The sequence below is a fragment of the Nocardioides cavernaquae genome (assembly GCF_003600895.1).
GTDB classification, from domain to species: Bacteria; Actinomycetota; Actinomycetes; order Propionibacteriales; family Nocardioidaceae; genus Nocardioides; species Nocardioides cavernaquae.
On sequence record NZ_QYRP01000002.1, the window covers coordinates 55542 to 510407 of the forward strand.

Here is a 454866-nt window from a genome sequence, read left to right on the forward strand (position 1 = left end):
AGGTCGAACGGATCCGGCAGCGCCTGGACAAGGCCGGCAACCCTGACGGCTGGACCGTGGACCGCGTGGCCACGGGGAAGGTCCTCGGCTTCATCTGCGGATTCGTCTTCGCGGGCCTCCTGGCCCTCATGCTCCACAAGGGCTGGGGGGTCACGGCTGTCCTTGTTGCCGGAGGGGCCCTGTTCGGTTTCAACGCTCCGTCGATCTTCCTGTACAACGTCGCGCTCAAGCGTGATCAGACGATGCAGAAGGAAATCGCCGACGCGATCGACCTGCTCACCATCTCGGTGGAGGCCGGGCTCGGGTTCGACGCAGCACTTCAGCAGGTTGCCCGCAACACACAGGGGCCCGTCGCTCTCGAGTTCTCTCGGGTTCTCCAGGAGATGCAGATCGGACGGGGGCGCACAGATGCACTGCGCGCGCTCGGAGACCGCACCAGCATCCCGGAGATCCGAGGATTCATCAGTGCGATGGTGCAAGCGGACGCATTCGGCATCCCGATCGCGCAGGTGCTCCGGGTCCAGTCCAGGGAGATGCGGACCAAGCGGCGGCAGCGAGCCGAGGAGAAGGCCGCGCAGGTGCCCGTCAAGATCATGGTGCCCGTCGTGCTCTTCATTCTGCCGTGCCTCTTCATCGTGGTCATCGGCCCAGCCGCGATCAGCATCGCCCGTTCGTTCGGCTGAGGGAACAGAAATGAGCTCCGCAGACCGCCGAGCGCGGTATGCCTCAGTCACGGCCGCGGCCCGCGTCTTCACACTCGTGGTCCTTGCCCCGTCGGTGGCGATCACTCAGGACTACGGCGCGATCATCAGCGTGATCCTGCTGGCCGCGGTCTGGATGGCCGCCGTCTTCGCGGACGGCCTACCTCGCGTTGCCGCCATGCCCGCGCTGGTCGTGGAGTCCAGCATGGTCGCCTTCGTCGTGATGCTGTCCGCAGGAACCTCCCCGGTGTTGCTACCCGCCCTGGCCATTCCCCCCTTCATCGGCGGACTGGTCCGGGGCACGCGCGGCGGCCTCGAGGTTCTCGGAGCCGAGCTGGCCATCGCAATTGCGGTCGTGATCGCGAGCGGCGATCTCGTGCTGACCGACAAGCTCGGGGTGCAGTTGTTCAGCGCGATGACGGCCGGAGTCGGTCTGAGCGCGATCGCCGCGATCATCCACGACTCGCGTGAGTCCAAGCCCGACACGTCGTCCTCATATCGGGACGCCCGTGCGCTTCTCACCCAGCTCCGCGACCTCTCGGGGAGCCTTGTCGGAGGACTCGACTCGGTCCGGATCAGCCACGGCATTCTCGACCTGGCGCGTGAGGAACTGCCTTTCACTGGCGCCGTGGTCTATGTCGAGACGCCACACGGCTTCGCCCCGTTGATCGAAGGAGACGTCACGGACGAGGGGGCGGACAACACTCATGTCCTCGAGGAGGTCTTCCGCACCGGACGACCTGTCGTGTCGGGCCCGTGGGTCGGCGTTCCTCTGGTGACGGACGCGGGCGTCGTTGCCGCCCTGACCGGCGGTCTGATTCCCGGCAAGCGTCCGGCCCCTGGAGCACTCCTCCACACGCTCGACCATCTCGTGAAGGTGCTGCGACCGGAGGCGCTCCAGTTGGACACCGCCCTGCTCTTCACCGCTCTGCGCGACGAGGCAACTGCCGAGGAACGCCGCAGACTGGCCCGCGACCTCCACGACGGCGTTGCCCAGGACCTGGCATCACTCGGCTACCTGATCGACGAGATCTCTGAGACTTCCAGCGAAGAAGCGGTGGTCGAGCAGTGTCGTGACCTGCGGAGCGAGCTCTCCCGCGTCGTCGCCGAGCTCAGGCGATCGGTCTTCCTGCTGCGCAACGAGGCATCGACCCAGACGCTGGGCGAAACCGTCCAGGCACTCGGCGCCCACATCAAGTCACGCTCCGGGATCGATGTCGTCGTGTCGGTCGCCGAGGGCTCCAAGCGGCTACGCCCCGACGTCGAGGCCGAGCTGCTGCGCATCGCCCAGGAAGGCATGAACAATGCGGCTCGCCACGCAGCCGCGAGCCGGATCGAGGTGTCCATTGCCGTGCAGGCACCGGACGCGATGGTCCGGGTCGCCGACAACGGGCGCGGTCTTCAGCCGGGACGCGACGACTCACACGGCGTACGCATCATGCGAGAGCGAGCACGGCGCATCGGCGCCACGCTCGTGCTGCACAGCCCCGAGGACGGCGGCACCGAACTCCGCGTCGTCCTCGGGTCCACGACCTGGCTGGAGGGGCCAGTCGACAGAGAGGGAATTGCGTCATGAATGACACTCCGAAGACCCGGGTCGTCCTGGTCGACGACCACGAGCTGATCCGCCAGGGGCTGGCCCGCGCCTTCGAGCGCGACCCGAACATGGCGATCGTCGGTCAGGCTGGCAGCGTCGTTCGTGCCATGGCTGAGTACGACGAACACAAGCCGGACGTGATCGTCACCGACCTTCAGCTTCCTGATGGCACGGGACTGGACGTGATCCGCGCGATCCGGCAGCAGGACGACAAGATCGGCCTGGTCGTCCTGACCATGCACGCCGGGGACGACCAGATCTTCGCGGCTCTCGAGGCCGGCGCCTCCGCCTTCGTCGGCAAGGACGCACCTGCCAGTGAGGTGGTCGGTGCCGCCAAGCACGCGGCCATGTCGCCGCGCACCTTCATGTCCTCTGGCCTCGCTGGCGCCATGATGCGTCGGGCTGGTGGAGCCAGCCAGAAGCCGCGCCTCTCCGAGCGCGAGAACGAGGTGCTGAAGCTCCTGGCCGATGGCCTGGGCACCGCTGCCATCGCGGCACAGCTCTATGTCTCGGAGTCAACCGCCAAGACCCACATCGCGCGGATCTACCAGAAGCTGGGGGCCACGAACCGCGCCCAGGCCCTGGTCACGGCGATGCGATTGGGGTTGCTCTCCACCATGCAGGGAAGTTGAGAAAAGACTGGGGTTGTCCCCAGTGCGCGGCCCCAGCGCCAGATTGATCATCGCCGAAGCCCTTCGTCCGATACCGGACGGAGGGCTTCGGCGATTGACTCGGAACGTTCCGAACCTCCCTGGGTCCGGCACATGGGGGCCCGTAGATCGCGGGCACAACTACCAGGAGGACATTCCATGCTTGAGTTCTACGTACGCACCCTGCAGCTGCTGACCATCCCGCCGCGCAAGGATGAGAAGGGTGCCACCGCCGTCGAGTACGGCCTGCTCGTCGCCCTCATCGCGGCCATCATCATCATCGCCGTTGCGACCCTCGGCACCAAGATCAACGAGGCGTTCGGGTCGATCAACGCCAAGCTCTGAGAGGACAAACGGAGGGGCCGCAGGTTCGCCTGCGGCCCCTCCGTCGTCTGGACAACTGGTCAGACGCGCCAACCAGATCGACGCGAAGGAGTAGTCCAAAGGGACTACGGGGCTCTGGCTTCTCTCCCGATAGTGCCGCTCGCTAAACCGGGACATGATTCTTCTTGTCCGGCCCGCAAGGGAGTGTGAGCCGGTAAACCAAAATTCCTGGGAGGGAAAAATCATGACCGAGTTCTTCGTGAAGCTCATGCTGGCCGTCACCACCCCGCGCGACGAGGAAGAGGGCGCAACCGCAGTTGAGTACGGCCTGCTCGTGGCCCTGATTGCCGCCGTCATCATCGTCACCGTGGTCGCCCTCGGCACCAAGATCGACGAGGCCTTCGGCTCGATCAACTCGAAGCTCTGATCTGAGCTGACAGACACTGGTGACGGCTGCGAGGTGGAAACCTCGCAGCCGTCACTGCATTTTCCGGACTCGGGAGGTCATGGGATGAAGGATTTGGAACACGGCGAGTCCGGTGCCACTGCGGTGGAGTACGGCTTGCTTGTTGCGCTCATCGCCGCGGTCATCATCGCCACAGTCATCGTCTTCGGTGGCAAGGTGACCGGCCTTTTCGAGTCCGTCTGCAACGCAAGCGGAGCCTTTTCCTGCTAGTTCGATGACCCGTTCTGGATGGCACGAGCGACGGCAATCCGCTGCAACACCGTGGGATGACTTCCGAACCACCACTGTGACCACGCGGGCGGTTCAGGGTCCGAGACAGCGCCGAGCGCCAACTTCCGCTGCATCGCCTCAAAGGCCACCGGGTCCCCGGTGGCCTTCAGTGCGTCCACGTCCGCGCGCGTCTCCAGCTGCCGGCTGACCGCGTTCTCGACCGGCGCCGCCGCCAGTGATCCGATGGCCATCAAGGCGAGGACCAGCGCGACGACTTGCGGATCGCCTGCGCCGCTGACCCCTGCTCGCTCCCGGAGGCGGCCGCTTCCGAGCAACGACGCCAGGAGCCCGACGCCCATGACCGTGCCAGCGGCTCCTAGCAGGGCTCCGGTCATCACGTCGTCGTGCCGAGCATGGGCCAGCTCGTGAGCGACAACGGAGAGCACCTCGGGCTCCGACATCTCTGCGAGCAGGGTGTCGTAGACGACGATGCGGCGGCTGTCTCCGACGCCCGACACGTAGGCATTGGCCGCAGTCGTGCGCCGTGACGCATCGGCCACCAGCACCTCGTCGAGCGGGACGCCTTCCTTCTGTGCAAGTGCACCGATCCGGTCATGCAACGAGCCGTCCGGCAACGGAGTGAAATGGTTGAAGGCCGGCTCCACGATCCGTGGGTACATGTACGTCGCGGCCACGACCAAGCCGCACCCGAGTACCGCGGCGGCGATCGGCCACGCGCGCGGCAACCGGCGGGCCAGCCCAATGAGGACCACCACGGCGACGGCTGTGAAGACCACCGCAAGGCCGAGTCCCACTGCCTGGTCGCGCAGCAGCCCGCCCACTGGCTGGTCGGTGAGCCCGACGCTCCCTCTGTGCCGCCAGGCAAGCAGCACGAACGGGAGCCCGACGAGCCGCCCGATCGCGAGCACAGCCAGCACCAGCGCGATCACCCGCAACAGCCACGGCAGCGGGAGCCTGCCGAGCAGTCGGGCGCCCCGTGGCGTGAAGCCCAGCCAGCAGGCCACGAGCAGCGAGACTCCGAGCGAGGTCCAGCCGATCAGGCGAGCCCCATCGGCGTACGCCGAGGCACGGCGTACCTCCGCGGCAGTGAAGACGCTGTCGACGGCGACAGGTCCAGGCGTGCCGCCCGCGACGGGGTGCCACGGGACCCGGAGGGCCACGAGCACCGCAAACCCCACCAGGCCGAGCAGCGCCAGCACGACGCCGAGCACCTGACTGCTGACCGTCCTCTCACGCATCCAGGGCTCCCCTCTTCTCGGCCGTTCGGCCTAGTCAGGTCAGACCAGCGCCCTCCGACCGGACAATCCTCACCGACGTTGAGTGTTCCACCGGCGCACAACACAGTGGGGCCCGAGAATGGCGGGGTGCAGCATGCCATCGCCCTCACCCGTCCCGGACACTCCTGGCGGGTCCCCGCGCTGCTCTTCCTCGGCTTCGTGGTCGTGTACGCCGCGACGATCGGCACGGATGTCAGCCTCGATGTCTGGACTGCCGACTATGCCGCGTGGAGCATCATCAACACGGGCCACGGCTGGGTGGACATCTCGACGTTTCCCGCCATCGACGACCATCCGTTCCGCTCCGTGTGGGTCGTGCAGGCTGCGCACGGGCACGAAGCGATTGGGCGCGCACCGGGCGTGATCGCTCCCTCGCTGCCGGCGTACTGGATCGCGGGACTCACCACGATGTCGGTCGTTCCGGGGGCCCTGACTGCCGCAGTCCTGACCGCCTTGACCGATCTGCTCCTGTTCCTCACCCTGCGCGACCGCCTGGGCCAGCGCGGCGCCCTGCTTGCCACCCTCATCGTCGGGTTCGCCACCCCCGTGTGGACCATCGCCGCCAATGGCATGTGGCCGCACACGCTGACCATTCTCGGTATCGCCGGCATGGCCTGGGCCGCTGACCGCGAACGCTGGTGGCTGGTCGGGCTGTTTGGCGGTGTAGCGCTCTGGGGACGTCTCCACGCCGCGTTGATCTGCGCGGTCCTCACCCTCGGCCTGGCAGCGTGGCGGCGCGACCCACGCATCGCCGTCTGGGCCGGCCTGGCAGGCACCGCCACACTTGGGGGGCTGAGCGCTTGGAACCAGTGGATGTACGGGACCTGGGACCCGACCGCGGGCTACCGCACCGGCGACTTCACCGCGTACGCCGGAACCCACCTTGTCGACATCAGCAATCACCTCGGCTTCTGGATCTCACCTGATCGTGGCCTGCTGGTCTGGACTCCAATGCTGCTCGTCCTTGCTCCGGCACTGGCCCGGGGCTGGCGCGACCTGCCCGACTGGTCGCGCTGGTTGTTCGTCGGTGGCGTCGCGTATCAACTTCTGCAAGGTGCCCTGAACAGGTTCAGCGGCGGTGACGCCTTCTACGGTTACCGCCTTGGGCTCGAGCTCCTCGTCTGCGCGACGCCTGCACTTGCGTTGTCCGCAACGCGGCTGAGCCCACTCGGTCGCAGGCTCGCGGTGCCAGTTGGGGCATTCCAGTTCGCGATGATCGCTGCAGGAGCGTCTGGCAACTCCTACTTCGTTCCGGCCGAGGAGGTGTGGACCAGCAACAGCTTCATCGATGGGATCAGGCAGAACCCGGCAGGGTTCGGCAGCATCGCTGCACTCAGCTTCTTCGCTGCGCTCCTGTTCGTCAGGATCTGGAGTGAGCCCACGCTGAGTTCCTCACCGAAGGACGATCATGAATGAGTTTCGAAGGGACCCGGTCAGCTGGATCGTGCGGCGCGGAGCACCGGCAGCTGCGCTGATCGCGCTGATCGCGCTGGCCATCCGGATTGCCATCCATGGCCTGACCAACGACGACACGTTCTTCCACCTGCGCATCGGAGACGAGTTCCTGCGTGGTCGCTGGGATCTCGACGAACCAGGCTCGCTCACCAGCTACGGGACCCGGGATTGGGTCCCCACCCAGTGGCTCTCCGAGGTAGTCATGGCCGGAGCGGAGGACCTCGCGGGCACCGGCGGCATCGTCTGGCTGTTCGGCACGATCTTCGTTGCCTACGCGCTCACCCTGTACGCCGTAGCCCGCATCAGCGCACCACCGATCGTGGCGATCCTTGTGGCGGGCGCCGCGTTCGTGGGGTCCGGCGGAGGGCTGAGCGCGCGCCCCCAGGTGATGAGCTATCTGTTCGCCGCACTTGTGACGGCCGCCTGGCTCGGCACGATGCGCGATGGTCGCGTCCGGTGGTGGATCATCCCGCTCACCTGGCTCTGGGCGATGCTCCACGGGATGTGGCCCGTCGCCATCGTCATTTCCGCGGTCGGCGCTGTCGGTGTGGTCGCCGACCGCCGCCCGGAGCGAGGCCAAGCGCTTCGGATTCTTTCCTTGCCGCTGCTCGCCCTCGTTGCGGCGTTCCTGACTCCGCTGGGGCCGCGGCTGGTCGTCGAGATCCTGACAGTGACGTCCCGGGGAAAGTACTTCTTCGAGTGGGGGCCCACCGACTTCCATGCCTTCCAGCCAGCAGTGCTGGTGCTCCTGCTGGCCATCTCGCTGATCGCCATGCTTCGCGCCGGCCCTGCACGCTGGACGCACTTGCTCCTGCTCCTGCTGGCCGGGGCGTGGGCGCTCTACGCGTTGCGGACCATCCCCCTCGCTGCCGCGATCGCAGCTCCCTGTGCAGCGCTGGCCCTCGGTGAGTTGGCGCCGAAGGGTCCACGCATCGATCGGAGAGGAGCGCTGACACTTGTAGCCCTCGGCGCCGCGGCGAGTGCCGTCCTGGCCTTCCTCTCAAGCGGTGCTCACACGGTCGGACCGGACCGTCCAGACTGGGCCGACGCCGAACTCGACAAGCTCCCGGCCGCGACGGGTGTTCTGAATGCCTGGGACTGGGGCGGGTACCTCGCGTGGCGCCATCCCGACCTGGACTTCGTGGTTTCTGGTTATGGCGACGTGTTCACCACTGGCGAGCTCGACCGCAACGTTGCACTGACCGAGGCACACCACGGGTGGCTCGATGACCTCGAGGGCCTGCACGTCGAGGTCGCGCTGCTCGCTCCCGACTCGGACCTTGCCTATGGCCTCGAGCACACGGCTGGGTGGACCGTGGTCAGGTCATCCGACGAGATGGTCCTGCTGCACGCACCCGAGTGAGGCCGCTCAGCGCGCGATCTGCTCGAGGTCCTGCTGCCAGCGCCTGATGAGCTCGGTCTCGTCGAAGCCGTAGAGCTCGCGGAGGGTGGCATCGACCGGCTCACCGCCAGAGGCCCGACGGTAGAACGTCAGCAGCTGCTCCTCCGTGCCTGCGCGCGCGAGCACCTCTGCCGCACGCCAGGCCGCTTCGTACCACGCACCGAGGTGGGTGGCGCGGGTGTCGAACTCGTCCGCCCCGGGTAGGGCCTTCGGGACCCCATCACGACGCACGCGACGGATGATCTGCCCAGCAGTCATGGACACGGGCAGATCCGTGCCGTGCAGCGCGACGTGGTCGGCGTACCCCTCGAGGAGCCACTGGGGTGCCTTCGAGTGCACTGCGTCGGTGGCGACGTGGGTGAGCTCATGCGTCATCACGAGCTGGGCCCCCGCCGACTTCAGCGCGCCGAAGACCTCCGGATTCACGAAGACGTGCACCGGTGCGAGATCTGCCCGGTCCGATCCGACGAAGGTGGTGACGGCCGCGATCGCGGCATAGTCCCCCGTCCGTGCTCCCAGGGTGCGGTCGAGGTCGGCCGGCCCGGCCGGGACCTCGACGACGACGCGCGGGTGCCCGCCGACGACGGCTTCGACCGCAGGCACGGCGCGCCTCGCGAGCTGGGCGTAACGGTCCGCGTTCGCCGCAGGACCGGCCACCAGGACAAGCGTGTCTGCCGTGCGCCGCACCTCGAGAGGTCCGGCCAGCCAGAGCGGCACGGGCCGCGCTCCCCCGCCGATCGCATGGAGACGGATCCGTTCGCCCTCCTGCGCCAGGATCATGGTGACCTCCGCGCGGGCGGGCGCGCGATCGAATCCGTCGAACCGCCAGGTGGCCTCCACCGCGGCGGCCCACTGGCCTCGCGGCAGGGTCGCGGTGAGCACCGGGTCCTCGTCGATCATCCGGAAGGAGACATCGCGTACGTCGAGTGCCTCGGCGTTGGCAGCGACATCGCCGAGCAGCGGACTGCCCCTGTCGTCGCCCAGCGCGGCAGCGGCCTTCGCGTCACGATCGGCCAGGGCATCCTGCAGCCGGGCGAACACATCCGCCGCGAGGTCGCGGCGTACGGGCTGCGACTGCGGCGCCGGGACCTGCTCCGGTCCCCCGCATCCAGCCAGCAGGAACGGGCTGACCAGCAGGGTCGCGAGGAGAGCAGCGAGGCCGGCCGGCCACGTGTGTGGACGGCCGGCCTCGGCAGTGAGCTGGTCGGGCAGCTGGATCAACCCGGTCGGACGGCCGTGGTGATCGGCATCCGGTTGAGCTCGGCGATCGAGACGACAGCGCCCGAGTGCGGGGCGTGCACGATCTTGCCGCCGCCGATGTACATCGCGACGTGGCTGATCGGGCTGTAGTAGAAGACGAGGTCGCCCGGCTGGAGCTGGCTGATGCTGATCCGCGTGCCCGTGCCGGACTGTGCGGCCGAGGAGTGCGGCAGGCCGACGCCCGCGGCGCCCCAGGCGGCCATCGTCAGGCCGGAGCAGTCCCACGAGCCGGGGCCAGCGGCGCCCCACACGTAGGGGTCACCGATCTGGGCGAGAGCGAACTGCACGGCGGCAGCGGCACGACCCGAGGCGCTGACCTCGGGGATGCGGGTCACGTTGCCACGGCTCACCTCGGCGAGGTAACGCTCCATCTCGGCCTGCTCGAGACCGTCGAGGATCTTCTTCGCGGCTGCGGTCTTGGCCTCGACCTCGGCCTTCTCCTTGGCCAGGCGCTTGGCCACGGACTTGAGCTCGGCGGCACGCTCGGCAACGGCGTCGTGGCGGATGTCGAGGGCCTGGCGCGCCTTGTCGTAGGACGCGAGGGTCTCGGACTGCACGTCGTTGTAGGCGTGCAGGGTGGTGAGCTGGGTGAGGAACTGGCCCGGGTCCTCGCTGGCGACCATCTCGCCGGTCGCCGAGAGCGCGTGGCCTTCGTACTGGGCGGTGATCGCCTCGTCGACAGCGGACTCGATCTCAGCAACGACGGCCTGCTGGGCCTTCTCGTCGGCCTTGACGTCGGCCAGGTCCTGCTCGAGCTTGTCGCGGAGAATCCGGGCGTCGTTGTAACGCTCAGAAGCCTGCTCGGCCTGCGTGTGAAGGCGCTCGACGCGAGCCTTGACGTCGTCGATGTCGGGCTCGGCGGACGAGGGCGACATCGGGACGAGCGCGATGGTGAACATCGCACAGGTGCCGGTCAGGGCCGTGATGATTCGCTTCTGGCCGTGGCGCATCAAGCGGGGGTACTCCCTCTTTGTCAACGCTTGCCGGGTGAGCTGTCGGGTTCAGGCACAAAGAAGCCCTACGCACGCTCCCCGGATCCCGAGTCCGACTCACGTGCGATGCACCCCAGGAAAACGTGGTTCCCCGGCTCCGGCTCCGCGACTTCCCCGTCACGGCGCCGAATTCAGCGTGGCGCCCGAGCCGGTCCGTGTGACCGCCTGTGACGGGCGCCTGAGTTCCCCTCAGGGTACGCGGAGGGGTCAGAGGGCGGCAAACCCGACACTAGGCCGAGGCCACATCCGGTCCTGTGAGAGGCGTCACCAGACGCAGGGGTGGGACCAGCCCTGAGCCAGCCAGGACGTCGAGCGCACGGCGCTCGTCGTCGTCGAAGGAGAGCTCGGGCGGCGGACCGAGGAGCACCGTCACCACGCAGTCGTGGCAGGCCAGTCCGCGCACCACGCAGGTGTCGCAATCGATGAGTGTCGTCATGCAGCGCAGGCTGACAGGCACCACCGACAAGACCGTACGTCGCAGCGCGGCGCCCGCGTGTCGTCGTACTCCGCGGGGCGAGTGGGTAAGGCGTGAATCAGCCCTGGACGGAGTTGCGGTCGACCAGCTCGATCGCGTCGTCGCGACCGCACCAGCGACAGCTCACGGCCTCGACGACCTCGGAGCGCAGCTCGGTCTCCTCGATGGTGTGGTCACCGGCGAGGTCGAAGTGCCAGTACTCGCTCGTCTTGCGCGTGCGCGTCACGTCGAAGCGGGTGAGGTTGCCGCAGCCACCGCAGCGCCAGCGGTGCGCTGCGTCGGGGATCGGTGCGCTCACTGAGTCGCTCCTTGTGTCGTCGGTGCGCTCGCCGGTCGAGCCACTCGTCGGGGAACAGCCTAGGGCCGGCGAGAGGAGCGCGTCGCCCTGGCCCGGTCCGTCCCATCCAGCTGACGGAGGCGCCATACGAGGACAGCCATCGGCAGAGCAGCGAGGGGCAGGTCGGCCCAGCCCAGAAGAGGCACAGCCTCGGCAAGGGCGTGCCTCATCGAGGTGGAGAAGAGGAGCACCCAGATGACCAGCAGCAACCAGCGCGCCCTCACCAGGAGTCCCGCCGAGAGCAGCCAGATGGCGATGGGCAGGAGGAGCACGCCGTCGTAGAGCATCGCGTGCGGGGAAAACACCACCGTCAACAGGCTGAGGACGGCAAGGTCCCGAAGGGGATCCGGGAGCGACGTGCGGGCCGCCATGAAGACCGCAATGGCACCGACTCCCAGCGACAGGATGCCCAAACCGCGTGTCGCGGGCAGGGACTCTCCCCATGCGGCCAGGGAGATCGTCTTCCACGCCTGCCCCGACCCAACGAGCTCGCGGTAGGCGGCGCTGCCGAGAGCGTCGACCCAGTTCCGCATCCCACGCTGACCGACCGCGGCAAACGAGACCAGCAACAGTCCGCTGCCAACGACGACATACCCGGCAAGGGCCCGCCAGTCGCGGCGGGCAATGAGGGCACATGGCACGAGCAGCACCAGATGCGGTTTGAAGGCTGCCAGCGCAAGGAGCATGCCCGCCCAGACCGGCCTGCCATCGGCCGCGCACCGCATCGCCGTCACCCACAGGGCCAGAAAGATCAGGCTCATCTGTCCGGCTGCGAACGCTTCGAACACCGGCGGGAACGCAACGCATCCCAGAACGACCAAGCGGCGGTCCTCACGACGAATGCCCGGCGCCAGGTGCAGCAGGCCACGGATGATGACCGCCAGGGCCAACCCGTTGATCACTGCGAAGCAGAACGCCGCCACGAGGTAGGCAAGCGCCCCGAGTGGCGCGAGCAGCACGGCGACGAACGGGGGCGCGACGAACCAGGAGAAGCCCGTCATGCCTGGAACTTCCTCCTGCTGGAGGGGTCCTTGTCGGGCAGGGTCGTAGAGGTCTGCGCCGAAACCCTCGACGAGACCGCGCCCCCCGGTCCAGTAGGCAAGGAAGTCTGGAAGGACTACCTGTCCGCCAAGGACGAGAGGAAGATCCCCCGCGGCGATGGTGCCGAGCCAGACCGTCGCGGAGAGGACGACAACGATCACGGGGTAGTTGCGCATTCGCTCGCGCGTGAACCACCTGTCTGCCACGGACCTTCCCTCGCCCATCAGCCGAGGGTAGAGCCCGGGTCGCCCGCGTGGGTCAACAATGCCGAATGCGCGGGCGAGGTCGGGCAGGGCGCGTCGTCCCGGCTCTGTCGGTGGTCCGGCCTAGCGTCAGCGTCATGAGCACCGCCGCCACACCCGTCCGGTCCCGCTGGGAGTCCCAGCGGAGCTTCGACGAGCTCGGGCGGCCGTTGCGTGACCTCACCTTCTGCGTCGTCGACCTGGAGACCACCGGCGGGTCCGCGGCCGGCGGGTCGATGATCACCGAGATCGGTGCGGTGAAGGTCTGCGGCGGCGAGGTGCTCGGCGAGTTCCAGACGCTGGTCAATCCGCACACCGCGATCCCGCCGTTCATCGCGGTCCTGACCGGCATCTCCAACTCGATGGTGGCCACCGCTCCCCCGATCGAGTCGGCATTGCCGGCCTTTCTCGAGTTCGCCGCGGGATCTGTGCTGGTTGCCCACAACGCGCCGTTCGACATCGGCTTCCTGCAGCACTTCAACGAGCAGCAGGGCCGGGTCTGGCCACGGTTCGAGGTGCTCGACACCGCCAAGCTGGCTCGCCGGGTGATCACCCGCGACGACGCCCCCAACTGCAAGCTCTCCTCGCTCGCGCAGCTCTTCGGGGCCACGACGACGCCCAACCACCGCGCGCTCGCCGATGCCCGCGCCACGGTCGACGTCCTCCACGGGCTGATGGAGCGGCTCGGCGGTCTCGGTGTGCACACCCTCGAGGAGCTGCAGACCTTCTCCTCGCGCGTCACCACTGCCCAGCGCAAGAAGCGCCACCTGGCCGAGGGGCTCCCCCACGCCCCCGGGGTCTACCTGTTCCGCGACGACCGCGCGCGGGTGCTCTACGTCGGCACCTCCAAGGACCTGCGCACGCGCGTCCGGTCCTACTTCACGGCCTCCGAGACCCGGTCCCGCATGGGCGAGATGGTCGGCCTGGCCACCGAGGTCACGGGCATTGAGTGCGCCACTCCGCTCGAGGCCTCCGTCCGTGAGCTCCGGCTGATCGCCGAGCACAAGCCGCGCTACAACCGACGTTCACGCAACCCGGAGAAGGCCCACTTCCTCAAGCTGACGCGAGAGCCCTGGCCGCGGCTCTCGCTGGTCAAGCGCGTGCTCGACGACGACGCCGACTACCTGGGCCCGTTCTCCTCGAAGAAGACAGCAGAGCGCTGCCTGAGCGCCCTCCACGACGCGTTCCCGATCCGGCAGTGCAACGACCGGCTCCCGATCGAGCCATCGCGCTCGGCGTGCGTTCTTGCCGAGATGGACCGGTGCGTGGCTCCGTGTGACGGCAGCACCGACGCCTCGGCGTACTCCGAGCTGGTGGCGCAGCTGCGTGAGTCACTGCTGCGCAATCCCGACGACGTCGTCGCGACGATCAACGAGCGCATGGACCGGCTGGCCGCCGACGAGCGTTTCGAGGAGGCGGCGGTCCACCGAGACCGGCTGTCCGGATTCCTTCGCGCCGCCGCGCACACCCAGCGGCTCTCCGCTCTGACCCGCTGTCCGGAGGTGGTGGCCGCCCTGCGCGAGGACGCCGGCCAGTGGGAGGTTCACGTGGTCCGTTTCGGGCGCCTCGCTGCTGCCGGCGTGATTCCTTCCGGCGCCGATGCGTCGATCTGGGTCGAGCAGCTGCGCAGCTCTGCGGAGACCGTTCGGCCCGCACCCGGCCCGACGCCTGCCGCGACGGCCGAGGAGTCCGAGCAGGTGCTGCGCTGGCTGGAGCGGGACGGAGTGCGGCTGGTCGATGTCGACGGCGAGTGGACCTGCCCGGTCGGCGGCGCGGGGCGCCACCTCGCGCTTCACGATGCGGTCAACCGGTCCCGCGACTCGCTGGTGCCGTTCGACGAGCGCCGCGCGCTGACTCTGCTGCATCGACCGGTCCGCTGATTCAGCGCAGGACGTCCAGTAGCGACGCGTGGTCGTCGGTCCAGGCATCACGCGGCGCTCCATCAAGCGGCGCCCAGCCGGATTCGTCGGTGAGGACATCCGCCAGACCGCCGTCGGGGCTGAGCGTCACCCACACCGACAGCCTCCCTAGAGGCTTCTCACCGCCCTGTCCGATCGCTGAATCCCAGCCAAGACCGGCGGCTGCCCCGGCGACAACCCCGCGGAGGTCGAAGTAGTTGTTGCTGATGTGGACGACGATCGCGCCGCCGGGACGGACCCGGGAGGCATACTCCGCAAACGCCTCGGCGGTCAGCAGGTGGACCGGCACCGCATCGGAGCTGAACGCGTCGAGGACCAGAAGGTCAGTCGACGCCGGCGGAAGCTCAGCCACCTTGAGCCGACCATCGCCGGCGATCATCTCGACATCTGCCGCGGAGGCGGACAAGAAGGTGAAGTTGCGGGTGTCGCTCGCCAGGCGAATGACCTCGGGGTCGATCTCGATGAACCGCATCTTCTGGCCTCTCGAGCCGTACGCCGCCATGGTGCCTGCGCCCAGCCCGACGGCGGTGATGTCTCTCGCCAGCGAGCCGAAGTGCTCGAAGACGTCTGCCAGCGGGCCGCTGCGCGCGTAGTAGGCCGTCGGTTCGTTGCGCTTCCCCGGCTGTGTCGACTGGAATCCATGGACCGTCGTGCCGTGCCCGAAATCGACCCGGTCTGATTGCTCGATCACTACATACGAGCCATAGAAGGTCCGGGAACGCGCGAGCACCTCGCCACGCTGGAGCGTCGTGAACGATCCGACCACCAGCAGCGCGGCCATCGACAGCGCGATCCAGCGGGTTGCTCCCACGGCGAGCCACAACAGTGGAACACCGGCAAGGACCAGCGAGTACTCGATCACCCGGTCGAAGACCAAGGGCGCTACTAGCCCGTTGAGGAGTCCACCCAGAGCGCCACCGATGGAGATCACCACGAAGAACAAGGTGAGGTGATCGGCGGGTGGACGATCCGCAGCCAGGATGGCGTGAGCCACGTAGGCAACGACCGCGAGCATCGCCAGGTGTGCCCCCACCGTCAACGGAAGCGGAAGTGACTGCTCCGCAAACGTCATCGCGCGGGTCCCGATCACGAGCACCAGCGCGATCGTGGCCATGCGGGCCGGACGGCGACGCCCCCGACCCCCGAAGGCGACCACGAAGGTTGCCAGGTAGATGGCCAGCGGCATGACCCACAGGAGCGGGATCGGCGCGACGTCGGTGGTGATGTGTGCAGTCACGCCGAGCATCAGCGACGACGGCAGAAACGCGAGCGCCAGCCAGATCAGCATCGTGCGGGTGGAGGGACGTGCTGTGCGCGGCGCTGCCTCAGCAGTGCGTCGACCGCGGAAGGCGGTCAGCCCGCACGTGGTCACCAGCCCCAGAAAGACGACGAAGGCAGCCGACCACCACATCCGCTGCTCGTGGAGGGCCAGGTGCGGCTCGACAGCGAAGGGATAGGCGAGCAGGCCGACGAAACTCCCGACGTTGCTGGCCGCATAGAGGAAGTACGGGTCGTGAGCGCGAGGGACGTCGAGCCACGAGTACCAACGCTGGAGCACGGGTCCGGTCGTCGTCAGCACCGCGAATGGCAGTCCGACCATGATCACGAGGGTCCGCAGCAGCCACCACACAGGTGACGACTCGGGAGCGGCGTCGGCTGGCAGGGCGAGCGGGAGCACCAGCAGCGGCAACACCAGCAGCGGCACCATGATCAACGGTTGCCGGCGTGGTCCGAATCGTGAGGTGACGTGGACGAAGACGTAGCCGAGAAGCAGCACCACCTGGAAGAACAGAGTGCATGTCGCCCACACGCTTGCCGCGCCGCCGTACGACGGAAGGAGCAGGCGCGCCGCCATCGGCTCGACCAGGAACAGCAGCGCCGCGCCGGTGAACGCGGTTGCCGTATAGAGCACGGCCACCGGATGAACGCGTGCCACCGGAATCGTCCTGAGCGCGTTGTCGGTGGTCACCCAGCCACGCTAGTGGGGCTACTGGCCCTGAATCCGCCGAACGGTCGCACTCTGGCCGATCGCCCGACAAGACGGCCCGCTCGCTGACCACGCGCCCGACTGCCCTACTCTCGATCCATGATCACCGCCATCGTGCTCATCAAGGCCGACGTCTCCCGCATTCCTCAGGTCGCTGAGGCAGTCGCTGACATCGAGGGTGTCTCGGAGGTCTACTCCGTCACCGGACGCACCGACCTCATCGCGATGGTGCGGGTGAAGGAGCACGAGCAGCTCTCCAACGTCGTCGCCGAGAAGCTGCGTTCAGTCGACGGCATCACGGACACCGAGACGCACATCGCCTACCGGGCCTACTCCAAGGTCGACCTCGAAGCCACCTTCGACCTCGGCCTGGACTGACACCCCGGACTGACACCTCAAGATTGGCAAGCGGGACTTTTGTCCCCCGATCGGCCATTTCTTGTCGCCCCTCCGGACGTTTGCCCTCGGTTGTCCGAGACCACGCCCGGCGGCGCCTCTACGGTGAAACGACTGTTCCTGGGAGGGAGCAGTCAGCACCGCTGCGCCGCTCGGGCCTCCCCCAATGAGTGGCGCAGCGGTGTCCTGACTCACGATCGCAACGTGTGGAGCACACAAAGCGACTAGCCTGCGGCCGTGGACATGTGGGATGTGGTCGGCTGGGGCGGTTCCGCCCTCGTCGTGCTGTCCCTTCTCCAGGCACGGGTGCTGCGCTTCCGGGTGCTCAACCTGATCGCCTGTGGACTCCTCGTCGCCTTCAACTCTGCGCTCGAGGTCTGGCCGATGGTCGCGCTCAACGTGGTGCTCTGCTCGGTGAACGCCTGGTTCGTCACCCGGCTCCTGCGCGAGCGCCACGACTCGACCGCGTTCGAGGTGCTGCAGGTCAAGCCCGACGACACCTACCTGCTCCACGTCCTCGAGGTGCACGCCGCTGACATCGCGCGGTTCCAGCCGGACTTCGACGCTGCCGGCCTGGGCAGCACCTCGGGGTGCACGGTCTACCTGGTGCAGAAGGGCGACGAGACGCTCGGCGTCGTCGTACTCGAGATCCAGGGCGACACCGCCGAGGTCCGCCTGGACTACGTCACCCGCAAGTACCGCGACTTCTCCCCTGGCGAGTTCGTCTGGCGCCGCAGCGGCATGCTCGCGACCCGCGGCGTGCGCCACGTGCTGACGTCGCCGCGCATGGTCAACGCCTACTACGGCAACGTCGGCTTCCGCCGCGAGGGCGACAGCTGGGTGCTCGACACCTGATCTGTGCTCAGACCGAGGCGCAGGCAGCGACCCACTTCTCGAGGGAGCCGGCGGCCGCGCCCGAGTCGATCGCTGCCGAAGCACGCTCCATGCCCGCCGCGATCTTCTCGAGTACGTCGCCACCGACGGTGTCGTAGATCGCCAGCGCCGCCCCGGCGTTGAGGACCACCGCGTCGCGGACCGGTCCCGTCTCGCCATCGAGCAGGCGGCGCACGACATCGGCGTTGTGGGCGGTGTCGCCACCGCGCAGGTCCTCGACGGTCGCCAGCGGCAGACCCAGCGCGGTCGGGTCGAGGGCGATCTTCTCGACGACGCCCTCGTGCACACGCCAGATCGTGGAGGTGGTGGTCGTGGTCAGCTCGTCGAGGCCGTCGTCACCGCGGAAGACCCAGGCGTCCACGCCGCGGTCGGCGAAGACACCGGCCATGACGGGAGCCATCCCCAGGTCGGCGCAGCCGATCGCCTGGGCAGCAGGACGGGCCGGGTTGGCGAGCGGACCGAGGAAGTTGAAGATCGTGCCGATGCCGAGCTCGCGGCGCGGGACGGCCGTGTGGCGCATCGCGGAGTGGAAGGTCGGCGCGAACGCGAAGGTGATCCCGGCCTTGTCGAGCACCGAGACCACCTGGTCGGGCGTGAGGTCGAGCCGGACGCCGAGGGCTTCCAGCACGTCGGCGGAGCCGGACTTGGAGGATGCCGAACGGTTGCCGTGCTTGACGATCCGGGCACCGGCACCCGCGGCGACGATGGCCGCCATCGAGGAGATGTTCACGGAGAAGGTGCGGTCACCGCCAGTGCCGACGATGTCGAGCGCTCGGCCGTCGATCTCCAGGGGCGTGGCGTGGGAGTACATCGCGTCGAGCAGGCCGGAGACCTCCTCGACAGTCTCGCCCTTGGTGCGCAGCGCGATCACGAACCCCGCGATCTGTGCCGGAGTGGCCTCACCGGAGAGGACCTCGCCCATGGCCCAGGCCGACTGCTCGGCAGACAGGTCCGTGCGGGTGACCAGGGTGGCGAGGACGTCGGGCCAGCTGTGCGTCATGCGCCTGAGGTTAGTGGACCGCCCGCACGGCGTACGACGATGGTCGGCGGCGTCGCCAGCGACTGCCCCACCACGCAGTAGCGCTCGGCCAGCGACCCGAGGCGATCGAGGGTGGCCTGGTCCGCGTCGGTGTCGAACGTCGCCGTGACCGTGATCGGCCCGACTCCCACCGGCACGGACCGGTCGACACCGAGCGTGCCGCGCGCATCGAACGCGCTCTCGGCCACCAGGGAAGCGGACCGGATCGAGATGCCCATGGCGGTCGCGACGCTGCGGAGCGTGACGCCGGCGCAGCCGAGGACGGCCTCCATCAGCATGTCGCCGCTGCAGGCATCCGAGCCGTCGCCCCCGGTGGCGCGGTGCAGACCAGCGCGCACGGGACCGGCGAAACCGTCGATCGTGGCGGTGATGCCCTCGTCGCCGAAGTCGCCCGTGGCGTGCACCGGCGTCACCGCCGAGGCCGGATCCTCGCGATAGCGCTCCTTGAGCGGCGCCTGCGCCGCGCGCAGCTCACCGGCATCCACGGGAACGTCAGCCGGCCGCGGGGACGCGAGCGCGGAGCAGCCGGACCACGACCTCGGCCAGCTGGATCGGGTCGAGCGGCTGGGGCACTGCCGCATCGGCACGCGACCAGGTGGCCAGCCACGCGTCCTGCGGCCGGCCGGTCAGCACCAGCAGCGGCGGACAGTTGTGGATCTCGTCCTTGAGCTGGCGGGCGATGCCGAGCCCACCGGCCGGCACGGCCTCACCGTCGAGGATGGCCAGGTCGATCCGGCCCGAGTCGAGCTGCTGGATCACCACCGGCTCGGTCGCGACCTCGACGTACTCGAGCTCGGGCAGGTCAGGGTGCGGCCGCGATCCGAGCGCGAGGAGCACCTGGCGGCGGGTCGTGGAGTCGTCGCTGTAGACGAGGACCTTCAAAGTCGTGATCTGGCTCACTCGCGCATCGTATCCCTGCGCTCCAGCAGGTCGAGGCGCCGATCCTCGCGCGCCGCCTCCTTCATCGAGTCGCGCACCCACTGCGTGAAGAGGACCGCGAAGAAGATCAGGCCCACCACATCGCCCGCAGCCCACAGGATGCCGCCCGCGAGCTGCTGGTCATCGGCCACCGAGGGAAGCCAGGCGCCCATCGGCCCCTCGCGCAGCGCCTCGTAGTGCGCGCCGCCGATCAGCTCCTTCTGGGCCATGATCGTGACGCCCAGGAAGGCATGGAACGGCAGTGTGAGAAAGACCATCAACAGGCGGAACGGCCACGCCACACGCCCGGGCACCGGGTCGATGCCGAGCAGGGGCCAGAAGAAGAGCGATCCGACCAGCACCAGGTGGACGTGCATCATCTCGTGGACGTACGCCGAGCTCAGCGCCGCGTCGTACCAGCCGGAGAAGTAGAGGGCCCACGGCGAGACGATGTAGAGGCCGAGGGTGACCGGCGGGAACGACAGCACCGCGACCACCTTCGAGTGGAGCACCGCAAGCAGCCAGTGCCGCGGTCCCCGGGTCGAGGTCCCGGGCAGCGTGCGCAGGGCCAGTGTCACGGGGGCACCGAGCGCGAGCGCGAGCGGGACGACCATCGCCAGGATCATGTGCTGGACCATGTGGACGCTCAGCAGCGTCGTGTCGTACGCCGAGATCCCCGACGAGGTCGCGAAGAAGAACGCACCCATGCCGACGACCACGAACGAGAGGGTCCGGCCGATCGGCCAGTGGTCTCCACGGCGGCGCAGGACGGCGACACCCCAGAGATAGAGGCCGGCAGCCCACACGGTCGCGACGAAGAGGAATGGGTCGAGTGACCACTCCGTGAACACCCGCTCCAGCGTGAATCTGGGGAGGTCGGGAGCGCTGGCGACGAGGGGAAGGAGCACGGTGTGAACTTTAGAACGACCAACATGCGGGGGTCGGGGTGCCCTCAGGCCCGAGTATCGACATAATGGCGCCCGTGGCGACAGCAACTGCGATTCCGGCATCCCGTCTGCACGGGCATCACGACCGTCCGAGCATGGTCTCGGTGGGCACGATCATCTGGCTCTCCTCCGAGCTGATGTTCTTCGCTGCCCTCTTCGCGTCGTACTTCACGATCAGGGCACAGCTCCCGGGTCTGTGGGCGGACAAGACGGAGCTCCTCAACGTCCCGTTCTCCACGACGAACACCATCATCCTGGTGCTCTCCTCGGTCACCTGCCAGTGGGGCGTCTTCGCCGCTGAGCGTGGTCAGGTGGGCCGTGGTGGCGCAATCTGGCACTTCTGGGGCAAGACCCAGGGCTGGGGCCTGCGCGAGTGGTTCATCCTCACGTACCTCATGGGCGCCGTCTTCATCGGTGGCCAGGCGCTCGAGTACGCCGAGCTCATCCACGAGGGCCTGACCATCCCCTCTGACGCCTACGGCACGGTCTTCTACCTCACCACCGGTTTCCACGGTCTGCACGTCACCGGTGGTCTCATCGCTTTCCTGTTCGTCCTCGGACGGACCTACCTGGCGCGCCGCTTCACTCACGAGCAGGCAGTCACCGCGATCGTCGTGTCCTACTACTGGCACTTCGTCGATGTGGTGTGGATCGGTCTCTTCCTGACCATCTACGTCATCAAGTAACCCAGCAGTTTCCTGACAGATCGAGGACTGAATCACGTGCGACTCCTGAATCGCTCCGCTGGACGAATCTCGCGGCACCGCCGCGGGCCGTTCGCGGGCCTGCTCGTCATCGCGCTCGGGCTGCTGGTCATGGGCGGCTTCTTCGCCGCCTTCGCTCCTGCGAACGCGGAAGAGGGCTCCGACGGCCTCTCCCAGCAGGAGAAGATCGACGCCGGCCGCAAGCTCTTCCTGCTCTCCTGCGCCACCTGCCACGGGCAGAACGGCGAAGGCGTCCTGACCCAGGACGGCAAGGGCAACCTCGGCCCGTCCCTCGCTGGTGTCGGTGCCGCTGCAGTCCACTTCCAGGTGGAGACCGGCCGCATGCCGATGGTCCAGCCGGGCAAGCAGGCGCTGCGCAAGCCCGACGTCTTCTCCGCCGAGGAAGTCGAGTACCTCGCGGCGTACGTCGCCTCGATGGGCCCCGGCCCGGCCGAGCCCGCGCAGGAGGAGTACGACCTCGACGCTGTCGCGGGTCTCTCCGACGACGACCGGCGCGCTGCGATCGTCCGCGGCGGCCAGCTGTTCCTCACGAACTGCACCGCCTGCCACAACTTCGACGGCTCCGGCGGCGCCATGCCGTGGGGCAAGTTCGCCCCGAAGCTCAAGGGCGTCGATGAGAAGCACATCTACGAGGCCATGCTGACCGGCCCGCAGCAGATGCCGGTGTTCCCCAACGCCGCACTCACCCCCGAGGACAAGCGGGACATCATCGCCTACCTCGAGTCGATCGAGGACCGGGAGCAGACCCCGTCCTACGGCGGCTTCGGCATGGGTGGCCTCGGCCCCGTGTCCGAGGGTCTGTTCGCCTGGCTGGTGGGCATCGGTGGACTGGTGGGCTTCGCCTACTGGATCGCTGCCCACACCGCGCGCTCTGAGAAGAAGGAAGAAGCGTGACCGACCACAACGACACCCACCTCCCGGCCACCGTTCAGGGGGCTGAGGAGCCGATCGCGAACCCGGGTCTCCCGGCGCACCTTCCGCGACCGACCGATGTCGACCCCGGCGCCGAGCGACGCGCTGAGCGCCAGGTCGCCGCGATGTTCCTGCTCTCGATGCTGTCCGCCGTCCTGTTCGTCGTGTCGTACTACACGTTCGACATCAAGGACGAGCACGACACCTTCATGGGTCTGGGGTCCTCGACGCTCTTCCTCGGCCTGACGCTCGGCTTCGCGCTGTTGCTGATCGGCGTCGGCGTCATCCACTGGGCCCGCAAGCTCATGGGTGACCACGAGATCTCCGAGCTCCGCCACCCGGCCGCCTCCTCCGAGGAGGACCGCGCCCAGGTCCTCGCCGACCTGGCGCAGGGCATCGAGGAGTCGGGCATCGCCCGCCGTCCCCTGGTCCGCAACACGCTGCTCGGTGCACTCGGCTTCGTCGGCCTGCCCGCCGTCGTCGCGCTGACCGACCTCGGTCCTGTCGCCACCCCGTCACTGCGCCGCAAGACGCTGGAGACGACCTTCTGGAAGGCTGACACCCGCATCGTCGTCGACGTGAGCGGCCGTTGGCTCAAGCCGTCGGACCTGGAGGTCGGCACGCTCCTGAACGCCGAGCCCCAGGGCCTCGTGCACGCGTTCGACCCCCGCGCCACCGCTGAGGAGCGCGAGGAGATCGAGCAGACCTTCGTCCACGGCGCTGCGCTGCAGGCCGCCAAGACCAAGGCCGCCGTCGTCGTGGCACGCATGGAGACGAAGGACCTCTCCGACGCGACCGCCGAGTGGGGCCACGAAGGCATCGTCGTCTACTCGAAGATCTGCACCCACGTGGGTTGCCCGATCTCCCTGTGGGAGCAGCAGACGCACCACCTGCTCTGCCCCTGCCACCAGTCCACGTTCGACCTGGCCGACAAGGGCCGCGTCGTCTTCGGCCCGGCCGCGCGTGCGCTGCCGCAGCTGCCGATCTCGGTCGACGACGAGGGCTACCTCGTCGCGACCAGCGACTTCAAGGAACCCGTGGGCCCGAGCTACTGGGAGCGTGACTCCAAATGACCGATGACGTCGCCAAGACCAACGGCACGAACCCCGCGCAGTCCAAGGCAGCCGCCAAGGGTGCCGCGGCTGTGAAGTGGGCCGACGACCGGCTCGGTCTCGCCTCCTCGAACAAGAAGATGATCCGCAAGGTCTTCCCGGACCACTGGAGCTTCATGCTCGGCGAGATCGCCCTGTGGAGCTTCGTCGTACTTCTCGTCACCGGTGTCTTCCTGACCTTCTGGTTCGTCCCCTCGATGGCGGAGATCCAGTACCAGGGCTCCTACGACCAGCTCCGCGGCGTCGAGATGTCGCAGGCCTACGCGACCTCGCTGGACATCTCCTTCGACGTCCGTGGCGGTCTCCTGCTCCGCCAGATGCACCACTGGGCCGCGATGCTGTTCATCGCCGCGATGCTCATCCACATGATGCGTGTCTTCGTCACCGGCGCGTTCCGCAAGCCGCGTGAGGTCAACTGGCTCATCGGTGGCGTGCTGATCCTGCTCGGTGTGGTCGAGGGCTTCGCGGGCTACTCGCTCCCCGACGACCTGCTGTCCGGCACGGGTCTCCGCATCGCAGACGGCTTGATCAAGGCCACTCCGCTCGTGGGCACCTACATGTCGTTCTTCATGTTCGACGGCGAGTTCCCCGGCGAGGCGATCATCCCCCGCCTGTACACCGTCCACGTGCTGCTGATCCCCGGTCTGCTGCTCGCGCTCATCGCGGCGCACATGCTGCTGATCGTCTACCACAAGCACACCCAGTGGGCGGGCCCCGGCAAGACCGAGGAGAACGTCGTCGGCTACCCGATGATGCCCGTGTACGCCGCCAAGGCCGGTGGCTTCTTCTTCATCGTCTTCGGCGTCACCGCGCTCATGGGTGGCCTGCTGTCGATCAACCCGATCTGGAAGTACGGCCCCTACGACCCGTCCAAGGTCACCGCAGGCTCGCAGCCTGACTGGTACATGGGCATCGCCGAGGGACTCCTCCGGATCATGCCGGGCTGGGAGACGCACCTGTTCGGCACCACCCTGTCGTGGAACATCTTCCTTCCCGGCCAGGTCGCTCCGATGGCACTGCTCGCGCTGATCCTGGCGTGGCCGTTCCTCGAGGCCTGGGTCACCGGCGACAAGCGCGAGCACCACCTGCTCGACCGCCCGCGCAACGCCCCGACCCGCACGGCGTTCCTCGCCGCGATGGTGACCGTCTACGGCCTGCTCTGGGCCGCGGGCGGCAACGACATCATCGCCACGCAGTTCCACATGAACATGGAGCACATCACGTGGTTCATGCGTGCGGCTGTCTTCGTGGTCCCGGTGATCGTCTTCATGATCGCCAAGCGTTGGTGCATCGCGCTGCAGCGTCACGACAACGAGACCCTGCTGCACGGCTACGAGACCGGCATCATCATGCGCTCCGCCGAGGGTGGCTACTCCGAGCGGCACCTGCCGATCAGCGAGGAGAAGGCCTTCGCTCTCACCGCCCGTGAGCGCGACGAGGTCCTGCCCCCCGCCAGCAAGACCGACGCTGACGGTGTTGCCGACAAGGGCTATCGGGTCCAGGAGCTGCGCTCCAAGCTGTCGTCGTTCATGTACGCCGACAACGTGCAGAAGCCGACCGCGGCGGAGCTCGAAGAGGGCCACCACCACGCCGAGCACGAGCACGAGCTCGAGGCGGGTCTCGACCACGCGGCCGATGGCCACCAGTTCGACGGCCACCACTCGGTGTCCGACGAGACCCTGCGCCACTGATCGCTGAGAAGGGCCCGGGCACCCCGAAGGGGGTCGCTCGGGCCCTTCCTCCATTTCCGCCGACACGTCCCTACTTCGAGGTCGACACGGCGCAACTTCCCCGTCGACACGGCGCGACTTCGGCGTTTCACTACGCACGCCGACGCGTCAGAGCCTCGGCCACTCCCCCGCGCAACCGCACCTCGGCGTCCTGCTGCGGGCCGTACACGTGCTCCTTGCGGAAGACATCGATGATCCAGCCGCCTTCCCGTAGCCACCCTCGCCGTTCCTCGTCGTGCTCCTCCTGATCCGGACCATGGAACTCCTCGCCGTCGTACTCCCCGGCGTACTTCAGCTCCGGCAGGGCCAGATCCAGGAAGCGCGAGCCCCACGGCGTGACGACCTCCCACTGCGGCACGGGGCGCGGCAGATCACCACAGTCGATCCATCGCAGCCTGAGGACGCTCTCCCCCGGCGACTGGGATCGGCCGTCCGCGAGCGGCACCAGCTCCCGAAGCTGGACCACACCCCGATAGCGCGGGAACCTCCGCGGCGCGCGGAGGAGGTCCTCCCGGCTGAACTCCTCGATCCGAAGCATGCTGTCGAGCGCAGCGATCGCTTGATCACGATGAAGGAGTCGGCCAAGGTCACATGCCGTCCGCAACGGCGTAGTGACCGTCAGCCCACCGATCGTCACCACGTCCTCGGCACGCAGTCCCCGCGAGCCGCTCTCGGCAAGACCGTTGCGGAGCCGACGCCCCAGTGGCAGATAGGCGTCAACCGCCGGCACGACGAGGTGGCTTCCGGGTGCGAGAATCCGCGGCGCACCATGAAGCCAGCCAGCCGTGCGATCGCAGATGACCGCATCGCGCGGCACCACCAGACGCAGGCAGTCGAGTCGGAGCGACAGATCGTCGTCGAGGGTAGCGACGTGATACACGCCGCGCACAGGCGAGACCAGGAGTCCGCCGCGCACAGCCGCGCGGACCGCGTCGGGATTTCGAAGTAGGCGAACGGCCTCGGCCGTCGTGAAGGGTCGGTCCTGCGGCACGGGAAGATCGAGTGGCGTGAGCCAGTCAAGGTAGGTAAGGGTCATGGGCCTGTTCTGCCCCGGACCAAGGCGCCCGCGCCACCGACGTACGGCCCTCCTGTGGACAGCACCGCACACAAGCGCCGTGTCGACGCCGAAGTCGCGCCGTGTCGACGCCGAAGTCGCGCCGTGTCGACGTTAGAGGGCGGAGCCGGCCTGGTAGTCGGCGAAGGAGAGGTTCCAGTCGCCCCAGCCGTTGGAGAAGGTCATCGGCCGGTCGGTGCCGACGTACTCGACGACGTCACCACGGATCGACATGTCGTAGAGCCAGCCGGCGTTCGCGGGAGACATGCCGGTGCAGCCGTGCGAGACGTTGGCGTGGCCCTGGGAGCCCACCGACCACGGGGCGGCGTGGATGAACTCGCCCGAGTAGGTGAGCCGCATCGCGTATTCGACGCCCTCGACGCGGTAGTAGTTCGGGTCGTCCTTGCTGATGCCGGTGGTCTCGGCGTCCATCGTGCGCTCACGGAACTTCTCCATGATCACCTTGGTGCCATAACGGGTCACGAAGCCCGCCTGGCCCGTGGTGATCGGGATGGTCCGGAGCAGCGAGCCGTTGGAGTAGACCTGCATCTGGTGGGTTTGCGCGTTGACCTTGTAGACGTGGGCGTCGCCGACGTTGAAGTCGATCACCCGGGATGCCTGGCCGTAGATGCCCTCGCCGGCGGGCACGCTGTTGATGTCCAGGTCGACCTTCACGTCCGTGCCGGGCTGCCAGTACGTCGCGGGGCGCCAGTGGACCTCGCGGTCGTTCACCCAGTACCAGGAACCAGCCTGGGCAGGGGTGCTGGTGACCTTCATGTGGCGCTCGAGCGCAGCGTGGTCGGTCACGGTGGCGTCGAAGGTGACGATGACCGGCATGCCGACGCCGACGGTCTCGCCGTTGAGCGGAGCGACCGACGCGAACGCCTGCTGGGCGTCCGAGAGGACCTCGGTCGTGAACGCCGTCCGCACCGGGACCGTCGCGCCCGACGAGTCGACTGCGGTGCCGGCGGCGACGTAGCGCGTGCCGGGCTCGAGACGACCGCGCGCCTTCCAGGTGACGCCGTCCTCGAGGACAGTGCCCGGCACGGTAGTGCCGGCGGTCTCGCCGTTCCTCGCCGTGAGCGTGAGCTCGGTCAACTTGCCCTCGGCCGCGGTCACGGTCACACGGGTGCTGATCGGCACCGTGCGTCCCTGCGCGTTGGACGTGAGCACGACAGCAGGGGGCGCCACCGAGGGCTCCGCCGCAGCAGCAGTCTTCTCTCCGCCGAGCGCCGGGGGAAGCTCGCTGCAACCCGTCAGCAGCGCGAGGACGGCAAGCGCCGACGCAGTGCGCGCAGGAACGGTCAGGCGATGAGACATCGGGTCTCCCCCAGTGACGAAAAGTTTTCTGCTACAGGTTACCGGTCCCCGGACGACAAGAGCCCCGTCCGTGGTGATGCTCACGGACGGGGCTCTTGTTGCGTCAGGCACTCAGTGCGCGTGCTCTCCGCGGTAGTACTCGAAGATCCAGCCCTGCAGCGCCAGCAGGCCGAGCACGGCGCCGATGACGAAGAGCCACCACGCCATGACGACGCCGAGCACGATGACCGTGAGGGCCAGCGAGCACCAGAGCGGCCACCAGGAGTAGGGCGGGAAGAATCCCAGCTCGCCCGCACCGTCGGCGATCTCGCCGTCCTTGCGGTCCTCGGGACGCGGGTCCATGCGGGTCGCGTGGAAGCCGAGGTAGAGCGTGACCATGCCGAACAGCAGGGTGGTCATGACCAGGGCCGACGTGCCGGTCCAGTCACCGCCCTTCTCGGAGGCGTCCGTGACGATCCAGTACGCCGGGGTCACGAGCACGCAGAACGCGGTGCAGATCCCGAAGATCCATGCCTCTGCCTTCACTTGTCGTCCTCCTCGCGCTCAGGCTCGACCTCGAGGGCCGCGATCTCCGGGTGGTGCAGGTCGAACGCCGGGGACTCCGAACGGATCCGCGGCAGGGTGTGGAAGTTGTGCCGCGGCGGCGGGCAGCTGGTGGCCCACTCGAGCGAGCGGCCCCAGCCCCACGGGTCATCGACACCGACGAGCGGCGCCTTGCGGGTGATCCAGACGTTCAGGATGAACGGCAGCGTCGAGGAGGCCAGCAGGAACGCGCCGACCGTCGAGATCTGGTTCAGGACCGTGAAGCCGTCGTCAGGCAGGTAGTCCGCGTAGCGGCGCGGCATGCCTTCGACACCCAGCCAGTGCTGGATGAGGAAGGTCAGGTGGAAGCCGATGAACAGCAGCCAGAAGTGGATCTTGCCCAACGTCTCGTTGAGCATCCGGCCGGTCATCTTCGGCCACCAGAAGTAGAAGCCGGCGAACATCGCAAACACCACCGTGCCGAACACCACGTAGTGGAAGTGCGCCACCACGAAGTAGGAGTCGGAGAGGTGGAAGTCGAGCGGCGGGCTGGCCAGGATGATGCCCGTGAGACCACCGAAGAGGAAGGTCGTCAGGAAGCCGACCGACCAGAGCATCGGGGTGTCGAAGGACAGCGAGCCGCCCCACATCGTGCCGATCCAGTTGAAGAACTTCACACCGGTTGGCACGGCGATGAGGAAGGTCATGCCGGAGAAGAACGCCAGGTTGACCGCACCGGTGACGAACATGTGGTGGGCCCACACCGCGACCGAGAGGATTGCGATGCCGAGCGTGGCGCCGACGAGGCCGACGTAACCGAAGATCGGCTTGCGGCTGAAGACCGGGAGGATCTCGGTCACGATGCCGAAGAACGGCAGCGCGATGATGTAGACCTCGGGGTGTCCGAAGAACCAGAACAGGTGCTGCCACAGGATGGCGCCACCGTGCTCGGTGTCGAAGACGTGGGCACCCAGCAGTCGGTCAGCCTCCAGCGAGAGCAGCGCGCCCGCCAGGATCGGGAAGACCAGCAGCGCGAGCAGGGCCGTGATCAGCGTGTTCCACACGAAGATCGGCATGCGGAACATGGTCATGCCCGGTGCACGCATGCAGATGATCGTGGTGATGAAGTTGACCGCGCCGAGGATGGTGCCGAGACCGGCCATCCACAGGCCCATGATCCACAGGTCACCACCGATGCCCGGCGAGCGGACCTCGTTGGACAGCGGCGTGTAGGCGAACCAGCCGAAGTCCGCAGCGCCCTCGGGCGTCAGGAAGCCGGAGCCAGCGATCAGGCCACCGAAGAGGTAGAGCCAGTAGCTGAACATGTTCAGCCGCGGGAACGCGACGTCCGGAGCACCGATCTGCAGCGGCATGATCACGTTGCCGAAGCCGAAGAAGAGCGGCGTCGCGAAGAGCAGCAGCATGATCGTGCCGTGCATGGTGAAGAGCTGGTTGAACGTCTCGTCGCTGACGACCTGGCTGCCCGGGAAGGCCAGCTCGGAACGCATCAGCAGGGCGAGGAGGCCACCGAAGATGAACCAGGCGAACGACGTCGCGAGGTACATCTTGCCGATCAGCTTGTGGTCGGTCGTGGTGAGCAGCCGGAAGATGTTGGTGCCCAGCGGCTTGCGGCCCGTGTCGCTCAGAGGGGCGGCGGTGGCGGTCACTCGTGGCCTCCGGTCTCGTGTTCGTCACCGTCGTAGCCGGCGGTGGTGGTGGCGTACTTGCCGCCGAGGAGCGGCGCGTCGGACGTGGAGTTCGGGTCCTTGCGCAGGCCGTCCATGTACGCCGCGTAGTCCGCGCTGTCCATGACCTTCACGTTGAAGAGCATCCGCGAGTGGTAGACACCGCAGAGCTCGGTGCACTTGCCGCGGTAGTCGCCCACCTTGTTCGGCGTGACCGAGAAGTGGTTGCGCTCATCGCCGGTCTGACCGGGGATGACGTCCATCTTCATCAGGAAGCCGGTGATCCAGAACGAGTGCAGGACGTCCGGCGAGGACAGCTTGAACTCCGTGGTCTTGCCCTCTTCGAGGACCAGCGTCGGGATGTTCGACCCCGTGCCGGAGGTGTAGACGACGGGCCCGTTGTCGTTGTCGCAGGACTCGTTGTAGTTGAACGTCCACTGCCACTGCTGGCCGACCACCTGGACACAGTTGTCCGGCGGAGGCGTCTCGTTGAGGACGGCCTCCTGCACGCGCACGGTGTGCGCGAAGAAGACGATCACCATCATGATCGGGGCGATCGTGTAGAAGATCTCGAGCGGCAGGTTGTAGCGCGTCTGCACGGGGATCTCATCCTCGCTACGACGGCGGTAGCGCCAGCACGCGTAGAAGATCAGGGCCCAGGTGATCGCGCCCGTGACGAGGGCAGCGATCCACGCGCCCTTCCACAGCTCGAAGATCAGCTGCCCCTGCTCGGTGCCCGGGGAGTTCCCCGGCATCGCCCAGCGGTCGATCTGCTTCTCGGTTTCGGCGTCACAAGCGCCCAAAAGCAAGAAGCTGGAGCCCAGCAGGGCCCCGTACGCCGTACGGCGGGCGCGCCTGGTCAAATTCAGACCCACGAACGAGCCTTCCTCTAAGACTTCACGAATACGCGGACTCTATCGGAACACCGGGACCAAATGTCCCGCAGGTCGCCCGGTAGGTTCGTGGTGTGAGACTGCCCGACGACGGACCCGCTGGCTACCTCGACTCGGCGTCGTCCGAGCCGCTGCATCCGGCCGCTCGCGAGACGCTGCTCGCCGCGCTCGACCGCGGCTGGGCCGACCCTCGTCGGCTGCATCGCGAGGCCCGCAACGCGCGCCTCCTCCTCGACAACGCGCGCGAGGTCGTCGCCGCCGCCCTGGACGTACGGCGCGACGAGGTGACGTTCACCGGGTCTGGCACCGAAGCCGTCCACCGTGGGCTGCTCGGACTGGTCCAGGGTCGCCGCCGCCAGGCCAACGCGATCCTCCACTCCGCCGTCGAGCACTCCTCGGTCATCCACGCCGCCGACTGGGCGGTGGCCAACGGCGCCTCCCGCACGTCTCTCCCGGTCGACCGGCTGGGGCGCCTCTCGGCCGACACTGTGCGCGCCGCGCTCGCGGCAGATCCCGCGGTGGCGGCACTCGCCGTCCAGTCCGCCAACCACGAGGTCGGCACGGTCCAGCCGGTCGCCCAGATCCGGGAAGCCGCCGCGGACGTCCCCCTGTTCGTGGATGCCTGTGCCTCGATGGGCCGGCTCCCGCTCCCGACCGGATGGGCGGCAGCGGCGGGTTCCTCGCACAAGTGGGGCGGTCCGGCGGGAGTCGGCGTCCTGCTGGTGCGCAAGGGCGCGCCGTGGCGCAACCCGTTCCCGGTCGACGATCGCGCCGACGAGCGAACGGCAGGGTTCGAGAACGTCCCCGGTGTCCTCGCCGCCGCAGCGGCGCTGCAGGCGATCGTGGGCGAGCGCGATGAGCTCGAGTCCCGCCAGCGTCCCGTCATCGACCGCGTCCGCGCCGCGGTCGCGGCCATCCCCGATGTCGAGGTCGTCGGAGATCCTGACGACCGACTCCCCCACCTTGTGACGTTCTCCTGCCTGTACGTCGACGGCGAGGCGCTGGTGACCGAGCTCGACCGGCGCGGCTTCGGTGTCGCCTCCGGGTCCGCGTGCACGGCCTCCACCCTCACCCCGAGCCACGTGCTCGAGGCCATGGGCGTGCTGACCCACGGCAACGTCCGGCTCTCCCTCACCCGCACGACCTCCGCTGACGAGGTGGAGCGCTTCCTCACCGAGCTGCCGGAGGTCGTGAAGGCGCTCCGCGCGGAGGTCGGGCTGTGAGGGGGACGACGCTGTGAGGATCGAGCTCGACTGCCGCGGGCTGCGCTGCCCCGCACCGGTCATCGCGCTGGCGAAGGCGCTGTCGACTGTCGAACCCGGTGACGAGATCGCGGTTGTGGCCACCGACGTGGCCGCGCGCGTCGACGTACAGGCCTGGTGCCGGATGCGCGGCCAGGAGTATCTCGGTGAGGAGAAGGCAGAAGACGGCACACCCACCTATGTGGTGCGCCGCCTTCTCGAGGACGTATAGATCAGGCCCCGAGGGCTGCCCGGATCTCCTTCTCGGCATCTGCCCCGTAGGTGCCGCCGAGGCGGGTCAGGATCTCGTCGCGGGTCGCGTCGTACTCCTGGGTGCCGACGGTCTCCACGACGTACGCCGCGACCGTGCAACCGAGCTGCGCCGCACGCTCCCAGCCGAGGCCGCGCGAGAGGGCCGCGAGCAGTCCGCCCCGGAAAGCGTCGCCGACACCCGTCGGCTCGACCGGCGTGACGCCGTCGACGACGCCCACCTCGAGCAGGTCGCCGTCCCTGGTTTGCACCCGGACGCCGTCCTTGCCGAGCGTGGTCACCCAGGTGCCGACCTTCGCCAGCACCTCGTCGGCGGACCAGCCGGTCTTGGAGGTGATCAGCTCGGCCTCGTACTCGTTGGAGATCAGGATGTCCGCCCCCTCGATGAGGGGGCGGATCAGGTCGCCGCCGGCGAAGGCGAGCTGCTGCGAGGGGTCCGCGACGAAGCGGTAGCCCCGCTGACGGCACTCGTCGGTGTGGCGCAGCATCGCGTCGGGGTCGTTGGCGCCGATGAGGACGAAGGCCGGCTCGCCGACGCGGTCGACGATCGGCTTCAGCTCGATCTCGCGGGCCTCACCCATCGCACCGGGGTAGAACGAGGCGATCTGGTTCATCTCGGTGTCGGTCGTGCAGGTGAAGCGCGCCGTGTGCTGCGTCTCGGAGTAGTGCACCGACGAGCAGTCGACCCCGTGGCGGTCGAGCCAGGAGTGGTACTCGGCGAAGTCCTCGCCGACGGCGCCGACCAGGATCGGGCGCTCCCCGAGCTTGGCCAGCGAGAAGGCGATGTTGGCGGCCACGCCGCCACGACGGACCTCGAGGTCGGAGGCAAGGAACGAGACCGAGATCTTGTCCAGCTTCTCCGCGACGAGGGAGTCCGCGAACTTGCCGGGGAAGGTCATCAGGTGGTCGGTCGCGATCGACCCGGTGATCAGCAGAGACATGGCGCGAACACTACAGATGCCGAAACGTTACCGATGGGTAGGGCTAGGGCTACTCGTCGGTAGTGCCTAGCGTCGGAGTCATGACCTCAACTCCTGCGCACCTTGCCTACGACGAAGCCAGCACGCCGGACGAGATGCACGCGGACTGCGAGGCAGCGACCAGCAACATCCACGTGCCGGCGCCCCGACTCGCAAAGACGGTGACCACCACCTTGATGGGCGCCCCGAAGCGGGCCGCTGCGCCGGTCATCGCGGTGACCGACCGGCTGGCCAGGCTCGCCGGTTCGATCCTCGACTGACGCCGCACAAGCATCGGCCCAGACACGTCGGGCCAGACGAGAAAAGGCCCCCACCGATTCGGTGAGGGCCTTTCCTTGTGCGTCTGACTGTCCGGCCTGGGCCGGGTGCGTCAGATCAGTGGAACGAGTCGCCGCAGGCGCAGGAGCCGGAAGCGTTGGGGTTGTCGATCGTGAAGCCCTGCTTCTCGATGGTGTCGACGAAGTCGATCGTCGCGCCGTTGAGGTAGGGAACCGACATGCGGTCGACGACAACGGCAACGCCGTCGAAGTCGGTCACGACGTCGCCGTCGAGGGTCCGCTCGTCGAAGAAGAGCTGGTAGCGCAGGCCCGAGCAGCCACCAGGCTGGACCGAGATGCGCAGCGCGAGGTCTTCACGACCCTCCTGCTCGAGGAGGCTCTTCACCTTGCTCGCAGCAAGGGGGCTCAGGTTGACCTGGTCAAGGCGGGTCTCGATGTCCACCGCAACCGATCCACCAACAGAAGCGTTGGTCGTGGTCGTCGGTGCATCGTGGCTGTGTCCGCCGCCGCAGCATGCGTCGCCCATGGGAACTCCTCAGTCAGTCGTTGATGTACAACGTCTCCAATGGTCGCACACGCGTGGTTATTCCCCACATGTTCACCGTGACCAGGTGCGGGCGGTCCGCGCGGCGAGCTCGGCCAGGGCACCGGCAGGATCGGCGAGCGCCCGCTCCTCCCCCACCAGCTCCACCAGCGAGTACGCCGACTCGACGCCGAGTGCGCGCATCTCGCGGGAACCGACATCGACGCGACCCGCCAGCACGATGCACGGGCGGGCAGCGGAACCCGCCACCAGCGCGACCCCGTACGGGACCTTGCCGGCGCGGGAGGAGAAGTCGAAGGAGCCTTCGCCGGTGATCACCAGGTCCGCCGCAGCTGCCCGGGCAGGCAGGCCGACCGCATCGGAGACAAGGTCGATGCCGCTCACGCGCGTCGCGCCGAGCAGCAGGAGCGCGTAGCCGAGTCCGCCGGCGGCACCCGCTCCCTTCTCCAGGGCGAGCCTCCGGTCGGCGATGGCGGCGAAGTCCTGCAGCCACCCGTCGACCACGGGCATCCGGTCCTCGACCAGGCCCTTCTGCGGTCCGAACGTCTTCACCGCACCGAAGAGACCGGTCAGCGGGTTGTCGACGTCACTCGCCGCGATCACCCGCACCCCGTCCAGACGCGCGCGGGCCGGCCCCAGGTCGACCACCGTCAGGCCGGCCAGCCCGGCCGGACCGCGATCGAGGGGGCAATCAGCCGTGGCACCGAGGGCGGCCAACAGCCCGGCGCCGCCATCCGTCGTACCCGAGCCACCGAGGCCGACCACGACGGTGGTCGCGCCCGCATCGGTCGCAGCGAGCAGCAGCTCCCCCACGCCACGGGTGGTCGCTCGCTCCGGATCGGTGCGCCCCGTCAGGTGCAGTCCACAGGACTGCCCGCTCTCGACGTACGCCGTGTCCCCGACGAGCAGGATCGCCGCGGGCGTCGGCTCACCGAACGGCCCGCTGACCGTGACCGCGTGCAGCGCGCCGCCGAGCGAGGCCTGGAGGACGTCGAGGAATCCCGGGCCGCCGTCGGCCATCGGCGCCTGCTCGATGATGTCGCCGGGTGCCGTGCGCGACCATCCCTCGGCGATCGCCGCGGCTGCCTGCACCGCGGTCAGGGTGCCGGCGAACTTGTCGGGAGCCACGAGGACACGCATGGCGACCATCCTGCCCGGGCCTCCGCCTCGTCGGTGCTGCGGGACCTCTCCGGCCGTCGTTCGTTGACTGGTACATGTTGTCCATGTCACACCTCTCGGGCCGTCGGATCGCGGCAGCAGTCGCAGCCCTCGTCACGCTTGCCGGACCCCTCGCTCTGACCGGAGGTGCCGACGCAGCACCGATGCCGGCGCAGGCAGCCGCAGCGCTGCCCTCCGGCTGGACGCCCCGACCGGCGACGTACCCGGGCACCGTGGTGAAGGCCAATGTCGCCATCCCGATGTCCGACGGACTCTCGCTGCAGGGCGACCTCGTGCTCCCGGCCAAGGCCGACGGCACTGCTGCCTCGGGCAAGTTCCCGGTGGTCGTCGAGATCACGGCCTACAACAAGACGGTGATCGCGGGCGGAGGCGGCGGTCTCGGCGGCGCGGACCTGTCCTACCTGGTCAAGCGGGGCTACGCGTTCCTCATCGTCGACGCACGCGGCACGGGCACCTCGCCGGGCACCTGGCAGGTCTTCGGCGAGCGCGAGCAGAAGGACGCCGGCGAGGCAGTGACCTGGGCTGCGAAGCAGTCGTGGAGCGACGGCACCGTCGGCATGGTCGGCCCGTCCTACATGGGCATCAGCCAGCTCTTCGCCGCGGGCAACCAGCCGCAAGGGCTCAAGGCGATCTTCCCGCAGGTCCCCGGCGCGGACGTCTACCGCGACATCGTCGCCTCCGGTGGCCAGCTCGACGTCGGCTTCATGCCGCTCTGGCTCGGCCTGGTCAACCTGACCGGCCTCATGCCCACCGGCACACCCGACCTCACCGCACTGAGCACCATCCTCGAGCACCTCGCGGGCAGCGGTTCGACCAGCCTCCAGCTCGCTCTCGACGGCGTCCTCGGCGGCGAGAAGGCGTACGACGGTCCCTGGTACCGCGAACGCTCCACGCTGCTGCAGTCGGTCCCGAAGATCCAGGTGCCGACCTTCCTGATCGGTGGCGAGTACGACCTCTTCCAGCGCGGGACGCCGATGATCTTCCAGGCGCTGCAGGAGCGCGGCGTGCCGGTCAAGATGATCCTCGGACCGTGGAACCACCTGCAGGGCAGCTCGGGAGCCGACGTCGTCAAGGCCGGCTACGGCACGATCGCCGAGCTCCAGCTGCGCTGGTTCGACCACTACGTGCGCGGTGTTGCCGACCCGGCCCTCGACAGCGACATCCCCGACTTCACCTACTACGAGCTCGGCTCGGGCAGCTGGGTGAAGCGCAACGGCTACCTGGACGGACAGTCCGCAACGTCGTACCAGCTCTCCGGCAGCGCGCTGCCGACCCTGCAGAAGGGTTCGCTGACCACCGGGCCCGCTCAGGCCGGAACCGCCGTGGTGCCCCCGCTCCCCGTGTCGGGGCTCTGCACGCGTTCGTCGTCGCAGTGGACGGCGGGTGTGAGCAGCGTGCTGCTCGGCGAGACCCCCTGCGACACCGACAACCGGCTCAACGACCTCGCCGGCGCTGTCTACGAGACGGCTCCGCTGAGCGACGACCTGCGCATGCTCGGACCGATCAACGTGCACCTCAACGCCTCGAGTGCCACCGGCGACGGCATGCTCTCGGTCCACGTGTCACGAGTTGCGCCCGACGGCAGGGTCGACCGCCTCACCGGCGGCTGGCAGGTCATCTCGCTCGCGGAGCTCGACGAGGCCCGGTCGACGAAGATCGACGGCCAGATCGTCCAGCCGTGGCACCCCTTCACCAAGGCGTCGCAGCGGACGCTGCAGCCCGGCGAGATCGCCCCCGTCGACGTCGAGGTCTTCCCGACCGGCGCCGTGATCCGCAAGGGAGATCGCCTGCGGATCTCGGTGGGCGCGTTCGACGTCCCGCACCTGGCGCCGCACCTTGGCGTGCTCACCAGCGCGGCAAGCGTGATCACGCTGCACACCTCGCCCTCGAACCCGTCCCGCATCGTGCTGCCGACCGTCAGCGGCACCGGCGCGACAGCCGGTGGTGGCACGACGGCCGCGGGCATCGGCGGCGCCGTCACCGACATCACCGGACAGCTTGCCGGCGGCGCCGGCCTCTCGCTCCCGGGACTCGGCGGACTGCTGCCGGCCGGCACCGACCCGACGTACGACGCGACAACGGCGGCTGCCGACGCACTGGCCCGCACCGAGTCGGCCGACACCACGGCGGCGCCGGCCACCCAGCCCGTGTCGGCAACCCGGGCGGTCGCGACGCAGCCGTGGTTGCTCGGCGGGATCGGACTGTTCGTGCTGCTGCTCACCACGACCTGGGTGCGCGCCCGCAAGGTGACCTGACCCGCCACTAAGATGTAGCCATGACGACTGTCGACCTCCCCCTGCTCCCGCTCGGGCGCGGCAAGGACCTGGATGCCGAGCGCGGCGTCGAGTGCCCCGGCGACCTCCCGCCGGCCTCCGACCCGGACCTGGTGGCGCGTGCGCGTGCCGCGAAGGAAGCCCTCGGAGCGAAGGTGTTCATCCTCGGACACCACTACCAGCGCGACGAGGTCATCCAGTTCGCCGACGTCAGCGGTGACTCGTTCAAGCTGGCGCGCGACGCCGCTGCGCGTCCGGAGGCGGAGTTCATCGTCTTCTGCGGCGTGCACTTCATGGCCGAGTCCGCCGACATCCTGACGTCGCCCTCGCAGAAGGTGATCCTGCCTGACCTGGCCGCCGGTTGCTCGATGGCCGACATGGCCCGCCTGGCGCAGGTCGAGGACGCGTGGGCCGGGCTCGAGGATGCTGGCGTCGCGGACTCCGTCGTCCCCGTCACCTACATGAACTCCTCGGCCGACATCAAGGCGTTCACCGGGCTGCACGGCGGTGCCGTGTGCACCTCGTCCAACGCCGAGGTCGCACTTGAGTGGGCCTTCTCGCAGAAGCCTGACGCGAAGATCCTCTTCCTGCCCGACGAGCACCTCGGCCGCAACACTGCCGTGCTGAAGATGGGCTTCACCCTCGACGACTGCATCGTGTGGAACCCGCGCCTGCCTCTCGGCGGCAACACGATCGAGGCGATCCAGGCCGCGCGCATGATCCTGTGGAAGGGCCACTGCTCCGTGCACGGCCGCTTCTCCCCCGACGTGATCGACGAGCTCCGCTCGAAGCACGCCGACCTCCAGGTCATCGTGCACCCGGAGTGCCAGCACGAGGTCGTGCTCAAGGCCGACCTGGTCGGCTCGACCGAGTTCATCATCCAGACCATCGAGGCGGCCCCGCCCGGCTCCACCTGGGCCATCGGCACCGAGCTCAACCTGGTCAAGCGCCTCGCGACCAACCACCCGGACAAGAACATCGTCTTCCTCGACCGCAACGTCTGCTACTGCTCGACGATGAACCGCATCGACCTCCCGCACCTGGTGTGGGCGCTCGAGTCGCTCGCCGCGGGCAACGTCGTCAACGTGATCGAGGTCGACCCCGACACCGAGCACTGGGCCAAGATCGCGCTCGACCGCATGCTGGCGCTGCCCGGCAAATCACACAAGGACTGAGCTTGAGCGACACCCTTCCTCCGTGCCCGAAGTGTGCCTCCGAGTACACCTACGAGCTCGGTGACCTGATCGTCTGCCCCGAGTGCGCCCACGAGTGGTCGCCCTCCGAGGCTGCCGAGGCCGCTGAGGCCGCCCAGATCCGCGACGTCAACGGCAACGTGCTGGTCGACGGTGACGACGTCGTGATCGCCAAGGACCTCAAGGTCAAGGGCGCCGGTGGCGGCACCATCAAGGTCGGCACCAAGGTCCGCAGCATCCGCCTGATCCAAGGCGTCGGCGACCACGACATCGATGCGAAGGTCGACGGGTTCGGCCAGATGCAGCTCAAGTCGAGCGTGGTGAAGAAGGCCTGATCGGGGTACTCCAGGGATTCGCCACGCTCGCCGCCGTCATCGGCGTCGGCTTCTTCCTGGCACACCGGCGCATCGTCGACGCCGACGCGTCGAAGGTGCTCTCCACGATCGCCTTCAACGTCGCCAGCCCGGCGCTGGCCCTCACGCTGATCGCCCGCACGGACGTCACCCAGGTCCTCTCGCGCCAGCTGCTCGCCATCGTCGTCGGCGTCCTCGTCCCGGTGGCGGTGTATGTCGCGGTCGCGCGGCTGGTCTGGCAGCGCGGGCTCGGCGACACGGTCATCGGCGCCTTCGCCGCGGCGTACGTGAACGGCGGGAACCTCGGCATCCCGGTGGCGGCGTACGTGCTCGGCAACGCGACGTACGTCGTGCCGACGCTGCTGCTGCAGCTGGTCGTGCTGACCCCGTTCGGGCTCATGCTGCTGGACCACGACGCCGCACGCCGGCGCGGCACGGGCGGGATCGGCTGGCGACGCGCGCTGGTGCGGCCACTGACCAACCCGTTGACCGTCGCCATGATCATCGGCGTCGTGCTGTCACTGACCGGCACGCCGGTGCCGGCGGTGGTCGGGGCACCGCTCGAGGTGCTGGCCGCGATGGCGGTGCCGTCGATGCTGCTCTCGTACGGCGTTGCGCTGCGGCTCGGCGGCGGGTTCGGGTCCGGTGGATCGCGTGCCGAGATCGCACTCTGCTCGGCGCTCCAGCTGGTGGTGCAGCCGCTCGTGGCGACCCTCACCGCGGCGTACCTGCTCGGGCTGGAGGGCCACGCGCTGTTCGCCGTGGCGATCGTCAGCGCGCTGCCCACTGCGCAGAACGTCTTCACGCACGCGACCCGCTACGGGCGCGGCCAGCTCCTCGCGCGGGACACGATCCTGGTCACCACCGCGCTGTGCCTGCCGGTGATGCTGGTGATCGCCGCGGTGCTGGGCTAGCGGCTACTGCTTCGGCGGCTTCGGGGACATCAGCGCGGTCGAGACCGAGATGCCGAGGTCGCGGTGGCGGAGCGTGGTGATTCGGCGGCCGCGCTGGACGGCGTCCTTCACCCGGCCCGTCTGCTCGCCGAGCAGGGCAGCTGCAGCGTCGATGTCGGCCACCGTGAACGTGATCCCCCAGAAGGTCGCTGGCCCCTCGCCGGCGGAGGCCGGATCGCCGACCAGCTCGACGATCACCTCGCCGAGCCGGAAGAAGACCTGCCGCATCGGCGTACCAGCGATCTCGAAGTCGCGCACCCGGCGGGCCTCCGCGCCGAGCGCCTCGATGGCAGCGGTCGTGCGCGCGAGGTCCGGAGACATCAGGACGACGTGGTCCACCTGGGTGGCTCCCAAGGGGTGCTCTCCCGGCTCGGCGGGCGCATCCACAGAGGCGGACGTCGCGAGGCCGTCGACCTCGGTGACGTCGTCGCGTACGCCGCGCAGCGACCAGGCGACGATCCCGGTCCCGCCATCGGGACCCACGAGCCGGATCCGCACCGTGCCGACCTGGATCGTGTGGTCGATGACCGTGAAGCCCGCGGCCTCCCACGCCTGAGGGGTGTCCGCGACCTGCAGCTCGTCGATGGTGATCACGGCCGCGAGGCTACTGGCCTCCGGTCGCCAAGACGAGCGCGGCCGGCGATCGACGCGCCGGTAGGCTGGAGGAGTCCGATCCACTCCGGCCAAAGGTCATCAGTTGTCCTCTCACCCCGCCGACGAAGGCTCCACTCCCCACGCGAAGCAGGGCAAGGGGCGTCCGACCCCTACGCGCAAGGAAGCCGAAGCCGCCGCCCGGGAGCGGGCAAAGCTGGGCACCGACCGCAAGGCCCTCGCCAAGAAGCAGCGCGCGGCGCGCTCCTCCCAGACCCGCCAGCTGCGCGAGGCCTACAAGACCGGCGACGAGGCGCACCTGCCCGCGCGAGACAAGGGCCCGCTCAAGCGCTACCTGCGTGACTTCGTGGACTCGCGGATCGGCTTCGCCGAGCTCTTCGCACCGATGCTCGTGCTGATCCTGATCCTCAGCGCCGTCAACCCGGTCATGGGCCAGGGCATGTGGATCATGTCGGTCATCCTGGTGCTCATCGACATCTTCTGGATCCGCTTCCGCGCGCGCCGCGGCGTACGCCAGCGGTTCCCCGGTGAGTCGCTCAAGGGCGTCACCTATTACGCCGTCGTGCGTTCGCTGAACCTCCGGATCCTCCGCCTGCCCAAGCCGCAGGTGAAGATCGGCACCCAGCTCCCCGACACCTACCGCTGATCTCCGTGCCCGCCGAGAGGTCACGTCTGGCCCGCCGAGAGGTCACCTCTGGCGTGCCGAGAGGTCGGTTCTTGCGGGCCCAGACGTCGACTTTGGTCTGGAGATGCTGTGAGTGACGTATCGGCGAGAGTCGCCTGGGCAAGTGACGCCGATGCGATCGCGCGCGTCCAGATCGCTGCATGGCGATCGTCGTACGCCGACGTGGTGGCGCCGTCCGTCCTCAACGCCCTCGACCCCACCGCGTTCGCGCGAAGCTGGAGCGACGCGCTGGCCAAGCCCGCCGATGCACGCAGCCGGGTCCTCGTCGCGCTGGAGCGCAATCGCGTGAAGGGCTTTGCGATCACCGGGCCGGCGCCCGACCCGGATGCGGATCCCGTTGCCGACGGCATGGTTGACGAGTTCACGATCGACCCGGAGTCCGTGCGGGCGGGGCATGGTTCGCGCCTGATCCAGGCCTGCATCGACACGTTGCGGGCAGACCGTTTCACCCGCGCGACGTGCTGGATCCGCACGACAGATGATGCGTTCCGCGCCTTCCTCGAGTCAGCCGGCTGGGCGCCGGACGGCGCCACCCGCGAACTCGAGGCAGAGACCGGCGAGCGAGTCCGTCAGGTGCGTCTGCACACGAGCCTGTCGACCGACCAGGACTGACACCTCGTCAGGCCACGGCCGGCATCTCGTCAGGCCACGGCCGGCATCTCGTCAGGCCAGAGCCGACATCTCGGAGGATCAGTCGAGGTCGAGGAACTGCTCGAGGCCGACGGTCAGGCCGGGGTTGGCTCCGACGGCACGGACACCGGTGAGCACACCCGGACCGAAGGACGCGCGGTCCATCGAGTCGTGACGGATGGTGAGGGTCTCACCCGGCCCACCCATGACGACCTCCTGGTGCGCGATCATGCCGCGGATGCGCAGGGCGTGGACCCGGACGCCGTCGACATCGGCACCGCGGGCACCCTCGATCTCCTGCGACGTGGCATCGGGGAACGGCGGCGAGCCGGCCTTCTTCCGGGCATCGGCAATCAGTGACGCCGTGCGCGCCGCCGTGCCGGACGGGGCGTCCGCCTTCGTCGGGTGGTGCAGCTCGATGATCTCGACCGAGTCGTAGAACGGCGCCGCGATCGCGGAGAAGCGCATCATCAGGATGGCGCCGATGGAGAAGTTGGGGGCGATCAGCACGCCGGTCTTCGGGGAGCTGGCCAGCCAGGTCTCCAGCTGCGCCAGACGGGCGTCATCGAACCCGGTGGTGCCGACGACGGCGTGGATGCCGTGGTCGATGCAGAACTCGAGGTTGTCCATCACCACGTCGGGGTGGGTGAAGTCGACGATGACCTGTGCGCCGGAGGTCACCAGCGCATCGATCTCGTCGCCTGCGTCGATCTGCGCGACCAGCTCCAGGTCGTCCGCGGCGTCGACCGCCTTGCAGATCTCGGCGCCGACCTTGCCGCGCGCACCCAGGACACCGACCTTCAATTTCGTCTCAGCCACGGTCACAACCTACCGTTGACGACACGGACCCGGGTGTCTCCGATGCTCTCGCGGACCACTACTGGCAGGCTGTACCCATGGCCACCCAGACCATCCCCGCGCGCCTTCGTTGGGCCGTCGACGTTCTCGACGTCCGACCCGACGACCAGGTGCTCGAAATCGGCTGCGGCGCTGGCCAGGCCGCAGGACTCGTTGCCAGCCGCCTGACCAGCGGAAAGATCATGGCGATCGACCGGTCCGAGGCGTCGGTCGACGCCACCAAGCGCCGCAATCGTGAGTACGTCGAGTCCGGCCGCCTCACCGTCCGCCATATCGACCTCGCGACGCTGCGCGTGCCCGTGAAGCGCCTGGACAAGGCCTTCGCGGTCAACGTGAACCTCTTCTGGGTCCGCGACTGCCAGGACGAGGTCGCGCTGCTCCACGAGAAGCTCTCCCCCGGCGGCACGCTGCACCTGTTCTTCGAGTCCACGCGACGCGAAGAGGTCCCGACCATCGTCGAGAAGTCGTCGCACTCGCTCGCCCAGGCCGGCTTCCGAGTCACGGCCCTGCAGAGTCAGCGGCCGGCCATGGTCGCGATCATCGGTCACCGCTGACCGCTCACCGTTGACAGGGCGCAACCTTGGAGCCGAGACGGCGCTAGTTCGACGTCGACACTCCAAAGTCGCGCCGCGTCGACGTCCAAGTCGCGCCGTGTCGACGTCAGGGGCCGACGACGGCGAGGATCTCGGGGCGGGTGAAGAGCTCGGCTCCGAGCGCGTTGACGTCGTCGACGGTCACGCCGTCGATGCGGGCCAGCACCTCGTCGAGCCCGAGCAGCTCGTCGTAGACCAGCTCGGCCTTGCCGTTGCGTGACATGCGGGCACCAGAGTCCTCCAGGCCGAGGATCATGCTGCCGGCGAGCTGGCGCTTGCCGCGGACGATCTCCTCCTCGGTGAACCCCTCGGTCGCCACCTTCCGCAGCTCGGCACGGACGACAGCCAGCACTTCGTCGTACTTCGCGGGGAGGCAGCCGACGGACACGCCGATCAGGCCGGCGTCGGCGTGGTGGCTGCCGAACGAGTAGACCGCGTAGGCCAGGCCACGCAGCTCCCGGACCTCCTGGAACAGGCGCGAGGACGAGCCGCCGCCGAGCACGGTGTTGAGTACGCCGAGGGCGAAGCGCCGCGGATCGCTGCGCGTCACGCCCTGCATGCCGAGCACGAGGTTGATCTGTTCGAGCGGACGCTTCGCGTGCGCGACACCGGGATGCACCTTGCGCGGCGTCTCGGTGAGCGTCGCGTGGACGGGCGACTCCTCACCCGTCAGGAAGGTGCCACGCCCGAAGGCCGCCCGCACCTGCGCGACGACGTCCGCATGGGAGACCGCCCCGGCCGCCGAGACGACCATGTTGGCCGGGCGGTAGTGGCGGCGGTAGAAGCGCGTGATCTGGGTGCGCGTCAGCGCGTTGATCGAGTCCTCGGTGCCTGCGATCGGTCGGCCGATCGGGCTGTCGCCCCAGGCCTGCGCCGCGAAGAGGTTGTGGACGACGTCCTCGGGATCGTCGTCGTGCATCGCGATCTCGTCGAGGATCACCTCGCGCTCGGCCTCGACGTCGGCGTCGGTGATGACCGAGTCGGTCAGCATGTCGCCGAGTACGTCGATCGCGGCCGGCAGGTCGGTGGCGAGAACGCGCGCGTGGAAGCAGGTGTACTCCTTCGCGGTGAACGCGTTGAAGTCACCTCCGATCTCGTCGAGCAGGATCGAGATGTCGAGCGCGGAACGCTCGTGGGTGCCCTTGAACAGCAGGTGCTCGAGGAAGTGCGAGGCACCGTGCAGCGAGGGGGTCTCGTCGCGCGAGCCCACCCCCACCCAGACGCCGATGCTGGCGGAGCGGACGCCCGCCATCTCCTCGGTGATGACGCGCAGGCCGCCGGGCAGCACCGTGCGGCGTACGCGGGAGAGGACGCGACCGGCCTCGTCCTTCTCCACCAGCAACGTGCGGGTGGAACCGATCTTCTGGGGAACGGACAACCGCCCGGCAGTTTCCTGCCGGGCGGTTGCCTTCTTGCGACGTGGGATCACGCTCAGGCGTCCGACTCCGGGGCCTCGACGGTCTCGGCGGCAGCCTCGGCCGCCTCCTCGCCCTCGATGAACGGGATCAGCGACAGCTTGCCGCGGTCGTCGATCTCGGCGATCTGGACCTGGATCTTCTGGCCCACCGAGACGACATCCTCGACGGCCTCAACGCGCTTGCCGTCGTTGAGGGCACGCAGCTTCGTGATGTGGAGCAGGCCGTCCTTGCCCGGGAGCAGGGACACGAAGGCACCGAAGTTGGTGGTCTTCACGACCGTGCCGAGGTAACGCTCGCCGATCTCGGGCATCGTCGGGTTGGCGATGGCGTTGATGGCCTGACGGGCGGCCTCAGCCGACTCGCCGTTGGTGGCACCGATGTAGATCGTGCCGTCGTCCTCGATGGAGATCGAGGCGCCCGTGTCGTCCTGGATCTGGTTGATCATCTTGCCCTTCGGGCCGATGACCTCGCCGATCTTGTCGACAGGGATCTTCACCGTGATGATGCGCGGCGCGTGGACCGACATCTCCTCGGGCTCGTCGATGGCCTCGGCCATGACGTCGAGGATGGCCAGGCGGGCCTCGCGGGCCTGGGTCAGCGCACCAGCGAGGACCTCGGCCGGGATGCCGTCGAGCTTGGTGTCGAGCTGCAGCGCGGTGACGAACTCACGCGTGCCGGCGACCTTGAAGTCCATGTCGCCGAACGCGTCCTCGGCGCCGAGGATGTCGGTCAGCGCGACGTACTCGGTCTTGCCGTCGACCTCGTCGGAGATGAGACCCATGGCGATGCCGGCAACCGAAGCGCGCAGCGGAACGCCGGCCTGCAGCAGCGACAGCGTCGAGGCGCAGACGGAGCCCATCGAGGTGGAGCCGTTGGAGCCCATGGCCTCGGAGAGCTGGCGGATCGCGTAGGGGAACTCCTCGCGGGTCGGCAGCACGGGCAGGAGGGCGCGGCGCGCGAGCGCACCGTGACCGACCTCGCGACGCTTGGGCGAGCCCACGCGGCCCGTCTCACCGGTGGAGAACGGCGGGAAGATGTACTTGTGCATGTAGCGGCGGTGCTTCTCCGGCGACAGCGTGTCGAGCTGCTGCTCGAGCTTCAGCATGTCCAGCGTGGTGACACCCAGGATCTGGGTCTCGCCACGCTCGAACAGCGCCGAACCGTGGACGCGCGGGACAACGGCGACCTCGGCGGAGAGGGGACGAATGTCCGCCAGGCCGCGGCCGTCGATGCGGATCTTGTCGCGCAGGACCCGCTGGCGGACCAGCGACTTGTTCAGCGAGCGGAACGCAGCGCCGATCTCCTTCTCGCGGCCCTCGAACTGCGGGGCGACCTGCTCGAGGACGGAAGCCTTGATGTCGTCGAGCTTCTCCTCGCGCTCCTGCTTGCCGGCGATGGTCAGCGCGGCGGCAGTCTCGTCGGACGCGGCAGCGGCGACAGCGGCGTACACGTCGTCCTCGTAGTCGAGGAAGATCGGGAACTCCTGGACCGGCTTCGCGGCGATCTTGGCCAGCTCGGACTGCGCGTCGCAGAGCTGCTTGATGAACGGCTTCGCGGCGTCGAGACCGGAGGCGACAACGGCCTCGCTCGGCGCCTGGGTGCCGGTCTGGATGAGGTCCCAGGCAGCTTCGGTGGCCTCAGCCTCGACCATCATGATCGCGACATCGCCGGTCTCGGTGACGCGGCCGGCGACGACCATGTCGAACACGGCCTTCTCCAGCTGCGAGTGCGACGGGAAGGCAACCCACTGGCCCTCGATGAGGGCGACGCGGACGCCACCGACCGGGCCGGAGAACGGCAGGCCGGAGAGCTGGGTCGACATCGACGCGGCGTTGATCGCCAGCACGTCGTAGGGGTTGTCGGGGTTCAGCGCCATGACCGTGATGACGACCTGGACCTCGTTGCGCAGACCCTTCTTGAAGGTCGGGCGCAGCGGGCGGTCGATCAGGCGGCAGGTGAGGATCGCGTCCTCGCCCGGACGCCCCTCGGAGCGGAAGAAGGAGCCGGGGATCTTGCCGGCGGCGTACATCCGCTCCTCGACGTCGATCGTGAGGGGGAAGAAGTCGAAGTGGTCCTTCGGCTGCTTGCCGGCCGTGGTGGCCGAGAGCAGCATGGTGTCCTCATCGAGGTACGCCGTGACGGAGCCGGCGGCCTGGCGGGCCAGGAAGCCGGTCTCGAACTTGATGGTGCGGGTGCCGAACTTGCCGTTGTCGAGAACGGTTTCTACGGCGGAGATGACGGGGCCCTCGTTCAAGGGGATCCCTTTCTGTTCGCGGAGCGAGCCGCGCTTCCGCCTCAATGGCGGGCGATCGTTGGGAACCCGCCGCTCCCTCATGTGAGGGGGCCGGTCTTCGATCGAGGCCCGCAGATCCCAGTGATCTGAAGGCCACTACCGAGGACCGAGCCGACGTGTGCGCGGGACGCTCCTGGTGATGGGGTTTTCAGTTGTTCGTGTAACCGGACCCAAGCCTAGCGACCGGGTCCGCCCTCCGGAAAGACGACCGGCCACCCGCGTGGCGGGTGGCCGGTCGTTCAATCAGCGGCGGAGGCCGAGGCGCTCGATGATCGAGCGGTAACGCTCGATCTCGGTCTTCTGCAGGTAGTTCAGCAGGCGACGGCGCTGGCCGACGAGCAGGAGCAGACCACGACGGCTGTGGTGGTCGTGCTTGTGCTGCTTGAGGTGATCCGTGAGGTGGCTGATGCGGTGCGAGAGCAGCGCGATCTGGACCTCGGGCGAACCGGTGTCGCCCTCGGACTTGCCGTACTCAGCGATGATCTTCTTCTTGGTCTCCGCGTCGGTACCGATCGACATGCGGTTCTCCCTTCGTCTCGTTGCGCGGCGCGCCCGGGCCTGTTCACCGGGGCACTATGGATCCGCGGCCGTCATGACGGCGTGTCGCCCATGCGGGCAACCGGGAAAGACTATCGCCTCTCCGCTCCCCCGCCCAATTCGCCAGCGCGGGGTTTCACCGGCCGGCCGGTGAAACGGGCACCTGTTGTGGCGTGCACCGCACAACAACTGCCCGAATCGCGCGCAAAGTCCTCAGTCGCCAGCCCGCACCCCAGCCAACTCCCAGCGGGAGCTGGTTGCGGACGTGCCAGCCAGGCAGGGGTACGCCGCGGTCAGCGGCCCGCCTTCTGCTTCGGGGCGGTCGCCGGCTCGGGCGCAGCAGCTGGCTCGGGGTCCGTCGGGAGACCGACCTCGGGCGCGCTCTCCAGCGGGTACGCCGGGATAGCCGGCGGGTTGTCGCTGGTCCAGGCGCTGGCGTCACGCTCCTCCATCGCCCCGACGTGCCCTTCGGGCACCGGGAACACGTTGAAGCGGGCCTCACCATTCGAGAGCCAGGGGTAGCCGATGAACAACTCCTCGCCCTCGTCCCACATCCTGCTCTCGTCGATCGACACAGGCTGGCCGTCCTGGTCGAAGAGCTGGACCCCCTTCAACGGCTTGCCGCTCGCGTCGTACGGGAAGAGGTTGGTGACGTTCCGACCGTCGACCTGGATGCCTCCCTCCAGGTGGGCACTTCCGCCATCCGTCAGCTCGGGGTACCAGATGGAGGCCTTCGCTGGCGTGAACACCGAGGTGAAGGTCACCGGGATGACCGCGATCGCCACGGCATTCAGGGCGAGCAGCAGCAAGCGCACGGCGGCGTTACCTCGTGCCTTGCCGGGCCACAGCTTGCCGCGCCCGATCTGCACACTCACGATCGACGCGACGGCCAGCAGCGGGGCGCCCCAGCCGAGCAGCGACGGCACGACCGACAAGCCGAGGTTGAGACCTCCGTTGCCCCACACCAGGTCAACCAGCTGCAGCGCCAGCCAGGCGCGAAGGATCCACCAGGCAGGTCGCACGGCCTGGATGAGACCCCACGGGTCTCCGGGAAGGCCTTCAACAAGCGCGTCCCACTTCCCGCGCGCGGAGTCCAGCGCGGCATGGATGGCAGCGGACAGCTCGCGCTTATCGCGCACCTTGCCCATCGTCGGGCTGAAGCCGGCGGCGGCGCGCAGCTCGGCGGCGTACGCCGTGGGGTCGCCGAGGGCCTCGGGCCCGCGTTCGGCGACCAGCTCGTGGAGGTCGGCTCCGAGGCCGTCGGTCAGCTCGGTGCGTTCTTCAGCGGTCAGGTCGGCCAACCGGGCGCGGACCTGCTCGACGAACTCCGCGACGCCGGGCCGGACCTCGAGCTTGGCGGTGTCGTTCATGAGCGTGCCCCCTGGCTGGTCAGCAGTGTGGTGACGGTGGTGGAGAAATGCGTCCAGTCGTCCGACTGGCGCTTGAGCTGGTCACGCCCGGTCGGCGTGATGCCGTAGTACTTCCGGTGCGGGCCCTCGTCCGACGGCACGACGTACGACGTGAGGGCGCCGTTGCTGTAGAGGCGGCGGAGGGTGCCGTAGACGGAGGCGTCGCCGACGTCGGCGAGTCCGCCCGAGCGCAGCCGACGGAGGACGTCGTAGCCGTAGCCGTCCTCGTCGGCGACCACGGCAAGGACCGCGAGGTCGAGCACTCCCTTGAGGAGCTGGGTGGTGTCCATGCACGGCACACTACTGCGCGATGCGAAGTACCGCCGACAGCGACACACCGGTTTCCGCCCCTGGTCGGTATCGCTCCCCCGACTTGCCTGCGACGATGCAGAAATGGAGAAACAGCTGGGCGTGTGCAACCTGTGCGAGGCGATCTGCGGCCTCGAGCTGACCATCGACGAGGGCCGCGTGACCGGCGTGCGCGGCAACCCGGACGATCCGCTCTCGCGCGGGCACATCTGCCCCAAGGGAGTCGCGATCGCCGACATCTACGAGGACCCCGACCGCCTCCGTCACCCCGTACGACGCGTCGGCGCCGGTGTGGACGCACGGTGGGAGGAGATCTCCTGGGACGAGGCGTTCGACCTGGTCGCCTCTGGGCTGTCGAAGGCCATGAACAAGGATCCGGACTCACTCGCGATCTACCTCGGCAACCCGAACGTGCACAGCCTCGGCGCGATGACCCACGGCGTGACGCTGGCCGGGTCGTTCCGCACGAAGAACAAGTACAGCGCCACCTCGGTGGACCAGCTCCCCCACCAGCTGATGTCCTACCTGCTCTATGGGCACCAGCTGCTGATCCCGATCCCGGACATCGACCGCACGGACTACTTCCTGGTGTTCGGCGCCAACCCGATGGCCTCCAACGGTTCGCTCATGACCGTGCCCGATTTCCCGGGGAGGCGGCGCGAGCTGCGTGACCGCGGCGGGCGCATGGTCGTCCTCGACCCGCGGCGCACCGAGACCGCGAAGGTCGCCGACGAGCACGTCTTCGTGCGCCCGGGCACCGACGCGTGGGTCTTGCTCGCTCTCCTCCACACCCTGATCGACAGCGGCTTGACCAACCCGCCGGAGTGGGTCGACGGGCTCGACACTGTCGCCGAAGCAGTCAAGGAGTTCACCCCCGAGCACGCGGAGGCGATGAGCGGTGTCCCGGCGGCGACGATCCGCCGGATCGCGACCGAGTTCGCCACGGCGCCGCGCGCCGCGGCGTACGGGCGCATGGGGGTGTCGGTCAACGAGTTCGGCACTGTCTGCCAGTGGGCGCTGCAGCTGATCAACCTGCTGACCGGAAACCTCGACCGCGAGGGCGGCGTGATGCTGCCGAGTCCGGCGATCGATGTCGTGAAGCTCGGGCTGCTGGGCCGTGGCCACATCGCGCGCTACACCTCACGCGTGCGCGGCTTGGCGGAGTTCGGCGGCGAGCTGCCGGTGTCGGTCCTTCGAGAGGAGATCGAGACGCCGGGCATGGGCCAGGTTCGCGCGCTGTTCACCATCGCCGGCAACCCGGTGCTCTCCACTCCCGACGGTGGCGCCCTGGAGCGCGCGCTGACGGATCTCGACTTCTACGCGGCCGTTGACATCTACGTGAACGAGACCACCCGGCATGCCGACGTGATCCTCCCGCCGACCAGTGCTCTCGAGCGTGACCACTACGACCTCGTCTTCCACCACTTCGCGGTCCGCAACACGGCCCGGTTCACGCCGGCCGTCTTCGCCAAGGGCAGGGACCAGCGCCACGACTGGCAGATCTTCAAGGCCATCGGGCTGCGCACGATCCGTCGCCTCGACCACAAGCCGTCGCTGAAGCGGCGGATCATGCTCGAGGCGCGGCTGCGGCCGAGCCCGACCTTCCTGATCGCCAACCTGCTGAGGTTCGGCCGGTCGAGGGCGCTGATGAGCGACCTCAGGAAGTCGCCCGCGGGCGTCGACCTCGGACCTCTCCAGAGTGGCCAGCTGCCGGGCCGGCTCCTCACCAGGAACAAGCGCGTCGACGCCGCGCCGTCCTTCGTCCTCGACGACCTGGCGCGTCTCCGTGACCAGCCCGCGCCGACCGAGGGCGAGCTCCTGCTGATCGGTCGCCGCCACCAGAAGGACTGCAACTCCTGGATGCACAACAGCGAGCGACTCACCAAGGGCCGCGACCGTCACCAGCTGCTGGTCAACCCGGCCGACCTCGCAGCACGCGGGCTGGTCTCCGGCGACACGGTCACCGTCACCTCCCGAGTCGGCGAGGTCAAGGTCGAGGCCCTCGCGACCGACGACATGATGCCGGGCGTCGTGTCCCTTCCCCATGGCTACGGGCACCAGCGCGACGGCGTGCTCCTCGGGCGGGCAACCCAGGTCGCCGGCGTCTCGATCAACGACCTGACTGACTCCGTGCGCGTCGACATCAGCGGCAACGCGGCCTTCTCCGGCCTGCCGGTCACCATCGCCTGAGTACGCCGACCGCAACGAACTCGCCCGGGTGAGTTCGTTGCTGTGGACTGGCCGAAATGACAGCAACCAACTGCCCTGAGGCAGTTGGTTGCTGTCGTTCGATCGGGCAGAACGGCGAAGGTCAGGCGTTGACCAGCTCGCGCTCGTCCTGCGGGTCAGGCTTGCCCTGACCCAGCTTGCTCGGCCACCAGATCTTGTCGCCCAGGTCCAGGTTGATCGCAGTGACGAGGATCGAGCGGACGATCATCGTGTCGAGCATGACGCCGAGCGCCACCGCCACACCCATCTCCGCAAGGAAGACCAGCGGAAGCGAGCCGAGCACGAGGAAGGTCGCCGCGAGGACGACACCGGCCGACGTGATCACGCCACCGGTCGAGGTGAGGCCGACCAGCGCGCCGGCGCGGGTGCCCCGCGCAGCCGACTCTTCGCGGACCCTCGTCATCAAGAAGATGTTGTAGTCGATGCCGAGTGCCACGAGGAATACGAACGCGAACAGCGGGAACCCCGGATCCGCCCCGGCAAAGCCGAAGACGAACTCGAACAGCAGCACCGAGATGCCCATGGCCGCTCCGAACGACAGGATCACGGTGCCGAGCAGGATCACGGGCGCCGCGATCGATCGGAGCAGCATGATCAGCACCAGCAGGACCACGACAAGGACAATCGGGATGATCACCTTGTTGTCGCGCTGGGATGCGATCTTCGTGTCGAGATAGATCGCGGATCCGCCGGTGACCAACGCGTCCGCATCGGGGACCGCGTGCACGGCATCGCGCGCGGCCTCGACCGCGTCGAACGCGGCCTGCGACGAGACGTCGGCTCCGATCACGGCCTGCATGAACGCGATGCCGTCCTTCGCGATTGGCTCGGAGGCCTCCTCGACCCCATCGACCCCGCCGAGCGCAGCCCTGACCTCAGCGGCCTTGTCCGCCTTCGTCACGACCATCAAGGTGTTGGACTGGTCGACCATCCCGTGCTTCGCGAGCACCTTCTGGCCCACGATCGAGTCGAACTCCTTGGTGTAGGTGTCCTCAGTCGAGAGTCCGTTGGCGTCGAGCCGGAACAGACCGAGACAGGCGATGCCCAGCAGGACCGTGGTGACCACCCAGACCGAGCGCGGACGCACGGCGATGCGGCGACCGATGTGCGACCAGAAGCCAGACTGGGTGGGCTCGCGCGATCCCAGGTCGGGGCGCATGTGCCAACCGAATCCGGACTCGATGGCAACCTGCAGCAGGGCGAGGGGGCCGGTGATGACCGCGAGGACGCCAGCAAAAGCCACCAGGCCGAACGGAACGGAGAGGATGCCGCCTGCGATGCCACCCAGCTGCTCGGTCATCAGCCAGACGCCGCCGCTACCGAGCGCCGCGAGTGCGAGACCGGCCGGGATGCCGATCGCAGTGGTGAGCGCCCACCGCCCGTGCTTCTCCTTGCGCGGCCCGAAGACCCATCGACCGAAGATGACCAGCAGCGCCGGCAGCAGCGTCACCATCACCAGGAAGGTGACCGCCACACCGACCGCAACGACCGGGCCCATTCCCTTCGTCGAGTTCATCTCGGCGAATGTCAGGCAGAGCATGCCGAGGACGACGGTGGCGGCACTGGCCAGGATCGCGGGGGCCGCGCGGTGGAGCGCGTGCGCCATGGCCTCGTGGCGATCCTCGTAGTTGCGCAGCTCCTCGCGATAGCGGGCGACGAGAAGGAGCGCGTAGTCGGTGCCCGCACCGATGACCAGGATGCTCAGGATTGCCTGGCTCTGGCCGTTGACGGTGAGCCCGAAGTTCTTCGCAAGGATGTAGACGAAGCCCATCGACGAGCCGAGCGCGACGATCACCGAGAAGATCGGCAACAACCACAGGTAGGCGCTGCGGTAGACCACCAGCAGGATCAGGATGACCACGAGGAGAGCCGCGAACAGCAGGGTGGTGTCCAGCCCCCCGAACGCCTCGACAGCGTCAGCCGCCTGGCCGCCGGCACCGGCGACGTGGACGTTGAGACCGTCAGAGCTGGCGATCTTGCGGAGGTCCTTGACGGTGTCCGGCATCTTGTTCCAGCCGTCAGAGCCGAGGTTGAAGTTGATCAGCGTCTGCAGCGCCTCGCCGTCCTTCGACGGGAGCGGGCCGACGACCTTGCCCTCGACGCCGTTGAGGTCCTGGAACTTTGCGACATCAGCCTGAGCCGCGCCGAGGTCGGCTGGCGTCAGGCCGCCTTCTCGCTCATAGACAACGACCGTGGGCACGGTGTTGGGGTCCTGGAACGGCTCCATCTCCTCGAAGCCACGGGTGGACTCCGCGGAAGCGGGGAGCCATGAAGACGCCTCGTTGTTCTGGACTTCGGTCAGCTTGCCGGCGAGCTGACCGAGCCCAGCCACGGCGATGATCCAGAAGACAAGGACGAACCATTTCGTCACGGGCCCCGTCAGGGCGCCGGCAATTTGTCGATGCATAGTGCACAGACTGCCGCGAACCACCGACAGCCGCATCCGGAATTCCCCCTAGGACACCCCGAGGTTGCCGGATCGCCGCAGGAACATCATCGCCGGAACATCGCCTCCGGAGTTCAGCCGAGCGCCTCCCGCACGGCGGCGCGGGCGGCCTCCGGATCAACGGCCGCCAGCGCGGCCTCAGCAGCGCGCCGGCAGTCCGCCATCGTCACGCGGCCCAGCTGAGCACCGACCGGACGCACCGCGGCGGGCGCCATCGACAGCGAGGTGATCCCGAGCCCGACCAGCACACAGGCCAGCAACGGGTCTGCGGCGGCCTCGCCGCAGACCCCGACCGGCTTCCGGGCCGTCACACCAGCCGCCGCGGTCATCGCCACGAGCTGCAGGACGGCCGGCTGCCAGGCATCGGTGAGGTGCGCGAGGTCGGTCGCCATGCGGTCGGCAGCCATCGTGTACTGCGTCAGGTCGTTGGTGCCGATCGACAGGAAGTCGACCACCTCCAGCATCCGCGAGGCCTGCAGCGCAGCACTCGGGACCTCGATCATCACGCCGGGACGCAGACCGCGGGAACGCACCTTCTCGGCGAACGACGAGGCCTCGGCAACGGTCGCCACCATCGGCGCCATGACCCAGGTCTCGACCCCGGACGACGCGGCCGCAGCCGCGAGCGCGTCGAGCTGGCGGTCGAGCAGGCCCGGGTTGTCGAAGGAGAGCCGGAGCCCCCGGACACCCAGGGCGGGGTTCTCCTCGCCCTGGTGGGTCGCGAACGCGATGGGCTTGTCCGATCCCGCGTCGAGGGTGCGCGCAACGACGTGGCGGCCCTCGCCGAAGGCGGCCAGGACATCTGCGTAGATCGCCGCCTGTTCCTCGATCGACGGCTCGTCGGCGCGGTTCAGGAACGAGAGCTCCGTGCGGAACAGGCCCACGCCCTCGACAGGGGCCGTTGCGGCGCTCTGAGCAGTCGGTACGTCGGCGACGTTGGCCAGCAGCTTCACACTCACTCCGTCGGCCGTGACCGCGGGGCCGGACCAGGTGGCGAGAGTGGCACGCTCGACAGCATCCGCCTCCGCGGCCGCCGCAGCCTTCTCAGGATCGGGCGCGATCTGGATCGTGCCGGTCGTGCCGTCCACCAGGACGAGTGCGCCCTCGGTGACGTCAGCCAGCCCGACCGTGCCGACGACGCACGGGATGCCGAGCTGGCGGGCGATGATCGCGGTGTGGCTGGTGGGGCCGCCGAGCTCGGTGACCAGAGCGAGGACCAGGGCCGGGTCGAGCAGGGCGGTGTCCGAGGGAGCCAGATCGCGCGCCAGCAGGACCGACGGGACGGCCGGCACCGGTACGCCGGGCTCGGCGACACCGATCAAGTGAGCGGTGATCCGCCGCTCGATGTCGTGCAGGTCGGTCACCCGCTCGGCCATCAGGCCGCCCATCTGCGTGAACAGACCGGCGAAGTGCTCGACCGCCGTGTGCAGCGACGACAGGATCGATGACCCCGACGCGAGCTGCTTGCGCACGATGGAGCGCAGGCCCTTGTCACGGGCGAGGCCGGCGCTCGCGGCGAGCACCTCGGCGGCGGCACCCGAGACCGAGGACGCCTTCGCGGCGAACCCGTCCGCAACCGCTGCCGCGGCCCTCTCGTACGCCGACAGCGCAGCGTCGGCGTCGGCGTACGAGCCACGGCCGAAGGCCTCGATGGCCTCCGTCGGGACATCGCCGCGCGCGAGCAGGGCGGGGCCGTAGGCGACGCCGGAGACGACCGGAGTGCCCTGGAGGACCTGGACTGTGTGAGCTGTTTCGGTGACCACGATCACAAATTAACCCCTCTACCCCCTAGACAGTCAACAGGTTCGGGAGTAAAACAACATAAACACAGATTCACGTTTCTCTTCCTGGAGGTCCCCCGGTGTATGCCGAAGAGCGTCAGCAGGCCATCGCCCGCCTCGTGTCCGAGCGCGGACGCGTGTCGGTCGCCGACCTCGCGACCGAGTTCGTCGTCACGACCGAGACCGTCCGCCGCGACCTTTCCCTGCTGGAGCGGGCTGGAGTCGTCCACCGCGTCCACGGCGGCGCAGTCCCCTCCGGGACGCTGGCCGGCATCGAGGCGATGCTCAGCGAGCGCGACACGGCCAACACGACCGAGAAGGACCGCATCGCCCGCGCAGCGCTCGAGCAGCTCCCCGCGGGCGAGGTGACGATCCTGATCGACGCGGGCACCACGACGGCACGACTCGCCTCGATGCTCCCCACCGACCGCCGGCTGATCGTCGTGACCCATGCCGTGCCGATCGCCGCGCGCCTCGCCGGCCTCCCCAACGTCGACCTGCACCTGCTCCCCGGCCGCGTCCGCCCCATGACCCACGCAGCAGTCGGCGCCGACACCGTCGCCGCACTCGGCCGGATCCGGGCCGACATCGCCTTCATCGGCACCAACGCGGTCTCGGTCGAGCACGGCTTCTCGACCCCCGACCTCGAGGAGGCCGCCGCCAAGCGGGCGCTCGTCCACGCGGCACGGCGCAGCGTCGTACTCGCCGATGCCTCGAAGATCGGCCAGGAGGCCTCGCAGCGCTTCGCCGAGCTCGCCGAGGTCGACGTCCTGATCACGGACGGATCCGCTGACCGGGGTGACTGCGCCGAGCTGACCGCCCACGGCCTGGAAGTCGTGATCGCGTGATCGTCACCCTGACCGCCCACCCGAGCATCGACCGCACGGTCTCGCTCAGCGGCCTACTGGAGCGCGGTGCGGTGCTGCGCGTCGCCAGCACGACGACGCAGGCCGCCGGCAAGGGCGTCAACATCTCGCGTGCAGCCGTCACCGCAGGCGTCGAGACGCTGGCCGTGCTGCCGTCCGCCGAGCACGACCCGTTCCTCACCGACCTGGCCTCTGCCGGCGTCCCGTGCCGTCCGGTGGGCCCCGCCGGTCCGATCCGCATGAACCTCACGATCACCGAGCCCGACGGCACCACCACCAAGCTCAACGCCTCCGCCGATCCCGCTTCTCCTGCACTCCTGGCCGACCTCGCCTCCGCCCTGCTGACCGCGGCAGCGAAGGCCGACTGGGTCGTGCTGGCCGGTTCGCTCCCGCCCGGCGCCCCGGTCGAGTGGTACGCCGGGCTGGTCGCCGCCCTGCGTCGCACGCCGGCACGCATCGCGGTCGACACCAGCGACGAGCCGCTGACCGCGCTGGTGGCCCGCCTCGCCGGTGCCGCACCCCACCTGATGAAGCCCAACGCGGAGGAGCTTGCCTCCTTCACCGGCACCGATGCCGCCGCGCTCGAGGCCTCTCCGATCCTCACCGCCGAGGCGGCCCGCACCCTGGTCGACGCAGGCGTCGAGGCCGTGCTCGCCACGCTCGGCGGCGCCGGTGCCGTCCTCGTCACCGCCGAGGGCGCCTGGCACGCCACTCCCCCTCCGACCACCGTCGTCAGCACCGTCGGCGCCGGTGACTCCAGCCTCTTCGGCTACCTCCTGGGTGACGAGCGACAGCTCCCGCCCGCCGAACGACTTGCCCTCGCCGTCGCGTACGGCAGTGCAGCGGCCGCGCTTCCCGGCACGACCATCCCCACCCCGTCGCAGGTCCGACCGCAGCTCGTCTCCGTCAGGACCCTCGACCTCACCGAAGGAACAGCCCGATGACCCAGCTCATCACCGCCGACCTGGTCCGGCTGGACGCCGACCTCGGGTCCGACAAGGAGAGCGTGATCCGCTCTCTCGCAGCCCTGGTCTCCGGCGCCGGCCGCACCGCCGACGTCGACGGCCTGGTGCGCGACGCACTCGCCCGGGAGGCGACCTCGCCGACCGGCCTGAAGGGTGGCATCGCGATCCCGCACTGCCGCACGGCCGCCGTTTCCGAGCCAACGCTCGCGTTCGCGCGGCTGTCCCCTCCGGTCGACTTCGGCGCCAAGGACGGCCCGGCCGACATCGCGTTCCTGATCGCAGCACCCGAAGGTGGTGACGCGACGCACCTGACGATCCTCACCAAGCTGGCCCGCGCGCTCGTGAAGCCGGCGTTCACTGACGGTCTGCGGTCCGCCAGCTCTGCCGAGGAGGTCGTCGCGCTCGTCGACGGCGTACTCAACCCGGAGCCGGCCGCAGCCCCCGCGCCCGCAAACGCCGCTCCCGAAGCCGCCGCTGCCCCGCGTCGCTCCCTCGTCGCGGTGACCGCCTGCCCGACCGGCATCGCCCACACCTACATGGCAGCCGAGGCCCTCCAGGCCGCCGCCGAGCTCGCCGGCGTGGACATCCACGTCGAGACCCAGGGGTCGGCGGGCTCGACGCCGCTGGCCGCCTCCACCATCGCCGCGGCGTCGGCGGTCATCCTGGCCGCCGACGTCGGGGTCAGGGACAAGGGCCGCTTCGCCGGCCTCCCGGTTGTTGCCACGGGGGTGAAGCGCGCGGTCGACGCGGCCGACGCGCTGATCGCCGAGGCACTGCGGTACGCCGATGACCCGGCCGCTCCGCGTGTTGCCGGCGGCTCTGCCACATCAGACGGAGCCGCCGGCAACCAATCCGGGGAAGCCACCGAGTCGTGGGGTGGGCGGATCCGCCGCGTCCTGATGACCGGTGTCTCCTACATGATCCCGTTCGTCGCCGCGGGTGGTCTGCTGATCGCGCTGTCGTTCCTGCTCGGTGGCTACGACATCACCAACGTCTTCGCCGACGTCGTCGCCAAGAACTCCCTCACGAATCTGCCTGACGTGAACGAGCTGGGCCTGGAGCACGTCCCGTTCGACTCGGGGCTGCTCGCCTATGTCGCCGCGATCCTGTTCATCGTCGGCAAGACCGCGTTCGCCTTCTTCGTGCCCGCGCTGTCCGGCTACATCGCCTACGCGATCGCGGACCGCCCCGGCCTCGCTCCGGGCTTCATCGTCGGCGGTCTGGCCACCGACATCATGCAGTTCGGCACGCCGCAGACCGGGTTCATCGGCGCCATCGTCGGCGGCGTACTCGCTGGTCTCGTTGCCCACTGGATCGCTGGGCGGAAGGTGCCCACGTGGGCGCGCGGCCTGATGCCGGTCCTGGTCATCCCACTGTTCACCACGCTCGTGGTCGGCACCCTGATGCTGACCGTCCTCGGCACCCCCATCAGCGAGCTCATGACCTCGCTGCAGGACGGCCTCAAGGACATGAGCGGCTCGAACGCCATCGTGCTCGGCATCATCCTCGGTCTGATGATGGCCTTCGACATGGGCGGGCCGCTCAACAAGGTTGCCTACTCCTTCGCCGCAGCCGGCATCGGCGGCGCCTCCCTCGCCAGCGATGCACCCGAGCTGAAGATCATGGCTGCCGTGATGCTCGCCGGCATGGTTCCCCCGATCGCGCTGGCTCTCGCCACCGTGGTCCGTCCGGGCCTCTTCAGTCCCGCCGAGCGCGAGAACGGCAAGGCTGCCTGGCTGCTCGGTGCGTCGTTCATCACCGAGGGTGCGATCCCGTTCGCCGCAGCAGACCCGCTGCGCGTCATCCCCTCGATCATGCTCGGCAGTGCGGTCACGGGAGGCCTGGCCCAGGCGTTCGACGTCGCTCTCCGCGCCCCGCACGGCGGCATCTTCGTGCTCTTCGCCGTCGACGGGATCCCCGGGTTCGCGATCGCCCTGGTCGCCGGTGTCCTGGTCGCCGCCACCTCGGTGGTCCTGCTCAAGTCGTTCACCCGCGGCAGCGACGCAGAGGTCCTGGAGACCGTCCCCGCCTGACCTGGCTGACCTGGCTGACCTGCCCGGTCCTGTCTCACCCCCTGTCGTTCCACCGGTCGCCCGCCCTACGGTGGGCGGGCGACCGCTCCCCCAGCACTCGAGGAGTCCTCATGCCCGTTCTCACCGTTGTCGTCGGTTCCGCCGTCGGGCTGCACGCCCGCCCGGCCGGGATCATCGCGGACAAGGCCGACGACCTCGGCGTCGACGTCTTCATCGGCATCCCCGGTGACGAGCCCGTCGACGCCAGCTCCGCGCTGATGATCATGACCCTGGGAGCCGGCAACGGCGACACCGTCGAGGTGTCCGGCGATGACGAGGCCGCGGTCTCCGCGATCGCGTCGCTGGTCGCCCAGGATCTCGACGCCTGAGCTCACCCGCGGCATGTAACACGCTGTTACGAGCACTGACCGCACACAAATATCAGTGCTTCCAGTGCACCTAACAGCGTGTTACTCGAGTGGCGCGGCGGCCGGTCAGTCGGCGAGGAGCTCGCGGGTGCGGCGTACGTCGTCGTGCATGGTCTCGACGAGCTTGTCGATGCCCTCGAACTTCACCATGCCGCGCAGGTGCTCGATGAAGGAGACCTCGACCTCGACCCCGTAGAGATCAAGGTCGGTGCGGTCGAGCACGTAGGACTCGACGCGGCGCTCGCGCTCTCCGTCGAAGGTCGGGTTGGTGCCGACGCTGATCGCCGCCGGGAATGACTCGCCGGTGTCCAAGCGGGTCAGCCGGCCCGCGTAGACGCCGTCGGCGGGTGCTGCAGCGAGACCGGTCGTCGGCACGTTGGCAGTCGGGAAGCCGAGCTCACGTCCACGCTGGTCGCCCTTGACGACGACGCCACGGACGACGAACGGCCGGCCCAGCGCCTCGGCGGCGCCGGCGACATCACCGGCGGCGAGGCAGTTGCGGACGTACGTCGAGGACCAGACCTGCGGTCCACCGTCGAGCTGCACGGCATCGACGATGAAGTCGCGCTGCTCCCCCAGCTCGCGGAGGGTCTGGCAGTCACCGGCGGCCCGGTTGCCGAAGCGGAAGTTGGCACCCACCACGACACCGGCCGCATGCAGCGCATCGACGATGATCCGCTGCACGAACTCCTCGGGAGTCCACGCGGCGATCTCGCGCGAGAACGGGATCACCAGGACGTCCTGCACACCGGCAGCATCGAGCAGCGCGATGCGGTCCTCGATGGAGGTCAGCGTCGGGGGCGCGTGCTCGGGCCGGAGCACCGCGATCGGGTGCGGGTCGAAGGTCACCGCCACCACATCGGAGACACCGAGCTCGGCCGCGACCTCGGCAGCACGTCGCACCACGTGCTGGTGCCCGAGGTGGACCCCGTCGAAGTTGCCGATGGTCACGACCGTGCGGGCCAGATCGGCCGGCACCTCAGTCACATCACGCCACACTCGCACGCCGCAAAGCCTCCCACAGAAGATCGAACTCAGGAGCAGCTGGTCAGCCGGTGAAAACGGCCAGCGGGCGGGCCATCTCACCGGCCGGCTCGTAGAGCGCGAGGAATTCACCGTCGGGAGCGAACACCGCGGTCAGGGCATCCAGGGAAAGCGCAAGCTTGCGGCCGTAGCGGACCTCCTGCGCCTGCTCCGCGTCGAGCTCGTACGCCGGGAAGGCAGCGCGGGCTGCGTCCGCGATCGGCAACAGCTCGTAGTGCTCGTTGAGCTGGTCGATCGTGCGGGCGTGCTCGAGCGTGTAGGGACCGACCGCAGTGCGGCGGAGCGCCGTCAGGTGCCCGCCCACGCCGAGCGCAGCACCGAGGTCGCGAGCGATCGCCCGGATGTAGGTGCCGCTGGAGCAGCGCACCGAGACATCGACGTCGATCAGGTCTGTTGTGTGAGTGCCTTCGAGCGTGGCGTTGTCTCCACTGGCGCTCACACGCGCCACGTCGTGCACGGTCAGCTCGTGGATCGTGACCGGGCGCGCCTTGAGCTGGACGTCCTCGCCGTCACGGACACGGGCGTAGGCGCGCTTGCCGTCGACCTTGATCGCGGAGACCGCGGTCGGCACCTGCTCGATGTCGCCCACGAAAGCTGCCAGTGCTTCGCGGATGGCTTCCTCGGAGAGGTGACCCGCGGGGACAGTCGCCGTGACCTCACCCTCAGCGTCGTCGGTGTTCGTCGCGACGCCGAGCCGGATCGTCGCGTCGTACCCCTTCTCGGTGAGCATGAGGTGGCCGAGCAGCCGGGTGGCGCGGTCGACGCCCAGCACCAGCACACCGGTCGCCATCGGGTCGAGCGTGCCGGCGTGGCCGACCTTGCGCGTGCCGGCCAGGCGGCGGACACGGGAGACCACGCCGTGCGAGGTGATGCCACCGGGCTTGTCGACGATGACCAGCCCGGGAGTGACAGGACCGCTCACGCGTCCTCGTCGTCCTCGGTGGCCAGCTCGTCCTCGTCAGCCGCCTCGCGCGGCTTCTTGTAGGGGTCCGCGTCCGCGGCGTACGACGCGGCGGCACGCGCAGCGGCGACCTCCTCGTCGAGCGCCTTGGCCTTGGCCAGGACGTCCTCCAGCGCGCGGGCCGTCTCCGGCAGCGCGTCGTGGTGGAAGGTCAGCGTCGGGACGATGCGCATGCCGAGCTGCTTGGCGCACTCGGAGCGCAGCACGCCCTTGGCGGACTCGAGCGCCGCAGCGGTGGAGGCGAGGTCACCGTCGAGGACGGTGTAGAAGATCGTGGCCTGCTGGCCGTCGCCGGTGAGGCGGACGTCGGTGATCGTCACGAAGCCGAGACGCGGATCCTTGATCCGGCGCTCGAGCATCTCGGCGACGATGACCTTGATCCGGTCGGCGATCTTGCGGACGCGGGGGCTGGCCATGTGAGCTCCTGTAGGTCGAACGTGCGGGAGCGCTTCGCGCCTCGCGGGATTGAGTCTAGATGCGCCACGGGCGAGACCGGCCGGAGCCGGTCCCGCCCGTAGCGGTGAAGCAACTGCTTGTGTCAGCCGCGCGGGATCTCGCGCAGCTCGAAGGCCTCGACGATGTCGCCTTCCTTGATGTCCTGGAAGTTCTTGAGCACGAGACCGCACTCGAAACCTTCCCGGACCTCCGACGCGTCGTCCTTCTCCCGCTTGAGCGAGGCGAGGTCGAGGTTGTCGGCGATGATCTTGCTGTCGCGGAGGATGCGCACCTTGGCGTTGCGGCGGATGAGGCCGTTGGTGACCATGCAGCCTGCGATGTTGCCGATCTTGGACGAGCGGAAGATCGCACGGATCTCCGCCTGACCAAGGGTGGCCTCTTCGTAGACCGGCTTGAGCATGCCCTTGAGGGCCGCCTCGATCTCCTCGATGGCCTGGTAGATGACGCTGTAGTAGCGGATCTCCACGCCTTCCTTGTCGGCCATCTGGCCCGCCTTGCCCTGGGGCCGGACGTTGAAGCCGATGATGATCGCGTCGGAGGCAGCAGCCAGGTCGACGTTGGTCTCGGTGATCGCACCGACACCGCGGTCGATGACCCGCAGGCTGACCTCGTCGCCGACGTCGATCTGCGCGAGGGCGTCCTCGAGAGCCTCGACGGAACCGGACACATCGCCCTTGAGGATGAGGTTGAGCTCCTGGCTCTCGCCCTTCTCCATGGAGGCCATGAAGTCCTCGAGGGTGCGACGGACGCGACGCTTGGCCTGCATGGCCGCACGCTCACGCGCTTCGCGCTTCTCGGCGATCTGACGAGCCATGCGGTCGTCGTCGACCACGATGAAGCTCGAGCCGGCGCCCGGGACTGCGGTGAGACCGAGGACCATGGCGGGGCGCGACGGGTCAGCGACCTCGATCGTGTCGCCGTGCTCGTCGAGCATCGCGCGGACACGGCCGTAGGCCGGGCCGGCGACGATCGAGTCGCCCACGCGCAGCGTGCCGCGCTGGACCAGCACCGTGGCAACCGGACCGCGACCGCGGTCGAGGTGGCCTTCGATGACCAGGCCCTGGGCGTCCTGCGACGGGTTGGCGCGCAGGTCGAGCGACGCGTCGGCGGTGAGCACGACGGCCTCGAGCAGCTTGTCCAGGTTGAGGCCGGACTTCGCGGAGACGTCGACGAACATCGCGTCGCCGCCGTACTCCTCGGGGACCAGGCCGTACTCGGTCAGCTGACCGCGGACCTTGACCGTGTCGGCCTCGGGCTTGTCGATCTTGTTGACCGCGACGACGATCGGGACGCCGGCGGCCTTGGCGTGGTTGAGCGCCTCGACCGTCTGCGGCATGACGCCGTCGTCCGCCGCGACCACGAGGATCGCGATGTCGGTCGCCTGGGCACCACGGGCACGCATCGAGGTGAAGGCCTCGTGACCCGGGGTGTCGATGAAGGTGATGCGACGCTCGTTGCCGTCGACCTCGGTCGTGACCTGGTAGGCACCGATGTGCTGCGTGATGCCGCCAGCCTCGCCAGCGACGACGTTGGCGTTGCGGAGCGCGTCGAGGAGCTTCGTCTTACCGTGGTCGACGTGACCCATGACAGTCACGACCGGCGGACGCACGACGAGATCGCTCTCGTCGCCCTCGTCCTCACCGAACTCGATGTCGAAGGACTCGAGCAGCTCGCGGTCCTCGTCCTCCGGGGACACGACCTGGACGATGTAGTTGAGCTCCTCGCCGAGCAGCTCCAGCGTCTCGTCGTTGACCGACTCGGTCGCCGTGACCATCTCGCCCAGGCCGAAGAGCATCTGCACCAGCGAAGCGGCGTCGACGTTGATCTTCTCGGCGAAGTCGGTCAGCGACGCGCCGCGGGCCAGGCGCACGGTCTCGCCGTCACCCTTGCGGACGCGCATGCCACCGATCGTCGGGGCCTGCATGTTGTCGAATTCCTGGCGCTTCGCCCGCTTGGACTTGCGACCACGACGCGACGGACCGCCTGCGCGGCCGAAGGCACCCTGGGTCTGGCCACGGCCACCCGGACCACCCGGACGGCCACCGGGGCCACCCGAACGCGGCGGGCCACTGGCGAAGCCGCCGGGAGCGCCACCGGGACGACCCGGAGCACCGGCACCTGCGCCACCCGGGCCACCACGGCCCGGAGCACCGCCGGGGCCACCGCGACCGGGAGCACCGCCCGGGCCACCACGGCCCGGAGCGCCGCCGGGGCCACCGCGACCGGGGCCGCCGGGACCGGCGGGACGGTTGTTGCCGAACGCCGAGGGGGACTTGGGCATCATCGCCGGGTTGGGGCGCGGCATGCCGGGACGCGGAGCGCCACCAGCAGCCGGCGGACGCGGCGGACGCTGGTCGCCACCGGCGGTCTGCGAAGGACCACGGTCGGCGGGACGCTCAGTGTCGGCACGCGGGGCCGGGGCGGGGCGACGGCCCATGCCCTGGCTCGGAGCGAAGGGGTTGTTGCCGGGACGCGGAGCACCGGGACGGGCACCCGGGCGTGCACCCGGGGTGGCCGACGGCGCGGACGCGGCAGGCTTCGGCGCAGCGGGACCCGGACGGGGACCCGAGGAAGCAGCCGGGGCCTCAGCGGCGGCGGGCGCCTCCGGAGCAGCCGGCGCAGCCGGGGCTGCCGGAGCGGCGGGCGCCTCGACAACGGGTGCGGCCGGGGCCTCGACCGGAGCGGCGGGGGCCTCGGGTGCCGGAGCGGCCTTCGGGCCGGGACGCGGACCCGGACGGTTGCCGCCCGGTGCCTTGGGCGCCGACGGAGCGGCCGCGGGGGCAGCGCTGTCGGAGGAAGGGGAAGCGGCGCCGGCGGCCTTGAGCTCATCGCCGAACTGCTTCTTGAAACGCATCGCGACGGGGGGTTCCACCGTCGAGGACGCAGACTTGACGAACTCGCCCATCTCCTTCAGCTTCTCGAGAACGAACTTGCTCTCGACGCCGAATTCCTTGGCGAGTTCATGGACGCGGGGCTTGGCCACGGGGTTGTTGACTCCTTCTGGCCCGGCCCCAGGTCAGGGGTGATCGGACCGTTAGCGGTTGTGCATGCTCATCGGAAAGAACTCATCGAGGGCTCATGAGCTGCTGCTCCAGTTCCAGTCGATTGATCACGGTCAGTTACTTCATTGCTGCTGTGCGAGCCAGTCCCCCACCGGCGCACTGTCCAGCCCCTGCCCGAGCTTGAGTGCTCGTGCGAAGGCTCGGCGGCGCACCGCGAGTTCGTAACAGGCGAGCGTGGGGTGCAGATGCGCTCCCCTGCCCGCTGCGGTCCGCGCGAGATCCGGGACGACGGCCGGTCGGCCTTCGCTGTCGGTGCCCGCGACGATCCTCATCAGCTCGCTGCGAGCGGCCCGCTCCTTGCATCCGATGCACGTCCGGACAGGCTGAACCGCCGTCTGTGCAGGGGAATTGAGTTTGCGAACCACCAAGGGATGACTCTACCCCCACGGCGCACACAGGGACGAACCGACGTACGCCGCAGCGCCCGCCCGGCGAGACCCGCTGATGTTGTGTGACTGACGTGCATCCATTGCACGCCAGTCACACCAGATCCACCCAGAACGACAGAAGGGCCCTGCCCGCAGTGGACAGGACCCTTCGGAAGCTCTGACTCAGGCCTCGACCGGGGCCTCGTCGGAGCGGATGTCGATGCGCCAGCCGGTCAGGCGCGCGGCGAGGCGGGCGTTCTGGCCCTCCTTGCCGATCGCCAGCGACAGCTGGAAGTCGGGGACGATCACGCGGGCCGAGCGGGCGGCCAGGTCGATGATCTCGACCGAGGAGACGCGCGCCGGCGACAGTGCGTGGGCGACCATCTCGGCCGGGTCCTCCGACCAGTCGACGATGTCGATCTTCTCGCCGTGCAGCTCGGACATGATGTTGCGGACGCGGCTGCCCATGGGGCCGATGCAGGCACCCTTGGCGTTGACGCCGGGGATCGTCGAGTGGACGGCGATCTTGGTGCGGTGGCCGGCCTCGCGGGCGATCGCCGCGATCTCGACGGTGCCGTCGGCGATCTCGGGGACCTCGAGCGCGAAGAGCTTCTTGACCAGGCTCGGGTGGGTGCGGGACAGGGTGATCTGCGGACCGCGCATGCCCTTGCGGACCGAGACGACGAGCGCCTTGATCCGGCTGCCGTGCTCGTACTTCTCGCCCGGGACGCGCTCGCCGAGCGGGATGATCGCCTCGAGCTTGCCGATGTCGACCATCACGTCGTCAGGGTTGCGGCCCTGCTGGATGACACCGGAGATGATGTCGCCCTCACGGCCGGCGAACTCACCGAAGGTGATGTCGTCCTGCGCGTCACGCAGGCGCTGCAGCATGATCTGCTTCGCGGTCGTCGCGGCGATGCGTCCGAAGTCGGCGGGAGTGTCGTCGAACTCCTCCGACGCGACGCCGTCCTCGTCGACCTCACGAACCAGGACGCTCACGTGCCCGCTCTTGCGGTCGAGAACGACGCGCGCGCGGGACTGGGCGCCCGGGGTCTTGTGGTACGCCGTGAGCAGGGCCTGCTCAATGGCGTCCGCGAGCACGTCGAAGGAGATTTCCTTCTCGCGCTCCAGCATCCTCAGGATGCTCAGGTCGATGTCCATCAGTCGTCATCCTCAGAAGCTCGGTTGAATTCGATCTGGACCTTGGCCTTGGCGATGTCGGCGTACGGAACCCGCTGCGCGACGATCTTCGGCTTCATGCCCTTCTTGGCTGCGTGGTTGACCAGCAGGTCCACGCCGTCCTCGTCCGAGTCGCCGATGCGGGCCGTGACGTCGTCGTCACCCTCGATGAGGGACACGACGACCAGCCGGCCGGCGTTGCGACGCCAGTGGCGCGGGAGGGTCAGCGGGCGGTCCACCCCGCGCGACGTGACCTCGAGCAGGTAGGGCTCGGCGCCCATGACGTTGGAGGACTCGAGGAACGAGTCGATCTCCGTCGTGGCGGCCGAGATCTCGTCCATGGTCACTCCGGTCTCGGAGTCCAGGGCGATGCGCAGCACGCGGCGCTTGCCGGCTGCAGAGAGCTCGACGGCCTCAAGATCGAGGCCGAGCGTGGCAAGGGGGTCGACGAGTCCCGCTTCGATCCGGGCCCGAGTTGCGTCATGTTTGGCGCTAGTCACGGTGCGACCTCCTTGTGCTGTTGTCGGTGCAACCTTAGCGGGTGCGGCGGCGGCTAATGTTCACGCCGTGCCCCAGAGCGACCCACATCACCCCACCCGACTGACCCGTCGCGCGACACTCGGCTCGGCCGCCGCCCTCACCGGCGTCCTCTCGGCCTCCCTGGCCGGCTGCGAGTGGGGTCCTCCGGACCAGGTCGACGCACCCGAGGCCAAGAAGGATGCCGACGACAAGCTGGCGCAGGCCGCTGCCGAGCGCATCGGGGCGATGGTCCGCCTGATCGAGGCCGTGCCGCCATCCTTCACCCAGCTCGCGCAGCCACTGGTGCCGCTGCTCGCACTCCACCAGGCACACCTCGCCGCCGTGGACCCGACGGACGTCGCCGGATCGATGCCGATCGCGACGGTGGCTCCTGCATCGCCGGCCGACGCGCTGGCACAGGTCCGCGAGCACGAGCTCGCGCTCCAGCGGGCACTGACGGCTGACGCCAGCGCAGCCACGAGCGGCCAGCTCGCACGCACCCTCGCATCGATGGCGGCCGCCGTCGCGCAGCAGCTGGCTGTGCTCCCCACCTCGATCGCCTCGCCCAAGGGAGCACAGCGATGACGACGACACCCGTCGCGACCAGCGATCTCGAGGCGCTGCAGGAGGTGCTCGCCGGAGAGCACGGCGCCATCTGGGTCCTCGGCGTGATCGGCGGGCAGGTCGCCCCGAAGACCCCGGACGCACCGAAGACCCAGGCGGCGCTCCACGACGAGGTCGTGACCGCTTACCGGACGCACCGCAGCCGTCGCGACCAGCTGGTCGCCCGGATCACCACACTCGGTGCAGCGCCGGTCGCCGCGGACGCGTCGTACTCGCTCGGCGCGGTGGACACCCCGCCGCTGGCGATGGCGGCAGCGCTCAAGGTCGAGCAGCGGGCCTGCGCGGTGTACGCCGACGCGGTCTCCCGCACGAGCGGAACGGATCGCGGCTGGGCGGTGAATGCCCTCATCGACGCCGCCGTCCGTCAGCTGCGGTTCCGGGGGAGCCCCGAGACCTTCCCCGGAACCGACCAGCTGACGGACCTCTGACATCCCGCCGTCGCGGGTGCCTGAGAAGAATCCTGCAACATCCGGAAGGGTTTCCGGGCACGTTCAGAGTTGCAGAAACCTGCAATGCAGAAACCTGCAGTTTCTGGCCGGGCTCAGGCGCGGACGATCTCCGCAATCCGGACAGCGGCGTCAGCGACCGCTACGTCCTGCCGCTCCCCCGTGCGCCGGTCCTTCACCTCGACGACGCCGTCAGCAAGACCACGGCCGACGGTGACGATCGTGGGTACGCCGATCAGCTCGGCGTCCTTGAACTTCACACCGGGGCTGATCTTGCCGGCGCGGTCGTCGTAGATCACGGTGACGCCGGCGGCCGCCAGATCGGCGGAGAGCTTCTCGGCGGCCTCGAAGAGCGCGGCGTCCTTGCCGGCCGCGACGACGTGCACGTCCGCCGGTGCGATCTCACGCGGCCAGCACAGGCCGAGCTCGTCATGGTTGCCCTCGGCGATGACCGGGACAGCACGCGAGACCCCGATGCCGTAGGAGCCCATCGTGACGGTCACGAGCTTGCCGTTCTCGTCGAGCACCTTGAGGTCCAGCGCCTCGGCGTACTTGCGGCCGAGCTGGAAGATGTGTCCCATCTCGATGCCCCGCGCAGCGGAGACGAACCCTTCCTGGCACTGCGGGCAGGTGTCGCCGTCGCGGACCTCGGCGGCCTCGATGGTGCCGTCGGGCGTGAAGTCGCGGCCGGCGACCATGTCGATGACGTGCTGGCCGTCGACGTTCGCGCCGGTGACCCAGCGGGTGCCCTCGACCACGCGCGGGTCGACGAGGAAGCGGATGCCGGTGGCGGCCTGCTCGCCGAGCACCGCGGGGCCGATGTAGCCCTTGACCAGGTCGGGAAAGCTCTTCAGCTCGGCCTCGTTCATCGGCTCGACCTCGATCGGCTCGAGCTGACCCTCGAGGCGCTTCTGGTCGACCTCGCGGTCGCCGGGCAGGCCGATGGCCAGCGGCTCGCGGGTGCCGTCGGGGTGCTTGAGCATGACGAGCACGTTCTTGAGGGTGTCGCCCGCGGTCCAGGCCCGGTCCTCGCGCGGGAATGCCTTGTTGAGATGCGCGACCAGGGAGTCGATCGTGGGCGTGTTGGGCGTCTCCTCCGCGTGGGCGGCCGGCGCGTCGTCGTACGGCTGCGAAGCGGGGGCGGGCACCGTGACGGCCTCGACGTTGGCCGCGTAGTCGCAGTTCGTGCACTGCACGAACGTGTCCTCGCCGACGTCGAGCTTCGCGAGGAACTCCTCTGACTTCGAGCCGCCCATCGCGCCGGCGGTCGCCTTGACGATGACGTAGTCGAAGCCGAGGCGGTCGAACGTCTTGATGTACGCCGCGCGGTGCGCCTGGTAGGACGCCTCGAGGCCGGCGTCGGTCGTGTCGAACGAGTAGCTGTCCTTCATCACGAACTCGCGACCGCGCATGAGCCCGGCGCGCGGACGCGCCTCGTCGCGGTACTTCGTCTGGATCTGGTAGAGCCAGACCGGCAGGTCCTTGTAGGACGAGTAGAGGTCCTTCACCGTGAGGGTGAACATCTCCTCGTGCGTGGGACCGAGCAGGTAGTCGGCACCCTTGCGGTCCTTCACCCGGAAGATGCCGTCGCCGTACTCCTCCCAGCGGTTGGTCGCCTCGTAGGGCTCCTTGGGCAGCAGCGCCGGGAACTGCAGCTCCTGCGCGCCCATCGCGTCCATCTCCTCGCGGACGATGCGCTCCACGTTGCGGTAGACCCGCAGGCCCAACGGCAGCCAGGTGTAGATGCCCGGAGCGGCGCGGCGGATGTAACCGGCGCGGACCAGCAGGCGGTGGCTCGGGACCTCTGCGTCGTTCGGGTCGTCGCGGAGCGTACGGACGAAGAGCTGGGACATGCGCATCACGCGAGCAGACATGCGCGCAAGGCTACTTGTGACGGCGGGTCCCCAGCCAAGTGCATGGTCAAGTGGCTGTCGGCGCCGGACCCGTGGCCCTAGTCTCCGGATCATGCGCATCCCAGTACGCCGCCGCGAGGCGTTCCTTCCACCCGAGCCGGCCGACCTCCCTGCCGAGGACGCGAGGGCCCGTGCCGAGCGGGACCACGACCCGGTCTATCGGCTGCAGCGGATGGAACGCCGGCTGGTGCGGAGCGCACTGGCCAATCCGAACGTGCTCGCGACCGACGACCTGCGGCGGCTGCGCTACCTGATCAGCTTCGCGCGACTGACCGTCTTCGAGCCCGGTGCTGCCGGCGGCGGACAGCGCGGCCGGGGTGACGTCGATGTCACCGACGAGCTGGCTCCGTGGCGCCTGAAGGTCATCGACGCCTTCGGCCGGTCACTTCGCGACGAGGCCGATCCCGTTGCCCGCCTGCGTCTGGCACGCGGCGTACTCCGGGGACTGGAGGCCGAGCAGACCGAGCAGCGCCTGGCCCTGATCGACCGGCACCGCAACGACTTCTCCCCCGCCGAGCTGGATGCAGAGGTCGGCCTGCGCAGCCTCGTGCTGGTCCTCGGTGGCGGCGGCGGAGCGGGGTTCGTCTACGTCGGAGCGCTCAAGCAGCTCGTGGAGACCGGCCGGATCCCGGACTACATGATGGGTGGCTCGATGGGCGCCATCCTCGGCGGCATCTTCGCGCGCGAGCTGCCGGTCCCGATCGAGCAGTACATCGAGTTCGCCCACAGCCTGTCCTACCGGGGAATCCTCGGGCCCGAGCCACGGACTCGGCGTCACGGGCTGACCAGCCTCTTCGCGCTCCGGTACGACGCGTTCGCGGCCGACCTGTTCCGGCGTCCCGACGGTGAGCAGATGCGGATGGAGGACCTTGCGATCCCGTTCGACTGCGTCGTTTCGGGCGTGCACCAGGACCTGTTCTCCCGACTGCCCGCACGCTTCCGCCGGCAGGAGCTGGCCAACGTGCAAGGTCGCGCACTCCCCCTGCGTCCGATCAGCATCGGTCCCGTCACCAGCAGCCGGCTGTGGCAGATCGCCTCGTTCATCGACTCGCGGGTCGTGAAGCCGCTCGTGATCGGGGCCGACGAGCTGACCCGGCAGTTCGACGTGGTCGACGCCCAGTCGTTCTCGGCGGCGATCCCGGGGATCCTCCACCACGAGGTGAAGAGCGAACGCATGACCGGGCTCGTGGACCAGTGGATGGAGCAGAAGAAGGTCGCTGCCCTCATCGACGGTGTCGCCGCCGCCAACGTGCCGGTCGAGCTGGCCTGGCGCCGTCTGCGCGAGGGACGCATCGGCACCCGCAACGGCGTGGTCATCGCCCTCGACTCGATGCACCCGCGGTGGGACCCGAAGCATCTGTGGATGACCCCCGTCACCCAGGCCGTCGCCGTCCAGATGATCGGCAACGCGCCGTACGCCGACCACCTCGAGCGCATGGACCCGACCCTGAGCCCCGTGACGCTGGCTCCGAACCGGGCCGGCATGGACCGTGCGATCGGCTGGGGCGAGGACTCGATGCGAGCGCTCCAGCCACTGCTCGACGCGTTCACCCAGCCCGTGTGGTGGGACGGCGACCGGCCGTCGTACGACGAGCACCCGGAGAAGCCGCGGCGTACGTCGCTCGCGCCGTCGATGTCCTCGGTGCTCGAGGCCTACGGGAGGCAGCGCGAGTGGTGGCAGCGGACCCGGGGCCGCTACTTCACCTGAGTCAGGAGCGGGCGGCCTTGAGGGCTGCCTGGATCATCGGGATCTGCAGCGGCAGCCGGCTGTAGGCGATCGCCTGGAAGGTCGGGCTGCCCATGCGGCGGGCGTCGTCGGCCATCTTCAGGTTGCCCGGGAACACACCGACCAGGAGCGCGGCACTGGCGAGTCCTGCGATGCGACGGGTGGGCGGCAGAAGCATCCCGAGCGCGCACACGATCTCGGCCACGCCGGAGGCGACGATCACGTCATGGTGACGGGGGACGAAGTCCGGCATCAGCGGCTCGTAGATGTTGGGCTTGACGAGGTGAAGCGTGCCGGAGGCGACGAACGCGCCGGCGAGGAGCTTGCTGCTCAGGGGAAGCGGGGCCATGTCAGCAGGCTAGGACATCGCCGATCAAAACATAATGGTGGAGAACCGCGCGGTCTCGCGGAATCCGACCTTGGCGTATGCCGCTCGAGCGGGTTGGTTCCACTCGTTGACGTAGAGCGACACGGTGGGAGCGATGCTCGCCTGCACCAGGTTGACGACCGCCGCCATGCCGGCCGCCCCGATGCCCCGGCCCCTGGCATGAGGTGCCACGTAGACGCCTTGAACCTGGGCGGCGGTCGGCGTCACGCTCGCAACCTCGGCCTTGAAGAGCAGGTGACCGTCATCGTCGAACCGCGCGAAGGACCAGCCTCGGCTGACCAGCTGGTTGACGCGCGCACGGTAGAGCGGCCCGGCTCCCCCGGTCTCGGGCGAGACGCCGACCTCCTCGGTGTACATCGCCACACAGGCCGGGTAGAGCGCGTCCATGTCGAAGACCTGCGTCGGACGCACGTGAGGATCGGCTGCGATCAGGGGTGGACCGCTGATCTCGAGGTGCGGCTGGCGCCACCGCTCCTCGCGTGGTGGCTCGAAGTCGTCCTGCAACAGCGCCCAGAGCCCGTCGACGGCCTCGTGGGGACCGACCAGCGTCGCCCAGGCAGGCGACCGGCCTCGCAGGGCAGCCGCGAACTCGGCGAGGTCCACCGGGCCGGCCTGGACGGGCACCAGGTTGGCTCCGACGTGCAGGGCAGCGACCAGCTCGCCGTCGACGAAACGGCCGAGCACCTCACCGCCGAGCCAGCGCCGGTCGAGCTGCGTCGAACGGGCGCGGTACTCGACGAAGACGTTGACCACCGGATCCTTGGCGGTGAGCGCGACAAAGGACGGCACGTCGGCCGGCCCGAGGACGCGCACGCCACTGGAGGTCAAGAGCACACCCCGACTCTAACCGCAGCGCCCGACAAAGCGTCAGAGCGACTTGACGATGACTTCCCGCCGCTCGGCGTACTCCGAGGCGGTGATCAGGCCCTGCTTGCGGAGCTCTTCGAGATCGCGGAGCCGGTCAGCGGCCGAGGGGCCCGCGGACCTGTCTGATCCCTGGCGCACCTGCGAGGCGACGTACGTCGCCTCGAGGCCGTTGTCGGTGAGGAGGCTCATCGCGGTGGCGTCGCCCGGGTCCATGCCGGACTGCTCGGCCAGGCGTCGGGCCGTCGAGACCTTCCAGATGGTGCCGGCGATCGCTGCCAGGATCGCGAGGACGAAGAAGACGCCGAAGAATGCCGGGATGCCTTCACCGGGGCCACCCACCATCGGGTCACCGGCGAGCAGGTCTGCATGCTCAGTGCACGTGAAGGCGCCCTCGGAGCTCTCCATCCACTCGATGCAGCCATCGGGGATGCCCGGCAAGGTGTCGTCCGCACCGGGAGACGGCTCCTCGGCGAGGGCAACACCCTCGCCAGCGAGGGTCACGAGACCGAGACCTCAGCGGAAGCGCCTTCGACAGGCTCCATGCTCTCCGCAAGCTTCATGGCCTCCTCGATCAGCGTCTCGACGATCATCGACTCGGGCACGGTCTTGATGACCTCGCCCTTCACGAAGATCTGGCCCTTGCCGTTGCCGGAAGCAACGCCGATGTCGGCCTCGCGGGCCTCACCCGGACCGTTGACGACGCAGCCCATGACGGCGACGCGCAGCGGGACCTCCATGCCCTCGAGCCCGGCGGTCACCTGCTCGGCGAGCTTGTAGACGTCGACCTGCGCACGGCCACAGCTCGGGCAGGAGACGATCTCGAGCTTGCGCGGGCGGAGGTTCAGCGACTGCAGGATCTGGATGCCCACCTTGACCTCTTCGACCGGCGGGGCCGAGAGGGAGACGCGGATGGTGTCGCCGATGCCCTTGCTCAGCAGTGCACCGAACGCAGTGGCCGACTTGATCGTGCCCTGGAACGCGGGGCCGGCCTCGGTCACACCGAGGTGCAACGGCCAGTCGCCGGCCTCGGCCAGCAGCTCGTAGGCACGCACCATGACGACCGGGTCGTTGTGCTTGACGGAGATCTTGAAGTCGCGGAAGCCGTGCTCCTCGAAGAGGCCCGCCTCCCACACAGCGGACTCGACGAGCGCCTCGGGGGTCGCCTTGCCGTACTTCTCGAGAAGGCGCTTGTCGAGCGATCCGGCGTTGACGCCGATGCGGATGCTCGTGCCCCGGTCCTGGGCCGCGCGCGCGATCTCCTTGACCTGGTCGTCGAAGGCCCGGATGTTGCCGGGGTTCACGCGAACGGCGGCACAACCGGCGTCGATCGCGGCGAAGACGTACTTCGGCTGGAAGTGGATGTCCGCGATCACCGGGATCTGGGAGTGCTGCGCGATCTGGGCCAGCGCCTCCGCGTCGTCCTGGCTCGGGCACGCCACACGCACGATGTCGCAGCCGGCGGCCGTCAGCTCGGCGATCTGCTGCAACGTCGCGTTGACGTCAGAGGTGAGCGTGGTCGTCATCGACTGCACCGAGACCGGCGAGTCACTGCCCACGCCGACCTTGCCGACCTGGATCTGGCGGGTCGTGCGGCGCGGTGCGAGCACCGGCGGTGGAGCAGCAGGCATGCCCAGGCTGATCGACGTCATGCAAAACAGTCTAGGAGGCCGGGACCCAGCCGGCTCACCCACTGCTCAACGGTCTCGGCAGCGAGCGGCGAGCCCGACTGGATCAGTAGTCGGGTGAGTCCGTCGACCAGGGCAATCAGAGCGATCGTCGGCGGCGTGAATTGTCCGGATCCCAGTCGGCGAAATCCCAGTCGGTGAACTGGCTCATCGACCACGAGAATGCGCTGGCGCGACCGGGATCGTTGAGCCACTGAGCCTGCAGCGCGATGCGTTCGATCACGGCCGTCCGGCCGCGCTCAGCCGTAGAGACGGACCGGGATCACGATGTCCGCCACGATCAGCACCACACCCATCACCAGGAAGGCCCCAGCCATCACGTAGGCGACGGGCAGCAGCCGGGCCACGTCGACGTGGCCGGGGTCGGGCAGCCGACGCACGCGCGCCCAGCCGCGGCGTACGCCTTCCCACAGGGCACCCGCGATGTGGCCACCGTCGAGCGGCAGCAGCGGGACGAAGTTGAACATGCCTATGAAGAAGTTGAAGCCAGCGATCAGCATCAGCAGCGAGACCAGCTTGTCCTGCAGCGGGTCCGGCTGGGAGGCCACTTCACCGGCGATCCGGCCGCCGCCCACGATGCTGACCGGGCCGTTGGGGTCGCGCTCCTCGAGCCCGACAACGGCCAGCCCGACGTGCCACACCTTGACCGGCAGCGTTGCGATCGCCTGGGCGGTCTCGCCGACCATGCCACCCATCTGGCCGAGGGTGTAGAGCGGGCCGCCCTCCCGGGCGTGGATCTCCGGCACGACGCCGAGGAAGCCGACCGGCTCGAGCGTGCCGGGGTGCTCGGGGTCGAGCGGGCGAGGAGTGACCTGGGTGGTCACGGCGAGGTCGAGCAGCTTGCCGTCACGGAGCACGCCGAGTTGTGCCGTGCGAGCACCGTTGTCACGGATGAAGGACTGGACCTGCTCCCACGAGGTGATCTCTTCTCCGTTGAAGCTGACGAAGCGGTCGCCCGGCTTGATGCCGGCCGCGTGCGCGGGGCTCGGGTTCTCGAGAACCTCCTCGTCGGTGCAGGCGCGGCTGTCCTCCGAAGCGGGCACGATGCAGCCCGAAACCACGTGCACGACCGGCTCGGAGACACCGTCGCGCGCGTTGCCCACGGTCGCGAAGACACCCCAGAAGAGCAGGAAGGCGATGACGAGGTTCACCGTCGGGCCGCCGGCCATGACGATGGCCTTCTTCCACCACGGCAGCTTGTAGAAGAGCCGGTCCGCATCCTCGGGGCCCACGAGCTCCCACTCGGCCGCGCGGGCGTCGGAGATGAGCTGGGTGAACATGCCGGTGTTGGACTTCCGCACACGGAAGACCTGGTTGCCCTCGGCGTCGACCTCGACGTCCTCGACGAGCTGCTCCGCGCCCGGGGGAAGCATGCCGATGATCTTGACGTAGCCACCGAGCGGGAACGCCTTCAGGCCGTACTCGGTCTCGCCGACCTGCTTGCTCCACACGGTCGGCCCGAAGCCGATGAAGTACTGGGTGACCTTCCCGCCGAACTTCTTCGCGGGAATCATGTGGCCCAGCTCGTGCAGCGCAATCGACGCCAGGATGGCGATCGCGAAGATCGCGACGCCGAGTGCGTAGTAGAGCGAGGCCATCACGAACCTTCGATCAGTGTGCGGGCAGCGGAGCGCGCCCAAGCGTCGGCGGCGAGCACGTCGTCGAGTTCAAGCGTCTGCTTCGAGGGTACGTCGTGTTGCGCGAGCGCGCTGGCGACGGTCGGCACGATGTCCACGAACGGCAGCCGTCCGGAGAGAAAGGCGTCCACGCAGACCTCGTTCGCGGCGTTGTAGACCGCGGGCGCCGTGCTCCCGCGCAACCCCGCCTCGCGGGCCAGCGCGACCGCCGGGAAGGCCTCGTCATCGAGCGGGAAGAACTGCCACGTCTCGGGCCTCGTCCAGTCCACGCCAGGCGCGGCCTCGGGGACCCGGTCGGGCCAGTCGAGACCGAGCGCGATCGGGATCATCATGGTCGGCGGGCTGGCCTGGAGGATCGTGGAGCCGTCGATGAACTCCACCATGGAGTGCACGACGCTCGTGGGGTGGACGACCACGTCGATCCGCTCGAAGGGCAGGCCGAAGAGCAGGTGCGCCTCGATCACCTCGAGGCCCTTGTTGACCAGGGTGGCCGAGTTGACGGTGATCACCGGGCCCATGGCCCAGGTCGGGTGGTTGAGCGCCTGCTCCCGGGTCACGCCGGCGAGTTGCTCGCGGGTCCAGCCACGGAACGGTCCGCCGGACGCAGTGAGCACGAGGCGGCGTACCTCATCGGGGCTGCCGCCCCGCAGGCACTGGGCGACCGCGGAGTGCTCGGAGTCGACGGGGACGATCTGGCCGGGCCGCGCGCGCTCGAGCACGAGCGGGCCGCCGATGATCAGCGACTCCTTGTTGGCCAGCGCGAGGGTGTTGCCCGCGTCCAGCGCAGCGAGAGTGGGGCGGAGGCCGACCGCGCCGGTGATGCCATTGAGCACCACGTCGCACTCGAGCCCTGCTGCGGTGACCGAGGCGTCCTCCCCCAGCCCGGCATAGCGCGGTGCGAACTCCTCCACCTGCTCCCGGAAGAGCTCAGCGTTGGAGCCGCCCGCGGTCAGTCCGACGACCCGGAACCGCTCGGGGTTCGCCCGGACCAGGTCGAGGGCCTGCGTGCCGATGGAACCGGTCGAGCCCAGGATGACGACGTCGCGCACGTCCGCGGTGCCCATCAGAAACCGTTCTCCTCGGTGTGCGCCGGCCGCTGCGTGTCGTAGAGCCAGTGCTGGAAGAAGCCGTCGAGGTCCTCGCCGCTGATCTCCTCGGCGAGTGCGGTGAAGTCCGCGATCGCGGCGTTGCCGTTGCGGTGGCGGGTGACCCAGGTGCGGAGCACCGCGTTGAAGTCCGTCTCGCCGATGCGGTGGCGGAGCGCCTGAACGGCCATCGCGCCGCGCTGGTAGACCTCGTCGCCGAACAGGCTCTTCGTGCCCGGGTCGCCGATCTTGACCTGCCAGAAGTCACTGCCGTTGGCGTAGGTCTCCCACTGGAACTCGAGCCAGTCCTGCAGGGCCGCCGGCTGGTCCGCCTCGCGGCGGTTGTCCCACCACGTCTCCATGTAGGTCGCGAGCCCCTCGTTGAGCCAGATGTCCTTCCAGCTCTCGAGAGTGACGGAGTTGCCGAACCACTGGTGCGCCAGCTCATGCGCGACGAGCCAGTCGGCGTCGCTTCCGAGGTAGGGATAGACCGGCCGGGTCTGGTTCTCCAGAGCGAAGCCGGTGCGGTGCGACGTGACGACGCCCCCGGTGACGGGGAACGGGTAGGTGCCGAGTCGGTCCTCCAGCCAGCCCTGGACGACCGACGTGCGTCGCATCAGGGCGAGGGCACTGCGCTGCTGGGCATCACCGAGCTGCTGCGAGACCGCGATCAGGTACGGCGTGCCGTGAGCGGTCCTGCCTCGCTCGACGATGAACCGGCCGGCCGCGAAGAAGGCCAGGTAGGTGGTCATGGGCTGTGCCATGCGCCAGCGGTACGTCGTCCAGTTCGGCGTGCGCGTCGTCGAGACCAGCGAGCCGTTGGAGATCGCCTGGTTGCCGCGGCGTACGCGGACGGCGATGTCGAAGGTCGCCTTGTCGCGCGGGTGGTCGTTGGCGGCGAACCACCACGGGGCGATGTGTGGCTCGTTGATCGCGACGACCTCGCGCTCGTTGCCGAACCAGCTGCGCTCCCCCTCCCAGCTGATCGAGCCCGGCGTGCCCTGGTGGCCGACGACGACGGTGAAGGTCTTGCCCGCAGGGATCGGGCTCTTCGGCCGGATCCGGACCTCGTGCCGGTTGGGCCGGGAGTACGACGCAGCGGCGCCGTTGACGGTGACGCCCGTGACCGTGAGCAGCAGGTCGACGGAGAAGCTGGCGAGGTCCTGGGTGGCGCGCGCGGTGATCTTCGTGGTGCCGGACAGCGTCCCGGCACGCAGGCGCATCGTGTCGTTGATCGCGTAGTGGGTGACGTCGTAGCCGCCGTTGCCGTCGGCCGGGAAGTACCTGTCGCCGATGCCGGCCGCGCCGTTGACCGGGGAGGGGGTCTCCTGCGCCGAGGCGTCCTCGCCGGCGGTGGTGCACGCTGCGAGCAGGGTCACGAAGGCTGCCGCTGCTGCGGTTGCGACGCGGCTCCTCATGCGCGGCCGATCGTGATGGGTCCGACTGTGGTGGAGCCACCCGCACAGAGCCCGGCGATGAGCCGCCCGGCCCAGTCGGTGCGATCGAGGACCTCGAGCTGGCTGACGGATGCGCCGTCGACCAGGAGTGCTGCCGTGCCAGGGGCGAGGTCGACGCAGCCTGCGGGGTCCTGACGGCCGACCTTGACCGCAGGCTCGATCTGCCCCGGCTCGATGGTCAGCTTCGGCTCGATGCCGCCTGCAGGACCCTCCGCCTCGCCGATGATCAGGACAGCGCCGATCCGGAGGAGGGCCAGCAGGAGCAGCACCCGCTCGGGCTCCTCGTCGAGCGACTCCGCGACGTACGTGCCCTCGGCGACGCCGAGTCCCTGCAGCACTCCCGCGAGCGCCGCGACCTGCTCGAGCAGGGTGACCCGCTCGAGGTCGCCGCGCACGACGTGAACGTCGAGGGCGTTGTAGCAGAGGTTGAGCGTGCCGGGCGTCTCCGGACCGGGACGACGGAACCAGGTCAGCTCCACGAATCTCCTTGCAGGAAGCACGATGCATATCTCGGGGTCGATCACGGGCAGCGTAGTGGGTCCACGCACAGCGGCCCGTGGGGATCATCGGACTTCGGGCGCTTAGTGTTGCCGCCCGTGGAGCTGTATGACGCGATCAATCGCCGCCGGGACACCCGGGCCGAGTTCACCGGGGCACCGATCCCGGACGATGTCCTGACCCGGGTGCTGTCCGCAGCTCACGCGGCCCCGAGCGTGGGGATGTCCCAGCCCTGGGACTTCGTGCTCGTGCGGTCCCGCTCGACGCGCGAGGCCTTTCACTCGCACGTGGCGTCGGAGCGCGACGTGTTCGCCGCATCGCTCTCGGGCGAGCGTGCCGAGACGTTCAACCGGATCAAGATCGAGGGGATCCTCGAGTCCACGCTCGGCATCGTCGTCGGCTACGACCCGACCCGCGGCGGGCCGGCCGTGCTGGGACGGCACGCGATCGCGGACGCGGGCCTCTACTCCGCGGTCCTCGCGATCCAGAACCTGTGGCTCGCGGCCACCGCCGAAGGCCTCGGCGTCGGATGGGTGAGCTTCTACCGCGAGGAGTTCCTGTCCTCGTTGGTCGGCCTTCCGGAGCAGGTCCGCCCGATCGCCTGGCTCTGCGTCGGCCCGGTGGCCGACCTGCCGGATGTCCCTGACCTCGAGCGGTTCGGCTGGCGCCACCGCTCTCCGCTGGAGACCGTCGTCCACGAGGAGCGCTACTCCCCGCGCTGACCCCCGCGCTGACCCCCGCGCTGACCCCCGCGCTGACCCCCGCGCTGACCCCCGCCGAGAGGTCAAACTTGGCCTGGCGAACGGCCACGTCTGGCGCGCCGAGAGGTCAGATCTGGTCAGCGGGATAGAACCGCCGTCCACAACTCCGCGCTAGGTTCGGGGCCGTGAAGAAGACCCGCGGCGGTGTCGTCGAAGTGCGAGACCTGGCCGACTTCGACCGTCGCACGGCGATGGGCGTCAGCTCGCTGACCGGCTGGGTGCTGACCGGTGTGGATCTTTGCGACCGCACCGAAACCCTGGCCGGGTGCCGGGTCGCCGGAGCGCTCTTCCTCGGCTGCACCTTCGCGCCGGGTGTCGAGGACACCCTCGAGGCCCGCGGGGCGCTCGCCTTCCCGACCGTCCCCGGAGCCCCGGTCGACACGTGGCGGACCACGCTCTACTCCCCCGACGAGCTCTACGGCACCGCGGCCTATCCGACCTCGCTCGATGCCCGGGCTTACGCCTGGTCCCGCGAACGCGGACGGGAGGCGACGCTGGCCCGCGCGCTCCACGACCACGCGATCGACACCGCGTTGGCAACGTGGACGAGCGGCCGATCGCTCGTCGGCGTCATGGGCGGCCACGCGGCAGAACGCGGCTCGAACGAGTACACCGCGGCAGCGCGGCTCGGCCGTGCCATCTCGCGGACGCACACCGTCGCGACGGGCGGCGGACCGGGCGCGATGGAGGCGGCCAACCTCGGCGGATGGCTCGCAGGCCAGCCCGACGAGGCGCTCGACGAGGCGCTGGCCGTGCTGGGCGGCGTACCTTCCTTCCGGCCCGACATCGGCGCGTGGGCCGCAGCGGCCTTCGATGTCCGGAAACGCTGGCCCGAGGGGGCTGCGTCCCTCGGCATCCCGACTTGGCACTACGGCCACGAGCCGCCGAACGCGTTCGCGACGGCCATCGCCAAGTACTTCGGCAACCCTGTCCGCGAGGCGATCCTGCTGCAGGTCTGCGACGCCGGCATCGTCTTCCTGCCGGGCGCCGGAGGTACCGTGCAGGAGATCTTCCAGGACGCCTGCGAGAACTACTACGCCGACGAGTCGTCCGTCGCGCCGATGGTGCTGGTCGGGGTCGACTACTGGACGCGGGTCTTCCCGGCCTGGCCTCTGCTCCACTCACTCGCGAAGGGTCGACCGATGGAGCCGCACGTGCACCTGGTCGAGACTGTCGACGAAGCTACTGGCCTGCTCAGCCAAAGTTGACCTCTCACCGCACCAGACCTGACCTCTCGGCACACCAAGAGTGACCTTTCGGCGGTCACCACTGGATCTGGGCCGAGGGCTCGTTCTGGGGGTCCACCTTCGGGTCCTTGGTGCGCTGCGCCTCGTCGTTGCGCTTCCTCAGCTCCTCGAGCTTCTGCTCCTCGGTGAGGTCCTGGTCCGGCCGGGACGCCGGGTCCTCGGCATCGAGGTCGTGGATCTTCTTCTCGATCCGCTCCTCGATCTCGGTGCTGCAGCCTCCACCTCCGAGGGCGGTGCGGGCATCGCGCAGCGCGATCTGGGCAGCCGCCCGGGACTCCTCCTCGGCGGCCTTGGCAGCCGTCGCCTCGTGCGACAGCGCGAGGTCGATCCGGACGTCGCACTCGTGCTCGTCCGGTGCGTCGGGCAGGGCCGCCTGGAAGAGCCTGGCGGCGCCGCGGAAGTCCCCTTCCCGGTACGCCGCGGTGCCGGCGTCGAAGCGCGCCACCCACGGCTGGAGCACCCCGAGGTCCCTGGCCTCCTCGAAGCCGCCGCGCGCGTCGGCGTACTGCTTGTCGTCGTACGCCGAGCGGGCGGAGTTGTTGCCCTGCACGAGCAGCCACAGGTGGCCCGCGACCAGCAGGGCAACGATGGAGGGGAGGATGCCGCGGAGCAGCAGCTGACGGCGTGCCGCATCCATCTGGCCGGTGACCTGGCCGATCATCCCGCCACCTCCTTCGCCGCACGCCACGCGAGCACGTCGAGCCTCAGCTCGACGATCGCCAGCGCGGCAAGGATGAGGGCGAGGATCCAGTAGACCTCGCGCTTGTCGTCCTGCGGAGCCGGCTCCGTGTCGCCGCCACGCGCGAGTCCCTGGGCCCACTCGGTGAGGTCACCGGATCCGCCGCGATAGGCGTACTCGACACCGAGCTCCTTCGCGATCGTGCGGAGGTTCTGCTCGTCGGCACGACTGACGGCGTCCTCGCCGGTCTTGTGATCGCGCACGAAGGTCCACGGCGGCTCGCCACCGGTGGGCATGCGGCCACCGCCGAGCGTGCCGTAGCCGAGCACCGCACCCTGGTCGATGTACTTCGCCAGCCCTGCGTAGGAGGCCTGCTTCGCGCCCGCCAGCGTGTTCTCACCGTCGCTGATGAAGATCACGACCCGGCGGCGGTCGGGGTGCTGCTTCGCGACACCGGCGAGAACCGTCTGCATGAGGGGCAGCGGCCGGTCGAGCACGGTGCCGGTGCCGGCGAGCATCGGCTCGCGGGCGATCCCGGCCACAGCGCGGGAGACTGCGCCGGGGTCGGAGGTGAAGGGCAGGTCCACGCGGGCGTCATGGCCGAAGCCGATCAGCGCGAACTGGGAGTCGGGCAGCGCCTTGGTGACCTGGACGAGGTCCTCGCGCACTCCCTCGAGGCGGGAGCGCACACCGGCGTGGTCCAGGGCGGACATGCTGAGCGTCTGGTCGACCACGAGCAGCACCTCGAGGTCTGATCCCAACGGGACCTTCGCGGCCTCACCCGACGGCAGGCCGGGGCGCACGGCGATCAGGACGGCAAGCACGGCCATCGCGATGCGGATGTTCCAGTTGGGCTTCATCGGAACAGCCCCCGCAGTCCGGCCACCAGCAGCCCGGCGACACCGAAGAGGGTGAGCAGGGTCGGCACCAGCGGCCCGTCCCGGCGGGTCGGGGTCGGCGGCGGATCGAGGCGGGACTGCTCGAGATCCCAGGCCTGCGCGAGCGCGTCACGACCGGTCACGAGCCGGCCGCCGGTCAGCTCGGCCGCGGTCTGCAGGTCAGCGCGGGCCGCGGCGGTCGCGCCCGCGGGGATCGAGTAGACGGTGACGTCGTGCTCCTCGGCGTACTCCGCGGCTTCGACGAGCGTGTGCAGCGAGCCGTTGCCCGTGCCGTCGGCACTCAGGAGTACGACGGCACGGCCGCGCTCGCGGGCCGGCTTGTCGAATCCCTGGGAACACGAGATCAGGCCGTCACCGGTCGCGCCGCTGGTCGCACCGCCGGCAGGAAGGTTGCCCAGGGCGGTCTGGGTGTCGTGCAGGACGCTCACCGCCCCCGTGTGGTCGTCGGTCAGGGGTAGGAGATCGGCCGCCGTCGCCTGGAAGCCCTGCAACCCGATCCGTGCGTCTCCCAGGTGCGGCACCAGCGCGCGAGCCTGGGCGAGCAGGTCGATGTCCGCAGCGCGCTGGGGCGCGGTCAGGTCGAGGCAGAGCACGAGGTCACCGGGCCGGGCGACCTTGTCGACGATCTCGGTGGTCTGAGGACGCGCGGCGAGCCAGACCGTGCCGAGCAGCACGAGCCCGACGGCGCCGATCTGGAAGGTCGCCCAGGCCAGCTGCTGGCGAGCCAGCTCGCGGAAGCGCGGCAGCGTCCGGAGCCGCTCGGCGTAGGCGACCGGGAGCCCGGTCGGCGGCGGCTCGGTGGGACGGACCCGCCCCAGCAACCAGTACGCCGCGGGGAGCAGCGCGATCAGCAGCAGGGCGAGCAGGGGCCATCTCAGGTCCATGTGCGCACCAGCTCCCGGGCACCCCGCACGCTGCGCTCGAAGTCCTCGGCGAGCGCGTCGTCAGGCGCGAACTCGGGGGTGTACATCGCCTCGATCGCGTCTGCGACGCGCGAGTCTGTCGCCTCGCGCAGCTCGCCCGCCGTCATCGAGCGGGCCGGCAGGCCGGTCACGTCGCCGACGAAGCCGCGCAGGGCGACGCTGAGCTGCTGGAAGGCGATGCGGACCGGCATCCGTCCGAGGCGGACCGCGTTGTCGATGCGGTCGATGTCCGCCAGCCGCTTGGCCTTCGCGGTGTCCACGGGATTCTTGAACGGGCGGTGGTCGGAGTCCTCCTCGACCGGCTCCCGATGGGTGAGGGCCCAGACGTAGTACGCGATCACGCACGCGACCAGCGCGATCGGCAGCCAGGTCAGGGGTCCGGAGTAGCCGACCGGACCCACGAACTCATCGGCGGCGCGCATGGCGGTGGTGCTCCAGGAGATCGAAGACGCCCTTGATCGCGGCGGCGTGGTCGGACACGTGGGTGTGGACGATGCCGAGCTGCTCGAGGCGTCGCTTGAGCGTGGTGGCATCAGCGACCAGCAGGTCGGCGTACTGCTGGCGGAGCTCGTCGTCGTCGGCCACCCACTCGGGCAGCAGCTGGCCGGAGTCGACGTCGCGCAGGTCGTCGAGCGCGAACTCCTCCGATGTGGGGTCGACACCACCCACGGTCACGAAGAGCACCTCGTGCTGCACCGCGAGGCGGCGGAGGCTCGATGCGGTCACGTCGTCGATCGCGAAGTCGTCGCAGATGATCACCAGCACGGTCCGTCGACGGATCGTGCGCACCACGTAGTCGATGAGCTCGCGCACGTCCGAGGCGCCCGCGTCGACCGACGTGGCGTCGTGGATCGCCTCCAGGTTGCGCTCGAGCGGGAGCTCCCCACGCTTCGGCGGGTTCTGGTGCTGCTCGTCGGCGTCGCCCCATGCGACAGCGACCAGGTCGCCGTGGCGCACCGCGAGCCAGCCGATGACACCAGCCACGGTGATCGCGAGGTCGCGCTTGGGCACGTCGCGCTCGTGCATCGCCGCCATGCTCCGGCCGGTCGAGACGACGAGCTGGATCGTGTGCTGCCGCAGCGCCGCGTAGCGCTTGACCAGCAGGGTGCGCGAGCGCGCCGACGCCTTCCAGTCGATGTCCTTCACGTCGTCGCCGCGCACGTATTCACGGAGGTCGTTGAAGTCCATCGAGCGCCCCGCGTGCAGCGCGGCGTACTCCCCCTCGAGGAGGCCACGCACCTTGCGGTGCGCGTGGATGGTGAGGCGGGCCTTGACCCGGGTCAGGTGGACGGTCATCGCGCGTCAGAGGGCGATCAAGGGGACGGGACGGTCTTGACCACGGAGTCGATGACGTCCTCGACGCGCACCCGCTCGGCGAGCGCCTCGAAGGAGAGGTGCACGCGGTGACGGAGTACGCCGTGGCGCAGGGCACGCACGTCCTCGGGGATCACGTGGTTGCGGCCGTTGAGCAGGGCGAGGGCCCGGGCAGCCTGGAAGAACGCGACCGTTGCTCGCGGGCTGGCGCCCATGTCGACGTACGCGCGAAGCTCCTGCGGGAGTGCGTTGTCGCGGGTCGCCGCGACCAGCGAGGCGACGTAGCGCTTCACCGCCGGGTCGACGTAGACGCGGTGCGTCAGCGAGTGGAGGTAGCTCACGTGGTCGTGGCCGACGACGGCCTTCGCGTGCGTGTCGCGGCCGAGGGTGCCGTTCTCGATGCGGTCGAGGACCAGCACCTCCTGGTCGATCGACGGGTAGTCGATGACCTCCTTCAGCAGGAACCGGTCCATCTGCGCGCGCGGGAGGACGTAGGTGCCCTCCTCCTCGATCGGGTTCTGCGTGGCCAGCACCATGAACGGCACCGGCAGGCGGTGGACGACGCCGGCGATCGAGGTCTGCGACTCCTGCATCGCCTCGAGCATCGCGGACTGGGTCTTCGCGCTGGCACGGTTGATCTCGTCGAGGAGCACGAAGTTGGCGTGCACCGGACCGAGCTGGGTCTCGAAGGTGTGGTTGCGCGGGTCGTAGACCTGGGTGCCGATGATGTCGCTGGGCAGCAGGTCGGGCGTGCACTGGATCCGCGAGAACTCCGCGTTGACGCTGGTCGCGAGCGTGCTCGCCGCGAGCGTCTTGGCCAGGCCGGGCACGCTCTCGAGCAGGATGTGGCCCTCTGCGAGAAGCGCCACGAGCAGCGCCGTGCGGAGCCGCTCCTGGCCGACCACCCGGGCGGAGAAGGATGCCTCGATCGCGGCGAGGATCTCCCCTGCCTGCGTCAGCTCGTCGGGCGTGATGGCAGGTGCAGCAGTGGAGTGGGCACCGACTTCAGCGGACACGGCGTGCGGGTTTCCTTCCGGCGCGGCTCGGCTGGTCCGCTGACCCCTGTGGATCTGGTCGGACGGACGAGCTGTGATCGCGCTCACCCTAGCCGCGATCCGTCCCCCCATGTCCGCCGAAACGTCAGGTTTGGTCCGCCGAAACGTCACGTCTGGCGGGCCGAGAGGTCAACCCTGGCGATGCTTCCGCTCAGGAGGCGCGGCGCAGCGACATGCCGCGACGCTCGGCGATGACCGCGCGGTAGTGGCCCACGAGGATCTCGTTGACGGCGTACCAGGAGCGGTTCTCGACGCTGCGGCGTGCGGTGGCCGCCATCTGCGCGCGGAGCGGCTCGTTGCGCACCAGCATCTCGACGTAGGACTTCAGGTCCTCGCCGTCGCCGGGCGCGTAGAGGAAGCCGGCGCCGCGGTCGATCACGTCGACCGGGCCGCCCTGGTTGGGCGCGACTGCAGGCACACCGGCAGCGAGCGCCTCCTGGACGGCCTGACCGAAGGTCTCGTGGCGGCCGGTGTGGACGAAGACGTCGAGGCTCGCGTAGGCCTCCCCCAGCTCCTCGGCGTGCAGCACACCGAGGAAGGCGGCGTCCGGGAGGAGGCGGCGCAGCTCGGGCTCCGAGGGACCGCCGCCGACCAGGACCAGCTTCACGCCGTCCATGCCGTGGAGGTGCGTGAGGAGCTCGAGCTCCTTCTCGGGAGCGAGCCGGCCGATGTAGCCGACCAGCTTCTCGCCGTGGGGAGCAAGACGCGCCCGCAACGACTCGGAGCGGCGCGAGGGGTGGAACGTGACCGTGTCGACACCACGCCCCCAGCGACCCAGGCCGGGGATGCCCAGGTCCTCGAGCTGACGGAGGCTGGCCGTCGAGGGCGCAAGGGTGCGGTCGACCGAGGTGTGGATCCGACGGGTCAGCGCAGCCATGGCCTTGGCGCCACCCGGGATGTCATAGCGCTCCGCGAAACCGACCATGTCGGTCTGGTAGATCGCCACGGTCGGGATGTCGAGCTCCTCGGCGGCACGCGCCGCCTGGTAGCCGAGCGTGGCCGGAGAGGCGATGTGGACGACGTCGGGCTGGAAGGCGATCATCACGCGGCGCAGGCGGCGGCGGGTCTCGAGACCGATGCGGAAGTCCTTGTAGAACGGCAGGCGGGCACCGCGGGCGATGTTCACGCGGAAGCCTGCGTAGAAGTCAGGTCCGGTCGGAGCGACCAGCTCGGCGTGGTGACCTTCGGCGGAGAGGTGCTCGAGCACGCGGCGTACGGAATTGGTGACGCCGTTGATCTGGGGCAGGAACGACTCGGCGACGACCAGGACCCGGAGGCCGTCGATACGGGTGGTGCTGAACTCGAGGACCTCTGCACTGGTGCGGGGCATCTCGGGTGCTCCTTCGCGGAGTGTCGGCGCCCGCTTGTTCGAGCACCTCGTACACCGCTGACGCTAGAAACCCGGTCTGGACGCAAGTGAAGCCCTGCGTGGACGTCGCGTGAACCGCATCTGACGGTTCCCGCGAGTCGCGCGTGAGCCAGCCCACGCTCAGGCGCGCTCGAGCTCCCGCTTCAGGTTCTTCAGGGTCCGTGCGATGTTGCCCCGCTGGAACTCCGCGAAGCTCGCGCGACGGGTGGCGAGCGGGTCGAAGAGCCGGACGCTGAGGTCGGGCCAGCGGGTGCGACCGTCGCGCCAGGTCTCCGTCACCAGCGTCCCGCCGTCCTGCGGCGCGAAGTCATACGCCCAGGAGGCGACGGAGACCGGCAGCAGCAACGGCGCCAGCCCGTAGCGGTCCACGTCGAAGGCGAAGCGGCGCCCACGCTCGGCCGCGGTCACCGTGCAACGGGTCTGCCACCGCGCCGGGCCGCGCTTGTTGCTGCCCACGAAGTGCATCCCGACGTACGCCGGGTCGGCAGCCCCGGCTGCACCAGGCGCCCGCACGATCCGGGCACCGGTGTTCTCCGGGCTCCAGCGACCCATCTGGGTGACGTCGCCGACGGCGTCGTAGGCCGCCTCGGGGGTCACGTCGATCCAGATCGAGCCAGCGACCGTCATCTCACGCGTCATGCGCGCACGCTAGCGGCCGGTCCGCTCACAGCTCGAAGCTGGTCGCCTCGCCGGGGTCGAGCCACGTGATCCTGTCGGCGTACGCCGAGCCGGCCAGGACCGGCTCGGCGGGGCCGCGACCTTGCTGGAAGTGTGACCAGCCCTCGTAGTGCACCGGGACGACATGGGCCGGCTTCACCAGGTCGATCAGCTCCACCCCTTCGCGGGCGTCCATCGTGTAGCGGAGCCACCCGGACAAGTACCTGAACCGGACCGACCCGAGGTGGATGAGCATCGTGCCGATGGTCAACCGGGCCGGGACCTCCTTCAGGGCGGGATACAGCACCGTGTCGCCGGTGATCCAGAGCGCTCCGTGCTGCTGCCCCTCCCAGGCCAGCGAGAAGCCGATGACCGGGCCCGTGATCGGCTCACTGCCCACCGGCCCGTGCCGGCACGGGGTGGCGGTGATGGTGATCGCCGGCTTTCCCGGAGCCTCGAGCGTCGCGGTGTCCCACGCAGCGAGCCCGACCGCGCCGTTCCCCAACGTCGCAGCGGCCTTCCGGGTGGTGAAGGTCGTCCCCCAGGTGGGCAACAGCGCCCGGGCCGACGGGTCCAGGTTGTCGCCGTGGTGATGGTGGCTGACCAGGACGGCGTCGATCGGGCCGAGGTCGGCAGCTGCGACAGACGGCCCAGCGAGCTTGCGCGACGTCGTACCCCAACCGAAGAAGTAGCGCTTGCCCGGCGCGTCGAACGTCGGGTCGGTCAGGATGCGCCACCCGCCGACCTCGATGAGGGCTGTCGGCCCGCCGATGTGAGTGATCCGGGCAGCAGTCATGGGCTCATCAGAGCGGATCGGTCGGCATCCGACAAGTGGTGTGCGCGGTCATCCCCGCGCGGGGTCACTCGGAGGCGGCGAGCTGACCGCAGGCAGCGTCGATGTCGCTGCCGCGGGTGTCACGCATCGTCGTCGCGATGCCGGCGGCGTTGAGGCGACGGACGAACTCGTCCATGTCCTCCTCGCGCGACCGGGTGAACTGCGATCCGGGGATGTCGTTGAGCGGGATCGGGTTGATGTGCACCCAGCTGGTGCCGCGACCGTTGTCCGAGAGCACCTCTGCCAGCAGGTCCGCACGCCACGCCTGGTCGTTGATGTCGCGCATCATGGCGTACTCGATGGAGACCCGGCGGCCGGTCTTCTCGAAGTACTCGTACGCCGCAGCGACCGTCTCCTCGACGGAGAACTTCGTGTTGATCGGGACCAGCTCGTTGCGCAGCTCGTCGTCCGGAGCGTGGAGGCTGAGCGCGAGGGTGACCGGGATGCCCTCGTCGGCGAGCTGCTTGATGCGCGGCACCAGGCCGACGGTGGACACCGTCACGTGGCGGGCGCTCAGGCCGAGGCCCGCGGGCGCCGGGTCGGTCAGGCGACGCACGGCGCCGACAGTGGCCTTGTAGTTGGCCAGCGGCTCACCCATGCCCATGAAGACCACGTTGGACAGGCGCCCCGGTCCCCCGGCGATGTCGCCGTTGGCCATCGCGCGGGCACCGACGACGACCTGGTGGACGATCTCGGCGGTCGACATGTTGCGCTGCAGGCCACCCTGGCCGGTGGCGCAGAAGGGGCACGCCATGCCACACCCCGCCTGCGAAGAGATGCAGATCGTGGCACGGTCCTTGTAGCGCATCAGGACCGACTCGACGAGGGATCCGTCGAAGAGCTTCCAGAGCGTCTTCACGGTCTTGCCGCGGTCGGCCTCCTGCTGACGGATCGGGTCCATCAGGTCCGGGAAGAGCGCAGCGACCAGCTCCGCCCGCTGTGCCGCCGGGAGGTCGGTCATCTCGGCGGGGTCGTGGACAAGCCGGCCGAAGTAGTGCGTCGAGAGCTGCTTGGCCCGGAACCCGGGCAGGCCCATCTCGGTCAGGAGCTCCTTGCGGCCCGCCTCGTCGAAGTCTGCGAGGTGGCGCGGCGGCTTGGCGCGGCCGCGCGGCGCCTCGAAGACGAGGGGCAGGGTCTTGATGGTTTCGCTCATGACGGCCCGATTCTCCCACCTCGCGCGGCCGTACGCCGAAACGTCGCCTCAGCTGGCCCGGAAGGTCAGGCCCTGCTTCCCGTTGGTCAGCGTCAAGGTCGCCTCCTCGATCGTGTACGACGTCGCGCCGGCCAGGATCCCGGACACCGTGGTGTCGAGCTGCTGTCGCGCCGGATCGGCGCAGGCGATCAGCGTGCGCATGCCCGGCGTCCAGGTGATCTCGTCGCCGGTGAGGGTCACGTCGGCGCCGAAGCCGTTGCACAGGCCGGTGACCGATGCTGAGCGCTTTGACAGCGTCAGCACCACCGGCGGGCCGGCCGGGATCGAGCTGACGGAGTCACCCTCAATGAGCCCGTCGAGGGCCCATGCCGTGCCGAGCAGCGTCGTGTCCGGGTGAACGTCGGCGCGGGGCGTCAGGGTGAGCACCGTGTCGCCCGCGGTCAGTGTCAGCGGATCGCGGCCGATGGTGACGTCGCCGGAGAAGAGCTTGGCGAGCCAGGTGTCCTGCGCCATGAGTGGCTCCGGGCAACCCATCTCGGTGCCCCCGATCGCGCCGGCCGTCAACCGGTCCCCAGCGAGCGAGTAGTCGCCGAAGAGGTGGTTGCAGCCAGCCGTGATCCCGAGCTTGCCGTCGTCGAAGCTCAGGCGGGCTTCGGAGCCCTCGACCAGCGCATGGTCGGCGCCGTCCACCGTGACCGCCGTGACGACGTACTCCCCCGACGGGGCGAACGCGAGCATGCCGGAATCCGTGGGTCCAGCCTCGCGTCCGCACGCGGGCAGGACAAGCAACAGCACGGCGGCGAAGGCGATCCTCATGCCCGTCTGACGCCCCGCACCGGACAACGGTTCCCTCAGCGGGTGAAGACCAGGTAGTGGAGCAGCAGCCACACCGGAGCGACCGTTGCGAGCAGCGAGTCCAGGCGGTCAAGCAGGCCACCGTGGCCCGGGATGATCTGGCTCATGTCCTTGATGCCGAGGTCACGCTTGATCACCGACTCGCACAGGTCGCCGAGCGTGGCCATGACGACGGCGATCAGGCCGAGAAGGATGCCCACCCACCACTCACCCTCGAGCAGGTAGACGACGATGGCGGTGCCGGCAGCAACGCACGAGACCAGTGAGCCGGCGAAGCCCTCCCACGACTTCTTCGGGGAGATGACCGGTGCCATCGGGTGCTTGCCGAAGAGCACGCCGGCGATGTAGCCGCCGATGTCGGAGGCGATCGTCACGAGGATGAACGCGGCGATGCCGAGGACACCGAAGTCGACCGCGTCGGTCCAGTCGGGGTGGCCCTTCTCGGAGAGCATCAGCGCGACGAACGAGCCGAGGAACGGCAGGTAGATGAGCGTGAAGACCGCTGCCGTCGCGTTCATGACGTAGCCGTCGACGCCACGACGCAGGAGGTGCAGCATGATCGCCAGGGCGGTGACCGCCGTGGCCGTCACCAGCGCAGCAGGCCCCCAGAAGTAGGCGACCATCACCATCACGACGCCGCCGATCATCAGCGGCTGCTCGGGCAGGTCGATGCCCTTGGCGAGGAAGCCCTTGCGGATCTCCCAGATCGCGACGACGACAGCCGCCGCGACGACGAACATGAAGGCCGTCTTCCAGAACGCCAGCGAGGCGAAGATGACAGCGAGCAGGACGACCGCGGACGTGATCGCGGCCTTCAGGTCTCGCCCGGCGCGCCCATGGTCCTTGGCAGGACCGTTCTGCGGCGCGGGAGACGGGCTGGAAGTGGTCATCAGTGGCCCTCAGACTTCGAGGAGCTCGGCTTCCTTGGACTTCAACAGTTCGTCGATCGCATCGGAGTGCTTCTTGGTGAGCGCGTCGAGCTTCTTCTCGGCACCGGCGACGTCGTCCTTGCCGACCTCGCCGTCCTTCTCCAGCTTCTCCAGGCCCTGCTTCGCCTTCTGGCGCACCATGCGGACCGACACGCGACCCTGCTCGGCCTTCTCCTTGGCGAGCTTGACGTACTCCTTGCGGCGGTCCTCGGTCAGCTCGGGGATCACGATGCGCAGGACCTTGCCGTCGCTCGACGGGTTCACACCCAGGTCGGAGTCACGGATCGCACGCTCGATGCTGCCGATCGAGCTCTCGTCGAACGGAGCGATCAGGATCGTGCGCGCGTCCTGGGCGGTGAACGTCGCCAGCGACTGGATCGGCGTCTGGGTGCCGTAGTACTCCGCGGTGAGCTTGCTGAACATCTGCGGGTTGGCGCGACCGGCACGGATCGCCGCGAACTCCTCACGCGTGGCCTCGACCGACTTGGCCATCTTCTGGTCGGCTTCGTTGAGGGTCTGGTTGATCACGGTGTCTCCTGGTGTCCGGTTGGCGCTGCGCGTCGTACGACGTGTGGTGCTGTTGTCTGTGGGTCGCCGGTTCTGTTGACTCAGCGTCAGGCGCTGACCAGCGTGCCGATCTTCTCACCCTGGACCACTCGCAGGATGTTGCCCTGCGGCTCCATCCCGAAGACGACCATGGGGAGCTTGTTCTCGCCACAGAGGGCGAATGCGGTCTGGTCCATGATCCGAAGACCCTGCGCGATCGCGTCCGTGTAGGTGACGTGGTCGAGCTTGACCGCGCTGCTGTCGGTGCGAGGGTCGGCGGTGTAGACGCCGTCGACGCCGTTCTTGGCGACCAGGACGACGTCGCACTTGCTCTCCAGCGCACGCTGGACGGCAACGGTGTCGGTGGAGAAGAAGGGCATGCCCATGCCGGCGCCGAAGATCACGACGCGGCCCTTCTCCATGTGCCGGATGGCGCGGCGCGGGATGTAGGGCTCGGCGACCTGGCCCATCGTGATGGCGGTCTGCACACGGACCTCGACGCCGAGCTTCTCGAGGAAGTCCTGCAGCGCCAGGCAGTTCATGACGATGCCGAGCATGCCCATGTAGTCGGCCCGGACGCGGTCCATGCCCTTTTCCTGCAGCTCGGCGCCGCGGAAGAAGTTGCCGCCGCCGGTGACGATGGCGACCTGCACGCCGGCCTCGACGACGGAGGCGATCTCCTCGGCGATCTCAGCGACCACATTGGGGTCGACGCCGACGTTGCCGCCGCCGAACACCTCACCTGAGAGCTTGAGCAGAACGCGCTTGTACGCGGGCATGCGGTTCCCTTCACGAGACTGGATTCGGTACGCGAAACCTATCGCACCGACTTGCCGGACACCTGCTCCACCAGCATGCGGTAGTGCGCGAGGTAGGCGGGCCAGGCGTCACCGTCGCCCGCGGCGCCCCCGTCGATCGCCACCACGACCTCGTCACGGTCCAGGGCAGCGGTGCCGAAGTTGTCGCTCCCGGTGACGATGCGTCGCTGGCGGTCGCCGTCGCGGTCGCGCCACTGCAGCAGCATCAGCTTGTGGTGCACCTCGCGGCCCTTCCTCAGGCCGGCGATCACCTCGACGCCGGCGTCCTGGAGGATCCGTCGCGAGTCGGAACCCATCGTGGTCGCGATCACCCGGATGCGGGCACCCTGCCGCGCCTTTGCCGCGAGCACCCGGGCGATCCGGGCGCCACGTACGCCGTGCCACGCGAGCATGGCGACCTTGACGCGGAGCCGGGAGGCAGGCAGCCGGGCGAGGTAGTGGCGCATCGGGTCGCTGGCCAGCGAGTACCCCGGGTAGAACCAGGCGTGGTCGGTGCCGAGGTCGACACTCACCGCCGGGCTGGCCAGCGGCCGGTCACGCAGCTGGTCACGGAAGACCCGCCGGAACTGCGTCCACACGTCCGCCCGCCCCACGAACGTGTACATGTTGTTGAACTGGCCCATCGACCGGTAGGAGAGGTTCGTCGAACCCACCATCAGCACCTGCCGCGACTGCCCGGTCCTGCTGAACGACCAGGTCTTCTGGTGCTGCTCGGTGTCACCGCCTCGCGCTGACCCCTTCACCCGGTGGACGAACGACGCCGCGCGACGGTTGGCGCCCAGCTCGCGGCGCAGGATGGCCACCGCCGCCGACCCACGCGACGCGTCCGCATCGACGAGGACCTTGACGGCGACGCCACGCCGATGCGCAGCGAGGAGAGCGTCCGCGGCCGGTCGGACCGCGAACGAACGGGCCACGATGCGGATCGTGGCTCCGGGCGGGGTGTGCCGGATGTTGGCGAGCAGCACCCGCAGGATCGCGTTGTCCCCGACGTCTCGCCGCGCGACCGGCGAGGCGAAGACCGGCCCCGCGGGCGCGGCGTACGGACGCTTCCAGGCCGGACCAGCAGCCACCGATCCCGCAGCCACCGATCCGGCAGGGCCGACGGCACCGGTGACCACCAAGGTCATCCCGATGAGGCCGATCAACCTGCGAGCGGCGGAGAAATGCATGAAGCCCCTGCCAGTCCGACGACTTTCTCGGACTGTAACAGGGGCCTCAGCCGTAACAGGGGCCTCAGGCGCGGATCAGGCGCCGACCTCGAAGCGCGCGAAGCGCGTCACGGTCGTGCCGGCAGCGTCGAGAACCTGCTTGACCGACTTCTTCGCCTCGAAGACCGACTCCTGGTCGAGCAGGACGATCTCCTTGAAGAACGCACCGATGCGACCCTCGACGATCTTGGCGACGGCAGCCTCGGGCTTGCCCTCCTCGAGCGTCTTCTTGGTCAGGACGTCCTTCTCGGCGGCAACGACCTCGGCCGGGACCTGGTCGCTCGTGAGGAACTGGGCCTTCAGGGCGGCAGCCTGCTGAGCGGCCTGACGGGCGGCAGCCTCGTCACCGGTGTACTCGACGAGAACGCCGAGGGCCGGGGGCAGGTCAGCGGCCTTCTTGTGCAGGTAGACCGTGGTGTTGCCCTCGAAGTAGGCGACCTCGCCGAGCTCGATCTTCTCGCCGATGGTGCGGGCGAGCTCGTCAACGGTCTCGCCGACGGTCTTGTCACCGAGCGACACGGCGCGGAGCGACTCGATGTCGCCGGCCTTGCTGGTGTTGGCGGCCTCCGCGATCGCCTGCGCGGCGTTCATGAACGCCTCGTTCTTGGCGACGAAGTCCGTCTCGGCCTTGAGGCTGATCAGGGCGTTGCCGGCGGAGGCGACGAGGCCAGCGGAGGCCTCGCGCTCGGCGGCGCGGGCAGCAGCCTTGGCGGCACCCTTGACGCGGAGCAGCTCGACGGCCTTGTCGAGGTCACCCTCGGTCTCGTCGAGCGCCTTCTTGCACTCCATCATTCCGGCCTGGGTGATCTCGCGAAGCTTCTTCACGTCAGCAGCGGTGAAAGCCATGGTTCTACTTCCTCGAAAGTTCGTGTGGGGTACGACGGGTGGAACGGCGGACGCGGGCTGCCGTCGTGAGACGACAGCCCGCGATCCAGAGTCGATCAGGCCTCGGCCGGAGCCTCGGTGTCAGCAGCGGGGGCCTCGACGACCTCAGCCTCAGCGGCAGGCGCCTCGACGGCCGCGGTCTCGACGACCTCAGCCTCAGCAGCTGCCTCGACAGCGTCAGCAGAGACGGCGGCGTCAGCAGCAACGGCCTCGGCGGGCTTGAGAAGCTCCTGCTCCCACTCAGCCAGCGGCTCCTCGGCGCCAACAGCCTCGGCACCCTCGGCAGCCTTGACGCCGGAACGGGCGATGAGGCCCTCGGCGACGGCGTCCGCGATGACGCGGGTCAGCAGGCCAACGGCGCGGATCGCGTCGTCGTTGCCGGGGATCGGGAAGTCGACCAGGTCGGGGTCGCAGTTGGAGTCCAGGATGCCGATGATCGGGATGCGCAGCTTGCGCGCCTCCTCGACAGCGAGGTGCTCCTTGTTCGTGTCGACGATCCAGACGGCCGAAGGCGTGCGGGTCATGTCGCGGATGCCACCGAGCGTCTTGTCGAGCTTGACGTGCTCGCGACGCATCTGGAGCAGTTCCTTCTTGGTGCGGCCCGAGCCGGCCACCTGGTCGAAGTCGACGCCGTCGAGCTCCTTGAGGCGGTTGATCCGCTGGTGCATCGTCTGGAAGTTGGTGAGCATGCCACCGAGCCAGCGCTGGTTCACGTAGGGCATGCCGACGCGGGTCGCCTGCTCGGCGATCGCTTCCTGGGCCTGCTTCTTCGTGCCGACGAACATCACGGTGCCGCCCTTGGCGACCGTCTCCTTGACGAAGGCGAACGAGCGGTCGATGTAGGCCAGCGACTGCTGCAGGTCGATGATGTAGATGCCGTTGCGCTCGGTCATGATGAAGCGCTTCATCTTCGGGTTCCAGCGACGCGTCTGGTGACCGAAGTGGACGCCGCTCTCGAGGAGCTGGCGCATGGTGACGACTGCCATGGTTCTTCTTTCCTGTTGTTCGACCCTGGGCTCCGTTTGGTGACCGCCTTGGCCCGCAGGGGGAGGCAGCCGGAGTGATCCGGATCGGTGCTTTCAGTTCCTGCCGCCGACGGGTGCCGGTGGCCCTGGCGTCCGCACGCGGTCCGACCTGACCGCTCTCACGGACTGGACTGAGGACCGCGCCCACGGGTGCCGACCCCCAGGAGGATCGTCGTGGTCTGCAGGCGCGCGAAGTCAACCCACGGATGGGTTGCGGTGACCAGCGTAGTCGACGTACGCCGCAGGGGCGAATCCGCCGAGACCCCTTTCCGGGCCGTCCGCCGGGGGCTGTCGCGACCGCGGGGCGCGGTCCGGTTTCTGCGCACAACTCGGTGGCGCCGGCCCTCGTTCCCCATGGCGGCGGGAACTCGCCCCACGCTGCCGGTCCAGCCACGATCGTCGAGGGATGAACCCGTTGATTCCGGCCCTGCTGACCACTCTCACCGCACTGCCCCCGGGCACGCCCGACGGGTTTCAGGACCCGCGTGGGACGGGTGTCTGGCCGGTCGGGCCGCCGGTGTCCGTCGTGCACGGCTTCGACCCACCCGAGTCTGCCTTCGGGGCGGGTCATCGCGGCGTCGACCTGGCGGGCGCCCCGGGTGCCGTCGTCCGCGCGGCTCTCGGCGGCCAGGTGGTCTTCGCGGGCACGCTCGCGGGACGAGGAGTGATCACCGTGCGCCACGGCGACACCCGCACCACCTATGAACCGGTGACCGCCACTGCCCGCGTCGGCGACGTCGTCCGGACAGGCGCGCCCATCGGCGTCATGCAGTCCGTTCCCGGGCACTGCGCGCCGGCATCCTGCCTCCACTGGGGCTGGCTGCGCGACAGGACCTACCTCGATCCGCTCGAGCTGATCGGGGCCCGGCCGGTGCGACTGCTCCCCTGGGAAGGCTTGCCGGTGACGCCGGTCCACGGTGCTCCGGGGCCTGGCGTTGCCAGCGCGGTCCAGATCGAGCCGGCCCGTGTCGCGGCCGCACTCCTCGCGGTCGGGCTGGGCCGCACTCCCCTGCCTGCGCTCGACATCGCGAGCCACGGGCTTGCTGGCTGAGACACGCGATCAGGCGCGCGGATGCGCCTGCTGGTACGCCGAGCGGAGCCGCTCGTTGCTGATGTGGGTGTAGACCTGCGTGGTCGCCATCGACGCATGCCCGAGAAGCTCCTGGACCGTGCGGAGGTCCGCTCCCCCTTCGAGGAGATGGGTCGCCGCGGTGTGCCGGAGCCCGTGCGGCGCGATGTCGGGTGCACCCGGGACTGCGCTCACTCGAGCGTGCACCACCTGGCGCACCACCCGTTGATCGATGCGGCCACCGCGCGCTCCGACGAAGAGCGCAGCGCCCACTCCCTCGCGCCGCAGGTCGGCACGGCCGTGGTCGAGCCAGCGGCGGAGTGCCGCGGCAGCAGGCAGCCCGAACGGGACGGTCCGCTCCTTGCGGCCCTTGCCGAGGACCCGCACGACATTCCGCTCGAAGTCGACGTCGTCGATGTCGAGCCCACAGAGCTCTCCGACGCGGATGCCCGTGGCATACATCAGCTCCAGGATCGCGGCGTCGCGGACTCCGATCGGCCCGTCCTCCGCAGCGGCGGCGCTGGCCGACTCGACCAGTGCGAGCGCCTCGTCCTGGCGGAGCACGGACGGAAGGGTGCGGTGGCTCTTCGGCGACGCCAGGCGGGCTCCGACGTCGACGGGCAGGCGACCCGTGCGGTGCAGCCACGCGGTGAAGACGCGGGCCGCCGTGGCGCGGCGTGCGATGGTCGTGCGCGCGCGGCCGGTGGTCTGCTGCTTGGCGAGCCAGCTGCGCAGGGCACGGAGGTCGAGGTCGGTGACGTCCTGCCCGCCCAGTCGGGTGAGGTGCTCGAGCAGGGAGCTCAGGTCGCCCAGGTAGGCGCGCACGGTGTGCACGGTCAGGTCGCGCTCGACGGCGATGTGGCGCTCGAACTCGCCGAGCGCACGGGCCATCGGCTCAGGCAGCTCGTCCCGCTCGGTGTCCACCCGATCGAGCGTAGGGCGGTGGCGGCCTAGACGCGGGCTGCCTCGCCGAGCTGCCAGCCGCTCGGCACCCTGACCACGAACTCCTCCCGAGCAAGTCGAACCAGTGCCGACTGGACCTCGATCAGTCCCAGACCCGCGGTGCGCGCGATGGACTCGACCTCGGCAGGCCGAGAGACCGGGACCGCTTCGAGCACCCGGGCATCACGCGGCCGGAGCTTGTCGCGCGGGCGCTGCACCGCGCGTGGCTCCACGAGCAGGTGGGTGCCCGCCACACCGAGGATCTCCCGGGCGTCAGCGCCGGACGTCACCAGCTGGGCGGAGCCGGCGCGCACCAGCTGGTGCACCCCCGCGGACTGCGCACTGGTCACGGGACCTGGCACGGCCATCAGCGGACGACTGAGGCGGTCCGCCCAGTTGGCGGTGTTCAGTGCGCCGCTGCGGACAGCCGCCTCCACCACGATCGTGCCACGGGTCAGCGCAGCGATCAGCCGGTTGCGAGCGAGGAAGCGGGCCCTGGTCGGGGCACTGCCGGGCGGCAGCTCGGAGACGACAGCGCCGTGGTCCGCCAGGTGGTCGAGCAGCGCCTTGTGCGCGAGCGGGTAGACCCGGTCAACTCCGCAGGCAAGGACCGCGACCGTCGCTCCCCCGCCGCCGAGTGCTCCTCGGTGGGCGGCCTTGTCGATGCCGAACGCGGCCCCCGACACGATCGTGACGCCGTGCTGGGCAAGGTCTGCGGCGAGACGGGACGCGACGCCCTCGCCGTACGTCGTGGCCGAGCGCGATCCGACGATGGCCACCGCGTCGCGGTGCTGGTCGATCCGCAGCGGCCCGCGGACCCAGAGGCCCAGCGGCATGCCACCGCGCTCCTGGACGGGCAGGGCATGGGTCAGGTCGTCGACCTGCGCCGGCCACTCCGGATCGCCCGGGATCACGAAGCGGATGCCGAGTCGGTCCGCGGACTCCAGGTCCCGCACCGGATCGAGGGAGGCCAGCCGCGCCGCGATGTCGGTGAGCACACCCCTCAAGTCGCGCTCACCGGAGAGGTGCTCGTGCACGCGCATGGCTCCGAGGTCGTGGACGAGGCCGGTCATCCGCAGGTCGCCCGGCTCCCCCAGCCGGGACAGCGCTGCGCGGGCCAGCCGCTCGGGCTGGAGTGCGTCGGTCATCCGGCCCTCCGCGTCATCCAGGTGTCCAGCGGGAGGCCGGTCCGCAGCCGGATCGCAGTCAGCACGTCCCGCTCCACAGGGGACGGACGCTCGCCGAGATCGGCAAGCGTCCACGCCAGTCGGTGGGCCCGGATCGCGCCACGTCGCGTGAGCTCACCCGCCTGGACCGCACCCTCGATCATGGCGACGCCATCGGGAGGTAGCGGCCACCGCGCACGGAGCGCGGCACCAGGAACGTGGGCGTTGAGCCGCCAGGGAGTGCCCGCGTAGCGCGCCGCCTGCCGCTCCCTTGCCTGGGCCACGCGGGCCCGGACGGCGGCGGACGACTCCGGCACGTCGAAGGGTGCGCGGGTGAGCGTGGCCTCCGGCAGCACGTGCCGGGTGATGTCGATGCGATCGATCACCGGGCCCTCGAGACGGCGTCGGTACTCCCGCCGGACGGCCTCGGAGCAGTGACAGTCATCGCTGTCGACCACGGTGCTGTAGTCACCGCACGCGCACGGATTGCAGGCCAGCACGAAGAGGGCACGCGCAGGGTACGTCGCCACCTCCTCGCCCCGCGCAAGTGTCACCTCACCGGACTCGAGCGGCTGGCGCATCGCCTCGAGGATGTCGCGAGCGAAGAGCGGGAACTCGTCCAGGAGGACGACCCCGCAGTGGGCACGGCTGACCTCCCCGGGCCGGACGCGACCGCTGCCTCCGCCGAGCACGCTGGTCCGGCTGGAGCTGTGGTGCGGAGCCGAGAACGGGGGCCGGCTGACCAGCCCGGCGGACGGAGCCAGCGTGCCCGCGAGCGACTGCACCGCGGTCACCTCCAGCGACTCGGCCACGGTCAGATCCGGCAAGATGCCAACGAGCCGCTCGGCGAGCGAGGTCTTGCCCGCTCCCTTGGGTCCGGTCAGCAGCAGATGGTGCCCACCCGCAGCCGCAACCTCGAGCGCGACCCGTGCGTCATCCATGCCGACCAGGTCGGCGAGGTCGAGGTCGGCCAGGCGGTCCTCGCCTCGCCAGGTCAGCACCCTGGTGCCGCTCTCTGCGGCGACGGGCAATGCGTCCGGCACCTCGTCGCCGCGAAGGATCGCGACCACCTGCGGGAGCGAACGGACCCCGATCACCTCCACGCCCGGCACCATCGCGGCCTCGGCCAGCTGAGGCTCGGGCACCATCACCCGGCCCACTCCGGAGCGCGCCGCCGCGAGCACCATCGGAAGCACCCCGCTCATCGGACGCAGTCGTCCACCAAGCGTGAGCTCACCCAGCAGGACGGTCTCCTCGAGGCCGGCCGGCGGCACCTGGCCGGACGCCGCCAGGACTCCCACGGCGATCGCCAGGTCGAACTGGGTGCCTCGCTTGGGCAGGTCAGCCGGCGAGAGCAGGATCGTGACGCGCCGAGTGCTCGGCCAGCGGAACCCCGAGTTGACGACCGCGGTCCGGCACCGGTCGCGTGACTCGGTGATCGCGGCGTCAGGGCGCCCCACAAGGCTGGTGCTCACGACGCCCTGGGACACATCGACCTCGACGTCGACCAGGTGGCCGAAGGCCCCCGACAAGGTGATCGTGCGAGCGGCAGCGCAGGGCATCAGCACACCCCCACAACATGCTCGATCTCGGGACCGGCTGCCGTCCGCAGGACCCCTACAAGGTCGATGCGCACGTCCGGGACCCGTAGGTCGTGCGCCGCCATCCACTGCCCTGCGAGCCGGCGAAGGCGCGCGGCCTTGGTCGCGGTGACGCCCTCCAGCGGAGATCCGAAGGCTGTCGAGCTCCGCGTCTTGACCTCGCAGATCACGAGCGTGCGCCCGTCGCGGAGCACCAGGTCCAGCTCTCCCCCGGCACCACGCCAGTTGCGGTCCAGCACCACCATCCCCGCGCGCACCAGGTGCTGCGCGGCCAGGTGCTCGCCATACGTCCCGAGTCTCTGTCGATCCGTTGTCATGTCCGACCTCCTGCGCCCAGCGTCCGGGAAGGAGGACGGCGACGAAGGTCGGTCAGCGCGGTCAGGGGATGACGACGTCAGGCTCGACGCATGTGGGAGAAAAGCGGGCCGACAACCGGGGGATGAAAGTCGGCCCGCTCTCCCGCCCTTCCGGACGAAAGGGGGTCTGGTGGGTCAGCCGCGCAGGGCTGGCGTCGAGCAGTTCGGTCGCGGCAACAGGTACAGGTCGGCGCCGCCCAGCTTGAGACCCAGCATCGGCGCCAGCTGGTTGAGCAGCAGCGAGTTCACGCTGTTCACGATCGGCGTCACGATGGGCGTCACGATCGAGCTGGTCACCGCGCTCAGAACCGGGTTCAGGACCGTCGCGATCGGCCCGAGCTCGATGCCGGGCAGGCCGAGGAGTCCACCCAGCAATCGCACACTCTGCGTCTTGGACGGATCCAGGGCCACGGTGGCCGTGGGCATCGGCAGCGCATTGTTGACCGTCGACTTCGGCTGCCCGTAGGTCTGCGGAGGCACCTTGTACTCGATGCTCTGCGAGTTGTCGTACGGCGTGAGCTTGGTGGAGATCAGCAGGTTGAGATCGATCCGGTACACGCTCAGCAGGCCGATGCTCACATCACCAGCGATGCGGATCGGAACGCCTACGCTCGCAGTGGCCAGACCCGTCTGCACGTCGACCGTGATGCCTTCGGGGTCGGCAGTCGTCGCGGGACCGCAGCGCACGTCCCGCAGCCACCCGGATGCCGACGCCGCGCTCAGCTGCACGTCGAGCCCGGTGGTCGTGGTGGCCGCACCGAGGATCGGCGGCAGCGAGATGAGCGTGCCGCCCAGGTTGAGATCGAACTGCGTGCTGTGCGCCGCATCGGCGGCTGCAGTACCGGTGACCGAGTCGCCGCACTTCCACTTCGGCTGCTCGGTGATGTGCAGGTTGCCGGCGAGGTTGCTGACGCTGGGGATGTTGATCCCGAGCTGCGACACCGAGACCCCGTAGTCACCGTTGGCGACCTGCGCGGCTCCGGTCAGCAGGTCGAGCGCGTTGAACGACGCGTCGAGGGCGGACGAGCCGGCCGTGGTGAGGTCGATCAGGTCCCCGACCTTGAGGGCAAGGGTTCCGACCTTGGCCGAGATGCTCTCGAGCAGGTCGGCCTGAACCGCGTTGCCACCGTTGCGGAGCACGTGTGCCATCGCGAGGTAGAAGTTGCCGAGGGTGACACTCGTGGTCGCCAGCTCGTCGACAGTGCCCAGGCCGAGGTCGGCGGCGATGGCGCCGAGCTCGACGTTTGCACCCGCCAGACCCTGGTAGGACAGCAGGCTGAGGTTGAGATCGCTGTCGATCGCACCGAGCAGCGGACCGAGCAGGGCGGAGTCGCCGGCGTTGACGCGCGCGGCGTACGAACCGAGCATGAAGCAGGCCATCGTCTCGGCGCTGGCCACGGCGGAGCGGGCGGTCGAACCGCTCTCCGAGAAGACCGGCAGCAGGTAGTCGACGCTGGTCCGGGTCAGCACCTTCACGTGTGTCGCCGGTGCGGCGCCGCTGGCGGAGAACGTGCCGTCTGCGTTGAGGATGCCCGGGAAGGCGCAGATGCCTGTGGTCGCCAGCACGGCCTTCTTTGCCGCGACCTGGCTTGCGGTGCAGGTCTTCACGGTCAGCGCATCGCCGAGTGCGCCCCCCTGGTGCGAGAGCGACGTGCCGACCTTGGCGTCCCAGCTCGAGCCGACGAGGGTGGCTGTTGCGCTGCCGTTGAGCTCGCGCGCCATGTCCATCGCGACGATGTCGGCGACCGCCTGCATGTCGCGCGAGGCCATCCGCTTGTAGCCGATGTCGAGCGCGAACGATGCGAAGCCGGTCAGCACCGTGACCATGACGAGGGCCACCATGATGGCCACGACTCCCTGCTCGTCCCGGGACCGCCGCCGCCCACGGAGGGCCGCCAGACGCTCGCGCATCAGTTGATCCGCGCCTGCGAGGTGAACTTGAGCGAGGACGGCATCGGGATCAGCGGGAGCTGGAGCTTGGAGTTCGCCTTGTAGGCATAGTCCACGCTCACGGTGATCGAACCGCCCGACACCGAGGTGACACAGTTGACGCCCGTGGTCGTGCAGCTCAGGTCGTAGCCGGACAGCGCGTCGTCGATGGCCGACCGCGCCTCGGTTGCGGCGTTGCCCGGGGTCGCCACTGCGCCGGCGCGGGCTCCCTCGGCAGTCGCCTGGGTGATCGCCTGACGCACGCTGAACATGTACGAGTAGGCGATGATGCCGAAGATGAACAGCGCCAGGAACGGCAGCAGCATGGCGAACTCGACCGCCGACGCTCCCCGTTCGTCACGGTCCTTCGACCGATCGGTCCTGCCGGCACGCGCGCGCAAAGCTGCACAACGAGACATGGCCCCTCCCAAGGCATATCAAGCGGCGCAAGTTCCCTCCCGCACCCTCAGAGCAGGATAGTGGCACTCGCCACAATCTGTCACCCGAACCGGGCAATCCGGACTAGTCCTCGGGGCAGGTCTGGGGTCAGACCTTGTCCGGGTCGATGTCCCGGTTTCGCGAGCTCCTCGACGTTGACGTCCTTGAAGGTGGGCACCGTGACGTTCTTCGCGAACCGCGCGGGGCGGTACATGTCCCACACCCAGGCATCGCTCATGGACACCTCGAAGAAGACATCGCCCTGCTCTGTCCGGGTCTTCACGTCCACCTGGTTGCACAGGTAGAAGCGACGGTCGGTCTCCACGACGTACTTGATGATGGCGACCACGTCGCGGGCGCGCCACCAGGGTGCGATCGTCACGAAGGATCAGGTCGAGCTCTCCCCCGTCGCCGCGCCAGTTGTGGTCGAGCAGTGTCATCCCGGCACTGACGAGGTGTCGAGCGGCCAGGGCCTCGCCGTACGCCCCGAGGCGTTGCTTGTCGGTCGTCGTCATTCCCCCACCCTCGACGGCGTCGCTCACATCGGACGAGGCCTCGGGCCCAGGGTGAGGAGAACGACGCCACTCGCGCTCCTGTGAACTGAGAGCGGGCTGGCTCCCCGGACCTACCCCCGCAGCGCGGGGTTGTTGCAGACCGGTCGTGCCAGCGGATAGAAGTCGGCTCCGGCCACGTTGATGCCCAATGCCGTCGTCAAGGCGCTCAGGTTGGTGTTCACGACGCCGATGAGCGGATTCACGGTCGCCCCGACGAAGGTGCCGATAGCGGGGACTGCCAAATCGAGGATGGGGTTCACGATGGCGTCAAGGGTGGATGTCGGGACAGGAAGTCCCAGAACAGTCAGTGGCCCGGTCGCCAACGTGCCCGACACCATGCTGGCGGTCAGGTTGGGAAGGATCGTCGTACCACTACCAACCTCCACGTGATCCCCGTAGACGTTGGGCGGGAGATCCATCGAAGCGGGTGCTGACGAGACCGACGCCGGCTTGGACGCGTCCGCGGACAACGCGACCTTGAACTGAACCGGCACGTTGACTCCAGCGATGCCCAGAACAGTCGCTTTGACGGTCCCCTTCACCGTGATCGTCGCGCTCACGCGCGCTTGGACCAGGTCCGTCCAGATGTCAGCTCGGAACTTCTCCACAGGCGAGCAGTCGACGTCGGTCAGATGCCCGTGAGCTCCGGCGACGTCGATATCGATGTCGACCGCAATGTCGTTGTTGGGGTTCCCCGTGGCCGGGTCGATCAATTTCAGATTCAGCAGAGGTCCCAGGGGCAGGGGTGAGGCATTGAGGTTTGCCTTGGCGGTAGCCGCCAACTTGATCTGCGCTGTCTTGGCTTCATCGTCGTTACAGGCTCGTTGCGGACGCTCGATGATCTGAAGCTGGGCAGTCGTCACACCGACCGACGGCACCCCGGCCTGGAGGTTGGGTATCGCCAGGAAATTGGTCCCGTTCGCGAGGAAGACACTTCCGAGAAACAGGTCCATCGCGTTGAACTGAGTACTCAGTGCCGCATTGTCGGACGTGCTCAGGCCGATCAACTCTCCGATCTCGATCTCGACGCCGGCGACCGCCTGGACCGCTGCCGTCTCCAGCACCTGAGCCTCGGCACCCTTGCCGTTGGCCCGGAGGACGTGCGCTTCCGCGAGCAGCACGTCACTGACGGTGACGTTCTCCAGGGCCAACAGTTCGTTGACGGTGCCGACGTTGAGGGTCGGTGCCTTGATCAGGTCGATCAACGCGATAGTGGCCGCGGCCAGGCCGTCGTAGCCCAACAGACCGATGGTGCTCGCCCCGACCAAGGGCTTGAGGATGTCCTCGAGAACGGGCGATGCGGAGGGATTCACGCTCGCTGCGAAGGAGCCCAGCTGGAAGCAGGCCGAGGACTGCGTCTTCGCGACCGCCGAGCGGGCGGCAGAGCCGCTCTCCGCGAAGATCGGGAGGAAGTAGTCGACGTCCGTGCGAGTCAGCACCTTGACATGCGTGGCCGCGGCGCCGCCGGCGAATCCACCGTCATCCTCGAGGATTCCGGGATATGCGCAGATGCCCGTGCCGTCGAGGGTCGGCTCACCAGAGGCGGCAACACCGCACGACTTGAGGTTCAACGCATCACCCAGCGTCTCGCCTTGGCGATCGCGCGAGGCAGTCACCGCGGCCGCCCAGGCAGGGTCAGCGAGCAGGGTCGCCGTCGAACTCCCGTCGAGGTGGCGGGCCATATCCATGGCTACGAGGTCGGCGACCGCCTGCATGTCGCGGGCGGCCATCCGCTGGTAGCCGATGTCGATGGAAAAGGACGCAAAACCGGTCAGGACAGTCGTGGTCAGCAGTGCGGTGAAGACCGCGACAGCGCCGCGCTCGTCGCGAGCGCGCCCCATCAGTTGACCTCGGCGCTGGAGGTGAAGCTGAGCGTTGCGGGGATGGCCGAGTCCGGCAGGAGGTTGGGTATCGGGGTGTGGTCGCGGTAGGCGTAGCTGACCGTCACCTGCATGCAGGACTCGCCGCCGCACGAGGACGTGACGGGGGTGCAGGTGAGGCCCTCTGCCCCGCACGTCAGGTCGTACCCGGCGAGCGCCGAGTTGACCGCCTCGACTGCTTCGGTGGCGGACTGGCCGGTCGCGGCGACGGCGGCAGCACGTGCCCCCTCAGCGGCAGCCTGGGTGATCGCCTGGCGGACGCTGAACATGTACGAGTACGAGATGATCCCGAAGACGAAAGCCAGCAGGATCGGCACGACCAGCGCGAACTCGAGCACGGCTGCGCCGCCCTCATTCTTCTGCCGCTTCCACGCTTCCACGCGCGCACCACTGCAACCAGACATACGGCCCCTCCCAAGGCACCTTCACATCGGCAGTGGATTTCCCTCCCACGCCACTGATCAGGTTAGTGGCGCTCGTCACACCTGTCGGGCGAACGGCCGAACTGGCTAGACCTTGTCCGGGTCGATGTCCGCTTTCGCGAGCTCTTCGACGTTGACGTCCTTGAAGGTGAGCACCTTGACGTTCTTCGCGAAGCGCGCGGGGCGGTACATGTCCCACACCCAGGCATCGCTCATGGACACCTCGAAGAAGACATCGCCCTGCTCCGTGCGGGCCTTCACATCCACCTGGTTGCACAGGTAGAAGCGGCGGTCGGTCTCCACGACGTACTTGAAGATGGAGACCACGTCGCGGTACTCGCGATAGAGGTTGAGCTCCATCTCGGTCTCGTACTTCTCGAGATCCTCGGCACTCATCGCGTCTCCTCGGGCTGGGCTTCGCGGACATTCTGCACCGAGGCGTGTACGCCCCACCCCGCGGCCCGCCGGAACGCAGCAGGGTCGACGTCGGCACACCCGGGCAGCCGCCAGCTGAGGCGGTGGTGCCGGGTAGGGCCATGGGTGGCGAGCGCAGCCAGGTGCTCCGGCGCGCTGTAGCCCTTGTTCTCGGCCCAGCCATAGTGCGGGAACTCCTCGGCGAGCTCGATCAGGAGCGCATCACGGGCAGTCTTCGCGAGGACACTCGCTGCGGCAACCGCCGAACACTTCAGGTCCGCCTTGATCATGGTGACGACGCGCGGCACCTCGGCAACGACAGGTGCCGGTGACCCGAAGAGCGCATCCTGCTCCGGGGTGCTGAGGTAATCATGGTTGCCGTCGAGCAGGACGACGCCCGCTGACGGAGCGAGCTGTGCCAGCGCACGCTGACCGGCCAGCCGCAGGGCGGCGGTGAGCCCGAACTCGTCGATCTCGACCGGGCTCGCATGGCCCACGCCGTAGGACATGGCCCAGCGCTGGATGCGCGGCACGAGCTGCTGGCGCGCCGACGCCGTCAGCAGCTTGCTGTCACGGACGCCGGACGGTGCCGAGCGGGTCGACTCGTCGATCAACACCATCCCGACGGTGACCGGACCGCAAAGAGCGCCCCGCCCGACCTCGTCCGCCGCAGCGAGCAGGGCGACGCCCTCACGCAGGAGGCGCCGCTCGAAGCGAAGCGAAGGGGCGATGGTCGGGCTCACTTCGCGTCCGGGACGTCCTTGAACGCGTCGGGACGGGTGATGTGGTCGAAGCGCTTGATGGGCCAGACGAGGGCGAAGACCTTGCCCACGACGTTGTCGACCGGGACCAGGCCACGGGTCGGCGGGCACTCGGTCTCCTTGGTGGTGCACAAGCGCGCCGTGGAGTCCTCGGAGTTGCTGCGGTTGTCGCCCATGACCAGGAGATACCCCTCAGGGATCGTCACCTTGAGCGCCTTGGCCGTGCAGGGCTGGTCCTCGGACTGGATGCTCAGCGGTGCCGCGCACGTCGCGTTGGGCATGACGTACTGGCTCTCGTTGACGGGTTTGCCGTTGACGCTGAGGCGGCCCTCGTCGTCGCAGCAGGTGACCGTGTCACCGCCGACTCCGATGACCCGCTTCACCAGGTGACCGCCGGTCGGGTAGAGGCCGACCTTCGCGAGCACGCGGGCGGCGGGGTTGTTGGGACCGGTGCTGTCAGCCGCCAGCCAGTTGCCCGGGTCCTCGAAGACGATGACGTCGCCGCGCTCCGGAGTGCCACCGCCCCAGTAGGAAACCTTCTGGACCAGGATCCGGTCGTCCTGGACGAGGCCGGGCTCCATCGAGGGCGACGGGATGTAGAACGCCTGGATGAAGAGCGCCTTCAGCACGATCGCCAGGCCGAGGGCGACCGCGAGGAGCAGGATCGACTCCTGCCAGACCGGCAGGTGCTTCTTCGCGGGCTTGCCGGACGAAATGGACGAGGACCGCGACTCCGTGCCCTTCACGCCGTCATTGTCGGCGGGCACAGTGTCGCGGTCCTCGGAAGTCACGCGGCAGAGCCTAACTGGCCCTGCGCAGATCAGAACTCGCGGCGCTCCTTGATCTTCGCTGCCTTGCCGCGCAGGTTGCGCAGGTAGTACAGCTTCGCGCGACGGACGTCACCGCGGGTGACGATCTCGATCGACTCGAAGATCGGGGAGTTCAGCGGGAAGGTGCGCTCGACACCGACGCCGAAGGAGACCTTGCGGACGGTGAAGGTGCGGCCGATGCCGGCGCCGTGGATGCGGATGACGACACCCTGGAAGACCTGGATACGCGAGCGCGTGCCCTCGATGACCTTCACGTGGACCTTGATGGTGTCTCCGGCGCGGAAGGCCGGGACGTCGTCGCGCTTCTGCGCGTTGCCGAGCTCGGTGATGACGTTGGTCATGATGCTCCTCGCGAACGCCACAGGTCAGCCGCGGTAGATGCTTGAGTTGATCGGTGCGGCCCGCACTCCGGCCGGCGGCACCCGGCGCCCCCTGTGGCAGGAGCTGGATGCAGGACCCCCGTGTGTTCCTCGGAGCGCCCCTTCGGCCGACGGGCCAAGGAAGAAGTCTGCCACAGCGGGTGCCACGCCGGAAAATCCTGAGGTTGCCCTGCAAGGATGGCGCGCGTGACGACTTCCGCCGCCGACTGGCCACCGCACGGCGCCGTGACCAGGCCCTGGCGGCAGACAGTACGCCGCGGCCCCCGCGCCGATCGTCAGCTCGGCGAGGTCATCGTCTCGCTTCCTCCCCTGATCGCCGGGCTGACCTACTCGCCCGAGCCCGCACTGCTGCGCATGCTCGAGGCGGTTGCCGGCGGGCTGACCCACCTCGACATGGTGCATGGACGCACGCTGGCGGCGCTCAACGGACTGCTGCTGCGCACCGAGTCGGTCGACTCCTCCAAGATCGAGAACGTCGACGCCTCGCTCTCCGACTACGGTCGGGCGCTGCTGGGCGAGGGCGCCAATGCCTCCGCCGTCTCGATGGCATCTGCCACCTCCGCTCTCGACCGGATGATCCGCGACGCCGGCATGCTCCCCCGCACGCTGCGCAAGGAGGCGATGCTGCGCGCCCACCACGACCTGTTCTCCCGTGTGCCCTCGGAGAGCGTGCGCGCTGGCCACGTCCGACACCGCCAGAACTGGGTCGGCGGCAGCGACTGGTCACCCCGTGGAGCGCTGCACGTCCCTCCCCCGCCGGAGACCGTCGACGCCTACCTCGACGACCTGTTCGCGTTCGCCAACCGCGACGACATGCCGGCACTCGCCCAGGCCGCGATCGTGCACGCGCAGTTCGAGTCGATCCACCCGTTCACCGACGGCAACGGCCGGATCGGGCGGGCTCTCATCCACGCCGTGCTGCGCAAGCGGCGGGTGACGCGTCACCTCACCGTGCCGATCGCCTCCGGCCTCGTGTCCCACCGGGATCAGTACTTCGGAGCACTCAACGACTACCGGGCCGGCAACGCGTCGACCATCGTCACGATGCTGGCGAGTGCGGCGAGCATCGCGACGCGTGAATCGCGCCGCACCGCCGCGGAGGTGACCGAGACCCGCGAGCGCTGGAGCTCGGCTGCGGGACATCCTGCGCCGGGGACCCCGGCGTACCGGTTGCTGGACCTGCTCGTCGAGGAGCCGATCATCAACATCCCGCTCGTCATGGAACGGGGCGACGTGAAGGATTCCACCGCCCTCGATGCGATCGGCGAGCTCCAGAAGGCGGGAGTGCTCCAGCGGGCGCCGCGCTCGCGGCGTACTCCGGTCTGGTTGGCACCCGACGTGCTGCGCGAGGTCCACGACCTCAGCATCCGGATCAGCTCCGCCTCCCTGAACCTCCACGCGACCGACCGCTGACCGACTGATCCACGGGACGCGAAATGGCCACAGGCCCGCCCCGGCGAACCGGGACGGGCCTGCGAAGAGTGCGAGGCACTCAGTCCATTGCGTAGCCCCCGCCGTGCAGCGCGAGGTCGATGCCGGCGATCTCGTCCTCTTCCTTGGCGCGGAAGCCGACCGTGAGGTCGATGACCTTGCCCAGGACGAACGCGACGACGAACGAGTAGGCCAGGATCGTGAAGGCCGGGATGGCCTGGACGACCAGCTGCTCGTAGTTGCCGCCGACGAAGAGGCCGGTGTCGATGGCGAAGAAGCCGAGGTACAGCGTGCCGATGAGACCAGCGACGAGGTGGATGCCCACCACGTCGAGGGTGTCGTCGACGCCGATCTTGTACTTGAGCTCGATGGCGACGGCGCAGACAGCACCGGCCACCAGGCCAAGGACGATCGCCCAGATCGGCGTCAGGTTGGCGCAAGCCGGGGTGATCGCGACCAGACCGGCAACGATGCCGGAGGCGGCGCCCACCGCAGTGGCCTTGCCCTCCTTGAAGTGCTCGACGACGATCCAGCCGATGAGCGCAGCGGCCGGAGCCACGAGCGTGTTGACGAAGATCAGACCGACCTGGCCGTCAGCGATGGCCGCGCCACCGTTGAAGCCGAACCAGCCGAACCACAGGATCGCGGCGCCGATGAGGACGAGCGGCACGTTGTGCGGCTGAGCCTCTTCCTTGGAGAAGCCGACCTTGCGCTTGCCCAGGACGATGGCAAGAGCGAGGGCAGCAGCACCCGCGTTGATGTGAACAGCCGTACCACCGGCGAAGTCGATCGTGCCGGCCGCGTAGCCGAACTTCTCGTCGAGCTTGTTGACCCAGCCGGTGAAGTCGCCGGAAGCGTCGAACGCGAAGACCCAGGAAGCAACCGGGAAGTACACGAGCGTCGAGAAGAGTGCCGTGAACAGCATCCAGGGCCAGAAGCGCGCACGGTCGGCGATCGCACCCGAGATCAGCGCGACCGTGATGATCGCGAAGGTCGCACCGAAGATGGCGCTCGCCATGACGACGCCCGAGCCGTCCTCACCAGCGAATGCGGCCTTGGCAGCGTCCTGCAGACCGAAGTCGGAGAACGGGTTGCCCAGGACGCGCGGGATCCAGTCAGCGTCGGAACCGTCGACGTAGGCCTGGTTGAAGCCGTACAGGATCCACAGGACCGCAACGACACCGATGCTGCCGAAGCTGAGCATCATCATCGAGATGACGCTCTTCGACTTGACCAGGCCTCCGTAGAAGAACGCCAGGCCGGGCGTCATGAAGAGGACGAGGGCCGCTGTGATCAGCAGCCAGATAACACCAAGATCCATGAAACAACTCCTCGAGGGGTTCGGGCCCGGACTGCAGACCCACGGCGGCCAACCTCATTGGTGACCATGCGTGGGCGCGATCCTGCCTGCGCCGCATTTCGGGCAACGGTGGGTCTTGTTTCGTGCATGTAACAGATCTCACGGCTTTCCAGCGTTGAGCGTGAGAACCCGGATACGGGAGAGGCGAAGACCTCACAGTCTCTCCGACTGGACCGGTCTACTCGCCGAGCAGATCCGGGCGCCGCTCGCGGGTGCGCTCCTCGGACTGCGCGAGCCGCCACCTGGCGATCTCGCCGTGGTGACCGCTCAGGAGTACGTCGGGGACGTCGAGGCCGCGCCAGCTCGCCGGCTTCGTGTACGACGGGTACTCGAGCAGCCCGTCCTCGTGCGACTCCTCGACCAGCGAGTCAGGATTGCCCATGAAACCGGGGATCAGGCGGACGACTGCCTCGGTGATCGCGAGCGCAGCGACCTCTCCCCCGTTGAGCACGTAGTCACCGAGCGAGATCTCGCGGACCTCGGCACGGGTGCGGGCGTGGTCGATGACGCGCTGGTCAATGCCCTCGTAGCGCCCGCAGGCGAAGACGATCCGCTCGCGGGTGCTCAGCTCACGGGCCAGCTCCTGGTTGAAGACCTCGCCGCTGGGCGTCGTGAAGATGACGGTCGCGCCGTCGATCTCCAGCTCGTCGAACGCCTCACCGAACGGCTCGGGCTTCATCACCATGCCCGCGCCGCCGCCGTACGGGGTGTCGTCGGCGGTGTTGTGCCGGTCGTGCGTCCACTGGCGCAAGTCGTGCACGTGGATCTCGAGCAGGCCCTTGGCGCGCGCCTTGCCCGGCAGGCTCAGCTCGAGGGGCGCCAGGTAGTCCGGGAAGATCGAGAGGATGTCGATCCTCATGGCCGCCGACTGTCCTGTCCGGCGTCCTCGTCGTCGTCGTCCTCGAACGGCGTCACGAGGCCAGGGCGGTCGGCGATGACGACCCGCCCACCGGCCACGTCGACCTCAGGCACGAGCGCGCTCACGAACGGGACCAGCGCATCACGCCGGTCCTCCGTGCGGATGGTCAGCAGGTCCTGTGCGCCGTGGACCAGCTTCGTCACGGTGCCGAGGAGCTTGCCCTCCAGGTCGTACGCCGCGAGGCCGATCAGCTGGTGGTCGTAGAACTCGTCCGGGTCGTCCGGCGTCTCGTCGGCGTCGACGGTCGCGTGCAGCAGCGTGCCCCGAACGGCCTCGGCCTGGTCCCGGTCGGTCATCTCGTCGAAGGTCGCCAGCAGGACGCCCTGGTGCCACCGGATCCGGTTGACGGTCAGCGCCCGCAGCCTGCTCGCGCTGTCCTTCGGCGGCGTCGCGGCCAGCTTGTTGCCGACCGCGAACCGGCGCTCCGGCTCGTCGGTCTTGACGTCGATGGTCACCTCGCCGCGAACGCCGTGGGGCTTGCCGATACGGCCGATGAGGACCTCGATCTGGTTCACGGGCTCAAGGGTAGTGGCTGGCAGATTCACCGGCCGACCGGTGAATCGGGCACATGTTGTGGCGTGCACCGCACAACCAGTGCCCGAATCGCGCACGAAGTCACGAAGTGCGGCGTCAGGCGGCCTGCGCGAGAACCCGCCGGATCATCGCGGCCGTGCGGGCGGGGTGCTCGAGGTCCGCCCAGGTGATGCGGATGCAGCGCCAGCCTGTGGCCCGCCGCAGTCGGTCCTCACGCTTCTTCTCACGGAAGACGGCATCACCAGGCTCCTCACCTTCACGCAGAAACCGCTGGTACTTCGCCTTGCCGTCGAACTCCAGGAAGACGCCGAGCTCGGGCCAGGCAAAGTCGACCACTCCGACCAGGTCGCCGGTGGCGTCATACACCTCGTGCTGCGGGACCGGCATCGGCAGCCCCTGGCTCCACAGCAAGTACGACGTGCGGCTCTCCCCAGCAGACTCCATCCGACGGTCCATCAGATGCAGGACAGCGTTGGTGCTGAGCGTGTGCGGCCAGTGGTCGATCGCCTGCGCATATCTCTCCCGAATGGCGGCGTCCGTGACCAGCCCCGAGTGGAGCAGATCGTTGATCGTCACGAGAGCCGCCTCCACACCGACCACAGTCGTGAGCTCAAGCGCCGCACGAACGGGTGCCATGACCTGGAAGTCGCCAACCGTCACGACATCACCGTCGATGATCCGGCCGCGATGCTGGCGAACGCCCGCTGCACGCCCGACACTCCGGCCATCCAGGCGGGTCAGGTGGGGAATCTCCAGCGGGAGAGACCAGTGCGTCGCGGTGTGCTCCAGCACCGCGGACACATGCGAGAGCGCGACCGGGCGGTCGCAGCACCGGTACGCAGCGCGGGCCCGCACCCCATGACGCTCCCGTGGGCTCATTGCCTCCCAAACGTCCGCGAACACGTACGCACCGTGACGCAGTCGCAGGATCACCCCAGCCCGCCGAAGCCTTCCGAGGGCATGGTCGTCGTACCCGGCCGCGAGCGCCTCCCGTCGGAGAAATGCACCCTTGGCCGCGCAGATGGCTCGCAGTTTGTCCATGCCGGGAGACTTCCCCGGTTCGCCGCCTGCCGGATCGGCGTGCGCGCGATCAGTGGAGGACAACTCGATTCACTCGACTGTGGATGAAGAGTGGCTCACTCCGCGCGCGAGTCGGGCACCTGGAGTGCGGTGCACGGCACAACATGTGCCCGAATCACCGGCCGGCCGGTGAAACTGCAGGAGCAGAAATGCGCAACGGGCGCCGCTCCGTGAAGGAGCGACGCCCGTTGCGTCGTACGTGCTTGTCAGCTGCGGCGGTCGACGTCCACGAAGTCGACCCGCGCGCCACCCTTGCCCGCGAGGGCAGAGACGACCGTGCGGAACGCGGACGCGGTGCGACCGCTGCGACCGATCACCTTGCCGAGGTCCTCGGGATTGACCCGGACCTCGAGCACGGAGCCGCGCCGGAGCTGCTTGTCCCGGACGACAACGTCGTCAGGGTGATCCACGATGCCGCGGACCAGGTGCTCGAGCGCGTCGGCCAGCATGCTCACGCCTCGGTGACCTCGGCGGCGGGCGCCTCGACGACCTCGGCCGGAGCCTCAGCGGCCGGAGCCTCAGCAGCGGGAGCCTCAGCCTCGACGGCCGGCTCCTCAGCCTTGGCGGCCTTCTTCTTGGAGGTCACGGCCGCGCCCTTGGGCTCGTCGTTCGCCTCCTTGAGGGCAGCGTTGAAGATCTCCAGCTTGTCGGCCTTCGGAGCGGCGACCTTGAGGGTGCCCTCCGTGCCCGGCAGGCCCTTGAACGTCTGCCAGTCACCGGTGATCTTGAGGATGGCAGCGACGGCCTCGGTCGGCTGCGCGCCGACACCGAGCCAGTACTGAGCCCGGTCGGAGGTCACCTCGATGAACGAGGGCTCCTCCTTGGGGTGGTACTTGCCGATCTCCTCGATGACGCGCCCATCGCGCTTCTTCTTGGCGTCGACAACGACGATGCGGTACTGCGGGACCCGGATCTTGCCCAGGCGCTTCAGGCGAATCTTGACGGCCACGTTTGTGGTGTCTCCTCGAAAAGTTGTTGTGAGTGAGCGTTGGCTCCCTGGTGGGGACCGGGGCCAAGAAACTCGAAGGGCCTGCCAGTGCCGGGATAGAGGGTCGCGACTCAGGCAGGACTCAGCGGGACATTCTGCCAGACGGTTGCCCAGCCGCGAAAATCAGGCCACGACGACGCCGCGGAGTACGACGACCGCGGGGCTGTGGAGCACCGTCAGGTCCTCCCGCGGATCGCGGTCATAGACGACGAAGTCTGCCTCCGCGCCCTCCTCGAGGGCCCCGTAGCCGAGCCAGTGGCGGCCCTTCCAGGATGCCGCCGCGAGCGCGTCAACGGCCGGGATGCCCATCGCGTGCATCGCCAGGACCTCGTTTGCCAGGTTGCCGTGGCGCTTGTCGCCGCCGCCGTCGGTGCCGGCGTACAGGGCAACGCCGGCGTCGAACGCGTTCATCAGTACGTCGCGGCGGTGCGCGTAGAGGTCGGTCATGTGCGCCGCGTAGACCGGGAAGCGGGCCGCGCCGCCCGCTGCATGGTCGGTGAACTTCTCCGTCTGCATGACCGTGGGCACCAGCGCGGTGCCCTGCGCGACCATCGCCTCGATCAGGTCGGTGGTCAGCCCGGTGCCGTGCTCGATGCAGTCGATGCCTGCGCCGATCAGCGCAGGCAGCACCTCGGCGCCGAAGCAGTGGGCGGTCACCTTGGCCCCGTGGGCATGTGCCGCCGCGACTGCCGCCGCGAGCACCTCGTCGGGAAAGGTCGGAAGCAGGTCGCCCTCCTCACGGGAGATCCAGTCACCCACGAGCTTCACCCAGCCGTCACCGCGGCCGGCCTGGTTGACCACCTCGGCGACCAGGTCCGCAGGCTCGACCTCGACGCCGTAGTTCCTGATGTAACGACGCGTGCGCGCGACGTGTCGGCCCGCCCGCACCAGCCGGGGCAGGTCGTCGCGCTCCTGCACGAAGCGCGTGTCGATCGGCGAACCGCAGTCCCGGATCAGCAGCGCGCCCGCGTCACGGTCCTCGATCGCGGTCGCCACGGTCTCGGACTCGGAGATCGCGCCCTCCTCCCCCAGGCCGAGGTGGCAGTGGGCGTCGACCAGGCCGGGCACGATCCAGCCGCGCGCAGCCGTCTCCGCTCCCGGTTGCGCGTGGAAGGTCACGTGACCATCGACGACGTACAGGTCCTGGGGCTCGCCCGACGGAAGAATCGGGCCGTGGAACCGGAGCGCGCTCATGGACGCGACGCTATCGCCCCCTCCACCCCGACACGGCGCAACCTCGATGCCGACACGGGTCGCGCCGTGTCGACGGAGGAGAGCGGATCAGCCGAGGAGGTCGAGCAGCCAGGACGGGCTCATCGAGCGTGCGCCCAGGCCCTCGAGGCGCGCAGCCAGGACCCGGTCGGCAGTGATGGCGGTGACGTGGTCACCGGCGTCGACCGCGCGGCGTACCTGCTCGATGATCGCGGTGTCGCCGTCCTTGGGTGCGTGGACGGTGAGTACGTCGCCGTCGCGGCCCGCACGAACTCCGCCCTTGGCCTGGCCCTCGAGCACCATCACGACACGGTCGTAGGCAACATCAGCGGTCAACAGGGTCTCGTGCAGGCGACGCGCGGCAGACGCGCGGTCCTTCCACCAGCCGTCGGGGCGCGAGCCCACGACGTTGGCGGCGTCGACAACCAGGACCCTCACCGACGGAGCCTCACTTCAGGAACTTCGAGAAGTCCTTCGGCAGGTCAAGGTTGGCGGCAGCCGTCTCGTAGTCGATGACCGGAGCTGCGGGAGCCTTGGCAGCCAGCTCGGCCTTCTGCTGCGCAGCCTTGGCCGGGTTGCCGGAGACGCGCTTCGACTTGCCCTTCTGCGGAGCCTGGCGCGCATTGCCGCGCTTGCCGGGCCCGGGACCGCCCATGCCGGGGACTCCGGGCATGCCCGGCATGCCACCGCCCCGGGCCATCTGCAGCATCATCTTCTTCGCTTCGTGGAAGCGGTCGACGAGGGTGTTGACGTCGGAGACCTGGGTGCCGGAACCCTTCGAGATGCGCAGGCGGCGCGAGCCGTCGATCATCTTCGGGTTGTCGCGCTCGGCCGGCGTCATCGACTGGATGATCGCCTGGATCCGGTCGATCTCGCGCTCGTCGAAGTTGGCCAGGGCGTCCTTGAACTGACCCATGCCCGGGAGCATGCCCATGATCTTCGACATCGAGCCCAGCTTGCGGATCTGCTGCATCTGGACGAGGAAGTCCTCGAGGGTGAAGTCGCCGCCCTGGCCCGACAGCTTCTCGGCGGCCTTGAGCGCCTGCTCCTGGTCGAAGACCTTCTCGGCCTGCTCGATCAGGGTGAGCATGTCGCCCATGTCGAGGATCCGGCCCGCCATGCGGTCGGGGTGGAAGACGTCGAAGTCGGTCATCTTCTCGCCCGCCGAGGCGAACATGACCGGCTTGCCGGTGACCGAGCGGACGGAGAGCGCCGCGCCACCGCGGGCGTCGCCGTCGAGCTTGGTGAGGACGACGCCGTCGAAGCCGACGCCTTCCTGGAAGGCGAGCGCGGTGGTGACCGCGTCCTGGCCGATCATGGCGTCGACGACGAAGAGCACCTCGTCGGGGTTGACCGCAGCGCGGATGTCCGCCGCCTGCTGCATCATCTCCGCGTCGATGCCGAGGCGGCCGGCGGTGTCGACGATCACGACGTCGTAGAGCTTGCGAGTGGCTTCCTCGATGGAGGCCTTGGCGACGGCGACCGGGTCGCCGCTGCCGTTGCCGGCTTCCGGAGCGAAGACGGGTACGCCGACGCGCTCACCGTTGACCTGGAGCTGGTTGACCGCGTTGGGGCGCTGGAGGTCGCAGGCCACGAGGAGCGGGGACTTGCCCTGCTCCTTGAGCCAGAGCGCGAGCTTCGCTGCGAGCGTCGTCTTGCCGGCACCCTGGAGGCCCGCGAGCATGATGACCGTCGGGCCGGTCTTGGCGTAGCGCAGGCGGCGGGTCTCGCCACCGAGGATCTCGACGAGCTCCTCGTTGACGATCTTGACGATCTGCTGCGCAGGGTTCAGCGCTCCGCTGACCTCTTCGCCGCGCGCACGTTCCTTGATCGCGGCCGTGAACTCCTTGACCACGGGCAGGGCGACATCGGCCTCAAGCAGCGCGATGCGGATCTCGCGCGCGGTGGCGTCGATGTCGGCCTCGGAGAGCCGTCCCTTGCCGCGAAGGTTCTTGAACGTATCGGCGAGCCGGTCGGAGAGCGTGGCGAACAAGGTGTCGGGTCCTCGGTGATCTGGCTGGATGGACAAACGTCCACCAGCGTGAGACGGCTGAGTCAGGCCTCAAGAGTAACCGTGCGGACGAGGGCCTCCCGCACAGCGTGGGCAGCCTGGTCGGCGCGGTCCGGGGTGAGCACTCCCCCATCGACCTCCTGCACGTAGAAGACGTCGACTGCCTGGGGGCCCAGCGTCGACACGTGGGCCGACCGGACCGAGAGTCCCAGGAAGGCCAGCGCGGCGCAGACGAGGTAGACGACGCCCGGCCTGTCGTCCATGCGGATCTCCAGCACCGTGGCCGTCGAGGAGGCCTCGGGACGGATCTTCACGCGGGGCTCGAGGCGACCGGGGCGCGGCCGCGACAGCCGCTCGCGTGCGTCGAGCCGGCCCTCGACGATGGAGGCAAGCCGGGTGCGGAGAACGGCGGCATCGAGGTGCTGCTCGTCGGTGTCCCACACGGAGACGCCGTAGAGGTCCTGGGTCCAGACCTTCGCCGCACGCACCGAGGTGCGCTGCACGGCGAACATCGCCGCAGCATCGGCGAGCAGGCCCACCCGGTCACCGGAGATCACCGTGACCCGCGAGCCGTCAGCGGTGCGGTCGACGCCGACGTGCACCTTGGACGGGTTGTCGCCGATCTCGCGCGGGATCTGCACCCACTGCTCGGGAACCTTCGGTGCCGACGAGTGGGTGGCCTGGGCTACCAGAGCGGCAAGCGTGCGGTTGGCGAGGTGCCGCACCAGCCGCGCCCGCCAGGTCGACCAGGCCTTGGGCGAAGCGGCCTTGGCATCCGCCTCGGTGAGCGCCGTCAGCAAGGAGAGCATCTCCTGCGTCTTCACCCGGTCGACGATCAGCTGCACGGTGGCGGGGTCGTCGGGGTCGCGTGTGGTCGCGGTCTCGGCGAGCAGCAGGTGCCAGCGGACCAGGTTGCCGACCAGATCGACCTCGTCGCCGTCGAAGCCCCAGCGAGCTGCCACCTCGCGCGCGATCGGCTCGCCGGCGACGGAGTGCTCCATCGTGTCGCACTTGCCGATGTCGTGGAGCAGGGCCGCAACCATGAGTACGTCGGGGCGCGCGACCTTGCGGATCAGCTCCGAGGCCTCGATGCAGGTCTCGACCACGTGCCGGTCGACGGTGAAGCGGTGGATGATCGAGGCGTGCGGGAGCGACCGGATCAGCTCCCACTCGGGGAGGATCCGGTCGAGCGCACGGGTCTCCTCCAGGGTCTCCCAGACCGGCAGCAGCCCGCGGCCGGCGGCGAGCAGCCGCACGAGCTGGTGCCGGGCCTCCTCGGGCCACGGCACCGGCATCTCGGGGCAGAGCCTCGCCAGACGGGCCGCGGTGGTTGGCGCGAGCGGCACTCCCCGCTCCGCGGCCTCGGCGGCGGCGCGCAGCAGCATGATCGGGTCGTTGGCCGGTTTGGCGGTTGCATCCAGCACGATCTCGCCGGACGAGAGGGCGATGCCCGGTGCCACCGTGCGCAGGTCTGGCCTGCGCGCACCACGCAGCGACGTCGGACGGGCAACGACCTGGTCGACGCGGTGCCAGGTGAGCCGGGCGATGTGGGTCATGCGACGCCCGAGCTCGCGCACGTGGGACTGGACGGCACCGGCGTCCGCGAGGCCGAGGGGTTCGGCAAGCTGCGCCCACATCTCGGGGTTGATGCGGTCGGTGGCGCGGCCGGCGACCGCGTGCAGGACGTCGCGGGTGTCGAGCAGCGCCTGACGGCACCGCTCGACCTCGACGTGCGGGACGTCGACCAACCAGCTCGCGACCAGTGCCTTCAGCGCCGTCGCGTCACGCAGGCCGCCCTCGGCCTCCTTGAGGTCCGGGATGGAGACGTGCGCCAGCTCGCCCATGATGTCGTGGCGTGCCTTGACCAGCTCGTGCATCTCGGGCAGTCGCCGGCGTGCCTCGCGGCGCCAGCCGCCGAGCATGTTGGTGCGCAGCCGGAGCGTGAGATTGGGGTCGCCGGCAAGGTGTCGTGCGTCGAGCATGCCGAGCGCGACGCGCAGGTCGGCCTCCGCGGCTGCGATGGTCTCGGGCAGGGACCGGACCGAGTGGTCGATGTTGTTGCCCGAGTCCCAGAGCGGATACCAGAGCTTCTCGGCCAGCTCCCCGAGGTCGACGCCCTCGTCATGGACCAGCACGACATCGAGGTCGGAGTACGGCGCCAGCTCGGCGCGGCCGTAGCCGCCAACGGCGACCAGGGCGACCCCGACATCGGGGCCGCCCAGGTCGGCGTACGCCTTGGCACACAGCTCATCGGCGGCGGCCGTGCGTCGCTGGCGATCGTGCGCGTTCACTCCGGGATGACTGTCAGATCGCGGCCTGGTCGCGGTCGCCGGTGCGCACGCGCACGACGGACTCGACGGGGCTGACCCAGACCTTGCCGTCACCGATCTTGCCGGTCTGCGCAGCGTTGACGATGGTCTCGATCACGCTCTCGGCATCGCCCTCGTCGAGCAGCACCTCGACGCGGATCTTCGGGACGAGCGTGATGTCGTACTCCGCACCGCGGTAGACCTCGGTGTGACCCTTCTGGCGGCCGTAGCCGCTGACCTCGCTCACCGTCATGCCGGTGATGCCGATGGTCTCCAGGGCGGCACGAACGTCCTCCCACTTGTGCGGCTTGATGACCGCGGTGACGAGCTTCATTCCGTTCCTTCTCTCGTTGCCTGTGCCGACCGTATCGCCCTCAAGGGAGCAATGTGCCACTCCCGTGGCCAACGTGGGGACGCGCGCCGCCGGTGGACGCGTGCAGGTCGTACGCCGTCTCTGCGTGGAGCACCAGGTCGACGCCCGACGCCTCGTCGTCCTCGTGCACCCGGAACCCGATCGTCTTCTCCAGTGCGATCGCCAGGAGCGCCGTCGCGATGAACGAGAAGGCGAAGGTCGCACCGGCCGCGACGAGCTGGCGGCCGAGCTGGTCGACACCTCCGCCGTAGAAGAGACCATCGACGTCAGTGACCGCCTTCGAGGCGAGCAGGCCGATGATGATCGTGCCGACGAGGCCACCGACCAGGTGGACGCCGACGACGTCGAGCGAGTCGTCGTAGCCGAGCTTGTACTTCAGGCCGATGGCCAGCGAGCAGATCGCGCCGGCGGTGATGCCGACGAGCATCGCGCCGATCGGCGTCACGAAGCCGCAGGCCGGGGTGATCGCGACGAGACCAGCCACGACCCCCGATGCCGCACCGAACGACGTGGCGTGGCCGTCACGCAGCTTCTCGACCAGGAGCCAGGCCAGCAGGCCGGTGCAGCCGGCGAGCAGCGTGTTGACGAAGACGATCGCGGCCAGGTTGTTGGCGGCGAGGGCCGAGCCGGCGTTGAAGCCGAACCAGCCGAACCACAGCAGCCCGGCGCCGATCATCGTCAGGGTCAGGTTGTGCGGACGCATCGGGTCGCGACCGAAGCCGATCCGCTTGCCGAGGACCAGCGCCACGGCGAGGCCGGCCGCACCGGAGTTGATCTCGACGGCGGTGCCGCCGGCGAAGTCCTTGGCCATCAGGGAGTTGGCCATCCAGCCACCGACGTGGTCACCGGCGCTGAAGTCGAAGATCCAGTGCGCGACCGGCGCGTAGACCAGCACGGTCCACAGCCCGGCGAAGAGCAGCCAGGTGCCGAACTTCGTCCGGTCCGCGATGGCACCGGCGATGAGCGCCACGGTGATCACCGCGAAGAGGCCCTGGAAGATCGCGAAGATCGTCACCGGGTACGCCGCCGCCGGGTCGTCGGCGAGCATCCCGGCAAAGCCGAGGTACTGCGTCGGGTCCCCCACCAGACCGAGGCCGAGGTCGTCGCCGAAGGCGATCGAGTAGCCCACCAGCACCCACACGACGGTGACCACGGCCAGCGCGCCGAAGACCATCATCATCATGTTCAGGACGCTGGTGGAGCGGACCATGCCGCCATAGAAGAAGGCCAGGCCCGGCGCCATGAGCAGCACCAGGGCGGCCGAGATGAGCAGCCAGGCGGTGGTGCCGGTGTCGAGCTGGGGAGTCACGGCCAGCGCCGCGAACGAGTGGAGCATCGTGCGTCCTCACGGTCGGTGTGCGGGTGCTCCTGGTCGACGGAGCGGCCCACACTGTCGCCGCCTTGTGTTTCGGGGACGTTACAGATCTCACGGACTCACCCGACCTCACTCAACGACGAAGGCTCCCCGCGCGTGCGGGGAGCCTTCGTCGTTGAGTGGAGCCGGGATCAGATCGCGGCCTCGTCGCGGTCGCCCGTGCGGACCCGGACCACGGTCTCGATCGGGCTGACCCAGACCTTGCCGTCGCCGATGCGACCGGTCTGGGCGGTCTTGACGACCAGGCCGACGATGTCGTCGGCGTCGTCGTCATCGACCACGATCTCGATGCGGATCTTGGGAACCAGCGCGATGTCGTACTCCGCGCCCCGGTAGACCTCGGTGTGGCCCTTCTGGCGGCCGTAGCCGCTGACCTCGCTGACGGTCATGCCCGTCACGCCGAAGGTCTCGAGGGCCTCACGGACGTCCTCCCACTTGTGCGGCTTGATGACCGCGGTCACGAGCTTCATGTGGTGCTCCTGTCTGTTCGTGAAGAGGTCAGTTGAGGGCGGACGACGTGGAGGTGGCCAGGTCGTACGCCGACTCGCCGTGCTCGGCGAAGTCGATGCCGTCGACCTCTTCCTCCGCCGAGACGCGCCAGCCAATCGTGTACTTGATCGCCAGGCCGATGACCGTGGTCAGCACACCACACCACACGACCGTGAAGAGCACCGCGAGCGCCTGGTCGCCGAGCAGCGTGAAGCCGCCGCCGTAGAAGAGGCCATCGATGCCCTGCGGGGCCTCGTCGGTGCCGAGCAGGCCGATCAGCAGCGCGCCGACGAGTCCGCCGACGAGGTGGACGCCGACCACGTCGAGCGAGTCGTCAAAGCCGAACTTGTACTTCAGCCCGACCGCCACGGCGCAGAAGGCACCGGCGACCACGCCGATGGCCAGGGCGCCGAAGATGTCGACGGCACCACAGGCCGGGGTGATCGCGACCAGGCCGGACACGATGCCCGAGGCCGCGCCCAGGGCAGAGGCCTTGCCGTGCAGCACACGCTCGACGAGGAGCCAGGCAAGCATGGCGGCCATCGTGGCGAGCGTCGTGTTGAGGAAGGTCGCGCCGGTCTCGCCGAGGAACGCGAGCTGGGCGTCGCTGGTCGCCTCGGCGGTGTCGAAGCCGCCGTAGAAGACGATCGAGCCGACGTTGAAGCCGTACCAGCCGAACCAGAGCAGGCCCGCTCCGATCATGGTCAGCGGCAGGCTGTGCGGCTTCATCGGCTCCTTGCCGAACCCGACTCGCTTGCCGATGATGATCGCGAGGACGAGGCCCGCGACACCGGCGTTGATGTGGACGACCGTGCCGCCGGCGTAGTCGAGCGCCGTCACGTGCTGCGTCAGCCAACCCATGCCCCACACGTTGTGGGCGACCGGGAAGTAGACCGCGGTGACCCAGATCGCGATGAAGACGACCCAGGCGCGCAGGCGCACCCGGTCCGCGATGGCGCCGGAGATCAGGGCAGCGGTGATGACCGCGAAGGTGAGCTGGAAGGCGACCCACAGGTAGGTCGACCCGGTGCCGTCAACGGTGTCGACCGACCAGGTCTCGTTGTTGAGCGCGAAGCCCTCGAAGACCTTGCCGATCAGCTTGCCGTTGGCGAAGCCGTTCGCGTCGTCCAGGCCGGACATCGACCAGCCCCAGAGCACGTAGACGATGCCGACGACGCCCATCGAGACGAACGACATCATCATCATGTTGAGCACGGACTTCGACCGGGACATGCCGCCGTAGAAGAGCGCGAGAGCTGGCGTCGTCATCATCAGCACCAGGGCCGTCGCGACGATGAAGAAGGCGTAGTAGCCGTCCATCAAACCTCCAGGAGAGTTCTACGTGGCGGGCCCTCCGCATCGCGACCGCCGTAGCGGCAGCGGGGGTCCACCGATTGGAAGCACTCTGGTGGTTGAGGGTTTCGTCGCGCAATCCCCAATGTTTCGCGCAGGTTAAGTCGTTGGGCGGGTCGCCCTCAGCCCAGCAACGCGTCGACGAACGCCTCGGGCTCGAACGGCGCGAGGTCGTCGGGGCCTTCGCCCAGGCCGACCAGCTTGACCGGCACGCCCAGCTCCCGCTGGACCGCGACGACGATGCCGCCCTTCGCCGAGCCGTCGAGCTTGGTCAGCACGATGCCGGTCACGTTGACGACCTCGGAGAAGACCCGGGCCTGGATCATGCCGTTCTGGCCGGTGGTGGCGTCGAGGACGAGCAGCACCTCGGTGACGGGTGCCTGCTTCTCGATGACGCGCTTGACCTTGCCGAGCTCGTCCATGAGGCCGGCCTTGTTCTGCAGGCGACCCGCGGTGTCGACCAGCACGACGTCGTACCCACCGTCGACGGCTGCCTTGGCGGCCTCGAAGGCCACCGATGCCGGGTCACCGTTCTCGGCGCCGCGGATGACGGGTACGCCGACCCGCTCGCCCCAGGTGGCGAGCTGGTCGACGGCGGCTGCGCGGAACGTGTCCGCTGCGCCGAGGACGACGGTCTTGTCCTGGGCGACGAGGATGCGCGAGATCTTGCCGACCGTGGTCGTCTTGCCGGCTCCGTTGACACCGACGACGAGGACCACACCGGGCTTGCCGTCGGATCCGCTGATCTGGAGACGGCGGTCCATCGTCGGGTCGACGAGGTTGATCAGCTCCTCGCGGAGCACGTCGCGGGGAGACGCGGCGTCCGCGCCCTCGACGCGCATGCGGGTGCGCAGTCGCTCGACGAGCTGCTGCGTGGGCGCGACGCCGATGTCCGCCGACAGCAGGGTGTCCTCGATGTCCTCCCACGTGTCCTCGTCGAGACGGTCGCGCGAGAGCAGTGCGAGCAGGCCACGACCGAGGCCGGACTGCGAACCGGAGAGGCGCTGCCGCAGGCGGACCAGGCGACTCGCGGTGCCTTCAGGCTTCTCGAGAGTCGGCTCGAGCGTGGGCGCCTCGGCTGTTGCGGTCGCGGCGCCGCCACCGGCGTCCGCAACCTGGGGCTCGTCGGTGTCGGGACGCGCGAGGACGTCGGCGCCACTGCCGCGCGGGCGCCGGCGCACGGCCGTGCCGACCAGTCCGACGATGAGCAGCAGTCCGAGGACGCCGATGCCGATGAGGAGGTAGAGCTGGTCAGCGAGAGCACCCATGCCGCCAATCCAATCACGCGGCACGCGCGAGCCGGCAAACCACCGTGTCCGTCCACCGCGGGCTGCACGGATAGTCTCCCGGCATGACTGGAACGCCCGACGCCCGCCTCCGCATCATCGCGACGATGATGGTCCGCGACGAGGTCGACATCGTCGCCGCCATGATCGAGCACACCCTCGACCAGGGCGCTGACCTGATCATCGTCACCGACAACGCGTCGGTCGACGGCACCACCGAGGTCCTCGAGGCGTACGCCGCGACCGAACGTGTCGAGCTGCACCACGATCCACTGCACAAGAAGCAGCAGAGCAAGGTGGTCACGGGCATGGCCCGACGCGCGCGCACCGAGCACCGGGCAGACTGGGTCCTCAACCTCGACGCCGACGAGTTCCTCGTCCCCGTTGACAAGCAGCTGACCGTGCGCGAGGCGTTGTCGCGCACCAGCCTGCACCTGAACGCGTTCACCACCGAGGTCGTCAACCTCGTCGGCCCCCCGGCCTGGAGCGGCGGCGGCATCGGCAGGCTCGACTGGCGCGACCACCGCCCGGTCGAGCAGCTCCACGAGATCGGCATCCACGCCCACCCGACGCCGAACTGCGTGCACCGTGGCGAGTCCGACATCGTCGTCGCCCAGGGCAACCACTTCGTCTCGCTGCTCTCCAACGGCCAGCCGCCGGCCGAGGTCGCCATGGAGGTCTACCACCTGCCCTGGCGCTCGTGGGCGCAGCTCGAGCGCAAGGTGGTCAACGCCGGCAAGGCCTACGAGGGCAACCCCGAGCTCAAGCCGAGCAAGAACCACCACGGCATGGCTGACTACCGCCGTTACAAGGCGGGGCGCCTCCAGGAGGCCTACCTCGCCCGCACGCCCACTCGCGGCGAGATCGAGCGCGGTGTCCCAGAAGGTCACTACGAGCACGACGGCTGGCTCTCGCAGCACCTGATCGGTCTGGCCGGGCGGGCGGTCCTCCCCCAGCAGCTGGAGGCCGTCGTGGGCCCGGACCGCGACCACCCGGTCCCGGACGCAGAGCACGAGGCCGGCGCTGCGGCAGGTCGGCGCTGGCTGGCCGAGGACCGGCTCGCCACTGCTCCCGCGTGATCAGAGGCTGAAGCCGCGCCGCTTCCGCTCCTCGATCGCGACCTCGACCAGCCGCTCCGCACGAGCGTGGAACGAGTGCTCGCGCGCGATCCGTGCGGCCACCTCGCGCCGGTAGGCGTCGTCTCCGAACACTTCGTCGGGGTTGACCATCGAGGACAGGCGCACGAGATCCTCGGGCGTCCGGTAGACCTGCACGAGGTTGCCGAAGGTGTCACCGAGTCCTGCGACGTCATCGGTGATGACCCGGGCACCGCTCGCGGCCGCATCGAAGAGGCGGTTGGACACGAAGCCCTCGACCCGCATGTCCTCCCAGTGGTCGTTGAGCACCACTCCTGCGCTCCGGTACGCCGCCCCGAGATCCGCGTTGGGGAGGTACTCGCCCTTGATGTAGCGCTTGTGGACGAACTCCTTCCACTGCCCTCCGTAGATCGACAGGGGAAGGCCCTGCTCGACGGCATCCGCCACGATCGGCCGACTCACGTTGCGCGAGCTGCCCACGAACAGGACCGGGTGCCCGGTGTCGGGCACCGCGCGGTCCGGGTGGAAGGACTCCGGATCGGTCGCCTGGAGCAGCGGCTCCACCCTGCGTCCCCATTCGCGCGAGGTCTGCTCGGCCCACGAGACGCTGGCGGCGAGAACGCGGTCGAAGTAGTGCGCCTGCGCTGCGTGGAAGCGTTCGGGGTGGGAGATCACCCAGACCAGGTTCACGCTCTCGGCGAACGGCTGATAGGGCGCGAGTCCCTGCAGCACCAGGTTCACGTCATCGTGGCGCCCCGACGAACGGTAGAACTCCGGGCGGGCATCGATGACGACCTGCTGCCCGAGCTCGCGAAGCGCTCCTGCGACGGCACGGGCGAAGTGGGTGTCGCCCCAGTGCTCGCCGGCCTTGCCCGCGGGGGCCGGGTTCTTGATGGACCAGCGCAGTCGCGGCGGCGCCTCCGAGACCTGGGCCCGGCCCGGCAACCGGTCCGTGCGCACGAGCACAGGCGACGGCGCCCCGACCGATCCGATCTCGTCGCGGTGGTGAACCACCTCGTGATCGACGACGGTGAACCCGCGCGTGCCCCACAGCTTCACGTCATCCGCCGGCAGGCGGTCGCGCCACTGCTCGAGCAGGACGGCGCGGTTCTGGCGGGACTTCTTGAAGCGGCCCTCGCTACGCGACTCGTGGTGGATGACCACTGAGTCGGGCCGGACGACGAAGTGGCCCTCGCGGACGTCGGCGAGGCGCAGGCACAGGTCGATGTCCTCCATGCCGTTGCGATAGATCGGGTCCAGGCCACGCACTGCCGTCAGGTCGGCGTGCCGGACGGCAAGGGCGGCACCGGTGAGTGCGTGGAACCGCAGCTGCTCGATGCCCTCGGCGTCCTCGCGAGGGAAGCCACCGAGGAACTCGTGCGGAATCCCGACACACGACGGGAACGCGACGCCGGCCGACTGGATCGTGCCGGTCGGGAAGAGCAACAGCGACTGGACACCGAGGACCTGAGGGTCCTCCAGAGCGCTGACCAGCGGCGTGAGCCAGCCCGGCTCGACCTCGGTGTCGTTGTTGAGGAGCACGACCACAGCTCCGCGGGCATGCGCGAAGGCCAGGTTGTTGGCCATGGCGAAGCCGCGGTTGATGTTGTCGTGCATGACCCGGACACCCGGGAAGCGGAGCGGCAGGCTGTCGAGGATGACCGCGCTCATGGCGTCGCCGCCGTCGTCGTGCACGATGCAGTCGATCTCGAGATCGGTCTCGGTCTGGGCAAGTGCGGCGACCGCGTCGGTCGTCATCCGCCAGTCACGGTAGGTGGGGATCAGGACCGACACCACGTCGGCTTCCGGCGTGCGCTCCTCGATCTCCGACCAGTCGATGAGCCGGTCACGCAGCGCCCGGTCGGGCGCGGTGTCCAGCGGCGCGTAACGCAGCCGCTGCCACCGGCGGAGCGGGCGCAGCGCCCGCATCCGGACAGACTGGTCGCGGGTGGTGCCAACCACCGGGAGGTACTCCACCCGGGAGTGGTCGGTCAGGGCAGTGACGAGAAGCCATGCCCAGATGTCCTGGGACCAGTCGATCGCCGCGGACGCAACCAGGTCGCGCCGTGCGACGACCCGGGAGATGTCGATGGTCTGGCGGCTCACCACGCGACCGCCTGCCAGGCGAGCCGCACCGTAGCGAATCGAGTCGCCGCGCTCCACCTTGAGCACGTCGGCGACAAGGTCAGCGCCGCCGGAACGGGCGGCAGCAACTGCCAACCGGAGACGATCGGCCGACCAGGTCTCGCCGGCGGTGATCACCGCGGCGTACTCACCCGTGGCACGCTCGACGGCCTCGCGCACGCCGAGGCCCACGTTCTGCCCGACCTCGAGCACCGTGACGCGTTGTCCCGGCACCTCCTCGAGGGCAAGGGCCGCCAGCGACGCGTCCTCGACGAGGACGAAGGCCTCCCACGAGACCTCGGTCTGCGCGGCCACGGACCGGAGGGTGTCCGCGAGCCGCTCGGGCACATAGCCACCGATGATCGCGACGCTGACGAGCGGACCGGACGTGGAGGGCGCGGGCCGGACACCGGCGAGTCGGGCGCGCGCGGCGTCGGCCTCCGGGCCAGGCGCCTGACGGACCAGGTCCGGGGCCATGGGCGACTCACGTTCACGCCACTCGACCAGACGCTCGCGGAGCCAGGCGCAGAGGTCCGGCTGGCGTCCGTCGTCATCGACCGGGAGCCATTCGTTGGCGTGGGCGCCGGCAGGCGCACCGACCTCGACGTAGTGGCCGATCGGTCCGTCACGGTGGTCACGCGCTGCGGGGAACTTCGCCACGTAGGGGCCGACCCGGAAGAGCGGATGCGTGCGGTACCTCCAGCGCCGACGCTGGAGGTAGACCGTGAGGGGGTCGCGGTCGTCCTCGAGCGAGAGCTGCTCGGCAAGGAAGGTGGGGTCGACCAGCGGGTGCGGGGTCAGACCGCCGCTCCGGCCGGTGGAGAGATAGTGGCGAATCGCCTGGCGCCGATCGAGGGGGCTCGCGCCACGCTCGAGCTGCAGGTTGTACCAGTCCAGATCGAACAGGGTCGAGGACGCAAGCACCTTCAGCGATGCGTGGACCGGGTCCTGGCCCGACTGCACCCGATTGATTGCCCGCCTGGCAACCCGTCGTGCGCGTCGCGTCAGTTCGTTCGCCATCGATTCCCCTTTTGCCGAGACAGGTCGACGGTCATCCTGCCACGGCGTCAACGCGGTAGCCGTCGTCCGTTGCCATTCGTCGGACGCTCTACGATCTGCGGACAGGCACATTCGAAGGAGTCATCAGTGGGTTCGAAACAAGCGCTTCATGTGCTCCGCCAGCTGGCCTACGTCGGCATGGCAGCAGCCGGCGTCGCGGCAGCGGTGCTGGCAGCCGCCGGATCCGTTCGGTGGGCGGTTGCGGCGCTGAGCCTTGTCCCCGTTGCCCTCGCCTATCTCCTGTGGGGTTTCAGCCGGACGCTCCAGGAAACGGCCCACGGACAGCGTGAGCGCCACCAGCAGCTCGGGCGCCAGGTCCGACGGACGAACGCCGGGCTTTCCGAGGTCGCCAAGATCGTGGCCACGCTGGAGAAGCGTCAGGACCCCACGCCGGAGCTCTCCCGAGCAGCGGGCCGGTACGACGAGCTGCGCCGTCGCATTCTCGCCCTCACCCACTCCGTGGACGCGACCGCGAGCGAGACCGTGAACCTGGCTCGCCTCCAGGACGAGCTGCTGCCCGGGACCGCCACGATGCCGACCCTCGGCGGTTGGGCGGCAACCAACCGCACCATCGCGGAACTGGTCTCGATCGTCCTGACCCGCGCCGAGCACCCGACTGTTGTCGAGTGCGGCTCAGGCTCCTCGACCGTCTGGACCGCGGCCGCCCTGCGCAAGCGCGGCGGCGGCAAGGTCATCTCCCTCGACCACGACGCGTCGTACGCGGAGCGCACCCGGGAGGAGCTGCGCCGCCACGGCTTGTCCGACTACGCCACGGTGATCCACGCACCGCTGACCGACCTTCCGGGACAGGTGGGACGGCAGTGGTACTCCACCGCCGGGCTCCCCGAGCTCGACGGAGTGGACGTCCTGTTCGTGGACGGCCCGCCCGGAGCCTCGGCCCGTCTCGCGCGCCAGCCGGCATGGGACACGTTCGCGCCCAGCCTCAACAACGGCGCGCTGGTGATCCTCGACGACACCGACCGCGAGGCCGAGCAGGAGATCGTCGAGGACTGGACCTCGCGTCCGGTCGCCGGTCGCGACCTGGCCTTCGTGGGCTACCTGGGCCGGGCCACCCTCATGGACGTCACGACCGGCTGAGAGCCAGCGATCAACGACGCGACGTCAGCGGGCGGTGGGCGTCGTCCTCGGTGAGCACCGGCAGCGCGGAGCGACCTCGCGCGAGCGCATCGCCCAGCCACGCGGCGCGCGGGATCTCTTCGCCGCGGTGTGGGTAGGCGACGTACAGGACGACGAGAGCTGCCACGGCAACGGCAGCCAGAAGCACCAGCAGGATAAGGAACATCAGTGATTCACCCCGAGTGAGTCGATTTTTCCTGGGTCGGCGACATCGTGCCATGGCAAAGGAAACTGGAGGTTGCCAGCAGGAGCCGGGGACGCCCGATCGTGGCGCGCATCACGCCATGCCTGTCGGATCAGGCGTTGGCAGCCTCACGCAGACGCTGGCTGATGACGGCCGAGACACCGTCGCCACGCATCGTCACGCCGTAGAGCGCGTCACCCACCTCCATCGTGCGCTTCTGGTGGGTGATCACCAGCAGCTGGGAGTTCTCGCGCAGCTCTTCGTAGATCTCGAGCAGCCGACCGAGGTTGGTGTCGTCGAGCGCCGCCTCGACCTCGTCGAGGATGTAGAACGGCGACGGGCGGGCCTTGAAGAGCGCGACCAGGAAGGCGACCGCGACCAGCGAGCGCTCGCCACCGGAGAGCAGCGAGAGCCGCTTGACCTTCTTGCCGGGCGGGCGAGCCTCGACCTCGATGCCGGTGGTCAGCATGTTGTCGGGGTCGGTGAGGATCAGCCGACCCTCGCCACCGGGGAACAGCCGGGAGAAGACGTGGTCGAACGCGACGCGGACGTCCTCCCACGCCTCGACGAAGACCTGCTCGACGCGGGCGTCGACCTCCTTGACGATGTCCAGGAGGTCCTTGCGGGTCTTCTTCAGGTCCTCGAGCTGCTCGGTGAGGAACTTGTGGCGCTCCTCCATGGCCGTGAACTCCTCGAGGGCGAGCGGGTTGACCCGGCCCAGCATCGCCAGCGCCCGCTCGGCCGTCTTGAGCCGCTTGGCCTGCTCCTCGCGCACGAACGAAGCGGGCTCGGGGGCCTCCTGCCCGTCTTCCAGCTCGCCCACGAACGGGATCAGGTTCGCCGGTCCGTAGTCGTTGATCAGGCCCTCGGCGTCGAGCCCGAGCTCCTCGAGCGCGCGCTCCTCGAGCTGCTCGATGCGCATGCGCTGCTGGGCGCGGGCCATCTCGTCGCGGTGCACCGAGTTGACCAGCTCGTCGTGCTCGCGACCGAGGTCGCGAAGCGTGGTGCGGATGGCGAGCAGCTCGTGCTCGCGTCCGGAACGGGCCTGCTCGACGGCGGTCCGCGCGTGGGCGGCCAGGTCGATGGAGCGCTCGAGCGCTGCAAGGGCAGCACGCACTCCGACCTGGACGGCCTCTGCGGCCCGACCTTCGCGGAGCAGCCGCTCGCGCCGCTCGGCGGCACGCTGGCGGGTCTCCCGCTCCTGACGGGCCTGGCGGAGCAGCGCGTCGGCGCGGCCGTGCAGTGCACGCGCCCGCTCCTCGGAGGTGCGCAGGGCGAGGCGTGCATCCATCTCGCCCTGACGGGCGGCACGGGCCGCCTCGATCAGCTGCTCGCGGACGCTGGTGTCGGGCTCCTCGTCGGGAGCATCCACCGCGGTCGCGAGCCGGGCCTCGAGCTCGGCCAGGCCCGCGGCGTCGCGGTCGCGCGCCTCCTCGGCCTTGGCGATGGCCTCCGCGATGCGCTCGGCCTCGGCACGTGCCGAACGGGACTGGGAACCGTACTGGCCCAGCTCCTCCGCGACGGCTGCCAGCGTGGCATCGGACTCGTGCAGCTTGGCGAGGGCGACATCCGCGCGCTTCTGCGCGTCGAGGCGCTCCGCCTCGAGCCGCGAGGTCTCGAAGACCAGGCGCTCGGACGCTGCGGTGGCCTCGGCGAGCTGGGCACTGGTGTCGTCGACGGCGGCCTGGATCTCGATCAGGCTGGGCTGCGCGGACGAGCCTCCGGCCGCGAAGTGCGCACCGAGCAGGTCCCCGTCGCGGGTGACCGCGGTGACGTCGGGCAGGCCCTCGACCAGTGCCTTCGCCGCAGCGAGGTCCTGCACGACGGCGATCTTGAAAAGGAGGCGTGCGAGCGCAGGGGTGAGACCGTCGGGGCACTCGACCACGTCGACGGCGTACGCCGCGCCGGACGGCAGGCTCGGCCAGTCGCCACGCGAGACGGCCGGGCCACCGCCGAGCACGATGCCGGCACGGCCCAGGTCGTCGGTCTTGAGGCGGCCGATGGCGCCGATCGCGGCATCGGCGTCAGCAACGGCGATCGCGTCAGCAGCGGATCCGAGGGCGGCAGCCACCGCGGCCTCGTGGCCGGGGCTGACCGTCAGGAGCGCGGCGACGGAGCCGAGCAGCCCGGAGACCGAGTCGGAGGCGGCGAGCAGCGCACCGACGCCGTCCTTGCGGTTGAGACCGATCTCCAGGGCCTCGCGACGGGCAGCCAGCGCGGAGCGCTCGCGCTCCAGCTCGGCTGCCTCGGACTGCATCTTGGCGAGTCGTTCCTCGAGGTCGTCGAGCACGCCCATGGCTGCCTCGTGCTCGGCGTCGAGGCCCTCCTCGCCGGCGTCGAGGCCGGCGACCTTGGTCTCCAGCGCGGTGAAGTCACGCTGGGCGCGCTCGGCCCGGGCGTTGGCGTCCTCACGGGCGAGGGTGAGGCGGCCGACCTCGTCGGCAGCGGCGGCGGCACGCGACTTGAGGGCGTTGACCTGACCGGTGAGCCGGGCCAGGCCCTCACGGCGGTCGGCAGCGGCCCGCTGGAGGCCGGCAATGCGGCGCTCCTCCTCGGCTGCTGCGTCCTCGGCACTCTTGCGCCAGGCGATCGCGTCATCCATGGCCACGCGGTGGCCGTCGACCTCGAGGGAGATGGCCTGCTCCTGGCCACGCGCACGCTCGGCGTCGGCCTCGAGCTGCTCGGGGTCGCGTCCGTTGTGGGTCGTCACCTCGGCCTGGCCAGCAGCGTTGCGCACCCGCTCGGACGCCAGTGACTGCGTGCCACGCAGCCGCTCGCGCAGCCCCGAGAGCGCGAACCAGGTCTCCTGGGCGCGCGACAGTGCGGGCAGGTCCTCACGCAGAGCGGCCTCGAGCGAGGCCTCGACCTCGCGAGCCTGCGCGATCGACGCCTCGACCTCGGCGCGACGCTGCACGAGCACGGTCTCGTCGGCCATCTCCTGCTCGAGCGAGGTGCGAGCGGTCACTAGGTCATCTGCGAGGAGGCGGGCGCGCGCGTCGCGGACGTCGGCCTGGACGGTGGCGGCCCGGCGGGCCACCTCGGCCTGGCGGCCCAGCGGCTTGAGCTGGCGGCGGATCTCGACCAGCAGGTCGTTGAGCCGGTGCAGGTTGGCCTCGGTGGAGTCGAGCTTGCGGAGCGCCTTCTCCTTGCGCTTGCGGTGCTTGAGGACGCCAGCAGCCTCCTCGATGAAGCCGCGCCGCTCCTCCGGAGTGGCCCTCAGGATCTGGTCGAGCTGGCCCTGGCCGACGATGACGTGCATCTCCCGACCGATGCCAGAGTCGCTGAGCAGCTCCTGCACGTCGAGCAGACGACAGGTCTGGCCGTTGATGGCGTACTCCGAGCCACCGTTGCGGAACATCGTCCGCGCGATCGTGACCTCGGCGTACTCGATCGGGAGGGCGCCGTCGGAATTGTCGATGGTCAGCTGGACCTCGGCGCGGCCGAGCGGCGGGCGCCCGGCGGTGCCGGCGAAGATGACGTCCTCCATCTTGCCGCCGCGCAGCGACTTCGCGCCCTGCTCACCCATCACCCACGCCAGCGCGTCGACGACATTGGACTTGCCCGAACCGTTGGGTCCGACGATGCAGGTGATGCCGGGCTCGAGCTGCAGGGTCGTGGAGGACGCGAAGGACTTGAAGCCCTTGAGGGTCAGGCTCTTCAGGTACACGAATCGCAGACTACAACGCAGCGAGCCTGCGCCAGAGCAACCCGAGCGCGGCGAGCGACACGGCCGCCGCGCCCCAGTACGCCGCGGCGACGCCGCCGACGGTCGCCAGCAGGCCACCGGCCACGCATCCGGCGACGATCGAGCTCAGTGCGAGGGCCACCACGGCCGCCGAGACGGCCTCGGAAGCGACCGGCGCGACCCTGGCTCGACGCTCGGCCCGGAGCTGTCCGCTCCACACGACAGCGACGACCCCGAGCAGGGCAACGGCCACGTAGGCCAGCCAGGCGACGGTCGTGAGCGCCAGCGCCGAGTAGCCCACGGCCTCCGCCAGCAGGCCAGCCCTCAGCAGCCGACCCGGAGCGGTCAGACGGGCGATCCTGTCCTCAAGCAGCACACCTGCGAGCCCACCCGCAGCACCGGCGCTGATCAACAGTCCGAAGCCGACCGGCCCCACGCCGAGCTGGTCGGCGGCGTAGAGCACGAGCAGGGACCACCCCGCCGCCCAGGCCGCCTGCGACGCCATCGCGGCCAGCGCAAGCGCGCTCAGCGCAGGGTCGACGGCGATCCGGCGCAGCCCGGTGCGGATCGGGCGACGCGTGCGGGCGCTCCGCCGGCGCCGCCCGGCCGCGCGAGCCGGGCCGGCAAGCACCAGGCCGGACAGCACCCAAGCAGCCAGGACCAGCAGGGAGGCCTGCGCTGCAAACGGAACACCACCGCCGACGGTGAAGAGCAACGCACCGAGCGCGGGACCGAGCAGCTGGGTGCCGAGCATGAAGCCGGCGTCGACCCGGTCGGTGAGGGTGGCCAGGTCGTCCGGCTCGGTGACCAGCATCGCGCCGATCGGCCCTGTGGCGGCATCGACGACAGTCTCGAGCACACCGAGCACGAGCAGCGCGGACAGCAGTCCCCCGACCGAGGCGTGCCCGGTCCCGATCGCGAGCGCCAGCAAGAGCAGCACGCACGCGCGCAGTCCGTTGCCGACGACGACGAGGGTCCGGCGGTGGGCGAGGTCGGCCAGCGCCGCGGCGTACGGTCCGAGGAGGAGGAACGGGACCCGTTGGAGCGCCACGGCCAGCGCGATCGGCAGCGGGGCGTGCGTCACCGACGCGACCGCGAGCGGGCCCGCGGCGAGGGCGACACCGTCGACCACGTGGGTCAGCCAGACCGCCGGCAGCAGCCGGCGCACGCCGTCACCCAGACGCGCGGGGACGACGCGGTCGGCAAGGGCACTCACAAGGAGAGCAGGTTACGCGGGACGAGACGTCCCGGTTGAATCAGCCCCGCCCGTGACGCGGGCGCAGGGAAGGGACGCGAGCACCCGGAGGTGCGCACTGTCAGCGAACCGGCCTCAGGCCGGCTGCATCTCCTCGAGGTCGGCCCAGGAGTTCTCCTGAGCCGCGGCAAGCCGGTCGTTCTCGTCCTGCAAGCGGACGATGAGAGCCTCGAGGTCAAGGACGCGCTCGCGGAGCTGGCGGTTCTCGGCGGCAAGCCGGTTCGCCAGGGGTCGCGAGGGGTCACGCAGGTCGCTGCTCATGTAACCGAGGAGCGCCTTGGCCATGAAAATCCTCCGAACGTGGGAGTGAAATCGCTGGTCCCGACCGTTCGCGGGGCCGTCTTCAAGGGTCGCACTGCGCTGCGCGCGAGTCAATCTGACGTGATCGACACCCCAGCGGCCCCAGAACGCGCCCCGCCCAGCGCCGCGCCCAGCGGCGGGTCAGCGGCGGCGGAGACGATCGCGGAGCGCGAGGAGCTCGGCCTTCTCGTCCTCGCTGAGCGAGTCCTGGCCGTTGGCGTGGATCTTCTCCAGCAGGGCGTTCATCCGCGCCTCGTCGTGCGACTCCCTGGGGCCGGCCGGGAGGCTCGACCCCTCCCACGGCCCGGCGACGACTCGGGGCCCGCGGCTCGACGGGTGCCGGGGCGAGCGCGACGACCGCGGCGGCTTCGGAGCGCGCTTCGGGCGGGAGAGGTGCGGGATGATGTGGTGCTCGGAGAGCATCCCGAGCGAGCGGGCGATGATCGCGCAGATCGCGATGCCGATCAGCAGGTAGAGCGGGTATGCCCAGGAGCGGTACTGCAGCTCGCCGAGGACCGTGACCGCCACCAGCACCAGGCCGAAGACCCAGGCCGGGATGTTGAACATGAACCTGCGGTGTGGCCACTCAGCGATCCAGGCGAGCAGGACCATCATCTCGACCGTGCTCAGCCCGCTGTCCGTAACGACCTGGCCGGTCGACACGTAGAGCAGCACCGAGATGGCCGCGAACACCAGCGTCGCGCCGATGAAGAACTCGAGCAGCCGCTTGCGGCCCAGGAGGTTGTCCTCGAGGTCCTTGCCGAAGTACCAGAAGAAGGCGATGGTCAGGACCGGCCAGAAGCCGATGCCGCCGGGGTAGGCGAACGGCCACGTCACGATGCGCCAGAGCTCGCCATGGGCGATCGCGACCGGGTCCAGGATCAGCTTGCCCGGGATCGGAGTCATCAGCGTCAGCGCGCCGAACAACATGGCGATCGCACTCAGCAGGGCGACACCAACAGCGGTTCCCACCTCGAGCGTGCCGATGTGGAACCAGGGGTCGTGGGGTGCCCCACCCGAGGGGCTGAGCCGGAAGCGTCGTCGCACGCTGGCATCGTACGGGGTCCGTGGACGGCTCCGGCCCGAACTTCACCGGCTCGTGCGGGGCGGCTTCTGACAGACCGGGCAGAAGTACGACGAACGGTTCATGAAGGACGTACGCCGCATGGAGGTGCCGCACCGGCGGCACGGCTCATCCTCGCGGCCGTAGGCGTTGAGCGACCGCTCGAAGTAGCCGGACTGCCCGTTGACGTTGACGTACAGCGCATCGAACGAGGTGCCGCCCTGAGCGAGGGCCTCCGTCATCACGTCGTGGGCGTGCGCCGCGAGCTCCCGCACCTGGGTGGCGGCCAGCCGCTCCCCCGGCCGCTCGCCGTGCAGACCCGCTCGCCACAGCGCCTCGTCGGCATAGATGTTGCCGACGCCGCTGACGAGGTTCTGGTCCAGCAGGAGCCGCTTGATCGCCGAGGTGCGCTTGCGGACGCGCCGCACGAACTCGTCGCGGTCGAACTCCGGGTCGAGCAGGTCACGTGCGATGTGCGCGATCTCGTCGGGCAGCTCGGCTCCGCCGGGCGAGAAGGAGAGCCCGCCGAACATCCGCTGGTCGACGAACCGGAGCTCGCTGCCGTCCTCGAGGACGAAGCGCACCCGCAGGTGCTTCTCGTCAGGCGCACCGACGGGCTGCACCAGCATCTGCCCGGACATCCCCAGGTGGCCGAGCAGCGCGTCAGCATCGACTCTGTCGGCACCAGTTTCGGGAACTTCCTCAGCCGCCCCGGCACTCACGGACGCGGCGGACGCCGGGGACAGGGGGAGCCAGAGGTACTTGCCGCGGCGACGTGCCGCGGTGAACGTGCGGCCGATCAGCGAGGCAGCAAACCCGGAAGCCCCGGCCGGGTCGCGGCGTACCGGGCGCTCGTGGAGCACGTCGACGCGCGTGATCAGACGGTCGAGCGCGTGCGACTCCAGTCCGCGGCGTACGACTTCAACCTCGGGCAGTTCGGGCACGTGCAGATCCTAGGTGCAGGACTTCGCGCGCGATTCGGTCGGTTGTCGTGTCGTGCACCGCACAACAAGTGCCCGATTCACCGGCTGGCCGGTGAAACTGCCACAGCGCAGGCCGTCAGTTGTTGATGGACTCGGTGGTGGCGGCGAGCTCGGCATCGCCGTCGCCGTCAACCGGCGTCGCGGCGATCTCGCGGTACGCCGTCTCGGCAGCCTGCTGCTCGGCTTCCTTCTTGGAGCGGCCCTCGCCGTGGCCGTAGAGCTGGTTGCCGACGCGGACCTGCGCGGTGAAGGTGCGCATGTGGTCGGGCCCCGCGCCCTGGATGACGTACTCGGGGACACCGAGGGAGCGCTCTGCGGAGAGCTCCTGGAGCGAGGTCTTCCAGTCCAGACCGGCACCGAGGCCGGCAGCGGCCTCCATGAGCGGGTCGAACAGAAGGTGGATCAGGGTGCCGGCAACCTCGAAGCCGCCGGAGAGGTAAACCGCTCCGATGACAGCCTCGACGGTGTCGGAGAGGATCGACGCCTTGTCGCGGCCGCCGGTGCTCTCCTCGCCCTTGCCGAGCTTGATGTGCTCGCCGAGACCGATGGTGCGGGCGACCTCGGCCAGCGCTCGCGCGTTGACGACGGCCGCCCGCAGCTTGGCCAGCCGGCCCTCGGAGAGGTCCGGGTGGGTGCGGTACAGCGATTCGGTGACCACGATGCCGAGCACCGAGTCGCCCAGGAACTCCAGGCGCTCGTTGGTCGGCAGACCGCCGTTCTCGTAGGCGAACGATCGGTGCGTCATGGCGCGCTCGAGCAGCTCAGGATCCAGGATCGGATCGCCGAGAGCTTCCCGCAGCTCGCCGTAGGTGGTCAGGGGTGAACCTTGTGGTTCAGAGGACCTGGCGGCGGTCGGCCTTGGCGCCGTACTGGCCGCACTCGCCGCACGCACGGTGCGGGAGGTGCTTGGCACCGCAGGCGGGGTTGGCGCAGGTCGTCAGGGTCGGCACAACGGCCTTCCACGCCGAACGGCGGTGACGGGTGTTGCTCCGCGACATCTTCCGCTTCGGGACAGCCACTGTTTTCTCCTCAAGCTCATGATCCAGGCCGCTCGGCCCGGGTCATTCATTGGTCATTCAGTCGGTGGTGGTGCTGGTGTCCTGCTGGTCCTGCAAGTTTGCGAGACCGGCCCAGCGCGGGTCGATCGGCGCCTCGTGCGTGTGGTCCGGATCATCCGCGAGCCGCACACCACACTCGATGCACAGACCGGGACAGTCGTCCTGGCACAGGGGCTGGAACGGCAGTGCGAGCACCACCGCATCACGCAAACTCGGCTCGAGGTCGAGCAGGTCCCCCGCCATGCGGTGGACATCCTCTTCCTCGTCAACGGGCTCGTGTCCCTCGTCGCTGTAGACGAAGAGCTCCTGGAACGTCGCCTCGACCTCGTCGTGGATCGGCTCCAGGCAACGACCGCACTCGCCCTCCAGGTCGGCAAACGCAGACCCGGTGACCAGCACGCCCTCCATGACCGCTTCCAGCCGGAGATCGAGTTCGATCTCCGAGCCTTCCGGGACACCGAGGAGCTCGATGCCAAGATCTGCCGGCGCCGGAACGATCCGCGTGATTTCCCGCTGGGACCCCGGGCGGCGGCCGAGCTCGTAAGTGTCGAGCACGAGCGGCGCCCTCGGGTCCAGGTGGTCAGTCATCGTCTTCTCATCCGGGGCAGAACAGAACGAACGGAGTTTACCTGTCCGCGGGGCTCGTCAGCAAAACGGGTGCTCCGCCCTCCCGCTCGATCGTCAGGCATTGAGCACGGTGTACGCCGAAACTGCGAAGGCGATGGCGGAGAAGACCGTGAAGCTGCGGACCAGACGCTTGCCGTCGACCGCGAGCACCACGGTGAGCAGGAATAGCGGGGTGAGGGCGAGCGCATAGCGAGGCGTCGGGGCCGGGAAGTACCACCCGGACATCGCCGCCTGCACCTCGACGACCCACGGCCAGGCGATGCCACCCACCGCCGCCAACGCAGCGACGACGAACGCCGGCGACCACCGACTACGGAGCGCGAGGACCGCACCGATCGCGGCCAGGACGATCAGGCCCCAGACCCGCACCATCAACGTGCTGCCGAGGTTGTCGAGGGCCGGAGGCATCAGACGGACATCGGACCCGAACGGGACCGGGAAGCGGAACGACGGCCCGAACACCTCGTCAATCGGGAGGCCCGAGACGGCGACGGTGTTGGCGCCAGCCACCGGGTTGGTCCACGCAGAGTCGCCGCGCCCCGACTGGAACACCTCCCAGCCGAGGTGCACGACCGCGAAGCTCACGAGGATGACCACGGCGACGCCACCGAGGCGTACGGCGTCGCGGCGGTCCGTGCGCACCGCACGGAGGGCCAGGACCAGACAGGCGAAGGCGACCAGCAGGAACGGAAGGCCCGACATGACCTTGGTGGCCGTCGCGGCGGTCGCCAGGACGGCCGGAAGCACGAGACCGCGCCGGCCGTCGACCAGGACCCGGGCCAGGAGGAACATGGCCAGCGCCCCACAGAGGACGGCGGGAGCGTCATTGGTGACCGTGGCGTCGGCGTAGAAGACCATCGGCAACGAGATCATGAGCAGCGCACCGAGCAGGGAGGTCCACCAGCCCACGCCGAAACGCCGCATCGCGAGGTAGAGCACGACCACTGCTGCCGCCAGCCAGAGGACGCCTGTGAGGCGCGCAAACGTCATGAACCGGTAGTCGGCCGTCACCGTGTCGCCGATCCGCGCGACGACGCCGGTCACCGCGTAGTACACCGGCGGGTGCGCGAAGTTGAAGTTCTCACCGCGCGCGACCGTGAAGGGCGGCGAGGGGTCTCCGCAGCGGCCGATCTTGGGGAAGTGCTGGTCCGGCATCATCGCGAAACCGCGGCACGCGGCCTCGGCGCGGACCTGCGGAGCGAGCTTGCTTCCGGCGCTCGGGACCTCGCCGTGCGCTACACGGAAGGCATAGTCGGAGTGGGTCAGCTCGTCGTAGAGGGAGAAGCCCTTCACCTGGAGTGCGGTGAAACCGGCAAAGAATGCCGAGAAGAGCGTCGCCAGCAGGACCACGGCAACGAGGCGGCCGAGAGGCTCTTTCCTGGCGGTGGGCGTCGCGGAGGAGTCAGCCATGGCGCGTAGCCTAGGCGACAGCCCAGGAAGGACGGTCCTGTGCCGCACCGTGACGCGCTCCCGGTTTCTGCTCCGTTAGTGTGACGCCGAATTGCTAGCGATCGAGGAGCTCATGCCCAGCGCACTTGTCACCGGTATCACCGGCCAGGACGGTCCCTACCTCGCCGAACTCCTGCTCTCCAAGGGATACGACGTCTACGGCCTCATGCGCGGGCAGAACAACCCCAAGCGCGCCATGGTCGAACGCGAACTCCCCGACGTCAAGATCCTCACCGGCGACCTCACCGACCAGTCCAGCCTCATGCGCGCACTCAACGACAGCAACCCCACCGAGGTCTACAACCTCGGCGCCATCTCCTTCGTGGCCTACTCCTGGGAAAACGCCAAAGTCACCTCCGACGTCACCGGACTCGGCGTCCTCAACCTCCTCGAAGCCGTCCGCCTCCACGCCGGCAACGACCCCGCCTCCGTCAAGTTCTACCAAGCCTCCAGCTCCGAGATGTTCGGCAAGGTCCAGCAGGTCCCCCAGTCCGAGGAAACCCTCCTGTGGCCCCGCTCCCCCTACGGCGTCGCCAAGGTCTACGGCCACTACATGACCATCAACTACCGCGAGTCCTACGGCATGCACGCCTCCTCCGGCATCCTGTTCAACCACGAATCCCCCCGCCGCGGCCCCGAATTCGTCACCCGCAAAGTCACCCAGGCCGTCGCCCGCATCAAACTCGGCCTCCAACACGAAATCGTCATGGGCAACCTCGACGCCCAACGCGACTGGGGCTACGCCGGCGACTACGTCGAAGCCATGTGGCTCATGCTCCAACAACCCCACGGCGACGACTACGTCGTATCCACCGACGAAACCCACACCATCCGCGAACTCCTCGACCTCGCCTTCAACCAGGTCGGCATCAACGACTGGGAACGCTACGTCCGCCAAGACCCCCGCTTCATGCGCCCCGCCGAAGTCGACCTCCTCATCGGCGACTCCACCAAAGCCCGCACCACCCTCGGCTGGACACCCAAGGTCAACTTCCCCGAACTCGTCGCCATGATGGTCGACTCCGACCTGGCCGAGCAGAAGAAGCTCGCCGGCCTCTGAGATGCCTCTACAGCTGTCGGGCGCAACCTCAGGAAGGAACGGTCTCCGTGCGCGGACGTGAGCCCTCGGCTTCGGCGGAAGCCGGCTCGCCGAGCCGGGTCCGCGCGGTCCTCGGAGCGGTGATCATGGCCGCCGTGGTGGCAGGAGCCGTCCTGGCACTCGTGCGCCAGCGCGACGAGTTGAGCGCGTCCATCGCGGAGATCGGTCTCGTGCCCGTCGCCGCGAGCCTCGCCCTCGGCGTACTCGGCATCGCTTTCACCTTCTTCGAGTGGCGCGCGACGCTTGCCGGACTCGGGGTCCGGATTCCGTTGCGCACCGGCGCTCGCGTGTACTTCCTGAGCCAGCTGGGCAAGTACCTTCCCGGGTCCGTCTGGCCGATCGTCCTCCAGATGGAGGCCGGGCGGCGTTTCGGCGCCACGCGGCGCACGATGCTGGCCGCCAACCTCCTCGCACTGCTGATCGGGGTGACCGTCGGGCTCCTGCTGGCGTGTGCCCTCCTGCCCTTCGCTGCTCCCGGCACCCTCGGACAGCTCTGGTGGACGGCCCTTGCGGTGCCATTCCTCCTCCTGCTGATCGCCCCGCCCGTGATCCCGTTCCTGCTGCGCCTGCTCCCGGGGCAGCTCGGTTCAGGCACCCTCGACCAGCCTCTCCCGCTCGGCAGCACCGTTCGCGCTGCCCTCTGGGGAGCCGGCTCCTTCGTCTGTCTGGGAGCACACGTCGCTGTCCTCGTCGGCGCGCTCACCGGATGGGACAGCCACACGCTGCCGCTGTCGGTCGGCGCCATCTCCCTCGCGATTTGCGTAGGAGTCCTGGCCATCCCCGTCCCCGCGGGAGTCGGCGTCCGCGACGGCGTACTCGTGCTCGTGCTGGCCAGCGTCCTGGACGGCACCGATCTGCTCCTCGTCGCGGTCGCCTCGCGAGTGGTGCTCCTCGTCGTGGATCTGCTGCTCGCGGGATTCGGATCGTTCCTGCCGAGAAACCCGCCGGCGCCGCGCCACCCCGCGTGACTGCACGCTAACGTTGCCGGGCGACGTCCGCCTTCGCCCGTCGTCAACGCAGACCCACATCCTTCCGGAAGGGACTCGGCAGCCTTGGAACCGAGCGAGAAAATGCCACGTGACCGCGAGCCACAGCTGGCCTACTCCGAACTCCAGTACAAGACCCATGACGAGGAGAAGCGCCGGCAGAAGGCTGCCAAGATCGTGGCGGTTCTGCAGCACTTCCTCGGGCGCGATGATCTGACTGGCCTCTCGGCGCTCGACATCGGCGCATCCACGGGCTACACCGTCGACGCCCTGGCCACGGCGGGCGCGACCACGACCGGCATCGACATCGACGAGCCCGGCATTTCCTTCGCTCGCAGCCGCTTCGGCGACAAGGCCACGTTCACCGTTGCTGACGGTTCTGCGATTCCGGCCGCGGACCAGTCCTTCGACATCGTGGTCTTCAACCACATCTACGAGCACGTGGTCGACGCCGACGCCGTCATGGCCGAGATCGTTCGCACGCTACGTCCCGACGGAGTCGCCTACCTTGGCTTCGGCAACAAGTGGGCGGTCGTCGAACCGCACTACCGGCTCCCGTTCCTCTCCTGGCTGCCCGAGAAGCCGGCGGACCGCTACGTGGCCGCATTCAAGCGGGCGGATTCGTACTACGAACGCTTCCGCAGCCGGCGCAAGCTCATCACGATGTGCCGCGGCCTCCGTGTCTGGGACTACACCTACACACTGATCGGTGACGCAGAGCAGTTCCATGCCACCGACGTCGTCCCGCGCCGTCTGGCCGGCATGCCGATCGGCTTCTTCCGCGCGCTGCGTCCGGTGATTCCCACCTTCATCTGGATCGGCACCCCTGGCACCACACAGCCGCAAGGCCCTGCGGTGAAGTGTCCGCCGTCGGCCATCACCGAGTGACCGCGGACCCCATGCGCAAGCAGCCCGTCTTCATCACTCGCAAGTTCCCACCCTCCATCGGCGGCATGGAAACTCTCGCTGCAAGTGTGTGGCGATCCATGCTGACCAGCTACCCCCAAGCTCACAAGATCTCCTACGGCGGAGCCAACATCGGCCTGCTGTGGTGGCTGCCGCTCTGCCTGCTCCGGGTGACCTGGCTCTGCGCCACCCGGAGGGTCGAGTACGCACTGTGCGGAGACGCGCTGATGAACGCCGCATGCGCACCAGTGCTGCGCCTGTTCGGCGTTCCTCGCTCCACCATGGTGATGGGGCTCGACATCACGTTCGACAACGCCCTCTATCGAGCGCTCGCGCATCCTCCACTTCGATCGGCGCGCTGCGTGATCGCCATCAGTGCAGCGACGCGCGACGCCGCGATCGCTGACGCGGCCGTTGACCCCGCGCGCATCGAGGTCGTCCGCCTCGGTGTGCCGGATCCCGGCATCGACGGACACGCACTGGCGGCAGCGCGGGAACTCCTGCGCCAGGATCTCGGCCTGGGCACGCAGGACGTCATGGTCGTTGCCCTGGGACGCCTCGTTCGACGCAAGGGCGTCCGCTGGTTCGTCGAGAACGTCCTTCCGAAGCTTCCCGAGACCGTGCACTTCGTCGTCGGAGGATCAGGACCGGAGTCGGAGGCGATCGCAACCGCGGCAGACTCCGCCGGCGTCCGGACTCGCGTGCACCTCCTGGGCGGCGTGAGCGACGAGGTCCGGGACCGGCTCATGGCCGGCGCAGACGTCTTCGTCCAGCCGAACATCGCGGTCCCGGGTGACATGGAGGGCTTCGGCCTCGTCGCCGTCGAGGCCGCGCTGCGCGACACGACTGTTCTCGCAGCCGATCTCGAAGGGCTCAGGGACGCGGTCCAGGACGGCGAGACCGGCATCCTTCTTCCCTCGGGCGACGCGGATGCATGGGCCCGGACGCTGACCGACCTGATCGCGCGACCAGCCGATCTCGAGCTCCAGGGCCGGCGCCTCGGCGCATGTGCTCGGGAGACCTACAGCGAGCGCGCCATGGGCGCCGCACTCGTCCAGATCCTCACCGCCTAGTCACGAAATCGTGGCGTCGCTGGCCGGGGCCCAGCGCAAACTAGACTCTTGCTGCACCGCAACCGACCGATGTGAGGACTCACGTGAGACTTGTCGTCCAGATCCCGTGCCTGAACGAGGAGGACACGCTTCCGCTGGTGCTCGAGTCGATCCCGAAGGAAATCCCCGGGATCGACGACATCATCGTGCTGATCGTGGACGACGGGTGCTCGGACCGGACGGTCGAGGTGGCACGCAGCTACGGCGTCACCGAGTTCGTGCACCACGCCCGCAACCAGGGCCTGGGCCGCTCGTTCCGCGACGGCGTCGTGCGGGCACTCGAGCTCGGTGCTGACATCGTGGTCAACACCGACGGCGACAACCAGTACCCGCAAGACCGGATCACCGACCTGGTGCAGCCGATCGTGCGTGGCGAGGCCGACATCGTGATCGCCGACCGCCAGGTGCACAAGGTCGACCACTTCTCCCCGCTGAAGAAGCAGCTGCAGAAGGTCGGCAGCGGCGTGGTCAACCGCGCCGCCGGCACCAAGCTGCCCGACGCCGCGAGCGGCTTCCGCGCCTACTCGCGCGAGAGCCTGATGGTCCTCAACACCATCACGCGGTTCAGCTACTGCATGGAAACGATCATCCAGGCCGGCAACAAGAACATGAAGATCGCCAGCATCCCGGTCGAGACCAACGCGAAGACCCGGGAGTCACGACTTTTCAAGTCGATGCCCGAGCACATCGCGAAGTCGGCTGCGGCGATCATTCGCTCCTTCATGATGTACCGGCCCTACGTCATCTTCGCCTGGCTGACGATGTTCTTCGGCGTGCTCGGCATGATCCCGTTCGTCCGGTACGCCGTGCTGATGGTCACCGACTCGGCATCCGGACACATCCAGTCGCTGCTGCTCGGGTCGCTGCTGATGATCCTGGCCTTCATGAGCCTGATGCTCGGCATCATCGCCGACCTGATCCGCACCAACCGGATCCTGATCGAGGACAACCTCGAGCACACCAAGAAGGCCCGCTTCGGGAAGTCCGGGACCGAGCTGCTCCGTGACCAGACGTCGCAGCCTCACTTCGACTGGCCTCGGGAGCACCCCGGCCTGCCGACGCGCCCCGTCAGCTGACTTCCTAGTTCGAGACCTCGGCCTCGCGGCTGCTCAGGTTCGTGATGCCGCGGCGTACCTCGCCGAGGGTCTTCTCGAGCGAGGCCTGCAGCGATGCCAGACGGGTCCCGACGTAGGCGTCGGTGTCGCGCCGCAGCACGTCGGCCTCCTCGCGCGCCGCAGCGACGAGATCCTCCCCCTCACGGACGGCGACCCGGAAGACCTCGGTGTCGGAGACCAGCCGGTCCTGCTCGAGGCGAGCAGCGCGCAGGATCTCGGATGCCTCGTCCTCGGACGACCTCATCAAGTCCTCCCGCTGGGCGACGAGCTCGCGTGAGGCAAGCGTTGCTCCGGCGTGCGCGGACTCGATGCGCTGCAGTGCGGCGAGCACCTCGTCGCGCTCGAGGACGACGGAGCTGCGGCCCTTGGTGCGGGCACGGTCGACGAGCTGGTGGAGGGCAGCGAGCTCGTCGCCGACGCTGCGGGTGCCGACGTCCCGGGTGACCGTCACTGGCCCTCCCCCCGACGCCGCTCCTCGAGACGGGCCATCAGCCGCTCGCGGACGAAGTCAGGGATGAGGCCGGACACGTCGCCGCCGAACATGGCGACCTCCTTGACGAGGCTCGATGCCAGGAATGAGTACTCCGGGCTGGTCGGGATGAAGACGGTCTCGATCTCGGCGAGCGAGGAGTTCATCTGCGCCATCTGCAGCTCGTACTCGTAGTCGCTGACGGCACGCAGGCCCTTGACGATGGCCACGGCGCCCTCTTCCTCGCAGAAGCCGGTCAGCAGGCCGGTGAAGCCCGCGACGCGCACGTTGGGGAACTGGCGGCAGGCCTCGCTGAGCATCTCGAGGCGCTCCTCCGGCGTGAACAGACGCGTCTTGGACGGGTTCAGGCCGGTCGCCACGATCACCTCGTCGAAGAGGCCCGCAGCGCGCGCAAAGATGTCGATGTGACCGTTGGTCACCGGGTCGAACGAGCCCGGACACACGGCAATGCGCACGGTTACTCCTCTCGGTCCGAAGCTGCCGGATCAGACTCTGCCGAATCAGCATCAGACCGGGTCGGCACCTGGGTGGATTCGGCGTGACCATACCTCAGCAGCGTCTCCCCGTATCTCCTGTCACGCGAGGGCTGGATGCCGTCGGGCCACTCCGGCGCCGGGCCACGGGCGGAACGCTCGACGACGACCAGGGCGTCCGGAGTGAGCCACCCGTGCGCCACCAGGGCAGCGAGATCGGCCTCGACATCGGCGTTGGGCAGCGGGTACGGCGGGTCGGCGAACACGACGTCGTACGGCGCGACGGGGTGCCGCGCCAGCGTCGCCGTGACGCTTGCCGAGTGGACCTCGACCCGGTCGAGCCCGAGCGTCCTGGCGTTCTGCGCGATGAGGGCTGCGGTGCGCTTGTCGTGCTCGACCAGGGTGACCACACCGGCACCCCGGGACCTGGCCTCGAGACCGACGGCACCGCTGCCGGCGTACAGGTCGAGGAAGCGCAGACCGGCGAGCGATCCGCACCATGCCTCGATCGCGGAGAAGAGTGCTTCGCGCACGCGGTCACTGGTCGGGCGGGTCGCCTGACCCTTCGGCGTGGCCAGCCTGCGACCGCCCACGCTGCCCCCGATGATGCGCGTCATGAGCGGTCCACGAACTCGGAGTGGTCGGTGCGCTCGATCTCCTCGACGGCCTGCCGGAGCAGGGGCGCCTGACCGAGCGAGAAGTCGGCGTCGAGCAGCGCACCTGCGGCCTCACGGGCCTGGAGGATCGTCGTCTCGTCGCGCAGCACCCTCAGATTCTGCAGGGAGGAGCGACCGCCCGACTGACGGGCCCCCAGCACGTCGCCCTCGCGGCGCTGCTCCAGGTCCACCTGGCTGAGCACGAAACCGTCGGTCGTGGACGCCACGGCGGCAAGCCGATCGCGCGCCGGAGTGCCGAGCTCGGCCCGCGTCACGAGCAGGCAGAGACCGGGCAGGCCACCGCGACCGACGCGACCGCGGAGCTGGTGCAGCTGCGAGACACCGAACCGGTCGGCGTCCAGCAGCACCATCGCCGTGGCGTTGGCAACGTCGACACCGACCTCGATGACGGTCGTCGCGACCAGCACGTCGATCTCCCCGGCCGCGAAGGCCCGCATCGTGCGGTCCTTCTCCTCGGGCGCCAGCTTGCCGTGGAGTACGCCGAGGCGAAGGCCCTGCAGGGCGCCCTCGGCAAGCTCGACGATCACGTCCTCGACCGCGCTTGGTCGTGGTGGCACCGGGACCACATTGCCGTCCTCGTCGACCTCGACGACGTCCTGCTCTCCCTGCTCGGCGACGTCGCCGGAGATGCGCGGGCAGACGACGTAGACCTGATGGCCCTTCTCGACCTCCTCGCGGACCCGCTGCCACGCGCGGGCCATCCACTGGGGCTGCTCGGTGAGCGGGACGACGCTGGTCTGGATCGGCGCGCGACCGGCCGGCAGCTCGGTGAGCGTCGAGACCTCGAGGTCGCCGAAGACGGTCATGGCCACCGTGCGCGGGATCGGGGTCGCGGTCATGACCAGGACGTGGGGCGGCGTCCCGGCCTTGTCGGTCAGCGCGGCACGCTGCTCGACACCGAAGCGGTGCTGCTCGTCGACGACGACCAGGCCGAGGTCGTAGAAGCTGACGTTGTCCTCGAGCAGGGCGTGGGTGCCGATGACGATGCCGGCCTCGCCGGTGGCCATGCGCAGCATCGGCTCCGTGCGCTGCGCCTTCGTCATCGATCCGGTCAGCAGGTCGACGCGGGTCGCCTCGGCGGCGCCGCCGAACTGTCCTGCCATCGCGAGATCGCCGAGCATGGTCGTGATCGAGCGGTAGTGCTGCTGCGCGAGCACCTCGGTCGGCGCGAGCAGCACGGCCTGCCCGCCGGAGTCGACGGTGCGCAGCATCGCCCGCAGGGCGACGAGGGTCTTGCCGGAGCCGACCTCACCCTGGAGCAGCCGGTGCATCGGATGGGGCTGGGCGATCTCGTGCTCGATCTCGGCTCCGACCGCCCGCTGGCCGGCGGTCAGCTCGAACGGCAGCCGCGCATCGAAGGCACCGAGGATGTCGGTCACTCCCCCGGTGCGCTCCTGGGCGCCGAGCGCCTGCAGCTCACGCCGGCGTCGGCCGAGCACGAGCTGCAGGACGAGTGCCTCCTCGAAGCGGAACCTCCGCTTCGCCGCAGCCACCTGGCTGAAGTCATCGGGTGCGTGGATCCACTCGAGCGCCTGGCGACGGCTCACGACGTCGTACTCAGCGCGGAGCGTGGCGTCGAGCACCTCGGGGATCTCGTCCAGCACGCTCAGTGCGAAGGTCGCCGCACGCTGGAGGTCCCAGGTGTCGACGCCCTTGGTGAGCGGGTAGATCGGGAAGAGGTTGGGCATGGTCTCGAGGGAGAGGAGCGCGTGGTCCTCGCCCTTGCTGCCGAAGAGCACCATCTGAGGGTTGGTCAGCTGCCACTGGTTGAAGAACGACGCCTTGCCCTGGAAGATCCCGCGGCGGCCCGCGGGAAGGCGGTTGCCGAAGCTGTTGGCCATCCCGAAGTTCTTGGCGAAGAAGGTCATCTTCAGCCGGTTGCCGTCGGCGTGGAGCTGCACCTCGACCCGGTACGCCGTCTTGCCGGTGCGGCGGTCGGTATAGGTCTTGACCTCGGACTTCCCGACCTCGCCGACGATGGTCAGCAGCTGGCCCTCCTGGAGCCCACCCAGGTCGCTGAGCTTGCCGGTCTCGAGGTAACGCCTCGGGAAGTGGTGGAGGAGGTCGCCGACGGTCTCCAGGTGGAGGCCTTCGACGATGGCCTTCCGCTTCTTCGGGTGGTCGCCGAGAACCGCCGCGATCGGTGCCTCGAGGGTGATCACCGGCGGCTACTCCACCGAGAGCAGGAGCGGGTAGCGGGACTGGCCGCCGTCGTAGATCACGACGTCGATGATCGGGTAGTTGCGCGAGATGTAGTCCTCGCAGTGGTCGGCGAGACCCTCCCCGCCCTCACCGGTGACGAGGGTGACCAGCTCGGCGCCACCGCCGGAGATCAGGCGGTCCAGGAGGCGGATCGCAACCTCTGCCAGGTGGTGCCCGACGATCGCGAAGTCGCCCTCGATGGCGCCAAGCACGTCACCGGGCTCGCACGGGCCGGCGGACGTGATCGCCTTGCGGGCGGCCACGGTCACAGCCCCGTGGCGGGCGTGACGCGCAGCGGCCGCCATCTGCACCACGTCCTGGTCGAACGAACGCCCCGGCTCGTGGACGGCGACCGCGGCCAGACCCTGCACCTGCGCGTAGCTCGGGATCACCGCGACCTTGACCTTGCCGGACTCCTCCGCAGTGCGCGCGGCGATCTCGGCAGTCTTGAGCGAGTCGGGGTCGTTGGGCAGGACCACGACCTCGGCCGCGCCGCTGCTCTCGATCGCCTCGAGGATCATGCCGGCGCTCGGTCGCTGTCCCGTCCCACCCGGCACGACGATCGCACCCGCCTCGGCGAAGAGCCGCTCCAGTCCCGGACCTGCGGTGAGCGCCACGATCTTGCGACCCTCACGCGACTTCCGCTTCTCCCGGGCCTCTGCCACCTGCTCGGCGAAGTGAGTCACCTGCACGCGGTGCGGACGTCCGGCCTCGAGGCCGGCCTCGATCGCGCCTCCGACGTCGTCGGTGTGGATGTGGACGTTCCACAGGCCATGGCCACCGACGACCACGAGCGAGTCACCGAGGTTGGCCAGCGCCTGCTTGAGGTCGGCGACGGCCGCGTCGTCGGCATCGAGGAGGTACATCACCTCGTAGGCCGGGCCGTCCTCGGTCAGGTCGTTGGTGGGCAGCGGCACCGGCACCGTGCGTACGCCGCGGGCCACGCTCGGCGCCACGCGACGCCGGCCGGTGAGGATCGTCTCGGCGGCCTCGAAGATCACCACGAGCCCGCGGCCGCCGGCGTCCACCACACCGGAGTCGGCAAGGAGCTGGAGCTGCTGGGGGGTGCGGGCCAGAGCAACCCGGGCGGCCTCGGCAGCAGCGGTGAGCGTCGCACCGGAGCGCTCGTCGGGCGCGACCTCCATCGCCGCGTCGGCGGCCGCGCGCATGACGCTGAGGATGGTGCCCTCGACCGGGGTGCCCACCGCGGCGTAGCTGGCGTCGGCGCCGTCGCGGAACGACTCGGCCAGCACGACCGACTTGCGCTCCTCCGGGTCGGCCGCACGGATGCGCTCGGCCAGCGCGTCGATCATCTGGGAGAGGATCACGCCGGAGTTGCCGCGCGCGCCGAGCAGCGTGCCGCGAGCAAACGCGGCGAGCACGACGTCAGGCGTCTGACCGGACTCGATCGCGACCTGCAGCGCATCCCGCCCGGCCTGCATCGTCAGGAACATGTTGGTGCCCGTGTCGCCGTCGGGGACCGGGTAGACGTTGAGCGCGTCGATCTCCTCGCGCGCATCCGCAAGGGCGTCCGTGGCCAGGTCGACGAACCGCAGGATGGCCGCCAGGTCGAACATCAGCCACCATCCTTTCCCGTGATCCGCGCCACTGACTGGCCCCGTGACGACCCCATGTCGCCCCGATGTCACCGCTGAGGGGCAAGATTAGTGGTTGGCGCCGTCAGCCCGCTCCACTGGCCGATTCGCGTGTGCGGCGCGCCATCGCTTATCCTTGTGCGGTTGTCCCGTGACCGACGCCATCCGGCTGTCCGCGGGCCTCGCCCCCAGACCTAGAAACATCGACTTCAGGAGTTACCCGTGGCTGCCGTCTGCGACATCTGCGCCAAGAAGCCCGGCTTCGGCAACAACCGTCCGTGGTCGCGCAAGATCACGAAGCGTCGCTTCAACCCGAACATCCAGCGCGTTCGCGCCACCGTCAACGGTGCCCCGAAGCGCCTCAACGTGTGCACCGGCTGCCTCAAGGCTGGCAAGGTCACTCGCTGACACAACGCAAAGGGCCCCGCTGAGCGCGCAAGCGCTCGGCGGGGCCCTTTGCGTTGTGTCAGAACGTGGTCAGGATGCGTTCCGGCATGAGCCGAGACGTCGGTTCGTGTGCGAGGGAGCGCAGCGACTGAGGGCGCACGAAGCGACATCTCGGCGAGGTGCCCACGGCCTGCGAGCTCCGCGCGAGCCTGCCCCCTCCAACCAGGCGCCGTGTCGACGCCAGGGTTGCGCCGTGTCAACAGGGTCAGAAGTGGGTCCAGCCCACCGGACCCTCATACGCCGCACCGTCGACCGTCACACGCGGGCCATCATCACCGGCCGCAAGAACAGAGCCGACGACGGTCCACCCCGCCGGCACGTCCTTGGCACGGGTGAAGGTGGCGAGCAGCGGGTGGTCGTCTCCCCCACCCAGCACGAACTGCAGCGGGTCGGCACCGAGCGCGGAGCCCACTGCCTGCAGGGGCTCGGGGATCTCGAAGGCCCCCGTGCGCAGGTCGATGACCACACCGGAGTCCTCGGCCACGTGTCCCGCGTCGGCGACCAGACCGTCGGAGACGTCGATCATCGAGGTGGCGCCCGCCTTGGCGGCGACCGGCCCGGCGTCGTACGGCGGGTCCGCGCGACGGTAGGCCTCCACCAGGACGCGGGGCGAGCGGAAGCCACGGCCCAGGACGGCCAGCCCGCCGGCAGCCCAGCCCTGACGTCCGCAGAGGGCGACGACGTCGCCGGCGGTGGCCCCCGAGCGCAGCACCGGAGAGACCGTGCAGCCACCGAGGACGGTGACCGCGATGACCAGCGTCTCGGATCGGGTGACGTCGCCGCCGACGACCGAGGCGCCGACCTTGGCGCACTCGGCGGCGAAGCCGCGGGCGAAGTCGAGCGCCCACTTCACCGGCAGGTCTGCGGGCAGGGCGAGACCAACCGTCACCGACGACGCGGTGCCACCCATGGCGTTGATGTCGGAGAGGTTCTGTGCGGCGGCCCGGGCGCCGACGTCCTCCGCGGGCACCCAGTCGCGGCGGAAGTGGCGTCCCTCGACCATCAGGTCGGTCGAGACCACCACGTGCCCGTTGCGGATCCGCAGGACTGCGGCATCGTCACCGGGACCGACCAGGACATGCTCCCCCTGCTCGAAGAGCGCGGTCAGGGCGCTGATCAGCGGGAACTCGCCGACATCGGCGAGCGTGGCATCAGAGGGGAAGGACGAAACTGGCATACGCCCATCCCATCAGCAGCCACCTGCCCCCGGGCCTGTCGACACGCTCCGTCGACGCTGTACGTTGAAGCGAGACCCTGAAAAGGGGCCACACCGACGCCAACCAGAGGAGCCCCACGATGACCGTGCAGGCATACATCCTGATCCAGACGGACGTCGGCAAGGCTGCCGACGTCGCGAAGGCCATCGCGGCACTGAAGGGCGTCACGCAGTCGGAGGACGTCACTGGCCCGTACGACGTGATCGTGCGGGCCGAGGCCCGCAGCGTTGACGAGCTCGGCCGCCTCGTGATCGCCGAGGTCCAGGCTCTCGAGGGCATCTCGCGCACCCTGACCTGCCCGGTCGTCCACATCTGACGTGCGACCGATCCTCACCGCTGCCCTTGGCATGACGGTGCCGCTGCTCGCTGCCTGCGGCCCGGTCGACCTGGCCGCTCCTCCCGCCACCGCCGCGAAGGCGTGCGCTGCCCTCGCCGACGGCGTACCGACGAAGCTGATGACCGAGACGGCGCGCGAGGTCTCACCGGCCGACGCAGGCGCGGCGTGGGGCGATCCGGAGATCGTGCTGAGCTGCGGCGTGGACATGCCGGAGGACTTCACACCCGGCGCCTCGTGCGAGGAGATCAGCGGCGTCGGGTGGTACGTCCCGACGGACCAGTTCGCGGACAGCCGTCTGGACCTGGCGATCTACACGATCGGTCGCTCGCCGGTGGTGCGCCTGGAGATCCCGTCCGACTACCGCGCGGACGCGGCGTTCGTCGCGGACTCGCTGACGACGCTCGCACCGGTGATCAAGGAGCACACGAAGCTCGAGAAGCCCTGTATCTGAAGCCCTGTATCTGAAGGCCTTCCGGGCTCGCGGGCGAGCTCAGCGCAGGCCGGTGCTGCGCGAGAGCGCCTGCTCCAGGAGCAGGTCGACCAGCTCGGAGTACTCGACCCCGCTCGCCGCCCACATCTGCGGGTACATCGAGGTCGGAGTGAAGCCAGGCATCGTGTTCAGCTCGTTGACGACCAGGGACCCGTCCGGGAAGACGAAGAAGTCGACCCGGGCCAGGCCCTCACAGCCGACCGCCTCGAACGTGGTGACGGCCAGTTCCTGCATGCGCGCGAGGAGGGCGTCATCGACCTTGGCGGGGCAGTCGATCTCCGTGTGCTCGCCGGGAAGGTACTTAGCCTCGAAGTCGTAGAACTCGTGGTCGCCACCGATCCGGATCTCGGCCGGGAGCGACGTGCGCACGGAGCCGTCGGCGGTCTGGAGCACGCCGCACTCGATCTCGCGGACGCCGCCCGCGAAGCCCTCCACGAGGACCCGCGGGTCGTGGACGATCGCGGTTTCGATCGCCGCGTCGAGCTCGGAGGCGTCGTGCACCTTGGAGATGCCGATGCTCGAGCCGCCACGGGCGGGCTTCACGAAGAGCGGGTACCCGAGCTCCGCGGAGCGCTTGCGGCAGCCTTCGGTGTCGCGGGCCCACTCGCGCGCCGTGACGACGATCGAAGGCATGACGGGTACGCCGGCCGCAGCCAGCGCCACCTTCATGAATCCCTTGTCCATGCTGACCGCAGAAGCCAGGACACCGGCGCCGACGTAACGGACACCAGCCATCTCGAGCAGGCCCTGGAGCGTGCCGTCCTCGCCCCACGGACCGTGCAGCAGCGGGAAGACCACATCGATCTCGCCGAGTACGCCGGCAGCGTCGGCCGCGTCGCTGACGACCAGGTCCGTGCCAGTGGCGGTCTGCGCGAGCGCCACACCGGGACGGGTCCCGTCGACGGCGGGCAGGACCCGGTCCTTGATCTTCAGCCGGTCCAGGTCGCCGGACTCGAGCACCCATCGTCCGTCGGCCGCGATGCCGATCGGGACGACGTCGTACTTCTCGCTGTTGATGGCGGCAAGGACGCTGCCGCCGGTGACGCAGGAGATCGCGTGCTCGGTCGAGCGACCACCGAAGATGACCGCGACGCGCGGCTTGCCGGCACTCACGCGGTGCCCGCCTCCGCGGCAGCGCGTGCCGCGTCGAGGTCGGCGCGCGTCAGCACCGGACGGATCTCGAGGCCGACATCGGCCAGCGGGTTCTCGCCGACCGGTGACCGGTCGATCGCGCAGACGACGGTGTCGACGATGGCGCCCAGCGGGCGGAGCGCGTTGACGGCATCGCGCACGGCGCCGCCTGAGGTGATGACGTCCTCGATCAGGGTGATCCGCTTGCCGGCGACGTCGGGGCCCTCGGCCAGCTTGGCAGTGCCGTACTTCTTCGCTTCCTTGCGGACGAAGAGCGCCGGGATGCCGGTCTTGGCCGAGACCATCGTGGCGATCGGCACGCCGCCGAGCTCGAGCCCGCCGAGCAGCTCCGTGGCCTCGGGGAGCAGGTCGACCATCTGGGCGGCCACGCGGTCGAGGAGGGCGGGCTGAGCCTCAAAGAGGTACTTGTCGAAGTATGTGTCCGACACCTGGCCCGAGCGCAGGGTGAATTCACCGTGCAGGCGGCAGGTGGCGTCGATGTCAGCGGCCAAGAGCTGGGTGGTCTCGTCAGTCACGGCGCCCATCATTCCCTAAACCAGGAGCCGCCTACGCTGGGGCCCATGGCCGACCTGGTGACGACCCCCTCCCCCGACGACCTCCCCTCGGGTGAGCCCGAGCGCGTATTGAGCCCTGCCACGGTTGCCGTGACCGCTGGCCGGCCCGAGCGTGTGCCCGATGCACCGCTGAACGCGCCGATCACGATGGCCTCGGTCTATGTGGGAGGCGGCGACCTCGAGTACGGCCGCTACACGAACCCGACCTGGACCGCTTTCGAGGACGCGCTGGGCGCCCTCGAGGGCGGGCGCTGCCTCTCCTTCGCCAGCGGCCTCGCTGCGGAGGCAACGATCTTCGACCTGGTCGGCCAGGGCCAGAAGGTCGTCATCCCCCAGCACGCCTATCACGGCAGCATCATGCAGCTCGCCGACCTCGAGTCCCGGGGCCGGATCCGGGTCCAGCTCGTCGACATCACCGATACGGCGTCGGTGGTCGCCGCGTGCGAGGACGCCTCGCTGGTCTGGCTCGAGTCGCCGACCAACCCCGCCCTCGAGCTGGCCGACATCCCCGCCATCACCGCAGCGGCCCACGAGGCCGGTGCCTACGTCGTCGTGGACAACACCTTCGCCACTCCCCTGCTCCAGCAGCCGCTCTCGCTCGGGGTGGACATCGTGGTGCACTCAGCCACCAAGTACATCTCCGGCCACAGCGACGTCGTCATGGGCGCGATCATCACCAAGGACGACGAGCTGTACGCCGTGCTGAAGGGCCGCCGCGACCTGATCGGCGCGATCCCCGGACCGTTCGAGGCCTGGCTGGCGCTGCGCGGGCTGCGCACCCTGCATGTCCGCGTCGAGCGGGCGCAGGCCAATGCCAAGGCGCTCGTCGAGCGGCTGCGCGAACACCCGGCCGTCGGCGACGTCCGCTACCCCGGCTTCGGCGCGATCATCGGGCTCGAGCTCGCGGCCGGGGCACTGGCAGCGGACCTGCTGACCCACAAGACCAGGCTGTGGGTGCACGCCACCTCACTCGGCGGCGTGGAGTCGACCTTCGAGCGCCGTCGCCGGTGGAAGACCGAGTCGCAGACCATCCCCGAGGGCTTCGTCCGGATGAGTGTCGGCATCGAGGACGTCGAGGACCTCTGGGCCGACCTGCTGCAGGCCCTCGACACCCTCACCTGAGCGGCACCCGTCCTGCCGTCGACACGGCCCAACTTGCAGGTCGACGCGGCGCAACTTCGAGGTCGGGACGTGTCGGCGTCGACGTTGCGCCGTGTCGTCGGGTGGTCAGTCGGTCTCGGCCTTGGTGTCTCGGGCGACGAACGACTGCATCATGTCGGTGGCGGTGATCTTGCCGGCGACGACCGCGTCGACGTGCTCGGCGATCGGCGCGTCGATGCCGGTCTGCTGCGCCAGCGCGAGCAGCGAGGAGCAGGACTTGGCTCCCTCGGCGACCTGACGGGTTGACGCGTAGATCTCGTCGGTCGTCATGCCCTGACCGAGCTTCTCGCCGAAGGTGCGGTTGCGCGAGAGCGGCGAGGAGCAGGTGGCGACGAGGTCGCCCAGGCCGGCGAGCCCCATGAGGGTCAGCGGGTTGGCGCCGAGCGCCATGGCGAGACGTGCGGTCTCCGCGAGCCCTCGGGTGATCACCGAGGCGGTGGTGTTGTCGCCGAAACCGAGGCCGACGGCCATGCCGACGCTGAGGGCGACGACGTTCTTGTAGGCGCCACCGAGCTCGCAGCCGAGGACGTCGACCGACGTGTAGGGGCGGAACGACGGCGAGTGGCAGAGTGCCTGGAGCCGCTTGGCGACCTCTTCGTCAGCACAGGCCACGACCGAGGCAGCGGGCTCGCGGCGGGCGATCTCCTTGGCCAGGTTGGGGCCGCTGACAACGGCGATCCGGTCCGGACCTGCACCGGTCACGTCCGCCATGACCTCGCTCATGCGACTCAGGGTGCCGAGCTCGACACCCTTCATCAGCGAGATCATCACGATGTCGTCGGAGAGGAACGCCTTCCACTCACCGAGGTTCTGCCGGAAGGTCTGGCTCGGCGTCGCGAAGACGACAGCCTCCGCACCTGCGAGCGCCTGCTCGGGATCGTGGGTTGCGGTCACGGTCGGCGGCAGTGCGATGCCAGGGAGGTAGTCGGAGTTCTCGCGACGCTCGTTGATCGTGGCGCAGACCTCCTCACGTCGACCCCAGATGGTCACGTCGTTGCCGGCATCAGCCAGCACCATCGAGAACGCGGTGCCCCACGAACCTGCACCGAAGACGGCGATCTTGCTCACGCCTTGCCCTTCTTGTCGTTCTTCTTGGTCTTCTTGGGATTGCCGATCTCGGCAACGCCAGCGGCCTTGGGGTCGAATCGCTCGACCGGAGCCTGCTCGCCGCGGATGTCGACGACGACCTGCGTAAGGGCTGCCATGATCCGGGCGGTCGCCTCGGCAACCTTCTCCGGGGTGATCTCACCCTCGAGCAGGTCAGCGAGATCGATCGGATCGCCGACCTTCAGGGTCACCGTCTTGCGCGGGAACGGCCGTAGGCGCGAGGAGTACGGCGCGAGGACCTCCTGGTCGCCCCAGTGGCCCACGGGAATCACGGGAGCGCCGCTCTCGAGGGCAAGGCGGGCCGCGCCACTCTTGCCGCGCATGGGCCAGAGGTTTGGGTCGCGGGTGATGCTCCCCTCGGGGTAGAACACCAGAAGCTCACCTGCGTGCAGCGCGCGCACCGCAGCGTCGTACGCACCGCGGGCGTGGTCGGTCAGTCGCGGGACCGGGATCTGGCCCGCGCCGCGCACGATGCGTCCGAGGACCGGCAGCTCGAAGAGGGCCTCCTTGGCGAGGAAGCGCGGGATCCGGCCGTGGTCATAGATCATGTGCGCGACGATCAGCGGATCGATCTTGGTGACGTGGTTGGCCACGATGATGCAGCCGCCGATCGCGGGAATCTTCTCACCGTCGATGTCGACTCGCCGTGCCAGCGCGCGGTTCGTCGGCTTGACGAGCACCTCGGCCACCCGGACGGCGGTGCCCTTTCGTCCCACAACCTTGCGCACCGTCACCTGCTCACCTCACATCCCGGCGAATCAGCACTCAGGATCCGCACAACGGAAGCAGGTTACCGGCACCCCGCGTCACAGTCCCCCTCCCACGCGGATGCGTGGATCGATCTCCGACCTCTGAACTCCGGACTCGAAATGCCGACGGCGGCGCCACCCTCAGGATGGCGCCGCCGCGTGCCCGTGCTGAGGATCAGGCCTTCTTGGCCGGGGCCTTCTTGGCCGGCGCGGCCTTCTTTGCCGTGGCCGCGGCCTTCTTCGCCGGAGCAGCAGCCTTCGTGGCCGCCTTCTTCGCGGGCGCAGCAGCCTTCGTGGCCGCCTTCTTCGCCGGTGCGGCGGCCTTCGTCGCCGCAGCCTTCGCCGGAGCGGCCTTCTTCGCGGCAGCCGTCTTCGCCGTCGACGCAGCCTTCTTGGCCGGAGCAGCAGCCTTCGTCGCAGCAGCCTTCGCCGGAGCCACCTTCTTCACGGCAGCCGTCTTCGCCGTCGACGCAGCCTTCTTCGCCGGAGCAGCAGCCTTCGTCGCAGCAGCCTTCGCCGGAGCCACCTTCTTCACGGCAGCCGTCTTCGCCGTCGACGCAGCCTTCTTCGCCGGAGCAGCAGCCTTCGTCGCAGCAGCCTTCGCCGGAGCGGCCTTCTTCGGGAGCTCGAGCTTGGGCAGCTTCTTGGCGCCGGAGATGACGTTCTTGAGGTCAGCGCCCGCGGTGAACTTCGGGATCGCCGTCTTCTTGGCCTTGATCCGCTCGCCGGTGCGCGGGTTGCGCACCCAGCGCGACGGACGGATCCGCTTCTCGAACGAGCCGAAGCCCGTGATGGCGACCTTCTCGCCACGAGCGACCTCGCGGGTGATGGTGTCGAGCACCGCGTCGAGCGCCGCAGCGGCTGCCTTGCGATTGCCCTCGTAACGCGCGGCCAACGCGTCGATCAGCTGAGTCTTGTTCACGAGCTTCCCTTCCGATGGTGCACGGGCCGACCCCGACATCTCCTTCGCAAACTAGGGATTCCCGGTCGATGCCACAACGACCAGAGGCGATTTCGTCGTGCCTTTTTCTGATCCGGTTCGCAGCCCCGCCAGAAATGACCGAGGGCCCGACCGGAGTTCCGGTCGGGCCCACGCCGCGTTTCCCCTTACAGGTAAGGGGAAACGCCAAGAATCACTGCGTGACAGGCTTGAACGAAGGACGCGTTGCCTCGTACGCCGAGATGTCGGCCTCGTTGGACAGCGTGATGCCCACGTCGTCCAGACCGTTGAGCAGCCGGTAACGGGTGTAGTCGTCGATCTGGAAGGGAGCAACCAGGTCGCCGGCGCGCACCTCGCGGGCCTCCAGGTCGACGGTGATCTGCGTGGTCGGGTCGGCCTCGACCAGCGCCCAGAGCTGCTCGATGACGTCCTGCTCGACCGGCACGGAGAGCAGGCCCGCCTTGCCGGAGTTGCCGCGGAAGATGTCGGCGAAGCGGCTCGAGAGCACGACCTTGAAGCCGTAGTCCATGAGTGCCCAGACAGCGTGCTCACGCGACGAGCCGGTGCCGAAGTCGGGACCCGCGAGCAGGATCGAGACACCGTCGTACTTCGGCTGGTTCAGGACGAACTCGGGGTCGTTGCGCCAGGCGCCGAACAGGCCGTCCTCGAAGCCGGTGCGGGTGACCCGCTTGAGGTAGACCGCCGGGATGATCTGGTCGGTGTCGACGTTGCTGCGACGCAGCGGCAGCGCCGTGCCGGTGTGGCTGGTGAACTTCTCCATGATGCTGTTCTCCTCTTCCGGATCAGTTCAGACCAGGTCGGCGGGCGACGCGAGCGTGCCCTTGACGGCGGTGGCGGCGGCGACGGGGATCGAGACCAGGTGGGTGCGACCACCCTTGCCCTGGCGGCCCTCGAAGTTGCGGTTGGACGTCGACGCGCTGCGCTCCTGCGGGGCGAGCGTGTCCGGGTTCATGCCGAGGCACATGGAGCAACCCGCGCCACGCCACTCGGCTCCGGCCTCGATGAAGACCTTGTCCAGGCCCTCCTCCATCGCCTGCAGGCGAACGCGGACCGAGCCCGGGACGACGAGCAGGCGCGTGCCCTCGGCAACCGTGTGGCCCTTGATGATGTCGGCGGCGAGGCGCAGGTCCTCGATGCGGCCGTTGGTGCAGGAGCCGACGAAGACGGTGTCGACCTTGACCTCGCGCATCGGCTGGCCGGCCTCGAGGCCCATGTACTCCAGCGCCTTCTCGGCGGCGACGCGGTCCTGCTCGTCGGCGAAGTCGGACGGGGTCGGCACGACGCCACCCAGCGGGACGCCCTGGCCCGGGTTGGTGCCCCAGGTGACGAACGGGGTCATCACCGAGGCGTCGAGGACGATCTCCTTGTCGAAGGTGGCGTCCGCGTCGGTGACGAGCGTCTTCCAGTGCGCGACGGCGGCATCCCAGTCGGCGCCCTGGGGGGCCTCCGGCTTGCCCTCGATGTAGTCGAAGGTGGTCTGGTCGGGGGCGATCATGCCCGCCTTCGCGCCCCACTCGATCGACATGTTGCAGACCGTCATGCGGCCTTCCATCGAGAGCTCCTCGATGGCCTGGCCGCGGTACTCGACGATGTAGCCCTGGCCGCCACCGGTGCCGGTCTCGGTGATCAGGGTCAGGATCAGGTCCTTGGCGGTGACGCCGGCCGGCAGGGAGCCGTTGACCGTGACAGCCATCGTCTTCGGCTTGGCCTGCATCAGCGTCTGGGTGGCGAGCACGTGCTCGACCTCCGACGTGCCGATGCCGAAGGCGATCGCGCCGAACGCGCCGTGCGTCGAGGTGTGCGAGTCACCGCAGACGATCGTCATGCCGGGCTGGGTCAGGCCCAGCTGCGGACCGACGACGTGGACGATGCCCTGCTCGATGTCGCCGAGCGGGTGCAGTCGCACACCGAACTCGGCGCAGTTCTTGCGCAGCGTGTCGACCTGGGTCTTGGAGACCGGGTCGGCGATCGGCTTGTCCCAGTCGAGGGTCGGGACGTTGTGGTCCTCGGTGGCCAGCGTCAGGTCCGGGCGGCGGACCTGGCGACCAGCGAGGCGGAGGCCGTCGAAGGCCTGCGGGGAGGTGACCTCGTGGAGCAGGTGGAGGTCGATGTAGAGGAGGTCGGGCTCGCCTTCGGCACTGCGGACGACGTGCTCGTCCCACACCTTCTCGGACAGGGTCTTGGCCATCGGGGCCTCCTCGATTTCGTTCGTGCTGCACCCCGGGTTCAGGGGGCGGTTCAGACATTACGCTTGCATCCCAAGTTCTGAGATGGCAATATCGCCATATGGACAACTCTAGCGGTGTGGGCGTTCTCGACAAGGCAGCACTCGTGCTTGCCGCCCTCGAGGCCGGACCCGCGACCCTTGCCGGGCTGGTCGCCGGCACCGGACTGGCCCGCCCCACGGCCCACCGTCTTGCGGTTGCACTGGAACATCATCGCCTCGTTGCGCGGGATCTGCAGGGGCGTTTCGTGCTGGGTCCGCGCCTGGCCGAGCTCTCCGCCGCCGCCGGCGAGGACCGCCTCCTGGCTGCTGCCGGTCCGGTCCTGGCCCGTCTGCGCGACATCACCGGCGAGTCCGCCCAGCTCTGGCGCCGCCAGGGCGAGCACCGCGTGTGCGTCGCCGCCGCCGAGCGCCCCTCGGGCCTGCGCGACACCATCCCGGTCGGCTCGCAGCTGACCATGCGCGCCGGTTCGGCCGCGCAGGTGCTGCTCGCCTGGGAGGACCCGGAGCGCATGCACCGCGGCCTGCAGAACGCGGCGTACTCCGCGACGGCGCTGTCCGGCATCCGTCGCCGCGGCTGGGCCCAGTCGGTCGGCGAGCGCGAGCAGGGCGTCGCGTCCGTCTCCGCCCCGGTCCGCTCCCCCAGCGGCAAGATCATCGCCGCGGTCTCGGTCTCCGGCCCGCTCGAGCGCCTCTCCCGCCAGCCGGGCCGCATGCACGCACCCGCTGTGCTCGCCGCCGCCGAGCGGCTCTCCGAGTCGCTGCGCCGCGCCGCCGCGGAGTAACACCCCGGTAGTCCCTAACGAAAAGCGCCTCAGATCTTCGGATCGAGGCGCTTTTCGTTAGGGACTACCGCGAGATGAGGGCGAGGGCGGCTTCGGCAAGGTGCGCGTGCACGACGGCCGACGGGTGGAAGCCGTCACGGGCGAACAGCGCCGGGTCGGTGGGCAGCTCCAGCTCGATGCGGCGTACGCCGGGGCGCGCGGCGACCACGTCGCGGGCGATCGAGTCGACCCGCCGCGACCGGGCGCCCAGGATCGCCGACAGCGGCCACGGCAGCGAAGGGAACACCTCCATCGGAGGCAGCCCGAGCACGATCAGCTGCGCGCGCGGGGCAGTCCGGTGCAGCCCGTCGAGCAGGTCACCCAGCTCGCCCCGCCAGCGGCGGTCACCGTGCAGGTTCTTGGTGTCGTTGACGCCGACCGAGAGCAGCAGCACGTCGGCAGCGGCGACCTCGGGCCGGTCATGCACCAGCGCCGCGACCTCGCCCGCAGTCGCGCCGGTCTTCGCGATGACTTCCCAGGCGACAGCCCGTCCACCGGTGACGGCGAGCAACCGCGCCAGCTCTCCGGTCAGCGTCTCCCGGTGGTGATCCACCCCGACTCCGGCGGCCACGCTGTCGCCCACGACCACCAGCCGCATCGGCTCCCCCGGTCCGGGGACCTCGCCCGTGAGGCCGTCGGCATCCGGCAGCCGCAGCACGGTGCGCCGCACGCGCAGACCCTGGGTCAACAGGACCGGAAACGCAGCCCAGACGGCAGCGACCGGGATGCCGGGACGGACAAGACGGCGCATCAGAAGAGCGCATCCGTGCGCTCGATGTCGAGCAGCGTCTGCTTGCGGTCGACTCCTCCGGCATAGCCGGTCAGCGAGCCGTCGGCGCCGATCACCCGGTGGCACGGGATCACGATCGGGATCGGGTTGCGCCCGTTGGCGACCCCGACGGCGCGCGAGGCGGCGTTGGTGTGGCCGAGGCGCGCCGCGATCTCGCCGTAGGACCGGGTTTCGCCGTAGCCGATCCGCTGCAGCTCGCGCCACACCTTCTGCTGGAACTCGGTGCCCTGCGGATCGAGCGGCAGGTCGAACTCGGTCAGGTCGCCAGCGAAGTACGCCGCGAGCTGGCGCGTCGCCTCGGCGAGGACCGGGTGCGCGTCGTCGCGTGCTCCGAGCGGACGGCCGTCGCTGGGTTGCCGGAACGGGGTGAACTCGATCGCGGAGACGGCGCCGCCGCGCTCCACGATGCGCAGGTCGCCGATCGGCGACTCCAGGACGGTCCACATGCTCAGATCATCTCCTTCTTCTCGGCCGGGCCCGTGGCGGGGCCGAGGGCCGGGCCGCCGAGCGACCCCCACAGGTGCATCAGTGCGTAGGAGCGCCAGGGGCTCCATGAGTCCGGGTCTGTCGGCCGCTCGGGTGATCGGCTCATGGAAGTGAGCGCTGCCTTCACGCCCGCGTCGGTCGGCAGGAACACGTCCGGGTCGGCCAACGCCCGCATCGCGATGTAGCCGGCCGTCCACGGGCCGATGCCGGGCAGGGCCAGCAGGGCACGGCGTACGCCGTCGCGGTCGGCGCTGCGGTCCAGCGCGACCTCGCCGTTGCCGATGGCGGCGGCGAGTCCGGTGATCGTGCGGGCCCGCGAGGCAGGCATGCCGGTCATCGGGGTCTCCGCGATCGCCTCAGCGGCCGGGAAGAGGTGGGTGAGCCCGTCCTGCGCGAGGGCAGGCGGGAGCAGTGCACCCCGATCGGCGACGAGCCGGCTGGCGAGCGCCCGGGCGGCACCAACGGTGACCTGCTGGCCGAGCACCGCGCGCACCGCGAGCTCGAGTCCGTCGACGTGACCCGGAACCCGCAGGCCCGGCACCGACCGGACGAGCGGGGCGAGTGCCGGGTCTGCGGACAGGGCGTCGTCGACAGCAACCGGGTCGCAGTCGGCATCGAGCAGTCGCCGCACGCGCTCGACCGCGGCCGACACGTCGCGCACGTCGGTGAGGTGGAACGTCGCCGGCACCTGCACGACCTGACCGGGCTCAGGCGCATCGGCAAGCACGAGGTGCACGGTGCCCGGGCCGTGCGGCAGGGAGAGTGTGCGGGCATACCAGTCCGGGCCGGCGGTCTCGATGCCCGCCACCGCCCGCGTCGCCAGGAACGCGAGCAGCGCCCTGCCGGCAAACGGCGTCCGGACCGCCAGCCGGAGCCGGATCTCCCCCGCAGCACCCACCCCGTGGCGCCGGCGACCACGCAGCTCGGACGGGGACGCGGCGTACACCTCGCGGACGGTGTCGTTGAACTGCCGCACGCTGGCGAAGCCTGCGGCGAAGGCGACGTCGGCCAGGCCGAGGTCCGTCGTCTCGATGAGCACGCGGGCGATCTGGGCGCGGCGGGCTCTGGCCAGGGCGAGTGGGCCAGCGCCGAGCTCGGCGGTCAGGATCCGGCCGAGCTGGCGCGGGCTGTAGCCGAGCCGCGCGGCCAGTCCGGGCACACCCTCGCGGTCCACGACACCGTCGGCGGTCAGCCGCATCGCACGTCCGGCCACGTCAGCGCGCAGGTCCCATTCGGGACTGCCCGGGGTCGCGTCGGGCAGGCACCGCTTGCAGGCCCGGAAGCCGGCCGCCTGTGCTGCGGCGCTGGTCGGGAAGAACGACACGTTGGCGAAGCCGGGTGTGCGCGCCGGGCAGGAAGGGCGGCAGTAGATCCCGGTCGTGTGCACGGCCGTCACGAAGACGCCGTCGAAGCGGCGATCCCGTGACTTCACGGCCCGGTAGCAGGCCTCCGTGTCGGTGTGCATGGGTCCATCATGGCGCGCACCACCTTCCGGATCTCGCGGAAATCGGACACGACGGCTAGGGCTGCGCGGTCCGGAATGCCCGCCAGCCTCCGTAGGCCGAGACATCGGTCGCGCCCGCGAATCCGATCGGTTCACACACGAAGCCGTGGACCCACCGGCCATCGCCCAGCTCCAGCTGTCCGATCCCCAACGGCGCCGGGACACCGGCAAGGAATCTTCCGGCTTCGGCGAGCGGCAGCCGATAGACCTCCACCTCGATCGGCACTCCCCCGGAGGCGACCCGGCGGAGGCCGGGCTTCCCCAGGCCCGGTCCGGCCAGGGCGTGCAGCTCGTACGCCGCCGCGGTCGTCGTGCGCTCCAGGAAGACGGCCTCACATGCCTCGAGCTCGTGGTGCAAGGGCATGCCTCGCAGGTGTGCGCCGACGACAGCCAGCTCGAGCCCCCCGTCGACAGGCGCCGCTCCGGACGGAGAGACCCCGGCCATGCCCTCGATGGCCGCCGCGATCCGCAGTGCCACCTCGTCCCGGCCCGCGGCAGCCTGGACGCTCACCCCGAACGGGGCGACCGACCACGGCCGAACCGGCACTGCCACCGCGCACAGGTCGAGGAGGTTGGTGAACGTGGTGAACCGGCCCAGACGTGTGTTCAGCGAGATCGGGTCGGCCAGCATCTCCTCGACGGTGAACGTCTCCACGACGGTCGGTGTCAGCAGCGCGTCGACGTCGGCCAGCAGCGCCCGTGCCCGGGCCCGGCGGCCGTGCATGCCGGAGAGCGCGCGGAAGACCTCGGCCCCGGTGACCTCGGCCCCGTCGGCCAGGATCGTCCGGATCACCGGGAGGACGGCAGCCGGCTCGCGCTCGAGGAACTCCTCGAGCCCCGACAGGCGCTCTGCCACCCACGCTCCCTGATAGAGCTCGCGCCCCGCCTCCAGCAGCTCGTCGAGGTCGAGGGGCACGAGCTCGACCCCGGCATCGACCAGTCGGGCGCAACAGGTCAGCCAGGCCTCCTGCTCACCGCGCGTCCCCCAACCGGAGATCGCGGACGGTACGCCGAGGCGCAGGCCCGCCAGTGCGAGCGGCGGGAGATCGCCGGCCGGGACCGGCAACCGCCGCGACCACGGATCGGCGACATCGGGACCACCCAGCACGGCCAGCACGGCGGCGCCGTCAGCGACCGACGAAGCGAAGACGCTGGAGCAGTCCAGTGACCGGCAGGCCGGGACGATTCCCGTCGCGCTCACCAGACCGATCGAGGGCTTCACCCCGACGATGTCCGTCAGGGCGGCAGGGACCCGGCCGGAGCCCGCCGTGTCGGTCCCGATGGAGAACGAGACCAGGCCTGCAGCCACCGCGACGGCCGAGCCGGAGCTCGAGCCGCCCGGAATCAGCCCGGGCACCTGCGGATTGACCGGGACCCCATAGGGGCTTCGCGTGCCGTTCAGTCCCGTGGCGAACTGGTCGAGGTTGTTCTTGCCGACGAGGATGGCGCCGGCGGCGACCAGCCGGTCGACCAGCGGGGCCGACTCCCGGGGAAGGTAGCCGAACTCCGGACAGGCAGCCGTCGTCGGCAGCCCGGCCACATCGATGTTGTCCTTGACCGCGAACGGCAACCCGAAGAGTGGGAGCCGGTCGATCTGACCGAGGTCGAGCGCCGCCGCAGCAGCGAGCGCCTCCGCTCGCGGCACCCGGGCGGTCCACACGGCATCCTCACCGCGGGCCTCGATCCGGTCGAGGACCGCAGCCACGACGTCGACCGGTGTCATCTCGCCGCCCCGGTACGCCGCGCGCAGACGCTCCCGTCCGAGCCCACCGGCAAGGATCCCGGTGGGCGAGGAACGAGTGGGGCTCATGCTGCGCCGGCCGCCAGACTCGCGAGCAACGCCGAGGACGGAGCGATCGCCCCGAACACGCCGCCCTGCATCGTCACCATCTTCAGCGCCGCCTCGTAGTTGCCGACGTCCGTGGCTCCGGTGCAGTCGGTCAGCAGCAGGCATTCGTAGCCGCGGTCGTTGGCATCCCGCATCGTCGTGTGGACGCAGACATCGGTGGTGATGCCCGTGAAGATCAGATGGGTGATGCCGTGCGTCCGCAGCAGCAGGTCCAGGTCGGTGGCGTAGAAGGAGCCCTTGCCGGGCTTGTCGATGATGATCTCGCCCTCGATCGGCGCCACCTCGGGCACGATCTCCCAGCCGGGCTCGCCGCGGGTGAGGATCCGGCCGGCCGGTCCCGCCGAACCGATGGCGGCCCCGATCTGCGCCGAGCGCCAGAGCTTGTTCGGCGGACAGTCCGACAGGTCGGGACGGTGCCCCTCGCGCGTGTGGATGACCAGCAGTCCGGCCTCGCGGGCGGCGGCCAGGACGACCTGGGTCGGGGCCAGTCCTGCGCGGGTGAGGTTGAGGTCGTAGCCCATGCGCTCGACGTACCCGCCGTAGCCGCAGAAGTCGACCTGCCAGTCGATGTTGATCAGCGCCGTGCGGCCGGCAGCGAAGGTGCCGTCGTAGGGCCAGGTGTAGGGCTCGGCCGCGACCGGGCCGAAGGTGAGCGAGCTCATCGGTGATCTCCTGAGGTAGGGAGCGGGGCCGCGGCACAGGCCGCGAGGACGTTGTCTGTGGTGCCGACGGCGCCGAAGATCCCGCCCGACATCTCGACCTGGGATCGGGATGCGGCGAGGAGGTCCGGACTCCCCGCAAGGCAGGCGTCGATCACGAGGAGGCACTCGTAGCCGCGGTCGTTGGCCGACCGCATCGTCGAGTGGACGCAGGTCTCCAGGCCCACGCCGCCGAGGAGCAGGTCAGTGACACCGAGTCGGCGGAGGTCGGCGTCGAGGCTGCTTCCGTAGAAGCCGTCGACGCCGGCCGCCGCGATCGTGAGGTCGGCCTCCAGCGGGAGTTGACCGACCGGTGCCGACTGCCGGTCCGCCGGGGGCGGCAGGGTCGTCACGTGGACGACCCTGCCGCCTGCCGAACGGAGCGTCCGGGCGATCTCCGAGAGCGCATCACCGGCCCCGGTCCCGCTCAGCGACGGCCCGTGCGTGGGTGTCACCACGACGAGGACGGTCCTTCGCGGGTCCAGCCGGCCGTGCCAGGGCCAGGCGTACGGCGTACTGCCGGGGACGGTGTGCGCAGTCATGTCGATCCGCCTCTGTCTATCTCTGTGGGCCGACTGCTACTGGGCGAGCTTGCCGATGACGCCCTTGACGAAGAAGCCCATGCCGTCGTTCTCGGCGTACGTCGGGATGGCGCCGTCCTTGATCACGACCTTGCCGGACTGGTCCTCGACCGGGCCCGCGAACGGGGAGCCCTCGTCGGTCGCGAGCCACGCCTGTGCCTCGGTGATCGCCTTCTGGGTGGCCTCCGAGATCTGGTCCCCGTAGCCGGCCAGCACGAAGGGGTTGGTGCCGGTCTTGTAGCCGACCCGGAAGTTGGCGTTGTACTCGCTGCCGACGAAGTCGCCATCGACAACGGTCTTCACGATGTCCGTGTAGAGCGGACCCCAGTTCCAGACCGCACCGGTGAGCCAGCCCTCGGGGGCGATCGACGAGGCGTCAGCGTGGTAGCCGACGGTCATCGCGCCGGCCTTCTCGGCGGCCTGGATGACGGTGGCCGTGCAGTCCTGGTGCTGCGTCAGGACATCGACGTCCTGCGAGAGCAGGCTCTCGGCCGCTGCCTGCTGCTTGCCCGGGTTGCACCAGTCGGACGTGCTGACGGTGATCGTCTCGGCATCCGGGTTGACGCTCAGCGCGCCCTGCTCGAACGCGTTGATGTTGGCGATCGTCTGCGGGATCGGGAACGCATAGACGTAGCCGAGCTTGTCGGTCTTCGTGGCTGATCCCGCGGCGATGCCGGCGAGGTACATCGGCTCGTAGACCGTGCCGAAGTAGGTGCCACTGTTCTTCGGGACGTCGGTGGTGATCGTGTTGCCCTGCTGGACGACGACGACGTCCGGGTGGGCCTCGGCGACCTTCAGCGCGGCATCCAGGTGGCCGTAGCTGGTCGCGAAGATCAGCTTGGCGCCCTTGTCGATCATCTTCTCCATGGTGGTCGCCGCGGTGTCGTCCTCGGGGACGTTCTCCGCGGTGAGGATCTCCATGTCGGGATAGGCCTTCTTGACGGCCTCGCTGCCCTCGAAGACAGCCTGGTTGTAGCCGAAGTCGTCCTTCGGGCCGACGGTGATGAAGCCGATGGCCGTGGTCCCCTCTCCCGGAGCACCATCGGTGACGTCGCTCTGGGGATCGGTGGCCGAGGCGCAGGAGGTCAGCACGAGCGTCACAGCGACGCCCGCGATCGCACCAGCGGTAGATTTGCGCATGGACATGAGGGGATTCCCTTTCGTGTTCGCGCGCCGCGCCGGTCTCGAGTGGTCCAATACTCAGAAGAGTCCGGCGCGGCGTTCTTTGGTGGGTCGATCTCGTGGTGCGGGTGGTGCGGTCTGGCGTCAGGTGCTGTTCTCGAAGACCCGCTTGAGTTCGGCGGGTGCTGCCGAGAGAGTGCGGCGGCCGAGGACCGCGAGCACGATCAGGGTGAGCAGGAACGGGATCACGTCGAGGGCGAACTGGTTCAGCTCCGAGCCCCTGGCCTGCAGGGCGGGGCCGAGGGCGATCGCCATGCCGAAGAGGTAGGCGCCACCCATCACGCGCAGCGGGCTCCAGACCGCGAAGATCACCAGCGCGACGGCGATGAACCCACGGCCGGAGACCATGTTCTCGAACCAGGCGTTCGCATAGGCGATGGAGAGATGCGCCCCGCCGAGGCCGGCGAACATGCCGCCGACCACCACTGCGCCTGCGCGGATCCGCGCCGCGCTGTAGCCGTTGACCTCGAGCGAGTCGGAGCGTTCTCCCGCCGTGCGCACGAGCAGACCGATCCGGGTCCGGAACAGCACCCACCAGGTCAGCGGCACGAGCGCGTAGCTGAGGTAGATCAGCGGGTCGTGGCGGAACAGGATCGGCCCGAGCACGGGCAGGTCGCTGAGCACGGGGACGTCCCAGCGCCCGAGCGCGACGACCGGCTGCCCGACGTACGCCGCGCCGAAGAGCGAGGTGAGGCCGAGCGCGAGGAAGAGCAGGCTGAGGCCCGAGGCGAACTGGCTGGCGCCGCGCCGGACGACGAGGTAGGCGTGCAGCCCGGAGAGCATTCCGCCGGCGACGGCTCCCGCCACCACTCCCCACCACGGGTCGCCGGTCTCGACCGCGATCGCATAGGCGCCCAGGGCACCGACGAGCATCGACCCTTCGGTGCCGAGGTTGATGACACCGGCTCGTTCGCCGATGGTCTCGCCGAGCGCGGCGTACATGATCGAGGTGCCGCCTCGGACACCTCCGCCCATCACGTCTTCGAGCAGACTCATGCGCTGGCCTTCTTCCGTGAGGCCGTGAACCCGAGGACGGCGAGGAGGATCAGGGCGGTCAGGACGTTGATCGAGGCCGCAGGGACGCCGGAGTCCAGCTGCAGGCTGTCGCTGCCGACCGAGAGAGCCGCGAAGGTGAACGCAGCGAGCAGGATCGGGAAGGGTCGGTGCCGGGCCAGCCAGCAGGCCAGGAACGAGGTGTAGCCCAGCTGGCTGCCGAAGCCCGGGCGGAGCTTGTACTCGACGCCCGCGAAGTGGATCATGCCCGCGAGCCCGGCCAGCGCTCCGCCGATGAGGAGGGCCGAGCAGAGCAGGATCGGCACCTTCATCCCGCTGCGTCGCGCTGCCTCCGAGTTGCCTCCCGCCACCGACACACGGAAGCCCCAGCGGGTGTGGTTGAGCACGAGGTGGACGACGACGACCAGCACCACGGCCAGGACGATCCCGACATGGACGCTGGTCCCCGCGAGCACGGGCAGCTTGGCACTGTCGGCGAGCTCGAGGGTGGTGGGCTGGCCGGTCGGGCTCTCGCGCCAGGGCTGGTAGATCAGGAACAGGAGCACGTCGAGCGCCACGAAGTTGAGCAGCAGCGTGCTGATCGCCTCGTTGACGCCGGCGAGGAGGCGGAGACCTGCCGCGAGTCCTGCCCAGGCAGCGCCGGCGAGCGCGCTGGCAACCAGCATCAGAAGCACCAGCACCGGGCCACCGATGGACTCCCCGAGCAACAGGAAGGTGCCACACGCGGCGACGGCGCCGATGATGATCTGGCCCTCTCCACCCACGTTCGTGAGCCCGGCACGTGCCGGCACGGCGACCGCCAGGGCGCCCAGGACCAGCGGCGACATCTGGATGAAGATCTGCTCCACCGAGCGCTGCTGGGTGAAGGTGGACGAGACCATCGCGAGCATCGCGTCGACCGGGTTCGCGCCCTTGGCGAGCAGCAGCGCGCTGAAGATCACCAGCGCGCCCGCTAGCGCCAGCACCCAACGGGACACGACCAGGAGCGGGCCCCTCCATCGAGGGGGCGCGGTCGCCAGGTCCGACTCCGGAGCAGCCATCGTGGCGGTCATGCCACGCCACCGATCATCAGCTCGCCGATGCGCTGGCGATCGAACTCGTGACTCTCCAGGCAGCCCGAGATGCGGCCCTGGTGCATCACGACGATCCGGTCGGCGAGGCTCATCAGCTCGTCCACGTCCTCCGAGACCACGAGCACCCCCGCGCCCGCCTCCCGTCGTTCGAGGAGCAGCTCCTGGGTCCGGCGTACGTTGGCGATGTCGAGCCCCCGGCTCGGGTACGCCGCGACGAGCAGCGATGCGTCGAGCGCCAGCTCACGGGTGAGCACGACGCGCTGGATGTTGCCGCCCGAGAGCTCCTCGAGGCGCCGCGTCGAGGCCGCGATCCGGAGCCCGAGCCGTGCGTTGTCGTCGTTGGTCCGGCGCAGGATCGAACGCCAGTCCACGCCGAAACGTCGCGCGGGCAGCGGCCGGCCGCTGAGGGCCATGTGCTCCAGGACCGTGAGCCGCCCGACGACCGAGTCGGCCACTGGATCCTCCGGGACACTCGCGGCCCCCGCTGCAAGCGCACCGCCCGGCGTACGGATCGTGGCGCCGCGCAGCCGGACGCTCCCCTTGTGTGGCCGGCGCAGACCCAGCACGACCTCACACAGCTCGCGCTGGCCACTGCCCGCGACTCCTGCGACGCCGACCAGCTCTCCGGCGGTGACCGTCAGGTTGACCCCGGAAACAGCGAGGTGGCCCTTGTCCCCGTGGCAGTCGACATCGACGAGCTCCAGCGTGACCTCAGCCTCGACCAGGCCGCTCGCCGGGCGCCGGACCAGGTCCGCGACGCTGCGGCCCACCATCGCCTCGACCATCTCGGCGTTGGTGTAGTCGGAGGGAACCACGTTCTGGAGGACGGTCATGCCCCCGCGGAGCACGGTCGCACGATCGGCGATGGCTCGGACCTCATCGAGCTTGTGGGTGACGATCATGACCCCGAAGCCCTGCGACCGCAGATGATCGACCACCCGGAAGAGGGCCTCGACCTCCTGCGGTGCGAGGACGCTGGTCGGCTCGTCGAGGATCACGAGGCGAGCGCCGGTCATCAGCACCTTGAGGATCTCGACCCGCTGCCGCTCACCGATGGACAGGTGGGCCACCTTGGCGTGTGGGTTGACCGCCAGCCCGAACGTCTCGCTCGCGGCCGTGATCCGCCGTGCCAGCGGCCCGGGCCGGAGCAGTGGCCCCTCGGGCAGCGCCAGCGCGATGTTCTCCACCACCGTGAGCGCGGGCACCAGGCGCAGGTCCTGGAAGACCATGCCGATGCCGAGCTTTCGAGCATCCGAGGGGCTGTGGATGATCGCTTCCCTGCCATCCACGACGAACTGGCCGTGGTCGGGGCGGTAGACGCCGTAGATCATCTTCAGCAGCGTGCTCTTGCCGGCGCCGTTCTCGCCGACCAGCGCGTGCACCTCGCCGGGCCAGACCTCGAGGCTCACGTCGGTGTTGGCCCTGACCTCCCCGAAGTGCTTCGTGAGGCCCAGCACCTCGAGCAGCGGGTGACGGCGGATCGGCTCCATAGGCTCATGCCCCTCTGAGTTGCCGGCTGCGCAGGGCGCGCTGCCGAATGGCTTCCGAAGCGCGCTGCTCGACGATCTCGAGGCTCGCGCCGATGTGTTCCCGCAGGCGATCCGCGGCCAGGTCGATGTCGCCGTCGAGGAGCGCCTGGACGATGGCGATGTGCTCCTGGGTGCTCTGCACGACGCGGTCCTCGGTGAGGAAGTCGAAGGTCCGCACCGGACGGATCCGGACGTTCACCGACTCCAGCGTCTCGATCAGGGCGATGTTGCCCGACGCGCGCAACAGCGCCAGGTGGAAGCTCTCGTCGAGCTCGATGAAGGACCCGTCGGCTGGCGGTGGCGCGCTCGCGATCTGCTCCCACACCCGCCGCAGCTCGACCAGCGCATCGCGGTCGTGAGAGATCCCGGGCTCCCGCGCACGGACGATGCCCTGGACCTCCAGCGTCAGCCGGAGCTCGTACAGGTCGCGAAGATCGAAGAGATCGATCTCCGCGACGTAGTAGCCACCGTCGTCGAAACGCTTGAGCAGCCGGTCGGCGTGCAGACGGACGAATGCCTCCCGGACCGGGGTGCGCGACACCTTCAGCTGGTCGGCGATCTGCTCCTCGGCGAGGCGCACTCCTGTGGGGAACTCACCCACCATGACCAACCTCCGGATCTCCGAGTAAGCGCGCTCGCGGAGGGTCCGAGCCCCCGCCGATCTCCCGCGTCCCTGTGCCACGTCCACCGTCTCCGTCCCGAGTCCCGGCCCTGTATTCCGGCCTGTATCCAACGCTGTATGCAGGATGTTTCGGACATATCCCCTGTTCTGTTACGAATGCGGGAACGAGCACCTCGTCCGGGAGCACTGACCTAGGGTTCGGGCATGGCGCACATCGTGCTGGTCCCCGGAGCCGCGGTCGGCCCACAGGTCTGGGCGCGGTGCGCGGGCGTCCTGACCGATCTCGGGCACGTTGTGGCGACGCCGGATCGGCCACGGAGCGGCGACCTGGCGACAGAGCTCGCCGCACTGGCCCCCCTGGTCGACGGTGCCTGGGTGGTCGGCATGAGCGGCGGCGCGACCCTCGGACTGGCGCTCGCAGCGCAGGGCATTCCGCTGGCCGGTGCAGTCCTGCACGAGCCCGCGGTCGGGTCGCTTCTTCCGGGTCTGCTCGGTCCCATCGCGGCAGCGTTCGCGTCCGGAGGCACCCACGGCTTCGCCCGCGCACTCTACGGACCGGCGTGGAGTCCGTCCCTGCTCGGTGATCTCGACGAGGTGAGCGGGATCGACGACACCGTCACTGCCCGTGAGCTGGCGATGTTCCGGGCGTTCGAGCCGGCGCGCGCACACCCCGATGCCGGCCAGGTCCTGGTCACCTGGGGCAGCGCGTCCGGACCTCAGCGGGCCGCTGCGGCCGCAGCGCTGAGCCAGGCCTGCGGCCATCGGATCGCCGAGATCCCCGGCGCCGCCCACTTCGTCGGCCACGACCTGCCGGAGCTCTTCGCCACGGTCATCGACCGCGAGGTTCGGGCGTCCCCAGAAATTCGTTTCGGGCCGAGCGGTCAGCGGGCGAGGTAGATCCGTTCGGGACGCCCACCGCCGTAGCGCAGGCGCACTCCCGCCTGATCGGTCGTCACGAAGTGCTCGAGGTAGCGGCGTGCAGTCACCCGCGAGAGGCCGAGCCCGGCTGCGCACTCGGCAGCCGAAAGCTCCCCTGCCTCGGTGAGCGCGGCGAGCACCAGTGCCGCGGTCGGCTCGCTGAGGCCCTTGGGGGGATCGGCCCGGCGGGCCAGGCCGGCAGGCACGAACAGCGCGTCGATGGCCCCCTGCTCGGCGAAGCCCGAGTCCCCCAGGGCGAGGTACGCCGAGCGGAACGCCTCCAGCCGCACGCGCAGGTCGTCGTACTCGAACGGCTTCACGAGGTAGTGCGCGGCACCGTTGGCCGCAGCACTGCGCACGGTGTCTGCCTCGCGCGCAGCGGTCACCATGATCACGCCGACGTCGTCCCCACCGGCACGCAGCCGTCGCAGCACGTCGAGTCCGCTGAGGTCCGGCAGGTGGACGTCGAGGAGCACGAGGTCGGGGCGCAGCCGGGCCACCTCGGCCAGTGCCGCCGTGCCGGTCGCAGCGTTGCCGACCACCCGGAAGCCGGCGGTCCGGTCGACGAACCGGGTGTGGATCGAGGCCACCATGAAGTCGTCGTCGACGACCAGGACCGCGATCTCATCCGGCTGCCCGGACTGCTCGGGACTGGTCATCCGTCTCTCCTCGACCGCGGGAGCCGTGCCGTGAAGACCGCTCCCGTCTCGTTGTGCACCGACACCGAACCTCCGCGACGTTCGCAGACCACCTGGACCAGCGCAAGGCCGACCCCGCGGCCGCTCGCGTCGCCGGGCTTCGTCGTCCAGCCCCTCCGGAAGACCTCGCTCACCGCGTCGGGAGCCACTCCGGCTCCGGTGTCGGCGACCTGGACCACGACGATGCCGTCGTCGTCACGCAGGTGTACGTCGACGGTCGGGCCGCCCGACGCCACCGTGGCGTCGACCGCGTTGTCGACGAGGTTGCCGAGCACGGTGCCGACGTCCGCCGACAGGTCCGGGTCGAGCCGCGGGAGGGCGGTCTGCTCCGCGAGGCGCAGCTCGACGCCGCGCTCGGCGGCGAGGCTCACCTTGGCCACCAGCAGGGCCGCGACAGCCGGGTCGTCGACGAGCCGGGTCACCGTGTCACTGATCGCCGCGCGGCGCCGGGCGAGCGTGCCGACGAAGGCCTGGACCTCGTCGTACTCGCCGAGCTGGACGAGGCCGGAGATCGTGTGCAGCTGGTTCTGGAACTCGTGGGTCTGCGCGCGCAGCGTGTCCGTCACGCTGCGCCGCGCGCTCAGCTCGCTCTGCATCGCCATCAGCTCCGTGCGGTCGCGCAGCGTGGTCACGGTGCCGACGCGGCGCCCACCGTGGTGCACGGGGCTGCGGTTGAGGACGACCACGCGGCCATCGACCACCACGACCTGATCGCGCGCACTCGAGCCTCCGGCCAGTGCCGCGCGGACAGCTGGCTCGATCTCGAGCTGGTCGAGCGTGCGGCCCTCGCTGCCATCGGGCAACCCGAGCAGCTCGCGTGCACTGTCGCTCAGGACCGTCACCGTGCCATCGGGAGACACGGCCACGACACCCTCACGGATCGAGTGGAGCAGCGCCTCCCGCTGGTCAGCGAGCGCGGCGATCTCGGCGGGCTCCAGTCCCCGGGTACGGCGCCGGATCAGCCGGGAGAGCAGCCAGGACCCGGCCACACCCAGCGCGAGCCCCAGTCCGAGGAAGGTGCCCAGGTCGGGAAGCACCGCCCGGGCTCGCTGCATGAGGGAGGGGTACTTCTCCGCGATCACCACGATGGCCAGCAGGTCACCGTCGTTGCTCACCACCGGCACGTGGGCGACCACCGAGCGCTCGCCCTCCACCGTGAGGTCGCCGGTCCACGCGCGCAGGTCTCGGGCCGTGCTCGGGCCGAGGTCGACCTCGCCTCGCGCGGCACCGGCGCCGGAGCCCGCGAGCACCGCCCCGCCTGGCGAGGTGAACAGCACTGCGGTCGCGCCGAGGTTGCGACGCTCCGCCTCGGCGTACGCCGTGAGGGTCTCGGGTTCGATCGGGCGCTCGCCGAGGCCCACGCGGACCGGCTCGGTGCCGGCCAGTCGCTCGGCACCCCGCAGCAGCAGGACTCCCCTCGTGTCGCGGAAGTCGGCTGCGCTCTGCCGCACCGACACGGCGCTGGCGACCGTCAGGACGAGCAGGAGCACCACCAGCTGGAGGGCGAGGAACTGCCCGGCCAGCGTCTGGACGGCCAGGACACGTCGGCTGCCCGACGGTCCTCGCTCACCGCTGCGCAGCGACCACAAGTTTCACAACCTCCATTGGTTTCCCAAGAGTGACGACCGCCACACCTTCGCACCATGATCGGAATGTTGCATCCCCGACCCTCAGGAGAGCCATGACTCCCGGCAGCACACCGCGCACACGACGGCTGGTTTCCGCCGTCGCGCTGGCGCTTGCCGCCACCCTTGCCACCGGCTGCGGAGTGACCCGCGGCGACCAGGGCGACGACATGACCATGTGGATCCCGAACAGCCCCGGCGGCGGCTACGACCAGACCGGCCGCGAGGCGATCCGGGTCATGGAGCAGAACGACGTCATCAAGGGCAGCTTCGAGGTCACCAACATCGTCGGCGGCGGCGGCTCGGTCGCCATGTCGCGCCTGATGAACGCCGAGGGCGACGACCACCTGATGATGACGGTGGGGCTCGGCGTCGTCGGCGCCACCTACTCCCTCGGACTGGAGCAGCGGCCGCAGGACGCGACCCCGCTGGCCCAGCTGATCGAGGACCAGGAGGGCGTCCTCGTGCCGGCGGACTCGCCGTACAAGACGATCGATGACTTCCTCGAGGCCTGGCGCAAGGACCCCGACAGCATCGTCGTCGGCGGCGGCTCCTCCCCCGGCGGTCCCGACCACCTCTTCCCGATGCAGCTGGCGAGCGCGGCCGACGTCGACCCGCGCGAGGTCCGCTACGTGACGTACGACGGCGGCGGCCCGCTGACCAGTGCCCTGCTCGGCCACAAGATCCAGGTCGGCTTCTCCGGCGTCGGCGAGTTCGAGAGCCAGATCGCGGCCGGCGACCTCCGGGTCCTGGCCGTCTCGGGCGAGGAGCGACTCACCGGCAAGTCCGTCAAGGACGTGCCGACCCTGACCGAGTCCGGGGTGGACCTGGTCTTCACCAACTGGCGCGGCGTCCTCGCACCGCCAGGCATCTCCGAGGAGCGCCGCGACGAGCTGATCGCGCTGCTCGAGGAGATGCACGACAGCCCCGAGTGGCAGGCCGCGCTCAAGGAGAAGGGCTGGATCGACGCCTTCCGCACCGGAGACGACTTCACCGCGTTCCTGGAGGACCAGGACGAGCGGGTCTCGACAACGCTTGAGGAGCTGGGACTGCTGTGAGCACGACACTCGAACCGGACGCCCCCACGCGGGCCGTCGACCGCGGGCAGTACCTCCTGGCCACGCTGCTGGTGGCCCTCGGCGGCTACACCGTCTACGACGCGACCACCCTGAACGTCGGCTTCGGCGACCCGGTCGGCCCCCGCGCCTTCCCGTACGTCGTCGGCTCCGTCCTCCTCGTCCTCGGAATCCTGCTCGCGGTGGCAACCGCCCGCGGCGACCGCCCGCAGGCAGAAGAGGGCGAGGACGTCGACCTGACCCACCCCGCCGACTGGGCCACCTTGGCCAAGCTGGTCGTGGTGCTGGTCTTCACCGCCGCCACCCTCGGCGTGCTCGGCTGGGCGATCAACGGAGCGATCCTCTTCGCCGGAAGCGCCTGGGCGCTCGGCAGCCGGACCCTGGTCCGCGACATCCTGATCGGGATCGTGCTGTCGGTCGGCAGCTGGTACGCCTTCTACGTCGGCCTCGGCATCCCGCTCTCGCCGGGCATCCTCGACGGGATCCTGTGATGGAGAGCCTCGACCTGCTGTGGGGCGGCCTCTCCGCCGCCGCCACCCCCGAGAACCTCATGTGGGCTGCCCTCGGCGTGCTGCTCGGCACGTTCGTCGGCGTCCTCCCCGGCATCGGCCCGGCCATGGCCGTGGCCCTGCTGCTCCCTGTCACCTACGGCCTCGAGCCGGCGCAGGCGTTCATCATGTTCGCCGGCATCTACTACGGCGGCATGTACGGCGGCTCCACGACCTCGATCCTGCTCAACACACCCGGTGAGTCCGCCTCGGTGATGACGGCGATCGAGGGCAACCGGATGGCCAAGCGCGGACGGGCCGCGCAGGCCCTGGCCACCGCCGCGATCGGCTCGTTCATCGCCGGCACGATCGGCACGATGCTCGTGGTCTTCCTGGCCCCGACCATGGCCGACCTCGCTGTCGAGATCGGCGCCCCGTCGTTCCTCGCGGTGATCCTGCTGGCCATGGTCCTGGTGACCGGCGTGCTCGGCTCCTCGCGACTGCGTGGGTTCATCGCACTCTTCGTCGGCCTCACCATCGGTCTGGTCGGCCTCGACCTCAACACGGCACAGTCCCGCGTCGACTTCGGCAGCACCCTGCTCGCGGACCGCATCGACATCGTCGTCGTCGCGGTCGGCGTCTTCGCCCTCGGCGAGGCACTCTGGGTCGCGGCGCACCTGCGTCGCAAGCCGCTGGAGATCATCCCGGTCGGCGGCACCCCGTGGCTGAGCCGTGAGGACTTCGGTCGCTCCTGGAAGCCGTGGCTGCGCGGCACCGCGATCGGGTTCCCCTTCGGAGCAGTCCCGGCCGGTGGCGCCGAGACGCCGACGTTCCTGTCGTACCTGCTCGAGCGTCGCCTCGCCGGCAAGAAGAGCGAGTTCGGCCAGGGCGCCATCGAGGGCGTGGCCGGACCCGAGGCCGCCAACAACGCCTCCGCAGCGGGCACCTTCGTCCCGCTGCTGGCGCTGGGTCTCCCGGTGACGGCGACCGCCTCGATCATGCTGGCGGCGTTCCAGAACTACGGCATCGAACCCGGTCCCCAGCTGATGACCGAGCACTCCGACCTGGTGTGGACCCTGCTCGCGAGCCTGCTGATCGGCAACACCCTGCTGCTGGTGCTCAACCTGCCGCTGGCGCCGTTGTGGGCCAAGCTGCTCCGCACCCCGCGTCCGTACCTCTACGCAGGCATCCTGTTCTTCGCCTCGCTCGGGGCGTACGCCGCGCGGCAGCGGGCGTTCGACCTGGTGTTGCTGCTGGTCTTCGGTGCCCTCGGGTTCGCGATGCGGCGCTTCGCGATCCCGGTCCTTCCGCTGATCCTGGGCCTGATCCTCGGCCCGACGATGGAGCTGAAGTTCCGCGAGGCGCTGGCGCTCTCCGGCGGCGACGCTTCCGGTCTCGTCAACGAGCCGCTCGCGGTCATCGTCTACGTGATCATCGCGCTCGCCGTCGCCGTACCCCTCGTCCTGGGCGCGGTGCTCCGCGGCCGGAACAACACACCGTCCGGGCCGACTGACCCGTCCGGACCCGCGGACCAGAAGGAGATGGTGAGCTGATGAGCGCCAAGATCGTGGTGTCCTGGAGTCCCGACGACTTCGGTCGCACTGCCATCGAGCACGCCGTGTCCGAGGCCCGGCTGCGCAGTGCGTCACTCGTGGTGGTCAACGCCACCCGCGGCGACTCGCTGGTGGACGACCACTACGCCCGCGGTTCGCAGGTCGAGGACCTCCGGAGGGTGCTGACCGAGACCGCGGTGCCGTTCGAGATCCGGCAGAGCATGGGCAGCGACATCGCCGACCAGGTGCTCGACGTGGCCGAGGAGGTGGCGGCGACCCTGATCGTGGTCGCGGTCCACCGCCGGTCCCCGGTCGGCAAGCTGATCATGGGCAGCGTCGCGCAGCGTGTGATCCTCGGCGCCGACTGCCCCGTGATCGCGGTCAAGCCCTGAGCCCGAGCGGGGTCAGGCGCGAAGACTGCGGCGCACCGCACGGAGCGTGAGCAGCAGCAGGACAGTGGCGATCGCGACCAGCACCATCAGGTCGCGGTCCCACTGTCCTGTCGTGTATGCCGCGAGGGGGTCGGGCACTGCACCCGGCACGCCGTTCTTCGCGCGCTCGAGGTGCACGCTGACCGCGTTGGCGGCGTGTGCCCAGCGTGCCGGAGCCAGCCACGCGATCTGCTCCAGGACCGGCCGACCGGCCACCTGGACGAGGGCACTGGAGAGCACGAGCTGGCCCATCACCAGGGCGACCAGGGCGGGCATCGCCTGCTCGACCGACTGAACCAGCGCTGAGGCGAGCAGGCCCAGGAACGCTGATGCCACGGTCAGCAGCCCCGTCACCAACGCGATCTCCCACAGCCCGTGCCCGCGAACGCCATCGGCGTCCAGTCCCGGAAGCCCGGCCAGCGCCAGCCAGGTGACCAGCAGTCCCTGGCCGAAGCAGAGCGCACCCAGCACCAGTGCCTTCGCCAGCACGTAGGCGCCCGGAGAGAGTCCGACGGCGTACTCCCGACGGACGACGGCCCGCTCCTTCACCAGCTCCCGGATCGCCATCGCCGCGCCCATCAGGGTCGCTGCGACGAGCAACAGGGTGAGCCGTTGGCCGGCTTCCTGGCCGAGATTCATCCGCGTGGCCCCGGCGGCGCGCGCCGCGACCAGCGACAGCCCGCCCTCCCCCGGAACGACCCGGCTGAGGGCAGCCAGGAGCAGTGGCATGAGGACGAGCATGGCGAGCGTGAGCCGGTCGGCCAGGGTGACCGCCAGGCAGCGTCGTACCAGCGTGGCGAGCTGCATCGGCGGGCTCTGCCGGGGCGGCACCGACAGCGTGCCGGGTGGGCGCAGGGAGGGGCGCGGAACGCTCGCCGTCGAGGGGCGCGGCGGCACCGTGCCCGACTCGAGGAGATCGAAGAGCTCCGGGTACGCCGCGCAGCCGAAGTGGTCGAGCACGCCCTCGGGCGGACCGACGTAGCAAACGGAACCGCCACGGGCGAGGACGACGACGTTGTCGCACGCCTCGAGGCCGAGGACGGAGTGGGTGACCACGACGACGATCCGCTCCTCGCGGGAGAGCCCGCGCAGCTGCTCCATCACGCTGCGGTCGAAGCCGGGGTCGAGCCCGGAGGTGGGCTCGTCGAGGAAGAGCAGCGACGGCGCGGTGATCAGTTCGGTGGCGATCGAGACCCGCTTGCGCTGTCCGCCGGAGAGCTGGCTGCCGATGCGCTGGCGGCGCTGCGAGGTGAGGCCGAGCTGGTCGAGGACCTCGTCGACGCGCGCCTCGCGCTCGGAGTGCGTGGTGTCGGGCGGCAGGCGCAGGGCTGCGGCGTACCTGAGGCCTTGCTCGACGGTCAGCTGTCGGTGCAGCAGGTCGTCCTGCGGGACCACGCCGATGCGGAACCGGACCCGGTCGCGCTCACTGTCGAGGTCGTGGCCGTCCCAGACGACGCGGCCGGTGGTGGCCGGGGCCTCACCGGTGAGTGCGCGAAGCAGGGTCGACTTGCCGGAACCGGACGGGCCGATCACGGCGGTGAGGCTGCCCGGGGCGAGGGCGAAGCTGATGTTGTCGAGCAGGCGGTGGCCGTTGCCGGTGGTGACCGAGACGCGGTCGACGATCAGCGCGCCGGGCTCGGGCGTGACGACGGCGGGAACCGACGTACGCCGCACGGCCGGGACGGCGGTCGGTCCTGGCGTCCGCGCCGGGGTCGGTGGCCGTGTCGGTGCCGGCGCAGGGGTATCCGCTGCCGACTCCGTGTTGTTGCCCTTTTCGCCGACGGAGGGGGCGTCCCTCCCCGCCTGGGTGTTGGTACAGATTTCGGGGGCAGCGGGGGCGGAAATCTGTACCAGCACGGAGTCGGAGGCAGACATCTCCTGAGCCGGCTCGAGGTGGGCGAGCGGCTCCGGTTCAAGCTCAAGCTCAAGCTCAAGCTCCGCGACAGCCTCGGGCTGCGGCGGGACGTAGGTCTCGAAAACCCGCGCCGGCGCTACATAGGCGGCGGGTGGCACGTAGGCACTGGCCCGCTCGGGCTCCGGCTCGATCCACTCGTCGACGAAGTCCTCGGACCGGAAGACCGTCTCGGTCACGGAAGCCATCGGCTCGAGCACCTCGAGCTCGACGAGCTGGCCATCGGGCGCGCCGACATGGACGGCGATCGGGCGTCCGCGGAAGAGCGGCAGCTGCACGACCCGGCAACCGTCGAGGTAGAGCATCGGCGTCTCGCCGACGTCGCGCACGGACCAGCCGCTCGCCGTGCGCTGGAGCGCGAGGGGGCCCAGGCGCACCTCGTGCTCGTCGAACTCCCGAGACTGACCGTCCGTCGAGACGCGCAGGCGCTCCCTGGTGGCGGCGTACTGGAGCAGTGTCATCTCCGTCCGAACGCTAGGTCCGGAATGTCCGACGACGATGGAGGCACGCCGAGGGCAGGGGCGCATCAGGGCGGGGCACGGAATGCACTGGCGCGCCCGACCGGGCGGGGCCTACGGTGACGCAAACGTTTACGCACGTCCGCCGAGGCGGTCTCCAACGCCCGAAAGTGCTCCCATGGCCCCCGTTCTCCGCTCCCGCAACGCGGTGATGCTCTCCTTCTTCCTCAACGGTTTCTGCTTCGCCTCGTGGGTGTCGCGCATACCGGAGGTGCGCGGAGGCCTCGGGCTCACCAACGGCCAGCTCGGCCTGCTGCTCCTGGCGATGGCGATCGGTTCGGTCCTGACACTGCCCACGACCGGCGCCCTGATCAACCGGTGGGGCGCCGCAGCGGTGGTCCGTTGCGGAGTGACCGCCGGTCTCGCGGGCCTGGTCGTCGCCACCTTCGGCATCAGCGCTCTCGCGAACGTGCCACTGGCCGCCGCCGGGCTCTTCGCCTACGGGCTCGGGATCGGCAGCTGGGACGTGGCGATGAACGTCGAGGGCGCAGCCGTGGAGCACGGGCTGGGCCGCACGATCATGCCGCGCTTCCACGCAGGCTTCAGCCTCGGAACGGTGGTCGGCGCAGGCGTGGGCGCGCTGGTCACCTGGGCTGGACTGCAGATGGAGTGGCACCTGGCCGGCGTCGCCCTGCTGACCTTCGCGGTCATCCAGGCGACGACGGCGGGCTTCCTCCCCCACACGGCAGAGGCTTCCGCGACCGGATCGACGCAGAGCGCACTGGCCGCCTGGCGCGAGCCGCGGACCCTGCTGATCGGACTGATGGTCTTCGCACTCGCAGTCACCGAGGGAACCGCGAACGACTGGCTGGCCATCGCCCTGATCGACGGGTACGACGTGCCGCACTGGGTCGGCGTGGCCGGATTCGGCCTCTTCGTGACGGCCATGACGACCGGCCGCGTCGTCGGCCCGACACTCCTCGACCGCCACGGCCGCACACCGGTCCTGCTGGCGACGATGGCCGCAGCAGGGGTCGGCGTACTCCTCATCGGGTTCGGTGGCCACCCGGTTGTCGTCGCCCTCGGCATCGTGCTCTGGGGCGTCGGAGCGTCCCTCGGCTTCCCCGTCGGCATGAGCGCAGCGGCCGACGACCCGGCGCACGCCGCCGCACGCGTCAGCGTCGTGTCGACGATTGCGTACGTCGCGTTCCTGGCCGGCCCTCCCCTGCTCGGCTTCCTCGCCGACGAGGTCGGCACCCTGCACGCGCTGCTCGCGGTCGCCGTCCTGCTGATCCCCAGCGCACTGCTGGCGCCTGCCGCACGCCAGACCGACAAGCGCACCGCAGCCCTGTGACCTCAAGCAGTCGACGGAAATGCACGAAGGCCCGGTCCTGGTGGACCGGGCCTTCGTCGTTCTGTACCCCCGACCGGATTCGAACCGGCGCTACCGCCTTGAGAGGGCGACGTGCTAGGCCACTACACAACGGGGGCGTTGTTGCCTTACGGCAACGCTGCGAAACTCTAGCGTTCACTGTTGTTTCGCAACAAATCCGGGCGGTGTGACCATCGTCGCGAAACGATGGATCCGGACTTGGCTGGGATACTAGGACTCGAACCTAGAACGACTGAACCAGAATCAGCTGTGTTGCCAATTACACCATATCCCAAGGTGTTCGACCCCTGCTGAACACTCCAACCGGGCCGAGGGAAAACCTTACACGGCGGCCTCTCCGGACTCCAAAACGCCCGCTCCCGGCAGTACTCCGCGGTCGGCCCGAGTCGGAATTGTCAGTGCCGGCTGGGATGATGACGTCGTGCCCTCCTCCTACGCGATCAGTGATATCCACGGGCACCTCGACGACCTTCGGACCGCTCTTCAGCGTGCGGGCCTGATCGATGCCGACGGCACCTGGAGCGGCGGCACGAGCCGCCTCCTCGTCCTCGGCGACCTGCTCGACCGCGGCCCCGACGGCGTCGGAGTGGTGCACTTCGTCCGCATGCTCCAGGAGCAGGCGCCCGACCAGGTCCAGGTCCTGCTCGGCAACCACGAGATCCTCACCCTCGCGGTCTGGCTGTTCGGCGAGGACGACTTCACGATGGCGTGGCGACGCAACGGTGGCGTCGCCACCGACCAGAGCGGTCTGACCGCCGAGGACATCGCCTGGATGCGCTCACTCCCGGCGATGACCCGCGTCGGCGACGACCTGCTCATGCACAGCGACTCCACGGCGTACGTCGAGTGGGGACGCACGGTCGACGAGGTCAACCAGACCGTTCACCGGCTCCTGCACAGCGAGGACTCCGACACCTTCCGCGAGGCCTGGCGCGCGCTGACCCAGCGGCGCCGCTTCGTCGGGCCGGGTGGCGCGGAGCGTGCGCAGGCGATGCTGGCGCGTTTCGGCGGATCCCGCCTCGTGCACGGACACAGCATCGTCGCGACCCTGCGCGGGCCGACGCCCGGACACGGTGCGCTCTCCTACGCCGGCGGGCTGGCGCTCGCGATCGACGGCGGCCGCTACGACGGCGGTCCGCTGCTGCTGGTGGAGCTCAGTCAGACCGACTGACCGGGCAGTGCGGTGCGTGTGGCGAGACCCTGCTTGCGCGCCAGCCAGACAGCGAGGGCGAAGTAGGTCAGCGACTGCACGACCGTGCCCGGCAGCGACCACCAGGTGCCGCCGGACGGGTGAAGCGAGTCTCCGAGGTTGCCGAGCACGACTGCCAGCCCGAACGCGACCCAGTTGTTGACGATGTGCATCGCCAACCCTGCCTCGAGTCCGCCGGTCAGAAGCACAAGGACTCCCGCGACGAGTCCGAACGCGAGGCGGTCGATGAAGACCGGAAGGCTCTGGGCGCCGTGCGCGACCGCGAAGAGAATCGCCGGGACGAGCACGGCCAGTGCGGTTGGGAGGAAACCGCCGAACACCTGCATCAGGTACCCACGGAAGACGTACTCCTCACCCGCCGCCTGCAGCGGGGTGAGCAGGAGGGCCAGCAGAAGCAGGTAAGCCAGTCGAGCATCGAAAGGATGCGGTTGCGCAGTGATCTCCTCACGGGTCCCGGTCGGCAGAACGGCACTGACCGCGATCATCGCTATCAGTGCGACCACGGCAAGACCCAGGCAGTCGAAAAGGTAGCGCCACCGCACACGTCCTGCGACGGAGGTGAGCCAGCCCGGCGTGATCCCGTGCAGGCTCCAGGAGACGACGAAGGCGACCGGCACCAGGAGTCCGAGCGAGAGCAGCAGTGCGGCGAACATGACCGGTCCCGGGTCACTCAGCGTCGCAAGGTCTGTCAGTTCGTCAGCAGAGGCACCGGTGAAGGCGCCCTGGAGCAGCGCGGCAACCAGGAGAACGAGCCCGCCGCCGACCATGGTCGCCACCAGGGCCAGGGTGCCCAGCAGCGGGCGCCACCAGCCGCGCGGACCGCTCCGCTGCAGCTGGTGGTAGGCCAGATCGCCTTGCATCACAGGGCCCCGCTCACTCCCGCTCAGCCGAGCGCGGACTGCAGACGGGCCAGGGTCCGTTCGCGGCCCAGGATCTCGAGGCTCTCGAACAGCGGCGGCGAGATCTGGGCACCCGAGGTGGCCACCCGGACCGGGCCGAACGCGACGCGCGGCTTCAGGCCGAGCTCTTCGACCAGCTTGCCGTTGAGCGCGGCCTCGATGTCGGCGGTCACCCAGGTCGAGACGCCGGCGAGCGCGTCGTACGCCGCCTTGACGACGTCGAGCCCGCCCTCGGTCAGCACCTTCGCGCGTGCGGCCTCGTCGATCGCGAACTCCTCGTCGGAGACGAAGAACGACGCCACCAGGCCGGATGCCTCGGTGAGCTTGCGCAGGCGCGGCGCGATCAGGGGCAGCAGCTCGGTGAGCAACGCCTCCTGCGCGGGCGTCGCGGGGTCGGAGACGATGCCGTCGCGCACCAGGAAGGGCCGGATACGACGACCGACCTCGTCCTCGGCGAGGAGCTTCATGTGGTCGGTGTTGATCGCGTCGCACTTCTTGATGTCGAAGCGAGCCGGGTTGGCGTTGACGTCCTTGATGTCGAACGCGGCGACCATCTCCTCGAGCGAGAAGACGTCGCGGTCGGCAGCGATCGCCCAGCCGAGCAGCGCGAGGTAGTTGAGCAGGCCCTCCGGGATGTAGCCGTTGTCGCGGTAGGCCAGCGCGTGCGCCTCGGGGTCGCGCTTGGAGAGCTTCTTGTTGCCTTCGCCCATCACATAGGGCAGGTGCCCGAACTCAGGGACCTGCTTCGCGATGCCGAGCTCGATCAGCGCCTCGTGCAGCGCGATCTGGCGGGGGGTGCTCGAGAGGAGGTCCTCGCCGCGCAGTACGTGCGTGATGTCCATCAGCGCGTCGTCGACCGGGTTGACCAGCGTGTAGAGCGGGTCGCCGTTGGTGCGGCAGAGCGCGTAGTCGGGGACGAACTGCGTCTCGAAGGTGACGTCGCCGCGCACCAGGTCGTGCCACGTGATCGACCCGTCGGGCATCCGGAACCGCACGACCGGCAGCCGGCCATCAGCCACGAACGCCGCGGTCTGGTCGTCGGTGAGCTCGCGGCAGAATCCGTCGTAGCCCAGCACCTTGGAGCCGGAGACCTTGCGGCGCGCGTCGACCTCGTCGTTCGTGCAGAAGCAGTCGTACGCGAAGCGGGACGCACGCAGCTTCGCCAGCGCGTCGGCGTACAGGTCGCTGCGCTCGCTCTGCTTGTACGGCGCGTGGGGACCGCCCACTCCGGGGCCCTCGTCCCAGTCCAGACCGAGCCACTGGAAGAGGTCGATGATCGAGTCGAGCGACTCGTCGGTGCTGCGCTCCTTGTCGGTGTCCTCGATGCGGAACACGAAGGTGCCGCCGTGGTGGCGCGCGAACGCCCAGTTGAAGAGGGCGGTGCGGACCAGGCCGACGTGCGGGGAGCCGGTCGGGGAGGGCGCCATGCGCACACGGACGTTGCTCAACGGACTGGTCATGAGTTCTTGGCTACCTTGTTCGTGAGGGATCCGATGCCGGCAACGACGATCTCGATCTCGTCTCCGGCTTGCATGGGACCGACACCCTCGGGGGTGCCGGTGAGGATGACGTCGCCGGGCAGGAGCGTCATGACGCTGCTGACGTGGGCGATCAGGGCCGGGATGTCGAAGACCATGTCGGAGGTGTTGCCGTCCTGCACGAGGTCCCCGTTGCGGTAGGTCTGCACGCTGATCGACGACGGGTCGAGCTCGGTCTCGATCCACGGGCCGAGCGGGCAGAACGTGTCGAAGCCCTTGGCCCGGGTGAACTGGCCGTCCTTGCGCTGCAGGTCGCGGGCGGTCACGTCGTTGGCGACGGTGTAGCCGTGGATCACCTCAGAGGCGCGCTCGACCGGCACGTCGCGGCAGATCCGCCCGATCACGACGGCGAGCTCGCCCTCGTAGTCGACCTCGGCGCTCTGCGACGGGAGCTGGATGGTGTCGCCGGGGCCGATCACGGAGGTGTTGGGCTTGAGGAACATCAGCGGCTCGCTCGGCACGCCACCGCCCATCTCCTTGGCATGCGCGGCGTAGTTCTTGCCGATGCCGATCACCTTGCTGCGCGGCAGCACGGGCGCCAGCAGCTTCACGTCGGCGAGGCGGTGCTCCTGCTCCAGCAGCTTGATGCCGACGTAGAGCGGGTCGCCGGCCAGCGCCACGATCACGCTGTCCTCGGCCGGCTGGCCGAACTGGTCGACCTCGCCGGTCAGGACTCCGTACTGGATTTCTTCGCCACGGCTTGCCAGGGGGGTGAATCTGCAGATGCGCACGGTCTTGAGCCTATCCGGCCGCCAAGCCCTCCCGGACCGAGGTCCCGGCGCGGTCGGGATCGTCGCCGAGGCCGACGAAGAGCGCCGTCAGCAGCCGTTCGAGGACGCGCACCCGGCCGGGCTCCGCGTGGATGTGCCCGGAGGACTCCAGCAGGGCGTAGCCGTGGATCGCGCTCCACCAGGTGAACGCGAGGTCGGACTCGCGGGCCTCGTCGATCCGCCCGCTCGCGACAGCGCGGACCCAGTTGTGGCCGATCCGGTCGAGGGTCTCCCGCCGACCCGCCCTGAGCTCGGCAGGATCGCTCGCGCGGTAGGGCCCGAGCGGGAGCGTGCCGAACATGACGGCGTACAGGTGCGGGTGGGTGGTCGCATGGCGGAGGTACGCCGCGGTCTGCGCGCCGACGTCCCGGACCGGGTCGTCACTCGGTTCGACGGCGACGAGGACTTCCTCGAGGGTGCGGAAGCCCTCCTCCACGACGGCGCGGACCAGCAGCTCCATCGACCCGACGTGGGAGTAGACGGACATCGTCGACGTGCCTGCCGCGGCGGCGACCTTGCGCGCGGTGAGCGCCGACGGGCCACTCTCTGCGAGGAGTGCGGCTGCTGCGTCCACCAGCCTGCGACGCATGTCACCCGCGGTCTGGCTTCCCCTCGAGCGGTCAGATGCGGGAGACTCGTTCATAACGCTTGTTATACAGGATGGGACTCCACCATGCAGAAACGACTCGCCACCATCGGCTGGTTCGCGGTTGCCGCGACCGTGCTGCTCTATGCGCCGATGGCCGCAGAGTTCATGGCCCGCTTCTTCGGCGGCGGCCCGCAGCTTTGGGACCACGCCTTCACGGCCGTCGTCGGCAGCGACCGCGCCACGGGGCCGGGGTCGATCCACTTCGAGCAGCACGACGTCTACGAGCGCTATCGCTGGGTCCTGCTCACCCACACCGCACTCGCCGCGATCGCCATCAGCCTCGCGGTCTTCCAGTTCACCGCGCGGAGCCGCGTGCGACTCGGGGTGCACCGCTGGATCGGTCGCGCGCAGGTCACCCTCACGCTGGTCGCGATGGGTGGCGCCATGACCTACCTCGTGGTCGTGGGCCCGCACCGGACCTACGACGGTCCGGCGTTCTACCTGCAGCTCTGGGCGCTGGCCATCGCCACCGCACTGGCCACGGCACTCGGCTGGCTGGCGATCCGCCGAGGACATCAGGCGAGCCACAGGATCCTGATGGCGTTCGCCTTCGCGCTGCTCTGCACCGCCCCGTTCCTCCGGGTCCTCTACATGCTGTTCGGCCTGGCCTGGCCGGACGCGAGCCAGGAGGTCACGAACCTCGCAGGCGGCGCCGTCGAGGCGGTCTGGGCACCCATGGCCGCCGTCCTCGCGTCACGGATGGTCCCCGCCGCCCGCAAGCGTGAGCACCTCGCACCACTCCCCGGCAGGTGGCTCGATCGCGTCGCTCTCGGCCTCGGTGCCGTCGGGCTGACGGCCCTTGTCGCGGCGTACGTCGACGTGTTCGACGGCGTGGACCGCGTAACCATCACCGCCGCCGTTGCCATCGGCCTGGGCATCCTGCTGACGCAGCTCAACCTGCGCGCGGCGAGCGATCCCGTCGCCCACGAGGAGTGGCGCATCCACGCCGTCGGGATGCTGGCCGGCATCCCGACGACCCTTGCCCTGTGGGGCAGCTACACGCTGGTGTTCACGACGGAGGAGAGCTTCTACGGTGCGCTGCTCACGGGCCCGGCCGTGCCGCTGTCGCTCGGCCTGCTGCTGATCGCGTGGCGCCGTCGTCGCCCGGCGCGGATCGCGACACCAGTCACCGTCACTGCCTGACCCGGTCGGGCCTGACCTGGTCGGGCCCGACCCGGTCGACTGCGGTTGGCCCGGCCGGCCGAGGCCACCTACTCTCACCGGGTGCAGGAGTACGAGGAGCAGGCAGCGGCGCACCGCGCCCGACTCGCGCCGTACGTCGGGCCGCACCTGGCCCGACGCGACGCGGGGATCAAGCACCCGGTGCACGACTTCCTGTTCACCTACTACGCCCAGCGTCCCACCCAGCTGCTGCGCTGGCACCCCGGCCTCGACGCCTCCGACCCGTACGTCGCGGAGCGGCGACCCGTGATCACCCAGCTGCACGAGCTGCTCACGGCAACGGCGTCCCGTCCGGGCAACTTCGGGTGCTTCGGCCTGCACGAGTGGGCGATGGTCCATCGAGCCGATGCGACCCGGCATCCGGTCCCCCTGCGACTCGGCGCCGCCGCGACCGACGCCGTCACCGAGTCGCACCGGATCACCTGCTCGCACTTCGATGCGTTCCGCTTCTTCACCCCCACCGCGCTCGGCATGAACACCCTCTCCCCCGGCAGCCGCGACCGCGCGGCGTACGAGCAGCCGGGGTGCCTGCACGGGGGCATGGACCTCTACAAGCACGCTTTCCGGCTCTCGCCGATGATCTGCTCGGACCTGGTGGCCGACGCCTTCGAGCTCGCGTGGGACATCCGGATCCTCGACATGCGCGCCGCGCCGTACGACATGACCGGGGCGGTCCTCGACCCCTCCGGCGAGCCGTGGAGCCCGGTGAGGATCGAGACCCCCGACGGCAAGCGCGAGTACGCCGAGGCGCAGCGTGGCTTCGCCGAGCGAGGTGCTCCGATCCGCGCGGCGCTGATCGCCGAGTGCGAGCGCCTGCTGGCAACGGCGGACGGGATCGCCTGACACCCGCGGCGTGGGCCGTCAGGCGGAGAGGATCGAGCGCGGGTCCTCGCGACTGAGCCGCACGCCCGCAGCAAACAGGACCACCGAAGGCGCGCACCGACACCGCGCGACGGCCATCCTGAGGTCCTCGCGCACCAGACCCAGTCCGGCGCTGCCGAGGAGGGCGAGCAGCTCGACATCGAGCAGGAGCACGGCAGCGGCTGGATCAACCATGACCAGGGGCATCACCGCGACGAAACCGAGAACCACCACGCCACGGCGTCGAATGAATCTGAGGAGCTTGTCGGGCATGCCGTCACCGTAGCTCCGGCTTCCCTATGCTGCCCGCATGCCCCGCGCCCCTCGCCGCCGCGCGATCCGTCTCGTGATCGCGGTGCTGCTGACCATCACCAACCTCGGTGGCGCAGCGGTGGTCTTCGCGCTGGCTGCGTTCGTCGTTCCGCTGCCGGGCGGTGACGAGAACCGTGTGCGCCTGCTCAACCTCGCCGTCCTGGCCGCCTACGTGCCCAGCGCCGTCGTGGTCGGCACCGTGTGGGGCGTGCGCCGACAGGGGCGGATCGACAGCTGGCTCACGGAGAACCGACCGGCGACCGACCAGGAGAAGACCGCGCTCCTGAAGACGCCGGATTTCTACGCGTGGATGCACATCGCCCTGTGGGGCGCGGCGTCGTTGCTCTTCGGCGCGATCAACGCACCGTCACACGTCGGCCGGGCCGCGCTGGTCGTGGTGATCGTCGCCATCACGGGCGTCACGGTCGCGGCCCTGTCCTTCCTCATCGTCGAGCGCCGGATTCGTCCGATCACCCGCGCAGCCCTCGCCAGCGGACTCCCCGCCCGACGCAAGGCCGGCCACGTGTCCGTGCGGGTGACGATGGCATGGCTGCTCGGCACGGGCGCGGCGGCCAGTGGCCTGATGCTGTCCGGGCTGATGGCCATCGTGCTCGGCGACGACGCAACGACGTTCGACCAGCTCGGCGCGACCATGATCTCCCTCGGCGCGGTGATCATCCTGGTGGGCGGGCTGGTGACCTTCCTCGCCGCTCGGGCAACGGCCGATCCGATCCGTGCCCTCCGCAAGGGATTCGACCGCGTGGGCCGCGGCAAGCTGAAGACCTGGGTGGACATCGACGACGGCACCGAGATCGGTGAGCTCCAGGCCGGTTTCAACGACATGGTCGCGGGCCTGCGCGAGCGCGAGCAGCTGCGCGACCTCTTCGGTCGCCACGTCGGTGTCGACGTCGCGCGCGCGGCCGTCGCGGGCGGCGTACAGCTTGGTGGCGAGGTGCGCGAGGTGACCGTTCTCTTCGTCGACGTCATGGGCTCCACGACGATGGCGACCGAGCTCGACCCAACCGAGGTCGTCACCCTGCTCAACCGGTTCTTCGACGTCGTGATCGACGTGGTCCACACGCACGGCGGCTGGATCAACAAGTTCGAGGGCGACGCGGCACTGGCCATCTGGGGCGCACCTGTCGAGGTGGCGGACCGCAACGCCCGCGCCCTTGCTGCTGCCCGGGTGCTCAGCGAGCGGCTCCGGGCCGAGGTGCCGGAGATCGCCGCGGGTGTCGGCATCTCGGGTGGCCCGGTCGTGTCGGGAAACGTGGGCTCGGCCGACCGCTACGAGTACACCGTCATCGGCGATCCGGTGAACGAGGCTGCGCGACTCACGTCCGTCGCGAAGGAGCACCCCGAGCGCTGTGTCGCCAACGCGGCGCTGCTCTCCGAGGCCGACAGCGAAGCCGGCAACTGGATCGAACGCGAGCCGCTGACCGTCCGCGGCCGCACCACCGAGACCCGGATCGCGGTCCCCCGAGCCTGAGCCGCTCGGCAGGCGAGCGATCAGGACACGAGCCGCGCGCCCAGCCCATCGAGGATCAGCCCGAGGCCGACTGCAAAGTCGGTGCCCGCCGGGGCCACGCCGCCGCTCGCCACGGCAGCCGCCCGGTGGGCCTGCTCGTCAGCCACGTGACCGAAGACGAAGTGGAACAACGTGTGCGCTCCGACCCGCGCGAGCTCGGCGTCGGCTCCCGCAAACGCCAGGGCACCGGCCATCCGCCGGATCGGCTCCTCTGCCCCGGCCCCGAGCGCCCGCACCATCGACACCAGGGCAGCGCCATCGCGGTGCTCGAGCATGATGTCGCGCAGCTCGACACAGACCAGACCGAGCTCGGCCTGCCAGGAAACGAGCTCGTTCGGCCGCCGACCACGGGCGAGGATCTCGTCAGCCACCGCCCCCAGCAGCTCCTGCTTGCCGGCGAAGTGGTGGTAGAGCGCACTCGGCTGGACGCCCAGGTCGGAAGCGAGGCGCCGCATCGACAATCCGTCGAGGCCGACTGCACCGAGAAGCACGATCGCGCGGTCGACGACGTCCGTACGCCGGTAGCGAGTTGCCGTGGTCACGAACACACCTTAACCTGAACACTGTTCAGGTAGCGGCCCACCAAGGGAGACCCAGTGACCACGCAGTTCGACCAGATCGCCGACAAGGTCCTCGCGGGCACCCCTGCGACCGAAGCGGACGCCCTCGCCGTCCTGCAGGCACCCGACTTCGAGCTGATGTCGATCGTCGCCGCGGCCGGCAAGCTGCGCCGCGCGCACTTCGCCAACACGGTGAAGGTCAACTACCTGGTGAACCTGAAGTCCGGCCTCTGCCCGGAGAACTGCAACTACTGCAGCCAGGCGCGTGGCTCCGAGGCCGACATCCTCAAGTACTCCTACCTGTCGACCGACACCGTGATGGCCCAGGCCGGCGCCGGCCTCAAGGGCGGCGCCTCGCGCGTCTGCATGGTCTCGTCGGGCCGCGGTCCGTCCAACAAGGACATCGACAAGGTCGTCGAGATGACCGAGGCCCTCAAGGACGAGTACGAGGGCGTCGAGGTCTGTGCCTGCCTCGGCCTGCTCAAGGACGGCCAGGCCGAGCGCCTCAAGGCTGCCGGTGTCGACGCCTACAACCACAACATCAACACCGCTGAGTCAAACCACGACAACATCGTCCAGACGCACACCTACGAGGACCGCGTCGACACCATCGGCAAGGCCAAGTCGGCCGGCCTCTCCCCCTGCTCCGGCCTGATCGCAGGTCTCGGCGAGACCGACGAGCAGCTCGTCGAGGCACTCTTCGCACTCAAGGCGCTCGAGTCCGACTCGATCCCGGTCAACTTCCTGATGCCGTTCGACGGCACTCCGTACGAGAACACCTGGGAGCTCTCCCCCCAGCGCTGCCTGAAGATCCTCGCGATGGCGCGCTTCGTGTGCCCGGACAAGGAGATCCGCATCGCGGGCGGCCGCGAGATGCACCTGCGCTCGCTCCAGGGCCAGGCGCTCCACGTCGCCAACTCGATCTTCCTCGGCGACTACCTGACCTCCGAGGGCCAGGACGCGCGCTCCGACCTCGAGATGATCCGCGACAACGGCTTCGTGATCCTCGGCCAGGAGAACGCCTTCAACGACGGCACCTTCGACGAGGTCTTCAACGCGCCGCGCGGTGGTCACGCGCACGCTGCCACGACGACCCCCTGCGGCTCGTCCGCCGGGTCCGCGTGCGGCGACGGCTGTGGCGGTTGCACGGCGCTGTCCCCCGCCGCGAAGGCTGCCGAGTCGGCTCCGTCGGTGCCGAATTCCTTGGCCAAGCCGGTGATCCGTCGCCGCGGTGCGGGCACCGAGGTCCCCGCAAACGCGTGAGCACCGCAGTCGGGCGCGCCGAGGCGCTCGCACCCCTCGAGTGGGATCGCGAGCACCTCTGGCACCCCTACACGTCGATGACCGACCCGACTCCGGTCCGGATGGTCGTCGGCGCCTCGGGCGCACGGCTGCGGCTCTCCTCCACCGGTTCGGCCGCTGACACAGTTCAGGTTGTCGACGGCATGTCGTCGTGGTGGTCCGCGATCCACGGCTACCGCCACCCGAGGCTGGACCAGGCGATCCGTGACCAGGCCGAGAAGTTCAGCCACGTCATGTTCGGCGGGCTGACCCACCAACCCGCGATCTCGCTCGGGCGCGCCCTCGTCGAGCTCACCCCCGCGGGGCTCGACAAGGTCTTCCTCGCCGACTCGGGATCGGTCGCGGTCGAGGTCGCCATGAAGATGGTCCTGCAGTACCAGCGCGGCCTCGGACGACCCGAGCGCACCCGGTTCCTCACCGTCCTCGGCGGCTACCACGGCGACACGTTCGACTGCATGTCCGTCACCGACCCCGACGGCGGCATGCACTCGATGTGGAGCAATCTCCTGCCCACACAGGTCTTCGGCCCCCAGCCCCCGGCGTTGGCGAAGCCGGCGGCAAGCGGAGCGACCGACGCCACCGACGCGCCCCTGGCCGAGGTGGACGCCTGGGCCGCCGCATTCCGGGACGTCGCGGCCGCGCACGCACACGAGCTCGCCGGCATCATCGTCGAGCCGTTGCTCCAGGGTGCGGGCGGCATGCACCCCTACCCCGAGCGCTGCCTCCAGGTGTTCCGCGAGGTCGCCGACGAGCACGGCATGCTGCTGGTCTTCGACGAGATCGCGACGGGCTTCGGACGCACCGGTCACCTCTTCGTCTCCGAGCTGGTCACGCCCGACGTGCTCTGCCTCGGCAAGGCACTCACCGGCGGCTACATGACGCTGGCCGCCGTCCTCACCACCGAAGAAGTGGGCCGCGGGATCTCGGCGAGCGAGTCCGGAGTCCTCATGCACGGCCCCACGTTCATGGGCAATCCGCTGGCCTGCGCTGTTGCCCTGGAGTCGCTGCGCCTGCTGACCCGCGCCGACTGGAAGAGCAACATCTCGCGCATCGGCGGACGCCTGCGAGACGGCCTCGAGCCGCTGCGCGACCTCCCGGGCGTCAAGGACGTCCGCACCATCGGCGCCGTCGGCATCGTCCAGCTCGAGCGACCGGTCGACGTACCCTCCGCGACCGATGCCGCCATCGCCGCTGGTGCCTGGCTGCGACCCTTCCGCGACCTCGTCTACACGATGCCGCCCTACGTCTGCACCGACCATGAGGTCGACACGATCGTCGCGGCCATCCACGCAGCCGTCCGCGCATCCCTGAAGGCGACCGCATGAACTGGGACCAGTGGTTCACCGACCGCGTCCACGAGCGCGAGGACGCCGGCCTGCGCCGGATCCTCAAGCCCCGCGGGGCTCACGACGAGGTCATCGACCTCGCCGGCAACGACTACCTCGGCCTGTCAGTCCACCCCGACGTACGCCGCGCGGCCGCTGACGCCGCCCTCACCTGGGGCGCTGGATCGGGCGCTTCGCGCCTGGTCACCGGCACGCTGGAGCTGCACCGCGAGCTCGAGCAGGAGCTCGCCGACTTCACCGGATGGCCGGCCGCGCTCGCGATGTCGACCGGCTACCACGCCAACCTCTCCGTGGTCGCAGCCCTGGTGGGCAAGGGAGACCTCGTCGTCTCCGACGGCCACATCCACGCCTCGCTGATCGACGCCGCCCGCCTCGCACGCGCCGAGATCGTGGTGGTGCCCCACAACGACGCCGCCGCGGTGGATGCCGCCCTCGCCGCGGGCATGGCCGGTCGTCCCGACAGACGCGCACTCGTCCTCGCCGAGTCGATCTACTCCGTCCTCGGCGACGCCGCTCCCCTCTCCGCCCTGGCGGAGATCGCCGAGCGTCACGGTGCCCTGCTCGTGGTCGACGAGGCACACGGGCTCGGTGTGGTCGGCGACGGCGGACGCGGACTCACCCACCTCTCAGACCTGGCCGGGCACCCCCACGTCGTCCTGACTGTGACCCTGTCCAAGGCGATGGGCGCCCAGGGCGGCGTACTCCTCGGGCCCGCGAGCTTCCGCGAGCACTTGGTCAACACCGCTCGCCCCTTCATCTTCGACACCGCCCTCGCCCCCGCTTCGACCGCCGGCGCGCTCGCGGCGCTGCGCCACCTCCGGGCCAACCCCGCGCTTCCCCTCACGATCAGGACGCGCGTGGACGCGCTGGCCGACCAGCTCGACGTCGAGGCCCCGGCCGGGGCTGTCCTCTCCGTGCCGATGCCGTCGCCCCAGGTCGCCGTCGCCGCCCAGGCTGCCTGCCTCGACGAGGGCATCCGTGTCGGCTGCTTCCGCCCGCCGTCCGTCCCCGACGGCATCAGCCGACTCCGGATCACCACCAACGCCGGCGTCCCCGAGACGGCGTGGGCCCGCGCTGCCGACGTGCTCGCCAAGGTCGTCGAGGACCACCGATGACCCGGATCGTGATCGTCACCGGCACCGACACCGGCGTGGGCAAGACCATCGCCACCGCAGCACTCGCGGTCACCCTCGGCCGGCCGCTCGTGATCAAGCCCGCGCAGACCGGCATCTCTCCCGACGGCACTGGGGACGAGCGCGACATCGACGTCGTCTCACGACTCTCGGGCTCCGCCACGCTCGAGTTCACAACACTCGAGGACCCGCTCGCCCCCGACACCGCGGCCCGGCTACGCGGCGTCGCGATCCCGCCCGTGCGCGAGTACGCCGAGCGCATCCGGCACCTCGCCACCGATCACGACACGATCGTGGTCGAGGGCGCCGGCGGACTGCTGGTGCGCCTCGACACCGACGGCGGCACGCTGCTCGACCTCGCGGTCGACCTTTCAAAGCGCCACACCGTCGAGGTGTACGTCGTGACGCGCGCCGGCCTCGGCACGCTCAACCACACCGAGCTGACCATCCGCACGCTGCACGAGGCCGGGATGATCGCAGCAGGACTGATCATCGGCAGCTGGCCTGCCGAACCCGGCCAGGCCGACCAGCTCAACCGGACCGAGCTCGCCCGGGTCACCGGCGTACCTGTCGTGGCCGTGATCCCCGAGGGCGCAGGCACCTGGGAGCCGGAGGCCTTCCGGGCAACCGCCCCCACCTGGTTCACCCCGTAGAACGCAGATAGTCCCCACCACCGAGCAGGTTTCCGCGCCGGGAAAGATGCAGGGTGTTGGGGACTATCGGGTGGAGCAGACAGATCAGGCGGGGACGACGACCTCGTCGGCCGCGACCAGCTTGGCAACCGCGTCGCTGAACTTCGCGACGGTCTCGGCGTCCTGCGACGGGTCCGAGCCCCAGGCGTAAGCGTGGGAGAGCTCGATGTCCTCGACGACCTTGCCACCGGCGACGCCGGCCGACTTGCGGGTGTCGTTGTGCGCCCACTGGCCGCCGTACTGACCGACAGCGGTGCCGACGACAGCGACCGGCTTGTCCTTGATGGCGCCAGCACCGAACGGACGGGAGATCCAGTCGATCGCGTTGGCGAGGACGGCCGGGGTGGAGCCGTTGTACTCGGGGGTGACGAAGAGGACGCGGTCGGCGTTGGCGACCTGCTCACGCAGCGCGGCGACCGCGGCCGGAGCGGCGTCGCCGTCGATGTCCTCGTTGTAGAACGGGACGTTGCCGAGGCCTTCAGCGATCTCGACCGTGACACCCTCGGGGGCCTGGGCCTGGACGGCCTCGATCAGCTTGCGGTTGATGGAGTCGGCGCGCAGCGAGCCGACGAGGGCGAGGACCTTGGTCTCAGACATCTGTATTCACTCCTGGGTGATGAAGATGGGGTAGTGGACATGTCAACGATGCCTCGGTGGAATGCATTCCCGGATCGGTGACGTGACACCGAACACTTTAGTGCACTAATTTAGTCCACTTTGACGGAAGCGAGCGGACCCGAGCGACGACCCAGTCGGGTCTCAGTCCTGGTGGTGCTTGCGCAGGCCGTAGGTCAGGCCATCCACCAGCGCCTGCCAGGACGCCTCGATCACGTTGTGACCGACGCCCACGGTGATCCACGACGAGGCTCCGTCGCTGGTCTCGATCAGCACGCGAGTGATGGCGTCGGTGCCGTGACCCTGGTCGAGGATGCGGACCTTGAAGTCGATGAGGTCGAACTTCGCGACCTCGGGATAGGCCTGCCCGATCGCGGTGCGCAGAGCGGAGTCGAGCGCGTTGACCGGACCGTTGCCCTCCCCCGTCACGACGAACCGGACCCCACCTGCGGTGAGCTTGACGGTCGCCTCGGAGACCGCCTCCTCGCCCTCGGCGCGGTGACTGAGCGTCTCGGTGATGACCCGCCAGGTCTCGACGTCGAAGTACGACGGGCGGCGCCCCTCGACCATCTCGACGAGCAACAGCTCGAACGACGCGTCCGCGGCCTCGAACGTGAAGCCCCTGGACTCCAGCTCCTTGACCCGGTTGGTGATCGCAGTCAGCAGCTCCTTGTCGCCGGAGAGGTCGAAGCCGAGCTGCTTGCCCTTGAGCTCGATCGACGCACGACCGGCCATGTCGGAGACCAGCAGACGCATGTCGTTGCCGACGCCGATCGGGTCCATGTGCTGGTAGAGCATCGGGTCGACCTTGATGGCACTCGCGTGCAGACCTGCCTTGTGCGCGAACGCCGACGTGCCGACGTAGGGTTGGCGGGACGCAGGCGGAACGTTGGTGACCTCCGCGATGCCGTGGGCAATGCGGGTGGCCTCGGTGAGCAGCCCGTGCGGGAGCACACGGCGGTCGAGCTTGAGCTCGAGGTTGGCGACGACGGAGATCAGGTCCGCGTTGCCGGTGCGCTCGCCGTAGCCGTTGATGGTGCCCTGGACGTGGGTCGCGCCGGCGTCGACGGCCGCGAGGGTGTTGGCCACCGCGCAGCCGGTGTCGTTGTGGCAGTGGATGCCCACCCGCACGCCCGTGGTCTCGCGGACGTCGTTGACGACGTCTGCGACCCAGGCCGGGAGCATGCCGCCGTTGGTGTCACAGAGCGCCGCGACCTGGGCGCCCGCATCGAACGCCGTGCGGAGCACCTCCAGCGCGTAGGAGCGGTTGGCGCGGTAGCCGTCGAAGAAGTGCTCGGCGTCGAGGAAGACGGTCTGGCCCTCGGCCGTCAGGTGGGCGACCGTGTCGCGCACCATCGCCAGGTTCTCCTCGAGCGTGGTGCGCAGGGCCAGCTCCACGTGCCGGTCGTGCGACTTCGCGACCAGCGTGACCACCGGGGCACCGCTGTCGCGCAGCGCGGCGATCATCGGGTCGTCGGCGGCCTTGAGACCTGCGCGGCGGGTGGAGCCGAACGCCGCGAGCTTCGCGTGCTTGAGGTCGAGCTCGAGCGCGGCACGGCGGAAGAACTCGGTGTCCTTGGGGTTCGCTCCCGGCCAGCCACCCTCGATGTAGCCCACGCCCAGGTCGTCCAGCTGACGCGCAATGGTCAGCTTGTCGGCGACGGAGAGGTTGAGACCCTCCTGCTGTGCGCCGTCGCGCAGCGTGGTGTCGTAGACGTGGAACGAACCCTGCAGGTCCATGGGTGGAACTCTCCCGCTGTCGTGAAATCAGTGTCGTGCAACAAAAAAACCCCTCGTTGGACGAGAGGTTGCGCGCCGGCTGTGGAGCCGCCGCGCTAGGCGATGATGATCTCCTTCTGCCGCATGGGGCCCAGTCTGCCACAGTGGATGCGGCGTAGACCACGTCTCGGGACGGGCCAACGGGCTGACCAGAGAGGGGTCCTCGCCGTAAGATGCTTGCGGGGGAAGATTTCGGGAGGAAGTCACACCATGAGGATCAGCCAACTGAGCGAGCAGGCCGGCCTGCCGGTCGGCACCGTCAAGTTCTACCTGCGCACAGGACTGCTGCACGCGGGTCGGGCCACGAGTGCCACCCAGGCGGTCTACGACCAGAGTCACGTCGAGCGCCTGCGCCTGGTGCGGGCGCTGCTCGAGGTCGGCAAGTTGAGCCATGCCGAGATCCAGCGGATCCTTGCGGCCCTCTCGGCTCCGCCGACCGAGCCGCTGCAGACCATGGAGGTGCTCGGGCTCGCTGCGGCCGACGGCAACCTCGAGGAGCTGCCCGACCTCACCGAGGCTCGCGGCGTCGTCGAGGAGCTCGGCTGGAACATCAGCGAGGACTCGCCGCACCTTCCGGCACTCGCCCGCGCACTCGGTGCCCTCGGTGGCCTCGGCGTCCTGCCGAGCCGTGACCGCATCCGGGTCTACGCCGAAGCCGCGTCCCACGTCGCGCGCAACGACGTGACCGTCGTGACCGAGGCGGACGCAGAGATCCGTGCGCTGGTCGCGGCCGCCGGCACCGCGCTGTACGACGCGTTCCTCACCGCCCTGCGTCGCCTCGCGACCGAGAACCAGCTGGCCCGCCAGCGTGGCCGCGTGCCCGGCCAGCGCGCCACGACGATCCCCACCGCCTGACACACCGATAGTCCCCAACACCAGGACTCCTATTCCTTCGGGAAAGGGTCCTCCTGTTGGGGACTATCTGCATTTCAGAGGCGGAAGAGGTCAAGCCAGTCCGCGTCCCACGGGGCGCCGGAGAGCGGCATCCAGTCGGTGCCACGCTGCATCACGGCGTACGCCGCGGCGCCGGCGAGGCCGAGCAGGACCAGCATGGTCAGCACCCAGCCACCCGCAGTCCTGGCGAGCGGGCGGGTCAGCCCGCCCACGGGACGACGGACGCGCCTCGACCCCGGGCCTAGCCACACCCCCATCCCGAAAGCTGCGCCGGCCCACCCAAGCCACTGGCCGGTCGGTGCTCCGGCGATCACGCAGGCGAGCACTGCCAGGCCGCCCAGCAGCACAGCGGTGACCCAGAGCAGCAGCGTTGCCGGCACCGAGACCATCAGGTCGATCGGGCTCAGGACCACGGCATGCGGGAAGTCGTACCACTTGCGGCCGCGGGCATCGCGGCGCGAGCGATGGCCGTCCGCGGTCACCGCGCCCCAGCGCAGCAGGGCGACGCCGACGGCGACCCCGGCCAGCGCGATGAACGGTGCCGCCACGACGGCGGCGACGACCAGGGCCAGCAGGGCGAGGCCGACCGACCAGCGTCGGATCAGCTCGCCGACCGAGGCACGCACCTTCGGAGGCGCAGGTGACCAGAGCGGCGGCTCGTCGCCGTCGTCGGACGGGGGCTCGTCACGCAGGACGCGCGTGGGTTCGGCGACCGGACCACGCGAGCGGGCCGGCACGGTCACACCGGCGCGTGGCGGAGCAGCCAGAACCTTCACCAGCGCGGGCAGCGTCGGGCGGCGCAGCGGGTCCGGGTCGAGTGCCGCTTCGACCATCACCCGCACGGACGGCTCCAGGCCGGCGAGGTCGTGCTCGCCGCGGCGTACGCGGTCCATGACGGCCATCGGCGGACCCGAGCCGAACGGAGCACGGCCGGTGCCGGCGAAGGCAACCGTCGCCGCCCACGAGTGCACGTCAGCGGCCGGGCCCGGCTCGTGGCCGTGGAGGATCTCGGGTGCGAGATAGCCCGGCGTGCCGAGCAGGAAACCGGTGCGGGTCAGCCGGATGTCGTCGCCGAGGCGGGCCAGGCCGAAGTCGATCAGGATCGGCGTCTCGCCGTCGAGGACCACGTTGGAGGGCTTCACGTCGCGGTGGAGCACCCCCGCCTGGTGCACGGCGACGAGCGCCTGGGCGAGGCAGGTGGCAAAGTGGCGGAGCGTGCGGCCACCGAGCGGCCCCAGGGCGTTGACCTGGTCGTGCAGCGACGGACCGTCGATGTAGCGGGTCGCCACGAACGGCACGGGGCCCCACGGATCGGCGTCGACGATCTCCGCGACCCACGGGCTGCGCACCCGCTCCAGGGTCGACACCTCGCGCTCGAGTCGAGCGCGGGCCTCCTCGTCACCCACGACGTGCGGACGCAGCACCTTGAGCGCGGCGAAGCGCCCCTGGTCGTCCTCGGCGAGATGGACGACGCCCATGCCGCCCTCTCCGAGACGGCGCAGGAGGGTCCAGTCCCCGACCTGGACGGTCTCCACGCTCAGACGACCCTGTGCATCCACCCGAAGGTGTCATCCGCACGGCCGAACTGGACGTCGACGAGAGCTGCGCGGATCTTCGACGTCAGCGGTCCAGCCTCGACCGTGGGCGCCGGGGTCTCCCCGCCGTCCCACTTGAGGCTGCCGACCGGCGTCACGACGGCGGCGGTGCCGCACGCGAAGATCTCGACGATGTCGCCGCTGGCCACACCGTCGCGCCACTCGTCGATCGAGATGCGGCGCTCCTCGACCGGGTGGCCGAGCTTGCCGGCCAGCTCGATGATCGAGGCGCGGGTGATGCCCTCGAGGATGGTGCCGGTCTCGGGGGTGACGACGCGGCCGTCGGCGTAGACGAAGTACATGTTCATGCCACCGAGCTCCTCGACGTACCTGCCCTCCTGGGCATCGAGGAAGACGACCTGGTCGCACCCGTTGGCGTAGGCCTCCTGCTGCGCGACCAGCGAGGACGCGTAGTTGCCCCCGGTCTTGGCCGCACCCATGCCACCCCGGCCGGCTCGGGTGTACTCCGTGGTGAGCCAGAGGCTGACCGGCTTCAGGCCGCCCTTGAAGTAGGCACCGGCCGGGCTCGCGATGACCATGAACGTGACGTGCTGCGACGGGCGCACCCCGAGGAACTTCTCGGAGGCGAACATGAACGGCCGGAGGTAGAGGCTCTTCTCCCCCGCCGCGTCGGGCACCCAGCGCTCGTCGACCTTCACGAGCGCGTCGACGGCCGCGACGAAGTCCTCGATCGGCAGCACCGGCAGCGCGAGGCGGTCGCTCGAGCGCGCCATGCGCGCGGCGTTGGCCTCGGGACGGAACGTCCAGACCGACCCGTCCTCACGGCGGTAGGCCTTCATGCCCTCGAAGGTCTCCTGCGCGTAGTGCAGCACAGCGGTGGCGGGATCGAGCGTGATCGGACCGTAGGGCGTGATCCGGGCGTCGTGCCACCCCTTCTCCGGCGTCCACTCGACGGTGAACATGTGGTCGGTGAAGTGCGTGCCGAAGCCCGGCTCGGCCAGGATCTCGGCCAGGCGGGCGTCGTCGACAGCGGTGGTCGAGAGGGTCGTGCTGATCTGCATGCTGCTCACGGTAATCCAACCTCGGTCAGGGAATGGCCACAAAATGACGGCGGCGCCGGGCAACTGATGAGAGACAGTGCCCGGCGCCGGAAAAGAAGGTGTGCGTCGGGTCAGCCGGCTACTCGCGCAGCGATCGCGTCGCCGACCTCGGAGGTACGACGCGGCGCGCCGTCGCGCTCGTTGAGGTCCGCGATGATGGCCGCGTCGACAGCAGCTGCCGCCTCGGCGTAGCCCAGGTGGTCGAGCATGAGCGCGACCGAGCCGATGGCGGCGGTGGGGTCGGCCTTCTGCTGGCCGGCGATGTCCGGAGCCGAGCCGTGGACGGGCTCGAACATGGACGGCGTGGTGCGGTCGGGGTTCACGTTGCCCGACGCGGCCAGGCCGATGCCACCGGTGACGGCGGCGGCGAGGTCGGTGATGATGTCGCCGAAGAGGTTGTCGGTGACGATCACGTCGAACTGCGACGGGTTCGCGACGAGGTGGATCATCATGGCGTCGACGTGCTGGTAGTCGACGGCGACGTCGGGGAACTCGGCGCCGACCTCGGCCACGAGGCGGGTCCAGATCTTGCCCGCGTTGACGATGACGTTGGTCTTGTGGACCAGCGTGAGCTTCTTGCGGCGCTTCTGCGCGCGGGCGAAGGCGTCGCGGACGACGCGCTCGACACCGAACGCGGTGTTGAGGCTGACCTCGGTGGCGACCTCGGCCGGGGTGCCGACGCGGATCGAGCCACCGTTGCCGGTGTAGGGGCCCTCGGTGCCCTCGCGGACGACGACGAAGTCGATGTCGCCCGCCCCTTCACCCTGATACCGGGCCAGCGGCGAGGCAGCACCGGGGAAGAGCTTCGACGGACGCAGGTTCACGTAGTGGTCGAGCTCGAAGCGGAGCTTGAGCAGCAGGCCGCGCTCGAGGATGCCCGGGGGCAGGTTCGGGTCGCCCGGCTTGCCGCCGACCGCGCCGAGCAGGATGGCGTCCTGGGCACGGATCTCGGCCAGCACGGAGTCCGGAAGGACCTCACCGGTCGCCAGGTAGCGCTCGGCGCCCAGGTCGTACTGGGTCTGCTCGAACTTCACGTCGGCACCGATCGCGGGCCCGGCGGCAGCCAGGACCTTGAGGGCTTCGGGGACGACTTCCTGGCCGATACCGTCTCCGGGGATCACGGCGAGCTTGATGCTGGTCATGACAGGGAAATCTAGTTGTCCTCGGGCAGTTGGCCTGCCGTGTCTCGCAGGTCAAGCGCCTGCGCGACGGCCTCGAAGGAGGCGGGGTTCTCCGGGTTGTGGTTGGCCGGGCCCCAGAAGGTGATGTTGTTCATGGCGGATGCTCTTTCGGATGCGAAGGTCTGCTTGATGAGAGAAGGAAGACCGCGCAACGCCGAACACCGCGACGAGGTGGCCTTCCTGGATCAGGCCCCGCCGCGGCAATCGATGAGTACGAACACCATCCGCATAGTGTGAAGAATCCTACGGTTTGTTACGGCCGTGTGTCCTCACTTTCACGAAGACGGCTCAGGATCTGAGATCGCTCCCCCGCTGGCGAGCCCGGCCGAGAGACTCGAGCACATGAGCGCTCCGCCGGATCTGCCCGAGATCGTCGCCCGGGCGTTCGACGTGTCACGCCGCGCTGGATACGTCTCCTTCTGCCGCAACGAGACCGGTCGTCTGCTCGCAGCCCTCGCCGCCACCCGTGGCGGCGTACTCGCCGAGTTCGGCACCGGATGCGGCGTCGGCACCGCCTGGCTGCGCAGCGGGGTCCGCAACGGCGCAATGATCCTGACCGCCGAGCTCGACCCCCGGCTTGCCGAGGCGGCCCAGGAGATCTTCGTCGACGACCCGCAGGTCGAGGTGCTCGCCGCCGACTGGTCCACCCTGCGCGACAAGGGTCCGTTCTCGCTGCTCTTCCTCGACTCGGGCACGCCCGCCGAGGTCGGCGCGGACTCGATCGCAGACCTGGTCGAGCCGGGTGGCATCGTCGTCCTCGATGACTTCGTGCCCTGCGCCGGCTGGCCGCCGGTGACCGACGGCCGCGTGGACATCCTGCGCGAGGACTGGCTCACGGACGAGCGGTTCACCACCGTCGAGGTGATGGTCGCGCCCGACGCGTCCGCCCTCATCGCCACCCGGCGCTAGACCCACCCCGCCGCACCCCGCCGCGGGCTCAGCGACTGCGGTCGTACGCCGACTCGGCGTGGCTGCGCGGCAGCAGGTGGTCCGGGCGAGATCCGTAGCCATCGGAGCGGACCAGCCGGAACAGGTCCCGGACGAGCAGGCACAGGGCGACGGCTCCGACGAGCACGACCAGCGCGCCCGCGAAGGTCATGACGACTCCCCCGGCTCCGGGAGCGTGTCCAGCCGGACCACGCAGAGAGGCAGGAAGAGCTGCACCAGGGGGCCGATCGCCACGGCGTAGAGCAGCGTGCCGAGGCCGACCTGGCCACCGAGGGCGAAACCGACCGCGAGCACGGTGAGCTCGAGCGTCGTGCGGACCAGCCGGATCGAGAGGCCGGTCCGTCGCACGAGGCCGGTCATCAGGCCGTCGCGCGGTCCGGGGCCGAGCTGCGCGCCGATGTAGAGAGCACCGGCCAGGCCGTTGACCACGATCCCACCGACCAGGAGTGCGAGCCGCGCCTCCATGCCGTCCGGGGCGGCGAGCAGCGCCAGCGTGGCATCCGTGGCGAGCCCGATCAGGACCACGTTGGCGACCGTCCCCAGACCGGGCATCTGAGCCAGCGGCACCCAGAGCAGCAGCACCAGAGCACCCACCACGATCACCACCGTGCCGAAGCTCAGGTCGGCGTGTGCGACCACCCCGGCGTGGAAGACGTCCCACGGGTCGAGCCCGAGCGTGCTCCGGATGACCATGCCCATCGCCGTGCCGTACAGCCAGAGGCCGACGACCAGCTGGACCAGGCGTCGCGGCATCCGGCCCGCGCGGAGCTGCTCGAGCGGCGTGAGGTCGGCAAGGAGCGGCGCAGCAACGACCGGGCCGAGGGTGGGCCTGGTCGGCGACGCGTCCAGCGGAGTCGTGGTCATGTCCTCAAGTTTCGGCGGGATTGGCATTGTTTGAAAGGGCCAATCATGGAACAGTGGACTGCATGACCTCCATCGTGACCGCGTCGCGCATAGCCACTCTGGTGGATGATTTCGATCGCGCCCCCGCATACGCGGGACTCTCCGACGCGCTGCGACTCCTGATCGGCGACGGGCGGATCCCCCTCGGCGCCCGACTCCCGAGCGAGCGTGACCTGACCACGGTGCTCGAGGTCAGCCGGACCACGGTCACCCGTGCCTACGCCGATCTCCGCGACCGCGGTTTCGCCGAGGCCCGCCAGGGTGCCGGCACGTTCACCCGGCTACCCGGCGGGCGGCGCGCGACCATGGACCGCGCGCTCTCGCCACTGCCCGGCACCACTGACCTGATCGACCTGAACTGCGCCGCCTCCAGCGCGCCGCCCGGGATCGCTGCGCTCTACGAGCGAGCGGTGGCCGAGCTCCCGGCGTACCTCTCCGGGCACGGCTACTTCCCCGCAGGCCTGCCCGAGCTGCAGGAGCGCATCGCCGCGACGTACGCCGCCCGCGGACTGCCGACAGACCCGGAGCAGATCCTGGTGACGCCGGGCGCCCTCTCCGCGACCGCCGTCGTCGCCCAGGCCCTGACCACCCCCGGGGACCGCGTGCTCGTCGACAGCCCCGTCTACCCCAACGCGACCAACGCCCTCGCCAGCCGCGGAGCCCGGCTGGTCACCTCGCCCGTCGACCCGGACGGCTTCGACCTGCCGGGGATGGTCGCGACGGTGCGTCAGGGCTCACCGAAGGTGGCCTACCTGCTGCCCGACTTCCAGAACCCGACCGGCCACGTCATGACCGCCGCCCAGCGAGAGGAGTACGCCGCTGCGCTGCAGCGCAGCCGGGTGGTTGCCGTCGTCGACGAAGCACACCAGGGCCTCGCTCTCGACGAGGTGACGATGCCCCCGCCGTTCGCGACCTACCTGCCGGACGTCATCACGGTGGGCAGCGCGAGCAAGCAGTTCTGGGGAGGCCTCCGCCTCGGCTGGATCCGCGCGCCGCGTGAGCGCATCGACGCAATTACCAGCTCCCGGCTCGGGCTCGACCTCGGCGCACCGATCCTCGAGCAGCTGGTGCTCGCGCGCATCCTGGAGGACCCGGACCCCATCGTCACCCCACACAAGGACCGGCTGCGTGCCCAGCGCGACGTGCTCGTCAACGCCCTGCACAAGCACCTGCCCGAGTGGCGGTTCCGGGTCCCGGCGGGCGGGCTCTGCCTCTGGGTCGAGCTCCCTCTACCGCTCTCCTCCGCCCTGGCTGCCGCCGCCGAGCAGCGAGGCGTGGGGCTGGCACCAGGGCCCGTCTTCGCGGTCCACGGCGGACTGGAGCGCTTCATCCGGATCCCCTGGACGCGGCCCGCCGACGAGCTCGAGGCAGCAGTGCGCATCCTTGCCGCGACCTGGGACGAGACGCAGAACGCCGCCCGCGCCAGTGGCGGCGGGCGGCGTCCGGAACGCGTGCGGGTCGTCTGACGGACCCTCGCCGTGGGTCAGTACCAGGTCTTCACGTAGTCGACCGACAGAGTCGCGGGGTACACCGTCGTGTCGGCCAGGGGGTCAACTCCACCCGACTGACCCCAGACGAGCGCGTGGTAGAACGCCTTGTCGAAAGGCTGCGGAGCAACCTGGACGAGCGGCGCCCACGACCGACTGAAGCAGAGCCGGCCGTCGTAGATGAAGTCCATCTTCGTGGCCGACCACTCGACTGCGTACCGATGGAAGGCCCCTGCCAGTCCGGCCGGACAGTCGAACTTCGTGTCGGCCAGGAGCGTGCTTCCCGTGTAGTGCAGCGACGGGTACATCTTGTCGGCGAATGCAGAGAACCATTCGGCGACATCGATCTCACCCGACGCCGGCCAGGCACCGTAGGCATTCTGCTGCGGGTTGAGCCAGTAGCCACCGTGCAGATTGATGCCGGTGTAGATCGGGAGCTTCATCCGTGCCTCGAACCGGCCATAGGTCTGCGAGAACTTGCCCGCAGACGCGACGGCGCCGCCGATGTTCTGGGTCGTGAATCCACCCCACGGGGTCTTGCAGAGGAACGGGTCCTGCCGATTTGCGATCAGGTCAAGCTGTCCATTGCGGACCCGGTAGCCCTTGTCCTTGACGAAACACGTGTCACCCAGGGAAAACCCGATCAGCGAGGTGTCCATCGCCGTCCACTTGGTCGTGTCGAGTGCAGAGCCACTGAAGTTGTCCACGAACGAGCAGGACCAGGTGCCCCCCGATGCCTTGGCCAGCTTCACGCCACAGGCGTCAGTGCTGGCGGCACCGGCGGTGCCGGCCGAGACGACCGGCGTGAAACCCGCGGCGGCGGCGAGAGCAAGGGCGGCGACCCAACGGAGTGGACGACGGGGTGCAGGAGTAGGCAAGGTGTTTTATCCCCCCTCGAAGGCCCTTCGGGCCCGAATGGCATGCGCTGGAAACTATGACTGGCCAGCGAGGCCGCCGTCTACGATTCCGCCCACATCGAAATCACAGGTTTCCAAGAATTCAGCTTTGATCGGGCGGTCCGATCCCGAGAGACGCAGAACGCCGCCCCCGCCAGAGGCAGGAGCGGCGTTCTGAAGGCGTGCGTCAGTCGATCGTTCAGTACCAGCTCTTCACGTAGTCAACGGTCAGGGTCGCCGGGAAGTCCGTCGTATCCGTCGCCGGGTCGACCCCGCCTGCCGCACCCCACGTAAGCGTGTTGTAGAACGCCTTGTCGAACGGCTGAGGAGCGATCTGGACGGTCGGCTCCCACGTGCGGCTGAAGCAGAGTTTGCCGTCGTAGATGAAGTCCATCTTCGTCGACACCCACTCGACCGAATAGGTGTGGAAGGCGCCCACCCGGCCCGCGGCGCAGTTGAACGCAGTGTCCTTCTGGAGGCTGCTGCCGCTGTAGTGCAGCGAGGGGTACATGTTGTCGGCCCAAGCGGAGAACCACTCGGCGACATCGATCTCACCCGACGCCGGCCAAGCGCCGTACGCCATTTCCTGGGGGTTCAGCCAGTAGCCGCCGTGGAGGCCGGGGCCCGTGTACGCGGGCAGCTTCATGCGCGCCTCGAAACGACCGTAGGCCTGCGAGAACTTGCCAGCAGTCGCAAGGCCGGCGCCGAGGTTCTGCGTCTGGAACGATCCCCCCGGCGTCTTGCACGTGAAGGGCGCCTTCCGGACCGTCGTCATCTTGAGTTGACCCTGGCTGAGCTTCAGGCCCTGACCCTTGATGAAGCAGGTGTCACCCAGGTAGAAGCCGTAGGTGGCCGTGTCCATCACGGTCCACTTCTTCGTGTCGAGGGCGGTGCCACTGAAGTTGTCGACGAAGGAACAGGTCCACGTGCCACCCGAGGCCTTGGCCAGCTTCACGCCACAGGCGTCAGTGCTGGCAGCATCGGCGGTGGTGACAGAGAGCACCGGGGTGAAGCCCGCGGTGGCCGTAAGTGCAAGTGCAGCGATCCAACGAACCGGGCGACGGCGCGCAGAAGCAAGCATGATGAATCTCCCTCTCGGGGGCTCGCATGAGCCCCTCTCCCAATCTGGGAGTCTACGAAGCATTGGATAGGACTTGTATCGGCCAGGCCCCGTGATTTCTCTGGCCAATTCGGACAAGCCTGTAGTCACCATTGACTACCCTCGGTGCCCACCCGAATGACACGCGGAATGACTATTGCGGCTCACTGAACCCCGTGTCAGTGAGACCAGTCACATTCAGAACCACTACTTTCCAGAGATGTGTGTCACCTTTTCCGGAATGTCGGTTTGAGTTACGCACTAGTAACGACTCCACCCCGCTCGCATGACGCGAACGGGGTGGAAATGTCGGTGTTGCCTGGGTCACATGGACCCAGCTCTCACTCGGTCAGGTCGACGGCGCGCACGCTCTCAGCCTTGATCTGGCTCTCGATCTCGGCGAGGGTCTCGGCCGGGATGGCCGAGTCGACGGAGATCGCGACCAGGGCCTGGCCGCCCTGCGCGTCGCGGGCCACCTGCATGCCCGCAATGTTCACGCCGGCCTCGCCCAGGATGCTGCCGAGGGTGCCGACCATGCCGGGACGGTCCTCGTAGCGGAAGAACGCAAGGTGCTCCGTCGGCTCGACGTCGATGTCGAAGCCGTTGACCTCGACGAGGCGCTCGCGCTGGTTGATGCCGACCAGCGTGCCGGAGACCGACACCTGCGAACCGTCGGCGAGCGTGCCGCGGATCGTGATCAGGTTGCGGTGGTCGGGGCTCTCGGAATCCGCGACCAGGCGGACCGCGGTGCCGCGCTCGGCGGCGAGCAGCGGGGCGTTCACGTAGGAGACCTGGTCCTCGACGACGTCCGCGAAGACGCCCTTGAGAGCAGCGAGCTCGAGCACCTTGACGTCGAACTCGGTGATCTCACCACGGACCTCGACATCGATCTGCTGGGCAACCTCACCGGCCAGCGCGGTGAACACACGGCCGAGCTTCTCGGTGAGCGGGATGCCCGGACGGACTTCCTCCGCGATCACGCCACCCTGGACGTTGACCGCGTCGGGAACCAGCTCGCCGGCGAGGGCCAGTCGGACCGACTTCGCCACGGCGATGCCGGCCTTCTCCTGGGCCTCGTCCGTCGACGCACCGAGGTGCGGCGTCGCGACGACGTTGTCCAGCGTGAAGAGCGGGCTGTCGGTGCAGGGCTCCTTGGCGAAGACGTCGAGACCGGCGGCCGCGATGCGGCCCTCCTTGAGCGCGTCGAACAGCGCGGCCTCATCGACGATGCCACCACGAGCGGCGTTGACCAGCACGAGGGACGGCTTGGCCTTGGACAGCGCGTCGACACCGATCAGGCCGACCGTCTCAGGCGTCTTGGGCAGGTGGACCGAGATGAAGTCGGCCTCGGCCATGAGGGTGTCGAGGTCGACCAGGCGGACGCCCATCTGCGCGGCGCGACCGGCCTGCACGTAGGGGTCGTAGGCGATGACCTTCATGCCGAACGCGGAGAGGCGCTGCGCGACGAGGACGCCGATGCGGCCGAGGCCGACGATCGCGGCGGTCTTCTCGTAGAGCTCGATGCCGGAGTACTGCGAACGGGCCCACTTGCCGTCCTTGAGCGCGGCGTGGGCGGGGCTCACGTTGCGGGCCGCGGCGAGCATCAGCGCAACGGCGAGCTCGGCGGCGGAGACGATGTTGGACGTCGGGGCGTTGACGACCATGACACCACGCTCGGTGGCGGCCTTCACGTCGACGTTGTCGAGGCCGACGCCGGCACGGGCGACGACCTTCAGCTTCGACGCGGCGGCCAGGGCCTCGGCGTCGACCTTGGTCGCGGAACGGACCAGGATGGCGTCGACGTCGGCGATGGCCGGCAGCAGCTCGGCGCGGTCGGCGCCGTTGCAGTGGCGGATCTCGAAGTCAGGACCAAGCGCCTCGACAGTGGCGGGGCTCAGCTCTTCGGCGATGAGGACAACGGGCTTGCTCACAGCGATTCCCTCGTTGGTTGCGAGTGTGTTCAGGACCCTGCGCGCGAACGGCGCGGAGGAAGTCGTGCACGACGCTGTGCCCTGCGTGAACTGTACCGGACCTGTGCCAATGCACTCGGGCCGTCCCGCGGGGACGACCCACCCGGTTCACCCGCGATTTCACCCGGGCGTGGGGTACCAGTACGGCAAGTCAGCCGGGACCTCCGGGAACAGCTCCGCGTAGTGCTCGGGATCCTTGCGGACCAGGCTGGAGCGGTGCGGCAGGTGGAAGGCCTCGTCGCCCAACCACGACGGCAACAGCCCGAGCTCACGCAGCTCGTCCTGGGTCCGCACGTGCCGGACCCCCGCGGTCGCGAGATCTGCCGCAATCGTGTCGCGACAGGTGTCCTTGCGGCCCGCCTCCGTCCAGACGTCGCACACCGTGAACGAGTAGCAGCCCAACGCCTCCAGGTGGCCCTGCCACATCTTCACCGCGGGGTGGTGCCGCCATGCGTAGTCCGGAACCGTCAGGCCACGCACGATCTGGATGCACTCGACCCGCTGCTTCCCCAGACGCCGTTGGTCCAGGGCACGCGCGCTCGCCTCAAAGTCGGCGTACGGAAGGAAGGTCTGCATGACCCAAGGTTCGCAGCCAACGCCTGAACGGATGGCCCCGGATCGTGCTGCCGTCAGCTCCGGGTCAGATCGCGCAGCCGTCGGGACCGCAGGCGTCACCGTCGCCCAGGATCTCGAGCCTCGGGTGTGCGTCAGCCCAGGCCCGGTCGAGCACCTGACGCAGCACGCCGGCAGGCTGCGCGCCGGAGACGCCGTACTTCCCGTCGATGACGGCGAAGGGGACACCGGTCGCTCCATAGGCGCCAGCGCGCTGCTGGTCGGCGTACACCTCGTCGAGGTACGTCGATGAGCCGAGCACGTCGTCGACGCGACCCGCGTCGAGCCCGACCGTCGCGGCGAGCTTGCGCAGCACGCCGTGGTCGGCGACGTTCTCCGCGCGCTCGAAGTACGACGCGAAGAGCTCCTCCTTGAGCGCACCCTGGAGGCGCGTGCCGCCCTCCTCCAGCGCCAGGTGCAGCAGGCGGTGGGCGTCGACGGTGCCGACCCGCAGCGACGCGTGGTGGCGCCAGATCATGCCCTCCTCAGCCGCGACGGCCTCGACGCGGTCGATCATCTGGCGACCCGCGGCCTCTCCCCCGCCGTACTTGCGGCCGAGGGCCTGCGCGACGGTCTCGACGGGGACACTCGGCGCACCCGGGTCGAGCTGGAACGAGTGCCACTCGACCTCGACGTCGTGCGGGAAGTCGGCCAGTGCCTTCTCGACACGGCGCTTGCCGATGTAGCACCAGGGGCAGACGACGTCGGACCAGATCTCGATCTTCATGGTCACCCGAACAAGGTGACGCGTCCTCTTGTTCCCGGCACAGGAAAGCGGCCTGGTCAGGCGCCGGCGCGGTAGAGCACCCACTGGTTCTGCATGCGGGTGCGCTGGCCGTTGGTGAACTCGAACATGCAGGCGTCGTCGGAGTAGTCCATGAAGTTGTGGACCGGGTCCAGGCCGGCATCGCGCCGACAGGTGTCGCGGTTGGCAGGGCACCCGTAGGCCGGGGACTTCTCGGCTGCCGTGTCGGCAACCTGGTCGCCCGAGCCACCGCAGCCGCCCTGGAACGTGTGGTAAAGCCCAGTCCAGTGGCCCACCTCGTGGGTTGCGGTGTCACCCAGGTTGTAGGGCGCCGCGGTGCCACCGGGAAGGCTCGCGTTGAGGACGACCACGCCGTCCATCGCGAGGTCGTTGCCGCTGGGGAACGTCGCCCAGCCGAGCAGGCCACCGCCGATGTTGGCGATGTAGATGTTCAGGTCGTCCTTGGTGCCGCGGTGGAGCGCGGTCTTCATCTGCCGCTCCGCCGTGGTGCCGTAGCCGACGGTGTACCAGGAGGCGTTGTTCGTGTAGTCCGTCGCGACGAGGTTGAAGCTCAGGCCGCTGCCGGCGTAGGCGTTGTTGAGGACCGTCATCTGCTGCGCGATCCGGGTGCTCGACACGTTGCCCGCGGTGCCGTTGGTGATGACGTGCACGTAGGTCGGCACGACCGTCGAGGTGAACGCGGCCGCCGAGGACCCGGTCACCAGTGCGCCACCGGAGCCCTTGGTCAGGCCCTTCGCCGCCGCGCGGGCGCTCGACGACTTCTCGTACGCCGCGACCTGGGCCTCGGTGAGCTCGTGGATGTCCTTGGCGTGACCGTGTGCCGAGCGGCCGGAAACGGCCGAGTGGTCCACACACTCTGCCGGCGACGCCATCGGCGCATTGGCAGCCGAAACGGTGGCTCCGAGGTTGAGCGCGGTCACGACGAGGACCGCGGGCAGGGCAAGGACACGGTGACGCAGACGCATGGAAGCCTCCGGTGACAGCCCCGGCCGAGCGTCGGAGCGCAGAAGACCACGCTAGCCCGGGCCAGACCCCAGTGACCACCCCAGACAGCGGACTATCGCGGCCGCATGATCCCCTTCCCCTGACCCATCCCTGAGCCGGCTGAGGGTCGGGTCAGGGTCAGGTGCGGGGATCTGCCCGACGCGATCGCCCCGCAGCCGGCGGCAGAGTCAGCGACATGATCTCTGTTGACTCGCTCACCAAGAAGTACGGCTCCATGACCGCCGTACACGACGTGTCGTTCACCGCCGCTCCCGGGCGCGTGACCGGCTTCCTGGGCCCGAACGGCGCCGGGAAGTCCACGACCATGCGCATGATGGTCGGCCTGACCGATCCCACCTCGGGCACCACCCACATCCTCGGCCGGCGGTTCGCCGAGCTGCCCAACCCTGGCCGCGAGGTCGGCGTACTGCTGGACGCGTCTGCCCAGCACGCGGGCCGCAGCGGTCGGGAGATCCTTGCCATCGCGGCCCACAGCATGGGGCTCCCGCGAGGCCGGGTCGAGGCCATGCTCGACCGGGTCAGCCTGACCGAGGACGAGGCCGGGCGGCGGGTACGGAACTACTCACTCGGCATGCGGCAGCGGCTCGGGATCGCGGCGGCACTGCTCGGCGACCCCGAGGTGCTGGTCCTCGACGAGCCGGCCAATGGTCTCGACCCGGCCGGCATCCGCTGGATGCGCGACCTGCTGCGCGACTTCGCCGACCAGGGCGGCACCGTCCTGCTCAGCTCGCACCTCCTGCACGAGATCGAGGTCATCGCCGACGACATCGTCGTGATCGGCAACGGCCGCATCGTCGCGCAGGGCACGAAGGACGACCTGCTCGCTGCGGGCGGCTCGCTGGTGCGCGCCGAAGACGTCCCCGCGTTGTCGCGTGCCCTCACCGCTGCTGGCCTGACCGTCCACCCGGACCACGAGGGGGCACTCCGGGTCGAAGCCGACCTCGCGACGATCGGTCGCGCTGCCCTCGACGCCCGCATCGCCCTCACCGAGCTCCGCGCCGCGGACGGTGCCCGCCTCGAGGAGATGTTCCTCGAGCTCACCGCCGCAACGCAGCGTGACCAGCTGGGCGACCAGCTGGGCGACCAGCTCGGCGACTCCCTGGAAGGAACCGCAGCATGAGCACCACGTCCGTCGCCCTCGACCAGGTCGAGGCCGCACCCGCACGCCCCGCCCGCACGACGCCTGCGCCGATCCCGTTCACCCGCGTGCTCTCGGTCGAGCTGCGCAAGATGTTCGACACGCGCTCCGGCTTCTGGCTGATGGCAAGCATCGTGATCGCCTCGGTGATCGCCACCGCGCTCACGTTGATCCTGGGCAACCGGGACGACCTGACCTTCGACTCGTTCGCCGCAGCTGTCGGCAGTCCCATGTCGATCGTGCTGCCGATCATCGGCGTACTCGCGGTCACCAGCGAGTGGAGCCAGCGCACGGCCCTCACCACGTTCACCCTCATGCCGAGCCGGCGCCGGGTGATCGCCGGCAAGGCGGTCAACGTGCTCGCGATCGGCGCCGTGTCGATGCTTCTCGCGCTGGCGATCGGCGCGCTCGGCAACCTGGTCACCTCCCTGATCACCGGCAACGAGGCGGTGTGGGACATCACCGCGGGCACCTTCGCGCAGATCGTCCTCGCCAACGAGATGGGCATGATGCTCGGCTTCGCGCTCGGGTTGCTCTTCCGCAACTCCCCCGCTGCCGTGGTCGGCTACTTCGTCGTGAACCTGGTCCTGCCCGGGCTGTCCCAGGCGCTCGCCTCGTCGCAGCAGTGGTGGGCCGACAACGCCGGCTGGTTCGACCTGAACCAGACCCGTTTCCTGCTCTTCGACGACACCCTCACCGCCCATGAGTGGACCCAGCTCGGCGTGACCAGCCTGATCTGGATCGCGCTCCCCCTGCTGGTCGGCCTCCGCCTCGTCCTGAAATCCGAGGTCAAGTAGGTCCGATAGTCCCTAACGAAAAGCGCCTCACTTCTGCCGGATGAGGCGCTTTTCGTTAGGGACTACCCCGAAATGGGCGACGCCCCCGAAACCCTTGCGGGTCTCGGGGGCGTCGTACGTCGTGCGTCAGATCAGCGAGCGGCCTGACCCTCGGTGTAGTCCGCGTCCTGCTGCTTCCACGAGAAGAGGCCACGGAGCTTGCGGCCGGTCTCCTCGATCGGGTGCGCGGCACCCTTGGCGCGGAGCTCGAGGAACTCCGGAGCGCCGGCGTCCTGGTCGTCGATGAAGCGCTTCGCGAAGGCACCCGACTGGATGTCCGCGAGGACGGCCTTCATGTTGTCCTTGACGCGCGGGTCGATGACACGCGGGCCGGAGACGTAGTCGCCGTACTCGGCAGTGTCGGAGACCGACCAGCGCTGCTTGGCGATGCCGCCCTCCCACATGAGGTCCACGATGAGCTTGAGCTCGTGCAGGCACTCGAAGTAGGCGACCTCCGGCTGGTAGCCGGCCTCGGTCAGGGTCTCGAAGCCGTACTGGACGAGCTGCGAGACGCCACCGCACAGGACCGCCTGCTCACCGAACAGGTCGGTCTCGGTCTCCTCGGTGAAGGTGGTCATGATGACGCCCGCGCGGGTGCCACCGATCGCCTTGGCGTAGGACTTCGCGAGGTCGAGCGCGGTGCCGGAGGCGTCCTGCTCGACGGCGATGATGTCCGGGATGCCGCGGCCGTCGACGTACTCACGACGGACGGTGTGACCCGGAGCCTTGGGGGCAACCATGATCACGTCGACGCCCTCGGGCGCCTGGATGTAGCCGAAGCGGATGTTGAAGCCGTGGCCGAAGACCAGGGTGTCGCCCTCGGTCAGGTGCGGGGCGATGTCCTCGGCGTAGATCTTCCGCTGGTGCTGGTCGGGAGCGAGGATGACGATGACGTCGGCCTCCTCCACGGCCTCGGCGACCGTCAGGACCTTGAGGCCCTCGGCCTCGGCCTTGGCGATGGACTTGGAGTCCGCCTTCAGGCCGACACGGACGTCGACACCGGAGTCGCGCAGGTTCAGCGCGTGGGCGTGGCCCTGGCTGCCGTAACCGATCACGGCGACGTTCTTGCCCTGGATCAGGGTCAGGTCAGCGTCGTCGTCGTAGAACATCTCAGCCACGATGGGCTCTCCTTCTGGTGGGGTTTCTTCGCAAGAGTTGGTCAGTGGCCGTCAGGCAGTGCCAGCCGGGGTCAGCCGGCCGCGGGCGGCGGGGTGGGTACGGCGACCGGGCGCAGGGTCCGCTCGCTGATGGAACGAGGACCGCGGCCGATGGCCACCATCCCGGACTGCACGAGCTCCCGGACCCCGAAGGGCTCGATCACGCGCAGGAAGTCGGAGAGCTTGTCGGTGTTGCCGGTGATCTCGATGGTCACCGCGTCGGGCGCGATGTCGACGACCTTGGCGTTGAAGAGCTGGACCACGTCGAGGACCTGGCCACGGCTGTCGGCGTCGGCGCGGACCTTGACCAGCAGCAGCTCACGGTTGACCGACGAGGTGCCGTCGAGCTCGACGATCTTGATCACCTCGACCAGCTTGTTGAGCTGCTTGGTGACCTGCTCGAGGGGGCTCTGGTCGACGTTGACCACGATGGTCATGCGGGAGACCTCGGGGTGCTCGGTCGGGCCCACGGCCAGGCTGTCGATGTTGAAGCCGCGACGGCTGAACAGGCCGGCGATGCGCGCGAGCACGCCGGGCTTGTTCTCGACGAGGACGCTCAGGGTGTGACGGCTCACAGGTCGTTCTCCTCGAACTGGGGCGCCAGGTCCCGGGCGTACTTGATGTCGTCGTTGCTCGTGCCCGAGGCGACCATCGGCCACACCATCGCGTCGCGATGCACGCGGAAGTCGACGACGACCGGCTGGTCGTTGATCGACATCGCCTTCTCGATGGTGGCGTCCACGTCGGCCGGGTTGTCGCACGACAGGCCCGCGCAGCCGTAGGCATCAGCCAGCTTCACGAAGTCGGGGATCCGCTTGGAGTGCAGGTCAGTGTTGGAGTAGCGCTCGTTGTAGAAGAGCGTCTGCCACTGGCGCACCATGCCGAGCGACTCGTTGTTGATGATCGCGACCTTGATCGGGATGTCGTTGATCGCGCAGGTGGCCAACTCCTGGTTGGTCATCTGGAAGCAGCCGTCGCCGTCGATCGCCCAGACCACGCGGTCGGGAGCGCCCACCTTGGCGCCCATCGCGGCAGGGACCGCATAGCCCATGGTGCCGAGGCCGCCGGAGTTGAGCCAGGAGTTGGGGCGCTCGAAGCCGAGGTAGTGCGTGGCCCACATCTGGTGCTGGCCGACGCCGGCCGCAAAGATCGACTCCGGTCCGGAGATCTGGCCGATGCGCTCGATGACGTACTGCGGCGAGAGCGAGCCGTCGTTGGGCAGGTCGTAGGAGAGCGGGTACTTGGCCTTGATGCCGGCGACGAACGCGACCCAGGCTTCGTACTCCCCGACCTTGCCCTGGGCGAACTCCGCCTCGAGGGCCACGATCAGGTCGGCGATCACCTCGCGGCAGTCACCCACGATCGGGACGTCCGCGTGGCGGTTCTTGCCGATCTCAGCCGGGTCGATGTCGGCGTGGATGACCTTGGCATGGGGGGCGAAGGAGCTGAGCACGCCGGTGACGCGGTCGTCGAAACGGGCGCCGAGGCTGATGATCAGGTCGGACTTCTGCAGGCCGGCGACGGCAGCGACGGTGCCGTGCATGCCGGGCATGCCGAGGTGCTGGGGGTGACTGTCCGGGAACGCGCCACGCGCCATCAGCGTCGTGACGACCGGGATGCCGGACAGCTCCGCGAGGACGCGCAGCTCACGGGCCGCACGGGAGCGGATGACGCCGCCACCCACGTAGAGGACCGGCCGCTTGGCCTCGAGGATGAGCTTGGTCGCCTCGCGGATCTGCTTGCTGTGCGGGCGGGTCACCGGGCGGTAGCCGGGCAGGTTGAGCTCGGTCGGCCAGTCGAAGGTGGTCATCGCCTGCAGCGCCGACTTGGCGATGTCGACGAGGACCGGGCCGGGGCGACCGGTGGACGCGATGTAGAAGGCCTCTGCGACGCGCTTGGGGATGTCAGCGGGGTCGGTGACCAGGAAGTTGTGCTTGGTGATCGGCATCGTGATGCCGCGGATGTCCGCCTCCTGGAAGGCGTCGGTGCCGATCATGTCGGCGCCGACCTGTCCAGTGATGGCCACCATCGGGACGGAGTCCATGTGGGCGTCGGCGATCGGCGTGACCAGGTTGGTCGCGCCGGGGCCGGAGGTGGCCATGCAGACGCCGACCTTGCCAGTCGCCGCGGCGTACCCCTGGGCAGCGTGGCCCGCACCCTGCTCGTGGCGAACGAGGATGTGGCGGATCTTGCTGTCGAAGAGCGGGTCGTACGCCGGGAGGATGGCACCGCCGGGAATGCCGAAGATGTTCTCGACGCCGGCGTGCTCGAGGGACTTGATCAGGCTCTGTGCACCGGTCACCTGGGCGTGGGACCCAGTTCCAGTACTGCCCTGCTCGCTCATCGGTATGTCCCGTCCATTCAAATGCGGCTGTTCATCGTGTGCCTCACCAACAAAAAACCCCTCGGCCTTGGCGGCTACGAGGGGATGACGCGTGCGCTGTCGGACCGGGGTCCTCAGCTCACGCGTCGCGTGCGTACAAGAGTGCGCATGCGCCTACGTTCGCCGTCAGGGTGACGATGCGTCAAGTCAGTCTCCCAGCGGTCCCAAATCGCGGGACGGCGATCCCACATGCTGGCGTCGGGGACCGCCCTATTCGCTGCGTCCCTCACTGGTGCAGACGCAGACCTTGTTGCCGTCCGCGTCGGCGAGCACCGTGAAGCTCGGGGCGTGCTCGGCCGACACCAGTGTGCCGCCTGCGTCGAGCGCTGCCGCAATCCGCGCCTCGGCGACATCGGCAGGCACGTGGATGTCGGGATGCCAGCGCTGCCGCGGAGCGTCGTGCTCCTCGGCCTCCTGGAACCACAGCGTCGGCAGCGAGCCGCCGAGGTCGCGCACCTCATCTGGCAGGCGCGCGTTGTCCGCACCACCGAGGACCGCCTTCCAGAACGGCCGGATTCGCGCCCAGTCCGCAGTGTCGAGTCCCAGCTCGAGGGTCTGGGTGAGCTCAGGGCGAGGAGTGGCCCCCGCCTCGCGCGCCAGCTCGGAGATGCGCCGCGCGAGCCGCAGGTCACGGTCGGTCACTCCCCCGACGTCGTGGCTGGACAGCTTCACGTTGAGATGGCCGTAGCGCAGGTCGAGGTCGGGATGGTGGTCGAGCTCGTCGGCCACGACACCGATCGCGGCGAGGAGCGTCAACCCCTCGGCGTACGACGGGGTGTCGAAGCGGGCGTGGAGCGCCTGGACAAGAAGGCGCCAGTCGGGAAGTTCGGCCTCGCGTAGCGCGCGGGCGTCGATGTGATCCGCCATGTCTCCACCTTGCACCCGAGGGCAAGTTCCCCGACACCGAATTGTGGCCTGTCGTTTCTTGAATGAATCCAGAAAAGCCGTTACGTTGGATCCCATGACGCCACGACAGCAGGAAGCGCGCGAGCGGCTTGCCGCCGCCGGGCTCCGGGTCACCGCGCCCCGCCTCGTCGTGCTCGACACCCTGGCTGCCAAGCCACGCCACCTGACTGTCGACGAGGTGCGGAGTGCCGCCCTCGGGCAGCTCGAGTCGGTCTCCGTCCAGGCGGTGTACGACGTGCTCGGCGCGCTGACCGACGCCGGGCTCGCCCGTCGCATCGAGACACCGGGCCACCCGGCCCGTTTCGAGGCGCGCGTCGGCGACAACCACCACCACCTGGTGTGCCGTGGCTGTGGCCTCACCGTCGACATCGACTGTGCGACCGGGGCCGCGCCTTGCCTGACCCCCTCCGATCTCCCGACGGGCTTCGTCGTCGACGAGGCCGAGGTCACCTACTGGGGCATGTGCCCCGACTGCACTTCCGCACGCTCCTGAGCCAATCCCCGCCTGACACCACCAACTGAGAGGTCTCCATGTCCCAGTCGACCGAACCGCACACCGACCCGCTCGTCGCCGAAGGTCCCCAGGGATCAGCACAGGGCGACACCCCGTCTGGCTGCCCGGTTGCTCACGGTGGCCGCACGCACCCGACGCAGGGCAGCGCCAACAGCGAGTGGTGGCCCAACAAGCTCAACCTGAAGATCCTGGCGAAGAACCCCGCCGTGGCGAACCCGCTCGGGGAGGACTTCGACTACAAGACCGCGTTCGAGTCGCTCGACCTCGACGCCGTGAAGGCGGACATCGCCGCCGTCCTGACCGACTCCAAGGACTGGTGGCCCGCCGACTTCGGCCACTACGGCCCGTTCATGATCCGCCTGGCCTGGCACGCGGCGGGCACCTACCGCTCGCACGACGGTCGCGGTGGCGCCGGCGCCGGCCAGCAGCGCTTCGCCCCGCTCAACTCCTGGCCTGACAACGGCAATCTCGACAAGGGCCGCCGCCTGCTGTGGCCGGTCAAGAAGAAGTACGGCCAGGCGCTGTCCTGGGCCGACCTCTTCGTCCTCGTCGGCAACGTTGCCCTGGAGTCGATGGGCTTCGAGACCTTCGGCTTCGCCGGCGGCCGCCCCGACGTGTGGGAGTCCGATGAGGACGTCTACTGGGGTCCGGAGAAGGTGTGGCTCGACGACGAGCGCTACACCGGCGACCGTGAGCTCGAGGCACCCCTCGCCGCGGTCCAGATGGGTCTGATCTACGTCAACCCGCAGGGCCCCAACGGCAACCCTGACCCGATCGCCGCTGCGGTTGACATCCGCGAGACGTTCCGCCGCATGGGCATGGACGACGAGGAGACCGTCGCCCTCATCGCCGGTGGCCACACCTTCGGCAAGACCCACGGCGCCGGTCCGGAGTCCTCCGTGGGCCCGGACCCGGAGGCCGCTCCCCTCGAGGACCAGGGCTTCGGCTGGAAGAACTCTTACCGCTCCGGCAAGGGCGCGGACGCGATCACGTCCGGCCTCGAGGTCACCTGGACCCAGACCCCCGCGCAGTGGAGCAACTTCTTCTTCGAGAACCTCTTCGGCTTCGAGTACGAGCTCTCCGAGTCGCCCGCGGGCGCGAAGCAGTGGGTGGCGGTTGGCGCTGACGCGGTCATCCCGGCGCCCGACGCCGGTGGTGCTCCGCGGGTTCCCACCATGCTCACGACCGACCTCTCGCTGCGCTTCGACCCGGCCTACGAGGCGATCTCCCGGCGCTTCCTCGAGGACAACGCCGCTTTCGCGGCCGCGTTCGCCCGCGCCTGGTTCAAGCTGACCCACCGCGACATGGGCCCGAAGGCGCGCTACCTCGGCCCCGAGGTCCCGGCCGAGGACCTGGACTGGCAGGACCCGCTGCCGGCTCCGTCCGCCGCGACCGATGACGCCGCGATCGCGACGGCGCGCGAGCTGATCGCCACGGCCGACCTGAGTGTCGCCGAGCTGGTCTCGACCGCGTGGAAGGCCGCTGCGACGTTCCGCAGCTCCGACAAGCGTGGTGGCGCCAACGGTGGCCGTATCCGCCTCGAGCCGCAGCGCAGCTGGAAGGTCAACCAGCCTGCCGAGCTCGCCTCGGTCATCGAGAAGCTCGAGAAGGTCGCCGACGGCTCGGGTCTCTCGTTCGCCGATGTCGTCGTCCTGGCCGGTGGCGTGGGTGTCGAGCAGGCCGCTGCAGCGGCCGGCGTGCAGGTCACGGTGCCGTTCACGCCGGGCCGTGTCGACGCGACGCAGGAGCAGACCTCCGAGGAGCAGTTCGCCTGGCTCGAGCCGGTGGCCGACGGCTTCCGCAACTACGACAGCGGATTCCTCAAGCTGCCCTCCGAGTACCTCCTGATCGACCGCGCCAACCTGCTCGGCGTCTCCGCGCCGGAGCTGACCGTGCTGGTCGGCGGCCTCCGGGTGCTGGGCAACAACTGGGACCACTCGGCGTACGGCGTCTTCACCGACCGCCCGGGCCAACTGACGAACGACTTCTTCGTCAACCTGACCGAGCTCGGGACCACGTGGACCCCGCTGGACTCCGGTGCACACGCGTTCCGCGGTGACACCGAGTCGGGCAAGACCTGGACCGGCACCCGCGCCGACCTGGTCTTCGGCTCCAACTCCGAGCTGCGTGCGCTGGCCGAGGTCTACGCCTCGGACGACGCCGGCGAGAAGTTCGTGACGGACTTCGTCGCAGCCTGGGTGAAGGTCATGGAGAACGACCGCTTCGACCTGAAGTGAGCTGACTCCCGCTCGTGTAACGCGCAGTTCAGCGCACTTCTGCCCCTCCTGCGGGGGCAGAAGTCGCGCGAACTGCGCGTTACTTGTTTCCGGGGAGCGTGGGCGGGGGCTACTGGAAGCTGACGAAGTCGACGCGGGGGCGGATCCGCAGCACCTGCGCGGCCGACATGCGCCGGACGTCCTCGTCGTAGAAGAGCTTGAAGCCCATGTGGAAGAGGTCGGGGCGAGCCACGGCGCGGTACGTCGCGAGCTTCTGGCCCGGCGTACCGAAGCCGTCGATGTGCTGGACCGAGGCCAGGTGCGGCCGAGCGCGGACCGCGCCGATGTTGCGGATCATCGAGCTCCGGAACTGGTGCACCATGAAGATCTTCTCCGGCAGACCGCGACGGGCGGTGAGCTCCTCAAGCCAGCGCGAGGTGAGGTTGACCTCCCAGGCGGAGACCGAGCCGATCACGCGGCCCGGGACCTGCCCGGGGCCCATGCGCCACTCGGGGTCGATCGCCAGCCCGACGTGGGGTTCGCGCAACGCCCACTCCCACCGCTTCGCCACGGACGGGAAGTCGGCGCGGCCGGTCTGGATGTCGAGGACGAGCAGCGCGCCTGCCTCGCGTGCGGCGTCGACCCACGGACGCACCGCGGCCGGGCGGATGTCGTGGTTGTAGTCGCCGTCCTTGCCGGGGTGTGCGTCAGCGACGGTGACGATGAGCTCGAAGACAGGCTGGGCCGGGAGACCGTTGCGCGCGAAGGGTGCCGCAGCGCGCTTGACCCGTGCGATCGCCTTCGCGGGTGAGGTCTCCCCCAGGACGCCGAGCGCGCCGGTGCCCGCGGTGCCGTAGTAGGCGACGAGCACGCGGCCATCGAAGATGTGCGGTCGAGGGAGCACGCCGTCAGCAGTTCGCTCCCCTGCGGCAACCGTGCGCGCGGCGTCCTGGGCCGGCGCGACACGATCGCCGTCGGCACGCTGGGTGACGGCAAGCGTGAGGACCAGTCCGAGAGCGAGCAGCGCGAGCGCGGGGCGCTTCACGCGGGATCCCCGGGCATGGTGGTCCCGGCCCCGGGCACAGCGAGCCCGGTTGCCGCCCGGAGCGCCGCGTCGAGGTCGGACGTGACCGGGTCAGCGGCGTCTGCGACGAAGACGGCGCTCAGCGGTGCCCGGGCTGCCAGGGCGCTCCGCCAGACGACGAGGTTGGGGTGCTCGACACTCGTGCACGCCTCGGCCGGCGCGAGCAGCTCGATCGCAGCGGCCAGCTGCTCGGGAGTCACCTCGCGGGTTGCGGTGCTGCCGTCGTGCCCGATGCCGAGGACCAGGGCGACCGACGCGAGCCCGTGCATCCCGCCCGGCAGGTTGACGTGCGGGAACGAGCCACCGACTGCGACACCCCAGGCCAGCGGGGCGACCCAGCCGTCGATGCGTGCGGAGTACTCACTGCGGAGCGCGGCGAGCCCTTCAAGGGTGGAGAGGGGCGCGTCGGACATGCCTCGATTGTCCCGCCTCCCCAACGATCGATTGACCACGACACGGCTGAAGTAGTGAGCGTCACGGGGCCCTCTGCCCCCAGGCACGCACACCAGCCCGGCGGGGCGACCTGGGCGGGTGTGGCCGACGGGATCTAGGAGCGGGCGAGCGCCGTCCGCTGCTGACCGTCCGTGGCGAAGTTGGACGGCTCGAGCCACGCCTCGTGGCGCTCGCGCACGGCAGGCCACTCCACGTCGGTGACGGAGAACCAGTCGGTGTCGCGGTTGCGACCCTTCACCACCATGTGGTTGCGGAAGCGGCCTTCGTGGCGGAACCCCAGTCGCTCGGCGGCCCGCCGCGAGGGCTCGTTGAGGCTGTCGCACTTCCACTCGAAGCGCCGGTAGCCGAGGTCGTCGAACGCATGCCCCATCAGCAGGTGGAGCGCCTCGGTCGCAGCGCGGCTGCGCTGCAGCGCTCGACCGAGCAGGATGCCGCCGACCTCGACCTGTCCGTGCGCCGGCTCGATGCGGAGGTACGACGCGACGCCGGCGGCCGCGCCAGCCGACGGGCCCTCCCTGGGCACCAGGGCGAACGCGAGGTCGACCGGCGAGTCGACCGCGGCGGCCAGATGCATCCAGAGCGTGGGCAGGGTCGAGGGCCTGTCGATCGGCCGATAGGTCCACAGGCTGTCGTCGTCCGGCCCACAGGTGGCCGCGAACAGGTCCGCGTAATGGGCCGAGCTCAACGGCTCGACGTCGACGTACCGTCCCTGGAGCCGGAGCGGCTCTGGCCGGGGACGCGGCACCCAACCGGGCACCGCGTCACCCACAGCCATCTGGCGCAGATCCGTCAGTTCGTGATCGCGCCGTGCGCGGCGGACTGGACGACCTTGGCGTACTTGCCGAGGACACCGCGGGTGTACTTCGGCGGACGCGGGGCCCAGCCCTCCTTGCGCTTCTCGAGCTCGTCGGCATCGACGTGCAGCTCGAGGGTGCGGTTGGCGACATCGAGGACGATCGGGTCGCCGTCGCGCACGAAGGCGATCGGGCCGGCGTCGACAGCCTCGGGGGCGATGTGCCCGACGCAGAGGCCAGTCGTGCCGCCGGAGAAACGACCGTCGGTGACGAGCAGGACGTCCTTGCCGAGCCCGGCACCCTTGATCGCTCCGGTGATGGCCAGCATCTCGCGCATGCCCGGGCCGCCCTTGGGGCCTTCGTAGCGGATCACGACGACGTCGTTGGCCACGATCTTGCCCTCGGCGAGCGCGTCGAGCGCGGCACGCTCACCGTCGAAGACGCGCGCGGTGCCCGCGAAGACATCGGCGTCGAAGCCGGCGGACTTCACGACCGCGCCCTCGGGAGCCAGGGTGCCCTTGAGGATGGTCAGGCCGCCGGACTTGTGGATCGGGCGGTCCATGGCACGGATGACATCGTCGTCGACGTTCGGCGGGGCGATGTCGGCGAGGTTCTCGGCCATGGTCTTGCCGGTCACCGTGAGGCAGTCGCCGTGCAGGAGGCCGGCCTCGAGCAGCGCCTTCATCACCATCGGGATGCCGCCGACCCGGTCGACATCGTTCATGACGTACTTGCCGAACGGCTTGAGGTCGCCCAGGTGCGGGACCTTGTCGCCGATGCGGTTGAAGTCGTCGAGCTGCAGGTCGACCTCGGCCTCGCGGGCGATCGCGAGCAGGTGGAGCACGGCGTTGGTGGAGCCGCCGAGCGCCATGGTGACGGCGATGGCGTTCTCGAACGCCTCCTTGGTCATGATCTGGCGGGCCGTGATGCCGCGACGGATCAGCTCGACGACCGCCTCACCCGACTTGTGCGCGTAGCCGTCACGACGGCGGTCAACGGCGGGCGGGGCGGCGGAGCCGGGGAGGGACATGCCGAGCGCTTCGCCGATGGAGGCCATCGTGTTGGCGGTGTACATGCCACCGCAGGCGCCCTCGCCGGGGCAGATCGCCCGCTCGATGCGGTCGACCTCCTCGCGGGTGATCTTGCCGGCCAGACAGGCACCGACAGCCTCGAAGGCGTCGATGATCGTGACGTCCTTGCCGTCCACGTTGCCCGGCATGATCGAGCCTGCGTAGAGGAAGACCGAGGCGAGGTCGAGGCGGGCGGCAGCCATCAGCATGCCCGGGAGCGACTTGTCGCAGCCGGCGAGCAGCACGGAGCCGTCGAGGCGCTCGGCCATCATCACGACCTCGACCGAGTCGGCGATGACCTCGCGGGAGACCAGCGAGAAGTGCATGCCCTCGTGGCCCATCGAGATGCCGTCGGAGACCGAGATGGTGCCGAACTCGAGCGGGTAGCCGCCGGCGGCGTGGACGCCGTTCTTGACGGCCTTCGCGAGGCGGTCCAGCGACAGGTTGCAGGGGGTGATCTCGTTCCAGCTCGACGCAACGCCGATCTGGGACTTCTGGAAGTCGTCGTCCCCCATGCCCACCGCGCGGAGCATGCCGCGAGCGGCAGCGCGCTCGAGGCCGTCCGTGACGTCGCGGGAACGGGGCTTCATGTCGTGCTCGGTCATGCGCCGAGCCTAGGTCACCGACGGGTGAGCCGACCGTGCCATCTCAACCCGGCCACTTCGGCTGGACACCCGATCAGACATCGGGCCCGGGGCAGCGCTGGAGCGGAAACAGCGGATACCTTCTCCTCTGTGAGCATCAGCGGACGGGCACTGGAGGCCTTCCAGCGACTCTCCGTGATCTGGCGGCTCAGGCTGGCGCTGAGCATCGGCATGGGCCTGATCAACTTCATCGGTGCCGGAGTCGTCTTCCTGCTCGGCATCCTCGTGGTCCCGCTGCCGGTGGTCTACACGGACGAGCAGGCGCTGGAGAACCTGGTCCTGCTGCTCCTGCTGATGCCGGGGTTCAGCTTCTTCGGTCTGCTCCGGGGCTACGTGATCCTCCAGCCCACCGCCGCCTGGGTGGGGGCCGGACGCCGGCCCTACCCCGACGAGCAGCGGCTGCTGCTGGCCACGCCTCGCGCGTTCTTCGTCCTCCACGCGCTGTTCTGGGGCTTCGGCACCGTCGTCTTCGGCATCTTCAACGGCCTCTACGACCAGCAGCTCGGCTGGACGGTCGCACTCCTCGTCTTCATCTCGGGCCTGACCGCCTGCGCGGTCTCGTACCTGCTGACCGAGCGCCTGCTCAGGCCCCTCGCACGCCAGGCCCTGCGTCGCGGCGTACCTGACCGGCTCCGGGTGCGCAGCGTCACGACGCGCTCCATGTTCGCGTGGGTGCTCGGCACCGGCGCTCCGGTGCTCGGCATCGCGATCGTCGGATTCACCTCGCTCACCAACAGCGAGGTCGTCTCCGTGCGGCAACTGGCGATCACCATGCTGGTGCTCGGCACGATGGCGTTCGGAGTGGGCCTGGTCACCACCTTCCTCGCCGCCAAGGCGAGCTCCGACCCGATCCGCGCGCTGCGGCTCTCGTTCGCGAAGGTCTCCCACGGCAACCTGAACGCCGAGGTGCAGATCTATGACGGCACCGAGATCGGCCTGCTCCAGGCGGGCTTCAACGAGATGGTGGTGGGCCTCCGCGAGCGCGAGCGCCTCCGCGACCTCTTCGGCCGCCACGTCGGCGGCGACGTGGCCCGCGCCGCGCTCGAGGGCGGCGTCCAGCTCGGCGGCGAGTCCCGCCACGTCGGCGTGCTCTTCGTCGACATCGTCGGCTCGACCGCACTCGCCACCGAACGGCCTCCGGGCGAGGTCGTCGCGCTCCTCAACCACTTCTTCGACGTGGTCATCGACGTGGTCCACCAGCACGAAGGCTGGATCAACAAGTTCGAGGGCGACGCGGCGCTCGCCGTGTGGGGTGCCCCCGTCGGCGTCGCGGACATGGAGGCGCGGGTCCTGCAGGCAGCGCGCGTGCTCGGGCAGCGGCTGCGCACCGAGGTCGTCGAGCTCGAGGCATGCATCGGCGTCTCCGCCGGCATCGCGGTCGCGGGCAACGTCGGAGCGGCCGAGCGCTACGAGTACACCGTGATCGGCGACCCCGTGAACGAGGCAGCGCGGCTCACCGGCCTTGCCAAGAGCCACCCCGGCCATGTCGTCGCCAACGCACAACTGCTCAGCCAGGCCGGCGACGAGGCCCAGCACTGGATCGAGCACACGCCGGTGACGGTCCGCGGCCGCACGGAGCCGACGTACCTCGCCGTGCCCATCGACTGAGTCGCATGCGCAGGTCGGTGTTGTTCGTGCTGGGCGGGATCATCTCCGTCCAGGTCGGTGCTGCCGTCGCAAAGGGGCTCTTCGACCGGATCGACCCGACCACGCTGGTCTGGCTTCGGCTGGCGACGAGCAGCGTCGTCCTGCTGCTGTGGGCCCGTCCCTCCCTGCGCAGTCGCTCGCGTGGGGACTGGCTCGTCGTGCTCGGATTCGGAGTGAGCCTGGGCACCATGAACTGGGCGATCTACCAGTCCTTCGCCCGGATCCCGATCGGGCTCGCGGTCACCATCGAGTTCGTCGGGCCGCTCTCCATCGCCGTTCTCGGGTCCAGACGCCCCCGCGACCTGCTCTGGGTGGCGCTCGCCGGCGCCGGCGTGGTGCTGCTCGGGTTCTCCCCGGCCGGGGTCACGGTCGCGGGTGTCGGGTTCGCGCTGCTCGCCGGCGCCGCCTGGGCGGCGTACATCCTGCTCAGCGCGGGGACCGGACGCCGCTGGCCGGGCCTCGACGGGCTGGCCGTCGCCAGCCTGCTGGCCACCCTCCCCCTCACCCCGTACGCCGTGGCAACAGGCGGCAGCGCCCTGCTCAACCCGTGGATCCTGGTCGCCGGCGCCCTGGTGGGCCTGCTCAGCTCGGTGGTTCCCTACAGCCTCGAGCTCGCGGCGCTGCGCCACCTGGCGCCATCGACGTTCGGCATCCTGATGAGCCTGGAGCCGGCCGCTGCTGCGCTGGCCGCCCTGCTGCTGCTCGGGGAGTTCCTGGAGCCGCTCCAGTGGTGCGCGCTCGTCTGCGTCGTCGTGGCCTCCGTCGGGGCCACGCGAGCCGGGATGCGGGCCGTCGCGCCCGCCCCTGACTGAACCCTGGGGTTGCTCCGGCAGAGTTCACACGGTTGTCACACCCCGGGGATTGCACGGCGCTCAGGCGCGAGTAATGTCGGACTCGTCCACCTGCCCCTTGTCCCTCGAAGTGGACCCCCATGGCTCTCCTGAACGACCTCCTCACGACCACCCGACGCCTCATCGACGGCTGGGCAACCGCCGCGCAGCAGCAGGCGTGTCGCAACGCGATGGTCGCCGGCACCGCACTCGCGCAGGCCCGGGCACAGCGGGCCAACGTCGAGGAGTTCCTCGCCGCGCGCATCCCCGGCCCTCGCAAGCCCGCCTCGGTCGACGGCGAGCTGGCCGAGGCTGAGACCGCTGCCCCCAAGCCGGCGCCCAGCGCGGCCAACGGCTGAGTCCGCGGAACGACGCACCCTCCCATGCGCCGGGCCCGGACTCAGCCCGCCGCGTCGAGTGCGCCTGCACCGGCAAAGGTCTTCCACTACGACGTCCGGGCCGCTGACGGCACCCGGCTGCGCGCGTGGACCAACGACCCGGACCTCCTCCTGCAGGGGCCGACAGTGCTGCTGTGCAACGGTCTGGGCACGAGCCCCTGGGCCATGCCGGCCATGCTCGACCCCGGCTGCGGCGTCCGCGTCATCTCGTGGGACCACCGAGGGACCGGCGGCTCCGACCGGCCCGCTGACCTCGAGGCGGTCAGCGTGCCGCACTTCGTCGACGATGCGCTCGCGGTCCTCGACGAGGCGGGCGTTGAGCGCGCCACTGTCGTCGGTTGGTCGCTCGGGGTCAACATCGCCTTCGAGCTCGCCCTGCTCCACCCCGGTCGGGTGGACGGCATCGTCGCCGTGGCAGGGGTGCCCGGAGGCACCTTCGCCTCCATGCTCGGCCCCCTCCACCTGCCGCCGCGGCTCGCACACGCCCTCACCGTCGGCACGGCACGCCTGGTCCGGTGCACCGGCCGCGCGCTGAGCCCGGTCAGCCGGCGGATCCCGGTGGGGCCGCGGCTGGTCTGGTTGCTGTCGCACTCCGGCCTCATGTTCCCCCCGGCAGACCCGGCCAACGCTGCCCATGCGATCCGGGAGTTCCTCCGCACCCCCGTCGACTGGTACTTCCACCTCGCGCTCCACGCCGCGGCCCACCGCCCCGTGGACCTCTCCCGCATCGCGGTGCCGGCGCTCTTCATCGCCGGGCGCTGGGACGTGCTGGCCGGCCCGCGTGACATGGCCCGGGCCGCCGCCCAGCTCCAGGACGCGGCGTACGTCGAGCTGGCGGGCTCGCACTTCCTCACCCTGGAGCAACCGCAGGTGGTGCACGATCTGGTGATGGACTTCATCTCACGGCTCACGCCCGCACCGCGATGACCACCCGGGCGCGCGCCCGCACCGCCGCGCAGGCCCTCACGGCGATGCTCGCCTGCGGCGCCGTGTCCGCATGCTCCACCGTCGATCGGTCAGGCAGGTCCGAGACGCCTCGCGGCGACGGGCCGAGGGTGGTCGGCACGGTCGCCACCGACCTCGACACCCCGTGGGGAGTCGCCTTCCTCCCGGACGGCACCGCGATCGTCACCGAGCGTGACACCGGCCGCGTGCTGACGATCAGCGGCACGTCTGAAACGAAGGCCGACGTGACCGAGATCGGCCGGATCCGCCAGGTCAGCGACCCCGACGACGAGGCCGGACTGCTCGGTGTCGCGGTGAGCCCGGACTTCGCGAAGGACCGGAGGCTCTGGTTCTACGTCACGACGGCGGAGGACAACCGCGTCGTCACGACGACGTACGACGACGGGCGACTGGGCACCGTGCGTCCGGTGCTGACCGGGATCCCGACCGGCTGGATCCACGACGGCGGCCGGCTGGAGTTCGGCCCGGACGGCCATCTCTATGTCTCGACCGGCGAGACCGGTGACACCGATCTCGCCCCCGACCGCTCGTCTCTCGCCGGGAAGGTCCTGAGGATCACCCGCGAGGGCGCGCCGGCACCGGGCAACCCCGACCCCGACTCCCCCGTCTGGACCTGGGGCCACCGCAACATCCAGGGCCTCGCCTTCGATGACCGCGGCCGGCTGTGGGCCAGCGAATTCGGAGCCGACGCGTACGACGAGCTGAACCTGATCGCCCCAGGACAGGACTATGGCTGGCCGTCGGTCGAGGGCAACGGTGGCTCGAAGGGACAGGTGGACCCGCACCTCGTCTGGTCGACCGACGAGGCGTCGCCGTCCGGGCTCGCGTTCGCCGACGGTGATCTCTGGATGGCTGCACTGCGCGGCGAACGTCTGTGGCGCGTGCGGATCGCCGACGGGCGCGCGACAGGGGCCGACGCGTTCTTCATCGGCGATCATGGCCGCATGCGCACCGTGGTCACCTCCCCCAGCGGCGACCTCTGGGTCACCACCTCCAACCGTGACGGACGCGGTGACCCGGAGCAGGGCGACGACCGGATCCTCCTGGTGCGCCCGTGACCCACGCGGTCGTCCACCCAGAGCTCGACCCAGCGCTCACGGTCCGCATCACCGCTCACTCGGCCATCGACGGGGTTCGTGCAGGATCAGCCCTCCTCGCGGTCGGCGATCGGCTCCTCGTGGTCGGCGACGATGCGCACACCGCGACCTGGATCGAGCCTTCCTCCGGTGGCTCGCGGGCCCAGGTGCTCGCGGGTGACGGCGGGGTGTTGCCCAAGCCGCTCAAGCCCGACTTCGAGGCTGCCGTCGTCGACCCCGACGGGTCCGTCTGGCTGCTCGGCTCGGGCTCCCTGTCGAACCGGTGGCTGGTCACCCGGCTCTCCGGCCCGGACCACGCCGAGGTCACCTCCTACGACCGCGCAGAGGTGTACGCCGCGATCGCGACGCACCTGGGCACCGCACCCAACCTTGAGGGAGCGGTCTTCGCAGGGAATGTCCTGCGCGTCTGCCACCGTTCGACCGGTGCGCTCCCCGATGTCGTCATCGACCTGCCCTCCGATGTCCTCCGCGGCGGGCGCACCCGGGTGCTTGCGACGACCCGGCTGGCGCCGGCCGTCGTGGGCGGCGTACCTGCGCACGTGACGGACCTGGCGCTGCTCCCCGACGGACGCATCGCCTTCCTGGCCGCCGCCGAGGACACCGACGACCCGGTCGCCGACGGGCCCGTGGCCGGCACGGTCTTCGGGATCCTCGAGGGCGACCGTGCGTGGTGGGCGCCGATCCTCGAAGCGGATGGCTCCCCGAGCACCCGCAAGGCCGAAGGCCTCGTCATCGACCCCGACGGGTCGGGCGGGTGGCTCGTGACCGACCGCGACGACCCGTCACTGCCCGCCGAGCTCTGCCGCTTCACCCTCCGTTGACACGGCGCAAAGTGGGCGTCGACACGGCGCAAGTTGCGCCGTGTCAACGTCAAGGTTGGGCCGTGTCAACGTCAAGGTTGGGCCGTGTCGACGGGAAGGGTGTCAGGTGAGCTTTTCCATGATGATCTCGCGGACGCGGGCTGCGTCGGCCTGACCACCCATGGCCTTCATGACTCCGCCGATCAGCGCACCGGCGGCGGCGTGGTTGCCACCGCGGATCTTGTCGGCGACGGCCGGCTGGGCTTCGATCGCGGCATCAACTGCGGCAGTGAGCGCACCGTCGTCGGAGACCACGGCCAGCCCACGGGCGGCGATGATCTCCTCGGGGGTGCCCTCGCCGGCGATCAGGCCGTCGAAGACCTGACGAGCGAGCTTGTCGTTGATCGTCTTCGCTTCCACCAGCTTCTGCACGGCCGCGACCTGGACCGGCGTGACACCGACTGCAGCAAGCTCGACGCCCGCGTCGTTGGCACGACGGAGCAGCTCGGCGACCCACCACTTGCGGGCCGACTGGGGTGTCGCGCCGGCGGCAACGGTGGCCTCGATCAACGGCAGCGCTCCGGCTGCCCAGACGTCACGCATCTCGAGGTCGGTGAAGCCGTACTCCGCCTGGAGGCGGGCCTTCCGGACAGTCGGGTTCTCGGGCAGCGTGAGGCGGAGCTCGTCGACCCACGCGCGCGAGGGGGCGACGGGCACCAGGTCCGGCTCCGGGAAGTAGCGGTAGTCGTCGGCGTCGGACTTCTCGCGCCCCGACGTCGTGACCCCGGTGTCCTCGTGCCAGTGGCGCGTCTCCTGGAGGACCTTGCCGCCGTCGTTGAGGATCGCCGCGTGACGCTCGACCTCGTAGCGGACCGCGCGCTCGACCGAGCGCAGCGAGTTGACGTTCTTGGTCTCGCTGCGGGTGCCGAGGACATCAGATCCCTTGGGCGCCAGCGACAGGTTCACGTCGGCACGGATCGAGCCCTGGTCCATGCGGGCGTCGGAGACACCAAGGGCGACGATCAGCTCGCGCAGCTGCGCGACGTACGCCTTGGCGATCTCGGGCGCCTTCTCCCCCGCACCTCGGATCGGCTTGGTGACGATCTCGATCAGGGGAATGCCAGCACGGTTGTAGTCGACCAGCGAGTAGTCGGCCCCGTGGATGCGACCGGTGGCGCCACCGACGTGGAGCGACTTGCCGGTGTCCTCCTCCATGTGCGCGCGCTCGATCTCGACCCGGAACGTCTCGGTCTCGCCGGCCGCGTTCTGGATGTCGACATCCATGAAGCCCTCGAACGCAATGGGCTCGTCGTACTGCGAGGTCTGGAAGTTCTTCGGCATGTCCGGGTAGAAGTAGTTCTTCCGGGCGAAGCGGCACCACTCGGCGATCTCGCAGTTCAGCGCGAGGCCGATCCGGATCGCCGACTCGATGGCCTTCGCGTTGACCACCGGCATCGCGCCGGGCAGGCCGAGGCAGACCGGGCAGACCTGGGTGTTCGGCTCGGCGCCGAACTCCGTCGGGCAGCCGCAGAACATCTTCGTGTTGGAGTTCAGCTCGACGTGGACCTCGAGGCCCAGCGCCGGGTCGTACGACGCGAGCGCGGTGTCGAACGGGACCAGGGCAACGGCGGTGGTGCTCACTTGGAAGCTCCTTCGAGAGCAGGGGCCTGCGAGAGCAGCGGGGCGCCCCACTGCTTCTCCAGCAGCGCCTCGAGCGCAGCGCCGACGCGGTAGAGCCGGTCGTCGGCGCGGGCCGGGGCGAGGATCTGGAAGCCGACCGGGAGGCCGTCCTCGTCGGCGAGGCCCGCGGGAAGCGAGATGCCCGGGACGCCGGCGAGGTTGGCGGGGATGGTGGCGAGGTCGCCCTTGTACATCGCGAGCGGGTCGTCGAGCTTCTCGCCGAGCTTCCACGCGGTGGTGGGCGCGGTCGGGCTGACCAGCACGTCGACCTGCGCGAACGCGGCGTCGAAGTCGCGCTGGATCAGTGTGCGAACCTTCTGTGCAGATGCGTAGTAGGCGTCGTAGTAGCCGCTCGAGAGCGCATAGGTGCCGAGGATGATGCGGCGCTTGACCTCGTCACCGAAACCAGCATCACGCGAGGCACGCATGACGTCCTCGGCACTCGGATCGCCGGACGGCGTGACGCGCAGGCCGTAACGCATGGCGTCGAACTTGGCGAGGTTGGAGGACGCCTCGCACGGCATGACCAGGTAGTACGCCGCGAGCGCGTGCACGAAGCTCGGGCAGGAGACCTCGACGACCTCGGCACCAGCCGCCTTCAGCAGCTCGAGCGACTCGTCGAAGCGGGTGATCACACCGGGCTGCCAGCCCTCGCCACCGAGCTCCTTGATGACGCCGACCTTCAGGCCGGACAGATCACCGGCCGCACCGAGACGCGCCGCGTCTGCGAGCGACGGCAGGGCCTCGGGCAGCGAGGTGGAGTCGAGCGGGTCGTGACCGCCGACCAGGTCCTGGAGCAGCGCGGAGTCGAGCACGGTGCGGGTGACCGGACCGACCTGGTCCAGCGAGTTGGCCATGGCGACCAGGCCGTAGCGCGAGATCGCGCCGTAGGTCGGCTTCACGCCGACCGTGCCGGTGACGGCACCGGGCTGGCGGATCGAGCCGCCGGTGTCGGTGCCGAGCGCGAGCGGCGCCTCGAAGGCAGCGACGGCCGCGGCCGAGCCACCGCCCGAGCCGCCGGGGATGCGGGTGATGTCCCACGGGTTCGCCGTCGGACCGTAGGCCGAGTGCTCGGTCGAGGAGCCCATCGCGAACTCGTCCATGTTGGTCTTGCCGAGGATCGGCAACCCGCCCTCGCGCAGCTTGCGCACGACGGTCGCGTCGTACGGCGGGATCCAGCCCTCGAGGATCTTCGAGCCGCAGGTCGTGGGCTGGCCGATCGTGGTCAGCACGTCCTTGACCGCGATCGGTACGCCGTCGAGCGGGCTGAGCAGTTCGCCGCGCAGACGGCGCGCGTCGGAGGCAGCGGCCTCGGCGATCGCGCCCTCGGCGTTGATGTGGAGGAAGGCGTGGATGGTGCCGTCGACCTCGGCGATGCGGTCCAGGCAGGCCTGGGTCAGCGCCACGCTCGAGATCTCACCGGCGGCGAGGAGCTCGACGAGCTCGGCGGCCGACTTCTTCAGCAGGTCACTCATCACTGCTCGTCTCCCAGGATGCGCGGGACGCTGAAGCGTCCGCCGTCGTGAGCGGGCGCCCCGGAGAGCGCCTCCTCGGCGGTCAGTCCGGGGACGACGACGTCCTCACGGAACACGTTGACGAGCGGGATCGGGTGCGAGGTGGCGGGGACGTCATCACCGACGGCGGCGCTGATCGACGCAACGGACTCGAGGATCGCGGCCAGCTGCGGCGCGAGGTGGTCCAGTTCGGCATCGGACAGGTCGATCCGGGCGAGATCCGCCAGGTGCGCGACCTCGTCGCGGGAGATCTCAGGCATGGGGTTCATCCTAGGTGGCGCCCGTGGCTTTCCCTCCCGCGGTCCACTGTCCCGACTAGGCTCTGAGGCACCATCAAGGGAGGTTGGATGACGTCGTTCCGCCGGTACGCCGCGCTCACAGCGCTGCTCGTCGTCGCCTCGGGCTGTGGGCCCGAAGCACCCGCGCCGGACGGGTCCGCGAAGACGGACCAGCCCACGACGTACCACCACTACGTGGCGATGGGCGACTCCTACTCGGCGGCCCCGGGCGTGCCACCGGCTCCGCCGGACCCCTGCATGCGTTCGCGGGCCAACTACCCCTCGCAGGTCGCGCTCCGGCTCGACACCCGGCTCGAGGACCGCACCTGCTCGGCGGCGACGATCGCTCACCTGTCGACGCCCCAGGGCGCAGGCGTGGGCCCTCAGCTCGACGGCCTGAAGCCTTCGACCGACCTGGTCACGCTCAGCATCGGCGCCAACCCCACCCTGACGTCCGGGTGGTTCTGGGGCTGCGGGTCGGTGGCCGCCAGCAACCCGCAGGGCAGCCCGTGCAAGGACGCGATGCAGACGGCGTCGGGTGACCTCAACATCACCGCGATCGAGACGGAGCAGAAGGAGCTCGCCGCGACCGTCGCCGAGATCCACCGTCGATCGCCCGATGCACGGCTCGTCCTGGTCGGCTACCCGCAGATCTTCCCGACCTCCGGATCCTGCCCGGAGCGGCTGCCCGTTGCCGCCGCAGACCTTCCCTACGCCGACCAGGTGCTCCGTGCCCTCAACAAGATGATCGAGGAAGTCGCGAAGGCCGACGGTGCCGACTACCTCGACGTGTACTCCGCGACCGAGGGGCACAACATCTGTGCCGAGGACCCATGGATCCAGGGCAAGGACACCGAGGAAGGCGTCGCGCTCTTCTACCACCCACGTGCCGCCGAGCAGAAGGCCGTCGCCGACCTGCTGATCGACCTGCTGCGCTGAGCGCTGCGTTGCCGATGCCTTCTGGGTCTCCTTGGCGCGGCACCCAACCGAATCCTCCCGGTCCGCATCTGAAGGGGTGAGAATCAACCAGGAGGATCGATGCCCGCACCCCCGTCGGATGAGGAATACACCGCGTTCGTGCACGCGGCGTGGCCGTCGCTTTACCGCACGGCGTACCTGCTCCTGGGTGATCACGGCCTCGCCGAGGACCTCGTGCAGACCGCACTCGCGAAGACCTACGGCTCCTGGCGCAACGTGCGCAACCTCGAGGCTGCAGGTGGCTACGCCCGGACCACGCTGATCAACACGGCCTCGTCGTGGTTCCGCCGGCCCTCCTGGCGACGCGAGCTGGCGCACGAGGAGATCATCGGCGCCTCGCACGAGCCCGACCCGAGCGACCGGCCCGCCGTTCTCGATGCCCTCCGCACCCTGGCTCCGCGCCAGCGGGCGGTGATCGTCCTTCGCTACTACGAGGACATGAGCGTCGCCCAGGCCGCGGCCGCCCTCGGCTGCTCGCCGGGCACCGTCAAGAGCCAGACCTCCGATGCGCTCGCCCGCCTCCGCACCGTGCTCGGCGACGCCGTTGTCCCGATGGGAGCCCTCCATGACTGAACGCCTCTCCACGTTGCTCCACGAAGGCGCCGAGCAGATCGCCGTCCCTCCACCGTCCGCCGCCGAGATCCTGTCCCGCGGCCGGTCACTGCACGGGCGCCGGCGGATCACATCCATCGGCGCCGGCGTGGCGGCGGCCCTCGTCCTCGTCGGCGGCACTGCTCTCCTCGTGCCCGACCGCGCCCCCGAGGACAGGGACAGCCTCGGCATCCTGGCGCCTGCGGTGCCGATCGATCCCGATGGCTGGGCAGTCGCGCAGGGCTCGACGATCCACCTCGGCAGCGGCACGACCAGCACCGTGACCGGCAAGGTCAAGGCGATGTACTACACCTCCGCCGGCGTCATGGTCCGCACCGGCAGGACGGCGTACACCGAGGGCGACCGCACCTCCAACTACTTCGTCCTCGCCGGCGACGGGACGGTCCGCGACTTCGCACTCGATCTCGGGGACCTCAAGCCGGGCACCGACCCGACGCTGCCCTACCTCGCCTACTCGGTGAAGGGCGATGACTCGAAGCACTGGGAGCTCCTGCTCCGCGACGTGCGCACCGGAAAGGTCGCCACCCGGGTTCCGTACGAGGGAGCCTTCACGTGGGGTGGCTGGAACGCTCCCCCCGTCGCACTGTCGGGTGACTACGCGTACGTCGGCATCGACGACGCCACCCTCGCGATCAACTGGCGCACGGGCGCGGTGAAGACCGCCAAGGGCCTCTTGCCGAGCCGCATGCCGACAGTCGCTGGTGGTCGGGAGCTCGTCGATCCACGGAACGACGAGCAGGGCGGGGTCCGGGAGCTCGAGTCCGATGACGCGGTCACCGAGAGCTACACGGTGCTCGATGCCGTGACCGGCGAACGGGTCGGCGGATTCGACATCACCGGCACGGTCCTCTCGACTCCGTGGCCACAGCTGGCCCCTGACGGGCAGCACGTGTTGCTGACCCCGATGGCGATGTGCAACGAGGACAACGAGTGCCACTACGAGGACCCGAGCACCACAGTCCTGGACGTCGAGACCGGGGCGTCGCGCAGATTCACCATCGGTGACGGCACCTTCGGCTGGAGCCCGGACGGGCGGTTGCTGCTCGTCACCGGCACCGAGGTCACGTCCTGTGACGCCGACACCGGGGAGTGCAGGACCACCCCGGTGAAGATCGACGGCACCGGCCCGATCCGGGTCAGCGGCAACGACAACGAGTCCTGACGCAAATCAAGGTGAAGACTTTTCGTCAGCATGTGACGAAAAGTCTTCACGTTGATGCAGGTGCTGGCCGGACCGGAGACCTCAGCCCTCCAGCGCGGCCCGGCCACCCTCGAGCAACCGCTCGAAGGCAGCCTCGTCGAGGATCGTGAGGCCGAGCTCCTCGGCCTTGGCAGCCTTGGAGCCGGCGTTCTCACCCACGACGACGTAGTCGGTCTTCTTCGACACCGAACCCGACGCCTTGCCTCCGCGGCTGATGATCGCCTCCTTGACCGAGTCGCGGGTGAAGCGCTCGAGCCCACCGGTGACGACGACGGTCAGTCCCTCCAGGGTCTGCGCGATCGACTCGTCACGCTCGTCCTCCATGCGCACACCCGCGGCGGCCCACCTGTCGACGATCTCGACGTGCCAGTCCTCGGTGAACCATTCGATGACGGCCTCACCGATGACCGCGCCGACACCATCGGTCGCTGCGAGCTCGTCGGGCGAGGCGGCGCGGATCGCATCCATGGAACCGAATCGCGTCGCCAGCGCCCTCGCGGCCGACGGCCCGACGTGACGGATGGAGAGCCCGACCAGGACGCGCCAGAGCGGGACCGCCTTGCGCTCCTCGAGGTTGGCCAGCAGTTTGGCGCCGTTGGCGGTGAGGACCCGCTCCCCCGCGCCTGCCTCGACCTCGGCCTTCTTCGCTGCGCGGGTGAACAGCGGGACCTGCACCAGCTTGTCGGCCGTGAGGGAGAAGACGTCGCCCTCGTTGGCGACGACTCCCGCCTGGTGCAGCGCGACGGCCGCCTCCCAACCGAGTCCCTCGATGTCGAAGGCCCCGCGCCCGGCCACGTGGTTGATCCGCTCGACCACCTGCGCCCGGCAGCCGCGGTGGTTGGGGCAGCGACGGTCCTTGTCGCCGGCCTTCTGCTCGACGAGATCTGTCCCGCAGGCGGGACACGACGTGGGCGGAACCCACTCCGGCAGCCCCTCGGGCCGCAGCGCCAGGACCGGCCCGAGGATCTCGGGAATGACGTCGCCGGCCTTGCGCAGGATGACGGTGTCACCCGGGCGGACGTCCTTGCGGGCCACCTCGTAGAAGTTGTGCAGGGTGGCCATCTCGACCGTCGACCCCGCCACCTTGGTCGGCTCCATGCGTCCGAACGGAGTCACCCGGCCCGTGCGCCCGGTGTTGACCAGGACGTCGAGGAGCTTGGCGTGCACCTCCTCGGGCGGGTACTTGAAGGCGATCGCCCAGCGCGGGGCGCGACTGGTCGAGCCGAGCCGGCGCTGCAGCCCGACGTCGTCGACCTTGACCACGACGCCGTCGATCTCGTGGTCCAGGACATCGGCGTCGTGACGGTGCTCGCCGTAGTGCGCGATGTAGTCACGGACCTCGGCGAGCGACTCGAGCACCCGCACCTTGTCGGAGATCGGGAGCCCCCAGGCAGCCAGGGCTGCGTAGGCCTGCGACTGCGCCACCGGCTCGAAGCCCTCGCGTGCGCCGATCCCGTGGCACACCATCGTCAGGCGCCGTGAGGCGGTGACGCGCGGGTCCTTCTGCCGCAGCGACCCGGCGGCGGTGTTGCGGGCGTTGGCGTAGAGCGGCTTGCCCGCCTCGGCCTGCGCGGCATTGATCTCCTCGAAGACCAGGGCCGGGAGGTAGACCTCACCACGCACCTCGACCAGGGCAGGCACAGGGAACTCCGGAGATCCGGTCAACCGGTGCGGCACCGCTGCGATCGTGAGCACGTTGGGGGTGACGTCCTCGCCCGTCGTGCCGTCACCTCGGGTGAGCGCCCGGGTCAGGACTCCGTCGGTGTAGAGCAGGTTGATCGCGAGACCGTCGACCTTGAGCTCGCACAGCAGCGCCGGTGACGTGCCCGCGTCACGCACCACACGGTCGTGCCAGGCGACGAGCTCGTCCTCGGAGAACGCGTTGTCCAGGCTCTCCATGCGCCGGAGGTGGTCGAAGGACGCGAAGTCGGTGAACGCCTTGCCCATGACGCGCTGGGTCGGGCTGTCGGGGGTGATCAACTCGGGGAACTGCTCCTCGAGCAGCTGGAGCTCACGCAGCATCTCGTCGTACTCGGCGTCAGCGAGGGGCGAGGTGCCGTCGCGGTAGTAGCGGTCGGAGGCGTCCTCGATCCGCGCAGACAGCTCACGGTGCCGCTGCGCCGAGGGTTCGGTCGCGCCGGTGCCGGTCAGGTCGGGGCCAGTCGAACTCATGAGGGACATCTTGCCGTGCACCGGTGACATCGCGCGCTCCCGGAGGAGATGCTGGCCGGCCGGGGCAGGACCAATCCGGATGACGCCCCGTGGCGAACAACCACCGCGAAAGGAGCCGCCCGTGCCCAGGCCCCTGCTCACCCGCTCAGCGCCTTCCGAGCGACCCCGAGCGGTCGCGCTGGTGCTCCACGGCGGAGCAGTGCACTCGACCCGCCCGGTCGACGGCCGCAGTGCGTCGTGGCAGCGCGCGCGGATGCTGCAACAGGCGATCGCGCCTCAGCTCCACGAACACGGCGTCGCCGTGTGGCTGCTGCGCTACCGGGTGCGCGGCTGGAACGACGTGCACGACCCCTCGCCCGCTCCCGACGCCCGCTGGGCCCTGGAGCGGGTCCGCACGGAGCTCGACGTCCCTGTCGCACTCGTCGGCCACTCGATGGGTGCCCGCACGGCCGTCCGCGTCGCCGACGATCCGGCAGTCGTCGGGGTGGTCGGGCTCGCCCCATGGCTGCCCGGCGACGAGCCGGTGCGCGCGTTGCGAGGCCGGGACCTCGTGGTCGGCCACGGTCGTCGCGACCGGATCACGTCGTTCGCTCTCAGCCAGGCGTACGTCGAGCGCTCGCGTGCCGTCACCCGGTCATCCGCCTTCCACGACCTGGGCCAGCTGGGCCACTACATGCTCCGGGACCGCGACCGGTGGCACGGTTTCGCGACGGAGTCCGTGCTCGACGTCCTCGGTCGCTGAGACCGGTCGGCCCAGTCGCCGCTGCGCGACGGGCGCTCGGCCCGGATCGTCAGCACGTTGCTCCGCTGTGTGGTTGTGGGCGGCCCGGAGAGTCCGCCATCTCTGCACATGGCGAGTGTGACCAGCGATCTCAAAAGTTTTCCCGGAGGTACCTCCCCAGAGGTTGACGACACATGAAACGATGCCGTACCGTTTGATGAAACGAAACCGTTCCGTATCATCTGCCCGGGAGAATCCATGAATGCCACCCCCAGCCACGAGCCCGGCTCCCGGCCGCGCGTCGAGGGCGACCGGGAGCGAGAGATCCTCGAGGCGACCCTCGAGCTGCTCGCCGAAGTGGGCTACGACCGGCTGACGATGGACGGAGTGGCCACGGCGGCCAAGGCCTCCAAGGCCACGCTCTACCGCCGGTGGACCAACAAGGTCTCACTGGTCATCGACGCGCTCCTGCTGCAGAAGGCCGCCCCCGAAGTGCCCGACACCGGGTCCTTCCGCGACGACCTCCTCGCGGCGTACTGCGGTCCCGAGGGGATGATCCAGCCCCAGGCGATCGCGGTGTTCACCAGCGTCATGACCGCGATCCAGCGCGACCCCGAGTTCGGCGCCGAGTTCCGGGAGAAGGTGATCGGTCCGAAGATCGCGGTCTCGACCGCGATCTACTCCCGGGCCAAGGCACGCGGCGAGATCCGTGCCGACCTCGACGTGGACCTCTTCGGTCCCGCACTTGCGGGCATCTGCCTGCACCGGGCCTACGTGCTCGGAGAGCTTCCGGACCGGGCCATGATCACCCGGATCCTCGACCAGATCATCGTGCCCGCCGCGATGAACCCCGCCTCCCCTGAGAAGGATTGACCATGTCCGAACAGACCCTCTCCACGCCTGAGGAGGAGCGCTCGTCCACCGGGCACACCAACCTCGGCTGGGCGCTCGTCCTCATCTGCGTCGCGCAGCTGATGGTCGTGCTCGACGCGACCATCGCCAACATCGCGCTGCCCTACATCGGCATCGACCTGAACATCTCCCAGGCCAACCTGACCTGGATCGTCACGGGCTACGCACTCGCCTTCGGTGGCCTGCTTCTGCTCGGCGGCCGGCTCGGTGACCTCTTCGGCCGCCGTCGCATCTTCGCTCTCGGCCTGGTCGTCTTCGCGGTCGCGTCGCTGCTCGGCGGCATCGCGACCAACGAAGGCCTCCTGCTCGGCGCCCGTGCCCTCCAGGGTCTCGGCGCGGCGCTCGCCTCCCCCGCAGCGCTGGCCCTGATCACCACGACGTTCCCCGCCGGCCCGCAGCGCAACCGCGCGATGGCGATGTACGCCACGATGTCCGGCGTCGGCGCCGCGATCGGCCTGATCCTCGGCGGCTGGCTCACCGGCCTCGACAGCATCTTCGGTGCTGACATCTCCGGCTGGCGGATGACCTTCCTGATCAACGTGCCGATCGGCATCGGCGCTGCGATCCTGGCCTACTTCGTCATCGAGGAGTCCGAGGCGAGCGACGGCACCCTGGACGTCCCGGGTGCGATCACCGGCACGCTCGGCCTGCTCGGCATCGTGTTCGGCCTCTCCCGCGCCGGCGAGGCCGACTACGGCTGGGACCACTGGCAGACGATCGCGTCCCTGGTCGCCGGTGCTGGCCTGCTCGCGCTCTTCATCGTCATCGAGAGCCGTGCCGCACACCCGCTGCTGCCGATCCGGATCCTCACCAACCGCACCCGCGCCGTGAGCTTCCTGGCGATGATGATCGCGCCCGCTGCGATGTTCGCGATGTTCTACTTCCTGTCGCTCTTCATCCAGCAGGTCATGGGCTACTCCCCGCTCCAGGCCGGCTTCGCGTTCCTGCCGTTCTCGTTCGGCATCGTGATCGGCGCGGGCCTCGCGTCCAACTTCGCCGGCAAGGTCGACCCGCGCTACCTGGCCGGCATCGGCACCCTGCTTGCGACGTTCTCGCTGTTCATGTTCTCGCGGATCAGCATCGACGACTCCCCGGCCGGCGTCCTCAAGGCGCTCGCCGCTGGCGACACCGCCGGCACGGGCGTCAACTACTGGGCGTCGATCTTCCCCTACATCGTCATCATGGCGATCGGCATGGGCCTGGTCTTCGTGCCGATGACCCTCACCGCGGTGCACCACGTCGCCGACGAGGACTCGGGCATCGGCTCGGGCGTGCTCAACACGATGCAGCAGGTCGGCGGCGCACTCGGCCTGGCCACGCTCAGCACGGTGGGCCTGCACTTCTTCAACAACCGCTCGGCCGAGGTCAGCGGGCAGCTCGCCCAGGGGCTCACCCAGGCCGGGATCGACCCGTCCGCGACGATCCCGGGGGCGAACATCTCGTTCCTGGAGGGCGCGATCTTCCAGGCCTCCTTCACGGAGTCGGCCACGGCCGGCTTCTTCGTGGGCGGCTTCATGATGCTCGCTGCGTCCCTGCTGATCTGGACGCTGCTGAACGTCAAGCACGAGGAGCTCGCCACCGACGGTCCGTCGGGCGTCCACGTCGGCTGATCGACGTACGACGAAGCGCACTGCGGCGCGGTCACTCCCCGTTCGGGAGTGGCCGCGCTTTGCGTTGGTCGCTCGGTCAGTCCTGGAACCAGGTCAGCTTCTCGCCTGCGGAAACGAGCTCCGGCGTGGTCTCGACACCGACTCCGTCCGCGGCACCAAGGCCGGACAGCATCGCCTGGACCCATCGGATGTGGTCCCTCCGCTCGGCCTCGAGGAACCACTCGTGCGTGATCGCATCGACTCCGGCCCCCTCGAGCCAGACGTGCACGGAATGCGCGTCCGTGGAGTAGAAGGTGCCGGACAGGCCGTCGCGCCCCGCGTGGACCGTGCCGTCCCAGGGCCAGCAGGTCAGGGTCGGCTGGCACCGGGTGATGTCGTCGCCCGCCTCGCCGAACACGGTCACGTGCAGTGTGAGCCCGTGGCGCAGCCCGAGCGCGATGCCCCACCCATCCTCCACCGCACCACCGGGTTCGACGAAGGTGTCGGCGCGACCGCTGCGGATCAGCCTCGGTTCGCCCGCTCCGTCGAGAAACTCCTGAACCGCCGCCGCGAGGGCGCGCGGCGTCGTACGCGGGGCAGGGTCGGGCTCGCGCAGGGCCGTCGGTTCCACTCGCGATCCCTCGACGCCGTCACGAGCCAGCTGCTCCCCCGCCTCGACTGCGGCCGTCGTGGTCTCGAGGGCAAACGCGGGATCGGTGACGATCTCCTCGAGCTCGTTGAGGTCGAACGGGAGCTCGGTTGCCCGCGGATCGCCATCGATCCCGATGCCCTCGAAGTCGACTGACCGCAGCTCACCGTCCCGGACCACCCAGACGGAGAGGGTGCCGGGGTTGTCCTCGCCGCCGTCCTGCCAGGTCAGCGTCGCCGCGCCGAGCTCCACGCAGTCGCGTTCCGAGCAGACCGCCACGCCCTCGCGTGCCGGTTGCACCTGCACGTCGAGAGTCCAGTCGGGATCAGGCTTCCAGCGCAGCAAGCCGCCGATGGACGGGTCCTTGGTGCCCACGTCGTCTATGGGTGCGCCTGGCTCCCGGTACTCGATGGAGTACGGCTGCGGCGTCAGGTGGCTGAGGGCCACGGCCACGACGGCCTCCGAGGTTGCCGGCGCCGGACCACCCGCGTGCAGGTCCGATGCCGTGGTGCCGCATCCCCCTGTCAGCCCGGCGACCAACGCAGCCGACCCCAGCACCACCCATCCCCGTTGCCAGATCATCTCCGCATCAAACAGCACGGCACCGGGACGGGGAAGGAGCGGACGTCAGCCGACGTGTGCGGAGGCCTGCTGCAGCAGCTCGAGTGACCGACGCGCCCACGTCGGCGACGCACCGGCCAGCCCGCAGCCGGGGGTCATCACCAGGCGGTCGGTCGGCTCGAGACCGAGCATGTCCAACCAGCGCAAAGCCTTCTCGGCAACGGACTTCTCGGTCGGCACCGTCGAGGGATCCACCGACGGGACGAGGCCGAGCAGGACCCGCTCCCCCGCCTCGAGCGTCGCCGCCAGCCCGTCGTACGACGCTGCGCCGATCACATCGAGGTCGGCCGAGATGCCGCGGGCGCCAGCTCCCCGGAAGAGGTCGATCGGGACGTCGGCGGCGCAGCAGTGGGCGATCGGAACCGCGCCCGCATCCGAGATCGCGGAGAAGACCCAGCCAAGCACCTCGGAGGCCTCGGGTGGGTGCACGGTCCGGTGACGGCCGAACCCCGATGCGGTCGGGACCGCACCGGCCAGCACGGACGGGAGCGCCGGCTCGTCGACCTGGACGAGGAGCTCGGTGGCCCCCGGGAGACGCCTGCGCAGGTCGGCGATGTGGTCCTCGAGCCCGGCCGCGAGCGCCTGGCCGAGGTCGCGACGGGCGCCGTGATCGGAGAGCACCCGGTCGCCGCGCGGCTTCTCGACGGTCGCGGCCAGGGTCCACGGTCCGGCGACCTGCACCTTGACCGGTCCGTTGTAGCCCTGCGTCAGCTCCTCGAAGACGTCAAGGTCGCGCCCGAGCAGTGAGCGCGCGCGGCGGTGGTCGACACCGGACGACGGGGTGAGTCGCCAGCCCGCGGGCTGCAGGTCGGCGCCGAGCTCGGCCACCAGCGCCAAGGTGCGGCCAGTCATGTTCGCAACGGCACCGCGGCCGGGAAGCTCGGGCAGGAATGGGAGGTCGGGGACGGAGTCGAGGACGACGCGCACCGCCTCGCTGAAGTCGCGGGCGTTGTCGATCTCGGAGCCGAGCGGCTCTCCCCCGGGCATCGATCCGATGCCCGTGGCGCCTGCGCTCATGCGGAGACCGTGCGGGATGTGGTTGCGATCGTGGCTGAGCCGACGACACGCGAGCCCTCGTAGATGACGACGGCCTGGCCGGGTGCGATGCCGTAGGCCGGATCGAGCAGCTCGACCGCCACGTCATCGCCGGCGACGACGACACGGGCCCGGTGCTCAGCGCCGTGCGCCCGCAGCTGGACGGTCACCTCAGGCCCTTGGAGAAGCGACGGAACGGTGCCGCACCAGCGCGGACGGATGCCGGTGAGGGCGTCGATCCTCAGGTCCTCACGCGACCCGACGGTGACCGTGCCCTGCACGGGCGAGATGTCGAGGACGAAGCGCGGCTGGCCATCGGCGGCGGGGTGCCCGATGCGAAGGCCCTTGCGCTGGCCGATGGTGAACCGGTGCGTGCCCGCGTGCTGGCCGAGCACCTCGCCGGTCGCGTGGTCGAGGATGTCGCCGCCACGGTTCAGCGCCTGCTCCCCCAGCTTCTCGTCCAGCCAGCCACCGTTGTCGCCGTCCGCGACGAAGCAGATGTCGTGGGAGTCCGGCTTGTCGGCGACCAGGAGGCCGCGGCGCTCGGCCTCGCGGCGTACGTCGGGCTTGGTGGAGTCACCGAGCGGGAAGAGCGAGTGCGCCAGCTGATCCTGGGTGAGTACGCCGAGGACGTAGCTCTGGTCCTTGGCGTGGTCGACCGCGCGATGCATCTCGACCAGCCCGTCGGCCCCGGTGCGCAGGTTGGCGTAGTGACCGGTGGCCACCGCGTCGAAGCCGAGCGCCAGCCCGCGGTCGAGCACTGCGGCGAACTTGATCTTCTCGTTGCAGCGCAGGCACGGGTTGGGCGTGCGACCGGCGGCGTACTCGGAGAGGAAGTCCTCGACGACCCCCTCGTGGAACTCCTCGCTCATGTCCCAGACGTAGAACGGGATGCCGATGACGTCAGCCGCACGACGCGCGTCGTTGGCATCCTCGATCGTGCAGCAGCCCCGGGCGCCGGAGCGGTAGGACTTCGGGTTGCGCGAGAGCGCGAGGTGGATGCCGGTGACGTCGTGGCCTGCCTCGGCGGCGCGCGCCGCCGCAACGGCCGAGTCGACGCCCCCGGACATGGCAGCAAGGACCCTCACCGGCGGACTCCGGCGGCGCGGGCACGTTCGACGGCGGGGCCGATGGCCGCGACGACCGCGTCGACGTCCTCGGGGCTCGAGGTGTGGCCCAGGCTGAACCGCAGCGAGCCGCGGGCCTCCTCGTCGTCACACCCCATGGCGAGCAGCACGTGGGAGGGCTGCGCAACACCGGCGTTGCAGGCCGATCCGGTGGAGCACTCGATGCCCTGGGCGTCGAGCAGCATCAGCAGCGAGTCGCCCTCGCACCCGGGGAAGCCGAGGTTGGCGTGGCCCGGCAGCTGGTGGTCACGATCCCCGTGCACGCGGACGTCCGGCACGGCCGCGAGCACGCCCGCAACCAGCGCATCGCGCAGGCCGGAGAGCCGTGCGGCCGACTCGGCCTGCTCCTTCACGGACGCCTCGACCGCAGCGGCGAAGCCGGCGATGGCGGGGGTGTCGATGGTGCCGCTGCGGATGTCGCGTTCCTGACCTCCGCCGTGCGCGAGCGGGGTGAGCGCGAGCTCGCGGCGTACGACGAGGGCGCCGACGCCGAACGGGCCGCCGACCTTGTGACCGCTGACCGTCATCGCGTCAACACCGCTGCGGGCGAAGTCGACCGGCACGGAGCCGAGCGCCTGCACCGCGTCGGTGTGCACCGGGATGCCGTAGCCCTTCGCCAGGGCCACGACCTGGTCGATGGGCTGGAGCGTGCCGACCTCGTTGTTGGCCCACATGACCGACACCAGGCCGACCGACTCGGGGTCGACCGCGATCGCCGCAGCCAGGGCAGCCACGTCGAGCCGGCAGTCCTCGTCGACGGGAAGCAGGGTGAGGTCGGCACCCTCGTGCTCGGCCAGCCACTGCAGCGGGTCGAGGACGGCGTGGTGCTCGACGGCGGTCGCCAGGACCCGGGGTCGCTGCCGGGACCAGAAGAGGCCCTTCAGCGCGAGGTTGTCGGACTCGGTGCCACCGGAGGTGAAGACCACCTCGGTCGGCCGGCAGCCGATCGCCTGCGCGATCCGCTCACGCGACTCCTCGACCACACGGCGTGCGGACCGGCCGGAGGCGTGCAGCGACGAGGGGTTGCCGACGGCGGACAACTGGGCCGTCAGCGCCTCGATCGCCTCGGGCCGCATCGGCGTGGTCGCGGCGTGGTCGAGGTAGACGCGCCGGGTATCGGTGCTGTTCATCGCAGCCCCACGTTACGCCGCGGGCCCAGCGGCCAGCGCGAGGTCCGCCACCAGCGCCAGGTGGTCGGAGCCGGGGAGCGTGTGCACGCGCGTGTCGGTGGCCCGAAGGGCAGTGCCGACGAGTACGTGGTCGATCGCGGCGACGGGCACGGGCAGCCCGCGGGTTCCGCCCTGCGGCCAGGTCGGCTGCCAGCCGGCGCCACTCGCCTCGGCGGCGTCGGTGAGACCTGCCTCCGCGAGGAGCTGCCGGAACGAAGGGTGGTCCAGCGTCGCGTTGAAGTCTCCCAGCGCGAGGTCGGGCTTCTCGGCCTCCGCGAGCCTGGCCAGCTTGCGCTGCTCGCCCAGCCAGCGTGGAGAGAACGGGTACGCCGGGTGCACGCCCCAGACCCGCAGGCCCCGGAACGTGAATGCCCAGGAACCGTGCTCGGTGACGATCGGCTCCGCATCGGTGAGCGGCGTCGTCGCGAAGATCATCGTGCCGCGCGCACCGGGCGTGGCGAGCCCCGCGGAGTGCGGGAGGAGCGCCAGGAGACCGCGGTCCTCGAGAGCAGCCTGGGCGTCCGCGGTGATCTCCTGGAAGACGACGAGCTCGGGCCGCTCCGCCTGGAGCATGCGCATCACGGCATCGGGGTCGGCGTCACCGAAGCGCAGGTTGGCCGTGATCACGCGCAGGCTGGCGTCGCCGGAGTGGGCCGCAGCCGTCCAGACGGGCACCTGGCGCATGACACCGGCCGCGAGCGCCAGGACCACGACCACGACAGCCGGCGCGAGCACACGTCGTCCGAGGGATCCTCCGAGCGGGACCACCAGCAGCAGGAGCGCAACCACGAGCAGCGGGAGGGCGAACGGGGAGAACGCCTGCATCGCGACCACGGCCGGGAAGCCCGAGGTGACGAGCACGCTGCCGAGCAGCAGCGCCGAGGGCGCCGCGAGGGCGAGGACCAGCAGCAGCCGGCCACGGCGTACGACGGTGCGGACCGTCACAGGATGACCATGTCGTCGCGGTGGACGACCACGCGGCCGTAGCCGGGGCCGAGGTCGTCCCTGAGCTGCCTCGACGAGCGCCCGACCAGCGCGGGGACCTCGGCTGCGTCGAAGTTGACCAGCCCGCGAGCGACTGGGCGACCGTCGGGGTCCACGAGGTCGACGGGGTCGCCGGCTTCGAAGTTTCCCTCGACGCCGGTGAGACCGGCAGCGAGCAGGGAAGCACCGCGAGAGACCACCGCGCGCACGGCGCCGGCATCGAGCTCCAGCCGGCCCTTGGGCTCGGTCGCGTGCGCCAGCCAGAGCAGACGGGTGGGACGGCGCTTGCCGGTGGCGTGGAAGTGGGTGCCGACGCGCTCACCGGCGAGGGCAGCGGACGCGTTGTCGGCGGAGGTGAGCACCACCGGGATGCCGGCGCCGGTCGCGATGCGTGCGGCCTCGACCTTGGTCACCATGCCGCCGGTGCCGACGCCCGCCGCACCGATCGACCCGGTCTTCACGTCGGCCAGGTCGGCCTCGCCCCGGACATCGCTGAGCATCGTGGTGCCCGGGGTGGCCGGGTTGCCGTCGTACAGGCCGTCGACGTCGGAGAGCAGCACCAGCAGGTCCGCGTGGACCATCTGGGCCACGAGGGCAGCCAGGCGGTCGTTGTCGCCGAAGCGGATCTCGTGGGTGGCGACGGTGTCGTTCTCGTTGACGACCGGGACGACACCGAGGTCGAGCAGCTGGGCAAGCGTCTGGTGGGCGTTGCGGTAGTGCGCGCGACGCGTCACGTCGTCGACGGTCAGCAGCACCTGGCCGGTCACCAGCCCGTGGCGCGCGAACTCCTCGGTGTAGCGGTGCACCAGCAGCCCCTGGCCCACCGACGCAGCAGCCTGCTGCGCGGCGAGTCCGCGGGGACGGCGGGCAAGCCCGAGCGGCGACAGGCCCGCCGCGATCGCACCGCTGGAGACCAGCACCACCTCGGCACCGCGTGCGCGCACGGCGGCGAGTACGTCGACCAGGCGGCGTACGCGTGCGGGATCGATGCCGCCGGCCGCGGTGGTCAGGGACGACGAGCCGACCTTGACCACGATGCGCTTCGCGTCCAGCACCTCCGACCGGTGCTCGAGGTGTCCTGCCATCAGCTCTTCGCGTCCGGGTCGGACTCGTTCCAGTCGGGGTCGTCGGCGGAGCCGATCTCGTAGGACATGGGGCCGACGTTGGGCCGCGCCTCGCGGTCCAGGCGGCGGGCGACATCGGCGCGCGTCTCGTTCTCCGCGCGCTCGTCCATCGCCTCGTGGATGTCACGACGACGCTGGTTGGCCGGGCGGTCCTCGCGCAGGCGCTGGTCCTGACCGCGGCGACCGAGCATCTCGCCGGCACCTGCGTCGAGGCCGGGCTTGTAGTCGAAGACGACCGCGTTGTCGGTCGCGCCGATGATGACCGCGTCACCCTCGACGGCGCCCATGTCACCCAAGCGCTTCTCGACGCCCAGGCGGCTGAGCCGGTCGGCGAGGAAGCCGACGGCCTCCTCGTTGCTGAACTCCGTCTGGCGGATCCAGCGCTCGACCTTCTCGCCCTTGACGCGCCAGCCGTCGGGCGTCTCGGTGATGGTGAAGTCGTCCTGCCCGTCCACGCTGCGCGGGCGGATGATGACCCGGGCTGCCTCGGTGACCGGGCGCGCCGCACGGGCCTTGGAGACGATCTCGGCCATCGCGAAGGTCAGCTCCCGCATGCCCTCGCCCGAAGCGGCGCTGACCTCGAAGACCCGCAGGCCACGCTCGCGCAGCTCGTCGACGACGAAGCCGGCGATGTCACGGCCGTCGGGCACGTCGATCTTGTTCAGGGCGATCAGGCGGGGGCGGTCCTCGAGACCGCCGTAGCGCGCGAGCTCACTCTCCATGATCTCGAGGTCGTCGACCGGGTTGCGGCCGGGCTCGATGTTGGCGGTGTCGATCACGTGCAGCAGGGCAGCACAGCGCTCGATGTGGCGCAGGAAGTCGTGGCCGAGACCACGACCCTCAGCAGCGCCCTCGATCAGGCCCGGCACGTCGGCGACGGTGAACGTCGTGTCGCCCGCGGTCACGACGCCGAGGTTCGGGACCAGGGTCGTGAACGGGTAGTCGGCGATCTTGGGCCGCGCGCGGCTGATGCTCGCGATGAGCGAGGACTTGCCCGCGCTCGGGAAGCCGACCAGACCGATGTCCGCGACGACCTTGAGCTCGAGGCTGACCTCGACCTCCTCGCCGGGCTCACCGAGAAGGGCGAAACCGGGCGCCTTGCGCTTGGCGCTGGCCAGCGCGGCGTTGCCGAGGCCGCCGTGGCCACCGCGGGCGATGACCATCTCGGTGCCGGCGCCGGTCAGGTCCGCGAGGAAGGTGCCGTCGCGCAGGGTGACCACCGTGCCGTCAGGGACGGGCAGGATCAGGTCGGAGCCGTGGGCACCGTTCTTGTGGTCGCCAGAGCCGCCGCTGCCGTTGGTCGCGCGGCGCTTCGGGCTGTGGTGGTAGTCGATCAGCGTGGTGACGTCGGGGTCGACGCGAAGGATCACGGAGCCGCCGGGACCACCGTTGCCACCGTCAGGTCCACCGAGAGGCTTGAACTTCTCCCGGCGTACCGACGCGACGCCGTGGCCGCCACGACCTGCAGCGATGTGCAGGGTGACCTTGTCGACGAATGTCGGGACTGCCATGGGAGAGAACCTCTCGGAAAAGCAAAAGTTGGGGAAATGCGAGCAGGCGCCCCCGATTCTAGGGACGCCTGGCTCTGGAGCTGCAGTGACGCGTCAGTCACTCACCCGGGAGGATGTTCACGACACGACGGCCGCGCTTGGTGCCGAACTGCACCGCGCCGGCCACCAGTGCGAACAGGGTGTCGTCGCCACCGCGACCGACGCCCGAACCCGGGTGGAAGTGGGTGCCACGCTGGCGAACGATGATCTCGCCCGCGTTGACAGCCTGGCCGCCGAAGCGCTTGACGCCGAGGCGCTGGGAGTTGGAGTCGCGACCGTTCTTGGTGGACGCGGCGCCCTTCTTGTGTGCCATGAGTTCAGTCCCTGATTTCTCTGGAAGTTCTGGAGTACGTCGCGACGCCGTCAGGCGTTGATCGCGGTGACCTTGACCTGGGTGTACTTCTGACGGTGACCCATGCGCTTCTTGTAGCCGGTCTTGTTCTTGTACTTCTGGATGACGATCTTCGGGCCCTTGGTCCCACCGAGAACCTCGGCGGTCACGGAGGCCTTGTCGAGACCGGTCGCGGAGACCGCCTCGCCGTCGACCAGCAGGACGACCGGGAGGGTCACCGACTCACCGACAGCCGTCGTGATCAGGTCGATCTCGATGACGTCGCCCACGGCAACCTTCTGCTGCTTGGCGCCAGCGCGCACGATCGCGTACACCGCGGTCTCCTTCGGTCTCTGCTTGAAAACTTGGTCCTGGGGCTCGCCTGTTCGGGGCCGCACAGGGAAACGGCGTGCTGATGCACACCGAGGGTCAATACTACGGGTCCCGGCCCGCTCACCGCAAAACGAGAGAGCCGGGGTCCGTCGTCAGCGCTTGCGAGCGCCCTTCTTCTTGATCGGAACGTGCAGCTCGACCGGGTGCTCACCGTGCTCGGCAACCTCCGCGTCGGCGGCTGCCTCAGCGGACGGCAGCACCTCGTCGAGGGTCATCGGCGCGGGCTGGCTCGCGCCCGCTCCAGCCGGACGGGTGGCGGCACGGCGGGTGCGAGTGACGACCCGGGGCGGCTCCGGCGCGGCGACAGGCACCGCGTCGGCAGTCACGACCGGCGCAGCCACGACGATGGCCACCGGCTCGAGCGAGATGCCCGCGGTGGAACCAGCCGGGCGGCTCGCCGTACGACGGGTACGCGTGACCACTTTGGGCGACGTGTCGACCGGAGCAGGGACCTCCACCGGCGCCTCGACAACCGGCGCCTCGACCGCGGGGGCCTCGACAGCAGGCGTCTCGACAGCTGCTTCGGCTGCGGGTGCCTCCATCGGGGTGTCGGCGACAGGCGCCTCCACCTGGGCGGCGCCAGTGCCAGTCTCGGCGGGCGCCTCGGCAGCAGGCGTCTCAGGCGACTGCTCCGCGACACGACCGGCCTGACCCGCATTGCGGTTGCGATTGCGGTTGCGGCTTGGACGTTCGGCGCCAGCGGTCGACTGCTCGTCGGCGGTGGCCTCGTCCGCCTGGCTCCCGGCGCCTGCCGTGGCCTGGTTGTCGCGTGCCGCAGCGTCGCGGGCCGCAGCCTTCTGCTCGGCCTCAGCCACCTTCTCGGCGGCCTCCGCGCGGGCCTTCAGCACGTGGGCAGGGACCTCGTCGGGGTACTCCGAGACCGCCGGGGCGGGGTGCGCCTGGGCGATGTCCTTGGGGGTCGGCGTGGAGGCCTGGGCCTCACCCTGGTTGTCGCCCTGGTTGCCCTCGTTGCCGCCGCGACCGCGGTTGCGGCGGTTGCCGCTGCGCCGCTCGCCGCCACCGTCGTCGGTGCGCTTCGGCTCGATCGGCATGTCGTGCGTGATGTGTCCGCTGCCGCTGCAGTGCTCGCAGGTCTCGCTGAACGCCTCGAGCAGGCCGGTGCCGATCCGCTTGCGCGTCATCTGCACCAGACCCAGCGAGGTCACCTCGGCGACCTGGTGACGGGTGCGGTCACGACCGAGGCACTCGACCAGGCGACGCAGGACCAGGTCACGGTTCGACTCGAGCACCATGTCGATGAAGTCGACGACGATGATGCCGCCGATGTCGCGCAGCCGGAGCTGGCGCACGACCTCTTCTGCGGCCTCGAGGTTGTTCTTGGTGACCGTCTCCTCGAGGTTGCCACCGGAGCCGGTGAACTTGCCCGTGTTGACGTCGACCACGGTCATGGCCTCGGTGCGGTCGATGACCAGCGAGCCACCGGAGGGCAGCCAGACCTTGCGGTCCAGGCCCTTGGCGATCTGCTCGGAGACGCGGTAGTCAGCGAACAGGTCGCCGTCGGCGGCGTCGTACTGCTCGAGGCGCTCCTCGAGGTCCGGCGCGACGTGGGCGACGTACTGCTGGACGGTGTTCCAGGCGTCGGTGCCCTGGATGACCAGCTTGGAGAAGTCCTCGGCGAAGAGGTCGCGGACCACCTTGAGCGTGAGGTCGGGCTCGCCGTAGAGGAGCTTGGGGGCGTTGCCGATCTTGGACTGCTTCTCGATCTCTTCCCAGCGCGCCTTGAGCACCTCGACGTCGCGGGTGAGCTCGTCCTCCGAGGCACCCTCGGCGGCCGTGCGCACGATGACGCCAGCGGTGTCCGGGACGATCTCCTTGAGGAGCGTCTTCAGGCGCGAGCGCTCGGTGTCCGGGAGCTTGCGCGAGATGCCGCTGGTGGTGCCGTCGGGCACGTAGACCAGGAAGCGTCCAGCCAGGCTGACCTGGCTGGTGAGGCGGGCGCCCTTGTGGCCGACCGGGTCCTTGGTGACCTGGACGAGCACGGACTGGCCGCTGGAGAGCACCGACTCGATCTTGCGCGGCTGGCCGTCCCGGTGGCCGAGGGCCGACCAGTTGACCTCGCCGGCGTACAGGACCGCGTTGCGACCCTTGCCGATGTCGATGAACGCGGCCTCCATGGACGGGAGCACGTTCTGCACGCGGCCGACGTAGACGTTGCCGATCAGGCTGGTCTGCGACTCGCGGGCCACGTAGTGCTCGACGAGCACCTTGTCCTCGAGCACGGCGATCTGGGTGAGGTCGTCGCGCTGGCGGATCGCCATGACCCGGTCGACGGCCTCGCGGCGGGCCAGGAACTCGGCCTCGGAGACGATCGGGGCGCGGCGACGGCCGGCCTCGCGACCGTCACGACGGCGCTGCTTCTTGGCCTCGAGGCGGGTGGAGCCGGAGATCGAGGTGATCTGGTCCTCGCCCGTGCGGCTCGGGCGGACCCGGGTGACGGTGTTGGGGTCGTCGGTGTTCTGGGCGCGACCCTCGCCGTCACGGACCCGGACCCGGCGACGGCGGGTGGTGCCACCCTCGCCCTGCTCGTTGTCGTCGCCCTCCTCCGAGGCGGCGGCAGCGGCCGGGGCGGACTCGTCGTCGCCCTCCGACTCGCCTGCGTCACCGGAGTCGTTGCTCTCGCCGGGCTTGCGGCGGCGGCGACCGCCACGACGACGACGGCGGCGGGCGGCAGAGCCGGGGCCGTTCTCCGTGCCGTCCTCGTTCTCGTCGTTCTCGGTGCCGTCCTCGTTGGCGTCGGCGGCGTCCGTCTCGGCCTGGTCTGCGTCCTTCGCCTCGGCGTCGGCGGGCCTCTTCTGGCCACCACGGTTGCCCTGGCCACCCCGGTTGCCCTGGCCTCCACCCTGGCCGCCGCCCTGGCGGTTGCGGGGCGCGCGCTGCGAGGTGGACTCGCCAGCGCCGTCGGTCGCCTCGACCGCAGCCTCGGCGGCGTCGCCCACGGCATCGGTGGCGATCTCCTCCACCGCGGTCTCTGCGGCGGCAGCCGGCTTGCGGTTGCGCGTGCGCGGGGCGGTGGTGGCGTCGGGCGCCTGGAAGAGTACGGCGGCGGGTGCTGCGGCACGGCGCGAGCGCGCGGCCGGCTTCTCCGCAGGCTGCTCGGCAACTGCGCCGGCATCGGCCGGAAGATCGAGCGGGAGCGCCTCGGCGTCCACGGCGGGGGCTGCAGCGGTCTTCCTGGCTGCGGCGGTCTTCTTGGCGGCCGTCTTCTTGGCTGCGGTGGTCTTCTTGGCAGCTGTCTTCTTCGCTGCCGTCTTCTTGGCGGGGGCCGCCTCGGCAGCGTCGGCCGGAGCCGGCTCGACCGTGGCGTCGACCTGCGCGTCAGCCTCGGCCGGAGCGGCCGCCGCCTTCTTGGCAGCCGTCTTCTTCGCCGCAGTGGTCTTCTTGGCAGTGGTCTTCTTCGCAGCCGTCTTCTTGGCGACGGCCTTCTTGGCGGCCGTCTTCTTGACCGGTGCGGCGGGGGTCTCGACCTCGGCGGTCTGAGCCTCGTTGTTGTTCTCGGTGACCTCGGGGGTCGTGTCCGGAGTGGTCTCGTCGAGCATGTGCGCTCCTCGACCGGAGTCCTGGTGGAACCGGTCATTCTGTCCGGCGCTCGCCGCCCGGGGACCGGGCCACGGCGCGAAAGCCTGCGTGTGGCGGCGAGTCCCCCGCTCGGGGTGCGTCAGCTGTGCGCGTCTGGTCACCTGCCGCGGTCAGCGGGACGAGAGCACCGCTGTCACCAGTGCCCAGGGCCGCGTCGCGGTCTGGTGACGACCTTCACCTCTGTGCCGGCGGACCGGCGAGAACGTCGTCGGGTCTCTGTGACGCGGGGGTGACCGCGAACACGTCGACCAGTGGCGAGTATCGCACACCAGCGCGTCGGGCCCCAGTTGTCGGCTCAGGCCAGCGGGTCGCCGATGACGCCGTCACCGCTGAGCGGGCCCTGCGCGAGCCGGGTGAACAACGGGTCATCGACACCCGCAAGCTCCCCGACCGAGGCAAGTCCGGTCAGCACGTCGTCCGGCCGCACGCTGGGTACGCCGTGGCGCAGCACGACGTCGAGGCGTGCCCCGCGATCACCGGCGCCAGCCGCGAGGGCGACGACCGCGGCGCGGCAGTCGAACGTGCGCAGACCCTTCTTGGTCATCCGCTCCACCGGCACCTCCTCGGCAGCGAGGAAGCGCTCAACCGCGCGGACAGCGTCTGCCTCGGTCACCGCGAGGTCGATCAGCCAGCGGCTGGCCTCGAGCCGGTCGGTGAGCGACGCGCCCGCGGACTCGACCGCCTCCAGCACGTCCAGGCCGTCGGGCAGCACCGCGTCGAGCTGGGCCAGCACGGTTGCCGGGTCGACGATCTCGGCCAGCGCGATCTCGACGTACTCCGCCTCGCTGGCGGAACCGGTGGGCGCCGCACCCGCGTAGGAGATGCGGGGGTGCGGGTTGAATCCGGAGGAATAGGCCATCGGGATCCGGGCCCGGAAGACCGCGCGCTCGAAGGCGCGACTGAAGTCGCGGTGGCTGGTGAAACGCAGCCGCCCGCGCTTGGCGTACCGGATCCGGAGTCGCTGGACCGGAGGGGCCTGCTGTTCGGGCTGTTCGCGCACCCGCAGAGGATATCCGCCGGAGTGGGCCGACGACGCCACGCTGCCCGCACCCGGCCCGATACGCTGAGGTCCTTGTGGCACCCGTGGCGGTCGCCCGGCTCCCCGGAAGGTCCCGATGAAGCAGCAGCCGACGTGGCGTGGCCACCGGGCTCCCGTCGAGGGAGTGGACGGACCTGCCGCAACGCGCCCGAAGGCTCGCTCGCGCACCTGGTCGGTCGCACTGCTGGCGGTGGTGGCTCTCGTGGCCGTCATCGCAGGCGTGATCGCGGCCGTGCAGAACGCGTCACCGGACGCCTCGCCCCGGCTCCCCGCCGTGTCCGTCGGCACCTGCCTGATCAGCCCCGAGCTCGCTCGCGCCACCGACGGGGTGACCACGCTGGACGCCGTTCCGTGCTCGCGGGCCCACGATGGCGAGGTGTTCGCCATGCTCGAGCTGCGCGCCGGGGAGGACCTCGCCGCTGCCGGCCGCCGATGCGTCGGCGCCGCAACGGACCGACAGTTCCACTTCGAGGAGCTCCAGTCGCGCGGTCTCGAGGTCCGCCCGCTCGCCCTCGACGGAGACCCCACCACCGGCGACCCGGTCGCCTGCTTCGTACGACGCCAGGACGGTACGCCCCAACGCGGGGCGGCCTTCACCAATGCACAGGAGAGTGACCGATGACCCTGCCTCCCTACCCGGGCCAGCCCGACCAGCCGGAGCAGCCCGGCCAGCCTGTGCCTCCCCCGCCGCCGCCGGCCCCGCCTGCGCCGCCGAGCCCGCCCGGACCCCCGGCACCGCCGTCGTACCCGCAGACGCAGCCCTCCGGAACCACCCCGCCTCCTCCCCCCGGGCCCCCTGCACCGCCGGCCCCGCCGTCGTACCAGCAGTTCGGCGGCCCGAACGACGCCAACCAGTCCTGGAGCGGCCTCGCGATCGCCGCCTTCGTCTGCAGCCTGACCTGCTGTCTCGGCATCCCCGCCGTGATCCTGGGCATCATCGCGCTGGCCAAGACGGGTGCGGGCAAGGCCAAGGGACGCTGGATGGCCGTGACCGGCATCGTGCTCGGCATCATCGGCACGCTCGTGATGATCGGACTCGTCGCCGCGGTGTACTTCCTCGCGGAGAGCCAGGTCGCGCCAGCGGACGCGAGGCCCGGGCAGTGCGTGACCGTGGCGACGGAGGGCGACGAGGTGACGATCCTCGACCTCGGCTGCTCGACCCCGCACAACGGCCAGATCTTCGCCGCCATCACGGTCACGGAGGCAGACGTGGCGCGCCAGGTCGGCGGCCTCGACCTGTGCGCGAAAGCGGCACTCGAGCACTTCCCCCAGGCCAGTGAGGGCGATCTGACCGGCGACGCTCCGTCCTTCACGCTCAACGGCGAGAAGCTGATCGTCGGCGGCGCCTCTGACCGGACCGAGGTCGCCGCCGGCGACATCGTCGCCTGCTGGATCGAGGCCGACGACGGCGAGCTGAACTCAGACCCGGTCAACTAGGGAACGCCAGGGGCCTGGCAGGACTGACTCGGCCTCCCCGTGCAACGCGCTGTTCGCGACGCTTCTGCCGCCCTCGACGACGGCAGAAGATCGACGGACAGCGCGTTACACGTTTTCGGACACGTGGGCGGTCGGGGCGCGCCAGGCAGCATCGCGGCCGAAGGCGGCCAGCAGATCCGTGTGCGGATCTCCGGTCATCGGCGCCCGCGGACCGATGGCACCACCGGAGCGATACATCTCCTCGCGACCGGCGAACCACTCCGCCACCTGCTCGAGCAGGTCAGGCTGCATGGCCCGATCCTGTCCGGTCGCCGCGGCCAGGTCCCACCCGTGGATCAGGTGGTCGGTCGCGACCTGGAGGAGGTACTCGCCTGCCTCCTCGTCGCCGTACGAGAGATGGACGCGGAGCCCGTCGATGAGCGCGGCGTCGACCGCGATCACGGATGCCCGCGCCAGGTCCTCCCCGCGCCCGACCGGGTCATCGCCGAGCACGTCACCGTCGAAGCGGCTGCCGACCTCCGCGATCGTGCGTCCGGCGAGCAGCGGGCCCACCCAGCACTCCTCCCCCACGACGTGGTTGACGAGCGCCCGCACGTCCCATTCCGTGCACGGAGTGGGGTGACTCCACTGGTCGGCCTGTACGCCGGCGAGCGTGCGCTGCCAGACCGCCACGGTGCGCCGGAAGAGCGTTGCTACGTCCACCCGTCCATCGTGCGTCGGCGGAGAGCCCATCAGAAGGTGCAGTGCGCTACTCCGGGGTCCGGGACCGGATCAGCCCCAGTAGCGATACCGCCCGAACGGGTCATTGAGGCCGTCGCGGAGAAGACGCCCCAGGCAGCCATCAAAGGAGCGTGAGTCCCTGCTCGGCGCGTTCCAACCACCACGGCAGGGCGGCGCGTTCCCGCTCACGAATGTGTGGATCGGGGTGCTCGGAGATGTCGAGCGCCTTGTTCCAACCCAGCCAGACCAGCCCGGCGAGCAGGCCGAGGGCAACGGCATCCTCGTCGTGATCGTCACCTGCAGCGGAGCGGTAGAGCTCGAGGAACCCGTCGGGAGTGACGTCGAGCAGGTGACCGCACCCAGCGAGGAACCGGCCGATGTCGACCGCGCCGGGTGCTGCGAACGCCATTCCCCAGTCGATCAGCGTCAGCTCCTCCCCCGTGAACGCCATGTTCACGGTCGCGAGGTCGCCGTGGAGCAGCGTCGCCGGCCGCTGCCTCAGCGCGCGGACGAGCGGGGACGGGTCCAGCGCCAGCGCCAGGACCGCGTCGGGGACCTCGCCCCGCTCGATCTCGGGCCAGTACTCCCACCCGCGCAGGGCGAAGTCGACGAGCGGCTCCCCGGCGTACGGGCGGATCCGCTCGGGCTGGAACAGCCCGACAGCGTGGTCCAGCGGTGTGAGCACGTCCGCCACCTCGGCCGGGATGGCCTCCCGGAAGCGGCGATGCAACGCGGCCGTCGCGCGGGCCACCGAACGACACCCGGAAGGATCGAGCCGGTCGTGCCATCCGAGGACGGCGGCACCGAGGTCCCGCATCACGACGACGCCGCGATCGCCCTCGAACCACCCGTCGAGGACGGCGTGTCCGACCTCCGGCGGCAGCGCCTCGAACAGGCCTGCCCGCAGGAGCTCCACCTCGCGACCCCGCTGGTCTCCGGTGAGCCGCATGACCAGGTCTGCGGACACGTCGTACCGCTTGACGACCACGCGCGTGCCGTCCGGCAGGGTCACTCGCTCGAGCGTCGCGCCGGACTTGCCGTCGTCGCCGAACCCCGAGCGTTCGGTCGCGCTCGCAAGCGCCGACCGGATGTCCACCCGCCCATCGTGGACCCGGCACGACCCCAGCGGAAGGGCACAGGCGTCGAACCTGGATCTGCACTACGCGGCGCGCCCTGCATCGGCCATGGCTCAGTGACCGCCGTGTCGACGCCGACTTTGCGCCGTGTCGACGCCGACTTTGCGCCGTGTCGACGTCAATGGGTCAGTGGACGACCTGGGTCACGGTGCCGGGCTGGCCCGACTGACCGGCGCCGCCGATGACCGCCAACGGAAGCAGCTGCTGGCCGGTGGGACCGATCTGGATCTCGGTGCCCATCTCCGGGCACACGCCGCAGTCGTAGCACGGGGTCCAGCGGCAGTCCTCGACCTCGACGTCGGAGCTGCCGTCGGCAACCGCGAGCGCGTCCTCCCAGTCGGCCCAGAGCCAGTCCTTGTCCAGACCTGAGTCGAGGTGGTCCCAGGGCAGGACCTCCTCGAGCTCGCGCTGGCGGGTGGTGAACCAGTCGAGGTCGACACCGGTGCCCTCGAGGGCGGACGAGGCCGCGGTGATCCAGCGCTCGTAGGAGAAGTGCTCGCTCCAGCCGTCGAAACGACCGCCGTCGCGCCACACCTGCTCGATGATCGCGCCCACGCGGCGGTCACCGCGCGAGAGCAGTCCCTCGATGATGCCGGGCTGGCCGTCGTGGTAGCGGAAGCCGATCGCGCGGCCGTACTTCTTGTCCTGACGCACCTCGTCGCGCAGCTTGCGCAGCCGCTCGTCGGTGGTCTCGACGTCGAGCTGCGCGGCCCACTGGAAGGGCGTGTGCGGCTTGGGCACGAAGCCGCCGATGGAGACGGTGCAGCGGATGTCGTTGCGACCGGAGACCGCGCGGCCCTCGGCGATCACCTTCTTGGCCAGCTCCGCGATCTGGAGCACGTCCTCGTCGGTCTCGGTCGGGAGGCCGCACATGAAGTAGAGCTTCACCTGCCGCCACCCGTGGGAGTACGCCGCGGAGACGGTGCGGATCAGGTCCTCTTCGGTGACCATCTTGTTGATCACCTTGCGCATGCGCTCGGAGCCACCCTCGGGCGCGAAGGTCAGGCCGGAGCGGCGACCGTTGCGGGAGAACTCGTTGGCCAGCGAGATGTTGAAGGCGTCGACGCGGGTCGACGGCAGGCTCAGGGAAACGCTCGAGCCCTCGTAGCGGTCGGCCAGGCCCTTGGCGAGGTCACCGATCTCCGTGTGGTCGGCGGAGGAGAGCGAGAGCAGGCCGACCTCGTCGAAGCCGGACTTGCGGATGCCGTTCTCGACCATGGCGCCGATCGTCGTGATCGAGCGCTCGCGGACGGGACGCGTGATCATGCCGGCCTGGCAGAAGCGACAGCCGCGGGTGCACCCGCGGAAGATCTCCACCGAGAACCGCTCGTGCACGGTCTCCGCGAGCGGGACCAGCGGGCTGGCCGGGTAGGGCCAGGCGTCGAGGTCCATCAGCGTGTGCTTGGTGACTCGCTCGGGGGCATCGGCGATGGTCGGCGTGACGGCAGCGATGGCGCCCGACTCATCGTCATAGGACACCGAGTAGAACTGCGGGATGTAGACGCCACCGGTCGCGGCAAGGCGGCGCAGGATCTCGTGTCGTCCGCCCGGAGAGCCGGCGTCCTTCCACTCCTTGATGATCTCGGAGATCTTCAGCACGATCTCTTCGCCGTCGCCGAGGACGGCGGCGTCGATGAAGTCGGCGATCGGCTCGGGGTTGAACGCCGAGTGGCCGCCGGCGAGGACGATCGGGTCGGCCTCGGTGCGGTCGACGGCGCGCAGCGGGATGCCGGCCAGGTCGATGGCGTTGAGGAAGTTGGTGTAGCCCAGCTCGGTCGAGAACGACAGGCCGAGGACGTCGAAGGCGCGGATCGGGCGGTGCGCGTCGACGGTGAACTGCGGGATCGCGTGCTCGCGCATGACCTTCTCGAGGTCCGGCCACACGGCGTACGTGCGCTCGGCGATGATCCAGTCACGCTCGTTGAGCACTTCGTAGAGGATCGCGACGCCCTGGTTGGGCAGGCCGACCTCGTAGGCGTCGGGGTACATCAGTGCCCAGCGGACCGTCTCGCCCTCAGGCGCGACATCCCACTCCTTGACGGTGGAGTTCAGCTCGCCGCCGACGTACTGGATCGGCTTCTGCACCGAGGAGAGTCGGGGCTCGAGCAGCGGGAACACGCTCTCGGGATTGCGGCTGCGCTCATCGAGACCGGGGAAGGACACGCTGCTACCTCGAGGAAGTTGGGGGTTGGGCGACTCCCAAGGGTACGCCGGGTCACAGGGTGCGGCTAATCACTCAACTCGTTGCGAAGCGGGCACATCAACTAACCTCCAGACATGTCCTGGCAGCACCGTCCTTCCCTCGACGGGCTCCGGACCATCGCGGTCTACCTGGTGCTGTGCTTCCACGGCGGGGTGGTCTGGGCAGACGGCGGTTTCGTCGGCGTCGACCTCTTCTTCGTGCTGTCCGGCTTCCTGGTCTCCTCGATCCTGCTCGAGGAGCTCGCGACCACCGGCAAGGTCCGCATCGGGGCCTTCTACGCCCGCCGCGTGCGCCGGCTGCTGCCCGCGGCGCTGGTCGTGGTCACGGTGACCTCGCTGGTCTTCCTCCTGGTCGCACCGATCGTCCGCCGCCTGCCGTGGGTCGGCGACGCGCAGGCATCGCTCCTGTACGTCGCGAACTGGCGTTTCCTGTCCCAGTCGGACGACTACTTCGCCGGGGCGGGGGTCGTGCAGTCGCCGTTCCTGCACTTCTGGTCGCTCGCCGTCGAGGAGCAGTTCTACCTGCTCTTCCCGTTCCTGCTGCTGGGCCTGGCCTGGGCCCGCAAGCGATGGGCGCCGGCGCTCACCGTCGGCATCGCGGCCCTGATGCTGGCCTCGATCGCCGCCCAGGTCTTCTGGGCCACCCGCGACGCCGACCACGCCTACTACGGCACCGACGCCCGCATCTACCAGCCGCTCGCCGGGGTGCTCGCAGCGATCGCGTGGCGCCGTCTCGCCACCCGCCCCCGCGCACTGCGGCACTCCGGCTGGGTCTTCCTGGGCCTCCTGCTCCTCACCGCCACGAGCCTGGTGCCGTGGAACCCGAGCGTGCGCGGCCTGGTCGCCACCGCTGCCTCGGTCGGCCTGATCCTGGCGACGATGACGCGCACGACGCCCGGGCTCGACCGGCTGCTGTCGCTTGCGCCGCTGACCTGGCTCGGCCGGATCTCCTACGGCACGTACCTGTGGCACTGGCCCGTGCTGCTGCTGATCCGTGAGGGCATCGACGCTCCCGCCTGGGTGGACGCCACGCTCACGGCCGCCATCGCGACCGGGCTGGCCGCACTCTCGTTCGAGCTGCTCGAGAACCCCGTACGCCGCTCCGAGCTGCTGGCGCGCTTCGCTCCCGGCACGGTTGTCGTCGGGCTCGCCTGTTCCGTGCTCGCGGCGTACACCGTCGTGCCGGCGGCACTGCAGAACGACGCGAAGCCGGCCCTCGCGCTGATCCCTGCGACTGCCCCGGGCGTGGCAGCCGCCGCGCCGGCCGCTGCCGCCAGCGGCGACAAGCCCGTGCCGGCGATCGACTGGCAGGCGATCGCGGACAGCAAGGGCGCCGAGACCAGCTACTGCACGCTGAGCGACACCACCAGCTGCATCGCCCACCAGGGCGGCAGCGACCTGCACGTGATGCTCGTCGGCGACAGCCATGCGCGCGTCCTCTCGCCGACGCTGGAGAAGATCGCCGAGCAGCAGGACTTCACGCTCAGCACCAGCATGGTGGCCGCATGCCCGTGGCAGCAGGGCGTGGTCAGCAGGTTCTCCAACGAGCAGGAGAAGTCCGACTGCGTCGCGGCCCGGTCCGCGCTCTACGGCGGTCTGCTCGACGCGATGGACATCGACGTCGTCGTGCTCACGGAGATGCCGCGCTCCTCCGACACCTGGCAGCACGGCCTGATCGCCACCGACGGCAGCAACCTCCCGATCGACAAGCTCAACCTGAACACGATGACCAGCTCGCTGCAGACCATCCGCAAGGCGGGGGCGCGCTCCGTCGTGGTCGAGAGCTGGATCGTGCGGTACGACGACGTGAACCCGCTCGAGTGCCTCTCCGGCGCCTCGCGGATCGGTCAGTGCACCGTGCCCGCTCCGCCGGCGCCGCTCACCGACTCCTTCGCGCGCACGCTGGCCGCCGGATCGCCGGGCATCACGACGCTCAGCATCAACGACATCGTCTGCCCGGGTGGAGCCGTCTGCGCGCCGGTGCTCAACGACATCCCGGTGTGGCGCGACTCCAAGCACTACTCGACCGAGGTGCTGCTCGACCATGTCAAGGAGATCCGGGCCCGCTTCCTGGCGACCGGCTACTTCGGATAGTCCGCCACCCCAGGACGGCGTGAGGGCCAGATGACCGCCCCTCCGTGTGGGACTACCGGGTCGCGGCGAGCACGCGCGACGCGGAGAACCTGGTCGGGAGCGCCGGAGTGCCACGCAGGTGGATGTTCTGCAGGAGCCCGACCGCGAGCATGCCTGCGAACATCGACGAGCCGCCGTAGGACACGAAGGGCAACGGCACGCCCGTGACCGGCATGATGCCCATGCACATGCCGATGTTCTGGAAGGCCTGGAAGCCGAACCAGCACGCGATGCCGGCTGCCGCGACCCGGCCGAAGACGTCGGGGGCGTTGAGCGAGATCAGCAGCGCACGCCAGACGACGAGGCCGACCAGGATCACCAGGATCCCGGCGCCGATCAGGCCGAGCTCCTCGCCGGCGACCGTGAAGACGAAGTCGGTGTGCTGCTCGGGCACGAAGCCGGAGCGGGTCTGCGAGCCGTCGAAGAGCCCCTGCCCGAACCAGCCGCCGTTGCCGACCGCGGTGCGTGCCTGCTCGACGTTGTAGCCGGCTCCGCGCGGGTCGAGGTCGGGGTTGGTGAAGGCCATGAACCGGTCGACCTGGTAGGGCTTGAGCACGCCCACCTGGATCGCCACGGTCGCGGCGAGAACTCCCCCGGCGAACAGGCCGAGCAGCCAGCGGCCGGGAGCACCCGCGATCGCGAGGACGCCGAAGACACTGGCGGAGAGCACGAGCATCGTGCCGAGGTCGGGCTGCAGCAGGATCAGGGCGGCCGGTATGCCGGCGATCACCAGCATGCCGATCACCTCGACCGAGCCGACCCGGCGCTTGGACGACCCCTCGAAGCGCTCGGCGACCAGCAGTGCCATGCCGATGATGACCGCGAGCTTGGCGAACTCCGATGGCTGCACGGACATGCCGCCCACCTGGAGCCAGGAGCGGGAGCCGTTGATCGTCGAGCCCATCACCAGCACGAGGACCAGGCCGACGATCGAGGCGAGATAGACCAGCGGTGCGAGGATGCGCACCCAGCGGTGGTCGGTCGCGAGGACCATGACGAGCAGCACCAGGCCGACCGCGACGTTGACCAGCGTCTTCTTGAGGTACGCCGTGGGCTCACCGCCGGTGAGTGCGTCGCGGTGGGCGGTCGCCGACCACACCAGGAGTGTCCCGAGAACGGTCAGCGCGAGCACCGCGAACATCAGCACCCAGTCGAGTCCGTGACGCCTCACCGCTCGTCCTCCTTGCTCAGCCGGGCCGGCGGCAGGATCGCGCCGTCGGGGGCGAACGTGGGCAGCGAACTGGTCTGCACGATGCCGGGGATCGCTGCCTTGCCACGCTGGAACTGCGTGCCGTCGAATCCGTAGAGCGCGTCCCAGATCTTGCGGACCGCCACACCGTTGGCGCCGGCACCCGTGCCGGCCTGGCTGATCATCGACACGACCACGTAGTCCTTGGAGTAGGAGCCGACCCAGCCGGTGGTCTGCTTGCCGTAGACCTCAGCGGTGCCGGTCTTGCCCCGCACGGGCACCTCGTCCAGCGGCCAGCCACCCATCACGCCGGCCAGGGTGCCGCGCTGGGCGACGCCGAGCATGGCCTCACGCACGTAGTTGAGGATCCGCCGCGGCATCTTGACCCTGCCCTGCACGACCGGCTCGATGCGGCGCACGAGCTTGCCGTTGGGGTCGACGACGGCCTTGCCGATGCTCGGCTCGTAGAGCGTGCCGCCGTTCGAGAGGGCGGCGTACGCACGGGCCAGCTGGAGCGGGGTCACAATGGTGTCGCCCTGGCCGATGACGAAGTTGGCAGCGTCGCCGGCCCGGTAGGCGTAGCCCTCGATGCAGAACTCCCGCGCGAACTGACGGACGAAGCCCGAGGCGTCGCCGGGCTTCTTCACGATGCCGCAGTAGTAGTCCTTCATCTCGTCGTAGTAGGCGCGCTTCCACTTCCGGTCGGCGATCCGGCCCGAGGCCTCGCCGGGGATGTCGATGCCGGTGGACTTGCCGAAGCCCCACTCCTTGGCCTCGGCGACCAGCGGGTCCTTGGCGTTGACGTTGGCGACGTCGGAGCCGTAGCGCTGCCAGAAGTCGAGACCGATCCGGTAGAAGAACGTGTTGCACGAGACCGTGATCGCCGTCGCGAAGTCGATCATGCCGTAGCTGCCGGACTCGTAGTTGCGGAAGGCCCGGTTGCCGACGTTGACCGACGAGGAGCAGTTCAGCCGGGTGTCGGTCGTGTAGCCGTTGGTCAGCGCGCCGATCGACATGAACGGCTTCCAGGTCGAGCCGGGCGCGAACTGACCCTGCATGGCCCGCGAGAGCAGCGGGGTGCCGGCCTTCTCGGAGTACAGGCGTGAGAGCTGCTTCTGGGTGATGCCGCCGACCCAGACCCCGGGGTCGTACGTCGGCTGGCTGGCCATCGCGACGACGCGACCCGTCTTCGCCTCCATCACGACGATCGCGCCGGAGTCCGCCCTGTAGCGCTGGCCGTTGCGGTCCGTGCGCTGGCGCGCGGCGGTCATCGCCTCGGACAGCGCCTTCTCGACGACGCCCTGCAGCTTCGCGTCGACGGAGGTCACCAGGGTGTCGCCCGGTCGGGCAACGTCTTCCCCGGACTCCCCCAGCACACGGCCCTTGGAGTCCACGGCCATGTGGAGGTAGCCGGGCATGCCGCGGAGGTACTCGTCGTACGCCCGCTCGACGCCGGCGCGGCCGACCTGCGAGGCACCGTTGACCGAGAGGTCCTTCTTCTCCTCGGCCGCGGAGAGCTCACCCTCGGTGATCGGGCTCAGGTAGCCCAGGACGTGGGCGGCGTTGACGCCGTAGGGCTTCGGGTAGGCACGGACGCTCTGCTCCTGGACCACGAGGCCCGGGTAGTCCTCGGCCTGCTCGCGGATCAGCTGGGCGACGGGCTGCTCCACGTCGTCATCGAGCGGGATGGGCTGGTAGGGCGAGCCGTTCCAGCAGGTGCCGCTGACCGCACCCGGCGTGCCGCAGTCGAGGAGGCGGGCCCTGATCGCCGAAGCCTTGGTGTCCAGCGCCTTGGCGACCCGCGTCAGCAGGAGCTCCTGGTCGTCCTCCGAGAGGCCTCCGACCGTGGTGCGGTCCAGCGAGACCACCCACGAGCTCCGGTTGGCCACCAGCGGGCGGCCCTGGTCGTCGACGATCAGGCCACGGTCGGGCTGCACGATGACCTGGCGCACCGACTGCGATGCGGCCTGGGCCCGGTAGTCATCGCCGCTCGCAACCTGGAGGTACCAGAGCCGGACCAGCAGGGTCGCGAAGAGCGAGAGCACCAGCGCCTGCACGACGACCAGCCGCAGCCGGCTGCGCTGAGCGGCGGACTGCTGCGGCGAGAGGGGGCGGGTGCTCATGCGTAGGCGCTCCGCGCCGGCTCCAGGCGGCGGAAGAGGTACATCAGCGGGGGCACGATGAAGGGCGTCAGCAGCACGTCCCAGACCAGCGCCACGAGGATCACCTCGAGCATCTCGGCCACCGGCACCGCCGGATCCTGCAGGATCAGGCCACCGAGCGCGAACACCGAGTTGCCGAGGAACGAGCACGCCGCGACGGCAGCGACGACCATCGAGGCACTGGGCTGCGCACCCTGGCCGCCCTGCCCCGGCATGCGCATGCGGCCCGCGACGTGTCCCACGATCACCAGTGCCAGCGCCCAGCGTCCGACGTAGTGGTCGGCCGGCGGTGCCAGGTCGAGGAGCAGGCCGGCGGCGAAGCCCAGGACCGCGGCGTACTGCGGGCCACGGGTGAGCGCGGCGGCGACCACGACCAGCAGGGCCAGGTCAGGGACCACTCCGCGCCAGGTCAGGTGCGGGAAGAGCGAGACCTGGAGGACGACGGCAACCAGCAGGGCGAGGACGGCGATCACGCCGCGGAACAGGCTCATCGCTCGTCCTTCCGGGGGTCGACGAGGGCGCGGTCGGTGGTGCTGCCCGTGGGCACGACGACGCCGACCAGGTCGAGCGAGGTGAAGTCGACGAAGGGGGTGATCTCCACCCGGCGCGAGGTCTCGCGCGGGCTGGAGAAGACGGCGCGGACGGTGCCGATCGGCACCCCGGCGATGTAGGGGGCGCCGTCCTCGCTGCCGAACGTGAGGACGCTGTCCCCCTCGTTGGCGACCACGGCTGCGTCGACGAGCTTCATGTCGAGCGTCGGGTCGCCGCCGAACTGGCCGCGTCCCTGCAGGAAGCCGAGCTCCATGCTCGAGCCGAGGCGGCCACCGACGACCGAGTCGCGGTCGAGCAGCAGCAGGACCGTGGCGGTCTTGCGGGTCGCGGCGACCACGCGGCCGACCAGACCGTCGTCGCTGACCACCGTCAGGTCGGCATGCACGCCGTCGGTGGTGCCGGCGTCGATCGTGACCGTCTGCGAGAAGGCCTGTGCTGCGCCGTGCCCGATCACGTGGGCGGCGACGATCGTGTGGCCCTGAGCCGCTGCGGACTGGCTGAGCTTGTCGTACTCGCGGAGCCGGTTGCGGTCGTAGCCCGCGGTCGCGAGCTGCTGGCGCAGCTGGGAGTTCTCGTCCTCCAGCGCACCGACCTCGTCCTCGAGCGAGCCCTTGGTGCGGAAGTAGCGCGGCACGGAGGCGAAGGGCTGCACGACGCCGTTGGTGAACTGCTCGGCCGGGCCGAGGGCTTCGCCGACGACGTCACGCGCGGGGTCGAGGATGCCGCCGGCGTGGTCGAGCGTGATCAGGGTGACTGAGGCCAGCACCAGCGCGACCAGGGTGGAGCGTGAGGGCCGGTCACGTGCGTCGAACCCGTCGAGGGCTCGCCAGCGCTTCTCCCGCCGCTCGGGACCGTCGCCCCACTTCTCACCGACGGCCATCAGTACCGCCGGCGGTCGGAGACGAGCACCTGCTGGAGGGCTTCGAACTCCTCGACGCACTTGCCGGCACCGAGCGCGACGCTGGTCAGCGGGTCCTCGGCGACGTGGACCGGCATGCCCGTCTCGTGGCGGATGCGTTCGTCGAGGCCGCGGAGGAGCGCTCCGCCACCGGTCAGCACGATGCCGCGGTCCATGATGTCGCCGGCGAGCTCGGGCGGTGTCTGGTCGAGCGTGGTCCGCACCGCGTCGACGATGTTGTGCAGGGGCTCCTCGAGCGCCTGGCGCACCTCGGCGCTGGAGACGACGACGGTGCGCGGCAGGCCAGAGATCATGTCGCGGCCACGGATCTCGGCCTCGGGCTCCTTGGGCAGCGGGAAGGCCGACCCGAGGGTCATCTTCACTTCCTCGGCGGTGCGCTCCCCCAGCATCAGGGAGTACTCCTTCTTCATCCACGCGACGATCGCCTGGTCGAGGTCGTCGCCTGCCGTCCGCACCGAGAGAGAGGTGACGATGCCGCCGAGCGAGATGACCGCGACCTCGGTCGTGCCTCCGCCGATGTCGACGACCATGTTGCCGGTCGCCTCGTGCACCGGCAGGCCGGCACCGATCGCAGCAGCCATCGGCTCCTCGACGATGTAGACCCGGCGGGCACCTGCCTGGTAGCCCGCCTCCTTGACCGCGCGCTGCTCGACCGCGGTGATGCCGCTCGGCACGCAGATCACCAGACGGGGCTTGGCGAAGTAGCGGCGGCGGTGCACCTGCTGGATGAAGAACCGGAGCATCTGCTCGGTCGCATCGAAGTCGGCGATGACGCCGTCCTTGAGGGGACGGATCGCGGTGATGTTGTCGGGCGTGCGGCCGATCATGCGCTTGGCCTCGTGGCCGACGGCCAGGACCTCACCGGTGTTCTCGTTGAGGGCGACGACCGAAGGTTCGTCTAGCAGGATCCCCTTGCCACGCACATAGACGAGCGTGTTGGCAGTGCCGAGGTCAACGGCCATGTCGCGGCCGATGAAGCTGTTCGCCATGGGAAATGCCTCTGCGGTGTGGGGGAAGTCGAAGTACGCCGCACGACGTACTCGCCCACGAGGGTAGGTTCCGGACACGCCCCGATCGGGGAGCCACGCCGCGCGCGTCACGGACCCCGCCCGAAGGCGGGGTCCGTGCGCTATTTCCGGCTGTTCCAGGCGGGCGGAGCTACTTGACCAGCTGGATCGTCACGTTGCGGTACGTGCCGTCGTCAAGGCGGATGGTGAGGACCCACGAGCCCGTCGTGAAGGCGGTCGGCGTGGTCGCCCCCGGGTTGAGATAACCCGACTTGGTCGACAGGTTGAAGATGTACTGCCCCGCAGCGCTGTCGTAGCGGAACAGGTTGCCCGTTGTCGCCGCGGAGGTCGAGATCGTCTCGTCGACTCCAGCGTCGGCGCTGCCGTCGTACTTCTTCACGGTCAGCGACGAGACCGCGTCGCTGATCGGTGCTCCGTTGCAGGTGAGCCGGAACTTCACCGGGATGGTGCTTCCCAGCTTGAACCGGCTGGAGCCGTCCGGGTTGATCGGCTGCAGCACGCCGCTGAACGCGCCACCGTAGGTCACCGTGTAGACGCGGGACTCGGTGACGCTGTTGTCCGCGTTGTCGGTGGCGGTCGCCTCGTAGGAGTAGGTCCCGACTCCCGAGGGCACCGCGGACGGGGTCCAGGTGTCCGAGGACGAGGCGAGTCCAGAGAGCGCATCGGCTGGCGCGAAGGACGGCCGGGCGGGAGCACCCGTGGCACAGACGTCATACGCACCCGACGCAAGGCCACTGACCCCGAGTGTCGGGTCGGTCAGGTCGATGTCGATGTCGCTCGCGGTGTCGGTCGTCTGGCGGCCGGCGTTGTCGGTGGCGGTGCCGGTGACCTCCTGGTCAGCGCCCTCCCCGAGCGTCGTGTCCCCGGTGCACGACGCGATCAGCGAGGTGACGTCGTCGCACGCGAAGCTGACGTCGACGGCTGTGTTGAACCAGCCGTTGCCGTTGGGGGTCGCCGGTTCGAGCGTGTGGTCGATGGTCGGGTCGACGCTGTCGATCCGGGCCTCCGCGTCGTCCGAGCCGGTGTTGCCCTGGGCATCCGACGCGGTGCAGGCGACGGTGTGGGTGCCGTCGCCGGTGACCGCCACCGTGCCCGGGTTGCTCACCGGACTGGACGCGGCGCCGTCGACCGAGCAGTCGAGCGAGGTGACCCCCACGTTGTCCGTCGCGGAGACCGCCACATCCACCGGACTGTTGAGGAACCAGCCGTTGGCGCCGTCCGCGGGGAGGACCAGGGCGACGGTGACGATCGGCGCGATCGCGTCGTCACAGGCGTCGCCGATGCCGTCACCATCGGAGTCGTCCTGACCGGGGTTGGCGACGTTCACGCAGTTGTCGTCGGCATCGTCGACGCCGTCGGCATCGGTGTCGACGGGTTCGGGCTCGCCATCGGTCACGACGACCGTGAAGGCTGCGCCCGACGTGTTGAAGTCCGCGGACGTCGCCGCCTGGGTGGTGGCCACGGACTGGAACGGGAAGGTCAGGTTGGTCGTGCCCTCGACGAGCCCGGTCACCGTGATCACCGGCGGCACTCCGTCGCATCCTCCGAAAGTGACCGTCGACGGCGTGTCCGCGATCCCGGCAGTCGAGCTCGTGACGCCGAGGACCAGCGTGTGGACCGAACCGGTCAGGTTGCAACCGTTCTTGACGTCCCCGCCGGTCTCTCCGTAGGTGAAGGAGATGTTGGCGGAGTCACCCACCTCCAGGGTCAGGGTGCGGACCCCCTCGACCACCACGATGTCGGCATCGGGGTTGGTGACGGTGTCAGCGAAGGCGGCCAGCGGAAGGCTGGCAGCAACGAGCGCGAGCGCGGCAAGTGAGAAGGAGGCTGCCGTGCGGAGGAGGGAGGGTGTCGGCATGAGTCGAACCTAGGGGCGTTCTCAGCGCCCCTAGGCGCGATCGGACGGACCCTCGGGGCGAGCCACCCGACCCCATCATCAGGCATGGCATCCCCGGGCCACGGGGCACTGGGGTAGGCACTGGGGTCCGCTCAGAACCCGCAGTCGACCCGGCGCAGCGCGCGGGTCTGGGCGAGGTCGAGGCGCAGCACCTGGGGTACGACGAGCTCGTGCGCGTCGAGGTAGGCGCGGGTGGCCGACTCGCTCACCGTCCAGATGTCCTGACCGCGGAACTCGAGGTCCTCCGAGCCGGGCACGAAGTCGCGCGCGGCCCGACCGGGCTCACGGAGCTCGGCGCAGTGCGTGCTGCTCGCGTTGGTCCAGAGCCCGCGTGGTCCGTCGCCGAGCCCCTGGAGCTTGATCGGCATCTGGCGCGAGGAGGTCGCGGCGGGAAGCGTGCGCCGGCCGGGTTCGACGATCCGGGACTTGTCGAACCACCACAGGCGGCCGTGACGGCTCTCCTTGTAGGACCCGATGCCGAGCCGGTTGCCGGCGATCACCAGCGTCGAGCCGCGCACTCCCGATGGGAGCGACCAGACCCGCTTCACTGCGCGGGGCGTGGTGAGGGCGTTGGGGTCGAGCAGCCAGAGCCGCCCGGTCTCGAGCAGCCACAACCCGTGCTGGTCGAGCTCGAGGCCGCCGCCGTGGCGGCAGAAGGTGCTGGTGCCGTTGACCGTCGCAGTGAACCTGGTTGCGAACTGGAGGACCTTGCCCGTCGCCGGGTCGAGCACCGCGATCTGGCACGGCCGGTTCCCGTAGGTGGGATACCAGTGGTAGCCGCCCACGAAGATCTTGGTGACCGCTCCGGTCGAGCTTGTGCCGAGCGCGAGTGCCTGCGGGACGAACGACTGCTTGTCGGGGTCCACCTGCGGGATCCAGTACGCCGCGCAGACGGCCGACGACGCGGCGTACCTGCGCAGGGGTGGGCGCATCAGGTCGGCCTCGGTGCCCTTGACCGCGTCGTAGGAGACACCGTGGCAACGCGGGGTCGACGCGACCGACTGGATCGAACGCTCGCGGGAACCCTGGCCGACAGCGCGATCGTCCGTCGTCACCGGCGAGCAGCCGGCCAGCAGCAACATCGCTGCTGCGGCTACTCCCCCGAGAACGCGCATGGCCTGGTGCTGGATCAGCCGAGTCCGGGGAACCAGATGGCGATCTCGCGCTCGGCCGACTCCGGGGAGTCCGAGCCGTGCACGATGTTCTGCTGGACCGCGAGGCCCCAGTCACGGCCGAGGTCGCCGCGGATCGTGCCGGGCGCGGAGACGGTCGGGTCGGTCGCGCCGGCGAGGGAGCGGAAGCCCTCGATGCAGCGCTCACCCTCGATCACGATCGCGGCCACCGGGCCGGAGAGCATGAAGTCGACCAGCGGCTGGTAGAACGGCTTGCCCTCGTGCTCGGCGTAGTGGGCAGCGAGCAGCTCGGGGGTGGCGCTGCGCAGCTCCAGCGCGGCGAGCGTGTAGCCCTTGGCCTCGATCCGGCGGATCACCTCACCGGTGAGTCCCCGGCGGACACCATCGGGCTTGACGAGGACGAGAGAGCGCTGAGTCATGTGCCACAGGCTATCCACTCTTCCCGCCGGGCCGCTCGTGGGCATACGTTCCCTCCATGTCCGACCTCGATGCCCTCCTCGCCAACCTGCCCATCGACGCGCTCGCCGCCCAGATCGGCGAGGACCCGGACGAGGTCCGCCAGGCTGCCGCCGTTGCGCTGCCGGCGCTGCTCGGCGGGCTTGACGCCAACGCCCAGGATGGCGGAGCCGCGTCGCTGCTGGAGGCGTTGGCGCAGCACGAGGGCAGGTCTCCCGGGGATCCGGCTGCGATCGATGCGACCGACGGCGAGAAGATCGCAGCGCACATCTTCGGCGACCAGCAGGAGCAGGTGATCAGCCAGCTCGGCTCGACCGGCGTCGCCAGTGGACTGCTGCAGAAGCTGATCCCGCTGCTGGCGCCGATGGTGATGGCCTGGGTGGCCGGCCAGATGGCGGGCAAGGGCGCTGCGCCGTCCGCCGGCGGGGACCCGGGCACACTCGGCAGGATCCTCGAGCAGGTGCTCAAGGGCGCCCTCGGCGGCGGGGCCCCGTCGCAGGCCCCCACTGCCGGCTCGATCCTCAGCGACATCCTCGGCGGCCTGCTCGGCGGCGGCCGCCGCTGAGGCGGAGCCCGATCGCCAAAATCCGCCTTTCGCCGACAGCTGCCCGGGTCTCCGGGGAGACTTGGCCAATGAGTTCCGGCGTTTGGACCCTTGGCCGGCGGCCGGCGCTTGACGGTCTCCGCGCGTTCGCGGTGGCCCTGGTCCTCTCCGCCCACGTGGGCATCCCAGGCGCCCGGCCACTCGGCGGCGTCGGGGTCACCGTCTTCTTCGCACTCTCCGGGTTCCTCATCACGACGCTGCTGCTCGAAGAGCGCGCCCAGCACGGCAGCATCTCGTTCCGCGGCTTCTACGTTCGGCGCATCCGACGGCTCACCCCTGCCCTGGTTGCCTGCGTCGTGCTCGGGATCGCCCTGGAGGTCGCCTTCGAGGGCACGGTCCGGTGGGAGCAGGTCGCAGCGGCGCTGACGTACACCACCAACCTCTACGTCCCGAGCGTCGGAGCGTGGCCGGGCGGCCCCTACGACCACACCTGGTCACTCGCGGTGGAGGAGCAGTTCTACCTGCTCTGGCCTCTCGCGCTCCTCGCGCTTGCCCGGCTGTCGCGCCGAGAGATCCTCCTGTTCCTGCCGTTGTGCATCCTCGGGTCAGCGATCTTCAGGGTGCTCACCTACCAGCCCGGGACCGTGGGCCACTCCTACGTCAGCCTGATCTCACGTGCCGACGAGCTGCTGATCGGAGCCGCGCTCGCGGTGGCCATGCACGGCCGTCCGCCACGGCTCCGCTCGACAACCCTGGTCGCACCGCTGCTCGTGGCGATCGTCGCCGCCGGGTTCTGGTGCCCAGGGCTGCTCATGCCGACGGTCGTCGCGCTGCTCACGGCGGGCGTCGTGCAGGTGGCAGCCACATCGACTCCCCGGGTGTTGAGCATCCGAGTCATGACCTGGCTCGGCCAGCGCTCATACGGGATCTACCTCTACAACACACCGGTCGTCTGGGCAGTCGAGCACTTCGGGCTGCCGTGGCAGGTGGCCGGCACCGTGATCGTCGCCGGCTCAATCGCCTTGGCGGCAGCGTCCTACCGATGGGTGGAGCAACCCTTCCTCGCTCGCCGCGGGTCGGCGACGCAAGGCGACCCGCAGAGCCTGCCCATCGCGGCCCGGTGAACGTCAGGAGCACCGATCCGCGCGCTGGGGCGGAGCTCAGGAGCCGGCAGCCTGCTCCGCGTCGTACGCCGCGTAGGCCGCGGCCTGCTCGCGCTCGATCTTCATCCCGAGCCAGTACGCCGTGAACCACAGGATCGCGAAGAGCCCGCCGACCAGGAACATCATCGGGACGACGAAGCCGATCCCGACGGCGGCGATCTGCACGAGGTGCCCGGCCCCGTAGGCCCACGGGCGACGCAGCATCCCGGAGAGCACGATGCAGAGGACGCAGAGCCCGACCCCTATCGGCACCGCAACCCCGGCAGACACGTCAGCGACCGTGATCATCACCGGCGTCGTCAACCCGAGCGCGATTGCCTCGAGGAACAGGATCGCGGCGCACATGCCGCGGCGGGGGGACTTCATCGACGGCTCCTCAGCAGGGCGCGGGCCTCGCCCACGGTGATCACCGACCCGGTGACGAGAACACCGCCGGCACCCATCGCCTCGCCGTAGGCCGCTCCGGCCTCTGCAAGGGCGGCGGCGCGGTCGATGGCGTCGCGCAGGTCGGGTTCGATGGTGACCCGGTCCTCGCCGAAGACCTCGATCGCAGCCCGGCCGAGCTCGGCGGCAGTCATCGATCGCGGGGTGGAGTTCTGGGTGCAGATGAGGTGGGACATGTGCGGCTCGAAGGCAGCAAGAACGCCTTCATAGTCCTTGTCAGCCATGACGCCCATGACGCCGATCAGCGGCTCGAAGGCGAACGAGTCCTCGAGCGCGGCGGCGGTGGCCTCGGCGCCGTGCGGGTTGTGGGCGGCGTCGAGCACGATCGTCGGCGAGCGACGGATCACCTCGAGCCGGCCGGGCGACGACATCTCGGCGAACGCCTCACGCACCACGTCGTCAGCCAGCGGCGACTCACCGGCGAAGGCCTCCACCGCCGCGAGGGCGACGGCGGCGTTCTGGGCCTGGTGGGCACCGAAGAGCGGCAGGAACAGCTCGTCGTACCGGGCGCGGAGGCCCTGGATCGACACGGTCTGGCCACCCACGGCCGGGACGCGCGACACGACCGAGAACTCCATGGCCTCACGGGCGACGGTCGCGCCGACCTCGACCGCACGCTCGATGAGTACGGCGGCGACGTCTGCGGTCTGCTGCGCGAGGATCACCTGGGAGCCGGGCTTGATGATGCCGGACTTCTCGCGGGCGATCTCGACGGCGCTGTCGCCGAGGTACTTCGCGTGGTCGACCGAGATCGGCAGCACCACGGCCACCGCTGCGTCCATCACGTTCGTGGCGTCCCACGAGCCGCCCATGCCCACCTCGACGACGGCGACGTCGACCGGGGCGTCGGCGAACGCGGCGTACGCCATGCCGACGACGGCCTCGAAGAACGAGAGCGGGTGGTCCTCGCTGGCGTCGACCAGCGGCATGTACGGCGCGACGTCGTTGAACGCCTGCACGAACTGCTCGTCGGTCAGCGGCTCCCCGTCGACCGAGATGCGCTCGCTCATCTTCTCCACGTGCGGGCTGGTGAAGCGGCCCGTCCGGAGGTTGAGCGCGTGCAGCAACGTGTCGATCATGCGCGACGTCGAGGTCTTGCCGTTGGTGCCGGTCAGGTGGATCACCGGGTAGGCGTCCTGCGGGCGGCCGAGCAGCTCGGTGAACGCCTCGATGCGCTCCAGCGATGGCTCGAGCTTCGTCTCGGGCCATCGGGACAGAAGTGCGTCCTCGGCCTCGTTGAACGTTTCGGCAGGGCGGCCCGCAGGCACAGGGAAGTCAGTCATCGCGCGCTCAGTCTAGGCGCGCGCGCCATCTCGCTCGTCCGTGGATCAACCGCCGGCGTCAGGCCTCCAGGACGAGGTTCGCCATGTCGACCACGGGGGTGAACCCGATCCGCGCATAGAGCGCGTTGGAGACCGGGTTGGCCTGGTCCGTGAAGAGGCACGGGGTGGCGCCCGCATCGAGCGCGATCTGGGCGAGCGCCGCGACCGTTGCTCCGGCATAGCCGCGCCCGCGGTGCTCGGGCGGGGTGAAGACCGGGCCGATGCGGGCCGCGCCGAAGCTCGGTGGATTCAGCGCAGACAGGTGCACGGGTGTCCCGTCGACCTCCCAGATCCACAGGTCCCCGCTCGCGATGCGCCGCAGCATCTCGTCGGGCGGAGGGACCTCCGCTGCGTGGGTCCCGACCGGACGGCCGGCCTGCTGGTCGGCGTCGACGAAGAACGCGGCGTACCACGCGAGGGCCAGCGGCAGGTCGGCGTACGTCGCCGGGCGGAGGTCGCCGGCCGGCACACGCGGTGGGACCACCGACTGCAGCTGGTGCAACCGCGAGTGGACCGCGACGGTCGCCTTGCGTGAGGCGAGCCGGGCCAGCTCGTCCGCGCAGACCTGCGTCGCGGGCAGGGCCCCGTTGAGCGCGAGCACCTCCTCGCCGCGCCCATGCAGGGCGTGCGCGAGTGCGACGGCAGCCTCCTGCGGCATCGGCAGGACGAAGAGCGGCCGGGGCGCGAAGGGCGCGCTCCGCATCGCCACCCCGACGACCTCACCGGCCCCGTCCGCGCCGACCGAGCGCGCCACCAGCCACCAGTCATCCGGAGGCAGGTCGCCGCCGCGCTGCTCGACGGCCGCACCTCGATGGGCCATCGTCGCAACGACCGTGCTGAGCACCGAGTCCTGGGCGAGGTGCTCCCCGGCCTCCGTGAGGAAGGCCGACGGCGAGGCGAGGAACTCGAGCGACACGGCCATGCGCCGAGGCTAGCCAGCCGTTTCACCTGCGGCTATGGATTTTCAGCGCCCGTCAGTGCCCCCGTAACATTCGGCCCATGACTGACTCCCCCCAGACCACCGCTCCCGACACGACCACGGAGGCCGCTGCGGCCCCTGCCGTCGTCGTACCGGAGAAGCCGGCGCTGGAGGGCCTCGAGACGAAGTGGGCCGACGCCTGGAAGCAGGCCGACACCTACCGGTTCGACCGCACGCAGCCGCGCGCGAACGTCTACTCCATCGACACTCCCCCGCCGACCGTCAGCGGCTCGCTGCACGTCGGCCACGTCTTCTCCTACACGCACACCGACCTGATCGCCCGCTTCCAGCGGATGACCGGCAAGAGCGTCTTCTACCCGATGGGCTGGGACGACAACGGGCTGCCGACCGAGCGTCGCGTGCAGAACTACTTCGGCGTGCGCTGCGACCCGTCGCTGCCCTATGACAAGGACTTCACCGCACCGGAGAAGCCGGACCCGAAGAAGCAGATCCCGATCTCGCGCCCCAACTTCATCGAGCTCTGCGAGCAGCTCGTCGAGGAGGACGAGAAGGTCTTCGAGTCGCTGTGGCGCACGCTCGGTCTCTCCGTCGACTGGAACGAGACCTACACGACCATCGGCCACAAGGCCCAGGCCGTCAGCCAGACCGCCTTCCTGCGCAACTTCGCCCGCGGTGAGGCCTACCTGCAGGAGGCGCCGACCCTGTGGGACGTCACCTTCCAGACCGCCGTCGCGCAGGCCGAGCTCGAGTCGCGTGAGTACGCCGGCGCCTACCACCGCGTCTCCTTCCACGCCCCCGACGGCGCGCCCCTCGTCATCGAGACCACCCGCCCCGAGCTGATCGTCTCCTGCGTCGCGCTGATCGCCCACCCCACCGACGAGCGCTACCAGCACCTCTTCGGCACCACCGCGACCTCCCCGGTCTTCGGCGTCGAGATCCCGATCGTGGCGCACGAGGCCGCCGAGCCGGACAAGGGCTCCGGCCTCGTCATGTGCTGCACGTTCGGCGACCTCACCGACGTCACCTGGTGGCGCGAGCTGCAGCTCCCGGTCCGCACGGTCATCGGCCGCGACGGCCGCTTCCTCCGCGAGACCCCCGAGTGGCTGGTCACGGAGGCCGCGCAGGCGGCGTACGCCGAGCTGGCCGGCAAGACCGCCTTCTCCGCCCGCGAGCAGATGGTGTCCTACCTCCGCGAGTCCGGCGACCTCGACGGCGACCCCAAGCCCACGCAGCGCATGACGAACTTCTACGAGAAGGGCGACAAGCCGCTCGAGATCGTCGCCACCCGTCAGTGGTACGTCCGCAACGGCGGCCGCGACGCCGACCTGCGCACCGCGCTCGTCGACGAGGGCAAGAAGATCACCTGGCACCCCGCCCACATGCAGCACCGCTACGACAACTGGGTCGGCGGCCTCAACGGTGACTGGCTGATCTCGCGCCAGCGCTTCTTCGGCATCCCGTTCCCGGTCTGGTACTCCCTCGACGCCGAGGGCGAGCCCGACTACGCCAACCCGCTCGTCCCGACCGAGGCCCAGCTGCCAGTCGACCCGTCCACCGACGCCCCCGCGGGCTACACCGCCGAGCAGCGCGGCGTACCCGGCGGCTTCATCGGCGACCCGGACGTCATGGACACCTGGGCCACCTCGTCGCTGACCCCGCAGATCGCCGGCGGCTGGGAGACCGACCCCGACCTGTGGAGCCGCGTCTACCCGATGGACCTGTGCACCCAGGGCCACGACATCATCCGCACCTGGCTGTTCTCCCGCGTCGTGCGCGCGCACCACGAGGACAACACCGTCCCGTGGGCGCACGCGATGCTCTCCGGCTTCGTGGTCGACCCCGACCGCAAGAAGATGTCGAAGTCCAAGGGCAACGTCGTCGTCCCGACCGAGATCCTCGACAAGTACGGCGCGGACGCGGTCCGCTGGCGCGCCGCCATGGCCCGCCCGGGTCTGGACTCGCCGTTCGACGAGACCCAGATGAAGGTCGGCCGGCGTCTCGCGATGAAGGTCCTGAACGCTTCGCGGTTCGTCCTCGACAGCGAGTTCGGCGTCGGCGCCACGGCGTTCTCCCCCGTCGCGATCGTGGAGCCCGTCGACGTCGCCCTCGCCGGCCGCCTCGCCGGAGTGGTCCGCAAGGCCACCGAGGCCTTCGAGGCCTACGACTACACGACGGCGCTCGAGACGGTCGAGAAGTTCTTCTGGGAGTTCTGCGACGACTACCTCGAGCTGGTCAAGGAGCGGGCCTACGGACGCGCGACCGATGCCGATGGCGCTCCCACCTCCGATGCCGGGACCGAGTCCGCCAAGGCCACCCTCGCGCTCGCCCTGCACGTCCAGCTCCGCCTGCTCGCGCCCTTCCTCCCCTACGTGACCGAAGAGGTCTGGTCGTGGTGGCAGGAGGGCTCGGTGCACCACGCGGCCTGGCCCACGGTCCTCGAGATCGGCTCGGCCGGGGCTGCTGACGGATCGGTGGTCGAGCACGTTGCCACAGCGCTCGGAGGCATCCGCGGCGTCAAGTCGCAGGCCAAGGTCTCCATGCGCACCAAGCTCGCCCGTGTCGAGTTCACCGGTCCCGCAGCTGTCCTCGACGTCGTGCGCGGCGCCGAGACCGACCTGCGCAACGCCGGCAAGATCACCGGCGAGGTCGTCTACACCGAGGCCGAGTCCGGCGAGCTCACCGTCACCGCCGAGGTCGTCCCCGAGGCCTGACCCAGGAGGTCAGCCTCGCGGCGCGGACCTGCGTCAACGCAACCGCTGGCCCCGGTCAGGTCAGCGCTTGGAGCGCTTTGCCTGCTTGGCTATTGCCGGCTTGGACTTCGCTGGCTTGTCGGCCTTGGCCGAGCGGTGCGCGGCCACACGCGAGCCGACCCGGTCGGACTTCCGCTGGTCCGCAGCCGCCTTCCCGTGGGCTGCGGCCTGCGGTGCGCGGGTCAGCTGAGGCGCCGCAGCAACCTGCTGCGGTGCAGATTGGGGAGCTGTCGCGGTGACGGCGTGGGTCATGCGTCGCACCGGCTCGCTCGTGCTCACCGATCCAGCGACGGCACCACGGATCGGGGACGGGACGAGGCCCACACCTGTCTCGAGGATCTCGTGCGCAGCCGAGAGGGTCACGATGTTGCCGACGATCCGCACGGGTTCCCCCGCGCGGGCGATGTCGATCGGGCTGACGGAGTTCCCCGACCCGACCACTCCCTGACCGAGCACGTAGGACGCCGCAAGGCAGAGGGCGACGTAGGCCATCATCGGCCGCGCATGCTCCGCGTTCACGCTCGCTCCTCCCCATCCCGGTCCCCGACCTCAATTGTCGCGCGATTGGAGAGCCGGGAGAACCAAAATCCACCCGAATAGCCCAAAAGGACTATCCGGGTGGATCGTGTTCAGGTCTGCGAGGGAGCGTCAGGCGGACTTCTTCTTCTTCGGCTCGGCCTCACGCGGGATGAGCGTCGGCTGCGCGTCGGCAGTGACGACCTCGCCGGTGACGATCACCTTGCCGATGTCGCCGCGGGACGGCACGTCGTACATCACGTGGAGGAGGACCTCCTCGATGATCGCGCGCAGGCCGCGGGCACCCGTGCCGCGCTCCATGGCACGGTCGGCAATCGCCTCGATCGCCTCCTGGGTGAACTCCAGCTCGACACCGTCGAGCTCGAAGAGCTTCTGGTACTGCTTGACGAGCGCGTTCTTGGGCTCGGTCAGGATCTGCACGAGCGCAGCCTGGTCGAGCTTGGAGACGGCCGCGATCAGCGGCAGGCGGCCGATGAACTCGGGGATCAGGCCGAACTTGGTGAGGTCCTCGGGGCGCACCTGGAGCATCAGGTCCTCGGCGTCGCGCTCGACCTGACCGCGGACGTCCGCGGTGAAGCCGAGGGTCTTCTTGCCGACGCGCTGCTCGACGATGTGCTCGAGGCCGGCGAAAGCGCCACCGACGATGAACAGCACGTTCGTCGTGTCGATCTGGATGAACTCCTGGTGCGGGTGCTTGCGGCCGCCCTGGGGCGGGACCGAGGCGGAGGTGCCCTCGAGGATCTTCAGCAGCGCCTGCTGCACGCCCTCACCGGAGACGTCGCGCGTGATCGAGGGGTTCTCCGCCTTGCGGGCGACCTTGTCGATCTCGTCGATGTAGATGATGCCGGTCTCGGCCTTCTTGACGTCGTAGTCAGCAGCCTGGATCAGCTTGAGCAGGATGTTCTCGACGTCCTCACCGACGTAGCCGGCCTCGGTCAGCGCCGTGGCGTCAGCGATCGCGAACGGCACGTTGAGCATGCGCGCCAGCGTCTGCGCCAGGTAGGTCTTGCCGCAGCCGGTCGGGCCGATGACGAGGATGTTGGACTTGGCCACCTCGACGTCGTCCTTGGCGTGCTTGCCGCCGATGGTGCCACCGGACTGGACGCGCTTGTAGTGGTTGTAGACCGCGACCGCGAGCGACTTCTTCGCCTGCTCCTGACCGATCACGTAGGAGTTGAGGAACTCGAAGATCTCCTTGGGCTTGGGCAGCTCCTCGAGGCCGACCTCGGTGCCCTCACTGAGCTCTTCCTCGATGATCTCGTTGCAGAGATCGATGCACTCGTCACAGATGTAGACACCCGGACCCGCGATGAGCTTCTTGACCTGCTTCTGACTCTTCCCGCAGAAGGAGCACTTCAGCAGGTCGCCACCGTCACCAATGCGTGCCACGGGCGGATTCCTCTCTCACCTGTTCAACTTATCGACGGTACCCCGAGCGCCCCCTGATCGGGGGCGACACGGGCCACCGGCTGGTCACACGAGCGCGGCTGCGCCCTTGCGAGACTCCAAGACACCATCGATCAGGCCGTATTCGACCGCGGCAGCCGCGGTGAGGATCTTGTCGCGCTCGATGTCGCGGCTGACCTCCTCCACCGACTTGCCCGAGTGCTCCGAGATCATCTTCTCGAGCAGCTCGCGCATCCGGAGGATCTCGTTGGCCTGGATCTCGATGTCCGAGGTCTGGCCGAACGTGCCCTCCGTGTAGGGCTGGTGGATCAGGATCCGTGCGTTGGGAAGCGCGAGGCGCTTGCCCGGCGCACCCGCCGCGAGCAGGATCGCCGCGGCCGAGGCAGCCTGGCCGAGGCAGACCGTCTGCACGTCGGGCTTGATGAAGCGCATCGTGTCGTAGATCGCCGTCAGCGCGGTGAAGGAACCACCGGGCGAGTTGATGTAGATGGAGATGTCGCGGTCCGGGTCGATCGACTCGAGGCACAGCAGCTGCGCCATCACGGCGTTGGCGATGTCATCGCTGATCGGCGTGCCGAGGAAGATGATGCGGTCCTCGAAGAGCTTGGCGTAGGGGTCGATGCGGCGGACGCCGTAGGACGTCCGCTCCTCCCACTGCGGGATGTAGTAGTTCATGCGTCAGTCCCTCGTCAGTTCTCGGAGTGGGCCGGGCGACCCTTGTCGGCGGCCTCGCGGGCGCTGCGGATGACCTGGTCGACAAGCCCGTAGGCCTCGGCCTCGTCAGCGGTGAACCAGCGGTCGCGGTCGGCGTCCTGGGTCACCTGCTCGACGGTCTGGCCGGTGTGCTCGGAGATGAGCTCGAGCAGCACCTTCTTGATGTGCAGGGACTGCTGCGCCTGGATCTTGATGTCCGACGCGGAGCCGCCCATGCCCGACGAGGGCTGGTGCATCATGATCCGCGCGTGCGGCAGGGCGTAGCGCTTGCCCTTGGTGCCGGCGCAGAGCAGGAACTGGCCCATCGACGCGGCCAGGCCCATGCCGACGGTCGCGACGTCGTTGGGGATGTAGTTCATGGTGTCGTAGATCGCCATGCCGGCGTCCACCGAGCCACCCGGGCTGTTGATGTGCAGGAAGATGTCCGCCTCGGGGTCCTCCGCGGACAGCAGCAGGAGCTGCGCGCAGATCGCGTTGGCGTTCTGGTCGCGGACTTCGGAGCCGAGGAACACGATCCGCTCACGCAGCAGGCGCTGGTAGACATCCGCGTCAAGGCCGTACGACGGCGTGCCGCCGCCGTTCATCTGGGGGCTGGAGATCAGGTTCACGAGAGCGACACTAGCCGCTGGAACCGACACATCCACGGGATGCCGCGGCCTGTTCGCCGACAGCAGATTTACTCAGGCCGCAGGGCCCTCGATGGCTGCCTTCAGCCGGTTCAGCGTGGTCGCCATCCCTGCCTCGAGCTCGTCGCAGTGGCTCACGCCACCTCCGAGCACCGAGCCCGCCGTGATCTTGCTGAGGTAGGTCAGCCGCGGCACGGGCCGGCGCTGGACGAGGCGGGTGCCGCCGCCCGCCGCCTCGAGCTCGTAGATCCACGTCGCTCCGCTGGTGGCGGTGTGCCAGGAAAGGACCCGATCGGCCTCCACCTGCTTCACCACGTTGCGGGTGGGCCACACGACCGACTTGCGGCGGTTGACGCCGAGGTACCACTGGCCGACCCGGAGGCCGCCACGCTTGAGCGGGACCATCCTGATCAGCTCGGGGCTCCACTCCGGCATCCGGTCGAGGTCGGCCAGGACGGCCCACACGGCAGACGGCTCGGCATCGATCACGATCTCGGCGCGCAGCTCACGGTCGGCCTGACGGGTTGGGGCCTTCTCGGTCATGCGAGCCATTCCTTCAGCTTCTGGTGGACGTCCGGGTGATTGAGCAGCCCGAAGTGGTCCGTGTTGGGCAGGTGCAGCGTGCTCGCACCCGGGAACATCTCGATCCGACCAGAGCGTCCCATGGCCGACGGATGACGGACCAGCAGGTCCCCCATCGAGAGACTGAGCGGGTGCAGCGGTGTCGGGCCGAGAGTCGCCGAGACCAGCCGGTAGCGAGCCCGCGGCGGCCGGACGATGTCCCCGACAACGCCACGGCCCAGGTCTGCGATCCCCACCGACCGGGTCGCCAGGATCCGGCCGAAGGGCGATGACTCCGGAAGGATGCCGAGCGCCTTGGCGCCGAAGTTCGCGAGCCGTTCGAGCGGTGCACCCAGGTGCGGCGTACCGAGGGTCACGATGTCGGAGACCAGCTCCGTCCAGGGCTGCTCGGCGGGCGTGCGCACCCCACAGGCGTTGTGGATGACCAGGCCTCCCATCGAGTGGCCGACCAGCGCGATGCGGCGCACCGGCACCGGCCAGGCCGCCACGAGCTCGTCGAGAAGCGCGGCCAGGGCGACGCCGTTCTCCTTCAGGGAGAGACCGGTGTTGACCCGGAGCCGGAGTGGGGACCAACGCCCGGTTGCGGCCAGCCCCGCGCCGTACCAGGGAAGCTCATCAGCCCGCTTGTCCCACCACTCGTCGTTCTCCATGAGGCCGTGGAGGAAGACGACCACACGCTCGGTCGCGTCGGGGTACGTCGCGGCGAGGGCCTCCGGGGTCAGGGGTACGTCGCGCCCCTGCTCGCGCACCGACATGCGGATGGCGCTGCCGGGGGCGTCGCCGACGAGACGGTCGCCGATCAGGCCGTTGACCACCGAGGTGACGTCCCGGCCGAACCTGGAGTCCTCCGTGCGGCGTCCGCTCCCCCGCTTGTCATGCTTGTCGAGGACCGTCGCGGAGTAGCGAAGGCTGGCGCCGAGACCCCCGTAGAGGGATCCGGAGATCGCGTCGTGGACGACCTGCGTGGGCCTGGCGACGCCGAGGGTGCCGGCGTTGACGAATCCCCAGACCCGGACGGCGACCGCCTGGTGCACGTCGCGGACGGCGCCGAGCAGGAGGTCGTCGGCATAGCGCACGGCGAGCGCGGCCGTGCCGTGAACGGTCCCCCCGCTCGCAGGGCTGGCCACGACGGCGCGCGTCGCGACGGGCGCAGGCTGGAGGGCGGTCATGCCCACCATTGTGCGATTTGAGTGCACATGTGTCCACTCAATGTGACGCGGTCGGCGCCTAGCGCAGCCAGTCCATCAGGGCGCGGTGGATCTCCGGGTGGTTGGCCAGCGGCTGGGCACCGACGGCCACCTCGTGCCGCTCTGCGGTCGGGAAGAGGTCGCGCGCACGGCGGACCTGGCGCAGCGCCCGCTGGCGCCACCAGATCAGGCCGCCGAGCACCTGTCCTGCCGGGTTGAGCATGCCGATCGCGCGGTCGGTCACGAGCAGGTAGCGCACGCCGTGGCGCGGAGGGACGTCGGCGATCTCCTCGTCCGCGGCCAGGATGCCGGCGAGACGCTCCTCGAGCTTGCGCCCTGCCTCGCGGGTGAACTTCTGCGGAGACGCCTGCAGGTGCGGCGTGCCGATCGCGATCAACTCGGTGACCAGGTCGGCCCAGGGTCGCTCGCCGGGAGCGACGACGCCCAGGGCGCCACGGGCGACGAGGCCGCCCGAACCATGCGCGATGAGAGCGATGCGGCGAACGGCGGTGGGCCAGGCCTCGACGAGCTCCTGGAGCACGCCACTGAGCTCGACCGAGGCATTGCCCAGGCCGACGGTGTCATCGACCCGGAGCTGCACCGGGGTCCAGCCCAGCAGGCCGGAGAGGCGCGAGGCGTAGGTGCCGCCGATCTCCTCGGCGGCCTTGCGCCAGGAACGCTCGTCGTCACCGGGGGCCGGGACGAAGACGACAAGGTGGTCGCCGGCCTCGATCGGGTCGACCTCCGCGCCGTAGGCGACGGCGAGCTCCTCGGTCTCGAGCTCGAGGTCCTCGTCGAGGAACCGGACCGCCACGGGCGGGCGCTCCAGGCCACCACGGTCGAGCACGCGGGTGCGGCCGAGCGGTCCCGTGGCGAGCGCGAGCGGGAGCCGGCCGAGGCCGACCAGGCGGAAACCGAACCCGGCCGTGGCACGCAACAGGCCGATGCCAGCGAGTGCGCGACCGACCAGGCCCTCGCCGATGCCCTGGGCCAGCCGGATCGGATCGGGGTTCTCGGAGTGGCCCCGGTGCTGTCCCGGCGGCAACGCGACGTCGTACTCGTCGGAGCGGAGCGCCACCGCCATGCGCACGGACGGTGCGACGACCGGTCGGTCATCGAGGGGGGACGTGGCGCTCACAGACATGAGTGTCCCATTACGTGGGGGTCTGTCCCAGCGTCTGCGACCCGTGTCACCGTCCGTTCGAAATGCAAGTAACGCGCTGTCCGTGCAACTTCCGCCGCCCTTGACGGGGGCGGAAGTGCACAGAACAGCGCGTTACTGGTGCTGCGGTGAGGCTCAGGCCTCGTCGGCGACCTCGGCGTCAGCCTCGGCGACCTCGGCCTCGGGCTCACCGATGGAGCCGTCGGGGCGAAGGTTCTTCAGCTCGACCACGTTGCCGGCGGCGTCCTTGACGATCGCGCCCTCGACAATGGCGGCGAGCGCCTTGCCGCGCAGGATCTCCTGGACCAGATCCGGGATGTGGTTGTGCTCGAACATGTGGTTCGCGAACTCCTGCGGGTCCTGGCCCGCCTGCTGCGCACGACGCACGAGGTGCTCGGAGAGCTCGGCCTGGTCGACGCCCAGCTCCTCCTTCTTGGCAACCTCGTCGAGGATGAACTGCGCGGCGACGGCGTCGCGGACGCGGCGCTCGAGGTCAGCCTCGAACTCCTCGATGGTCTGACCCTCGTCCTCGAGGTACTTCTCCATGGAGAGACCGGCGTAGGCGAGCTGCTGCTCGACGTTCTCACGACGGGCGTTGAGCTCGTCCGCGACCAGGGTCTCGGGCAGCGGGATCTCGACCTGACCGAGCAGGGTCTCGAGGACGGCGTCGCGGGCGGCAGCGGCCTGCTCGAGGCGCTTGCCCCGGCCGAGGCGCTCGCGGACGTCCTCGCGCAGCTCGTCGGCGGTGTCGAACTCGGACGCCAGCTGGGCGAACTCGTCGTCGAACGCCGGGAGCTCCTGCTCCTGGACCTGGGTGACCTTGACGGTCACGAAGACCTGCTCGCCGACCAGGTCGCCACCGACCAGCTCGGACTCGAAGGTCTTCTCGTCACCAGCCTTCATGCCGGCCAGTGCCTCGTCGAGACCGTCGAGCATGCCGCCGCGACCGACCTTGTAGGACATGCCGGAAACCTCGGCGCCCTCCACGATCTCGTCGTTCTGGCGGGCCGCCAGGTCGAGGGTGACGAAGTCGCCGTCAGCGGCCTCGCGCTCGACCTCGTTGAGGGTCGCGAAGCGCTCACGGAGGGCCTCGACCTGGGTGTCGATGTCCTCGTCGGAGAGGGACACCTCCTCGACCTCGGCCTCGATGCCCTCGTAGGCCGGGAGGTTGATCTCCGGCTTGATGTCGACCTCGGCGGTGAACTCGAGCGCCTCGTTGTCCTCGAACTTCGTGACCTCGATCTCGGGCTGCGCGAGCGGCTCGAGACCGTTCTCCTGCAGGGCCTCGATGTACTTCTTGGGGAGGACGTCGTTGACGGCCTCGTCCAGCGCGAAGGTGCGGTAGCCCTGGCGGTCCAGGACGGCCTGCGGCACCTTCCCCTTGCGGAAACCGGGGATGTTGACCTGCTGGGCAACCTTCTTGTACGCCGCGTCGAGGCTCGGCTTGAGCTCCTCGAAGGGCACCTCGACGGTCAGCTTGGCCCGGGTCGGGCTCAAGGTCTCGACGGCGCTCTTCACAGGCTTTTCTCCTTGATTCGGGGGTAGTGCGATGAGGTGGGTCAAACGGTGTGGCTGGCTGAAACTGTCGGGGCGACAGGACTCGAACCTGCGGTCTCCTGCTCCCAAAGCAGGCGCGCTAGCCACTACGCTACGCCCCGCCAAAGTGCCCCTGAGACCTGTCCGGACAGGTGCCCGAACCGGTGCTCGAGGGCGCCCTTGGAGCGGATGACGGGAATCGAACCCGCGTAATCAGTTTGGAAGACTGGAGCTCTACCATTGAGCTACATCCGCGCGCGCAAGTGCAGCAAATGCGCGGTGCCATGGTGCCACACCGGCACCCGCCGTCCGAATCCGGTCAGCCTGTGGTCAGCGCCGGTGGACGAGCAGCAGCGCGCGGTCGTCGTTCTGCGAGCCCAACCGGTCGATCAGGCGAGCAGCGCCGTCGTCGAACCCGTGCCGGAGGAGCCGCTCCCCCTGCCCCTGGAGCTTGTCGATGCCGAGCCCGATGTCACGGCTCTTCGTCTCGACCAGACCGTCGGTGTAGAGCAGCACGGCGTCACCCGGGCGCATCCGTCCGCTGACGGCCGGGTAGTCCGCCTGGTCGATCACGCCGAGGACCGGACCACCGTCGGAAGGGTGGACGCGCCAGCGGCCCGAACCCGCCTCGAGCTGGACCGCAGGCGGGTGCCCGGCGGTGCGGATCTCGAACTCGCCACCGTTGAGGTCGAGGGAGAAGTGGATCGCGGTCGCAAATCCCTCCTCCCACTCCTGACGGAGCAGGTAGTCGTTGGCCGCAGGGAGGAACTCCGCGGGCGGGAGCGCACCGAGGAGCCCGCTGAATGCGCCCGAGAGCAGGAGCGACCGGGCACCGGCGTCCTCTCCCTTGCCCGAGACGTCGACGACGACGAGGTCCAGTCGTGCATCGCGCCGCGACGCCACGACGAAGTCACCCGCGAACGGAGTGCCTCCGGCGGAGCGGAGCGCGGTCTCGGCGTACCAGGCAGGGGGAAGGGGCGGCAGCATGCCCTGGCTCTGGATCCGGTCGCGCAGGTCGACCAGCATCGACTCGCCGCGCGGGCCCGACACCCCGAGCCGGGACCGCCGGAACGAGCTCTGCAGCACCACGAAGGCCAGGAAGAAGACGACCGCCACGCCGGCGACAGTGCGCCAGTCGCCACGCTGGCGCTCGATCACGCAAAGCACCATCACGGTCAGCAACAGGACGATGAACCACGGAAGGTGACGTGGTCCGAGGTAGTGGCTGGCGAAGAAGAGCGGAAGGATGAAAACCGTGATCGGCACCAGGTCCGGGCGGCCGATCAGGACCGCTGCGCACAGCACCGTGAATGCCGCGAGCGCGAGCAGGGTCAACGACTGCCCTCGGCGGCGGAGGGTCGTCAGACTGGTCATGCGCGGGTGGGCCAACGGGATCCTCGATATCACCGGACGGCGGGTGTGCTCACCCTAAGGCCCGGGACCGGTAACGCGGTTGGCAACGCGTGCACCAAAACAGGTTACGTCCCTTGAGGACGCTGGTGCGGACCGTCGTGCCGCAGATGAGGCACTCCTGGCCGGTGCGCCGGTAGACGTAGACCTCTCCCCCGTGGTCGTCCACCCGCGGCGGGCGACCCATCGCCTCCGGTGTGTGCTCGGGCCGCACCGTGTCGATGCGGTTGACGGTGACGCCGGCCGCCATCAGGAGAACGAGGTCGTCCCACATCGCCTGCCACTGCGACTTCCGCAGGGACCGTCCCGGGCGCTGCGGGTCGATCCTGTGCCGGAAGAGCACCTCGGCGCGGTAGACGTTGCCGACACCTGCCAGCACGGCCTGGTCCATCAGCAGGTCCCCGATCGGGCGCTCGCTGCGGGAGATCCGCGCCCAGGCCCGGTCGGGGTCGGAGTCCGCGCGCAACGGGTCCGGCCCCAGGGTCGCGATCACCTGGTCGCGGCGCTCCGGCCCGATCAGGTCGCAGCGGGTGGCGCCCCGCAGATCGGCGTACGCCGCGGGCTTGCGGCCGCTGCCGTCGTACGGGGCCACGGTGGCCAGGCGCAGCCGGACCTCCCCGCGGGGCAGGGCCGCCGGGCCCGTCGTGATGTCGAGCTTGCCGATGAGGCCGAGGTGGATGTGGATGATCCGGTCGGCGGCGAACTCGATGAACAGGTGCTTGCCGGCGGAGTCGGCGGCCTCGAGCACCGTCCCGTCGACCAGTGCGGCGTCAGCGGCGAACCGCCCCTGCGGGCTGCCCACCGTGACGCGCTCGCCGGCGAAGGCGTCGCTCAGGTCGAGCGCGAGCCGGCGGAGGGTGTGCCCCTCAGGCATGCCGTCTGTCGACCGTCAGTCGTCGGACGTGGCGGCACCGCCGAGGGCGCTCTCGGGGAGCGGCGGGAGCTCGCGAGTGACCTCGTAGTCGGCCATCTGTCCGATGCGCCGGACGTGGCGCTCGTCGCCCGGGAACGGCTCGGCGAGGAAGATCCCGACGAAACGGGTCATCTCCTCGAGTGTGTGCTGACGGCCGCCGACGGAGACCACGTTGGCGTCGTTGTGCTCGCGTGCCAGCTGGGCAGTCGCGTCGGACCACACGAGGGCGGCACGGACACCGATGACCTTGTTGGCCGCGATCTGCTCGCCGTTGCCGGAGCCACCGATGACGACGCCGAGGCTGTCGAGCCCGTCCGCCTGCTCGGCGGCAACCGCCTCGGCGGCACGCAGGCAGAACACCGGGTAGTCGTCGACGGCGTCGTAGATGAAGGGGCCGTGGTCGACCGGCTCGTAGCCGTTGTCGACCAGCCAGGTCATCAGGTGGTCCTTGAGTTCGAGGCCGGCGTGGTCGGAGCCGAGGTGAACGCGCATGCCGTCATTCTCCCTCATGCTCCGGGGCCCTTCCTCACCCGCCCGGGTGATCAGCTGAGGTTGCCGAAGGGCACGGGCTCGCCGTGCTCCGTGCGCAGGCGGGAGCCCTCGGGAGCACCCAGTCGCTCGAGCTCACCGATCAAGCGGCCCAGGGCCTTGTCGCTGACGTCGTGGAGGGCCAGGTCGAGCTGGACGAAGGGCGTCCCGCCGGGGCCCTTGTGGTGCTGTGCGCCCGCGGCAGCCGACAGCATCTCCCCGAGTCCGGTCGTGGCCAGGAAGTCGGAGACCGGGCCGGAGTAGGCCACCGCGGCGAAGGGGTTGGCCGGGTCGGCCGGGATGCGTACGACGACGAGGTGGTGCTCGCCGTGACCACCCTCGTGGTCGTGGCCCTCATGATCGTGGCCGTCGTGATCGCGGCCCAGCAGCCGCCCGAGCAGGCCCATCAGCGGGCCATCAGTGCGTCGAGTCCGACGGCGAGCGCAGCCGCCACCCGGAAGTCGACCCGCTCGTCCGGCACCGTGACGGTGTAGCGGTCACCGATCGAGGCCTTGCGCGTGCTGGAGAGCAGGGGCGTGCCCTCGGTGCTCAGGAAGTCGAAGTGGATCGGCAGGAACGGCACATCCGTGAAACGACGGAGCAGCGCGACGAACATGCTGCGCTCCTGGCCCGATCCGGCGAACCCGGGTCCCTCCACGTGGAAGGTCGAGCGCAGGAGGCTCGCCCCGAAGTCCTTGCGGAAGAACCCGAGCGGCTGCCCGAACTCGTCGACGATGTCGTAGCCCGAACCCATGTCCATCACCTTGCGCGCCTTGAACCCGAAGACCGGACGGGTCTTGGCGGCGTCGGCGTAGAAGGTCACCTGCTCCTTGAACGCCATCCGCTTCTGCTCGGCGAGCGCCATCAGCTGGCCGGGGCTGCCATCGGGGTTCACGGCGAGGACCTCGTAGCGGTTCACCATCAGGGTGATCTTCTGCTTGACGAGGAACTGCGGGAGGTACATCGCTGCGGTCATGCCGCGAGCCTAGCGACGGCTGCCCGACCACTCGACCACGACGGCCCGACCACGTGCGAGGCTGGCGCCGTGACCGACGACTTCGCCGCTCTGACCCACCTGCTGGACGAGCGCTCCACCTGCCGCGCCTTCCTCCCCGACGAGGTGCCTGCCGCGACCCTGTCCTCGTTGCTGGAGCTGGCGCAGCGGACTCCGTCCTGGTGCAACACGCAGCCCTGGCACGTCGAGGTCACGTCGGGCGCAGCGACGGTCGCGCTCCGGTCGGCGCTGCTTGCCCATGTCCTGTCGCAGCCGCAGTCGCCGGACTTCCCGTTTCCCGCGGGCTACCCGGGCGTCTACGGCGACCGGAGGCGCGAGTGCGGCTTCCAGCTCTACGACTCGATCGGCATCGAGCGGTCCGACAAGGACGCACGGTTCGTGCAGATGCTGCGCAACTTCGAGTTCTTCGACGCACCCCACGTCGCGCTGATCACCACCGAGGCCGATCTCGGGACGTACGGCGCGGTCGACTGTGGCCTGTGGGTGCAGACGTTCCTGCTGGGCGCCCAGGCACTCGGCCTCGCGGCCGCACCACAGGCTGCGCTCGCGTCGTACGGATCGTTCTTCCGGTCGCACTTCGACCTGCCCGAGACGCGTCAGGTGGTCTGCGGCATCTCGTTCGGGTACGCCGATCCGTCGGCGCCCGTGAACGCCTTCCGGACCTCGCGGGCCGGCCTCGCGGACGCGGTGACGTTCCACTCCTGAGGTCATGATGGGCCGGTCATGATGGGCGCATGCGCTCACTCGCGGCAGTCATCCTGGCGTTCGTCTTCGTCGACGAGCTCGCGGTGATGGCCGCGTTCGGGGTGTGGGGCGCGAGCCACGGCGGACCCCTGTCCGTGGTCCTGGCGATCGCTCTGCCGGTCGTCGCGATGACCGTCTGGTTCTTCTTCGCCTCACCGAAGGCGACGTACGGCGGCCCGGTGGTCCGGCCGGTCGTGAAGGTGATCGTCTTCGGCATGGCCTCTGCCGCACTGTGGCACGCAGGTCACCCGGGCTGGGCGCTGGCGCTGCTGGTCTTCTCGATGATGATCAACGCGCTGGCGCAGCTGCGGTTCGTCCAGCGGATGCTGGCCGATCTCGAGGCCGAGAGCGCGTGATCCAGCCGCCCCTCAGCCTTCGGCCACCCTCAACGGCGGAGGTTCCGGCCTGCGACGCGACTCAGCGGTGGCGCTCGAGCTTGTAGTGCAACCGCACTGCGGAGGCCGACCAGAGCCGGAGCGTGTGGTCGGTGCGCAGAACGCCCTCGTCGTCGACGTACACGTGGAAGGTCTCGTGGATGGGCGCGCGCGAGGCGTAGGTGCGGCCCCGGTCCTGGGCGATCACATAGGCGCCGTTGCCACCGAACCGCTCCCCCGGCGACCGCAGCCACAGCGATCCGTCGTCGCCGTGGTCCGGGCGGAGGAAGACCTGGACGTTGCCGGACTCGAGCGGGAACGCGACGTGGACGCCCGCCCGGTCGGCACCCGGCAGACGCCGCGTCGAGTAGCAGCCGCTGAAGGCGTAGTCGCCGGTCGCGCGGATCGTGCGGAGCCAGCCCGCGGCCTGCTGGACGTCGTCGGCGTCGGTGATCACCGCGATCCGGCTGTCCATGCCGCGCGCCACGTCGAGCGGGCGCATCGGCAGCGCGAGCTGCTCGAGTCGCTGCCCGAACATGCGCGAGACGAGCTCGCCAGCGGGCCAGAAGAGCGGCGACCAGGCGACCCAGACCTCCATGCGCCAGTCGGTCGTGTGCTCGTAGAAGTCGCGGATCTCCGGCCGAAGGTCGGCCGCGTTGAAGCCGGGCCCGTCGAGCTCCGAGACCGACCGCAGCAACCCTGCCCCGGGGACGCCCTCGCGCACCACTCCGCCGTACGCCGCAGCCTCGGCCTCCAGCCAGCCGTCACGGACCTGCGCCCCGTCGCTCATCGGCGCGCGGAGCCAGGCGTGCTCACCGGCCAGGTCGACACGGCGACCGACCGCCCGCCAGAACTTGCGGGTGCCGAGATCGAGTGCGCCAAGGTCCATCGGCGTCAGCCGTTCAGGCGGGCCAGCTCGTCCTCGATCACCGACGGATCCAGCTTGGTGAACACCGGCGTCGGCTTGGCGACCGGCGTGCCGACCACGATCGGGGCGCGACCCCAGGCGCGGACGCCGGAGTAGTCGCCACTGATGATCGGGTAACCCGGGCCGCCGTCGAGGTCGTCGACCGCCGAGATCTCCGGCATGGGCTGGACATCGCCCGCGCCGCCGAAGACCGCGTCGATCGCGTTGGCGGAGAACGGCAGGAACGGCGAGAGCAGCAGGTTCAGGTCGACCACGCACTGCGACATCACGTGCAGGATCGTGGCCAGGCGCTCGCGCACTGCCTCGTCGTCCTGAGCCGCCTTGGCCAGCTTCCAGGGCTCGAGGTCGGAGACGTACTTGTTGACCTCGCCGACGACGCGCATCGCCTCACCGATCGCTGCCTTCTGGCGGTGGCGCTCGATCAGCTCACCGACGACGTCGAACGCGGCCTCGACCGAGGCGAGGACGGCAGCGTCCTCATCCGTCAGCACACCGGCCGCCGGCAGCTCACCGAAGTTCTTGTTGACCAGCGTCGCCGTGCGGTTGACCAGGTTGCCCCAGCCGGCGACGAGCTCGTCGTTGGTGCGGCGGACGAACTCGGCCCAGGTGAAGTCGCTGTCCTGGTTCTCCGGACCGGCCGACGCCACGAAGTAGCGGAACGCGTCGGGCTGGTAGCGCTCGAGCAGGTCGCGGACGTAGATGACGACCTTCTTGGACGAGGAGAACTTCTTGCCCTCCATCGTCAGGAACTCGGAGCTCACGACCTCGGTCGGCAGGTTGAGGACACCGAGCTCCTCGGGCTTGCCGCCCTTGGACCCCAGACCGGAGTAGGCCAGCAGCTCGGCCGGCCAGATCTGGCTGTGGAAGGTGATGTTGTCCTTGCCCATGAAGTAGTAGGACAGCGCCTCCGGGTCGTTCCACCACTGGCGCCACGCCTCGGCGTCGCCCGAGCGGCGGGCCCACTCGATCGAGGCCGAGAGGTAGCCCACGACCGCGTCGAACCAGACGTAGAGCTTCTTGGTCGGGTTGTCGCGCCAGCCGTCGAGCGGCACCGGGATGCCCCAGTCGATGTCGCGCGTCATCGCGCGCGGACGGATCTCCTTGAGGATGTTCTGGCTGAACTTGATGACGTTGGGGCGCCACAGGCCCGTCGCCGCGCGCTCGTCGAGCCAGGCGGTGAGCGCCTCGGACAGTGCCGGAAGGTCCAGGAAGAAGTGCTGCGTCTCGATGAACTCGGGCGTCTCGCCGTTGATCTTCGAGCGGGGGTTCTTCAGGTCGTGCGGGTCGAGCTGGTTGCCACAGTTGTCGCACTGGTCGCCGCGCGCGCCGTCGTACCCGCAGATCGGGCAGGTGCCCTCGATGTAGCGGTCGGGCAGCGTGCGGCCCGTGGACGGCGAGATCGCGCCGTACGTCGTCTGCTCGACGAAGTAACCGTTGTCGTAGACGCCGGTGAAGAGCTGCTGGACGACGGCGTAGTGGTTGCGCGTCGTCGTGCGGGTGTAGAGGTCGTAGGAGATGCCGAGCGCGGCGAGGTCCTCGGTGATCAGCGCGTGATTCTTGTCGGCGAGCTGCTGGGCGGTCATCCCGGCCTCGTCGGCGGCGATCAGGATGGGCGTGCCGTGCTCGTCGGAGCCAGAGACCATGAGGACGTCGTGGCCCGCCATGCGCATGTAGCGGCTGAAGACGTCGGAAGGTACGCCGAAGCCGGCAACGTGGCCGATGTGGCGGGGACCGTTGGCATACGGCCAGGCGACGGCGCTCAGGACCTTGCGCGAGGGGGCATTGCTCATGGCCCCGATCCTAGTGACCGCCGGCGGGTCGCCCCGCCACCGCCGACCGGGCCGGGATCCCTCAGCTGAAGTCGAGGCCCCCGGTGCGGCTCCGCTTCAGCTCGAAGAAGTGCGGGTACGCCGCCAGCGCGACCGCCGCGTCCCACAGCGCCCCCGCCTGCTCCCCGCGCGGGATCGCCGTCAGCACGGGCCCGAAGAAGGCGGTGCCGTTGACCGCGATGGTCGGGGTGCCGACGTCCTCGCCGACCTGGTCCATGCCCTCGTGATGGGAGGTGGCGACTGCGTCGTCCCACGAGGAGTCGTCCACCGCGTCGATCAGCTCGGCGTCGGCGCCGACCTCGGCGAGCGCCTCGACGACGAGGGCCCGGCCCGCGTCCGGCTCGTCGTGGAGCTTGCGTCCGCCGAGGTGGATCCGTGCCGCCAGCGCCTCGTAGAGCGGCAACAGGATCTCGTCACCGTGGAACTTGCGGGCAGCGACGAGGACCCGGACGGGTCCCCAGGCGGGGGCGAGGATCCGGCGGTACTCCTCAGAGATCTCCTTGTCCTGGTTGAGGTAGGCGAGGCTCATCACGTGCCAGCGGACCTCGATGTCGCGCACCTTCTCGACCTCGAGGATCCACCGCGAGGTGATCCACGCGAACGGGCACAGCGGGTCGAACCAGAAGTCGGCGGTGTGACGGGTGGGCACAACGGTGGTCCCGAGAAGTCGATCAGTCATGTGGACATTCAACGTCGAGGACCCAGGAACATTCCCCGATCCGGTGATCTCGCGACGTAATCTCGGGGCATGACCGGACTGATCGCCGAAGACGTGCTGCTCCTGCTGCTCGATGACGAGTCCGGCAAGCTCACCGAGCGCACCCATCTCGATGCCGCCCTGGGCGGTGCCCTGCTCACCGACCTGGCGCTTCGTGAGGCCGTCGAGCTGCCCCCGAAGACCAGGTTCTGGAAGTCCCCGCGCGTCGTCGCCGTGCCGGGGGCTGTGCTGGACGACCCCCTGCTGGCGAGCTCGCTGGACTTGATCGCTGCCCGCCCGCGCACCGCACAGGACCTGGTGAAGCGGCTCGGCAAGGCTGGCCGGAGCGACCTGTTCGCTCTCCTCGTGGACCAGGGCAGGGTCGGCATCGAGCGCGGATCGGTCTTCGGCGTCTTCCCGACGACGCGCCATCCTGCCGATGACACGGCCTACGAGGACGATCTCCGGACCGAGGTCACGGCAGCGCTGGTGGAGGGGCAGTCACCCACCGAGCGCACGGCGGCCGTGATCAGCGTGCTGGCCGCCATCGACCGCGCCCACAAGGTCGTCGACCGTCACGGCCTGTCGCGTCGGGACGTGAAGCGGCGGGCGAAGGAGATCGCCGACGGCGACTGGGCGGCCAAGGCAGTGCGTGACGCCGTCCGCGCGGCACAGGCCGCGACCTCGGCCGCGGCTTCCGGCGGGAGCGACGGCGGCGGTGACGGCGGCAGCTGAGCGGTCAGAAGGCGTCTGCGCGGAGCTGCGCACGCCGCCGGATCTCGGGCAGCCTGGCGTAGAGGTAGCCGCCCGGACAGGCCGTCTGGTTGGTGTCACGGTGCCCGTCGATGACCGGTAGCCGCACGACCCGGCCCGCGGCGAAACGGTCGCTGCCCTCGCTGGTCGCGTAGGTGTAGCTGGCCGGGCGACGACGGTGGATCTCCAGCTTCCAGGTGATCAGCCTGATCACCGAGGTCACGGCGTAGGTCGTCGGGCGCGCGGTCTCGTGGTTGCCGATGACCGCCACCCCCACCGACCGGTTGTTGAAACCGAGCGTGTGCGCGCCGCGGACCGGATGCTTGATGCCACCCGCGCGGCCCTGCCAGATCCGGCCGAAGCGGTCGACCAGGAAGTTGTAGCCGATGTCGGCCCAGCCCAGCGTCCGGGTGTGATAGCTGTACATCCCGCGGATGATCCCGGGGACCGCCGCCCGCGTGTAGCTGTTGGCCGAGGCCGTGTGGTGCAGGTGAGCCTGGACCAGGGTGTCGCTGTAGTACGGGATGTCGTTGCGCCAGGTCTCGTTGGCGCCCCAGATCTTCCGGCCGTAGATCGTCGGCCGCGGCGCGTAGTGCGAGGGCGGGTTGAACGGCGGCGGCGAGGTCAACGGGTACGCCGCGGCGGCGGGCGCGGTGGTCGTCGAGGCAGAGGTGCTGGCGGCCACCGGACTCGGTGTCGTGGTCGGGTCGGCGACGTAGGCCGCCAGGGCGATGCCCTCGCCTCGGACTTGCTCCGCCGGACCGTCGGGGTCGATCAGCACGAGCTCGAGGTCGCGGGGCACCGGACCGCGAGTGCGCACGCGGATCGCATCGGAGGGGCCCGCCCAGAGCAGGTCGCTGCCCTTCGTCCCGTTGCCCTCTCCCGCCTCGAGGTCCTCGAGCGGCTCGAGCGGCTGCCACGCCGACCAGCGGCCGGCGTGCCGGATCCGCACGTCTGTCCGCGGGACCCGCGGGCCGCGCCAGACCACCGCCACCTGGGAGAACCGCTCCACCTGCATGGTGCGGGTGGAGGAGCCTCCGTCTGCACCGCGGGTGAGGCGACCGGCGAGGGGCACCGAGACCGACCGGACCGAGGGAACCTGGCGCATGCCGGGCTTCCCCGGTCCGTCCCCGGAGAGGACTCCTCGCTCCCCGGGCCTGCCCGGGTCGACCAGGAAAACGGCACAGAGCGCACCGATGAGGACGAACAGGGCAGTCGCGACGATGGCTCCGAGAAGTTGCTTGCGCACCTCACCATGTTGCGCGCCCCGATGCCTCGAATCGGCCTGATTCTCCGCGTGCCGCGAATCAGTGGCGGAATCTCGCCGGGTTGCTCAGGTGAGCTGGGTGAGCGCGAGACCGAGCAGGGCGCAGACGCCGAGCACCCGCAGGACCGACCACTTCAGGGCGAAGACCAGAGCCAGGGCGACGGCTGCGATCACACCGGCGCGCCAGTCGAAGGCCGACCAGACCGGTGCGAGCACCCGGGCCGGACCCCAGGTGAGGGTCTGCGTGGAGGTGAAGAGCGTGTGCAGGGCGAAGTAGACGGCGAGGTTGGCGATGACGCCGACCACCGCGGACGTGATGCCGGTGAGTGCCGCGGAGAGGGAGGCGTTGCCGCGCAACCGCTCGACGTACGGAGCGCCGAGGAAGATGAAGCCGAAGCAGGGCACGAAGGTCACCCAGGTCGTGAGCAGCGACGCGAGGACGGCCGCGGTGACCGGGTGCAGCGAGCCGGGGTTGTTGTAGGCGCCGAGGAACGCGACGAACTGGACCACCATGATCAGCGGCCCGGGCGTGGTCTCGGCGAGGGCCAGCCCTTTCACCATGTCCGCGCCGGAGAGCCAGTGGTAGGACTCCACGGCCCGCTGCGCCACGAAGGCGAGCACCGCGTAGGCACCACCGAAGGTCACGAGCGCGGTGCCGGCGAAGAAGATGCCCTCCTCGGCGTAAACGCTGTGGCGGCCGGCCACGATGATCGCGAAGGCGACCGGCGCAAGCCAGAGGGCGGTGCCGCCGACCAGGATCGCGAGGTTGCGCCGCCACGACGGGCGGGCGTGGTGCAGCGCGTCGTCGGAGATCAACGGCTGTGGACCGTCGGACTCCTTGCCGTGGGAGCCGGAGACCATCAGCTCCGGGAGCCGGCGGTGGGCCAGCCAGCCGACCAGACCCGCGCCGAGCACGACGACCGGGAACGGCACCGCGAAGACCGCCAGGGCAACGAACGCGACGACGGCGATCCCGATCAGGAACCGGTTGTTGAGCGCACGCCCGCCGACGCGGAGCACGGCTTGCAGCACGATCGCGAGCACCGCTGGCGCGAGGCCGGCGAAGAGGCCGGCCACGAGCGCGGCGTCGCCGTGCACGGCGTACACCCAGGAGAGGGCCAGCAGGGCGATGACGCCCGGCAGCACGAACAGCACACCGGCGATCAGCCCGCCGAGCCAGCCGTTGAGCAGCCACCCGGTGTAGATCGCCAGCTGCTGCGCCTCGGGACCGGGCAGCAGCATGCAGTAGGACAGCGCGTGAAGGAACCGCTTCTCCCCCAGCCAGCGCCGCTCGTCGACCAGCGTCCGCTGCATCACCGCGATCTGACCGGCGGGTCCACCGAAGGTCTGGAGCGAGACCAGGAACCAGGCCCAGGTGGCGGTCCGGAGCGGTACGACGTGGCGGTCGCTGCGCGCAGTGGTCACGCTTCAGTATCGACTGGTGCCCGTGCTGGGGATCGTCGGGGGCAGGTGATTGGATGGCGCACATGCCCGGAACCAACCTCACTCGCGGAGAGGCGCAGACCCGCGCAGCCCTCCTCGACGTCGCGTCCTATCTCATCGAGCTCGACCTCACCCCCCGGACCGATGGCCCCTCGGAGACGAGCTTCGCCAGCCGGACCACGGTGACGTTCACGTCCTCGCAGCCCGGGGCGGCGACCTTCGTGGACCTGGTCGGTGCGACGACCATCCACGAGATCACGCTCAATGGCCGGTCGATCGACCCCGCCACGGCGTACTCCGACAGCCGGATCGCGCTGGACGACCTCGCCGCGGAGAACGAGCTCGTCGTCTCCGCCGACCTGACCTACAGCCGGTCGGGCGAAGGCCTGCACCGGTTCGTCGACCCGGTCGACAACCGCGTCTACCTCTACACACAGTTCGAGGTGCCGGACGCCCGCCGCGTCTACGCGACGTTCGAGCAGCCGGACCTGAAGTCGGTCTTCACCTTCCACGTGACCGCCCCCGCGGACTGGAAGGTCGTGTCCAACTCCCCCACGCCAGCGCCGGAGTCGCTGGGCGAGGGGCGTGCGGTGTGGAGGTTCGCGCCGACGCAGCGGATGTCGACGTACATCACGGCGCTCGTCGCCGGTGAGTACCACGAGGTCCAGGACGTGTACGCCGGGGCGCACGGCGACATCCCGCTGGGCGTCTTCGCGCGGCAGTCGCTGGTGGAGCACCTCGACTCCGAGGAGATCCTGAAGATCACGAAGCAGGGCTTCGCGTTCTTCGAGGAGGCCTTCGACTTCCCCTACCCGTTCGGCAAGTACGACCAGCTCTTCGTGCCCGAATACAACATGGGTGCGATGGAGAACGCGGGCTGCGTGACGTTCCGCGACGAGTACCTCCCCCGCTCGCGCCAGACCCGGGCCTTCTACGAGCAGCGCGCCAACACGATCCTGCACGAGATGGCGCACATGTGGTTCGGCGACCTCGTCACGATGACGTGGTGGGACGACCTGTGGCTCAACGAGTCGTTCGCCGAGTGGGCGGCGCACCACGCCTCTGCCCAGGCCACCGAGTTCACCGACGCCTGGACGGGCTTCACCAACGCCCGCAAGAACTGGGCCTACCGCCAGGACCAGCTGCCCTCGACGCATCCGATCGCTGCGGACAACTTCGACCTCGAGGCCGTCGAGCAGAACTTCGACGGCATCACCTACGCCAAGGGCGCCTCGACCCTCAAGCAGCTCGTCGCCTGGGTCGGCGAGGAGCCGTTCCTGGCCGGCCTGCGCGCCTACTTCAAGAAGCACGCGTTCGCGAACTCCGAGTTCACCGACCTGCTGAGCGCGCTCGAGACGGCGTCCGGGCGCGAGCTCGACTCGTGGGCCGCCGAGTGGCTGCAGACCTCGGGCGTCAACACGCTCGCTGCGTCGTTCGAGGTCGGCGACGACGGTGCGTTCACGAGCTTCGCGGTCGAGCAGACCGCTCATGCGGACTTCCCGACGTTGCGTCGCCACCGCATCGCGATCGGCCTCTACGACCTCGTGGAGGGTCGCCTGGTCAGCCGCACCTCGATCGAGACCGACATCGCCGGCGCCTCGACCTCCGTCGACGCTCTGGTCGGCCAGCAGCAGCCCGACCTCGTGCTGCTCAACGACGGCGACCTGACCTACGCCAAGATCCGCCTCGACCCGCGGTCACTGGCGACCCTGGTCGCGAGCATCGACAAGCTCGACGACTCGCTCGCCCGGGCCCTGTGCTGGGGTGCCGCGTGGGACATGACCCGCGACGCCGAGATGCGGGCCTCCGACTTCGTCGCGCTGGTGCTCCAGGGCGTCGGCACCGAGAGTGACATCACCGCCGTCGGCGCACTGCTCGGCTACGCGTCGAGCGCCGGCAGCATCTACACCGCGCCTGCCAACCGTGCGGCCGTCAAGGCGTCCTGGGAGGCAGGGCTCCGCGCGCTCGTCGAGGCCGCCGAGCCGGGCAGCGACCACCAGTTGGCGCTGGTGCGCTCCTACGCTGCGGCTGCCCGCAGCGACGACGGCGCGGCATACGTCCGGGGTCTGTACGACGGCAGCGTGGTGCTCGACGGCCTCGACGTCTCGCAGGACCTCCGCTGGACGTTGCTGAACAGCCTGGCAGCGGGCGGTCGCGCGGACCACGCCGCCATCGACGCCGAGCTCGAGCGCGACGCCACGATCTCCGGCAAGGAGGCAGCCGCCGGAGCGCGCGCCGCGATCCCGACCCCGGAGGCCAAGGAGGCGGCGTGGCAGCTCGGTGTGGTCGCCGATGACACCCCCAACGAGACCGCGCGCCGGATCTGCCTGAACTTCCAGCAGAGCGGCCAGGACGAGGTGCTCGCACCCTACGTCGACCGCTACCTCGAGGTGGCCGAGACGATCCTGGACACCCGCACCGTCTGGCTGGCCCGGCTCGCGCTGGAGTTCACCTTCCCCCGTGCGAACCCGACTGCCGAGACCCTCGCGAAGGTCGACGCCTGGCTGGAGACGACGAAGGCCAATCCGGCCGGACTGCGCTACGTGCGGGAGGGGCGCGCCGACCTGGCCCGCTCGCTGGCCGCCCAGGAGCGCGACGCCCAGGCCTGACCCCGCCACGCCCGTTTCACCGGCCAGCCGGTGAAACGGGCACTTGTGGTGGCGTGCACCGCACAACAGGTGCCCGACTCGCGCGCGAAGTCCGCACCACACGACCATCCAGTACGACGAAGGCTCGGCCCCCAGAGTGGGGACCGAGCCTTCGTCGTACGTGTGATGGGTGGCGTCAGCTGGCGCGGCTCGCGAGGTTGCCGATGCCGCGGGTCAGGCCACCGGCGAGGTCACCCTCGGCGAAGTCGACCTGCATCTCCAGCGCGGTGAGCTGGACCTGCTCGTCGGAGAGGCGCTCGCGCACCCAACCACCGGTGACGATCTCGAGCGCCCGCTTGTCCGGGTCGACCATGACCACGAGCGAGCGCGTCGGCGCGACCAGCGAGTTGTGCAGCTGGGTCGCGAAGGCGCGGGTGTCGGCACCGTCCGACGGGCCGACGTACACGGTGATCTCCATCCGCGAGAGCAGCTCCGCCTCGCGGATCGCCGCGCCGATGCTCAGTCGCTGCTGGCGACTGAAGTGGTCACCAGCGAGCACTGGCGCCGCCCGCCTTGGAGTCGTCGCCGTCGGGGCCGGCCAGCTCGTCGCCGGACTTGCGCGGTCCACCGAACCACTCGTGGTCGGGGCCCGATGCCGCACCGGCAGCACCCTTGGCGAGACGCGGGAGAACCACCAGGACGGTGATCGCGGCGAACAGCAGCGCCGGGTAACCGACGTAGACGAGCAGCGCCTTGAGCACGTCGACGCTCGCCGGGTCACTCCAGCCCTCGGGGACAGTCAGCGGAAGAATGTTCACGGGAGGAAGCATATCGGGGCAGGGCGGATCGGGACGACTCACGTCCGTACCGCCCGGTAGCGCCTGACGGCGCCTGACGGAGCCACTTCACTCCGCTCCCCGTAGCCTTGCGCCCATGCTGTTCCGCACGTCCGACACGTTCCTTCCCCAGCTCCTGCCGTCGCCAGATGCCTGCGACCCCGATCAGGCGATCTCCTGCCGACTGGTCCACCGGTGGACCGGCAACGACGACCTGGCGGAGCTCGCCACCTGGGTCCTCGGCAAGCCCCTCGCGATCCTGGTGCTGATCCTGCTCGGCCTGCTGGTCCGGTGGGTCGTGCAGCGCGTCATCGACCGCACCGTCGACCGGCTCGCCAACGGCACCAACGGCGACCACGTACGCCGCCGGGTCCGCGCCCGCACCATGGGGTCGTTGCTCAAGAGCATCGTCACGACGGTCATCGTCTTCGTCGTCCTGGTCATGGTGATCGCCGAGCTCGACTACCCGATCGCACCGCTGCTCGCCAGCGCGGGCGTGGTCGGCCTGGCCATCGGCTTCGGCGCCCAGAGCCTGGTGAAGGACTACATCTCCGGCGTGTTCATGATCTTCGAGGACCAGTACGGCGTCGGCGATGTCGTGGACCTCGGCGAGGCCACCGGCACGATCGAGGCCGTCGGCCTGCGCGTCACCCGGCTCCGCGACGTCAACGGCACCGTCTGGTACGTCCGCAACGGCGAGATCCTGCGCGTCGGCAACATGAGCCAGAACTGGGCGCGGACCGTGCTCGACATCGGTGTCTCCTACCGCGCCGACCTCGACAAGGTACGCCGCGTGCTCCAGGAGGTCGCCCACGAGCTGTGGGAGGACCCGGCGTTCGCCGGGCTGATCATCGAGGAGCCCGAGGTCTGGGGCGTCGAGGCGCTCGCCGCCGATGCCGTCACGGTGCGGGTCACGCTGAAGACCGCCCCCATGGAGCAGTGGAAGGTGGCCCGCGAGATGCGCGAGCGGATCAAGGACCGCTTCGACGCGGAGGGCATCGAGATCCCGTTCCCCCAGCGCGTCGTGTGGCACCGCAACGACGCCGCCCCGAGCGACGGCCCGCCGCCCAACTCCTGACGCTCCCCGTCGACACGGCGCAAGGTTGACGTCGACACGGCGCCGTCTCGAGCCCGAAGTTGCGCCGTGTCGACGCAACAGGGCCGGTTTCAGGGCCGGTTTCAGGGCTGGAAGCGGTAGCCCATACCCGGCTCCGTCAGGAAGTACGCCGGCCGGGCGGGGTCCGCTTCGAGCTTGCGGCGCAGCTGCCCCATGTAGAGCCGCAGGTTTCCCTGCGCGGTCTCGTAGCCGGGACCCCACACATCGGTCAGCAGCTGAGCCTGGCTCAGCAGCGTGCCGGGGTGGCGCACGAGCACCTCGAGCAGGTGCCACTCGGTCGGCGTCAGCCGGATCTCCGTGCCTCCCCGGGTGACCCGCTTCTCGGCGAGGTCCACCTCGATCTCGCCGAAGGACAGCCGCGGAGCGCCATCTCCGGCGACCGGCCGGCGTGACATTGCGCGCAGGCGCGCCAGCAGCTCATCCATTCCGAAGGGCTTGGTGACGTAGTCATCCGCCCCCGCGTCGAGCGCGTCCACCTTGTCAGCGCTGTCGCTGCGACCGGACAGCACGAGGATCGGCACCGCAGTCCAGCCCCGGAGCGAGGCGATCACATCCACGCCTTCGAGGTCGGGCAGACCGAGGTCGAGGATGACGACGTCGGGCGGGAGCTCCGCGGCTCGACTCAGGGCCTCGCGGCCCGACGCGGCCAGCACGACGTCGTACCCACGCGCCCGGAGGGTGATGCCGAGCGTTCGGAGGATCTCGGGCTCGTCATCAACGACGAGCACCCGGTTCACGAGCCCGCCTCGGCCGGCGACGCGGCGCCCTCGAGCGCGGCCTCCAGCAAGACGACCATGGTGAGGCCACCGCCGACCGTCACTGCGGGCACGACGGTGCCGCCCATGGCCTCGGTCAGGCCACGGGCCAGCGCCAGGCCCAGACCGACGCCCGTCGTGGCGTCGGTGTCGCCGAGCCGCTGGAATGGTTGGAAGACCCGGTCCATCTGCTCCTCGCGAATGCCCGGACCGCGATCGACGACGCGGATCTCCACACGAGTTCCGACCAGCTCGGCCTCGACGACCGGCGGCGGAGCACCTGCAGCGTGGCGCTGGGCGTTGGTGATCAGGTTGGCGAGCACCCGCTCGAGCAGGCCCGGATCCGCGAGCACCGCCGGCAGCTCGTCGGGTACGTCGATCACGACGGCCCGCGGCTCCACGCCGACGTCGTCGAGCGCCCGCGCGAGCACGTCGCCGACCGCCGTCGGCACGCGGCGTACAGCGATGGCGCCGGTCTGCAGGCGGCTCAGGTCGAGGAGGTTGTCGATGAGCCCGGCGAGCCGGTCCAGTGCGTGGTCGGCCGCTGCGAGCAGCTCGTCCCGGTCGGACGTGTCGAGCTCGACCTCCTCGCTGCGCAGGGAGGAGACCCCGGCCTTCGCGACGGCGAGCGGCGTCCTCAGGTCATGGCCCACGGCTGCCAGCAGCGCGGTGCGCACCCGGTTGCCACTCGCCAGCACCTCGGCTTGGCTCGCGGCCTCTGCCGCCTGGCGAGTCCGTTCGGCAGCGAGGTCGACCGCCCAGCTGACGAGGGCGGCAACCAGCACGAAGACCACCAGCGCCAGGGCGTTGTTGGGGTCGTCGATGGCCCAGGTGTGGAACGGCTGCGTGAAGAAGAAGTTGAGGGCCAGGGAGGCTGCGACGGCAGACACGAGCGCTGGACCGCGACCTCCCACCAGTGCGATCACGACCACGAGCAGCAGGAAGAGCAGCACGTCAGTCGCCAGGTTGAGCGTGGAGCGCAGCGGCACCAGGCCCGCGACCAGGGCGGGAAGCCCGAGGAAGGCCAGCAGGTAGGCACGGCGGCGGCGCTCGCGGCTGACGCTGCTCCGTGCGAGCACGGTGGCTCCCTTCCAGGCTTCGGTGACCGGGCGCCCGGTCAGCGCCGCGATCCTCACGGGCCCAGTCTGCCCCGACGCCCGGCGTGATGGTCGGGCAACCTGGCCGGCCTGAGCCGCCAGCACGATCACGACCAGCAGCACGAGATCGCTGCGCCGGAAGGCGAGCTCTCCGCGGGAGTGCGTGACGAACCCGGTGAGGCAGGCCCAGGCCGTGATGGCGAGGAGGAGCACGAGTGGACGGGTCAGCACCGGAGCCACTGCCAGCACCATCGCGGCGACAACGCCCGAAGTGATCAGCGGGGCGAGCCCGAACAGGTGGCAGACCACCAGGACCGGCACGACGGCCAGGCAGGAGAGCGCGCCGCGCACTTCCACCTGCTCGAGGGCCAGGGGTGATCGGATCTCGTCCACGGCCCCAGTCAACGACCGCGGTCCGGTCAGGTCGCCTGCGCTAACAGGATCCTGACGCCCGATACGTTAGGAAGCCGTTAGTGCCAGAGGTTTCGGTCCCTCGTGAACCTTGAATGGCGAGGTGAGCACCGAAACCGACGTACCGCTTGAGTCCCTCGACCCCGCGGAAGGCGACGCCGCAGCGCACCCCGCGCCCTGGTGGCGCGTCATGTGCCTGACCGGCGTCGACTACTTCTCGACGCTCGGCTACCAGCCCGGCATCGCGTTCATCGCGGCCAGCCTGCTGAGCCCGCTGGCTACGGTGATCCTGGTGCTGCTGACTCTCTTCGGTGCGCTTCCCGTCTATCGCCGGGTCGCGGCCGAGAGCCCGCACGGTCAGGGGTCGATCGCCATGCTCGAGCGGCTTCTCCCCTTCTGGCGTGGCAAGTTCTTCGTGCTGGCGCTGCTGGGCTTCGCCCTCACCGACTTCATCATCACCATCACCCTGTCCGCCGCCGATGCGGCAGCCCACGTGGTCGAGAACCCGCATGTGCCGCACTGGATGCACGGCGAGGAGCTCTGGATCACGCTCCTTCTGATCGCGCTGCTCGGTGCCGTCTTCCTGAAGGGCTTCCAGGAGGCGATCGGGCTCGCGGTCGGCCTCGTCGCGATCTACCTCGCGCTCAACTTGGTGGTGCTCGGAGTCTCCGCCTGGCACATCATCGACTCCCCTCACGTCGTCACCGACTGGACCGCAGCGCTCACCACTCAGCACGGTTCGTTCCTGACCATGCTCGGTGTCGCGCTGCTCGTCTTCCCACAGCTGGCACTCGGCATGTCGGGGTTCGAGACCGGTGTCGCTGTCATGAGCCACGTCCAGGGCGACCCCGGCGACGACCCGATGAAGCCCGCCGGCCGGATCCGGAACACGAAGAAGCTGCTCACCGCCGCTGCCGTGACGATGAGCTGCTACCTGATCGCCTCCAGCCTCGTCACGACACTGCTGATCCCCGAGCACGAGTTCGAGGAGGGCGGCGAGGCCTACGGTCGCGCGCTCGCCTACCTCGCCCACACCTACCTCGGCGACATCTTCGGCACCGCGTACGACGCGGCGACGATCGCGATCCTCTGGTTCGCCGGCGCATCCGCGATGGCCGGCATGCTCAACCTGATCCCGCGCTACCTGCCGCGCTACGGCATGGCACCCGAATGGGCCGGCGCCGTGCGGCCGCTCGTGGTGGTGCTGACCTCGACTGCCTTCCTCATCACCTGGATCTTCGACGCGGACGTCAACGCCCAGGGCGGCGCCTACGCGACCGGCGTACTGGTGCTCATGGTCTCCGCCGCGGTTGCCGTGACCCTCGCGGCGCGGAAGGCCGGCCAGCGGTGGCTGACCGCGGCGTACGGGGTGATTGCGCTGATCCTCGGCTACACGCTCGCCGACAACGTCCACTCCCGCCCCGACGGCGTGAAGATCGGCGCGTGCTTCATCGCGGCGATCGTGGCCGTCTCGCTGGCGTCACGACTGTGGCGTGCCTTCGAGCTGCGGACGACCGACGTCACGTACGACGCCCGTGCCGACCTCTTCCTGCGCGACTGTGCCCGGCGCAGCATCCGGCTGGTCGCCAACGAACCGGACGCCCGCGACCGTGAGGAGTACGTCGCGAAGGTGAACCAGATCGTCGACGACAACGACCTGCGCGATGCGGGCGACATCCTCTTCGTCGAGGTGACGGTGAAGGACTACTCCGACTTCGAGAGTCGGATCGAGGTGCATGGCGAGGTCCTGCACGGCGAGTTCCGGGTGCTCACCGTCGAAGCGAGCACCGTGCCGAACGCACTGGCATCCGTGCTCCTCGACATCCGGGACCGCACCGGTGTGCGCCCCCACATCTACTTCGAGTGGACCGAGGGCAACCCGCTGCTCAACCTGGTCCGGTTCCTGCTGTTCGGGGTCGGCGAGGTCGCTCCCGTGACCCGCGAGGTCATCCGCCGGGCCGAGCGCGACCCGGGCGAGCGCCCGCACGTCCACGTCGGCTGATCCCTCCCCCGTTGACACGGCGCAACCTCGACGTCGACACGGCGCCGTGTCGAGGCCGAGGTTGCGCCGTGTCAACGAAGAGGTCAGGCCTTGAGCGAAGCGTTCAGGGTGATGCTCGGGACCGAGGCGAGGGCCTGAGAGACCGGGCAGCCCAGCTTCGCGGCCTCGGCCAGCTCGACGAACTTGGCCTCGTCGAGGCCGGGCACGTCGCCGACGACGGTCAGGCGGATCTCGGTGATGCCGGTGCCGGGCACGAAGTCGACCTCGGCGGAGGTGTCGAGGCCGGCCGGCGGGGTGCCGTTCTTCGCCAGCCCGGCGGAGAAGGCCATCGAGAAGCATGCGGTGTGAGCAGCTGCGATGAGCTCCTCGGGGCTGGTCTTGCCGTTGGGCTCCTCGGAGCGGGCGGGCCACGAGACCGGGAAGGTGCCGATGCCCGACGACGTGAAGGTGGTGTCGCCGGCGCCGTCGAGAAGGCCGCCCGCCCAGTGGGTGGAGGCGGTGCGAGTGGTAGCCATGAAGCTCTCCTAAGTGATGTTCAGGGACGTCGACGCCGATCCTTCCACGCCCCCGGTGGGACCGGCGAGTAGCAAAACCAGCCGCCGGGCAGAATGGGGACCGTGAGCACCGAGGCAGCAACGTTCTACGACGAGATCGGCGGGATGGACACCTTCCGCCGCATCGTCGACCGCTTCTACGCGGGCGTCGCCGAGGACCCACTGCTGCGGCCGATGTATCCCGAGGAGGACCTCGGCCCGGCCCGCGAGCGGTTCACGCTCTTCCTGGCGCAGTACTGGGGCGGCCCCTCGACGTACTCCGACGAGCGCGGGCACCCCCGCCTGCGCATGCGGCACGCACCGTTCGAGGTCACGCCTGCAGCCGCGCAGCGCTGGCTCATTCACTTCCGCGCCGCACTCGACGAGGCCGCGCTGACGCCCGCCCAGGACACCCAGTTCTGGGACTACGTCACGCACGCCGCGCAGTTCATGATCAACACGCCTGCCGGCTGACCGCCCGGCTGATCAGGGCAGCGGATCAGGGCAGCTGGGCGAGCAGCAGCTCACGGAGAGCCTCAGGTGCCGGCGCAGCCTTCTGGGTGACCGGATCGAACGTCACGAGTACGACGCGGGCCCGGCTGTACGCCGTCTGCCCGTCGCGCAGCTCGCTCTCGATGACGAATGAGGAGCCGCCGACCCGCGATATCCACGAGCGCACCTCGAACGGCTCGGTGCGGAACGTGATCGGCACCAGGTAGTCGACGTCCATCTGCGCGATCACCATCGGCGCGCGGTCCATCGTCACCCCCGAGGCCTTCCAGACCCGGGTCAGGTAGTCGATGCGCGCCTCCTGGAAGAACTCGAAGTACTGCACCTCGTCGACGACACCGAACGCGTCGAGGTCGGAGAACCGGACCCGGATGGCGTAGTCGCCGAAGTCCACGTCCCTCGGCTCCGTGTACGCCGCCCGCTCGCCGAGGACGTCGTCCTCGCTGAAGCTGGCCAGCACCGCCCGGTCGTCCCCGGTCAGTGGGCGGCGCTCGCCGAGCTCGAAGTCGAAGAAGGCCAGCGTGCTGCGGGCGCGGAGGTAGACGGTGCGGGCACCGTCCTCGTCGCGCGGCTCGTCGTAGACCTCGTGGGCCAGGGTGAACGTGTCCCCGTCCACCGAGGTGACCCACGTGTCGATGTGGACCGGCCGGAGTCGGAACGTCAGCGGCGCGGCGTACTGCACCTCGTGGCTGAGGATCTGGCCGCCTTCCGCGAGCGCCGTGAGCCGCTCCTCGGGCGCGTGGGTCAGCAGCATGTCGATCCTCGCCTCCTGGAGGTAGTCCAGGTAGGTCACGTTGTTCACGTGGCCAAGGAGGTCCATGTCCGCCCAGCGCAGCTGGCACTCATAGGTGTGTCGCACAAGACCCGATGGTGACAGACCGGGCGGGCTAGGCTGGCGGGTGGCCGTTCCGACAGTGCATGGCCTTCATCACCCCTTCGTTCCCGAGGAGTTCCCCCATGCCCGAGGCAGTGATCGTTTCAGCAGCCCGCACGCCGATCGGCCGTGCGTTCAAGGGTTCGCTGAAGGACATGCGTCCCGACGACCTGGCCGCGGTTGCGATCCAGGCTGCGTTCGACAAGATCCCGTCGTTCGACCCCACCCTGGTCGACGACCTGATGCTCGGTTGCGGTCTCCCCGGCGGCGAGTCCGGATTCAACATGGCCAAGGTCGTCAACACCATCCTCGGCCTCGACACTGTCCCGGGTGCCACGATCACCCGCTACTGCGCCTCGTCGGTGCAGACCACCCGCATGGCCCTGCACGCGATCAAGGCCGGCGAAGGCGACATCTTCGTCTCCGCCGGTGTCGAGACCGTGTCCCGCTTCGGCAACGGCACCTCCGACACCCCGGGTGCCGAGAACCCGCTCTTCGCCGACGCGCGCGCCCGCACCGAGGCGACGTCGGCCAACAACACCACCTGGACCGAGCCGCGCGACGCGGGCCTGATCCCGGATGCCTACATCACGATGGGCCAGACCGCGGAGAACGTCGCCACCCTGCGCGGCATCTCGCGCCAGGAGATGGACGAGTTCGCGACCCGCTCGCAGAACCTCGCCGAGAAGGCGATCGCCGACGGCTTCTGGGCCCGCGAGATCACCCCGGTCACGACCCCCGACGGCACTGTCGTCACCGCTGACGACGGCCCGCGCGCCGGCGTCACGTACGACGCGATGGCCGCGCTCAAGCCGGTCTTCCGTGCCGACGGCACCGTCACCGCGGGCAACTGCTGTGCCCTCAACGACGGCGCCGCTGCCGTCGTGATCATGTCTGACACGAAGGCCGCCGAGCTCGGCCTGACGCCGCTGGCCCGCGTGGTCTCCACCGGCGTCTCGGGCCTGTCGCCGGAGATCATGGGCCTCGGCCCGGTCGAGGCGGTCAAGAACGCGCTGCGCTACGCCAACATGTCGATCAACGACATCGACCTCGTCGAGATCAACGAGGCCTTCGCCGCGCAGGTCATCCCGTCGTACCAGGACCTCGGCATCGACATCGACCGCCTCAACATCAACGGCGGCGCGATCGCGGTCGGTCACCCGTTCGGCATGACGGGCGCCCGCCTGCAGAACACCCTGCTGAACTCGCTGGAGTGGCACGACAAGTCCACCGGCCTGATCACGATGTGCGTCGGGGGCGGCCAGGGCATGGCCCTCATCCTCGAGCGCATCTGAGGCCAGCAACATGGGGGATGGTCACACGGCGGCTGCCGCGGACGTGCGGTGGCTCAACGTCGAGGAGCAGGGTGTCTGGCGGGCTTTCCTGACCGCCAACACCCTGCTCATGGCGCACATCGACGAGGACGCGAAGCGTTTTGACCTGAACGCGAGCGAGTACGCCATCCTGGTCCTGCTCTCCGAGGCCGAGGGCCAGGAGCTGCGCATGGCGCATCTCGCCGACGCGCTGTGCCACAGCCGGAGCCGGGTCACGCACACCGTCCAGCGCATGGAGCACAAGGGGCTGGTCGTCCGGATCGCCTCGGGCGACGACCGCCGCGGTGTCATCGCCCGGCTCACCGACGCCGGTCAGGCGCGCCTCACCGAGGCCGCACCCGACCACGTCGCCCTGGTCCGCCGGCACCTGTTCGACCTGGTGTCGCCCGAGGACCTGGCCGTCTTCGGCCGCGTGCTCAACGCGATCTCCGACGACCTGGCCGAAGGCCACCCCGAGTCCGACCTCCGGTAAGCGGCAGATGCCCCTTGAGCGTCGTCCGGTGCGTGGCTGGCAAGGCGCGTCCGCGAAGGCGACCTCCGAGCGGAGCTGGTCGTCGAGCGGGCGCAACGCCGCCAGGCGCGCTCCGGGCGGCGCTCAGTCGCGGGTCAGGCGGCGGTGGGTGACACGGTGCGGGCGGGCTGCCTCGATGCCGAGGCGCTCGATCTTGTTCTCCTCGTAGGAGGCGAAGTTGCCCTCGAACCAGAACCACTTGCCGCCGTCCTCCTCGTCGCCTTCCCAGGCGAGGATGTGGGTGGCGATGCGGTCGAGGAACCACCGGTCGTGGGAGGTGACCACGGCGCAGCCCGGGAAGTCCAGCAGCGCGTCCTCGAGGGCCGACAGCGTCTCGACGTCGAGGTCGTTGGTGGGCTCGTCGAGGAGCAGCACGTTGCCACCCTGCTTGAGGGTCAGCGCCAGGTTGAGGCGGTTGCGCTCACCACCGGAGAGGACACCGGCCTTCTTCTGCTGGTCCGGGCCCTTGAAGCCGAACGACGCGACGTAGGCGCGCGAGTTCATCTCGAAGTTGGCGACCTTGATGAAGTCCAGGCCGTCGGACACGACCTCCCAGACGTTCTTGTTCGGGTCGATGCCGCCACGGCTCTGGTCGACGTAGGACAGCTTCACGGTCTGGCCGACGGTGAGCTTGCCCTCGTCGGGCGTCTCGTTGCCGGTGATCATCCGGAACAGCGTGGTCTTGCCGACACCGTTGGGGCCGACGACGCCGACGATGCCGGCGCGCGGCAGCGTGAACGACATGTCGTGCCACAGGGTGCGGTCCTCGAAGCCCTTGGTCAGGTTCTGGGCCTCGAGCACGATGTCACCGAGGCGCGGGCCCGGCGGGATGTTGATGTCAGCGGTGTCGATCTTGCGGGCCTTGTCAGCCTCAGCCGCAAGCTCCTCGTAGCGAGCCAGACGCGACTTGGACTTGGTCTGGCGGGCCTTGGCGTTGGAGCGCACCCACTCGAGTTCCTTCTCGAGCATCTTCGCGCGCTTGGCGTCCTTCTGGCCCTCTATCTTGAGGCGGTCCTTCTTCGTCTCGAGGTACGTCGAGTAGTTGCCCTCGTAGGGGTGCGTCTTGCCCCGGTCGAGCTCGAGGATCCACTCGGCGACGTTGTCGAGGAAGTACCGGTCGTGGGTGATCGCCAGGACGGCGCCGGGGTAGCTCTTGAGGTGACCCTCGAGCCACTGCACCGACTCGGCGTCGAGGTGGTTGGTGGGCTCGTCGAGGAGCAGCAGGTCGGGCTGCTGGAGCAGCAGCTTGCAGAGCGCGACGCGGCGGCGCTCACCACCGGAGAGGTTGTCGACGAGGACGTCCGGCGGCGGGCAGCGCAGCGCGTCCATGGCCTGGTCCAGGCGGGAGTCGAGGTCCCACGCACCGATGCCGTCGAGGTAGGTCTGCAGCTCGCCGGTCTCGGCCATGAGCGCGTCCATGTCAGCGTCGGGGTCGCCCATCTCGCCATAGGCCTCGTCGAGGCGGCGCATCTTGGTCTTGACCTCGATCACGGCCTCCTCGACGTTCTCGAGGACCGTCTTGCCCTCGGTCAGCGGCGGCTCCTGCTGGAGCATGCCGACCGTGGCGCCGGGGTCGAGGATGGCGTCACCGTTGTTGGCCTTGTCGAGACCGGCCATGATCCGCAGCAGCGACGACTTGCCCGTGCCGTTGGGACCGACGATGCCGATCTTCGCGCCGTGCAGGAACGAGAGGGTGACGTTGTCGAGCACCACCTTGTCGCCGTGGGCCTTGCGCACGTTGCGGAGCGTGAAAACGTATTCAGCCATGCCCCGAAGGATAGTGGGGCCGCGGGGCCGCGCCGCCCACGGCCCCGCGCCCCGGACGGCCCTGCCTCGGACAGCCCCGGACAGCCCTGACTCAGAACGGCGCCGGCTCCGCCACGGCCTCCTCGAGGAAGCGCCCGTCACTGGTGACCTGGCCGCCCGCGCCCTCCAGCGCCGCGTTGGCCTCGGCGATCGCCTGCTCCTCCACCGACGAGGTCGCCGACGACGCCGCGGTCTTGATGAAGGCCGCGTCCCCCTTGGTCAGGTCGTGGCCGATCGTGAGCGCGTCGAGCACCATTGTCGTGCGCGCGATCCCGGCATCGTCCTTCCATGCCTGCGCCCGCAGGCGGCCGTGGACGATGACCGGCTCGCTCTGGTGCACCGAGGTCATCACGTGCTGCGCCAGCGCCCGCCAGGCGTTGACGGTGAACCAGTTGGTCTCGCGGTCGGCCCAGGTGTTCTCCCTCGGGCGGAAGACGCGAGGCGTCGAGGCCAGCCGGAAGGTGGCCACCGACGTCTCCCCCACCGAGTGCTCCGTCGGGTCGGTGCCCACATAGCCCAGCACCGTCACAGTCGTCTCGTTCATGGTGTTGCTCCTCATCACAGTCGCGCTCGCGCACCCAGCGTCCGCGAACTGACTCCACCGTCCCGGTCGGCAGCCGCCGCCAACCCGGCGAGTCGACAGCGCTGGGGACGAGCGCCCCGCGAAACAGCCTGTGGACGCAAAACGGCCCGGATCCCCGCGAGGGAAGATCCGGGCCGTCGTACGACCCGGAGATCAGGCGAAGCCGTTTGCCTTCAGCCACTGCTCCGCGACCTTGGCCGCGCTCGGCTTCGACGGCCCCGCAAGGGCAGTGTTCAGCTCGAGCAACGCCTCGGTGGTCAGCTTCTCCGAGACCTCGTCGAGCACCGCAGCGACCTTCTCCGAGGTGGCGTCCTCACGGATCAGCGGGACCACGTTCTGGGCCGCGATCAGGTTCTTCGGGTCCTCGAGGGTCACCAGGTTGTTGGCCGCGATGGACGGCGTCGTGGAGTAGATGTCGGCGACGTCGACCTTGCCCGAGGTGAGCGCCTTGAGCGTCGCCGGGCCGCCGCCGTCCGAGATCGCGGTGAAGGCGATGTCAGTGATGCCGTAGAGCTTCTCGAGGCCGGGGATGCCGTAGGCCCGGGTCTTGAACTCCGGGTTGGCGGCCAGCTTCAGCCCGTCCACCTCGGCCAGGTCAGCGATCGAGGTGACGTCGTGCTCCTTCGCGAACGCAGCCGTCACGTTGAGGGAGTCCTTGTCCTCAGCCGCCGACGGCTCGAGGATGTCGAGCCCCTTCGGCAGGGCCGCCTCCAGCGCCTTGTTGACCTCGTCGGGGGCAGTGGCGGTCGCGTTCGGGTCGAGGAAGAGCAGGAGGTTGCCGGTGTACTCCGGGAAGAGGTCGATGGACCCCTCCTTGATCGCGCCGATGTAGGCCTCCCGCTGGTCGATGTCCAGCCGCGTCGTCGCCTCGATGCCGTCCGCGTTCAACGCGCCCGCATAGATCTCGGCCAGGATCTCGCTCTCGCCGAACGCCGCCGAGCCGACCACGATCGCGTCGCCCTTGCTGTCCCCGTCGGAGCCCGCCTTCGTCGGGTCACCACCGCACGCCGCGAGGCCCACTCCGAGTGCTGCCGCCAGGAATCCGGCGAGGATCGGGTTGGTGTTCATGGTTCTTCTCCTTCGATGGGTCTCAGGCCGCACGCACGGCCAGACGTTGCACAACGGCGAATGCGCCGTCCAGGACCAGCGCCAGCAGCACGACCACCAGCGAGCCCGACAGGGTCTGGGGGTAGTCGCGGACAGCGACGCCGTCGATCAGGTAGCGGCCGAGCCCACCCAGCCCGATGTACGCCGCGATGGTCGCGGTTGCCACGACCTGCAGCACGGCGGACCGGACGCCACCGAGGATCAGCGGGAGGGCCAGCGGCACCTCGACGCGAGCGAGCACCTGCCACTCGGTCATCCCCTGGGCACGCGCGGCGTCGACGGTGCGTCGGTCGACCGCCTCGATGCCTGCGTAGGCACCGGCGAGCAGGGGCGGGATGGCGAGCACGACGAGCGCCACGATCGGGGCGGTCAGTCCGATGCCGACCCAGAGCACCGCCAGGGTCAGCAGCCCGAGGGTCGGCAGGGCACGCACTGCGCCGGTCAGCGCGATCGCGAACCCACGGAAGCGTCCGGTGTGACCGATCCAGAGCCCGAGCGGGAGCGCGACGACGCTGGCGATGGCGACAGTGAGCGCGGAATAGCCCACGTGCTCCAGCAGCCGGTGCGGGATGCCGTCCACGCCACTCCAGTGGACAGGGTCGGCCAGCCAGTCCGCGGCCTCCACGAAGACGCTGCTCATGCCGCGCGCCCCGTCTTCGTCGACCAGGGCAGCAGGATCCGCCCGAGAAGCACCCACAACCCGTCGAGGAGCAAGGCGATCGCGACGACGGCCAGCACTCCGATCACGATCTCCGTGGTGAAGTCGCGCCGGAAGCCGTCGGTGAAGAGCGAGCCCAGGTTCGTCACACCGATGATGGCGCCGACCGTGACCAGGCTGACGGTGCTGACCGAGACGACGCGCACCCCGGCGAGCAGCACCGGCCCGGCCAACGGCAGCTCGACCCGCACCACACGCTGGAGGCCGGAGTGGCCGTTGGCCGTCGCCGCATCGAGTACGTCGGGTGGCAGCTGCGCGAAGGCATCAGCCGCGGTCCGCACGAGCAGGGCCACGGCGTACAGGGTCAGGACGACGACCACGTTGACCGGGTCGAGGAAGCTCGTGCCGAGGATGCCCGGGAGGATCACCAGGAGCGGCAGCGACGGCAACGAGTAGAGGATGCCGCCCGAGCCGAGGACCAGGGCGCGCCAACGGGAGTGCCGCTGTGCCCACCACCCGACCGGCACTGCGATCACGAAGCCCAGCACGACCGGCACGATGCTCAGCCACAGGTGCGTCAGCGCCAGGTCGCGGATGTGGGAGAAGTTGTCGAGGAACCAGGTCATGCGAGGACGCCCGCGGCCCGGCCCTCGCCGTCGACGACGATGCGCTGTCCGTCGACCTCCTGGATCCGCAGCGTGCGCCGGCCCTTGTCGAGCCCGACGAAGCTGCGCACGAAGTCGTCGGCCGGAGCCGCGAGGATCTCGGCCGGCGTGCCGACCTGGGCCACCTCGCCGCCCTTGCGCAGGATCACGACCTGGTCGCCGAGCAGGAAGGCCTCGTCGATGTCGTGGGTGACGAAGACGATGGTCTTGCCGAGCTCGCGCTGGAGGCGGAGCAGCTCCTGCTGGAGGTCGTCGCGCACGATCGGGTCGACCGCGCCGAACGGCTCGTCCATCAGCAGGATGTTCGGGTCGGCGACCAGGCCACGCGCGACACCGACGCGCTGCTGCTGGCCGCCGGAGAGCTGCCGCGGATACTTCTCCGCCAGCGCAGCATCGAGCCCGACCTTCTCCAGCGCGTCGAGCGCACGCGTCCGGGCCTCTGCCCGGGGCACCCCCACGAGCCGCAGCGGCACCGCGACGTTGTCGACCACCCGGCGGTGCGGGAGCAGTCCGGCGTGCTGCATGACGTAGCCGATGCTGCGGCGCAGGTCGACCGGGTTGCGCGTCGCCACGTCGACGTCGTCGATCAGGACCTGGCCAGCGGACGGATCGACCATGCGGTTGACCATGCGCAGCAGCGTCGTCTTGCCGCAGCCGGACGAGCCGACGAGGACGGTGGTGGTGTGCGACGGCAGCACGAGGCTGAAGTCGCCGACCGCGGGAGTGCCGTCCGCGAAGGTCTTGCCGACGTTGCGGTACTCGATCACTCGCTCGGCCCCTCGACGACGTGCTCGACCGCTGTGCCACCGGCGACGACGGGCAGACCGGCGGCCTGCCAGGCACGGATGCCACCGATCACGTCGGTGGCGGGGATCCCCAGCGAGACCAGCGATGCCGCCGCCAGCGACGAGGTGTAGCCCTCGGTGCAGTAGACGACCCACTCCTGGCCCTCGACCGCGTCCGCGAGGCGCGCATCCGAGCCCGGGTGCAGGCGCCACTCGAGGTGGTTGCGCTCGACGACGACGGCACCGGGGATCTCCCCGTCGGCGCGCCGCTGCCACTCGGGTCGGATGTCGACGAGCCTGGCCCCGCGGCGTACGGCGTCGCGCGCGGCCTCGGGAGAGAGCCGCTCCAGGCGGGCGCGGGCGGCCTCGAGGAGCTCGTCCACCGAGGCGAACTCAGGCACGCTCACGACGCGAGTCGATCCGGCGCCGGGGCCTCGGGGTCGTCGGTCCAGGCGGCCGCGCGCTGCACCAGCCGGCCCGAGTCCACGTCGTAGAAGTGCATCAACGACAACGGCGGCGAGTAGGCGTGGACGCTGACAGCGGTCTCGGGGTGGAGGTTGCGCACATCGTGAACGTATCGGCTGCCGAATACAACCGTCTCCCCCGACGCGCGGACGACGTCGACCAGGCTGCCGCCCTCGGCACGACCGCTCCACGCCACCTCGGTCAGCTGCCCCTCGACGACGGTGTAGGCACCGGCAGAGCCACCGTGGTCGTGCAGTTCCGTGCCCTGGTCCTCGGTCCAGCTGATCAGCCAGACGTCGACCTGCTCGTCACAGTGCACCCGGACGTGCCAGCGCTCGGAGGCGTCGGCGTGGATCTCGTGCTTGCCCTCCCGGACCTCCGCGGCGATGCGGTGGGTCCAGGCGGTGAGCTCGTCCAGGGTGAGCGAAGGAGACGTGCCGGGGTTCATGCCCCGACCTTAACCCAACTAAATCACTCGACAAACTCGAATTGCCGAGACGGTGCTCACTTCAGGACGGTTGTCAGCTGCTCCCGCACGGTTGAGTACGACGCGAGCTCCACCTGCAACGGCGCGAGCACGAGCTCCTGCGCGACCGCGTTGATCCCGGACCGGAGCCGGCGATCGGCGGCACGAGCCCGCGAACGGGCGGTGATCCCGACCAGCACCTTGCAGAGCAGCGCGAGCACGATGCCCCCGAGGATGCCGCCGCCGAGGAACAGCGTCGGCAGTGCGACAGGGCCCACCTTCGGCGACGGCACGTCGAACTGCAGGTAGCCCACCAGCGCGAGCGCGCCGAGCCACAAGCCACCGACGACCGCGGCGACGATCAGCAGCCACTGCAGCAGCCGGACCAGCGAGGCCCACCACGGCAGACGGTCGACACCGAGGTCGGTGGCGGCGAGCGTGTGGTCGAGCCGGTCATTCAGCTCGTCGAGGCGACCCGTCGCGGCGGAGCGCAGGGCCAGCTGCCACGGGCGGGCGAGGCCGAGCCCGACCTGGTCCGTCGCGGCACGCACAGCCGAGTCGACACGCGCGCGCTGCACGGGCGAGGCCTCGGGGAGAGACGTGCGCGAGGTCTTGACCAGCGCCTTGCCCTCACGCCCCAGGTCGAGGTGCAGCCGCTTGAGCGGGTCGGGCTTGAGCTTGGTGACCCACGCGGTGACCGGCCAGCCGGTCGCGCGGGCAGCGCGCTGCTGCGCGGAGGTCTCGACGGCGTGGACCACGACGGGCACGCCCGCGGCATCCGCCAGCGCGTCATCGAGCTCAGCGATGACCTCGCGGTCGAGCGAGCCGGCCGGAGTCAGGCCGGAGACGTCGGCGATGCGCTCGCCGGCAGCCTTCACGTCCGCCTCGAGCCGCATGCGGGCAGCCTTCTTGGAGGCGACCCGCTTGCCGAGCTCCTTGCGGAGGGCGTCGAGGTTGGTGCCGTTGCGGGCACTGACCGCGAAGACGGGCACGTCCGGCAGGCCGTCGGCCGCGAGCAGGCGGCGTACGTCGGCGATCATCGCCTCGCGCCGGTCCTCCGCGACGGTGTCGATGTGGTTGAGCACCACGACCATCGTCTTGGCGTGCGAGGCCATCGGCTTCAGGTAGCGGTTGTGGATCGCCGCGTCGGCGTACTTCTGCGGGTCGAGCACCCACACGAGGACGTCGGCGAGCTGCACGAGGCGGTCGGCCTCGAGGTGGTGCGAGACGTCGGTGGAGTCGTGGTCGGGCAGATCGAGGAGGACCACGCCGTCGAACGCCTCGTCGGCGCGGCTGGAGTCGAGCATCGAGTCACGGGTGACGTGGTGGCGTGGCGGGATGCCGAGCCAGGTCAGCAGCTCGGCCGCGCCGTCGCTCCCCCACACGCAGGCCGTCGCCCACGAGGTGGTCGGACGGCGTACGCCGACGGCGCTGAGCTCGAGGCCGGTCAATGCGTTGAACGTCGACGACTTGCCCGAGCCGGTGGCACCGGCGAGGCCGATGACGGTGTGCTTGGCAGAGAGTCGGAGGCGTTCGCTGACGCGGCTCGAGACCGCGTGGGCGTCGTCGAGCAGCTGGTCGTCGAGCCTGCCACGAGCGGCCTCGACGGCGGCGTCGAGCGCCTCCGCCTTGCGGCCCACGTCCGAGCCGGAGGTGACCAGCTTCTTCGCACCTTCGAGAATCGTGCTCATCAATCGCTCCCCATGGAAAGTGCGTTGTCCTGCCCCGACTGCCCCGACTGCTGTGCGGCAAAGCGAAGGTCGTCGACACGTCGCGCAGCGGCGCGGAGCAGCTCCGGGCTGCGCGGGTCGACACCGAGATCGTCCAGAACCGTGCTGAACCGGGCGCGCTCGCCCGCGAAGAGCTCGTCGACGCGGCGCTCGAGGTCCTTGCGGGCACGATCGGCGAGGCTGCGCACAGCCTGGTCACCGAAGACCGCCTCGAGGAGCTTCTGACCGAGCACCGCGCTGCCGCCGGCGATGCCGACCTCGGCGCCGACGAGGCCACCGGTCGAGGCGAAGGTCACGACCATCAGCGAGACGGCCAGGCCGTTGACGCCGTAGGCCAGGAAGCGCGCTGAGGAGCGCTTGTCGGCACCCTCGGTGCGGACCATCTCGAGGACGCCCTGCTGCCAGTCGCGGACCAGCTTCTCTGCCTTGCGGCGGAAGTCGCGGGAGGCGCGGTCGATGTCGTGGTGCGACTCGAGCAGAACCCGACCGGCCGGACGCGCGTGCCACGCGGCGGCGGCGCGCTCGGCGGCGTTCTCGGCGTGCTCGAGGAGCAGCTTCTCCAGGCCCGACTCGACGGCGTGGGTGACCCGCTCGACCTGCTGGGGCTTGCCCTTGACCGAGTTGACCAGCCGGTCACGGATGGCGCCGACCTTGGTCTCGAGGGTCTTGAGCAGCTCGCCGGTGCCGACGAACTCCTGCCAGCGGGCGAGCACCTCGCCGCGCAGCAGCGTGCCATCGGCGGTCGCGGTGCGGATGTCGCCCAGCGCGCCGGCGTACGCCCGGAACGCGTCGTCGCGGAGCTGGTCGACCGTCTCGGCCTGCTCGCCGACCGCGGTCGCGACCTGGAAGGTCTTGGCGCCGATGACGCGGATCGCGCCCTCGAGGGTCTGCTTGACCACCGCGGAGCGCGCGTCGGCGTCCGCCGCCAGCGCGTCCAGCCAGCCGCGGATGTCGGCGACCAGCTCAGGAGGGAGTACGCCGTCAGCGTCGGGCGTGCCCTCGCGGACCACGAAGAGCGGAGAGTCCTTCAGGCCACGGCTGGCCAGCATGCGGGCCAGGTGGGTCGACACGGTCTCGACGGCTTCGTCGGGGGTGCGGTCGAGCACGATCGCGACCGAGGTCGAGCGCTCGGCGGCACGCTTGAGGTACTCCCACGGGACCTGGTCGGCGTAGCGCGCGGCACTGGTGACGAAGAGCCAGAGGTCTCCAGCCGCGAGCAGCTGCGAGGCGAGGACCCGGTTGGCCTCCTCGACGGAGTCCACGTCGGGAGCGTCGAGGATGGCCAGGCCCATGGGCACCTTGTCGGTGGCGACGAGCTGGAGCGTCGAGGTGTCGCCCGTGGCGCGGTCCGAGCGGACCAGGTCGGGCAGGATCCGGTCCTGGCCGAACCACTCGGCATCGCCGGGGTTGTGCACCAGGACGGGCGAGCGCGTCGTCGGACGCAGCACGCCGGGCTCGGTGACCCGGTGGCCGACCAGCGAGTTGACCAGGGTCGACTTGCCGGCACCGGTCGATCCGCCCACGACGGTCAGCAGTGGACCGTCGATCGTCGTGAGGCGCGGGATGACGTAGTCCTCGAGCTGGTCGATCATGTCCGCGCGGGAGGACCGCTCGGGCTCGACACCCGGAAGGTCCAGTGGGAGCGCAGCATTCTGGAGCGCCCCCCGGAGGCGCACCAGGGCGGTGAGCATCTTCGTGGAGTCACTCATGCCGTCAGGCCTCCTGATCGATGTGCGGATTGGTGCAGGGAAACATCCGGCGGGAACACCAGGCCCGGTCGCAGCTCGTGCATGCGGCTCACGAAGGCCTGTCCGCGCTCTGCGAAGTGCCGTGGCGCGGTGCCGCGGAGGAATCGGTGGTGAAGGTACCCGAGTTCGACCGCCGCCTGCTGGTAGTCCCGCATCGCCGCGCGTGCGTGCCGACCACCGGCGAGGTGTGCATGGCGGCGGGCAGCGCGACGGCCGGCCAGGTCGACCACGTGCGGGATGTCGGCTGCCGGCAGGAAACCACGCCGGGCCGCGTCGTGCAGTGCCGTGGTGAGGATCGAGTGCTCACGCCCCCGGATCCAGATCGCGAAGGCGACCATGAGGACGAAGGCCGGCAGCATGACGACGACGTACGCACCGAAGAAGACCGCGCCGCCGCCGTAGGTCGCGGAGGCGTTCCACGCCGCGTGGCAGAGCACCGCCATGAGGTAGCCCCCGACCGGGAGCAGGAAGCGCGCCGACTTGCTCCTGCTCGCGATCGCCATGCCCACGCCGATGCCGATGAACGCGGTGAAGAAGGGGTGCGCGAACGGGCTGGCGATGCACCGGACCACGAACGTCGTGGTCAGGCCGAGCATGCCGCCGGGTGCGCCATCGAGGCCGTTGTAGGCCGAGGCGAGGTAGAGGATGTTCTCGGTGAAGGCGAATCCCACGCCGACCATGCCCGCGTAGACGATGCCGTCGAGGACGCCATCCAGCTCGTGGCGGCGCCAGACCAGCAGCAGCACGAGAAAGAGTCCCTTGGTGAGCTCCTCCGTCAGCGGAGCGACGATCGTGGCGCTGGCGGTCGTGGAGAGCGACAGGAAGGCCGACCCCAGCTCCTGCGCGATGACGGCGACGAACGTCGCGACGAACGCACCCCAGGCCAGACCGAGGCCGAGCAGCACCTTGGGCTCCGGCTCGTAACGGTCGAGCCAGAGATAGGCGCCGACGACCGGACCGACGGGAACGAGGGCGAAGAGTCCGGCCACCACCACGACCGGACCGCCACCCGTCAGCGCGACCACCAGCATGATCGGCAGCGCGGCAGCAGCAGCGATCAGCGCCACGATGATCGTGAACACCATGCTGTCGCGCGTCTGACGACGGTGAGACACGGTGGCGGGCATGGGGTGAAGGGTATCGGCTGCGCTGTGCCACGGACGTATCGTGGTGAGCGTGACCGAGCCTGTGAGTGAGCCTGCCGACACCCCGAAGATCGAGTCACACGACCCGGCCGTCCCCGAGGCGTATGCCGCATTCATGCGCACCGGCTGGGGAGATCGCGACCTCGACCTCCCGCCGCACCCCGTTTCGTCGTACGCCGCGGCCCGGCGCGGACGCCTGGCGGAGGCCTTCCCCGGCGAGCGCCTGGTCATCCCCGCGGGCGGCTACAAGGTGCGCTCGCACGACACCGACTACCGGTTCCGGCCGGAGACCGCCCACACCTGGCTGAGCGGCAACCAGACCTCCGACGCGGTCCTGGTGATCTCCCCCGACGGGTCGTCGGTGCTCTACGCGCGCCCTCGCTCCTCGCGCGAGACCGACGAGTTCTTCCGCGACCGCCAGTACGGCGAGCTCTGGGCCGGCCGGCGTCCTTCCCTGAACGAGATGTCGTCGGCGCTCGGGCTCGAGGTGCGCCACCTCTCGTCCCTGCAGGAGGCGCTCGAGGGATCGGGCAAGACTCGCGTCCTGCGCGGCGTGGATGCGCGCGTTGACTCCGCCGTCGCAGCGGACGAGGGGCTCGACATCGAGCTCGGACGCGTCCTCTCGGAGATGCGGCTGGTCAAGGACTCGTGGGAGATCTCCGAGCTCCAGGAGGCCTGTGACATCACCGCCCTGGGCTTCACCGACTCGGTCCGCGAGTGGGACCGCGTGCTGGAGTTCGGCGAGCGCTGGATCGAGGGCACGTTCTTCCGGCGTGCGCGCGCGATGGGCAACGACCTCGGCTACGACTCGATCGTCGGCGGCGGCGCCCACGCGACCACGCTGCACTGGATCGAGAACTCGGGCCCGATCGTCCCCGGTGAGCTGGTCCTGCTCGACATGGGCGTCGAGGGGCGCAACCTCTACACCGCCGACGTGACGCGCACACTGCCCGTCTCCGGCCGGTTCACGCCCCTGCAGCGCGACCTCTACACGCTGGTCCTCAACGCCCAGCAGGCCGGCATCGACGCGGTCGCGCCCGGGGCTCCGTTCCTGGCCGCCCACCACGCGGCGATGGCCGTGCTGGCGCAGGGGCTCTCCGACCTGTCGCTGCTGCCGGTCTCGGTCGAGGAGGCCCTGTCTCCTGATTCGCGGGTCTACGCCCGCTGGACGCTGCACGGCACCTCGCACATGCTCGGCATGGACGTGCACGACTGCGGAGCGGCTGCCCCTGATGTCTACCCGAAGGGCGACCTCGAGGCCGGGATGGTGCTGACCGTCGAGCCGGGCCTCTACTTCCAGGCGGATGACCTGCTCGTCCCCGAGGAGCTCCGGGGCATCGGCATCCGCATCGAGGACGACATCGTGGTCACCCCTGACGGGTCGATGAACCTCTCCGACAGCCTCCCCCGAGGCGCCGACGACATCGAGGACTGGATGGGCCAGCTCCGCGGCTGACTGCTTCTCGGGGGCGCCTCCTGGTCCGCGCCCAGCGGAGGCTGAGCGTGGCTGCATTTCCGCTTGACGAGCGGCTGATGAACACTTTCTGAACTGGCCTCTTCCGCCTTGTCCGCGGCTTTTCCAAGCCTCACTCTTTCCAGCAATCCGGCACTTCGCCGGTTGGTCTGGGAGGGCAGCCGGATGAACTCGTTCCTCGAGAACTCGACGTACCCAGAGCTTGCTCTGGCACCGGCAGAGCAGGCTCTGGCACCGGCCATCGCGGTCGTGGGCGAGCTCGCCATGGCACCCCTGACCCTGCTGTCCGTTGCCGAGGCACCCCGGGATCTCTGGCCCCGCGGCGCCGACCTCGTCGCAGCGGCCCAGGCAGCCACCGGCTTCCCGTCCAATGTCGCCCCGTCGCGCGTGCGGAAGCACACGGCACGCCGCCAGGCCCGCGCACTGAGCGTCTGGATCGCCTCGGCGACCAGCCCCGAGGGCGCCCTCGTCGTCGGCCACGCGCTGCTGGTACCGGTTGCTCCCGCTCACCCCGACTGGGTGGCCGTCGACGACGCCTCCGTGCAGCTGGCTCTGCGAGACGGGCGCCTCGTCGAGATGGGCGGACTCGCGGTCCGGCCCGGCTGGACCCGCCAGGGCGTGGCCGACGCGCTGGTCCAGGCCCGGCTGGCGTGGCTCGCGGACCGTGGCCTGGTCGGCTGCTCCTCAGTGTGGCGCGGCTCCGCCGGCTCCACCCGCCTCGCCGAGCGCTACGGGCGTCGCGTGCTGCGGCGTACAGACGTGGCGTCCGACCGGTTCGTCTACGACCGCTGACATACTTGGGCCAACTGAGCCCCCATAGCTCAGCTGGATAGAGCAGCGGGTTTCTACCCCGACGGCCGAGGGTTCGAGTCCTTCTGGGGGCACCTGGCATTGTGGCGATCGCACCCCTGGCTCCTTGGCGCTGGCACAGCACCAAGGGCAGCCGGACGTCCCCGACCTCACCCCACGCACTGGTTTCAGCTCGGTCGATCAGCCCCGACGTACGCCGCGATCTCGCCGCGCAGTCGTGCCTTCACGTCCTCCGGCGCAAACGACTGGTCCACCGCTGCGACCGCCAGCGCCGCGACACCGGCCTGATCCAGGTCGAGCAGCGACGCCGCAATCTCGTACTCACGGTTCAGCGTCGTGCCGAACATCGGCGGGTCGTCGGAGTTGATCGTGACCGGCACCCCGGCCGCCACGAACGTCGACAACGGGTGCACATCGAGCGATGCGACCGCCCGGGTGGCGATGTTGGAGGACGGGCACACCTCCAGCGCGATCCCGTGCTCGGCGAGGTAGGCCATCAGCAGCGGATCCGAGGCAGCGGTGCACCCGTGCCCGATCCGCTCCGCGCCGAGCACCCTGATCGACTCCCAGATCGTCTCGGGCCCGGTCGTCTCCCCCGCGTGCGGCACCGAGCGCAGTCCGGCGGCACGCGCGGCCGCGAAGTAGGGCTCGAACTGCGCCCGAGGCACACCGATCTCGGGCCCTCCCAGACCGAAGCCGACGAGAGCCTCCGGCCGGTGAGAGAGCGCGTAGCCCAGCGTCGCCTCGGCCGCCGGAAGGCCGCTCTCCCCCGGGATGTCGTAGATCCAGCGCAGCACCAGCCCGAAGTCGCGCTCGGCCGCCGTCCGCGCGTCCTCGATCGCCTCGGTGTACGCCTCGATCGGCACGCCAGCGAGCACCGAGGTGTACGGCGTGCAGGTGAGCTCGGCGTACCTCAGGTTCTGGCCGGAAGCCATCTCACGTGCGACCTCGTAGGTCAGCAGCCGGATGTCCTCCGGAGTCCGGATCAGGTCGACGACGGCCAGGTAGACCTCGATGAAGTGCCCGAAGTCGCGGAACGTCATGAAGTCCCGCAACGCGTCCGGGTCCGACGGCACCGTGCCCGGATGACGCTCCGCGAGCGACGACACGATGCGCGGCGAGGCGGAGCCGACGTGGTGGACGTGGAGCTCGGCCTTGGGCAGGCCGGCGATGAAGGACTCGAGATTCACCGGTCGATCGTGGCAGCCAACCCGGGCCACGCCAACGGTCAGCCGATCTTCTTGATCAGGTTGTCACCGAGCTCCTCGACGCTGTTCCCGTCGCGGAACGGCTCGCCGTCGATCAGCACCGTGGGTGTGCTGTTGACACCGGCGTTGTCGGCAGCGTTGCTGGCTGCCTCCACCCACTCCGTTCCCACTCCGCGGTCGAGGGCTTCGCTCACCTCCGCCTCATCGGCGCCAGCCTTGACCGCCAGAGCGATCAGCTCCTCGTCGCCCGGGTAGGGGCCGCTCTCCTCAGGCTGGCTTTCGAAGAGCAGGTCGTGGAACTCCTTGGCCACCTCGGCACCCGACGTCGTCAGGACCACCCCGAACACCGCCGCGGACTGCTTCGAGTAGTCGATGCCGAGCAGCTGGAACGGGCGGTACTCGACGCGCACCTTCCCCTCGGCCGCGAGCGCCGCCAGGTCCTTGCTCGTGTGCCGCTCGAGCTCACCGCAGAACGGGCAGAGGAAGTCCTCGTAGATCACCACCGTGTGCGCGGCGTCCTTCGGCCCGATGGCCACGAAGTGCTCGGTCGTCGACACCTTCGGGTCGTCGATCGCGAGCCGCTGGAAGGCGAACGCGCCGCCGACGACGAGGACGAGCGCCACCACGACCCCGAGTACGCCGAGCAGCCGGCGCCGCTTCTCCGCGGCTGCCTGCTGTGCGCGCACGTCCGCAGCGCGGGAGGCCCTGTTGGCGGAGTTCGAGGGATCAGGCATGAGGGGTCTCCTCCGGTTCGGTGGTCCGCGGCAGCAGCACGCGGTCAAGGGTGAGCGGGGTGCGCCTGAGCGCGAGGACGAAGAGGGCGAGCGCGGTCAGGCCGAGGTCACGGGCGATCTCGAGGGGGTAGGCCGATGACCCGTCAGGCACGGAACCGCCGCCACCGAAGCAGCCGCAGTCGATCTCGATGCCGCGGACCCAGACCGAGACGATGCCGGCGACGAAGACCAGCAGCAACCCCGCCGACAGCGCCGCGGAAGCCCGGGTGAGCAGGCCGAGCACCAGGCAGGCACCCAGCGCGACCTCGAGGATCGGGAGGGCATGACCGACGAACACGGGCGTCGATCCCGGCAGGAGCTCGTAGGCGCGCACGGCCGCGACACTGGCCCAGGGATCGGCGAGCTTGACGCCGCCGGCGTACAGCCAGACGCCGCCGAGCACCCAACGGGCCAGCAGCCCCAACCATGCACGCACGACCCCGAGCGTAGGCGGCGAGGCTGAGCACCGACTGAGAAGCCCCGACCGAGGAGTGCCGACCGAGGAGTGCCGACCGAGAAGGCCGGGTGGAAGCAGCGGGCGGGAGACGGCGCCCGAGTGCGGGCAGGGCTGCTCACGAGACCGGCGAGTAGGGTCAGCCTCGTGAATGAACGACTGGTGTGGATCGACTGCGAGATGACCGGACTCGACCTGGGCGCCGATGCGCTGATCGAGGTGGCGGCCCTGGTCACCGACTTCGACCTGAACGTGCTCGGCGAGGGCGTCGACATCGTGATCAAGCCCGAGGCCGCGGCGCTCGACCAGATGGGCGACTTCGTGCGCAACATGCACGTGAGCTCGGGTCTGCTCGAGGAGCTCGACAGCGGCGTCTCGCTGGAGGAGGCCGAGCAGCAGGTGCTGGCCTACATCCGCGAGCACTGCCCGGAGGGCTCCCGCCCTCCCCTGGCCGGCAACACCGTGGCCACCGACCGCTCGTTCATCTCGCGCGACATGCCCGACCTCGAGGCCTTCCTGCACTACCGCATCGTCGACGTCTCCTCGATCAAGGAGCTCTCCCGTCGCTGGTTCCCGCGTGCCTACTTCTCCTCACCGGAGAAGAAGGGCAACCACCGCGCGCTGGCCGACATCCAGGAGTCGATCGAGGAGCTGCGCTACTACCGCGAGGCGGTCTTCGTGACCTCCCCCGGACCCGATTCGGACACCGCCAAGCGCATCGCCGCCAGGCACGCGGGCTCGATCACGGGCCTGACCTCGGGGTCCACCACGACGGACGTTCCGGATGCCGGGGCCGATTCGGATTCAACGGCAGGTAACCAGTAGAGTGTTCTCCGGCCCCGGGCACTGACCGGGGCTTGATGGTGGGTATAGCTCAGCTGGTAGAGCGCCGCCTTGTGGTGGCGGATGTCGCGGGTTCGAGTCCCGTTACTCACCCCAACAGTCGAGAGGCCCCCGGGATCACCCGGGGGCCTCTCGCCATGTGATGCGTACGACCTGATCCGTACGAGGTCGGGCGCCGCGGATCAGCCAGCGGGGATGTGGCCGAACCGGCCCTTCTGGTAGTCCTCGTAGGCCTGCATGACCTCGGCCTTGGTGTTCATCACGAACGGACCCGCCCAGGCGACCGCTTCCCGGATCGGCTGGCCACCGATCACGATGACGTCCATCGACGGCGAGCGCGACTCCTGCCGGGAGTCCGCCGTGATCGTCAGGTAGTCGCCGGCGCCGAGCACCGCGGACTGGCCCATCCGGATCGGGCGGCCTTCGTTGCCGACCGTGCCGCTGCCGTTGAGCACGTAGACCAGGGCGTTGTAGTCGACGTTCCACGGCAGCTCGAGGCGCGAACCAGCCTCGATCGTCGCGTGCACCATCGTCATCGGCGTGTGCGTCGAGCCGGGTCCATCGTTGCCGTCGACCGAGCCCGCGATCACGCGGACCAGGGAGCCGGCGTCCGCCGAGGTCACCAGGGCGACCTGCCCGGAGCGGATGTCCTGGTACTTCGGCGCGATCAGCTTGTCCGCCCGGGGCAGGTTCACCCACAGCTGGAGGCCATGGAAGAGCCCACCGGACTGCACGAGCCACTCGGGCGGGGTCTCGATGTGCAGCAGGCCCGCGCCAGCGGTCATCCACTGCGTGTCGCCGTTGGTGATCGTGCCACCGCCACCGTGGCTGTCCTTGTGGTCGAAGACACCGTCGATGATGTAGGTGACGGTCTCGAAGCCGCGGTGCGGGTGCCAGGGCGTGCCCTTCGGCTCGCCGGGCGCGTAGTCGATCTCGCCCATCTGGTCCATCATCAGGAACGGGTCGAGGTGGCGCTGGTCGATGCCCGCGAACGCGCGGCGGACCGGGAACCCCTCCCCTTCATAGCCCTGCGGCGCGGTCGAGATCTGCACGACGGGGCGCGGCTGGTCTCCCAGTCCGGGGGTCTTCAGGCGGTTCAGGACGGTCAGGTCGTCCACAGTGATGGCGGGCATCGGTGCCTCCTTGGTTGGTCACCTGCTTCAACCTTAGGTGATACGTCATCTATTCCGCAAGGGGCACCCACTGCAGACAATCCGGACGACCCCGTAGGTTGTGCCCGTGAGTGGAGGGACAAGCCGCACGGCGTACGACGTCGTGGTCGTCGGCGGCGGGCACAACGGGCTGACCGCTGCCGCCCTCCTGGCCCGCGCGGGGCTCTCGACACTGGTGCTCGAGCGGCTCCCCCGGATCGGCGGCGCAGCCGTCTCGGGACCCACGTTCATCGGCCGGTCCGCCCATCTCTCGCAGTACAGCTACCTGGTCAGCCTGCTGCCCGAGGCGCTCGCGCGTGAGCTCGACCTGACGGTCCAGCTGCGTTCGCGGTCCACCGCGTCGTACACGCCCTGGTACCGCCACGGCCAGCCCGGCGGCCTCCTCGTCGAGCGCCCGGAAGGTCCGGCGACGGCCACATCCTTCCGGGACCTGACCGGCAGCGACGACGAGTACGACGCATGGCTGGCGTTCCACGCAGGCGTCAGCTCGCTCGCCGCCACTGTCGCTCCGACACTGCTCGAGCCCCTGCGGACCGAGGCGTCCATGTCGGCCGGCGTCGACGCGGAGGTCTGGCGGGCGATCGTGCGCGAGCCACTCGGCCGCGTGATCGAGTCGACCTTCCACGACGACCTGGTGCGCGGCGTGGTGGCGACAGATGCGGTGATCGGCACCTTCGCGGACCTGCACTCTCCCGGCCTCGAGCAGAACCGGTGCTTCCTCTATCACGCGATCGGCAACGGCACCGGCGAGTGGAAGGTGCCCGTCGGCGGGATGGGTGCCGTCACCACCGCGCTGTTCCGCGCGGCCCGCGGCTTTGGCGCGGAGGTGCTGACCTCGGCGGACGTGACCGCGATCGACGCCACCACCGAGGGCGCCGAGGTCACCTGGCAGGCGGGCGGCACCACCCAGTCCGTGCAAGCGCGGTGGGTGCTCTCCGGCGTCGCGCCCTGGACGCTCGAAGGCCTCCTGGGAGACGCCGGACAGCAGGAGGCCAGCAAGCCCGCGGGCTCGCAGATCAAGCTGAACTTCCTGCTCGACCGGCTCCCGCAGCTCCGCTCCGGGATCACCCCCGAGGTCGCCTTCGCCGGCACGTTCCACGTCGCCGAGGAGTACTCCGTCCTCCAGGCGGCGTACTCCGACGCGGCCGCAGGCCGGGTGCCGCGCGTGATGCCGGGCGAGCTCTACTGCCACTCCTTGACCGATCCGACGATCATGCAGGGCGAATCAGGCCACACCCTGACCTACTTCGGCGTCCACGCTCCCGCCGCGCTCTTCGACTCGACGTCGAACCGCGCCCAGGCGATCTCGCGCGCGCTCGCTGCGATCAACGTGCACCTGACCGAGCCGATCGAGGGGTGCATCGCCCGCGACAGCGACGGCCACCACTGCATCGAGGCGAAGTTCCCCCAGGACATCGAGCGCGAGCTCGGCATGCCGGGCGGCCACATCTTCCACGGCGACCTCGAGTGGCCCTGGGTCTCCAACCGGGCCCGCCTCGAGACACCGGCGCAGCGCTGGGGCGTCGACACCGGCGTCCCGTCCGTGCTGTTGTGCGGCTCCGGCGCCCGTCGAGGCGGCGCGGTCTCCGGCATCGGCGGCCACAACGCCGCGATGGCCGTCCTCGAATCCCGCTGACCCGAACGCGCCGCCCGCCGGTGCGAGATGCACACGAGGGCGGCCCGTTTCCGGACCGCCCTCGTGCTGTTCTGTACACCCCCTCGGACTCGAACCGAGAACCCGCTGATTAAGAGTCAGCTGCTCTGCCAATTGAGCTAGGGGTGCGCGAAGCGAGAGCAACACTAGCAGTGGTGAACCGAGGGAAAAAATCGGGGGGACGTGCGCTGCCTCACCCTGCGTAGCGGAGCATGAATTCGCGGTTCGTGTCGTGCCCCGCCTCGGGGTCTGCGTGCGCGACCTCGTCCTTCGTTGAGATCGTGTCCTCGAGGCGGACACCCTGGGGCAGGTGCTTGAACGATCCGGGTCGCTGCGCTCGAAGGGGCGCGCCATTGGCTTGGCCATGGCTCCATCGTGCGCGCCGCGCCACCTCAGGACAAGGGGCGATGCGGACGCCGACGCAGATCACTCCCACCAGGGCTACCGGTGGGTAACAGCGGGCAATACGATCACGCTCATGAAGAACGTTGAAGGCAAGATCGTCCTCATCACCGGCGCCGCGATGGGCATGGGCAAGATGTACGCCGAGCGCGCGGTCGCCGAAGGCGCCAGCGCCGTTGTCCTGTGGGACATCAACCGCGTCGCCCTCGCCGAGACCGTGGATCAGCTCAAGCATGCGGAGGGCACGACCGAGGTGCACAGCTACCTCGTCGACGTGTCCGACCGCAACGCCATCGAGGCCAACGCGGCGCTCGTGCTGGAGCAGGTCGGCACCCCCGAGATCCTGTTCAACAACGCCGGCGTCGTCCGCGGCAACAAGTACTTCTGGGAGACCGACAACGTCTCCGACACCGAGTTCACGATCAAGATCAACACCCTGGCTCCCATGTTCATCGCGCGCGCGTTCCTGCCCGCGATGATCGAGGGCGGCAAGGAGTCGCGCCTGATCAACGTCGCCTCGTCCGCCGGGTTCGTCGGCAACCCCCGCATGGCGTCGTACGCCGCGTCGAAGTGGGGCGCGATCGGCTTCTCGGACTCGATCCGGCTCGAGGTCGACCAGGCCGGCTTCAAGAACATCAAGGTGACCACGGTCTGCCCGTACTACGTGAAGACCGGCATGTTCGAGGGCGCGAAGTCCGGCCTGATGACGCCGCTGCTCGAGCCCGAGGACGTCGTCAACGAGGTCTGGAAGGGCATGCGCAAGGGCGCGCCCTTCGTGATCATGCCGAAGTCGGTCATCCTCAACGAGTCGATCAAGGGCCTGATGCCGACCCAGCTCCGCGACCTGCTCGTCGGCAAGGTGTTCGGCATCCACAAGACGATGGACGAGTTCAAGGGCCGCGAGGGCAAGTAGCCCACCACCGCCCGCCACACGGCCTGGGCAGTCCCCGACGTGGCGCAGGTTTCAGCCCGCTGAAACCTGTCGCCCGTTGGGGACTGTCTCGATTTCAGGCAGGGTTTCAGCCAGGGTCAGCGCGAGAGCTTGCGCAATGCCACGAAGAGCACGACCACGCCGGCCACGCCCCCGGCGACCTTCAGGATGTTGTCCGTGCGGGGCGCGCCACTCTCGAGGTCGACGAAGGTCGACTTGATCGCGAGCTTCTGGCGCTGAGCGATCGTCTTCGGGTGGGCCCGGTAGACAAGCTGGTCGATGGTCCCGGCGAGCCGCTCACGGGTCGCCTCGATCTCGGTCTCGAGCTCACGCATGTCCTTGGTCACGCTGAGGAGGTTACTACGCGCCCCGGGCCGAGGCACCGCGACGAGCAAGGGGCGTCCTCGGTCCGTTCCGCCCGCCCGACTTGTTGCTAACGATGTGCAATAAGGTTGCTCCCATGCACCTGACCGCCGCCGACCGCCGATCGATCGCTGGGATGACCACCGTCGTCGTCCTGCTGAACGTCGTCGGCTGGGGCGTGCTGATCGGGTTCGTGGCCCCGCAGGGCTACCAGGTCGGCGATTCGGGTGTCTTCGGCATCGGCCTCGGCCTCACGGCGTTCCTCCTCGGCGCGCGGCACGCGTTCGACGCCGACCACATCGCGATCATCGACAACACCACGCGCAAGCTCGTGGGCGAGGGCCGATCGGCCGTCGGCACGGGCTTCTGGTTCGCCCTCGGTCACTCCTCGGTCGTCTTCGGGCTGTCGGTCCTGCTCGCCCTGGGCGTGAAGATGCTCGCCGGCCCGGTCACCGACCAGGACTCCACCCTGCAGCACACGCTCGGCGTGATCGGCACTCTCGCGGCCGGTTCGTTCCTGATCGTGATCGGCCTGATGAACCTCAGCGCGCTCGCCGGGATCCTGCACATCTGGCGACACATGAAGGCCGGCAAGTTCGACGAGGACGCCCTCGAGCACCACCTCCACCACCGCGGCTTCCTCGCGCGCATCTTCCGCCGCACGACGCAGAAGATCACCCGCCCCTGGCACCTCTACCCGGCGGGCCTGCTGATGGGTCTCGGCTTCGACACCGCGACCCAGATCGCCCTGCTCGTGCTTGCGGGCGGCACCGCGGCCTTCGCCCTGCCCTGGTACGCGATCATGGTGCTGCCGATCCTCTTCGCTGCCGGCATGACGCTCTTCGACACCGCTGACGGCATCTTCATGGCGCAGGCCTACCGGTGGGCGTTCCTCAACCCGGTGCGCAAGGTCTACTACAACCTCACGGTCACGTTGCTCTCGGTGACGGTCGCCCTGTTCATCGGCGCGCTCCTGCTGCTGCAGCTCGCTGCCGAAGAGCTCCGCCTCTCCGCCCTGGCCTGGCTGGAGAACATCGACCTGACGTACGCCGGGTTCGCGCTCGTCGCGCTCTTCGTGGTTGTCTGGGCCGCCAGCCTGGGTGTCTTCCGGCTGGCCCGTGTCGAAGAACGTTTCGAGGAGTCCGCATGACCACCCCCTCCGGCCCGTCCACTGGCCCCGCCGCCGACCGCCTGTCCGTGGGCGATGCCGCCCCCGACTTCACGCTGCCGACCGACGACGGCTCAACCGTCACGCTCTCGGACCTGCGCGGCCGCAAGGTCATCGTCTACTTCTACCCGGCCGCGATGACGCCCGGCTGCACCAAGCAGGCGTGCGACTTCACCGACAACATCGCCTCGTTGCGAGGTGCGGGCTACGAGGTGCTCGGCATCTCCCCCGACAAGCCGGCCAAGCTGGCGAAGTTCCGCGAGCGGGACCACCTCACGATCACGTTGCTCTCCGACGAGGACAAGGCGGTCATGACCGAGTACGCCGCGTTCGGCGAGAAGAAGCTCTACGGCAAGGTCGTCACCGGTGTCATCCGTTCGACGATCGTCGTCGACGAGGACGGCAAGGTCGCCCTCGCGCAGTACAACGTGAAGGCCACCGGCCACGTCGCCAAGCTGCGCCGGGACCTCGGCCTCGACTGATCCACAGACTGGCCCGACGCGTACGCCGAGTGTCGGCGCACGCGCCTGGTGTCGAGCGATGAGCGGATCACCGGCCGATACACAGGGACCGTCGCGTCCGCACCCCCTGCCTAGACTGCTCCCTGCGCGCCCGTAGTCCAACGGCAGAGACAACGGCTTTAGGTGCCGTCCAGTGTGAGTTCGAATCTCACCGGGCGCACGCGATCAAGGTGAAGGCTTTTCGTCAGCATGTGACGAGAAGTCTTCACCTTGATCCATGCGCGGCCACCCGGACGTCAACGCGTGGTGAGGCCGGCGACAGTCAGGCGAGCCGAGGCGTCAGTCCTGCTGCTCCTCGCGCAGCCGCGGCTCGGTGCGGTTCTCCGGCTTGATGCCGTGCTTGTCGGCGTAGAACTCCCGCACGAGGTCCATGTCGGCGGAGAGATCGCCGGAGGGCACGAACGTCGGCCCCATGCCGAGCGAGCGGCTGGGCCCGTCGACGAAGCCGAGCGAGACGGGCAGACCGGTCTGTGCTGCGATGCGCAGGAAGCCGGGCTTCCAGTACTCACCCTTGGACCGCGTGCCCTCGGCAGCGATGCAGAGCAGGAACGACTCGTGCTCCCCCGCCTCGTCCAGGAGCTCCCGAATGGTCGACCCCGGGTTGGCGCGGTCCAGCGGGATGCCGCCGAGCCCACGCAGCAGCGGCCCCATCGGGCCCTTGAAGAAGGACTTCTTGACCAGCACCTGCGGCTGGACGTCGCTGCTCCAGGCGATCAGGAGCATGACGACGAAGTCCCAGTTGGAGGTGTGCGGAGCACCGACCAGGATGCCCTTCGGCGGCACGCTCCCGACGAGGTTCCACCGGGTGGCGCGGAGCACGCCGCGGGCCAGGTTCCTGCGAATCAGCATGATGTGACCTTCCCATGCTCGACGGCCCAGCGCTCGTCGAGGCGGACGTTGTCCAGCAGCCGCCGGTCGTGGGTGACGAGCAGCAACGCCCCGTCGTACGAGTCGAGGGCCTGCTCGAGCTGCTCGATGGCGGGCAGGTCGAGGTGGTTGGTGGGCTCGTCGAGGACGAGCAGGTTGACGCCGCGGGCCTGCAGCAGCGCAAGGGCGGCACGGGTCCGCTCCCCCGGCGAGAGCTTGCCGACCGGGCTGGCCACCTGGGCCGCCTTCAGGCCGAACTTGGCCAGCAGCGTGCGCACGTCGCCGGAGTTCATCGACGGCACGACGGCCTCGAAGGCGTCACCGAGCGGCAGCTCCTCCGGGAGCACACTGCGGGCCTGGTCGATCTCCCCGATCGCCACGTTGACGCCGAGGCTGGCGGTGCCCGACGTGGGCTCCAGCCGACCGAGCAGCATCCGCAGCAGCGTGGTCTTCCCGGCTCCGTTGGGACCGGTGATGCCGATCCGGTCGCGGGCGTTGACCTGCACCGAGGCCGGCCCGAAGGCGAAGTCCCCCAACTCCACCGAGGCGGCATTGAGGGTGGCGACGACCGCTGAGGACCGCGGTGCCTCACCGATCGAGAACTGCAGCTCCCACTCCTTGCGGGGTTCCTCGACCTCGTCCATGCGCGCGATGCGCGACTCCATCTGGCGGACCTTCTGGGCCTGCTTCTCCGAGGACTCGGTCGACGCCTTGCGGCGGATCTTGTCGTTGTCGGGAGCCTTCTTCATCGCGTTGCGCACGCCCTGGGAGCTCCACTCGCGCTGCACGCGCGCCCGGGCGACGAGGTCGGCCTTCTTGTCGGCGAACTCGTCGTAGGCCTCCCGCGCATGCCGCCGCGCGATTGCCCGCTCCTCGAGGAACGAGTCGTAGCCACCGTCGTAGACCGCGACCTTGTTCTGCGCGAGGTCCAGCTCGACGATGCGGGTCACGCACCGGGCGAGGAACTCGCGGTCGTGCGAGACGAGTACGACGCCCTGGCGCAGCCCCCGCACGAAGGACTCCAGTCGCTCGAGCCCGGCGAGGTCGAGGTCATTGGTGGGTTCGTCGAGCAGCACGATGTCGAACCGGCTCAGCAGCAGCGCTGCGAGGGCGACCCTGGCCGCCTGCCCGCCGGAGAGCCCGGTCATCAACGCGTCGACACCGACGGTCAGCCCGAGCTCGGCCAGGACCGGCGGGATCCGCTCGTCGAGGTCGATCGCTCCACTCGCCATCCAGTGGTCGAAGGCGACCGCGTAGGCGTCGTCGGCTCCGGGCTCGCCCGATCCGAGTGCCTCGGCGGTGGACTCCATGGCGACCGTGGCGTCGGTGCACCCGGTCCGGCGGCCCAGGTAGGCCGCCACCGTCTCCTCCGGCACACGCTCGTGCTCCTGCGGGAGCCAGCCGATGAACGCATCGGAGGGTGCCGTCGACACCGCTCCGCCGAGGGGCTCGTCCACACCGGCCAGCAGCCGCAGAAGGGTCGACTTGCCGGCACCGTTGGCACCGACGACACCGACGACGTCACCCGGTGCGACGGTGAGATCGAGGCCGGAGAAGAGCGTGCGGTGGGCATGCCCCCCGGACAGGTCCTTGGCGACGAGGGTCACGCTCATGAGCGGATCACAGCCCGGCCAGCACGTCCGCGACCAGCGGCGCGATCTCGCGAAGCGCCTTGCCGCGGTGCGAGATCGCGTCCTTCTCCTCCGACGGAAGCTCGGCCGAGGTCACGGTGAAGCCGGTCGGCACGAAGACGACGTCGTACCCGAAGCCGCCGGTGCCGCGCACCTCCCGCGTGATGGATCCGGCCATGTCGCCGGTCACCACTGCCTCGGCGATGCTTCCGTCGCCCACCGGGTAGCAGAACGCCACCGCGCAGGCGAAGAAGGCTCCCCGGCGCGCGTCCGGGACGTCGGCCAGCTGCGACAGCAGCAGCTCGTTGTTGCGGGCATCCGACCTGGGCCCGCCCGACCAGCGCGCGGACAGCACGCCGGGCATGCCGTTGAGGGCGTCGACACAGAGGCCGGAGTCGTCGGAGAGCGACGGCAGGCCGGTGGCGAGCGCTCCCGCGCGCGCCTTCAGCAGGGCGTTGCCCGCGAAGGTGGCCTGGTCCTCGACCGGCTCCTCGTAGAACTCCACGTCATCGAGGCCGAGGACCTCGATCTCCGGCACGACAGCACCGAGGATGCGCCGCAGCTCGGCGAGCTTCTTGGCGTTGCGCGACGCCAGGAACACCTGCGGCGCGGGGCGTCGGTCGCTGCGCTCCCCGCCTCCTGACGCATCACCCATCAAGGGCGGCCTTCTGCAGCGCGGTGAGGTCGGCGCAGCCCTTCTCGCCCAGCGCGAGGAGAGCATCGAGCTCGGCGCGGTTGAACGGAGCGCCCTCGGCGGTGCCCTGCACCTCGACGAAGGAGCCGGCGCCGGTCATCACGATGTTCATGTCGGTCTCGGCGCGGACGTCCTCCTCGTAAGGAAGGTCGAGGCGCGGGATGCCGTCGATGATGCCGACGGAGACCGCGGCAACCGAGCCGGTCAGCGCCTGCGGCACACCGAGGAACCGCACGGCGTCGGCCAGTGCCACGTAGGCGCCCGTGATCGCGGCGGTGCGGGTGCCGCCGTCGGCCTGCAGGACGTCGCAGTCGATCTGGATGGTGTTCTCGCCGAGCGCCTTGTCGTCGATGATCGCGCGGAGCGAGCGACCGATCAGGCGGGAGATCTCATGGGTACGGCCACCGATACGACCCTTGACCGACTCGCGGTCGTTGCGGGTGTTCGTCGCGGCGGGAAGCATCGCGTACTCCGCGGTGACCCAGCCGAGGCCCGAGCCCTTGCGCCAGCGCGGCACGCCCTCGGACGCCGAGGCGCAGCACAGCACGCGGGTCCTGCCGAACTCGACGAGCACGGAGCCGGCCGGGTGGTCGAGCCAGTTGCGGGTGATCTTGATGTCGCGGAGCTGGTCCGAGGATCGGCCGTCGGCCCGCAATGGTTCAGTCATGGACTGACCTTATCGAGGTCCCCCGACGAGCTCTGCATGCACCGGGACCGGCCGACGGGCGAGACCACGAGCTTCCGTGACGGCCATCCGCGCCGCCCACGGCCCGAGGTCCCGCGCCCGGCGCCCGAACCACGGCACGCCCTCGGTGACCATCCAGGTCAGGTCGCTGCGCCAGTTGGGCTCGTAGCCACCGTCGCGCACGATCGTCGGCAACGGGCACTCCATGCCCCCTTCGTCGAGCTGCAGCGCGAACGCACGCGCAAGCGCCCGGTGGCCGAGCTCGGAGGGGTGCAGCCGGTCGACGGACCAGAATTCACGCATCCAGACCTCGGGCGTCTCGGCGAGGTCGACACGGAGACCGCCGAACCGCTCGAACGCCTCGTCGTACACGTCGTTGAGGAAGTCGATCCGGGAGTAGAGCGGCCGGCGGAGCACGCCCGGAAGGCCGAAGACCCGGCCGTGGTCGTGGTAGCGAACCGTCAACAGCGTGGTGCCGAGGTCGTGCAGCGACTCGACGGTCTCGAGCAGCTCCGTGCGGATCCGCGGACGGTCCCAGGTGGAGCGCATCGTGTCGTTGACCCCGACGATGACCGACGCGACGTCGGGCTGGTGGCGGAGCGCCTCGGGCAGCTGCTTGTGACGTACGTCGCCGGTGATGGCGCCGCTCACCGCCAGGTTGCAGAAGGAGACGTCGTGGGTTTCCCCGAGTGCATCGGCGAGCAGACGGGCCCAACCCCGCCAGCCGCCAGGGACCGGGTCACCGACACCGGCCGTGGTCGAGTCTCCGAGTGCTGCAAAGCGCACGTAGCTCATGGCCTCAGCGTGGCGGTGCCGGGTACGGGAACTCTCCGTCCGGGTGTCGCGTCGCCCAAGCCTGGATGAACACACGAAATGCACCCAGGTCCGGCCGCACCCCCGTTTGGAGCGGCCGGACCTGGATCTCCCTCCCAGGAGACCGAGGCGCTACTTCACCTCGGCGCGAAGCACCCGCCGCAGGCCCAGGGCCAGCGGAAGGACCACCCACACGGTTGCGGTGACCAGGACCCGGGCGTAGTCGTCGCCGCTGGTCGGTTCACCCATGACGAACGGCATCATCGCGAAGCCGAGGTCGAACCACGGCACGACGTCCTGGCCCCACGAGAAGATGCCGTAGAGCGGGCCCCAGACCATGAGCGGGAGCAGGAGCGCGATCACGTAGTAGATGGAGACCGCGCCGGCCGTGCTGAGCAGCAGCAGGCCGAAGGCGAAGGCCATCAGGAAGTACGCCAGCTGCTGGCCCAGCACCCAGGCGAGGACGCCGAGCGACAGGTTCCACACCGGCGACTCACCCGAGATCACGCCACCGAGAGCCGTGCCGAGGGCACCGAGCCCCACGGCGAGGGCGATCGTCGCGACCGCGAGGATGACGATGACGACCAGCTTGGCCAGGATCACCCGGCTGCGACGCGCCTCGAGCGCGAACGTCACGAGGCCCGTGCGCTGGCCCCACTCACTGGTCACCGCGGTGATCGCGAAGACCGGAACGAGGAGCGAGAGCGGGACGGTCATGATCTGGGTGATGAAGATCGTCGCGCTGATCGACACGTCGTCGTTCAGGGCGATCACGACCAGCGGGATGACCATCGCGAGGACGATCAGCACACCGGTGATGATGCCGAGCCAGAGGCCGGCGCGCGTGTCGAACATCTTGCGCAGCTCGACCTTGACGAGTCGGCCGAACGGGACCGGAGCGGTCCCCGAGAAGTCGATGACGCCGGCGTCGTCTGTAGTGAGGGTGGCGCTCATGCCACGACTCCTTCCGTGAAGTCACGCTGGGTGTCGGCGGTCAGCTCGAGGAACAGGTCCTCGAGGCCGCCGTCGGCGGGACGAAGCTCGATGAGGGTGATCTGCGCAGCGGCGGCGACCTTGCCGACCTGGAGTGCCTCGGCATCGGCGAGGAATCCTTCACCGAGAGGCGAGGCCGAGATGCCGTTGGCGGCCAGCGCCTCCAGCAGCTGGGGCTCCTCGACGGCACGGAAGAACGTGCCGGTCTGGCTGAGCAGCGACTCGGGCGTGCCCTGGGCCACGATCTTGCCGCGGCCGATCATGACGATGTCGTCGGCAATCAGCTGCACCTCGTTGAGCAGGTGGCTGGAGAGCAGCACGGTGCCGCCGCGCTCGGCGTACGACTTGAGGAGGCCGCGCATCCAGCGGATGCCGGCCGGGTCGAGGCCGTTGGCCGGCTCGTCGAGGATCAGGATCTGCGGGTCACCCAGCAGGGCGTTGGCCAGGCCGAGGCGCTGGCGCATGCCGAGCGAGTAGTTGCGGACGCGGCGCTTGGCCTCGGACGGGTTCAGGCCGACCAGCGCGAGCATCTCGTCGACGCGGGAGTCGGGCAGACCCATGGTGCGGGCGGAGATGAGGAGGACCTCACGGCCGGTGCGGCCGGCGTGCTGGGCAGAAGCGTCGAGGAGTACGCCGACGTGACGGCCCGGGTTCGGGATGTCCTCGTAGCGGTGGCCGCCGATCGTGACGTTGCCGTCCGTGGGGGCGCTCAGGCCGACCATGATGCGCATGGTGGTCGTCTTGCCAGCTCCGTTGGGACCGAGGAAGCCGGTCACGCGACCCGGGCGAGCCACGAAGCTGACGTTGTCGACAGCGGTGTAGTCGCCGTACGTCCTGGTCAGGTTCTCAACTTTGATCATGCAACCAATCTGTCCGAGTCCGCCGACGGCCGCATCGGTCGGAGGTCTCGATCCGACCCCTACCAAAGTCAGCGGGTCGCGCGACCGCGGTCGCTGACGCCCGACCGGGCGCGCCCCCTAGCCTGAGCAGGTGGACACCGACCCCGAGCGCTACCAGCCGCGCCTGAGCTGGCACTCGCACCTGTGGCGCTACCTGCTGTGCCTGGTGATCAGCGGTCTCGCCTGGGCCTCGGTGGCCGACGGCCAGATCAACGAGCACCCCGCGCTGCTGGTGACCGACATCGTGCTCGGCATCGCGTCGTACGTGCTGGTGTTCTGGCGCCGCCGCTGGCCGCTCCAGGTCGCGATCATCCTGAGCGTCGTGGCCGCGCTCTCCGGCATCGCGGCGGGACCCGCAGTGCTTGCCTCGGTCTCCCTGGCGACCCGCCGCATCTACTGGCAGCTGCTCGCTGTCGGGCTGATCTCCATCGCGGCCGGGGAGGTCTTCGTCAGCGTCCAGCCCCAGCGGGACCCGAGCCCGTGGTGGGTCGACCTCCTGATCAACGTCGCGGTCACCGTCGCGATCCTCGGCTGGGGCATGTACATCGGCTCGCGCCGCCAGCTGCTCTGGACCCTGCGCGACCAGGTGGCACAGGCAGAGGAGAAGGCGCGGCTGCTCTCCAGCCAGGCGCGCACCTCCGAGCGCTCGCGGATCGCCCGCGAGATGCACGACGTTCTCGCGCACCGCATCTCCCAGGTCTCGCTGCACGCCAACGCCGTGATGTTCCGCGAGGACCTGAGCGCCGAGGAGATCCGCAAGAGCGTCGCGGTCATCCAGGAGAAGGCCAACGCCGCCCTCGTCGACCTGCGCGGCGTCCTCGGCGTCCTCCGCGATCCCGCGACGGGCGAGATCCTCGACCGCCCGCAGCCCACCTCGGCCGACCTGCCTGCCCTCGTCGACGAGGCGCGCGCCTCCGGCATGCACATCGAGTACGCCGACGACGTGCGGGCCGATGGCGACCACGCGGTCCCCGAGCTCGCCGGCCGGACGCTCTACCGCCTCGTGCAGGAGTCGCTGACCAACGCCCGCAAGCACGCCCCGGCTGCGGCCGTCTCCATCTCGCTCACCGGATCCGTGGCTGAGGGGCTGACGCTCGAGGTGCGGAACCCGCTCGGATTCCACCCGTCCACCACCCCCGGAGCCGGCCTCGGACTGGTCGGTCTGCGCGAGCGCCTCGAGCTCGCCGGCGGCACCCTGACGGCCGGCCGCGAGCAGACCCACTGGGTCGTGCGAGGCTGGGTCCCGTGGGAGAACTGACAACCGGCGACCAGACCTCCGGCGCACCGACCAGGATCCGCGTGCTGCTGGTGGACGACGATCCGCTGGTGCGCTCGGCCCTGGCCCTGATGATCGGCGGCCAGCCCGACATCGAGGTGATCGGTGAAGCGGCCAACGGCGCCGAGGGCCTGGCCCGCTGTGCGACGGACCGTCCCGACGTGGTGCTCATGGACATCCGCATGCCGGTGATGGACGGCCTCGAGGCCACCCGCCAGCTCCACGCACGCCCCAGCCCGCCGCGGGTCATCGTGCTGACCACGTTCGACGCCGACGACTACGTCACCGGGGCGATCGCCGCGGGGGCCGACGGCTTCGTCCTCAAGGACACTCCCCCGGCCGAGATCGTCGCGGCCATCCGTCGGGTGGCCGACGGCGAGCCGATGCTGTCGCCTTCCGCCACCGCCTCCCTGATCCGCCAGATCCGCACCGACAACGCGGAGACCAGCAACGGCTCGGACCGCGAGGCCCAGGCTCTCGCCCGACTCTCCAGCCTCACCGAGCGAGAGCACGAGGTCGCGCTGGCCATCGGTCGCGGCCTCTCCAACGCGGAGATCGCGCGCGAGCTCTTCCTGTCGGTGCCCACCGTCAAGGCACACGTCGGGCGGCTCTTCGACAAGCTCGGCACCACCAACCGCGTGCAGATCGCGATCTGCGTCCACGACGCCGGCCTCGTCTGACGCCGCGCGTCCGGGGTCAGGATGTTGCCCGAGCGTTCAGCCGGAGCGAGGAACGAGCGAAGGCGAACTGCAGGGAGGGCGACGTCCTGACCCAGGACGCGCACCCGGCCTCAGGCCAGCTCGAAGTCGGCGAAGTCGAATCCCGGCGAGACCAGGCAGCTGACCAGCGCCTCGCGGTCGGACGGGATCGTGCGCTGCCACACGCCCGCCGGCACGAGGACCTGTAGCTCCGCACCCTCGGCCATGCCCACCGCGTGCTTCTCCCCCGGCTCGGGCGCAGGCCCGGATCCGCCCAGCTCGACGGTGACGACGCCACTGTGCGCCAGCCAGATCTCGTCGGACAACACGCGGTGCCAGGCCGACGACTCCCCGGCGGGCAGGAGGAAGTGGATCAGCGTGGCCGTGGGGCGGACCCGCCCGTCGGGCAGCTCCACGGACTCGGGCGACACCCACGTCTGCCGGTACCAACCACCTTCGGGGTGTGGCTCCAGCCCGAGCATGCGGGCGAGCGCCGGCACCTCACCGGATGACAAGGGATCAGACCTCGTAGACCGCGCCCTTGGCGGCCAGGTCGAGCGGGCCACGCCAGAGCTCGGACGCCTCGGTGACGGCGATGATCTTGTCGTGCCAGGCGGGGATGTGGGTGAGCACGAGCCGCTCGACGCCTGCCTTGAGGGCGACCATCGCGGCCTCGCGACCGGTCAGGTGAATGTCGGGCGGGTTGACGTCGGCATCGCGGAACGCGGCCTCGGCGATGAACACGTGCGCTCCCTCGGCAGCCTGCACCAGGGAGTCACAGATGCCGGTGTCGCCGCTGTAGACCAGCACGCGGCCGTCGGCCTCGACGCGCAGCGCGTAGGCGGTCACGGGGTGAACGACCTGGGTGGGCGTGATCGTGATCGGACCGATCTGGACGGGACCGGCGTAGTCGAGGAAGTCGAACTCCTCGTTCATGCCCGGGTCCTCATCGAGGTCGTAGGCCTTCGCCATGCGGCGCGCGGTGTCGACCGGGCCCCAGACCGGGATCTTCGGCTGGGCACCGAGCGGGTGGTACTTCCGCAGCACGTAGTAGCCGCAGAGGTCCAGGCAGTGGTCGGCGTGCAGATGGCTCACGAAGACCGCGTCGATCGAGAGCGGATCGGCATGGTTGTGGAGCTCGCCGAGGGCACCGCTGCCGAGGTCGAGGAGGATGCGCCAGGTGCGGATCCGGCCACTCTCGTCGACCCCGTCCGCCTCGACGAGATAGCAACTGGCCGGGGCCTCAGGACCTGGGTATGAGCCCGAGCAGCCGATGACAGTGACCTTCACGGGCAACAACGTACGCCTTGGGGTCCCGATCGCGCTGCATTCTGCGATCCGGCTCACCCGATGACGAGCGTCACGCCCAGAGCTGGCCCTCGAGACGGTCCTCCGCCTGGTCGACAGTGCCCTCGTAGGCGCCGGTCGAAAGGTACTTCCAGCCGCCGTCGGCCACGACGAACGCGATGTCCGCGGTCTCGCCCGCCTTGACCGCCTTGGCGGCCTGGCCGAGCGCGGCATGCAGGATCGCGCCGGTGGAGATGCCGGCAAAGATCCCTTCCATCTCGAGCAGCTCACGGACGCGGCGTACGGCGTCGCGCGGGCCGACCGAGAACCGCGAGTCGATCAGCGACGCGTCGTACAGCTCGGGGACGAAGCCCTCGTCGAGGTTGCGCAGCCCGTAGACCAGCTCGCCGTAGCGCGGCTCGGCGGCAACGATGCGGACGTCGGGCTTGGCCTTGCGGAAGAACCGCGAGACACCCATGAGCGTGCCCGTGGTGCCGAGACCGGCCACGAAGTGGGTGATGTCGGGGAGGTCGGCCAACAGCTCGGGGCCGGTGCCCTCCTCGTGCGCGAGGGCGTTGGCGTCGTTGCCGTACTGGTAGAGCATCACCCAGTCGGGGTGCTCGTCGGCCATGCGCTTGGCCACGCGCACGGCCTCGTTGGAGCCACCGGCGGCCGGCGAGGAGTGGATCTCGGCGCCCCACATGCGCAGGATCTGGCGCCGCTCCTCGGAGGTGTTCTCCGGCATGACGAAGACGGTGCGGTAGCCCTTGAGCTTCGCAGCCATCGCCAGCGAGATGCCGGTGTTGCCCGAGGTGGGCTCGAGGATCGTGCAGCCCGGGTGGAGAAGGCCTTCCTTCTCCGCCTTCTCGATCATCTTCAGGGCCGGGCGGTCCTTGATCGAGCCGGTCGGGTTGCGGTCCTCCAGCTTGGCCCAGATGCGGACGTCTCCACCACCGTTGAGGCCCCCTCCGCCGATGGAAGCCGACAGACGCGGCAGCCCCACCAGAGGCGTGTTGCCGACCGAGGCGAGGAGGTTGTCGTAGCGAGCCATGTGCGCAGTATCGCGTGTTGGGCCGAAGCCCGCGAAACTCAGGCAGCTCCACCAGCAACGGCAGGGAGTACGACGACCTGGTCGCCGTCGGAGAGCTCAGCCTCGAGACCGCCGATGAAGCGGACGTCCTCGTCGTTGATGTAGACGTTGATGAATCGGCGCAGGTCACCGTTCTCGATGAGACGGTCCTTGAGGCCAGCGTGGCTGGCCTCCAGGTTGTCGATGAGAGCAGCCAGCGTGGCACCCTCGGCGTCGACGGCCTTCTCGCCGCCGGTGTAGGTGCGCAGGATGGTGGGGATCCGGACCTCAATGGCCATTACTGGTGCTCCTCAATCAAGGGCTTAGCAGGGACGACAGCGACCTCTTCTTCGGTCACTTCGCCGTCGATGATTCTGTAGGACCTGAACTCCACGGGGCCGTCGTTATTCCCGTGCTCGCGTGTGCTGACCAGCACGTAGTGCGCGTTGGGCTCGCTCGCCAGGCCGATGTCGGTGCGGCTCGGGTACGCCTCCGTCGCGGTGTGCGAGTGGTAGACGATCACCGGCTCCTCGTCGCGGTCCCACATCTCCTTGTAGAGCTGCAACAGCTCCGTCGAGTCGAACTCGTAGAAGGTGGGACTCCCCGCGGCGTTGATCATCTCGATGAACCGCTCGGGGCGGTCGCTGCCTTCCGGGCCCGCAACAATGCCGCAGCACTCGTCGGGGTGGTCCCGCTTGGCGTGCGCCACGATCGCGTCGTACGTGGCCTGGTCGAGGGTCAACACGGGCCCAAGACTAGGTGAGAACGCGGCGCCACCCTGCATCCGGCGGCTTCGGCCCGGGAGGCGGACAGGGCCCACGAACAGCCGGACTCAGCGCTGGAGCGCCTCGACCAGCGTCTCCTGCAGGTAGCCGACCCACTCGTAGATGTCGTGCGCCTGCAGGGTCGGGTCCTCGTCGGGCAGGGAGGCCCAGTACTCCTCGTCGCCCTCCTCGATGCCGAGCCGGGTGGCGAGGGCCAGCCGGATGTCGGTGAACGACCGCATCCAGGTCATCGCCTCCGGCTCGTCGAGCTCGACGTCGAAGTGGAGCCCGTCCTCGGTCAGCTCCGGCGGGAGGCCCGCCTCCTCGAGGCTGTCGATGATCGTCTCGGCGGCGCGGGACTTGCCGTCGCGCAGCGCCCCCTCGGTGAAGCGGCGGAACTCGGCTGCCGCCTCGTCATCGTCCGGGTACGCCGTGGGGAAGAGCCGGGCGAGCACCGGGTCCTCCGGCTCGCTCGTGGGACCCGAGAAGTCGAGCATCGCCTCGAGCGGGTCACGGTCGTCACGTGGCTCGGCGGTCTCGTTGTGCAGGAGCTCGACCAGCTGGCCGGCCAGCGAACGGAGCAGCTCGGCCTCGAAGCCGGTGAAGTCGGCGATGATCCGGCCGCTCTTCCTGTGCTTGGCGAAGCCGCTCACGGTGTCCTCACGTTCGCGCCGCTCACGAGCTCTTCTCCATGGTGGCCCAGAGCCCGTACTCATGCATGGCCTGCACGTCGCGCTCCATCTCCTCGCGAGTTCCGGTGGACACGACGGAGCGACCGTCCTCGTGCACCTCCATCATCAGCTTCTCGGCCTTCTTCTTGTCGTAGCCGAAGTACTTCTGGAAGACGAAGGTCACGTAGGACATGAGGTTGACCGGATCGTTCCAGACGATCGTCACCCACGGCTTCGCGAGGAAGGTGATCTCGTCGGGCAACAGAGACGAATCGACGCCCGGATCAACGTGGGAGGGGCTCGCTGCTGACACGCCGTCCATGGTGTCACAAGGAGGGGTCACGAATTGAACACGACGACCTGGTCCGGGGAATGCACGACCGCATGCACCCGTTGACGCCACCGTGACCGAACTCCTCTTCCAGCCTCTGACCGTCGGCGCCGTCCAGGTCGCCAACCGCGCCTTCATGGCGCCACTGACCCGCATGCGCGCGGACCAGCCCGGCGACGTGCCCAACGCACTGATGGCGGAGTACTACGTCCAGCGCGCCGGGGCGGGCCTGATCATCACCGAGGGCACGCAGGTCTCGCCCCAGGGCAAGGGGTACGCCGACACTCCCGGCATCTACTCGGCCGAGCAGGTCGCCGGGTGGCGTCAGGTCACCGACGCCGTCCACGCGGTCGGTGGCGTGATCGCGCCCCAGCTCTGGCACGTGGGGCGGGTCTCGCACGACTCGTTGCACGACGGCGCCCTGCCGGTGTCCGCGAGCGCCGTCGCCTACCGCAACCGCACCACCATCCGCGGCGAGGACGGCAACCTGACCCGGGCCGAGTGCCCCACGCCCCGCGCGCTGACCGTCGAGGAGATCGCCGCGGTCGTCGAGGACTACCGCGTCGCGACGCGCAACGCCCGGGAGGCAGGCTTCGACCTGGTCGAGATCCACGGCGCCCACGGCTACCTCCTGCACCAGTTCCTCTCCGCCGACAGCAACTTCCGCACCGACGCGTACGGCGGCTCGCTGGAGAACCGGGCCCGGCTGATGCTCGAGGTCCTCGACGCGGTCATCGACGAGTGGGACGCCGCGCACGTCGGCATCCGGATCTCCCCCATCGGATCCTTCAACGGCCTGCAGGACCCCGAGGGCGCGGAGGCCGGTCTCTACCTGGCCGCCGAGTTCAACCGCCGGCGCGTGGCCTTCCTGCACCTCTCCGAGCCGGACTGGGCCGGCGGCCCCGAGCTCACCGACGAGTACCGCCAGCAGCTCCGCGCGGCGTACCCCGGCGTGATCGTCGGCGCCGGCGCGTACGACGCGGGGAAGGCCGAGCGCCTGATCGAGGCCGGCCTGATCGACGCCGCGGCTTTCGGTCGTGCGTTCATCGCCAACCCGGACCTGCCCGAGCGCCTGCGCACCGGCGCCGACCTGAACGAGCCCGACCTGGCGACGTTCTACGGCGGCGGCGCCCGCGGCTACACGGACTATCCCGCCCTCACCGCCTGAACGACCGATAGCCCCCAACACCACGACCCTTTCCCTGCGAAATGGGGGTCCTGGTGTTGGGGACTGTCAGAGCCACTTGTCGGCGATGGCCCGGAGCACCGTGTGGTTGCGATTGGTCGCAACCCCGAGCAGCTTCTCGGCCTTGAGCGGATCGACGCCGCCCGCCTCGTAACCCTCGCCGAGCAGGAGGTGTGCGGCGCGTCCCCGGATCACCGCGCGGTGCGGTCCTGACTCGAGGGCGTGGACAGTCGCCACGACCTCAGAGGATGGCTCGTCCTTCAGCAGCAGCACGTAGTGCCGCATCAGCGCCGGATCGTGCAGCTCCTCGATGTCGTCGACGATCGCCCGCAACTCATCGGTGGCGAACACGATCGTCGGGACCTCGAAGCCGCGGTCGGCCGCGAAGGCCGACTCCAGCGCGGCCTCGACCTTCTCCCGCGAGCGTGCCCCCGAGGTCAGCCGGACGTTGCCGGTGTTGATGTGCGTCGCGACATCGCGTGCTCCGGTCGAGGCGACCACGCGGGCGATGTCGTCCTTGGGGAACTTGCGCTTCGCGCCCAGGTTGATGGCGCGGAGGAACGCGACGTACGACGGCATGTCGCCCATCGTTCCACCGGGGAGCAGTCACGGCATCAGGAATGACGCCTTCCAGACCTTGCGATGCGCCGCGCCGACCATGCCCTGCTCCTCGAGGAACGGCATGATCTTCTCCCCCATCCAGGCGATCGTCCCGCGGTAGTGCTCGTTGCGCAGCGCCGCGACCCGCGCCTCCCGCGGGTCGAGCCCGACCGACGCGTAGACGTCCGGATGGACCAGCGACCGCATCGTGGTCAGTGCCGCCTGCGCGGTCACGAGCTGATGAAACGCCCGCTGGGTGCGCCCGAGGTTCTTCGCCTCGCGGACCAGCTCCTCGCGCGCGAAGGTCACGTGCCGCGCCTCCTCGAGGACATGGATCCGGGCGACCATCCGCGTCAGCGGCTGGATCCGGTCGTCGCGCATCAGGTCCCGCTGCCAGCGATCCACCGGCTCCTCGCCGATCAGGATCGCGGAGTACGCCGAGGCGCCACGCAGCGCGCCCTTGCCCCAGCGCGCGAGCTCCCGCGCCTTGCGCCGCGGGCCGTAGGCGGGCATGTCCATCGTTGCCAGGGCTCTCCCGAACATGACCGAGTGCCGGGTCTCGTCGCCGATCTCCGTCAGCGCCCACTGGGTGCGCGCGGACCTCGGGTCGGCGTCGTACACGTCGCGGAGGAGGACCTGCATGAGGAGCACCTCGAACCAGAGCCCGACGCTGGCGATGCTGGCGACCTCGTGCTTGCTCAGCTCGATGCGCTGCTCCTCGTCGAGGCCGTCCCAGAGCTTCGTTCCGTAGAGCGACATGCGCTCCGGCTGCATCCAGAACTTGCCGGGCACGGGCGGCGCGGTCCAGTCGATGTCGACGTCCGGGTCGTAGGACTGGCGCGCGGTGGAGTTCAACAGGCGAACGGCGAGCTTCTCGGCCGGTACAACAAGATCCGTCATTAGTGGGACTCCATGTCTCGGGTACTTTGCTAGAGTCGCCCCATGACGACGATGCGTCAAGCACCCCGGCCGATCGCGCACTCAGCGGGCGCGGCGTACGACGGCCCTGCCGAGATCACCGTCGAGCGGACGGTGCACGCGGTCGAGGTCCAGCTGCGCAGTGAGTTCCAGCCGCTCGACGGCCACACGCACTGGCACGGCCGGATCGCTGCATCCTCAGCACTGCCCGATGTCGACAGCGGCGCGACCATCACGCTGCACACGCCCTTCGACTCCGCGGCGGGCCGCCTGAGCGACCGCGACCCGTGGGGACGGTTCCGGATCAGCGGGCTGGGCCGCCCGCCGTTCTGACCGACGGCCCGCAGGACCGCCCCGCGAGCAAGGTCAGCCAACCGATGCACGGAAGGCGACAGCTCCGGCGCCCACCGCGGCAGAGTCCGCGATCTCGAGCACCGGATAGACGCCGAAGGCGAACCAGACGCCGAACGGCGCGATGTCCTTCGCGATCAGCGCCGCGTCGTCCGTCTCGACGACCGCGAACCCGCCACGATTGTCTACCCGGCCGAGGAACTCGAGGAAGGTCGCACCCTCGCTGGGGGCCCAGTTGCTGAAGACCTGGAGCGACCGGGCCTCTGCTTCTTCGGTGACACTGGGAAGCGGCTCCCACGTGACGACGTACTTCATGACGGCTCTCCTTGGCGCGTGATGCAGGACCCGATCGACGCTAGTCCGGCCGCCCCGCGCGCCGCATGACACGGCGGGGCCACCCGCCCCAGTTCTGATCACCGGGGGCTCGCCGCCCTCAGCCGAAGGCTGCGCTCAGCTGAAGGCAGTGCTCAACTGAAGATCATGCAGCTCGAGGTGGCGTGCGCCAGCAGCTTGCCGGACTCGTCGAAGAGCTGCGCCTCGGCGAGCGCCGTGCGCCGTCCGCGCTGGATGACCCTGCCCTCGCACCGCAGCAGGCCGGAGTCGGCCGTGACCGGGCGGAGGAACTTCACGGTCAGGTCGAGGGACGTGTACATCTCCCCCTCGGCCAGCGTCGAGTGCACCGAGCAGCCGGCTGCCGTGTCGAGCAGGGTGGAGATGACTCCGCCGTGCACGCCGCCGAGCGGGTTGTAGTGGAACTCCGCCGCCGGCATCTCGACCACCACGCGACCCCGCTCGGGGTGGAACCCGGTCATGCCGACCAGCGACATCACGGGAGGCGGCGGCATCTTTCCGGTGACCATCGCCTCGAGCTGGCCGAGGCCGTCCAGGCCCACCAGCGGGGTGAAGTCGACCCGGGACGGCGGCGTCCAGGAGTGGGTCCTCGACTCCATGGGGAATCCGGAATCGGGCTCGGTCTCGGTGCGACGTGCCTCGGTCTGCGTCATGGACTCAGCATCCGCTCCCCTTGCTGGGTCTGTCAATAAGACTTAGCATGTGACCATGACCACCCCCGCGAGCGAGCGCGCAGCCGACCGGCCGTCTGCGCTCGACTACCGCACCGACAACTGCCCCATCGGGCGGACGATGGAGATCTTCGGCGAGCGGTGGACCCTCGTCGTTGTCCGCGAGGTCTTCAACGGCGTGCGTCGCTTCGACGACATGCGCCTGCGCACGCCGATCCCCCGCCAGGTGCTCACCGACCGGCTCCGGCTCCTCGTCGACCACGGGATCCTGGAGAAGGTGCCGTACCAGGTGACCGGACAGCGCCCTCGCCACGAATACCGGCTCACGACCAAGGGCATCGACCTCTACCCGGTGCTGGTCACGGTTGCCGCCTGGGGCAACAAGCATCTCCCCGACCCGGACGGCGCGGCGGTGGAGTTCGCGCACCGCGAGTGCGGCGGCCTGGTCCAGGTGGAGCTGACCTGCGACAAGGGGCACACGCTCGAGCAGGCGCGCAATGTCGTGGCCCAGCCCGGGCCGGGAGCCAAGCTCCGCGAGCCCGCCTGACCCACCGGCAAGACGCCGGTCAGGAGCTCTTGCGCCCGATCGCCCAGTCGCGGATCTTGTCGATGCGAGCCTGCAGCTGGTCAGCGGTGGCCACGGCAGCGGCTGGCCCGCCGCACTCCTTGCGCAGGGCCGAGTGGGTGACGCCATGCGGCTGCGAGGTGCGGTGGTACCACGCAGCGACCAGGCCGTTGAGCTCGCGCCGCAACAGCGCCAGCTGCTCGTGGGTGCTGACCTGTGCCACCGTGGGATGGCGTCGGTCGCTCCGCTCATCGCCGGCTTCGCCACCAGGCCGGGTCCCGCGCGCGGCAGCCTTCTGCTTGCTCGCCCGTTCACTCTGCCGCGAGCGCAGGAGGTCTCGCACCTGGTCGGCCTCGAGCAGGCCAGGAATGCCGAGGAAGTCCATCTCCTCGTCGGACCCCACGTGCACCTCGCCGGAGTGGCCGAACTCGCCACCGTCGAAGAGCACCCGGTCGAAGGTCGCCTCGGACCCGAGCGCCTCGAAGGAGAACTCGAGCTCCCCCGACGCAGACTCGGACGCGTTCGCCTGCGCGACCATCGCGTCCTCAGGGGCGAACATGTCGCCGTCGTCCGTCACCTTGCGGCCCAGGACGTGGTCGCGCTCAACCTCCATCTCGGAGGCCAGGCCGAGCAGGTTCGGCACGGAAGGCACGAAGACCGAAGCAGTCTCGCCGCGCTTGCGGGCACGGACGAAGCGCCCGACCGCCTGCGCGAAGAAGAGCGGCGTCGAGATCGTCGTGGCGTAGACACCGACCGCCAGCCGCGGAACGTCGACGCCCTCGGAGACCATGCGGACCGCGACCATCCAGCGCGCATCCGACTCGGTGAACGCCGCGATCTTCTTCGAGCCTGACTTCTCGTCGGAGAGCACCACCGTGGGCGACTCCCCGGAGATTCCCTTGAGCAGCTTGGCGTAGGCGCGGGCAGAGGTCTGGTCGCTCGCGATCACGAGTCCGCCGGCATCGGGCACGTGGCGGCGTACCTCCGAGAGCCGCCTGTCGGCGGCCTCGAGCACGGACGGCATCCACGAGCCGGCGGGGTCCAGCGCGGTGCGCAGCGCCTGCGCGGTCATGTCCTTGGTCAGCGGCTCGCCGAGACGTGCCACGACCTCGTCGCCGGCGCTCGTGCGCCACTGCATCTCGCCGGAGTACGCCATGAACAGGACCGGGCGCACGACGTGATCGGCAAGCGCGTGGCCGTAGCCGTAGGTGAAGTCAGCAAGGCTGCGCGGGATGCCGTCGGGTCCCGGCGCGTAGGTGACGAACGGGATCGGGTTGATGTCCGAGCGGAACGGCGTGCCGGTCAGCGCGAGCCGACGGGTCGCCGGGTCGAACGCCTCGCGGACACCCTCACCCCACGACAGGGCGTCACCCGCGTGGTGCACCTCGTCGAGGATGACCAGCGTCTTGGTGCGCTCGGTGCGGATACGCATCGCGAGCGGGTTCACCGCGACACCGGCATAGGTGACCGCGATGCCGAGGTACTCGGTCGAGGTCTTGCCCTGCCCCGCGGAGTACGTCGGGTCGATCGGGATGCCGGCACGCGCCGCCGCCTCGGCCCACTGGACCTTCAGGTGCTCGGTCGGCGCCACGATCGTGATCCGGTCGATCACACGACGGCTCAACAGCTCGGCAGCGACGGTCAGCGCGAACGTGGTCTTGCCCGCTCCCGGCGTTGCCACGGCCAGGAAGTCACGCGGCGACTCGTCGAAGTACTTCCGCATCGCGGCGGCCTGCCAGGCACGCAGCGAGGTCGCGGTGCCCCAGGCAGCACGGTCCGGCCAGGCAGGGGTCAGCGCACCTGGCGCCTGCGGGACGGAGTCCAGCAGCTCATCGCCAGAAAGGTCAGCTCCGAAGAGATCCGCGTCGCGCGGTGCTGTCACGCGTCGTCCCCGTCTTTGCCGCCGGGCTGCAAGGACTCCCAGATCTCCTTGCAGTCGGGGCAGACGGGGAACTTCTCGGGCGCACGGCTCGGCACCCAGACCTTGCCGCACAGGGCGATGACGGGGGTGCCCATGACCATCGCCTCGGTGAGCTTGTCCTTCGGCACGTAGTGCGAGAACTTCTCGTGGTCACCGTCCTCGGTGGGCAGCTCGCGTATGTCCTCGAGGACGTCGGTCTGGCTGAATCCGATGGGGGTGCTCACAGGTCTGATCCTATGCGAAACAAAGGGGTGGAAACGACGAGCCCCGGGGCCGGCGCGGGGGGAGGGATCGCGGCCGGGAAGCCGCGGGGAGGGTGCGCCAGCACCCGGGGCCGTCACGGTGTGGTCAGCAGGCGGGGAGGCCTGCGACCGACGCCATCGGGGACTGTCCGTCGGTGATCCGGAGATCAGGCGACGGCAGCCTTGAGGCGCTCGAGGAAGCTCAGCGGCTCGGCAGGCGCCTCGACCGCGGCCGGGAACTCAAAGCCCTCGCGGGCCAGGAGCTCGACCTTGGCGCCCTCGCGGTCGCCGTACTCCTCGAGCTGATAGGCCGACACGCGGCCGGACCACAGGGCCAGGAGCTCGTGCTCCTTCGCCTGGGACTTGCCGATGACGGCGAGGATCTCGGCGTCGGTGCCGGCCAGCGCCGCGTCGAGTGCCAGGCGGATGCCGGGCAGCTCGGCGACGTTGTCGCGCCAGGCGCCGATCACGGCCGCCTCGTAGTTCAGGGGCTCCTCGCTCATGACTCGTTCGAGGCGACCCGAGAGACGCGTGTGCCACTTGAGCGACAGCGCCGACAGGAGGTCGAGCTCGTCGCGGAACGTCTGCTCCACGCCGGGCAGGTACATCGGGGCCACGCCGTCACGACGGTTGTCGAGCTCGGCGATCACAGCGTTGAGGACATCCCCACGTCGATGAAAAGCATCCCAGTTCATGGTGTTGCTCCTTTCGTCTCATCCACACATACCGCTGGTACGTAACGACCGTACGTCGCATACTCGCGGTATGCCAACCCGGCACGCGGTGATCCTTGACACCTGTCCAGTGACCGCCCTCACTACACTCCGACCATGAGTAAGACCGAGGGCTCCGGCGAGCGAAGCGAACGACGGCCGAAGCTGCCGATCCCACGGGTTCCGTCGGTCGGCGCAGTGACGGGCATCTCCCGTCGGCAGCAGTACTCCGCCTCGACCCGGAAGGCCCTGGTCATGGCCGCCGAGTCGCTCTTCGCCCTCCGCGGGTACGCCGCGACGTCGCTCGACGCGATCGTCGCCGACGCCAAGGTCACCAAGGGCGCGCTCTACCACCACTTCAGCGGCAAGCAGGGCATCTTCGAAGCGGTCCTCGAGGACGTCGAGGACCAGGCCGCGCGTCAGATCCAGAAGGCCATCAAGGGCGTGGTTGATCCCTCCGAGAAGGCGCTCGCCGGCCTGCGCGAGTTCCTCCGCATCGTCCAGCAACCGACGTACTCACGCGTGGTCGTCCAGGAGGGCCCGGCGGTCCTCGGGCGCGAGCGCCACCGCGAGCAGGAGGACCGGTCGACCTTCGGCATCGTCCAGGGCCTCGTGCGCGACCTCCTCGGCGACGAGGAGCTCGCCCTGGACGACGACATGCTCCAGACGATCGCGCGGATCTTCTTCGGCGCCCTGTCCGCAGCGGGCGAGACCGTCGTCGGCAGCGCCGACCCGGCTGCCGCCAGCATCCGGGTCGAGAGTGCGATGGGACTCTTCCTCGCGGGCATCCGCGCCCTCGGGGAGAAGAAGCCGGACGTCAGCGGAAGCTGACGTCACCACCGGTGTTCGGCACCAGGTGCAGCCAGGTCTTGCCGGCCGGGACCGTGAGCGAGCCGGTCTTGGTCGCGAAGGTGACGGTCGTGCCGATCTGGGACTTGGTCCAGGTGCCGCGCACCGCCTTGCCGCCGTGGAAGATCACGGCGTCGCCGGTGCCCTCGAAGTGCGAGATCGGGACCGGGTTGCCTGCCGGGTCGGTGTAGGACGCCACCGAGGTCCTGACCTTGCACACGATGACCGTGTCGGCCGTGAACGTGTCATCGGCAGGCATGTAGCTGTTGTCGAGGCGGTACTTGCCACCGCTGAACGACCAGTGGGCGGTGCGCGCGGCGGACATGCGGGCGTCGATGCTCGTGGCGGCACGGCCACCCGGGAAGTCGCTGGCCTTGCCCCAGGGCAGGTAGTCGACCGGCCGGCTGGACTGCTTCTTCTGGCGCGACAGCTTGACCAGGTCCGCCATCACGCTGTGCAGCGAGTCGTGCTGGCCGTCACTGACCCGCGCGACGGCAGGGTTGCTCATGTCGGCGAACTTCACGCCGGCCTCGGCGAGGCCCTGGAGGGTCACGCCCGCGGCGCCCGACGTGACGATCTCGGCACCGAGCGGCTTGGCGATCCCGATGTCGGTGAGGCGCATCGACCGGACCGGGCCCACCTTGCGCGGCAGCTGCGACTGGAAGAAGGCCGCGAGCCGGGTGATGCCACCCTCGACCAGCTCCTCGACGACAAGGTCGGCCTTGCCGAGGCCCACCTGCGGGTTGCTCGCCGCGGTGTTGTCGATCTTGACGATGTACGCCGGGGACTTGGGCGACTTGCCGTCGGGGACCTGCTGCCCGGTCAGCGGCCAGGTCTCGACCACGGCGGGCTTGCCCTCAGGAGAACCACCATCGGCACCCGGCTGGTCGCTGCCTCCACCCCCACAGCCGGCCAACAGCAGGCTGGCGGCAACAGTGGCGGCGAGGGACATGCGGGTGCGGCGCACGGTGTGGCTCCGATCGTCAGGCAGTTCCATGGCAGGCGGTCGCCCAAAGTCTGAGGGCGCGCCGCCACCCTTCGGTGGAGGCGCGCCCTCAAACTCCCGAGAAGGACTCGATCAGCCGCGCAGCGTGTAGGCGGTCCACGAGGTCGTCCACGGCGTGCGGATGCTGACGCGCTTGCCGGAGCTCGGCGCGTCGAGCATCAGGACACGCCCGTCCTTGCGGCCGACGAAGATGCCGATGTGGCCGCTGAAGTACATGAGGTCGCCGGGGCGCAGGTTGGACTTGGAGATGCGACGGGCGTACGACGCCTGGCCGCTCGAGGTGCGCGGCACGGAGATGCCGGCCTTGCGCATCGAGTAGTAGATGAGGCCCGAGCAGTCGAACGCACCGGGACCGGCCGCGCCGTAGCGGTACGGGTCGCCGATCTGGTTCTTGGCGATGCGGAGACCGGTCGCGATCTTCTGCGAGCGAGTGAGGGCGTCGGCCTCAGGGGCAACGGCGACCTGGGTCAACGCGAGGCCGCTCATCATGAGCAGCAGGACGAACGGGAGCGCAAAAAAACTACGCATGCGAGAAATCGCAGGCATGGGGGTATTCCTTTCCCACGCCTGTGAGGTGAGCTGTCGGGTTAGAGCTGGAAAGTGCCCCGCCACCTAGGTGGCTTCACCCCGAGCGATCCGGAGACCGCGTGGAACCTGTGGGTCCCCCACTCCTGCCCAATGTCGATGACAAGGAACGCGACCGCGGGGCAGGACTCGGCGTACTCGGTCGCGCTGTGTTCAGTTGTTGGTCCAAAAACCGTAAGCGGACTCGGGTCTGTATTGCCAACTCAGACCGCTGATTTGGCATGTGATCTGGGTCCCGTGACGCAGGCAACCCGGCCCGCTGAGATCGGGCCGGGTTGCAAAACCGCAGGTCAGCAGCTGTTTTGGAGGCAATCAGTGGATCGCGGCGCCGCCACAGACGTTGAGCGTCTGCCCTGTGATGTACGACGCCTCGTCGCTGCAGAGGAACGCCGCGGCGGCCGCGATGTCCTCGGGATAGCCGATCCGGCGGACCGGGTTGTGCTCGGCGTTGAGCTTGAAGAACTCCTCCGGCTCGAGCTTGAGACGGCGGGCGGTGGCCTCGGTCATCTCGGTGACGATGAATCCGGGAGCGATCGCGTTGACGTTGATCCCGAAGGGGCCGAGCTCCATGCCGAGGGTGCGGGTGAAGCCCTGCACGCCAGCCTTCGCCGCCGAGTAGTTGGCCTGCCCGCGGTTGCCGTAGGACGAGATGCTGGAGAGGTTGAGCACCTTGCCGTAACGCTGTTCGGTGAAGACCTTCTGGGCAGCCTGGGTCATCAGGAACGGCCCACGCAGGTGGACGGCCATGACCGAGTCCCAGTCCGCGTCGGTCATCTTGAACAGCAGGTTGTCACGGGTGATGCCGGCGTTGTTGACCAGGATGTGCAGGCCACCGAGCTCCTCGACAGCGCGGGCAACAGCCGCTTCGGCCGACGGACGGTCCGCGACGTCGCAGCCGATGCCGACATGGGTCTGGGCTGCCTTCGGCAGCTTGGCGGCAGCCTCCGCGGCGTCGGCCTCGTTGAGGTCCACGATCGCGATCGCGGCACCTTCCTCGGCGAAGCGCTGGGCAATACCGAAACCGATGCCGCGTGCAGCACCCGTGATCAGTGCGACGCGGCCATCAAAACGACCCATGACTCATTCCTCCTGAAGACATTGGCGGGACCCCGTCGGGTAGCCCCGGGTCACTCTAGAACGGAGCGCAATCTGGCGGCGTACTCCCCCGGCTCGCCGGAGGCATAGCCGTGCCGCGGCCAGAAGAAGCCGCGCAGCCCGTCGCCCTTGGTGCGCGGCACGACGTGGCAGTGCAGGTGTGGCACCGACTGGGAGACGGTGTTGTTCATGGCCACGAAGGAGCCCTGCGCTCCGAGACCGTCGACCATCGCAGCAGCCAGCCGTTGCGCGGCAGCGAGGAACGGGTCGCGCAGCTCCGCCGGGAGGTCGGGCAGCGTGGCGTGGTGGGCCTTCGGGACCAGCAGCGTGTGCCCCTTGAAGACCGGCCGCCGGTCGAGGAACGCCACGAGCTCCTCTGTCTCGAGCACCACGTCAGCAGGGGTCTCCCCCGCGACGATCGAGCAGAAGATGCAGCCCACATGGCGACGCTAGATCAGGGTGAAGACTTTTCGTCAGCATGTGACCAAAAGTCTTCACCTGATCTCCTGTCGTGGAAATGCAGCTTGGCCCGGCGCACATGCGCCGGGCCAAGCTCAAGAGGGCTGTCTTGTGGAGCTGCGGGGAATCGAACCCCGGTCCTCGAGCGTCGATCCAGGTCTTCTACGGGTGTAGTCCGCGGTATGCGCTTTTCTCGGCCCCGGCGCTTGCACGGACACGTGCGCCGACGGGCTCAGTCGGGATTAAGTCCCGATCAACCCTCCCCACGGAAGTTGATCAGCAAGTCCTCTGAATGAGGCCAGGATCCGGGACGAGGACGGGTGCCCGGTCTGACCCTTCGATCACTGCTCAGGCAGCGAGAGCGAAGTCGTTGCGGTTTGAGTTGGCAACTATAGGTTTCCAGCGATCGTTAACGAGATAACGCTGGCTTCTCGACCCGCTTCCCCTGGAACTAACGTCCCAAGTCGAAACCGATCAGCCCCTCTTGAGTTTTCAAGCGTGTCGACCCTCAACGGCCGACTGCACCAGTCTACGTGCACGGGCCCACAGAAGCGGACCGGTTATCCGGCGCCGAACATCCGCGCACCGTTCTCCCAGCAGACCGCCCGCAACCATGCGTCACCCAGCTCGAGTCGTTCGAGCACGGCGACCTGGTGGGCATAGGGATACGGGATGTTCGGGAAGTCGGACCCGAAGAGCACCTTGTCCTGCAGTGCGGCCAGCCTCGGCAGGAGTACGCCGGGAAACCGGCCCGCTTCCTCGAAGAAGTCGGTGAAGACCATGGTCAGGTCGAGGTGGACCCGTTCGAACTGCTCGGCGAGGGCGAGGAACTCCTCCGACTCGGGGGCCCCGGCATGCGCGATCACCAGGCAGAGCCGGGGGTGGCGCCCGAGCAGCTCCTCGACCGGAGCGGGCCCCGTGTGCGCGCCCGGCATCGGTCCGGAGCCGGCGTGCAGGACGACCGGGGTGCCTGCCTCGGCCACCTGCGCCCACACGCGATCCAGCAGCGGGTCCAGCACCGAGAAGGCGCCGACCTGCACATGGACCTTGAAGATCTCCGTGCCTGCGGCGAGGCGCCGGGCGACGTACTCCTCCGCTGAGGGCTCCGGGTAGAACGTCGCGGACAGCAGCGAACCGGGGGTGCGGGCTGCGAAGCCTGTGCACCAGTCGTTGAGGAACTCGGCCATGTCTGGCTTGTGCGCGTAGGTCAGCGCCGGGAAGCGGCGTACGCCGAAGGAGCGGAGCGTGGCGACCAGCTCCTCCTCGTCCGAGCGGTAGCGGATCGGCCACGCACGCCCGATGAACGGCCCGGCCTGGTCGAACGCTGCACGGACCTTCTCGAAGACCCGCGGCGGGTGGAAGTGCGTGTGGACGTCGAACAGCCCCGGGACACCGAGCCTCGCGATGAAGGCGGGGAGGTCGGTGACGACGTAGTCCCGGTCGACCGATCCGGCGCCGGCTTCACACACCAGTCAGTCCTTGAAGCCCTTGAGACGACGCTGGACCGCCTGCTCCTTCTCACGGGTTGCCTGCTTCTCCGCAAGGCTGTGCCGCTTGTCGTACTCCTTCTTGCCTCGCGCGAGCGCGAGCTCCACCTTGGCCCGACCGTCCTTGAAGTACATCGAGAGCGGGATGAGCGTGTAGCCCTTGTCGGAGATCTTGCGCTCGATGCGGTCGATCTCGACCCGGTTGAGCAGCAGCTTGCGCCGGCGACGCGAGGCGTGGTTGGTCCACGTGCCCTGGGAGTACTCCGGGATGTGCACCTGCAGCAGGAACACCTCGCCGTTCTCGACCTCCGCGAACCCGTCGACGAGGGAGGCACGACCCTGGCGCAGCGACTTGACCTCGGTCCCCATCAGGGAGATCCCGGCTTCCCAGGTCTCCTCGATGTGGTAGTCGTGCCGCGCCTTGCGGTTCTGCGCGATGGGCTTGGTGCCCTGTTCCCTGGCCATTCGGCCATTCTCTCAGGAGCGGGCAATCAATTTGCCCACACCCATCACCTGCGCCGGCACATGCCGTGTCAGAGCCACTTCATGGGGTCGACGTTGACGCCGTTCTCCTTGACCGTGAAGTGGAGGTGGCAGCCGGTGGACCAGCCGGTCGACCCGACGTACCCGACGAGCTGGCCGCGGCTCACACGCTGCCCGACGGACACGACGTAGCGGATGGCGTGGCTGTAGCTCGTGCTCAGGCCGACACCCGCGTGTGCACCGTGGTCGATGTAGAGGTAGTTGCCCGACGGATCCCAGTCGCCGCCGCCCTTGGCGACGACAGTGCCGTTGGCCGAGGCGTACAGCTTCTGACCGCACGAAGCACCGAAGTCGACGCCGTTGTGCAGTCGCATGTCACCGAAGATCGGGTGGCGTCGGTAGCCGAACGGGGAGGTGATCGGCCCGTTCACCGGGTAGTCGAGGAATCCGCCGCGGTTGCCTCCGCCGCCCCCCTGGGCGAGCGCCTCCCGTGCACGGCGGGCGAGCTCCGCCGAGATGCGCTGCTCCTGCTTCTTCAGCCGGGCGACGATGGCACGGTCGTGACTGGCGATCCGGGAGGCGGCCGCCTGCGCGGAGCTCCGCTGCGACACCAGCGCCTTCACCTGCGCGGTCTGGGCAGCGGCCCGGTGCTCCAGCGCCTGCTTGGTCTTCAGGTTGGCGGCCGCCTGTGCGCGGTTCGTCGCGATCGTGACCTTGTGCTCCTCGACTGCTGCTTCCCGCTCGGCGAGCTGGCGCTCGGCCTCCTCCACCGCGTCGAGGACGGCGTTCTCACGGTTGCTGTAGGCCTCGTTGAAGGCGATGGCACGCGTCATGTCACCCGGGTCACCTGCCATCGCAATGGCGGCGAAGCCGATCAGGCGCGGATCCCCCTGCTCGTAGATCGAGGTCACGAGGTCAGCGAGCGCCTGCTTCTGCCGGGCCACATCCTCACGACCCTCGGCCAGCTGGACGCGCGCGGTCTCGAGCGCGGCGACCGCCTGGTCGAGCTGAGCCTGCATCTGCGCGTCCTTGGCGGCCGCGGCCGCGAGCTCCACCCGGGTGGCGTTGAGTGCCTTCTCGGCCTTCGCCAGCGACGCCTGCGCGGCGCGGAGCGACCGGGTCGCCTTGGCCAGGGCAGCGCTCGACTCGCCGAGGTCGTCGTTGGCGCCATTGATCTGGCGCTGGACGGACTTCTGCTTGTCCTTCAGGTCGTCGTCCTCCGCGGATGCGAAGGGTGCCCACAGCACCGCCGCGGTCACCAGCAGCGCGAGAAGCACTGCCAGGCGGCGGTGGTGGCCGGCGGGGAAGAGGGCTACCACGGGTGAAACCTTTGTTCGGGGAAGTGAACGCAATCGACGGTAGGTGACCGCGATCAGACTTTGAGGTATTTGCGCGTCAGCAGGAGTGTCGGAATCACGGTGAGGAGCGGTCCGATGATGGCGACCCACTGGATGGCCCACGCATAGTCGGTCCAGCCGATCCACGGCATGACCTGCAGCCGGGCGCCGACGCCCTCGGCGATCGCGAAGTACTCGAACGCCGCCAGCGCCACCGCCGACAGCGCGACACCAGCCACCGCAGTGACCAGGGCCTCGAGGAGGAACGGAAGCATGATGTAGAGGCTGCCGGCACCGACGAGCCGCATGATGCCGATCTCGCGGCGGCGGGCGTACGCCGTGAGGCGGATGGTGTTGGCGACCAGGAGAAGGGCGGCGAAGACGAGGAAGCCCGCGATGCCGAGCGCGCCCCACTTGAGTGCGTCGAGCGTCTGGAAGATCGGTCGCACCAGCGCACGGGAGTCACGGATGTTGTCGACGCCGTCGAGACCCTGGACAGCGCTGATGATGCCGTCGGCCTTGTCGCGCTGCTTCAGGTCGATCCAGACCGACTCGCGCAGGTTCTTCGGGCCGAAGTCGGGCGGGAGCTTGGTCTGGTACTGCTCGCCGAACAGCTCCTTGGTCTTCTTGAACGCCGTCTCCTGGGACTCGACGTGGAAAGCGGCGACCTCGGGGTTCTCGTCGACGACCTTGAGGATCGCGTCCTTCTGGGCGGGGCTCACCGTGCCGCTGCACGTGCTCGCCTTGGAGGCGTCGTTGCACATGAACACGACCACCTGGTTGATGTCACCGAAGTGCTCCTGCGCCTTCTGCGCCTGCGCCTGGAGGAGCGCCCCCAGACCGACCAGGGTCAGCGAGACGAAGAGGGTGAGGACCACCGCGACGTGCATGGAGACGTTGCGACGGAGGCCCTGCTTGAGCTCGGTGAAGACATGGGTCATCTGCATGAAGGGGCTCTCAGTTCTCGTTGCCGTAGACGCCGCGGGCCTCGTCACGCACGACGCGGCCGTGCTCGAGCTCGACCACGCGCTTGCGCATCTGGTCGACGATCCCGGCGTCGTGGGTGGCCATGATGACGGTGGTGCCGGTCCGGTTGATCCGGTCCAGCAGCTTCATGATGTCGAGGGAGGTGGTCGGGTCGAGGTTTCCGGTCGGCTCGTCGGCGATCAGGATCATCGGCCGGTTGACGAACGCGCGCGCAATGGCGACGCGCTGCTGCTCACCGCCAGAAAGCTCGTCGGGCATGCGGTCGGCCTTGTCGCCGAGGCCCACCAGCTCGAGAGTCTCAGGAACCAGCCGCTCGATCTCCGAGCGCGACTTGCCGATCACCTGCAGCGCGAAGGCGACGTTCTCCGCAACGGTCTTGTTCGACAGCAGGCGGAAGTCCTGGAAGACGGTGCCGATCTGGCGGCGCAGCCGCGGGATCTTCCAGCTCGCGAGCCGGTTGATCTGCTTGCCGGCGACGTAGACCCGTCCCTCCGTCGACTGGTACTCGCGCAGCACCAGGCGCAGGAACGTCGACTTGCCCGAGCCGGACGAACCGACAAGGAAGACGAACTCGCCCTTCTCGATGTCGACGGACACCTGATCGAGGGCGGCCTTGGTCTGGCCGGGATACGTCTTGCTGACCTTCTCGAAGCGGATCACTGGACGGAGTCTAGGTGAGCGGTGCACGCGATCCGGGGACCCGGCGTGTCGCCCCGGCACGCCCTAGGGTGTCCCCATGCAGCGGCTCGTGGCACATGACCGACGAACCGGACGACTCGTCCGAGCGCTGCGCGCCGCCCTTCCGGCCCTCGCTCTGGGCCTCGCGCTGGGGGGCTGCAACGACGCGACCCCGCGCACACCGGAAGCCGCCACACCGACCCCCTCGCGTCGTACGACGGCACCGCCGCCGCCGTCCAGCGGATCTCCTTCTGCACACGGGTCCCGACCGATGCGGTGGCCGCAGCGGTCGACGAGCCCGACGCCACCCGGCACTACGCCAACGGCGAGCTGTCGCCCGACACCGGGGACATCGCCCACGAGTACGGCTGCATCTTCGACGGAGAGACCGGCCTGACCGCCAAGGCCTGGGTCTTCGCTCCGCCGGTCACCCCGGATGAGGCGACGCGGCTCGTTGCCGAGGCCGGCAAGGTGCGCGGTTGCCAGCCTGTCGACCCGCACGACTTCGGGTCCCCCGCGGTGGGCACCTTGTGCCGCACCTCCACCACGACCACCGTCACCTACCGCGGCCTCTTCGGCGACGCGTGGCTCAGCTGCTCGATCACGGCCCCCGTCGCCAAGCCGGCGGACCAGCCCGCCTCTGGGGCAGCATCCACGGCAACGGCCGCTTCCGAGGCCGCACCCACCGCTGGCGTGCTGACGGGCAAGGCACTGACCGACCGCGCCGGCTCCTGGTGCGTCCAGGTCGCCACCACCGCCGCCTCCTGAACCATTCACACGGCGCAACCTTGGCGTCGACACGGCGCAACCTTGAGGTCGACACGGCGCAACTTGCGGGATCAGGCCGGGCGGAGCCACCCCAGCACGACATCCGCGAACTCCGAGGGCTCCCCCGCGTGCACGTGGTGGCCCGCCTCGATCGTGACCAGGTCACACTCGGGAATCACGCGCACCACCTCCGCAACCCGCTCGTCCGGGAGGTGCGACGCGGTGCCGCCGGAGACGACGAGGGTCGGCGCAGCGATCCTCGCAAGGTCTGCCCACGCTGAAGTGTCATGGGTCGAGGCCTCTGCCATGAGTGCCGGGACGGCGGCCCAGTCGAAGTCCAGCTCGCGTCCCGGTCGCTCCGGGATCGGACGCGTGCGCGGGAACGGCGGGATCACGTCCTCGATGACCAGCCGCCCGACGAGGTCGGGACGGTGCGCTGCGATGCGGAAGGCGACGCTGCCGCCCATCGAGTGCCCGACCAGCACGACACGCGTCAGCCCGAGGCGATCGAGCAGCCCCGTCACGTCGGCTTCGATGACGTCGTGGGAGTACACCCCCGGCCAGTCGCTGTCGCCGTGACCACGCAGGTCGACGGCGTACGTCGTGTGGTCGGCCGCCAGCGCCGGCCGCACCGGATCCCAGCCGGAGGCGCGCTCGCCGAGCCCGTGCAGCAGCACCATCGGCGGACCGTCACCTCGCACGTCGTACGCGAGGGTCACGCCACCAACGGCGATCCGCTCCATGCGGCGCGAGGATCAGGCAGTCTGCTCGACGCCGCCGCGACGCCAGCGGATGCCGGCCTCGAGGAAGTCGTCGATCTCGCCGTCGAGGACGGAGGACGGGTTGCCCGACTCCAGGCCGGTGCGCAGGTCCTTGACCAGCTGGTACGGGTTGAGGACGTAGTTGCGCATCTGGTCGCCCCAGCTCGCCTGGACGTCGCCCTTGAGGTCCTTCTTGAGCGCTGCTTCTTCAGCCTTCTTCAGGGCGAGGAGCTTGGCCTTCAGGACGACCATGGCGGAGGCCTTGTTCTGCAGCTGCGACTTCTCGTTCTGGCAGGACACGACCACGCCGGTGGGGATGTGCGTCAGGCGCACGGCCGAGTCGGTGGTGTTGACCGACTGGCCACCCGGGCCACCGGAGCGGAAGACGTCGGTGCGGATGTCGTTCTCGTCGACGTCGATCTCGTCGGTCTGCTCGAGCTGCGGGATGACCTCGACCGCGGCGAACGAGGTCTGGCGACGACCCTGGTTGTCGAAGGGGCTGATGCGCACGAGGCGGTGTGTGCCGGACTCGACGGACAGCGTGCCGTAGGCATAGGGGGCGCGCACGGCGAACTCGGCAGACTTGATGCCCGCCTCTTCCGCGTAGGAGACGTCGAAGACCTCGACGGGGTACTTGTTGCGCTCGGCCCAGCGGGTGTACATCCGCATGAGCTGCTCGGCAAAGTCGGCGGCGTCGACGCCACCGGCACCGGCACGGATCGAGACGATCGCCTCGCGGGCGTCGTACTCACCGTTGAGGAGCGTGCGGACCTCGAGCACCTCGACCGACTTCTTCAGTCGGACCAGCTCGCGCTCGGACTCCTCCAGCGTGTCGGCGTCGCCCTCGTCCTGCGCCATCTCGACCATCAGCGCGAGGTCGTCGATGCGGTCCGACAGGCCGGTGAACCGCTCGAGCTCACCGTTGAGCGTGGAGAGGCGTCCGGTCACCCGCTGCGCGTTGTCCTGGTCGTCCCACAGATCCGGCGCAGCCACCCGCTCGCTGAGGTCGGCGATCTCGCGACGCATCGCGTCCACGTCGAGCACCTGCTCGATCGTGTGCATGGTCGCCTGGAGCGTCTTGATCTCGGAGTCGAAGTCGGTGGTTGCCACGAGGGTCAAGGTTACGCCACACGTCCGGCTCGGCCCCAATGCGGCCGAGCGGTGCCTGCACGGGGCTCCGGAAATGGAAAGTCCCCGCAGAGGTCTCGGGTCCTCTGCGGGGACTGCGTCAATTGTGCGACAAATCTTGGGTGAAAACAGACAAACAGCGGCCAAAGTGGCGGAGGTCACTCACTGCCCCAGAACCACCGTCGCAGAGCCACTCGCTCCGACCCTGGTCGCGGTGATGCCGTCGACGCGGATCGGGAGGTCGAGAGGCGCCGTCAGCCTCACGATCACACGGTCCCCGACCACATCGACCGAGGCGGCGAGCCCCGGGTGATCGGCGTACGCACCGGTGGCGCGGAGGTGCTCGGCGACACTCTGCCGCGCAGTCTGCACATCAATGGGGACGTGGTCGTCCAGCCCGCCGTCGTACGCCGCGGCGCCTTGCAGCTGGTCAGCCCCGGCGAGTGCCGCCCCGTCGGCAAGCGTTGCGAGCGACTGCCGCGCGAGGTACGCCGCGGAGGCGTCCACCGTGACACCGGTCGCCATCAGAAGGATCAGCGCGAACCCGATGATCATCACGGTCACCTGACCGCTCTCCTCGCCACTGCGGTCACTCATGGCGACAGGTCCCGGTAGCGGCCGATCGGCACCCTGTGCTCGGCGCTCACGGCGAACGTCGGAGCATCTCCCCCGAGCGCCGGCGGCGACAGCGGCAGCGTCACCCGCGAACCGATCTGCACCACGATCGTCTTGCCGCGCGCATGACACGGCGGCGGCCCGGGCTGGCAGGTGATCGCCAGGTCGAACGGATGCCCGTCGAGTCCCTGGTCTGCCAGCGCGATGAGGGCAGCAGCTCGTGCCTGGCGAGCCCCCTCTGCATCCGTGTCTGCCAGTGCATAGGCACGGCCCGCGGCCCGCGACGCCGCAGCGACCCCGAACGCGCCGCGCTGGACATCGAAGACCGCGATCAGGACGTAGACGAGCGGGACCAGCAGGAGCATGCCGAGCCAGACGAACTCCACGAGCGCGCTGCCCTGCTCGTCACGGGACGTCCCCCGCCTCATGGTGACTCCTCGATCGCGTGCCCGTCGACGTCGAGCCGGACCGCAGGACCCCACAGGCCGAGGGGTGGGACATCGGCGATGACCCGCACCTCCACGGCCGGCCGACCATCGAGCACGACCTCTCGTGCGGTGACGCGTTGGGCGAACTGTCCGGAGACAGCTCCGGCGATCTGCTCGCGGGTCCGCGCCGCACCGTCAGCCGGCCCGCGGTCGGCCGTCGCGGCGAGCCGCGCGCCGTCCGAGGCTGCCGCGATCAGGGTGTTGCGGACGTGCAGGACCAGCGCGAGCTGAAGGATGCCCAGCACGAGCGGCAGCAGGACGACCGTCACCAGCACGAAGTCGACGATGGCCGACCCTGCTTCGTCAGCCCTGGACCTGTGACAACGCATCGTTCAGCATCTGCTGGAGCTCCGGCCCAGCGAACCTCCAGAGCATGGTGACCAGGCCGGCCGTCATGATCGTGACCAGCACCCAGCCCGGCACGTCCCCTCGCTCGTCGCGACGTCGACTGCACGTGAGGCTCACCCACAGGCGCCCCCACACCATCCACGTGTCCACCCGAGATTCCTTTCGTTGTGCCCCTCAGGGCGTCACCAGACTGAGCCCGACCACTCCGGGCCAGAACGCGAAGACGATCGTCACCGGCAGCACCAGGAAGACGACCGGGACCATCATCAGGACCTCCTTGCGGGCGCCTGCCTCAATCAGCTCCCGCCGCCCGGCCTCACGCACGTCAGCGGCCTGCGCATGCAGGACGTCTGCCAGCGGCGTGCCCCGCTCGACCGCCACCGCGATGCCCTCGGCGAACCGCGCCACCAAGGGGACGCCGGTGCGCGCGGCGAGCGTGTCGAAGGCCTGGCTGACCGGAGTGCCGGTCCGGACCTCGGAGAGGACCCGCGCCAGCTCACCCGACAACGCGCCACGGCTCCGCGCGACCACCCGGTCGAGGGCAGCGACCGGCCCTTCACCAGCCGCAACGGCCAGTGCCAGGAGCTCCGCCACCGCCGGAAACTCCAGCAGGAGGGCACGCTCACGGTCACGAACGCGCGCGGTGAGCCGCTGGTCGGCGAGGACGACCCCGCCTGCAAACCCGAGCCCGCACAGGACGAGGAGCGGGGCCACATCGCTCGCGCCGCCGCTCTGCCACGAGTCCAGCAGCCCGTATGTCGCGGCGAGGGCGAAGCCGACCAGCCCCCACACCACCTGTTGCACGCGGAAGTCCTGCACGGTCCGGTCCAGGCCGGCGCGCTCGAGTCGACGCCGCACGGACGGAGCACCGCCGAGCACCTGCTCCAGCCGCCGCGCGGCGTTGTGGAGCGCCGGCCCGAACACCGACCGCGCAGTGCCCGCCCCGACCGGCACCCTGACCGCCCACTCGGGCCGCGGGAGGTCCCGCAGGTAGGGCATGACCCGCACACCCAGGTCGAGACCGCGCAGGGCAACCAGGCGGAGGATGACCAGGAAGATGCCGGCACCGGCGACCCCGCCGATCAGAGCACCCACCATCGCGGGACTCACGCGAGGATCCTCTGCTCCGTCGGGAGCCGGCCGATGCGCATCATGAGCCGGTAGGCCACGACGCAGCACACGGCACCACCGAAGATCACGACAGCGCCGGCAGCTGACGAGTAGCGGGCAATGACGGCGGGCTGGAAGGAGAGAAGGAGAAGCACGACCCACGGCGCCGCCACCGCAAGGCGCGCACCAGCGATCGTCCAGGCCTGGCGCGACTCGAGCTCCGAGCGCGTGCGTGCGTCCTGGCGAAGGAACGACGAAAGATTGCGCAGGAGACGACCGAGATCGCCGCCACCCACCTCCCGCGCGATCCGCAGCGACTCCACGACGCGGTCGCCCACCGGATCCGAGAGGTGCGACTTGAGCCGGTCCAGGCTGTCGGCGAACCGGCCGCTCACCTGGTAGTCGAGCGCGAAGCGCGCGAAAGCCGGGCGCAACGACTCCGGGCCCCGCACCCCGAGTGCGCTCAGGGCCTCAGGCAGCGACATCCCGGCACGGACGGCGCTGGCCAGGTTGTCAACGGCCTCCGGCCAGACCTCGGCGAAGTCGCGCTGCCGCCGCCGCGCCCGACCAGCAACGATGGCGAGCGGGAGGTAGCCGGCGAGGACAGCGAACACGACGGCGACCGGCCACGCACGGGAGAGGGCCAGGAGTGCCGTCCCGGCGACGAGCGCGCAGGCGGCGCAGAGGAGGACAAGGCTCCGCGAGGACACCGCCGCCAGGCCGGCACGCGCGAGCAGCTGCTCCGTGCGACCGGCAGGGGCCTTGCGGGCGCTGGTGCGGGGCAGCGCGAACGCCGACCAGATCAGCAACAGGCCGATGCCTGCCCCCAGACCCAGGAGCACGCCCACGTCAGTGCCCTCCGAGCAGTGCGAGGACGTCGATGTTGGCCCGGCGATAGCGCTCGACATGAGGTGGCATGCCGCCGGTGGCACGCAGCCCGTGCTCATCACGGAGGAAGATCGGCTCGGTCTCGATCACGCCCTGCTCCACGCGTCCCGGGACCGCCACGATCTCGAGCGTGCGGCGCGCGCCCGACGCATCGATGCCGAGGTGGACGACGAGGTCGACGCTGCCGGCGACGGTGGGCGTCACAAACCCTGCGTGGACGTTGGGACCGGCCAGCAGGGGCAGGGCAGACAGCTTCGTCAGCGCATCTCGCGCGGAGTTGGCGTGGAGCGTGCACATGCCGGGCAGGCCTGAATTGAGCGCGAGGAGCATGTCGAGGCTCTCCTCTGCCCGGACCTCGCCGACGATGATGCGGCTGGGCCGCATGCGCAGCGACTCCTTGACCAGGGAGCGCAGCGTCACCTCCCCCGTCCCTTCGAGCCCGGCCTGGCGGGTCTGGAGAGGCACCCAGTCCGGGTGCGGAAACCGCAGCTCGAAGACCTCCTCAGCCGAGATCACGCGCTCGGTCCCGGGGATCGCGGCGGCGAGGCAGTTCAGGAAAGTGGTCTTGCCGGTCTGCGTGCCGCCGGCGACCAGGATGTTCAACCCCGCACGCACGCTGGCCTCGAGGAACGACGCGGCGTTGTGGCTGAGGCTGCCGAGGTCGACCAGGTCGCCGAGCCGGGTCGCCCGGAGTGTGTGCTTGCGGATGTTGACCGGCATGAAGCCGCGGGCGATGCCCTCGAGCACCACGTGCAGCCGGTTGCCGTCCGGGAGCATCGCGTCCACGAAGGGCTGGCTGAGGTCGATGCGACGCCCGCTCGACTTGAGCATGCGCTCGACGAGCTCGGCCACCTGGGTCCTGGTGAGGACGGTCGTCGTCAGCTCGTGTCGACCCTGCCTGGCGATGAAGACCTGACTTGGTTCGTTGATCCAGATCTCCTCGACCTCCGGGTCATCGAGGTAGGGCTGGAGGGGGCCGAAGCCAGCGACCCGCGCGACCAGCTCGCCGACCATGCGCTGCGGATCGGGCACCGGAACGACCTGGCCGGTGAGGCTGCGCTCATCGTGGGCACGCACCGCTTCCTCCGCGATCCGACGCACGAGAGCGGTCTCTTCCTGAGGGTCGACACCGTCCGCCCGGATGCGCTCTCGCACGCGCGCATCGAGCAGCTCGACGAGCGCTCCGTGCGCATCGGCGTACGCAACGACCATGGTGGATCCCCTGTCCCGAGTAGAGGTCTCCCGAGGAGTTCTACGCTCGCCGCACGACGCTTGGCAAGCACCAGTAGGCGGGCCCTGTGGACAAAGGGCGTGATAAGAAAGTGGAGGTAACTGTCCAGAGATGACTCCGCTCGGGAGGAAAATCCATGGCTACATCTGTTCACGCTGCCCTCACGCCGTTGGCGATCGATTGGCAGACACCCGTCAAGGACGGCCTCAGCTCCATCGCCACGTTCGTGCCGAAGCTGCTGATCTTCCTGTTGATCCTCTTCATCGCCTGGCTCATCGCCAAGGGCGTCGCGAAGTTCCTCGGACTCGTCCTCGGCCGGTTGGGGTTCAACGCGCTGCTCACCAAGGCCGGTGCTGACGACGTGCTCCGCGGAGCCCAGATCGAGCCGATCGGCCTGATCACGAAACTCGCCTACTACTTCATCCTGCTGATCGGCCTGCAGCTCGCGCTGTCGGCGTTCGGCCCCACCAACCCGGTCAGCCAGCTGGTCGACAAGATCGTGCTGTGGCTGCCGCAGGCGTTCGTCGCGATCGTCATCGTGATCATCGCCGGCGCCGTCGCCAACGCGGTCAAGGACCTGCTGGCTGCCAGCCTGGGCGGCGTGTCCTACGGCGGCCTGCTGGCCAAGATCGTCGGCGGCTTCATCGTCGCCCTCGGTGTCATCGCGGCGCTCAACCAGATCGGCATCGGCACCTCGGTCACCCTGCCCGTGCTGATCACGGTCCTCGCGACTGTCGGCGGCATTCTCGTCGTCGGCGTCGGCGGCGGGCTGATCGGACCGATGCGTTCACGCTGGGAGGGCTGGCTCACCCAGATCTCCGCAGACGCGGCGGCCTCGGGCCAGCAGGGCCAGCACGCCAACAGCTCCTACGAGCCGACCACGTTCTGAACGGTCTGATCTGACAGCACGACACGCACAACCAAGCACTGCCGGCCGTCTGGGGACTGATCCCGGGCGGCCGTCGGTGTCTGTGCCGCTCGAGGCTCAGGCGAAGAGGTCGCCGTGCTCGGCCACCCGGGCAAGCACCTCGGTGAAGCTGAACTGCTCCAGCGCGAAGGGGTCCTCCGACCCCGCCTCGACCTCGGCCCACGTCACCGGCGTTGCCACGGTCGGCCGCTCCCGTCCGCGCAACGAGTACGGCGCCACCGTGGTCTTCGAGCCGGCGTTCTGCGACCAGTCGAGGAAGATCTTCCCCGCCCGACGCGCCTTCGTCATGGTGGCGGTGACCAGCTTCGGGTGCTCCTCCTGGAGCGCCTCGGCAATCTCCTTCGCGAGTGCGGTCGTGCCGTCGGGGTCGAGGTCGCCCGGCAGCGCGGCGTACAGGTGCAGGCCCTTGGAGCCACTCGTCACCGGGCGTACGTCGAGGCCACGATCGCCGAGCGCCGACCGGACCAGCAGGGCCACCTCGCAGCACTGCATCAGACCGGCACCATCGCCCGGGTCGAGGTCCACCACCAGTCGGTCAGGGTTCTCCGGCACCCCGTCCGTCGAGACACGCCACTGGTGGACGTGCAGCTCGAGCGAGGCCAGGTTGGCCAGGTAGACCAGCGGCGCCAGGCCGTCGATGATCGGGAACCGCAGCTCGCCCGCGTCACCACTCGCGGTCCGCGAGCCGGTGGTCGGAACCGTCGCAGTGCGCAGCCAGCGCGGGGCACCGGCGGGCGCGTTCTTCTCGAAGAAGCTCTTGTCCTGGACCCCGTGTGGCCAGCGGATCCGGGTCACCGCGCGGTTGGCGATGTGCGGCAGCAGCACCGGCGCGATCTGGACGTAGTAGTTGAGCACCTCGCCCTTGGTCGTGCCCGTGACCGGATAGAGGACCTTGTCGAGGTTGCTCAGCGTCAGACGGTGCCCGTCGACCTCGGTGACGACCTCGGTGCCGGCCGGGCTCACGACTGCCCCTCCAGGTCCGCGGGGGTGAGGTCGCTCCGCGTCCCTCGGTATGACGGCTGCCGGAGCCGGCCGTCGTGGGTGACGCCCAGTGACTCGACGTCGACGACCACGACCGGCTCGACCCAGTGGGTGCCGACCGCATCGGTCTTGGCGATCGGGGTGACGAACGGACTGTCCGCCCGGGCGATGGCTCCGAGCAGTGGCAGCAGCGACACCCCCGCGCGGCCGGCCAGCCCGCTGCCCACCCGGCCACGGAAGACGAGCCCCTCGGGGGTCGGCTCCCCCACCAGCAAGGCGCCGAGCCGTGCATCGCTGCCCTTCTCGCCACGCCAGCCACCGATGACGACCGACCGCCGCGGGCGATGCGGGAACTTCAGCCACTCGCGGCTGCGCACCCCCGGCCGGTACGCCGCGGAGCGCCGCTTCGACACGATCCCCTCAAGCCCCTGGGCGGCCGTGGCCTCCAGCAACAGCTCGCCGTCGTCGTACGTCGCGGGGACGACCCAGTGTTCGTCGCCGAGGTGGAGCGCCTCGAGCTCGGCGCGGCGTTCGTGCCAGGGCAGCGGCATCAGGTCACGGCCGTCGAGCGCCAGCAGGTCGAAGACGTAGAGCCTGGCCTGACCACCGCGCTGAAGGGCGCCGAAGGTGGGGCGACCGACGTCGTCAGGCGCCGCCAGCTCGCCGTCCAGCAGCATCGTGCGGCCGAGCGACGACAGCGCGGCGAGCTGCGGAAACTCGCGGGTCCGCTCGTTGCCGTTGCGGGTGAAGACCTGCAACCCCGTGGGCCCGACGTCCACGATGGACCGGATGCCATCCCACTTGATCTCGTGCACCCAGTCGGACCCCTCGGGCACACGGTCGCCCTTGGTCGCGAGCATGGGCGGCACGAACGGCATGGGCATCATCTTGTCGGATACCGTGGAACACATGCGCGCAATCTGGAAGGGAGCCGTCTCCTTCGGCCTGGTCAGCGTGCCGGTGAAGCTGTACGCCGCGACCGAGAGCCACGACGTCAGCTTCCGGCAGGTCCATGCCAAGGACGGCGGCCGGATCCGCTACCAGCGGATCTGCTCGCTCGACGGCGAAGAGGTGCCCTACGCCGACATCGCCAAGGGCTATGAGACCGAGGACGGCGAGATGGTCATCCTCACCGAGGACGACCTCGCCGAGCTGCCCTCGGCGTCCAGCCGCGAGATCGCGGTCGAGAAGTTCGTGCCGAGCGACCAGATCGACCCGATGCTCTTCGAGAAGAGCTACTACCTCGAGCCGGAGAAGACCGGCACGAAGCCCTACGCCCTGCTGCGCCAGGCGCTTCTCGCCGCGGACCGCATGGCCGTGGTCACCGTCGCGCTGCGCCAGCGCACCACCCCTGCCGTCCTGCGCGTCCGTGACGACGTGATCGTCATGCAGACCATGATGTGGCCCGACGAGATCCGCACCCCGGACTTCACCGTCGAGTCCGGCGAGGTCAAGGCCGCCGAGGTGAAGATGGCGAAGATGCTCGTCGAGACGCTGGCCGGCGACTTCGATCCGGCCGAGTTCGAGGACGACTACGCCGGTGCTGTCGAGGCCGTCGTGAAGGCGAAGATCGAGGGCGGCGAGGTCACGCGCACCGAGACCTCCACCAAGTCCGCCGGAGAGGTCGTCGACCTGCTCGCTGCACTGCAGCAGTCGGTTGAGGCCGCCAAGCAGGCGCGCGGCGAAGCCAGCTGACCCGAGGGTTCCAGGACTGGGGCACCCGAGGTCCGCGCGGGTGATGCGGCGCGCCGGAACAGATCGGGACGATGGGCCGACATCCCCCTCCGAAAGGTCCGACCATGGCATCCCTTCGCCCCCGCACCCTCGGGGCCGGCCTCCTGCTGGCCGCAACACCTCTCGCCCTTGCCGCTCCCGCCCAGGCCGACCCGAGTGGCGAGACCTTCTCCCTCGCCTGCGACAACGGCGTGAGCTACACCGTGATCACCGCAGGCAACGGCGACTTCACGCCCGCTCACGACACTGCGTCCAACACGACGTTCGTGCCGACCAGCTTCGGCGAGTTCCACGGAGAGGTGACCAACGCCGAGACAGGCGAGCTGATCGAGGAGTTCACCGAGCCGCCCGCAACGAAGGGCAACTCCGAGAAGCAGCGTGGCACGTCCCTCACGTGCACCTTCTCGTTCAGCGGCAACGAGTTCGTGCCCGAGCTCGGCATCACCGTCCACTTCGAGGGCGGCGGCAGCGTCAGCGGCTTCTCGACGCCGGCCCGCTGATCACGGTCCGGTCACAGGCTCTCGCCGGGCCCGATATTGGGATGACGCAAGCGTCCGGGCCGGTCATGCTGACTCCGTGACGACTGCAGCAGCACCCGGGACCAGTCAGCCCACCCCTGTCGTGCCCGTGCGGACCTGGCTGCCGTGGCTGGTCGGCCTGGCCGCCATCTGGGGCTGCAGCTTCCTGTTCATCAGCGTCGGCGTCCGTGAGCTGCACCCGACCTACGTCACCCTCGGCCGGGTCGCCTCTGGCGCGATCGTGGTCACCATCCTCCTGTACCTGACCAAGGGAAGGCTCCCCCGCGACCCGATCACCTGGGCGCACCTGGCGGTGCCCGGGCTGCTGACGGCGTTCGCCTTCACCCTGTTCGGCTACGGCGAGCGCCACATCCCCAGCCTCCTCGCCGGCATCTGGAACGGGACGACACCCCTGATCACGCTTCCTGCTGCCGTGCTGCTCTTCCGCACCGAGCGCTTCAGCCTGATCAAGGTGGTCGGGCTGGCGCTCGGGTTCGCCGGCACGCTCGTGGTGCTCGGCGCCTGGCACGGCCTGGGCGGGGCCGAGTTCACAGGTCAGCTGCTCTGCTTCGTGGCCGCTGTCTGCTACGGCATCGCCATCCCCTACCAGCAGCGCTTCGTGAACCCGCGGGTCTCCTCCGACCTCGCGATCAGCGCCGGGACCCTGCTCTGTGCGACCGCGGCGATGCTCGTGGTCGCACCGCTGGTCGCCGGGGCGCCACCGTCTCCTGCCGACCTTTCACCCGAGGTCATCGGATCGGTGCTCGCGCTGGGCGCGATCGGCACCGGCCTCGCGCTGGCCATCCACGCCCGCAACATCCGCTGGGTCGGCGGCAGCACTGCGTCGTACGTGACCTATCTGAGCCCGCTGTTCGCGATCGTGGTCGGCATGATCGTGCTCGGCGAGGAACCGCGCTGGTACCAGCCGGTCGGTGGTGCCGTCGTCCTGCTCGGCGTCGCGATCGCCCAGGGCCGCTTCCGCCGGTCACGGGTCAGGTCCGTGACGCCCGTCCCGGCCGGCTGACGTCCCCACGAGCCGCAGCGGAGTCGCCGAACGCCTTGTGCGCGATCGCCATGGCGAGGTCCGTGGCGCGCGGGGCGATGATGTTGAGCACCTCGGCGACGTCGGCGACATGGGTGTTGACGGTGAGCGGCCGGTCCTCCAGCGCACGCACCACCCGCTCCGCGGCATGCTCGGCAGTCTCCCCGCGCGCGGAGTAGGCCTCCGTTGGCGCAGTCATCGGCGTCTGCACGAGTGAGACCCTCATGTTCGTGAAGGTCACGTTGTCGAAGAACGCCTCGCGGCCCGCGATACGGGAGAACGTGTCCAGCGCCGTCTTGGAAGCGATGTACGGCGCGAACTTGGGCGCCTTGATCTGGATGCCCCAGGTCACGATGTTCACGACGTGGCCGAACCGCTGCGAGCGCATCGCCGGCAGCAGGCCCATCGTCAGTCGGACCGGCCCGAAGTAGTTGACCGCCATGGTCCGCTCCACGTCGTGGAAGCGGTCGTAGGACAGGTCGAGGGAGCGCCGGATCGATCGGCCGGCGTTGTTGACCAGGTAGTCCACCGCTCCGTGCTCGGCCAGCAACCGGACCACCAGGGCGTCAACGGCGGCGCCGTCGGTGAGGTCGCAGGTGTAGACCTCGGCGACGCCACCGTCCTCCTCGATCGCGATCCGGACCCGCTCGAGCGCCTGGGCGCGGCGGGCGACGAGAAGCACCCGAGCGCCGCGACGCGCCACGGCGTGGGCGGTGGCCTCGCCGATGCCGGAGGAGGCGCCGGTGATCAGCACCGTGTGCCCCGCTAGGGGGCTCGGGAGGCCGGTCACCCGGCGTACGACGCGACCGAGGACCGCACGCGGGGTCTGGAGGATGAGGATCACGAGAGCAAGCCTCGCACGACCCGCAGCGCGACGGACATGCGCGCGATGTCTGCGCTGTCGTCCGCGCAGATCTCCTCGAGCGTCTGTGTGGCGCGCGCGACGACCGCGGCCTCGGATTCCTCCCAGACCGAGACCCGCACAGGGGCCGGATCCGTCGCACTCGTCGCCTCGAGCACCTGGGCAGTGAGGGTGGTGTGAACCGCGTAGAGGTCGTCGCGCAGGGCGGCACGCGCCATCGTCTGCCACCGGTCCTCACGCGGAAGACTGAGGATCCTTCCGACGACGAGGGGAAGCCCGAGGCGCTCGCCCAGGGCGAAGTGCACCCGCGCGACCTCGAGCGGGTCGACGCCCTCCCGATCCGCGGTCTCGACGATCCCGAGCAGCATGTCCGCGGCGGGGAGCACCGCCACGCGGCTGGCCAGCTCCTCCGGGACACCCTCGTCACGGAGCGCCGCAAGCCGGGCCTGGTACGCCGCCAGCCCGCGACCACCGAGCAACCCGGGGAGCTCGGCCAGGACCGTCCGGACCCGCTCGCCGAAGAAGTCGACAGTCGCCTCACTCTCCAGGGGTGGCCGCCGCGTGGTCACCAGCCAGCGCGAGGTGCGCTCCACGAGAGTGCGCATCTCGATGCGCATGCGCGTCTGCACCGCTGCGGCGAGCCGGTTGTCCCAGCCGGCGATCTCGGTGCGCAGCTCCAGCGACCCGAAGATCTCGCGGGCGATGAAGTTCGCGCGCGTCAGCTCCGCAGCCGATGCCCCGGTCTCCCCGGACAACCGCGGCCAGAACGTGATGCCGGCTCCGTTGACGAGGTCGTTGACGACCTGGGTCACCACGATCTCGCGGCGCAGCGGGTGCTGCTCGATCCGGTCGCTGTACTCCTCACGCATCCGGGCCGGGAAGTAGCCCACGAGGTCGCTGCGCAGGAACGGGTCATCCGGGAGATCACTGTCGATCAGCTCTCGCGCGAGCACGATCTTCGTCCACGCCATCAGCACCGCAAGCTCCGGCGTGGTCAGTGCTTCCTTGCGCTCCAGGCGGCGGCGCATCTCGGCGCGGGACGGCAGTCCCTCGACCTCCCGGACGAGTACGCCGCGCCGCTCGAGCTCGCGCATCCAGTCCTCGTGCACGTGCAACAGCGCCCGGGCATGTGCCGCAGCGTTGGCGAGGGCGAGGTTCTGCTCGTCGTTGTCGCGCAGGACCAGGGCCGCGACCTCGTCAGTCATCGCGACGAGCAGCTGGTTGCGGTGCTTGCCGGTCAGGTCACCGTCAAGGACGGCCTGATCGAGCAGGATCTTGATGTTGACCTCGTGGTCGGAGGTGTCCACCCCAGCGGAGTTGTCGATGAAGTCCGTGTTGATCCGGCCTCCCTCCGCGGCGTACTCGATCCGGCCGAGCTGGGTGAGGCCGAGGTTGCCGCCTTCGCCGACGCAGCGCGCGCGCAGCTCCCCGCCGTCGATGCGGATCGGATCATTCGCCTTGTCACCGGCTGCCGCCTGCGACTCGGAGGCCCCCTTCACGTAGGTGCCGATGCCGCCGTTCCAGAGCAGGTCGACCGGCGCCTGCAGGATGGCCTTCATCAGCTCCGCGGGCGTGAGTGTCGCGACCTCGGCGTCGAGGTCGAGGACCGCCGCGACCTCCGGGCTGATCGGGATCTTCTTGAGCTGCCGCGACCACACCCCACCCCCGGGGGAGAGCAGCGACCGGTCGTAGTCCTGCCACGAGGACCGGGGAAGCGCGAACAGCCGCTGCCGCTCGGCGTAGGACACGGCCGCGTCCGGCGTGGGGTCCAGGAAGATGTCGCGGTGGTCGAACGCCGCCACGAGACGGGTGGTCGGCGAGCAGAGCATGCCGTTGCCGAACACGTCGCCCGACATGTCCCCGATGCCGACCGCGGTGAACTCCTCGGTCTGGCAGTCGATGCCCATCTCCCGGAAGTGCCGTTGCACGGACACCCAGGCGCCTCGCGCGGTGATGCCCATGGCCTTGTGGTCGTAGCCGACGGATCCACCCGAGGCGAAGGCATCACCGAGCCAGAATCCGTAGTCGGCCGCGATCCCGTTCGCGATGTCGGAGAAGGTGGCCGTGCCCTTGTCCGCGGCGACGACGAGGTAGGCATCGTCGCCGTCGTGGCGCACCACGCCGTCGGGCGGCACGATCTCCCCACCGACCAAGTTGTCCGTGAGGTCGAGGAGCCCGGAAATGAACGTGCGGTAGCTGGCGATGCCCTCCGCCAGCCACGCCTCGCGGTCCGATCCGTCGGGCAGCTGCTTGGCGTAGAAACCGCCCTTCGCGCCCACCGGCACGATCACGGTGTTCTTGACCATCTGTGCCTTCACCAGCCCGAGCACTTCGGTGCGGAAGTCGTCGCGCCGGTCCGACCAGCGCAGACCCCCGCGCGCCACCGGTCCGAACCGAAGGTGAACACCCTCGACCCGGGGCGAGTAGACGAAGATCTCGAAGCTGGGTCGCGGTTCCGGTAGCTCGGGGATCGCGGAGGGATCGAGCTTGAGCGCGAGGCAGGGTCGACGGCTGCCGTCGGCGGTGGGCACGAAGAAGTTGGTGCGCAGGGTCGCCCGGATCAGGGTCAGGTACGAGCGCAGGATCCGGTCGTGGTCGAGGCGTACGACGTCATCCAGCGCGGACTCGATCCGCTCCAGGAGCTGCTCCTGTGCGCGATCCCGGTCCGGCGCGGCCGGGTCGAAACGCGCCTCGAAGAGCTGGATGAGGAGTCGCGCGAGGCCGACGTTCTGTCGCAACGCGTCCTCGAGGGTCTCCGGAGAGAACGGAGTGCCGCCCTGTCGCAGGTAGCGCGCGTAGGCGCGCAGGATGCTCGCTTGCCGCCAGCTCAGTCCCGCTGCCAGGACCAGCGCGTTGAAACCGTCGACTTCGCAGCTGCCGTCCCAGATCGCGCGGAGCGCCTCCTCGAGGAGTGCCCGGGACTCGTCCGACACATCGCCGGCACGGCGCAGCCCGAACTCGTAGATGGAGGTACGCCGCGGCAGCCCGGCGAGCTCGTAGGGACGCTCGTCCACCACCTCGACGCCGAGCGAGCTCAGCATCGGCAGCACCGCACTGAGTGAGAGCGGCGGGCCCACGCGGTAGACCTTCAGGCGCGTCTCCCCCGGAGCCGAACCCACACGGTCATGCACGGCAAGGTCGAGACCCTGCTCCCCGCTGATCACTTCGAGACGGCCCAGGTCGACCGCGGCCGCGCGAGCGGAGAAGTCCTCCTTGTAGCCCTGCGGGAAGGCGCGTTGGTAGCGCCGGACCAGCGACGCGCCGGCAGCCTCGCCGTACTCGGCTGTCACCGAGGTCACGAAGTCGTCGTCCCAGGAGCGAGCGGCCTCCACGAGGAGCCGTTCCAGCGCGGCGATGTCCACGTCCGGAAGCTCTGCCCCCGCAGGGGGCCGCGCGACGAAGTGCACCTGCGCCATGGGCGACTCCCCCACCCGCGCGGCGTACTCGAGCGTCTCGGCTCCGAGATGCTCACGCAGCAGCGCCGCGAAGCGTTCCCGCACCATCGTGTTGTAGCGGTCGCGCGGCATGTAGATCAGGCACGAGAGATAGCGGTGATAGGCGTCCGGGTGCACGAAGAGCCGCAGTCGGCGCCGTTCGCGCGCGTGCATGACTGCCTCGGCGATGACCGCGAGGTCACGGACCGGAGTCTGGAAGAGCTCGTCACGCGGGTAGCTCTCCATCGTGTCCAGAAGAGCCTTGCCGGCATGGCTGTGCTCGTCGAACCCGACCTCGGCCAGAACGGCAGCCGCCTTCTCCGCCAGCACCGGGATGCGGCGCACCGATTCGGTGTAGGCGGCGGAGGACCACAGACCCAGGAAGCGGCGCTCCCCCACGACCTCACCACCGCTGTCGTAGACCTTCACCCCGACATAGTCGAGGTATGCGGGCCGGTGCACGGTCGAGCGGGAGTTGGCCTTCGCCAACACGAGCAGGACCTTCTCCCGCGCCTTCGCACGGACAAGTGGCGGCAGCTTCGGGAACGAGTTGGCTCCGCGGTCGCCGCCGGCCTGGCCACTCTCGCGCTCGGTGCGCGCGCGGAGGATCCCCAGCCCGGTCCCGGGAACCACCCGAAGCACGTCGTCCTCGCCGAGGCGGTACTCCCGGTACCCCAGGAAGGTGAAGTGGTCGTCGGCCAGCCACTCGAGCAACGCCCGGCCCTCGCGTAGCTCCTCCTCGGGCACCGGTGGCGGCGAGGTCTCCAGCTGCGCCACCACATCGTCAGCCTGGTCGCGCATCGCCACCCAGTCCTCAACGGCAGCACGCACGTCGCCGAGAACGCGCTGAACATCGGCCTCGAGCTTGCGGAGCACGGGCAGGTCAGCTGCCGTCCGCGGGATCTCCAGATGCATCCAGGACTCCCGGTGCCAACCGGAACCCGGCTCCCTGCGGTCATCCACCACCTCGACCGACCGCAGGTGCCCCTCGTCGTCCCGTTCCACGTCGAAGCGCGGGTGAACTACGAGCTGCACGTCGTGATGGAGCCTGGCGAGCTCCACGACGACCGAGTCCACGAGGAACGGCATGTCGTCCGTGACGACCTCCACGACCGTGTGACCGGCAGCGGACCAGCCATCGTCCTGCACGGTAGGAGTGTGCACGCGAACGCAGGCGGTGCCCCGCACGCGCACGGCGGCAAGCCTGCGATGACTGGCCCAGGCCCCCACGAGGTCGTCCTCGTCACGCTCCGCGAGATCCTCCGGAGCCACATGGCGGAAGTACGCCGCAAGCAGGCCGTCGTCCGTGCCCTCATGGGTGTGATGCACGCCTCTCAACATAGCCCGATAGTCTCCGGCCATGGCAACGACCATCAACGAAACCCTTACCTACCCCGGTGCCACCGTCGCCCAGGTGGCCGCGCTCGCGACCGATCCGGACTTCCGCGCCGCGGTCGCGTCCTACCAGCACGCCCTGCGCAGCGAGGTGACCGTGACGCCCGCGGGCAACGGACAGCACGTCCGCTTCGAGTACGCCCACGGCACCGACCGTGTTCCCTCGTTCGCCAAGAAGCTCGTCGGCGACGAGATCCCGATCATCCAGGAAGAGTCCTGGACCACCCCCACGCATGCCGACCTCGTGGTCACCATCCCGGGCAAGCCCGGTGACATGAAGGGCACAGCAGACATCGAGCAGCGCGGCGACGATGTCGTCCAGGTCGTGAAGCTCACGATCAAGGTCAGCATTCCGCTTCTCGGCGGCAAGATCGAAGACCTGATCGCTGGCTTGTTGAGCAAGGCCATGCGGGCCGAGAACAAGGTCGGCATCAAGTGGCTTGCCGGAGAATGGCAGTCCTGATTCCACGACTTCGCTCACGGCGCTCGCCCCTTGGGGCGGGCGCCGTCTTCATTCTCCGCGGGTTGTCCGCTGAGGCAGCCAGAAAACGTCTTGAAATGGCACAAGGGGCACCAGTTTCCTGGTGCCCCTTGGCTAATAATTGTCCGGCGACGTCCTACTCTCCCACAACCTCTCGGTTGCAGTACCATCGGCGCTGAAAGGCTTAACTTCCGGGTTCGGAATGGAGCCGGGTGTTTCCCTAACGCTATGGCCGCCGAAACTCTATGGAGTTATTTGGTCGTGTCTTCCCAACCAGGCTCCGCAACGCACTACCCAAACGTGTTGGGTGGTGATTGTGGAGTCTGTTGTGGTTGGGTTCCCGACCGTAACTCGGGAACCACACAGTGGACGCGCAACATCTTTGAGGGACAAGCCCTCGGCCTATTAGTACCGGTCGGCTGGGCATTACTGCTGTACACCTCCGGCCTATCAACCCAGTCATCTACTGGGGGCCTTACCCGGTTAACCCGGTGGGAAACCTCATCTTGAAACGTGCTTCCCGCTTAGATGCATTCAGCGGTTATCACTTCCGAACGTAGCCAACCAGCCGTGCTCCTGGCGGAACAACTGGCACACCAGAGGTTCGTCCATCCCGGTCCTCTCGTACTAGGGACAGCCTTTCTCAAGTTTCCTGCGCGCGCGGCGGATAGGGACCGAACTGTCTCACGACGTTCTAAACCCAGCTCGCGTGCCGCTTTAATGGGCGAACAGCCCAACCCTTGGGACCTACTCCAGCCCCAGGATGCGACGAGCCGACATCGAGGTGCCAAACCATCCCGTCGATATGGACTCTTGGGGAAGATCAGCCTGTTATCCCCGGGGTACCTTTTATCCGTTGAGCGACGCCGCTTCCACATGCCAGCGCCGGATCACTAGTTCCGACTTTCGTCCCTGCTCGAGCTGTCACTCTCACAGTCAAGCTCCCTTGTGCACTTACACTCGAAACCTGATTGCCAACCAGGCTGAGGGAACCTTTGAGCGCCTCCGTTACATTTTAGGAGGCAACCGCCCCAGTTAAACTACCCATCAGGCACTGTCCCTGATCCAGATAATGGACCTAGGTTAGACATCTAGTACGACCAGAGTGGTATTTCAACGTTGACTCCACACTAACTGGCGTTAATGCTTCAAAGTCTCCCACCTATCCTACACAAGCCGAACCAAACACCAATACCAAACTATAGTAAAGGTCCCGGGGTCTTTCCGTCCTGCCGCGCGTAACGAGCATCTTTACTCGTAGTGCAATTTCGCCGAGTCCACGGTTGAGACAGCGCCCAAGTCGTTACTCCATTCGTGCAGGTCGGAACTTACCCGACAAGGAATTTCGCTACCTTAGGATGGTTATAGTTACCACCGCCGTTTACTGGGGCTTAAGTTCTCAGCTTCGACTTGCGTCTAACCGGTCCCCTTAACCTTCCAGCACCGGGCAGGAGTCAGTCCGTATACATCGTCTTACGACTTAGCACGGACCTGTGTTTTTAGTAAACAGTCGCTTGGGCCTGGTCTCTGCGGCCATCATTGCCTTCGCCAGCTAGTGGCTAAACAAATCCGGCCCCCCTTCTCCCGAAGTTACGGGGGCATTTTGCCGAGTTCCTTAACCATGGTTCACTCGATCGCCTTGGTATTCTCTACCTGATCACCTGAGTCGGTTTGGGGTACGGGCGGCGCATAGCTCGCTAGAGGTTTTTCTCGACAGCATAGGATCATCCACTTCGCTCAAAGAGCTCCCCATCAGGTCTCAGGCTACGTGAGTCGCGGATTTGCCTACGACTCGCCCTACACCCTTAGCCGTGGACTACCATCGCCACGGTTGGACTACCTTCCTGCGTCACCCCATCGCTTGCCTACTACTAGATCGGGTCATGCGCTCCCCCACAACGTCCTTCCCCGAAGGGTCAGATCAGCGTGGCTTCGGGCACTTAGCATCACTAGATTCAGCATGGGCGCTATTTTGCCGGTACGGGAATATCAACCCGTTGTCCATCGACTACGCCTGTCGGCCTCGCCTTAGGTCCCGACTTACCCAGGGCAGATTAGCTTGACCCTGGAACCCTTGATCATTCGGCGGAGGAGTTTCTCACTCCTCATTCGCTACTCATGCCTGCATTCTCACTCGTGTGGCGTCCAGACCTGGATCACTCCGGCCCTTCACTCGCCACACGACGCTCCCCTACCTATCCATGCACCTGGACCACGAAGGCCTAGCTCACGCATGAATACCATAGCTTCGGTGGATAACTTGAGCCCCGCTACATTGTCGGCGCGGAATCACTTGACCAGTGAGCTATTACGCACTCTTTCAAGGGTGGCTGCTTCCAAGCCAACCTCCTGGTTGTCTGTGCGACTCCACATCCTTTTCCACTTAGTTATCGCTTAGGGACCTTAGCTGATGGTCTGGGCTGTTTCCCTCTCGACAATGGAGCTTATCCCCCACTGTCTCACTGCCACGCTCTCACTTACCGGCATTCGGAGTTTGGCTAACGTCAGTAACCTTGTAGGGCCCATCGGCTATCCAGTGCTCTACCTCCGGCAAGAAACACGTGACGCTGCACCTAAATGCATTTCGGGGAGAACCAGCTATCACGAAGTTTGATTGGCCTTTCACCCCTATCCACAGGTCATCCCCTCAGTTTTCAACCTAAGTGGGTTCGGTCCTCCACGCGGTCTTACCCGCGCTTCAACCTGCCCATGGATAGATCACTTCGCTTCGGGTCTAGAGCGTGCTACTCAAGCGCCCTATTCGGACTCGCTTTCGCTACGGCTTCCCCACACGGGTTAACCTCGCAACACACCGCTAACTCGCAGGCTCATTCTTCAAAAGGCACGCTGTCACCCCACAAGGAGGCTCCAACGGATTGTAGGCACATGGTTTCAGGTACTATTTCACTCCCCGCCAGGGGTACTTTTCACCTTTCCCTCACGGTACTTGTCCGCTATCGGTCACCAAGGAGTATTTAGGCTTAACGGGTGGTCCCGCCAGATTCACACGGAATTTCAGGGGTTCCGTGTTACTTGGGATGACATCCACAGAGTCAGTGTCTTACATATACGGGGGTCTCACCCTCTATGCCGGAACTTTCCAGTTCACTTCAACTTCAACACTGATTTCTTACTCTGCTCCACGACGGCAGTCGAGGAAAGATGGTCCCACAACCCCCAAACAGCAACGCCTGCCGGCTATCACACTGCTTAGGTTTGGCCTCTTCCGATTTCGCTCGCCACTACTCTCGGAATCACTTTTGTTTTCTCTTCCTGTGGGTACTGAGATGTTTCACTTCCCCACGTTCCCTCCACGCACCCTATGTGTTCAGATGCGGGTAACTGGACATGACTCCAGCTGGGTTTCCCCATTCGGAAATCCCCGGATCAACACTCGATTGCCAATTCCCCGGGGCTTATCGCAGGCTTCTACGTCCTTCATCGGCTCTTGGTGCCAAGGCATCCACCATGTGCCCTTAGTAGCTTGTCTTGCTACAAAGATGCTCGCGTCCACTGTGTAGTTCTCAAGATACGGGCGGTCCTACTGAGGCAACCCGACCCACGCAACATCCCAGAACTGGGACACCAAAAACGTGAGTATCGGACCAAGTAGTCCACTAGAAGAATCAAGCTCTCACTCGATCCCTCAGGACCCAACAGTGTGCCAAGACATTCATACTCACAACCCCGAGGTTCCACACCCAGCACCCCAAGGGGCACCAAGCAGTACTGACAGGATCGATCACAATCGGTCCAACTAATCGACGTTCCACTAGTGAGCAGTTCACCGCGGGAGAACATTTGTCTCCCAAACGATGAGCCCTGGACGAGTTGAGCTCGCCAGATAAAGCTCCTTAGAAAGGAGGTGATCCAGCCGCACCTTCCGGTACGGCTACCTTGTTACGACTTCGTCCCAATCGCTCGTCCCACCTTCGACAGCTCCCTCCCTTACGGGTTAGGCCACCGGCTTCGGGTGTTACCAACTTTCGTGACGTGACGGGCGGTGTGTACAAGGCCCGGGAACGTATTCACCGCAGCGTTGCTGATCTGCGATTACTAGCGACTCCGACTTCATGGGGTCGAGTTGCAGACCCCAATCCGAACTGAGACCGGCTTTTTGGGATTCGCTCCACCTCGCGGTATCGCAGCCCTTTGTACCGGCCATTGTAGCATGCGTGAAGCCCTGGACATAAGGGGCATGATGACTTGACGTCATCCCCACCTTCCTCCGAGTTGACCCCGGCAGTCTCTTATGAGTCCCCACCATTACGTGCTGGCAACATAAGACGAGGGTTGCGCTCGTTGCGGGACTTAACCCAACATCTCACGACACGAGCTGACGACAGCCATGCACCACCTGTATACCGACCAAAAGGGGGCACCATCTCTGATGCTTTCCGGCATATGTCAAACCCAGGTAAGGTTCTTCGCGTTGCATCGAATTAATCCGCATGCTCCGCCGCTTGTGCGGGCCCCCGTCAATTCCTTTGAGTTTTAGCCTTGCGGCCGTACTCCCCAGGCGGGGCGCTTAATGCGTTAGCTGCGGCACGGAACACGTGGAATGTGTCCCACACCTAGCGCCCAACGTTTACGGTGTGGACTACCAGGGTATCTAATCCTGTTCGCTCCCCACACTTTCGCTCCTCAGCGTCAGGTAATGCCCAGAGAACCGCCTTCGCCACCGGTGTTCCTCCTGATATCTGCGCATTTCACCGCTACACCAGGAATTCCGTTCTCCCCTGCATACCTCTAGTCTGCCCGTATCGGAAGCAGGCTCGGGGTTAAGCCCCGAGTTTTCACTCCCGACGTGACAAACCGCCTACGAGCCCTTTACGCCCAATAATTCCGGACAACGCTTGCACCCTACGTATTACCGCGGCTGCTGGCACGTAGTTGGCCGGTGCTTCTTCTGCGGGTACCGTCACTTTCGCTTCGTCCCCGCTGAAAGAGGTTTACAACCCGAAGGCATTCATCCCTCACGCGGCGTTGCTGGATCAGGCTTTCGCCCATTGTCCAATATTCCCCACTGCTGCCTCCCGTAGGAGTCTGGGCCGTGTCTCAGTCCCAGTGTGGCCGGTCACCCTCTCAGGCCGGCTACCCGTCGAAGCCTTGGTGAGCCATTACCTCACCAACAAGCTGATAGGCCGCGAGCTCATCCTCCACCGCCAGAACTTTCCACCACCAACCCATGCGGGTAGTGGTCATATCCGGTATTAATCACCGTTTCCGGTGGCTATCCCAGAGTGAAGGGCAGATTGCTCACGTGTTACTCACCCGTTCGCCGCTCGTGTACCCCGAAAGGCCTTACCGCTCGACTTGCATGTGTTAAGCACGCCGCCAGCGTTCGTCCTGAGCCAGGATCAAACTCTCCGTTGAAAAACAACACCCCACACACCCCGAAGGACACATGAGGAAAAAGAGATCCCGGCAAGAGACCGAACCCCGACAATGAATTGTCAGAATTATCGATTACTTACCAAAGGAACCTGCCCAACCAGACCACAAAGGATCCAACGTCGGACGGGTAAAACTAATTCGTCGACTTTTGACACACTGTTGAGTTCTCAAGGATCCAGCGCGCACCTCGCTCGGCCTCTCGGCTCTGCTTGGGGCAACCTGACCAAACTTACCGGCTTCGTTTCGGCCTGTCAAACCGGCCTGGACTTGCCAGTCCCCCGCACGCAGCTCCGCCTTCGGAAGATCCTGGAGGCCCTTGCGGGCGCACTCAGAAACCTCTGACGAGGAGAGTGTTCGGGGGGTGGTCGTCCGGGGCAAGATCACAAGCGGCTCAGCCGCTCCTGTCTGCCGCACCCGGCGACAGAGGAAACATTAGGGGACGTTTCGGGGATGTTGCAAATCGGGTCCCCCTGAACGCTCAACGGGCCCCTCGACCGTCACCCGAGGCGTTCAGTTCCTGCTGCTCAGCGGCCGTGTCGCGACGGCGTACGACGAAGACGACTGCACCGGCGAGGAGGAACGGGCCGAACGCCAGGAGGATCAGGACGGCCATGCCGAGGGGGTGGTCGGACCCGATGTGGAGGGGAAGCATGCGCAGATCCTCCTACTCCGGACGCATGTGTGGGTAACCGTGATCCGTGGGCGGCACCAACGTCTCCTTGAGGGAGCGCGGTGAGGTCCAGCGGCGAAGGTTGTCCGCAGCGCCGGCCTTGTCGTTCGTCCCGGATGCGCGTCCACCTCCGAACGGCTGCTGGCCCACGACCGCGCCGGTCGGCTTGTCGTTGACGTAGAAGTTGCCGGCCGCAAAGCGGAGCTCCCGCGTTGCACGAGCGACCGCCTGGCGATCTCGCGCGATCACCGCGCCCGTCAAGGCATACGGCGCAAAGGACTCCAGCTGCTCGACCACTGCGTCGAACTCGCCGTCGTCGAAGACATGCACCACGAGGACCGGGCCGAAGTACTCCGTCCGGAACATCTCGTCGGTCGGGTCGTCGGCGAGGACGACCGTGGGGCGGATGAACCAGCCGTCCGAGTCGTCGTACGTGCCTCCGGCAACCACTTGGAGGTGCGGTGCACCATGCGCCCGGTCGATGACGTCCTTCAACCGGGCGAACGCCCGCGCATCGATGACCGCACCGAGGAAGTGGCTCAGGTCGGTCGGGTCACCCATCGAGAGCTCGTCGACGTCCACGACCAGCTGCTCCCCCATCGCCTGCCACACCGAACGGGCAACGTAGGCACGAGACGCGGCGGAGCACTTCTGGCCCTGGTACTCGAATGCGCCTCGCAACAGCGCGACGCGGACGACGTCAGGGTCGGCCGACGGGTGCGCGACCACGAAGTCCTTGCCTCCCGTCTCCCCCACGATCCGCGGATAGGAACGGTACGACGCGATGTTCTCGCCGACCGTGCGCCACAGGTGCTGGAAGGTCGGCGTCGAGCCGGTGAAGTGGATGCCGGCCAGGTCGGGGTGCGGGAGGGCAACCTTGGAGACATCGATCCCGTCGCCGGGAAGCATGTTGATCACTCCCGGCGGCAGGCCCGCCTCCTCGAGCAGCTCCATCGTGAGGGACGCCGCCAGCTGCTGCGTGGGTGACGGCTTCCAGATCACGGTGTTGCCCATCAGCGCGGGCGCGGTCGGCAGGTTGCCGGCGATCGCGGTGAAGTTGAACGGCGTGATCGCATAGACGAAACCCTCGAGCGGACGGTGGTCGGTGCGGTTCCAGATGCCCGGGCTGTTCGCGATCGGCTGCTCCGCGAGGATCTGGCGGCCGAAGTGGACGTTGAAGCGCCAGAAGTCGATCAGCTCGCACGCAGCGTCGATCTCCGCCTGGAACGCTGTCTTCGACTGCCCCAGCATCGTCGCGGCGTTGAGCCGCTGCCGCCACGGACCGGCAAGGAGGTCAGCGGCGCGGAGCAGGATGGCCGCACGGTCGTCGTACGACAGGTCACGCCACCCGGGGGCAGCGGCCTGTGCAGCCGCGACGGCTGCACTCGCGTCGTCGACCGTGGCATTGCGGAAGACCCCGAGCACGTGATGCCTGTCGTGGGGTTGCACGACAGGGTGCTTGTGGCCGTGTCCCTCCACCTGGCGGCCGCCGATGCAGGCAGGCAGCTCGGTGCGAGCGGACTCGAGAGCGTGGACCTCCGCGAGGAGCGCGGCCCGTTCGGGGCTGCCCGGTGCGTAGGTCAGGTTGGGCTCGTTGACGGGAACCGGCGGATGCGTGGTGGCGTCCATTCCACGATCGTGCCACCCGCATCCTGATCCGACGAGGATCAGACGATCGAGGCGATCTCCTGCGTGGCGAACCAGGCCAGGTCGGTGTCCTCGATGTCCGCTTCCGCGATGTCGTGGGCGTCCACATGGGCCGAGGAGACGCGCTTCCAGGGCAGGTCGGCGGCGACGTCGACGAGGGTCAGGTCCTCTCCGTCCACCGGGACCGCGTCCGGCACGTCTCCGGCGAGGACGTAGCGACGGGGCGGATCATCCGGTCCCCGGATCGCCCACGAGGCATCGCCGGCCGCCGCCATCGCGGCGTACTCCAGCTCTTCGTCATCGCCGTCGGGCCACTCGGCGACCAACGACTCCGTGACGGCGTGAGCCCGGAACGGGCCGGGCAGCCGGCCGTCAGCAACCACCGCGGCCAGGCCGGCGCGGGTCAAGGGCACGTACACACGCACGGTCACCGACGCCACCTCATTCCCTCGGACCTTGAACTGCATGGGATTCTTCCAGAGCCGCCGCCCCATCAGGAGCAGGCGCGAGCACACGAGAGGGATCGACGTACCCGTGATGATCAGCGCCCACGGACTGGGCGGCGCCAAGGACCTGCCCATCCCGGCCGAGTACGCAGTGGCGGGCGCGTGCGCTGCGCTCGGTGTCTCGTTCATCGTGCTCGCGCTGGCGTGGACGGAGCCCCGCTTCGGGCGAGACACCGTCCAGCCCGACGAAGCCGGCGCTCCCGGCGGGCCGTGGTCCGGACCGATCCTGCGGCTGCTCGGCTTCGCCTTCTTCCTGTACGTCGCGTTCGCGGCCGTCTTCGGCGCGGACACACTCATCAACCCGGTCTTCGGCGTCTTCTACGTGCTGCTCTGGGTCGGCATCGTGCCGCTGTCCCTGGCGTTCGGGCCGGTCTACCGGGCGCTCAGCCCGGCGCGCACGCTCAACTGGGCCCTCGCGAAATTGAGCGGCGGCGACCCCGAGCTCGGCATCCGCGAGTACCCCGCACGGCTCGGCTACTGGCCGGCCGCCCTCGGCCTGGTCGCGTTCCTCTGGATGGAGCTCATCTTCCCGGGCAACACCGACCTCGGCAACGTGCGGCTCTGGCTGGCGGCGTACGTCGGCGTGATGCTGATCGGTGGCGCCATCTACGGCAACACGTTCTTCGCCCGGGCGGACCCGTTCGAGGTCTACTCCACGCTGGTGGGCCACCTGTCGCCGCTGTGGCGCGTCGGCGGGCGGTTGCGCCTGGTGAACCCGTTCCGGCACCTGGCCACGATCCCGGTGCATCCCGGGCTGCTCGCCGTCTGCGCGGTCCTGCTGGGCAGCACGGCGTACGACTCGCTGAGCGGGACGGAGTTCTGGTTGACCCGCACCCAGGACCTGGCCCTCTCCCGGCAGCTCGTGTCGCTGATCGGGATGGTCGGCCTGATCGCGGTCGTGGCGGCGCTCTTCGCCGGCGCGACGATGCTCACCGGAGTCCACGACGGTCATCAGCGTCGCGCCCTGCCGCAGGCCTTCGCCCACACGATTGTTCCGATCGTGGTCGGCTACGTCTTCGCGCACTACGTGAGCATGCTCGTCGAGGGCGGTCAGCGGACCCTGATCCAGCTCAGCGACCCGCTGAGCAACGGCGCGAACGTGCTCGGGCTCTCGGGCCTCGGCGTCAACTACTGGCTCTCGCTCCACCCGACGTTCCTCGCCGTCACCAAGGTCCTCGCGGTGGTGACCGGCCACGTCATCGCGGTCATCGCGGCCCACGATGCGGCCGTGCGGCTGCTCCCCCGCAAGCACCAGCTCTCCGGTCAGCTGCCGCTGCTCTTCGTGATGGTCATCTTCACCGCCGGCGGGCTCGCGCTGCTGTTCGGCCTCTGAGGCGGCGCGGCGGCGGAGCGCTCTCCCGTCCGGGAAAGAGCACGTCGACCAGAGGGGCGAACGAGCGGGCAAGCGGCGACGTGGCCCCTTCGGCAAAGGTGCGGCCTGTCACGAGGGCTCGGTCGGCGGCCAGGCCGTCCTCCGGGACGAGGTGCACCCCGAGCAGGTCGCCGTAGCCGGCGAGCAGGCGGCGTACCTCGGCCTCGTCCAGGCCCAGCCGGCTCCGCCAGCGGTTGAGCACGACGTGGACCGGGCGTCCTCCCGTGGTCTCACCGAGCTCGCTCAACCCCCGCGCCAACCGCGCAAGGCCCACGGGGTCAGCTGTGCCGACGACCAGGAGGTCGTCGGCGGCCGCGATCGCGGCGAGGGTGAGTCCGTTGCGGGTCGGCCGGGTGCCGAGGTCGGAGATCGGGTCGTCCTCGAGGCTGAAGCCCGTGTCGAGCACGACGTCTCCCTGCGCCTGCGCGAGGTCGACGAGCTCGTCCACGACGTCCCCACGCACCTCGAGCCAGCGGTCCGCGCGCGGAAGTCCGGTGAGCACACGGAACCCGGCAACCCGGCGCTGCAGCGAGGTGAAGCGCTCAGCGAGCTCGGGCCGTCCGGCGAGGCGGGCAGACGCAAGGAGGCCGGAGACCTCGTCGAGGATGCCGAGACGCTGGGCGACCGCCCCTCCCCACGGATCGAGGTCGAGGAGAAGCGGGTCGGCGCCACGTGTCGCGAGCTCGCCAGCGAGTCCGAGCGAGACCGTGGTGCGACCTGGCGCTCCGGTGGGCCCCCAGACCGTGATCACCCGCCCGGCGCCCGCTGGCTCGGTGCGGCCCTGGTGGAGGGGCACCTCGTCGCTCACGCGGGACAGCGCCAGGACAGCGGCGGGGAGGTCGGCGAGATGGCGGTCCCCGACGAGGGACCGCACGCCCAGGCGGCGTACGCGCTCGGGGGCACCGTCAAGGTCCTCGGGGTAGACGACAAGCGGAAGTACGCCGGAGCGGCCGAGGTGGGTGATCGCGTCCGCGTCCAGACCCGGCGCCTCGGCGGCGATCACGGCGACACGGGCGTCGCCCGCCGCAGCGTGCGCGAGCAGATCGGTGACGTCCATGCAGCGACGCAGGACGACCACTCCGGCTCCCGGATGCAGCGACTCGAGCGCTGCAGGCTCCCAGCGGGCTCCGGCAGCGACCACGAGGACGGGGACCGAACCCGCCCGCTGGGCCGACACGGATCAGCCCTCGCGGGTCAGGGCGACCCGACCATCGCGGGCCGCAGCGAGCACCTGCCCGACGCTGCCGCGCTGCGACTCGGGGACGCCGACCAGGACCTGGCGGTTGCCGGCCGGGCCGAGACCGTCCTCGTGGAGGGGCAGGCCGAGCACGATGACGTCGTCGAGCACCGCACTCGCCGCATCGGCGCGGTCGTCCGTGGTCACCCAGACATCGACCGTCGATCCCTCGGTGAGGCCGGCGGGGACCGCATCGGCGGGAGCCCACACCGGAACGTGGAGCACGTCGCTCGCGGCAGCCTCGAACGCCGCGGCCGGCACGAGCTCCCCGGAGCCGATCGCCCGGGCGAGCACCTCCTCGTCGGGGAGGTCATCCGTCGTGCGGAGATAGGTCGAGGCGCGGGCACCGTCGAGGTGGACGCTGGCAGGGACGAGGTCCGCACGCGTGACGGACTGTCCGACCGCGAGGTCCGACCTCGCTGCCCAGACCTCCGTCGTCTCCCCCGCGGACCCGACCACCCGTGACCCCACGAGCACGGACGCGGACACGAGGGCGACGCCGATCCACAGGCGTGGGTCACGCCAGGCCGCAGGGGTGGCGCGGACAGCGGGAGGCGCTTCAGGCCCGAGATTCCTGATCACGGACAGCATCATGCGCGGCGTGAGCCGCTCCCGTCACCCCCGTCATCCACAGGGACGGGTGAGCCGGTGCGACAACACCGCGTTCTGCAGTGGCAGAGTGGACCCATGTCCGGGTCCCGATTCCTCACCCTTGCGGACGTTGCCGAGGTGCTCAACACCTCCGTCGCTCAGGTCTATGCGCTCGTCCGCCGCGCCGAGCTGCCGGCCATCAAGATCGGTGGCCGCGGCCAGTGGCGCGTCGAGTCCGCACAGCTCGAGGAGTACATCCAGCGGCAGTACGTCGCCACGCGCGAGTTCGTCGACGCGCACCCGTTCACTGAGGCCGAGGTGCCCGCCGACGAACTCGGCTGAGGATCTTGTCGCGGGCGGTCAGCCGACCTTGGAGTCGAGCTCGACCTTGACCGAGCGCTCCTTGCCATCGCGGACCACGGTCAGCGTGACCTCGTCACCGGGGAGGTGCGAGCGGATCGCGACGATCAGCGAGGCGTTGTCGGTGACCGGCTTGCCGTCGAGGGCGTTCACGATGTCGCCCTTCTCGAGGCCGGCGCTCGCCGCCGGGCTGCCGACCTGGACCGCGTCGATGTGGGCGCCGTCACCGGAGCCGTCGCTCTTCACGCTGGCCCCGATCACGGGGTAGCGGGCCTCGCCGTCCTTGAGGATCTGGTCGGCGGTCACCCGGACCTGCTCGATCGGGATCGCGAACCCGACGCCGATGTTGCCGCCCTCGCCGCTGGCCGATCCGGCCACGGTGGCGATGGCGGAGTTCACGCCGATCACGCTGCCGCGGAGGTCGACCAACGGGCCGCCGGAGTTGCCCGGGTTGATCGCCGCATCGGTCTGGATCGCGTTGATGAAGGACGTCTCGTTCTCGGCCTCTCCGCTCGTCGAGACCGGCCGGTTCAGCGCCGAGACGATGCCGGAGGTGACGGTGCTGCTCAGGCCGAGCGGTGACCCGATCGCCACCACTCCCTCACCGACCTGGAGGTCGGTCGAGGTGCCGAGCGCGGCCGGAGCGACGTCCTCGAGACCGTCGACCTGCAGGACCGCAAGGTCGTAGGCCGGGCTACGACCCACGATCGTTGCCGGGAACCGCTCGCCCTGGCTGTTGACCACGATGACCTTGCCCTTGGTCGTGTCCGCATCCGCGACGACGTGGTTGTTGGTGACCACGTGTCCCTGGCGGTCGAGCACGAAGCCGGAACCCGTGGCGCCCTGCTCGGCGCCGTCGTAGTCCGCGAGCACCTGGACCGTCGAGGGCAGCAGCTTCTGCGCGACGGCGGCGATGCTGCCGTTGTCGGCCGGGAGCGGTGCCTGGGTGACGGTCTCCACCTCGGAGAGCGTGCCGACGGTCGACGAGGACTCGTCGTGCCACTGCTGCCAGGCCGCTCCACCCGCGATGCCGCCGACCAGGCCGACCAGCAGCGCCAGGACGGTCACGACCGGCCACACCCAGCGGGAGACGCGGCCGCGCACCGGGGTGACGGGCGCCGGGGCGAAGGCGTAGGCCGGGTAGCTGGCGGTCTGCTCGACCTGGGGCGTGGGCTCGGGCTGTCCGGCGGTCTGCGGCGGGGTGTCGTAGTCGTTCACGATGACATCTTCTCTTTCACGGCTCGGTGGTCCGCGCCCGGGCGGGAAGGGTGCTGATGGTGGAGGTCTCGAAGGAGGTTGTCACGCGCCGGGCCGGGTCCGGACCGTTGGCCGTCACGGAGAGCGCGATGACACCGACCATGGCTGCGCCGATCGAGCCCGCGCCGAGGACGGCCACAGTGACCAGACCGCGGTGGTCGGTGGAGGATCGCTGCGGGCTCGCCGGGACCGGGGCAGGCGTCCGGGCTGCCGGCGTGGCGAGACCTTGCCGGAGACCGAGCGGAGCGCTCGCCGGCCAGCTCGAGGCCAGCCCGGCGAGCTGCATCTTCACCCAGCCCTCGCGCTCGACGCTCGCGCGGCACCGGCGACAGCCGTGCACGTGGACCCAGAGCCGCTCGGACTCCTCAGCGGGCAGCTGACCGTCGACGAGGGCACCCACACGGGAGCCGACGTGTCCGATCACCTGCCCCATCACTGGGCCACTCCCGGAGCAGCGAAGCCCAGCGGACCGGCGTACCTGGTCCGGCCGGCGACGGGGGCGCGGTGGGCAAGGCTGGTGCGGAGCATCGCGCGGCCGCGGTGGATGCGGGAGCGGACCGTGCCGAGCTTCGCGCCGAGGATGTCGGCGATCTCCTCATAGCTCAGGCCCTCGATGTCGCACAGGACGACCGCGGCACGGAAGTCGGGCGGCAGCGAGGTGAGCGCCTGCTCGACGTCAGCCTCGAAGGTCCGGTCGGCGTAGGCATCGTGCGGGGCGGCCATGGCGCTGTGCAGCCGCTCGGCGCGTTCGTCCGAGAGGGCGTCGAAGCGGATCCGCTGGCGGCGACGGGCGCCGTCGAGGAACAGGTTGGTGGTGACCCGGTGCAGCCAGCCCGCGAACGTGCCAGGGGTGTAGGTGTCGAGCGAGCGGAAGACCCGGACGAAGACGTCCTGGGTGAGGTCCTCGGCGTCGGCCGGGTTGCCCGTGAGCCGGTAGGCGAGCCGGTAGACCTGATCGCTGTGCCGGTCCACGATCTCGTCCCACGTCGGCACCGTCTCGGCACCTGCCTCGACCTCTGCTGCCTGACTCACGATGATCCCCTCTCGTCGTCCGTCCCGAACCCTCATCGGCACCCTGACCTCCCACACGCTAGGGACCGGAACTTAGAGAACCCTGAGGCACAGCAGGGCGCTTCCTTTGAAGGGCCAACGAACCTGCTTCCCCCTGTGTTCCCCCGTGTCAGACGATGGGCCAGACGGTAGGGTCTGGGCCACACCGTCGAGGAGGCAGTCATCACCGCACCGATCAAGCCCGCGAGCTGGACCTACGCCGAGGAATTCGTGGCCGAGGACGATGTCCTGCGTTCTGCCCGGGCCCGCGCAGAGGAGGTCGGCGTCGTGCCGATCGGCTCGGGTGTCGGCGCAGCCCTGCGCTTCCTGGCCGCCGTGCTCGACGCCCGCGCCGTCGTCGAGATCGGCACCGGCACCGGTGTCTCCGGCCTCTGGCTGCTGCGTGGCATGCGCTCCGACGGTGTCCTGACCACCGTCGACGTCGAGGCCGAGCACCAGCGCCTCGCCAAGAAGACCTTCAGCGAGGCCGGCATCGCCTCCAACCGGGCGCGCACGATCCCGGGCTCCGCGCTCGAGGTGCTGCCCCGGCTGACCGACGGTCACTACGACCTGGTCTTCTGCGACGGCGACAAGCGTGAGTACGCGGCGTACCTCGAGGAGGCCATGCGCCTGCTCCGTCCGGGCGGCGTCGTCTGCTTCGACAACGCCCTGTGGCACGACCGAGTTGCGGACCCGGCGCAGCGCGACGAGGAGACGGTCGCGATCCGTGACCTCGGCCGCGCGATCGCCGACTCCGCCGGCCTGGTGCCGGTGCTGCTGCCGGTCGGCGACGGCCTGTTGGCAGCAAAGAAGGAATGGTCCCCAGGGGAGGACTGACCTCCACAGACATCAATGACCGCGCCCTCGGGCGCGGTCATTGTCGTTTCAGGGCCGGTGAAGCGCCTCAGCCGCGGGCGTACGCCGCGAACCCGGCGCCGCCCTCGGCGATCGCCACGATCTCGCACGCCTCGATAAGGATCGGAGCACTGCCGATCAGCTGCGAGCCCGGGGACTCAGCAGCAACCGCGGCGAACTCCTCCTGGAAGGCTGCTCGCACCTCGTCGCTCTCGAAGACGTAGCAGCCCTCGAACCACTGGTCCGGCACCATGCGCCAGGTCTTGAACCGCATGCCGGGCTTGCCGGTGAAGCGTGCGTGCGAGGGGTCCTCGACGTAGTCGCGGAGGGCGTCAGCCGATCCAGCGGGGGCGTTGACGAGGGACCAGCGGACGGTCAGGCCGTTCATGAGATTCCTTCCAGGGGTGCGTCCTGCTCCAGCCACTGGAGCAGGGTGCGGGCGCCGAAGCCACTCGGACCGGCGGTCCAGACGCCGCGATCGGCAAGGGTGTCGCCCACCGGGGCGACATCGAGGTGGGCCCAGGGGATCCCGCCGGTGAAGTGCTGCAGGAAGAGGGCCGCGGTGATCGCACCCGGGCCGCCGGCCGCGTTGTCGGCATCGGCCACCTTGGAGGTCAGCATCTCCTCGTAGACGTCAGCCAGCGGAAGGCGCCAGTAGCGCTCGCCCGCGGCGTCGCCCGCCGCGCTCAGCCTCTCAGCGAGCACGTCATCGGTGGCGAAGATCGCGGCAGTGCCCAGCCCCAGGGCCACCTTGGCGGCTCCGGTCAGCGTGGCCACGTCGACGATCACGTCGGGCCGGAGCTTGTCGACGGCGTACTGCAGGGCGTCGGCAAGCACCAGTCGGCCCTCGGCATCGGTGTTGGTGACCTCGGTGGTGCGACCACCGAAGTGGGTGATGACGTCGCCGGGGCGGTAGGAGGCTCCGCTGACGGCGTTCTCCGCGGAGGCGATCACGCCGGTCACGCGGATCGGGCAACCGACGGCTGCGAGCGCCGCCATGGTGGACATGACGACAGCGGCACCGGTCATGTCGCGCTTCATCGTGCTCATCGCGTCGCCCGGCTTGATCGAGAGACCGCCGGAGTCAAAGGTGATGCCCTTGCCGACCAGGACCAGGTGCGGGAGCTTGCGGCTCTTGCCCGGCGCGTAGTCGAGCCGGATCAGGCGTGGCGGCGTCGCGGATGCGCGCCCCACGGCGAGAAGTCCGCCGAAGCCACCCGCCTCGAGCTGCTCCTCGTCGAGGATCTCGAGGCCCAGCCCGCTCTCGGCGGCCCAGACCGCGGCCTGCTCGCAGAGCCATGCGGGGTTCTTCAGGTTGGAGGGGGTCGTCGCGAGCGCACGCGCTCGCCAGCTGGCGACCGCGATCGCGAGGGCCCGGTCGACCTGTGGCTGCCGGTCGACGGGACCATCGAGCACGAGCTCGCCGAGCGGCTGGGACTTCGCCCCGGCCGAGCGCCAGTGGAACTCGAACGACCCGAGCACGACGCCCTCGACGAAGGCCCGCAGGGCCGGGTCGTCGGCGATCGCCGAGATCGTGGTGACGACCGAGGCCCGGTCCTTGGTGGCGCGTGCCAGCGCCGCCCCGGCATCGCGGAAGTCCTGCGGCCGTGCAGCACCGAGCCCCACCAGCAGGACGGCGGCGAGGCCGGCGCCGGGAAGGACCTGCGTGATCACCTCTCCGACCGCCCCGGTCGCCCGGTGCTGTTCCAGGACCTCGAGCAGGTCCAGGTCGAGCAGGGCGGCCAGGGCCTCCGCACCGGGTCCCAGAACCGGGCCCTCGGCGGTGTCCTCACCGGACAGCACCGGGAGCGCAACCAGCGAACCCGCCGGAAGGCGGGCCGGGTCCACGTCGCGAAGAGCGAACGCGGGAGGCCTGACCTGGGCGGGAAGCCCGATCAGGTCGGTCGCGATGGGCATCCGGTTCATCGGGTGATCAGCCGACGACATCCTTGAGGGCACTGCCGAGGGCACCGGCCTCTTCGGCGTTGAGCTCGACCACGAGGCGGCCACCGCCCTCGAGCGGGACGCGCATCACGATGCCGCGCCCTTCCTTGGTGACCTCAAGCGGACCGTCGCCGGTCCGGGGCTTCATTGCCGCCATCCGCGACACCTCTTCCTCGTTTGATCCTGCGCATGTGCCCGGGCTCGCGAGAGCACCGGGGAAACCATTATCCCAGATCACACTGCGTCCACGGACCACGGTGGGTCCAATGGCCCTGCAGCGTTGGGCTCAGCGCCCTCAGACGGCCGTCACGAGGTAGGCCCACGTGAAGACCAGGACGAGCACGAACAGGCCGATGTGGGCGACGGCGGAGAGCGCAGGACCCCGGCCCCAGGCGTCGGCGACCGCCTCGGAGCGAGACCGTTTTCCCTTCGGGCGCTTCCACCGCGACAGGATCATCAGGCCCGCGACGGCAGTGATCCACAGCAGCGCCAGGGCGACGACACCGACGATGTCGTTGCCCTCGCGCTTGGACCCGATGCCGGTGAGGAGGAAGCCGATCCACGTCGCGCCGGCCGCGAGGCCCACCCACGTGTGGACGTTGAGCACGAGCGGCGAGATCTGCAGGCGGCCGGAGCGCGCTTCGGCCCGCCCCAGACGGAGGCGCGTGGCGATGACCACGATGCCCGGTAGGGGCGTCAGCAGGTAGACGAGGACGGCGAGTGACACGCGGTGGAGTCTGCCCTATTCGCCCGGGTCGCGGCAGGGTTCAGCCGGTTGTCCCTCGGTCTGGTCAGCGCGGGCGTCGAGCTGCATGGCCATCCGGGCCAGGAGCGCGTCGACCTCCGCCATGCGGTATCCCCGCAGGACCACACCGAAGCGCAGCCGTCGCAGGTCGGCACCGGTCAGGTCACGCCCTGCAGGAAGATCGACATCCGGGCGGTCGTCGTACGCCGGGGCGAGGGGTGCGCCGTTGCCGGCAGCGACGAGCGCGACCCCGCCCAGCGCGAGGACCACGAGGATGGCGAAGAACCACATCACGACGACGCGCCCTCCGAGTGCTCGAGCCCCTGGTCGGAGCCCTGGGCCTCCCGGACGCGGCGCGCCTCGACCATGAGCGCAACCGCTTCGTCCACGTCGTCGGTGAGCATCACCAGGTCGAGGTCCTTCGGCGAGATCTTCCCGTCGGCCAGCATGGTGTCGCGCATCCAGTCCAGCATGCCCTGCCAGTAGGCCGTGCCGACGAGGACGATCGGGAAGACCGTCTTCTTGCCCGTCTGGACGAGGGTCAGTGCCTCGAAGAGCTCGTCGAGTGTGCCGATGCCACCGGGCAGCGCGATGAAGCCCTGCGCGTACTTGATGAACATCGTCTTGCGGACGAAGAAGTAACGGAAGTTGATGCCCTTGTCGACCCACGGGTTCAGGCCGGTCTCGAAGGGCAGCTCGATGCCGAGGCCGACGCTCACTCCACCGGCCTGCGAAGCACCCTTGTTGGCGGCCTCCATCGTGCCCGGGCCGCCACCGGTGATCACGGAGAACCCGGCCTCGGCCAGCTTGCGGCCGCACTCCTCGGCCTGCGCGTAGTGCGGGTGATCGGCCTGCGTGCGCGCGGAGCCGAAGACCGCGATCGCGGGCCCGAGCTCGGCCAGCGAGCCGAAGCCTTCGACGAACTCAGCCTGGATCCGGAGCACGCGCCAGGGGTCGGTGTGGACCCAGTCGCTCGGCCCGCGCTGGTCCAGCAGGCGCTGGTCCGTGGTCGAGCTCTCCATCTGGGAACCCCGCAGGCGAACGGGCCCCCGGTACATGTCGGCACGCTCGACCATCACGCCACTCCCCCTTCGGTCAGCCCGGGCGTCAGCCACCGGGTCAGCTGCTGCTCGCAACGTTCGATCTGCTCCACCGGCACGTGCTCCTCCTGCTTGTGCGCCAGGAGCGGATCTCCGGGACCGAAGTTGACCGCGGGGACTCCGAGCGCACTGAAGCGGGAGACGTCTGTCCAGCCGAACTTGGGGTTGGCAACACCTCCCACGGCATCCAGGAAAGCCTTGGCGGCCGGGAGCGAGAGTCCGGGAAGGGCGCCGGGGCTCGAGTCGACCACGACGACGGCGTAGCCAACGAAGAAGTCGCGGAGGAAGGCCGCCGCCTCCTGCTCCGAACGGTCGGGCGCGTAGCGGTAGTTGACGGTGACCACGCACTCGTCGGGAAGCACGTTGCCAGCGACTCCGCCGTTGATGAAGACGGCGTTGAGGCCCTCGTGGTACTCCAGCCCGTCGATCACCGGCTTGCGCGGCACGTAGCCCTGGAGCCGGGTCAGGATGTCGGCGGCGGCATGGATCGCGTTGACGCCCATCCAGGAGCGGGCCGTGTGCGCGCGCTCGCCGACCGTGGTGATCTCGATGCGCATCGTGCCCTGGCAGCCGGCCTCGACCACCGCGTTGGAGGGCTCCATGAGGATCGCGAACTCGGCCTCGAGCAGGTCGGGACGCTCGGCACCGAGCTTGCCGAGACCGTTGTGGACGGCCGCGATCTCCTCCGCGTCGTAGAAGACGTAGGTGACGTCGCGGACCGGCTCGCTCAGTGCTGCGGCGAGCTTGAGCTGGACTGCGACGCCGCCCTTCATGTCGACGCTGCCGAGGCCGTGCAGGATGCCGTCCTCCAGTCGCGCGGGCAGGTTGCCGTTGACCGGCACGGTGTCGAGGTGTCCGGCGATGATCACGCGCTCTCCTCGGCCCAGCATCGTGCGCGCGACGACGGTGTTGCCGTGGCGGATCACCTCGAGGTGCCCGTGGGGCCGCAGCGCGGCCTCGACGGCATCCGCGATCGCCTGCTCGTCGAGACTCACCGACTCGATGTCGATCAGCTGACGGGTCAGCTCGACCACATCCACGCTCAGGTCCAGGCTCACGTCCAGCGTCATGCGGCCCATCCAACCATCCGCGAGGCAGCCGCTCGCGGTAACGCCCCGTCGGCGACCAGCCTCGCTGCCCTGGGATGCCACCAGGGCCGGGGACGTCCTACGGACAGAGCCGTCCACGGCTCCGTCCGTAGGACATCCCGAGGGGTCAGGCTGCGGTCCTGCCGGACTCCGCCAGGCTCGGCGTGTAGTGGCTGGCGTCGCCGACGAGCGACTCGCTGCGACGGCCGTCAACCGACACGGGCACGTCGCCGGCGACGGTGATGCGGGACAGCTTGCGCGGCTGGTCGTCGTAGTTGTCGATCGCGTAGTGCTGGGTGATGCGGTTGTCGAAGACCAGCACCTGTCCGGGCTGCCACGACCAGCGCAGGATGTGCTCCGGCTTCGTCACGTGCGCCTGCAGGAGCCGGATCACGTCACGCGACTCCGTCTCCGAGAGACCTTCGATGTTGCGCACGAAACCGCCGATGAAGAGGCCCCGCTCGCCGGTCTCGGGGTGGACGCGCACGACAGGGTGGCGGGTCTCGAAGGGCTTCGATTCGAAGACCGCGCGGTACTCCTGCTGCTTGTCGCTGAGCTGGCTCGTGCGGGCGTAGTCGTAGGTGTTGGTGTGGACCGCCCAGAGCGTGTCGGCCCAAGCGCGGAGCGGCTCGGGCAGGCTGGCGTAGGCAGCGGCGCTGTTGGCGACCAGCGTCTCGCCACCGTAGGGCGGGATCGTGATGCTGCGCAGCGTGCTGATCGCGGGCGGAGCCACCACGAACGTGACGTCGGTGTGCCAGTTGTTGGCCTTGCCGCGCTCGCTGTCGACGTCGAGCACGTTCGGGGCCCCGTCGATGCCGGGCACGGTGGGGTGGGCCGTGGTCACCGGACCGAAGTACTCGGCGAAGCGCTGCTGGCCGGCGGCGTCGAGCGCGGGCGCGTCGAGGACGAGGGCCTTGTGCTCACCCAGCGCGGCGCGCAGCTCGGCGATGGTGGCGTCGTCGAGGTCGGCGGCGGGGTCGATGCCGTGCACGCGGGCACCGATGTGGGCGGTGATCTTCTGGAGGTCGAGAGACATTGCTGGGTCCTGTTCAGGGAGGGGTTGTGTGGAGGCGGGAACAGGGATCAGCAACAGGCAGCGCTCGTCACGCGCATGAGGTCGACCCATGCGCGGGTGATGAGGAGGATGCCGTGGTTCATAATGTCGAGTAACTTACTCGACTTATTCATCCGGGGCAAGTCCTCCATGCGTTGTGACGCGAGGGATCAGGCCTTCTTGACGGCAACGACGAGCTCGGGGCCCTCGGCGTACTCGACGGCGAGGGCCAGGGTCTCCCCCGCCACCAGCTCCTCGTGTGCCTCAGCAGCATCGAGCAGGCCACGCGGTGCCGTCACGGCGAGCAGGATCCGGTCGGACACGTCGAGACCCGAGTCCTTGCGGGCCTGCTGGACCGCACGGACCAGGTCGCGCGCGGCGCCCTCGGCCTCGAGCTCGTCCGTGAGGACCGTGTCGAGGACGACGAAGCCGCCGCCCGGGAGCATGCCCGTGACGGTGCCACCGTCGGAGTCGGCAGCGACCGTCTCGAGGGTGTACTCGCCTTCGACCAGCACCAGGCCACCAGCGGTCACGGTGCCGTCAGCGGCGACGGACCAGTCGCCGGACTTGGATCCCTTGATCGCGAGCTGCACCTCCTTGCCGAGGCGCGGACCCGCTGCCCGGGCGTTGACGTTGAGCTTCTGCTCCACTCCGTACGACGCGGCCTCGGTGGAGTCCGCGGCGACCAGGTTGACCGCCTTGACGTTGACCTCGTCGGCGATGATCCCCGCAAAAGCGCTCAGGTTCGTGCCGGAGACGACCGTCAGACCGGCGAGCGGCAGGCGGTTGCGCAGGTGGTTGGCCTTGCGCAGCGCCGACGTGGCCGAGCAGACCTCACGCACGAGGTCCATCGCCTCGACGAGCTGGTCGTCACCGGGCAGGTCGGAGGTGAGCGGCCAGTCGGTCAGGTGCACCGAGCGGCCACCGGTCAGGCCGCGCCAGATCTCCTCGGTGGTCAGCGGCGCCAGCGGGGCGATCGTGCGGCAGAGCACCTCGAGCACCGTGTAGAGGGTGTCGAACGCATCGGCGTCCACGACACCGTCAGCCGCCCAGAAGCGCTCGCGCGAACGACGGATGTACCAGTTGGTCAAGGCATCCAGGAAGCCGCGCGTCGACTCGCACGCGTTGGCCACCTCGTAGGCGTCGAGCTGCGTGGTCATGTCCTCGACGTAGTCACGGAGCTTCGCGAGCAGGTAGCGGTCGAGCGGGTCGGTGGAGTCCGTGCGCCACGTCGCCTCATAGCCATCACCGGCGGCATTGGCGTAGAGGCTGAAGAAGTACCAGCTCGACCAGAGCGGGATCAGCACCTGGCGCACCGAGTCGCGGATGCCCTGCTCGGTGACGACCAGGTTGCCGCCGCGCAGGATCGGGGACGACATCAGGAACCACCGCATCGCGTCGGCGCCGTCGCGGTCGAAGACCTCGGACACGTCGGGGTAGTTGCGCAGCGACTTCGACATCTTCTGGCCGTCGGAGCCGAGCACGATGCCGTGGCTCACGCAGGACTTGAACGCCGGGCGGTCGAAGAGCGCGGTGGCCAGGATGTGCAGCGTGTAGAACCAGCCACGGGTCTGGCCGATGTACTCGACGATGAAGTCGGCCGGGAAGTTGTCCTCGAACCAGTCGGCGTTCTCGAACGGGTAGTGGTTCTGGGCGAACGACATCGAGCCGGAGTCGAACCAGACGTCGAGGACGTCGGTGACGCGGACCATCATCGACTGGCCGGTCGGGTCGTCCGGGTTCGGGCGCGTGAGCCGGTCGATGTACGGCCGGTGCAGGTCGCGGACGCCGTCCTTGTTGACGACCGGGCCGAAGTCGCGCTCCAGCTCGGCGAACGAACCGTAGACGTCGATGCGTGGGTAAGCAGGGTTGTCGGACTTCCACACCGGCACCGGAGAGCCCCAGAAGCGGTTGCGGGTGATCGACCAGTCGCGGGCGTTCTCCACCCACTTTCCGAACTGGCCGTGCTTGATGTGGTCGGGCGTCCACTGGATCTGCTCGTTGAGCTCGCTCATGCGGCCCTTGAACTTCGTCACCTCGACGAACCAGGACGACACCGCCATGTAGATCAGCGGCTGCCGGCAGCGCCAGCAGTGCGGGTAGGAGTGGTCGTAGGTCTCGCGACGCAGCAGCACGGTGCCGGGGTTGACCGAGCCGGTCTCGCCCTCTCCGCGGGTGGCGTTCTTGAGGTGGTCGGTGACGTGGGGGTTGGCGTCGAAGACCTGCATCCCTTCGTAGTCGGCGACCGGGAAGGTGAACCGGCCGTCCTTGCCGACGGGCACGACGGTCTCGACACCGGCAGCATCGAGCACTGCCTTGTCGTCCTCACCGAAGCCGGGAGCCAGGTGCACGATGCCGGTGCCGTCCTCGGTGGTCACGAAGTCGGCGACGAGGACCGAGTGCGCGTTGGCTCCGTGCTCGGCACCGGCGTAGTAGGAGAACGGCGGCAGGTAGCGACGGCCGGCCAGCTCGGCGCCGGCGAAGGTCGCGACCACGGTCGGCGCCTGCCCCTCGGGACCCGCCAGCTCCTTCGCGTACGCCGCGACGCGGCCACTCGCGAGCAGGAACCGGCCCGGCTTCTCGGCGTTGGCCGACTCGACCAGGGAGTACTCGACGTCGGGACCGACCGCCACGCCCATGTTGGACGGCAGCGTCCACGGGGTCGTCGTCCAGATCAGCACGTTGGCCCCGTCGAGCGCATCGCCTGCGTCCTCGAACCGGAAACCGACCGTGAGCGCCGGGTCCTGGCGCATCTTGTAGACGTCGTCGTCCATGCGCAGCTCGTGGTTGGAGAGCGGCGTCTCGTCGTTCCAGCAGTAGGGAAGGATCCGGAAGCCTTCGTAGACCAGGCCCTTGGTGTGAAGCTCCTTGAAGGCCCAGATGACCGACTCCATGAACTCGGGGTTCATCGTGCGGTAGTCGTTGTCGAAGTCGACCCAGCGGGCCTGGCGGGTCACGTAGCGCTGCCAGTCGTCGGCGTACTTCAGGACGGAGGCACGGCAGGCGTCGTTGAACTTCTCGATGCCGAGCTCGTGGATCTCGTCGGTGGTCTTCAGGCCGAGCTGGCGCATCGCCTCGAGCTCGGCGGGCAGGCCGTGGGTGTCCCAGCCGAAGCGGCGCTCGACGCGCTTGCCACGCATCGTCTGGTAGCGCGGGATCAGGTCCTTGACGTAGCCGGTGAGCAGGTGGCCGTAGTGCGGCAGCCCGTTGGCGAACGGCGGACCGTCGTAGAAGACGAACTCGTCGCCGCCCTCGGCGCGCGTCGGGCGCTGGTCGATGCTCGCCTGGAAGGTGCCGTCGGCATCCCAGTAGGCCAGCACGGCTTCCTCGATCGCGGGGAGCTTCGGGCTCGCGGGGACCGTGTCCGCACCGGTGGTGGTGACCTTGGGGTAGGTCTTGCCGTTGCCACTCAAGAGGGGCTGCGTCATGGGGCGTCTCCTGCGGTGCGTCGTCATCTCGTGTTCGGACGAGGACGACACCCCCGACATTCCGGGAGGACCGCGGTACCACCTCGATTGCCCCGCACGCGGGACCACTTCGTTCTGGCTGTGACGGGCCACCCGTCCGGTTCTACTGGGCCGCGCCCCAGACCAACTGATCTGGAGTCTGGCTGTTCTTCCGGAGGCTCGCCGCTGATGACGGCTCAGACGCCTGTGGCCCAAGGGTAGATGATGACGTCCATGACCCACGAGTTCGACCGCGCGACCGCCTCCGTCCCCCTGGGCGGCGGCGTCCACCAGGTCACCGTCACCGCGGACTGGGACACCGGCAACCGGACCGCGAACGGCGGCTACGTCCTGGGCCTGGTCCTTCAGGCAGTGATGATCGAGGCCGCCGAGCCGGACCCGCTCTCCATCGCGATCACGTTCTTCCGCCCGGCCCAGCCGGGTGTCGCCGAGGTCACGGTCCGCCAGGTGCGCGCCGGGCGCCGCGTGTCGACGTACGACGCGCTGCTGGTGCAGGACGGCAAGGAGATCGCCCACGCCGTCGTCTCCACCCACGACTGGGACCGGGCCGGCACGGTCACCCACACGCCCCACGCGGCTCCGCCGATGCCGAGCCCCGAGGCGTGCGCGGACCTGACCACCGTCATCCCGGCCGGGATGATCCCGATCCTGGACCGCTACACCTACCGGGCCGCGGCGATCCCGGGCTGGCTGGAGGGATCGCCGAGCGGCATCACCGAGTCGCTCTGCTGGATCCGCACCGTCGACGAGCGACCGGTCGACGCCCTGCTCGCCGGAGCGATGTGCGACGCGTTCCCGCCGGTGACGGCCGAGATCGGCCACCTGGCCTCGGCGACGATCCAGCTCACCGTTCACTTCCGGCGCCGTCCCCGCTCGACCTGGCTGCTCGGCCACATCACCACGCGGCACGTCATCGACGGCTACCACGACGAGGACGTCGAGCTCTGGGACGAGGAGGGCCGCCTCGTGGCCCAGTCGCGGCAGCTCGCGATCCTCTCCACCTGAGCCGCACCGTCCGGACCGGGGACGGCCCCGTAGAATCCCTCCACGTGACCGAGACTGCGACTTCTGCCTGGGGCCACGGCCTCGCGACCCTTGCCGCCGACGAGACCATCCTGGATGTCTGGTTCCCGGCCCCGGCGCTCGGCGCCAGGCCGGCCGATGCCCCGGTGCCCGCCGAGCTGGTTGCCCTCGAGGGCAGCGACGACGTACGCGGCGTACGCCGTGAGGTCCGCACCGTCGAGCTCGCCGACCTCTCCGTCGGTCCCGCCTCCGCCGAGGATGCATGGCTCCGTCTCCACCTGCTGTCGGCGCGCCTCGTGCAGCCGCACGGGCAGTCGCTCGATGGCATCTTCGGCCTGCTCGCCAACGTGGTGTGGACCTCCGCGGGTCCCTGCGCGGTCGAGGGCTTCGAGCTCACTCGCGCGCGCCTGCAGGCTGCCGGCCAGCACGTCACGGTCTTCGGCGTGGACAAGTTCCCGCGCCTGGTCGACTACGTGATGCCGTCCGGCGTCCGCATCGCCGACGCCGACCGGGTCCGCCTCGGCGCCTACCTCGCGCCCGGCACCACGGTCATGCACGAGGGCTTCGTGAACTTCAACGCCGGCACGCTCGGCACCTCGATGGTCGAGGGCCGCATCTCGGCCGGCGTCGTCGTCGGTGACGGCTCCGACGTCGGTGGCGGCGCCTCGATCATGGGCACCCTGTCCGGTGGCGGCAAGCAGGTCATCTCGGTCGGCCAGCGCTGCCTGCTCGGCGCCAACTCGGGCCTCGGCATCTCGCTCGGCGACGACTGCGTGATCGAGGCCGGCGCCTACATCACCGCGGGCACCAAGGTCACGCTCGCCGACGGCTCGATCATCAAGGCCGCCGAGCTCTCCGGCGCCTCCAACGTGCTGTTCCGCCGCAACTCGGTGAGCGGCGCGGTCGAGGCCGTTGCGTGGAAGGGCACGGGCATCACGCTCAACGCCGCCCTGCACGCCAACGACTGAGCGCAGCCGGACAAGGCAACGCAGTCATGGCCCGTCGCGCACTCACCGGCCTGGCGGTGATCGCCGTCGCCGCAGGAGTGGGCGTCGCGGTCCTCCGCGGCACCGGCCCGCTCCCTGATCCCGAGGGCTGCTCGACGACGGTCAACGGCCACACGGTCCTGCTCGACACCGAGCAGGCGGAGAACGCAGCGCTCATCGCCGCGATCGGCGTACGCCGCGGGCTTCCGGCCCGCGCGGTCAGCATCGCGCTGGCCACGGCGTACCAGGAGTCGAAGATCGTCAACATCGAGCACGGCGACCGTGACTCGCTGGGGCTCTTCCAGCAGCGGCCGAGTCAGGGCTGGGGCACCGAGGAGCAGATCCTCGACCCGGTCTACTCGACCAACACGTTCTACGACGCGCTGGTCAAGATCGATGGCTACGAGTCGATGCGGATCACCGAGGCCGCCCAGAAGGTGCAGCGCTCGGCGTTCCCCGAGGCCTACCAGGACCATGCCGAGGACGGCCGGGCGCTCGCGTCCGCGCTGACCGGCAACTCCCCCGGTGGCGTGTTCACCTGCGTCGTGCGACACGACGTGGCCGCGGAGTCCGATGACCTCAACGCCGCCGGTCTCACGGCGCGGGCCGCGGTCGTGCGGGCTGACCTCGCGGGCGCGTTCGGCAAGCTCCCGGTCGGCGGATTCGCGGCCGGCGGGGTGAGCAACGGGCACCGGGAGGGGTCGGCGCACTACAAGGGCCGGGCCATCGACGTCTTCGTCCGCCCGATCAACACGGCGAACAAGCGCAAGGGGTGGGCGCTCGCTGCCTACCTCGTCGCCCAGGCAGACCGCCTCGGCATCGAGCACGTCATCTTCGACGGCAAGATCTGGACCGCGGGCACGAAGTCCGAGGACGGCTGGCGGGACTACGACCCCGGCGACGCCCCGGGCTCACGTGAGGTCCTCGAGCACCGCGACCACGTGCACGTCGACGTCGCGGACTGACCAGCCCGCGCAACGGGGAGCGCCCTCGCGCAGGGACCATTTCGGGACCTTGGTCCCGAAGGTCCCGGCCTTCGGACCGTGCAGGGCCCAGCGGATCCCGGGGCAACCTTGAGGTGGATCTCGGGAGGGTCACGGCGGGGAGGTCCGACATGAGCAACTCGATGATCTACACGATGGGCACTGCACTCGATCGAGCACACGAGGCCGGGGCGCTGGTCCAGTGCCTCGTCCAGGGCCAGTGGCTCGGAGGGTCGGTGATGGCCGTCGACGGGCACGGCATCGTCCTCGCACGAGGCGACAACGAGCACGTCGTGGTCCGGCTGGAGGACGTGTCTGCACTCCGTGTGCAGGGCGCCCTGCCCGGCGCACAAGACGCAAGTCCGGCGTTCTCGGTGCTGCCGACCACGCGACTCCCGCGCGTGGTCTGAGCGGAGGCTGACCCGCCTGCCTGCCCGGGCGACGGGCGGGCAGGCGGGTCTCGTCCGCGGACCTTGACGGCCTGACGGGACACGGCGCTCCCGCGGCGCTAGCGTGGTCGAGTGACCACTGCGTCGCGCGCGACCCTGCTGACGCCGGCCTTCGTGGCGCTCACGATCGCCGAGTTGCTCTACTTCACCGCAGCCGGTGTGCTGCTTGCCGCCACTCCCCTCTTCGCGCGCGACGACCTGCGCGCTGGCGAGACCGCCATCGGTCTGGCGCTCGGGGCGTTCAGTGCGGGCACGCTCCTGCTGCGGCCATTCGCCGGGCGGTGGAGTGACCGGCATGGTCGTCGGCGGTTGCTGATCGGCGGCTGCGTGCTCTTCGCCGTCGTCGTTCTCGGCCACCTCCTGGTCCACTCGGTCGTGGCGCTGGTCGGGTTGCGGCTGCTGCTCGGTTGCGCGGAGGCCGCGTTCTTCGTTGCCTCGTTCGCCGCCCTGGCCGACCTCGCGCCGCCTGATCGCACCGGCGAGGCGCTCAGCCTGAACTCGCTCGCCCTCTATCTCGGCATCGCCACTGGACCCGGCCTCGCGCAGGTCGCGATCGGGGTCGACGGATTCCGCGGGGCCTGGCTGACCGCCGCAGCACTGGCCGCAGTGGCCTGTCTTCTGGCCGTGCGCATCCCGGAGACCAACCCGGAGGCATCGCAGACCGCAGGTCGGCTGATCCACTCGGCCGCGCTGGGACCCGGCTCAGCGCTCGCCGCGGGGCTTGCTGCCTCGGCTGCGTTCCTCGGGTTCGGAGTGCTTCACGCGCGCGAGGTGGGCCTGGCGCCGTGGGCGCTGGCGCCACTGGTGTTCGGCGGCACGGTGGTCGTCCTGCGGATCGTGCTGCGGTCACTGCCCGATCGCGCGAACCCGGCGCGGCTCACCGCGATGGCGCTCGCAGTCGACGCTGCCGCCCTGCTGGTCCTCGGCGTCTGGTCAGCGCCAGTCGGAGTCATCGCCGGCGCCCTCCTGCTCGGTCTGGGCACCACCTTGATCACGCCCGCGGTCTTCGCCACGGTGCTCAGCCGGGTTCCTGCCGGCGAGCGTGGTTCCGCCGTCGCGACGACGAGTCTGTTCATCGATCTCGGACTGACCGGAGGGCCGGTCGGCATCGGGGTGGTCGCGGCGTACTCAGGTGTTGGCGGTGCGTTCGCATGGTGGGCGGCCCTGCCTGCCGTGGCCGCGATCGCGGTCCTGGCCCGACCCCGACGCCTCGAGGCCTGAGAACAACGGGTCGCGCTCAGCTGGTGAGGCGGGCGATGGCCGCGTCGATGCGGTCGTCGGTCGCGGTGATCGCCACGCGGACATGCTGCTTGCCCGCGAGGCCGTAGAAGTCGCCGGGCGCCACGAGGATGCCGAGGTCGGCGAGATCGGCGACGGTCTTCCAGCAGTCCTCACCGCCCGTTTCTGCATGACGCCGTGACCAGAGGTAGAGGGCAGCCTCGGAGTGGTCGACGGTGAAGCCCGCGGATTCGAGCGCGGCCTTGAGGCGGGTACGCCGCGCGGCGTACAGCGCGTGCTGCTCGGCTGCGTGCGCGTCGTCGGAGTAGACCGCGGTCATCACCTGCTGCACCGGGCCGGGGACGATCAGGCCGAGGTTCTTGCGGACCGCCAGCAGCTCCTTGACGACGCCCGCGTCACCGGCGACGAAGCCGGCTCGGTAACCCGCAAGGTTGGAGCGCTTCGACAGCGAGTGGACGACGAGGATGCCGTCGGCCGAGCCGCCCGAGATGGACGGGTGCAGCACCGAGACGGCATCGCCCTCCCAGACACAGTCGAGGTAGCACTCGTCGGAGACGAGGAGCACGCCGCGCTCACGGCACCACTCGATGACCTTCTTCAGGTGCTCGGGCGGGAGCACGCGGCCGGTCGGGTTGGAGGGGCTGTTGAGCCACAGGATCTTCGGCGTCTCCGGACCGAACGCGGTGAGCGAGTCCGTCGCGAGAGACTCCGCGCCGACGAGCGCAGCACCGACCTCGTACGTCGGGTAGGCCACGGCCGGCAGGCCGATCAGGTCGCCCGGACCGACGCCGAGGTGCAGCGCCAGCTGTGCGATCAGCTCCTTGGTGCCGATGACCGGGAGCACATGGTCGAGCCCGAGGCCGGCCACACCGTGGACCCGGTCGAACCAGTCGATGATCGCCTGGCGGGTCTCGGGCAGGCCGATCGTGGTCGGGTATCCCGGCCACTGCGCGGCCGCGACCAGCGCATCGACGGCGACCTGCGGGGTCGGGTCGACCGGGGTGCCGATCGAGAGGTCGACGATGCCGTCGGCGTGCGTGCGCGCCCGCTCGGCGTACGCCGTCAACTGGTCCCAGGGGAAGTCCGGCAGGCTGGCGGACACACCGCCGAACTGCGGGCTTCCCACCGGGGTCAGCTCTCCTGGTTCTGCGGCTCGAGCTCGGCGATGAACGGGTGATCCTTGTCGATCTCACCCATCTTGGCCGCGCCACCCGGGGAGCCCAGGTCGTCGAAGAAGTGCACGTTGGCGTCGTAGTACTGCTTGTGCTCGGCGGGCACGTCGTCCTCGTAGAAGATCGCCTCCACCGGGCACACCGGCTCGCAGGCGCCACAGTCGACGCACTCGTCCGGGTGGATGTAGAGCATGCGCTTGCCCTCGTAGATGCAGTCGACGGGGCACTCGTCGACACAGGCGCGGTCCTTGACGTCGACACACGGCTGGGCGATGACGTAGGTCATCCGGTCCTCCTGGGGCATTGGGGCGAGCTGCGCTCAGCCTAGTATCCCGGTCATGGCCGACGGCACCCGCTCTCCGTATTTGGGCCCACATGTCGTCGGACAGCGGATCGTGGTCCGGCGTCTGGTGCCCGGTGAGACCGGACCGACCGGTGGTCCGGCGTTCACGGACGTGCTCGGGGTCTGCGTGGCATGGGACCCGTGCGTGGTCCGGACGGACCGGGGCACCGTGACCATCCCGCTCGCGGAGATCGTCTCCGGCAAGCCCGTGCCGCCTCGTCCCTCGCAGCGGCTCCGGGCTGGTTTCGGGGAGTGTGAGGCGCACGGTTCCGAGCCGTGGGTCGAGGCGTTCGATGCTGCGCTCGACCGCGTGCACGTCGAGGTCGGCTCCGACACCTCACGGGCCTACGCCGACGCGGGCTGGCGCGTCGTCGAGGAGGTCGGGTTCCACCTGGCCGGGGTGGCGAAGCTGCGCCGCGGGTGGCCGCACGGGCTGGACGACCTCGGCCTCGCCGGCACGGCGTACGTCAGTCGCGACTGGGTGGAGGTCCGGCCCGGCGAGACGCCGCTCTCCGAGCTCGTCGAGTACGCCGCGGAGCAGGGCGCCACGACACTCTGGCTGCACCATCACGCGGACGAGATTCCCGGCTTCCTGCTGCACCACCGCTGCCGGGAGCTCGTCAGCGACTGAACTCGGTTGACCGTGGCTGACGTCGTTCTATCGTGGAGCGATGGCAACGGTCAGGCAGTTCCAGGTCACCTTCGACTGTGCGGATCCCGAGCGGGTCGCCCGCTTCTGGTGCGACGTGCTCGGCTACGTCGTGCCTCCGCCGCCTCCCGGCTTCTCCTCGTGGTCCGAGTTCGACGCGTCGTTGCCGCCCGAGCACCAGGGCTCAGCGTTCGCCTGCGTCGACCCGACCGGGGTCGGGCCGCGGTTGTTCTTCCAGCGCGTCCCCGAGGGCAAGGTGGTGAAGAACCGCGTCCACCTCGACGTGCGCGTCGGCACCGGGCTGGTCGGCGACGAGCGCCTGGCCGCACTCGAGGCGGAGTGCGCCCGGCTGCTCCCGCTCGGCGCCGTGCGCCAACGGCTGCTGGTCGCCGACGGGATCAACGAGTCGTGCCTCGTCATGCAGGACGTCGAAGGCAACGAGTTCTGCCTGGACTGACCTGGGCCCGAGCTTGACCCCTCGGCGCGCCAATCCTGACCTCTCGGCGAACCAGACCTGACCTTTCGGCGGGGGTCAGGGCTTCTTGGGGGCGGGTTCCTTGCAGGTCACCCGGTCGGCGGAGTTGTAGTGCGTCGTCATCGTCTCGCTGCGGACGCGCTCACCGTTGCGGTTGAAGTGCCGGTAGACCTTGATGTCGAAGCCGGTGTTGGGCTCCTGCGGCTCGCAGTCGTCCGCCGTCGACACCCGCGACCCGGGGGCGACGACGTTGTAGCGGTCGCCGGCCGTCGTCGTGATGTCCCAGTACTTCGTCGACCACATGCTCACGGTGACGACTCCCGACGATGACGGCGTCGACCTCTGCACGTTCGTCTCGATCAGGACGCCGTAGGGCGTGTCGTTCTGGAACTTGAGGTCGACGTAGGGCCAGGCAACAGTCGCTTCGCGGCCGATGGGATACCGGTCGAAGTACAGGCTGTGCGGCTTGTGCTCGACGTCCTTGAGCCCGGCGAAGAACGCTGCGTTGAACGTCGTGGTCGCGACCTGCGACACCCCGCCGCCGTACGCCGTGGTGATCAGGCCGCCGTCGATGACAAAGCCCTCGACGAAGCCGTTGGCCGCCGTGCGCTCGCCGACGGTGCCGTTGAGCGAGAAGGTCTCACCGGGCGCCAGCACGGTGCCATTGATCAGGCTGAGTGCCCGCGGGATGTTCACGTTGCGGTAGTCGGTGTGCGGGTAGTAGGTCGTGAACGTGGAGACCTTCTCCTTGATGCCCCACTTCCGCGCCTCCGCGGTCGTCACCTCAGGCTTCGCCACCGTCGCCTTCACCGGCAGCGTGCGCTCGCCTGAGGGCCGGGCGACGACACTGAGGAAGGCCTCGCTGATGTCCTGGGGGTCGTAGTCGACACCGGGCTTGCCGGGCACGACCCGGGGCGTGCCGCCACTGAGCACCACGGTCGCGTCGACGGGCTTGCCCTTGTCGCCCAGGAGGGAGCGGACGATCGCGGAGAGCTTGGCAGCGTCGAGGTCGGGCTCGAGGACGCCATCCTTCGGAGTCATCGCGAGCGCGGGCGTGAACTGGGCCGGGGTGAGCCGGACCGGGGTGTCGTCGAAGCTGAGCGTCACGGGGCCGGACACGGCCGGGGTGCCGAACGAGTCCAGTGCCTGCTTCACGTCCTCGTCGGTGATCTCGGGCTGCACCGAAACCAGCGCGAGCGTGGCAGGACTGCCCGCGACGTACGCCGCTTCGAGGGCAGCGCGGGTGTCGTCACGGTCGAGGCCCAGCCCCGCACGGCCCGCAACACCCGTCACCTTGCCCTTGGCGAAGCGAACGGCGCCCTCACGAGCGGCGCGGCCGTGGGCCTTGTCGAGTCGGGCGAGCGTCGTCTCGAAGGCTGAGTCGTCGATGTCGATGACCGGAGCGATCCGGTCGCCGCCGGCGTAGTAGTCCCACAGGCGCTGTGGGCTCCACGAGCGGCCACCGCCTGCTTCCTCCACCGTGGCGTCCGCGTCGAAGCTGAAACCGAGCTGCTCCGCGGTGAGCTCGGTCGCGGCGCCCCCGACGGTCACCGCGATGGGGCCGCGGGTCGCAAACTCCTGGTCCAGCAGGGCCGCGGCTGCCGCCGGCGCCTTGCCGCCGATGGCGACACCGGCCACGGTCGTCCCGCGCGGGACCCGGTCCGCAGCGAAGGCGTAGGCCACGGCGTACGCACCTCCGACCAGCACCAGCAACCCGAGAATGGTGAGGACGACGACGCGTCCGCCCCTTGCCTGTCGCTCATCCGTCACGCGGCCCATCGTAGGTGGGCGCCTCCGCCCAACCCGGGAGGCGGGTCCGCGATCAGAGTCCTGCGAACAGGTCCGTCTCGAGCCCGTCCTCGCCGACCGGGCCCTGGACGCCCTGCGCGAGGCGGTAGTACTCCGTGCCCCAGAACGCCGTGCCGACGCTGCCACCCATCGCGAAGAACGGGCCGTCGGCATCGATCTGGGTGACGTGGGCCTTCATCGCCGCGACCTTCTGCTCGGCGTGCTCGCCGCCCTCGACCTTCGCGGCCAGGAACTCGTCGGGGGTGGTGAACGGACCCATGTCACCGTCCGGGTCCATCCCGGCGAACGTCTCCGTGTCACCTGAGGCCCGCAGCGAGCGCAGGCTGTCGCGGAAGCGACCCTCGCTCATCGCGCACCAGTAGATCTTGGTGATCGACCACGGCTCGCCCAGCTCCAGCTTGTACGACGGCACGGCGGCCAGCTGCGCGGCGTACATCGCGACGCGGTGGGCCTGGATGTGGTCGGGGTGGCCGTAGTTGCCGAACTCGTCGTAGGTGACGAGCACCTGGGGCCGGACCTCGCGGACCACCTTCACGAGCTCATCGGCAGCGCGGGTGAGATCCGCGTTGGCGAAGGCGCGCTCATCGGTCTCGTCGGCCGCGATCGCGTATCCCTCCTCGTGCCACTTCATGCCCGAGTCCCGGAACGCTCCGAAGCCACCCAGGAAGCGGTGGTCGGTGACGCCGAGGATCTTCATCGCCTCGGCCAGCTCCTCGCGACGGTGCTCGCCGAGGGTGTCGTCCTTGTCGGCGGCGACGTGCGCCAGCTCGGGGACGAGCACCTCGCCCAGCTCACCTGCGGTGCAGGTGACCAGCGTGACCCCGCGCCCCTCGGCCACGTAGCGGGCCATCGTGGCACCGTTCTGGATCGACTCGTCGTCAGGGTGGGCGTGAACGAGCAGGAGGCGCTGGTCTGCGGACATGGTCCGAGCCTACTGAGGGCTACTGCGGGTCCTGCGCGTCCGGTCGCTTGATCCGGATCGGCGCCTCCGGGAGCCTGAGCGGCGGCAGGACCAGGGGCGGTCCCGCTGACGCCTCCGGCTCCTCCATGTCGAGCCAGCCGTCGTGCGCGTCGACGAGCATCTCCAGGGCGAACTCCGGAGCATCGGTGCGGACCGACCAGGGGTGGTCCTCGTCGTCGTCCTCGCCAGCCAGCCGGTCGCGATCGAGCTCGGCCGTGAACCCGTCGGACAACAGCCGTGCGACCACTGCGCGTGCGTCGTCCTCGTCGAAGAAGATGCCTCTCACGCCTCTGATCCTCCCAGCAGTCCGGCGAGCTCGCGGAGGAAGGGCCGGTCGGGGTCGAGCCAGTCCACCTCGTCGAGCTCGTCGGCGGCCAGCCAGCGGATCGCGTCGTGCTCGTGCGGCCGCGGGGTGCCCCCGGCCAGACGGGCCGTCGCGACCCGGAGCACGTGGCTTTCGCCGATCGGAGCCTCCGCCTCCAGCCAGCCGATCACCTCGATGACGCAGCCGAGCTCCTCGTAGATCTCCCGCTCGAGCGCGGCCTCCGGCGTCTCCCCCGGCTCCACCTTGCCGCCGGGAAACTCCCACCGGCCGGCCGCCTCGACCGGGCGTGTACGCCGCGCCGCGAGCACGCGCCCGTCCTTCAGGACCGCCGCGCCGACGACCAGCTTCCGGTTCTGCATGGCGCTACGGTGCCATGCATGGCAGAGGACAGGGCAGACGAGGTGGTGCACGGCGTACACCTCAGGCGCACCGACGAGCGCGGCGAGGAGGTCGCCGCGCTGGCGGACTTCTGCGGGGGCGCGGTCGGCGTCGAGGGCGTGCTCGACGACCTCGACCGCAGGCTGCACCGGGCCGTGCCGACGGGTTTCCGCGTGTGGCGTTCCTGGGCGTGGGACCGCCACGACGCCTTCACGAAGCGGTGGTGGCCGCAGGGCATCAGCACGTCCGCGGACGCGACCGGATCGAGGACCGGGGTCATTGCCGGCCACGAGGTCGTCACGGTCAGCTGGTACTCCAAGACCGTTGCCGGGTTCGGCAAGGGCACCCGGATCTCGTTCGTCGACGCCAACCTGCGCCGTTACCGGCACGTCCTGCTGGTGGTCCCGAAGGTCGTCGACGGAGTCGTGACCGTCGAGGCGCTGCACGCCCACGCGGGCGGCATCGTCTGGGTCGGTCCCTACCTCTACGTCGCCGGCACCCGCAAGGGGATCTACGTCTTCCGGCTCGACGACCTGGTGCGGATCCCGGATGCGGCGTTCGTGGAGGACCACGCGCGCGTCGGGCGCGACGGGGATCAGCTCGCGACCCACGGCTACCAGTACGTCCTGCCCCTGCGCTTCGCCTACCGGGCCGCCGCCGACGAAGGACACGACCCGCTGCGCTACTCGTTCCTGTCGCTCGACCGCACGGGCGCCGACGGGCCCGCGCTCGTCGCGGGTGAGTACGGCCGACGCACGATGAGCACCCAGCTCGCACGGTTCGGCCTCGATCCGGTCACCTGGCTCCTGCGCTCCGCCGAAGACGGGCTGAGCCGGCCGCTGCTGCTCGACCGCGAAGGACAACGCGGCATGCAGGGCGCCTGCGTCGTGCACGACACCTGGTACGTCACCGCAAGCCACGGCCCCTGGGGCCTCGGCACCCTGTACGTCGGTCGGCCCGGCGCGTTCCGCGCGCTGCGGCGGGTGCTGCCGATGGGGCCGGAGGACATCACCTACGTCCCGCAGACCGACTCGCTCTGGTCGGTCTCCGAGTACCCCGGGCGGCGGTGGATCTACAAGCTGCGACGGCCGCGCTAGCTCGCGCAGGCAATCGCGTTCAGGCACTCAGCCGCGCGTGATCCGCTGCAGCAGTCGCGCGAACAGGCCGGGCTTGCGCTGCGCCCCGTCCGGGGCCGGAGGCGTGACGAAGAGCGGCGGATCCCCGATGACGATGCCGTCGGTGCCGTTGGCCTTCACGGGTGCCTCGATGCCGCCCTCGCGCGTCACCTTGATCTTCTGGAGCTGCGTCCAGAGGGGGTTCTCGAATCCAGCCATACCCGCGACGGTACGCCGGGCGGCAAGGACGATCTCGATCCTGAACGCTCGCCGGTGTTCACCGGGGCTTGAGGTCGCGACACGCACTAGCATCCGACGCGTGACTGAGAACCCTGCCGATCTCCGCCTGAGCGACTTCCCGGTGCAGCGCACGCTGCCACTGCGGTGGGGCGACATCGACATGTACGGCCACGTCAACAACACCGTGCACTACGCGCTGATCGACACCGCCGTGAACGGCTGGATCACCGAGGCGACGGGCACCCATCCGCGCGACCTTCCTGCGACGGGTCTGGTGGTCGAGACCGGTTGCCGCTACCTCGCCGAGATCGGCCCGGCCGACGTGCCGGTGCTGGGCATCAGGCTGGAGAAGGCCGGGACCAGCAGCATCCGCTACGAGATCGGGATCTTCACCGGCGAGGGCGGGCCAGCTGCGCTGGCGCGCTTCGTCCACGTCTACGTGGATCCGACGACACGGCGCCCGGTGCCGATCCCGGACCTGGTGCGCGAGGCACTCGTGCGCGAGCTGGGCGCCTGAGCCCCACCCCGCGGCAGCGCCCGTCCGCCGGTCCGCAGGCCCGCCGAGGACTGCGCCGGTCAGGTCCGGTCAGCGCAGGTCGATCAGCTGCCGCAGCACCTGGCCACCGGCGAGGGCGTCCATCGCGGCGTTGATCTCCTCGAGCGACACGGTCGCCGACACCAACCGCTCCACGGGAAGCCGTCCCGCGCGCCACATCTCGGCGAAGAGCGGAATGTCGCGCTCGGGGACCGCCGAGCCGAGGTAGCTGCCGATGATCGTGCGCCCGCCGCCGACCAGCGCGAGAGGCGAGATGCTCGCGCGCGCATCCGGAGCCGGGAGACCGACCGTGACCGTCGTACCTCCGAGGTCGGTCATCTCGACCGCCGTCTCGAAGGCGCGAGCGTGGCCCGCCGCCTCGATGACCACGTCGGCCGTGATGCCCTGCTCGCGCACCTGCTCCGGCGTGTACGCCGCGTGGGCGCCCAGGGCGCGGGCCGAGTCGAGCTTGCTGTCGATGGCGTCGACACCGATCACCTCGACGCCCTCGATCGCGAGTGCGGTCAGGACGCTGGCCATGCCGACCCCGCCGAGCCCGACCACGGCCAGCCGTTGACCCGGGCGCGGACGACCGGCGTTGAGCACCGCTCCCCCGCCGGTCAGCACGGCGCACCCGAGGAGGGCGGCAACCTCCGGCGGCACGTCATCAGCGACGGCGACGATCGAGCGGCGGTCGACGACCGCGTGGGTCGCGAACGCGGACGCTCCCAGGTGGTGGTGGATCGGCTCCCCGTCGCGGGTCAGGCGGCTGCTACCGTCGAGGAGCTCGCCCTTCTCGTTGGCGGCGCTGCCGGCGACACAGGGGCGGATGCCATCGGTCGCACAGCCCGCGCACTCACCGCAGCGCGGCAGGAACGTGAGGACCACCCGCGTGCCGGGCACCAGGTCGGTCACCGCCGATCCGCGTGCCTCGACGATGCCCGCGGCCTCGTGACCGAGCAGCATCGGGACCGGGCGCCGGCGGTTGCCGTCGAGCACGGAGAGGTCGGAGTGGCAGATGCCGGCGACCTCGATCCGGACCAGCACCTCGTGAGGTCCGGGCGCGGCGAGCTCCAGCTCGCCCACACGCAGCGGCTGGGACGCGGCGTACGGCGCGGGGTCGGCGATCCGCTCGAGGACGGCACCCGTGATCTTCATGGATCCCACCGTAGAGCTGATGGTGAACCGCGGCCCGTCGGCGTACCGTCGAGTGCATGGCCGATCCGCACTGCCCGACCTGCGGGCAACCGCTCCGCCACGGCGGTCACCTCACCGAGGCCGATGCCTCGCTGGTCACTCGCACCGGCAACGGCGGCATCACGTTCGAGACGCAGGGTCGCTGCGAGAACGAGGGGTGCCCTGACTTCGGTCGCGAGTTCGCGCCCGAGGAGTGGCTGCGCCCTGAGGAGTCCCCGGCCTAGACCTCGCGCGTGGCCCACCACTTGAGCACGCGCTCGGCGAACTCGACGACCAGGGTCTCGTCGGGGTAGGTGCCGAAGTGGTGGTGCAGCTCGTGGTCGAGGTAGGCGACCAGCTGGTCGACGTCCGCACCGTGCCCGAGTCGCGCGAGAAGCGGCTTGATCAGCCCTTCGTACTCCTCCGCGAAGGTCCCGTTGGCGGCGTAGAAACCGAGCGGGTCCCACTCGCTGAGCAGGTGGCGGACTTCGACGACGTCACTGGGTTCCCTGGTCACCGGCATGCCGCATTCAAGCATCCCGAAACCGGGGTTGGCAGTGATTCGGTCTCACGTGTCGACGGCGATCCTCCGCCAGGTTTCCGGGAGGCCGATCCAGCGCGGGACCTGATCGCAGTACGCCGCGTAGTCCTCGCCGAACAACGCGGCGAGGGCCTCCTCCTCCGGACGGATCTGGACCCGGCCGATCACTGCAACGAACGCGATCACGGGCAGCGGCGTCAGCCAGCCGCCGCGCCCCAGCGCGTGAGCCGCGAGGACTCCGGCCATGCCGACGTACATCGGGTTGCGGGAGACCGCGTTGGGGCCATCGGTCACCAGCGCCGTTGCCTTCGACGGGTCGAACGGCTCGAAGGTCGTGCCGTGCCGCTTGAAGGCGGCACCGGTGGCACCGAGCAGTCCGATGCCGGCTGCGCCGAGGCCGACCGCGGCCACCTTCCGCACGAGCCCCGGCGGCTGTTCAGGCGCGAGAGCGCGCTGGACGAATCCAGCACCGAGGGCGATCAACGGCGGCGGGACGACAGGCATGCAACCAGCCTAGGACGCCTGCGGTGGCCGTCGATTCAGACGTTGAAGCGGAACGAAAACCGGGGGGGGTTGGGGTGTTGACGGTCACCGTTCGCTAGGGCCGGAGAAGGCGGTCTGACCTGTGGAAACGTGTCGGTCGGAGATGTCGGCCTCGACCTTCAGCTCATCCCACAGGTGCTCGGGCACCCGCTCGCGTGCCCACAGCCTGATGCGGTGGAGATCAGTCTCGGGAAGTGCCATCACGGAAGCATCTCCGACAGTTGCCCGCCGGGCCAAGGGGCTGAAGCGCTAGGGGAAAGCGGCCCCAGTCCTTGAAGCTGCCGTCCCACAAGCGGGTCGTCTTCCGGTGGTGGAATCTCCTCTTTGCCTCACATTGGGCGCCGCGATTTCGATGATCTGGGAGTGGGCCTCGACCTCACCCAGACGCGTACGGACGGGCGCGATTGCACCTAGCCGAGCAGCAGCAGCCGACGGCCGGCCGCCGGGAGGTTGCGGTCCGCCCGCCGGGCGAGCTCGGCGCGCACCTGGCCGATCTCCGCGTCCGACAGCACGCCGCTGTTGCGGAAGGCCTCGGCCAGCAGGGGCACCTTGTCGACACCGGGCCGCCCCCGTACGCCGAGCTCGAGCAGCGCGGCGTCGAGCCGGTTGGTGAGCGCGCCCCCCGGCGCGAACTGGTGATCGAACCAGGCGTCGACCATCAGCTGCAGCGACTGCCGCGGCCGCAGCGTGCCCGACCGGGCCGCGCTGTCAGCCAGCGCCGCGAGCACCGCGATCAGCTGCCACTCCGTCTTCTCGGTGGGCCTCAGGACGTCGCGGATCCGCCATGAGCCGATGGTCAGCGCGCCCGGTGACCTGGTCGCCGACACGTGCGGGCGGGCCAGGTCGACGGTGGCGACCAGCGCGATCCGCCGTCCGGCGCGCAGCGTCAGCTCCCAGGTGCCGTGGGCGACGGCCAGCGTCTCGCCGGCCCTGAGCGTGGCCGCGGGGCTGCCGTCGTCGCGGCTGACGGTGAGCGAGCCGAAGCTCTGGTGGCAGTGGAAGGTCACCTGCTGGCCGCCGACCTCGATGACGACCGCGGTCCGGGACACGTCGTCCCTGTCGAGCACGAGCGTCGACGAGCCGCTGCGCCCGATCGCCACCCGCCGGCCCGACGTGAGGTCGAGCGCGCCGTCCTGGTCCGCGTCGGACCGGTAGAGGAAGCAGCCGTCGACCACCATCCGACCTCCTCGTCGCCTCCGGCACCAGGCCTGGAAGAAGTGCTTCTTCGCTGCATTGTCGGGGCATCGACGGCCGTGGGCTACTGAGAGCATTCACCCGCGAGACGACCAGGAGGTTTGCGATGATCGGCCAGACGGCGCAGGAGATGGTGGGGGTACTCGTGGTCGGACTCATGCTGGGCGGCGGTGTCGCGCTCTGGCAGCTCGCGCAGTCGCACAACGACGGGTCCGTCCGAGGGCTGGTGCGCGAGGGAGCCGCGCGGCTGCTGCCGCTGCCGGTGGTGGTGCCGGGCGGACTGCGGCGACGCTTCCTCCGCGCGCTGACCTCCCGGTTCGTGGTGATGCCGAGCGGTGCGCGCGAGGCCTTCCCCCACCTCGAGGTGCGGGTCGCACCCGAGGACCTGATCCGCCTGGTGCCGGACGGCGATCGCGAGCGGCTGGCCGCCGACGCTGCGCTGTCCTACGTACGCCACGCCCGGCGCCAGCAGTGGGCGGTGCCAGCGGCCGGCATATGGGTCCGGGTGGTCCCGGACCAGGCGCTGCGGCCCGGCTGGGTGCCGGGCGCGCGCCCGGTCCGGCACCGTTCCGGGGACGGGTGGCAACGGGCGGCCGCCGACGGCGGCAAGGTACGCCGGGGCGCCGCGCCGGTCCGTCGTACCGAACGGATGGACGGGCGTCCCGAGGAGCTGCTGACCGTGCCGATGGGCGCGGGCGCGCTGATCCTCGAGGGCGACTTCTCAGGCGGCCAGGCGGTGCTGCGCGATGCCACGGTGCTCGGCCGCGGCGGGGAGTGCCAGCTGCGCTGCCGGGCCGACAGCGTCTCCCGGCGGCACGCCTCCGTCTACCCGCAGGACGGCGCCTGGTGGGTCCGCGACCTCGGAAGCACCAACGGCACCCGGCTGAACGGGCGCCACATCGCGGGCGGCGGGCCGGTCCGGCTGTCCCCGGGCAACCGGCTCGCGCTTGGGAGCGGCGTGGTGCTCAGCGTCACCCGGATCGCGCGCGACGGCGACCAGGAGACCCAGCCGATGGACGGCCCGCGATGAGCACGCCGTACGACGAGACCGCCGAGCCGGTGTCCCCCGTGCCTCCGGTATGGGAGGTGGCCGGCGGCTCGGTGCGCAACCAGCGCGGCCACGACAACCAGGACCGGTGGCGCGCCGGTACCACCGCCGACGGCTTCTGGATCGCGGTCGCCGACGGCATCAGCGGCGGCCCCGACGGCGCCCGCGCCGCGCAGACCGCGGTCGGCGTCACCGGCCGGGTGCTCGGCGACGCCCGGCTGCTCGAGGCCGACCTGCACCGGGCCTTCGACACCGTGCACGCCGCCCTCTGGCCCTGGTACGACGGCACGCCGGCTGGCGGCACCACGCTGACCGTCGTCGCGTTCACGCCGGGCGGCCTGCGGATCGCGTGGGTCGGCGACTCCCCGGCGTACGTCGACTTCGGCGCGGGCCTGCACCGGGCCACCGATCAGCGCGGCCCCGGCGCGCTGCGCCACTGGCTCGGCGCCCGCGACCAGCCGGAGACCCGGATCCTCGGCTGGGAGCCGGAGGACGTGCCGGTCCGGGTCCTCGCCGTCTCCGACGGCGTCGCCGAGGCGACCCTGCTCGCTCCCTCCGCCGCGGGCACGAGCGCCGCCCAGTTGGTCGAGAGCGCGCTCGCCGTCCCCTCGCACGGCGGCGACGACGCGACCCTCGTGGTGGCGCGCCGGGCGCCGGCGTACCCGCCCGTCGAGCCGTCCCCGTCCCGCTGGCGTCCCGGGCGGCAGCGCCATGGCTAGGGGATCCGACCTCAAGGCCTGGCTGGACCAGCAGGCGGCGGCCGGTCGCGTGCTGAGCGGCCGGCGGGTCCGGCTCGCCGGCGACGGCTTCCAGGTGACCGGCGAGCCGGTGACGGTGAGTATCGAGGGGCGGACCAGCGTCGGCGGCCAGGCCGCGGTCATCGCCGGCCGGCTCGACGGGTACGGCGCGCCCGCGCGCCGCGTCGCGATCCGCGTCGAGCTCGACCACCCCGACGCGCACGGCCGCTACCGCCGCCGCTCGATGCTCCGGGTCGCCGAGGCGACCGGCCAGGACCCGGTCATCACCCGCGGCATGGTCAACGTCTACGTCACCTTCCAAGTGCGCGCCGTCCAGCACGAGATCTACGGCAACGGCAGCGACCGCCCCGTGGACCTGATAGTCGACGTCATGGAGTGGGGCCGGCCCCTGGCCGACGTCCTCGCGGAGAAGCCGCCGCGCGCCCCCGAGTCCGCGGTCAACTGGATGCTCCCCCTGCTGCGCGCCTTCGACCGGGTGCACCGCCAGCACAGGCTGATCCACCGCGACATCGACCCCGGCAACATGCTGGTCGACGAGCGCGGACTGCTGAAGGCGACCGACTGGGGCATCGCGTCCGAGGTCGACGGCACGTCGGTGGTGACCGACCCGTGGGGCAAGGCCGGCCGCGTCTACATGGCCCCGGAGACCCGGGACCGCGAGAACGTCGGCCCGTTCACCGACGCCTGGGCCCTCGGCTGCCTGCTCTGCCTGGTCGCCGCCGGCGAGGAACCCAGCCTGGACCCGACCAGCCGGCGGGTGCGCTTCCCCTCGAAGGTCGCCCGGCTGCCCGAGCCGGTGCGCGACGTGATCCAGGGCCTGGTCGTCCCCGACCGGCACCAGCGGATGACCCTGGAGACGGCGATCGCCACGCTCACCACCTGGCGCGACCGCGAGCAGGACCGGCGCCGCGCCGTGGAGCAGCGACGCGCGGACGAGAAGCGGCGCGAGGAGCAGCGGAAGCGGAAGCAGCAGCAGGGCGGGAGCGGGACCCGCCGCCCCACCCCCAACCGCCCCACCCCGAAGCAGAGCCCCCCAGGAAGGTGGGACACTATGATCAACCGGATCAGTCTCGGTACGGCGATCGTGCTCGGTGCCGCCGCGATCGGCGCCGCTGTCCTCGTGGGCCAAGACGTCGTTGACCTCACCGCGGGGCCCGAGGCGCCGCCGCGGGTTCAGAAGCTGCTCGGCACGTCAGCGGCGAAGGGCACCGGGGGCACCGGGGGCGACGACGACGCAGTCACGGACGAAGAGGCCGCCTCGCTGCTCGCGGACCTCACCCCGCGCGAGACCACGGACATCACGTCCGAGGTCACCGCCTCCACCGTCCGGATGCGCTGGATCGGCACGCAGCTGGTCGCCTCCGTCCGCGTCTCCGCGATCGGGAAGCTGCCCGCCGACGACCGGATCGGCTGGTCCTGCGACTCCACGGCGATCGGCAAGAAGGAGCTGATGCCGCCCGGCATCTACCTGGTCGTCAAGGGTCCCTACGCCAAGGTCCTCGACGACGCTGACCAGGGCGTGGCGTGGTCGTTCGGCAGCGACAACTACGTGGACGGCAAGTGGCTGCTCCGCCCGGTCGCCTGCGCGGTCTGGAAGGGCGACCGCCGCCGCACCCTCCTCTCCCCGCGCAAGCGCTGGCTGGACGTCGACCAAAAGGGCTGGAAGGCGAGCAGCTCCTCGCCACCGTTCAAGCTACGGTACGTGCTGCCCGCCGGCGGGCTCGTGCCCGGCGACCTCGCGCCGTACCCGCGGCCGATCGTCGGCCTGCTGGTGGTCACCACGGACCGCAAGGTGATCCGCCAGACCTTCCCCCAGCGCTGACCTCCGGTGCCGCGGCGCCGGGGTGCTCGTGCCCGGCGTGCTCGGGCCCGGCGCCCGTGCGGATCCGGCGGCGCGGCTGGTGAGAGGAGGGGCATGGTTCCTAGGCACGCGGAGCGTGCCTAGGACCGGACGACCGGAGCGCGGCTGGCCGCCTGGCTCGACGGCTTGGCCGACCTAGACATCCAACGGTTGCTCCCATGTGCCCGGCGGCAGGTCAACGAAGGGCCAGGACACGAACAGAACACCGGCCAGCGAGATCAACACCTCCCGGGGGCTCGTCCTCGCAACATTCGTCCCGGGCCACCAGCGCCAACGGCGGTCCCTGCCGGCCGACCTCGGACCGGTAGACCGTCAGGCGGTCAGCCGCCACGCTCGCGGGCGGCCGCGCCTTGATCGGGTTGTCACGTGCTGCGATCAGGTCGGCCCGAATGGCGCGCGCGTCGGCCGTGTCGGGAACGCTGCGCAACTGCAGGCAGGCTGCCAGGTATACATGCTTGAGCAGCGCCAGCCGCCACCGTCGGGGGTCGGGGGTCGGTACTGCCAAGGGCGCCGTCCGTAGTACTCAGAGTATCCAGTGTCTTGGCTCAGTACGTCCTTGACGGAGTTGTGTCAGGACCTGCTTGACGCTCTGCCTAGGAAATTGAGGTAGCTGCGGTCCGTGGCCGCATGGTCCTGATGTTACGGACGGCCTGGTCCGTGGTCCGCCGGACGACCTTGGTGTCGCCGTCGGGCAGATCGATGGCCAGCGTTGACTCGGACACGTGCACGGTGACCACGGCGTGCTTGAACTGCCTGCCCAACGCGACCCGCTGACCGGCCACCATGATGCCGCCGGAGTTGTCCGAGCGACGTTCCACGGTGATCGGCTCGGTCGACGGCCGCGGCCTTTCGCCGACGGGCTTGCGGCGCTGCAACGTCCACTGCTCGCCGGGCTCGAGCGGGTTCGGACGGGTGCGCAGCAGCTCGCGGGTCTCGGGGTCGAAGAACAGCAACGGGGCGTCGTCCTCGATCCAGATCCCGACCTTGCGCCCACCCAGCATCCACGCCGCCAGGATCACCCGTCTGCCCAGCGACACCGTGCCGCCCATCGACACGGTCCGCTCGACTTCGACGACCCCATGGCGGGGCTGCCGCTGCGACGGTGCGGGCGGGGGACCAGCTGGGGCCGCGCCCTGGGCCACGAGCCTGTCCATCTCCGCGGCGGTGAACCGCGACCGCACCGACTTGAACCGGTGTCCGCCGGTCGACAGGTGCACCCAGTCGCGATCGATCCAGAACCTGATCACTTGCCCGGCCCGCTCGGGACCCAGCCAGAACTGATGGCCCGTCAGGCTCATGTTCCCCGACGGCGGCACCGACTTCTCCAGCTCGATCGGCCCACCCGGCTCCCTACGCATCGTCGCTTTCTGCTGGGCGGTAGCGGGGACAGGATCTGAACCTGGCACCTCAGCCGGTGGTGGGGGAGCGACCTCCAACGCGGGCGGCACCCACAACTCGAGCTCGCTCGTCGGGGCTGGTGCGAACCGGTCCGCTGGCACGACCGGCACGCGGTCATCGAGTGCCTGGTGCGGCCTCTCCCGGTTGTAGTCGGCCACCCACACGTCCACCGCCGCCTGCGCCTGCGTCACCGACGTGAACGGGCCCAGCTCGCTGATCTCGGGACGGAAGGTGCCGTGGAACCGCTCGACCTTGCCGTTCTGGTTCGGCGATGCCGGCGCCGTCAGCCGGTGGGTGATGCCGTTGCGGCGGCAGAGCTTGTCGAACAGCACCTCACCACGGGACGGTCCGTGCCGACTGAACCGGTCGGTGAACTGCTTGCCGTTGTCGGTGATCACCTCCTCCGGCACCCCGTACTTCGCCAGTGCCTGGGCGAACGCCAGGCACACCGATCTGGCGGTGGCCCGCTCGACCACCGCAGCCATCACGCAGAACCTCGAGTGGTCGTCGATTCCGGTGACGATCTTCGCCTCCCGCAGCTCACCAGTGACAGTGTTGACCAGGGTGATGCCACCGACGATGTCGATGCCCCACAACTGCATCGGCCCAGGCCGCTCGAACCGGATGTAGGAATCCCGCGCCCGCTTCCGTGGGCGTTCCTTGAGCAGCTGGTGCCGCCGCAGGATCCGGTTGATCGTCGAGGTCGACGGCACCGGGCCGGTGAAGTACTCCGGTGGCTTGCGGAGCAGCTCCAGCCGAATCCGCTTCGCGCCCCACCGGGCATGCTCGCGGCGCAACTCGAGGACCGCCCGTTCCACGGCCTGCGCTGCCTGATGCGGGCACGACCGCGGCCGCGACGACCGGTCCGCCAGACCGGCGACGCCCTCAGACAGATACCTGCCCACCCACGTGTGGACCGACTGACGGGAAACCCCGACCTGGGCAGCAACCTCGGTGACCGAGGCACCTGCCAACACCGCGCGAACCGCGTCCAACCGCTGCTCGACAACCGACAACGCAATCAGTGCCAATCCCAGCCTCCCGCCCGACGACGACCACGGAACATCGTCGAGCGAAAGCCCGCCATCGCGGCAAGGTGTCAAGCAGGTACTGACACTCCGGTGTCAAGCACGTACCGGGACAGGACACTCAGAGTATCCAGATCGCCGCCTTCCCGAAGTCGCGGCTACTGCCCTACGGTCCCGATACGGCGATCGACTTTGTCATCGACGGTCGTCGGACCACCCGAAAGCTCGATCCCAACTGCAAGCCAGGCTGTCGCTCGCGGCGAGCACCCTAGGCGTCGGCACCCACGTAGTGAATGTGCGTTACACGGGCGGAATCCAGAGCCTCCCCAGCGCTCAGGAATTCACCACTACGGTGAAGAAGTGATCGATTGTCTTCGTTGACCATCGACGACTCCCAGAATCCTCTTCAGATCGCTGTCCGACTGCTGCTCCAAGCGAGAACGCGCCGACTCAGACGTTGAAGCGGAACTCAACGACGTCGCCGTCCTGCATGACGTAGTCCTTGCCCTCCATGCGGACCTTGCCGAGCTCGCGGGCCTTGACCAGCGAGCCGGTGGCCATGAGGTCATCGAAGGAGATGATCTCCGCCTTGATGAAGCCCTTCTGGAAGTCGGTGTGGATGACGCCAGCGGCCTCGGGGGCGGTGAAGCCCTTCTTGATCTCCCACGCGCGGACCTCCTTGGGCCCGGCGGTGAGGTAGGTCTGCAGGCCGAGGGTGTCGAAGCCGACGCGGGCGAGGATGTCCAGGCCCGGCTCGGTGACACCGGCGTCGGCGAGGAACTCGGCCGCTTCCTCGTCGGTGAGCTCGACCAGCTCGGACTCGAGCTTCGCGTCGAGGAAGATCGCCTCGGCCGGAGCCACGATGGCGCGCATCTTCTCCTTGAGCGCCTCGTCGCCGAGCTCGTCGGTGTCGCAGTTGAAGACGTAGATGAACGGCTTCGCGGTGAGCAGCGTCAGCTCGCGGATCAGGTCGCGGTCCACCTTCGACGCGATGATCGGCGTGCCTGCCTCGAGCTCTTCCTTGGCCTGCTTGACGGCTCCGAGAACGGCGACGGACTCCTTCTTCATCCGCGCCTCCTTCTCCAGCCGCGGGATCGCCTTCTCGACTGTCTCGAGGTCCGCGAGGATCAGCTCGGTCTGGATCGTGGAGATGTCGCTGTCCGGGTCGACCTTGCCGTCGACGTGCGTGACGTCCTCGTCGCGGAAGACGCGGGTGACCTGGCAGATCGCAGCGGCCTCGCGGATGTGCGCGAGGAACTTGTTGCCCAGACCCTCACCCTGCGACGCACCGCGGACGATGCCGGCGATGTCGACGAACTCGACCGTCGCGGGCAGGAGCTTCTGCGAGCCGTAGACCGTGGCGAGCTGCGCCAGCCGCGGATCCGGGACGCCGACGACGCCGACATTCGGCTCGATCGTCGCGAACGGGTAGTTCGCCGCGAGCACGTTGTTCTTGGTCAGGGCGTTGAAGAGCGTCGACTTGCCTGCATTCGGGAGTCCGACGATGCCGATAGTGAGAGCCACGAGGGGGAATCCTACGGCCGCACCGGCATCACCGACGAACCAGCGACCTGAGGCCGGTTAGCCTGCCGCCCGTGACCACGTCCCCGGAAGCCCGCGCTCGCGCCGTCTTCGCGACCTTCCAGACCGCCGTCGACACCTGGGTCGCCGAGGCCGTCGCGGACTGCTTCACCGACGACGTCGTGTACGTCGGCACGGCCGGTTACCTGCACGGGCGCGACGAGCTGCTCGGCTACGTCCGCGAGGTGTTCGAGCGCAACGAGGCCATGCGCTGGGAGCTGGCGCAGGTCCACGTCTTCCTCGACGCACCTCCCCTGCTCGGTTTCGCGGCGAGCGGGACGATCATCGGCACGTCCGCTGGCAGGCCACGTGAGCTCCCCTTCCGGCTCTCCCTCCTCGTCGAGCAGCAGCGCGCCACGGGTGCCACCAAGATCCGCCACTTCCACGGCTCCGTGCCGATCGACGCCTTCACGTCCACATCGAGTTGAGTGAGCAGCCCACCGCGAACTACAGCCACCTGCGCACTCGACTCGGTGGCCAGCGAGGCGGCAGGCTGGTGGCCATGGCCACCATGAGCATGAACAAGGCGATCCACGGCGCCGTACGCCGCGACCTCGCTCGCTTCCGCACCGCACTCGCGCAGTTCCCCGAAGGTGACAAGTCCCGCGGAGCCGCCCTCGGCCGCGCGTGGGCCAACTTCGACGACCAGCTCGAGCACCACCACCACGGCGAGCACGAGATCGCCTGGCCCGCGCTGCGCGAGCTCGGCGTCTCCCAGGCACTGCTGACGACGCTCGACGACGAGCACGACACGATGGCCGCCGCGCTCGCGCGGGCCCGCACGGCGATGGAGTTCCTCGCACGGACCGGCACCGGCTCCATCAGCGCGGTCAACGCGATCGCGGAGCTCGAGAGCGTCACCATCGCCCACCTGCTGCACGAGGAAGCCGAGCTCGAGCCGGTCTTCCTGGCCAACGCCGGCTCCGAGGTCCTGAAGAAGATGGGCCGCGAGTTCGGCAAGGTCTCGCCGGCTCGGGGTGGACGGTTCTTCGCGTGGGTGCTCGACGGCGCCTCACCCGACGAGCGCGCTGCCGCGGCGGGCAGCATTCCGCCGCCGGTGCTCACGATCATCGGCGGTGTCTTCGGCGCGCCGTACCGGTTGCGGATCGCGCCCGTCTGGCGCTGACCTGAAATGGCACCAGCCCCTGACCGCCGGGGGATGCGAGCAGGGGCTGGTGGATCACGGGGCGCGAGGCGCGTCGCGGCCGTAGCCACGTCGCACGCTCTGCTGTGTCGCTGGGTCAGCCGACCTGGGCGGCGTTCTTCGGGTCGAGCGCGCCGATGTGCGCCTGCGACTCCTCGAGACCGTCGTCGGACGGCTTCTCGCCCTTCACGAAGACGCGGTCGCGCTGCTTGGCGCGGATGTCCTTGTGCGCCTCGGACGGGATGTCGAAGCCGAAGTGCGCCTGGGCTTCGCGGACCTCCCAGATCTTGTCCGAGAGCGGCGGGATGCCCAGGATCGCAGGCGCCGCGACCGGCACCGCCTGCGGCGCGATGAAGTTCATGAAGGTGAGGCGGATGTTCAGGCTGCTGAACAGCAGGGAGTGGATCGCCTTGACCGGAAGGCGGACCGCCGCGTCGGTGATGCGGCTCTGGCGGATGCCAGCCATGTCGCGCATGTACTTCGGGTACGTCGAGATGACGGCCTTGGTCAGCAGGATGATCACCGGCTTGAGCGCGGCCTTCTGCCACGCCGGTGCGTCGACGGGCAGTGCGACGTCGATCGGCAGGATGAACTTGATCATGTCCTGCGCGCCCTCGGAGGCGGCCAGGCGCGGACGCCACTCCTCGAAGAACTGGAGGCAGCCCTCACGGCTGGTCGGCACCAGGTCGGGGTCGATGGTCTGCAGCTTCGCGACCTCGCGGCACTCCGCCCAGAACTGGTTCTCCTCGGCCTCGGTGAGCCGGCCGGGGCCGAACATCTCGTAGCACTTGAGTATCGAGTGCCACGCAGTCATGTGGATCCACAGCTGCGAGCCGCCGTCGTTCGCGTCGTAGGTGCCACCGGTGACCGGGTCGTGGCCGATGGCCTTGGAGTGGACCTTGACCAGGACGTCAGCGGCCTTGCAGGTCTGCTCGGCGCCGCCGAAGAGCTGCAGGCCGAAGTAGCGAAGGGTGCGGCCGTAACGCGTCGCCGGGCGGTACTTCACGCCACCGGACTGGATCACGGCTGCGGCGAGGTTGGGGTCGAAGTGCTCGATGGTCACCGCGCGCACGAAGCCGAGGACGTACGCCGTGGGGTGGCCCCACACCTTCCACGACACCGAGTCCGGGCCGAGGAAGCCGTAGTCGGCCATCGGCTCGTACTGGGCCATGAGCTGCTTGCGGGTCTTGATGCCGAGCACGCCGGCTCCTCTCGTTCGACGCGCCTACCGAAGGCGCTTCCTACAGATCCGTAGGTTCGATGAACTTTACATTGCCGAAGGAATGTCAAGGAAGTGAACCGCGACACAATGTCGCAGACAAAAATGAGAGCGCCTCGGCCGATGGCCCTCACCCCGGCCACCTGCCTGCATAGGGTTGGGCCCGTGACCCAGGACCCGGCTGCACCCAAGCGGCGCTACGCCCCGCGACTCCCGCTCGAGGAGCGCCGCGAGCACCTGCTCGACGCTGCCCTCCGGGTGATCGTGCGCGACGGTTTCGACAAGGTCTCGATCGAGGCGATCGCGAACGAGGCCAAGGTCACCCGGCCCGTCGTCTACAGCGCGTACGACGGCCTCGAGCCCCTGCTCCACGCGCTGCTCGACCGCACCCAGAAGCGCGCGCTCGGCCAGGCGATGAAGCTGCTCAACGAGTCCGGTGACGCCACCGACATCGATGCCTGGCTGATCAGCTTGACCGGCGGGATCATCGAGGTGGTGCAGGAGGACCACGACACCTGGCACGCGGTGCTCTACCTCCAGACCGCCCCGGCCGTCGTGCGCGAGCGCGTCGCCGAGACCCGCGACCTGATCCGGAAGTACATCGCCAGCGCCCTGGAGGCAGGCATCCAGCTCCGCGGCGGGCCGGACCTGGATCCCCAGATCCTCTCCCACCTGGTGCTGGTCACCGCCGAGGAGTTCGGACGGCTGATCCTCGAGGACCCGCCCCGCTACGAGAAGAAGCGCCTCGTCGCGGCCATGGCCAACATCCTCCGGGTCCTGCCCAAGAGCTGATGCCCTAACGTCGGCCGCATGACCACGATGAAGGCTGCCGTCTGCCACCAGGGTGAGTTCTCCGTGGAGGACCGTCCGGTCCCCACGCCCGGCCCGGGGCAGGTGCTGCTCCGCGTCGTACGCGCCGGCATCTGCGGATCGGACCTGCACGCCCGCCAGCACGCGGACGAGCTCGCCGCGCTCGGCACAGATCTCGGCTACGAGGCGATCATGCGGCCGGAGCAGCACATCGTGCTCGGGCATGAGTTCCTCGGCGAGCTGGTCTCCTACGGCACGAAGACTCGGCGCAAGTGGAAGCCGGGCACACGCATCGTGGCGCTGCCGATGGTCAAGCACGGCGACGAGATCCACATGACCGGCTTCGACCAGGACGCGCCCGGCGCCTTCGCCGAGTACGTCGTGGTGCAGGAGGCCTTCGCCTTCGAGGTGCCGAAGGGCGTCCCCGACGAGCTCGCCGCCTTCACCGAGCCGCTGGCCGTCGCCTGGCACGCCGTGCGCCGCGGCGAGGTCGGCCGCCGTCCCGCCATCGTGATCGGGTGCGGCCCGATCGGCCTGGCCATCATCCTCATGCTCAAGGCAGCCGGCGTGAAGACGATCGTCGCGTCCGACTTCTCCGCTGCCCGCCGCGAACTCGCCCGGCAGTGCGGAGCGACGGTGGTCGTCGACCCGCGCGAGCAGTCACCCTGGACGGCGTACAAGCAGCCTGGTCCGGTCGGCTCGATCACGGAGCTCGCCGACTTCGGCCTCACAGCCGTGGGACGCATGCGCGCGGTGCCCCTGCTGCCGTGGGGCCACCTGCTCCGCGCAGGCGACAGGCTCGGAGCGGCGCCGAGCGGGCCTGTTGTCTTCGAGTGTGTCGGCGTGCCCGGCGTGATGGACCAGATCTTCGCCGCGGCACCGGTGCGCAGCCGCATCGTCGGCGTGGGTGTGTGCATGGAGCCGGACCGCATGCGGACCGTGCTCGCGCTCAACAAGGAGATCGAGCTCCGGTTCGTGTTCGCCTACGACCCGGAGGAGTTCGCGCACGCGCTGCACCTGATCGCCTCCGGCAAGGTCGACCCGACCCCACTGCACACGGGCACGGTCGGGCTCGGCGAACTCAGCCAGGCGTTCAGCGACCTCGGTGACCCGGAGCGCCACGCGAAGATCCTGGTCGACCCGACCGCTCGTTAGGGCCCGCGCTGGTTCAGCGCGGGTAGTCGCTGTCATCCGGAGCCCCTGCGAGCTCCGGCGTCACCTGGTCCACGAACGCGCGGACCAGCGTCGCGATCGCGGCCGGACGCTGGGCGACCACCCAGTGGTTGCCACGGATCCGGTGGACGGTGAGGTTGGCGGCATAGCCCCGCGGGGCCTCGGCGGCCAGCGCAGCAGACACGTGGACGTCGTGCGACGGGGTGATCACCTGGACCGGAAGCGTCACGTGCGGCGGGCGCGGGCGAAGGAGCCGGCCCGGCATGTTGGCACGGTAGAGGGCGATGCCGTTGACGGCTTCGGCCTCGCTCCGCTCGACAGTCTCGCCGATGCGCCGCGTCGAGGGACGACCCAGGGAGGACGAGTGCTCGACCATGCGGCCGATGATCCCGCGGCGAGCGCAGAACTCGGGCAGCACCGGCGCCATGAAGAAGCCGACGTAGTAGGACTCGACGATCTGGAGGAGGCGCCGGACCGGGCCACGGTGCATCGCCCGCAGCCACATGCTGGCGTGGTCGAGCGAGGGCCCCGAGACGCTGGTGAACGAGCGGATCCGGACGCCGAGGCGGTCGTCGGGCAGCGCGTCCCAGCACTGGATCGAGCCCCAGTCGTGGGCGACCAGGTGCACCGGGGACTCCGGGCTGACGGCCGCGATGACGCAGCCGAGGTCATCGACCAGCTGGTCGATCCGGTAGCCGCTGGTCGCGCCCGGGACATCCGAGAAGCCTGCGCCGCGCACGTCGTACTGGACGACACGGAACTCGTCGGCGAGCTCGGCCGCGACTCCGTCCCACACGTGGTGGTTGTCCGGGTAGCCGTGCACGAGGACGACGACAGGCGCGTGCTCCTGCCCCGACTCATAGACCGCGAGCTGGAGACCGTCGCTGGTGGTGACGTACTGCGTGACCTCGTCCATGTGGCTCATGATGACCGATCCTTGCCCAGAATGCGCTCAGAGGTCGAGCACGACCGTGCCGGTCCCGCGGGAGACGCAGGTGGCCATGAGCTCGCCGCGCATGTCATCGGTGAGGAACCGGTCGCGATGGGTCACCTCGCCGGAGATGACCCGGACCGGGCAGGTGCCACAGAACCCCTGCTGGCAGGAGTAGGCGATGTTCGGCCGGACAGTCCGCAGCGCCGAGAGCGCGCTCTGGTCCGGCCCGACCGCGATCCGCTCACCCGTGGACGCCAGCTCGATCGCAAAGGGCTCCCCCGCGATGACCGGCGGCGCGGAGAACCGCTCGAAGTGGAGCGTGTCGATGTTGTCGACAGGGACCGAGCCGCGGAGCGCGTCGATCATGGGCGGCGGACCGCAGCAGTAGAGCGCGGCACCGTGAGGAGCCGCTGCCAGGATCCGTTCGCCACGGGGCGTCCCGAACTCGTCGTCGGGCCAGACGTGCACCCGGTCGGGGAACCGCTCGGCGAGCTCGCTGATCTCGTCCATGAAGGCCAGCGAGGCACGACTGCGACCCGTGTAGACGAACGCCCAGTCGTCGCCGCGCGCAACGGCGTCGCGGACCATCGGGAGGATCGGGGTGATACCGATGCCTCCGGCGACGAAGAGGTAGCTCCTGGCGATGATGAACGGGAACGCGTTGCGCGGACCCTTCAGCATCAACTCGTCACCGACGGCCAGCGTGTGCATCTCCAGCGAGCCGCCTCCACCGCCGTCGCGCTCGCGGATCCGCCGCACGGCGATGCGGTACGACGTCGTGTCGTCCGGGTTGCCGGTGAGTGAGTACTGGCGCATTCGACCCGACGGCAGCATGACGTCGACGTGGGCGCCGGGATCCCAGCGGGGCAACCGGGAACGGTCGATCGGATCGAGGTCGATGCTGACGACGTCCTGGGCCTCGCGGCGTACGGATGCCACCCGGACGGGCAGGCGACGATCGACCTCGCGGACCTCCGGGCGGCCACGCCCCGTGGTGTACATGAGCTTCTCCCAGCCGTCGACGACCCGGCCGAGCGTCCGGAACATCAGGTCGTCGGGGACAGGTGCCTCCGGGACCATGCTCACTGCCCCTCCGCCGCCCGGGCCGCGGGCGACTTCGCGAGGTAGGCAACGGCCTGGCTCGTGGAGCCCTCGTGCATCGGGTGGTACGCCGGGCTGAGGTAGCGGGCGAGCGGGATGAAGATGCCGCTGAACCCGGGCAGCAGGCCCTTGTTGGCGCCGGCGAGCCAGCCCGGGAGGAACCAGGTGCGCACCTTCTCGTCCAGGGTCTGGTCGTGCTCGAGCATGTAGCGGGTGCTGCGGATCCACAGGAAGAAGATGCCGAAGACGGCGACCAGGTAGGTGCGGACCCGGCGGTGGTAGCGACCGTCGAGGTGGTTGAACAGGTCATAGGCGACGTTGCGGTGCTCCACCTCCTCGGCGCCGTGCCAGCGCAGGAGGTCCAGCATCTGCGGATCGGCGCCTGCGGCGTCGAGACCGGGCGAGTTGAGGATCCAGTTCCCGAGGAAGGCGGTCATGTGCTCGATGGCCGCGATCAGGGCGACCTTCTCGATCAGCCACTCCTCGCGGGCAGCGCCGGTGAGCTCACGATCGCCGAGCAGGCCCTGGAAGACGTGCTCGATCTCGCTGACGAGCTCGCGGGTGTCCAGCCCGTTGGCGTCGAAGTAGTCGACGACGCCCTGGTGGGCGTTGGCGTGCATGCCTTCCTGGCCGATGAACCCGAGCACCTCCTCGAGGAGCTTCTCGTCCTTGATCATCGGCAGCACCTCGGCAAAGGTCTTCACGAACCAACGCTCGCCCTCGGGGAGGAGCAGGTGCAGCACGTTGATCATGTGCGACGCGAACGGCTCACCGGGAATCCAGCGCAGCGGAAGGCCCGCCCAGTCGAACGCGACATCGCGGGCGTGGAGCGCGACCTTGCGCGGCTCTGGCTTGCGGATCGTCCTCTTGCTCATCGCGCGGTGTCCTTTCCCTGGATACCCGTGGGCTCGAAGGCCTCTGTGCTGCTGACGAACCTGCGGATCAGGTGCGCGACCATCACCGGTCGCTGCGCCACCACCCAGTGGTTGCCATGGATGTTGCTGATCGTGAGGTTGCTGACGAACGGCGCGGGCGCCTGCTCGGCAAGCGGAGCGGAGACATGGATGTCGCGCGAGGGCACGACGACCTGGACCGGAAGGGTGACCTGCGGCGGGTGGGGCCGGAGGAGCCGCTGCGGCACGTTCGCGCGGTAGAGGTCGATGCCGTTGACGGTCTCGGCGTGGCCTCGTTCGAAGGTCGCGGTCTGCGGCAGGATCGACGGTCGCGAGACCAGCGCGGAGAGTCCCGCCATCCGCGCGACGAACCCGCGTCGAGCCAGCAGCTCGGGCAGCCGGGGGGTCATGAAGAAGCCGATGTAGTAGGACTCGGCCAGCTGCAGCAGGCGGTTGCCCAAGCCATGGCGGAGTCCGCGCATCCAGACAGCGGCATGGTCCAGCGACGGTCCGGAGATGCTCGTGAACGACCGGATGAGTACGCCGAAGCGGTCATCGGGGAGTGCATCCCAGCTCTGGATCGAGCCCCAGTCGTGGGCGACGAGGTGCACGGAGGCGTCGGGGCTGGCCGCGTTGATCACGCGGCCGAGGTCATCGACGAGCTGCTCGATCCGGTAGCCGCTCCGGTCGACGGGGACGTCGGAGCGGCCCGCGCCGCGGACGTCGTACCGGACGACGCGGAAGTCCTGGGCGAGCTGGCCGGCGATGCCGTCCCAGACGTGGTGGTTGTCGGGGTAGCCGTGGACGAACACGATGACGGGCGCATCGGCCGGCCCGTCCTCGTAGACCGCGAGCGACAGGCCGTCACTCGTGGCGACGTACTGGCTGACATCGTCGCTGATGTTCATGAGTGTGTCGCTCCTCCCATTGCATGGACCGCGTCGGGCGGGCCATTGCTACGCTTCCGTAACAATCAATCTACGCGAGTGAAGCATTTTCGTCAGTGGGAGAAGCCTGTGACAAAGATCAATAAGACGGACACAGAGTCCCGGACAAACGGACTGGACCACGAGGTCGTCATCATCGGCGCCGGCTTCTCGGGCATCGGCGCCGCGATCGAGCTCGACCGCGCAGGCTTCACCGACCTCCTGCTCATCGAGGAGGGCGACGGAGTGGGCGGTGCATGGCACTGGAACACCTATCCCGGCGTCGGCGTCGACATCCCCTCGTTCAGCTACCAGTTCTCCTTCGAGCAGCGCGGCAACTGGTCCCGCGTCTACGCGCCTGGCCGCGAGCTGAAGGCGTACGCCGACCACTGTGTCGACAAGTACGAGCTGCGGGACCGGATCCGGTTCAGCACCCGGGTCACCTCCGGCACGTTCGACGACGACACGGACAGCTGGACCATCGGCCTCTCCGACGGCACCAGCCTGCGTGCTCGCTCGATCGTCGTCGCGACCGGCGTGCTGACGCAGCCGAAGCCCCCGCAGATCGACGGCATCGAGGACTACCGCGGCACGACGATGCACACCGCGCGCTGGGACCACGACGTCGACCTGGCCGGCAAGCGCGTCGGCATCATCGGCACGGGCGCGTCCGCGGTCCAGGTCATCCCGTCGATCGCTCCCGAGGTCGAGGACCTCGTCGTCTTCCAGCGCACGCCGATCTGGTGCCTCCCCAAGCCCGATGCCCGCCTGAGCGCTCCCCTCAAGCTCGCGCTCGGAGTGCCCGGCGCGAAGAGCGTGAGCCGCTTCGTGAGCGAGCTCTTCGTGGAGGCCAACTTCCCCGTGCCGGCACACTTCTACGGCTACCTGCCGCTGGCGGACGGCGCCGAGAAGATCGGCCACGCGCTCCTGCGGGCCCAGGTCAAGGACCCCGTCGTGCGCGAGAAGCTCACCCCGAAGTACGGCCTCGGCTGCAAGCGCCCGAGCTTCTCCAACAAGTACCTTCCGTCCTACAACCGCGAGAACGTCCACCTCGAGACCACCTCGATCAAGCGGGTCACCGAGACCGGCGTCGAGACCGTCGACGGCACCCACCACGAGCTCGACGTCCTGATCCTCGCGACCGGGTTCAAGGTCTTCGAGAAGGGCAACATGCCGCCGATCCCGGTCACCGGATCCCAGGGCGCCGACCTCGACGCCTTCTGGGAGGAGAACCGGTTCCAGGCCTTCCAGGGCGTGAGCATCCCGGGCTTCCCGAACGCCTTCCTGATCCTCGGCCCCTACGGCTTCAACGGGTCGTCGTACTTCAACCTGATCGAGACCCAGAGCCGCCACATCGTGCGCGCCCTCAAGGAGGCCCGCCGCCGCAAGGCGACCCGGGTCGAGGTCTCGCCGGAGGCCAACGAGCGCTACTTCCAGCGGATGCTCGCGCGGCGCCCGAAGCAGGTCTTCTACCGCGACGCGTGCAGCACCGCGAACAGCTACTACTTCGACGCGCACGGCGACGTCCCGCTGCGCCCGGCCCTCACCATCGAGGCGAAGTGGGAGGCGGCCACCTACCCGCTGGACAGCTACCTCTACTCGAGCGCGGTGGCCCGGTGAGCGCCGCTCCCGCGGCGATGAAGGCTGCCGTCTGCCAGCACGGCGACTTCACCGTCCAGGACGTCCCGCGGCCGGAGCCGGGCCCGGGCCAGCTCCTGCTGCGGGTGGTCCGCGCCGGCATCTGCGGCTCCGACCTCCACGCCCGCCAGCACGCCGACCAGCTCGCCGAGCTCGCCGGCGAGCTCGGCTACGACACGATCATGCGACCGGAGCAACAGGTCGTGCTCGGGCATGAGTTCCTCGGCGAGCTCGTCGCCTACGGCCCCAAGACCCGGCGCAGGTGGAAGAAGGGCGCCCGGATCGTCGCGCTCCCGATGGTGCGCCACCACAGCGGCGTACACATGGTCGGCTTCGACGTCCACTCCCCCGGGGCCTTCGCCGAGTACGTCGTGGTGCAGGAGGCCTTCGCCTTCGAGGTGCCGAAGGGCGTCCCGGACGACGTCGCCGCCTTCACCGAGCCGCTGGCCGTCGCCTGGCACGCCGTACGACGCGGGGACGTCGGTCGACGCCCGGCGATCGTGATCGGGTGCGGCCCGATCGGGCTGGCCGTCATCCTGATGCTGAAGGCGTCGGGCGTGAAGACGATCGTCGCGTCCGACCTCTCACCGACGCGACGCGAGCTGGCGCGTCAGTGCGGAGCGACCGTTGTCGTCGACCCGCGCGAGCAGTCGCCCTGGACGGCGTACAAGCAGCCGGGGCCGGTCGGCTCGATCACCGAGTACGCGAACTTCGGCCTCAACGCGATCGGCACGATGCGGATGGTGCCCCTGCTGCCCTGGGGACGGCTGGTCCGGTTCGGCGACACGATCGGCGCCTCGCCCGTCGGCCCGGTGATCTTCGAGTGCGTCGGCGTGCCCGGCATCCTCGACGGGATCCTGGCCGGAGCACCCCTGCTCAGCCGGATCGTCGGCGTCGGCGTGTGCATGGAGCCGGACACCATTCGCACGGTGCTCGGGCTGAACAAGGAGGCGGAGATCCGCTTCGTGTTCGGCTACGACCCGCAGGAGTTCGCGCACGTGCTGGGCCTGCTGGCATCCGGGCGGGTCGACCCCACACCGCTGCACACCGGCACGGTCGGGCTGTCGGAGCTCGGCCAGGCGTTCGCCGACCTCGGCAACCCGGAGCTGCACGCGAAGATCCTGGTGGACCCGGCTCAGCCCTGAAGGATGGAGCGGACCACCTCGGTCACGAACGCCACCATGCGCTCCTCGCTGAAGTCCTCGGGATCGTTGAGCACGAGGAGCGCGCCCATCTCGAGGCCGGCCACGATCAGCTGAGCGGTCAGCATCGGATCGAGTGGGCCACCCGGCCGCTCTGCCAGGATCCTGACCGCCAGGGCGCTCAGCTGCTCCGCGAAGTACCTGCGCGACCGCTCCCGGACCTCCGCGGCGGCCGCGGGCAGCCCGTCGCGAGCCAGCAGGAGGCGCCAGGTCGCGGGGTGCTGCCGGACCGCAGCCAGGAACCCGGTGATGCCCGCCGTCACCAGCGACTGCGGATCCTCGAGATCAACGCCTTCGGGAAGCAGGGCGAGCATCTGCCCGAAGGCCTGACCCTGCTCGCGCTCGATGAGCGCCTCGAGAACCGCGTCCGCGTTGCTGAACGCGCCGTAGACGACCGGCTTGGTCACGCCAGCAGCCCGCGCCACTGCCTCCATCGTCACCGCGCCGACGCCGGACTCGTCGACCAGCCTGAGCGCCGCGTCGAGCACCGAGTCGCGACGCTGCTCGAGAGGCATGCGCGCGGCGTACGCCCGGCGTTTCTCGACCTTCTCGCTCACGCGACTCCCATTCCGACCAGCAGGCGGTTTGTCCGACCGCGCGCGTGACGAGCACCCTAGCAACGCAGACGACCCCACCCGGTTGCCCGGAGACCGCGGACCTCCCGGACCCGGCCGTGGGGACGCTCGCTAACCTCGGCGGGTGCGCATCGCCACCTGGAACGTCAACTCCCTCCGCTCCCGCATCGACCGCGTCGAGGCCTTCCTGCAACGTCACGACATCGACGTGCTCGCGTTGCAGGAGACGAAGGCCCGCGAGGAGCAGATCCCGCTCATGGGCCTGCAGATGCTCGGGTACGACGTCGCGGCAGCCGGCTACGACCAGTGGAACGGTGTCGCGATCATCAGCCGCGTCGGGCTCACCGATGTCACGGTCGGCTTCGAGGGGATGCCCGAGTTCAAGGACGCGTCCGAGGCGCGTGCCCTCGGGGCGACGTGCGGCGGCGTACGTGTCTGGTCGCTGTACGTGCCGAACGGCCGCAAGCCCGACGACCCGCACTACGCCTACAAGCTGGACTGGCTCGCGGGGCTGCGGACCGCTGCTTCCTCCTGGCAGGACGTGCCGACCGCGCTGGTCGGCGACTGGAACATCTGCCCCACCGACGCGGACTGCTTCGATCCCTCGCAGTTCCGCAACTCGACGCACCTGACGCCGCCCGAGCGCGCGGCGTTCGCGGCATTCGAGGAGGACGGCTGGGTCGAGGTCACGCGCGCTCACGACGCCGGCTACACGTACTGGGACTACTACCGGCAGCGCTTCGAGCGGAACCGTGGCCTGAAGATCGACTTCGCGGTCTGCTCTCCGCCGCTCGCTTCGCGGGTGACCGGTGCGTTCGTCGATCGCGACGAGCGGGATCCGGCACAGGGCACCAGCAGCCCGTCCGACCACGCGCCCGTGATCATCGACATCGCCGACTGAGCTCCGCGAGGGCGCAAGGGACCGGCCCCGGCGATCTGGGCCCCTGGTTCGGCGCGACCACGGGCCAACTCCTTCGGCACCGGCGATTCAGGCCCTGGCTGCCCACCCTGGCGGCGCCGACCTGCCTAGGCTGGAGGCATGGCGAATCTCGACGTCGACAACGTGCGCTTCACCCCCGTCCGGCTGCGGACCGGTTATGACATGGGGGACGTCGACGCCTACCTCGACCAGGTGAAGGCACACCTCGAGGCACTCGACGCCGCAGTCGCCGGCACCGGGCGGGCACCCGGACCGCTGAAGCGGGCAGCCTTCGCCCCGGTCCGGCTGCGCGAGGGTTACGACATCGGCGAGGTGGACGGCTTCCTGGCCCAGGTCGACGCGGAGGACGCGCGCCTGCGCAGCCTCGCGCGCAGCGGCATCGCCCCCGCCGCATCGCGAACCACCGATCCCGTGGGCGACCCGAGCGCACCGGCCGTCGTGGTCGACGTGAGCGCGCCGACCGCTTCCCCCGCGGCGCCGGTTCCGGAGCCACTGATCGGCAACCTGACCACCCAGCCCCTGATCCGGGAGGTCGGCTCGCGATCGACCAACCTGGTGCTCGTGGTCCTCGTGCTCGCCGCACTGGTCGCGATGGTGCTGGTCATCCTGCTCAGCAAGTAGAGCGCAAACTGGACGGAACCGGCGCGGCACAACGGAGAGTGTCGGTGCCCGGCCCTAGCCTGACCTCGTGACCAGGGCCCGAACCCTCTGGGACGAGGGCACCGAGCCGGGACGGCAGGTGGTGCTCCTCGGGGTTGCGCTCACCCTGACGGCGGTCGCGGTCGACCTGGTGATCATCGACGGACTCAGCTGGATCTTCGACATCGGCTTCGCCATGGCGTGTCCGTTCCTCGCGTTGCGCGTGCGGCCGAGCGACTTCTTCCCGGTCGCCGTGCTGCCCCCGTTGCTGCTCTTCGGGGTGTTCCTGGCGGTTGGCGTGATCGAGCCCGACACCATCGCGACCCACGGGGACAGCCCGTTCCAGGCAGCGCTGACCGGCATGGCCAGCCACTCCGGCTCGCTGCTGATCGGCTACGCCTTGTGCCTTGCCTGCCTCGCGATCCGCACCAAGCGGATCCAGCGCGGGCTGGCTGTGCCGCGTCAGTCGCCGGCTCAGGCCTCGAAGCGGTCCGGGTCGCCCGCACCGCGGCGTACGACGACCGGGGTGCCGTCGGAGTAGTCCACGACCGTGGTCGGTGTCGCCGGGCACTCACCGGCCTCGACGACCGCCTCGACGAGGTGGTCGAGCTCCTCCTTGATGTCCCAACCCATCGAGCGGGGCTCCTCCTCGCCGGGGAGGATCAGCGTGGAGGCCATGAGTGGCTCGCCCATCGCATCGACGAGCGCGTGCACGATGGCGTGGTCGGGGATGCGGACCCCGACGGTCTTCTTCTTCGGGTGCATCAGCCGGCGCGGCACCTCACGTGTCGCCTCGAGGACGAACGTGTAGGGACCGGGCGTCACCCCCTTGACCGACCGGAAGACGTGGTTGTCCACCTTCACGAACTGGCCGAGCTGGGAGAAGTCCTTGCAGAGCAGGGTGAAGTGGTGCTTGTCGTCGAGGTCGCGGATGTTGAGGATCCGGTCCTTGCCCGCGTGGTTGTCCAGGCGGGAGACGAGCGCGTAGCCGGAGTCGGTCGGCAGCGCGATGAGCGCGTCGTCCTTGAGCAGCGCGACGAGCTGCTCGATCACCCGCGGCTGCGGGTTCTCGGGGTGTACGTCGATGTAGCGGGCCATGTCAGACGCCCTTACCTGGCAGCCTTCTCCGCGGCGCGGAGGTCCTTGCGGAGCTCCGGCGGCAGCGCGAAGATCAGCGACTCCTCGGCTGTGTGGACCGCCTGCGCGTCGGGGAAACCGCGGTCCTTGAGGAAGGCGAGCACGCCGTCGACGAGCTCCTCGGGCACGCTGGCTCCCGAGGTGACCGAGACGGTCGCGACGCCGTCCAGCCAGGACTCCTCGATCTCGGTCGCGTCGTCGACGCGGTAGGCCGCCTTCGCGCCCGCCTCGAGGGCGACCTCGGCCAGACGCACCGAGTTGGAGGAGTTCGCAGAGCCCACCACGATCACCAGGTCGGTGCCGGGCGAGATCTCCTTGACGGCGAGCTGGCGGTTCTGGGTGGCGTAGCAGATGTCGTCGCTCGGCGGGTCCAGCAGGTCGGGGAACCGCTCGCGGATGGCCGCGACCGTCGTCAGGGTCTCGTCGACGCTCAGCGTGGTCTGCGACAGCCAGGCAACGCGCTTCGGGTCACGCACCACGATCTTGTCGACGTCCCACGGGCCCTCGACCAGCTGGATGTGGTCGGGCGCCTCACCCGCGGTGCCCTCGACCTCCTCGTGACCGGCGTGACCGATCAGCAGGATGTCGTAGTCCTCGTTGGCGAAGCGGACAGCCTCGTGGTGCACCTTGGTGACCAACGGGCAGGTGGCGTCGATCGTCTTGAGAGAGCGCTCTGCGGCCTCGGCGTGCACGGCCGGCGAGACACCGTGGGCCGAGAAGACGACCGTCTCCCCCGCCGGGACCTCGTCGAGCTCCTCGACGAAGATCGCGCCGCGGCTCTCGAGGTCGGCCACCACGTGCTTGTTGTGGACGATCTGCTTGCGCACGTAGACAGGTGCGCCATAGAGGTCGAGCGCCTTCTCGACCGTGATCACCGCCCGGTCAACACCCGCGCAGTAGCCGCGCGGCGCGGCCAGGCGCACAGCCTTGTCGGCCTCGTCGGGGCTGAGAACGGACGGTACGCCCAGATCGGTGCTCATGGCGCCGAGTCTACGGGCGCCAGGTGCACCGGGCCGCGCCCGGCACAAGTGTTCTCAATGGGCAGGCGATCGCGGGGATCGCGCGCCCATGGAGACCAGTTGCGCGAGGGGTGGCTCAGGGCTGGTCGAAGTCGCGTCCGCGCGGGCCGGTCCGGCCGAGCGCGGCGAGGCCCGCAAGAAGCAGCGCCACCACAGCGGCACCGATCGCGAACGGCAGCTTGTCACTGCCCTGGCCCATCAGCCAGCCGCCGGTCATCGCCGCGGCCAGTGCCAGCACGAGCAGCGTGACGGTGAACGCGAGCAGGCGTGTGCGGAACCAGCCGTGGGTCTGCTCGACGTGCGCGAGGTACGCCGCGCGGGTGCGCTCGAGGTCCTTGGCCAGGCTCGACGCACGCTCCTCGGCATCGCGCCGGGCCGCGAGCGCGTCCTGGGCGACCGAGGTGTGGTGGAGAACGGTGGCCTCGACGGTGCTCCGCTCGACGACCTTTGCCTCGAGGTCCGCCTCGGCGGCAGCGCGAGCTTCGGCGGACGCCGCAGCATTGGCTTCGGCCTCGAGCCGCGCGGTGTGCGCGACGTCGGTGGCGTTGGCCTGCTCGGCCAGCGCGGCCTGGGTGCGCTCGATCTCCGCGCGGGCGCTCTCCTCGGCAGCGCGCTGGGCCTCAGCGGCAGCCTCGGCGGCTTCAGCGGCCGCCTGGGCAGCCTGCTCGGCAGCAACACGGAGGTCGTTGGCCTCGACCGCAGCCAGCTCGGCCGCGGTGCGCAGCTCAGCCTGCTCGGCCGCGATCTGCTCGGCGGCCGTGCGGGCGACGGTGGCGGCCTCGAGCTCACCGGCCAGACCCTTGACCTGCGCGTGCGCGGCCTGCTGCTCGACCCGCGCCTCGGCCGCCGCAGCCGCCTGCTCGCGGGCGTGCTGCTCGGCGGCCTCACGCTGCGAGGCTGCGTGCTCGGCCATTGCGGCCTGGTTCAGTCCGGACTTCTCGGCGACTTCCCGGTCCGCGAGCGCCTTCGCCGCGGCCTCTGCCTGGGCAGCCGCGGCCTCCTCGGCTGCGGCGCGTGCAGCAGCAGCGGCCTCGGCGGCCTGCTCGGCTGCGGTGCGCGCCTCGTGAGCGGACGCGGCAGCATCTGCGTGACCTGTGGCAGCGGCGTCCGCGGCGATGCGGGCGTCCGCGGCAGTGCGCGTGGCCTCGGCGAGCTCGGCAACCGACTCGCGGGCCGTCGCTTCTGCCTCGGCGGCCTGCGCAGCGTTGAGGTGAGCTTCCTTGGCCGAGGTCTCGGCGGCGAGCCGCAGCTCCTTCTCGGCGTGGGCGTGACCGGTGATCTCGCGCACGGCGACCTCGGCCGCGGCGCGCGCGACCTGCGCCTCCGAGGCCATCCGGGCCTGCTCCTTGGCGGCCTTCTCAGCCGCGAGGCGTGCCTCGTGGGCCTCGGCAACGGCCTGCTCAGCCAGGTGACGCGCCTCGGCGAGCTCGGCAGTCGCTGCCTCGGCGGCGGTGCGCGCCTGCTCTGCCTCGGTGACCTGGATCTGGAGCTCCTCGAGCCGGTGCGTCAGCTCGAGCTCGGCGTTCTCCCGGCCACGTGCCAGATCGGCGAGCGCACGCTCGGCAGCCTCGCGGGCGGCGTACGCCTCCTCGGCGCGAGCGGCCAGGGTGGTCGCGCGGATCTCCGCCTCCTGGCGGGCCATGATCGCGGCGGACGCGGCCTGCTCGGACGCGATGCGCTCCGCGGACTGCTCCTGGGCGGACCGCTCAGCGGCCTCACGCAGGGTCTGGGCGCGCTCGGCGGCCTGGGTGGCGGCGAACGCGCGGTCGTTGGCCTCGTCGACGGTCAGCTCGCCGCCGCGCTTGCGGCGCCAGAACGAACCGCCGGACTCAGCGAGGTCCAACGGGGGAAGGTCAGGAGAAGCCATGTGGCAAAGGCTATCGGGACTTTCCGGTCAACGTCCTAGGCTTCGGGCATGGCCCTCGACACGTCTCTGGAGTCCCCGGCACCCGTCCGCCAGATCGCACAGGCCATCTCGGGGTGGGTGGACCGGCTCGGCGCGGTGTGGGTGGAGGGCCAGGTGGCCCAGGTCAACCGGCGCCAGGGCATGAGCACGGTCTTCATGGTGCTGCGCGATCCGGTGGCTGACATCTCCATCTCGGTGACCTGTTCGCGCACGCTCTACGACAGCCTCAATCCCCCGGTCGTGGAGGGCGCGGGCGTCATCATCCACGCGAAGCCGTCGTTCTACGCGACCCGCGGCACGATGTCCCTCTACGCACGCGACATCCGCATGGTCGGGCTCGGCGAGCTCCTCGCGCGGCTCGAACGCCGCCGCCAGCTGCTCGCCGCCGAGGGGCTCTTCGCGCCCGAGCTCAAGCGCCCGCTGCCGTTCCTGCCCGGCACGGTCGGCCTGATCACCGCCCCCAACTCGGCCGCCGAACGCGACGTACTCGAGAACGCGCGCCGACGCTGGCCCGCGGTCCGCTTCGAGGTCGCGTACGCCGCGATGCAGGGACCGCGCGCCACGACGGAGAACATCGAGGCCCTCGAACGCCTCGACCGCGACCCGGCGGTCGACGTCATCGTCATCGCGCGCGGCGGAGGCTCGGTCGAGGACCTGCTTCCGTTCAGCGACGAGGCACTGATCCGCGCCGTGCATCGCGCCCACACCCCGGTGGTGTCCGCGATCGGGCACGAGCCCGACCAGCCGTTGCTCGACCTCGTCGCCGACTTCCGCGCATCGACACCGACCGACGCCGCCAAGCACGTCGTGCCCGACATGAGCGAGGAGGTCAGTCGGCTCGCGGTCGCCCGCGACCGGCTCCACCGCGCCGTCACCGCGCGCCTGCAGCGTGAGCAGGCACAGCTCGAGAGCCTGCGGTCGCGACCGTCGCTGGCCGACCCGCACAGCCTCTTCAACAGCCGCGGTAGCGATGTCGACGACATCGTTGCCCGCGCCCGCCGGGCTCTCGGGCACCGCCTGGACCGGGCCGGTGATGACATCGGCCACCAGCGCGCCCGCGCCCGCGCGCTCTCTCCGCTGGCCACCTTGCAGCGTGGCTACGCGGTGCTCCAGGACGAGCGGGGCCACGTCGTCACTACGGTGGGTGCCGT

General features: G+C 69.5%; 451 protein-coding genes, 8 tRNA genes, 3 rRNA genes, 1 other RNA gene, 2 pseudogenes and 2 riboswitches (2 of these 467 running past the window's edge). Of the genes and pseudogenes, 145 read left to right on the forward strand and 320 right to left on the reverse strand.

All coding sequences use genetic code 11. The features are described 5' to 3' along the window. The 6 genes from D4739_RS00335 to D4739_RS00360 all read left to right on the forward strand — a co-directional run. Positions 1-683: the 3' portion of a type II secretion system F family protein gene (locus D4739_RS00335; protein WP_120058627.1), read on the forward strand. It extends 238 nt beyond the left edge of the window; only the last 683 of its 921 coding nucleotides appear in the window; its start codon lies off the left edge, out of view; its stop codon occupies positions 681-683. A 10-nt stretch (positions 684-693) separates the two neighbouring features. Beyond that, positions 694-2277, forward strand: coding sequence for a sensor histidine kinase (locus D4739_RS00340; protein ID WP_120058629.1), 1584 nt, complete (start codon positions 694-696; stop codon positions 2275-2277). Then, positions 2274-2930: a response regulator transcription factor gene (locus D4739_RS00345; RefSeq protein ID WP_120058631.1), complete on the forward strand. Its 657-nt coding sequence runs from the start codon at positions 2274-2276 to the stop codon at positions 2928-2930. The genes D4739_RS00340 and D4739_RS00345 overlap by 4 nt, the downstream gene beginning before the upstream one ends. A 177-nt stretch (positions 2931-3107) precedes the next feature. After that, on the forward strand, positions 3108-3293 hold the full coding sequence (locus D4739_RS00350; RefSeq protein ID WP_120058633.1) for a Flp family type IVb pilin: 186 nt from the start codon (positions 3108-3110) through the stop codon (positions 3291-3293). 223 nt (positions 3294-3516) lie between these two features. Then, positions 3517-3699, forward strand: coding sequence for a Flp family type IVb pilin (locus tag D4739_RS00355; protein ID WP_220699197.1), 183 nt, complete (start codon positions 3517-3519; stop codon positions 3697-3699). Positions 3700-3732: 33 nt separating this feature from the next. Further along, positions 3733-3948, forward strand: coding sequence for a Flp family type IVb pilin (locus D4739_RS00360; RefSeq protein WP_238473446.1), 216 nt, complete (start codon positions 3733-3735; stop codon positions 3946-3948). Here D4739_RS00360 and D4739_RS00365 read toward each other — a convergent pair. Continuing rightward, a complete protein-coding gene (locus tag D4739_RS00365; protein WP_120058638.1) occupies positions 3945-5207 on the reverse strand; it encodes a M48 family metallopeptidase in 1263 nt (420 codons plus the stop codon). The two genes, D4739_RS00360 and D4739_RS00365, sit on opposite strands and share 4 nt — an antisense overlap. 126 nt (positions 5208-5333) lie before the next feature. Here D4739_RS00365 and D4739_RS00370 point away from each other — a divergent pair, with 126 nt between their 5' ends. Both D4739_RS00370 and D4739_RS00375 read left to right on the forward strand, forming a co-directional pair. Then, on the forward strand, positions 5334-6662 hold the full coding sequence (locus D4739_RS00370) for a hypothetical protein (RefSeq protein WP_120058640.1): 1329 nt from the start codon (positions 5334-5336) through the stop codon (positions 6660-6662). Then, entirely contained in the window at positions 6655-8064 is a 1410-nt protein-coding gene (locus D4739_RS00375) for a hypothetical protein (protein ID WP_147384743.1), read from the forward strand. Before D4739_RS00370 ends, D4739_RS00375 begins: the two co-directional genes overlap by 8 nt. Positions 8065-8070: 6 nt before the next feature. Here D4739_RS00375 and D4739_RS00380 read toward each other — a convergent pair whose 3' ends face one another. The 5 genes from D4739_RS00380 to D4739_RS00400 form a co-directional block, all read right to left on the reverse strand. After that, positions 8071-9324, reverse strand: coding sequence for a hypothetical protein (locus tag D4739_RS00380; protein WP_120058644.1), 1254 nt, complete (start codon positions 9322-9324; stop codon positions 8071-8073). Then, the gene (locus D4739_RS00385) at positions 9321-10313 is read right to left on the reverse strand and encodes a C40 family peptidase (protein WP_120058646.1); all 993 of its coding nucleotides are present in this window, start codon (positions 10311-10313) and stop codon (positions 9321-9323) included. The genes D4739_RS00380 and D4739_RS00385 overlap by 4 nt, the downstream gene beginning before the upstream one ends. An 11-nt stretch (positions 10314-10324) precedes the next feature. Beyond that, a riboswitch (cyclic di-AMP (ydaO/yuaA leader) is annotated at positions 10325-10502 on the reverse strand. An 82-nt stretch (positions 10503-10584) separates the two neighbouring features. Next, positions 10585-10791, reverse strand: coding sequence for a hypothetical protein (locus D4739_RS00390; RefSeq protein ID WP_120061636.1), 207 nt, complete (start codon positions 10789-10791; stop codon positions 10585-10587). Between the two features lie 97 nt (positions 10792-10888). Then, positions 10889-11128: a hypothetical protein gene (locus D4739_RS00395; RefSeq protein ID WP_120058648.1), complete on the reverse strand. Its 240-nt coding sequence runs from the start codon at positions 11126-11128 to the stop codon at positions 10889-10891. Between the two features lie 59 nt (positions 11129-11187). After that, positions 11188-12168: a glycosyltransferase family 87 protein gene (locus tag D4739_RS00400; RefSeq protein ID WP_182920241.1), complete on the reverse strand. Its 981-nt coding sequence runs from the start codon at positions 12166-12168 to the stop codon at positions 11188-11190. A gap of 380 nt (positions 12169-12548) precedes the next feature. Between D4739_RS00400 and D4739_RS00405 the strand changes: the two genes are divergently transcribed. Further along, positions 12549-14330: a DEDD exonuclease domain-containing protein gene (locus tag D4739_RS00405; RefSeq protein ID WP_120058652.1), complete on the forward strand. Its 1782-nt coding sequence runs from the start codon at positions 12549-12551 to the stop codon at positions 14328-14330. Between the two features lies 1 nt (position 14331). On the opposite strand, the gene D4739_RS00410 is transcribed toward D4739_RS00405, so the two are convergent. Further along, on the reverse strand, positions 14332-16338 hold the full coding sequence (locus tag D4739_RS00410) for a spermidine synthase (protein WP_120058654.1): 2007 nt from the start codon (positions 16336-16338) through the stop codon (positions 14332-14334). A gap of 117 nt (positions 16339-16455) precedes the next feature. Here D4739_RS00410 and D4739_RS00415 point away from each other — a divergent pair, with 117 nt between their 5' ends. Next, positions 16456-16734 (forward strand): Lrp/AsnC family transcriptional regulator, encoded by a 279-nt coding sequence (locus D4739_RS00415; protein WP_120058656.1) that lies wholly within the window; start codon positions 16456-16458, stop codon positions 16732-16734. Between the two features lie 261 nt (positions 16735-16995). Then, positions 16996-17607, forward strand: coding sequence for a hypothetical protein (locus D4739_RS00420; protein WP_220699319.1), 612 nt, complete (start codon positions 16996-16998; stop codon positions 17605-17607). Positions 17608-17614: 7 nt separating this feature from the next. On the opposite strand, the gene trpD is transcribed toward D4739_RS00420, so the two are convergent. Genes trpD through D4739_RS00440 form a run of 4 tightly spaced genes read right to left on the reverse strand, consistent with a single transcriptional unit; the run spans position 17615 to position 20511 of the window. Beyond that, positions 17615-18646, reverse strand: coding sequence for an anthranilate phosphoribosyltransferase (gene trpD, locus D4739_RS00425; RefSeq protein WP_120058660.1), 1032 nt, complete (start codon positions 18644-18646; stop codon positions 17615-17617). Further along, the gene (locus D4739_RS00430; RefSeq protein WP_120058662.1) at positions 18643-19170 is read right to left on the reverse strand and encodes an OsmC family protein; all 528 of its coding nucleotides are present in this window, start codon (positions 19168-19170) and stop codon (positions 18643-18645) included. The genes trpD and D4739_RS00430 overlap by 4 nt, the downstream gene beginning before the upstream one ends. Before the next feature lie 7 nt (positions 19171-19177). Continuing rightward, positions 19178-19585 carry an Rv3143 family two-component system response regulator gene (locus tag D4739_RS00435; protein WP_120058664.1) on the reverse strand — a complete coding sequence of 136 codons (408 nt, stop codon included), beginning with the start codon at positions 19583-19585 and terminating at the stop codon, positions 19178-19180. Then, positions 19582-20511 carry a cytochrome c oxidase assembly protein gene (locus tag D4739_RS00440; protein WP_238473447.1) on the reverse strand — a complete coding sequence of 310 codons (930 nt, stop codon included), beginning with the start codon at positions 20509-20511 and terminating at the stop codon, positions 19582-19584. The genes D4739_RS00435 and D4739_RS00440 overlap by 4 nt, the downstream gene beginning before the upstream one ends. A gap of 65 nt (positions 20512-20576) precedes the next feature. On the opposite strand from D4739_RS00440, the gene ctaE reads away from it, so the two are divergent. The 4 genes from ctaE to qcrB are packed head-to-tail and all read left to right on the forward strand — an operon-like array spanning position 20577 to position 24990. Continuing rightward, entirely contained in the window at positions 20577-21236 is a 660-nt protein-coding gene (ctaE, locus tag D4739_RS00445; protein ID WP_120058668.1) for an aa3-type cytochrome oxidase subunit III, read from the forward strand. Positions 21237-21272: 36 nt separating this feature from the next. Further along, entirely contained in the window at positions 21273-22169 is an 897-nt protein-coding gene (qcrC, locus tag D4739_RS00450) for a cytochrome bc1 complex diheme cytochrome c subunit (protein WP_120058670.1), read from the forward strand. Between the two features lie 53 nt (positions 22170-22222). Continuing rightward, positions 22223-23260, forward strand: a complete 1038-nt coding sequence (gene qcrA, locus D4739_RS00455) for a cytochrome bc1 complex Rieske iron-sulfur subunit (protein ID WP_420799024.1) — start codon at positions 22223-22225, stop codon at positions 23258-23260. Further along, positions 23257-24990, forward strand: coding sequence for a cytochrome bc1 complex cytochrome b subunit (gene qcrB / locus D4739_RS00460; RefSeq protein ID WP_120058672.1), 1734 nt, complete (start codon positions 23257-23259; stop codon positions 24988-24990). Before qcrA ends, qcrB begins: the two co-directional genes overlap by 4 nt. 130 nt (positions 24991-25120) lie before the next feature. Here the strand turns inward: qcrB and D4739_RS16665 are convergent, their stop codons facing one another. The 5 genes from D4739_RS16665 to ctaC all read right to left on the reverse strand — a co-directional run bounded on the left by D4739_RS16665 (position 25121) and on the right by ctaC (position 30485). Continuing rightward, complete coding sequence (locus tag D4739_RS16665; protein ID WP_147384745.1) at positions 25121-26065, reverse strand: hypothetical protein; 945 nt, start codon at positions 26063-26065, stop codon at positions 25121-25123. Between the two features lie 132 nt (positions 26066-26197). Continuing rightward, the gene (locus D4739_RS00475) at positions 26198-27403 is read right to left on the reverse strand and encodes a L,D-transpeptidase (RefSeq protein WP_120058680.1); all 1206 of its coding nucleotides are present in this window, start codon (positions 27401-27403) and stop codon (positions 26198-26200) included. 111 nt (positions 27404-27514) lie between these two features. After that, positions 27515-27928, reverse strand: a complete 414-nt coding sequence (locus D4739_RS00480; protein ID WP_120058683.1) for a cytochrome c oxidase subunit 4 — start codon at positions 27926-27928, stop codon at positions 27515-27517. After that, complete coding sequence (ctaD, locus tag D4739_RS00485) at positions 27925-29592, reverse strand: aa3-type cytochrome oxidase subunit I (RefSeq protein WP_120058685.1); 1668 nt, start codon at positions 29590-29592, stop codon at positions 27925-27927. Before ctaD ends, D4739_RS00480 begins: the two co-directional genes overlap by 4 nt. Next, the gene (gene ctaC, locus D4739_RS00490) at positions 29589-30485 is read right to left on the reverse strand and encodes an aa3-type cytochrome oxidase subunit II (protein ID WP_476638905.1); all 897 of its coding nucleotides are present in this window, start codon (positions 30483-30485) and stop codon (positions 29589-29591) included. Before ctaC ends, ctaD begins: the two co-directional genes overlap by 4 nt. 92 nt (positions 30486-30577) lie before the next feature. Here ctaC and D4739_RS00495 point away from each other — a divergent pair, with 92 nt between their 5' ends. Both D4739_RS00495 and D4739_RS00500 read left to right on the forward strand, forming a co-directional pair. Next, entirely contained in the window at positions 30578-31726 is a 1149-nt protein-coding gene (locus D4739_RS00495) for a cysteine desulfurase family protein (RefSeq protein WP_238473449.1), read from the forward strand. Between the two features lie 13 nt (positions 31727-31739). Next, a complete protein-coding gene (locus D4739_RS00500) occupies positions 31740-31976 on the forward strand; it encodes a sulfurtransferase TusA family protein (RefSeq protein ID WP_120058689.1) in 237 nt (78 codons plus the stop codon). A 1-nt stretch (position 31977) separates the two neighbouring features. Here the strand turns inward: D4739_RS00500 and D4739_RS00505 are convergent, their stop codons facing one another. Beyond that, positions 31978-32955, reverse strand: coding sequence for a carbohydrate kinase family protein (locus D4739_RS00505; RefSeq protein ID WP_120058691.1), 978 nt, complete (start codon positions 32953-32955; stop codon positions 31978-31980). A gap of 80 nt (positions 32956-33035) precedes the next feature. Here D4739_RS00505 and D4739_RS00510 point away from each other — a divergent pair, with 80 nt between their 5' ends. Next, positions 33036-33254: a hypothetical protein gene (locus tag D4739_RS00510; RefSeq protein WP_120058693.1), complete on the forward strand. Its 219-nt coding sequence runs from the start codon at positions 33036-33038 to the stop codon at positions 33252-33254. 115 nt (positions 33255-33369) lie between these two features. Here D4739_RS00510 and D4739_RS00515 read toward each other — a convergent pair whose 3' ends face one another. Further along, positions 33370-33798, reverse strand: coding sequence for a HesB/IscA family protein (locus D4739_RS00515; protein ID WP_238473450.1), 429 nt, complete (start codon positions 33796-33798; stop codon positions 33370-33372). 72 nt (positions 33799-33870) lie between these two features. Then, positions 33871-34956, reverse strand: coding sequence for a glycerate kinase family protein (locus D4739_RS00520; RefSeq protein WP_120058696.1), 1086 nt, complete (start codon positions 34954-34956; stop codon positions 33871-33873). 83 nt (positions 34957-35039) lie between these two features. On the opposite strand from D4739_RS00520, the gene D4739_RS00525 reads away from it, so the two are divergent. From D4739_RS00525 to D4739_RS00540, 4 genes are read left to right on the forward strand one after another with little or no spacing between them, the layout of a single operon-like run. Next, positions 35040-37250, forward strand: a complete 2211-nt coding sequence (locus D4739_RS00525; protein ID WP_182920243.1) for a CocE/NonD family hydrolase — start codon at positions 35040-35042, stop codon at positions 37248-37250. 20 nt (positions 37251-37270) lie between these two features. Next, positions 37271-38443, forward strand: a complete 1173-nt coding sequence (nadA, locus tag D4739_RS00530; RefSeq protein ID WP_120058700.1) for a quinolinate synthase NadA — start codon at positions 37271-37273, stop codon at positions 38441-38443. Between the two features lie 2 nt (positions 38444-38445). Continuing rightward, complete coding sequence (locus D4739_RS00535) at positions 38446-38796, forward strand: zinc ribbon domain-containing protein YjdM (protein ID WP_120058703.1); 351 nt, start codon at positions 38446-38448, stop codon at positions 38794-38796. 38 nt (positions 38797-38834) lie between these two features. Beyond that, the gene (locus tag D4739_RS00540) at positions 38835-39728 is read left to right on the forward strand and encodes an AEC family transporter (RefSeq protein ID WP_338016284.1); all 894 of its coding nucleotides are present in this window, start codon (positions 38835-38837) and stop codon (positions 39726-39728) included. Between the two features lie 3 nt (positions 39729-39731). On the opposite strand, the gene D4739_RS00545 is transcribed toward D4739_RS00540, so the two are convergent. Next, positions 39732-40361 carry a VOC family protein gene (locus D4739_RS00545; protein WP_120058707.1) on the reverse strand — a complete coding sequence of 210 codons (630 nt, stop codon included), beginning with the start codon at positions 40359-40361 and terminating at the stop codon, positions 39732-39734. Between the two features lie 103 nt (positions 40362-40464). On the opposite strand from D4739_RS00545, the gene D4739_RS00550 reads away from it, so the two are divergent. Then, entirely contained in the window at positions 40465-41025 is a 561-nt protein-coding gene (locus tag D4739_RS00550) for a DUF3043 domain-containing protein (protein WP_120058709.1), read from the forward strand. A 108-nt stretch (positions 41026-41133) separates the two neighbouring features. Then, positions 41134-41676 (forward strand): GNAT family N-acetyltransferase, encoded by a 543-nt coding sequence (locus D4739_RS00555; protein ID WP_120058711.1) that lies wholly within the window; start codon positions 41134-41136, stop codon positions 41674-41676. A gap of 78 nt (positions 41677-41754) precedes the next feature. Here D4739_RS00555 and dapB read toward each other — a convergent pair whose 3' ends face one another. Then, positions 41755-42513 (reverse strand): 4-hydroxy-tetrahydrodipicolinate reductase, encoded by a 759-nt coding sequence (gene dapB, locus D4739_RS00560; protein ID WP_238473451.1) that lies wholly within the window; start codon positions 42511-42513, stop codon positions 41755-41757. Positions 42514-42590: 77 nt separating this feature from the next. Here dapB and D4739_RS00565 point away from each other — a divergent pair, with 77 nt between their 5' ends. Further along, the gene (locus tag D4739_RS00565; protein WP_120058715.1) at positions 42591-43106 is read left to right on the forward strand and encodes a class I SAM-dependent methyltransferase; all 516 of its coding nucleotides are present in this window, start codon (positions 42591-42593) and stop codon (positions 43104-43106) included. 106 nt (positions 43107-43212) lie between these two features. Here the strand turns inward: D4739_RS00565 and D4739_RS00570 are convergent, their stop codons facing one another. From D4739_RS00570 to D4739_RS00590, 5 genes are all read right to left on the reverse strand, one after another. Then, positions 43213-44523, reverse strand: a complete 1311-nt coding sequence (locus tag D4739_RS00570; RefSeq protein WP_238473452.1) for a M16 family metallopeptidase — start codon at positions 44521-44523, stop codon at positions 43213-43215. Positions 44524-44576: 53 nt separating this feature from the next. Continuing rightward, complete coding sequence (locus tag D4739_RS00575) at positions 44577-46817, reverse strand: polyribonucleotide nucleotidyltransferase (protein WP_238473453.1); 2241 nt, start codon at positions 46815-46817, stop codon at positions 44577-44579. 282 nt (positions 46818-47099) lie between these two features. Beyond that, the gene (gene rpsO, locus D4739_RS00580; protein ID WP_120058721.1) at positions 47100-47375 is read right to left on the reverse strand and encodes a 30S ribosomal protein S15; all 276 of its coding nucleotides are present in this window, start codon (positions 47373-47375) and stop codon (positions 47100-47102) included. A gap of 311 nt (positions 47376-47686) precedes the next feature. Continuing rightward, complete coding sequence (locus D4739_RS00585; RefSeq protein WP_120058723.1) at positions 47687-48763, reverse strand: hypothetical protein; 1077 nt, start codon at positions 48761-48763, stop codon at positions 47687-47689. Then, positions 48760-49092 carry a PadR family transcriptional regulator gene (locus tag D4739_RS00590; protein ID WP_120058725.1) on the reverse strand — a complete coding sequence of 111 codons (333 nt, stop codon included), beginning with the start codon at positions 49090-49092 and terminating at the stop codon, positions 48760-48762. Before D4739_RS00590 ends, D4739_RS00585 begins: the two co-directional genes overlap by 4 nt. Positions 49093-49195: 103 nt before the next feature. On the opposite strand from D4739_RS00590, the gene D4739_RS00595 reads away from it, so the two are divergent. Continuing rightward, a complete protein-coding gene (locus D4739_RS00595; RefSeq protein ID WP_120058727.1) occupies positions 49196-51301 on the forward strand; it encodes a molybdopterin-dependent oxidoreductase in 2106 nt (701 codons plus the stop codon). Positions 51302-51422: 121 nt separating this feature from the next. Here the strand turns inward: D4739_RS00595 and D4739_RS17100 are convergent, their stop codons facing one another. Both D4739_RS17100 and ptsP read right to left on the reverse strand, forming a co-directional pair. Next, on the reverse strand, positions 51423-53711 hold the full coding sequence (locus D4739_RS17100) for an MMPL family transporter (RefSeq protein WP_338016250.1): 2289 nt from the start codon (positions 53709-53711) through the stop codon (positions 51423-51425). A gap of 149 nt (positions 53712-53860) precedes the next feature. Continuing rightward, entirely contained in the window at positions 53861-55549 is a 1689-nt protein-coding gene (ptsP, locus tag D4739_RS00605) for a phosphoenolpyruvate--protein phosphotransferase (protein ID WP_120061641.1), read from the reverse strand. Between the two features lie 98 nt (positions 55550-55647). On the opposite strand from ptsP, the gene D4739_RS00610 reads away from it, so the two are divergent. The 4 genes from D4739_RS00610 to D4739_RS00625 all read left to right on the forward strand — a co-directional run bounded on the left by D4739_RS00610 (position 55648) and on the right by D4739_RS00625 (position 59799). Beyond that, a complete protein-coding gene (locus D4739_RS00610; RefSeq protein ID WP_120058729.1) occupies positions 55648-56415 on the forward strand; it encodes a DeoR/GlpR family DNA-binding transcription regulator in 768 nt (255 codons plus the stop codon). Then, complete coding sequence (locus tag D4739_RS00615) at positions 56412-57377, forward strand: 1-phosphofructokinase family hexose kinase (protein WP_120058731.1); 966 nt, start codon at positions 56412-56414, stop codon at positions 57375-57377. The genes D4739_RS00610 and D4739_RS00615 overlap by 4 nt, the downstream gene beginning before the upstream one ends. Further along, positions 57374-59431, forward strand: a complete 2058-nt coding sequence (locus D4739_RS00620; protein WP_120058733.1) for a PTS fructose transporter subunit IIABC — start codon at positions 57374-57376, stop codon at positions 59429-59431. Before D4739_RS00615 ends, D4739_RS00620 begins: the two co-directional genes overlap by 4 nt. A gap of 110 nt (positions 59432-59541) precedes the next feature. Then, a complete protein-coding gene (locus tag D4739_RS00625; RefSeq protein ID WP_120058735.1) occupies positions 59542-59799 on the forward strand; it encodes an HPr family phosphocarrier protein in 258 nt (85 codons plus the stop codon). A 105-nt stretch (positions 59800-59904) separates the two neighbouring features. Here D4739_RS00625 and D4739_RS00630 read toward each other — a convergent pair whose 3' ends face one another. From D4739_RS00630 to rimP, 7 genes are all read right to left on the reverse strand, one after another. After that, the gene (locus D4739_RS00630) at positions 59905-60843 is read right to left on the reverse strand and encodes a bifunctional riboflavin kinase/FAD synthetase (RefSeq protein WP_120058737.1); all 939 of its coding nucleotides are present in this window, start codon (positions 60841-60843) and stop codon (positions 59905-59907) included. Between the two features lie 43 nt (positions 60844-60886). Continuing rightward, the gene (gene truB / locus D4739_RS00635) at positions 60887-61804 is read right to left on the reverse strand and encodes a tRNA pseudouridine(55) synthase TruB (RefSeq protein ID WP_120058739.1); all 918 of its coding nucleotides are present in this window, start codon (positions 61802-61804) and stop codon (positions 60887-60889) included. After that, positions 61801-62259 carry a 30S ribosome-binding factor RbfA gene (rbfA, locus tag D4739_RS00640; RefSeq protein WP_120058741.1) on the reverse strand — a complete coding sequence of 153 codons (459 nt, stop codon included), beginning with the start codon at positions 62257-62259 and terminating at the stop codon, positions 61801-61803. Before rbfA ends, truB begins: the two co-directional genes overlap by 4 nt. 122 nt (positions 62260-62381) lie before the next feature. Further along, on the reverse strand, positions 62382-65282 hold the full coding sequence (gene infB / locus D4739_RS00645; RefSeq protein ID WP_120058743.1) for a translation initiation factor IF-2: 2901 nt from the start codon (positions 65280-65282) through the stop codon (positions 62382-62384). 141 nt (positions 65283-65423) lie between these two features. Further along, complete coding sequence (locus D4739_RS00650; RefSeq protein ID WP_274380504.1) at positions 65424-65726, reverse strand: YlxR family protein; 303 nt, start codon at positions 65724-65726, stop codon at positions 65424-65426. 186 nt (positions 65727-65912) lie between these two features. Further along, positions 65913-66890 carry a transcription termination factor NusA gene (gene nusA, locus D4739_RS00655; RefSeq protein ID WP_120058747.1) on the reverse strand — a complete coding sequence of 326 codons (978 nt, stop codon included), beginning with the start codon at positions 66888-66890 and terminating at the stop codon, positions 65913-65915. Next, a complete protein-coding gene (gene rimP, locus D4739_RS00660) occupies positions 66890-67408 on the reverse strand; it encodes a ribosome maturation factor RimP (protein WP_120058749.1) in 519 nt (172 codons plus the stop codon). The genes nusA and rimP overlap by 1 nt, the downstream gene beginning before the upstream one ends. 67 nt (positions 67409-67475) lie before the next feature. On the opposite strand from rimP, the gene D4739_RS00665 reads away from it, so the two are divergent. Both D4739_RS00665 and D4739_RS00670 read left to right on the forward strand, forming a co-directional pair. Then, positions 67476-68012, forward strand: a complete 537-nt coding sequence (locus D4739_RS00665; protein ID WP_120058752.1) for a hypothetical protein — start codon at positions 67476-67478, stop codon at positions 68010-68012. Next, complete coding sequence (locus D4739_RS00670; protein ID WP_120058755.1) at positions 68009-68479, forward strand: ferritin-like domain-containing protein; 471 nt, start codon at positions 68009-68011, stop codon at positions 68477-68479. The genes D4739_RS00665 and D4739_RS00670 overlap by 4 nt, the downstream gene beginning before the upstream one ends. 113 nt (positions 68480-68592) lie before the next feature. Here the strand turns inward: D4739_RS00670 and D4739_RS00675 are convergent, their stop codons facing one another. Then, positions 68593-70371: a proline--tRNA ligase gene (locus D4739_RS00675; RefSeq protein ID WP_238473456.1), complete on the reverse strand. Its 1779-nt coding sequence runs from the start codon at positions 70369-70371 to the stop codon at positions 68593-68595. A 91-nt stretch (positions 70372-70462) separates the two neighbouring features. Here D4739_RS00675 and D4739_RS00680 point away from each other — a divergent pair, with 91 nt between their 5' ends. Beyond that, entirely contained in the window at positions 70463-72118 is a 1656-nt protein-coding gene (locus tag D4739_RS00680; protein WP_182920244.1) for a patatin-like phospholipase family protein, read from the forward strand. Position 72119: 1 nt separating this feature from the next. On the opposite strand, the gene D4739_RS00685 is transcribed toward D4739_RS00680, so the two are convergent. From D4739_RS00685 to D4739_RS16725, 9 genes are all read right to left on the reverse strand, one after another. Further along, positions 72120-72485 carry a DoxX family protein gene (locus D4739_RS00685; RefSeq protein ID WP_120058759.1) on the reverse strand — a complete coding sequence of 122 codons (366 nt, stop codon included), beginning with the start codon at positions 72483-72485 and terminating at the stop codon, positions 72120-72122. Positions 72486-72509: 24 nt separating this feature from the next. Then, positions 72510-73358: a GNAT family N-acetyltransferase gene (locus tag D4739_RS00690; protein ID WP_120058761.1), complete on the reverse strand. Its 849-nt coding sequence runs from the start codon at positions 73356-73358 to the stop codon at positions 72510-72512. Positions 73359-73391: 33 nt separating this feature from the next. Further along, the gene (locus tag D4739_RS00695) at positions 73392-73892 is read right to left on the reverse strand and encodes an SHOCT domain-containing protein (protein WP_120058763.1); all 501 of its coding nucleotides are present in this window, start codon (positions 73890-73892) and stop codon (positions 73392-73394) included. After that, positions 73889-75040, reverse strand: a complete 1152-nt coding sequence (gene ispG, locus D4739_RS00700; RefSeq protein WP_120058765.1) for a flavodoxin-dependent (E)-4-hydroxy-3-methylbut-2-enyl-diphosphate synthase — start codon at positions 75038-75040, stop codon at positions 73889-73891. The genes D4739_RS00695 and ispG overlap by 4 nt, the downstream gene beginning before the upstream one ends. 115 nt (positions 75041-75155) lie before the next feature. Continuing rightward, positions 75156-75299 carry a hypothetical protein gene (locus tag D4739_RS16720; protein ID WP_182920245.1) on the reverse strand — a complete coding sequence of 48 codons (144 nt, stop codon included), beginning with the start codon at positions 75297-75299 and terminating at the stop codon, positions 75156-75158. A gap of 16 nt (positions 75300-75315) precedes the next feature. Next, on the reverse strand, positions 75316-76674 hold the full coding sequence (locus D4739_RS00705) for a M50 family metallopeptidase (protein WP_120058767.1): 1359 nt from the start codon (positions 76672-76674) through the stop codon (positions 75316-75318). Then, positions 76674-77777: a 1-deoxy-D-xylulose-5-phosphate reductoisomerase gene (locus D4739_RS00710; protein ID WP_120058769.1), complete on the reverse strand. Its 1104-nt coding sequence runs from the start codon at positions 77775-77777 to the stop codon at positions 76674-76676. The genes D4739_RS00705 and D4739_RS00710 overlap by 1 nt, the downstream gene beginning before the upstream one ends. Continuing rightward, a complete protein-coding gene (locus D4739_RS00715; RefSeq protein ID WP_182920246.1) occupies positions 77777-79216 on the reverse strand; it encodes a M1 family metallopeptidase in 1440 nt (479 codons plus the stop codon). Before D4739_RS00715 ends, D4739_RS00710 begins: the two co-directional genes overlap by 1 nt. Beyond that, positions 79213-79734: a hypothetical protein gene (locus D4739_RS16725; protein WP_182920247.1), complete on the reverse strand. Its 522-nt coding sequence runs from the start codon at positions 79732-79734 to the stop codon at positions 79213-79215. The genes D4739_RS00715 and D4739_RS16725 overlap by 4 nt, the downstream gene beginning before the upstream one ends. Positions 79735-79851: 117 nt before the next feature. On the opposite strand from D4739_RS16725, the gene bluB reads away from it, so the two are divergent. Both bluB and D4739_RS00725 read left to right on the forward strand, forming a co-directional pair. Continuing rightward, entirely contained in the window at positions 79852-80475 is a 624-nt protein-coding gene (gene bluB / locus D4739_RS00720; protein ID WP_120058775.1) for a 5,6-dimethylbenzimidazole synthase, read from the forward strand. A gap of 164 nt (positions 80476-80639) precedes the next feature. After that, on the forward strand, positions 80640-81722 hold the full coding sequence (locus D4739_RS00725) for an LOG family protein (protein WP_220699198.1): 1083 nt from the start codon (positions 80640-80642) through the stop codon (positions 81720-81722). Between the two features lie 55 nt (positions 81723-81777). Here D4739_RS00725 and D4739_RS00730 read toward each other — a convergent pair whose 3' ends face one another. From D4739_RS00730 to rpsB, 17 genes are all read right to left on the reverse strand, one after another. Beyond that, positions 81778-82422: a tetratricopeptide repeat protein gene (locus D4739_RS00730; protein WP_120058777.1), complete on the reverse strand. Its 645-nt coding sequence runs from the start codon at positions 82420-82422 to the stop codon at positions 81778-81780. Beyond that, complete coding sequence (locus tag D4739_RS00735) at positions 82419-83300, reverse strand: vWA domain-containing protein (RefSeq protein WP_120058779.1); 882 nt, start codon at positions 83298-83300, stop codon at positions 82419-82421. The genes D4739_RS00730 and D4739_RS00735 overlap by 4 nt, the downstream gene beginning before the upstream one ends. Continuing rightward, entirely contained in the window at positions 83297-84223 is a 927-nt protein-coding gene (locus D4739_RS00740) for a vWA domain-containing protein (RefSeq protein ID WP_120058781.1), read from the reverse strand. The genes D4739_RS00735 and D4739_RS00740 overlap by 4 nt, the downstream gene beginning before the upstream one ends. Continuing rightward, positions 84214-84684: a hypothetical protein gene (locus D4739_RS00745; RefSeq protein WP_120058783.1), complete on the reverse strand. Its 471-nt coding sequence runs from the start codon at positions 84682-84684 to the stop codon at positions 84214-84216. Before D4739_RS00745 ends, D4739_RS00740 begins: the two co-directional genes overlap by 10 nt. Beyond that, a complete protein-coding gene (locus tag D4739_RS00750) occupies positions 84668-85558 on the reverse strand; it encodes a DUF58 domain-containing protein (RefSeq protein ID WP_120058786.1) in 891 nt (296 codons plus the stop codon). The genes D4739_RS00745 and D4739_RS00750 overlap by 17 nt, the downstream gene beginning before the upstream one ends. 17 nt (positions 85559-85575) lie before the next feature. Next, complete coding sequence (locus tag D4739_RS00755; protein ID WP_420799012.1) at positions 85576-86592, reverse strand: AAA family ATPase; 1017 nt, start codon at positions 86590-86592, stop codon at positions 85576-85578. Positions 86593-86782: 190 nt separating this feature from the next. Continuing rightward, positions 86783-87961, reverse strand: coding sequence for a glycosyltransferase family 4 protein (locus D4739_RS00760; protein WP_120058790.1), 1179 nt, complete (start codon positions 87959-87961; stop codon positions 86783-86785). A gap of 159 nt (positions 87962-88120) precedes the next feature. Beyond that, complete coding sequence (locus D4739_RS00765) at positions 88121-88639, reverse strand: SRPBCC family protein (RefSeq protein ID WP_120058792.1); 519 nt, start codon at positions 88637-88639, stop codon at positions 88121-88123. A 25-nt stretch (positions 88640-88664) separates the two neighbouring features. Then, positions 88665-89453: an MBL fold metallo-hydrolase gene (locus D4739_RS00770; protein WP_120058794.1), complete on the reverse strand. Its 789-nt coding sequence runs from the start codon at positions 89451-89453 to the stop codon at positions 88665-88667. Between the two features lie 64 nt (positions 89454-89517). Next, positions 89518-90645 carry a dual-specificity RNA methyltransferase RlmN gene (gene rlmN / locus D4739_RS00775; RefSeq protein WP_120058797.1) on the reverse strand — a complete coding sequence of 376 codons (1128 nt, stop codon included), beginning with the start codon at positions 90643-90645 and terminating at the stop codon, positions 89518-89520. Between the two features lie 48 nt (positions 90646-90693). Beyond that, the gene (locus tag D4739_RS00780) at positions 90694-91461 is read right to left on the reverse strand and encodes an META domain-containing protein (protein WP_120058799.1); all 768 of its coding nucleotides are present in this window, start codon (positions 91459-91461) and stop codon (positions 90694-90696) included. 35 nt (positions 91462-91496) lie between these two features. Then, positions 91497-92390: a phosphatidate cytidylyltransferase gene (locus D4739_RS00785; RefSeq protein ID WP_120058801.1), complete on the reverse strand. Its 894-nt coding sequence runs from the start codon at positions 92388-92390 to the stop codon at positions 91497-91499. A 9-nt stretch (positions 92391-92399) separates the two neighbouring features. Beyond that, complete coding sequence (gene frr / locus D4739_RS00790) at positions 92400-92954, reverse strand: ribosome recycling factor (protein ID WP_220699323.1); 555 nt, start codon at positions 92952-92954, stop codon at positions 92400-92402. An 89-nt stretch (positions 92955-93043) separates the two neighbouring features. Continuing rightward, positions 93044-93754 carry a UMP kinase gene (gene pyrH, locus D4739_RS00795; protein WP_120058805.1) on the reverse strand — a complete coding sequence of 237 codons (711 nt, stop codon included), beginning with the start codon at positions 93752-93754 and terminating at the stop codon, positions 93044-93046. 38 nt (positions 93755-93792) lie between these two features. Further along, positions 93793-94965 (reverse strand): phospholipase D-like domain-containing protein, encoded by a 1173-nt coding sequence (locus D4739_RS00800; protein WP_120058807.1) that lies wholly within the window; start codon positions 94963-94965, stop codon positions 93793-93795. 75 nt (positions 94966-95040) lie between these two features. After that, entirely contained in the window at positions 95041-95850 is an 810-nt protein-coding gene (tsf, locus tag D4739_RS00805) for a translation elongation factor Ts (protein WP_120058809.1), read from the reverse strand. Positions 95851-95945: 95 nt separating this feature from the next. After that, positions 95946-96875 (reverse strand): 30S ribosomal protein S2, encoded by a 930-nt coding sequence (gene rpsB / locus D4739_RS00810; protein WP_120058812.1) that lies wholly within the window; start codon positions 96873-96875, stop codon positions 95946-95948. Positions 96876-97320: 445 nt separating this feature from the next. Here rpsB and D4739_RS00815 point away from each other — a divergent pair, with 445 nt between their 5' ends. Beyond that, positions 97321-97965: a murein hydrolase activator EnvC family protein gene (locus tag D4739_RS00815; RefSeq protein ID WP_120058814.1), complete on the forward strand. Its 645-nt coding sequence runs from the start codon at positions 97321-97323 to the stop codon at positions 97963-97965. A 9-nt stretch (positions 97966-97974) separates the two neighbouring features. Here the strand turns inward: D4739_RS00815 and D4739_RS00820 are convergent, their stop codons facing one another. The 14 genes and pseudogenes from D4739_RS00820 to rplS form a co-directional block, all read right to left on the reverse strand. After that, positions 97975-98874 carry a tyrosine recombinase XerC gene (locus D4739_RS00820; RefSeq protein ID WP_120061644.1) on the reverse strand — a complete coding sequence of 300 codons (900 nt, stop codon included), beginning with the start codon at positions 98872-98874 and terminating at the stop codon, positions 97975-97977. 59 nt (positions 98875-98933) lie between these two features. Beyond that, entirely contained in the window at positions 98934-100073 is a 1140-nt protein-coding gene (gene dprA / locus D4739_RS00825) for a DNA-processing protein DprA (protein ID WP_120058816.1), read from the reverse strand. Beyond that, positions 100070-101653 carry a YifB family Mg chelatase-like AAA ATPase gene (locus D4739_RS00830; protein ID WP_120061645.1) on the reverse strand — a complete coding sequence of 528 codons (1584 nt, stop codon included), beginning with the start codon at positions 101651-101653 and terminating at the stop codon, positions 100070-100072. Before D4739_RS00830 ends, dprA begins: the two co-directional genes overlap by 4 nt. Next, positions 101653-102009: a YraN family protein gene (locus D4739_RS00835; protein ID WP_120058818.1), complete on the reverse strand. Its 357-nt coding sequence runs from the start codon at positions 102007-102009 to the stop codon at positions 101653-101655. Before D4739_RS00835 ends, D4739_RS00830 begins: the two co-directional genes overlap by 1 nt. 174 nt (positions 102010-102183) lie before the next feature. After that, positions 102184-103959: a Tad domain-containing protein gene (locus tag D4739_RS00840; RefSeq protein ID WP_120058820.1), complete on the reverse strand. Its 1776-nt coding sequence runs from the start codon at positions 103957-103959 to the stop codon at positions 102184-102186. Then, on the reverse strand, positions 103959-104396 hold the full coding sequence (locus D4739_RS00845; RefSeq protein WP_120058823.1) for a TadE/TadG family type IV pilus assembly protein: 438 nt from the start codon (positions 104394-104396) through the stop codon (positions 103959-103961). The genes D4739_RS00840 and D4739_RS00845 overlap by 1 nt, the downstream gene beginning before the upstream one ends. An 80-nt stretch (positions 104397-104476) precedes the next feature. Next, positions 104477-104797 (reverse strand): DUF2469 family protein, encoded by a 321-nt coding sequence (locus D4739_RS00850; RefSeq protein ID WP_238473457.1) that lies wholly within the window; start codon positions 104795-104797, stop codon positions 104477-104479. Positions 104798-104825: 28 nt separating this feature from the next. Further along, positions 104826-104930: pseudogene (locus D4739_RS17385) on the reverse strand (YraN family protein); the annotation flags it as partial. Positions 104931-105040: 110 nt separating this feature from the next. After that, positions 105041-106810 carry a Tad domain-containing protein gene (locus D4739_RS00860; RefSeq protein WP_120058825.1) on the reverse strand — a complete coding sequence of 590 codons (1770 nt, stop codon included), beginning with the start codon at positions 106808-106810 and terminating at the stop codon, positions 105041-105043. After that, the gene (locus D4739_RS00865) at positions 106810-107229 is read right to left on the reverse strand and encodes a TadE family protein (protein ID WP_182920248.1); all 420 of its coding nucleotides are present in this window, start codon (positions 107227-107229) and stop codon (positions 106810-106812) included. Before D4739_RS00865 ends, D4739_RS00860 begins: the two co-directional genes overlap by 1 nt. A gap of 129 nt (positions 107230-107358) precedes the next feature. Continuing rightward, a complete protein-coding gene (locus tag D4739_RS00870; protein WP_120058830.1) occupies positions 107359-107667 on the reverse strand; it encodes a DUF2469 domain-containing protein in 309 nt (102 codons plus the stop codon). Then, positions 107664-108428 carry a ribonuclease HII gene (locus D4739_RS00875; RefSeq protein ID WP_120058832.1) on the reverse strand — a complete coding sequence of 255 codons (765 nt, stop codon included), beginning with the start codon at positions 108426-108428 and terminating at the stop codon, positions 107664-107666. The genes D4739_RS00870 and D4739_RS00875 overlap by 4 nt, the downstream gene beginning before the upstream one ends. Continuing rightward, positions 108425-109237: a signal peptidase I gene (gene lepB / locus D4739_RS00880; protein ID WP_238473458.1), complete on the reverse strand. Its 813-nt coding sequence runs from the start codon at positions 109235-109237 to the stop codon at positions 108425-108427. The genes D4739_RS00875 and lepB overlap by 4 nt, the downstream gene beginning before the upstream one ends. Positions 109238-109266: 29 nt before the next feature. Next, a complete protein-coding gene (rplS, locus tag D4739_RS00885) occupies positions 109267-109617 on the reverse strand; it encodes a 50S ribosomal protein L19 (RefSeq protein ID WP_120058834.1) in 351 nt (116 codons plus the stop codon). A gap of 225 nt (positions 109618-109842) precedes the next feature. Between rplS and D4739_RS00890 the strand changes: the two genes are divergently transcribed. After that, on the forward strand, positions 109843-111069 hold the full coding sequence (locus tag D4739_RS00890; RefSeq protein ID WP_238473459.1) for a Fic family protein: 1227 nt from the start codon (positions 109843-109845) through the stop codon (positions 111067-111069). Positions 111070-111148: 79 nt separating this feature from the next. On the opposite strand, the gene D4739_RS00895 is transcribed toward D4739_RS00890, so the two are convergent. The 16 genes and pseudogenes from D4739_RS00895 to ftsY form a co-directional block, all read right to left on the reverse strand. After that, positions 111149-112408 carry an ammonium transporter gene (locus tag D4739_RS00895; RefSeq protein WP_120058839.1) on the reverse strand — a complete coding sequence of 420 codons (1260 nt, stop codon included), beginning with the start codon at positions 112406-112408 and terminating at the stop codon, positions 111149-111151. 217 nt (positions 112409-112625) lie between these two features. Further along, positions 112626-113306, reverse strand: a complete 681-nt coding sequence (trmD, locus tag D4739_RS00900; RefSeq protein ID WP_120058841.1) for a tRNA (guanosine(37)-N1)-methyltransferase TrmD — start codon at positions 113304-113306, stop codon at positions 112626-112628. Further along, positions 113303-113881 carry a ribosome maturation factor RimM gene (gene rimM / locus D4739_RS00905; RefSeq protein WP_120058844.1) on the reverse strand — a complete coding sequence of 193 codons (579 nt, stop codon included), beginning with the start codon at positions 113879-113881 and terminating at the stop codon, positions 113303-113305. The genes trmD and rimM overlap by 4 nt, the downstream gene beginning before the upstream one ends. Before the next feature lie 115 nt (positions 113882-113996). Beyond that, the gene (locus D4739_RS00910; protein ID WP_238473460.1) at positions 113997-114779 is read right to left on the reverse strand and encodes a hypothetical protein; all 783 of its coding nucleotides are present in this window, start codon (positions 114777-114779) and stop codon (positions 113997-113999) included. Between the two features lie 27 nt (positions 114780-114806). Continuing rightward, positions 114807-114941 (reverse strand): annotated as a pseudogene (locus D4739_RS17410) (type IV toxin-antitoxin system AbiEi family antitoxin domain-containing protein); the annotation flags it as partial. A gap of 245 nt (positions 114942-115186) precedes the next feature. Beyond that, on the reverse strand, positions 115187-115429 hold the full coding sequence (locus D4739_RS00915; protein ID WP_120058848.1) for an RNA-binding protein: 243 nt from the start codon (positions 115427-115429) through the stop codon (positions 115187-115189). A 2-nt stretch (positions 115430-115431) separates the two neighbouring features. Further along, complete coding sequence (gene rpsP / locus D4739_RS00920; protein WP_120058849.1) at positions 115432-115929, reverse strand: 30S ribosomal protein S16; 498 nt, start codon at positions 115927-115929, stop codon at positions 115432-115434. A 162-nt stretch (positions 115930-116091) separates the two neighbouring features. After that, positions 116092-117162 (reverse strand): amidohydrolase family protein, encoded by a 1071-nt coding sequence (locus tag D4739_RS00925; RefSeq protein ID WP_120058850.1) that lies wholly within the window; start codon positions 117160-117162, stop codon positions 116092-116094. A gap of 87 nt (positions 117163-117249) precedes the next feature. Further along, entirely contained in the window at positions 117250-117618 is a 369-nt protein-coding gene (locus D4739_RS00930; protein WP_120058851.1) for a hypothetical protein, read from the reverse strand. Between the two features lie 10 nt (positions 117619-117628). Continuing rightward, on the reverse strand, positions 117629-119173 hold the full coding sequence (ffh, locus tag D4739_RS00935) for a signal recognition particle protein (RefSeq protein WP_120058852.1): 1545 nt from the start codon (positions 119171-119173) through the stop codon (positions 117629-117631). 62 nt (positions 119174-119235) lie between these two features. Beyond that, positions 119236-121482, reverse strand: a complete 2247-nt coding sequence (locus D4739_RS00940; RefSeq protein ID WP_182920249.1) for a [protein-PII] uridylyltransferase — start codon at positions 121480-121482, stop codon at positions 119236-119238. A 13-nt stretch (positions 121483-121495) separates the two neighbouring features. Beyond that, on the reverse strand, positions 121496-121834 hold the full coding sequence (locus tag D4739_RS00945) for a P-II family nitrogen regulator (RefSeq protein WP_120058854.1): 339 nt from the start codon (positions 121832-121834) through the stop codon (positions 121496-121498). A 40-nt stretch (positions 121835-121874) separates the two neighbouring features. Beyond that, complete coding sequence (locus D4739_RS00950) at positions 121875-123209, reverse strand: ammonium transporter (protein WP_120058855.1); 1335 nt, start codon at positions 123207-123209, stop codon at positions 121875-121877. 170 nt (positions 123210-123379) lie between these two features. Continuing rightward, on the reverse strand, positions 123380-123718 hold the full coding sequence (locus D4739_RS00955; protein WP_120058856.1) for a P-II family nitrogen regulator: 339 nt from the start codon (positions 123716-123718) through the stop codon (positions 123380-123382). A gap of 28 nt (positions 123719-123746) precedes the next feature. Next, entirely contained in the window at positions 123747-125057 is a 1311-nt protein-coding gene (locus D4739_RS00960; protein WP_120058857.1) for an ammonium transporter, read from the reverse strand. 155 nt (positions 125058-125212) lie between these two features. Then, positions 125213-126358 (reverse strand): signal recognition particle-docking protein FtsY, encoded by a 1146-nt coding sequence (gene ftsY / locus D4739_RS00965; protein WP_120058858.1) that lies wholly within the window; start codon positions 126356-126358, stop codon positions 125213-125215. Positions 126359-126441: 83 nt separating this feature from the next. Here ftsY and D4739_RS00970 point away from each other — a divergent pair, with 83 nt between their 5' ends. Further along, complete coding sequence (locus D4739_RS00970; RefSeq protein WP_238473461.1) at positions 126442-127455, forward strand: glycosyltransferase family 2 protein; 1014 nt, start codon at positions 126442-126444, stop codon at positions 127453-127455. Here the strand turns inward: D4739_RS00970 and D4739_RS00975 are convergent, their stop codons facing one another. Then, entirely contained in the window at positions 127456-130617 is a 3162-nt protein-coding gene (locus D4739_RS00975; protein ID WP_182920250.1) for a glycosyltransferase, read from the reverse strand. A 126-nt stretch (positions 130618-130743) separates the two neighbouring features. Here D4739_RS00975 and D4739_RS00980 point away from each other — a divergent pair, with 126 nt between their 5' ends. Beyond that, the gene (locus D4739_RS00980; protein ID WP_182920251.1) at positions 130744-131754 is read left to right on the forward strand and encodes a class I SAM-dependent methyltransferase; all 1011 of its coding nucleotides are present in this window, start codon (positions 130744-130746) and stop codon (positions 131752-131754) included. Between the two features lie 10 nt (positions 131755-131764). Here D4739_RS00980 and D4739_RS00985 read toward each other — a convergent pair whose 3' ends face one another. From D4739_RS00985 to D4739_RS01030, 10 genes are all read right to left on the reverse strand, one after another. Beyond that, positions 131765-131959 carry a hypothetical protein gene (locus tag D4739_RS00985; protein ID WP_120058861.1) on the reverse strand — a complete coding sequence of 65 codons (195 nt, stop codon included), beginning with the start codon at positions 131957-131959 and terminating at the stop codon, positions 131765-131767. Between the two features lie 130 nt (positions 131960-132089). Then, positions 132090-135644 (reverse strand): chromosome segregation protein SMC, encoded by a 3555-nt coding sequence (smc, locus tag D4739_RS00990; protein ID WP_120058862.1) that lies wholly within the window; start codon positions 135642-135644, stop codon positions 132090-132092. A gap of 10 nt (positions 135645-135654) precedes the next feature. Next, the gene (locus tag D4739_RS00995) at positions 135655-136878 is read right to left on the reverse strand and encodes an MFS transporter (RefSeq protein WP_120058863.1); all 1224 of its coding nucleotides are present in this window, start codon (positions 136876-136878) and stop codon (positions 135655-135657) included. Between the two features lie 114 nt (positions 136879-136992). After that, positions 136993-137202 (reverse strand): hypothetical protein, encoded by a 210-nt coding sequence (locus D4739_RS01000; protein WP_120058864.1) that lies wholly within the window; start codon positions 137200-137202, stop codon positions 136993-136995. A 156-nt stretch (positions 137203-137358) separates the two neighbouring features. Then, a complete protein-coding gene (locus D4739_RS01005; protein WP_120058865.1) occupies positions 137359-138264 on the reverse strand; it encodes a rhomboid family protein in 906 nt (301 codons plus the stop codon). A gap of 42 nt (positions 138265-138306) precedes the next feature. Beyond that, a complete protein-coding gene (gene mutM / locus D4739_RS01010) occupies positions 138307-139224 on the reverse strand; it encodes a bifunctional DNA-formamidopyrimidine glycosylase/DNA-(apurinic or apyrimidinic site) lyase (RefSeq protein ID WP_120058866.1) in 918 nt (305 codons plus the stop codon). Between the two features lie 115 nt (positions 139225-139339). Continuing rightward, positions 139340-140008 (reverse strand): ribonuclease III, encoded by a 669-nt coding sequence (rnc, locus tag D4739_RS01015; protein WP_476638906.1) that lies wholly within the window; start codon positions 140006-140008, stop codon positions 139340-139342. A gap of 88 nt (positions 140009-140096) precedes the next feature. Next, positions 140097-140282 carry a 50S ribosomal protein L32 gene (rpmF, locus tag D4739_RS01020; RefSeq protein ID WP_120058867.1) on the reverse strand — a complete coding sequence of 62 codons (186 nt, stop codon included), beginning with the start codon at positions 140280-140282 and terminating at the stop codon, positions 140097-140099. A 57-nt stretch (positions 140283-140339) separates the two neighbouring features. Then, positions 140340-140909, reverse strand: a complete 570-nt coding sequence (locus D4739_RS01025; protein ID WP_120058868.1) for a YceD family protein — start codon at positions 140907-140909, stop codon at positions 140340-140342. A 93-nt stretch (positions 140910-141002) separates the two neighbouring features. Next, positions 141003-142358, reverse strand: a complete 1356-nt coding sequence (locus D4739_RS01030; RefSeq protein WP_120058869.1) for an ArnT family glycosyltransferase — start codon at positions 142356-142358, stop codon at positions 141003-141005. Between the two features lie 112 nt (positions 142359-142470). Here D4739_RS01030 and D4739_RS01035 point away from each other — a divergent pair, with 112 nt between their 5' ends. The 5 genes from D4739_RS01035 (at position 142471) to D4739_RS01055 (ending at position 147576) form a co-directional block, all read left to right on the forward strand. Then, on the forward strand, positions 142471-143457 hold the full coding sequence (locus tag D4739_RS01035) for a GDP-mannose 4,6-dehydratase (RefSeq protein WP_120058870.1): 987 nt from the start codon (positions 142471-142473) through the stop codon (positions 143455-143457). A gap of 47 nt (positions 143458-143504) precedes the next feature. After that, positions 143505-144464 carry a lysylphosphatidylglycerol synthase domain-containing protein gene (locus tag D4739_RS01040; protein WP_120058871.1) on the forward strand — a complete coding sequence of 320 codons (960 nt, stop codon included), beginning with the start codon at positions 143505-143507 and terminating at the stop codon, positions 144462-144464. Positions 144465-144566: 102 nt separating this feature from the next. After that, the gene (locus D4739_RS01045; protein WP_120058872.1) at positions 144567-145370 is read left to right on the forward strand and encodes a class I SAM-dependent methyltransferase; all 804 of its coding nucleotides are present in this window, start codon (positions 144567-144569) and stop codon (positions 145368-145370) included. A 98-nt stretch (positions 145371-145468) separates the two neighbouring features. Continuing rightward, positions 145469-146461: a glycosyltransferase family 4 protein gene (locus tag D4739_RS01050; RefSeq protein ID WP_182920252.1), complete on the forward strand. Its 993-nt coding sequence runs from the start codon at positions 145469-145471 to the stop codon at positions 146459-146461. An 83-nt stretch (positions 146462-146544) separates the two neighbouring features. Next, the gene (locus tag D4739_RS01055) at positions 146545-147576 is read left to right on the forward strand and encodes a glycosyltransferase family 2 protein (protein ID WP_120058874.1); all 1032 of its coding nucleotides are present in this window, start codon (positions 146545-146547) and stop codon (positions 147574-147576) included. Positions 147577-147580: 4 nt separating this feature from the next. Here D4739_RS01055 and D4739_RS01060 read toward each other — a convergent pair whose 3' ends face one another. The 5 genes from D4739_RS01060 to D4739_RS01080 are packed head-to-tail and all read right to left on the reverse strand — an operon-like array spanning position 147581 to position 153034. Beyond that, a complete protein-coding gene (locus tag D4739_RS01060) occupies positions 147581-148066 on the reverse strand; it encodes a hypothetical protein (RefSeq protein WP_120058875.1) in 486 nt (161 codons plus the stop codon). Next, positions 148063-148560 carry a pantetheine-phosphate adenylyltransferase gene (gene coaD / locus D4739_RS01065; protein ID WP_120058876.1) on the reverse strand — a complete coding sequence of 166 codons (498 nt, stop codon included), beginning with the start codon at positions 148558-148560 and terminating at the stop codon, positions 148063-148065. The genes D4739_RS01060 and coaD overlap by 4 nt, the downstream gene beginning before the upstream one ends. Before the next feature lie 2 nt (positions 148561-148562). After that, complete coding sequence (gene rsmD, locus D4739_RS01070) at positions 148563-149195, reverse strand: 16S rRNA (guanine(966)-N(2))-methyltransferase RsmD (RefSeq protein ID WP_120058877.1); 633 nt, start codon at positions 149193-149195, stop codon at positions 148563-148565. Continuing rightward, positions 149192-151417: an ATP-dependent DNA helicase RecG gene (locus D4739_RS01075; RefSeq protein WP_120058878.1), complete on the reverse strand. Its 2226-nt coding sequence runs from the start codon at positions 151415-151417 to the stop codon at positions 149192-149194. The genes rsmD and D4739_RS01075 overlap by 4 nt, the downstream gene beginning before the upstream one ends. Before the next feature lie 6 nt (positions 151418-151423). Beyond that, the gene (locus D4739_RS01080) at positions 151424-153034 is read right to left on the reverse strand and encodes a DAK2 domain-containing protein (protein WP_120058879.1); all 1611 of its coding nucleotides are present in this window, start codon (positions 153032-153034) and stop codon (positions 151424-151426) included. Positions 153035-153274: 240 nt separating this feature from the next. Here D4739_RS01080 and rpmB point away from each other — a divergent pair, with 240 nt between their 5' ends. Then, positions 153275-153460, forward strand: coding sequence for a 50S ribosomal protein L28 (rpmB, locus tag D4739_RS01085; protein ID WP_107700189.1), 186 nt, complete (start codon positions 153275-153277; stop codon positions 153458-153460). A gap of 244 nt (positions 153461-153704) precedes the next feature. Here rpmB and D4739_RS01090 read toward each other — a convergent pair whose 3' ends face one another. Next, entirely contained in the window at positions 153705-154676 is a 972-nt protein-coding gene (locus D4739_RS01090; RefSeq protein WP_120058880.1) for a thiamine-phosphate kinase, read from the reverse strand. Positions 154677-154795: 119 nt separating this feature from the next. Here D4739_RS01090 and D4739_RS01095 point away from each other — a divergent pair, with 119 nt between their 5' ends. Together D4739_RS01095 and D4739_RS01100 are read left to right on the forward strand one after the other, a co-directional pair. Further along, positions 154796-155032, forward strand: a complete 237-nt coding sequence (locus tag D4739_RS01095) for an Lrp/AsnC ligand binding domain-containing protein (RefSeq protein WP_120058881.1) — start codon at positions 154796-154798, stop codon at positions 155030-155032. Position 155033: 1 nt separating this feature from the next. Then, positions 155034-155504: a DUF3515 domain-containing protein gene (locus tag D4739_RS01100; protein WP_120058882.1), complete on the forward strand. Its 471-nt coding sequence runs from the start codon at positions 155034-155036 to the stop codon at positions 155502-155504. A gap of 39 nt (positions 155505-155543) precedes the next feature. Here D4739_RS01100 and D4739_RS01105 read toward each other — a convergent pair whose 3' ends face one another. Together D4739_RS01105 and pyrE are read right to left on the reverse strand one after the other, a co-directional pair. Next, on the reverse strand, positions 155544-156656 hold the full coding sequence (locus D4739_RS01105; RefSeq protein ID WP_120058883.1) for a D-alanine--D-alanine ligase family protein: 1113 nt from the start codon (positions 156654-156656) through the stop codon (positions 155544-155546). Continuing rightward, positions 156653-157210 carry an orotate phosphoribosyltransferase gene (gene pyrE / locus D4739_RS01110; RefSeq protein WP_238473462.1) on the reverse strand — a complete coding sequence of 186 codons (558 nt, stop codon included), beginning with the start codon at positions 157208-157210 and terminating at the stop codon, positions 156653-156655. The genes D4739_RS01105 and pyrE overlap by 4 nt, the downstream gene beginning before the upstream one ends. Before the next feature lie 45 nt (positions 157211-157255). Here pyrE and D4739_RS01115 point away from each other — a divergent pair, with 45 nt between their 5' ends. After that, complete coding sequence (locus D4739_RS01115; RefSeq protein ID WP_120058884.1) at positions 157256-158371, forward strand: trans-sulfuration enzyme family protein; 1116 nt, start codon at positions 157256-157258, stop codon at positions 158369-158371. Positions 158372-158476: 105 nt separating this feature from the next. Here the strand turns inward: D4739_RS01115 and D4739_RS01120 are convergent, their stop codons facing one another. The 5 genes from D4739_RS01120 to leuC form a co-directional block, all read right to left on the reverse strand. Next, entirely contained in the window at positions 158477-159478 is a 1002-nt protein-coding gene (locus D4739_RS01120) for an NAD(P)H-dependent glycerol-3-phosphate dehydrogenase (protein ID WP_120058885.1), read from the reverse strand. Continuing rightward, positions 159475-160245, reverse strand: coding sequence for a lysophospholipid acyltransferase family protein (locus D4739_RS01125; RefSeq protein ID WP_238473463.1), 771 nt, complete (start codon positions 160243-160245; stop codon positions 159475-159477). The genes D4739_RS01120 and D4739_RS01125 overlap by 4 nt, the downstream gene beginning before the upstream one ends. Before the next feature lie 196 nt (positions 160246-160441). After that, positions 160442-161188 carry an HU family DNA-binding protein gene (locus D4739_RS01130; RefSeq protein ID WP_120058887.1) on the reverse strand — a complete coding sequence of 249 codons (747 nt, stop codon included), beginning with the start codon at positions 161186-161188 and terminating at the stop codon, positions 160442-160444. 211 nt (positions 161189-161399) lie between these two features. Beyond that, positions 161400-161987: a 3-isopropylmalate dehydratase small subunit gene (leuD, locus tag D4739_RS01135; protein WP_120058888.1), complete on the reverse strand. Its 588-nt coding sequence runs from the start codon at positions 161985-161987 to the stop codon at positions 161400-161402. 27 nt (positions 161988-162014) lie between these two features. After that, positions 162015-163415: a 3-isopropylmalate dehydratase large subunit gene (gene leuC / locus D4739_RS01140; protein WP_120058889.1), complete on the reverse strand. Its 1401-nt coding sequence runs from the start codon at positions 163413-163415 to the stop codon at positions 162015-162017. A 98-nt stretch (positions 163416-163513) separates the two neighbouring features. Between leuC and D4739_RS01145 the strand changes: the two genes are divergently transcribed. Then, on the forward strand, positions 163514-164236 hold the full coding sequence (locus tag D4739_RS01145; protein WP_120058890.1) for an IclR family transcriptional regulator: 723 nt from the start codon (positions 163514-163516) through the stop codon (positions 164234-164236). 64 nt (positions 164237-164300) lie between these two features. Here the strand turns inward: D4739_RS01145 and D4739_RS01150 are convergent, their stop codons facing one another. From D4739_RS01150 to D4739_RS01200, 11 genes are all read right to left on the reverse strand, one after another. Continuing rightward, positions 164301-165026 carry an SGNH/GDSL hydrolase family protein gene (locus D4739_RS01150; protein ID WP_120058891.1) on the reverse strand — a complete coding sequence of 242 codons (726 nt, stop codon included), beginning with the start codon at positions 165024-165026 and terminating at the stop codon, positions 164301-164303. Beyond that, positions 165026-165511: a methylated-DNA--[protein]-cysteine S-methyltransferase gene (locus D4739_RS01155; protein ID WP_120058892.1), complete on the reverse strand. Its 486-nt coding sequence runs from the start codon at positions 165509-165511 to the stop codon at positions 165026-165028. Before D4739_RS01155 ends, D4739_RS01150 begins: the two co-directional genes overlap by 1 nt. Positions 165512-165513: 2 nt before the next feature. Beyond that, positions 165514-167016 (reverse strand): AlkA N-terminal domain-containing protein, encoded by a 1503-nt coding sequence (locus D4739_RS01160; RefSeq protein ID WP_120058893.1) that lies wholly within the window; start codon positions 167014-167016, stop codon positions 165514-165516. Between the two features lie 55 nt (positions 167017-167071). Further along, the gene (atzF, locus tag D4739_RS01165; protein WP_120058894.1) at positions 167072-168865 is read right to left on the reverse strand and encodes an allophanate hydrolase; all 1794 of its coding nucleotides are present in this window, start codon (positions 168863-168865) and stop codon (positions 167072-167074) included. After that, positions 168862-169566 carry a biuret amidohydrolase gene (biuH, locus tag D4739_RS01170; protein ID WP_120058895.1) on the reverse strand — a complete coding sequence of 235 codons (705 nt, stop codon included), beginning with the start codon at positions 169564-169566 and terminating at the stop codon, positions 168862-168864. The genes atzF and biuH overlap by 4 nt, the downstream gene beginning before the upstream one ends. Next, positions 169563-170144, reverse strand: coding sequence for a cysteine hydrolase family protein (locus D4739_RS01175; RefSeq protein WP_120058896.1), 582 nt, complete (start codon positions 170142-170144; stop codon positions 169563-169565). Before D4739_RS01175 ends, biuH begins: the two co-directional genes overlap by 4 nt. 36 nt (positions 170145-170180) lie before the next feature. After that, entirely contained in the window at positions 170181-171323 is a 1143-nt protein-coding gene (locus D4739_RS01180; RefSeq protein WP_220699200.1) for a BMP family ABC transporter substrate-binding protein, read from the reverse strand. Positions 171324-171449: 126 nt separating this feature from the next. Then, positions 171450-172361 (reverse strand): ABC transporter permease, encoded by a 912-nt coding sequence (locus D4739_RS01185; protein WP_120058898.1) that lies wholly within the window; start codon positions 172359-172361, stop codon positions 171450-171452. Beyond that, positions 172358-173431: an ABC transporter permease gene (locus D4739_RS01190; protein WP_182920253.1), complete on the reverse strand. Its 1074-nt coding sequence runs from the start codon at positions 173429-173431 to the stop codon at positions 172358-172360. The genes D4739_RS01185 and D4739_RS01190 overlap by 4 nt, the downstream gene beginning before the upstream one ends. After that, a complete protein-coding gene (locus D4739_RS01195) occupies positions 173428-174942 on the reverse strand; it encodes an ABC transporter ATP-binding protein (RefSeq protein WP_120058899.1) in 1515 nt (504 codons plus the stop codon). The genes D4739_RS01190 and D4739_RS01195 overlap by 4 nt, the downstream gene beginning before the upstream one ends. Before the next feature lie 4 nt (positions 174943-174946). After that, positions 174947-175669 (reverse strand): GntR family transcriptional regulator, encoded by a 723-nt coding sequence (locus tag D4739_RS01200; RefSeq protein ID WP_338016251.1) that lies wholly within the window; start codon positions 175667-175669, stop codon positions 174947-174949. 138 nt (positions 175670-175807) lie between these two features. On the opposite strand from D4739_RS01200, the gene D4739_RS01205 reads away from it, so the two are divergent. Then, positions 175808-176500 carry an alpha/beta fold hydrolase gene (locus D4739_RS01205; protein ID WP_182920254.1) on the forward strand — a complete coding sequence of 231 codons (693 nt, stop codon included), beginning with the start codon at positions 175808-175810 and terminating at the stop codon, positions 176498-176500. On the opposite strand, the gene D4739_RS01210 is transcribed toward D4739_RS01205, so the two are convergent. Together D4739_RS01210 and D4739_RS01215 are read right to left on the reverse strand one after the other, a co-directional pair. Continuing rightward, positions 176485-177180 (reverse strand): response regulator, encoded by a 696-nt coding sequence (locus tag D4739_RS01210; RefSeq protein ID WP_120058901.1) that lies wholly within the window; start codon positions 177178-177180, stop codon positions 176485-176487. The genes D4739_RS01205 and D4739_RS01210 overlap by 16 nt on opposite strands. Then, the gene (locus D4739_RS01215) at positions 177177-178808 is read right to left on the reverse strand and encodes a sensor histidine kinase (protein ID WP_220699202.1); all 1632 of its coding nucleotides are present in this window, start codon (positions 178806-178808) and stop codon (positions 177177-177179) included. The genes D4739_RS01210 and D4739_RS01215 overlap by 4 nt, the downstream gene beginning before the upstream one ends. A gap of 92 nt (positions 178809-178900) precedes the next feature. Between D4739_RS01215 and D4739_RS01220 the strand changes: the two genes are divergently transcribed. Genes D4739_RS01220 through D4739_RS01235 form a run of 4 tightly spaced genes read left to right on the forward strand, consistent with a single transcriptional unit; the run spans position 178901 to position 182353 of the window. Beyond that, entirely contained in the window at positions 178901-179902 is a 1002-nt protein-coding gene (locus D4739_RS01220) for a Bug family tripartite tricarboxylate transporter substrate binding protein (protein WP_120058902.1), read from the forward strand. Next, on the forward strand, positions 179899-180411 hold the full coding sequence (locus tag D4739_RS01225; RefSeq protein WP_120058903.1) for a tripartite tricarboxylate transporter TctB family protein: 513 nt from the start codon (positions 179899-179901) through the stop codon (positions 180409-180411). The genes D4739_RS01220 and D4739_RS01225 overlap by 4 nt, the downstream gene beginning before the upstream one ends. Continuing rightward, positions 180411-181961, forward strand: a complete 1551-nt coding sequence (locus D4739_RS01230) for a tripartite tricarboxylate transporter permease (protein WP_120058904.1) — start codon at positions 180411-180413, stop codon at positions 181959-181961. Before D4739_RS01225 ends, D4739_RS01230 begins: the two co-directional genes overlap by 1 nt. Further along, positions 181961-182353, forward strand: a complete 393-nt coding sequence (locus D4739_RS01235) for a universal stress protein (protein ID WP_220699203.1) — start codon at positions 181961-181963, stop codon at positions 182351-182353. The genes D4739_RS01230 and D4739_RS01235 overlap by 1 nt, the downstream gene beginning before the upstream one ends. A gap of 12 nt (positions 182354-182365) precedes the next feature. Here D4739_RS01235 and D4739_RS01240 read toward each other — a convergent pair whose 3' ends face one another. Then, a complete protein-coding gene (locus D4739_RS01240) occupies positions 182366-184765 on the reverse strand; it encodes an ABC transporter ATP-binding protein/permease (protein WP_182920255.1) in 2400 nt (799 codons plus the stop codon). A gap of 175 nt (positions 184766-184940) precedes the next feature. Here D4739_RS01240 and D4739_RS01245 point away from each other — a divergent pair, with 175 nt between their 5' ends. Continuing rightward, positions 184941-186116: an MFS transporter gene (locus D4739_RS01245; protein WP_120058906.1), complete on the forward strand. Its 1176-nt coding sequence runs from the start codon at positions 184941-184943 to the stop codon at positions 186114-186116. A gap of 64 nt (positions 186117-186180) precedes the next feature. Here D4739_RS01245 and D4739_RS01250 read toward each other — a convergent pair. Together D4739_RS01250 and D4739_RS01255 are read right to left on the reverse strand one after the other, a co-directional pair. Further along, a tRNA-Glu gene (locus tag D4739_RS01250) sits at positions 186181-186253 on the reverse strand. A 101-nt stretch (positions 186254-186354) separates the two neighbouring features. Then, positions 186355-186429: transfer RNA gene (locus D4739_RS01255), tRNA-Gln, on the reverse strand. A 147-nt stretch (positions 186430-186576) separates the two neighbouring features. On the opposite strand from D4739_RS01255, the gene D4739_RS01260 reads away from it, so the two are divergent. Then, positions 186577-187326: a metallophosphoesterase family protein gene (locus D4739_RS01260; protein ID WP_120058907.1), complete on the forward strand. Its 750-nt coding sequence runs from the start codon at positions 186577-186579 to the stop codon at positions 187324-187326. Here D4739_RS01260 and D4739_RS01265 read toward each other — a convergent pair. Genes D4739_RS01265 through D4739_RS01280 form a run of 4 tightly spaced genes read right to left on the reverse strand, consistent with a single transcriptional unit; the run spans position 187314 to position 191215 of the window. Beyond that, a complete protein-coding gene (locus D4739_RS01265) occupies positions 187314-188225 on the reverse strand; it encodes a CPBP family intramembrane glutamic endopeptidase (RefSeq protein ID WP_120058908.1) in 912 nt (303 codons plus the stop codon). The genes D4739_RS01260 and D4739_RS01265 overlap by 13 nt on opposite strands. Positions 188226-188248: 23 nt before the next feature. After that, positions 188249-189724: a glutamate--tRNA ligase gene (gene gltX / locus D4739_RS01270; protein ID WP_120058909.1), complete on the reverse strand. Its 1476-nt coding sequence runs from the start codon at positions 189722-189724 to the stop codon at positions 188249-188251. Further along, on the reverse strand, positions 189721-190533 hold the full coding sequence (locus D4739_RS01275; RefSeq protein ID WP_120058910.1) for a fumarylacetoacetate hydrolase family protein: 813 nt from the start codon (positions 190531-190533) through the stop codon (positions 189721-189723). The genes gltX and D4739_RS01275 overlap by 4 nt, the downstream gene beginning before the upstream one ends. A 10-nt stretch (positions 190534-190543) precedes the next feature. Then, positions 190544-191215 (reverse strand): TetR/AcrR family transcriptional regulator, encoded by a 672-nt coding sequence (locus tag D4739_RS01280; RefSeq protein ID WP_120058911.1) that lies wholly within the window; start codon positions 191213-191215, stop codon positions 190544-190546. 30 nt (positions 191216-191245) lie between these two features. Here D4739_RS01280 and D4739_RS01285 point away from each other — a divergent pair, with 30 nt between their 5' ends. Together D4739_RS01285 and D4739_RS01290 are read left to right on the forward strand one after the other, a co-directional pair. Further along, positions 191246-192364 carry a DUF2306 domain-containing protein gene (locus D4739_RS01285; RefSeq protein WP_120058912.1) on the forward strand — a complete coding sequence of 373 codons (1119 nt, stop codon included), beginning with the start codon at positions 191246-191248 and terminating at the stop codon, positions 192362-192364. Between the two features lie 81 nt (positions 192365-192445). Next, entirely contained in the window at positions 192446-193246 is an 801-nt protein-coding gene (locus D4739_RS01290; RefSeq protein WP_120061653.1) for a 3-methyladenine DNA glycosylase, read from the forward strand. An 18-nt stretch (positions 193247-193264) separates the two neighbouring features. Here D4739_RS01290 and D4739_RS01295 read toward each other — a convergent pair whose 3' ends face one another. Further along, positions 193265-193537 carry a hypothetical protein gene (locus tag D4739_RS01295; protein WP_120058913.1) on the reverse strand — a complete coding sequence of 91 codons (273 nt, stop codon included), beginning with the start codon at positions 193535-193537 and terminating at the stop codon, positions 193265-193267. Between the two features lie 37 nt (positions 193538-193574). Between D4739_RS01295 and D4739_RS01300 the strand changes: the two genes are divergently transcribed. Then, positions 193575-195065 (forward strand): adenylate/guanylate cyclase domain-containing protein, encoded by a 1491-nt coding sequence (locus D4739_RS01300; protein ID WP_120058914.1) that lies wholly within the window; start codon positions 193575-193577, stop codon positions 195063-195065. Positions 195066-195085: 20 nt separating this feature from the next. On the opposite strand, the gene D4739_RS01305 is transcribed toward D4739_RS01300, so the two are convergent. Next, positions 195086-195646 carry a TetR family transcriptional regulator gene (locus D4739_RS01305; RefSeq protein ID WP_120061654.1) on the reverse strand — a complete coding sequence of 187 codons (561 nt, stop codon included), beginning with the start codon at positions 195644-195646 and terminating at the stop codon, positions 195086-195088. A gap of 54 nt (positions 195647-195700) precedes the next feature. Between D4739_RS01305 and bioB the strand changes: the two genes are divergently transcribed. From bioB to bioD, 4 genes are read left to right on the forward strand one after another with little or no spacing between them, the layout of a single operon-like run. After that, positions 195701-196927: a biotin synthase BioB gene (bioB, locus tag D4739_RS01310; protein WP_120058915.1), complete on the forward strand. Its 1227-nt coding sequence runs from the start codon at positions 195701-195703 to the stop codon at positions 196925-196927. Then, entirely contained in the window at positions 196924-198291 is a 1368-nt protein-coding gene (gene bioA / locus D4739_RS01315; protein ID WP_238473464.1) for an adenosylmethionine--8-amino-7-oxononanoate transaminase, read from the forward strand. Before bioB ends, bioA begins: the two co-directional genes overlap by 4 nt. After that, positions 198288-199427 carry an 8-amino-7-oxononanoate synthase gene (locus tag D4739_RS01320; protein WP_120058916.1) on the forward strand — a complete coding sequence of 380 codons (1140 nt, stop codon included), beginning with the start codon at positions 198288-198290 and terminating at the stop codon, positions 199425-199427. The genes bioA and D4739_RS01320 overlap by 4 nt, the downstream gene beginning before the upstream one ends. Next, complete coding sequence (bioD, locus tag D4739_RS01325) at positions 199424-200098, forward strand: dethiobiotin synthase (protein ID WP_120058917.1); 675 nt, start codon at positions 199424-199426, stop codon at positions 200096-200098. The genes D4739_RS01320 and bioD overlap by 4 nt, the downstream gene beginning before the upstream one ends. Positions 200099-200182: 84 nt before the next feature. On the opposite strand, the gene D4739_RS01330 is transcribed toward bioD, so the two are convergent. Together D4739_RS01330 and cimA are read right to left on the reverse strand one after the other, a co-directional pair. After that, positions 200183-200734, reverse strand: a complete 552-nt coding sequence (locus D4739_RS01330; protein ID WP_120058918.1) for an NAD(P)H-dependent oxidoreductase — start codon at positions 200732-200734, stop codon at positions 200183-200185. 162 nt (positions 200735-200896) lie between these two features. Then, positions 200897-202492 carry a citramalate synthase gene (gene cimA, locus D4739_RS01335; protein WP_120058919.1) on the reverse strand — a complete coding sequence of 532 codons (1596 nt, stop codon included), beginning with the start codon at positions 202490-202492 and terminating at the stop codon, positions 200897-200899. Between the two features lie 249 nt (positions 202493-202741). On the opposite strand from cimA, the gene D4739_RS01340 reads away from it, so the two are divergent. Continuing rightward, positions 202742-203386 (forward strand): MerR family transcriptional regulator, encoded by a 645-nt coding sequence (locus tag D4739_RS01340; RefSeq protein ID WP_182920256.1) that lies wholly within the window; start codon positions 202742-202744, stop codon positions 203384-203386. A 74-nt stretch (positions 203387-203460) separates the two neighbouring features. On the opposite strand, the gene D4739_RS01345 is transcribed toward D4739_RS01340, so the two are convergent. The 4 genes from D4739_RS01345 to D4739_RS17290 all read right to left on the reverse strand — a co-directional run bounded on the left by D4739_RS01345 (position 203461) and on the right by D4739_RS17290 (position 207357). Next, positions 203461-204960, reverse strand: coding sequence for a serine/threonine-protein kinase (locus tag D4739_RS01345; protein WP_120058921.1), 1500 nt, complete (start codon positions 204958-204960; stop codon positions 203461-203463). Positions 204961-204962: 2 nt separating this feature from the next. Beyond that, a complete protein-coding gene (locus tag D4739_RS01350) occupies positions 204963-206042 on the reverse strand; it encodes a branched-chain amino acid aminotransferase (protein WP_120058922.1) in 1080 nt (359 codons plus the stop codon). Positions 206043-206152: 110 nt separating this feature from the next. Next, positions 206153-207223: a 3-isopropylmalate dehydrogenase gene (locus tag D4739_RS01355; RefSeq protein WP_120058923.1), complete on the reverse strand. Its 1071-nt coding sequence runs from the start codon at positions 207221-207223 to the stop codon at positions 206153-206155. A gap of 11 nt (positions 207224-207234) precedes the next feature. After that, the gene (locus D4739_RS17290; protein WP_274380455.1) at positions 207235-207357 is read right to left on the reverse strand and encodes a hypothetical protein; all 123 of its coding nucleotides are present in this window, start codon (positions 207355-207357) and stop codon (positions 207235-207237) included. Positions 207358-207604: 247 nt separating this feature from the next. On the opposite strand from D4739_RS17290, the gene D4739_RS01360 reads away from it, so the two are divergent. Next, entirely contained in the window at positions 207605-208171 is a 567-nt protein-coding gene (locus tag D4739_RS01360) for an O-methyltransferase (protein WP_120058924.1), read from the forward strand. A gap of 28 nt (positions 208172-208199) precedes the next feature. Here the strand turns inward: D4739_RS01360 and D4739_RS16730 are convergent, their stop codons facing one another. Together D4739_RS16730 and yczE are read right to left on the reverse strand one after the other, a co-directional pair. After that, positions 208200-208361: a hypothetical protein gene (locus D4739_RS16730; RefSeq protein ID WP_182920257.1), complete on the reverse strand. Its 162-nt coding sequence runs from the start codon at positions 208359-208361 to the stop codon at positions 208200-208202. After that, the gene (gene yczE, locus D4739_RS01365) at positions 208358-209074 is read right to left on the reverse strand and encodes a membrane protein YczE (RefSeq protein ID WP_120058925.1); all 717 of its coding nucleotides are present in this window, start codon (positions 209072-209074) and stop codon (positions 208358-208360) included. The genes D4739_RS16730 and yczE overlap by 4 nt, the downstream gene beginning before the upstream one ends. A gap of 62 nt (positions 209075-209136) precedes the next feature. Between yczE and yczR the strand changes: the two genes are divergently transcribed. Next, the gene (gene yczR, locus D4739_RS01370) at positions 209137-210579 is read left to right on the forward strand and encodes a MocR-like transcription factor YczR (protein ID WP_120058926.1); all 1443 of its coding nucleotides are present in this window, start codon (positions 209137-209139) and stop codon (positions 210577-210579) included. Between the two features lie 17 nt (positions 210580-210596). Here yczR and D4739_RS01375 read toward each other — a convergent pair whose 3' ends face one another. The 6 genes from D4739_RS01375 to D4739_RS01400 all read right to left on the reverse strand — a co-directional run bounded on the left by D4739_RS01375 (position 210597) and on the right by D4739_RS01400 (position 216908). Beyond that, on the reverse strand, positions 210597-211478 hold the full coding sequence (locus tag D4739_RS01375) for a glycoside hydrolase family 16 protein (protein WP_147384749.1): 882 nt from the start codon (positions 211476-211478) through the stop codon (positions 210597-210599). 217 nt (positions 211479-211695) lie between these two features. Continuing rightward, the gene (locus D4739_RS01380; RefSeq protein ID WP_182920258.1) at positions 211696-212577 is read right to left on the reverse strand and encodes a glycoside hydrolase family 16 protein; all 882 of its coding nucleotides are present in this window, start codon (positions 212575-212577) and stop codon (positions 211696-211698) included. 359 nt (positions 212578-212936) lie between these two features. Continuing rightward, on the reverse strand, positions 212937-214526 hold the full coding sequence (gene serA, locus D4739_RS01385; protein ID WP_120058929.1) for a phosphoglycerate dehydrogenase: 1590 nt from the start codon (positions 214524-214526) through the stop codon (positions 212937-212939). A gap of 159 nt (positions 214527-214685) precedes the next feature. After that, complete coding sequence (locus D4739_RS01390; RefSeq protein WP_120058930.1) at positions 214686-215141, reverse strand: MSMEG_6728 family protein; 456 nt, start codon at positions 215139-215141, stop codon at positions 214686-214688. Positions 215142-215205: 64 nt separating this feature from the next. Then, the gene (locus D4739_RS01395) at positions 215206-215904 is read right to left on the reverse strand and encodes a DsbA family oxidoreductase (protein WP_120058931.1); all 699 of its coding nucleotides are present in this window, start codon (positions 215902-215904) and stop codon (positions 215206-215208) included. Between the two features lie 56 nt (positions 215905-215960). Continuing rightward, the gene (locus D4739_RS01400) at positions 215961-216908 is read right to left on the reverse strand and encodes a zinc metalloprotease (RefSeq protein WP_120058932.1); all 948 of its coding nucleotides are present in this window, start codon (positions 216906-216908) and stop codon (positions 215961-215963) included. 215 nt (positions 216909-217123) lie between these two features. Between D4739_RS01400 and D4739_RS01405 the strand changes: the two genes are divergently transcribed. Next, positions 217124-218068 (forward strand): ABC transporter ATP-binding protein, encoded by a 945-nt coding sequence (locus D4739_RS01405; RefSeq protein ID WP_120058933.1) that lies wholly within the window; start codon positions 217124-217126, stop codon positions 218066-218068. After that, positions 218065-218883, forward strand: coding sequence for an ABC transporter permease (locus D4739_RS01410; RefSeq protein WP_120058934.1), 819 nt, complete (start codon positions 218065-218067; stop codon positions 218881-218883). Before D4739_RS01405 ends, D4739_RS01410 begins: the two co-directional genes overlap by 4 nt. A 131-nt stretch (positions 218884-219014) precedes the next feature. On the opposite strand, the gene ilvC is transcribed toward D4739_RS01410, so the two are convergent. The 4 genes from ilvC to D4739_RS01430 all read right to left on the reverse strand — a co-directional run bounded on the left by ilvC (position 219015) and on the right by D4739_RS01430 (position 223329). Further along, the gene (gene ilvC / locus D4739_RS01415; protein WP_120058935.1) at positions 219015-220040 is read right to left on the reverse strand and encodes a ketol-acid reductoisomerase; all 1026 of its coding nucleotides are present in this window, start codon (positions 220038-220040) and stop codon (positions 219015-219017) included. A 71-nt stretch (positions 220041-220111) separates the two neighbouring features. Beyond that, positions 220112-220654, reverse strand: a complete 543-nt coding sequence (gene ilvN / locus D4739_RS01420; protein ID WP_120058936.1) for an acetolactate synthase small subunit — start codon at positions 220652-220654, stop codon at positions 220112-220114. Further along, positions 220651-222423, reverse strand: coding sequence for an acetolactate synthase large subunit (locus D4739_RS01425; RefSeq protein WP_120058937.1), 1773 nt, complete (start codon positions 222421-222423; stop codon positions 220651-220653). The genes ilvN and D4739_RS01425 overlap by 4 nt, the downstream gene beginning before the upstream one ends. Positions 222424-222672: 249 nt before the next feature. Then, a complete protein-coding gene (locus tag D4739_RS01430) occupies positions 222673-223329 on the reverse strand; it encodes a 4a-hydroxytetrahydrobiopterin dehydratase (protein ID WP_120058938.1) in 657 nt (218 codons plus the stop codon). 94 nt (positions 223330-223423) lie between these two features. Between D4739_RS01430 and D4739_RS01435 the strand changes: the two genes are divergently transcribed. Then, complete coding sequence (locus D4739_RS01435) at positions 223424-223861, forward strand: Fur family transcriptional regulator (protein WP_120058939.1); 438 nt, start codon at positions 223424-223426, stop codon at positions 223859-223861. Between the two features lie 38 nt (positions 223862-223899). Beyond that, entirely contained in the window at positions 223900-226119 is a 2220-nt protein-coding gene (gene katG / locus D4739_RS01440; protein ID WP_120058940.1) for a catalase/peroxidase HPI, read from the forward strand. A 109-nt stretch (positions 226120-226228) separates the two neighbouring features. Here katG and D4739_RS01445 read toward each other — a convergent pair whose 3' ends face one another. The 4 genes from D4739_RS01445 to ilvD form a co-directional block, all read right to left on the reverse strand. Next, positions 226229-227143, reverse strand: coding sequence for a hypothetical protein (locus D4739_RS01445; RefSeq protein WP_120058941.1), 915 nt, complete (start codon positions 227141-227143; stop codon positions 226229-226231). Then, complete coding sequence (locus D4739_RS01450; protein ID WP_120058942.1) at positions 227140-227595, reverse strand: hypothetical protein; 456 nt, start codon at positions 227593-227595, stop codon at positions 227140-227142. The genes D4739_RS01445 and D4739_RS01450 overlap by 4 nt, the downstream gene beginning before the upstream one ends. 134 nt (positions 227596-227729) lie before the next feature. Next, positions 227730-228410, reverse strand: coding sequence for a GNAT family N-acetyltransferase (locus D4739_RS01455; RefSeq protein ID WP_120058943.1), 681 nt, complete (start codon positions 228408-228410; stop codon positions 227730-227732). Between the two features lie 14 nt (positions 228411-228424). Then, the gene (gene ilvD, locus D4739_RS01460; protein WP_120058944.1) at positions 228425-230104 is read right to left on the reverse strand and encodes a dihydroxy-acid dehydratase; all 1680 of its coding nucleotides are present in this window, start codon (positions 230102-230104) and stop codon (positions 228425-228427) included. Between the two features lie 129 nt (positions 230105-230233). On the opposite strand from ilvD, the gene D4739_RS01465 reads away from it, so the two are divergent. The 6 genes from D4739_RS01465 (at position 230234) to D4739_RS01490 (ending at position 235902) form a co-directional block, all read left to right on the forward strand. Next, a complete protein-coding gene (locus D4739_RS01465) occupies positions 230234-231751 on the forward strand; it encodes an adenylate/guanylate cyclase domain-containing protein (RefSeq protein WP_120058945.1) in 1518 nt (505 codons plus the stop codon). A gap of 5 nt (positions 231752-231756) precedes the next feature. After that, positions 231757-232602 carry an EamA family transporter gene (locus D4739_RS01470; protein ID WP_120058946.1) on the forward strand — a complete coding sequence of 282 codons (846 nt, stop codon included), beginning with the start codon at positions 231757-231759 and terminating at the stop codon, positions 232600-232602. 119 nt (positions 232603-232721) lie between these two features. After that, entirely contained in the window at positions 232722-232979 is a 258-nt protein-coding gene (locus tag D4739_RS01475; RefSeq protein WP_120058947.1) for a hypothetical protein, read from the forward strand. Between the two features lie 24 nt (positions 232980-233003). Next, positions 233004-233945 (forward strand): alpha/beta fold hydrolase, encoded by a 942-nt coding sequence (locus D4739_RS01480; RefSeq protein WP_120058948.1) that lies wholly within the window; start codon positions 233004-233006, stop codon positions 233943-233945. Next, entirely contained in the window at positions 233942-235042 is a 1101-nt protein-coding gene (locus D4739_RS01485) for a PQQ-dependent sugar dehydrogenase (RefSeq protein ID WP_120058949.1), read from the forward strand. Before D4739_RS01480 ends, D4739_RS01485 begins: the two co-directional genes overlap by 4 nt. Beyond that, positions 235039-235902, forward strand: coding sequence for a DUF6929 family protein (locus tag D4739_RS01490; protein WP_120058950.1), 864 nt, complete (start codon positions 235039-235041; stop codon positions 235900-235902). The genes D4739_RS01485 and D4739_RS01490 overlap by 4 nt, the downstream gene beginning before the upstream one ends. A 102-nt stretch (positions 235903-236004) precedes the next feature. Here D4739_RS01490 and gatB read toward each other — a convergent pair whose 3' ends face one another. From gatB to gatC, 3 genes are read right to left on the reverse strand one after another with little or no spacing between them, the layout of a single operon-like run. Beyond that, positions 236005-237522, reverse strand: a complete 1518-nt coding sequence (gene gatB / locus D4739_RS01495; protein WP_182920259.1) for an Asp-tRNA(Asn)/Glu-tRNA(Gln) amidotransferase subunit GatB — start codon at positions 237520-237522, stop codon at positions 236005-236007. Continuing rightward, positions 237519-239036 (reverse strand): Asp-tRNA(Asn)/Glu-tRNA(Gln) amidotransferase subunit GatA, encoded by a 1518-nt coding sequence (gatA, locus tag D4739_RS01500; RefSeq protein ID WP_120058951.1) that lies wholly within the window; start codon positions 239034-239036, stop codon positions 237519-237521. The genes gatB and gatA overlap by 4 nt, the downstream gene beginning before the upstream one ends. Continuing rightward, positions 239036-239335: an Asp-tRNA(Asn)/Glu-tRNA(Gln) amidotransferase subunit GatC gene (gatC, locus tag D4739_RS01505; protein ID WP_120058952.1), complete on the reverse strand. Its 300-nt coding sequence runs from the start codon at positions 239333-239335 to the stop codon at positions 239036-239038. The genes gatA and gatC overlap by 1 nt, the downstream gene beginning before the upstream one ends. Before the next feature lie 87 nt (positions 239336-239422). On the opposite strand from gatC, the gene D4739_RS01510 reads away from it, so the two are divergent. The 3 genes from D4739_RS01510 to D4739_RS01520 all read left to right on the forward strand — a co-directional run bounded on the left by D4739_RS01510 (position 239423) and on the right by D4739_RS01520 (position 242105). Then, positions 239423-240292 (forward strand): SGNH/GDSL hydrolase family protein, encoded by an 870-nt coding sequence (locus tag D4739_RS01510; RefSeq protein ID WP_120058953.1) that lies wholly within the window; start codon positions 239423-239425, stop codon positions 240290-240292. 99 nt (positions 240293-240391) lie between these two features. After that, positions 240392-240904, forward strand: a complete 513-nt coding sequence (locus tag D4739_RS01515; RefSeq protein WP_120058954.1) for a SigE family RNA polymerase sigma factor — start codon at positions 240392-240394, stop codon at positions 240902-240904. Continuing rightward, entirely contained in the window at positions 240897-242105 is a 1209-nt protein-coding gene (locus D4739_RS01520; RefSeq protein WP_120058955.1) for a hypothetical protein, read from the forward strand. The genes D4739_RS01515 and D4739_RS01520 overlap by 8 nt, the downstream gene beginning before the upstream one ends. A gap of 81 nt (positions 242106-242186) precedes the next feature. Here the strand turns inward: D4739_RS01520 and ligA are convergent, their stop codons facing one another. Continuing rightward, positions 242187-244325 (reverse strand): NAD-dependent DNA ligase LigA, encoded by a 2139-nt coding sequence (ligA, locus tag D4739_RS01525; protein ID WP_120061657.1) that lies wholly within the window; start codon positions 244323-244325, stop codon positions 242187-242189. A 112-nt stretch (positions 244326-244437) separates the two neighbouring features. Between ligA and D4739_RS01530 the strand changes: the two genes are divergently transcribed. The 3 genes from D4739_RS01530 to D4739_RS01540 all read left to right on the forward strand — a co-directional run bounded on the left by D4739_RS01530 (position 244438) and on the right by D4739_RS01540 (position 247559). Beyond that, the gene (locus D4739_RS01530; protein ID WP_220699204.1) at positions 244438-245058 is read left to right on the forward strand and encodes an alpha/beta hydrolase; all 621 of its coding nucleotides are present in this window, start codon (positions 244438-244440) and stop codon (positions 245056-245058) included. Positions 245059-245295: 237 nt separating this feature from the next. Continuing rightward, the gene (locus tag D4739_RS01535) at positions 245296-245910 is read left to right on the forward strand and encodes a TetR/AcrR family transcriptional regulator (RefSeq protein ID WP_120058957.1); all 615 of its coding nucleotides are present in this window, start codon (positions 245296-245298) and stop codon (positions 245908-245910) included. A 2-nt stretch (positions 245911-245912) separates the two neighbouring features. Continuing rightward, positions 245913-247559: an MFS transporter gene (locus tag D4739_RS01540; RefSeq protein ID WP_120058958.1), complete on the forward strand. Its 1647-nt coding sequence runs from the start codon at positions 245913-245915 to the stop codon at positions 247557-247559. 76 nt (positions 247560-247635) lie between these two features. Here the strand turns inward: D4739_RS01540 and D4739_RS01545 are convergent, their stop codons facing one another. The 11 genes from D4739_RS01545 to D4739_RS01595 all read right to left on the reverse strand — a co-directional run bounded on the left by D4739_RS01545 (position 247636) and on the right by D4739_RS01595 (position 261118). Further along, the gene (locus D4739_RS01545; RefSeq protein ID WP_147384751.1) at positions 247636-248769 is read right to left on the reverse strand and encodes a hypothetical protein; all 1134 of its coding nucleotides are present in this window, start codon (positions 248767-248769) and stop codon (positions 247636-247638) included. A gap of 45 nt (positions 248770-248814) precedes the next feature. After that, positions 248815-249825: a uroporphyrinogen decarboxylase/cobalamine-independent methonine synthase family protein gene (locus tag D4739_RS01550; RefSeq protein WP_120058960.1), complete on the reverse strand. Its 1011-nt coding sequence runs from the start codon at positions 249823-249825 to the stop codon at positions 248815-248817. After that, on the reverse strand, positions 249822-250931 hold the full coding sequence (mnmA, locus tag D4739_RS01555) for a tRNA 2-thiouridine(34) synthase MnmA (protein ID WP_220699205.1): 1110 nt from the start codon (positions 250929-250931) through the stop codon (positions 249822-249824). The genes D4739_RS01550 and mnmA overlap by 4 nt, the downstream gene beginning before the upstream one ends. Further along, positions 250928-252100, reverse strand: coding sequence for a cysteine desulfurase family protein (locus tag D4739_RS01560; RefSeq protein WP_120058962.1), 1173 nt, complete (start codon positions 252098-252100; stop codon positions 250928-250930). Before D4739_RS01560 ends, mnmA begins: the two co-directional genes overlap by 4 nt. Before the next feature lie 12 nt (positions 252101-252112). Beyond that, positions 252113-253084, reverse strand: coding sequence for an endonuclease/exonuclease/phosphatase family protein (locus D4739_RS01565; RefSeq protein ID WP_120058963.1), 972 nt, complete (start codon positions 253082-253084; stop codon positions 252113-252115). Then, positions 253081-254208 carry a glutamate 5-kinase gene (gene proB / locus D4739_RS01570; protein WP_182920260.1) on the reverse strand — a complete coding sequence of 376 codons (1128 nt, stop codon included), beginning with the start codon at positions 254206-254208 and terminating at the stop codon, positions 253081-253083. The genes D4739_RS01565 and proB overlap by 4 nt, the downstream gene beginning before the upstream one ends. Beyond that, positions 254208-255758, reverse strand: a complete 1551-nt coding sequence (gene obgE, locus D4739_RS01575; protein ID WP_120058964.1) for a GTPase ObgE — start codon at positions 255756-255758, stop codon at positions 254208-254210. Before obgE ends, proB begins: the two co-directional genes overlap by 1 nt. 97 nt (positions 255759-255855) lie before the next feature. After that, positions 255856-256110 carry a 50S ribosomal protein L27 gene (rpmA, locus tag D4739_RS01580; RefSeq protein ID WP_120058965.1) on the reverse strand — a complete coding sequence of 85 codons (255 nt, stop codon included), beginning with the start codon at positions 256108-256110 and terminating at the stop codon, positions 255856-255858. A 50-nt stretch (positions 256111-256160) separates the two neighbouring features. Then, positions 256161-256463, reverse strand: coding sequence for a 50S ribosomal protein L21 (rplU, locus tag D4739_RS01585; RefSeq protein ID WP_120058966.1), 303 nt, complete (start codon positions 256461-256463; stop codon positions 256161-256163). Positions 256464-256613: 150 nt separating this feature from the next. Continuing rightward, entirely contained in the window at positions 256614-260078 is a 3465-nt protein-coding gene (locus D4739_RS01590; protein WP_120058967.1) for an Rne/Rng family ribonuclease, read from the reverse strand. A 335-nt stretch (positions 260079-260413) separates the two neighbouring features. Then, positions 260414-261118 (reverse strand): TIGR03936 family radical SAM-associated protein, encoded by a 705-nt coding sequence (locus tag D4739_RS01595; protein WP_120058968.1) that lies wholly within the window; start codon positions 261116-261118, stop codon positions 260414-260416. 115 nt (positions 261119-261233) lie between these two features. Between D4739_RS01595 and D4739_RS01600 the strand changes: the two genes are divergently transcribed. After that, complete coding sequence (locus tag D4739_RS01600; RefSeq protein WP_120058969.1) at positions 261234-261779, forward strand: hypothetical protein; 546 nt, start codon at positions 261234-261236, stop codon at positions 261777-261779. Then, the gene (locus D4739_RS01605) at positions 261776-262594 is read left to right on the forward strand and encodes a DUF4190 domain-containing protein (RefSeq protein WP_120058970.1); all 819 of its coding nucleotides are present in this window, start codon (positions 261776-261778) and stop codon (positions 262592-262594) included. Before D4739_RS01600 ends, D4739_RS01605 begins: the two co-directional genes overlap by 4 nt. A 105-nt stretch (positions 262595-262699) precedes the next feature. On the opposite strand, the gene D4739_RS01610 is transcribed toward D4739_RS01605, so the two are convergent. The 3 genes from D4739_RS01610 to D4739_RS01620 all read right to left on the reverse strand — a co-directional run bounded on the left by D4739_RS01610 (position 262700) and on the right by D4739_RS01620 (position 266613). Next, positions 262700-263296, reverse strand: coding sequence for a TIGR03086 family metal-binding protein (locus D4739_RS01610; protein WP_182920261.1), 597 nt, complete (start codon positions 263294-263296; stop codon positions 262700-262702). Positions 263297-263435: 139 nt separating this feature from the next. Beyond that, positions 263436-264410, reverse strand: coding sequence for a phosphotransferase family protein (locus D4739_RS01615; protein ID WP_182920262.1), 975 nt, complete (start codon positions 264408-264410; stop codon positions 263436-263438). A gap of 166 nt (positions 264411-264576) precedes the next feature. After that, entirely contained in the window at positions 264577-266613 is a 2037-nt protein-coding gene (locus D4739_RS01620; protein WP_120058973.1) for a TIGR03960 family B12-binding radical SAM protein, read from the reverse strand. A gap of 114 nt (positions 266614-266727) precedes the next feature. Between D4739_RS01620 and D4739_RS01625 the strand changes: the two genes are divergently transcribed. Continuing rightward, entirely contained in the window at positions 266728-268746 is a 2019-nt protein-coding gene (locus D4739_RS01625; protein ID WP_120058974.1) for an acyltransferase family protein, read from the forward strand. 52 nt (positions 268747-268798) lie between these two features. Here D4739_RS01625 and rodA read toward each other — a convergent pair whose 3' ends face one another. The 8 genes from rodA to ndk form a co-directional block, all read right to left on the reverse strand. Next, positions 268799-269956 (reverse strand): rod shape-determining protein RodA, encoded by a 1158-nt coding sequence (rodA, locus tag D4739_RS01630; protein ID WP_238473466.1) that lies wholly within the window; start codon positions 269954-269956, stop codon positions 268799-268801. After that, positions 269953-272097: a penicillin-binding protein 2 gene (gene mrdA, locus D4739_RS01635; protein WP_120058975.1), complete on the reverse strand. Its 2145-nt coding sequence runs from the start codon at positions 272095-272097 to the stop codon at positions 269953-269955. Before mrdA ends, rodA begins: the two co-directional genes overlap by 4 nt. Then, the gene (gene mreD / locus D4739_RS01640) at positions 272094-272627 is read right to left on the reverse strand and encodes a rod shape-determining protein MreD (RefSeq protein ID WP_120058976.1); all 534 of its coding nucleotides are present in this window, start codon (positions 272625-272627) and stop codon (positions 272094-272096) included. Before mreD ends, mrdA begins: the two co-directional genes overlap by 4 nt. Beyond that, positions 272624-273568, reverse strand: a complete 945-nt coding sequence (gene mreC / locus D4739_RS01645; RefSeq protein WP_120058977.1) for a rod shape-determining protein MreC — start codon at positions 273566-273568, stop codon at positions 272624-272626. The genes mreD and mreC overlap by 4 nt, the downstream gene beginning before the upstream one ends. After that, positions 273568-274596, reverse strand: coding sequence for a rod shape-determining protein (locus D4739_RS01650; protein WP_120058978.1), 1029 nt, complete (start codon positions 274594-274596; stop codon positions 273568-273570). The genes mreC and D4739_RS01650 overlap by 1 nt, the downstream gene beginning before the upstream one ends. Positions 274597-274765: 169 nt before the next feature. After that, positions 274766-276493, reverse strand: coding sequence for a PxKF domain-containing protein (locus D4739_RS17415; protein ID WP_120058979.1), 1728 nt, complete (start codon positions 276491-276493; stop codon positions 274766-274768). Positions 276494-276624: 131 nt separating this feature from the next. Further along, a complete protein-coding gene (locus tag D4739_RS01660) occupies positions 276625-277647 on the reverse strand; it encodes a hypothetical protein (protein WP_147384752.1) in 1023 nt (340 codons plus the stop codon). Positions 277648-277661: 14 nt separating this feature from the next. Then, positions 277662-278084 (reverse strand): nucleoside-diphosphate kinase, encoded by a 423-nt coding sequence (ndk, locus tag D4739_RS01665; RefSeq protein WP_120058981.1) that lies wholly within the window; start codon positions 278082-278084, stop codon positions 277662-277664. A gap of 56 nt (positions 278085-278140) precedes the next feature. Between ndk and D4739_RS01670 the strand changes: the two genes are divergently transcribed. Next, complete coding sequence (locus D4739_RS01670) at positions 278141-278686, forward strand: DUF937 domain-containing protein (RefSeq protein WP_120058982.1); 546 nt, start codon at positions 278141-278143, stop codon at positions 278684-278686. Between the two features lie 68 nt (positions 278687-278754). Beyond that, complete coding sequence (locus D4739_RS01675) at positions 278755-279789, forward strand: acyltransferase family protein (RefSeq protein ID WP_120058983.1); 1035 nt, start codon at positions 278755-278757, stop codon at positions 279787-279789. Positions 279790-279825: 36 nt separating this feature from the next. On the opposite strand, the gene D4739_RS01680 is transcribed toward D4739_RS01675, so the two are convergent. The 3 genes from D4739_RS01680 to D4739_RS01690 are packed head-to-tail and all read right to left on the reverse strand — an operon-like array spanning position 279826 to position 282516. Next, entirely contained in the window at positions 279826-280194 is a 369-nt protein-coding gene (locus tag D4739_RS01680) for a DUF4233 domain-containing protein (RefSeq protein WP_238473467.1), read from the reverse strand. Then, positions 280191-281555, reverse strand: a complete 1365-nt coding sequence (locus D4739_RS01685) for a bifunctional folylpolyglutamate synthase/dihydrofolate synthase (RefSeq protein WP_120058984.1) — start codon at positions 281553-281555, stop codon at positions 280191-280193. The genes D4739_RS01680 and D4739_RS01685 overlap by 4 nt, the downstream gene beginning before the upstream one ends. 58 nt (positions 281556-281613) lie before the next feature. Continuing rightward, positions 281614-282516, reverse strand: a complete 903-nt coding sequence (locus tag D4739_RS01690; protein WP_120058985.1) for a GNAT family N-acetyltransferase — start codon at positions 282514-282516, stop codon at positions 281614-281616. Between the two features lie 77 nt (positions 282517-282593). On the opposite strand from D4739_RS01690, the gene valS reads away from it, so the two are divergent. Continuing rightward, complete coding sequence (gene valS / locus D4739_RS01695) at positions 282594-285245, forward strand: valine--tRNA ligase (RefSeq protein ID WP_120058986.1); 2652 nt, start codon at positions 282594-282596, stop codon at positions 285243-285245. A 60-nt stretch (positions 285246-285305) separates the two neighbouring features. Here valS and D4739_RS01700 read toward each other — a convergent pair whose 3' ends face one another. The 15 genes from D4739_RS01700 to D4739_RS01770 form a co-directional block, all read right to left on the reverse strand. Continuing rightward, complete coding sequence (locus tag D4739_RS01700; RefSeq protein ID WP_120058987.1) at positions 285306-285803, reverse strand: hypothetical protein; 498 nt, start codon at positions 285801-285803, stop codon at positions 285306-285308. A 129-nt stretch (positions 285804-285932) separates the two neighbouring features. Then, complete coding sequence (gene clpX / locus D4739_RS01705; RefSeq protein ID WP_120058988.1) at positions 285933-287210, reverse strand: ATP-dependent Clp protease ATP-binding subunit ClpX; 1278 nt, start codon at positions 287208-287210, stop codon at positions 285933-285935. An 84-nt stretch (positions 287211-287294) separates the two neighbouring features. Beyond that, positions 287295-287903: an ATP-dependent Clp protease proteolytic subunit gene (locus D4739_RS01710; RefSeq protein ID WP_120058989.1), complete on the reverse strand. Its 609-nt coding sequence runs from the start codon at positions 287901-287903 to the stop codon at positions 287295-287297. A 14-nt stretch (positions 287904-287917) separates the two neighbouring features. Continuing rightward, positions 287918-288526: an ATP-dependent Clp protease proteolytic subunit gene (locus D4739_RS01715; RefSeq protein WP_120061661.1), complete on the reverse strand. Its 609-nt coding sequence runs from the start codon at positions 288524-288526 to the stop codon at positions 287918-287920. 96 nt (positions 288527-288622) lie between these two features. Continuing rightward, positions 288623-289111 carry an SRPBCC family protein gene (locus tag D4739_RS01720; RefSeq protein ID WP_182920263.1) on the reverse strand — a complete coding sequence of 163 codons (489 nt, stop codon included), beginning with the start codon at positions 289109-289111 and terminating at the stop codon, positions 288623-288625. Further along, a complete protein-coding gene (locus tag D4739_RS01725; RefSeq protein ID WP_147384755.1) occupies positions 289108-290319 on the reverse strand; it encodes an esterase/lipase family protein in 1212 nt (403 codons plus the stop codon). Before D4739_RS01725 ends, D4739_RS01720 begins: the two co-directional genes overlap by 4 nt. A gap of 58 nt (positions 290320-290377) precedes the next feature. Continuing rightward, positions 290378-291475, reverse strand: a complete 1098-nt coding sequence (locus D4739_RS01730) for a lipase family protein (protein WP_147384756.1) — start codon at positions 291473-291475, stop codon at positions 290378-290380. A gap of 159 nt (positions 291476-291634) precedes the next feature. After that, entirely contained in the window at positions 291635-293017 is a 1383-nt protein-coding gene (gene tig, locus D4739_RS01735) for a trigger factor (RefSeq protein ID WP_182920264.1), read from the reverse strand. Between the two features lie 67 nt (positions 293018-293084). Continuing rightward, positions 293085-293157: transfer RNA gene (locus tag D4739_RS01740), tRNA-Pro, on the reverse strand. Between the two features lie 59 nt (positions 293158-293216). Further along, positions 293217-293290: transfer RNA gene (locus D4739_RS01745), tRNA-Gly, on the reverse strand. A gap of 75 nt (positions 293291-293365) precedes the next feature. After that, positions 293366-294409, reverse strand: coding sequence for a PP2C family protein-serine/threonine phosphatase (locus tag D4739_RS01750; protein ID WP_120058994.1), 1044 nt, complete (start codon positions 294407-294409; stop codon positions 293366-293368). A 49-nt stretch (positions 294410-294458) separates the two neighbouring features. Continuing rightward, positions 294459-295319, reverse strand: coding sequence for an Fpg/Nei family DNA glycosylase (locus tag D4739_RS01755; protein WP_120058995.1), 861 nt, complete (start codon positions 295317-295319; stop codon positions 294459-294461). Between the two features lie 15 nt (positions 295320-295334). Continuing rightward, complete coding sequence (locus D4739_RS01760) at positions 295335-295850, reverse strand: ribose-5-phosphate isomerase (protein ID WP_120058996.1); 516 nt, start codon at positions 295848-295850, stop codon at positions 295335-295337. 50 nt (positions 295851-295900) lie between these two features. After that, positions 295901-296293 (reverse strand): hypothetical protein, encoded by a 393-nt coding sequence (locus D4739_RS01765; protein WP_120058997.1) that lies wholly within the window; start codon positions 296291-296293, stop codon positions 295901-295903. Next, positions 296293-296862, reverse strand: a complete 570-nt coding sequence (locus D4739_RS01770; protein WP_120058998.1) for an LURP-one-related family protein — start codon at positions 296860-296862, stop codon at positions 296293-296295. The genes D4739_RS01765 and D4739_RS01770 overlap by 1 nt, the downstream gene beginning before the upstream one ends. 69 nt (positions 296863-296931) lie before the next feature. On the opposite strand from D4739_RS01770, the gene D4739_RS01775 reads away from it, so the two are divergent. Together D4739_RS01775 and D4739_RS01780 are read left to right on the forward strand one after the other, a co-directional pair. Further along, a complete protein-coding gene (locus D4739_RS01775) occupies positions 296932-297606 on the forward strand; it encodes a nitroreductase family protein (RefSeq protein ID WP_120058999.1) in 675 nt (224 codons plus the stop codon). A 29-nt stretch (positions 297607-297635) separates the two neighbouring features. Next, positions 297636-298001: a YrdB family protein gene (locus D4739_RS01780; RefSeq protein ID WP_120059000.1), complete on the forward strand. Its 366-nt coding sequence runs from the start codon at positions 297636-297638 to the stop codon at positions 297999-298001. 61 nt (positions 298002-298062) lie between these two features. On the opposite strand, the gene D4739_RS01785 is transcribed toward D4739_RS01780, so the two are convergent. From D4739_RS01785 to D4739_RS01795, 3 genes are all read right to left on the reverse strand, one after another. Next, complete coding sequence (locus tag D4739_RS01785; protein ID WP_120059001.1) at positions 298063-298908, reverse strand: hypothetical protein; 846 nt, start codon at positions 298906-298908, stop codon at positions 298063-298065. A gap of 5 nt (positions 298909-298913) precedes the next feature. Beyond that, complete coding sequence (metG, locus tag D4739_RS01790; RefSeq protein ID WP_120059002.1) at positions 298914-300737, reverse strand: methionine--tRNA ligase; 1824 nt, start codon at positions 300735-300737, stop codon at positions 298914-298916. Between the two features lie 61 nt (positions 300738-300798). After that, the gene (locus tag D4739_RS01795; RefSeq protein WP_120059003.1) at positions 300799-301455 is read right to left on the reverse strand and encodes a mycothiol-dependent nitroreductase Rv2466c family protein; all 657 of its coding nucleotides are present in this window, start codon (positions 301453-301455) and stop codon (positions 300799-300801) included. A 69-nt stretch (positions 301456-301524) separates the two neighbouring features. Here D4739_RS01795 and D4739_RS01800 point away from each other — a divergent pair, with 69 nt between their 5' ends. Next, the gene (locus tag D4739_RS01800) at positions 301525-302208 is read left to right on the forward strand and encodes a GOLPH3/VPS74 family protein (protein ID WP_120059004.1); all 684 of its coding nucleotides are present in this window, start codon (positions 301525-301527) and stop codon (positions 302206-302208) included. A 4-nt stretch (positions 302209-302212) separates the two neighbouring features. On the opposite strand, the gene D4739_RS01805 is transcribed toward D4739_RS01800, so the two are convergent. Both D4739_RS01805 and chrA read right to left on the reverse strand, forming a co-directional pair. After that, the gene (locus tag D4739_RS01805) at positions 302213-303475 is read right to left on the reverse strand and encodes an N-acetylmuramoyl-L-alanine amidase (RefSeq protein ID WP_120059005.1); all 1263 of its coding nucleotides are present in this window, start codon (positions 303473-303475) and stop codon (positions 302213-302215) included. An 84-nt stretch (positions 303476-303559) separates the two neighbouring features. Then, positions 303560-304918, reverse strand: coding sequence for a chromate efflux transporter (chrA, locus tag D4739_RS01810; protein ID WP_120059006.1), 1359 nt, complete (start codon positions 304916-304918; stop codon positions 303560-303562). A 62-nt stretch (positions 304919-304980) separates the two neighbouring features. Between chrA and pepN the strand changes: the two genes are divergently transcribed. Next, positions 304981-307545, forward strand: a complete 2565-nt coding sequence (gene pepN / locus D4739_RS01815; RefSeq protein ID WP_120061662.1) for an aminopeptidase N — start codon at positions 304981-304983, stop codon at positions 307543-307545. Between the two features lie 175 nt (positions 307546-307720). Here the strand turns inward: pepN and D4739_RS16735 are convergent, their stop codons facing one another. Both D4739_RS16735 and D4739_RS16740 read right to left on the reverse strand, forming a co-directional pair. Further along, complete coding sequence (locus D4739_RS16735) at positions 307721-308083, reverse strand: DUF5130 family protein (RefSeq protein WP_182920265.1); 363 nt, start codon at positions 308081-308083, stop codon at positions 307721-307723. Beyond that, the gene (locus D4739_RS16740; RefSeq protein ID WP_182920266.1) at positions 308070-308342 is read right to left on the reverse strand and encodes a hypothetical protein; all 273 of its coding nucleotides are present in this window, start codon (positions 308340-308342) and stop codon (positions 308070-308072) included. Before D4739_RS16740 ends, D4739_RS16735 begins: the two co-directional genes overlap by 14 nt. Positions 308343-308457: 115 nt before the next feature. Here D4739_RS16740 and D4739_RS01825 point away from each other — a divergent pair, with 115 nt between their 5' ends. Beyond that, positions 308458-309438, forward strand: a complete 981-nt coding sequence (locus tag D4739_RS01825; RefSeq protein WP_120059008.1) for a mechanosensitive ion channel family protein — start codon at positions 308458-308460, stop codon at positions 309436-309438. Between the two features lie 101 nt (positions 309439-309539). Here D4739_RS01825 and D4739_RS01830 read toward each other — a convergent pair whose 3' ends face one another. Together D4739_RS01830 and D4739_RS01835 are read right to left on the reverse strand one after the other, a co-directional pair. Continuing rightward, positions 309540-310214, reverse strand: a complete 675-nt coding sequence (locus D4739_RS01830) for a response regulator (protein ID WP_120059009.1) — start codon at positions 310212-310214, stop codon at positions 309540-309542. Beyond that, entirely contained in the window at positions 310211-311722 is a 1512-nt protein-coding gene (locus D4739_RS01835; RefSeq protein ID WP_238473468.1) for a sensor histidine kinase, read from the reverse strand. The genes D4739_RS01830 and D4739_RS01835 overlap by 4 nt, the downstream gene beginning before the upstream one ends. A 121-nt stretch (positions 311723-311843) precedes the next feature. Here D4739_RS01835 and D4739_RS01840 point away from each other — a divergent pair, with 121 nt between their 5' ends. Further along, complete coding sequence (locus tag D4739_RS01840; protein WP_338016252.1) at positions 311844-313742, forward strand: APC family permease; 1899 nt, start codon at positions 311844-311846, stop codon at positions 313740-313742. 83 nt (positions 313743-313825) lie between these two features. Here the strand turns inward: D4739_RS01840 and D4739_RS01845 are convergent, their stop codons facing one another. Beyond that, entirely contained in the window at positions 313826-314257 is a 432-nt protein-coding gene (locus tag D4739_RS01845; protein WP_120059010.1) for an OsmC family peroxiredoxin, read from the reverse strand. A gap of 102 nt (positions 314258-314359) precedes the next feature. On the opposite strand from D4739_RS01845, the gene D4739_RS01850 reads away from it, so the two are divergent. Continuing rightward, on the forward strand, positions 314360-314749 hold the full coding sequence (locus D4739_RS01850) for a globin domain-containing protein (RefSeq protein ID WP_338016253.1): 390 nt from the start codon (positions 314360-314362) through the stop codon (positions 314747-314749). 25 nt (positions 314750-314774) lie between these two features. Here the strand turns inward: D4739_RS01850 and D4739_RS01855 are convergent, their stop codons facing one another. Continuing rightward, positions 314775-315644, reverse strand: coding sequence for an acyl-CoA thioesterase (locus D4739_RS01855; RefSeq protein WP_120059012.1), 870 nt, complete (start codon positions 315642-315644; stop codon positions 314775-314777). 98 nt (positions 315645-315742) lie between these two features. Between D4739_RS01855 and D4739_RS01860 the strand changes: the two genes are divergently transcribed. After that, positions 315743-316954 carry an acetyl-CoA C-acetyltransferase gene (locus D4739_RS01860; protein ID WP_120059013.1) on the forward strand — a complete coding sequence of 404 codons (1212 nt, stop codon included), beginning with the start codon at positions 315743-315745 and terminating at the stop codon, positions 316952-316954. 10 nt (positions 316955-316964) lie between these two features. Next, on the forward strand, positions 316965-317465 hold the full coding sequence (locus tag D4739_RS01865) for a MarR family winged helix-turn-helix transcriptional regulator (RefSeq protein ID WP_120059014.1): 501 nt from the start codon (positions 316965-316967) through the stop codon (positions 317463-317465). A gap of 123 nt (positions 317466-317588) precedes the next feature. Here D4739_RS01865 and ettA read toward each other — a convergent pair whose 3' ends face one another. The 11 genes from ettA to D4739_RS01920 form a co-directional block, all read right to left on the reverse strand. After that, on the reverse strand, positions 317589-319271 hold the full coding sequence (gene ettA, locus D4739_RS01870; RefSeq protein WP_120059015.1) for an energy-dependent translational throttle protein EttA: 1683 nt from the start codon (positions 319269-319271) through the stop codon (positions 317589-317591). Between the two features lie 91 nt (positions 319272-319362). Then, on the reverse strand, positions 319363-319854 hold the full coding sequence (locus D4739_RS01875; RefSeq protein WP_182920267.1) for a single-stranded DNA-binding protein: 492 nt from the start codon (positions 319852-319854) through the stop codon (positions 319363-319365). Positions 319855-320046: 192 nt separating this feature from the next. Next, positions 320047-320961 carry an ABC transporter substrate-binding protein gene (locus tag D4739_RS01880; protein WP_120059017.1) on the reverse strand — a complete coding sequence of 305 codons (915 nt, stop codon included), beginning with the start codon at positions 320959-320961 and terminating at the stop codon, positions 320047-320049. 22 nt (positions 320962-320983) lie between these two features. Continuing rightward, the gene (locus D4739_RS01885) at positions 320984-321640 is read right to left on the reverse strand and encodes an ABC transporter permease (RefSeq protein ID WP_120059018.1); all 657 of its coding nucleotides are present in this window, start codon (positions 321638-321640) and stop codon (positions 320984-320986) included. After that, on the reverse strand, positions 321637-322284 hold the full coding sequence (locus D4739_RS01890; protein WP_120059019.1) for an ABC transporter permease: 648 nt from the start codon (positions 322282-322284) through the stop codon (positions 321637-321639). Before D4739_RS01890 ends, D4739_RS01885 begins: the two co-directional genes overlap by 4 nt. Next, positions 322281-323090 (reverse strand): ABC transporter ATP-binding protein, encoded by an 810-nt coding sequence (locus tag D4739_RS01895; protein WP_120059020.1) that lies wholly within the window; start codon positions 323088-323090, stop codon positions 322281-322283. The genes D4739_RS01890 and D4739_RS01895 overlap by 4 nt, the downstream gene beginning before the upstream one ends. Then, positions 323087-323515, reverse strand: a complete 429-nt coding sequence (locus tag D4739_RS01900) for a rhodanese-like domain-containing protein (protein ID WP_120059021.1) — start codon at positions 323513-323515, stop codon at positions 323087-323089. The genes D4739_RS01895 and D4739_RS01900 overlap by 4 nt, the downstream gene beginning before the upstream one ends. After that, positions 323512-324021 carry a cysteine dioxygenase gene (locus D4739_RS01905; protein ID WP_120059022.1) on the reverse strand — a complete coding sequence of 170 codons (510 nt, stop codon included), beginning with the start codon at positions 324019-324021 and terminating at the stop codon, positions 323512-323514. Before D4739_RS01905 ends, D4739_RS01900 begins: the two co-directional genes overlap by 4 nt. A gap of 56 nt (positions 324022-324077) precedes the next feature. After that, on the reverse strand, positions 324078-325730 hold the full coding sequence (locus D4739_RS01910) for a GTPase (RefSeq protein WP_120059023.1): 1653 nt from the start codon (positions 325728-325730) through the stop codon (positions 324078-324080). Next, on the reverse strand, positions 325730-327478 hold the full coding sequence (locus D4739_RS01915; RefSeq protein WP_238473469.1) for a dynamin family protein: 1749 nt from the start codon (positions 327476-327478) through the stop codon (positions 325730-325732). Before D4739_RS01915 ends, D4739_RS01910 begins: the two co-directional genes overlap by 1 nt. After that, complete coding sequence (locus D4739_RS01920; protein ID WP_120059024.1) at positions 327475-328644, reverse strand: PrsW family intramembrane metalloprotease; 1170 nt, start codon at positions 328642-328644, stop codon at positions 327475-327477. The genes D4739_RS01915 and D4739_RS01920 overlap by 4 nt, the downstream gene beginning before the upstream one ends. A 49-nt stretch (positions 328645-328693) precedes the next feature. On the opposite strand from D4739_RS01920, the gene D4739_RS01925 reads away from it, so the two are divergent. The 3 genes from D4739_RS01925 to D4739_RS01935 all read left to right on the forward strand — a co-directional run bounded on the left by D4739_RS01925 (position 328694) and on the right by D4739_RS01935 (position 331020). Then, entirely contained in the window at positions 328694-330118 is a 1425-nt protein-coding gene (locus D4739_RS01925) for an aminopeptidase P family protein (protein ID WP_238473470.1), read from the forward strand. 183 nt (positions 330119-330301) lie between these two features. Continuing rightward, complete coding sequence (locus tag D4739_RS01930; RefSeq protein ID WP_120059025.1) at positions 330302-330928, forward strand: GNAT family N-acetyltransferase; 627 nt, start codon at positions 330302-330304, stop codon at positions 330926-330928. 18 nt (positions 330929-330946) lie between these two features. After that, positions 330947-331020, forward strand: a tRNA-Arg gene (locus D4739_RS01935). 93 nt (positions 331021-331113) lie between these two features. Here the strand turns inward: D4739_RS01935 and D4739_RS01940 are convergent. The 3 genes from D4739_RS01940 to D4739_RS01950 are packed head-to-tail and all read right to left on the reverse strand — an operon-like array spanning position 331114 to position 333363. Continuing rightward, positions 331114-332136 (reverse strand): adenosine deaminase, encoded by a 1023-nt coding sequence (locus D4739_RS01940; protein ID WP_120059026.1) that lies wholly within the window; start codon positions 332134-332136, stop codon positions 331114-331116. 38 nt (positions 332137-332174) lie between these two features. Beyond that, positions 332175-332888 (reverse strand): DsbA family protein, encoded by a 714-nt coding sequence (locus D4739_RS01945; protein ID WP_120059027.1) that lies wholly within the window; start codon positions 332886-332888, stop codon positions 332175-332177. Continuing rightward, positions 332881-333363, reverse strand: coding sequence for a MauE/DoxX family redox-associated membrane protein (locus D4739_RS01950; RefSeq protein ID WP_120059028.1), 483 nt, complete (start codon positions 333361-333363; stop codon positions 332881-332883). Before D4739_RS01950 ends, D4739_RS01945 begins: the two co-directional genes overlap by 8 nt. Positions 333364-333528: 165 nt before the next feature. Here D4739_RS01950 and orn point away from each other — a divergent pair, with 165 nt between their 5' ends. Continuing rightward, positions 333529-334206, forward strand: coding sequence for an oligoribonuclease (gene orn / locus D4739_RS01955; protein WP_120059029.1), 678 nt, complete (start codon positions 333529-333531; stop codon positions 334204-334206). Between the two features lie 38 nt (positions 334207-334244). Beyond that, positions 334245-334320 (forward strand) — tRNA-His (locus D4739_RS01960). Positions 334321-334406: 86 nt separating this feature from the next. Here D4739_RS01960 and D4739_RS01965 read toward each other — a convergent pair. Beyond that, positions 334407-335357, reverse strand: coding sequence for a pirin family protein (locus tag D4739_RS01965; RefSeq protein WP_120059030.1), 951 nt, complete (start codon positions 335355-335357; stop codon positions 334407-334409). Positions 335358-335463: 106 nt separating this feature from the next. Here D4739_RS01965 and D4739_RS01970 point away from each other — a divergent pair, with 106 nt between their 5' ends. Then, on the forward strand, positions 335464-337032 hold the full coding sequence (locus tag D4739_RS01970) for a phytoene desaturase family protein (protein ID WP_120059031.1): 1569 nt from the start codon (positions 335464-335466) through the stop codon (positions 337030-337032). Positions 337033-337106: 74 nt separating this feature from the next. Here the strand turns inward: D4739_RS01970 and D4739_RS01975 are convergent. After that, positions 337107-337179, reverse strand: a tRNA-Lys gene (locus D4739_RS01975). Positions 337180-337528: 349 nt separating this feature from the next. Between D4739_RS01975 and D4739_RS01985 the strand changes: the two genes are divergently transcribed. After that, a complete protein-coding gene (locus D4739_RS01985; protein ID WP_120059033.1) occupies positions 337529-338365 on the forward strand; it encodes an SDR family NAD(P)-dependent oxidoreductase in 837 nt (278 codons plus the stop codon). Between the two features lie 116 nt (positions 338366-338481). On the opposite strand, the gene D4739_RS01990 is transcribed toward D4739_RS01985, so the two are convergent. Then, positions 338482-338730 (reverse strand): DUF3618 domain-containing protein, encoded by a 249-nt coding sequence (locus D4739_RS01990; RefSeq protein WP_238473471.1) that lies wholly within the window; start codon positions 338728-338730, stop codon positions 338482-338484. Between the two features lie 113 nt (positions 338731-338843). On the opposite strand from D4739_RS01990, the gene nicT reads away from it, so the two are divergent. From nicT to D4739_RS02005, 3 genes are all read left to right on the forward strand, one after another. Then, positions 338844-339896 (forward strand): Nickel transporter NicT, encoded by a 1053-nt coding sequence (gene nicT, locus D4739_RS01995; RefSeq protein WP_220699208.1) that lies wholly within the window; start codon positions 338844-338846, stop codon positions 339894-339896. Beyond that, the gene (gene bcp, locus D4739_RS02000; protein ID WP_120059035.1) at positions 339893-340396 is read left to right on the forward strand and encodes a thioredoxin-dependent thiol peroxidase; all 504 of its coding nucleotides are present in this window, start codon (positions 339893-339895) and stop codon (positions 340394-340396) included. The genes nicT and bcp overlap by 4 nt, the downstream gene beginning before the upstream one ends. A 126-nt stretch (positions 340397-340522) precedes the next feature. Next, positions 340523-340595: transfer RNA gene (locus D4739_RS02005), tRNA-Leu, on the forward strand. Between the two features lie 119 nt (positions 340596-340714). Here D4739_RS02005 and D4739_RS02010 read toward each other — a convergent pair. From D4739_RS02010 to D4739_RS02040, 7 genes are all read right to left on the reverse strand, one after another. Then, a complete protein-coding gene (locus D4739_RS02010) occupies positions 340715-341284 on the reverse strand; it encodes a 1-acyl-sn-glycerol-3-phosphate acyltransferase (protein WP_120059036.1) in 570 nt (189 codons plus the stop codon). Next, on the reverse strand, positions 341278-342915 hold the full coding sequence (locus tag D4739_RS02015; protein ID WP_120059037.1) for an ABC-F family ATP-binding cassette domain-containing protein: 1638 nt from the start codon (positions 342913-342915) through the stop codon (positions 341278-341280). The genes D4739_RS02010 and D4739_RS02015 overlap by 7 nt, the downstream gene beginning before the upstream one ends. A 7-nt stretch (positions 342916-342922) precedes the next feature. After that, positions 342923-343588, reverse strand: coding sequence for a non-canonical purine NTP pyrophosphatase (locus tag D4739_RS02020; RefSeq protein ID WP_120059038.1), 666 nt, complete (start codon positions 343586-343588; stop codon positions 342923-342925). Beyond that, a complete protein-coding gene (gene rph / locus D4739_RS02025) occupies positions 343581-344294 on the reverse strand; it encodes a ribonuclease PH (protein ID WP_120059039.1) in 714 nt (237 codons plus the stop codon). Before rph ends, D4739_RS02020 begins: the two co-directional genes overlap by 8 nt. A 9-nt stretch (positions 344295-344303) precedes the next feature. Then, positions 344304-345107, reverse strand: coding sequence for an SGNH/GDSL hydrolase family protein (locus tag D4739_RS02030; protein WP_120059040.1), 804 nt, complete (start codon positions 345105-345107; stop codon positions 344304-344306). Between the two features lie 150 nt (positions 345108-345257). Continuing rightward, positions 345258-346079: an ABC transporter permease gene (locus tag D4739_RS02035; protein ID WP_120059041.1), complete on the reverse strand. Its 822-nt coding sequence runs from the start codon at positions 346077-346079 to the stop codon at positions 345258-345260. Next, complete coding sequence (locus D4739_RS02040) at positions 346076-346978, reverse strand: ABC transporter ATP-binding protein (RefSeq protein ID WP_182920268.1); 903 nt, start codon at positions 346976-346978, stop codon at positions 346076-346078. The genes D4739_RS02035 and D4739_RS02040 overlap by 4 nt, the downstream gene beginning before the upstream one ends. 130 nt (positions 346979-347108) lie before the next feature. Between D4739_RS02040 and D4739_RS02045 the strand changes: the two genes are divergently transcribed. Then, complete coding sequence (locus tag D4739_RS02045; protein ID WP_120059042.1) at positions 347109-348275, forward strand: sensor histidine kinase; 1167 nt, start codon at positions 347109-347111, stop codon at positions 348273-348275. Continuing rightward, positions 348263-348973: a response regulator gene (locus D4739_RS02050; RefSeq protein WP_274380458.1), complete on the forward strand. Its 711-nt coding sequence runs from the start codon at positions 348263-348265 to the stop codon at positions 348971-348973. Before D4739_RS02045 ends, D4739_RS02050 begins: the two co-directional genes overlap by 13 nt. A gap of 110 nt (positions 348974-349083) precedes the next feature. Here D4739_RS02050 and D4739_RS02055 read toward each other — a convergent pair whose 3' ends face one another. The 7 genes from D4739_RS02055 to clpS all read right to left on the reverse strand — a co-directional run bounded on the left by D4739_RS02055 (position 349084) and on the right by clpS (position 353095). After that, a complete protein-coding gene (locus D4739_RS02055) occupies positions 349084-349506 on the reverse strand; it encodes a cupin domain-containing protein (protein ID WP_238473472.1) in 423 nt (140 codons plus the stop codon). 4 nt (positions 349507-349510) lie between these two features. After that, complete coding sequence (locus D4739_RS02060) at positions 349511-350281, reverse strand: MBL fold metallo-hydrolase (protein WP_120059043.1); 771 nt, start codon at positions 350279-350281, stop codon at positions 349511-349513. Positions 350282-350351: 70 nt separating this feature from the next. Next, on the reverse strand, positions 350352-351329 hold the full coding sequence (locus tag D4739_RS02065; protein WP_120059044.1) for a PLP-dependent cysteine synthase family protein: 978 nt from the start codon (positions 351327-351329) through the stop codon (positions 350352-350354). Between the two features lie 38 nt (positions 351330-351367). Beyond that, positions 351368-351646, reverse strand: coding sequence for a MoaD family protein (locus D4739_RS02070; protein ID WP_120059045.1), 279 nt, complete (start codon positions 351644-351646; stop codon positions 351368-351370). Next, positions 351646-352092 carry a M67 family metallopeptidase gene (locus D4739_RS02075; protein ID WP_120061670.1) on the reverse strand — a complete coding sequence of 149 codons (447 nt, stop codon included), beginning with the start codon at positions 352090-352092 and terminating at the stop codon, positions 351646-351648. Before D4739_RS02075 ends, D4739_RS02070 begins: the two co-directional genes overlap by 1 nt. An 87-nt stretch (positions 352093-352179) precedes the next feature. After that, positions 352180-352764 (reverse strand): DUF2017 domain-containing protein, encoded by a 585-nt coding sequence (locus tag D4739_RS02080; RefSeq protein ID WP_120059046.1) that lies wholly within the window; start codon positions 352762-352764, stop codon positions 352180-352182. 22 nt (positions 352765-352786) lie between these two features. After that, positions 352787-353095, reverse strand: coding sequence for an ATP-dependent Clp protease adapter ClpS (gene clpS, locus D4739_RS02085; protein WP_420799013.1), 309 nt, complete (start codon positions 353093-353095; stop codon positions 352787-352789). Between the two features lie 91 nt (positions 353096-353186). Here clpS and nemA point away from each other — a divergent pair, with 91 nt between their 5' ends. Then, entirely contained in the window at positions 353187-354281 is a 1095-nt protein-coding gene (nemA, locus tag D4739_RS02090) for an N-ethylmaleimide reductase (RefSeq protein WP_120059047.1), read from the forward strand. Between the two features lie 66 nt (positions 354282-354347). Here nemA and D4739_RS02095 read toward each other — a convergent pair whose 3' ends face one another. Together D4739_RS02095 and D4739_RS02100 are read right to left on the reverse strand one after the other, a co-directional pair. Beyond that, a complete protein-coding gene (locus D4739_RS02095; RefSeq protein ID WP_120061672.1) occupies positions 354348-354878 on the reverse strand; it encodes a DUF1697 domain-containing protein in 531 nt (176 codons plus the stop codon). A 27-nt stretch (positions 354879-354905) separates the two neighbouring features. Continuing rightward, positions 354906-355799, reverse strand: a complete 894-nt coding sequence (locus D4739_RS02100) for an AurF N-oxygenase family protein (RefSeq protein ID WP_120059048.1) — start codon at positions 355797-355799, stop codon at positions 354906-354908. A gap of 42 nt (positions 355800-355841) precedes the next feature. On the opposite strand from D4739_RS02100, the gene D4739_RS02105 reads away from it, so the two are divergent. Next, positions 355842-356150, forward strand: coding sequence for a DUF4873 domain-containing protein (locus tag D4739_RS02105; protein WP_120059049.1), 309 nt, complete (start codon positions 355842-355844; stop codon positions 356148-356150). Positions 356151-356183: 33 nt separating this feature from the next. Here the strand turns inward: D4739_RS02105 and D4739_RS02110 are convergent, their stop codons facing one another. After that, a complete protein-coding gene (locus D4739_RS02110) occupies positions 356184-356483 on the reverse strand; it encodes a DUF3303 domain-containing protein (protein WP_120059050.1) in 300 nt (99 codons plus the stop codon). A gap of 152 nt (positions 356484-356635) precedes the next feature. After that, positions 356636-357172, reverse strand: a complete 537-nt coding sequence (locus D4739_RS02115) for a PaaI family thioesterase (RefSeq protein ID WP_220699210.1) — start codon at positions 357170-357172, stop codon at positions 356636-356638. 55 nt (positions 357173-357227) lie between these two features. Between D4739_RS02115 and D4739_RS02120 the strand changes: the two genes are divergently transcribed. Further along, positions 357228-357737, forward strand: coding sequence for a winged helix-turn-helix transcriptional regulator (locus D4739_RS02120; protein WP_120059051.1), 510 nt, complete (start codon positions 357228-357230; stop codon positions 357735-357737). Positions 357738-357756: 19 nt separating this feature from the next. On the opposite strand, the gene D4739_RS02125 is transcribed toward D4739_RS02120, so the two are convergent. From D4739_RS02125 to D4739_RS02135, 3 genes are all read right to left on the reverse strand, one after another. Continuing rightward, on the reverse strand, positions 357757-359478 hold the full coding sequence (locus D4739_RS02125; RefSeq protein ID WP_238473701.1) for a DEAD/DEAH box helicase: 1722 nt from the start codon (positions 359476-359478) through the stop codon (positions 357757-357759). A gap of 155 nt (positions 359479-359633) precedes the next feature. After that, positions 359634-359888, reverse strand: coding sequence for a DUF3039 domain-containing protein (locus D4739_RS02130; RefSeq protein ID WP_120061675.1), 255 nt, complete (start codon positions 359886-359888; stop codon positions 359634-359636). A gap of 197 nt (positions 359889-360085) precedes the next feature. Then, positions 360086-360613, reverse strand: a complete 528-nt coding sequence (locus D4739_RS02135; RefSeq protein ID WP_147384758.1) for a hypothetical protein — start codon at positions 360611-360613, stop codon at positions 360086-360088. 135 nt (positions 360614-360748) lie between these two features. Between D4739_RS02135 and D4739_RS02140 the strand changes: the two genes are divergently transcribed. After that, the gene (locus D4739_RS02140; RefSeq protein ID WP_120059053.1) at positions 360749-361462 is read left to right on the forward strand and encodes a TetR/AcrR family transcriptional regulator; all 714 of its coding nucleotides are present in this window, start codon (positions 360749-360751) and stop codon (positions 361460-361462) included. Here the strand turns inward: D4739_RS02140 and D4739_RS02145 are convergent. From D4739_RS02145 to ftsE, 10 genes are all read right to left on the reverse strand, one after another. Next, the gene (locus D4739_RS02145) at positions 361449-362447 is read right to left on the reverse strand and encodes a DUF3048 domain-containing protein (RefSeq protein WP_182920271.1); all 999 of its coding nucleotides are present in this window, start codon (positions 362445-362447) and stop codon (positions 361449-361451) included. The genes D4739_RS02140 and D4739_RS02145 overlap by 14 nt on opposite strands. A gap of 111 nt (positions 362448-362558) precedes the next feature. Further along, positions 362559-363032: a C40 family peptidase gene (locus D4739_RS02150; protein WP_120059055.1), complete on the reverse strand. Its 474-nt coding sequence runs from the start codon at positions 363030-363032 to the stop codon at positions 362559-362561. Positions 363033-363037: 5 nt separating this feature from the next. Then, a riboswitch (cyclic di-AMP (ydaO/yuaA leader) is annotated at positions 363038-363215 on the reverse strand. 168 nt (positions 363216-363383) lie between these two features. Beyond that, entirely contained in the window at positions 363384-364148 is a 765-nt protein-coding gene (locus D4739_RS02155; RefSeq protein ID WP_120059056.1) for an SDR family NAD(P)-dependent oxidoreductase, read from the reverse strand. Positions 364149-364198: 50 nt separating this feature from the next. Further along, positions 364199-364606 carry an HIT family protein gene (locus D4739_RS02160; protein WP_120059057.1) on the reverse strand — a complete coding sequence of 136 codons (408 nt, stop codon included), beginning with the start codon at positions 364604-364606 and terminating at the stop codon, positions 364199-364201. Between the two features lie 128 nt (positions 364607-364734). Further along, positions 364735-365107, reverse strand: a transfer-messenger RNA (tmRNA) gene (ssrA, locus tag D4739_RS02165). Positions 365108-365185: 78 nt separating this feature from the next. Continuing rightward, on the reverse strand, positions 365186-366094 hold the full coding sequence (locus tag D4739_RS02170) for an amidohydrolase family protein (RefSeq protein WP_182920272.1): 909 nt from the start codon (positions 366092-366094) through the stop codon (positions 365186-365188). A 3-nt stretch (positions 366095-366097) separates the two neighbouring features. Continuing rightward, complete coding sequence (gene smpB / locus D4739_RS02175; protein ID WP_120059058.1) at positions 366098-366577, reverse strand: SsrA-binding protein SmpB; 480 nt, start codon at positions 366575-366577, stop codon at positions 366098-366100. 68 nt (positions 366578-366645) lie between these two features. Next, on the reverse strand, positions 366646-367914 hold the full coding sequence (locus D4739_RS02180; RefSeq protein ID WP_120059059.1) for a peptidoglycan DD-metalloendopeptidase family protein: 1269 nt from the start codon (positions 367912-367914) through the stop codon (positions 366646-366648). A 53-nt stretch (positions 367915-367967) separates the two neighbouring features. Beyond that, the gene (ftsX, locus tag D4739_RS02185) at positions 367968-368879 is read right to left on the reverse strand and encodes a permease-like cell division protein FtsX (RefSeq protein WP_120059060.1); all 912 of its coding nucleotides are present in this window, start codon (positions 368877-368879) and stop codon (positions 367968-367970) included. Positions 368880-368889: 10 nt separating this feature from the next. Beyond that, a complete protein-coding gene (gene ftsE / locus D4739_RS02190; RefSeq protein WP_120059061.1) occupies positions 368890-369579 on the reverse strand; it encodes a cell division ATP-binding protein FtsE in 690 nt (229 codons plus the stop codon). A gap of 294 nt (positions 369580-369873) precedes the next feature. Here ftsE and D4739_RS02195 point away from each other — a divergent pair, with 294 nt between their 5' ends. Further along, entirely contained in the window at positions 369874-370365 is a 492-nt protein-coding gene (locus tag D4739_RS02195; protein WP_120059062.1) for a hypothetical protein, read from the forward strand. A 71-nt stretch (positions 370366-370436) separates the two neighbouring features. On the opposite strand, the gene D4739_RS02200 is transcribed toward D4739_RS02195, so the two are convergent. The 9 genes from D4739_RS02200 to D4739_RS02240 all read right to left on the reverse strand — a co-directional run bounded on the left by D4739_RS02200 (position 370437) and on the right by D4739_RS02240 (position 376915). Then, on the reverse strand, positions 370437-371108 hold the full coding sequence (locus D4739_RS02200) for an alpha/beta fold hydrolase (protein ID WP_120059063.1): 672 nt from the start codon (positions 371106-371108) through the stop codon (positions 370437-370439). Positions 371109-371120: 12 nt separating this feature from the next. Continuing rightward, entirely contained in the window at positions 371121-372236 is a 1116-nt protein-coding gene (gene prfB, locus D4739_RS02205; protein ID WP_120061677.1) for a peptide chain release factor 2, read from the reverse strand. A 180-nt stretch (positions 372237-372416) separates the two neighbouring features. Beyond that, positions 372417-372851 (reverse strand): pilus assembly protein TadG-related protein, encoded by a 435-nt coding sequence (locus tag D4739_RS02210; RefSeq protein ID WP_120059064.1) that lies wholly within the window; start codon positions 372849-372851, stop codon positions 372417-372419. Continuing rightward, positions 372848-373297 carry a hypothetical protein gene (locus D4739_RS02215; protein ID WP_120059065.1) on the reverse strand — a complete coding sequence of 150 codons (450 nt, stop codon included), beginning with the start codon at positions 373295-373297 and terminating at the stop codon, positions 372848-372850. Before D4739_RS02215 ends, D4739_RS02210 begins: the two co-directional genes overlap by 4 nt. Then, the gene (locus tag D4739_RS02220; protein ID WP_120059066.1) at positions 373294-373686 is read right to left on the reverse strand and encodes a TadE/TadG family type IV pilus assembly protein; all 393 of its coding nucleotides are present in this window, start codon (positions 373684-373686) and stop codon (positions 373294-373296) included. Before D4739_RS02220 ends, D4739_RS02215 begins: the two co-directional genes overlap by 4 nt. Continuing rightward, on the reverse strand, positions 373661-373855 hold the full coding sequence (locus tag D4739_RS02225) for a hypothetical protein (RefSeq protein WP_274380459.1): 195 nt from the start codon (positions 373853-373855) through the stop codon (positions 373661-373663). Before D4739_RS02225 ends, D4739_RS02220 begins: the two co-directional genes overlap by 26 nt. A 24-nt stretch (positions 373856-373879) precedes the next feature. Beyond that, complete coding sequence (locus D4739_RS02230; RefSeq protein ID WP_120059067.1) at positions 373880-374815, reverse strand: type II secretion system F family protein; 936 nt, start codon at positions 374813-374815, stop codon at positions 373880-373882. Continuing rightward, on the reverse strand, positions 374812-375663 hold the full coding sequence (locus D4739_RS02235) for a type II secretion system F family protein (RefSeq protein WP_120059068.1): 852 nt from the start codon (positions 375661-375663) through the stop codon (positions 374812-374814). The genes D4739_RS02230 and D4739_RS02235 overlap by 4 nt, the downstream gene beginning before the upstream one ends. A gap of 1 nt (position 375664) precedes the next feature. Beyond that, positions 375665-376915, reverse strand: coding sequence for a TadA family conjugal transfer-associated ATPase (locus D4739_RS02240; protein WP_120059069.1), 1251 nt, complete (start codon positions 376913-376915; stop codon positions 375665-375667). A gap of 155 nt (positions 376916-377070) precedes the next feature. Between D4739_RS02240 and D4739_RS02245 the strand changes: the two genes are divergently transcribed. Beyond that, on the forward strand, positions 377071-377823 hold the full coding sequence (locus D4739_RS02245) for a mechanosensitive ion channel family protein (RefSeq protein ID WP_120059070.1): 753 nt from the start codon (positions 377071-377073) through the stop codon (positions 377821-377823). A gap of 96 nt (positions 377824-377919) precedes the next feature. Here the strand turns inward: D4739_RS02245 and ligD (D4739_RS02250) are convergent, their stop codons facing one another. Together ligD (D4739_RS02250) and ligD (D4739_RS02255) are read right to left on the reverse strand one after the other, a co-directional pair. Then, positions 377920-378825: a non-homologous end-joining DNA ligase gene (gene ligD / locus D4739_RS02250; RefSeq protein WP_120059071.1), complete on the reverse strand. Its 906-nt coding sequence runs from the start codon at positions 378823-378825 to the stop codon at positions 377920-377922. Then, the gene (ligD, locus tag D4739_RS02255) at positions 378822-379754 is read right to left on the reverse strand and encodes a non-homologous end-joining DNA ligase (protein WP_238473474.1); all 933 of its coding nucleotides are present in this window, start codon (positions 379752-379754) and stop codon (positions 378822-378824) included. The genes ligD (D4739_RS02250) and ligD (D4739_RS02255) overlap by 4 nt, the downstream gene beginning before the upstream one ends. Between ligD (D4739_RS02255) and ku the strand changes: the two genes are divergently transcribed. From ku to D4739_RS02270, 3 genes are all read left to right on the forward strand, one after another. Then, a complete protein-coding gene (gene ku / locus D4739_RS02260) occupies positions 379753-380538 on the forward strand; it encodes a non-homologous end joining protein Ku (protein WP_120059072.1) in 786 nt (261 codons plus the stop codon). The genes ligD (D4739_RS02255) and ku overlap by 2 nt on opposite strands. A 104-nt stretch (positions 380539-380642) precedes the next feature. After that, positions 380643-381077, forward strand: a complete 435-nt coding sequence (locus D4739_RS02265) for a hypothetical protein (RefSeq protein ID WP_120059073.1) — start codon at positions 380643-380645, stop codon at positions 381075-381077. Between the two features lie 76 nt (positions 381078-381153). After that, positions 381154-382119, forward strand: coding sequence for a DMT family transporter (locus tag D4739_RS02270; protein WP_120059074.1), 966 nt, complete (start codon positions 381154-381156; stop codon positions 382117-382119). On the opposite strand, the gene D4739_RS02275 is transcribed toward D4739_RS02270, so the two are convergent. Both D4739_RS02275 and D4739_RS02280 read right to left on the reverse strand, forming a co-directional pair. After that, positions 382088-382981, reverse strand: a complete 894-nt coding sequence (locus tag D4739_RS02275; protein WP_238473475.1) for an SDR family NAD(P)-dependent oxidoreductase — start codon at positions 382979-382981, stop codon at positions 382088-382090. The genes D4739_RS02270 and D4739_RS02275 overlap by 32 nt on opposite strands. Then, positions 382978-387762, reverse strand: a complete 4785-nt coding sequence (locus D4739_RS02280) for an NAD-glutamate dehydrogenase (RefSeq protein ID WP_238473476.1) — start codon at positions 387760-387762, stop codon at positions 382978-382980. Before D4739_RS02280 ends, D4739_RS02275 begins: the two co-directional genes overlap by 4 nt. Positions 387763-387793: 31 nt before the next feature. Here D4739_RS02280 and D4739_RS02285 point away from each other — a divergent pair, with 31 nt between their 5' ends. Next, positions 387794-388291 (forward strand): DUF2505 domain-containing protein, encoded by a 498-nt coding sequence (locus tag D4739_RS02285; RefSeq protein WP_120061681.1) that lies wholly within the window; start codon positions 387794-387796, stop codon positions 388289-388291. Between the two features lie 141 nt (positions 388292-388432). Here D4739_RS02285 and rrf read toward each other — a convergent pair. From rrf to D4739_RS02310, 6 genes are all read right to left on the reverse strand, one after another. After that, a 5S ribosomal RNA gene (gene rrf / locus D4739_RS02290) occupies positions 388433-388549 on the reverse strand. Positions 388550-388694: 145 nt separating this feature from the next. Further along, positions 388695-391799, reverse strand: a 23S ribosomal RNA gene (locus D4739_RS02295). Between the two features lie 368 nt (positions 391800-392167). Continuing rightward, a 16S ribosomal RNA gene (locus D4739_RS02300) occupies positions 392168-393685 on the reverse strand. The 16S, 23S and 5S rRNA genes sit together here, the layout of an rRNA operon. A gap of 499 nt (positions 393686-394184) precedes the next feature. Next, positions 394185-394358: a hypothetical protein gene (locus tag D4739_RS16745; protein ID WP_182920273.1), complete on the reverse strand. Its 174-nt coding sequence runs from the start codon at positions 394356-394358 to the stop codon at positions 394185-394187. Between the two features lie 12 nt (positions 394359-394370). Next, the gene (gene pruA, locus D4739_RS02305) at positions 394371-396005 is read right to left on the reverse strand and encodes an L-glutamate gamma-semialdehyde dehydrogenase (RefSeq protein WP_120059076.1); all 1635 of its coding nucleotides are present in this window, start codon (positions 396003-396005) and stop codon (positions 394371-394373) included. Between the two features lie 38 nt (positions 396006-396043). After that, the gene (locus D4739_RS02310; protein ID WP_220699211.1) at positions 396044-396454 is read right to left on the reverse strand and encodes a DUF6912 family protein; all 411 of its coding nucleotides are present in this window, start codon (positions 396452-396454) and stop codon (positions 396044-396046) included. 34 nt (positions 396455-396488) lie between these two features. Between D4739_RS02310 and D4739_RS02315 the strand changes: the two genes are divergently transcribed. Next, the gene (locus D4739_RS02315) at positions 396489-397862 is read left to right on the forward strand and encodes a hypothetical protein (RefSeq protein WP_238473477.1); all 1374 of its coding nucleotides are present in this window, start codon (positions 396489-396491) and stop codon (positions 397860-397862) included. Here the strand turns inward: D4739_RS02315 and D4739_RS02320 are convergent. Beyond that, entirely contained in the window at positions 397825-399078 is a 1254-nt protein-coding gene (locus D4739_RS02320) for a CpaE/TadZ family protein (protein ID WP_120059077.1), read from the reverse strand. The genes D4739_RS02315 and D4739_RS02320 overlap by 38 nt on opposite strands. 3 nt (positions 399079-399081) lie before the next feature. Then, complete coding sequence (locus D4739_RS02325) at positions 399082-399720, reverse strand: hypothetical protein (protein ID WP_147384759.1); 639 nt, start codon at positions 399718-399720, stop codon at positions 399082-399084. A 105-nt stretch (positions 399721-399825) separates the two neighbouring features. On the opposite strand from D4739_RS02325, the gene D4739_RS02330 reads away from it, so the two are divergent. Further along, the gene (locus tag D4739_RS02330) at positions 399826-400071 is read left to right on the forward strand and encodes a helix-turn-helix domain-containing protein (RefSeq protein WP_120059079.1); all 246 of its coding nucleotides are present in this window, start codon (positions 399826-399828) and stop codon (positions 400069-400071) included. A gap of 18 nt (positions 400072-400089) precedes the next feature. Here the strand turns inward: D4739_RS02330 and D4739_RS02335 are convergent, their stop codons facing one another. From D4739_RS02335 to sigE, 3 genes are read right to left on the reverse strand one after another with little or no spacing between them, the layout of a single operon-like run. Continuing rightward, positions 400090-401307, reverse strand: coding sequence for a S1C family serine protease (locus D4739_RS02335; protein ID WP_120059080.1), 1218 nt, complete (start codon positions 401305-401307; stop codon positions 400090-400092). 16 nt (positions 401308-401323) lie between these two features. After that, entirely contained in the window at positions 401324-401779 is a 456-nt protein-coding gene (locus D4739_RS02340) for a zf-HC2 domain-containing protein (RefSeq protein ID WP_120059081.1), read from the reverse strand. Next, a complete protein-coding gene (gene sigE / locus D4739_RS02345; protein WP_238473478.1) occupies positions 401779-402378 on the reverse strand; it encodes an RNA polymerase sigma factor SigE in 600 nt (199 codons plus the stop codon). Before sigE ends, D4739_RS02340 begins: the two co-directional genes overlap by 1 nt. Positions 402379-402627: 249 nt before the next feature. Here sigE and D4739_RS02350 point away from each other — a divergent pair, with 249 nt between their 5' ends. Next, positions 402628-403233: an O-methyltransferase gene (locus tag D4739_RS02350; RefSeq protein WP_274380461.1), complete on the forward strand. Its 606-nt coding sequence runs from the start codon at positions 402628-402630 to the stop codon at positions 403231-403233. 67 nt (positions 403234-403300) lie between these two features. Here D4739_RS02350 and D4739_RS02355 read toward each other — a convergent pair whose 3' ends face one another. The 9 genes from D4739_RS02355 to ileS all read right to left on the reverse strand — a co-directional run bounded on the left by D4739_RS02355 (position 403301) and on the right by ileS (position 412610). After that, complete coding sequence (locus D4739_RS02355) at positions 403301-403639, reverse strand: hypothetical protein (protein WP_120059083.1); 339 nt, start codon at positions 403637-403639, stop codon at positions 403301-403303. Then, entirely contained in the window at positions 403636-405177 is a 1542-nt protein-coding gene (locus D4739_RS02360; RefSeq protein ID WP_238473479.1) for a leucyl aminopeptidase family protein, read from the reverse strand. The genes D4739_RS02355 and D4739_RS02360 overlap by 4 nt, the downstream gene beginning before the upstream one ends. Positions 405178-405184: 7 nt before the next feature. Beyond that, positions 405185-405352, reverse strand: a complete 168-nt coding sequence (locus D4739_RS02365; protein WP_120059084.1) for a DUF3117 domain-containing protein — start codon at positions 405350-405352, stop codon at positions 405185-405187. Between the two features lie 138 nt (positions 405353-405490). Next, a complete protein-coding gene (locus D4739_RS02370) occupies positions 405491-405922 on the reverse strand; it encodes a hypothetical protein (protein WP_120059085.1) in 432 nt (143 codons plus the stop codon). Positions 405923-405937: 15 nt separating this feature from the next. Next, a complete protein-coding gene (locus D4739_RS02375) occupies positions 405938-406231 on the reverse strand; it encodes a DivIVA domain-containing protein (RefSeq protein WP_120059086.1) in 294 nt (97 codons plus the stop codon). Next, a complete protein-coding gene (locus D4739_RS02380; protein WP_120059087.1) occupies positions 406231-407016 on the reverse strand; it encodes an LOG family protein in 786 nt (261 codons plus the stop codon). Before D4739_RS02380 ends, D4739_RS02375 begins: the two co-directional genes overlap by 1 nt. Continuing rightward, on the reverse strand, positions 407016-408110 hold the full coding sequence (gene dapE / locus D4739_RS02385) for a succinyl-diaminopimelate desuccinylase (RefSeq protein WP_182920274.1): 1095 nt from the start codon (positions 408108-408110) through the stop codon (positions 407016-407018). Before dapE ends, D4739_RS02380 begins: the two co-directional genes overlap by 1 nt. A gap of 145 nt (positions 408111-408255) precedes the next feature. Further along, positions 408256-409164 carry a TauD/TfdA dioxygenase family protein gene (locus D4739_RS02390; RefSeq protein ID WP_120059089.1) on the reverse strand — a complete coding sequence of 303 codons (909 nt, stop codon included), beginning with the start codon at positions 409162-409164 and terminating at the stop codon, positions 408256-408258. Positions 409165-409352: 188 nt separating this feature from the next. Then, positions 409353-412610, reverse strand: a complete 3258-nt coding sequence (gene ileS / locus D4739_RS02395; protein ID WP_120059090.1) for an isoleucine--tRNA ligase — start codon at positions 412608-412610, stop codon at positions 409353-409355. A 252-nt stretch (positions 412611-412862) separates the two neighbouring features. On the opposite strand from ileS, the gene D4739_RS02400 reads away from it, so the two are divergent. The 5 genes from D4739_RS02400 to D4739_RS02420 all read left to right on the forward strand — a co-directional run bounded on the left by D4739_RS02400 (position 412863) and on the right by D4739_RS02420 (position 417311). Next, a complete protein-coding gene (locus D4739_RS02400; RefSeq protein WP_182920275.1) occupies positions 412863-413654 on the forward strand; it encodes an acyl-CoA thioesterase in 792 nt (263 codons plus the stop codon). A 44-nt stretch (positions 413655-413698) separates the two neighbouring features. Beyond that, positions 413699-414640, forward strand: coding sequence for a 2,3,4,5-tetrahydropyridine-2,6-dicarboxylate N-succinyltransferase (gene dapD, locus D4739_RS02405; protein ID WP_120059092.1), 942 nt, complete (start codon positions 413699-413701; stop codon positions 414638-414640). Positions 414641-414666: 26 nt separating this feature from the next. Next, a complete protein-coding gene (locus D4739_RS02410) occupies positions 414667-415623 on the forward strand; it encodes a VldE C-terminal domain-containing protein (RefSeq protein WP_120059093.1) in 957 nt (318 codons plus the stop codon). 149 nt (positions 415624-415772) lie between these two features. Further along, a complete protein-coding gene (locus D4739_RS02415) occupies positions 415773-416051 on the forward strand; it encodes a hypothetical protein (protein WP_120059094.1) in 279 nt (92 codons plus the stop codon). A gap of 111 nt (positions 416052-416162) precedes the next feature. Then, on the forward strand, positions 416163-417311 hold the full coding sequence (locus tag D4739_RS02420) for an MFS transporter (RefSeq protein ID WP_120059095.1): 1149 nt from the start codon (positions 416163-416165) through the stop codon (positions 417309-417311). A 16-nt stretch (positions 417312-417327) separates the two neighbouring features. Here D4739_RS02420 and dapC read toward each other — a convergent pair whose 3' ends face one another. Both dapC and fdxA read right to left on the reverse strand, forming a co-directional pair. Beyond that, the gene (dapC, locus tag D4739_RS02425; RefSeq protein ID WP_238473480.1) at positions 417328-418455 is read right to left on the reverse strand and encodes a succinyldiaminopimelate transaminase; all 1128 of its coding nucleotides are present in this window, start codon (positions 418453-418455) and stop codon (positions 417328-417330) included. A 5-nt stretch (positions 418456-418460) separates the two neighbouring features. Further along, positions 418461-418787 (reverse strand): ferredoxin, encoded by a 327-nt coding sequence (gene fdxA, locus D4739_RS02430; protein WP_120059096.1) that lies wholly within the window; start codon positions 418785-418787, stop codon positions 418461-418463. Between the two features lie 52 nt (positions 418788-418839). Here fdxA and D4739_RS02435 point away from each other — a divergent pair, with 52 nt between their 5' ends. Then, the gene (locus D4739_RS02435; protein WP_147384760.1) at positions 418840-419475 is read left to right on the forward strand and encodes a putative acetyltransferase; all 636 of its coding nucleotides are present in this window, start codon (positions 418840-418842) and stop codon (positions 419473-419475) included. A gap of 40 nt (positions 419476-419515) precedes the next feature. Beyond that, positions 419516-419950 carry a VOC family protein gene (locus D4739_RS02440; protein WP_120059098.1) on the forward strand — a complete coding sequence of 145 codons (435 nt, stop codon included), beginning with the start codon at positions 419516-419518 and terminating at the stop codon, positions 419948-419950. 75 nt (positions 419951-420025) lie between these two features. On the opposite strand, the gene D4739_RS02445 is transcribed toward D4739_RS02440, so the two are convergent. From D4739_RS02445 to D4739_RS02460, 4 genes are read right to left on the reverse strand one after another with little or no spacing between them, the layout of a single operon-like run. Then, a complete protein-coding gene (locus D4739_RS02445; RefSeq protein ID WP_147384761.1) occupies positions 420026-421738 on the reverse strand; it encodes a VanW family protein in 1713 nt (570 codons plus the stop codon). Positions 421739-421790: 52 nt separating this feature from the next. Next, positions 421791-422699, reverse strand: a complete 909-nt coding sequence (gene mshB / locus D4739_RS02450; protein WP_120059100.1) for an N-acetyl-1-D-myo-inositol-2-amino-2-deoxy-alpha-D-glucopyranoside deacetylase — start codon at positions 422697-422699, stop codon at positions 421791-421793. Between the two features lie 19 nt (positions 422700-422718). Beyond that, on the reverse strand, positions 422719-423024 hold the full coding sequence (locus D4739_RS02455) for a hypothetical protein (protein ID WP_238473481.1): 306 nt from the start codon (positions 423022-423024) through the stop codon (positions 422719-422721). Continuing rightward, entirely contained in the window at positions 423021-423422 is a 402-nt protein-coding gene (locus D4739_RS02460; RefSeq protein ID WP_120061687.1) for a (deoxy)nucleoside triphosphate pyrophosphohydrolase, read from the reverse strand. The genes D4739_RS02455 and D4739_RS02460 overlap by 4 nt, the downstream gene beginning before the upstream one ends. A gap of 18 nt (positions 423423-423440) precedes the next feature. Between D4739_RS02460 and D4739_RS02465 the strand changes: the two genes are divergently transcribed. Then, positions 423441-424538 (forward strand): hypothetical protein, encoded by a 1098-nt coding sequence (locus tag D4739_RS02465; RefSeq protein WP_182920276.1) that lies wholly within the window; start codon positions 423441-423443, stop codon positions 424536-424538. A 27-nt stretch (positions 424539-424565) separates the two neighbouring features. On the opposite strand, the gene D4739_RS16750 is transcribed toward D4739_RS02465, so the two are convergent. Then, positions 424566-424775 (reverse strand): hypothetical protein, encoded by a 210-nt coding sequence (locus D4739_RS16750; protein ID WP_182920500.1) that lies wholly within the window; start codon positions 424773-424775, stop codon positions 424566-424568. A gap of 100 nt (positions 424776-424875) precedes the next feature. Between D4739_RS16750 and D4739_RS02470 the strand changes: the two genes are divergently transcribed. Then, positions 424876-425313, forward strand: coding sequence for an acyl-CoA thioesterase (locus D4739_RS02470; protein ID WP_238473482.1), 438 nt, complete (start codon positions 424876-424878; stop codon positions 425311-425313). A 69-nt stretch (positions 425314-425382) separates the two neighbouring features. Here the strand turns inward: D4739_RS02470 and D4739_RS02475 are convergent, their stop codons facing one another. Then, positions 425383-426489: an alcohol dehydrogenase catalytic domain-containing protein gene (locus D4739_RS02475; RefSeq protein WP_120059103.1), complete on the reverse strand. Its 1107-nt coding sequence runs from the start codon at positions 426487-426489 to the stop codon at positions 425383-425385. Positions 426490-426545: 56 nt separating this feature from the next. On the opposite strand from D4739_RS02475, the gene D4739_RS02480 reads away from it, so the two are divergent. Then, positions 426546-426752 carry a hypothetical protein gene (locus tag D4739_RS02480; RefSeq protein ID WP_120059104.1) on the forward strand — a complete coding sequence of 69 codons (207 nt, stop codon included), beginning with the start codon at positions 426546-426548 and terminating at the stop codon, positions 426750-426752. Here D4739_RS02480 and D4739_RS02485 read toward each other — a convergent pair. The 4 genes from D4739_RS02485 to D4739_RS02495 form a co-directional block, all read right to left on the reverse strand. Next, positions 426749-427024 (reverse strand): hypothetical protein, encoded by a 276-nt coding sequence (locus D4739_RS02485; RefSeq protein WP_147384764.1) that lies wholly within the window; start codon positions 427022-427024, stop codon positions 426749-426751. The two genes, D4739_RS02480 and D4739_RS02485, sit on opposite strands and share 4 nt — an antisense overlap. Positions 427025-427075: 51 nt before the next feature. Beyond that, complete coding sequence (locus D4739_RS02490) at positions 427076-427552, reverse strand: methyltransferase family protein (RefSeq protein ID WP_120059106.1); 477 nt, start codon at positions 427550-427552, stop codon at positions 427076-427078. An 84-nt stretch (positions 427553-427636) separates the two neighbouring features. Continuing rightward, positions 427637-427792 (reverse strand): hypothetical protein, encoded by a 156-nt coding sequence (locus tag D4739_RS16755; RefSeq protein ID WP_182920277.1) that lies wholly within the window; start codon positions 427790-427792, stop codon positions 427637-427639. A 209-nt stretch (positions 427793-428001) separates the two neighbouring features. After that, positions 428002-428769, reverse strand: coding sequence for a cupin domain-containing protein (locus D4739_RS02495; protein WP_120059107.1), 768 nt, complete (start codon positions 428767-428769; stop codon positions 428002-428004). Between the two features lie 122 nt (positions 428770-428891). Between D4739_RS02495 and D4739_RS17005 the strand changes: the two genes are divergently transcribed. The 3 genes from D4739_RS17005 to D4739_RS02510 are packed head-to-tail and all read left to right on the forward strand — an operon-like array spanning position 428892 to position 432413. Next, positions 428892-429815 carry an FHA domain-containing protein gene (locus D4739_RS17005; protein WP_220699212.1) on the forward strand — a complete coding sequence of 308 codons (924 nt, stop codon included), beginning with the start codon at positions 428892-428894 and terminating at the stop codon, positions 429813-429815. Continuing rightward, on the forward strand, positions 429812-430552 hold the full coding sequence (locus D4739_RS02505) for a PP2C family protein-serine/threonine phosphatase (RefSeq protein ID WP_120059108.1): 741 nt from the start codon (positions 429812-429814) through the stop codon (positions 430550-430552). Before D4739_RS17005 ends, D4739_RS02505 begins: the two co-directional genes overlap by 4 nt. Beyond that, entirely contained in the window at positions 430545-432413 is a 1869-nt protein-coding gene (locus D4739_RS02510) for a serine/threonine-protein kinase (protein WP_120059109.1), read from the forward strand. The genes D4739_RS02505 and D4739_RS02510 overlap by 8 nt, the downstream gene beginning before the upstream one ends. A gap of 214 nt (positions 432414-432627) precedes the next feature. Here D4739_RS02510 and D4739_RS16670 read toward each other — a convergent pair whose 3' ends face one another. From D4739_RS16670 to ychF, 3 genes are all read right to left on the reverse strand, one after another. Beyond that, positions 432628-432957 carry a hypothetical protein gene (locus tag D4739_RS16670; RefSeq protein WP_147384765.1) on the reverse strand — a complete coding sequence of 110 codons (330 nt, stop codon included), beginning with the start codon at positions 432955-432957 and terminating at the stop codon, positions 432628-432630. Between the two features lie 88 nt (positions 432958-433045). Next, complete coding sequence (locus D4739_RS02515; protein WP_338016254.1) at positions 433046-434953, reverse strand: IS481 family transposase; 1908 nt, start codon at positions 434951-434953, stop codon at positions 433046-433048. Between the two features lie 375 nt (positions 434954-435328). Further along, positions 435329-436402, reverse strand: a complete 1074-nt coding sequence (gene ychF / locus D4739_RS02520; RefSeq protein ID WP_120059111.1) for a redox-regulated ATPase YchF — start codon at positions 436400-436402, stop codon at positions 435329-435331. 71 nt (positions 436403-436473) lie between these two features. Between ychF and D4739_RS02525 the strand changes: the two genes are divergently transcribed. Further along, positions 436474-436887: a YybH family protein gene (locus D4739_RS02525; RefSeq protein ID WP_182920278.1), complete on the forward strand. Its 414-nt coding sequence runs from the start codon at positions 436474-436476 to the stop codon at positions 436885-436887. Between the two features lie 74 nt (positions 436888-436961). Further along, positions 436962-437585 carry a hemerythrin domain-containing protein gene (locus D4739_RS02530; protein ID WP_120059113.1) on the forward strand — a complete coding sequence of 208 codons (624 nt, stop codon included), beginning with the start codon at positions 436962-436964 and terminating at the stop codon, positions 437583-437585. 115 nt (positions 437586-437700) lie between these two features. Here the strand turns inward: D4739_RS02530 and D4739_RS02535 are convergent, their stop codons facing one another. Continuing rightward, the gene (locus tag D4739_RS02535; protein ID WP_238473483.1) at positions 437701-438804 is read right to left on the reverse strand and encodes an oxygenase MpaB family protein; all 1104 of its coding nucleotides are present in this window, start codon (positions 438802-438804) and stop codon (positions 437701-437703) included. Between the two features lie 183 nt (positions 438805-438987). Between D4739_RS02535 and D4739_RS02540 the strand changes: the two genes are divergently transcribed. Continuing rightward, complete coding sequence (locus D4739_RS02540; protein ID WP_238473484.1) at positions 438988-439614, forward strand: TetR/AcrR family transcriptional regulator; 627 nt, start codon at positions 438988-438990, stop codon at positions 439612-439614. A gap of 18 nt (positions 439615-439632) precedes the next feature. Then, on the forward strand, positions 439633-440787 hold the full coding sequence (locus D4739_RS02545) for a zinc-binding dehydrogenase (protein WP_238473485.1): 1155 nt from the start codon (positions 439633-439635) through the stop codon (positions 440785-440787). Positions 440788-440800: 13 nt separating this feature from the next. Here D4739_RS02545 and D4739_RS02550 read toward each other — a convergent pair whose 3' ends face one another. The 4 genes from D4739_RS02550 to D4739_RS02565 are packed head-to-tail and all read right to left on the reverse strand — an operon-like array spanning position 440801 to position 444641. Continuing rightward, complete coding sequence (locus tag D4739_RS02550) at positions 440801-441730, reverse strand: alpha/beta fold hydrolase (protein ID WP_238473486.1); 930 nt, start codon at positions 441728-441730, stop codon at positions 440801-440803. Positions 441731-441757: 27 nt separating this feature from the next. Next, complete coding sequence (locus D4739_RS02555; RefSeq protein WP_238473702.1) at positions 441758-442819, reverse strand: PDR/VanB family oxidoreductase; 1062 nt, start codon at positions 442817-442819, stop codon at positions 441758-441760. 2 nt (positions 442820-442821) lie between these two features. After that, entirely contained in the window at positions 442822-443715 is an 894-nt protein-coding gene (locus D4739_RS02560) for a metal-dependent hydrolase (protein WP_120059116.1), read from the reverse strand. Beyond that, positions 443712-444641 carry an alpha/beta fold hydrolase gene (locus tag D4739_RS02565; RefSeq protein WP_120059117.1) on the reverse strand — a complete coding sequence of 310 codons (930 nt, stop codon included), beginning with the start codon at positions 444639-444641 and terminating at the stop codon, positions 443712-443714. Before D4739_RS02565 ends, D4739_RS02560 begins: the two co-directional genes overlap by 4 nt. A 108-nt stretch (positions 444642-444749) precedes the next feature. Here D4739_RS02565 and D4739_RS02570 point away from each other — a divergent pair, with 108 nt between their 5' ends. Next, positions 444750-446279, forward strand: coding sequence for a flavin-containing monooxygenase (locus tag D4739_RS02570; protein WP_238473487.1), 1530 nt, complete (start codon positions 444750-444752; stop codon positions 446277-446279). After that, complete coding sequence (locus tag D4739_RS02575; RefSeq protein WP_238473488.1) at positions 446276-447442, forward strand: zinc-binding dehydrogenase; 1167 nt, start codon at positions 446276-446278, stop codon at positions 447440-447442. The genes D4739_RS02570 and D4739_RS02575 overlap by 4 nt, the downstream gene beginning before the upstream one ends. On the opposite strand, the gene D4739_RS02580 is transcribed toward D4739_RS02575, so the two are convergent. Continuing rightward, positions 447433-448056, reverse strand: a complete 624-nt coding sequence (locus D4739_RS02580; RefSeq protein ID WP_120059118.1) for a TetR/AcrR family transcriptional regulator — start codon at positions 448054-448056, stop codon at positions 447433-447435. The genes D4739_RS02575 and D4739_RS02580 overlap by 10 nt on opposite strands. Before the next feature lie 142 nt (positions 448057-448198). Between D4739_RS02580 and D4739_RS02585 the strand changes: the two genes are divergently transcribed. The 3 genes from D4739_RS02585 (at position 448199) to D4739_RS02600 (ending at position 450194) form a co-directional block, all read left to right on the forward strand. Beyond that, a complete protein-coding gene (locus D4739_RS02585; protein ID WP_120059119.1) occupies positions 448199-448975 on the forward strand; it encodes an exodeoxyribonuclease III in 777 nt (258 codons plus the stop codon). A 138-nt stretch (positions 448976-449113) separates the two neighbouring features. After that, complete coding sequence (locus D4739_RS17295) at positions 449114-449635, forward strand: DivIVA domain-containing protein (RefSeq protein WP_274380462.1); 522 nt, start codon at positions 449114-449116, stop codon at positions 449633-449635. A gap of 67 nt (positions 449636-449702) precedes the next feature. Further along, positions 449703-450194, forward strand: a complete 492-nt coding sequence (locus D4739_RS02600) for a DUF6542 domain-containing protein (protein WP_120059120.1) — start codon at positions 449703-449705, stop codon at positions 450192-450194. On the opposite strand, the gene D4739_RS02605 is transcribed toward D4739_RS02600, so the two are convergent. The 3 genes from D4739_RS02605 to D4739_RS02615 form a co-directional block, all read right to left on the reverse strand. Then, entirely contained in the window at positions 450128-450751 is a 624-nt protein-coding gene (locus D4739_RS02605) for an L-threonylcarbamoyladenylate synthase (RefSeq protein WP_120059121.1), read from the reverse strand. The two genes, D4739_RS02600 and D4739_RS02605, sit on opposite strands and share 67 nt — an antisense overlap. Positions 450752-450762: 11 nt before the next feature. After that, a complete protein-coding gene (locus tag D4739_RS02610) occupies positions 450763-451770 on the reverse strand; it encodes a 4-hydroxy-3-methylbut-2-enyl diphosphate reductase (RefSeq protein ID WP_120059122.1) in 1008 nt (335 codons plus the stop codon). Between the two features lie 115 nt (positions 451771-451885). Further along, complete coding sequence (locus D4739_RS02615; protein WP_147384766.1) at positions 451886-453676, reverse strand: coiled-coil domain-containing protein; 1791 nt, start codon at positions 453674-453676, stop codon at positions 451886-451888. 48 nt (positions 453677-453724) lie between these two features. Between D4739_RS02615 and xseA the strand changes: the two genes are divergently transcribed. Continuing rightward, on the forward strand, positions 453725-454866 hold the 5' portion of the coding sequence (gene xseA, locus D4739_RS02620) for an exodeoxyribonuclease VII large subunit (protein WP_120059124.1). The gene runs 109 nt beyond the window's last position; the window shows 1142 of its 1251 coding nt (coding positions 1-1142); its start codon is at positions 453725-453727; the stop codon falls past the right edge of the window.

Coding starts and splice junctions, on each gene's coding strand:
- D4739_RS00340 (WP_120058629.1), top strand. CDS start 694: ATGAGCTCCGCAGACCGCCGAGCGCGGTATGCCTCAGTCACGGCCGCG.
- D4739_RS00345 (WP_120058631.1), top strand. CDS start 2,274: ATGAATGACACTCCGAAGACCCGGGTCGTCCTGGTCGACGACCACGAG.
- D4739_RS00350 (WP_120058633.1), top strand. CDS start 3,108: ATGCTTGAGTTCTACGTACGCACCCTGCAGCTGCTGACCATCCCGCCG.
- D4739_RS00355 (WP_220699197.1), top strand. CDS start 3,517: ATGACCGAGTTCTTCGTGAAGCTCATGCTGGCCGTCACCACCCCGCGC.
- D4739_RS00365 (WP_120058638.1), bottom strand. CDS start 5,207: ATGCGTGAGAGGACGGTCAGCAGTCAGGTGCTCGGCGTCGTGCTGGCG.
- D4739_RS00375 (WP_147384743.1), top strand. CDS start 6,655: ATGAATGAGTTTCGAAGGGACCCGGTCAGCTGGATCGTGCGGCGCGGA.
- D4739_RS00385 (WP_120058646.1), bottom strand. CDS start 10,313: ATGCGCCACGGCCAGAAGCGAATCATCACGGCCCTGACCGGCACCTGT.
- D4739_RS00390 (WP_120061636.1), bottom strand. CDS start 10,791: ATGACGACACTCATCGATTGCGACACCTGCGTGGTGCGCGGACTGGCC.
- D4739_RS00400 (WP_182920241.1), bottom strand. CDS start 12,168: ATGACGGGCTTCTCCTGGTTCGTCGCGCCCCCGTTCGTCGCCGTGCTG.
- D4739_RS00405 (WP_120058652.1), top strand. CDS start 12,549: ATGAGCACCGCCGCCACACCCGTCCGGTCCCGCTGGGAGTCCCAGCGG.
- D4739_RS00415 (WP_120058656.1), top strand. CDS start 16,456: ATGATCACCGCCATCGTGCTCATCAAGGCCGACGTCTCCCGCATTCCT.
- D4739_RS00420 (WP_220699319.1), top strand. CDS start 16,996: ATGTGGGATGTGGTCGGCTGGGGCGGTTCCGCCCTCGTCGTGCTGTCC.
- trpD (WP_120058660.1), bottom strand. CDS start 18,646: ATGACGCACAGCTGGCCCGACGTCCTCGCCACCCTGGTCACCCGCACG.
- ctaE (WP_120058668.1), top strand. CDS start 20,577: ATGGCGCCCGTGGCGACAGCAACTGCGATTCCGGCATCCCGTCTGCAC.
- qcrB (WP_120058672.1), top strand. CDS start 23,257: ATGACCGATGACGTCGCCAAGACCAACGGCACGAACCCCGCGCAGTCC.
- D4739_RS16665 (WP_147384745.1), bottom strand. CDS start 26,065: ATGACCCTTACCTACCTTGACTGGCTCACGCCACTCGATCTTCCCGTG.
- D4739_RS00475 (WP_120058680.1), bottom strand. CDS start 27,403: ATGTCTCATCGCCTGACCGTTCCTGCGCGCACTGCGTCGGCGCTTGCC.
- D4739_RS00505 (WP_120058691.1), bottom strand. CDS start 32,955: ATGTCTCTGCTGATCACCGGGTCGATCGCGACCGACCACCTGATGACC.
- D4739_RS00510 (WP_120058693.1), top strand. CDS start 33,036: ATGACCTCAACTCCTGCGCACCTTGCCTACGACGAAGCCAGCACGCCG.
- D4739_RS00515 (WP_238473450.1), bottom strand. CDS start 33,798: ATGGGCGACGCATGCTGCGGCGGCGGACACAGCCACGATGCACCGACG.
- D4739_RS00520 (WP_120058696.1), bottom strand. CDS start 34,956: ATGCGTGTCCTCGTGGCTCCCGACAAGTTCGCCGGCACCCTGACCGCG.
- D4739_RS00525 (WP_182920243.1), top strand. CDS start 35,040: ATGTCACACCTCTCGGGCCGTCGGATCGCGGCAGCAGTCGCAGCCCTC.
- nadA (WP_120058700.1), top strand. CDS start 37,271: ATGACGACTGTCGACCTCCCCCTGCTCCCGCTCGGGCGCGGCAAGGAC.
- D4739_RS00565 (WP_120058715.1), top strand. CDS start 42,591: ATGGCCACCCAGACCATCCCCGCGCGCCTTCGTTGGGCCGTCGACGTT.
- rpsO (WP_120058721.1), bottom strand. CDS start 47,375: ATGTCGATCGGTACCGACGCGGAGACCAAGAAGAAGATCATCGCTGAG.
- D4739_RS00585 (WP_120058723.1), bottom strand. CDS start 48,763: ATGAACGACACCGCCAAGCTCGAGGTCCGGCCCGGCGTCGCGGAGTTC.
- D4739_RS00590 (WP_120058725.1), bottom strand. CDS start 49,092: ATGGACACCACCCAGCTCCTCAAGGGAGTGCTCGACCTCGCGGTCCTT.
- D4739_RS00595 (WP_120058727.1), top strand. CDS start 49,196: ATGGAGAAACAGCTGGGCGTGTGCAACCTGTGCGAGGCGATCTGCGGC.
- D4739_RS00620 (WP_120058733.1), top strand. CDS start 57,374: ATGACCCAGCTCATCACCGCCGACCTGGTCCGGCTGGACGCCGACCTC.
- D4739_RS00625 (WP_120058735.1), top strand. CDS start 59,542: ATGCCCGTTCTCACCGTTGTCGTCGGTTCCGCCGTCGGGCTGCACGCC.
- rbfA (WP_120058741.1), bottom strand. CDS start 62,259: ATGGCCAGCCCCCGCGTCCGCAAGATCGCCGACCGGATCAAGGTCATC.
- nusA (WP_120058747.1), bottom strand. CDS start 66,890: ATGGACATCGACCTGAGCATCCTGAGGATGCTGGAGCGCGAGAAGGAA.
- D4739_RS00670 (WP_120058755.1), top strand. CDS start 68,009: ATGACGACGACACCCGTCGCGACCAGCGATCTCGAGGCGCTGCAGGAG.
- D4739_RS00675 (WP_238473456.1), bottom strand. CDS start 70,371: ATGTCTGCTCGCGTGATGCGCATGTCCCAGCTCTTCGTCCGTACGCTC.
- D4739_RS00680 (WP_182920244.1), top strand. CDS start 70,463: ATGCGCATCCCAGTACGCCGCCGCGAGGCGTTCCTTCCACCCGAGCCG.
- D4739_RS00685 (WP_120058759.1), bottom strand. CDS start 72,485: ATGGCCCCGCTTCCCCTGAGCAGCAAGCTCCTCGCCGGCGCGTTCGTC.
- ispG (WP_120058765.1), bottom strand. CDS start 75,040: ATGACGTCGATCAGCCTGGGCATGCCTGCTGCTCCACCGCCGGTGCTC.
- D4739_RS00705 (WP_120058767.1), bottom strand. CDS start 76,674: ATGGCCTCGCTCTACTACGCACTCGGCGTCGCGATCTTCGCGATCGCC.
- D4739_RS00710 (WP_120058769.1), bottom strand. CDS start 77,777: ATGGGCACCGCGGACGTGCGCGACGTCGTCATCCTGGGCTCGACCGGT.
- D4739_RS00715 (WP_182920246.1), bottom strand. CDS start 79,216: ATGAGGAGCCGCGTCGCAACCGCAGCAGCGGCAGCCTTCGTGACCCTG.
- D4739_RS00730 (WP_120058777.1), bottom strand. CDS start 82,422: ATGATCGGCCAGGTCACCGGCCAGATGGATGCGGCACGCCGTCAGCTG.
- D4739_RS00735 (WP_120058779.1), bottom strand. CDS start 83,300: ATGAAGCCCAACTGGAACATCCGCATCGCGATGGCCGTGCTTGCCGTC.
- D4739_RS00740 (WP_120058781.1), bottom strand. CDS start 84,223: ATGGACCTGAGATGGCCCCTGCTCGCCCTGCTGCTGATCGCGCTGCTC.
- D4739_RS00745 (WP_120058783.1), bottom strand. CDS start 84,684: ATGCGCGCCGCCGATGAGTTCGTGGGTCCGGTCGGCTACTCCGGACCC.
- D4739_RS00750 (WP_120058786.1), bottom strand. CDS start 85,558: ATGACCGTCCACCTGACCCGGGTCAAGGCCCGCCTCACCATCCACGCG.
- D4739_RS00760 (WP_120058790.1), bottom strand. CDS start 87,961: ATGCCCCGCACCAGTGCAGAGGTCCTCGAGTTCAGCACCACCCGTATC.
- D4739_RS00765 (WP_120058792.1), bottom strand. CDS start 88,639: ATGACGCGTGAGATGACGGTCGCTGGCTCGATCTGGATCGACGTGACC.
- D4739_RS00770 (WP_120058794.1), bottom strand. CDS start 89,453: ATGACTGCTGCCCGGATCACTCACATCGGCGGGCCGACAGCCCTCATC.
- rlmN (WP_120058797.1), bottom strand. CDS start 90,645: ATGAGCGAAACCATCAAGACCCTGCCCCTCGTCTTCGAGGCGCCGCGC.
- D4739_RS00780 (WP_120058799.1), bottom strand. CDS start 91,461: ATGAGGATCGCCTTCGCCGCCGTGCTGTTGCTTGTCCTGCCCGCGTGC.
- D4739_RS00785 (WP_120058801.1), bottom strand. CDS start 92,390: ATGACCACTTCCAGCCCGTCTCCCGCGCCGCAGAACGGTCCTGCCAAG.
- pyrH (WP_120058805.1), bottom strand. CDS start 93,754: ATGCCCGCGTACAAGCGCGTTCTGCTCAAGCTCTCAGGTGAGGTGTTC.
- D4739_RS00800 (WP_120058807.1), bottom strand. CDS start 94,965: ATGCATTTCTCCGCCGCTCGCAGGTTGATCGGCCTCATCGGGATGACC.
- tsf (WP_120058809.1), bottom strand. CDS start 95,850: ATGGCTTTCACCGCTGCTGACGTGAAGAAGCTTCGCGAGATCACCCAG.
- rpsB (WP_120058812.1), bottom strand. CDS start 96,875: ATGGCAGTCGTCACCATGCGCCAGCTCCTCGAGAGCGGCGTCCACTTC.
- D4739_RS00815 (WP_120058814.1), top strand. CDS start 97,321: ATGAACCCGTTGATTCCGGCCCTGCTGACCACTCTCACCGCACTGCCC.
- D4739_RS00820 (WP_120061644.1), bottom strand. CDS start 98,874: ATGGCCCGTGCGCTCGGCGAGTTCGAGCGCCACATCGCCGTCGAGCGC.
- dprA (WP_120058816.1), bottom strand. CDS start 100,073: ATGACCGACGCACTCCAGCCCGAGCGGCTGGCCCGCGCAGCGCTGTCC.
- D4739_RS00830 (WP_120061645.1), bottom strand. CDS start 101,653: ATGCCCTGCGCTGCCGCTCGCACGATCACCTTGTCGGGGGCCTTCGGC.
- D4739_RS00835 (WP_120058818.1), bottom strand. CDS start 102,009: ATGACAACGGATCGACAGAGACTCGGGACGTATGGCGAGCACCTGGCC.
- D4739_RS00840 (WP_120058820.1), bottom strand. CDS start 103,959: ATGCGCGAGCGTCTGGCGGCCCTCCGTGGGCGGCGGCGGTCCCGGGAC.
- D4739_RS00845 (WP_120058823.1), bottom strand. CDS start 104,396: ATGTCTCGTTGTGCAGCTTTGCGCGCGCGTGCCGGCAGGACCGATCGG.
- D4739_RS00860 (WP_120058825.1), bottom strand. CDS start 106,810: ATGGGGCGCGCTCGCGACGAGCGCGGCGCTGTCGCGGTCTTCACCGCA.
- D4739_RS00870 (WP_120058830.1), bottom strand. CDS start 107,667: ATGAGTGCCGAGGATCTCGAGAAGTACGAGACCGAGATGGAGCTCAAC.
- rplS (WP_120058834.1), bottom strand. CDS start 109,617: ATGACCAACGTCATCACCGAGCTCGGCAACGCGCAGAAGCGCGACGAC.
- D4739_RS00895 (WP_120058839.1), bottom strand. CDS start 112,408: ATGGATCTTGGTGTTATCTGGCTGCTGATCACAGCGGCCCTCGTCCTC.
- trmD (WP_120058841.1), bottom strand. CDS start 113,306: ATGAGGATCGACATCCTCTCGATCTTCCCGGACTACCTGGCGCCCCTC.
- D4739_RS00910 (WP_238473460.1), bottom strand. CDS start 114,779: ATGAGCCCACGGGAGCGTCATGGGGTGCGGGCCCGCGCTGCGTACCGG.
- D4739_RS00915 (WP_120058848.1), bottom strand. CDS start 115,429: ATGCTGGCCGACGCGCTCGAGCACCTGGTCCGCGGCATCGTGGATCAC.
- D4739_RS00925 (WP_120058850.1), bottom strand. CDS start 117,162: ATGAGCGCGCTCCGGTTCCACGGCCCGATTCTTCCGTCGGGCGAGCCC.
- D4739_RS00945 (WP_120058854.1), bottom strand. CDS start 121,834: ATGAAGCTCGTCACCGCGGTCATCAAGCCGCACAAGTGGGAGGACGTT.
- D4739_RS00950 (WP_120058855.1), bottom strand. CDS start 123,209: ATGCTCCACTCGTTCGCGGCGCTGGCCGTGACTCCCCAGCTCGACACC.
- D4739_RS00955 (WP_120058856.1), bottom strand. CDS start 123,718: ATGAAGCTCGTGACCGCGGTCATCAAGCCGCACAAGTGGGAGGACGTC.
- D4739_RS00960 (WP_120058857.1), bottom strand. CDS start 125,057: ATGGACGGCTACTACGCCTTCTTCATCGTCGCGACGGCCCTGGTGCTG.
- ftsY (WP_120058858.1), bottom strand. CDS start 126,358: ATGGGTGCTCTCGCTGACCAGCTCTACCTCCTCATCGGCATCGGCGTC.
- D4739_RS00970 (WP_238473461.1), top strand. CDS start 126,442: ATGACTGGAACGCCCGACGCCCGCCTCCGCATCATCGCGACGATGATG.
- D4739_RS00975 (WP_182920250.1), bottom strand. CDS start 130,617: ATGGCGAACGAACTGACGCGACGCGCACGACGGGTTGCCAGGCGGGCA.
- D4739_RS00985 (WP_120058861.1), bottom strand. CDS start 131,959: ATGTTCCTTATCCTGCTGGTGCTTCTGGCTGCCGTTGCCGTGGCAGCT.
- D4739_RS01000 (WP_120058864.1), bottom strand. CDS start 137,202: ATGGCCAAGGCGCTCCTCGGTTACATGAGCAGCGACCTGCGTGACCCC.
- rnc (WP_476638906.1), bottom strand. CDS start 140,008: ATGACGCACCGATCGTTCGCCTACGAGAACGGCGGTCTGCCGACCAAC.
- D4739_RS01025 (WP_120058868.1), bottom strand. CDS start 140,909: ATGACTGACCACCTGGACCCGAGGGCGCCGCTCGTGCTCGACACTTAC.
- D4739_RS01030 (WP_120058869.1), bottom strand. CDS start 142,358: ATGGCTGACTCCTCCGCGACGCCCACCGCCAGGAAAGAGCCTCTCGGC.
- D4739_RS01035 (WP_120058870.1), top strand. CDS start 142,471: ATGCCCAGCGCACTTGTCACCGGTATCACCGGCCAGGACGGTCCCTAC.
- D4739_RS01045 (WP_120058872.1), top strand. CDS start 144,567: ATGCCACGTGACCGCGAGCCACAGCTGGCCTACTCCGAACTCCAGTAC.
- D4739_RS01050 (WP_182920252.1), top strand. CDS start 145,469: ATGCTGACCAGCTACCCCCAAGCTCACAAGATCTCCTACGGCGGAGCC.
- rsmD (WP_120058877.1), bottom strand. CDS start 149,195: ATGACGCGCATCATCGGGGGCAGCGTGGGCGGTCGCAGGCTGGCCACG.
- D4739_RS01080 (WP_120058879.1), bottom strand. CDS start 153,034: ATGTTCGACCTGGCGGCCATCCTGCGGTTCGTCGACCTGGCCACGGAC.
- D4739_RS01090 (WP_120058880.1), bottom strand. CDS start 154,676: ATGCCAGTTTCGTCCTTCCCCTCTGATGCCACGCTCGCCGATGTCGGC.
- D4739_RS01095 (WP_120058881.1), top strand. CDS start 154,796: ATGACCGTGCAGGCATACATCCTGATCCAGACGGACGTCGGCAAGGCT.
- D4739_RS01115 (WP_120058884.1), top strand. CDS start 157,256: ATGGCCGACCTGGTGACGACCCCCTCCCCCGACGACCTCCCCTCGGGT.
- leuD (WP_120058888.1), bottom strand. CDS start 161,987: ATGGAGAAGTTCACCAGCCACACCGGCACGGCGCTGCCGCTGCGTCGC.
- leuC (WP_120058889.1), bottom strand. CDS start 163,415: ATGGCCAAGACCCTGTCCGAGAAGGTGTGGGACGAGCACGTCGTCCGC.
- D4739_RS01145 (WP_120058890.1), top strand. CDS start 163,514: ATGGACAACTCTAGCGGTGTGGGCGTTCTCGACAAGGCAGCACTCGTG.
- D4739_RS01150 (WP_120058891.1), bottom strand. CDS start 165,026: ATGCGCCGTCTTGTCCGTCCCGGCATCCCGGTCGCTGCCGTCTGGGCT.
- D4739_RS01155 (WP_120058892.1), bottom strand. CDS start 165,511: ATGTGGACCGTCCTGGAGTCGCCGATCGGCGACCTGCGCATCGTGGAG.
- D4739_RS01160 (WP_120058893.1), bottom strand. CDS start 167,016: ATGCACACCGACACGGAGGCCTGCTACCGGGCCGTGAAGTCACGGGAT.
- atzF (WP_120058894.1), bottom strand. CDS start 168,865: ATGAGCCCCACTCGTTCCTCGCCCACCGGGATCCTTGCCGGTGGGCTC.
- biuH (WP_120058895.1), bottom strand. CDS start 169,566: ATGAGCTCGCTCACCTTCGGCCCGGTCGCGGCCGAGCCCTACACCTGG.
- D4739_RS01175 (WP_120058896.1), bottom strand. CDS start 170,144: ATGACTGCGCACACCGTCCCCGGCAGTACGCCGTACGCCTGGCCCTGG.
- D4739_RS01180 (WP_220699200.1), bottom strand. CDS start 171,323: ATGCGCAAATCTACCGCTGGTGCGATCGCGGGCGTCGCTGTGACGCTC.
- D4739_RS01185 (WP_120058898.1), bottom strand. CDS start 172,361: ATGAGTCTGCTCGAAGACGTGATGGGCGGAGGTGTCCGAGGCGGCACC.
- D4739_RS01190 (WP_182920253.1), bottom strand. CDS start 173,431: ATGACCGCCACGATGGCTGCTCCGGAGTCGGACCTGGCGACCGCGCCC.
- D4739_RS01195 (WP_120058899.1), bottom strand. CDS start 174,942: ATGGAGCCGATCCGCCGTCACCCGCTGCTCGAGGTGCTGGGCCTCACG.
- D4739_RS01205 (WP_182920254.1), top strand. CDS start 175,808: ATGGCGCACATCGTGCTGGTCCCCGGAGCCGCGGTCGGCCCACAGGTC.
- D4739_RS01210 (WP_120058901.1), bottom strand. CDS start 177,180: ATGACCAGTCCCGAGCAGTCCGGGCAGCCGGATGAGATCGCGGTCCTG.
- D4739_RS01220 (WP_120058902.1), top strand. CDS start 178,901: ATGACTCCCGGCAGCACACCGCGCACACGACGGCTGGTTTCCGCCGTC.
- D4739_RS01230 (WP_120058904.1), top strand. CDS start 180,411: ATGGAGAGCCTCGACCTGCTGTGGGGCGGCCTCTCCGCCGCCGCCACC.
- D4739_RS01235 (WP_220699203.1), top strand. CDS start 181,961: ATGAGCGCCAAGATCGTGGTGTCCTGGAGTCCCGACGACTTCGGTCGC.
- D4739_RS01240 (WP_182920255.1), bottom strand. CDS start 184,765: ATGACACTGCTCCAGTACGCCGCCACCAGGGAGCGCCTGCGCGTCTCG.
- D4739_RS01245 (WP_120058906.1), top strand. CDS start 184,941: ATGGCCCCCGTTCTCCGCTCCCGCAACGCGGTGATGCTCTCCTTCTTC.
- D4739_RS01265 (WP_120058908.1), bottom strand. CDS start 188,225: ATGCAAGGCGATCTGGCCTACCACCAGCTGCAGCGGAGCGGTCCGCGC.
- gltX (WP_120058909.1), bottom strand. CDS start 189,724: ATGACCAGTCCGTTGAGCAACGTCCGTGTGCGCATGGCGCCCTCCCCG.
- D4739_RS01280 (WP_120058911.1), bottom strand. CDS start 191,215: ATGAACGAGTCTCCCGCATCTGACCGCTCGAGGGGAAGCCAGACCGCG.
- D4739_RS01285 (WP_120058912.1), top strand. CDS start 191,246: ATGCAGAAACGACTCGCCACCATCGGCTGGTTCGCGGTTGCCGCGACC.
- D4739_RS01295 (WP_120058913.1), bottom strand. CDS start 193,537: ATGCCCGACAAGCTCCTCAGATTCATTCGACGCCGTGGCGTGGTGGTT.
- D4739_RS01300 (WP_120058914.1), top strand. CDS start 193,575: ATGCCCCGCGCCCCTCGCCGCCGCGCGATCCGTCTCGTGATCGCGGTG.
- D4739_RS01320 (WP_120058916.1), top strand. CDS start 198,288: ATGAACTGGGACCAGTGGTTCACCGACCGCGTCCACGAGCGCGAGGAC.
- bioD (WP_120058917.1), top strand. CDS start 199,424: ATGACCCGGATCGTGATCGTCACCGGCACCGACACCGGCGTGGGCAAG.
- D4739_RS01330 (WP_120058918.1), bottom strand. CDS start 200,734: ATGTCTGAGACCAAGGTCCTCGCCCTCGTCGGCTCGCTGCGCGCCGAC.
- cimA (WP_120058919.1), bottom strand. CDS start 202,492: ATGGACCTGCAGGGTTCGTTCCACGTCTACGACACCACGCTGCGCGAC.
- D4739_RS01340 (WP_182920256.1), top strand. CDS start 202,742: ATGAGGATCAGCCAACTGAGCGAGCAGGCCGGCCTGCCGGTCGGCACC.
- D4739_RS01350 (WP_120058922.1), bottom strand. CDS start 206,042: ATGCAGATCAGCACGACCCTCTCGACCACCGCTGTCGACGACGCCCGC.
- D4739_RS01355 (WP_120058923.1), bottom strand. CDS start 207,223: ATGACCAGCATCAAGCTCGCCGTGATCCCCGGAGACGGTATCGGCCAG.
- D4739_RS17290 (WP_274380455.1), bottom strand. CDS start 207,357: ATGAACAACATCACCTTCTGGGGCCCGGCCAACCACAACCCGGAGAAC.
- D4739_RS01360 (WP_120058924.1), top strand. CDS start 207,605: ATGAGCGCTCCGCCGGATCTGCCCGAGATCGTCGCCCGGGCGTTCGAC.
- D4739_RS16730 (WP_182920257.1), bottom strand. CDS start 208,361: ATGACCTTCGCGGGCGCGCTGGTCGTGCTCGTCGGAGCCGTCGCCCTG.
- yczE (WP_120058925.1), bottom strand. CDS start 209,074: ATGACCACGACTCCGCTGGACGCGTCGCCGACCAGGCCCACCCTCGGC.
- yczR (WP_120058926.1), top strand. CDS start 209,137: ATGACCTCCATCGTGACCGCGTCGCGCATAGCCACTCTGGTGGATGAT.
- D4739_RS01380 (WP_182920258.1), bottom strand. CDS start 212,577: ATGCTTGCTTCTGCGCGCCGTCGCCCGGTTCGTTGGATCGCTGCACTT.
- D4739_RS01390 (WP_120058930.1), bottom strand. CDS start 215,141: ATGCAGACCTTCCTTCCGTACGCCGACTTTGAGGCGAGCGCGCGTGCC.
- D4739_RS01395 (WP_120058931.1), bottom strand. CDS start 215,904: ATGAAGATCGAGATCTGGTCCGACGTCGTCTGCCCCTGGTGCTACATC.
- D4739_RS01400 (WP_120058932.1), bottom strand. CDS start 216,908: ATGCGTCTGCGTCACCGTGTCCTTGCCCTGCCCGCGGTCCTCGTCGTG.
- D4739_RS01405 (WP_120058933.1), top strand. CDS start 217,124: ATGATCTCTGTTGACTCGCTCACCAAGAAGTACGGCTCCATGACCGCC.
- D4739_RS01410 (WP_120058934.1), top strand. CDS start 218,065: ATGAGCACCACGTCCGTCGCCCTCGACCAGGTCGAGGCCGCACCCGCA.
- D4739_RS01425 (WP_120058937.1), bottom strand. CDS start 222,423: ATGAGCGAGCAGGGCAGTACTGGAACTGGGTCCCACGCCCAGGTGACC.
- D4739_RS01430 (WP_120058938.1), bottom strand. CDS start 223,329: ATGGCGGATCACATCGACGCCCGCGCGCTACGCGAGGCCGAACTTCCC.
- D4739_RS01435 (WP_120058939.1), top strand. CDS start 223,424: ATGACGCCACGACAGCAGGAAGCGCGCGAGCGGCTTGCCGCCGCCGGG.
- katG (WP_120058940.1), top strand. CDS start 223,900: ATGTCCCAGTCGACCGAACCGCACACCGACCCGCTCGTCGCCGAAGGT.
- D4739_RS01450 (WP_120058942.1), bottom strand. CDS start 227,595: ATGTCCGACGCGCCCCTCTCCACCCTTGAAGGGCTCGCCGCGCTCCGC.
- D4739_RS01455 (WP_120058943.1), bottom strand. CDS start 228,410: ATGGCTGTGGGTGACGCGGTGCCCGGTTGGGTGCCGCGTCCCCGGCCA.
- ilvD (WP_120058944.1), bottom strand. CDS start 230,104: ATGACCGAGCACGACATGAAGCCCCGTTCCCGCGACGTCACGGACGGC.
- D4739_RS01470 (WP_120058946.1), top strand. CDS start 231,757: ATGCGCAGGTCGGTGTTGTTCGTGCTGGGCGGGATCATCTCCGTCCAG.
- D4739_RS01475 (WP_120058947.1), top strand. CDS start 232,722: ATGGCTCTCCTGAACGACCTCCTCACGACCACCCGACGCCTCATCGAC.
- D4739_RS01480 (WP_120058948.1), top strand. CDS start 233,004: ATGCGCCGGGCCCGGACTCAGCCCGCCGCGTCGAGTGCGCCTGCACCG.
- D4739_RS01485 (WP_120058949.1), top strand. CDS start 233,942: ATGACCACCCGGGCGCGCGCCCGCACCGCCGCGCAGGCCCTCACGGCG.
- gatA (WP_120058951.1), bottom strand. CDS start 239,036: ATGAGTGACCTGCTGAAGAAGTCGGCCGCCGAGCTCGTCGAGCTCCTC.
- gatC (WP_120058952.1), bottom strand. CDS start 239,335: ATGCCTGAGATCTCCCGCGACGAGGTCGCGCACCTGGCGGATCTCGCC.
- D4739_RS01510 (WP_120058953.1), top strand. CDS start 239,423: ATGACGTCGTTCCGCCGGTACGCCGCGCTCACAGCGCTGCTCGTCGTC.
- D4739_RS01515 (WP_120058954.1), top strand. CDS start 240,392: ATGCCCGCACCCCCGTCGGATGAGGAATACACCGCGTTCGTGCACGCG.
- D4739_RS01520 (WP_120058955.1), top strand. CDS start 240,897: ATGACTGAACGCCTCTCCACGTTGCTCCACGAAGGCGCCGAGCAGATC.
- ligA (WP_120061657.1), bottom strand. CDS start 244,325: ATGTCCCTCATGAGTTCGACTGGCCCCGACCTGACCGGCACCGGCGCG.
- D4739_RS01535 (WP_120058957.1), top strand. CDS start 245,296: ATGAATGCCACCCCCAGCCACGAGCCCGGCTCCCGGCCGCGCGTCGAG.
- D4739_RS01540 (WP_120058958.1), top strand. CDS start 245,913: ATGTCCGAACAGACCCTCTCCACGCCTGAGGAGGAGCGCTCGTCCACC.
- D4739_RS01545 (WP_147384751.1), bottom strand. CDS start 248,769: ATGATCTGGCAACGGGGATGGGTGGTGCTGGGGTCGGCTGCGTTGGTC.
- D4739_RS01550 (WP_120058960.1), bottom strand. CDS start 249,825: ATGAGCGCAGGCGCCACGGGCATCGGATCGATGCCCGGGGGAGAGCCG.
- D4739_RS01560 (WP_120058962.1), bottom strand. CDS start 252,100: ATGAACAGCACCGATACCCGGCGCGTCTACCTCGACCACGCCGCGACC.
- proB (WP_182920260.1), bottom strand. CDS start 254,208: ATGGCAGGACACCTCGAGCACCGGTCGGAGGTGCTGGACGCGAAGCGC.
- obgE (WP_120058964.1), bottom strand. CDS start 255,758: ATGGCAGTCCCGACATTCGTCGACAAGGTCACCCTGCACATCGCTGCA.
- rpmA (WP_120058965.1), bottom strand. CDS start 256,110: ATGGCACACAAGAAGGGCGCCGCGTCCACCAAGAACGGTCGCGACTCC.
- D4739_RS01590 (WP_120058967.1), bottom strand. CDS start 260,078: ATGCTCGACGAGACCACTCCGGACACGACCCCCGAGGTCACCGAGAAC.
- D4739_RS01600 (WP_120058969.1), top strand. CDS start 261,234: ATGAAGCAGCAGCCGACGTGGCGTGGCCACCGGGCTCCCGTCGAGGGA.
- D4739_RS01605 (WP_120058970.1), top strand. CDS start 261,776: ATGACCCTGCCTCCCTACCCGGGCCAGCCCGACCAGCCGGAGCAGCCC.
- D4739_RS01625 (WP_120058974.1), top strand. CDS start 266,728: ATGTCCTGGCAGCACCGTCCTTCCCTCGACGGGCTCCGGACCATCGCG.
- mrdA (WP_120058975.1), bottom strand. CDS start 272,097: ATGAGCACCCGCCCCCTCTCGCCGCAGCAGTCCGCCGCTCAGCGCAGC.
- mreD (WP_120058976.1), bottom strand. CDS start 272,627: ATGAGCCTGTTCCGCGGCGTGATCGCCGTCCTCGCCCTGCTGGTTGCC.
- mreC (WP_120058977.1), bottom strand. CDS start 273,568: ATGGCCGTCGGTGAGAAGTGGGGCGACGGTCCCGAGCGGCGGGAGAAG.
- D4739_RS01650 (WP_120058978.1), bottom strand. CDS start 274,596: ATGGCGAACAGCTTCATCGGCCGCGACATGGCCGTTGACCTCGGCACT.
- D4739_RS17415 (WP_120058979.1), bottom strand. CDS start 276,493: ATGCCGACACCCTCCCTCCTCCGCACGGCAGCCTCCTTCTCACTTGCC.
- D4739_RS01660 (WP_147384752.1), bottom strand. CDS start 277,647: ATGCGCGTTCTCGGGGGAGTAGCCGCAGCAGCGATGTTGCTGCTGGCC.
- ndk (WP_120058981.1), bottom strand. CDS start 278,084: ATGACTCAGCGCTCTCTCGTCCTCGTCAAGCCCGATGGTGTCCGCCGG.
- D4739_RS01670 (WP_120058982.1), top strand. CDS start 278,141: ATGTCCGACCTCGATGCCCTCCTCGCCAACCTGCCCATCGACGCGCTC.
- D4739_RS01675 (WP_120058983.1), top strand. CDS start 278,755: ATGAGTTCCGGCGTTTGGACCCTTGGCCGGCGGCCGGCGCTTGACGGT.
- D4739_RS01680 (WP_238473467.1), bottom strand. CDS start 280,194: ATGAAGTCCCCCCGCCGCGGCATGTGCGCCGCGATCCTGTTCCTCGAG.
- D4739_RS01685 (WP_120058984.1), bottom strand. CDS start 281,555: ATGACTGACTTCCCTGTGCCTGCGGGCCGCCCTGCCGAAACGTTCAAC.
- D4739_RS01690 (WP_120058985.1), bottom strand. CDS start 282,516: ATGGCCGTGTCGCTCGAGTTCCTCGCCTCGCCGTCGGCCTTCCTCACG.
- valS (WP_120058986.1), top strand. CDS start 282,594: ATGACTGACTCCCCCCAGACCACCGCTCCCGACACGACCACGGAGGCC.
- D4739_RS01710 (WP_120058989.1), bottom strand. CDS start 287,903: ATGAACTACTACATCCCGCAGTGGGAGGAGCGGACGTCCTACGGCGTC.
- D4739_RS01715 (WP_120061661.1), bottom strand. CDS start 288,526: ATGAACGGCGGCGGCACGCCGTCGTACGGCCTTGACGCGGATGTCTAC.
- D4739_RS01720 (WP_182920263.1), bottom strand. CDS start 289,111: ATGACCGAGAAGGCCCCAACCCGTCAGGCCGACCGTGAGCTGCGCGCC.
- D4739_RS01725 (WP_147384755.1), bottom strand. CDS start 290,319: ATGACCGCCCTCCAGCCTGCGCCCGTCGCGACGCGCGCCGTCGTGGCC.
- D4739_RS01750 (WP_120058994.1), bottom strand. CDS start 294,409: ATGACCAGTCTGACGACCCTCCGCCGCCGAGGGCAGTCGTTGACCCTG.
- D4739_RS01755 (WP_120058995.1), bottom strand. CDS start 295,319: ATGCCTGAGGGGCACACCCTCCGCCGGCTCGCGCTCGACCTGAGCGAC.
- D4739_RS01760 (WP_120058996.1), bottom strand. CDS start 295,850: ATGCGCGTTCACCTCGGCTCCGACCACGCCGGCCTCGAACTCAAGGAC.
- D4739_RS01765 (WP_120058997.1), bottom strand. CDS start 296,293: ATGGGCCTGCTCGGGCGGCTGCTGGGCCGCGATCACGACGGCCACGAT.
- D4739_RS01770 (WP_120058998.1), bottom strand. CDS start 296,862: ATGACCGCAGCGATGTACCTCCCGCAGTTCCTCGTCAAGCAGAAGATC.
- D4739_RS01780 (WP_120059000.1), top strand. CDS start 297,636: ATGCGCTCACTCGCGGCAGTCATCCTGGCGTTCGTCTTCGTCGACGAG.
- D4739_RS01785 (WP_120059001.1), bottom strand. CDS start 298,908: ATGGACCTTGGCGCACTCGATCTCGGCACCCGCAAGTTCTGGCGGGCG.
- metG (WP_120059002.1), bottom strand. CDS start 300,737: ATGAGCAATGCCCCCTCGCGCAAGGTCCTGAGCGCCGTCGCCTGGCCG.
- D4739_RS01795 (WP_120059003.1), bottom strand. CDS start 301,455: ATGACTGATCGACTTCTCGGGACCACCGTTGTGCCCACCCGTCACACC.
- D4739_RS01800 (WP_120059004.1), top strand. CDS start 301,525: ATGACCGGACTGATCGCCGAAGACGTGCTGCTCCTGCTGCTCGATGAC.
- pepN (WP_120061662.1), top strand. CDS start 304,981: ATGCCCGGAACCAACCTCACTCGCGGAGAGGCGCAGACCCGCGCAGCC.
- D4739_RS01825 (WP_120059008.1), top strand. CDS start 308,458: ATGCTGTTCCGCACGTCCGACACGTTCCTTCCCCAGCTCCTGCCGTCG.
- D4739_RS01845 (WP_120059010.1), bottom strand. CDS start 314,257: ATGGCTACCACTCGCACCGCCTCCACCCACTGGGCGGGCGGCCTTCTC.
- D4739_RS01860 (WP_120059013.1), top strand. CDS start 315,743: ATGCCCGAGGCAGTGATCGTTTCAGCAGCCCGCACGCCGATCGGCCGT.
- D4739_RS01865 (WP_120059014.1), top strand. CDS start 316,965: ATGGGGGATGGTCACACGGCGGCTGCCGCGGACGTGCGGTGGCTCAAC.
- ettA (WP_120059015.1), bottom strand. CDS start 319,271: ATGGCTGAATACGTTTTCACGCTCCGCAACGTGCGCAAGGCCCACGGC.
- D4739_RS01875 (WP_182920267.1), bottom strand. CDS start 319,854: ATGAACGAGACGACTGTGACGGTGCTGGGCTATGTGGGCACCGACCCG.
- D4739_RS01880 (WP_120059017.1), bottom strand. CDS start 320,961: ATGAACACCAACCCGATCCTCGCCGGATTCCTGGCGGCAGCACTCGGA.
- D4739_RS01885 (WP_120059018.1), bottom strand. CDS start 321,640: ATGAGCAGCGTCTTCGTGGAGGCCGCGGACTGGCTGGCCGACCCTGTC.
- D4739_RS01890 (WP_120059019.1), bottom strand. CDS start 322,284: ATGACCTGGTTCCTCGACAACTTCTCCCACATCCGCGACCTGGCGCTG.
- D4739_RS01905 (WP_120059022.1), bottom strand. CDS start 324,021: ATGAACCCCGGCACGTCTCCTTCGCTCACCCTGGACGAGCTCACCGCC.
- D4739_RS01910 (WP_120059023.1), bottom strand. CDS start 325,730: ATGAGCACGATTCTCGAAGGTGCGAAGAAGCTGGTCACCTCCGGCTCG.
- D4739_RS01915 (WP_238473469.1), bottom strand. CDS start 327,478: ATGAGTGACTCCACGAAGATGCTCACCGCCCTGGTGCGCCTCCGGGGG.
- D4739_RS01920 (WP_120059024.1), bottom strand. CDS start 328,644: ATGCCCGCCACCGTGTCTCACCGTCGTCAGACGCGCGACAGCATGGTG.
- D4739_RS01930 (WP_120059025.1), top strand. CDS start 330,302: ATGAACTCGTTCCTCGAGAACTCGACGTACCCAGAGCTTGCTCTGGCA.
- D4739_RS01945 (WP_120059027.1), bottom strand. CDS start 332,888: ATGCCTGATCCCTCGAACTCCGCCAACAGGGCCTCCCGCGCTGCGGAC.
- D4739_RS01965 (WP_120059030.1), bottom strand. CDS start 335,357: ATGCCCGCCATCACTGTGGACGACCTGACCGTCCTGAACCGCCTGAAG.
- D4739_RS01985 (WP_120059033.1), top strand. CDS start 337,529: ATGAAGAACGTTGAAGGCAAGATCGTCCTCATCACCGGCGCCGCGATG.
- nicT (WP_220699208.1), top strand. CDS start 338,844: ATGCACCTGACCGCCGCCGACCGCCGATCGATCGCTGGGATGACCACC.
- bcp (WP_120059035.1), top strand. CDS start 339,893: ATGACCACCCCCTCCGGCCCGTCCACTGGCCCCGCCGCCGACCGCCTG.
- D4739_RS02010 (WP_120059036.1), bottom strand. CDS start 341,284: ATGCTGATTCGCAGGAACCTGGCCCGCGGCGTGCTCCGCGCCACCCGG.
- D4739_RS02015 (WP_120059037.1), bottom strand. CDS start 342,915: ATGAGCGTGACCCTCGTCGCCAAGGACCTGTCCGGGGGGCATGCCCAC.
- D4739_RS02020 (WP_120059038.1), bottom strand. CDS start 343,588: ATGGGTGATGCGTCAGGAGGCGGGGAGCGCAGCGACCGACGCCCCGCG.
- rph (WP_120059039.1), bottom strand. CDS start 344,294: ATGACTGAACCATTGCGGGCCGACGGCCGATCCTCGGACCAGCTCCGC.
- D4739_RS02030 (WP_120059040.1), bottom strand. CDS start 345,107: ATGAGCTACGTGCGCTTTGCAGCACTCGGAGACTCGACCACGGCCGGT.
- D4739_RS02035 (WP_120059041.1), bottom strand. CDS start 346,079: ATGAGCGCCACCCTCACTACAGACGACGCCGGCGTCATCGACTTCTCG.
- D4739_RS02040 (WP_182920268.1), bottom strand. CDS start 346,978: ATGATCAAAGTTGAGAACCTGACCAGGACGTACGGCGACTACACCGCT.
- D4739_RS02065 (WP_120059044.1), bottom strand. CDS start 351,329: ATGGCTCGCTACGACAACCTCCTCGCCTCGGTCGGCAACACGCCTCTG.
- D4739_RS02070 (WP_120059045.1), bottom strand. CDS start 351,646: ATGGCCATTGAGGTCCGGATCCCCACCATCCTGCGCACCTACACCGGC.
- D4739_RS02095 (WP_120061672.1), bottom strand. CDS start 354,878: ATGCCGTCGTACGTCGCGTTCCTCCGCGCCATCAACCTGGGCGCGAAG.
- D4739_RS02100 (WP_120059048.1), bottom strand. CDS start 355,799: ATGACGGATCTTGTTGTACCGGCCGAGAAGCTCGCCGTTCGCCTGTTG.
- D4739_RS02105 (WP_120059049.1), top strand. CDS start 355,842: ATGACGACGATGCGTCAAGCACCCCGGCCGATCGCGCACTCAGCGGGC.
- D4739_RS02110 (WP_120059050.1), bottom strand. CDS start 356,483: ATGAAGTACGTCGTCACGTGGGAGCCGCTTCCCAGTGTCACCGAAGAA.
- D4739_RS02115 (WP_220699210.1), bottom strand. CDS start 357,172: ATGACGCAGACCGAGGCACGTCGCACCGAGACCGAGCCCGATTCCGGA.
- D4739_RS02120 (WP_120059051.1), top strand. CDS start 357,228: ATGACCACCCCCGCGAGCGAGCGCGCAGCCGACCGGCCGTCTGCGCTC.
- D4739_RS02125 (WP_238473701.1), bottom strand. CDS start 359,478: ATGCGGAAGTACTTCGACGAGTCGCCGCGTGACTTCCTGGCCGTGGCA.
- D4739_RS02135 (WP_147384758.1), bottom strand. CDS start 360,613: ATGAACTGGGATGCTTTTCATCGACGTGGGGATGTCCTCAACGCTGTG.
- D4739_RS02140 (WP_120059053.1), top strand. CDS start 360,749: ATGAGTAAGACCGAGGGCTCCGGCGAGCGAAGCGAACGACGGCCGAAG.
- D4739_RS02150 (WP_120059055.1), bottom strand. CDS start 363,032: ATGCCTGCGATTTCTCGCATGCGTAGTTTTTTTGCGCTCCCGTTCGTC.
- D4739_RS02155 (WP_120059056.1), bottom strand. CDS start 364,148: ATGGGTCGTTTTGATGGCCGCGTCGCACTGATCACGGGTGCTGCACGC.
- smpB (WP_120059058.1), bottom strand. CDS start 366,577: ATGGCCAGGGAACAGGGCACCAAGCCCATCGCGCAGAACCGCAAGGCG.
- ftsX (WP_120059060.1), bottom strand. CDS start 368,879: ATGCAGATGACCCATGTCTTCACCGAGCTCAAGCAGGGCCTCCGTCGC.
- D4739_RS02200 (WP_120059063.1), bottom strand. CDS start 371,108: ATGGAGCGGATCGCCGTTGGTGGCGTGACCCTCGCGTACGACGTGCGA.
- D4739_RS02210 (WP_120059064.1), bottom strand. CDS start 372,851: ATGAGTGACCGCAGTGGCGAGGAGAGCGGTCAGGTGACCGTGATGATC.
- D4739_RS02215 (WP_120059065.1), bottom strand. CDS start 373,297: ATGAGGCGGGGGACGTCCCGTGACGAGCAGGGCAGCGCGCTCGTGGAG.
- D4739_RS02220 (WP_120059066.1), bottom strand. CDS start 373,686: ATGCGTTGTCACAGGTCCAGGGCTGACGAAGCAGGGTCGGCCATCGTC.
- D4739_RS02240 (WP_120059069.1), bottom strand. CDS start 376,915: ATGGTCGTTGCGTACGCCGATGCGCACGGAGCGCTCGTCGAGCTGCTC.
- D4739_RS02245 (WP_120059070.1), top strand. CDS start 377,071: ATGGCTACATCTGTTCACGCTGCCCTCACGCCGTTGGCGATCGATTGG.
- ku (WP_120059072.1), top strand. CDS start 379,753: ATGCGCGCAATCTGGAAGGGAGCCGTCTCCTTCGGCCTGGTCAGCGTG.
- ligD (WP_238473474.1), bottom strand. CDS start 379,754: ATGTGTTCCACGGTATCCGACAAGATGATGCCCATGCCGTTCGTGCCG.
- D4739_RS02265 (WP_120059073.1), top strand. CDS start 380,643: ATGGCATCCCTTCGCCCCCGCACCCTCGGGGCCGGCCTCCTGCTGGCC.
- D4739_RS02285 (WP_120061681.1), top strand. CDS start 387,794: ATGGCAACGACCATCAACGAAACCCTTACCTACCCCGGTGCCACCGTC.
- D4739_RS16745 (WP_182920273.1), bottom strand. CDS start 394,358: ATGCTTCCCCTCCACATCGGGTCCGACCACCCCCTCGGCATGGCCGTC.
- pruA (WP_120059076.1), bottom strand. CDS start 396,005: ATGGACGCCACCACGCATCCGCCGGTTCCCGTCAACGAGCCCAACCTG.
- D4739_RS02315 (WP_238473477.1), top strand. CDS start 396,489: ATGGGATTCTTCCAGAGCCGCCGCCCCATCAGGAGCAGGCGCGAGCAC.
- D4739_RS02330 (WP_120059079.1), top strand. CDS start 399,826: ATGTCCGGGTCCCGATTCCTCACCCTTGCGGACGTTGCCGAGGTGCTC.
- D4739_RS02340 (WP_120059081.1), bottom strand. CDS start 401,779: ATGGGGCAGGTGATCGGACACGTCGGCTCCCGTGTGGGTGCCCTCGTC.
- D4739_RS02355 (WP_120059083.1), bottom strand. CDS start 403,639: ATGAACGGCCTGACCGTCCGCTGGTCCCTCGTCAACGCCCCCGCTGGA.
- D4739_RS02360 (WP_238473479.1), bottom strand. CDS start 405,177: ATGAACCGGATGCCCATCGCGACCGACCTGATCGGGCTTCCCGCCCAG.
- D4739_RS02365 (WP_120059084.1), bottom strand. CDS start 405,352: ATGGCGGCAATGAAGCCCCGGACCGGCGACGGTCCGCTTGAGGTCACC.
- D4739_RS02375 (WP_120059086.1), bottom strand. CDS start 406,231: ATGTGGTTCTTCGCCATCCTCGTGGTCCTCGCGCTGGGCGGGGTCGCG.
- D4739_RS02380 (WP_120059087.1), bottom strand. CDS start 407,016: ATGGTCGAGCGTGCCGACATGTACCGGGGGCCCGTTCGCCTGCGGGGT.
- dapE (WP_182920274.1), bottom strand. CDS start 408,110: ATGACGCTGGACGTGAGCCTGGACCTGAGCGTGGATGTGGTCGAGCTG.
- D4739_RS02390 (WP_120059089.1), bottom strand. CDS start 409,164: ATGTCTCTCGACCTCCAGAAGATCACCGCCCACATCGGTGCCCGCGTG.
- ileS (WP_120059090.1), bottom strand. CDS start 412,610: ATGACGCAGCCCCTCTTGAGTGGCAACGGCAAGACCTACCCCAAGGTC.
- D4739_RS02400 (WP_182920275.1), top strand. CDS start 412,863: ATGACCCACGAGTTCGACCGCGCGACCGCCTCCGTCCCCCTGGGCGGC.
- D4739_RS02410 (WP_120059093.1), top strand. CDS start 414,667: ATGGCCCGTCGCGCACTCACCGGCCTGGCGGTGATCGCCGTCGCCGCA.
- D4739_RS02415 (WP_120059094.1), top strand. CDS start 415,773: ATGAGCAACTCGATGATCTACACGATGGGCACTGCACTCGATCGAGCA.
- fdxA (WP_120059096.1), bottom strand. CDS start 418,787: ATGACCTACGTCATCGCCCAGCCGTGTGTCGACGTCAAGGACCGCGCC.
- D4739_RS02435 (WP_147384760.1), top strand. CDS start 418,840: ATGGCCGACGGCACCCGCTCTCCGTATTTGGGCCCACATGTCGTCGGA.
- D4739_RS02440 (WP_120059098.1), top strand. CDS start 419,516: ATGGCAACGGTCAGGCAGTTCCAGGTCACCTTCGACTGTGCGGATCCC.
- mshB (WP_120059100.1), bottom strand. CDS start 422,699: ATGTCCGCAGACCAGCGCCTCCTGCTCGTTCACGCCCACCCTGACGAC.
- D4739_RS02460 (WP_120061687.1), bottom strand. CDS start 423,422: ATGCAGAACCGGAAGCTGGTCGTCGGCGCGGCGGTCCTGAAGGACGGG.
- D4739_RS02465 (WP_182920276.1), top strand. CDS start 423,441: ATGGCAGAGGACAGGGCAGACGAGGTGGTGCACGGCGTACACCTCAGG.
- D4739_RS16750 (WP_182920500.1), bottom strand. CDS start 424,775: ATGGCTGGATTCGAGAACCCCCTCTGGACGCAGCTCCAGAAGATCAAG.
- D4739_RS02475 (WP_120059103.1), bottom strand. CDS start 426,489: ATGAAGATCACGGGTGCCGTCCTCGAGCGGATCGCCGACCCCGCGCCG.
- D4739_RS02480 (WP_120059104.1), top strand. CDS start 426,546: ATGGCCGATCCGCACTGCCCGACCTGCGGGCAACCGCTCCGCCACGGC.
- D4739_RS02490 (WP_120059106.1), bottom strand. CDS start 427,552: ATGCCTGTCGTCCCGCCGCCGTTGATCGCCCTCGGTGCTGGATTCGTC.
- D4739_RS16755 (WP_182920277.1), bottom strand. CDS start 427,792: ATGGCACTTCCCGAGACTGATCTCCACCGCATCAGGCTGTGGGCACGC.
- D4739_RS02495 (WP_120059107.1), bottom strand. CDS start 428,769: ATGGTGGTCGACGGCTGCTTCCTCTACCGGTCCGACGCGGACCAGGAC.
- D4739_RS17005 (WP_220699212.1), top strand. CDS start 428,892: ATGATCGGCCAGACGGCGCAGGAGATGGTGGGGGTACTCGTGGTCGGA.
- D4739_RS02505 (WP_120059108.1), top strand. CDS start 429,812: ATGAGCACGCCGTACGACGAGACCGCCGAGCCGGTGTCCCCCGTGCCT.
- D4739_RS02510 (WP_120059109.1), top strand. CDS start 430,545: ATGGCTAGGGGATCCGACCTCAAGGCCTGGCTGGACCAGCAGGCGGCG.
- D4739_RS02530 (WP_120059113.1), top strand. CDS start 436,962: ATGGCCACCATGAGCATGAACAAGGCGATCCACGGCGCCGTACGCCGC.
- D4739_RS02545 (WP_238473485.1), top strand. CDS start 439,633: ATGACCACGATGAAGGCTGCCGTCTGCCACCAGGGTGAGTTCTCCGTG.
- D4739_RS02550 (WP_238473486.1), bottom strand. CDS start 441,730: ATGAGCCACATGGACGAGGTCACGCAGTACGTCACCACCAGCGACGGT.
- D4739_RS02555 (WP_238473702.1), bottom strand. CDS start 442,819: ATGGTCCCGGAGGCACCTGTCCCCGACGACCTGATGTTCCGGACGCTC.
- D4739_RS02560 (WP_120059116.1), bottom strand. CDS start 443,715: ATGAGCAAGAGGACGATCCGCAAGCCAGAGCCGCGCAAGGTCGCGCTC.
- D4739_RS02565 (WP_120059117.1), bottom strand. CDS start 444,641: ATGAACATCAGCGACGATGTCAGCCAGTACGTCGCCACGAGTGACGGC.
- D4739_RS17295 (WP_274380462.1), top strand. CDS start 449,114: ATGGCGAATCTCGACGTCGACAACGTGCGCTTCACCCCCGTCCGGCTG.
- D4739_RS02605 (WP_120059121.1), bottom strand. CDS start 450,751: ATGGCCCGCTACATCGACGTACACCCCGAGAACCCGCAGCCGCGGGTG.
- D4739_RS02610 (WP_120059122.1), bottom strand. CDS start 451,770: ATGAGCACCGATCTGGGCGTACCGTCCGTTCTCAGCCCCGACGAGGCC.
- D4739_RS02615 (WP_147384766.1), bottom strand. CDS start 453,676: ATGGCTTCTCCTGACCTTCCCCCGTTGGACCTCGCTGAGTCCGGCGGT.